The organism is Beijerinckiaceae bacterium, assembly GCA_004564215.1.
In the GTDB taxonomy this organism is placed as follows: domain Bacteria; phylum Pseudomonadota; class Alphaproteobacteria; order Rhizobiales; family Beijerinckiaceae; genus Methylocapsa.
The window spans coordinates 915430-1376802 of sequence record CP024846.1; the positions used below are offsets into that span (position 1 = coordinate 915430).

Sequence of the window (461373 nt, forward strand, 5' to 3'; positions counted from 1 at the left end):
TTTTTCTAAAGGATGAAAATCGCTCTCTCCCTCTTCCAGGAAGAGGCGGGTTATATTGAAAAAAGGATCCCGCATAAAACCTCACCACAATTGGAGAGCGGCCTTGGCCGGTCGACCTTGACACTTCAGCGAGCCACGATGCCGTCGTCAGCCTCCGGCGCAGAGCAGGTCCGCGCTGGTTTCCCTCCCGTTGAGTATGGCGTGCGTAAAGGCAGCCTAAAATCGACGCCGGCTCATTCCGAAATTCAGAGCGTTTCGCGCAAAAAAGTTCCAAAGGCGCGGGGGCCGTCGCCGACCGGCATTTTCGCCGTCACGGCGAGCGTTTCCGCATTGATGACCCACACTTCATTCGAGAACCAGTTGACGACATAGACACTATTGCCGTCAGCGCTGGTCTCTATGCCCTCCGGATAGTCTCCGACCGAAATCCGCTTGACCGGCTGCAGAGTGGCGAGATCGAACACAGAAACCGTTCCGCCATACTGGTCGGTCGAAAAGCCAAGCCCCTTTGCCAGCGCGACGGCGTAGGGCCGCTTGCCGACCGCTACGCTGCCAAGAAGCTTGCGGCCAACAAGATCGACGACGGACACATCATTGCCTTCGACATTCGCGGTATAGGCGCGCTGTCCTTGCGGATCGATGGTGACGCCGAATGGATGGGCGCCGACCTTGATCGTGCCCTTCCGGGTGAAGGTCTTTGCATCGATGATCGAGATCTGATCGTCGTCGCGATCCGCTGTGACGATCAGCGAACCATCGGACGTCAAGGCGACGCCGGAGGGGGATGCACCGACGGTCACAGTTGCGACGATGGTGCCGGTTGCCAGATCGATTTTATAAAGGCGCGGTTCATAAAAACCGGCGACATAGATGAAGCCCCCGCCTGGATCGGCAGCGATGCCGAGCGGCGTGTCCGGAATCGCGATCCGCGCGACGACCTTGCGCGAAACCGTATCGATGACCGAGACAAATTTAGCTTCTGGACTTGTGACATAAGCGGTTCGCCCGTCGCGGGCCATTGCGATGCCGGCCGGCTTGCCCGAAATCGGAATACGCGCAACGACCTGCCGAGACGCGAGGTCAAGCACGCTGACCTCATCGCCGGTTTGGTCGGTGATGAAGGCCTCGCCGGCCCCCGCGGGAGCGCGGCCAAGGAGCAGCGCCAGACAGAGCCAAAGCAAGCGCGCTTTCACGTCCCAGCCCCTCATCGGACGCCTGTCACTTGGCTGCCTCGACTTTCTGCTTGAGACCTTCGAGGCCGGCATGGAAAATCTTGCCGACAGCCTTTAGCGCGGCCTCGTCGTTCAATTCCGGCGGCGGGTCGTTATTGGGAAAACCGCGATAAAAGGCGGCACGCCATTCGACCTTGCTCTTGCCCCCTTCGGCAGGAGAAACAGCGATGGTTGCGGAATAATTATTGACCGGCAAAACTTTCACATCGACGTTATCGATGCGGTAAGAATAACTCATTTCCGCCGGCTCATATTTGAACAGGCTTTCGTCGATCGTCGCACCATTATCGAGAACGAGCTGGCGTTTGGCAACATCCGGCTGGTTGCCACCCGTGCCAGTGGTCTTGACCACACCGGCGAGCCAACTCATATCTTGAAAATCGCCAATTGTGGCCCAAACCTTGGCAGGAGGTGCATTGATTTCAATGGACTCGGTAAGTTTCTGCCGTGACGGTCCGTGCGCCCAGCCGGCATAAGGTAGCGCCGTGGCGACAAAAACAATCAAGATCGACTTTGCGAGTTTTCCAGCCATTCTCTTACATTCCCTTTTTGTGCCAATCGGGCGGCTTTTTGGATCTCTTCTTGAATTTTCCGTGGGATGGCGAAAATTCGAGAAGAGATTATGCGTATTCTTGAGCTGCGTTTATCAATTCATGGATCGGGCCGCCTGGGTAGCGGAGCGCATTTTGTGCCCGTTGGGGCTCGACCCTAGGATCGCCCTTTTCCCTGTGCACTATATGTCCCGCCGTCTCAAACTATAGAGGTTTCGATGCGTACCGATATCGCCGAGCCCGTTCGCCTGAAAGACTACAGGGTTCCCGATTATCTGATCGACAAGGTCGATCTCGATGTCAAGCTTCATCCGACGGCGACCCGGGTCATGGCGCGCCTCGCGATCCGCCCAAACCCGCAGGGCCGACCGAAGGCGCCCCTCGTTCTGGACGGCGATGCCCTCGTCGCCAAGCGGATCGCGCTCGATGGCATCGAACTCGATATGCAAAATCCGGATCCAAAATTCGGTGTCATCACCCCCAACCAGTTCACATTGACGGCGCCGCCCGCGCGCGCTTTCACCTTGGATATAGAAACCGAAATCGATGCCCAGGCGAATACGAGGCTGATGGGACTCTACCGGTCGGGATCTGCCTATTGCACGCAGTGTGAAGCCGAAGGTTTCCGCCGCATCACTTATTTTCTCGACCGGCCCGATGTCCTCAGCATTTATACAGTCAGACTGGAGGCGGACCTTTCCGAAGCGCCCCTCCTCCTCTCAAACGGCAACAAAATTGCCGAGGGCAAGATCGAGGGAACCTCGCGTCACTTTGCGGTTTGGCACGATCCGCATCCAAAGGCCGCCTATTTGTTCGCCCTCGTCGGCGGCGACTTGGGCTCGATATTCGATGAATTTATCACTCGCTCAGGACGCAAAGTCGCGCTTGGGATCCATGTCGAACATGGGAAGGAACCATTCGCGGCTTATGCGATGGATGCCTTGAAGCGCTCGATGGCCTGGGATGAAGAAAAATATGGCCGCGAATATGATCTCGACGTTTTCAACATCGTGGCGGTCTCAGATTTCAACATGGGAGCGATGGAAAACAAGGGCCTGAATATCTTCAACGACAAATATGTTCTCGCTTCTCCCGTGACCGCAACGGATACGGATTACGCCCAAATCGAAGCGGTAATCGCGCATGAATATTTTCACAACTGGACCGGCAACAGGATCACTTGCCGCGATTGGTTCCAGCTTTGCCTCAAGGAAGGCCTGACGGTCTTCCGCGATCACGCGTTTTCAGCCGACATGCGTTCCGCCCCGGTGCGGCGGATCAGCGACGTGCGCACCTTGCGCGCGCAACAATTTGTCGAGGATGCGGGACCGCTCGCCCACAATGTGCGGCCGGACAGCTATTTTGAAATCAATAATTTCTACACTGCCACGATTTACGAAAAAGGCGCCGAAGTCATCCGCATGCTGAAAGTGCTCATCGGCGACGACGCCTTTCGCAAGAGCATGGATCTTTATTTTGATCGCTATGACGGGACTGCGGCCACGATCGAGGATTTCATCTCCTGTTTCGCCGAGACCGCGCAGCGGGATTTGACCGAATTTTCCAGGTGGTATCATCAATCCGGCACCCCCGTCGTCGAAGTCACATCTTCCTACGACGAAGTCGAAAAGCTCTTCACACTCGAATTTGTGCAAAGCTGCAAACCGACACCAGGCCAAGATAAGAAACTGCCTTTTGTCATTCCGATTGAACTCGGTCTCGTCGTTCCCGATCAAGGCGATCTGGACCTCGGCGCCACGCGTTGCGAAGGCGTCAGTGCGGCGGAATTGTCGCGCGGGGTCCTTGAGTTCTCGACGCCGCGGCGGCGGGTCCTGTTTCGCGACATACCGGTCCGCCCGGTTGCCTCCCTCTTCAGAGGATTTTCGGCGCCGGTCCGGCTTGACCACGCGGTGAGTGAGGCCGATCTCATTACCCTCATCGCCCATGACAGCGACGGGTTCAACCGCTGGCAGGCCGTGCAGACCTATGCAGCCCGTTTGCTCATGCATTCGGTTGAACTCATTCGTGCGAATAAGACACCCCAGCGCGACAATGAATTCATTGGGGCGCTTCGGATCCTAATCGAAAAAAGCGCCGATCCGGCCTTTACGGCGCAGGCCATCGCATTGCCCAGCGAAGCCGACATTGCGCGCGAGATCGGTGAGGATGTGGATCCAGATGCAATCCATCTTGCCCGCGAAGATTTGCGCAAGGCCATCGGGGAGGACCTCAAGGGCACCTTGCATGCAACCTACGATCGGCTCGCGGATGATGGACCCTATTCGCCCGACGCCGTGGCCGCGGGAAGGCGCGCTCTGCGCAACACCGCACTCGATCTTTTCGCCGCCGGAGATCGAACCGAAGGCGCGCTGCTTGCCACATGCCAGTTCGAGACCGCCAAGACAATGACCGACGAGATCGCCGCGCTCGGCGTGCTCGCCCAATTGCCAGGCCTAGAACGGGAGCGGGCCCTCGCCGGCTTCTATCGCGCCCACGCCGGCGATGCGCTGGTCATCGACAAATGGTTTGCGATGCAGGCCATCATTCCTGAACAAGCCACCTTGGACCGCGTCAAAGCCCTTATGGGTCACCAGGCATTCTCGATGAAAAATCCGAACCGGGTTCGATCGCTCATCGGCGCCTTCGCGGCAGGAAACCAAACCCAGTTCAACGCCCCAGATGGCAGCGGCTATGATTTCGTGGCGGCGATGGTCCTTGAGCTCGACGCCAAAAACCCGCAGGTTGCGGCGCGGCTTTTGTCCGCCTTCAAAAGCTGGCGAACTCTGGAACCAAAGCGCCGGACACTGGCCGAACGTGCCTTGCGCCACGTCGCCGGTGCGGCCGGACTGTCTCCCGATGTAAAAGACATCGTCGAACGTTCGCTTGCCTAACAGATCGCCGACGTCTCTTATTCTTTGCAAGCTTGAGGACAGACCATGACAGAGGCCATCTGGACAAAGGTCGACCGCTACATCAATGACATGCTCGTGCCGTCCGATGCCGCCTTGGATGCTGCAATCGAAGCCAGCAATAAGGCCGGCCTGCCGGCCATCAGCGTCACGCCCAGCCAGGGCAAGTTCCTTCATCTGCTGGCGCGTCTGCAAGGCGCGCGGCGAATTTTGGAAATTGGCACACTCGGCGGCTATAGCACGATCTGGCTGGCCCGCGCGCTCCCGCCTGGGGGAAGCTTGGTCACGCTCGAGATGGACCCGAGGCACGCCGAAATCGCTCTTTCGAATATTTCGCGGGCGGGTTTGGCGGACAAGGTCGACCTCCGCATTGGGCGCGCCTTGGACACCTTGCCACGTCTTGCCGGCGAGGGCGGCGGTGCCTTCGATCTTACCTTCATCGACGCCGACAAGCGGAGTATCCCCGATTACTTCATGTTCGCATTGAAGCTTTCCCGGCGCGGAAGCTTGATCATCGTCGACAATGTCGTGCGCGAGGGGGCGGTGGTCGATCCCGAAAATGACGATCCCGACGTGCTGGGCATTCGCCAATTCAATAGTGTTCTCGCCGCCGAACCGCGGGTCAGTGCGACCGCGATCCAAACCGTCGGCGCCAAGGGCTATGACGGTTTTACCCTGGTCCTGGTCACCGATAATGTCTAGCTCGTGCCCCGCCGCCCGCCCTACCCGATCGCAGGGCTAAGGCAATCTGCAGCGTCGCGATCAAATCTGCGTTCACTCTTCATTAATCTCTGGACAAAATCTAAAAGTCAGACTCTCATGGAGCTGATTCGGAGAGGTGCGGCACATCACTCCGGTCAGTTTCGAGGGGGCCTGACATGGCGCGCGCAGACGCGGCGCATGCTTCTGCGCACGCAGGGGCATTGCGCGTACTTGCCTGTACGACGACGCAATCTGCGACTCTACGTTTAGCCAAGGTGGAAGTTTGGGTCCGGCGCGCTGTGCCGGCCATGGTCGTGCTTTTCATCGGGGTGCTTGTCTCGATCACCGTGATCATGACGCGCGAAGCCTATGATCGCGCGGTTACGGATGCATTTTCCGAACTCGAATTGGCCGCCGCAGTCGCTGCCAGTGACGTGAATACTGCGCTCAAACAGGCGTCGGAAAGCGACGCCGAGACGGTTCTGAGCCAGGCCGTGCCGTCCCGCCTGTTGGCCCAGGGCCAACAGCTCATCGTGACCGACCGCGCCGGCAACATCGCAGCGAGCGTGCCGCCTTTGCGCGGCTTCACCGGTTCGCTGAACGATTATTTGGGGCCGGCGCAGCCATTGACGGTGTTCGCCGAGAAGGCCGGCGTGTTGCGCATCGATTTGGCGGACGGCTCGGACGCCTTGGCGACGGTACGCACGCTCGATCCGCCCTTTGGTCAGCTGGCCATCATTCATCCCATGGCCGCCGTGCTCTCCGACTGGGAAGCGGCCACCCTTCGCGTTGCGGTCCTTCTCATCTGCACCGTCCTTGTGCTCGTGGCGCTGGCCATTGCCTATTTCTGGCAAGCCTCCCGCGCCCGCGAGTCCGATCACTTATGCGAACGGATGCAGGACCGGGTCGATACGGCGCTCAGCCGAGGACGCTGCGGTCTCTGGGATTGGGATCTCGCCCGCGGGCGCATCTACTGGTCGGATTCCATGTATGAGATCCTCGGCATGGAGCCAACCGGCCAGTTCATGTCATTTGGCGACATCAATGCGCTGGTTCATCCGCAAGATGGCGATCTTGCGATGATGGCGGAGATGCTGACCGGCTCGAAAGCCGACACGATCGATCATGCCTTCCGGATGCAGACCGTCAAAGGCGATTGGATCTGGTTGCGTTCGCGGGCCGAACTCGTCCAAGAGCGGCCGGGCGAAACACCGCACCTCGTCGGAATTGCGGTCGACATCACCGAACAAAAGGCGCTGGCGGAACGCACCGCCACCGCCGACATCCGCCTGCGCGACGCGATCGAGACCGTTTCCGAAGCCTTCGTGCTTTGGGATGCCGACAATCGGCTGGTCATGTGCAATTCAAAATTTCAAAAATTTCATCATCTGGCGAGCGACGCAATCCTCGCCGGGACGCCCTATGCGCAAGTCATGTCGAAAGGAACGCCGCCGCTCATCCAGACCCAAATCCCGCTCGGCGAACGCCCGCTCGCCGGGGCGCGCACCTACGAGGCGCGGCTAGGCGATGGCCGCTGGCTGCAGATCAACGAAAGGCGCACCAAGGACGGCGGCTATGTTTCGGTCGGAACCGACATCACCGCCCTCAAACGCCACGAAGAGCAATTGATGGAATCCGAGCGCCGCCTCATGGCAACGGTCGCCGATTTGCGCAAGTCGCGCCAAACCCTGGAAGTGCAGGCGCAACAGCTCGCCGACCTCGCCGAACGATATTTGGAGCAAAAGGCCGAGGCCGAGACCGCGAACCGGGCCAAATCAGAATTCCTTGCCAATATGAGCCATGAATTGCGCACGCCGCTGAATGCGATCATCGGCTTTGCGGAATTGATGCAGCAAGAAACATTCGGCGCCCTTGGATCACCGAAATATGCCGATTACTGCAGCGACATAACCAATAGCGGACGTTATCTGCTCGGCGTGATCTCCGATGTCCTCGATATGTCTCGCCTCGAAGCGGGCCGGGTCCACCTTCAGAAAAGCGACTTCGAAATCGACGCTGTGGTCGGTGACGCGGTCGCCGCGGTGCAAGCGATCGCCACCGAGAAGGAAATCAATGTCGTTGCCGAAACATTGCCGGAAAAAAACATTCACGCCGACCGCGCGGCGATTGAAAAAATCCTTACGATTCTTTTGCGCAACGCGGTCAAATTCACGCCCAATCACGGCCGCGTCAGCGTCCGCACACGGTTCGTTCAGGGGGCTTTGAATATCTATGTGGAAGACACCGGCATGGGGATCCCTCCTGGACCGCTGGCACGGCTCGGACGGCCCTTCGAACAAATCGATGGTAGCCTCGACAATGGCATGAAGGGCTCGGGATTGGGTCTTGCGATCGCGCGTTCGCTGGTCGATCTGCATGGCGGTTCGATCCGCATCCGATCATCGGTGGGGACCGGAACCATCGTCCTCGTCCATCTGCCGGATTCGCGGGACGTGCCGCGCCAGAAACTGCTTCTGGCGGCAGGCGCCCTGCGCCGGCCGGCAGAGCCCCAAAAGCTGCGGGCTTCAGCAGGGTGATAGCAAACGGCGAAAAATCGCCCGTACCTCAGCGCGGGTATCATGCAACGCGCTTTCGAGGGCGCTGATACTCGGCTGTTCCGCAACCCGTGCGAGGCGCCGGGTCACCGCTTCATTGGCATCGCGGGGATTGCTTCCGGGGTCCAGGCTCAAGCGCAAAATTTGAGTGACATTGGTAAAGAGACGATAGGCCTTTGCCAGAACCTCGGCATCCTCACTTGCGATCAAACCAAGCTTCCCCGCAGCCTCGATCACGGCCAGGGTCGAACCGCGGATGATGGCGGGCTCGGCCTGTGCATGCCGTAACAATAAATATTGGGCGAGGAATTCGACGTCGATCAGACCGCCCGCAGCGAGTTTCAGGTCCCAAGGATCCTTGTCCCCCTTCGTGTGCGCAATGAGGTGCCGCATTTCGCTCACCTCGCGGCGTAGACGATCACCATGCGGCCGCATCAGCACGGTCTGGATCGCATCGCTGGTTTGCACGCCGAGCTGGACGTCGCCGGCGATCGGCCGAGCCCGGGTCAGAGCCATATGCTCCCAGGTTTCCGCCTCTTGGGTCTGATAGGTAACGAAACTGTCGAATTGCGTCGCGAGCGGTCCTTTACCCCCAGACGGGCGAAGCCGCATGTCGACTTCGTAAAGACGGCCCCGCCGCGTCGCAACCGTCAAGGCGGATATGAGCCGTTGCGCAATACGCGTATAATATTGAACCGCGTGGAGCGGTCGGGGACCGTCCGACTCCGGATGCGCCGGATCGAAATCATAGATGAGCATAAGATCGAGATCCGAAGCCGCGGTCATTTCCCGCGAACCCAGCTTGCCAAGCGCCAATACGATCGACCTGCCGCCAGGCACACGGCCGTGCTCATTGGCAAAGACACGCTCAACATGCGCAAGGCAGGTCTCCACGATGCAGGCCGCCAGCGTGGAATAGGCGATCGCTGCCGCCGCCGGCTCGATCATTCCGGACCATAGCCGGAGACCGATGGGAAAAAGCTCCTCCTGCGCAAAATCGCGCACCGCATCCAGAAACTCCTCGGTTTCGAATTTGCGCTGCAAGATTTGTCCGGTGCGCTGCCGGAACGCTTGTTCATCGAGCGGCGCCTTGAGGAGATCCGGATCGATCGCATTGTCGAGCAAATGCGGATGGCTGATGACGGCGCGCGCCAACCTTGGCGCACCACCCAGAATTTCTCCGAACAATTCGCAAATCGGCGGATTGGATTTCAGAACCGAAAAGAGTTCAACCGCCGCCGGCATGCGGGCCAATGCGGAATCGAATGCGGCCAGCGCGGCGTCGGGGTCGCCGGAGCGCGCGAATGCGTCCAAGAGCAGCGGCACCAGTTCGGTCAGCACTTCCCGGGCGCGCGAGGATCGGACTGCCGGACGACGGCCGAAATGCCAGCCGCGGATCGTCTCGGCGGCAAGCGATTCCTTTTTGAAGCCCAGCCGCGATAAAGTTTCCATCGTCTCCGGATCGTCGCCGACACCGGTAAATACCAGGCTCCCGGCCGAGGCATCCAGGCGCGGCGAATGTTCGAACAACCGGGCATAATGATGGGAGACGAGCTGCAAATTATGCGTGACTTCGTTGAAGAAGGCCTCTTTACGCGCATAGCCGCAAAACAGCGCGAACGCCGCCAAAATCTCCGGATCCTGCGGCAAGCGATGGGTTTGTTCATCGGCGACCATCTGCAACCGATGTTCGATTTCGCGTAAGAATAGATAGGCTGTGCGCAAGTCCACCACGGCTTCTTGCGTGACCCAGCCATCCTTTCCGAGTTCCTCGAGCGTATCGAGCGTGCGGGCGCCGCGAAGCGCCGGACGCTTGCCGCCAAAGATCAATTGCTGGGTCTGCACGAAAAATTCAATCTCGCGGATACCGCCCCTACCCAATTTCAGATCGTGGCCGGCGACGGTAATGTCGGCATGGCCGCGCACCGCATGAATCTGACGCTTCATCGCCGCTATGTCCGCGATAGCCGCGTAATCGAAATATTTGCGCCAAATAAACGGCGTGAGATTAGCCAGAAAAGCCGCTCCAAGGGTCAGGTCGCCAGCGACGGGGCGAGCCTTGATCAAGGCGGCGCGCTCCCAATTCTGGCCAAGGCTCTCATAATAGGAATAGGCCGTAGGCAGAGAGACGGCGATCGCCGTCGAGCCAGGATCCGGGCGCAGCCGCAAATCGACCCGCTGAACATAGCCGTCCGCTGTCCGCTCCTGCAGCAGCCGCACCAGCCCTTTGGTCAGCCGCGCATAGAGTGTTCCAGGTTCCACGGCTCCGGCGATGGAACTGCATACGGGATCGAAAAACACGACGATATCGACGTCGCTCGAATAATTAAGCTCCCGCGCACCAAGCTTGCCGAGCGCCAGTATCACGAGACCGCAGCCGACTTCAGGCACCGTGACATCGGGCAGCCGCAGGCGGCCCGCGCGGTCAGCCTCGCGCAGCAGAAAACGGAGCGCCGCCGAAATAAAACGATCCGCGGCATGCGACAGCGCCGCGGTCGATTCGATCACCCCAAGGACGCCACCCAAATCGGCGAGCGCGATGAGAAGTGCCGTTTCTTGCCGCGCGCGCCGCAAGGCCCGCATGACCACCGGCTCATCGGTGGCCTCATCGCAGACCTCATCGAGCGAATCCAGGCATGTCTGAAGGCAGGTTTCCGGCGCGAGGCTTAGACACCGCTCGAGCCTCGAAGGATTTGCCGTCGCCAAGCGCCAGAGAAAGGGCGAATGGTCAGCAAGCGCCAAAAGCAAAGCACGCACGCGGGGGTTCTCGACAAGAGTTTGCAAGCCGGCCGCCGCTGGCATTGCCAGAAAATCGCTGAGGCGAGACTCGGCGCGATAGCCGTCGTGAAGATGCGGCGCTGTGCGCAGGCGCTGCCAAAGCGGTAGACTCTCGTCTGCGTTTGGCACGAGATCAATCATGCCGCTTGGTCCGGCTGCGCCAACTCTGGCGACGCTGGCGGTCCACGCCGAATTTGCGCCGCCGGAAGACTCAGCACGACCCGAAGCCCCGGTTCGTTGTCTTCGATCCGCAAGCTCCCATTATGGAGGCTCGCCACCGCTGCGGCGAGGGAGAGTCCAAGCCCGGAACCTGGCCGCGTGCGGGCGCTTTCGAGCCGAACGAAACGGTCGAGCACGCGCGCCCGATCGGCTTCAGGGATCCCTGGACCGTGGTCTGCGACGCTGATCTCAACCTTGTCGCCAGACTGCTGCGCCACGAGATTGACAGTTCTTTCGATCGCCTGCGAGTCTTGACCCGCGCCGGGCATGGGACCTGCCGGCTCGGGACTTCCATATTTCAACGCATTGTCGACGAGATTTGCAACCGCCTGGCTGACCAGTTCCCGGCTCCCATGCAGATAGAGTCCCGATTCTGCCGAAATGGACAAAAGAATGCTGTGCTCTTCCGCCAAGGGTTCGTAGAGTTCGCCAACATCTCGGGCAACGGATGCGGCATCGAAATCGATCATGCCTTCCCGCCCTGCCCCCGCCTCTGCCCGGGCGATGCTCAACAGAGCGTCGAAGATTTGGATCAATCGGTCGGATTCTTCGAGCGCTTTTTCGAGTGCGCTGCGATAATCCTCCGGACTCTTGGCGACCCGCAGGGCTTGTTCCACCCGTCCGCGCAACCGGGTCAGGGGTGTTTTCAGATCATGCGCGATATTGTCGGAAACTTCCTTCAATCCCGCCATGAGGATCGCGATCCGTTCCAGCATGGCGTTGAAGTTTTGGACCAGCCGGTCGAGTTCGTCGCCGGTCCCGGCCAAAGGCAAGCGCCCGGAAAGATCGCCGGCGACAATGGCCCGCGCATTGGCGTTGATGGCGTCGACCCTATTGAGAACGCGCCGTGCAACCCACAGTCCGCCAAGCGTGCCGAACACGACCAGCCAAAGGAGAGAGGTCAATAGAGCTTCGCCGAGAATGCGGCGCAAGCTTTCGCCTTCCTCCAGGTCGTGCCCGACGAGCAGATGAAAACCGCCGGACAAAACAAAGATGCGGACCAAAGCCCGATGCTTTCCGCTGGTGTCGCCCGGAGGTTGATAGGTCGTCTCGATAAGGCCGGGATGGGTCAAAATATCCGGCGGCAGACTGGTGATATTCCCCGCGATGGGTTCTCCAGCCGGGGTCGTCACCAAGTAAAGGCCCGCGCCTGGCTGGCGCGTCCGCTTCTGGATGATATTGACCAGACGGCGTATGCCGCCCTGTGCATATTGCTCGGAAAGTCCGGTGATATCGGTTTCGATGGTCTGCGCGGTTTGCTCGTCGATCAGATGTTTCATGTTCCAGCCGACGTTGCCGAGAACAAGCCCCGCGCCGATCGCGGAAATCGCCAAATAGGCGAGCGATATTTTGAAGACAGTTGTGCGAAAGAGCTTACCGAGAGCCATCACGTATCATGTATCCGGCACCGCGTATTGTGTGGAGAAGCGGAGGATCGAAGCCTTTATCAATCTTAGCGCGCAAACGGGAAATATGAACATCTATAACGTTGGTTTGCGGATCGAAATGATAATCCCAGACATTTTCAAGCAACATCGTGCGTGTGACGACTTGATCGGCATGTTTCATCAGATATTCGAGCAAGCGGAATTCGCGCGGCTGCAGCTGGATGTCCTTGCCGTCCCGGGTTAGCTTGTGGGCGAGGCGGTCAAGCTCGAGGCCATTGACACGATAGATGGTTTCCTCGCCCGAACCCGGCCGGCTGCGGCGGGCGAGCACTTCGACACGGGCCAGAAGCTCGGAAAAAGCATAAGGCTTGGCGAGATAATCGTCGCCACCGGCCCGCAGGCCCTTGACGCGGTCGTCGACCTGACCAAGCGCCGAGAGGATCAAGACGGGCGTCTGGATTTTCTGGGCACGCAGACTGCCGATGAGCGCGAGGCCATCGAGCTTCGGCAACATGCGATCCACGATCAGAACATCATAGGTTTCATCGCGGGCACGAGCATAGCCGTCAAGGCCGTCCCCGACATGATCGGCGACGTGGCCCGCCTCACGGAATGCCTTGACCATATAATTGGCGGCCTCGGCATCGTCTTCGATGATTAGGATTCGCATCAGCGACATATAGCTCATTCCTGAGCAAAGCAGCAGGCCGGGAGTTGCCTCCCGGCCTGGAGCCTCCTGGAGTCGGCGCCACGACGGGGACGCGGCGCGGACTTAAGCAAAGCCTCGGGGGCGTGAGGCTCAGGAAGCTGGATTGATCGCGATAGCCACGAAATGGGTGCCTTCGCTACCCTTGATCCGCAAAAGCACGGCCTTGCGGTTGTCCTTTTTGGCCTCGGCCAGCGCCGCGCTGACGTCCGCCGGCTGATTGACCGCATGGCCTCCGGCCTCGAGAATGACGTCGCCGATCTGCACGCCTTTTTGCGCCGCTATGCCGTCCGGGTCGATATCGGAAACGACCACACCGTGGCTTCCCGCGCCTTGGACGCTGGCAGCGGGGGCCAGCGTGAGCCCGAGTCCGGCGAAGGCGTTATGGTCCTCGCCGGCGCCCGGCTGAACGCGCGCTTCCTTGTCGTCCGGCAGCGAGCCAAGCTTGACTGCGGTGGTTTTTTCCGACCCATCATGCCAATAGATCAGATCGGCCTTCTTGCCTGGGCCAAGCGTCGCAACCCTGCGGGCGAGGTCGCGCGGACCGTCGATCCGTTCACCGTCAATGCCGAGGATCACGTCGCCGGATTTAATTCCGGCCGCGGTGGCAGGCGAATTTGGCTGCGCCTCTGCGACAAGAGCGCCCTTGTTCGACTTCAGCCCGAGGCTATCGGCAATTTCCGCGGTCACCGGCTGAATTTGAACGCCGATCCAACCGCGCGAGACCACGCCCTTATCCTTGAGCGAGGCAATCACGTTCTGCGCCGTCTCGGCGGGAATTGCGAACCCGATGCCGACGCTTCCGCCTGAGGGCGAGAAGATCGCCGTGTTGACCCCGACCACCTGGCCTTGGCCATTGAAGGTAGGACCGCCCGAGTTGCCGCGGTTCACCGGAGCATCGATCTGCAGGAAGTCGTCATAAGGTCCAGCGCCAATATCGCGCCCACGCGCCGACACGATGCCGGCGGTCACCGTTCCGCCCAGACCGAACGGGTTGCCGACCGCGATCACCCAATCGCCGACCCGCGGAACGGCGGTGGCGAAGTCCACATGCGGATAAGAGCCACCTTGCTTGATCTTCAACAGGGCAAGATCGGTTTTCTTGTCGGTGCCGACGATGGTCGCCGGAACAGTTTTGCCATCGTCCATGGTGACGGTGACTTCGGTGGCATTCTCGACGACGTGGTTGTTCGTCACGAGGTAGCCATCCGGAGATATAATGAATCCCGAGCCCTGCGCCTGCGTGACATGTGGTTTCATTTGCCGCCCATGGGGCGCGCCCCGCTCACCGAATTGCTTGAAAAAACGCTCGAGAGGATCGCCGGGCGCGATATGAGGAATCTCCGCCTCCTCGCCGGCATCGGCTGTTTCCGTCGTCTTCACCTTGACGGACACCACAGCGCCCCGCACGTGATCGACGACATCTGCGAAGGAGACCGGCGCAATGACGGGAACGGTTTCGCTCTGGGTCGCCGCATAGCTCGGCAGACTAAAACCGCCGTTCGTGATGAGGGCGCCAGCGAGAGCAACGGCGGCGACCGTACGAAGCAATGTCGCCCGGAGTTCGCTTCGGGGCACGATAACGGGCGGTGAAATCATGTTTACGGGCCGAAGGGGCCGATCATTAGACATTGTTTCAAATCTCCATTGCCAATTCAGGACGGCATGCCGTCGTGTTGACAATGAACATGGGGAGGGCCGGCTTACGCCGCCATGTCGGTCGAATGAAACTTTAGTAAGGTTCGTCAGACGTTTCGGCTGCCTGCCGGCAACTGCCCGCGTCACGGCAAAGCAGCCGCTAATTCCCGTCCACATCAGGCTCGCGCGGCGGCCCTGGATCGGCTGGATAATAGCGTTGCGCGGGTTGGCGGCGGCTACCTTGCGGCGGCGGGATGAGGCCCGGCGGCGGTCCAACTTCAATCGGGCCGCTGCTGCGCGGCGGCGGGGCCCTTGAGGGTTCAGGAAGCGGCTCGCCAAGCTGGTCCGCATCCGGCGGCACTGCATTTTCGCTTGGCTGCGCGCGGCGTTGCCGGCGTGCCGGCTTTTCGGCAGCCTTGGGTGTTTCCGGCGGCGGGGGCTCGGCCTCGGCGGGCGCCTCGGGAGCCGTCACCACGACTTCGCCGCCGCCTTTGCAGTCTGTCAGCCAGATATCGTAGATGGGATGTTCTATGCCATGCAGGCCGGGACTCGCCGCGAACATCCAACCTGAAAAAATTCGTTTGTAATTATTGTTGGCATCGACTTCATCGACTTCGATGAAGGTTGTCGTCTGCGGGGCCTCCGTCGCGGGCCGCGTGTAGCAGGCACGTTCGGTGATCTGCAGTGAGCCGAATTGCACGGTCTCGCCTGTCGCCGCCTCGAAAGCGATGGTGCGGCCGGTGATCTTGTCCAGTCCCGCGAAGACCGCGATGGGGTGCTTGATCTTGTCGGCCTCCGCCCTGCCGGAAACAATCAGCGCCAAAATCAAACCGAGACACAGAATTTGTAGCGTACGGAAGACTCGCATCGAAGCTTCGTTCATAAACCGGCCGCCACAACGGAACCAAAGAAACTGTAAAATTCGCCTCTGCTGCGTTTGCCTGGACGCATTGGACAGGCGCGAACCCAGCACGAAACTGCGGCCGGAAGTGGACATTCTCATCGAGGGACCGGGAACTTGAGCAAACTCCGCTCAGCCTTCTGGTGTCCAGGCGTCGTAATCCCCTGTCGCCGGCGGGCGCGCGCTGGCCCGCAATGTCGAGCCCGGCGGGCGCCACGCCTCCGGGGTGCCGGTCAAATTGGGCCGATAGGGCAATTCCCACGCACGCGGCGTGTAAGTTTCTTGGGTCGGCGGGACATCGACGGTGTGGTGAAGCCAGCCATACCAGCCAGGCGGCGTCATCGAGCCTTCGCTCTGGCCGGCATAAATGACCCAACGCCGTTCGAAGCCAAGCGCCGGATCGATTCTCCGCCTGCGGTAATAGCGGTTTCCGAATTGGTCGACGCCGACGAATTTGCCAAAAAGCAGGGTGTGAAGCCGGGTGTTCAGCGTTTCACCGTTCCACCACGTAAAAAACTGATAGAGCAATCTCATGGGTTTGATCTGCCTTCGGCTTTGCCGCATCGATCCGCCAGCATGCGGGCGTTTATGACCGCGCCGGCCCTCGCTGTCCAGCGCATCAATTCTGTGACCCCGCCTGTGGCGAAAACTTACGATTTGTATACTATATATAGTTATACCCATGATCCACAGCACAGATTCTGGTGTGGACAAGACCGATGCCGCGTAGCGGACCACGTCCATATCGAGTCAATCTGCTCGCCCTAATCGGCGATCAGGCGCGTGCCGGATCGTTCATCTTCGAGGGATACCCATGCATATCGAGCGGCGCTACACCAAACCGGATCAGTCCCCCTATGCGGAAATCGCGTTTCGCTCGACCAAAAGCGAAATCCGTAATCCGGACGGATCGATCGTGTTCTCGCTGGATGGCATCGAGGTGCCGGCGAGCTGGAGCCAAGTCGCGGCCGACATTCTCGCCCAAAAATACTTCCGCAAAGCGGGCGTGCCCTCGCGCCTGAAGCGAATCGAGGAAAACGCCGTTCCTTCCTTCCTTTGGCGGAGCGAGCCAGACGAGGAAGCGCTCGCGGATCTGCCGAAGCCGGAACGCTTTATATCGGAGATTTCGGCCAAGCAAGTGTTCGATCGTCTGGCCGGCGCCTGGACCTATTGGGGATGGAAGGGCAAATATTTCGACACCGAGGCCGATGCCTCCGCCTTTTACGACGAATTGCGCTTCATGCTGGCGCGCCAGATGGCGGCGCCCAATTCCCCGCAATGGTTCAACACGGGGCTGCATTGGGCCTATGGGATCAATGGCCCGAGCCAAGGCCATTATTACGTCGACCACGAGACCAAAAAACTCGTCAAGTCGAAGTCGGCCTATGAACATCCGCAGCCGCATGCCTGTTTCATCCAGTCGGTCGCCGACGACCTCGTCAACGACGGCGGCATCATGGACCTTTGGGTGCGCGAGGCGCGGCTCTTCAAATATGGCTCGGGCACCGGCTCGAATTTTTCCAAGCTGCGCGGCGAAAACGAAAAGCTTTCCGGCGGCGGCAAATCCTCCGGCCTGATGTCGTTTTTGAAGATCGGGGACCGGGCTGCGGGGGCGATCAAATCCGGCGGCACCACGCGACGGGCCGCGAAAATGGTCGTGGTCGATGCCGATCATCCCGACATCGAGGACTATATCGAGTGGAAGGTGAAGGAGGAGCAAAAGGTCGCCGCGCTCGTCACCGGCTCGAAAATTCTGCAAAAGGCGATGAAGGCGATTCTGCGGGCCTGCGTCAATTGCGAAGGACCGGGTGACGATTGTTTCAGCCCGGAAAAAAACCCGGCGCTCAAAAAGGAAATCAAGCTGGCGCGGCGTGCCTTCGTTCCCGACGCCTCCATCAAGAAGATCATCCAGCTCGCGCGGCAGGGCCATACGAATATCGAATTCGAGACCTTTACGACCGACTGGGATTCGGAGGCCTATCTGACCGTTTCCGGCCAGAACTCGAACAATTCCGTCCGCGTCACGGATGAATTTCTGCGCGCGGTCGAGGATGATCGCGATTGGACCTTGACCCGCCGCCTCGACGGCAGAGCGCATAAGGTGATGAAGGCCCGCGAGCTGTGGGAAAAGATCGGCCACGCCGCCTGGGCTTCGGCCGACCCTGGCCTGCAATATCATACGACGATCAATGATTGGCACACCTGCCCGGCCGCCGGCCCGATCGTCGCCTCCAATCCCTGCTCGGAATATATGTTCCTCGACGACACGGCCTGCAATCTTGCCTCGCTGAACCTGTTGCCGTTCCGCGATCCCCCGAATGGATCCTTCGATGTCGAGTCCTATGAGCACGCGGTCCGGCTTTGGACCATCGTGCTCGAAATCTCGGTCATGATGGCGCAATTTCCGGCCAAGGAAATCGCCCGGCTTTCTTATGATTATCGCACGCTGGGGCTCGGCTTCGCCAATATCGGTGGTCTCCTGATGTCGTCCGGCATTGCCTATGACAGCGACGAAGGCCGCGCGATCTGCGGCGCGCTGTCCGCGATCATGACCGGCGTCGCCTATGCCACTTCAGCCGAGATGGCGGGCGAGCTCGGTGCCTTCGACGGCTATAAGGAGAATGCCCCCGCGATGGCGCGCGTCATGCGCAATCATCGCCGTGCCGCCTTGGGCGAAATTGCCGGCTATGAAAATTTGTCAATCACCCCGGTCCCGCTCGATCATGCGGCGTTGCGCGGCTGTGTCCTGCATGATGAACTCGCGACCCATGCGACGGCCGCCTGGGATCGCGCCGTCGCGCAGGGCGCGCTGCATGGCTATCGCAATGCGCAGGTGAGCGTCGTCGCGCCGACCGGCACCATCGGCCTGGTGATGGATTGCGACACGACGGGAATCGAGCCCGACTTCGCCCTCGTCAAATTCAAGAAGCTTGCGGGCGGCGGCTATTTCAAGATCATCAATCGCGCCGTGCCGGAAGGTTTGCGCGCGCTCGGCTATTCCGAAGCCGAGATCGCGGCCATCGAGATCCATGCGACGGGGCATGGCTCGCTGCACAATGCGCCGGGCATCAATCACGCGAGCCTCAAAGCCAAAGGTTTTACGGACGCCAAGCTCGCCGAGATCGAGGCTTTGCTTGCCGGCGCCTTCGACATCAAATTCGTCTTCAACAAATGGACGCTGGGCGCCGACTTCCTCACCGGCACGCTCAAAATTCCGGCGGAAAGGCTCGAAGATCAGAATTTCGATGTTTTGAGCTTCTTGGGCTTTTCCCGCGCCGATATTGACGCGGCCAATATTTTCGTCTGCGGCGCCATGACGGTCGAAGGCGCGCCGCATTTGAAACAAGAGCATTACGCCGTCTTCGATTGCGCCAGCCCCTGCGGGCGCACCGGCAAGCGTTTCCTGTCGGTTGAAAGCCACATCCGCATGATGGCGGCGTCGCAGCCCTTCATTTCGGGCGCGATCTCGAAGACCATCAACATGCCCAATGACGCGGGCATCGAAGACTGCAAGGAGGCCTATATGCTCTCCTGGCGGCTCGGCCTCAAAGCCAATGCGCTGTATCGCGACGGCTCGAAACTGTCGCAGCCCTTGAACAGCCAGCTCATCGCGGATGACGACGACGAGGCCGAGGACGCCGTCGAAGCGCTCGTTGCCTCGAATGCCCCTGCCCGCGCCAGCGCGGTCGCGGAACGAATCGTCGAGCGGATTGTCGAGCGGATCGAACATGTCCGGGACCGCGAGCGGCTGCCCGACCGGCGCAAGGGCTATACACAAAAAGCGGTCGTCGGCGGCCACAAGGTCTATCTGCGGACCGGCGAATATTCGGATGGACGGATCGGGGAAATCTTTATCGACATGCACAAGGAGGGGGCCGCCTTCCGCTCGCTGATGAATAATTTTGCCATCGCGATTTCGGTCGGGCTGCAATATGGCGTGCCGCTCGAGGAATATGTCGACGCCTTTACCTTCACCCGCTTCGAACCGGCGGGGCTGGTGCAAGGCAATGACGCGATCAAGAACGCGACGTCGATCCTCGATTACGTGTTTCGCGAACTCGCGATCTCCTATCTCGGCCGCAACGATCTCGCCCATATCGATCCGAGCGACATCGGCCATGATGTGCTGGGCAAGGGAGAGGATCAGAGCCGTCCGCCGCAAGGCGGCGTGCCGACCGGAACCGCGAAATTTGTCTCGCGCGGTTTTGTCCGCTCGAAGGCCGACAAATTAATGCTGGTGCAAGGCGGCGGGCAAGTCGCGCCGCAAGCCGTGACGGCGCTCAAACACGATCTCGAAATGGAAGTGGAAGCGGAACTCGGCGGGCTCGAATGGACGACTCCCGCCGAACGGGCGACCATCGCCGAAAAACGCAGCCAGGCGCGGATGAAGGGCTATACGGGGGAAGCCTGCAGCGAATGCGGGAATTTCACGCTGGTCCGCAATGGGACGTGTCTGAAATGCGATACGTGTGGGGCCACGACGGGGTGTAGTTGAAAGGGGCGCTTGTGTCTCGATTGATCGACATCGTTATTGATAACGCTATGGAGGGCATTCAGAGTGGTCTGCTAAATCTACCGAAACCCTTTCTCTCCTCGGCCCAGGGGATGGCATGCAATCAGTCCTGGAACGCTTATGCTTATTTTTATGCCAAGGAGTTTGAGGAAATAGCGGAAAATGCGCTGAAGCTTCGCCGCGTTCAGCATGCCGGTCCGCTACTCTTTTTGGCGCGTCAATCTATCGAACTCGCCATGAAAAACGCCATCAACGAATTCGAGCCGAAAATAGGCTCTGACGCCGGAAAGTATGGGCATGATCTCAAGAAGCTGTGGCGAACTCTGATTGATCTAATGAGATTCGCCTCGTTTTCTGCGGACTGCGAATGGACCCAGCATTGTGAACAGGTGGTCGATCACATTGATGCTTTTGATAACAAGGGGGAGCGCTTTCGGTATCCTGCCGACAGGGCTGGCGATTACTTCGAGTATCCCGATGTGGACATTGACGGCTTAGTGAAGGCTCATTGGAACCTCACTGCATATTGCGATGCAGTTATTGAATGCCTTCATGCGCAAAGGATAATCTGAACTACCTTTACAAAGAGCGGTCGTCCCGACCGCACCACCCCATTCATCGCGTGGCAGACCCGAGCGTGTCTGAACTTTGAAGTCAAGGACGGCCCAAAGGGCCGCCGCCGCAGGCGGTCTGCGATCCTTGAGTTCAAAGTTCAGATACGCTTTTCTGCCGCCATGCGATGAATGAACCTTTCCGCGCAACACGCGCCGGCAAGCAAATGCCGGATCTCGGCATCGACTCCAGTGTCATGGCCGGCTTGACCCGGCCATCCAAACTTCCACCGGCCGTTGTTGGATGCCCGGCTCAAGGCCGGGCATGACAAGCCTCAATCCGCGAGTTCAAAGTTCAGATACGCTTTTCTGCCGCCAAGCGACGAATGGATTTTTACGCGCCGCGCGGGCAAGCAATGCAAAACCTCGAAGGATGTGTCTCCTCAACTCCAGTGTCATGGCCGGGCTTGACCCGGCCATCCAAACTTCCACCGTCCATTGTTGGATGCCCGGCTCAAGGCCGGGCATGACAAGCCTCCGTCCTTGAGTTCAAAGTTTAGATACGCTTTTCTGCCGCCATGCGATGAATGGATTTTTACGCGCCGCGCGGGCAAGCAATGCAAGACCTCGAAGAATGTGTCTCGTCGGCTCCCGTGTCATGGCCGGGCTTGACCCGGCCATCCAAACATCTGCCTTCGTTGTTGGATGCCCGGCTCAAGGCCGGGCATGACAAGCCTCAATCCGTGAGTTCAAAGTTCAGATACGCTTTTTGCCGCCATGCGATAAATGGATTTTTACGCGCCGCGCGGGCAAGCAATGCCGGGTCTCGAAGAATGTGTCTCATCGGCTCCCGTGTCATGGCCGGGCTTGACCCGGCCATCCAAACTTCTGCCTTCGTTGTTGGATGCCCGGCTCAAGGCCGGGCATGACAAGCCTCGATCCGTGAGTTCAAAGTTCAGTTTTTTGCCGCATGCGATGAATGGATTTTTACGTGCCGCACGGGCAAGCAATGCAAGACCTCGAAGAATGTGTCTCCTCGACTCCAGTGTCATGGCCGGGCTTGACCCGGCCATCCAAACATCCACCGTCCATTGTTGGATGCCCGGCTCAAGGCCGGGCATGACTATCTGGGCGGACTGGAGTCACCGCCTCAGCGGCTAACGCGCGCTGGCGGAGACGCCCTCACACGCAAGATCCCGACGGGCAATCCAGCCCACAAAGCCGAGGCAGGGCACCTCGATACGCGCCCACAGCCCATCCTTGGATTGCTGCCCAACCCGAACAACTCCCGTTGCGTCGGATGTCACGCGGCCGTTCGGCGTGTCCCGGACATTGGCAACGTGCGGGACAATGGTGCAAAGGCTCGCTTTAGCAGGACGGCTTTTGCACGCTTGGGCCGGGGCCGATGCGGCCAAAGGGACCAGCGCGGCAGCAAGGCATAGCATTCTGTTCCTCATTCGCGTCCTCCCCCAGCGGCCTTCCCGGCTCACATCACTCTGCGGCGCTTGGCGTCGCGTTGAAGACACCGCCGAACACTTCAGGGCCGTTTTGAATTTCGTAGGCGTATCCGCCATTTTTGTAGAAAAGATTTATCTTCAGATCCCCGCGCGCGCGAAAGGCGAAGCCGCCCTTATCCAGCTTGGGGCTGCCCTCGACCAGCAAATTATCGTTCCACCCTGGCGGTGAGCAGCAAGAATGATCAGGCTCCAGACCGGCAATCGCCGCCTCGTTCCAAAGACCGGCGATCGCCGTGATCACATAGGAGCCCACAGATAAATTCTTGGTGGTCAGAGTGCCCGACGCGGTGATTTTGGCATCAGTGTTGAGGTAGGACCAATTCCAGAGGATGTCGGCCCTGGCCTCCAATGCGCCGGCAAGGCCGAGCAGAGCCAGCAAAGCCAGACGTTTCAAAGCGCCTCCAGGTCTCGTCTTCATGACTGGTCTTTCCCGCCCTTCGTCGCACTGCCAAAGTGGCGCCCTGCCCTCACGTTTTGTCATATATTTAACATCATGTACGCCTATCCGTTGGTATTCAGCGACCTAAAAATATTAAAAGCAAAAGATTTTTTATGGATCGGCGGGCAATGCCGCATCATCAGGTTTGGCCATCGCTGAGAGCCATTTTCTTTCGCATGCGGGTTTGCCACGCAAGCGCAAGTCGGCTGCCGCCACCGCTCGATGACAATCACATTGTGGACCTCGCTCGCGCGGCGAGATCCAGGCTCATTCCAGCATGCATCGCCCACTCATCGAGCCAGCCTTCTCAACAAATCTATTTGCAAGGGAGCTGAGACGAACATGCAAGAAATTGATCAGATTCAGCCGGGCTCGGCGCTACCCAAGGGCGCTCCTTACAATCCCACGACAGCGGTTTTCTACGGCCAGTTCGTCGAGGCCGTCTATACGATGTATGGCAATGACCCGAGCAATCTGACGCCGAAGCCATCTGCGGATTTTCCCAAAGGCTATCGCCTCGCGGCCTGGATCCAGATGCGCGACTTTATCTTCGAGAGCACAGGTTTGACCTTTTATGGGATCATCGCCCAAAGCCAGGCCGAACCGAACCAGTTCATCCTCGCTATTCGCGGGACATCCACTTGGGTCGAATGGTGGGACGACTTGACGTCGATCCGCCTTGTCCCGTTCAAGAACTTCGGTTCGGCGGGCTTTGGGTTCTTGAAAATTTACGAAACGCTTGAAGTCGTCGCCAATCCGTCGGGAGCCTTGACCGAATTGGCGGCGCCGCAGTCGCTCAAATCCGTCGGCGGATTTTCTCAGCAAGTGGCCGCGTTGGTCAACAGAAGCACGGAGCAGCCGCGCGCCGAAGCGGTCGCGCCGGCGACCTCGCTTGCCGTCACCGCCCACAGCCTCGGCGCAGCGCTCGCCACACTCTATGTGCTGGACAATGCGAGCTCCGATCAGATCCCCACTCCGACCGTCTACACATTCGCGTCTCCGCGCGTCGGCGACTTGGCGTTCGCAAACGCGTTCAACGCCTTGGGTCTGACCTCGTGGCGGATCGACAATCTACCGGACATCGTCCCCTATCTTCCGCTTGGCTTTACCCACGTCAATACGCTGCAGCAATATGATTCCGGGTTCAAGGTATGGCCTTCGCCCGGCTGCTGGCACGCATTGACGACGTATCTCAGCTTGATCGACCCCAAGCTGAAACCCGCTAACGACTGCCAGCCGCCGTGGGCCGCAGCCGCCGCGGGTCCGGCGGAGTTTGCTCCGGCAGCAGCGCCTGCCGCCACAACTCTCTCCGTACCGTCCGGTCAGGTCACGGTGAACATTACTGTCAACGTGCACGAGTAGGCCGCAATTTCGGGGTCGAACATCGCGGCACACGCTAACGGCCGGTCGAGAGTCTTCAAGCGCTCGACATCGTTTGCAGGGCGCGCGCATCGCACTCGTCGCAAGATCGCAGACTGTGATAGCAGCGCGGGCGACCTGATTGCGCTGGCGGCATGGAGTTGGCGCCAACTTTTCCGCCAAGATTCGTTGCGCGTTTCTGCAAGAGCCTTCTTGCATATTTGAACGCTCGCTCTGGATAGGCTCTGAGCGTTGAAAATGAGATATGGTTGCGAAGATAATCCGCCCACTGGAATTCGACGAAGGGCGTCGGATCTTTTCCATATTGACAAAAACGCCGGACCTGCGCCGCAAGGCTGCGAAACGGATCGTCGAGCAAATCTCGTAAGCTCTTTGGCATGTCCTCAAAATCACGACGCCGGCCCTGATCATAGGGATAGATCAGATTGCGCCGTTCCATGACCTGCCAAAACATGCCCGGGTCAAGGTGCGAGAAATCATCGATGAGGGAAAGCCGGACCTTATCGACCCCCTCGTCGAACAGAGCCCGACCCAAATGGTGGCCGTCCAAGATGTAATATTCGCCCTTGGGTCCAACTACGGCTGGAAAAGGGTGCTCACAAATGAAACGGCTTCTCTCGTCGCTCGTCTGTGCCCTCCAAATCCGCCGTTTGAATGCAACCTCGTCATAACCCAAAGTCATTTGTGTCGGGCGCAACTCTTCAAGTTTCGCCTCAACCCATCCTACGCCAATGTCACCCACGTCCGTGCTTCCCGGAGACCCGTTATCGAGTTGAAGTCCCTATCCATAATACGATCTGCCTGGCGTCGTTCATGCGGTATGATGGCGCAGATTTGGGAAGCGTGGATGAGGGCGGCAGAGCGGGCCCAAAAAGGATCGCCGGGCTGAGGAAACTAAAACACCGGCACGCCACGCGCGTTGAGCGCGTTCGCCAGATTTGCGAGCGCCTTGGCGCGCTTGCGATAAAAAGTGTGGGGCGCCCATTGTTTTTCGGCGCAAAGCTTTTTGATCGAGCGGCCGCGCGCGGCACGCAACGCCCACAGGGTCGTCACCAGGGCCATACCGGAATCCTCAATGCGCAACTCGCGCAGCCATTCGAAGGCGGCGTCCATCCGAGCGATCTCCAGGGCCGTAGGGCGGATTTTTATGCGGTTGGCAGCCTGCTGCCGCTCGCGGCGCTCGGCCTCGCTGAGTTCCGCCTGAGCCAATTGGTCGGCCCATTCGGTGACCGTGCGTGGCCAATGGCCGCCCGGCGCGCGGGGTCCCCGCAAACCCGGCAAGCGATCAAGCGTGACAAAGGCTTGCACGAGTCTTTTGCCGACAAGCTCTGCTTCCCATCGCAATGGTAGAGCCTCGCGCTCGGGAAAGAACGGCGCGTCGAGCGGGTCGGGGATTGTTTCCTCGTTCATGCTCACGCCCCATCGTCGAGAATATTGTCGATGAGGTGCGGATCGGCGGCGACCTCAAGGAGCAGCAGCCGGATAATCGCTTCGCGCGTGAGGCTTCGCTTGGCCGCCGCGGCGTCGAAATGACGGCTGGCGTCAGGCGGCAGGCGCAAGGAAAAGGCCGCTGCCGCCGCGCGAAACGCGAGGCCGAAACGCTGCGCTTGTCGATGCACATTATTGGGGGTCGAGGCGATGATGGGATCTTCCGCGACCCTTTTGGCATCCCAGCCGAGGCCGAGAAGAAAGCCGAGCCGAGCGATTCGCTCTCCCGTCCAGCGCGATTTGTGAACCTCTGTTGCGACATCCACGGTTAACACCCTCCTTGCTTCGAACGGGGGCCGAACCGCCGCGCCGTCCGGTCAGGAATAAGGTATTATTACCGTGTTTGTCAAGGTATTTTTACCGCATGCAAGAGGTGCTTGATTCGGTTACTCTACCGTATATGGAACTCGATGACATCCTCCACCGGATCGAAAGCCGCCTGAAAGCCGTGGGGCTGTCGGCGCATGCCGCATCCCTGTCCGCCAAGCGCCCGGACGCGATTCGCAATTTGAAGCGGGCAGTCAAAAACAACGACCGGAGGGGCATCACGACCGAAACCCTGGTCGCGCTCGCCCCCGTCTTGCAGACGACCGCGGCCTGGCTGCTGGAAGGAGCCGGCGAGCCCAGTCCCGGAAATTTGGTGCCTGTTGTCGGGCGGATTGGCGCTGGGGCTGAGATTCAACCGGAATTCGAACAAATCCCTCCCGAGGGACTATATGAAATCGAAGTTCCGTTTCCGATCCCGACGGATGCGATCGCCTTTCAGGTGGAAGGCGACAGCATGTGGCCGCGCTACGACCCTGGCGATGTGATCATTTGCTGGCGCCAGGGGACCAATGTGGACGAGGTGATCGGATGGGAGGCAGCGGTCAGGACCGCCGACGGCAAGCGCTATCTGAAACGCATCCAGCGGGGAGCCGCGACGGGAACTTTTGATCTGGAAAGCCACAACGCCGCGCCGATCCGGAATGTCCGCATCGAATGGGCGGCGGAGATCAAGGGCGTTGTAAGATCCGGTCAGTGGCGCCGAAGGTAAGCCCACATATAGGGTATCATTACCTTGTATAAGGTATTATTACCTGTTATGAATGGCGGGTCGATCTTTGGAGCCGACCCGTGCCCCTCCTTCCTTCTGTCGAAGCCGCGCTTCGTGCGCAAGCCACGCGCACTGTCATCCAATCGGTGAAACATCGGGCACGGTGCTACGCGCGGCAACCGATGAGTCTCGACACTGCCTATTCAGGGCTGTCGGCGGCGGCGCCCGAAACAATGATTGCAATCGGCCGCCATCTCGTCGAAGTGGAACGAAGGGCCCCTTGCCGCTGGTTCGGTTTCGGAGGGGAAGTACCGCTCATTAACGCCAAGGCTATCATTCTTCTCGGCCGCGCGCTGCGGCGAGCCCGCAGGCTCCAACAGCGCGCGCCAACGTGATTCCTGCAACGAGACACGAAACCGATTGTTCGTTTGGCAAAGCGTTTTAAGTCGTATTAAAGACCGAGACCGCGGCGGGTCTGTGCTTCGTTGAGCGCGAGAGTCAGGGCATCGATCTTAGACTCGAGCTTCGCAATTTCTTCCTGTAAGTCGTTTATGCGGCTTTCATAGCCCTCGATCAGCATCCGGATGCGCGCGTCAACAAGCGCCGCCATCGGCGCCTGCCGGTTGATCATCGCGGTAAAAATCGTCCCGAGGACGCCAATCAGGGCACCCAGTCCGCCTGCGCCTAGCGTGCTCCAGATGCTTCCTTCCGTATGCATGCTCTTCACCTTCCACCGCGCAATTTGATCCTCAGACCCCGCCAAGCCGTCAGCGGGATTGCCATGCCTGCGGCTCAACAATCACTTGCGATCAAGCCATGCCGAAACATTGCTGGTTCCAAGCTGGACCCCATGAACCAAAAAAAAGCTGGTAACGATCGCCCATTCATAGGTGTCATAGGGGGCCGGCAGTTTCGGGACGCCGAGAAGCGCCGCTCCATAGGCGAATTTGGAGGCGAGGATCGTATCGACGAAGACCAGGCCGAAATGCAGCGCGGCCGGAAATCCGGCCACCCACAGGACAACACGATTGATCCAGTGGCCGTAGACCTGAACCTTCAGAGCATTGTTTTCCACGTCCGTCTTCAAGGCGGTTCGCAAGATCGTGGAATCTGCTGCCGCCGCGGCTGAAAAGCCCGCTTCTTGCGTGGCCAGTTTTGTCTTTTCGTAATCGGCCCAGGCCGCGACAAAGGGCTTGATGATCGCGCCCAACAAATAGTTAAGAATCGGAAGGAGGGCGGACATTACTCGTCCCCTTTCACCGGGTCGATCTTTGCGGCCGTTACGATGCCGTAGATGTGCGTGACGGTCATCGCCAATGCAATTGCACTCGTGATCTTGAGGGCCGCGCCCGATGAAAGGAAGGCGCCGAAATCAACCTGATGAAGCTCCTCGAGCAGCCCCGGCAGGGCCGAGACCAGAACGCCAGTCATGCCGAGAATCGTGGTTTTCATACCGAGCAACCGAAGTCCGAGACGCTGCAGGAACGACAGACCCTGGGCATCTATTTTGGCCAGTATTCCCGCGACGACCCGAAATTCCATAAGCTTGGGGCGAAGAATCCAGAGATAAATTATGAACGACGCCGCTGTCACGAACACAAACCAAAGCATCCTGTTTCCTTTCCTTAACGTCGGACCTAATCCCTCGGCACGGCCGCCGTATGAGGCGACTCTTCCGGAAATTTAAAGGGCAAAGAAGCAACGCAAATTGCGCGCGTTTAAGCCGGGACCGCGAGATGGGTACAAACCATCACCAAGAAGCCGATGGTCAGAAACCCGCAGCCCCAGGCAATCATTGCAAAAGGTTTCGGCGAGGGATCCTGACACTCGACCCACACGCCCGCCACAAAAAGCAGCGCGGCGACGATCATCATTTCCAACGGATTGTGGATCATGATTGAGCTGCCTTGAACGCCGTCGCACGCTGGCTTTGTCGCCATGACTGGAAGGCGAGGATCCCGGCACCCGCCGCGATGGCCGCGGCGATGACGATGAGAAACATCGTGTCCCCGCTTATGAGATGGCTGCCGCCTTCGGTGCCTGCCGCTGCGATGCCGCCGGCACTGGCTTTCGCGATGTGCTTTCTCGATCGGCTCCCGGCTTCTTTGGCCTTCTTACGAAGAACTTCTGGAGCTTCCTTTCCGCAAGCCAGTTTGATGGCCTCTGCCTCGCACGCCGCTACGCGGCGGCCCCATCCAGTGCCAAAATACCGCCAGTTGCCGAGAGAATGGAGGAAGGACAGCCGTACTTCACAAAGCCTTTGAATGACCGCTTCGGCAGATGCCCTTTTCGCCCCGGCAATCCGCCAAGCGCGCAACGCACGGGCCGGACCGCTGTTGAAGGCATAATCGAAGACCGCAAGATCCACACCCGCCGCGAGTGCGTCGCCATTGACCGGTTGCCAATAGCCGCCGCGATAGATTTCATCCCTCTCCATGGCTGTCATTTGAAAGACAGTGCGCCGAGGAAGATGGCCCGCATCGCGGAATTCATCATATCGACGCTGGGTAACGCCCTCTTTGGTCTTACCGCCGGGATCGTGCGGATCGTTGGCTTGGCCCCCTTCCCATTTCAAGGTGAAGGCGATGCAAGCTTGGTAATTCGAAGCGGCCATGGACTTGCTCCAATAAAAAAGCCGCCTAGCGGCGGCCAACAAGATTCGTTCGGTGATGGTCTGAGCAAAGGGCTCACAGCGCCTTTGCATGGGTGGACGCTTGGTCATCCGTTCGCGGAGGGTCCAACGGAAACGGCTGCGACCGGACAAACAACCTCACATCAAGAGCGACACTTCGAGATTCATCTCCGGCGATCCGCTTAGAGAACCACCCAACATCGTACCCGTGTGAGTGCCATCGGAGGCTTCCATAGCGGAAATATAATGCCAGCCTAGCTGAGGCGCGTAACTTCCGTGCGTGCCGCCAGCAAAGAACTCCCCAAACGCCGCCGCCGTTTGTCCGAAATAATACCGATCAAAGGTTGCCGTTACGTCCATTCCGAACCCTATAATCATGAAGGAACCGGCAATAGCGGCCACACCAAATTCGTTGAAGTAATTGGCTTCAATCCCGTCTTCCGCCAAGCCGCTTAAGAAATTGATGCGGTTCCCGGCGCTATTGTTCGCAAAGCGCGGAGTCACCAACGCATATGTCCAACTTGCTGTCGTGTCGTTCACACGCGCGGAGACCCAACGCCGGTTGTACATATTCCAGACGCTCAGAACGCCGGCCGTCCCCCCGGCCGAAGCCCCACCGGGATTCCAATCGACCGCAGCCGATGCGTTCGTCTTGATCGTGCCAACATAAGTGCCAAAGCCAGCGGCGGGACCGTTGGTGATCGCATTTTGATTGTTCATGATACCGTTGGTGCGCTGAAGCTGCGTCGTGCCGGCACCGATGCCGCGCGAAACATAGCTGCCGCCGACCGCGGTATGCGTGCCGCTCTGCGAGCCGGATGTGTTGATGGCCGTCCCACCGGGCGTCGCGGCAATCTGAAACGTGGTTCCGACCGGCCCGGCCGCTTTCACATAATAGGTCGTGCCGGCGGTCAAGCCGGTCGGCAGCGCGCCGGTTGTCGTGAAGACGACCGGCTGATTGTCGGTGAAAGTGTTTCCGGCCCAAGTCACGACGCAAGGCGAAGCAATCGTCATTGTGATGGTTGCGGTTTGCGACCAAAGCGGACCTCGCGACAGGGTTGGAACGCCCGCATTGTTCCAAACGAAAAGATCGTAAAGTGCGTTCGCGACCGCCGCGGCGGGACTGCGAGTCGTGTCGCTCAGCGCCTGCGAGATTTCCGAGAACGATGTCCCGACATATGCGCTCCCGCTCCAAAACGGAATTTGATTGCCGTTATAGGGCGTATAATAGATCGACGTCGCGCCGCTCACCGCCGAAATGAGAACCGGTGTCGCGCTGGACAGGGTGAGGCGGCCGCCTGGTGCGGGAGGGCCTCCCGAAGTTCCAATCTCACTCAGTTTTGCCGCAGGGAAGCCGCCCGGCGTCACGCCGTCATGCACCTGCACGCGGTTGTTGGTGGTGTCGACGATCAACTCGCCGGCTGCGCCCACATAGGTCGAAAGAAAGGCCGCCGACTCGCGACGGCGCTTCACTTGAATGCTCATGCCGATGCCAATCCTAAATCTATGAGGATCGAATAAGGATCCGAGGCTAGTCCGAAATCATCGGTTTGATTGACGCTGCCGCTCGTCAGCCCGTAATCGAGGTTGGTGCCGACCGACAGGGCTTGTGCAACGGGGCCGAGAGTTCCGGATCCGAAGGGTGTGTAGGTGTAAGTCGCGCATTCAGAAATATCCTGAACCGCTTGACCAAAAATGTTGAAGCTTTGAAACTTCAGATAGAGTGTTGTGCCGACAAGCGCGGGTGGCAGAGCATATTGGAAAATCGCCCCATCGAGGCGAGCAAACGGCGTACCCTGCGGGTGGGTGGCGACGGTCGTTCCATGAAGCCCGCGTTCAAGATAGGTCAGATCATAGGCATTTGTTCCGGTTAGGGTCGCTGTCGCATAGGCGATCAGCTCCTTGTCGACGAGGCAAAGCGTGATCGCGTTTTGCGCATCCGAATCCGTCGCCGTGGCAAGTTGACCGCCGCTTTCGATCAGACTGACCGACAAAATATTTGTAAGATCAGGGTTCGCAGACCCAATAGCCGGGAGACCCGCGGATAGCACACCCTGCCGCGATGGGCCGTTGATCTGTCCGATTGGGCCGAAAGTCACATTGTCGGTGGAAATCGAAACGATCGCGCCACCCCAATTCGGATCGGCAACACCGGCTGTACCTTCCGGCGTGGAGACGGCATTGGGCGTGATTGTCGCCCCCGAGGCAGGCTCGAACGCTGGAATAAAGCTGGGAGTTTGGCCCCCGGCAGCAAATGCAGGCCCCCAAGCATAGATCCCGCTTCCCGCCGAACCGACATAAGAAAAAGCTCCTGCGCTGGTGGCCAGGGATACATAAAGGATAGGAGTTGCCGTCGCGGCCATATTGGCGACGATCGATAGCTGATACCATCCATCACCGGCATCCCTGATCGAAGAAGATATGATGGCGGGTCCGGGGCTTGCCGTCGCGGCGGCCAAATCGAAGCCGCAAGAACGCTGAGCGATCCCGTCATGGATTGTGAGGCTGCAGTTCGAACGCTCGACCGCACGCGCATAGATCGAGAATATGACCGCCGTCCCGCTGGCTTGGGGAGCCATCGCTTGCGATAGGAAATGCGCGCCGGTTGAACCGTCCTCGGCGAGCTTATAGGCGGTTTCGACGCCGCCCGACACAGCGATCCACACTTGTGGGATGCCGTTGGTCAAGGACGGCGGGGGTTCATAGATAATCGGCGGATTGATCCGCGCCGGAATGACGCCCTGATCGGTCGAATTGCCGCTTTTCGTTTGGACGGGATATTGGACCGCGGTTCCGTTGTTGCCCGGAAACTCCTCCGCTGTCACGGCGAGAATTCCCGTATCATCTTCCTCGATCGAGATAATTCTGACCGCGGCTTGGTTTAATCCGAGGTCCACATCCGTGAGGGTCACAATGTCCGTCGGTTCGAGCAGACAATATTCAAAGGACAACTTGAATGCGTATTGATTGCGGATGTAGAGCTGGCGCTGAAGGATCAGCTGCGCGGCGATCTGTCCTACATTGGGGTCGCAAATTTCATTTGCCGTAATATCAGGGGCCATGCGCAAGCCGTAGAGCTCGATTGCATTTTGGTCGAATGCGGAAACCGGCGTTGCATCGTAATTATTGGACCGCTGAGAAATCTGGAGCCGCTGCCAGTTGTAATTCTGGTAGGGGTCGGAGCGAGTGACCTCAACCGGGTCTTTGCCATCCTCCAAAATGAAGTCGTCGTCAGTTAGATTGTAGATTGCCGCCACGTTTGGATTGAAGGTGACAAAGCCATTGCTCGTGGCACCTGTAATCGCGGTATCCCCATAGGGGATGAATTTCAGCTTACCCCCGGACCACACCGCTGCCGTGTTGGTGAGTTGCAGCCAGCGCGCCAAGATGCTGCTTGCCGCCTCTTGATTGATCAGCGCGGGACTGAATGCAAGAGAGGAGGCTTGGCAATAGGTCTGGTAAGAACTATCGCCGGACGATCCAAGCAAGCTCGTCGCGTCTATGCTCTCCGCCGGGAAGCCGACGCCATACTGGGCATTGGTCAAGAAATCCTGGACGATCAACGCAGGATCGGCATCGAATCCATTCACGACCGAAGATGTCTGGAGAACGCCTTTTATCTCGAAGGCGAACTGTGGAAGGCTAGCACTGGAACCCAACTGAAAGTTGAAGGCGCCGACATAGGCGAGGCCGCCGTAAGGAAGCGCCTGGGTCGGGTGGAACGTGGTCAGCGCACCCCAGGGAGTCTGCGGCGTCGTTCCCAGCGCATTGAATTGAAGCCCCGCGGAAGCAAGAGCCGTGACGGACGCGCTCGTGCCGAAGCCGAAGCGAGCGCCGAAGCCGCCGCCGACCGCAGGATATCGGGTCTGCCCGGACCAAACATCGCTGTAGCCGACTATAGGTCCTTCGCAAAGGCCGAGGGCAAACGAAGTGTAATAGTTATAGCCACTGAGCTGCTTCCCGCCGCCGCCTTTGCCACCGGCTCCGCTTTTTGAAAATTGCGAGATCGCGAAAAAGCCACCGGTCCAAATGACATTTGGCGCGATCCTATTCGTGCCGTAGACGATCGAGATAGGAACTGCATTGCTCGACGTCTGAATTTGCAGCCCGGTATAGCGCGGGACGTAACCCGCAGGCTGGCTCCCACTTTTCAAGAGGCTCATGCCGCGCTGCTTTCCCAGTATGAAAAGAACTTCGGGGTGCGGCAGGGATCACAGAGCGCCGCATTGCTGGAGACTTCTTCTTCGAAGACCATCCCCGCTGGCTGAAATGCATGAATAATGGTCAAGGGAACCGCTTTGGTGATGATCGCGCCATGCGAATAGCAACGGCCATAGCGGAACACCACGACGTCGCCCGGCTTCGGCTCGCTGACTTCCTTGAGGCGTCCCTCAACAAAACCTAGATATTTTTCCTCGCTTCGATGCAGATGCCAATCTTCTGCATAGGGGCGTGGATCGAAGGGCGCGCATAGCCCCGTATCGACGAAGACGCGCACAAGCAGCATTCCACAATCGACGCCGGCGCCGCGAACATCGGCGCAGGAATGGTAAGGCGTGCCAATCCATTTGCGGGCCTCGGCGATGAGAGCGCCGCGCCAGTCCTGCTCCAGAACTTGCATCAGATTGCGTAGGTTGGAGTTGGGGAATAGGGAAACCCGCGGAAATTTGCGAGATTGTTGAATTTGCCCTGGCAGGTCGCTTGGGTGTGGTCGCAGCCTTGATAGACCGTGAAAGCGTCGCCAGGCGAAGGCGCATGCAAGAGCGGATAGGAGAGACGCAGCAGCCCCGGCTGAGCGGTCTTTATATTTGCAGTCACGCCAAGGTTTATCCCGGAAGAGAAAACGAGCGTTCCTTGCGCATAGATGGCCGAAGAGGAGGGCCAAAGAATCGTCGTCGTGTCCGACCCCGCCCCGACCGTGCCGCTCGCCCCAAATGCACTTTTCACGAGGCCGCAGCCGGAATCGTAAAGCACGTGCTGGCAAGCCGGCGAGTAAACGTTTCTCGGCATTTGCAGGTCGAGCAAAACGAGAGCCGAATTGACGGTAACCTGCGCGGAGGTGCGACCCACACTATCGACCGTGCCGATGCGACCTTTGAACAGGATCACGCTGCCGATTGGCGTAGCGAGATCGGCCGGCGAGAATGAATTCAGGAAAGCGCGCTCCCGCTGAATCGCGCAGCCATCGAAAACACCATTGCGAAGCGCCTGTAGGAAAGGAACGCCGCCGACGGTGTCGACGGCACGCGCCGAGATCGAAATCTGTTGCTGATCGACGTCCAGGCCCGCCGCGCATTTGAACCTGAGGCCGTCAACCAGCACTGAATTTGCCGCATAGGTATAACCATTGAGGGATACCGGCACGTCGGCGTTGGTGTAAGTCAGGTTCAAGCCGGTGCGCAGCGTAAAGCTGTAGCAATCGGCGACGAATGCGCGTGCGTCGAGGCTCGATCGGAGCGCGGTCAGATAATTGACCAAGGCGAGCTGCGCGGATTTCAAGGCTTCACGCTCCTGAATTTCAGGCCTTGGACCTGCCAGAGACCATTCATAAAGTTCTCGAAATCGCTTTGATCGTCGAGGAATCGACACTGGAAGGCGAAGGAAAAGCTGGCGCTGATCACATGCCCGGCGGCGGGCGCCGTCGCAAAGGTAAGTGCGTTCAGGGACCCGTTTGGCGCCGTCAGGGTCCAGGAAGTGCTGCCGACAGGGGTTCCATTGTCATAGACAATCGGCGTGCCCAAGACCCAGCCGACGCGCTCCGTAAAACCTCCCAGGGTTCGGACAAAGCTAAAAGCCTTGTTCGAACCATCGCCGATCCCGATCGCCTGCGCTGAAACTGTCGTGTCGGTCGGTTCGGTATAGAGAAAGACTCCGAACTGTCCTTGGCTTTGGAGGTAAAGCCCCAGCAGGCTTTGCAAGGAGTTTGCCCCGAGGCCGGGATAGGCGGCGTTCGAGGCGAGCCCGTCAAAGGAAATCTCCCATTCCCAAAGTGGAGCTTCATACAGGGGGACGCGCACTTCACGACCGGAAACATGCCCGGCTACCCGTGTCGAAAACGTCGGGCGCCGATGCACCGACCAACCCTGCCCGGGAAGCACTGGAAAGCTGGGAGGCGTGGTCATCCTTTTACGGTCCTCAATTTGATGGACTGGAGCTGCCAGAGCCCCGCCATAAACTCTTCCAGCTCTTCGCTATCGTCTTCAAACCGGCAATTGACGGTGGCGCCGAGCCCGAGGGCGGCCGGGACCGGAAAACGGAAGGGCAGCGCCTGCGCTCTCATCCGCGCATAGAAATCGGCGAGCGTTTGGAAGTCCCGCGTCCCATCCATCTTCAAAATGTCGAAGGTCAGCTCGATTTCGAAGATCGGGATCGAAACCCGCGTGAAGCGGCTGCCGCATCCCGAGACATGCGCATGATCCCCGGTTGTATACTGCGGCCTGTAGTGAACCGACCAACCTTGGCCGACGAGCGACGGAAAACTCGGATAGGGTCCGGGCACGAAAGGCGGATCAGGATTCGGGGGCGTGACAAACGGCCCCTTGCCGTTCAGCCAATTCCCCGCCTGCCAATTGCCGCAGTCCCCCCAGATATCGCTCCGTTGCGGAAAGGTCGGAAACGGACGCGCGTCCCAATTCCAGACCGAGCAGAACGCCGGCTCGATCATCTTGAGACCCGCGCCTGATGTCTCGTTGCGGCCGTCGACGAACCAATATTCGTAGACGGCTTGGAGCGCTAAGAGCGACAAATTCTGGTCAGCTTTCGGGCGAAAGCCGCCGCCATCCGCCGGGTCCCAAATCGACCAAAACGGCGTGAAGCTTTCCGTCGATTTTGGATCGAAGAAAACATTCGGTTGGTTCGCCGCCTTGTCGCAAGCCGGAAAGCCATATTCGGTAAAGACGATCGACTTCGACTGCGCGACCCATTTTGTGTCGGGGCCGTGCGGGTCAAAGCCGGAGCCCGTGTCATAGATAGCCCGGTGCGGATTGTTCCACCACCACCGAAGCTGCTTGTTGGCGAGTAATTGCTGGTTCGGATAATATTGATTTCTGGATTGCGTCAGTCGATCGCCTGCCGGGAGAGACACTTGCAAATCCGTCCCATTCGGATCGAAGCCGCGTCCCAGATTGTTCGACTCGAAATAGAACCAGTTGAACTTTTCCCCGCCTTCGATATTGGCCTTGAGATAATCCTTGCTGTAGAGAGTCGGCGTTCCACTGAGCCCAAGCCCATTCATGTCCGCCGGCGAGGGCGGCCAGTACCCCGGCGCCGGCGCGCTCCAATAGGCGACATCGAGCCCTCCCGTGCCCGTCGTCCAATCCGAGATCGGCATGTAATTATCGAAGCAGATGAGATCGATGTTCGCATGCGCGTAGAGCTGGTCGAGATGCGGCCACTGGCCATTTTCGCCAGGGTGTTGAACTCCCATCCAAACCGACCAGTCGGCTGCATAACTTATGAGATTGTGGAGACCGCTGAGATTCTTGGTCAGCCCGGCACTATCAAAAATGCCGCGCACATCATCGGAAAGCGCGATTAAGCCCGCGACGAAAGGGTAGTCCCACATCGCGAGCCCGCTTCCATCCGTTGTTCCAGCCTTGGTCCAGGCCGGCCCGCGAATGATCTCCAATCCGCGAAGCTCCGATCCTATCAAAAAGAGATCGACACCGCCCGCCAAAGCGCAAAGATTCGCATAGTGCAGGATCATTCTTCGATAGGTGTAATCCGTGCTCGGCCCGGAATAGGCGACGGTTTTGTTCGCACTGTCTTGCGTAAAATTCACCGGTACGGCCGAGCCGAGAAACGCGGTAACGGCACTCGCCGCGGCACTCGAACGGTCGGGGCCATAGGTGATCCGTCCGCGCCAGGGGAATGAGCCCGGAACGTCGCCAAGCAGGAGGGGATAGAAGACCACGCGGAAGCCGCGCGCTTTCAAATCCTGAATGCAGCGGATGATCGATTGATCGGAGGGCGTCCCGCCGTAGGTAAATGAACCATCGTTCGACGAGATCGGGATAAGTCCGACCGAGTTTTGTGTCAGAGACGAACAGCGCCAAACGTCGGAGACCCATGCGGAGCCGTTCCATTGTTGGAATGAGCCGCCGACATAGGTTGTCGAGGGATAGATTTTGCAGGCTGAAGCATCGGTCGAGTTGAAGAACCAGGCGCAGACGATCGCGACGGTCGTGCAAGCGGGAAAGGCGGCCTGCAGCTGATCGATCGCGAGATCCATGTCGGTTCTGTGCGCCGCCTGCCCCGCATAGGTATTGATTCCCACCAAAGTCGGCTCGGTGACGCGCTTGCCTCGATAGGCCACGGAATCATAGGTGAACTCACCCGTCGACGGCAGCAGGTTCACGCCATTGACATAGCCCACGCACACCTCGTGCATTCACAGGTTAGATATTGCTGTCGATTTCGCATCGGGCTCAGCGAGGTCGCCCGCGCTCCGTCGAAGATCCGCTATCGGGAGCCATCAGATGGCATATGCTCAATACGAGTTTTTCGCATAATGAAACAAAGTGGACATTCGCTATTTTAGCTTAATGGCTCAGATGGGCGGAAAGCGGACATTCGTAAAAATGCTGCCTCACCGCATGTTCGAGGACTTCATGCCGAAATTTGTCGGCATCAAAAGTGCTACAGTCGAAGCGTCGACAAACGCCAACCCGTGGGCCTGTCTCGAAAGTGGCAGAGCCATGCGCGATTTAACCGGTTCTGGCTAAGAGTGAGAACACTACGCGAGGGAGGATTGAAATGACTACCGATTACAAAGTGACGGTTGAAGAATTGCCGGACGGCCAGTGGGCCTGTTTTCTTCGCTTGGCTGGAAATGACCAGCCTTTTGACCTCGGCAAGCGATTCAAAAATGAGGAACGAGCCGAACTTTGGCTCAATGTCTCAGAGGCCACGACCGCGATCGACATGGTGCTCGCGAAATGCCGATGAGAGCATGCTAGAGTGGGGTCGTAGCTTCCCCCGACGTTCAATGCGCCGTCAGCGTGACTCGTCGCCGGCGCAGACCATGGCCAGAGTGGAGATGGCCGCATCGATTTCACCCTCCTCGACCGTAAGGGGCGGAAACAGACCGAGGACAGGCCCCATGGCGCGCGTGAGGAGCCCCCGTTCGGCAAGCTTCTCCCGTAACGGCTCAGCCTCCCCCGTGCAAACAAGCCCCTGCATCAGGCCGATGCCGCACATTCCTTTAAAGATGTCGCGGCGCGTATAGATCATGGAGGCGAGCCGGTCCTCAAGATACCAAGCCCGGTTCTGCACGCGTTCCAGGAAGCCTAGCGACAATAAGGCGTCCAACACGGCGTGCCCCGCGGCGAGCGCCGGCTGGTCGACTATGGGGAGGCTCACCGGCCCCCCTCGCGCGACTTTTTGCGTGGCAACGAGTGCGGCAAACGGCACGGAGCCTGCTAGCCCTCGAGTTGAGATCATCAGATCCGGCGTTACGCCAGTCCATTCATGTGCCCAGACCATGCCCGAGCGACCGAGGCCGCAGAAGGTTTCATCGAAGGCGAGGACGATGCCATATTCGTCCGCAATCTCGCGAAGTCCGGCGAGCCAGCTTCCAGCGAGCACTTCGAGGCTATTCTGCGTCCGGACCGGCGCGACGAGAATGCCCGCCGTCTTCGGATTGATCTCCGCCTGCAATGCACCAAGATCGTCCGTTCGGAGGATGGTGACGTCGTCGTCGCCTTTGAGCCCGCTGCCCGTGTCGGCCGAGGCTCCCGCGCAGACGATCAGACGGCGCCGCTTTGGGCGATTAACGAGCCGCTGATAGCGCCTGATTGTTTCGACAGCCACCCTCCACGCTTCGGTCGCCGAAGGCAGCAGGAACGCGCGGTCGCCGAACGAAACATCCAGGAGCTTTGCGACGAGTGAGTTGGAATCGGCGGATGCTTCCTGCGCAAACGCAGGTAAATGCCCCGGACCACCCGTCTGAGACACGGTCCCTTCCACACTTTTCTCTCGCACCTCCTCGAATGCGCCTGAAAAATCGAGCGGTCGATACCCATCAGATGCTCCGTCACACAAGACCGGCCCGAATGGATCCGCAGGCTCTTTGGACGGCAAAGGCGATAAGTCGGACATGTTTACGCGGACGACCGTTCCCTTGAGCCGGAGTTGTCATTGGAACTCACCACTGGACACCTATCCGCGAATTCCCACAAGGGATCACGGCGTCGCAGGAGCGATCAAGACTGGCGACGCCGGCAGCGTCAGCTTTTCACGGCGCGAACATTCCAGAGCCTGACATTATGCGTCGGTGACATTAGCATTCTGACGACACTCGGCAATAGGGCCCCGGCTCACACCCGCTCATCGCCGGTAATGACGGCTTCTCGGCAGCCGTTTTTTCTCCTCACAAAAATCGCGCCCTAAGGGAATAAACCGCTTTCTGCCCGAGTCTCTCCTGTGACCGGCGCTCCGCCGGCGCGGGGAAACGACAATGGATCACCATGACAATAACGATATCGATCGCCGGCACGCGTTGAAATGCATGGTTTGGGCCGGCTCCGGCCTGGTCTGGACTCTGAACGGCGGCGTTCCGAACTCACACCTCATCGGCTCGGCGAACGCGGCCACTGCCAGCTTCTCCTTCGTCCAGATCTCCGACAGCCATATTGGCTTCAACAAGGCCGCCAACCCAAATCCGAACGCCACTCTCACGGAGGCCATCGCCAAGATCGACAATTTGCCGAGCAAGCCTGCCTTTATGATCCATACGGGCGACATCACCCATCTCTCCAAACCTCAGGAATTCGACGACGCCGATCAATTGATCGGCGGAGCCAAGCTCGACGTTCATTATGTTCCGGGCGAACACGACGTCATCGACGAAAAGAACGGCGAGGCCTATCTCGCGCGCTACGGCAAATTGTCCAAGGGCAAAGGTTGGTATTCCTTCGACCATGCCGGTGTGCATTTCGTCGGCCTCGTCAATGTTTATGACCTCAAGGCCGGCGGCATGGGCAATCTAGGCGCCGAACAGCTCGCATGGCTCGCCGCCGACCTCAAAGCTAGGAGCGCATCGACACCCCTCGTCATTTTCGCGCATATCCCACTTTGGACAGTCGCTGCCGACTGGGGATGGGGCACGCAGGACGGCACAGAAGCGCTGAAATTGCTGACCCGTTTTGGCTCAGTGACGGCGCTTAACGGCCACATTCACCAGATCATGCAGAAGGTCGAGGGCAACGTCACCTTCCACACTGCGCGCTCAACCGCCTTTCCGCAGCCCGCGCCTGGCACGGCACCCTCGCCCGGCCCCAAACTGGTCCCTCCGGAACAATTGCGTTCAGTCTTGGGTGTCTCCAGTGTCACGCTGGCGCGCGGCAATAAATCGCTCGCAATCATCGACTCTACTTTAGCCGAATAGGAGGACGTCAGAATGACGAAAGGACTCCGTTTGCTCGCAGCGGTCGGTAGCATTGCAATTTGCTCCCTCCAGATCCACGCAGCTTTCGCCGCTGACGAGATCACGATTGCGATCGACAATTTTACTTTCACGCCGCTCGAGGTGAAAGTGAAAGCGGGAACAAGGGTGGTTTTCGTCAATCACGACGACATCCCTCACAATGTCGTTGGGAAGGTCATCAAATTCCATTCCAAAGCCCTCGACACGGACGAGAGCTTCGCCATGGTTTTCGACAAGCCTGGAGAAATTGCCTATTTTTGCGGGCTGCATCCGCAAATGACAGGCAAAATCACGGTTACGCCCTGACGGGCCGGCGGTGGAACGTGACGAGCGAAACAGCGCGACGGCGCTTTACGGAGCTAGTGCTGCCCCATTTGGACGACGCCTATTCGCTCGCGCGCTGGTTAGCCGGTGCGACGGACGCCGAAGACATTGTGCAGGACGCTTGCATGCGGGCGCTGAAAGCATTGGAGGGCACCTCTGTCGAAAGTCCGCGCGCTTGGTTGCTGTCCATCGTCCGCAACGCCGCTTACACTTGGTTGGCCAAAAATAGGCCGCATGCAGTCATATTGGCCGGTGGCGCCGAAGACGCGGAAGCGCATCCTAGCGCATTAAATACGCTCGCAGCGCCTTCTCCCGAAGCTTCGCTCATTGAAGCCGCCGATCATATGAGCGTCACGACCGCGATTGATGAGCTGCCGCTCCCGTTCAAGGAGACATTGGTCATGCGCGAAGTCAACGGCCTCTGCTACCGCGACATTGCGGAGGCGACCGGCGTCCCGATCGGCACCGTTATGTCGAGACTGGCCAGGGCGCGTGCGCTTCTCGTCTCGAAACTAGGGACAGCACAATGACAAAGTTGGATCACGAGGGTCACAAACTGCTCCTGCACGCGATGCTCGACGGCGAACTCGATGCAGCCGGTGCAGTCGAAATGGAGCAGATGCTTGCGGCCGATCCGGAACTAGCGGCAGAACAGGCACGTCTCACGGCGCTTCGGCAAGCCATTCGGACCCATGCGCGGCGCGACGAGGCCCCGGCGTCCTTGCGCGCGCGCGTGGTCGCAGCGATCGAAGGCCCCCAAACGCGTCCGCATCGGTCAGCGACAGATTTTCTGCGGACTCCCCCAACATGGCGAAGTTTCGCCACCGCGATCGCGGCGACGGTGGTCCTAACGATCGGACTGCAACATCTGATCGTGAACATCGGGACGCCCAACGCGGCCCTACAGGCGATTGTTTCGGCACAGATGCGGAGCCAAATTTCCGGCCAACCGGTGGACGTGGTCTCCAGTGACCAACACACGGTTAAACCCTGGCTGGCAAGCAAGCTCCCAGTCGCCGCCACCATTGTCGATCTTACCGGCGAAGGATTTCCCTTGCTTGGCGGACGCATCGACATCGTTGCCGGCGCCGCGGTCCCAACGCTGGTCTATAAACGCCGGGGGCATCTCATATCGGTAACGGAGTTGCGTGCCGATGCCGCCAACTATCCGGCGACGCCAAGCCGGCGCACGCTCGATGGCTACCCGGTCATCGTCTGGTCAGAGGGCGAACGCGCCTATGCGGCTATCTCCGATATCTCTCCGAGCGAGCTCGATGCTTTTGTCGCGGCGTTTCGGCAGGCCGTGGCGAAGGAACGAGGCAGTCCCGGCGCGCCGAACCGCGATACAAATGAGTGAAGGAAACGGGGCTCGAGTCGCCTGCAAAGCAGAGCGGCTACCAACCAATTAGGTCCCCAACTTCGAAAGACCGAGGTGACTGCCCGTGCGCACGCCTTCATTGAGCGCTCGCAAAATCTGCTTCGAATTATTCTTCAAGAATTGCTTGACACCCTGGGCATCGATTGCCGTCACATTAAAATTTGTCGCATGATTCACATGGACGGTCCCGCCCCGGCCGCTGTTGCCGTCCAACAGGTTCCGAAAATTGGCGGCTGGACCAGCCGGCACGATCATTTCTCCCTGATGAACCTGGGCGATCATATCGCTTGGCAGGCTCCACGCACCGGTCGCGAAGGATGCCAGTCCGCTTGCGACACTCAGCACGGTCGCCTCTCCGGCCGCCGCTGGACCCGCGGCCGCCGGACCCATGACTGGCGAGAGAAAGCCGAAAATACCCGCGAAGGTTTCAGCCGCCGACGCTGAAATGCTTTTCAGGACGGGCCCGATCGTCCCGGTCATCGCCGCGGCCGACGCCGTACTCTCAAGGCCGGTCCGTGCAGCCGCTCCGGCCGTGACGGCCGCAGTCTTTGCGGTCTCTCCCGCACTGGTGGCCGCCGTTTGCGCCGCGATGCCCGCGAGCCAGTCCGCGACCATCCTGATCCTGGCGTGAACGAAGCTTTGGATTATCTGCAGGAGGATATTCCGCGCCGCATTTCGCAGGTTCATCGTTCCCTGGATCATGCCCATGACGGCATTTGAAACGCTCGACCCAATTTGTTCAAAGCCACGTCGATAGTCGGAATAGATTTGCAAGGAGACATTTCGCTCGATTTCCCGTCTCCGAAGTGCGGATCGACTGGCGGCGTCTTCAAGTCGCAGTTGAGCCGCAACATAAGCCGCGCCCCCTTGCTGGTAAGTGCTTTGCAAGAATTGCAGATGCTGGCGCTCGATCTCTTCCCGCTGGGATTCAACCTTGAGAAGATTGGACAGCTCCTCCTGTCGCGAGATCTGCGCCGTCTGCGCTTGCGCCTTCACGGCCGCGGTTTGATCCCTGATATTGTTCAAGGCTATCTCATATTGCGTCTGCTCGCTTTGCCGGGCAATCGCCAGTTCCGCATCGCTTGAAGCTTGCACGGTTGCAATTCTTCGCGCCGCCTCACTCGCATAGGCCTGCGACAGCGAAACGAAACTGGTGTTGATCTGGGCCGCGCCGCTCCGCAAGGCGCTGGTCGTCGCTTCCACAGCGCTGGTTGCCTGCTGCATCCCTTTTTGCAGGTCAGAAACATCGGCGGTAAATGTTACGGAAACGTCATTCGCCATTTGGCACTGTCCTTGTCGTCAGGTCTTCGGTCGGAAAGCAGGCACACCCTCTACCTGCTATTGCCAAGATGCACCGAGCCATTCGGAAAGCGTGCGATCAGACCGCCAATACCACTCGGATCGCTATCGCTTTTTGAAATAGACCGTTCTGATTTTGGCTCGATGCGATAGACATATTTCATGATTTCGTGAGCCGGGGGAAAGCTGCGCCAATAGGCAAGGAGATTGAGTACGTCGTGCAATGGCATTTCGTCGATCTCCGCCGGCGCGTATCCGCAACTTGTCATGAGCCTGGCGTAGATAAAGCCGAAGTCGATGCGGGCGGACCTGGTCGGCTGGTCTCGCCCGCTTCGGCTTCCCCCAAGGGGATGCCTCCGACTTTGGGGGGCTGCACGGTCTCGATGAATCCGCCCAAGCGCAGGACCGTTGCCATTGCCGCGCCAATTTCCGGCGCGGTCGTCTCGACATCCCCGAGGCAGGCTGCCGCATCTGGATGATCGCGCCCCAGCGCGATCGCGACAATCGCCGTCGCGGCCGCCACATTGCCTTGCTTCTCACCGATGCTCGACATGAGGATTGGTTCGATTTCTTGAACTTGGCGCAAAGTCAAAGGGCGAACCGTCCATTCGCATGCGCCAAGCCGGATCGTCTCGGGCTGGGGCCTCATGCTCACGACACCTCCCCGAACGACCAAGTCATGACGTTTCCGGCCGCATCGGCAAAGCAGGAAAAATCAAATTCAGGCATGACAAAATCTTCGAGCTTGGTTTGGAAGCTTAATTTGTTCGATGTGCAATTATTGAGCTTCAATGTGATCGCCTGGCCTTGAAACGTCGTATAGAAAACCGCTTGAAAGGTTGGGGTTGTCCCTAACAACTGATTGGCCACCGTGAATTTTTGGCCTGTCCCGCTGACCGTGTAGGTGTAGCTCACCAAAATCGCCTTTCCGGCGTCACCGGAATTAAACGTATAAATGCCGTCCGCCACCGAATATTCGCCGATCGCCGGCGCCGACGCGACCTTTGTCATCGGCAAGCCCGTCGCTGCAGAAAGCACGCCATCATCATCGGCGAAAGTTCCGGCATGCGCGACGGCAAACGTAAATGGCGTGGCCGCAGCCACCGCCCCCGCCTCGGCAAATGACGTCGCAAGCTGACCGGCTGAAGGTGTGACGCCATAAAACAAATTGGCGAACGCCATCCCTGAGATCCGGGCAACCTTGGCTTTCCCGGTTGTTTTGATCGTGCCGCGAGCTTCCACCAGCGCCCGCTGGTATTGGCCATGCAGCTCCTTGATGGTCGCGGTCTCTTCGATGGAGACCTCTTGCACGAGACCGAAGTTGAGCGGCGTGGCGTTAGCCACATCCGTTCGAGTTCCAAGCAATACGCCCGAGCCGAAACTATACATGCGATGACCTCTTTCTTCGATCTAGCCAGTGTGCATCATGCCAGCGATTTTTTAGCCGGGCTTTTGCTATTGCTTCCAGGGGAGTCGAAAGGTGCACGGAAGTGCAGAACGGGCTCGGCGCTGCCGGAGGGATTTTTAGGGGAGCACAAGTTTGACGGGCACGATCACGAGCGCATCGCCGTCAAGATCCCCCGGATCTTTCAACGGCCGGCCGTCGATCCGGCAATGATAGACCGACCCATTGAGCGTGTTCCTTCCCAAGACAATGTCGCTTCCCGACAACGAAAATGCCGCGTCGATACGATCCAGCACATTATTGACAAGTACGGCGCCAGCGACGCTCGGGTCCTTGGCATTGAGATAGATAAACAATCTGACTTCAAGGGTGCGCTTGGGATTAGCGCTCTCGCTCCACCCATAGGTTTCCTGGCCGCCCTCGTAAACGAAACATGCTGGCCGGCTCGCTGCCGGCACGTCGCTCCAAAGTCTAAGACGCCGTGCTGGCCCAAGCTTCCAAGCATAGGCATTGCCAACCAGATGTATCAGCGCTTCAATCGCAGCTTCGCGCGGACTCACGGCCATAGGGCCTCCGTTGTTAACTTTATCAAAGACAACATTTTTGGGCTGCGCCGCTTGCCACGCCTCACGACTGTCCCAAAGCCTTGAGGACCGCCTCCTTAAACCCCGACTCGATTTGCACGCGCGTTTCTGAGAGCGCGCTTCGAAGATAGGAACGTGCCGGAAGCGTCGAACCAGGGTGATGCACGCGTCTTGCAAAAACCTGCCCTCCGCCCGCACCAAAGCAAAGCGCCTTGGCTTTCACCGCGACGATGTCATAGGCTGCGGTCTTCCCGCCAAATTCCTGGATCGCGGCATAGGGCACGCCGTCGCTGGACGTCGTGACCGAAATCGCGGACCCAGCGGCGTCGAGGGTGGAAACGATGGAATCTGCAAGGGCTCCGGAGCGAGCATTCAAAATTTCGCCTGTCAGCTTTCGCTGAATCCGTGACTCGAGCGCATCGCGCAGGGCGTCGGCTTCGCCAATCAAAGCGTCCATCACCGCTTGTGCGTCGAGGTCGATCTCGCTCACGGCATGACCACACGGCGGTAGGGAGTTAAGGCAGCTTCGACAAAGTCGGGAATGTCCTTGACGATGAACGCCATCGTTTCCTGGCCGCCCAACGACTTCGACTGTTGGCCGATACGCGAACGATATGCATAACGCTCGGCAGCCCATTCCATGCAGCAAGAGGCAAGATCGGCTGGAACATAGCCATACGAGAGGATCATAGTGGCGCCGGTATCCTCCGGAGAAAATGTGTAAACGCCGTCCAAAACCGTGTAACACCCGGCCGTTGGATTTGTCGTCGCCGCAACGAAGGCAACGCCACTGGAAGAGGTGACGCCGACATCGCTTGCCCAATCCCCATAAGGCGCTTGGACCGAAACGCTATAGGGCGGCGTCACAGGAACGACCACGCTCTCATTTCGGATCGCGTAGCCTGCGACATATGAGATCATCACATTCTGAACGCCGCGCGTGAAAAGACGGTGGCGCAGCGACAATCTCTGCACGGTACCGGGCGGTGCCGCATCCGGAGGATCGAGAACATAGCCGCACTGAGCATTCGTGCCCGCGGCGAGCGGTGGCGATGGCGGAACCTCGATACCATTCACAATACACTTGGAGATTTCGAAGACCGGCCACTGCCGGAGCAGAATCGAAATGTCGTTTCCCCCGTCATGGGTTTCTGTAAATGCGGTCGGCTGAATGGCAGGCCGGTCGAGCACATTCAGAATCGTGCGGCTGATTTGGGTGATCAACCGCGCCAGGAGAACATCGTCGTCGGATCCCGCAATCTCAAGCCATGCCTTGAGATCGGCCAGGCTGACCAGATCGTAGGAAGACGCCATCTTTCAGCTCTCCGTCGGAATTCGAGAAATCGGCTTCAGGGGCGGCGCCCCGGAAAGCCCGCGCTAAATTATTCAGGACAAGCCTCATCGGCCGAGCGCACGGCGAACGAGGGCACGCAATTCTTCATTGGTAATCGGCAAGGAAACCGGGATGCCGTGCTCTCTAAGAAAGGCAAAGAGGGCCCGGCGATTGAGCGCTTCCGGATTCACCGCCACGACATCGAGGGGTGCGGGTTTCGGCGAAGAATTGCTGAGATCGTCGTGCGCCATCGGGGCTTCGATCATGCCGACGTCCTCCGTGCTCACCTCGCATGCCTTTCGGTGCCTTTGCACGACCTGAGCGAAAAGCGACGCTCGCCGCTTCGTAACCGGCTTGGGTTTCGCCTCTGCGGCATCCCAAGGCGTAACGCCATGCGACATCAGATCTGGTAACAGCTCCTCCGGCGCCTCCAGGGATCCGTCTTCACCGATCGTGATAGTCCGGCCTTGATGCGAAATTTCAAGGCAGTTCGGCGGGATCCGCAACTTCATTGAGTCAACCCTTTATTTGCTGGGCTCGAAGGCGTGTCCGGCGAAAACACGACAATTCAACGGACACGCTCTGCGCTTGGCGGCAAGGAATTCTTGCGCCTCTTGGGTTGCCCCGGCTCAGCCGTTGCCGATGTTTGTGATCAGCGCCAGGGAGGGCGGGAAATAATTCTGCAGAACCTCGTCCGCATAGACACCATATTCATATTTGCGGGTGCGCAGCGGCCATTCGATCTGGTAATAATCCTGCCGTGTCCTGATCTGCACGACGTTGCCGACGCCGGCGAGCGGATATGGAAGGGACCTCGTCGTCATGAGGATGGTACCTGCCGGCATATTCGGATGGACTTTGATCTCGACGACGCTGCCGCCCTGCATCGAGAAGCGGTTCAAATAGGTCCGCACCATGATGCCGCCCCCCACGAGGTCCTGCGAGCTCTCGAACACAAAGCGTTGCGCGGCGGTTTGCGAGCCCAACAAAATCTTTTTGGAAATGTTGAGCGCTTCTTGCGAGTTCACCCACATGGTGTCGGGAGAGAGACGGTAATTGTCCCACATATTTTTAAGAACGGCATCGATTTCGACAATGCCGCCCGCGCTATCCGAAGTCAGGGCCGTGCCGGTTCCCGCGGTTCCGGAAGCCATGGTGTAAACATACGAACCGGACCCTGGGGTCACGGCCTGATAGATCAAGCCATCGAAAGCGAGCGCATTGGTGGAGTTGTCATTGGCGCCGAGCGAAGCGGCCGTTTGGATACCCGCGGCGGAAGCGGTGATAACTACCGAATTGATGGTCGTGATCGCGCCAAGCACTTCCGAACCAGCCGCGCCCCAGAACCATGCATAGCCCATCGCACCCGGAACAGGGGTGACACTCGCCGTGACCGATCCGGTTTCGCCCGTCGTCGCGACGCTGGCATTCGCACTTTTTCTTGCCACGCCGCCGCCAAATATATCGCTCGACCCATCCGCATTCGTGCGCGAGATTTGACCCTGTACCCCTCCTGCGATGCTGCCATTCATCATTCCATCGAGCGTCATCGCGGCGCAAATCACCGACCAGCTCTGCGCGGCGAGCGTGCCTCCGGTCGTTAGGGCGGCCAGCGACGGTGTCGGCGTGGTCCCGAGCGGGGTTGACGCACAGCCCCCGAGGATCATGGCTTCCTCGCCCAGCATCAGGGCTTCGAGGCCAGTCTTAGCGCCGAGCGCGCGGACATCGTCGAACTCCTGGCCGGCGTATTGCGCCTCGAAATCGACGCTGGTTTCCACGCCAATTCCTTTATAGGTCGCAGTGTAATCCTGCGTGGCCACGGCGAGCGCCCCGCCCCGGTTTGCCGAAGACACGCCGAAGCGCAGGCCAGTTGTGTTGATCGCGGTGATCGCCCGCCATGCGGCTTGAATGCCGCCTTTTCCGGAAACGCGCGGGATCATGTTGCGCAACGGCGTTAGAATCGGATAAAGGAACTTCGCACCTAGCTCGAGGTCGTAAAAGGTGAGCCCGGACGTGGCGCTGGCGCTTTGCGAGAACGTGCTTTTCTCAAGTCCGATGAGGTTCTTGAACCGGGGATCGCCGAGCGGCTTCTGCTGCGCGGTCTTAAGCCGGTCCAGCACATCCTGAACGTCGGTTTGTGTCGTCATGTTTTGCTCCTAGCAGCAGGTTTTTGAATTCAATTTTGAGGGCGGACGCGCGAGAATGGGGCGCGCCGAATAGCACCAACCTTCTGAAGGCCGGCGCTTCGTTCAAGGATCGATGATTGATTTCAGGATTGGCCGTGCGGACTCGGGGTTGCTACCCGGAAAATAGCGCTGTCGCCATCGCCTACCGCGGCGGCATCCGGCCGTTTCGCTGAGCTAATTTGATTGCCAGCACCGAAAGGGCATCTGGATTTGTGAGAAGCTTTTCCATGGCATCTGAAGAGCCTGGATCGATAATATCTTCAGCCTTCGCGATCATGCGCGAGTGCCCCGCCAGCGGCAGAGGGAGCGGTTGCTCTTCGATATTTTTCACGCGGCGGAGCACGTCGGCGAGCGTTTCGGCAAGCGCATCGAAGCGCTTTTCCAGTCCGCCCCGCATGATTTTTTGGGTTGTACAGACTGCCCCAAGGTCAACCATGGCGTCGTGCACGTGCTGGATCCTCGCCTGGTCCGCTGCGCTGTTGCGAGCGCCAATTTTGGCAAGATGCGGGGCTTTGAGAGGCGCTGTCTTTAAAGGGGCCCCAAACAGCTTCGTCGCCGAGGCCGAAGCATTATCCGGTGAAATGTCTGCCCCTTCTTCCTCCGCCACAGAGCGAAGCGCCGCCAGGGTCCGCTCGACGAGGTCACGCAATTCTGTCCAGTTACCGGAGTCGCCCTCTTGATCTTCGTCAAGCGCCGAGAAATCCCGTAGCCAATCCAGTTCCTTGATGAGACTGGCAATCCGGGCCGCATTGCCGGAGCTTGGGCCAAAATCCCTTTGCTCGCTGGTTCCGTCGGCCTTGATCATCTCAAACTGCGCTTGCGGCAAACAGGGGAAATCGACGAGGGAGATTTCGGTTGGCGCCGCCGTGTAGCGGGTAAGGCCCTCGGCATCCGTCCACCGCCTCTCATAGGCCCCGCCCTGCGAAAACCCGGTGTAGACGCCCTCCTGGACTTTTGTCCATTCCGCATCATCGACGACTTTGGCGCAGATCTCGATCTGCTTTGCCGCGTCGTTGAAGGTGATGGCCGTCACCTTGCCGGCCGCAATGGGTCCGTGCATCGCGCGGAGATTGCCGAGAGATTTCCCGCCGGTGGATTTTGCAATCTCCTCCGACCATTTTTCATAGAGAGGCTTGGTCGTCGCATAATCGCAAATCTCCCCGGCACGATCCTCCGTCTCGGCCGTCGCGAGGCCGTAAACGAGGCGGCGCGCCGCGTCGACCTTGGTAATCGGAATGAACATACGCAGCGCGGGCATGAAAGCTCCTTGCTTTAAGAAAGATCGACAAGAGGAAGAGGGGGTTATTGTTTAAAGGCGTGCGGCTGCGTCATCGCAACCGACCGCAGGCTGCGTGGACAAGCGAAGCTCAATCCCGCGCGGCGAAGCGTTAGCTGTGAAATGAGAGGTGGAACGCGTGGCGTCCTGCTAGGTATTTCGTTCGGCCCTTACTCACGCGCGTCTCAATCCGGCTTGAACAAGGCAGAATCAACCTCATTCATCAGGCCGAAAAGGCACTTGAACTTTTTGTATTCGTCATAAAGGAGAGCCTGATCCTGCGCGATGCCGATCTCGGCGAAGCGATCCACCAGTTGATCAATCGTGAGTACATCGAGGGTCCGCTTCATGGGCACGCCCCATTCAATCCGGCTTGAACAGACCTGAATCAAGATTTGATAATGTCATCCCGGCGTCACCGGCCTGGGGGTACCATTTGGAATCATATATTGCTTGAATGACTTTGCGAGCTGCCTCCGGCGCGACCCCTAGGCTCCACTTGGCTGCCTGCAATCGGACTTGCATATTGGAATGATCGAAAAGTTTTACTAGCGCGAGCCTTGCTTCGAGTCCTCGCCTTCGCAGCTCTTTGTCAATTTCGTCCATCTGGCTGTAAAGGCGCCTAAACTTTTTATATTCGTCATAAAGAAGCGCTTCGTCCTGGGAGATCCCAATCTCAGCAAAGCGGCTAACTAACTGATCAATGGTCATGGATTTGACGTCAATTTTTCTCATGGCTTTAGCACTTCAAACTTCCTAAGCGCATCAAGGCCGACTTTTCGTCTCACGTCCCAGCTTTTACCTCTAAGGTATTCGCGTGGAGAGAGGCCGCTATAGTCTTTTCTAGGCGCCATATACCAACCCGTAATCTCCCAATGCTTCAAGGTCGGAATACGAACGAGATTATCCGGCGCATCGATATCCTCTCGCGAATAGCCATCCCTTTCTGCAGAGGTTTGCTCCACAATATGATGGACCTCGTACCCTTTCTCAAGCTTGCCTACATTCCTCTGCAGCTCCTCTAAAGACTTTGGCTTATCGAGATAGGACTTTATGTACGGATATTTATCGTAAAGCCACGCGGCCATTTCCGCCGCCGCTTCTAAAGCGACGATAAACTCCGCCGGCCGCAGCGCGGTCTATCGAGCAAAACATTGCGCAACTTTCGGTAAGCGGCTCCGCTAGTGGATCTCGGGGAAAACCCTTAGAACGGCGGCCTGCTTCGTCATTCAATCCGGCTTGAAAATGCCTTCGTCGAGGCTCCACAGTGTCATCCCAGCGTCGCCCGCCTGGGGGTACCATTTGGAATCGTATATTGCTTGAACGACTTTGCGAGCCGCCTCCGGTGCAACCCCTAGGGTCCTTGTTGCCGCTTTCAAGCGAACTTGTATATTGGGATGATCATAAAGCCGGAGCAGAGAAAGCCTCGCATCCTGCCCTCGAGCGCGTAGCTCCTTGTCGATCGCATCCATCTGACTGTACAGCCGCTTAAATTCGCGGGTCGTCCCTCCCATAATAGCGTCATATTGGGCGATCCCAATCTCCGCGAAGTGATCCACCAGTTGATCGACTGTGATATTTTCGAGTTTCGCTCGCTTCATCGGATGCCCGACTCAATCCGGCTTGAACACACCCCTATCGAGATTCCAAAGAGACATACCAGCATCCATGGCTTGCGGCTGCCATTTTGAATCAGAGATCGCTTGGAGCACGCGTCGCGCCGCATCTGGAGCGACACCAAGAGTTCGCTTGGCAGCGTTAAGGCGCACCTGCATATTTGGATGATCATAAAGTCGAAGCAACGCAAGCCGAGCATTGCGACCCCTTCTGCGAAGCTCTTTCTCCGTCGCGTCCATCTGTCGATAAAGGCGATTAAACTTTCCTATTTCGCCCATCAGCTCCGCCTGATCCTGGGCAACGCCGATTTCTACAAAGCGATCCACCAGTTGATCGACGGTCATATTTTCGAGCTTCGCTTGCTTCATCGGACACTGAACTCAATCCGGCTTGAACACACCGTTTTCCAGGAACCGCAACGTCATGCCCCCGTCCAAAGCTTGAGGGCCGCTTTCCGTGTCATAGATATCTTGGATGACCCGCTTAGCTGCGTCAGATGCTACCCCGAGAGTTGCCTTCGCCGCATTTAAGCGCACCTGTGGACTAGGATGATCATAGAGAGCGAATAGCGCAAGCCGGGCGTCGCAACCACGGGCGCGCAATTCCCTTTCCAGTGCAATAATTTGTCCAAAAAGCCGATTGACCCTACCGATTTCGCCCATCAACTCCGCTTTTTCCAGAGCAACGCCAACCTCGGCATAGCGACCAACCAATTGGTCCACACTCATATTTTCGAGTTTCGCTCGCTTCATGATCTGGATACCCGCATCAATCTGGCTTGTAAGAGCCGTTATCGAAATCACGTAGGATCATGCTAGCGTCCGCCGCCTGCGGGTAACAGTGTGTTTCCTTAATCTCTTGGAGGGCAAGTCGTGCCGCCGTAGGCGCTACGGCGAGAGTTCGTATCGCCGCTTTGACCCGGACCTGCATATTCGGGTGATCGTAGAGCCTGAGCAGCGCCTGCCTAGCTTCGACACCTCGTCTTCGCAGCTCTTGATCCACTTCATTCATTTCATTGAAAAGACGATTGAACTTTTTATGCTCGTCGTAAAGGAGAGCCTTATCCTGCGCGATGCCGATCTCGGCGAAGCGATCCACCAGTTGATCAATCGTGAGTACATCGAGGGTCCGCTTCATGGGCACGCCCCATTCAATCCGGCTTGAACAGACCTGAATCAAGATTTGATAATGTCATCCCGGCGTCACCGGCCTGGGGGTACCATTTGGAATCATATATTGCTTGAATGACTTTGCGAGCTGCCTCCGGCGCGACCCCTAGGCTCCACTTGGCTGCCTGCAAGCGAACCTGCATATTCTCATGATCAAATAGTCGAAATAGCGCTCGCCGTGCTTCGAGACCTCTCACACGGAGTTCATCGTCCACGGCACGCATTTGGTCGAAGAGCTTGTTGAATTTCCTGATTTCAGCATACAGAAGCGCCTGATCCTGCGCGACGCCTATCTCAGCAAAACGGCCCACCAACTGATCAACGGTCAGGGATTTGACGTCGGTTTGTCTCATGGCTTCAACACCTCGAACCTTATCAACGCGTCGATGCCGACTTTCCGTCTCGCGTCCCAGCCCTTACCCTTAAGATATTCCCTCGGCGTGAGGTAATTGAAGTCTCGGTTCTTGGTCATATACCACCCCGTAATCTCCCAATGCTTCAAGGTCGGAATACGAACGAGATTATCCGGCGCATCGATGTCCTCTCGCGAATAGCCATCCCTTTCGGCAGAGGTTTGTTCCACAATATGATGGACCTCGTACCCTTTCTCAGGCTTGCCGACATTCCTCTGCAGGTCTTGCCCAAGCGGTGGACTGATATTGTCATCGGTGTCTCGTGCTGACGGCGGCGGAGGTCCCGGTGCCAGTCCATCATTGTAACCAATGCCAGGTTTCCGGGCGCCGCCCGGCGAAGGACCCCGAATTAGACATGACGCAGCGCGTGGCTATTCAGTCCTGCTTGAATAAGCCTGAATCGAGATTGCGAAGCGTCATGCCCGCCTCAAGCGCCTGAGGAAAACATTGGGACTTCTTAATTTCCTCGATTACTTGCCGAGCTGCCTCCGGCGCGACCCCTAGACTGCGCTTGGCCGCTTTTAAGCGGACCTGCATATTGGGATGATTAAATAGTCGGAGCAGGGCCATGCGGGCTTCCAGTCCTCGCCTTCGCAGCTCTTGGTCAACCTCATTCATCAGATTGAATAGGCGCTTGAACTTTTTGTATTCGTCATAGAGGAGAGCCTGGTCCTGCGCGACGCCAATCTCTGCGAAGCGGAGGACCAGTTGATCGACGTTCAGGTCTTCCAGCTTTCTCTTCACCTCATCAACACTCCGGCATCAATGAGAGCATCCAGGCCGACTTTCCGCTTTGCGTCCCAACTCTTACCTTTGAGATATTCACGTGGGGAAATATAGCCAAAGTCCTCATTCGGCGTCATATACCATCCCGTAATCTCCCAATGCTTCAAGGTCGGGATACGAACGAGATTATCCGGCGCATCGATGTCCTCTCGCGAATAGCCATCCCTTTCTGCCGAGGTCTGCTCCACAATATGATGGACCTCGTACCCTTTCTCAGGCTTGCCGACATTCCTCTGTAGCTCATCGAGAGACTTTGGCTCATCGAGATAGGACTTTATGAACGGATATTTATCGTAAAGCCAAGCAACTGTTTCCGCCGCCGCTTCCAAGCCGACGATAAACTCTCCCTCGGGTCCGAAAGCAGCACCGGCTAAAGCTCGCGCCAGCCACCTTGCCGCTAGCTTTGCAAAAGCATTGCGCAGCCTTTCTGAAAGCGGCTCATCTTCCGGAATCTTTGGCGGCTGCTCCAAAGGTAGACCGCCGTTGTCCCCGATCCCGCCTCCAGACGGCGGCAGGGGCGTAATGACAATCTCCGGTAGTTGGATCGGCTTCTCGGGTGACGCACCGGCCGCCCCACCCTCGCCGCCCTGGAACCGTCCCCCTTCGCGCGATCCGGCGGGCACGCGCGGATGCTTCGATTCGTCCCAGCCGGCCGCCTTCGCGAGCAGACCCGCCGCTGGCGCATAATCCCTGAACAAAGGCAGATGCGCCGCGATATGTTCCGCGCGCCACAGCCTCGGCCCATACGCCCACGGCAGGTCCAGCGGCGCGATCCCGAGCGAACCGGCGACGGCACGCATCAGCGCCGCGCCATCGCTCGATAGATGCGTCAGGCCGCTCCCCTCCAGCGCCTTTTGCGCGCCCGCCTCGTCGCCTTCATTCAAGCGTCGCGCGGCAACATCAAGACAGCCCAAGACGGCCGACTCATTCGCCTGCGGACCATGCAGCCGGGTTATCCAGAACCGCGCGACATCGGCCGCGATCGGAACACATGTTGGGCCGCGCTTTTCGGTCAGAGCGATGCCAGGCCACATCCAGACTGTACCGAAGCGGACGCGCAGCGCGCCGGGCGACAAGCGTCCGGTCGCTCTGCCAAAGACAAGAGCGTTCATGCAGAATCCGCGATGAGCTTACGGAAAATCTTCGAAGGCGCGCTATCTGGTTATCGGCAGCGGCAGGCCTCAGTCCTGCGACCGACTTCGCCTATTCCGGCAATGCGACATAGCCGCCGGCCGTCAGCGCCATCGGCCTATTCGCCGACGCTTCCAGCAAAGGCTCATGTCCCAAAGCGGCGCGGGCCTCGTTGAGTGTCAGGATTCCTTTCGACGTATAGCTCGAAAGGATCGTCTCCTGCGTCAGGGGGTCCGTTTCGTGACCGGCATTCCAGACGAGTTCCAGATCCGATCCATCGAATTCGCTCGCGAGAATATCGTCGATGAGCGCCTTGACCCAGGCGAGGATTGGCGCGAGACCTTCTTCCTCGGCAAGTTCCTTCTGGGTGTCGGCGGTAGCCCGGTTCATCGGCTGAATAAGGGCCTGCGGCGAAATCGAAAAAGCAAAGCAGACGATCCGTGCAAGCCATTCGTCGAAAGGCCCCTTGAGTTCGGGCTCCTTCGTCTGGATAAAGGTTTTCGCGATCCCGCCAGGAACGAACTTGGCCCGGCGGCGGCGGCCGACATCTCCATCGAAATAGGCGTCCCAATATTTCTGGTAGGAAGCGATTTGATCCGGCGTCCAATTTTCGGGAACACCGATCAGGCTGTCGGGAATATTGCCTTCGGTGAAATAATCGAGAAGATATAATTGCCGGCGCAGTGCAATATTCACGGTCGTGACAATTTGCTCGACCGGACTCATCCCATAGACGCGATTGACGCGAAGATTGCGCGGCCGATAGATCAGATCGCGCATCGAATAATTGATGGCGGGATAGCCTTTCAAAATCTGCTGATAGGCTGCCGGATAGACGAGGGCGTCGCCATCCATATAAGGCTGCGGCGGACGACCCCAGGGATCGATCACCGGTTTGATCGTCGCGCCGTCGAGCGGCATCAATGCTTTTAGCCGACCGCCGCGATCGCGGCTCATATAGAGAGCCGGCGCGTCGGTGACAAAGACTTCTTCGAGCAGAATGCGCAGCCAATCGACAAAGCCGTGAATGCCGTCCGGGCGTGCGAAAAAGCCCTTCAGCGCCGCAATGCGTTGGCCATCTGCCGTGGAGCGTGCCGTCTTGTCACGCGCATTGATGGTCCAGGACTGACCTGCAGCTTGATCCTTGCGTGTCTCGATAACGAGCCGCAGAAGATCGTAGCCATCCGCAAGCCCGCGCAAGGTTGCGAAGGTGATGGGCTCATAGGGGCGCGATAGCGTCGATAGGTTATAGCCGGCTGGATAGTCCCATTGCCGGCCGGCAATTTCGGGAGGCGCAAGCGGCGCGATCGGAGCCAAAGGCCCAAACCAGTTCGCCGCCTCCCCTGCCGCTGCGGTCCTTGTGAAGCTGACATTGACCTCATAGGGACTAAGCGACCAGCTTCTCTGCCCAGCGCCACGATCGGCCATGCTGCTTCCTTCAAATTGAATGATTAAGATCGGATCCGCACCCGCGCCGGGGTAGAGTTACAAGCGCTTTCGGGCGTCGGCCTCGCGGCGATAGAACTCGATGATGCCGGTGCCATCATCGCCGCCAAAAAGATGCGTCAGGGCCCAGATCGCGGCATCCGCGTGATCGGGGCTACCGCCGCCGCTGTAACCGGTCGAGGAGAAGGCACAGAATTGATCCTCGAGCTTGATGAAGCGGCCCGCGTGATGCACCTGGCCCTGCGCATAGCGCACGGAAATCGGTTCGGCCCTGACCGCCTTGCCGCGGCTTGCGGTCACCAGACGAACCGGCACGTTGCGATCGGCCGCCTGGATCGTCGCGCGAACCATCTCGCCGCCAAAATTGCTTTCGGCCACGATGCAGTCGGCGCGAAATTCATGAAAGGCCGTGACCGCCCGCCTGCCCCAGACCACTGGCGCTTCCCGGCAAGAGCGGTCCGCCAAAACATAGCAGTCGCCATCGAAACCTCTCGCTGCCACGATGATGCCGATCTCATCGGCGCCAAGATCGTCGCGTCCGGCCGCCCCCGATGGATCAACACCAATCACAATGGCCGCGCGTCTATCTATGGGGATATCCTCCGGGCCGCATCGGGAGGAGTCGATCACCTCATAGGTCCAGAGTGCGCCTTCGACTTCATCGACATAGACCCCGTCATAGAAGCGCTTGCGTTGTTTTTCCGGGAGGTTTTCAAGACTGGTCAGGAATTCCGTCGAGAGATTGGCGAGATTGTCCGGCGGATTTAGGAACGCACGCGCATAGTTTTCAGGATCCTTAAGGGGTTGCATTGAAACCGGATCGCGTTTGACGCCAAATAAAACGTTCGTCCAATGGGCCTTCCCGACCGGGTTGAGATCCACGAAAGCCCGCTGCTGAAGACCCTGTGTCGATTGCGCCAGCCGCGTCAAAGCGATCAGCGCGGAAGAATAAGGGATCTGCGAGGCCTCGTTGAGAAACACCGTCGCATACTCGAGCCCGAGGATCTTCTCCACCCTGTCCTTGTCGTCGAGCCCACCGATCCAAATGCGCGAGCCGTTGGGCAGAGCGAAATATCCATCCTGCCGACGCTCCTTGAACGCCACGCTGGGAAAGCAGAGCCGCGCCACTTGGGGAAGCGTATCGAGTGCGATCGATGCCCGCGCGGCATTGGCATGGAAACGCAAAATCGCGTGGCGGGACCCCTTCGCCTGGAGGGCGCGCATGACAATGGCACGAACGATGAGAAAGGTCTTGCCGGAGCGCGTGCCGCCCGCGAGACAGGTGTAACGCTGAGGGCCTTCCAGGAGACGGCGTGCCGCCTCCTGGCCTGCGCTAAATAAGACCATGCGCCATCCTGATTTCGATGAATGATGATGCGGGTGAGAGCTGCTCGGTTGGCCGAGAGCTTTCTAAATCTCTGCCAAATTATGGGCTAGGCTTAACGCTGGTTGCTCGCTTCTAAGCTAAAGCAACAAGCGAGCTTTGAGGGTCTGCCCGCAGACTGCTTCTGGGGGACGCCGGTTCGCTTCAAAAGGTGCGCGCAGTTCGGCCGCTGCATGCGCGTATATAGCTCTCACAAAGGCTCGCATGTCAACGCATCGGCAGCGTGCCGCTTTGCGCTGTCTTACATCATCGCAGCCGAAGATTTGAGACTCTGCCCTGCGATGAGGGCACGTGTTTTCGAGGACCCGTCGCGAGCGACACACAGGAACGCAATTCGCGTCGAGCGAACTTGCTACAAATGACGGAAGGGTGGAGAGGCAGCCACGCAATTCGGCCGCTGCAGGCGCGTATATAGCTCTCGCAAAGGCTCGCATGTCAACGCATCGGCAGCGTGCCGCTTTGCGCTGTCTTACATCATCGCAGCCGAAGATTTGAGACTCTGCCCCACGATGAGGGGCACGTGTTTTCGAGGATCCGTCGCGAACGACGCGCTGGAACGCAATTCGCGTCGAACGACTCAAGAGGAGTGATGGAAGTTTGGAGAGGCAGCCACGCAATTCGGCCGCTGCATGCGCGTATATAGCTCTCACAACCGTTTGCTTGTCAACGCATCGGCAGCGCGCCGTTTTGCGTCGTCTTACATCATCGCAGACCCGTCTTCAGGCTGCCTCCATTTTCCAGATAGCGGCGAGCGTCCTCTTGACAGCGTCAGCCCTGCACAATTGCCGGCATTGAATCGTCCAACCGATATCCGAGGTATCGAACCGAATTGATGGGGTCATATCCGAGCTGACGACGCAATTTTTTGCGCAGCTTGCTGACATGGCTTTCGACAACGTTCTCTTCAACATTTTCGTCAAAGATTCCGTAGATGGAATTGAAGATCTGGGATTTGCTGACCCGTCTTCCTCGGTTATTGACCAAATATTCGAGGATTCTTCGTTCGCGCCGAGGCAAGGGCAGAGGCACGCCCCTGAGTTGTGGATCCCTTCCGTCGAAAAAGACTCGCAAATCGCCGACTGTGGCTGAGTCGCGTTCGCAATCATGTCGTCGCCTGATTGCTCCAACCCGAGCCAGAATTTCACGGACATGGACGGGCTTGCGGACGACGTCGTCCACTCCGGCCGCAAAGAGATCCAGCGTTTGCTCGAGAGAAGGCGTCTCGTTCATGGCAATGACCGGAGCGCGCGAACGCTCCTTAATGATTTTTGGAAAAGTTTGCCGATTGCGGCAGTCCCCCAGAAGAAATGCCTCGACCGCGAAGAGATCGGCATCGGCCACTGTGCTCACCCATTCCTGAAACTCCTGCGGACAAAATCCAGCCGAGGAAACGCCTTCGCTGCCGAAACGGCTGCTATAGCCAGATGTTACGATCTCGCGTTCATCGATGATCACCAGCACTGAAGCCCCCAAGGAATCTTTGCTTTCGTTCATTTGATATTAACAACTTATGATTTTTCGTCAATTGATATTTCCCGTTAAAGTTGTATTTCTCGCGTCAAAATCTGCACGCCATGTTCTGCCGGAGGGTCAATGGCAAAACGCGGTGGCATTTGCGGTCCAAGCTCCAAAGCCGCTCGCAACCATATTGGCGATCACCTGACAGACATACCGCTTCTGAGCCTGAATATTGCCGGGTCCCGCATGATAGCGTGCAGCCGCAAGCGTCCAGCTGCCTTCCCTTTCTTTGAGTTCCTTGAGAAAGCGCGCGGCGTAGGTGACATTTTCATGCGGATTGAACATCGCCGCTGGCGACGGAAATCGGTTTGAATGAAAATAAAAATTGATCTGCATGCACCCGATATCGATGAGCCTCGCGCCGCTCCGACGCGCCTCGTCAAAACGGCGCAATGCATCTTCCAGATTGTCGCCGAAAAACGACGGACCTTCGATATTCAGCGCATAAGGATGCAACGAACCCCGCTGGCCCGTCTCCGTCATGCCGACAGCATAAAGGAGCGCCAAGGGGACATCATAGGTTTTCGCCGCCTGCGCCATTTCGCGTTCGCAAATATTGGCCGGTGCACCGTGGGCCGCCCGTCGGACGTCAAAGGTAAAGATCGCCGATACTGCGACCACCAATATGATCCTGAGCGTCCTCCGCAACTGCGGCCGCGGAATTTCGACGACTCTCCTGCGTCGACGGGCGGTCGTTGGGACTTGGATCTCCATTGGATCCGGTCGCTGATTGCTCTCTTCCGTTCGGCGCACCATCGATACCCAGCCTCACATGTTCCGGTGGCGACTCTGAAGTCCTGATGACCAGAGCATCCATGACATAGCCTGCAGACCGTAGCTTGTCGGCAAGCAGGTCCTTGTCTTTCTCCATCAATCTCATGGTATCGGGGCGTTCGGCTGCCAGTTGCAGATCCAGCCGGGCACCTAAAAGGCGCATTCTGATGGTTACGCCACCCAAGGTTTCGGGCTCGAGTCTCAGCCGCAAGATTTGAACCCTCGCTGCGGAGGCATGGGGACCGGCCCCGGCCGCGCCGCGCCCGCCACTTGGAATTTCATTGGCGTCGCCGGCCTCAGGATGGTCAGCACTGGCTGAAGCTGCGACGAGATCGGCAATTTGAACGGCAGGTGAAACCTCACGGGCCACCCCGAGATGGGTTTGATGATCCAGGACCGAAACCTTGATCCGCGCTGCAGGCGCAACTTCAAAATCCTCGCCTCCCTTTCGATTTAACGTCGGAGACAGTTGACCGTCCGACTCCGTTTTACGCAGATCAAGCTTTACGGTCAGGGGCATATGATTTGAAGGCGTTGGGCCGTTGGGTTTCAAGGCAGGCTGGAGGACAGGCCCAAATGCGGACGTTGCGTGAGGCATATCGCCGGAAACATAAACCACCTCGGCTTTCGGTGAACAGATCTCGGTGCCTACACGTGGCTCGGCGCCCCAGTTGCGTGGGAGGGCCGCTTCCGACATCGCGCTCACTTCGAAGTCCGTTGGGAACTCACCGGCTGGATTCGCATGAATCGCATTCGGCCTGCTTCGCGCCAAAGGATCGGAGGCAACGCCAATACCTGTGCCTAAAGCCTCCGCCGTTATTGAAGAGAAAACCCTGGAATGTTCGGGAAATTGACCGGGGTTCCTGCTATGCGATTGCCTAGAGGCGGTTGCTAAGCCCGACCTCAAGTCAAAGGTTTCGGTTCCCGGTTCGCCTTGCTCATCCGGAGCTGAACTTTCCTTTGCGTCCAAGATATTTTGATCAGTAGGGGATAATCGAGCAGACGGCATAGATTGAAGGGGCGGCCCCTTAACCGCACCGTCCAGCCTATGCAATTGGCAGAGTTGCTCATCGAAGCCTGTCGCGGAATTCGAGCCGGAGCGTGTGCGATCGACGCCACCCCTCGTCCGGGAGGCCGTGGACGCCACAACCTCAAGGGAAGCCCGGGCGCTTTTATAGGATCCCCCGACACCGTTCAATTCCGCTTCCCTTTCAGCAATTCGTCGGTTTCTCCGAGCTTTCGATGGGCAAGATCCATAAGCGCGGATAGGGAGCCGCCCTCCCCCGCTTCGTCGCGAGCAAGCGAGCTTCGATCGTTAGATTCTGAAGCGCTCGCCGCCGCCACGACCTCTGGATCGTTGCGAATAAGGCTTCCGAGCGAAACGATCGCTTCTTTGAGCTGAAGGTCCGGTTTCGGGAGAAGCGCTGGGTCGATCCTTTCCAGTTCACTTTGCCCCGCTTCAATTTGATTGGTTAGAATCAATGCCGCACTTTGATAGAGTTTCGCCCGTGCGTTTTCGATGCTCCCCGCCTTGGACAATTGAACCGCCTTCCCGGAGGCAAAGACGGTCGAACCTACCTTGCCGTTCAAGACAGACGTATGAGCGATCTGCAAATACAGCCTGAGCTGCTCCAGGGAATCGAGTTCACTCAGCAAGTTCTCAATTTTCCAAAATGACGCAGTCTCGCCTGTCAAACAAAACCGTATGATCGAAGATGCAAAACGCTGACGAAAATTATCGAAATAGACCGACCTCGGAAAACGCCACAAATACTGTCGGGATAACGAGGCAAATTTGTCGAAGTCGGCAAGCTCATCGGCAAGAATGAGTTCGCGGCGCAAAGCCGTCTCCTCGACAAGGGTTCCGGGCGCCAAAATGCGGGCCTGATCGAGAAACCCGATTGCGGCCTTTGGATCGTCTTTTGCAACGAGGGTAGATTGAACGATTGCGATGTGGCCGCGGACTGTCGACGCCAGGGCCCTCGCATCGATTGGCAAGAGGATTTTTTTTGCTTCCGCATCGCGGCCCTCCATAAAAGCGAGGGCGCCCCGCATCAGCTCCAGATCAGATTCTGGACTGAGCGCAATCTCCAATCCCCGTCGAAGGAGTTTGGATTTGCCCCCGCTTAATGAAAAAATCACTGCGGCCTGGGCATTTTTTGCCTCCCGCCAGACCTCGCGATCAGAGGCGAGCAAGCGAGCGGAGATCTGCTCCATCGCCTTGGGCAGATTTTCCTTAACCGCCGCGTTTCCCAGAACGATCTGATCTTGGAGGGCTTGAAATGATCGGATGATTTCAAAAGGCTGTTTGCCCTCCAGCCGAATTTGGGTTTGCGCCGCCGCCTGTCCAGCGTAAGCAGCAACAACCGCCGCACAAAGAGCGTATCTCGCGCGCTTCATCAAGGCCCATCCTTTCGCAGCAAGATTTCGATCCGTCGGTTCTCGGGTGCAAGCGGTTGCTGTGGGGCCCTTAGATGACGCTCGGCATGACCTTCGATCCTTTCCACCCGGTTTTCGCTCAACCCACCCCGAACCAGCATGTATAAAGCCATCTGCGCACGCGCGGACGACAGGCGCCAATTGTCGTAAGCCGCCGACTTGAAGGGGCGTCCATCGGTATGGCCCCGAACGACGATCGAACCCGGCCTGCCCTTAAGGAGAAGACCAATTTTCTCCATGACCTGAACCGTCTTGGGGGACGGCTCCGCCGAACCCACGGCGAACATCGAAAAACTATTATCGTCGGCGAGACTGATGAGCATTCCTTCAGCGGTCTGCTGCACGTCAACGCCCGGGATGTCTTTGGCGCCGTTGTTCAAAGCTTCGACGATTTCCGATTTCAGTTTGGCCGCCTTAGCGGGGCTTGCCTGTGCTGGAACTTCGTCTGCTCCATCATGCGGACGAGCCTGAGACTGCGCTGACATGCTCGTCGGCCGTGGAGGTAAGGGCGCCGCGACGCTACCCCCGGAGCGGCCAACCTCATTGGCAGCACCGCGCGCCTCGCCGTCAAGCGTTGAAGTCTGCCGGGCCCCTCGTTCCGGCTCTCGCGCCGCAGTCGCAAATGGATCTTCGAAACTTTCAGATGGATCCGCTCCGAGGCCGTTCACGCTCGAAGCAGCATTTTCTGAAACGTTGGAGCTCTGCATAGGCGCCCTCGCGACGATTTCGGCGAGAACGGCAAAAGGATCGGCAAACAGCGCGCCCTCCTTCTGGATGGCAGCGGCACCGGTCTTTTGCAAATGCTCCGCCTCCCGCGCGACCGAGGAAGGGCTGCGGGATTGCGAGTCCGATTCGAGCCGCGATTCCTTGGGGTTGGGCCCTGGTCCCATTTCGGTGTCCAACGGATCGCGAAACCCTTTTTTCAATGTCGTCATCTCCACAAGTTTGACCGGATTGAAATATTGAGCCACCGCATGCTTGGTCTTTTCGCTGGTCGAGCTGATCAGCCATAGGACAAGGAAGAGCGCCATCATCGCGGTCATAAAATCGGCAAATGCAATTTTCCAAGCACCGCCATGGTGCCCTTCGTCGTGGGCGGGATGACGCTTGATGATGAAAATCTCTCGGTGTTCACGATCGGACACAATCTCGCTCCGGCAGAGTGTTGATACGCTCGATCCAAGCCGATATCTGGGTTTCGATAATTGTTTGGCCGGAAACAATCTCAACTTCGACCGTCTCGGCCGGGGCATATTCGATTGCCGCCGATAGCCCAGATAATTTTGCGCCCAGTGCAGCGAGGAGATCCTTGGCGCCGTGGATCTTGATGACCGGTTCTACCCCGCCGCGGAGTAATGCTGTGACGCTTTCGGTGAGCAGATCGACAACCTTGTACCGCAAGGCATCGACGATAAAGGGTCGAAGAACTTTCTCGACACTTTCGCCAATATTCATCCCAACCGCCGCAAAAGCGGTTTCAATTTTATCGCTCAGCGTTTTAGCTTCTTGTTCGATCCATCTTTGCCTTTCCGCGGCCAGGCGAGCCTCGAAGGCCTCCCTTTCCTTAACAATCCGCGCGTCATATTCGGCTCGGGCCAATTCGAGGCCCTCTGACATGCCCTCTTCTCGAGCGGCCCGATGCGCGTGCACCGGATCTTCGCGGGCCACCTCCATCTCGGGCAGCGGCCCGATCATTTCGCTGGGCTTTACCACGGCAGCTTGTCCTCCGTCGGAGGTGGCAAACCGCATTAAATACTGCGCCACCGAGCGGGTCATGCCCCACGCTCCCCTTGGTGCATCCATTGTTTCAAAACCGCGGCAGCTTGCGCTTCATCGAGTTCGACGATTTGCTGCAACCGTCTTTGCGGCGCCCGCCTTGGACTATGGGTCAAATCCTCGATGAGATTGGCCTCCCCTGTCGCCGTCTGGTTCGCAAGCTGCGCCGGCTCGCCATCATCGGAGTTCAGCGGCGGGAGGTCATCCAGCAAGCCCAGTTGAAGGGGGGTGGCCGACGGTGGATTCGGTACCGCAAAGATCGCTTTTGTAGCCGGCCGCAATCCGAACCAGATCAGGAGGATCGCAACGACCAAGATCGTTAAGGCGTTCAAGACAGTCCCTGACTGACGCAGCAGCAATTCGCCAAGGGCGGGCGCGGGCTGCGGCTCAAGATCGTGCCCCACGTCGACAAAATCAACCGCCGAAATCTTGATTAAGTCGCCACGTTCCTTTCGTGCCCCGGCGGAGGAGGAGACCAGTTGTTCGATCTCCTTCATTTGGCGGTCGATCGCTTCCGGTGTCGGCTTGTCGCCCAACGAAGCGAGAAGGCTGGAGCGATTGACAAGCACAGCGACCGAGAGATTGTCGATCCCGTAACCGCCGCTGACCGTCGAAATCGACTTCGAAGAAATTTCATAATTTGTCAGCTCTTCCTGCTTGCGGTTTTCTTCGTTGGACTGCTTTCCGTCATTCGCGCTTGCGCTTTCCTGCGGCAGGTTGCGCTGGACCGACGTCGGCGATGAACTGGTCGAGTTTTGCGAGACCTGATTGTTCTTCACGGTGCGGACGGACCGCTCAACCCGGGAGTCGGGATTAAAGATCGTCTCGTTGGTCTGCTTCTTGTCGGTATTCAACCTTGTCGCTACGCTGATCTGAAAATTGGTCAAACCGAAATAGGGAATGAGGGTCTTTCGAATATTATCGAGAATGGCCTGGGAAACAGTCTTTTCCAGCGCGAGCATGGCGCCCGGCGCGGCGTCCGCCTGATCGTTTCCGGACGCGAGAAGCACGCCGTCTGTACTCAGGACGGTGACGTCCGCGATCGACATCCCGGGAATTGCGGCTGCAACCAAATGCCGTATCGCCTTGGCCGCAGCCGCGTCAAAAGATGAATCGGTTCGGATGACAACGGAAGCGGAAGGCGGCTGTCGCATGCGCCGAAACGATCCTTCCTCGGCCAAGACAATATGCACGCGAGCGGCCTTGATCCCGCGCATCAGCTGGATGGTCCTGGCCAGCTCCCCCTCGAGCGCCCTGACACGGGTGACCTCCTGCATGAAAGACGTCAAACCGAGCGAGCCAAGCTTGTCAAAAAGTTCATTGCCCGCATTGGGGCTATTGGGCAGGCCTTTCTCCGCGAGAATCATCCGCGCCCGCCCCGTTTCTCCGTAGCGGACGAGGACAGTATTGCCTTCCGAATTCACATCGAATGCAATATCGGCTTCCTTGAGGACTCCCGCGATGCGGCTGACGTCTTGTCTGTCGAGCCCCGCATACAGCACCTCCAGCGCCGGTCGGCTTAGAAAATAGCCTGCGAGACCGGTCAAAATAAACACCGAAAGTCCAATGACCGCGAGCGCAATGAGGCGCCGCGAACCGAGCTTCAGAAGGCTGGCCCAAAGGCCCTCAAGCTGTTCTTGCCCGATCATATTGTTGTCCGACCCCGCGCGTTGCTAAGCGAAGAGCAATCTGGGCCCACAAGCTTGCCTGAGCATGAAAAAAGAAAGGCCGCGCTCTCCGAAAGAAAACGCGGCCATCCTCTTTTTTCGCTAATGCCGATTTCCTTACATCCCAAACAATTTCAGAATGAGCTGGGTGTTAGAATTAGAAATGCTGAGAGCCTGAATTCCCAACTGCTGCTGAACTTGGAGGGCCGCAAGTTTGGTGGCGGCCTCGTTCATATTTGCGTCAATGAGCGAACCGACGCCGGTGGTCAGAGAATCGGTGAGATTGGAGACATAGGTTTGCTGGGTCGAGAGGTTTGTCGTTGTCGCACCGAGCACGCTCGCCGAGGTCGTGATCGCACTAATGGCGGTTTCGACGTCCGTCAGCATGTTCTTCAGATCGCCGGCCGTCGCGGTTGTGATGTTCAGCGTGAGAATCGAGGCGCCCGTAAAGGCTGCTCCACTGACTCCGAGAATACCACTAGTGGCGCCGGTCGTGGTGTCGAACAGCGCAGTGTTGGCGGTGTTCACGGTTAGAAAACTGACGCCATTGGTCGAATCATATGACGCGACGAGATTGACAGTACCGCCCGTCGTTTGAAGCCAGTTCTGGCCATTGAAATTGGCTGAACTGCCGATACTGACAAGAAGATTCTGTTGCGCCGAAATATCCGTCTGGATTTTTGTCAAATCGGCGCCAGGCTGCGAAGCCGTAACAAGATCGTTCTTGATCGCGTCCATCACCGAGATCGTGGTGTTGAGCGCGGAACTCATCGTGGAAACCATTGACTGGCTTTCACTCAGCGCATCGGACACTGCTCCGAAGGCACTGACGTTCGAACTCATCTTGGTCGCGATGGACCAGTAGGCGGCATTATCCGCGGCGCTTGAGATGCGCAGGCCGGTCGATACTTGGTTTTGCGCTTTGCTCAAATTTTGCTGGGTATGCGTGAGGGCCGCGAGCGCCGTCATCGCGGAGGTATTGGTCAGAAGGCTCGACATTGTATGTCCCTTAAAATGGGTGAAGCTGCGGGGACATACCGGATTTTCGCCGGTACAGCAGAGCGGCATGATGCCCTTGGAGGCTTAAGTCAGCTCCAACCTGCCATGGATTCCAGATAACAAATAAGCATTGCACAAGACTTAATATCGCTCTCTCGAAACGCTTAAATCTCGTTATGCATAAGATCTGACAAGACTCCCGATCAACAGATTCCACCCGTCGATCAAGATGAAGAATAGAATTTTAATGGGAAGAGCAATCACCGAAGGCGGCAGCATCATCATTCCCATCGACATGGTCAGCGTCGACACGATCATATCAATGACGAGAAACGGAAGCGCAATTAGGAAACCGATCTCAAATCCGCGTCGCAATTCTGAAATCATGAAGGCTGGAATCAGAACTCTGATCTCACCCTTCGCCTGATCCTTGGTCTGAAAACTATCTTTCGCAAGGTCTTCGAACATCTTGAGGTCTTTCTCGCGGACCTGCGACAGCATGAAATCGCGAAACGGTACAATGATTTTGCCGAACGCTTCCTGTTCCGAAAGACTGTTGTCCATGAGCGGCTTGACGCCGCTCTCCCAGGCTCGGTCGAAAGTTGGTGCCATGACATAAAAGGTCATGAACAAAGACAAACCGATCAGAATCAAATTGGCCGGGGTGCTTTGCAAGCCGAGGCCAGAACGAAGGAAAGACAGGGCCACGGCAAATCGCGTAAAACTGGTGACCATAACCAGCAGACCCGGAGCGACAGACAGAACCGTCAGGAGCGCAACGAGTTGAATAATGCGGCCGGCCGCCGTCCCGTTTCCCTGGGGAATTAATGAATTGAGGTCCCCGACTTGAGCGGACGCACCCGCCGCGAAAACCATTGCAAAGACAGCCACAAGGACAGCGACGAAAGCGTATCTTATCATTGGACGACCAGGGTTTGGATGATGAGCTCTCGTATTTGCCCATTGGAGCGAACGGACGCACGCTCGTTTAAGTCTTCCCGCAAATGTTGCAAACCGCTTGCGCCGCTGATCTGCGTTAACGATAATGTGCGCAGGTAGCCGAGGATATCCTCGCCGATTTCTGCGGCAACGAGGTCTGGTTTTGCAAGGACAGCCGCATCTAGGACGATCGACGCCTGCAACCTAATCCAGGCATCGCTTGGTTCAGCAAGATTAGCGATGATGGGCGGCAGATCCCGGAGGCTCGTTTGGCCACCATATTTACCGTCCGGAACCGCACCTTTGGAGGCGCTGACCAACCGCGTCGCATTGTTCGCCATGGACGAGAGCAGAAGCCCAAGCCCTGCTCCCGCAACGACCGCGACAAGCGAAAGCATCATCAACACGCCGAACCATGCGGGCCCTGAAGGCGCGGTTGCTCCTGTAAGCTTTGGCGTCTGGTCATATTGGCTCATGGTCGACCGATTTATGAGTTAAAGCGGCTTCAGCCTGTCGTAGATTTGCTGAATCAATGTCGGTTGTTGAACCTCCATGATACGCCCTCGCCCACCGTAGGAAATTCGTGCCTCGGCGACCTTGTCATATGAGATCGTATTGTCTTTTGAGATATCCTGCGGACGCACGATTCCGGCCACGTTCAACAGGCGCAGCTCAAAATTCACGCGTACCTCCTGCGATCCGCTCACGATTAAATTGCCGTTTGGCAGGACGTCGGTCACAACCGCTGCAATAGCCAATTGGATTTTTTCGGAGCGATCGATAATGCCCTGGCCCTGTGTCGCGGAGGTCGCGCTGGACTGGAACTGCGGCTTTACTTCTGTGGTTCGATTATTGACATCGAACTTGAAATCAAACCCCGTGTCGACCTGCGCGGAGAGCGACCGGTCCGTCGCGTTGCCGAAAGTTGCCCTATCATTGATCGCGATGTTAACGGTTACAACGTCACCAATCTTTGCGGCTCTCGGATCGCTGAAAATATCGGCTCTGCCTCCATCCCAAATCGATGACTTATGACCGCCCCGACCGGAGGAGAGAAACAGTGCGCTTGCAGTCGGCTGGACATCTGTCACAAGGCCTGTCCCGACCGGGCTCATGAAAGGTTCCCTTCCGATCTCCCTGATGTCGCCGGCGCACCCAGCCAGCGAAATGGAAAGCATAATAAGCACAGAGGCCTTCATGTCAGGATCTTTTGCCGTCTGAGATCTCGGGCGGGATCATGGTGCGGGTCAATTGCGCCGCGCGGCTCGCTTCCATTTCGTTCAGAATGCTGCTGGCAGCGCGCGCGGGAATCTTGGCGAGAACTGCCGCTGCCGTGGCGTCATCCATTACCGCAAGCTGCGAGGCGGCTGCATCTGGCTTCATATGCAGAAAGATGGAAACGAGTCCGTCGTTTGCCTTTTTTAGCGCCTCTTCGTGCTTTTTTGACCACTCGACGAATTGCGCCTTCATGGCCTCAAGTTCCTCGATACGCCGATTGATTTTTGCCTCGATCTCGCGAAGTTTGGAGGTTTGCCAGGCAATTCTGGCGTCGCCTGCAATTGCAAGATTATTGCCGCAAAACTGCTTCATGTCGCCGACGGGCGCATTCGGCTCGGCCGCCTTGGTCGCAATTGCTTTCTTCTGTTCAAGGCAGGCGGCGGAAAAATTCGTACAGGCGATGCCGACTGCTACAAGAATGCCTTTTGCGTAAAATTGAATTGAGCCGCGGGCCATGATCGCCTCCCCTCCAGCAGGCTTGATAGGAATAAGCTAACAAACTTGCCTCGGGCTGCCGCAACGCTTCGGCAGAGGGTCATTGAACAACGAGATCCGCATGAAGTGCACCCGCTGACTTGATCGCCTGAAGAATCGCTATAATCCCAGATGGCGTCAGGCCGATCTTGTTCAACCCATTGACCAGGCGGCGAAGGTTTGTACCGTGCACGATGGAAATCGGCCCCGCCTGCTGGGACGCGTCGATCTCGGTGTTCGGCGTCACGACCGTTCGGCCCCTTGAAAAGGGCGCAGGTTGCGAAACGAGCGGCCTTTCGGTGATCTGAACGGTGAGGTTCCCCTGCGTAACGGCAACTGTGGAAATCTGTACGTCCTGTCCGATGACGACGGTTCCACTTCGCGAATCTACGACGACGCGCGCGGGCGTGTCAGGCTCGACGGTGAGTTCGCCGAGCTCGGCGACGAATCGAGCGGTTCCCGTCCGAGACGGCCGGGTCAGTGACACAGAGCGTTGGTCCTGTTCATGCGCGAGGCGAGTCCCATAGCGATGCATCCCATAAGCGTTGATGACATCCGTGATCCTTACCGCAGTTGCAAAATCTGGATTCTTCAGGACGAGCATGAGCGGCCCAATGTCCCGCAGCTGACCGGGGACTTCCCGCTCGATGACCGCGCCATTCGGGATGCGGCCGGCCGTCGCGACATTCTGGGTAATGCTTTCCGCCTGGCCTGCCACTGAAAAGCCCGCAACGGCAACCTGACCTTGAGCGAGCGCATAGGTCTGGCCGTCCACGCCTGAGAGCGACGTCAGGACGAGAGTGCCCCCGAGCAAGGACGTGGCGTCACCCAAGGAAGATACGGTGACGTCGATTCGTGATCCTGGCTGAATGAACGCCGGCAAATCGGCGGTTACGAGAACGGCGGCGACATTGCGCGTTCGTAGAACGTTGCCGCGAACAGCACCGCGGGTGTTGACGCCCATCCGGTCCAGCATGGATTGCAGGGACTGCGCGGTAAAGGTCGAATTTGCAAGCGTGTCACCTGTGGATTGCAGCCCGACAACGAGCCCGTAACCCACAATCTGGTTCTCGCGAACGCCCTGAAGCGTGGTTATATCCTTGATACGCACGGAGGCGGTGGCCGACCAGCCAACCAGGCAAGAAAGAAATATGGCCAATAATCGCGGCATCAATTGCCACCGACACGGACCGACCCGTCCGTTTGTACAGTGCCGGATATGATCAGCCCGCTGCCGAGATTTCGAATGGAAATGAGGTCCCCCGCACTTCCTGATTGGAGCGCTGTGCCATAAGTGGTAATCGCCAGACCATCCTCTTCAAAAAGAAGCCTAATTTTCGCACCGAGCAAAACAATCTTTGGCTCGGCGACTGAACTCGAGGCAATGGGTGAACCCGGCAATAAAGTCCGCCGAGCGACCTTCCCGACGACACCCGCCCGCGTCTCGATCGCATTAGCGATCATGGACTCAAGATCCGCCGAAAACTCACGATCTACGAGCCAGGCGTCCCGGATGATGGTCCCTGGATAGATGGTTACGCCCGGCACCGGGAGTCGATGCGTTTCAGCCGCGCAGAGCTGGCTTCCGGACGCAAGCGTGAGGAGAGCGATGAGGCAAATGCTTGCCCGCACGGTGAAGAAACGAGAAAGCCAGCCTTTAAGCATCAGCTCATCCCAGATTCTTCGAAATCGTACTTGCCATTTCCGAGGCCGCTTGAATGACCTTCGAGTTCATCTCATAGGCGCGTTGCGCGGCAATGAGTTCGGTGATTTCTTTGACCGGATCGACGTTCGAGCTTTCAAGATAGCCTTGGCTGATCATCGCAACCCCAGGGTCCCCCGGAACGCCCACGACCGGCGCACCGGAAGCCTCGGATTGTTGATAGAAGTTCCCGCCCAAGGGAGTGAGGCCTGCCTCATTGGCAAAGTTGGCCAATGTGAACTGGCCAATCTGCTGGGGCGCCGTCTGACCTGCGAGCGTGACTGACACTTGGCCAGATTGGCTGATCGTGACAGCAACCGCATTGGTCGGGATGGTCATCGCGGGATTCACAACAAAGCCATCCGCAGTGACAATCTGACCGTTCGCATTGGTATTAAAAGAACCTGCTCGGGTATAAATGGTCTCGCCGTCCGAACCCGTGACCTGAAACCAGCCGCGCCCGCTCAGAGCGAGATCAAGTTGATTTCCCGTATTCGCCAGGGCACCTTGGATATGGAGGTTTCGAATCGCCGCTGTGCGTACGCCGAGGCCGAGTTGTGCGCCCTCCGGGATGGTATTGTTCTGACCACGGCTCGAAACCCCTTGGAGGCGCTCGGCTTGATAGATCAAATCGGTGAATTCCGCGCGCGCGCGCTTGAAAGCTGTAGTGTTGATATTGGCGATATTGTTGGCGATGACCTGAACATTCAGATCCTGGGCGGCCATGCCCGTCGCGGCGATGGAGAGCGCTCTCATGTTACGTCCTCAAATCGCCATTTGGCTTAGCGCCTGGTAGGCCGAGACGATTTTGTCACGAACCGCTATCACCGTCTGAAGCGACCGCTCGGCACTCATAACGGACTCGACAACGTGCTGAACCGACGCCTGACCTTGCAGCCCCGAAATCGATGCGGATTCGCCATTTTTTAGATTGTCGATCGCCGCGCCCACTCCGGCAAATATTTGATTGAAATCTGAGTTTTGCGCCGCAGCGGAACCTGTCTGGTCCGGTGATGAAGACTGCGGCAACGCGGCGGCTTCAAGCAATGAACCAGCAAGAGAAAGAGCGGGGATCATGATGAACTCCTCAAGAGATCGAGAGTCATTGACGATAAATTATTAACCTGTTTAATGACCTGGAGATTGGCTTCGTAGGAACGGTTCGCTTCGCGCAAATCCGCCATCTCCATAAACATGTCGACGTTCGGAAGTTTGACAAAGCCCTTGGCGTCGGCAGCCGGATTGCCTGGATCCTGTTCAATTCGAAAGGGCGTTCGATCAACGCCGACCTTCTTGATTCTCACAAGATCGACGCCCGCGGCTTGATCCATCTGGCTCTCGAATGTCACGGTCTTTCGGGCATAGGGACTTGATCCCGGCGTCGGCCCGGTCGCGTGAGCGTTTGCCAAATTTTCTGACACAACGCGAAGTCTCGTCGATTGCGCCTCCAGCCCAGAACCGGCAATCTTGATTGCGGCGTCGATAGGATCGATCATGCTCTATCCCTTCAGGCTGGCGATTAGCATTTGATGGAAGGCTTTCACGACGCCCCTGTTTAAGGAGTAAGCGGTGGTGACCTCGCCGGCCTTCAGCAACTCCTGTTCAAGACCAACGGAATTGCCCGAGTGCGTCACTTCCCATGCAGGTCCATCCTTGACGGAGACGTCCTCCGGAGCCATGGGATCGACGCCAATGTGAGCCGTGCTGGTCGCGGCCATCGAAAGCCGCGTGCCATTGTACACGGCCTCAAACGGCACGACGTCGGCGGCCTTGTAGCCCGGCGTATTTGCGTTGGCGATATTCTCCGCAACCGCGATCTGGCGCGCCGACAGCCATCGAGTCCGTTGCGACGCCAGTTCAAAGAGGTGAACCGATTCCATCTACAATCCCGCGCATCATTGTTTCTCAAAGGTAAAATGGAGAACAATTCTTGCTTGGGGCTTACGTGAGCGACCGATGGGCAATCTGTCCGGAAACACGACCTCGCGCGCCCGCGCGGTACAGCTGTTGCCTTGCTCTGGGCTCCGGCCAAGCGTGCAGAAGGCGCCGGCGCGCTGGAAGCTCTCGCCGGTCCCGCGATTAACCCGTGCCGTAAAGATCCAAAGTGTTCAGACGGGCGTCGGTCAATGCGGAGACAAGACGAGCCATGTCCTGCTCCGCACAGCTCGACGATCTACCGAGGGAAAGATATTCAATCGAGACATTGGACTGCAAAGCGCGCAGGATCAGCCTGAAGACGAGCCAAACGGAGTGATAACGAAACTCCATGTCGAGAATAATCGCGGGCGGTGCATGCCACTCAAGTTCGAAGTCGGCGCCCCAGCCAAATGAGAGCGTGTTGGGCTTGAAAAACAATTCCAAGGACGAATTCACAATATCCTGGATATTGGCTAACTTCTCGTCCCGGATATAGGCAATATAGTCGGCGGGATCGACCAGCCGCAGCTCGGCCGCAACGGCTTCCAAGCCCACGCTGAGATCGATCGCCCGGAGCTCGACATGCCCACGTCGCTGGCTGCGCAACATTGCAAATGCTTTCACTTGATCGCTGTCTTGCCGCGACTCTTAGCATAGAGAATGTGAATTAACTCTGCCACAGCCTTATAAAATTCAGGTGGAATGCTTCTGTCGATTTCGACGCTGTCATACATGGATCTCGCCAAGGCTTTGTCTTCGACAATCGGAATTGAATGCTTCTCGGCCAGCTCTCGAATCTTAAGCGCCACCAGATCCTTTCCCTTGGATAGAACCAGGGGCGCGCCGCCTTCCTCACGTATATAGCGGAGCGCGATGGCATAATGGGTCGGATTGGCGATGACTAAAGTTGCTCTGGGCACTGCAGCGATCATGCTTTTACGCCGGCGATCGAGCGCCAATGAACGCAGCCTGGCTTTCATCAAGGGATCGCCCTCGATCTGCTTGAACTCCTCCTTGATCTCCTGTTTGCTCATGCGAATATCCCGACGCCAATGCGCGCGAACCCACAAGAGATCGACCGCGAGGAGAACGATCGTCGCGACACAGACAATCGCCAAAAGACGCGTGGCGATCATCAAAATCAATTCGGGTATTGCATCCGGATCCATCGCCATGGCATCGATCAGATTGTTACGCTGCCACTGAAAAAGGATGAAGATCATTACGCTGATGAGCATCAATTTGCACACGCTCTTGATAAATTCCAGCTGGCCGCGTGCGCTGAATATGCGGTGCCACCCATTGACCAAAGATATGCGTTTAGGGTCCGGTCTGATGCGATCAAACACAATTCGGGGCGGATGCTGAAGGAAGTTAGACGCAAGCCCCGCGGCAAGCAGCGCTGAAAATACGGGAATCAAGAGGCGCGCTATTTCCCAAGCCAAAACCTTGAAGAGGGAAACCGCATCAACGCTGGTTTGCAGCGACCATCCAGTGGGATCGCTGGACAATTGTTCGAGGATAAAACTTGTCGATTTGAGAAAGTCTCGCGCCATAAAGACGGCAACCGCCAACATCGCGACGATGGTTGCAAAAGTTGCTGCCTCGCGGGAGACGGGAAGGTTGCCGCGCTCCGTTTCGTCAGAAATCTTTTTCTCAGTTGCCTCTTCGGTTCTGCTGTCTTTGTCGGCTGATTGCTCCATCGCGGTTCAATGCCAGATCAATCTAAAAACTCTTCCTCATCTTCGGACGAATTGAGTTCGATTTCGCCGTTGCCCGCCAACTCAAGAGCCGTGTCGGCGATCGTCCTACGCGCTTTGAGCACGTCGCGTTGCAAGGCCGGGCCACCGTTCGCCAGCTCGCTATCGACGATGCGCCGCGCCCTTGCCGCAAGAGATGAGAGGATCGAATCGCGAAACGCCATGTCCGTACCTTTCAAGGCGAGCACAACCAACTCGGTGGGAATTTTGTCAAAGAGCACACTTCGCGCCTTCGCGTGCAGCTTGACGATATCATCAAACGTAAACATGAGGCCGCGCAACACCTCGGCTGCACGGGGACGGGCAGCCGCCAGGCTTTGCATCACGTCTTCCATCTGATCGCGCTCCATCTTGTTGATGATATCTGCCAGCCTGGCATTTTGATCGCTGCCAATTTGGCGTGATACATTCGACAATAGATCGTCTTGCAGCTGCCCCTGGACGATTTTGACGGCCGATTCCGTCACCGGGGCGATATTGAGCATCCGCCGCATCATTTCATTGCGGAGGTCTCGTGGTAATTGACCCATGACCTTGGCCGCATAGGCCGGATTGATTTTCGAGACGATAAGGGCGGCGGTTTGCGGATGTTCTTTGGTCAGATATCCAGCGAAAACAGCTTCCGGAACATTGGACAGCCGCTCCCACATTGCTTGATTTGTATGACCTGTCACATCGGACATAACGTCGGCAATTTGCTCTGGCGATAGGATACCTTCAAGCATCTGCTCGACTTCGTCCGGCGAGCCCATCAAATCAACGCCATTGGCGAATTGGCCCGCGAATTCTTCCACCAGCCCTTCGAGGGTCGGGACCGTCACAGCTCCCAGCTCAGCGACCACCCGCGTGATTTGCTTTAATTCATTGGCATCGAAATGCTTCAAAAGCCGCGCTGCCAGCGGCTTCCCCATTGTCAGCAGCAAGGCGGCGGCCTTTTCCACTCCCTTAAGGGACTTTGAACCTTGGACGCTTTTCGAGGCGGCGAGGACCATTCTTAGTCAACCACGCCGGAAGGTCCGACAATCTCGGTCAGCGAGACCCCGAACCGGGAATTGTCGTCCTCGACGACAACAATCTCCCCGCGCGCGATCAGCCTGCCGTTTACGATAACATCGACCGGTTCGCCGACCCGGTGATCGAGGGGAATGACCGCACCACGCCCGAGTTTGAGAAGATTTGAAACCGGCATCATCGCGGAGCCAAGTACAACCTGGACGGCAACAGGAATGCGGAGGATCGATTCAAGGTTTCGGCTGGACTGCGACTTAGCCGGAGCGTCTTCTTCCAACGACTCTGGGGTTAATATCTCGTTCAATGACATGATAATTCACTCCGTCGATTGCGAATGAAGAACGGCTTGCTCTCCAATAGGGAAGCGGTGCCTGACGTGCCGACTCTTACAGAAAGATTCCCTGGATCGAGGAGCGCGGCCAGGCGAAGCGGAGATAGGCCCGAGCGCATGACGATGTGGAACTCTCCAATGCGCAACGCCTTCGATGGGGTGAAAGATTGCGTTCATGAAAAGCTCCCAGCGCTCATCGCAAAATGTCTTCAATGAATTCCTGTTCTTGATTGACGAATTCATCAATACGCAGTGTATAAAGGCCATCCCCTTGACCCAAATCGCACCAGAATAGCGGCTCTGCGTTACACTCGAGTTTGACGCGAGACTTGGCCGTCGCCTGCAAGCTCAAAACTTTGCCGATTTCCAAACCGGCAATATCGCCTAGGGTGAAGTGACGTTCTTCAATCACGCCCCGGACCGCGATCTCAGTCCGTCCGATTTCGCTTTGAATCTGTTTGGTCCAACGTGGATCGCGAATCGAGATATCGCTTGCGGTATGGCGCACCAGCTCCTGACGAATGGAATTCAACGCCGATTGCGGTATCAACACAAACATCTCGCTTTCGCGACCAAGAAGCCTAACTTTCATTTTGGTCATTATGCCAAAGGCGGTGCGCGGTGCGAGAGTGACAAAATCAACGCGTGTTTCGACACGATCGAGTTTAAAAACTGTATCGCATACCGTCGAGAAGGACGTATGCAGCGCCTTTCCAAACAGTTCAAAGGCTCTTTCGGCGAGTCGAAGTTCTATATTTGAGAGCGCCCGCTTCTCAGTGGCCGGAGGCTCCGTGCCATCGCCTCCGAACAAGGTCTCTGCGAGAGCAAAAATAAAATTGTGGTCGAGCCCGACCAGCAAGCGCGAATCCCAAGCCTGCGCGTAAATGATGCCGACAACAACTTGACCATCGACCTCGTCAAGGAACTCACCGATGCGCACCGTGCTAATTGAGTCGACCGTAAAAAGTGCAATCGATGCAGATAGCTGCCGCAACATCTCTGAGCCCTGCGCCGCCAAACGGTCGAAGATAACCTGCAGCATCGGCATGCGGTCGACGGATACGCCCGCCGCATCGAGTAGCCTTTCCGAAGCGCTTTTCAGCGCATAACCGCGACCATTGATCTTTTGCATGTTCGTCATGCCGCCTGCTGCTCGTCCGCCTTCCCGGTGCGACCCGACACAGTCTCGTGCTCGACCATATCGATCGTCGGTCGGTCATGTGCCGAGATAGTCTTACGCCCATGTTCAAGCGCGATTTGCGGCATCGCCCCATTCATGAAGGCCAAGAGCGTTTGCTTAACAATAATGTAGAGTCGACATCGCTGTTCGCGGGTGCTCTTGATTTTCTGCGCCAGCGGCTGCACCAGCCCATAGGACATGAAAATTCCGGCGAAGGTTCCAACCAGCGCCGCTCCAATCAGGTGACCGAGGATCTCGGGCGCTTCATCCAGCGCACCCATCGCCTTGATGACACCAAGGACCGCGGCGACGATTCCGAGCGCGGGAAGACCTTCGGCGACGGCCATCAGCGCGTTATAGGGCTTTAGCCTGTCGCGGCTGACAATCTGGATTTCTTCATCCATGAGGGCTTCAATTTCGTGGGTCCGCGCATTCCCGATGATGATCAAACGGCAGTAGTCGCAGATGAAATTGGTTAAATCCTTATCGGACAGAATTTTAGGAAAGCTCTTGAAAATCGTCGATTCATTGGGGTTGTCGACGTGATCTTCAACCTCATTCCGAGCCTTGCCGCGCAGCTCCCGCATCAACGTGTAAAGAACGCCAAGAACATCGAGATAAAGGCGTTGGGTCGGGGAGCGGTCGAAGATCGCGTCCATCGCCGCGCCCCCTGTATCCCTGATCGTCGACAGTGGATTTGCGACAATAAAGGTGCCAAGCGACGCGCCACAGATGATGACAAACTCCCAGGGCTGCCAAATAACCGCGATGTGCCCTCCCATGGCAGCAAAGCCGCCAAGGATGCAGCCAATGGCAACGACCATTCCGATTACAAAACCCAAGAGTCACCTCCGGTGCCAAGGCCTCTCAGATCGTTAAAGCAGCCGCCTTGCACCAGACTGAACAAAATCGCTCAAACTACTCGCAATATCGCCAATGCGTTGGCTGCGACCTTGGATGTCGCACCGGCTTTTAAATCATCCGTTCCTTCATACGAAAGGGAGATTTGTCGCCAATCTGATCAGGCCTGAGCAAGTTGCATCTGCGACACTCAAGCGCTCCATGAGGCAAGCGCCATGCTGACAGCCACAGTCTATTTCAACGCGATCACCAAAAATTATTCAAAGACTCTGTCTGCAACGGCTGGAGATCCAACCGTTGCCCGAGAGACGAAATTTTTTCTCGCTAACATCGGCAACATAAAGACTGCCGAAGACCTGATAAAGAGCGACAAGCTCTTCACTTATGTCATGAAGGCCTATGGCTTGAACGACATGATTCATGCAAAGGGGTTCATTCGGAAGGTGCTTGAAGGTGGTATCTCCAAACCAGCAAGCCTTGCCAATACCTTGCACGATCCACGTTACAAGGCTCTGGCGACCGCATTTAACTTTCCAGCCGATGGCCCAAACGCCACACACACGGCCGCCGCCAAGCAGGGCACCGTCGACCAATATCTTGAGCAGACGCTGGAAACCAAGGTCGGCCAGCAGAACAAGGGCACTCAAATGGCGCTCTATTTCCAGCGCATGGCCCCTTCGATCACGAGCGCCTACACGATCCTTGGCGATAAAACGCTCTTGAGCGTTGCGCAGACAACCCTTGGTCTTTCGCCTTCCATGTCGCAAGCGAATATCGATGTTCAAGCCAAGATGATCATGAGCCAAATCAAGATCGCGGATCTGCGTAATCCAAACAAATTGCAAAAGTTCATAGAGCGATTCACCGCCACCTATGACTCCAAGAACGCAACAGCGACAGCGACCACGCCGTCCTCCGCCCTCGAGATCAGCGCGCCGAACATCAGTTCGGATCTCCTTATAAATCTTGCGCAGCTGAAACTCGGAGGCTCGTGAGCATGCAATCCGGCCTTTATGTCACCCTCTCCGCCCAAACCGCACTCGAAAGGCGCCTCACGACCATCGCGACGAATATCGCAAACCAGACCACGCCAGGCTATCGAGCCGAAGAAGTCGACTTCAAGACGCTGATATCGCGCGCTGGCAGCAGTCCCGTCGCCTATGCGTCGCGGGGCGATACCTATATTTCACGGCAGCCAGGCGTCGCCACCAAGACTGGCAATCCGCTCGATGTGGCGGTCCATGGCGACTGCTGGATCGCGCTGCAAGGGCCTGCGGGAACGGTCTATACGCGCGACGGCCGCATGCGCATGCAGCCCAACGGCGCGCTTCAGAGCGTCAACGGGTATGGCGTGCTCGACGCGGGCAACAGCCCGATCGCGCTTGATCCCAATGGCGGACCTATAACGATTGCTCAAGACGGCATGATCACCCAGGGAAGCCTGCAGATCGGTGCCATCGGACTATTCAAACTTGATCGACTCGCGAAGCTCAAACGTTTCGACAATTCCGGCGTGACATCCGGCGGGGCCGCGACGCCAGTTCTCGATTTTACGGAGAACGGCATCGCCCAAGGCTATGTGGAGGAAGCCAACGTCAATCCGATATTGGAGATGGCGAAATTGATCATGGTCTCGAGATCATTTGAAAGTGTCTCTTCGGCGATTGAGAGCTCTGAGACTTCGCTGAAGGATGCGATCAAGACGCTCGGCGGGCTGACGTGACCTCGCCCGCTCTTGTCCATCTCGAACGCTCCATCACGAAGGCAAGTCACGAACTCACATTGCTCCGCATTTCGGGCAGCATCGTGGAGGTCACACCGTCGCACACAAGAGTCGCAGGCCTGTCGCGCTTTCTCAATCTCGGTGATTGCGTTTCCTTAGCGAAGGATGGCATCTCTCAGCTCGCAGAAGTTGTACGACTTGACGAACAAGGCACCACGCTCAAGGCCTTCGAGGCAAATCATTTTGCACGCCTTGGCGAGAGAGCCAATTGCGCCGGTCCGTTGCGGATTGCTCCCCATCGAAGCTGGAAAGGACGGGTGATCAACGCGCTCGCCACGCCCATCGATTCGGCGGGTCCGCTCACGATGGGTAACCGGCGAATCGCGCTTGAGGCGTCTCCTCCTCCCACGCTGCGCCGCACCCGTGTGCAAAAGCCCCTGAAAACCGGGGTTCGGGTCATCGATCTCTTTACTCCGATTTGCGCTGGCCAGCGCATTGGGATTTTTGCCGGAAGCGGTGTCGGGAAATCAACTCTCCTAGCGATGCTGGCAGGATCGCCCGGTTTCGACACTTTGGTGATCGCGCTCACCGGCGAGCGGGGCCGCGAAGTGCGCGAGTTTCTCGACGATGCTTTGGCCGTGAACAGGTCTTCGTCGATCGCGGTCGTGGCAACCGGAGACGAAAGCCCGACGATGCGGCGTCTTGCCCCGAAAACCGCGATGAGCATTGCCGAATATTTCCGAGATGAGGGAGAGTCCGTTCTCCTCATTATCGACTCCATCACGCGTTTTGCGCATGCGGCCCGGGACGTTGCGCTGGCGGCCGGTGAGCCGGCGGTCGCGCGGGGTTACGCGCCGAGCGTTTTCAGCGATCTGCCGAAGCTCCTGGAAAGAGCGGGACCAGGAGAAGCCGGCAAAGGCTCCATTACCGGGATTTTCTCGGTTCTCGTCGATGGAGACGACCATAATGACCCCGTCGCCGACGCCATTCGCGGGACCCTCGATGGGCATATCGTCCTCGATCGCGCCATCGCGGATCAAGGGCGTTTTCCTGCCGTCAATGTTTTAACATCGATCTCGCGCCTCGCGCAGAATGCTTGGACCAGCGAGGAGCATAACCTGGTCGTCGAACTCCGCGCTCTCATTGCGCGTTACGAAGAAACGCGCGATCTGCGGCTGATGGGCGGATACCGGCCCGGCAGTGACCCGGCACTCGACCAAGCGGTTACGCTGGTTCCAAAGATTTATGAAGCCATCGCTCAGTCGCCAAAGTCTCCCGCGAGCAGGGATGCATTTCGAGAGCTTGCGAAAATTCTCCAACCAACCTGATCCGGGAGTCTTCGCGGCTGAAACCTGGGCAGAATTATTGCGTAGAGTTGATCAGGCTGGCGTTTCCACCCACCGCCGCTGTGTTGATCGAGACGGTCTGCTCAAGACAGAACCGATCGAGATAATGCGGTCCGCCTGCCTTGGGACCGGTGCCAGAGAGGCCGGATCCGCCGAAGGGCTGGGTGCCGACGACAGCACCGATCATGTTGCGGTTTACATAGCAGTTGCCCGCCAAGCGCCGGCCGATGATATGATTGATCGTCGCGTCAATGCGCGAGTGCACCCCGAGCGTTAAACCAAACCCCTTGGCCTCGATCGCGTCAAGCAAACCGTCGAGCTCGGTTGCCCTGTAGCGCACGACATGGAGGATCGGACCGAAAATCTCGCGTTTAAGATCGCCGACAGCCGCCAATTCAAAAATATGCGGGGGAACATAAAAGCCATTCGGCGGCGCGCTCCAAGGTATCTTTCCCGCGAACCGCACGATCGCCGAATTTCGCATCGTCTCAATATGCGCCTCGAGCCCAGCCTTGGCCTCTCCATCGATCACCGGGCCAATGTGAACCTGCGGATCGCGCGGATCGCCGATCAAAAGTTCATCGGCCGCGCCGGAGATCATCGCGAGCACCTTGTCTGCGATATCCTCTTGCACGCATAGAAGCCTGAGCGCCGAGCAACGCTGCCCTGCCGATCGGAATGCCGAGGCGAGCACATCGTCGCAAACCTGTTCCGGCAAGGCGGTTGCGTCCACGATCATTGCGTTGATACCGCCGGTCTCCGCGATCAGGACGGGGATCGGTCCATCCTTCGCAGCCAGTCGCCGGTTGATTTTCGCCGCGGTTTCCATGGAGCCGGTAAAGGCCACTCCGGCGACACCGGGCAGATCGACAAGTGCGGCGCCGAGCTCACCACCGCCCGGCAGGCAGTGAAGTGCGGAGTTCGGCACGCCGGCCGCATGGAAAAGTCCAACAACAAGAGCGGCGATCAGAGAGGATTGTTCGGCGGGTTTGGCAAGAACGGCATTTCCGGCGACGAGCGCAGCGGCAACTTGACCCACGAAAATCGACAATGGAAAATTCCAGGGGCTGATACACAAGAACACGCCGCGCCCGTGGCAATTGAGAAGATTGTCTTCTCCCGTCGGTCCCGGCATGACGCTGGACGTCGTAAATGCGCGCCGCGCCTCATGTGCATAATAATGGCAGAAGTCGATCGCTTCCCGCCATTCCCCGACAGCATCCTCCAAAATCTTGCCCGCCTCGGCTTGCAGCAATCCAAGCAAACGCGGTGCTTCCATCTCCATATGTTTTGCAGCCCGATCGAGACAGGCGGCGCGAAGGCCCACTGGCATCCGGGACCAGAGGCGAAAGCCGGCATGAGCCTCCTGCAAAGCGGCCGGCAAGAGTTCGAACGGGGTTTCATGGACGCGGCCAATGGTCGTCCCATCGATCGGCGAGACAGCTTGGCGGGAGTCTCCCTCATGCCGAACACCTGAGATAATAGGTGCCGCGTCCCCGACTTGAACCGCATTCGCAATGGCGTCGGTCAGACCGCGGATCGAGCCCCGGTCGCCAAATTCAATCCCACTTGCGAGCTTGCGCGAGGGCATGTGGATATCTTCAGGCAATGGCAGATCGGCGGCGCGGGCGTTCGCGGTATCACCAATCAGGGTTTGCGGGCGGGTGAGAAGCTCGGCCACAGGGAGGTGAGGATCGCCGACACGCGCAACAAAGGACGAATTTGCGCCATTCTCGAGAAGCCGACGCACGAGATACGCCAGCAAATCCTCATGCATGCCGACCGGCGCATAAACCCGGCAGGTGATCTCCGGGAGTTGACCATGCAAAGACGCGAAAAGGTCGTCTCCCATCCCATGGAGACGCTGGAGTTCATAGCCTTCAGACCCCTTAGCCAACTCGACGATGCTTGCAATCGTCAGCGCATTATGGGTCCCAAATTGGGGGAGGATAAAACCGCGCATCCCGAGCAGCTTCCGCGCGCAGGCCAAGTAGTTGAGATCGGTCATCGCCTTACGCGTAAAGACCGGATAATCGGCCAGGCCGCGTTCCTGCGCCCGTTTGATTTCCGTGTCCCAATAAGCGCCCTTGACGAGCCGCACCATGATGCGGCGATCATATTGGCGTGCCACCGCGCCTATATGATCGATGACCGCCGAGGCGCGCTTCTGATAGGCCTGCACGGCGAGGCCGAAGCCGTCCCACCCCGCAAGCGTGCTATCCGCCAGCAATAGATCAACGACATCGAGCGAGATTTCGAGCCTGTCGGCTTCCTCGGCGTCAATGGTAAAGCGCAAGTCATGTCGTTTGGCCGTCCGTGCCAGTTCGGCAACCCGGGGGACGAGTTCCGCGAGAACACGCTGGCGAGACATCGGTTCGTAGCGAGGATGCAGCGCCGAGAGTTTGACCGAAATACCTGGCTGTTCAAATAGAGCGTGACGCTCGGCCGCCTGGCCGATCGCCTCGATTGCATGCGCATATGAATCAAAATACGCCTTCGCATCGGTTTCGGTGCGAGCGCCTTCTCCGAGCATGTCGAAAGAAAAGCGATTTTTCCGCGCCTCGCCCGAACAGGCTCGGCGCAAGGCGTCCTCGATCGTTTGCCCATACACGAAATGCGAACCCATGAGCTGGACAGCCCCGCGCGCGGCGGTCCGCACGGCGCCCGCGCCAATCCTATGCGCAAGGGCGACGACAACCCCTTCCGGCGTCTTGCCTTTGCCCACAACCCGCGCCGAGAAGCCGAGTGCCCAGGCGGCGGCCGAGATCAGGAGAGCCTCCGAACCTCCAACATGGCTGCTCCAATTCACCGACGTCAGCTTGTCTTGTATCAGGCTATCGGCTGTCGCATCGTCGGGCACCCGCAGCAAGGATTCCGCGAGAACCATCAAAGCCAGGCCCTCTTCCGACGACAGGGAATATTCGCGCAAAAGATCATCGAGGCCACCGATGACAGCCGATTTCGCGCGCACAGCTGCGATGAGGCGCGAGGCGTATCGATCGATCCGCGCTTCAGCCGCTTGGTCCAGCGCCGCAGTTTCGAGAAGCTCGGCAGCCAAAAGCTCATCATCCGCCGCGTAGGGCGCCGAGAAAGCCGGACTGGCAAAATCCGAAGTCATGCGAGATATTTTTCGCAGGCGGTGAAACGCATTCCGACAATATATAGGTCGGCCCGGCCGGCTTTGCAGGCCGGCCAGACCTCAATCCCCGAGGATGTGCCTTTTATCCTGCGTCTAGAGCAGGATGAGGAAAAGTGGAAACCGTTTTTCCGCCCGCATCCCGCTCTAAGCTTTTGGAATCGATCACGTTCATGATCTAAGCGCGACGCAGCGGCATCTCAAAATTTCAATCGGCCAATCCAAGCACATCGGCCATGGAATAAAGGCCCGGCTTTTGCTCCTTGCCCCATAAGGCGGCTTGCACGGCCCCACGTGCAAAAATGCTGCGATCTTCCGATGAATGAACAAGCTCAAGCCGCTCGCCGGGTCCGGCGAAGATCACCTTGTGCTCTCCAATCACGGTCCCCCCACGCAGCGAGGCAAAGCCAATATCCCCTGCCCGGCGAAGCCCGGTGTGGCCGTCGCGCACTCGAACCGAATGCTCGTCCAATGCAAGGTGGCGTCCCTGGGCTGCCGCTTCGCCGAGGAGAAGGGCGGTGCCGGAGGGGGCATCGACCTTCATGCGATGATGCATCTCCAGGATCTCGATGTCATATTCCGGCCCCAGCGTGGAAGCGACCTTTTCGACGAGCGCCGCGAGAAGGTTGATGCCGAGACTCATATTTCCGGAGCGGATGATAACCGCGTGGCGGGCAGCAGCCTCTATTCGCGCGAGATGATCCGGGCCGAGACCCGTCGTGCCGATGACATGAACGATCCGCGCTTGGGCCGCCAAAGCAGCGAGTTCGACAGTCGATTGCGGCGAGGTGAAATCGAGGACGCCGTCGGCGCCAATGAGCGTGGGGAGCGCATCGCCGCTGATTTCGACCCCCATTTGCCCGCAGCCCGCAAGCAGGCCCGCGTCCTGGCCGATCGCGATCGAACCAGGCTGCTCAATAGCACCAGCCAGATGGGCACCTGGCGTCTGGCGGATGATCTCCACCAGGACGCGGCCCATGCGTCCGGCTGCTCCGGCAACGACGAGCCGCATCTCGCTCATGGCTTCTCCTCAATCCTTCTCCATCCTGTCCATAATCCGCTGCGGCTGCAAGCGAAAGCGCGCACTTGCGTACCGGTTGGCTTTTTTACGGGCCATCGGTCGTCGCCAGATCCACGTCATAGCTCCGTCACCGCGAGATCCTATAATTTTTGGGACTTTGGCTCGCTTCTTACAGCCTGGGTCGCGCGCCGGGCCGGAGGTACGCCCAGCGTCTTATTTTTGCGGGGAGAGTGAGCCCACGGCGGCTATTTCAGCGACGATCGCGTCAGCCGCCGCGCGTGGATCCTTGGCCTGAGTGACCGGTCGCCCAACCACGAGATAATCCGCGCCAGCGGCAATGGCCGCGGCTGGAGTCATTGTTCGTTTCTGGTCGGCGACCTCAGAGCCAGCGGGCCTGATTCCGGGTGTCACCAGTATCATGCTGGGTCCGACTGCGGCCCGAATGTTGCTAGCTTCCTCCGCAGAAAGGATCAGGCCATCGAGGTGGGCTGCCCGAGCCTGCGCCGCCCGGCGCGCCACCAAGTCTCGGACGCCATAAGCATATCCGGCCTCGGCAAGGTCGCGATCATCGCAAGAAGTCAAAACGGTCACTCCGAGAATCTTCAGCGACGAGCCAGCAGTGGCGGCTTTGGCCGCCTTCATCGTCTGCGGATAGGCATGGACCGTCAGGAATCGGGCGCCAAGGTCGGCCACCCGGCCGCAGGCGCGCGTCACAGTCGTCGGAATATCGTGCAGTTTAAGATCGAGAAAAACATGCTTGCCCGATTTGATCAGCTCTTGGGCCAACGGCAGGCCGCCGCCATAGGCGAGCTCCAGGCCGATCTTATAAAAGCTTACGCTGTCGTCGAGGACTGCCACCAGCTCTTCGGCTTGGCGCGGCGTCGCGAAATCCAATGCAATGATCAGTTTCTCGCGGGCGACTGACGCCTCCCTTGGAGGAAGGACAGCGGCCGCGCTCATGTCACGGCCGGCGCGACTTTTCGAGGTCGGAATTTTTGCGCGAAGCTTTCGGCGCAGGCTGTGCCCGCCCACCCCTGCGCCCCTTCGGTCCGAGATCGAATTGAAGTCTGGCTTTGGCTGCCGCCAACTCTCTCTTCAGGTCGAGATGAATTTTTTCGGTGCCCATGCGCAGCCTGTCGAAAAACTCTTGGGCCGGATTTTGCCGCTTTTGCGGCTCCGTATCGCCTTCGCGCAACGGACGATAGACCCACACCCTCGCCGGAGGCAGATTTAACCAAACAGGCGGAGAGGCCTCGGTGTGAAAACTGATGGCCGACTTATCGCGCGGCATGGGCGAAGCGGGACCATAGGTGAATTGGATAAAACAGCCGTCCGGCTCCATGCAATTGAACGCATCGGCGAGGAGCGCAAGCCTTTGTATTTCCGGTTTCATCAAAAGCGGCAAACTGGAGACGACGGCGACGGCGGGCTGACCGAGCCTCTCGCCCAAGGTTTCCGAGAGATTGTAGGCGTCCCCCTTGATGATGTGAACGCCGGGAAAGCGCCGGCCCAAGAGCTTGCAGAAGCCAGCATCGAATTCCACAAGGTACAGCCGTTCAGGTGCGACGCCGCGCTCCAGAAGCGCTTCCGTAATGGCTCCGGTTCCCGGTCCAAGCTCGATGATCGGACCTTCGGCGAGCGGATCGACGTAGCGCGCCATCATACGCGCCAGCGACCGCCCCGAGGGCGACACCGCCCCGGCGATCATCGGATTATCGAGCCATGATCTGAAGAACCGCGCCTCGTCGGCGATCCGCCGCTCGATCGGCATATTGGGCTTTTTTGAATCGCGCCGGTTCGAGCGGGAAGGTTGGCTATGCAATAGGTTTGTCCTTGCTTCGCGTAATGGATGGAGCGCTGCTAGCGCAATGCGCCAACGAAGAGCGAGGCGTCAACAAACACAATTGGAGGAAACGGGCAAGTGCCTCCCGCGGAATCCAAGGTCACTGCCCGCTCAAATTCTCAAAAAAGTCCTTCATCTTAGCAAAGAAACCCGTGGATTCAGGATGGGTCTTTGTCGACGACAGACTTTCGAACTCGGCGAGCAGTTCCCGTTGCCGCTTGGTCAAACTTTGCGGCGTTTCCGCGGTCACCTGGATGTATAGATCGCCGATATCTCGCGAACGCAGCACCGGCATGCCCTTGTTCTTCAGCTTGAACTGTCTGCCGGACTGAGTTCCTTCGGGTATCTTGACCTTAGCTTCGCCACCATCGAGCGTGTGCACGCTCAGTTCGGCGCCAAGCGCCGCCTGAACCATCGAAATCGGAACCCGGCAGAACAGATCGGCGCCATCCCGTTGGAAAAACGGATGTGGCTTCGTTGACACGAAAATATAGAGATCGCCCGCCGGGCCGCCCTTGGCTCCGGCCTCGCCCTCACCTCCAAGACGGATCCGCGTGCCGTCCTCGACACCGGGCGGGATGTTGACCGAAAGGTTGCGCTCCTGGGTCACGCGGCCCGAACCACCGCAGGGATGACAGGGATCATCGATGATTTCGCCCCGGCCATGACAATTGGGACAGGTCCGCTCGATTGCAAAAAACCCTTGCTGCGCCCGAACACGGCCATGCCCGGCGCACGTCTGACAAACCCGCGGCTTCGCGCCCGGCTTGGCGCCGGACCCTGCACATGCCTCGCAGGTGACCGAAGCTGGCAGGGTGAGCGACGCAGTCTTGCCGTGAAACGCTTCTTCTAATGTGATCTCCATATTGTAACGGAGATCCGAGCCCCGCGCCGGCCCCCTGCGCCCGCCGCCTCGCCGCGCGCCCATGACGTCGCCGAACAGATCGTCGAAAATATCTGCCATCGACGCGGCAAAACCATCGCCACCGGCTCCGAACCCGCCGTGCTCGAAAGCGCTATGCCCATAGCGATCATAGGCTGCCCGCTTCTGTGAATCGGACAAGACCTGATAGGCTTCGTTTAGTTCCTTGAATTGAATTTCGGCTTCCGCATTGTCGGGATTGCGGTCAGGATGACATTGCATCGCCGCCTTGCGGAACGCGGATTTCATTTCTGTATCGGTACAGGTCTTGGAAACGCCAAGGATTTCGTAATAGTCCCGTCTCATCGTCGTTCGCGTTCCGATCATTATACCGCTTGGCCTCCCGCTGGATGCGTTCTACACGCGGTCCCTTCATACAGCCCAGTCACAGCGCCGCCAACCGGAGCATAAACGCTGCAGAAGACGAGGTCGAGGTGCCCCTCGGCATAATCACCGTGCCCGGAGGCCCGGCACCGCCAAAGCTGCGCTTGTTTCGCGCGTCCCCCACGCCGATACGAAGATGCAATCCCAAGGCCATTTCCGCACCAGCGGAAATGGCTCAGGATCGCTTCAATATCGGCTCCGGCCGTAATTCTTAGGCCGATTTCTTCTTGTCGTCGGGGCCGACTTCCTTGAAGTCCGCATCGATGACATCGTCCTTGCTCTCGCCCTGGGCGCCGCCTTCTGCGCCGGGTTCAGAACCCTGGGCCTTATACATCGCCTCGCCGAGCTTCATGGAAGCTTGCACGAGATCATTCGTCTTGGCCTTGATCCCTTCGACGTCTTCGCCTTCCAATTCCGTTTTCAAAGCGGTGATCGCAGCCTCGATCCCACTCTTGTCGGATTCGGCCACCTTTGACCCGAATTCCGCCAAGGACTTCTGGGCGGTGTGAATCATCGCCTCGGCATGGTTCTTGGCGTCGACAAGTTCGCGGCGCTTTTTGTCTTCGGATGCATGGGATTCGGCGTCCTTCACCATTTTGTCGATATCGGCATCGGTGAGACCGCCCGAGGCTTGGATCCGGATCTGTTGTTCCTTGTTGGTCGCCTTGTCTTTCGCCGACACATTGACAATGCCATTGGCGTCAATATCGAAGGTGACTTCGATCTGCGGCACGCCGCGCGGAGCGCTCGGAATTCCGACAAGATCGAATTGGCCAAGCAGCTTGTTGTCCGCGGCCATTTCGCGCTCGCCCTGGAAAACCCTGATGGTGACCGCCGTCTGATTGTCTTCCGCGGTCGAGAACACCTGGCTTTTCTTCGTCGGGATGGTCGTGTTGCGATCAATCAGTCGGGTGAAAACACCGCCGAGGGTCTCGATGCCGAGCGACAAGGGCGTCACGTCGAGCAAAAGCACATCCTTGACGTCGCCCTGGAGGACGCCGGCTTGAACCGCCGCGCCGATCGCGACCACTTCGTCGGGATTGACGCCTTTGTGCAGTTCCTTGCCGAAGAAGCTGCGCACGACCTCTTGGACCTTCGGCATGCGCGTCATGCCGCCGACGAGAACCACTTCGTTGATCTCGCCCGCCGTCAGGCCCGCATCCTTCAAAGCCTTGCGGCACGGTTCAACGGTCTTTTGAATCAGATCATCGACGAGCGCCTCGAATTTCGCGCGGGTCAGCTTCAGGGTGAGATGCTTCGGCCCCGTCGCGTCGGCGGTGATATAGGGCAAATTGATTTCGGTTTGGGTCGCCGAAGACAGTTCGATCTTGGCTTTTTCGGCAGCTTCCTTCAGCCGCTGCAGAGCGAGCTTGTCCTTCTTGAGGTCGATCCCATTGTCCTTCTTGAATTCATCCGCGAGATATTCGACGAGGCGCGTGTCGAAGTCCTCACCTCCCAAGAAGGTGTCGCCATTCGTCGACTTCACTTCAAAGACGCCGTCGCCGATTTCAAGGATGGAAATGTCGAACGTGCCACCGCCGAGATCGTAGACCGCGATAATCCCCGAGCCCTTCTTGTCGAGGCCATAGGCGAGCGCCGCCGCGGTCGGTTCGTTGATGATGCGCAAAACCTCGAGGCCGGCGATCTTGCCGGCATCCTTGGTAGCCTGACGCTGAGCATCGTTGAAATAGGCGGGAACGGTGATCACCGCCTGGCTCACCGGCTGACCGAGATAGGCTTCCGCGGTCTCTTTCATTTTTTGCAGAACGAAAGCGGAAATCTGCGACGGAGAATATTGCTTGCCGTCGGCCTCGACCCAGGCGTCGCCATTGGAGGCGCGAATGATCTTGTAGGGAACGAGACCCATGTCCTTTTTGGTCATCGGATCGTCAAAAGTCCGCCCGATGAGCCGTTTAATCGCGAAGAATGTCCGTTCCGGATTGGTGACGCCCTGCCGTTTGGCGGGCTGCCCGACGAGACGTTCCCCGTCATCTGTAAATGCGACGATCGACGGCGTAGTCCGAGCACCTTCGGCGTTCTCGATAACTTTCGGCGTCGCACCTTCCATGATCGCCACACAAGAATTGGTGGTACCGAGGTCGATTCCGATTACTTTTCCCATGATTTGTTCTTCCTTTCGATCCGCAAGACCACCGGATCCCGAAGCGATCCGGCAAATGGGCGGACGGACTTCCGCCCGGTCCCCGATTGAGTTCAAATTGGTATCGCCGCGTACGAACGCAAGATGCGCCGTATATAAGAGGACCGTCGAGACGCGCAAGACGAAGGTTTGGGCGGCCTCAACCCATCCAATCGATTCGGCAAGCCCAAGATAGCCCAGTTTGTTGACCAAAATCCGGTAAGTTTGCCTTGATTAGACGGTCTAGTCGCGACAAATCTGCCTATATGCGGTATAAAATGGTATCTTGCCGCCGCATTTCTCCTCCGGGCGGGCTTTCCGTTGAAACATTTTCTTCTACTTGCGCTTCTGGTCTTGGTCGCGGCGCCGGAAACGGCCCGGGCTCAACTCATGCTTCCCGGAGCGCTGCAAGCGATGCCGGAAGCGGGGCTCCCGTCGTCCGACCCCGCCGGCCCCGCAGCCGGAAAAGCAAAACTGGCCGACCTGAAGCCACCCGGCGAAGAAACGATTTTAGGCCGCGAACTGGCTCATGACGGCCTCGCTGGGAGCATCGCGTTTCGGCACGATGCAAACAAGCTTCTTGAGATTACCCGCCTGACGATCCCTGGCGAAGCCATATCGCATCCGGGCGAGCCTTGCCGCGTAGACGTGGTTTCACAGGCGCCCATTTCCGCAAAGTTCAGCGGCCGGCCTGCCGGCGTATCTCGCTATGAGGTCGAAATCGAAGCCTGCCCCTTTTCCTTCGAGGTTTTGGAGGAAGCCGTCCTGATCACTCGCATACCGCAAACATGTGATTTCGCAGCGGCGGATTGCCGTGCGGATCCAACTGGACTGTGGGGACCCGCCGGCAGCTCAATCGGTTCGGATCAGGAAAAGCTGTTGGAGCGAGACCGCGGCCGCGCGGAGGCCAGCATGCGCGCCCGATTCCATACCTTGCTGGCGAGCGTCGGCAAGGATAAGAACGCCGTCAAGAAAATCGCTGGAGAACAGGCCGGATTTTCGTCTTTGCGCGAGGTCACCTGCCGCAATTATGCGCGCGAAGATGTGCATGGGTTTTGCGCGCTTCGCATCACGCAGGCGCGGGCGCTTGCCCTGCAGGCGGCGTTCGCGGGATACACGAAGGACCAGGCAGGAAGCACCGCAAGGTCAACGGCGAAACATAGCGCCAAGTCGGTCTATAAGCCCGAGTCGAAGCCCAATGCGGGCGTCCCGCCCGCAACGCCTCCAATAAGCGAAGTGCAGCATTAAAGCGCTTCCCGATCAGATGGAATCATCTGATCGAAAAGGAAACGCTCAAGTTCAACGAGTTGGAGCATGTTCTGATCGAAAAAGTCGGTCAACTTTTTCGGAACATGCTCTAGCCTCCGCGGCAAGAAGCTCGATGTCCATGACTAGATGGCGCGGAAATCCACGGCCTTCGCATTGTAAACGGAGTGGCACAGTGACAAAGGGATACAAGCTGGTGCGCCTGCTCTTGGCTCAATCGATGATCGCCGCGGCGGCGGCGGGCCCGATCATGGCGCAAACGGCGACAGACCCCAATCCGCCGGCCGATTCTTCCGTTGCGAAGCCAAATAACACGGAACTGACGAGGCAATTTGTTGCCGGCGCCATTCCGAGCGCCAATTTCGTGGCAGCCGCAAGCCGAATGGCGATCGCCCACTCTTCCAACAGCAAAATCCGTGACTTGGCGGGGGACCTCGCCAAGAACCAAACAACAGTTGCCAATTCGCTGGCAAGCTGGGTCAATGTGAGCGGTCCTGTCGTGACCCTTCGCTCTCCCCTTACGGGCCGGATCGGCCCCGGCGCCCCAAAAGTGTCGGCGCCGCGCATGCTGCCGGCGCAAGTAACCAATCTCCAGAAGCTTTCGACCTCCCAGGGCCACGCCTTCGATACGCTTTATGTTTCAAGTTTGATGGAGGCATTGGTCCAGCTGCAGATTTTATATCGTGATTTTGCCAAGACCGATGGCGATCCCGGCCTGCGAGCGATCGCGGACCGCGAACTACCGATGGTCGAGCACGCAATTTCGGCCCTCGATTCGCTTTGATCTACTTCGCCGAATGGGCTTTCAAGGCATGATTTGCCAAAGTCTTGCCGAGTGACCAAACTGCGCCCGGCACCCGATGGCTATCGGCGATGACCGCATCAAAAGCGCCTTCGATCCAATCGCAATCCGCCTCCGTGATGATGAGCGAGGGGAGGAGTTTTACGGTGTGGTTTGCGTGGCCGGCCACCTGGGCGAGGATCTTATGATCCTTGAAAAGCGGGATGGTGATGAGCTGGCAAAACAAGCCAACGTTGACAGTCTCCAGCAATGTCCACGCCGCCTTGAGTTTGAGCGAACGCGGCGGTCCGAATTCGATGCCGATCATCAGCCCCTTGCCGCGCACGGTGCGGACCAGCTCGTAACGTTCCGCCATAACCTCGAAGGCAGCGAGCAGCCGCGCGCCGGTTTGCGCGGCCCTTTGAATAAGTCCTTCGGCTTCGATCACCTCCAGTGTTGCAAGGCCCGCCGCCATCGCCAGATCATTCTTGGCAAAGGTTGAGCCGTGCACCACCGCCCGGTCCATGCGATTGAATATTTTTTCGAAAATGGCTTTGCGGGTCAAAACGGCGCCAACCGGCACATGACCGCCTGAAAGGGTTTTGGCGAGCAGGACAATGTCTGGTTCCACCCCCCAATGTTCGATCGCAAGAAAGCGTCCGGTTCGCCCGAGCCCGGTCTGGATTTCGTCGGCAATAAACAGGGTGCCGTATTTTCGGCACAAGGCCTGAACGCCGCGAAGATAGAGATCGTCCGGCAGATTAACGCCCTTGCCCTGAATCGGTTCGACGAGAAAAGCAGCGACATCGCGCGACGCGAGAGCTTGTTCGAGCGCAGCGAGATCATTGAATGGAATGGCGCTGCAACCCGGCAAAAGCGCGCCAAAGCCGTCCTTGAAGATTGCGTCGCCATTGATCGACAGGGCGCCGTAGGTCAGCCCATGAAAGGCGTGATCGCAATAGACGATGCGGCCCCTTCCCGTGGCGCAGCGCGCGAATTTAATCGCGGCCTCGACAGCCTCCGAACCGGAATTGGTAAAGAAAACCTTGTCCAGAAAGGGGACGAAGCCGAGCAAACGCTCCGCGAGGAGCCCGGCAAGAACGGATAAATCCATTTGCACGAGATTGGGCAGGTCGCTGGCAAGAACGTCGCTCAAGGTTTCGCGCAGGAGAGGATGGTTGCGGCCGATCCCAAACACGCCCCAACCGCTTAAAAGGTCCAAATAGCGGGTGCCGGCGCGGTCGAATAGATATTGACCTTGGCCTGACTGAAAACCGACGTCGAAGCCGATGGTCTGCAACACACGGACCATCATCTCGTTCATGTGTTGAGTATGCAGACCATAGCGCTCGGATTCACGCTCGGCCAGCAAGGCGCCGATGTCAAAATCCCGCTCGCTCCGATCGGAACCGATGTCTTGAACCTTCGTGCTTCTCATCCCCACACCTGCCTCGCAAGCAGGACCCTAAGTCCCCGGCTTGGATACTTGCCCGCGAACCTTAGCAGTCACGGTCGGAGAAATTCAAATCCCGGCTCAGATTTGCACGGTGCGACATCGGCACGCGGCAGTCGATTTGAGCGTGCCGATTACGGAGCTACCCTCGAATTTGCGGAAATGTCTTAAGCGGACATTAATTGGAATGGTGGGCGCGACAGGGATCGAACCTGTGACCCCTACGATGTCAACGTAGTGCTCTCCCGCTGAGCTACGCGCCCCAGACCATGAGCGCTCATGGTCTTTATCTGTTTGTTTTGTCGCATGATTATCCAAAAAGGCTGGAACTTCTTAGGATCATGCCCTAGCCCTCTCGGTTAGGATCAAGCCTCGGTCGCGAAGGGATATATCGGCTCATCCGGGTCGGCGCAAGCCACCTGGCGAGGCCGGATGAATTTTCCCCCAGGCCGGCGAAATCCTGTCAGGCTCGGATGAGTTTCAGAAGATCGCGCTGGATCGCCTCATTGCCGGCGCAGATGGACCCTTTTGTGAGCATATCGGAGCCGCCATCGGCGTCGGTCACGAACCCGCCGGCTTCCTTTATGATGATAATCCCCGCCGCCATATCCCAAGCCTGCAAATTACGCTCCCAGAAGCCATCATAGCTTCCAGACGCCACAAAACAAAGATCGAGGGCCGCCGCACCGAGGCGGCGCACATTGCCGGCTTTTGCCATGACGGCGGCCAATTCAGCCATGAAGCGTGAATGCTCCCTGGCCTTGCCAAGATGCGGAATCCCGCAGCCGATCAGAGAATCGCTCATCTCGGAACGCGCCGCGACACGCAGCCGCCGGTTGTTGTAAAAAGCGCCCTGGCCTTTCTCGGCGATGAACATGTCGCCATTCGCCGGATTATAGACCAGCCCGGCAACGATCTGGCCTTCGCGCTCGAGACCGATCGAGATCGCGAAGATCGGCAATCCATGCAAGAAATTGCTGGTGCCGTCCAAAGGATCAATGAACCAGGAATGGCTCTTGTCGGCGCCTTCGATCCGGCCGCTTTCTTCCAGAACGAAGCCATAGCCAGGTCGCGCCCTAGCCAACTCCTCGTAGAGAGTTTTTTCGGCTTTCCGATCTGCCGCCGACACGAAATCGCCAGGCCCTTTTACCGAGACCTGCAGATTTTCGACCTCGCCGAAGTCGCGCTTCAAGCCCCGCCCGGCCTTGAGAGCGGCCGCGGTCATGACGTTCATAAGGGCGGATCTGATCATACAAATGCCTTGTCCAAGAGACCGACCTGCCCTCTCCTTCGCGCCCCGCAATTCGTTTGGCGCAGGTCACGTCTTTGGCGTTTCGGCCACGCGCGCGCCGGCCGGATGAAACCCGGCGGAAGCAGATGGGGAGGATCGTGCAGAGTCGATAGTTAATGCGGGAGAAGGGATGGCTCAAACACGCATCGGCATCAACACATAAAGAGCGGCCGCGCCGTCTTTGTCTTGCACCAGCGTCGGCGAACCCGGATCGGCAAGCTTGAACAGCACGGTGTCGCTGTCGAGCTGCTCGGTGATATCGAGGAGATAACGGGCGTTGAAGCCGATATCGAGGGGCGTCGAATCATAGTCGACATCGAGTTCCTCGAGGGCCGAGCCGGAATCCGGATTGGTCACCGAGAGGGTAAGCTTGGCGTCCGACACCGCCAATTTCACCGCACGACCGCGCTCCGATGAAATCGTCGACACCCGATCGACCGCGGCGGCGAAGGGTGCCCGGTCGACGATGAGCCGCTTGTCATTGCCCGACGGAATGACGCGCACATAGTCCGGAAACGTCCCGTCGATCAGTTTCGAGGTCAGCACGACGTCCCCGAAAGTGAAGCGCACCTTGGTCGCCGATATTTCCACACGGACGTCACGAGCCGGATCTTCGATCAACTTTTGAACTTCCGCCACGGCCTTCCGGGGAATGATGACGCCAGGCATGCCAATCGCTCCCTCGGGAGCCGGGATTTCCACCCTCGCCAGCCTGTGTCCATCTGTCGCGACGGCGCGCAACATCATATGGCCTTCGACCTCTGTCGTGTGCATAAAGATGCCATTGAGGTAATAGCGCGTTTCCTCATTGGAGATGGCAAACTGGGTCTTGTCGATCAATCGCTTGAGGTCGCCGGCGGCCAGATTGAAGTCATGGCTTAATTCACCTGCGGCAAGATCCGGAAAATCGCTATCCGGCAGCGACTGAAGATTAAATCGCGAGCGACCCGAACGCAGTCGCAATTGTCCGGCCTCCCCGTCGGTTTCGAGCGACACTTGGGCGCCATCGGGAAGCTTGCGGACGATCTCGTAGAGAATATGGGCGGGCAAGGTCGTCGCGCCGCCCAACCCCACGTCCGCCGGCAGGCGCTCGGCGACTTCGAGATCCAGGTCTGTCGCTTTAAGAAGCAGCGATCCGCCCTCGGCCCGCAACAGCACGTTCGAAAGAATAGGTATGGTGTTGCGGCGCTCCACGACGCGATGCACGTGGCCGAGAGATTTCAATAAGGCCGCGCGTTCAAGGGTGACTTTCATGAGGGTCCAATCGCGCTTTCGTCAGCCCGCCTCGCGCGGGTTTTTCCGACCCACGCCCGGGGGCGAGACTTTGGCGCGACTGCAATGAAATCGCAAGTCGCGAAACCGCCCCGCATCCGTTTGGCGGAATTTTGGTGGGGGCAACTTCCCGCATGTCTAGTGACCAAAGCCGCAGGTGGCCAGGGCGTGCGATCCGGGGAGCGCCTGCCTAAAGGCTGCCATTTTCTGGCCTGAACAAGTCAGGCCCATCCGGTCCGGGATGCAAACACCTGGCTCTGCGAGCCGGCATGAACCGCAATGGGGCGAGAACATCTTGCCCGCAGGAGAGTGGATGGCGGATATTTTCTGCGTTCGAGGCGGGCGAATGCCGGAAAACCGGAAATTGCCGTCTGCGGAGCGCGGCCCGGGAGACTTACTTTATCCTCCCTTAAGCAACCCCTGGCATGCTGCCCCGCAACCGAGCAACGATCTGGCGGTCAGGACATGAACAAACGCGTGGGGCCGCAACGTCGCGAACCGGGTTTCGGCTCGGGCAGCGTCCCGGCCGGGCCTCCCCCCCGACCCAAGCCGAAGACGCCCCGCCGGCGCCGCAACCAGCATGGCTCCCTTTTTGGCACCCTGATCTATTGGTGCCTCGTGCTTGGGGTCTGGTGCGCCATCGGCGGCGCCGGGCTTGTGACCTATTATGCGGCCAAATTGCCGTCGATCGAGGCGCTGGCAGTCCCCAAAAGGCCGCCGAATATCGCAATTCTTGACGAAAATGGAACGCTGCTCGCCAATCGAGGTGACACGGGAGGTGCCGCCATCCGGATTGCGGAACTTCCTCCCTATCTGCCCAAAGCTTTTATCGCGATCGAGGATCGGCGCTTCTATTCGCATTGGGGCATCGATCCCTTTGGGATTCTGCGGGCCCTGACGCGAAATCTGGCCGGCGGAAGCATGGTCCAGGGCGGCTCGACATTGACCCAGCAGCTCGCCAAGAACCTGTTCCTGACCCAAGAAAGAACCATGTCCCGAAAAATCCAGGAAGCGATCCTGGCACTCTGGCTGGAGCATAAATATTCCAAGACTCAGATTCTCGAACTCTACCTGAACCGTGTTTACTTCGGATCGGGCGCCTATGGCGTCGAAGCAGCGGCACAAAAATATTTCGGTCACGCCGCCCGCAACGTCACCCTGCCGGAGGCGGCGATTTTGGCGGGCCTCATGAAGGCGCCGGCAAGACTGGCGCCGAACCGGAACCCGGCCGGGGCCAATGAGCGGGCCCAGCAAGTCATCGCAGCGATGGTTCAGGAAGGCTTCATTACCGAGGCAATGGCCGCGCTCGCTTTGGCCCATCCGGCGCAAGCCTTACACGACCAAAATACCAATTCGGTGAATTACGCGGCCGATTTCGTAATGGACACGCTGGACGATACCGTCGGCGCGATCGACGAAGATATCGTCGTTTCAACGACCTTGAGCGCGGGGCTGCAAGCGGCCGCCGAGCGGGCTTTGACCGAAGAGCTGGATCGCAAAGGAGCCACCTTCGGCGTCGGCCAGGGGGCTTTCGTTGCGCTCGACCCGGACGGCGCGGTCAAGGTCTTGATCGGCGGCCGAAATTACGCCGACAGCCAGTTTGACCGGGCCGTCTCTGCCAAGCGCCAGCCGGGCTCGGCATTCAAACCCTTCGTCTATTTGGCGGCGCTTGAAAATGGCCTGACTCCCGCCTCGATACGGCAAGACGCACCGATCAATGTGAAGGGCTGGCAACCCGAAAATTATTCGCATGAATATTTTGGGCAAGTCACGCTCACCAAGGCGCTGGCGCTGTCCTTGAACACCGTGGCTGTACGATTGGGCCTGGAGGTGGGGCCAAAAGCGATCGTCAAGGTCGCGCATCGTCTGGGCATCGTCTCCGATCTCTCCGTCAACCCGTCCATCGCGCTCGGCACGTCCGAGGTCACCCCGCTTGAAATCGTCACCGCCTATGCGCCTTTCGCCAATGGCGGGATTGGCGTTCAGCCACAGATTATTGCGAAGGTCAGAACCGCAAGCGGCAAGCTGCTTTATCAACGCAAGAGGTTTAGCAATGGCAGGGTCATCGATCCGAATTATGTGGCGATGATGAATAGCATGCTGCAGGAAACGCTTTTGACCGGCACGGCGCGCAAGGGCTCGCTGCCGGGCTGGCAAGCGGCCGGAAAGACCGGCACGAGCCAGGATTGGCGCGACGCTTGGTTCATCGGATATACGAGCCATCTCATCGCGGGGGTCTGGCTCGGCAACGACGATAATTCGCCGACAAAAAAAGCGTCCGGCGGCAATCTTCCGGTGGAAATCTGGTCGAGATTCATGCAGGTGGCGCATCAGGGAACGCCACCCCAGCCGCTCCCAGCCGGACTTTGGCACGACGACAATTTCTTGCCGCCGGCGGGGGCGCCGATGGCGGATAATAATGGTTGGCCATTCCCGTCGGGCCTGCCCGGATTCCCGTTTGGGAGCGAAGCGCGACCGAGAGCCCCTTCGAATGCGCCCGCGGACCCATCGATCAATGCGACCGCGCAAGCGCCCGGCCACGCCGGAGCCGGGGGACCGCCCCTACCTCCTGCGGATATTCCAACCGGTAGCATGCCCGCGCGCCCGCGCGCCACGAGACCAAGTCAGCCGAATTTTTTCGAGTCGCTGTTTGGTGGCTGACCTGTTTGGCGGCCGGCCCTCAGTGGGAATCGCGATCCAGAAAGCCGATGCGAACCATGTTGGTCGCGCCCGGGGTGCCGAACGGAACGCCTGCGATAATAATCACGCGCTCGCCGGCCTTTGCAAAGCCCTCGCGACCGGCGAATTTGCAGGCGCGCTTCGACATATCATCGACGTCGTGCGCATCCTTGGTGACAACCGCATGAACGCCCCAGACAAGAGCAAGACGGCAGGCGGTGTCTCGATTGGGCGTGAGGGCAAGGATCGGGGCCTCAGGCCGTTCGCGCGCGATCCGAAACGCAGTCGCGCCCGATGAGGTCCAGGCAACAATGGCCTTCAAATCCAGCGTTTCCGCGAAGTATCGGGCGGCAACGGCAATCGCGATCGCATCGGCATTGGTCGCTTCGGGCGGAGCGCGTTGCGCGTTGATGATGCTGCGGTAATAGGCGTCGCGCTCGACCTCCTCCGCAATCTTGTTCATGGTTGCCACCGCCTCGGCCGGATAAGAGCCGGCAGCACTTTCAGCCGACAGCATCACGGCGTCGGCGCCCTCGAAGACGGCCGTCGCCACATCTGAAACTTCCGCGCGCGTCGGGACCGGCGCGCTGATCATGGATTCGAGCATCTGCGTCGCCACGACGACCGGCTTACCGAGCCGGCGCGCCGTGCGGTTGATCCGTTTCTGCAGGCCGGGGACTTTTTCAAGCGGCATCTCGACGCCGAGATCGCCGCGCGCGACCATCAAGGCATCGGAAATTTCCACGATCTCGTCGAGCCGCGAAATCGCCTGCGGCTTTTCCAATTTCGACATCACCAGCGCGCGGCCGCGGGTCAGTTTCTTGACCTCGACGACATCATCGGGGCGCTGCACAAAAGAAACAGCGATCCAATCGACGCCTGCCTCAAGCCCCGCCTCGAGATCGGCCCGGTCTTTTCCGGTAATCGACGAAACCGGAATTTCGGTGTCGGGCAGGCTCACCCCCTTGCGGTTCGAGACTTCTCCCGCGACATCGACGACGGCCACGGCCCGCGTGCCGGTAGATTCGGAAACATGAAGCCGCACCTTGCCGTCATCGATCAATATCGTATGGCCGGGCTGCAGGGCGCGCAGAATTTCGGGATGCGGGAGCCAAACGCGATTTTGGTCTCCCGGCTCGGACTTCGAGTCGAAGGTAAAAATATCCCCCGCCACAAGTCGGACCGCCCGATCCTTGAACGTGCCAATACGCAGTTTGGGGCCTTGCAGGTCGAGCAGAATGCCGATCGGCCGCCCGCATTCCTCCTGGAGCGCGCGAATCATGCGCACTTGCTCACGCATTTGATCATGCGTGGCATGGCTCATGTTGATGCGAAACAGATCGGCGCCGGCGTGAAACAAAGCCGATATCATTGCCGGGTTTGCCGAAACAGGCCCCAGGGTCGCGATGATTTTACATCGGCGAAGCCGCCGCATCTAAGCCTCGTTGGATTGATTTAGGGATTCGGCTGAACCTGGTTCGAATCGGTTAACTGAACGGTCCAGTTCTTGGCTTCCTTACCTGTATCGACTTCGAAAAACCCGGTTCTATCGAAGCCGCGCACGAAACAATCTTCTCTTCCGATGATCCGGAATTCACGGTCCCGCGTACACATGAAGGCTTTGCCCTTCCATTCGCCGCCGTGCTCATCCATTGCATAGACGTAATAGAACTCGGCCGCTAGGGGGCCGCGCACCAAAGTCTCGCAACCGCTTGCTTTTAAATTCCACCAGCCCTCGCTGACCCATGTCTCCCCATCGGTATAAGCAAGGGAGACGCTCACTCGGCTGCCTGAATTATTGCAGAGACGAAAATCCGCTCTTGCCGGGGACGATAATGTCGCCAGGGCGGCAATGGCTATCGCGGCGGGGATAATGGCTTGTTTCATCAAGGTCAAGATTGCTCTGCTGTTACCAGTTCTGCCTATCGCATGCCAATGCTCGGAACAACCGTTTCGCGTGGTACCCGCCGGTGCGAACTCTTTCCCCTCTTGCCTATCCGCTTCGCATTGCCGCAGTGATCAAGAGTCGCCCTCGGCACCCTAAAGACACAGGGCGTCCCGGAGCGCAATCTTCAAACAAAATCGGATGCCGCGTCATTGTCTCCACACCGCGCGGACGGACTTACAAAGCAGGACGATTTGGGACGGCAGGGACTGGGGTGGGAAGCGACTATGGACGCCTTTTTGAGGTCGCTCGAGACAGTATAGCTCTTCAACAATATTATTGCGTCAAACCGCCTCAGATAGCAGGGTCGGCGTTCTATGTGCGACATAATACTGTTGAGGTAGAATACTACAAAGAAATTCACCCGGACGTAGTGAAGAGACGGGGCGAGTCTAATAGGCCCATATCTAGATTGTGAAATATATTAATATACATCACTAAATTTTCATTAGTCGGCCATTTGAAGGACTGCAATAGCGCGTTTGGGTGTACCATCAAGCTTTATCTTGGGGTACCTTAACCACATTACTTTTGATCAGTGTGATAACTAATCCTTATTGAGGAATTTATGGTCAGATCCTATCCTGACAACGTGCCGGACTGTTTTCGGCTGGCTGTTGCCGAATACTCCGACCGGTTCGCCATTCGAAGCGCCACGGAACGGTTTACCTACCTTGAACTCGACGCCCGAACCGACGCACTTTGCGAGCGGTTGCACGCGGCGGGCATAGGAAAAGGCGCGCTCGTCGGGATCCTTCTTGATCGGGCCGTTGCGACCGTCACATCATTCCTCGCCGTGCTGAAAGCCGGAGGGGTCTTTGTTCCGTTGGATCCGAATAGTCCACCGTCGGAACTCCTGCAGATCGCCGACAGGCACCAATTATCCTATTTGATCTCCGACTCCGTGACGCTCCGGCGCGTCCCGGAACTCGCATCGATTGCGACGGTCGTCAACCTCGATGTGGTGGCCACTGCCCCGCAGGGCGCGCCTGCACAGACAGTAACCGTAACGGGCGCCGATCCAGCCTGCGTTATGTTCACCTCCGGCTCAACTGGGCAGCCAAAAGGTGTGGTTATTCCTCATGCCGCCATCGTGCGCCTGGTCAAAGATCCCGGCTATATGGAGTTTTCGCCGGATCAAATCTTCCTCCAGGCCTCACCCTTAGCCTTCGACGCTTCGATTTTTGAAATCTGGGGCGCGCTGCTCAACGGCGCCGAACTGGTTATTCCTTCGGCGGGCCTGCTGAGCCTCGACACCATCGCCGCCGCGATCGAAGAGCAGGCCGTGACAACACTTTTCCTGACAAGCGGCCTTTTCAATCTGATGATCGATCAGCGCCCCGAACCCTTGCGCAAGCTCCGCTATCTCGTCTCGGGCGGCGATGTCATGTCGCCAACGCATGTCGCCAAGGCGGCACAAGTTCTCGACTCCGGTCGTTTCATCTCCGTTTACGGACCGACCGAGAACACAACCTTTACGACCTGCTATACCGCGCCGCCGGAACTGCCGGTCGATCAACCGGTCCCAATCGGCTTGCCTGTCGCCGGAACGGTTATGCGCATATTGGACGCCGATATGCGCGCCGTCCCCGAGGGCACGCCCGGAGAACTTTATGTCGGCGGCATAGGGCTGGCGCTCGGCTACCTGAACGCGCCGGATCTCACCGAAGGCAGGTTCATCGCAGACCCGGAAGACCCTGCGCAGCGGCTTTATCGCACTGGCGATCTTGTTCGGCGCGATGAGACGGGCATGCTGCATTTTCTCGGCCGCATGGATAATCAGATCAAGGTGAACGGCTTCAGAATCGAGCCGGAGCATGTCGAAGCCGTGCTACGCCGGCACCTCTCGCTGACCGATATCGCGGTCGTGGCCTGCGCCCTATCGGGTCATGCAAAGCATCTTGTGGCTTTTGTTATCCCGCTTCGCGATGCTTCCATTTCCGAGGCTGCGTTCCGGGCGACCTCTACGCAACACTTGCCCCCTCATTTGATCCCGGCGCGTCTCGAAATTATCGACGAATTTCCGCTCACCAAGACGGGGAAGATCGATCGTCTTACGTTGAGTCGTCTCGCCGCGCAGACGCGCGAACAAAAACCGGCAAACGGCAATTTCAGCACGCCCGAAGAAGCCATCCTTGCCGATGTCTGGCGTCGCCAGCTTAGCCTTGACACAATTGATGTTGACCAGAACTTTTTCGACCTCGGTGGAACTTCCTTGCAGCTTCTGGGGGTCCACGCCGAACTCGAACAATTTTTCCCGGGCAAGTTTGCAATTCGAGATTTATTCGATCTGCCGACGATCCGGCTTCTGCACGGACGTCTCGTGGGTGCGCAAACCATCGAGGCTACATCACAAGCCGCGACGCAGGGAGCGCTCCAGCGCCGCGCGAACCAAAATCGCGCCGCCATCTCCGCCTTTCGCGCAAATTTAACAACAGGTAACTAATGTCCGAAGATAATCTTTCCGCCATCGCCGTGATTGGCATGGCCGGGCGATTTCCCGGCGCGCCGACACTTGAAGCCTTTTGGGACAATCTTCGGCGCGGTGTCGAATCCATCACTCATTTTCCACCTGAGGAACTTGAGGATGCCTACGGCCGGTCGATTGCCGGTCAGGGTCACTATGTGAACGCGAGAGCCCTCCTTGAGGGTGCGGAACTCTTCGACGCCGGTTTCTTCAATTTTCTGCCCCGCGAGGCCGAACTTACCGATCCCCAGCAGCGGGTGTTTCTGGAGATCGCTTGGGAAGCCCTGGAAAGCGCCGGATATGATCCTGCCGCCTACAAGGGGGACATCGCTGTCTACGCCGGCAGCAGTGTTGGCACCTATCTTCTTTACAATGTGTTGAGCGATCGTCGGCGTGTTGAATGTTTTACCGGCAACTATCAGGTCGGCGAATATCCGACGCTGATGGGCAATGGCAGCGATTTCATTGCGACGCGAACGGCCTATAAGCTCGATCTCCGAGGTCCCGCGCTCACCGTCCAATCGGCTTGCTCGACTTCGCTGCTGGCCATCGCCGAGGCTTGCCAGTGCATTCTGGATTTCCGCGCTGATATGGCGCTGGCCGGCGGGGTGTCGATCACCTTTCCGCAAAAGCGCGGCTATCTCTACCAGGAAGGCGGCATGGTCTCGCCGGACGGCCATTGCCGCACATTCGACGCCGACGCCGCCGGCACCGTGTTCGGCAGCGGCGCGGGCGTCGTCCTACTGAAGCGGCTGGAGGCGGCCCTCGCCGATGGCGACCCCATCCATGCGATCATTCGCGGCAGCGCCGTCAATAACGACGGCGCCAGGAAAGTTGGCTATACGGCACCCAGCAGCGATGGCCAGGCGAAGGCGATCGCCGTGGCCCACGCCGTCGCGGACGTCTCGGCCGATTCCATTTCTTATGTCGAGTGCCATGGCACCGCCACGCCGCTTGGCGATCCCATCGAAGTCGCGGGCCTCACCAAGGCGTTCCGCGCGACGACGGATAAGAAGGGCTTTTGCGCGATCGGCACGGTCAAGACAAACATCGGCCATCTCGATATCGCGTCGGGGGTCACTGGTCTCATCAAAACGATCTTGTCGCTCAAGCATGAAAGCCTGCCGGCGACGCTTCATTTCAAGACGCCCAATCCGAAACTCGAACTCGAAAATAGCCCGTTTTTTGTCAGTGCCGAACTCCGTCCCTGGCCGCGTGGCGCTCAACCGCGGCGGGCTGGAGTGAGTGCTGCCGGCGTCGGGGGCACGAACGTCCATCTGGTCATCGAGGAAGCGCCTCAGGTTGCGGCCGAAGCTGTCCAGGAAGACGACACCACGCAATTGATTGTTGTGTCCGCCCGCGATGAAACCGCGCTGGCCGAGGCTCGCGAGCGCCTTGCCGCTCACCTCGAAAGAATCGAGGATCAGAGCCTCGGCGACATCGCTTTCACATTGCAGACTGGCCGGCGTGCATTCAGCCATCGTTTCAGCTGCGTTGCCGACGACAAGCGCGGTTTAATCGCAAAACTGCGCGTTGCGGACAAAACGCAAGCGGTTGTCGCCGCCGCACCGAAGGTGGCGTTCCAGTTTCCCGGCCAGGGCGCGCAATACCCAGGCATGGGAGAGGCCCTGTACCGGCGCTACCCCGCATTCCAGCGCGCGCTCGATCAATGCGCGGTAATTCTCGAACCCTTGCTCGGTCTCGATCTCCGCACCATTCTGTTTGGCGGCGCCGCTGACGCGGGCCTGCGCCTTCAGGCAACATCGCTGGCCCAGCCAGCCCTTTTCAGCATCAGCTACTCGGTCGCAGCCTTGTGGCGAAGCCTGAAGATCGAGCCGGCGGCCATGATCGGCCACAGCGTCGGTGAGTTCGTGGCCGCAACGCTCTCCGGCGTGATGCGGCTCGAAGATGCTTTGGTCGTTGTCGCGGCGCGCGGCGCCATGATGCAAGACCTCCCGAAAGGTGGAATGCTGGCGGTCATGCTCAAGGAGGCCGAATTATTGGCCTGCTTGCCGGCCGAACTGTCGATTGCGGCGGTCAACGCCGAGGCCGCCTGCACGGTGGCCGGCCCACTGACGGCCATCGACGCTTTCGAAGCACAACTTACCGGCCGCGGGGTCGGATGCCGGCGGTTGCGGACATCCCACGCATTTCATTCGGCGATGGTCGATCCAGTGGTCGAACCGCTGGCGGGGATCTTGCGCAAGATCTCGCTAAATCCACCCACCATTCCTTATGTTTCGACCTTGACCGGAAATTGGATCACGGCGGAGCAGGCAACGGATCCCCTTTACTGGGCAGGGCATTGCCGCGAAACGGTCCGGTACGCCGCGGCACTCGAAACGCTCACGGAGTCTTTATCTCCGGTCCTAATCGAAGTCGGCCCAGGGCGTACGCTGTCCAGTCTTGCCCGCCAGAGTGAGCCGACAAGGCGCCGAGCCCCCTTGATCGCCAACTCCTTGCCCGATCCCAGCGAAGCGCGCGCCGCCGACGAGGTCTTCCTCGAAACACTCGGGCGCGTGTGGGCGACGGGAGCATTGCCAGACTGGCACGCCTTGTATGAAGCCGCACCGCACCGGCGTGTCACTTTGCCTACCTACCCATTCCAACGGCAACGCTACTTTGTCGATGCCGTCAAGAACCTCAATGAGGTCGTCGCACCTGAAGGAGACAGCGTCATCGCCATGGCTCACGACACACCCAACCTGGCTCCCGAAATCGTGCCCTCACCCGCAAAGCCGGATCGCCAAGCCGCCGTCCGTGCCGAACTCGCCACTCTCCTCGAGAGCCTTTCGGGCATCGATGTCGCAGGTGCGCCGGGCAGCACAAGCTTTCTTGAACTCGGTTTCGATTCGCTTTTCCTGACCCAGGCGAGCCAGGCCATCAAGACTCGCTTCAAAGTTGCAGTCAGCTTCCGTGAAATGATGGGTGATCTGGCGACGATCGACGCGCTCACCCAGCACTTGGATCGAATCGCCGTGGATTTTGTGGTCGCTGAAGCTGCCGCTTCGCCGATCCAGACAGTCCAAGCCGAGGGCCTTCCCTCTGCGGCGCCCCGCCAGACCACCTTCGCACCCTCGATCCAGGGGACTGCCGCGCCGACGCAAGGAATCGAGCAGGTGATGGCCGCGCAGCTCGCCAGCATGACCGATCTCATCAATCGGCAGCTTGATACTTTGCGCCAGATGGGTGGCGCCGCGCCCGCCAGCGCTCCGCCGGCGCCGATCGCCCAACAAGCACCAGCCCCGAAAGCACCGCAGGTCCCTGCAGTTCCGCAAGCAAAGCCAAGTGTCGAAAAGAAGCCGGTTGAGGCTTTCGGACCTTTCAAGCCGTTCGCACCGGCGATGGATACTGGGCTCAATGCCGAGCAGCAGCGTTTCGTCGCCGATCTGATCGAGCGCTATACCCGGCGTACTCCAGGTTCCAAGGCCATGACCCAAGCCTCGCGCGCGGTCCTGGCCGATCCCCGGGTTGCCGCGGGTTTCCATCCGGAATGGAAAGAAATCGTTTATCCGATCGTGACGGTTCGTTCGGCCGGCTCCAAGCTTTGGGACGTCGACGGCAATGAGTACATCGACATTCTCAACGGATTTGGTCCGACCGCCTTCGGGCACGCCCCCGACTTCATCCGCGATGCGCTGATCGCGCAAATCAACGCGGGCTTTGAGATCGGGCCGCAGACGCCGCTCGCCGGCGAAGTCGCCAAGCTCTTCTGCGATCTGACCGGCAACGAGCGGATGACCTTTTGCAATACCGGCTCCGAAGCGGTCATGGCCGCGATGCGGATTGCCCGGACGGTAACCGGCCGTAACCGGATCGTGTATTTCACCGGCGATTACCATGGCCAGTTCGACGAAGTGCTGGCGCGTGGCACGTTCAAGGACGGCGTTTCGCGGGTTTTCCCGATCGCTCCCGGCATACCGTCGGAGTCGATCTCCAACATCACCATTCTGGATTACGGAACCCCCGAAAGCCTCGCCTGGCTTGAACAGCACTGCCATGAATTGGCAGCCGTCCTGGTCGAACCGGTGCAAAGCCGGCGCCCGAGTTTCCGGCCCCGCAAATTCCTGGAGTCCTTGCGCGAACTGACGGCAAAAACCGGCACTTGCCTGATCTTGGACGAAATCGTCACCGGTTTCCGCGTCCATCCCGGCGGCGTGCAGGCCTTGTTCGATATCCGCGCCGATTTGGTTACCTACGGCAAGGTGGTCGGCGGCGGAATGCCGATCGGCATATTGGCCGGCAAGGCACAATTCATGGACGCGCTCGACGGCGGATATTGGCAATATGGGGATGAGTCCTTCCCCGCTGCCGGCGTTACCTTCTTTGCCGGCACATTCGTGCGCCATCCGCTGACGCTGGCCGCAACGGCCGCGGTGCTGAAACATCTGAAGGCGGCGGGTCCGGCCCTGCAGCAGCATTTGTCGGAGCGGGCCGAGGGTCTGGTGGCGCGTCTGAACGCGATCTTCGAACGCCATGGCGTCCCGGTCGAAATTCAACAATTCCGTTCGGTCTTCTTCTTCAAATTCGGGCCCGAACAACATTTCGGATCGCTGTTTTACTATTTGCTGCGCGAGCGCGGCCTTCACATCCAGGAAGGCTTTCCGTGCTTCCTGACCACCGCCCATGACGATGCGGATCTTGCAAAAATCGTCGATGCGTTCGATTGGGCTTCGGCCGAGATGGCGAAGGTCGGACTTTTCGGGCAGCCCCCGAAGCAGACGGCCGCCCGCCAAGGCCAGTTGACCCAGAGCCAGATGGAAATTTGGCTCTCGGCCCAACTTGGCGATGCCGCATCGAGCGCCTTCAACGAATCGGTGACCCTGCATCTGGACGGCCAGCTCGACGTGGAAGCGTTGCGGAAAGCGATCCGCGACTTGCTGCACCGCCACGATGCCCTGCGCCTGCACTTTGAACCCTCGGGCGATAGTTTCACTGTCTCGCCCGACCCCTCGATCAGCTTCACGATCCATACGCCGGAAGCGGCTCAATCCTATGAGTCGCTTCTGCAAGCTGTTCTCGAGGACGAGGCCTCAAACCCCTTCGATCTGGGCGCCGGCCCGCTGATTCGTTTCACCCTGGTTGCAGACACGGCTCAGGCGCGGCATGCGCTGGTCATAACCGCGCACCACATTGTGTGCGACGGCTGGTCGACGAATATTATTCTGGAAGAATTGGGCGCGCTCTATTCAGCCCGCCTGCGCGGCACCCCCACCGACCTGCCGGCGCCGCACAGCTTCGTCGACTATGCCCTTCACCATGGCGCGGTGGAAAAGGAGACGGAAGCCTACTGGTTGCAACAGTTTGCACAGCTGCCGGAGCCGTTGGCTCTGCCGCTGGATCGCGGTCGCCCCCCGCTCAAGAGTTTTCGCGGCAATACGGTTCGAGCCACGATCGACCGCTCGCTGACCGATGCGGTCAAGCAGGCCGCGGCACGCAAGGGCTGCACATTTTTCTCGGTGCTCTTGACCGCCTATCAGCTTCTGCTGGCCCGACTGAGCGGCCAAGACGACATCGTGGTCGGTATTCCGACTGCCGGGCAAAGCTTGCATGGCGAGGGATCGCTGGTCGGCCATTGCGTCAACTTTCTGCCGCTGCGAAGCCAGTTTCCCGCCGCCATCTCTTTCAGCGAGGCGGCAACCAAAACGCAAAAACTGCTTCTCGATGCCACCGATCATCAGAGCTACACCTTCGGCTCGCTTGTCCGCGCGCTTGAGATGCCACGCAGCGTCAACCGGCTCCCCCTGATCGATGCGCAATTCAATTTGGAGCGTCTGGAGAACAATCTTCAATTCGAGGACCTGGCGGCGAGGACCGACGCCAATCCCAAGCGCTTCGTGAATTTCGACCTGTTCTTTAATGTGATCGCCGGCGATCATGGCCTGACGATCGATTGCGACTACAGCACCGATCTATTTGATCGGTCGACGATTGAACGTTGGGTCGACCATTACCGGACTCTGCTTACGGCCATCGCCCAGGATATGGACCGGGCGGCTTTGCGGCTGCCGATGCTGACAAAGGCGCAGGAAGACTCGCTTCATTCTGCGCTTACGGGCCCGGGCTGCCCCATCCCCGAGCATAGCATTCATGGATTGATCGACCTGCAGGCAGCCGCGACCCCGGACGCGATCGCCGTTCGATTTGAAGATCGCTCCATTACCTATCGCGAACTTGTCGCGCATGCGGATAATCTCGCTGGGCGCCTCCTCGATGCCGGCGTCGCGCGGGAGACCCCCGTCGCGGTCTATCTCGACCGTTCCATTGAACTGGTCGTCGCCTTGCTGGGCATTCTTAAATCCGGCGCGGCCTATGTTCCCCTCGATCCCATCTATCCGCCCGCCCGCGTTGAAGCCATTCTCAGTGAAGCGGACGTTCAGATCGTTTTGACCTCGACGCGGCTGGGAGCCGACATCAAGGCGCCGGTCCCGGTGCGCGTCCACATCGACGATGCCGAGGCGGTCAAGATCGCGCGGCCAAGGCCGGAGCTTCCGATTGTCCAGCCGACGGATCTTGCCTATCGAATCTTCACCTCCGGCTCGACAGGGCGCCCAAAAGGCATCGACATCGAACATCGCTCGGTCGTGAATCTTCTGGGTGCCATGCGCCAATCCCCTGGCATCGGCGCCGACGATGTGTTCCTCGCCGTGACGACACCCTGCTTCGATATTGCCGCGCTCGAAATCTTTCTGCCCTTGACGTCGGGGGCGGAGCTTACGATCGCGAGCCGTGCCGATACCCTCGATCCCTTCCGCCTTGTCGAATTGATCCGACGCACCTCGGCGACAATGATGCAAGCCACTCCGGCCTTGTGGCGGGTGTTGCTTGAAGCAGGGCTCGAACTCAAGGGACTGAAAATTCTATGCGGCGGCGAGGCGCTTGACAAACAGCTCGCGCAGGATCTGGCTGCCGGCGGCGATTTGTGGAACATGTATGGGCCGACCGAAACGACGATCTGGTCGGTCGCTGAACGGCAAGGGGACGGTCCCGTCGATTTCGGGCGCCCCATTGCCAACACGCAGCTTTACATTCTTGATGCGGCCGGCAATACGGCGGCCATCGGAGTTGAAGGCGAACTTTGCATTGCCGGAGCCGGGCTCGCCCGCGGATATTATAAAAATCAGGCGCTCACCGCGCAAAGCTTCACGCAACATCCGTTCTCCGACGACCGCAAGATGCAGCTGTATCGGACCGGGGATCGCGCCCGTTACCTTGCCAATCATCGTTTCGAGTTGCTTGGGCGGATAGACCAGCAAATCAAATTGCGCGGGTTCCGCATCGAATTGGGCGATGTTGAAGATGCGCTCAGGCGTCTTTCCGGCCGGCAGGAAGTGGCCGCCGCCGTCCATGACGATAATCTCGTCGGCTATATCGTGGCGCCCGAAGATGCCATCGGAAACTTGACCGATCTTCGCGCGAAACTGTTGAAGGAGCTGCCAGATTACATGGTGCCGGCGCGAATCCTACGACTCGACGCGCTCCCCCGGACCCAAAACGGCAAAATCAATCGCAAGGCGCTGCCACGCCCCGATGCCGCGCAGGCAGCCCCCGAGCGAGTCATCACGCCGCCGCGTAATCCGACGGAAACCCAGCTTGCCGAGATCTGGAGCAGCGTGCTGCGGGTTGGCCAAGTTGGCATTGACGAAAATCTTTTCGCTCTGGGTGCCGATTCGATCGACCTGTTTCGCATCGCAGCCCGAATGAGGGAGCACAACCTCGGCCTTGAAGCCGCGCATTTGATGCGGCACCCAACCATCGCCGAACTGGCTCTGGCAGCAAACGACCAAACTCTTGCGGCTCGCAACGCTGCACCCTCGCTGCGAAGTTTCAGGCGCCGCGCGGCTGGCGGGGGACAGCAATGACGTCACATCACAGCATGCTTGACAAGTTTGAACCGGAGGTCGAGCCCGGCGACGAACTGCTGTTTCCTTGCTCGTCGTCGCAGGAGCGATGCTGGTTTATTTACGCGCTGGATCCCGGCACTGCAGCGCTCAACATCGCTTTGCGTTGGGAGCTCAAAGGTCAATTCAATCCTTCGACCATCGAGCAGGCGTTTCAAACAATCATCGACCGGCATGAGATATTGCGGACGTGCTTCGTCGAAAAAAATGGCGAACCCGTTCAGGAAGTGGTCAGCCATTTCAATTTCAGGCTGTCGGTCGTCGACCTGACGATCCTTCCTGAAGAGAAGCGGTTGGACGAAGCGATGGAAATTGGCCGGCGGGAAGCCCACTTGCCGATTGACATCAGCCAATTGCCGCTGATCCGCGTGACCATGTTGCGACTGGCCCCTGATCGCGCCTATCTGCTGCTGACCCTCCACCAGATCGTCTTCGACGGCATGTCCATTCGGGTTCTCGCGAATGAGCTCGGCGTCATTGCAGCGGCCCTCGACGCCAAACGTCCGCACAATCTCCCTGAGCTGCAGCTGCAGTATGGCGATTATTGCCGTTGGCAGAAGGAATATTTCGCCGGTGGCAATCTCGCTTCCGAGATTGCCTACTGGAAGGGCAAACTCGGCGGCGCGCCCTATTTCGAAGTCAGTCCTGACCATCCGCGACCCGCCCGGCCGACGCATCGCGGCGAAATCGTCGCTGCCATCCTTCCCAAAGAGCTTGGGGACGGGCTGGAAGAGGCCGCGCGCAAACAAAATCTGACTTTTTTCAGCCTCGGATGCGCGGTGATGGCAGCGATGCTGCACCGCTATACCGGCGGAACCGATGTGATCATCGGCACCCAGATTGCCGGGCGAGATGAGCAAGACCTTGAGAACATGATCGGGATCTTCATCAATAATCTCGTACTTCGGTTCGATGCGTCGGGCGATCCGTCCTTCACAGAATTTCTAAAGCAGGTGAACGGAACGGTTCAGGATGCGCTGATTCATCAGCGCATGCCCTTCCACAAATTGGTGGAGGCTCTGAATCCGCCGCGCGACCCAAAACGCACCCCGCTCATTTCAATCAATTTCGCCGTCTTGAATGACGTGAGGGAGGAACAGAAATACGGCGACTTCGTCCTGCTGAGACAGCCATCCCATTCCACTGGCTCGCTGTACGATCTCAATTTCTTCATGCTGCGCTGGCCGGAGGGCTGGCGGATGGCCCTTGAGTTCAACCTCGACCTGTTCGACAAGCGCACAGCCGAGCGGTTGCTCGATTTCCTCGTCTCGACTTTTGAGTTGGCGGTTTCTAATCCTCACACGAAGCTGTCCGCGCTTATTCCGCCCGTGCGGGAAAGTTTGACGCCAGAAGAGGCTCCTGCGCACATCAATCTTCCCGCGGCAGCGGACAGCGTTCAGCCGAACGACGTCGAGGCTCGGTTGATGGCGATTTGGCAGGATGTCCTCCAGGTCACCGACATCAATCCGAATTCGAACTTCTTCGAACTTGGGGGGCATTCCCTGCTTGCGATGCGGCTTGTCACCAGAATCTCGGGCAGCTTCGGGGTCAAGGTCGGCGTCATGACGCTGTTTCAGGCGCCGACGATCCGAGAATTCGCTGCACAAATCTCGCGAGACAAGCCAACGCTCGAACCTTGGAATATCGTCCAAATTCAGCCGCTCGGCGATAAAACCCCCGTCATCGCCCTCAACAATACGATGATGTATTACAACATCGCGAAAACGGTGTTTCCGGAACGACCGTTCATCGGCATCCAATTGTTCAATCCAAGCGTGCCGAAACCATTGGCGCCACGCAGCATGAGCGATATTGCCGCCGATTATGTGAAGCTCATTCGCGAGGCGCAGCCGCACGGTCCCTATATTCTGTGCGGAATCTGTATCTCAGGAACTATTGCCTATGAAGCGGCACAGCAGTTGAGGCAGGCTGGAGAGTCGGTCCCTCTGCTCATCTTGAGCGATATCTGGGCGCCTGGTTTCATTGAGCAGCTTCCCTTCTTTCGTCGCTTTCTCCTCGGCTGGTCATACCGGATCCATATGATCAAGCATCGGTTTGCCCTTCTCCGAAGCGGCAAATCGACGGCCGCGGAGGTACTCGCCTCCTACGCTTTCTTCCGGAAAAGCGGGATCATGGGTCTTGCAGCCAAACTTGGCCTGATCAGCGCCGTCGATCTGACCAATTTGCGGGACAATAATTGGGGCAATTGGTGGTTCCTCTCCCATCTGGAAGAGGCGCGCAACGCCTATCAAGCCTCGCCATGCGTTGGCGACGTGATGATTTTTCAAAGCAACGAAATACCCACCGGTTTCGCTGATCAAACCATGGGCTGGCCTAAATTTATCCAGGGACGGCTCTTCATGCAAAGAATACCAAGCTGGCACGGAGACATGTTCCAAGGCGACTCGGCGACCCTCATCGGCGAGCATTTGCGTCCCTTGTTTGAAGAAGTAGACGCGGAGCGCGACCGCATGGCTCCAGCGAAAGCTTCCGCCCCTTAACCAGAACCGCGTTCGCAGCCGTGGCCGATCTGCTTCCCCATTTTCGGGGATGCAGGGTGCTCGGCCCTGTGGGAAGAGCTTAAAAGAGCGCTCGGTTCGGGCCCGAAACCCGTGAGGTGATGTCGTGCTCATGTACCTTCGTTTCGATCAGCTGCTTGACTGGTTCGGGTGGGTCGTCGGCGCGCTGATCATCATGATGGCCATTGCGGGCTTGGTCCTTGCCTATCTTCTGGCACGCTCTTTGAGCATGTTCACGATTGGCGTGTTCGCGATCGCCCTTGGAGTTGGCTGTCTCCTTTTTCTTCCCGCGGCACCCCGCGTTACACGGGCCTTACTCTGGCTGGTGGCGCCGCCAACGCCTCCCGGCCCCTCCGGCCCCCTTCCGACCGAAACAGTCAGCATCATTATGCCCTCCTCGACCGGCGAAGGGGCGCCCATCGTGGCGCAAATCTGGTTTCCTAGCTCAAGTGAAAGCGCAAAGTCGGCGCCTGGATCGTCACCCGGCAGTACCCCGCTGCTGACCTGCGCCGATTTCATGCGCACCCGTGACCTGTCCAACGCGCGGCCCCATTACTCAATTCTCCTCTATGCTCCGAGCAACAACGGAACGCGGGATCAAAGCACGTGGACGAATGCGGAGCTTGCCAGCCACGGTTATGTGGTGGCGGCGATCGACGACATCGATCAGGATCCTCCGCTGCCCGACAGCAAGGCCGGGGAGAATTCCGCAGAACCCATGACGTTCGATTTTTCGTCCGCCGAGGCTTACGAGGAGACCCAACGTCTAGGCGCCGATAAAGCGCGCCGTCAGGCAGAAAAGGCGCTTACGGTTCTCGATCGGCTTCAGGCCTGCGCCAGTGCGAACTGGCGTGACAGGCTGCAATTCGACCGCGTTGGCTTTTTTGGTTTTTCGTTTGGGGGAGCGACCGCCGCGGAAGCTGGAATCATCGACCCACGTGTCATCGCCGTGGCAAATCTCGACGGCTGGCTGTTTGGGCCGGCTTTGACGGGTGCCCTCTTGAAGCCCTATTTATTCTTGATCGAGGACGAGCCGGTTCCAGGGCCGAAGCGACTCGAATCCCCCGATCCCGATGTCCGATATTACGCCATTCTTCAAGATCGTTTTCTGCAAGCTCACAAACGTCTGGTAGATCGTCCCGACAACTATGGATTCATGCTGCGAGGCTCGCGCCATGAAAGCTTTTCGGACGAGGTCTTCGGCGCCGCATATTACAAGACCTGGTTTGTTCTGGATCCCTATCACATCAAGTCGATCAGGGATTCCTATTTGCTCGCATTCTTCGACACTTATGTTCGCAATGAGCCCGCCCCGCTGCTCCTCCAGTCGCCGTCGCCCTTTGCGAAGGTCGAAGTCTTGAAGTCGAATCAATATTTGCTCGACGGATCAGGGCAGGCCGAGGTGCAACCGTCCGCCAGCTTGAGATGAAGAGAACCCACCGAACCGAAAGGCCAAAGGGCTAGAGGGGGATGAGGAAAAGTGGAAACCGGTATTCCGCCCGCATCCCGCTCTAAACTTTTGGAATCGATCACGTTCATGATTTTGGAATCATCGTGATCTAGAAACAGCGTATCTCGGCCTCAGCCTGGGCTTTGCGCAAATCGGCCAGCATGGTCTTGGACTGCTCACTTGCGCGAAACATCGTTCCGATCTGGCCTTGCGCCTGATTTAGGCTCGCCACCGTCTGGGCCGCCACATAGCGGTCGTACGGCAGCAGCGAAGCGATGACATCGATCGAACAAGAGCAGCGCTTCAGCAAATCCTGGGTTTCACCATTTGTCTTCATACAGACAAACACATAGTCGGCGCGCGCCTCAGTCGGATAATCGTTGATATCCGCCGCGGCTGACGGCATGCATGCCGCAAGAATAAGAAGGCCCGCGGCCAGGATTTTCATTGGCGCCTTTTACTCTCAGCCTTGGGAACCTACGATCCCGCTTGGTCCGTTAAGCGGATTCGACGGGGGTTATTTTGAGCGATGTGATGCGGTTGCGCGTCTTGCGAAGGACTTCGAAACGGAAATTGTGGAAGGTGAAAACCTGTCCCGACTCCGGAATCGCCCGAGCCTCATTGATGACGAGGCCCGCAATCGTCGTCGCCTCCTCGTCCGGGAGGTTCCAGATCATCGCCCGGTTGAGATCGCGAATTGGCACGGAGCCGTCAACGATCGCCGAACCATCCGCCAACAGGCGGACCCCCTGAACGATAAGATCATGTTCGTCGGAGATGTCTCCGACGATCTCTTCGAGGATATCCTCAAGCGTTACGAGGCCCATCACCACGCCATATTCGTCCACAACGAGAGCGAAATGGGTCTTACGTTTCAAAAACGCCTGGAGCTGATCTTGCACCGGCGTTGTATCCGGCACGAACCAGGGTTCGAGCAAGATGTTTTCGACTCTGAAATTGGTCAGTTCGCCACCCACAATATCGAGCGCGCGCAACAAATCCTTGGCGTGCAGCACCCCGACAATATTGTCCGGTTCCCCGCGCCAAAGCGGCAAACGCGAATAGGGAGCCGCGACAACCTCGCGGATCAATTCCTCGGGCGGCAAATCGGCGTTGATGGTCACCATCTTCGTGCGATGCACCATAACATCGGAAACTTCGAGTTCGCGGAGATCGAGAAGGCCGCCGAACATATCGCGATCCGAACGTCCTACCCCGCCTTCGCGGTGCAGAAGATCGACCGCGCTTTTCAGTTCCTCATGGCCCGACAAAATCGAGTGGCGTCGGCTGGTATCGACTCCGACAAGTTTTAAAAATCCGCGGACCAGAACCTCGACGCTGATAAGGATCGGCCCAAAGATGGCAACGAAGACCGAAATGACCGGCGCGACGAAAAGCGATGTACGGTCCGGATAGTTGATCGCCACCGTCTTCGGCATCACCTCGGCAAAAACGAGCAGGAGCACGGTCATTATGCCGGTGGCATAGATCGCACCACGATCGCCGACAAAGGCCACGAGCGTACTCGTCGCAAAGGCTGAGGCGCCGATATTGACCAGCGTGTTACCGAGCAAGGTCGCCCCGATGAGGCGTTCCCGGCTGGACAACAGCCGGTTAACCAGAACCGCGCGCCGGTCGCCATTTTTTTCCAGGGCATGCATGCGCGCCCGGGACGCAGCGGTCAAAGCCGTCTCGGACGCCGCGAAAAACGCCGCCAAGGCGACACAAACAATTATGGTTGCAATTGCGAACCAAACATCGACCGGCAAAACCCCGGCACCTGCGCCGTGCATGGTTTCAGTGTCCCGTCACCAGTTCGTCTTCAACAAAGGCGCGCATTTCGTTGGCTTCAACCGACTTCGCAACAAAACAATCACCTATCCCTCGCGCGAGGATGAAAGTAAGCGCGCCATGTTCGACCTTTTTGTCTTGATACATCGCATCTAAAATATCGTCCGCGCTGGCACTCCAGCCGGGTATGGCCGAAATTCGCACGGGCAGGCCTACCTCGCGCAGATGCGCTTCGACCCTCAACTGATCCTGCTTGTCGCAAAGACCTTGGCGCACGGAGAAGCGGAAAGCACAAGCCATGCCAATCGCGATTCCTTCTCCATGCACAAGCCTTTGTCCGTCATAGCGGGTCACACGCTCAAGCGCATGACCGAATGTATGTCCGAGATTGAGGAGTGCCCGCTCTCCGGCCTCTGTTTCATCGCGGGCGACAATCGCCGCTTTGGCCTTGCAGCTTGTCGCAATCGCGTGAACACGTTCGGCGCCACCTGCAAAAACGCCACGCCAATTGGCCTCAAGCCAATTGAAAAATTCAACATCGCCAATGAGCCCATATTTAACGACTTCGGCATAGCCGGCTCGAAACTCCCTGGCTGGCAAGGTTGAGAGCGTATCGGTGTCTGCCAAAACAAGCGAGGGCTGGTGAAAAGCGCCGATCAAATTTTTGCCGTGCGGAGAATTGATTCCGGTTTTACCGCCAACCGAGGAATCGACCTGGGCCAAAAGCGACGTCGGCACCTGAACGAAGCGCATCCCTCGTCGCAAAGTCGCGGCGGCGAAACCCGTAAGATCGCCGATGACTCCACCGCCGAGCGCAATCACGATATCACCGCGCTCGAGTTTTGCGCTGATCAGCGCGTTGCATACACGGGCAAAAACCTCGAAGGATTTTGACTCCTCGCCGGGCGCGACGACGACCGCTGAATGCCGGATCGAGGCAAGGTCGAGCGCTCGTTCGAGCGAGGGCAAATACAACTTGGCCACGTTTTCGTCGGTGACGATCGCGCACGCGGCGCGCGGCGCCAATTGGCGGATCAGCCCGCCCGCGTCCGAAATTAAATCGGCGCCGATCATAATCGCATAGGTTCGCTTCCCCAGATCGACGCTGACAAGCTCGCACTGTGAAACCGCATCGTGACCGGTACCTCCGCGAGGGCGGTGCGCTTTCAGTTCTACCTCCGTCAAGGGAACCGGCTCTGGAGAGAACCGTAGAAAATATTCGAGTCCGGCGATGGTCTCCTCGACCGCGATCTCATGCGGCCCGTCGCGCGAGATGACGGTAATGTCGGCTCGGGCATAGACTGGATAGCGCTCCTCAAGCAACGTTCGAAGCGTCTGCTCGGGATCGGCTCCATGCAGCAGCGGACGGTGCGATCGCTTGCGCACCCGGCGCCAGAGCACGTCCGGATCCGCCTTGAGCCAAACCGAAATTCCGGACGCCGCGATTCGCGCCCTCGTTTCCTCATTCATGAAGGCCCCGCCGCCGGTCGCGATAACGCGTGGCCCCTCGCTCAAGAGACGTGCCATCACCCGGCGCTCGCCGTCGCGGAAATAGGCTTCCCCGTGCCGCGTGAACATTTCCGTAATCGACACGCCCGCGGCCGCTTCGATTTCGGCATCGGCATCGACGAATTCCAATCCGAGCTGTTGAGCGAGGCGGCGACCGGTTGAGGTCTTGCCCGAGCCCATGAGGCCGATCAGAACAATGGAGCGTCGACCGAGCGCTGGCACGAGCAAGGCTGCCCGGCGATCACGTTCGCGATCCGTCTCCCCCTCCGTGGCGCATCTTATACCGCTGCTCATTGGAACAGTGTAACACGCGGATGAATGGGATTTAAGCACGACCATACGGCAGAGGGCGCCGCCATATCAGAATAAGGCCGGAACCCCATCCTGGAGTCCGCGGTAAAACCATGAATTCCGCTCGACAATCGTCCCTCCCAAACCTCCGCCTGATTTATCTGGTGTTTTGAGGAAAAGATAGCGTCGGCGTTGGATAATGGACAGCAGGACCCTCGGCCGGCCGTTTTAAATGCGCTGGAATCGAGGAAAAAACGGTTCTGCGACAATCACTTGACCAGCAACACCTTGGCGTCGCCCTGTCTGCTGAGAAGATTGAGGGTCACGTCGCTGCCGTGCCGCTGAAATCTGAGGTCGAGCCGCGAATTGCGTAAATTGAGTTGGCGAAGGGTCACGAAATCGAGAAATTGCGGCATGATCGGGTCGCGGAAACAGAGGGAATTGGTTTCATAGTGGAGGTCCATGCCGAGGCATGCCCCCAGAAAAGCAAACGGCGCCGCCGAAGCCCAGGCTTGAGGGGCGCAGGCCACGGGATAGGCGGTGGGCCCACGGTGCGGCTTGCGAATGAAGCCGCAGAATAATTCGGGCAGGCGGCGCAACTCCTGATAAGCCGCCGCTTCGAACATGGCGGCAAACAGCCGGCCTGCGTGCCGGGCGAAGCCATAGCGCGCCAAGCCGAGCGCGATCATCGCATTATCATGCGGCCAGACCGAGCCATTGTGGTAGGAAATCGGATTGAATCTCGCTTCGCTGCTCGCGACCGTGCGAATCCCCCAGCCGCTAAATGAATCTCGGCTTAACAAAGTCTCAGCGACGCGGGCGGCGCGATCCGGCGCGGCAATCCCCGTGAACAAGGCATGGCCTGCATTCGAGGTCCGGACCCGGCAAGGTTGCTTTTGCCCATCGAGCGCCAATGCATAGGTGCCGAGTTCCTCGCACCAGAACGCCGACTCGAAGTTTTGCTGCAAAATCTGAGCTTCGACGCGCAGCTTCGTTTCGAAACCATATTCGCCGAGCCTATGCGCGAGTTTGGCGGCATAGATTTTGGCACTATACACATAGCCCTGGACCTCGCAGAGCGCGATCGGTCCTTCAGCCAAATTCCCGTTGGCATGAAAGATCGAATCGTAGGAATCCTTCCAGCCTTGATTGACGAGGCCTTTTTCGCTCTGCCGCGCATATTCGACAAAACCATCACCATCCGCATCGCCGCAGGCGTCGATCCATTGCAGGGCCGCCTTGATATTCGGCCAGATCGCCGTCAGCGTTTCCATATCTCCGGTGCGGTCGAAATACATGCCGGCCAGCATGATATAAAGCGGCGTAGCATCGACGGTCCCGTAGTACAGCGCAAAGGGCACTTCGCCGAGACGCGCCATTTCTCCGTTGCGGGTTTCATGCATGATCTTGCCGGGCTGTGCGTCGGCGAGAGGATCATCTCCTTTCGCCTGCGTCGCGGCGAGAAAATTGAGAACGCCTTTGGCAACTGCCGGGTCCAGCCATAGCAGCAGCATGGCCGTGATGATCCCGTCACGCCCGAACGCCGTGCTGTACCAGGGAATGCCAGCATAGGGATAAAGCCCATGCGACGTTCGAGTCATGAGCATATAAAGATCTGAGGTCGAACGCCGGCAGACTTCATTGAAAAGTTCGTTCGAGCTTTCGATCGTCGCGATGCCAGCCCTCTTGTGCCGGATCGCGCGGCGCCTGGAGCGAAATGCCATGCCGAACGATGTCGCCTCTGGAAATGTCGCATTGCCGCAGAGAACAGATACAAAAATAGACGTCCGTGCATGCGGGCCGAGTTCGATTTCGAATGTCGCGCGATTGGATTCCAAGCGTTGCGGTGCGGGCAAGAAACGCAGCTGAGTTTTTCGCTTCAGACCATCCAGTCCAAAGTAATGAAACTCCGCGGCCCCCTTGGCGACCAAAGGCGTGGCTACGCCGCGCGCCTCGCGCGCCGATCCGCGAATTTCAAACAAATCCCTAAAATCGGCATCGAACGAAATGTCGATACGAAACCGTCTGGAGATGTCCGCGTAGTTACGAAAGCCAATTCTCTCGTAACAGACGGCGCGCCAAAGAAACTTCGTTCGTTCGATTGCGATGGTGTCGCGCGGCAAGGAAATTGCGTGATCGACGTGCACATCCGGATTGGTGAGATCGACCGAGAGCGCAGCATTGTCGTCTTGTACGACCGAACTCAACAGCAGGGGTCTCTTGCCCTCAAAACGCAGTTCGTACCACGACAAATAACGAGTGTCGTTGAAGTAGAGACCCTCAGGGCCTTTGCCGATAACCCCGATGTCGCCGTAATTATCGAAGACCGCGAAAGCGTCACCGTGCTTGAGGCTGCGCAGGGAACGCTGAACGAGGGAACCCTCGATCTCGATATAATGCCGGGGCAGCTCTATCGCAGCGTCTGGGTCGTGCTCGATACCGCGAATGGCCTCAATGATGGTGCTGCCGATTGTCGTTCTCCATGAGATTCGAGCTCGGACAGGCCAACAAGACGATGCAAACCAGCGCAACAGCGCCGTTGCAAAGTGCGCCGGTCTCTACGGGTCCAGGATCTATCGTGTCAACTTGCCGGATTCAAGGCGGGCACCGGACTCTCCCCCGCGATTTGTCCCCATGCCAAGGGAGCGAGTTCGCTCTCGACCGTGAGCGATACCATATCGTCCTTCTGCGAAGCGCGAGCCAGGAGTGAACGATAAGCGGCAACATAATCCCGCGCCATCCGCGCTGCGGTAAACCGCTTTTCGAATTCCGTGCGCACCACGTGCCGGTCCATCTGGGCAATCTGTTTCGCGGCTTCAGCTGCGGCCTCGACCGAGTCGACGATCCGCCCGCTTACACCATCGGTCACGACTTCCGGGACCGATCCGTTGGGCCAAGCAATGACGGGCGTGCCGGCCGACATGGCTTCGATCATCACCAAACCAAATGGCTCAGGCCAGTCGATCGGAAACAAAAGCGCACGCGCCCTGCCAAGGAACTCGCTCTTTTGGGCTTCGTTGATTTCACCGACGAACTCAATCAGGGGATGATCGAGGAGTGGCTCGATTTTGTTTTTAAAATAATCCATATCGGCAGCGTCGACCTTTGCTGCCATCTTCAGGGGAATACCGCAGCGTTTGGCGATTTCTATCGCCCGGTCCGGTCGTTTCTCCGGCGAAAAACGGCCGAGAAAAGCAAGATATTCGCCTCCCTTTGGATTGAACCGGCGAACGTGGGAGACTAGCCCATGTGGAATTGTCGCGAGCCAGTTGACGTGCTTTGGCATCGGCAAGCGCTGCGAATTCGAAATCGAAACGAGTGGCATCTCGGGGTAGGAATCGTAAAGCGGCAGAAAATCCGGTTGGTCCAGGCGACCATGCAACGTCGTCACACATTTATGGGCGAGATCGTGAAATAGCGCTTGCGGCAACAGGTCGATGTGAAAATGGATGATGTCAAACTCGTGGGCACGGCGCCGGACCTGCCGGAGCATGCTCAATGTGCTGCCCAGGTGGTCGCGAATTCCCGCGAGTCTCAGGCTTTGCGCCGCACAGGGGACCAACTCGGCCTGGGTCTCGGACTCCGCGCTCGCAAACAAGGTGACTCTGTGCCCCTGTTTAACAAGCTCTTCCGCGAGCCAAGAAACCACGCGTTCTGTTCCGCCATAAAGCTTCGGTGGTACAGCTTCCGCCAAAGGCGAAACGAGCGCGATACGCATCAGCTACTCCTCCAATACTTTATTGCCAAGATTTCCAACTTGCCGTAACGCTTTCGCGATTGGCCTAAGCTCGGGCTGTTAATGTCCCGGTAGGCAGAAAGTTCCGACAGGTTTAAGCCAGCCGACGAATGGAAGTATTTGAATGGAGGATGCGGGTCGGGGCCGCGATTTCGTCTACAGATAAGAATAATCCCAAGATCTCAATAGCATTAATAAATCATTTATTCCTGATTTTATTTGGCGATTGGTCTCCGAATCGACTGTGCTAAATTTGTAACAGCTACGTTGATACTGCATCTTCATATGCGGAAAAGGGCTCCGCTTCCCTAGATACCTCGGCTATTATGGGATACCTCTCCGACGGGGTTTGTAGGGGAAATTTATGATCGGTTCTCGATTCGGCTTAGCCTCCCTGTTCACTCTTGCTCTTTTGGGGGTGGGCGGCTGTTCGTTCTTTCCGGTCTCGGGTCCGTCGGCGACCGACATCAAGAGCGGCCAGTCGGAAAGCGTCCCTTATGCCTTGATCAAGCTTACGCCCGGCGCTGTCGATATTCTGGCGAGTTTTGAGCCCAAGGGGCTCGCCGGAGCCTTTACCGACCGCCGTCCGTCCGCCAATATTACGTTCGGGATCGGCGACGTCGTCACCGTCACGGTGTTCGAAGCCGCGGCCGGCGGCTTGTTCATCCCGCTGGAAGCCGGCGTGCGTCCCGGCAACTTCGTGACGCTTCCCGATCAAATGGTCGACAACAACGGAAACATCAGCGTTCCGTTTGCCGGCTTGATTCGGGCGGTTGGCCGCACCAATGTGCAGGTTCAGAACGACATCGTCGAGAAGATCAAGAATCGCGCGATCGAACCCCAGGTGGTCGTGACCTTGGCCCAGCAGCGCACGTCGCTGATCAGTGTTGTCGGCTCCGTCAACACCCCCCTACGATTCGCGGTTCCGGCAACCGGCGCGGGCGACCGTGTCCTCGATGCTATTACCCGCGCCGGCGGCATCTCCGGACCCGGCTACGCGAGCTGGGTCATGCTTGAGCGAGACGGGCGCCGCGCCACGGTCCCGTTCGAGAATCTCGTGATGAACTCGAAAAATAACATCTATATTTTGCCTGGCGATCGGATCTACGTCTATCAAGAGCAGCAGAAATTTATCGCGTTTGGAGCCACCAACGGCGAGGGTTTGTCGCAAGGCGAATTCAATTTCGATGCTTGGCGCATCAACCTCGCCGAGGCCGTCGCAAAGGTCGGGGGGCTGGCGGATCTCCAAGCCGATCCCAGTTCGGTGTTTCTGTACCGGGTGGAGCCGCGCGAAGTTGCCCAGCTCCTCGGCGCGGACATGACGAAATTCAACGGGCCTTTGGTCCCGGTCATTTTTTCGGTCAATTTCCGCGATCCGGGCGGTTATTTCCTAGCAACAAGATTGCAGATGCGTAACCAGGACATCATCTTCGTCGCCAATGCCGCATCGGTCGAGGCAAGTAAATTCTTGACCTTCGTAAGTACCGTGACCACGACCGCAATCGGTATGGAAACAGCCATTCAAGGCGTCCCGATCACGAGCTCCATTGTGCATGGGCATGCGTTGCCGGGTATAACGGTGACCGGACCTTGACCGCTTGGCTTCGTCTGGCCCGTCGCAGCGGGTCGGCGAGCCGGCTGATCTGAGTTGAGAAAAAGAGCTTCGAATAGGTTCGAAGCCAAGCGTCGGGGGCGAATCACCGGGGAGAGAAGCGCCATTTTATTTCGCGGCGCCAACGGACGCCTGTTGCTCCCAAAGAATGAGTTTCGATGCCGCAACTGCCTGCCCCCGCCGAGCCAAAATGCAAGATTCTGATTTACGGCATTAATTACGCTCCGGAGATGATCGGAGTCGGCCGCTTCACCGGCGAAATCGGCGCTTATCTAGCGGAACAGGGATTTGATGTCCGAGTGGTAACCGCGCCGCCGCATTATCCAGGCTGGCGAGTCGCCCCGCCCTATCATCGTTTCCGCTACACCCATGAGACACGCGACGGCGTGAACATTCGCCGCTGTCCGCTGCTGCTGCGCACCGATATGCGCGGAATTTGGCGTCTCCTGGCGCCGTTGAGTTTCGCGCTGACTTCCGCGCCTATCGCTATCCGGGAAATCGTCGCCGGCCGTCCCAGCATCGTATTATGTATCGAGCCCACATTATTCGTTGCGCCCACAGCCCTGCTCGCAAAACTTTTTGGCGCACGCGCAATTCTTCATGTGCAAGATCTCGAGATCGATGCGGCTTTCGCGATGGGTCATCTTAAAGGCGGTTGGCTGAAGAACTTCGTGTCGAAGTTGGAATCCTGGCTGCTCAGGCGATTCTCACGGGTAATCACGATTTCCGGCCAAATGCGGCAACGGCTGATCGCCAAAGGGGTGGACCCCCATCGAATCGGCCTGGTGCGCAATTGGGTTGATCTCGCCAAGATCAAGCCGCTTGACGGAGCCAATGGTTTTCGCGGCGAACTTGGGCTACGGGAAAGCGACTTCGTCGTTCTCTATGCTGGCAATGTTGGCGCCAAACAGGCGCTCGAAATCGTTCTCGACGCCGCGCGCCAACTGATCGACTTGCCGCAGGTGCATTTTGTGATTGCCGGGGACGGTCCGGAAAAGCAGCGCCTGATGCAGAGTTGTGCCGCTCTATCGACGGTCCATTTTCTGCCGCTGCAACCGGAACAGCGGCTTTGCGAACTTCTCAATCTGGCCGACCTGCATGTTCTTCCGCAGTTGAGCGGGGCCGCCGACCTTGTATTGCCTTCCAAGCTTGGTGGAATGCTGGCGAGCGGCAAACCTGTCTTGGCCACGGCCGACTCCAGGACCGAACTTTACGACGTGTTGTACGGCACGGCGATTCTCGTGCCCGCGGGGGACAGCAGCGCCATGGCCCGCGAGATCAGGAAATTCGTCGCTGAGGGCGCGCACCCAGGCCTGGGAGACGGACGTCAGCTTGCTCAATCCTTCGCCCGCGAAACCTGCCTCGCAAAATTCCGCTCTTATCTGGCCGAGACCCGCGATCAAGGCGCGAGCTTCGGCTCTTAGACTGGCCGAGCGCCGCCCATATTCCCATATTTGAAAGGGCGATCCCGCGCGCGACATTGGGCCGCCCGTGTAAGTCAATCTTTTGACGTCAAAGTTTTTGGTTCCTCAGCGCTGGCTTGTTAAGTGCATCACGCTAAATTCATTGCTTTCAAACATTATGAACAGCCGAATGACCGGTGCACCGTTGGAAGTTCTCGCACGCCATGGGCCTGAGGGACTCGCAGGCAAGGGGATGCGGTATCGGCAATCTGCGGATCTTGGAGGAACACCTCATGAATTCCTTCGAATTGAACAAAATCGCCGGCGCTTGCCTTGGAACACTGCTCTTCACAATGTGCCTCTGGATGATTTCCGGCGCCATTTTCTCCCATCACAAGCTTGCGGTGCCTGGCTATCCGCTTCCTTCGGCGCCGCAAACCGCGCCGACGGCAAGCAGCGCGGCGCCAACCGCGCAACCCATCGCGGAACGCTTAGCGAATGCCGATGAGAAAAAAGGCGCGGCCGACGTAAAAGCCTGCGCCACCTGCCACAGCTTCGACAAAGGTGGAGCCGCGAAAATCGGCCCCCCGCTTTATGCAATTGTCGATCGCCCCAAAGGCTCAGTTGCCGGCTTCGAATATTCCGAGACCATCAAATCCAGCGGCGGAAAATGGACCTACGAGGATCTGGATCAATTCATAGCCAATCCAAAAGCTTATGCGCCAGGTACCAAAATGGCCTTTGCAGGGGAACAAGATCCCGCGAAACGGGCCGATATCATCGATTATTTGCATAGCTTGGCGGATGATCCGGCACCTTTGCCGACAAAATAAAGTGTTTCGAGCGTGAATTTACGAGAGCCGGGTTCCTGCCCGGCTTTTTCGCGTTTATCATAGGCACGGACGAACCGAGCTTCGCCGCCACCGCACCGACGCGATATGGATCGCCCAGGAAGCGGAGCGTTTCCTTTGCCCTGGACTTCGCTTTAGAGGACAAACTTGGCCACACAATTCCACTTGCCGGTTGCTTTTTCATTCACCCGCCGCTCGGCTCTGCGCCTTGGCCTGAGTGGCCTGATTTTACCGCAGTTTTTGGGGCCCGAGGCTTACGCGGCCGCGGAGGAAACCGAGACCCATGGCTTGTCGATCTTCGGGGACCTCGCGCAGCCTGCGGACTTCACGCATTTTCCCTATGTCAATGTCGATGCGCCGAAGGGCGGCGAGATTGTCCTTCAGCTGAGTTCGATTTCCGGAAACCAGAATTTCACAACCTTCAACACGCTGAACGCTTATATTTTGAAGGGTGACGGAGCCGCAGGAATGGGGCTCATTTTCGATTCGCTGATGAGCGGAAGCGGGGACGAACCGGATTCGCTTTACGGGCTTGTCGCCCGCGCCGTCCGCGTTTCCGCCGACAAAAATACCTATCGCTTTCTGTTGCGCAAGGAAGCCAGATTCCATGACGGCTCCCCTTTAACCGCGCGCGACGTCGCTTTTTCCTTGAACATCCTGAAAACCAAGGGACATCCCTCGATCCGCCAATCTCTGCGTGATCTCCAAGCCGCCGAAGCCGAGGCCGATGACGTCGTGCTGGTTCGCCTGAAACCGAACCACAGCCGGGAAGCGGCTCTGATCATCGCCGGCCAGCCAATCTTTTCGGCCGCTTATTATGGCACGCATCCTTTCGACCAGACGACGCTCGATCCGCCATTGGGTTCAAGCGCCTATAAGGTTGGCCCGTTCGATCAAGGGCATTACATAATATTCGATCGTGTGCCCGATTATTGGGGGAAAGATCTTCCGGTCAATCGCGGCCAAGCCAATTTCGATCGTGTGCGCTTTGAATATTTCTCCGATCGTAAAGTCGCTTTCGAGGCCTTCAAGGCTGGCGTTTTCACATTTCGCGAGGAGTTCACTTCCGCTGTGTGGGCGACGGGTTATGATTTCGCCGCCGTGAAGGATGGTCGGGTTCAGCGCGCGACCCTGCCCGATGAATCGCCGATGGGCACCCAGGGATGGTTCCTGAACCTTCGGCGCGATAAGTTCCAGGATCCAAGAATCAGACAGGCAATCGGCCTCGCCTTCGATTTCGAATGGACCAATACCAACATCATGTATGGGGTTTATTCGCGCACCACATCGTTCTTTCAGAACTCGCCGATGGCGGCGCAGGGGCGTCCGGCGCCGGAAGAACTGGCGCTGCTCGAACCCTATCGCAATGAGCTCGATCCCTCCGTGTTCGGCGAAGTTTACGTTCCCCCCGTATCCGATGGTTCCGGTCAGGACCGCGAGCTCTTGCGACGGGCGTCCGCGCTCTTTGCCGAGGCGGGTTGCAAGCGGGTCGGAACAGTTTTGAACTTACCCAACGGCAAGCCTCTCGATATTGAATTTCTGGACTTCGACAACGCCTTGGAACCCCATACGGCACCATTTATCAAAAATCTGAAACTGCTGGGTGTCGAGGCAAGATATCGGGTCGTCGATGCGGCTCAATATAAGCGCCGCCTGGACGCTTTCGACTTTGACGTCGTGACGTCGCGATTCGGCCTTGGTCTCACACCCGGAGAGGGCATGCGATCGACCTTTGGGACGGAAGCGGCAAACTTGCCCGGCTCGCATAATGTGGCCGGGATTGCCAATAAGGTGGTCGATAGCTTGATCGAAAAGGCGTTGGTCGTCGACTCGCGGGAACAACTGACTTTCATCTGCCGCGCGATCGACCGGATCCTGCGGGCGGGTCATTATTGGGTCCCGATGTGGAACAAACCCAATCACCTCGTCGCCTATTGGGATTTGTTCGGCCGCCCCCAGCGCAACGCCCGATATGATATTGGCGTTATCTCCACCTGGTGGTACGACGAGGAGAAAGCCAAGCACATCCATTTCGCTGGCCGCTGAAGGGCGTTTGATGTTTGCCTATATCGCGCGCCGCCTCCTCTTCATGATTCCGACCGTCTTCGGGATCCTGCTGATCAACTTCATGATCGTCCAATTCGCGCCCGGCGGTCCGGTGGAGCGGGTCCTGGCGCAGTTGCAAGGACTCGACTCCGGGGCCACGGCGCATTTCGGCGGCGGCGGAGAAGCCAGCAGCTCCAGCACAAGCGATTTCTCGTCAAAATACCGCGGCGCCCAGGGCCTCGATCCAAAATTCATTGCCGAACTCGAAAAGCAATTCGGATTCGACAAGCCCGCCTATGAGCGTTTCTTTCTGATGCTCAAAAACTATGCCACTTTCGATTTCGGGCGATCCTATTTCCGCGACGTGCCGGTGCTGCAACTCATCAAGGAAAAGCTGCCGGTTTCGATCTCGCTCGGCCTATGGATGACGTTTCTCTCCTATGCGATTTCGATCCCGCTTGGCATCAAGAAAGCGGTCAGCGATGGCTCGCGCTTTGACGTGTGGTCCTCGGCCATCGTCATCACCGGCTATGCGATTCCAAGCTTCTTGTTTGCGATCCTTCTGATCGTGCTTTTCTGCGGTGGCTCGTTTTGGCAAATCTTTCCGTTGCGCGGATTAACCTCGGAGAACTGGTCACAGTTTTCGCTTGCCGGCAAGGTCACCGATTATCTGTGGCATATCACCCTGCCCGTGATTTCAATGACCCTTGGAGCCTTCGCAACCTCGACCTTTCTCACCAAGAATTCCTTTCTGGACGAGATCGCCAAGCAATATGTCCAGACCGCGCGGATGAAGGGCTTAAGCGAACGGCGCGTGCTCTATGGTCACGTCTTTCGCAATGCCATGATGATCGTCGTCTCGGGCTTTCCCGGCGCCTTCATCGCGGCTTTCTTCGGCGGTTCTCTTTTGATCGAGACGATATTCTCTCTCGATGGCTTGGGGCTTCTTTCGTTTGAATCGATCGTCAATCGCGACTACCCCGTGGTTTTCGCGGATCTTTATATTTTCGCGCTGCTCGGACTGATCGTGAATCTTATGTCCGATCTCACATATATGTGGATCGATCCGCGCATCGATTTCGAGACCAGGGAGACTTAGCCGTGCGCGCCTCCCTGTCAGGTGACGCGATCGCCACCAAGCGACTCGCGCCAGCCGAACAAAAGCCCGGATTGTTTCGGTTAAGTCCGATCAACCGGCGCCGTCTTGCAAATTTCAAAGCCAACCGGCGTGGCTATTGGTGCTTTTGGATCTTTCTCGTTTTCTTTGTCCTGTCGCTCTTCGCAGAATTCATTGCCAACGATAAGCCGTTGCTCGTCGTCTATAAGGGCGAGCTTCTGTTTCCGATTCTGCACGATTATCCGGAAGAGAAATTCGGCGGATTTCTCGCTCAGACGGACTATCGGGACGCCGTCATCGATAAGGAGATCGAGGACCACGGCTTCATGATCTGGCCGCCGGTTCGCTACTCCTACAAGACCATCAACCGCCACCTGCCGGTTCCCGCGCCTTCGCCGCCAACCTGGATGCTGAGCAATGCGCAATGCCGCACGGCGGCGGAGCGGTTCACCAAAGATAAAAACGGCAATTGCAGCGATCTTGAATGGAACTGGCTCGGCACCGACGATCAGGGCCGCGATGTGCTCGCCAGACTGATCTATGGCTATCGCCTGTCCCTAGTGTTCGGCCTGACCTTGGCCGGCATCTCCTCCGTCATCGGAATCGCTGCTGGTGCCATCCAAGGCTATTTCGGCGGCTGGACGGATCTTATCTTCCAGCGAATGATCGAAATTTGGTCGTCGTTGCCGCATCTCTATCTGTTGATCATCATTTCCTCGATCATCACGCCCAGCTTTTTCGTGCTGCTCGGCATCCTCCTCCTGTTCTCCTGGGTCTCGCTGGTGCACGTGGTGCGCGCGGAATTTTTGCGGGCGCGCAATTTCGAATATGTGAACGCCGCGCGCGCGCTCGGGCTCTCCAACGGCACGATCATCGTCAAGCATGTCTTGCCGAACGCGATGGTTGCGACCCTCACCTTCTTGCCATTCGTTCTCAACAGTTCGATCACGACGCTGACCGCCCTGGATTTCCTGGGGTTCGGCCTGCCGCCGGGTTCGCCCTCGCTGGGCGAGCTGCTGCTTCAGGGAAAGTCCAACCTGCAGGCGCCCTGGCTCGGCCTCACCGGCTTCCTCGTCATCGCATTCATGCTCTCGCTGCTGGTTTTCATTGGGGAAGCCGTGCGCGACGCATTCGACCCAAGAAAGACGCTTCGATAGAGGCTGGTATCGTTTCGTCTACTCAACCGTCCTTCGGCCTAGTGGGGTAAAATTCTTTTCGTGCCTGACGCTCCTCTCCTTCAAGTCCGTGATCTCACCGTTCTCTTCCCGCAGGAGAAAACGGTCACCCGCGCGGTCGACGGCGTGTCCTTCACGCTCAAACGCGGGCGTACGCTCGCGTTGGTTGGAGAATCGGGGTCCGGCAAATCGGTGACCGCGCTTTCGATCGTGCGTTTGCTGGGGTCCGCGGTTAAGCCGCAAGGCCAAGTGTTGTTCAAGGGTGAAGATCTTCTGTCGTGCCGAGGGTCGCGCTTGCGCGAGATCCGGGGCGCCGAAATCACCATGGTCTTCCAGGAACCGATGACCTCGCTCAATCCGCTGCATACGGTCGAGCGGCAAATCGGCGAGATCCTGGAACTGCATGGCGCACGGGGCGCCGACAAGATTCGGCATCGCATCATCGAATTGTTGAAGGAGGTCGGGATCCCCGACCCTGGCGAACGCCTCGGGGCCTACCCGCATCAGCTGTCCGGCGGCCAACGCCAAAGGGTAATGATCGCCATGGCGCTTGCCAACAGGCCGGAGCTTTTTATCGCCGACGAACCGACAACGGCGCTCGACGTCACGGTTCAGGCGCAAATTCTCGAACTTCTCAAGCAGCTGCAGGCGCGCCACAACATGGCGATGCTTTTCATCACGCATGATCTCGGGATCGTTCGCCGTATCGCCGACGACGTCGCGGTGATGCAGAAAGGCAAGATCGTCGAGACAAACACGGTCGCCGAGCTTTTCGCCGCGCCGCATCACCCTTACACTCAGGCTCTCATCGCCGCCGAACCGAAGGGAACTCCTCCCGCCATCGACCTTGCGGCGAAGCCGATCCTCGAGGCAAAGGATATAAGGGTCTGGTTTCCGATCAAGCGCGGATTCTTCCGCAAGACGGTCGGATTCGTCAAGGCGGTCGATGGCGTATCGGTCAGCGTGCGCGAAGGCCAGACGGTCGGCGTCGTTGGCGAATCCGGTTCAGGAAAGACGACACTTGGTCTTGCCCTGTTGCGGCTCATTCGTTGCCAAGGCGCGATCGTTTACTTGGGACAACGGATCGAAGGCTTCAACTTCAAGACGATGCGGCCGCTACGGCGCGATATGCAGATCGTATTCCAGGATCCCTATGGATCTTTATCGCCCCGCCTTTCGGTCGCCGACATTGTCGGCGAAGGCCTCGGCGTTCAGTATAAATCCATGCCGCTCTGGCAGCGGCGCGAAGTGGTGGCGCACGCCCTTGCCGACACCGGCCTCGATCCGGCCGCGATGGACAGATATCCGCATGAGTTTTCGGGCGGCCAAAGGCAACGCATCGCGATTGCCCGCGCCATTGTTCTCGAGCCAAAATTTATCGTTCTCGACGAGCCGACTTCGGCGCTCGACATGTCGGTGCAAGCGCAAATCGTCGATCTCTTGCGCGACCTCCAAAAACGGCGGGGCCTCGCTTATCTCTTCATCAGCCATGATCTCAAGGTGGTTCGCGCGCTCGCCAGCGAAATCATCGTCATGCGGCAGGGCAAGGTCGTGGAAGCCGGCGTCGCCGCGGAGCTTCTTAGTCATCCTCAAAGCGCCTACACACGGGCGCTTTTTGCGGCCGCCTTCGACATCAAGGCCGAGGATGGGGCGGCCGTGAGCCAGTAGGACGGGAACCATGCCGCGCGCCCTTTTGCTCGTTCTCGATTCGGTTGGTTGCGGGGGCGCGCCTGACGCCGCCGATTATGGCGATGCCGGCGCGGATACGCTCGGCCACCTTGCCTTGGCTTGCGCCGAGGGCCGCGGCGACCGAAAGGGGATGCGCCAGGGGCTCCTGCGCCTCCCGAACCTCGACCGCCTGGGGCTTGGTCTGACCGCCGAGGCCTCGAGCGGCACTTTGCCCCCCGGCCTGACACGTCCTCACAAGCCTGCGGGGCTCTGGGGCTATGGGATTGAGACCGCGCACGGCAAGGATACGCCCTCGGGCCATTGGGAAATGGCCGGGGCGCCGGCCGCCGCGGCCTGGGGCTTTTTTCCCAAGACGCAACCCTGCTTTCCGCCCGAACTGACCGAAGCCTTGATCGCGCGGGCCAAGCTTCCGGGCATTTTAGGGAATTGTCACGCCCAGGGCGTCGAAATCATCGAACGGCTCGGAGCGGAGCATCTGAGCACCGGCGCGCCGATCTGCTACACCTCGGCGGACTCGGTGTTTCAAATCGCCACGCATGAAAAAATCTTCCCGCTTGAAAGGTTCTATGAGGTCTGCCGCATCGCACGGGGCTTATGCGACTCCCTCAACATCGGGCGGGTGATCGCGCGCCCGTTCGATGGCAACCCCAAAGAAGGATTTTTTCGGACCCCGCATCGAAAGGACTTCGGCCTCCTTCCGCCACCGGGCAATCTCCTGGAGAGGCTTGCAACCGCGGGACGCGCCATGGTGTCGATCGGCAAGATCGGGGATATTTTTGGGCATCGCTTCACCGGCATCGAAATCAAGCGGGATGGCAATATGGCGCATTTCGATGCAACGCTCGAGGCCTTGCGCGGACTTGCCGATGGCGGACTGATCTTCACGAATTTCGTCGATTTCGACACGGATTTCGGGCACCGCCGCGACGTCGCCGGCTATGCCCATTGCCTGGAAACCTTCGACGCCCGCCTGCCCGAGCTTTTCGCATCGATGCGGCCTGGCGACATTGCCGTCATCTCGGCTGATCACGGCAATGACCCGACCTGGAGGGGAACCGATCACACCCGCGAGAATGTCCCAATCCTTTGTTTCAGCCCGACTGTCGAGTCCGGAACGATGGGGAGGCGGGCCACGCTCGCCGATGTCGGCGCGAGCCTCGCGGCCCATTTGGGGTTACCTCCGACGCGCGCAGGCCTATCCTGGTATGAAGAGGCCTTCTTAGAAACAAGCAGTTCGGTCAAAGGATCACCTTCGTGAAGCAGGAGGTCGAGGGCGTCCACGTCGTCAGTCATCCATTGGTGCAGCATAAGCTCACCTTGATGCGCGATCGCGGTCAATCGACAAAGGACTTCCGCCAATTGCTGAACGAGATCGGCATGCTTCTTTGCTATGAGATCACCCGCGACCTGCCGCTCGAAATGATCGACGTTGAGACGCCCGTGGCGAAGACAAGGTCGCCGGTGATTTCCGGCAAGAAACTGATCTTCGCGCCGATCCTGCGCGCCGGAGCGGGGTTCCTCGACGGTATGCTCAATCTCGTGCCATCGGCGCGCGTCGCCCATATCGGACTTTACCGCGATCCCAATACGCTCGAAGCCGTAGAATATTATTTCAAGGTTCCGCAGGATCTCGCCGAACGCCTCGTCATCCTCATGGACCCCATGCTGGCGACAGGCAATTCAGCCAGCGCCGCAATCGCGGGACTGAAAAAGCGCGGCGCAAAGGAAATCCGTTTCGTCTGTCTGCTCGCGGCGCCGGAAGGCATTGCCAAACTTCGCTCCGGCCATCCCGACGTGACGATTTGGACAGCGGCGCTCGACGAGCGGCTGAATGATCACGGCTATATCGTCCCGGGTCTCGGCGATGCCGGCGATCGTGTATTTGGAACCAGATAAGCAGAACCCCTGGTATCCCGTTAAGTTCAATAAGTTCAGCCCCTTTGCCGCAGTGGGACCATTCTCTTTTTTTCACAATTTCCATCATTAATGACCAATCTCCAGCCGTAACTTTGCCATTGTTGATTTTTAATAAAGATGGAGTGAGATTGGTTAATGCTAAGCAATACCATTGTGGTTGCAAGTTATGTTGCAACGAATTGGCTTGCTGCGCGTTTAAGGTGTAAGTCTGGTTAGACAAAGGGTCCTGCTGCCCATGGTTCACCTTGAACTTCTGTACAAACCTACAGGGATTAACCGCAAGGCATCGACCGGTAGACTGGTCGTTGTGTCGAATCGTGTCCCTTTGCCATCGCCTTCATCCGGCCCTTCCGCCGGCGGGCTGGCGGTCGCGCTTGAGGCTGCTCTCCGAGAGCGCGGTGGCTTGTGGTTTGGCTGGTCAGGGAAAACCAGCGAAGAGACCGACCCTGCCCCGCAATTAAGAAGTTTCGGACCGATCACCTATGCGGTGTGCGATCTGCCGCGGCGCGATATAGAGCAATATTATCATGGCTTCGCCAATGGCGCTTTATGGCCCATCTGCCATTACCGGCTCGACCTCGCCGATTTGTCGGAATGCAATGCCGCCGCCTATTTCCGCGTAAACGAGCAATTTGCCCGCCGCTTGGCCAAGATGCTGCGTCCGGACGATATCGTTTGGGTGCATGACTATCATTTCATGCCCATGGCGAGTTTCCTGCGCCAATTGGGCTGCGCCAACCGAATCGGCTTCTTCCTCCATATACCGTGGCCGGGCCCGGATGTGGCAACCGCCTTGCCCGCCTACCAGCGGCTCATCCGTTCCTTGGGATCCTATGATGTCATCGGATTTCAAACCAATTCCGACGCCGATAATTTCCGCGATTGCATTGTGAATGCCAATGCCGGGCGGGTCGCTGGCGGTGATTGGTGCGAAGTCGACGGCCGCCGCGTCCAGGTGAACGCGTTTCCTATCAGCATTGACACCCAGGCTTTCGCGCAAGAGGCGCAGGCCGGTGAAAAAAATATTTCCGTGAAGCGGACGCTGGCCAGCCTCGACGGGCGCGACTTGATTATCGGCGTCGATCGGCTGGATTATTCAAAGGGCCTGAAAAAGCGCATCGAAGCGTTCTGTGGTTTCATCGAACGTTCGCCGCAAGCGACACGGGCACGGGTAACCATGCTGCAGATCACCCCCAAGTCGCGCTCGGAAGTTCCCGAATATGCCCGTATGCAGCGCGAGCTGGCGGAAGAAGTCGGCCGGGTCAACGGCAAGCTCGGAGACGTGGACTGGACCCCGCTCCGCTATATCAACAAGACGATCAGCCGATCGGCCCTTGCGGGGCTCTATCGCATCGCCCGCATCGGCCTTGTGACTCCTTTGCGTGACGGCATGAATCTGGTCGCCAAGGAATATGTTGCGGCGCAATCGCCGGAAAACCCCGGCGTGCTCATATTGTCCCAATTCGCTGGCGCCGCCCAGGAACTGAAGAGCGCGCTGATCGTCAACCCCTATGACGTCGAAGCGACCTCTGCCGCCATCGCACGTGCTTTCACCATGCCGATCGAGGAGCGCAAAGATCGTTGGAACGCCATGATGACGGTGCTTCGCGCCAATACCATCCATGATTGGACGACCCATTTCCTCCAGGCCTTAGGCAGTGAGCCGGACGGCGCCGAAATCGATTCGGCCCTGAACGGCCCTTCCGCGAGCGCCGAGATAGGGCGGTCCGATTCGCGCCCCGCGCCGCCGCTTTGGACCGCGCTGCGGCACTGAGATTTGCCGATCGGGAGGACCGCTCAAAGCGGAAATGGTCAGCTGCGCCGGATTTTCACATCGAGGTCGGGGACGATTTCCAACAGTAGGCGCAAATCGAGCAGAGCGCCGCTGAGCGTGTCGAACACATGCGCATCATCGGTCACGCCTGAGAACGAGGCCTGTAGGATTCCATCGACCGTCGCAACACCGCGCAAGGTTCCGCTCCCCTCCAGCATGCGCTTTTTGATTGCGTCGGAAAGTGCACGTTCTATTTCGATTTGATCCACCACGACCGCGTCCTCCATCTCGGCAGTAACGAGCACTGACGCGCTTGGCTTCAGCGCATCCGCCCTCGCAATCTTTCGCCCGGGCGCTATTTATAAGTTGGTTGGCGCTTCAGCCAGGGCTATATTTCACACACCAAACAAAAACGGAATACACACATAAGATCGGAAACAAAGGCTTTTGAGACGAGGGAGGTACATTATGATCCCCCTGTTAGCTCTTTGGGTCGGTGCTCTCAGTGTCGTTAGTATTTTCAACAGCGTTCCGCCCGAGAATACGCGGCAGAATGTCTATGGGATCGCGCTCTGGATTTTATCCTGCTGCATTTTGGTAATTTCAGCCGCGATTTTCATGGTCAGTATCGTTTCACCCTTGGGAATCCATCCGCAAGGCTACACTTAAGGCGTTGCGCGATCGCGGCGCGACCAGCTGAATGCGCGGAGACGGTTGCTGTTCCCTGCCCGCAGCGGGTTAGGAAAAGCGGGCTTCGCGTTTCGACTTTAAGAGGAGGCGAGCCGATGCATTTTACTGTCGGGCTTAAGCTGAACGGCAGGACGGACCATGTTCTCGTCGACGCCGAAGATGCGCTCATCGCCGCGCTTAAAGTCAAGGCGGATCGCCCGGACGCCGTGATTACCTATGTCCGCCAACAAAATCGGCGCGGTGATGCACGGCATCCTTCGCATGCCCTTGCCGAAGGCAATCAATAAAGGCGCCGCGGCAACAAGGCCCCTTTTATGATTTGCTGGCTTGGATACCGCTGATGGCCATTTGAATCGGCCGCAAGGCCAATCTGGCGAGGCTAAAATAGAATTTCCGCAATTTCGTCGTCTGCGCGACAAAGCCTTCATAGGAGGTCTTTGCATAGTCCGTCTGGATCTGGATTGCGCTGTCCACCGACTTGGCCCTCACCAGATCCTCGACGAAAACCAGACTGTTGTCGATCGACTTTTTCGAATAGACCGTCCATTCGGCAATGAAGGCCTGAAAGATGGCCGCGAAGGAAAAAAATGGCAGCGTTACTGCCGGGTGCACATCTGACGACCGGTGTGAGCCGTTATTTTCCACAACGTGCGTGCTGAGATCCCTGCCCGTAATTGCAGCTTCGGCCGTCCCGGTGCCCGGGGCCAGCTCAAAGCTGGAGACCTGCGTGCCCCCCTCTTCGCCATGCTCGGAACTGGCAAATACGCCTTCATTTTCTAGAGCGGCTTCCGCTTCCGGGCGCGCGGTCACTGGAGCGGTTTCATTGGCTTTGGGCGTGCCGCGCCGTCTTGCCACGCGACGTGCCTTAGGCAGGCCAGATTCCTTGGCAGGGTCTGTTTCTTTAACCACGTCATACCCCCGATGTTGATGTCTTAACCGATGGTCGGAGCCTAAAAATCGGCGAATCGGTTTCGCATCGATACCTTATGAAAATTATGCGCCAATTACGCCGGGATTGTGCTGCGCTGCGATACAGGCTCCGGGCTCTGGCAATGTTGATGGCATGGGATCCACCTTCCCGCCCAGCAAGAATCGAAGAACAAAAAAAGAACTTGAAGCCGCGAACAAATCATGTACAATTCCATTATTGCAGCGCACGTTGCGCGTGGACTTCGCACATGCCAGAAGGGAATATAGCCGTGCCTCCAGCCAGCCTTCGCGTCGTAGAAGGGACATCCGTGGACAAAACCAAGGCGCTCGACGCCGCTCTGTCGCAGATCGAACGCGCCTTCGGGAAGGGCTCGATCATGCGGCTGGGCAAAAACCAGAAGGTTGTCGAGATCGACACCGTGCCGACGGGTTCGCTCGGCCTGGACATTGCCCTCGGTGTCGGGGGACTCCCGCGCGGGAGAGTGATCGAGATTTACGGCCCTGAATCGTCTGGCAAAACGACCTTGACCTTGCATGTCATCGCCGAAGCCCAGAAAAAGGGCGGCGTCTGTGCCTTCATCGACGCCGAACATGCGCTCGATACCATCTATGCCCGTAAACTCGGGGTCAATCTCGAAGATCTTTTGATTTCGCAGCCTGACACCGGCGAGCAGGCGCTTGAGATCACCGATACGCTGGTCCGCTCCGGCGCTGTCGATGTTCTGGTCATCGATTCGGTCGCAGCCTTGACCCCGCGCGCCGAAATCGAAGGCGAAATGGGCGACAGCCAGCCGGGCCTTCAGGCGCGCCTCATGAGCCAGGCTCTGCGCAAACTCACCGCGTCGATTTCGCGCTCGCAGACAATGGTGATCTTCATCAATCAAATCCGGATGAAGATCGGCGTCATGTATGGCAGCCCCGAGACTACGACCGGCGGGAATGCTTTGAAGTTCTATGCCTCGGTTCGGCTCGACATTCGCAGGATCGGATCGATCAAGGACCATGACGAAGTCACGGGCAACCAGACTCGGGTCAAGGTCGTCAAGAACAAAGTCGCCCCGCCGTTCAAACAGGTCGAATTCGACATCATGTACGGCGAAGGCATATCGAAAATAGGGGAGCTTATCGATCTTGGCGTAAAGGCCGGCGTCGTCGAAAAATCCGGAGCCTGGTTCTCCTACGACAGTCAGAGACTCGGCCAAGGCCGGGAAAATTCCAAGAATTTCCTCAAAGCCAATCCGCAGCTTGCCGAGCGGATCGAAAAGGAAATACGCGAGAACTCGGGTCTCATCGCCGATCGCATTCTCGATCAGGCTGATGGATCGGCCGAGGACACCGGCAGCTAGAGCGCTTCCCGATCAGATGGAATCATCTGATCGAAAAGGAATCGCTCAAGTTCAACGAGTTGGAGCATGTTCTAATCGAAAAAGTCGGTCAACTTTTTCGGAACATGCTCTAGACTTAGCGCCAAAGTCAACGCGATTAATGGGCAGCCTATCAGGCTTATGCCGGCGCCCCCGGGACTCGACGGCTTCTGGCTCTCGATCCTGCGGTCAGCCGGCATAATTTTTTGCCGATGCGGGAGGATCACGGACAGAAGCCCTTCTTCCATCAGCGGATAAATTCGTCGTGGCGGCCTATTCAGCTTGGAAGGAACATGCTTTAAAATGAACCCTGATTTCCAGCGGCGCAGACGCCGAGGCTTAGGCTGTTTTCAAGCAAGCGGTGAGCCTGCAGCGAAATTGACTCCGCAATACAAAACCGAAACTCGACCGAGACTGCAGGTAAAGTGAAATGAACGGGGTCAACGAGATCCGGTCGGCCTTCCTCGATTTTTTCAAAAGCAATGGGCACGAGATTGTGGCGTCCTCGTCCCTCGTGCCGCACAATGACCCGACGCTCATGTTTACCAACGCCGGAATGGTTCAGTTCAAGAACCTTTTTACCGGTGTCGAAAAGCGCGCCTATACGCGCGCGGCGAGCGCCCAGAAATGCGTCCGGGCCGGTGGCAAACACAATGATCTCGACAATGTCGGCTACACGGCGCGCCACCACACTTTCTTTGAAATGCTGGGAAATTTTTCCTTTGGCGATTATTTCAAGCCGCTTGCGATCGAGCTTGCCTGGAAGTTGGTCACCCAAAAATTTGATCTGGACCAAAGCCGGCTTCTGGTCACGGTCTATCATGACGACGACGAAGCCTATGATCTATGGAAAAGGATCGCGGGGCTGCCCGATTCGAAGATCATTCGCATAGCGAGCTCCGATAATTTTTGGGCGATGGGAGACACCGGACCTTGCGGTCCCTGTTCGGAGATCTTTTTCGACCAAGGCGACAAGATTCCGGGCGGCCCGCCCGGCAGTCCCGACGAAGATGGCGACCGTTTCCTGGAGTTCTGGAATCTCGTCTTCATGCAGTTCGAGCAGGTTTCCCCCGGCCTTCGCGTCGAACTCCCGCGGCCCTCCATTGATACCGGCATGGGGCTCGAACGGATCGCCGCGCTGCTGCAGGGGGTTCCCTCCACGTATGACATCGACCTGATGCGGTCCTTGATCCTCGCCGTCGCTGCCGCGACCGGCGTCGATCCGGACGGTCCGCAAAAGGCGAGCCACAGAGTCATTGCCGACCATCTTCGTTCATCGGCGTTTCTTGTTGCCGATGGAGTTCTCCCCTCGAACGAGGGCCGTGGTTATGTGCTTCGCCGCATCATGCGTCGGGCGATGCGGCATGCCCAGATGCTTGGCGCCCGCGAACCATTGATGTGGCGTCTCGTCCCCGCGCTTTCGCGCGAAATGGGTCAGGCCTATCCCGAGCTTTTGCGCGCCGAAGCCCTCATTACCGAAACCCTGCGGCTTGAAGAGACCCGTTTTCAGGACACGCTGGCGCGCGGCCTTTCGATCCTCGACGATGCAACCCGGGATCTTCCCCAAGGCGGCACGCTGCCGGGGCAAGTCGCCTTCAAACTTTATGACACGTTTGGGTTTCCGCTCGATCTTACGCAGGACGCCTTGCGTGCGCGATCGCTCCATGTGGACATCGAGGGGTTTCAGGCCGCGATGGAACGCCAGCGGGCCGAGGCCCGCAAGGCGTGGGCGGGTTCCGGCGAAGCCGCCACCGAGGCGGTCTGGTTTGCGGTCAAGGAAAAGGTTGGGGCAACGGAATTTCTGGGCTACGACCTGGAGCAGGCCGAAGGCCTTGTCGCGGCGATCATAAAAGACGGCACGGAAGTTGACCGTCTGAGCCAAGGCGAGTCGGGATTCGTCATCCTGAACCAAACACCGTTTTATGGTGAATCCGGCGGCCAGGTCGGCGACACCGGATGGATGCAAACCAAGGGCGTGCGCTTTCGCGTCGGCAATACGCAAAAAAAGCTCGGCAACCTTTATGTTCATGAAGGTTCGGTCGAAGCAGGCGAACTGCGTCCGGGGCTTTCCCTCGAGCTGATCGTCGATCACGAGCGTCGGAAGGCACTACGGGCCAACCATTCGGCGACGCATCTTTTGCATGAGGCTCTGCGCCAGACCCTCGGCAGCCATGTTTCCCAAAAGGGATCGCTGGTCGCCCCGGACCGCCTGCGCTTTGATTTTACCCATCAAAAGCCGATCAGCTCGGAAGAACTTGCTCGTATCGAAGACATCGCCAATCGGGCTGTGCTCGACAACGCACCCGTGGTGACCCGTTTGATGAGCGTGGATGATGCCATTAAGTCCGGTGCCCGCGCCCTTTTCGGCGAGAAATACGGCGACGAAGTGCGGGTCGTCGCGATGGGCTATCCCCTCGAACATGAAAAGGATTCGCACCCCGACGCCGCCTTTTCAACCGAGCTTTGCGGCGGCACCCATGTCGAGCGCACCGGCGACATCGGTCTCATTAAGATCATCTCCGAAAGCGCCGTCGCGGCGGGCGTCCGCCGCGTGGAAGCCAAAACGGCAACCGAAGCGCGCCGCCACCTGACCGCTCAGGCGCAACGGCTGCATGAGGTCACAGCGCTTCTCAGGGCACCGGAAGAAGATGCCGCCAAACGTCTAGCCAACCTCATTGAAGAGAGCCGCAAGCTCGAACGTGAATTAAGCGAGGCCCGCAGAAAACTCGCCCTGGGCGGAACCGGATCTGCAAGTGGCCAGCCCCTGCAGGACATCAGCGGAATCAAATTCTTGGCCCGCACGGTTTCCGGAATTGCCATGAAAGATCTGAAATCGCTGGTGGACGACGCAAAGCAAAGCGTCGGCTCCGGGGTTGTCGCGATCGTGGGCGTTGATGACGAAGGCAAAGCCGGAATTGTTGTCGGCGTAACCTCGGATTTGACGGCGCGATTCGATGCTGTCCAATTGGTCCGGCCGGCAGCCATCAAACTCGGTGGCAAGGGTGGCGGGGGACGGCGTGACATGGCCCAGGCGGGGGGCCAGATGGCGCTGGCGCGGAGGCGGCGCTCGCGGCCGTCGGCGATGCGCTGCGCCACGCCGAGAGTGCGGCCTGACCCCAGGCACAGCATTGAGACAAATTAACCTCCTTGCCACCAGGCGGGAGACAATCGGTTCCAGCAGCGTGAGGGCCAGTCAAATGTTCAAGAAAATATTGGTGCCGATCGACCTCACCGAATATTCCATTGCGAAACGCGCCCTCGACGCGGCCGCTGAACTCGCTCTGCAGTCGAAGGGAGCGCTCCGGCTGTTGACGGTTGAAACTCTGCTCCCCGCGAGTTTCATGGAATATGTTCCCCCCGAATTTGATAAGTCACAGCAGGAACGCGCCTCTCGTGAATTGGAGAACATCGCCGATGGTCTGAATTTTCCCAAGGAAAACAGATCCTGCACCGTGCGATTCGGCGGCGTTTACGTGGAGATATTGGCTGAGGCGCAAGAATGGGGGGCCGATCTTATCGTGGTCGGTTCGCATCGGCCTTCGATGGCGACCTATCTCATCGGCTCAAACGCCAAAACGATCGTGCGCCATGCGAACTGTTCGGTATTGGTCATACGCTCGTAAAAAATCGGAAATTTTGCGATCGTGGCAACCGGGTCGGGCTTCATCCGTTAACGAATCTCCATACTGCCATTTTGGGGATGAAACGGAGGAAAACCAGATGAACCAACAGATTCAACGTGGGACGGAAGACGCCGTCGAAAGGGCAGAGGCCGCGGTCAGCGCCATCTCGAAGAACATTCAAGCAATTGCCGGGGAATATCTGGAGATTTCCAAGCAATCGATTGAACATTCGACGCAAACCATGGAAAAACTTCGCAATGCGCGAGGCCTCCAGGAGGTGTTTGCCATCCAGTCCACCTACGTCAAAGAAGCGCTCGAGAACTCGGCTGAGCACGCGCGAAAATTCACAGAACTGTTTGCGGCGTTCCCTCGCGAGATCACGAAAACCTACCAAGATGCTTGGCGTCAATCGATCGACACCTTCGGGCAAGTGACCGAAACAGCCACCCAGACCGCTGCCGAAAACGTCGATCGTCTTTCCGACGCGGTGGGAAAAACCTCAAGCGCTTTCGAAAATCGCGACCGTGCGTGACAAAGGTCACGAAATTGCCGCCGGAATCTTGAGCCGATAAGCCGGTTCGATCCACGAGGCGAACATTAGATGTTGGTGGCGGGAAAAAGTCCCGCTATCAGCTTCGGTCAGCCTGCTCCGGTCCAAGGGCTTGCCAAGTCTCGCAAAGGTCTGGAAGCTCAATGGCAGATCGGGCGAGCTAATGCGCGGCGCAGATCTTAATTCGTTCGGCCGCCATTGGCATTCACGCCTTTAATGAGATTCAGGCAAAGATGCGAAAGCTCCTTCTCGTCCGCCATGCCGAAGCTGCAGCTTGCTCTCCCGAAGGAGATTTGGCGCGGGAGCTGACGCTTCAGGGCCGAACCGATGCCGGTCGCATGGGCGCGTATCTTTGCCAGATGAGGCTCATCCCCGATCTCGCCCTCGCCTCGCCGGCGCGCCGCGCGCTCGACACGCTGGACGCGATTTTGCAGGTCTTGCCCCGCGTCGCTCGCGAGGTGAACCCTTCGCTCTACAATGCGGATACCGACACCTTGCATGATGTCGTGGCCGAAACTCCGGGGTCGGTCCGGACGTTGCTGATCGTCGGACATAATCCGGGTATCGCGGAATTTGCACGGCTTCTGGTCAGCGGCCGGGATAAGGGGGCGCCGCTCCCCCGCAATTTTCCGGCGCCTTGTATCGCGGTGATAGATTTGGAGTGTGACCCTTGGCATGACATGGGCACCGCTCACGCCCGGCTCGACAGCTTCATGTCGTTTGCGAACCTCCCAGGCTACGATCATATTCCGCGTGCGCAAAAGATGCGCTGAACTCTGCGGGGAGTCGGTCCCAGAAAGAGATGCATGATGACTCCCGGGGTCTTCGGCCTGATCGTCATCGCAATGGGCGCGATCTTGGCGGGCCGTACCGGCGCTAATGAGCTGCCAACGCAACCTTCCGGATCCTTGGTCGCCGTTGCCTCTGAGGAATCCTCGCCCTCCCCGCCGAACAATGAATTGGCGTTTCGTCCCAGCGAACGCGCCGTCACGAATTGGCGTCTGGAAGCCGCCGCCAACCTTGACCTGAAGCCTGACCTTAAGACCAAACTCGCCGACGGAAGCGCGCCCGAAGTTCCGCGCTGTGTAAAGCTGAACAATTATTGGTGCATAAAACGCGCGGGCTGGGCTGGCGAGATTGCAGCGGACTCCGAAGGCCATGTCGCCTTTGCTTCCGCCCTCGACGGCGCAGTCGCCGCGGCAATCCTGGTCCGGCGTTACTATCAAGAATATAACCGCCACTCGGCCTCGGCCATTCTCTCGCGTTGGGCACCCGCCCAATGCGGCGGGATGACAGCCACGGTCGGCACCAAGCGGCAAAGGGCGGCCCCGGCGCAACCTGAAACGCTGCACGGCATCGCCCCCCTGGGCATCCAAAATACGCTGCGCGCCCGCTGGCTAGCCGCGCACCGGCGCGGCTTCCCCAACCGTGGCAAGGCCCTGGCCGCGTCTGCTTCCGTGGTGCCGAGCCGACCGCTGGCCCTGATGCGAGCGCCCGAGATTGCGGTCGGCATGGGCGAGCCGGAACGCTCAACACCGGTTCGGGTTCGGATTGCCGCGTTGGAATTCCCAACGCCCCCGCCGCGCAACATCGTTTCTTGCCTGGGAGACAGCCAGCGTATCCGAAATTACACGCTCCGCGCGATTGAAGGCATCGCGGCCAGCCCGGAAGAAGATTTGAATCTTTTTGCGGATAACGGAACCCCAAGCGCAAATCTGGCGCGCCTGCTTGAGAATATGGCGAAGGTCGAAATCGGCCCCTTGGGCGCCAGGAGCGAACTGGTCGCGGCCGCGGTCGGCCTCATCGCCCGAGGCGGGGGAGCGAAGAAATCGCCAGCGGAGCCCCCCGAGAATGGCACACCCGGTGCGGATTCGCGCCCGAGCCAATGATTTCTGCGCTCAACCCCTAAGAAATCGCGCCCCCCGGCTACACTCCTGGGCGCGTTTGCGTTACCGATTCTCCTCGTCCCCGCCCGGCCCGCTCTGTTGCGCTCCAAATTTTCGGAAAACCGCTGGAATTCTTGATTTGTCCCTGATCTCCGATCTTCTTTTCGAAGCCCGCGCCGTGGCGCAGAGTCTTGTGGAAATGACCGCCGGCCCGCATATCCGCGTCGGCGTCACCGGGCTGTCGCGCGCCGGCAAGACCGTTTTCATCACCGCCCTCATCGAACATTTGACCAAAGCCGCAAGCCCCGCGCTTCGCGGCCGCAGAAATACCTTGCCAGTATTCCGGGCCCACGCGGAAGGCCGCCTGATCGGCGGCACACTCGAGCCGCAGCCCGATGACGCCGTGCCTCGTTTCGCCTATGAGGATCACATTGCCGCCCTGGCGGGGCCGGGGGGCCGGCTCGAGGCTCGCCACTGGCCGCAATCGACGCGCCGCATCTCCGAACTTCGGCTGCGTCTCTACTTCGATCAAAAGACCGGGTTGCGGCCCGGACGCCAATCCCTGACCATCGACATCGTCGATTATCCCGGCGAATGGCTTCTCGATTTGCCGCTGCTCGGCAAATCTTACGCGCAATGGTCACGCGAAACTTTTATTGCCTCGGCGAGTGCCGTCCGGGCGCCGCTCGCGGCGGAATGGCGCCGCCTCACCGCGAACATCGATCCGCGCGGCAAGGCGAATGAAGATGATGCGCGCCGCGGCGCCGAACTTTTCACCAATTATCTGCGCGCATGCCGTGCCGACGAGTATCATTTTTCGAGCCTGCCGCCCGGGCGCTTCCTGATGCCCGGCGACCTCGAAGGGTCCCCTGCCCTCACTTTCGTACCGCTCGCCCTTGACGAAGGCGAGGCCTACCCGCTGGACTCGCTCGCCGCGATGATGGAGCGGCGCTACGAGGCTTACAAGGCCCATGTCGTCAAACCGTTTTTCCGCGATCATTTTGCAAGGCTCGACCGCCAAATCGTGCTCGTCGACGCGCTGGCGGCCCTGAACGCCGGGCCGGCCGCGATGCGCGACCTCGAAATCGCCATCACCGATGTCCTAGCCGCGTTCCGCGCCGGACGCTCAAATCTATTGTCGGGCCTGTTTCGTCCGAAGATCGACAAAATACTATTCGCCGCGACCAAGGCCGATCATCTTCATCATACGAGCCATGATCGGCTCGAAGCCATCTTGCGGCTTCTTACCGCAAAGGCCATCGCGCGTGTCGAGACGGTGGGAGCCGTGGTCGACGTTATTGCACTTGCCGCTGTCCGGGCGACGCGCGAGGCCAAGGTCGGCGGCTATGATGAGCCGGCGCTGGAGGCTGTCATCGGCACGCCGCTCGATGGCGAGCGGATTGGCGATGAAGTCTTCGATGGAAAAGCGGAAGCCGCAATTTATCCTGGCGAACTTCCGAGCGATCCGGAAGCCGTGTTTCATGGCGAAGCGCGCACCGTCAAGCCCAGCGAGATCGACTACCGCTTCGTTCGTTTCCGACCGCCAATCGCCGTGCGCGGCGAGGATGGCAGCGTTTTCCCGCCGCCCCATATTCGGCTCGACCGCGCGCTCCAGTTTCTGATCGGCGACCGGCTCGCGTGAGGCCATCGACAGCCATTCTGTTTCATGACCCAAATCAAGCACTATATGACTGATTTAACGCTAGGGTTGCCGCTAGCTTACGCTCGCTTCGCGGCTGCCCGCCAAGCGAAAAGTCCAACGAGGTATTGCCGTGCCGCTTGAACCCAAACCCCGCCCACGCGCCTACCGCCTCGACGAGCTGAGCATGACCTTCACCGGTTCCCTCAATGAAAAGCCGGTCGGCGCCGTCGTGATCGAGGTCACGCCCGACCCTTATGAAGCGGAGGCCAAGGCGGCGATGGCGGCCCATGATGCCGATGAAGCCGCGGTCGAGGTGGCGCAAAAGCAAGGCGTCATTGCTCGCACGTTTCTGTCCTGGTCGGGCGTCTTCTGGTCGGCCTTGGGCGGTCTCGTTTCCCTGAGTTTCGGCCTTTGGCTGACAAAGCTGATCGATGATTTGTTTGCCCGAGCGCCGCTCTTCGGCGCGGTCGCCCTCGCGCTGGCGGGCCTTGCCGGAGTTGCGTTGTTCGTTCTCACGGTGCGAGAAATCAGCGCCATCCTCCGCCAACGCCATATCGCCGAGATGCATATCGGGCTTGCGCATGCGCGGGAAACAGACGATTCCAAGGAAGCAAGGCGCCTCGTCCTTCAGCTGTCGCAGCTTTACGCCACGCGGCCGGAGACCGCCCGCGCCCGCAACCACCTCCGCGATCTGACGCATGACATTGTCGATGGACGCGACCTGATCGATATCGCCGAGCGCACCCTCGTGGAGCCGCTCGACCTTGAGGTTCGCCAAGAAATCGCGACCGCCGCCAAACGCGTGTCGGTCGTCACCGCGCTGGCGCCCCGCGCGATCATCGACGTCGTTTTCGTCGCGGCGCAGGCGATCCGGCTGATCCGGCGCATCGCGGTCATCTATGGCGGCAGGCCGGGCTTGCTTGGGTTTCTCAAACTTTTGCGCTCCATCGCGGCGCATCTGGCGATCACCGGAGGCATGGCCGCCGGTGATAGCATTCTTCAGCAATTCCTCGGTCATGGCATTGCCGCCAAACTGTCGGCCCGCCTCGGCGAAGGCGTGTTGAATGGTCTCTTGACCGCGCGCGTCGGGCTGTCCGCGATGGCGGTCTGCCGACCGCTGCCCTATTCGACCGGGCGCGCGCCCGGCGTCGGCGATGTCGCGCCATTTTTGTTCAGGACAGAGAAGAAGGGGTGAGGGAGGTCCTAGAAGCGAATGAGCCGACAAACTGGCGATGTGCAGTCGTTCATCAGCAAGGAGCTGCACAGCCTACTCTTCATCGAGGAGTTTGTGTTTTCGCGGAATAAATTCTCGCCGCCTTCGTCTAGCGAGCTGGAGCTTGCAGACGCCGTCGTTTTACTCGGCGACGTTCTGCTCATTTATCAGATCAAAGAACGCTCGCCGAACCATGCTAGCGACGCCGAAGCCGAACGCAATTGGTTCGAAACCAAAGTAATTAGGAAAGCCACAAAACAGGTATGCGACACGCTGCACTACCTAAAGTCGTATTCGGAGATCCGCGTCCCGAATGAGCGCGGTCGCGTCTTCAATCTCGCCGGAAGTGCATTCGCAGAAATTCTGAAAATCGTCGTGTACCTACCTTCTCCGAACTTGCCGGACGCTTGCCGACGGATCCGCCATCGTATAAGCAGTTCGGCAGGGTTTATCCACATCGTCGACGCCCAGGATTACTTGGAGATCGCTCGGACGCTGCGGGTACCCGAAGAAGTGGTCCGGTACTTCAAGTATCGCGAGATTGTCCTGACGCGCTTTTCCGACAATTGCGCTAGTCTGCCAGAATCAGCGATCGCAGGGCACTTCGTAGGCGGGAATCCCGCTGTGTCTCCGACGGTCGAGTCCGCAAAATGCCTGCACCGACTTGTGCAAGACGAAGAGAAATGGGATCTTACTCCGTTCCTGCGTGGTCTGCATGACCACCTTTCTGTGCCGGGATTCAGTGGCGACTATTACGACATCCTAATTGAATTCGCGAAGTTGCCGCGCTCAATGTGGCGCGTGATTAAAGAGCGCATTTGCCTATGCATCGAAAAGGTGCAGAAGGATGACTTCGCTCGACCATATCGCATCACAGCATCAAATACAGGATGTGGTTTTGTGTTCATCCCGGTGCAGTCTGAATTCGTCCGGAAGCCTGACTGGCAGACCATTCGTCTCCGCGCAATCCAACAGCTCACGCAGGCTCACAAGTACGACCAGCGTCTGGCGAAGTGCATTGGCATCCTGGTCGCGAAGGATGGAGAGCATTTCGACATATGTTGGTCTCTGGTCGCCCATGAATGGATGGATGATCCCGAGTTCCAACGCGTCCTGGACAAGAATTTTCCGTTCCGTCCAGTCAAGGAGGCGGAAGTCTACGGCTACCTGTTCACCGAGGATTAGCGGCCAAGGATCTAACGCGCGAGAGGTAAAGGATAAAATTTCGTACCGACAACACTCCAGGATAGCGGAAATCACAGTCAAAGCAGATTTTGGGGTTCCTCCGCGCTCAATGTGGACGAAATCCGCCCGGCCTCGCTCCCGGAAAATGCTCTCTATCTATTTGTTTTGAAAAACTTTTGCAGAACCCACGCCATCACCCTGAGGAAGCCCGAAGGGCTGTCTCGAAGGGCGCGAGGGCGCATCCTTCGAGACGGGCGCTTCGCGCCCTCCTCAGGATGAGGCGCCCTTTTCCCTATCGACGGGCTTGTGCGCTACACATGCTCAAGAAACGCGTTTCAACTTTCTTGCGCCGGGGGCGTGTTCCGCCGATCCTTGGGGGCCGCCTCGATCAGCTTTGCCGGACGCCTCGCTCCACTGCCGAAAGCCGAAGCCGCGGCGAGGAAACCCTCCATACGGCCTTCGAGCGCCGCCAGCCGTTTGTCCATTTCGACGACGCTCACGGCCAGTTGTTCCAACTTCTTGCTCTGACTTGTGATCCGTTCCTCGAGCAGGATCGCCGTCTTGATCGCCTTTAGCGCGTCGCCGATCCCGCTCACACGCGGTCCCGCTTGAAATGAGCGAGCGCCGCATCTAGGGCTGCGTCGGTGCGATCGAGCTGCGCAAGGGTAATCGCATGAAGCGCTTCGAAACCCGCGACAAGGCTGCGCAGCTCCGCCTCCACCGCGTCATCGGCGGGCTCGTAATTCAGCGCCGCCCGCCGGACGAATTCGGCCGTCGAAATCTTGCCCGCCAGGGCGGCCTTGCGCTCGACGCGCGCCTTGTCCTTTGCCGTGATCGGGACAACCAATCGCTGCGTCGCAAGGCTCATTTCCATCTCCAAATCATGGACATCATCATATACATGATCATGTCCATTTCGGCAATAGTTCTGGCCTTCGCCCGCCTTAATTCTTGTCCTTGTCGACGAGCTTGTTGGCGCCGATCCAGGGCATCATGGCGCGGAGCCTTGACCCAACTTCCTCGATCGGATGGGCGCCCGCCTTCGCCCGCATGGCCTTGAAGGAAGTTTGGTTGACTTCGTTTTCGAGCATCCAATCGCGGGTGAAACGGCCCGACTGGATGTCGTTCAAGACGCGCTTCATTTCGGCTTTGGTTTCGGGCGTCACGATCCGCGGCCCGGAGACATATTCGCCATATTCGGCGGTGTTCGAGACCGAATAATTCATATTGGCGATGCCGCCCTCGTAAATGAGGTCGACGATCAGCTTCACCTCGTGCAGACATTCGAAATAGGCCATTTCCGGCGCGTAGCCCGCTTCGACCAAAGTTTCGAACCCGTTGCGGATGAGTTCGACGAGACCGCCGCAGAGCACCACTTGCTCGCCGAAAAGATCGGTCTCGCATTCTTCCCTAAACGTCGTTTCGATCATGCCGGCGCGCCCACCACCGATCGCCGAGGCATAGGAGAGCGCGAGATCATGCGCATTGCCGGAGGGATTGCGCGCGACCGCGATGAGACAGGGCACGCCGCCGCCGCGCTTATATTCCGAACGCACGGTATGGCCTGGGCCCTTCGGCGCGACCATTAAAATGTCGAGATCGCCGCGCGGTTCGATCAGATTGAAATGGATGTTGAGGCCATGCGCGAACATCAAGGCCGCGCCCTGCTTCAGATTGTGCTTGAGATGGTCGTGATAGATGTCGCGCTGCAATTCATCCGGGGTCAGCAGCATCACCACATCAGCCCATTTGGCGGCATCGGCGACACTCTTGACCTCAAGCCCCGCGGCTTCCGCCTTCTTGGCTGTCGTCGAATCTTCCCGCAAGGCGACGCAGATGTCTTTCACACCCGAATCCTTGAGGTTCAACGCATGCGCGTGGCCCTGGCTTCCGTAGCCGATGATGGCGATTTTCTTGCCCTTGATGAGATTGATGTCGGCATCAGAATCATAATAGACGCGCATGTCTGGGTGTTTCCTCGTGCAAAGAGCGGCCGGGCCGCCTGTTCAAAATGGGCTGGATGGGGTTTTAGGCCGCGGCAGCGCTGGGGTCAAAATTTTCCAAAAGCCGGCCTAACCCCGCTAAATGGGGTTTGGACCGCGCGAAATGGCCGCCACGCCGGTGCGCGAGACTTCGACGAGCCCGATGGGCCTCATCAATTCGATGAATTGATCGATCTTGCCGACAGCGCCCGTAAGTTCAAAGACAAAGCTCTCGATCGAGGCGTCGATCACCCGCGCGCGGAAGGCGTCCGCAAGCCGCAAAGCCTCGTCGCGATTGGCGCCGCGGCCGACGACCTTGATCATCGCAAGCTCGCGTTCCACAGCGTTGCCGCGCAAAGTCAGATCCGTGACCTTATGGATCGGCACGAGCCGCTCCAACTGATGGCCGATCTGCTCGATCGCCTCAGGTGTCCCGGACGTGACAATCGTGATCCGCGAAAGATGCTCGGCATGCGCCACCTCCGCCACCGTCAAGCTTTCAATGTTGTAGCCGCGTCCCGAAAACAGACCGACCACGCGGGCAAGAACGCCCGGCTCGTTATCGACCAGAACCGAGAGCGTATGCACCTCGATGTTGGATTTGCCGAGAGCGGACGAATAGGGAGAGAGCGGAGCGGCGGATGCGTTCATGACATTACACCAACATCTTACCGGCGGCGTCGATCGCAGTTTCGAGGTCCGCGTCCTGGCCCGGGAGAATCATTTCATTATGTGCCTTGCCGGAGGGAATCATCGGCAGGCAGTTTTCGGTTTTGTCGACCACGCAATCGAAGATAACCGTGTTCGGCGTTTCGATCATTTCCATGATGGCGGCGTCGAGATCGGCCGGGTCAGAGCAGCGAATGCCATGCGCTCCATAGGCGTCGGCGAGCTTGACGAAATCAGGCAGCGCCTCGGAATAGCTCTCCGAATAGCGTCCGTCATGCAGCAGCTCCTGCCATTGACGCACCATCCCCATATATTCGTTGTTGAGGATAAAAATCTTGACCGGCAAGCGATATTGCGCGGCCGTCGAAAGCTCCTGGATGTTCATGAGGATCGACGCTTCGCCTGCGATATCGATGACGAGCGAATCGGGATGCGCCATCTGCGCGCCGATGGCCGCCGGGAGACCGTACCCCATGGTGCCAAGACCGCCGGACGTCATCAAGCGGTTGGGCGCCTCGAAATGATAGTGCTGCGCCGCCCACATTTGATGCTGACCGACTTCGGTTGTGATGTAGGTGTCGCGCTCTTTGGTCAGTTCGTAAAGACGCTGAACCGCGTATTGCGGCTTGATCACCTCTTTCGTGGCGACGAACGCCAGCGAATTGCGCGCCCGCCATTTATCGATTTGCATCCACCATTTGGCGAGCGCCGTGGCATCGGCTGAACGGCCCTGCCAAGCCTCGATCAATTGGCGCAGCACATGCGTGCAATCGCCGACAATGCCGAGATCGATCTTCACATTCTTGTTGATGGAAGAGGGGTCTATGTCGATGTGGATCTTCTTGGAGCCGGGGGAGAAGGCGTCGAGCCGGCCAGTGATGCGATCGTCAAACCGCGCGCCGACCGCGATCATCAGATCGCAATCATGCATCGCGTTGTTGGCCTCGTAGGTGCCGTGCATGCCGAGCATTCCGAGCCAGTTCTTGCCCGATGCCGGATAGGCGCCGAGCCCCATCAGGGTCGAAGTGATGGGAAAGCCGGTGAGGCCGACCAATTCGCGGAGCAGCCGCGAGGCCTCCACGCCGGAATTGATCACCCCGCCCCCGGTATAAAAGATCGGGCGCTTGGCCGCGGCCATCATCGCAGCCGCCTCCTTCACCCGGTCGGAATCGCCGTCGAGCTTCGGCCGGTAGGTTTTGTGTTCGATGTTGATCGGCCCGATATAGCTGCCTAATGCAAATTGCACGTCCTTCGGGATATCGATGACGACCGGTCCCGGACGGCCGTTCTGGGCAACATAAAAAGCCTCGTGCAAAACGCGCGGCAAATCCTCGATCTGGCGGACCAGGTAATTATGCTTGGTGCAATGGCGCGTGATCCCAACCGTGTCGCACTCCTGGAAGGCGTCCGAGCCGATGAGATGGGTGGGCACTTGGCCGGTGATGCAGACCAATGGGATTGAATCCATCAAGGCATCGGTGAGGCCTGTAATGGCGTTGGTGGCGCCTGGGCCGGAGGTGACCAGAAGCACGCCGACCTTGCCGGTCGACCGCGCGAAGCCTTCGGCGGCATGGGCCGCCCCTTGTTCGTGGCGCACCAGCACGTGCTTGATGTGCTTTTGGTGGAAGAGCGCATCGTAAATCGGCAGAACAGCTCCGCCCGGATAGCCGAAAATGGTTTCGACACCCTGGTCCCGCAACGCCCAGACGACCATTTCCGCGCCGGTCATCAGATTGCTCATTTCTTGCTCCAACGCATGCACTGCAACGAATTTGTTCTCGGTTTCTAGGATTTGGACAATAAAAAAGGCCCCTGAGGGCCTTGGATACGCGCCAGTTCCGGGTAATGCGGAGCCTATCTCCGCCCCGTCTCGGGCGCGCGCGTTACGATAACAAGGATATTCACAGGAAATCCCCAGCCGATTAACAGCTTATCTCTTAGCTGATGCGCGCGACACGGTCAATAAGGTTTGTTCAAACCAACGCATGGTTTGCCGTAAGCTTGACTAGTGGGCTCGGGGCGTCCGCGCCTGTTTGGTGCGCAAGCGGCGCTGCCGGGCCTGCCGGCCGCAATAAGCTTCCAAACCTCCTTCGCGCCCTGTACTCATAAACCATGACCAATGATACACAGCCAACTCCCCCCATTTTGGGCGGCCAGCGCCGTGTCACCGCGCGCGCGCTGCTCCTCGGCGACCGGATCGATGCCGCCGGGCTCGAACGGTCCGACATGATTTCGGCGACGCCTTTGGCCTTTCATTCCGGCGCGCATGGATTCGTCTCGTTGTACCGATTTGGCGTCGCGGTCATGATCGGCTTGTCGCCGCTGGAAGAAGATGGCGTGCTCAAGCAGGTGAAATTGCGTGTTTCCGGACCGCACGAGCACATTGACGACGAATCCGCCATTCTCGAGATTTCGCCCGATCACGACGACAAGATCCCGCCTGGCGGCGCCATCGCGATGAAAGATCTGTCCGCCCAGCGCCTGCTGGTTGTCGCCGACGCCCTCGCCAAGAGCGTTTCGCTCGGCCGCGACGAACGCGAGGTCAATGCGGTGTTCGACATCATCGAGCCTTTCGCCGCCGATCTCGCCCGCAATGGCCGGCCCCCTTGGAAGCGCCGCTCGATGTTGAAACTCATCGGCCAAACGCTGCTTGTTCAACATCGAGTGTCAGGCCGCGTCGCTGTCGAAGAAAAGCCCGATGTATTGTGGGACCGGCCCGATCTCGAACGGCTCTACGCCCGGCTCGAAGACGAATATGAATTGAAGGAGCGTGCCGAGACGCTGAAACGCAAGCTCGACGTCATCGTCGAGACCGCACGAACGCTCACCGACATGATCGACGCCGATCGCGCGACGCGGCTCGAAGCAACGGTGGTGATCCTGATCGTCGCCGAAATTCTGCTGACGATCGGCCAGATCATGTTTTGGGGGCACTAGCTTTAGAATGCGCGCTTAAAATCAGCGCCTCCGCGTCTTTCGGCGTGGCCCATTGAAACGAAGGGAGCTGGTGGCGCGCGAAGGTCAATTGCCGCTTGGCGTAGCGGCAGGTATCAAGCTTGGCGCGGCTCGCGGCCTCGGCCAAGGAAATTTCCCCTTTCAAATGGGCGATCAAATGCGGCACGCCATGCGCGCGCATGACGGGCAAGGAAGGATCGAGGCCCCGCTCGCGGAGCGCATCGACCTCCTGCAGAGCACCGTCCGTCAGCATGGCGTCGAAACGCTTGTCGATCCGCGCTTTGAGCGCGTCGCGCTCGGTCGCCAAGAAAACCGCGACGGCTTGCGCCGGGTCGAGCAGCGGCGCGGACCGCTTGGCCTGAAAAAGAGAAAGACTTTTCCCTGTGGCCTCAAAAACCTCCAGCGCCCGCAAAATTCGCTGCGGATCGGTCGGCCGCAATCGCGCCGCCATCATTGGATCTCGGCGCGCGAGGTCGGCGTGGAGGACCGCGACTGGAACATTTTGCGCACGCGCCCGCATTCTGTCGCGCACCTCATCGGGAACTGGCGGGATTTCCGACAGACCCTGGGTCAGAGCCTTGAAGTAAAGGCCGGTGCCTCCGACCAAAATCGGCAGACGCCCGGAGCGTCTCGTCGCATCGAGCGCAAGCGCCACATCCTTCAGCCAAAGGCCGACCGAATGATTGATCGCGCCATCGACATGGCCAAACAGCCGATGCGGTGCCTTGGCCTCGTCTTGGAGATCCGGACGCGCCGTCAATATGCGAAGATCGCGATAGACCTGCATCGAATCGGCATTGATGACCACGCCGTCCAGGGCGCACGCGAGACGCAGCGCCAGCGCGGACTTGCCGCTCGCCGTTGGTCCCGCAATGAGAATCGCTGAAACTGGTATCAATGGCGTTGTCGCAGTTCGGAAGGCGACCCTGCTCCGCCCGCTTTAGTAGGCTACACCGCTTGCCGCAACTCACGCGGGAGGGGGAAGAATACGCTTTCGTCCGCGGTCGACACGGTCTCTACGCGCAATTCAAAGCGCTTTGCGAAAGCGTCCATGATTTCCTCGACAAGAATTTCAGGCGCTGAGGCACCGGCCGTGATTCCGAGCGTGGAAATATTGCTGAACAGATCCCATTCGACATCTTCGGCGCGCAAGACAAGACGGGCAAGCTTGCATCCCGACCGTTCGGCCACTTCCTTCAGCCTTTGCGAATTCGAAGAATTGGACGAGCCGACCACGAGCAAGGCATCGACGATCGGGGCAACATGCTTCACCGCTTCCTGCCGATTGGTCGTCGCGTAGCAAATATCCTCCCGATGCGGGCCGACGATATTGGGAAACCGGCGCGTCAGGGCAGCAACCATCGAGCGGGTATCGTCGACAGACAAGGTGGTCTGGGTGACGTAAGCCAGATTATTCTCGTTTACGGGCCGCAGGTTTTCGACATCCTCCGGGGTCTGCACCAGGAGAATTGAATTGCTTGGCAGTTGCCCCAAGGTGCCGACAACTTCGGGGTGGCCCGCATGGCCGACGAGAAGGACTTGGCGGCCCTGCCTGTGGTGGAGCTCGGCCTCGCGATGAACTTTCGTGACCAGCGGGCACGTCGCGTCGATAGCGAAGATCTTACGGGCTTCAGCCTGTTCCGGGATCGACTTGGGCACGCCGTGGGCGGAAAAGATCACCGGCTTCGTCGTGTCGGGAACCTCGTCCAGTTCCTCGACGAAGATCGCGCCTTTGGCCTTCAACCCTTCCACGACATATTTGTTGTGTACGATTTCATGACGGACATACACGGGCGCGCCATGGATCCGCAGCGCCTCCTCGACTGCGTCGATGGCGCGCACGACGCCCGCGCAAAAACCGCGCGGCGCACAAAGGTAGACATGGAGCTTGGGCTTTATGGTCATTCGACGCTTGGCTAGGGGCCCTTTCGTTTAGGTGTTCGCGCCTTCGGCTGTCAAGTACGCCGCTCTCCGCAGCCTGACCACAGGGCGGTTTATGCCCGGACTTGTTTCTAAACCTATTGTTTTTTAACCCTTTTAACGGCGAGACAGGAAGAAGGACGTCAGCATTTCGGCCGCTTCCAAGGCGCGGATCCCGCCATAAATCTCCGGCGCGTGGTGACAAGTCGGCTGTGAAAAAAAACGCGCCCCATGCTCCACGGCTCCGCCTTTCGGGTCTGGCGCGGCAAAGTAGAGACGGCGCAGTCGCGCAAAGGAAATTGCCGCCGCGCACATGGCACAAGGCTCAAGCGTGACATAAAGATCGCAGCCCGTCAGCCTTTCGGAATTTTCAGCGCTGCACGCCCGGCGGATCGCTAGGATTTCCGCATGGGAGGTCGGATCCCTGTCGCCAAGGGTCTGGTTGCCGGCAAAGGAAAGAATCTTGCCGTTGCGCACAATCACGGCACCCACCGGGACCTCGCCGCGTTCCATGGCCGCGCGCGCTTCACTGAAAGCGCAGGACATCGGATCGATTTCTGAATGCCGCATGGCCGGAATGACCTGGAGAAGCGCCTGTGAAGACGGGATTTGGCGCGATCTTGTCCTCATTTGATCGATAAGATCAAACGCCTTTGGTTCCCTTTTGAGTTCATAGTCTGCTATCAGGCTCTATGCGCGACCATCCTAACAAAGACCCTCATTCCCGCCGCAAGCCTTCCGGTCCCGCGGCCGGCGGACGGCCTCGCCTTAGCAAGGAGACGCACGGCAGCGTTACGGAAAAAAAAGACTTTAAGGGCGCGGCAGGCCTTAAACCACGTTCCCCATCGCGAAAAAAGCCTCCCGCGGGCGATTGGAGCCGGCCCAAGCCCGATCTGGTCCAGGCGGCGCCATCGAGCCCGGAGGACACAAGCGCGCGAATCGCCAAGGTCATGGCGCGGGCCGGCCTCTGTTCGCGCCGCGATGCGGAAGCTTGGATTGGCGAAGGCCGCGTCAGCTTGAATGGCACGGTCATCACCAGCCCGGCGGTAAATGTTCGCAAGGACGACAAGATCACCGTCGATGGCGAGCCCCTCGCCCAACGCGCCCGCACCCGACTCTTCTTGTTCCACAAGCCGCGCGGCCTCGTGACGACTGAACACGACCCCGAGGGCCGGCAGACGATCTTCGATTTTTTGCGCGAGCACTGGCCGCAAGGCCCCCGCGTCGTCAGCATAGGCCGGCTCGACATCAATACGGAAGGACTCTTGCTGCTCACCAATGATGGCGGCCTCGCCCGCGTCCTTGAACTGCCTTCGACCGGCTGGGTGCGGCGGTATCGCGTAAGGGCGAAGGGAGAGACCGATCAAGGCGTTCTCGACCAGCTCCGCCAGGGTGTGACGCTGGAAGGCGTGAATTACGCGGGCATTGAAGCTACGCTCGATCGTGTGCAAGGCGCCAATTGCTGGCTTACAATGGCGTTGCGTGAGGGCAAAAACCGCGAGATCAAACGTGTGCTCGAGCATGTCGGGCTTGAGGTCAACCGCCTGATCCGGATTTCCTTCGGACCTTTTCAGCTGGGCGAAATTGCCGAGGGCGCCGTCGACGAGGTGCCAACGCGGGTGCTGCGGGATCAGCTCGGGCCTACGCTCGCAAAGGCCGCCGGAGCCGATTTTTTGAGCCCGATGCAAGAGCAGGCCGAACCAACCCCGGTAATTCTGACCAGCCGTCGGCCGGAGAGCGGTGCGCGTCCCGCACGCGAACGCCCGGAGACTCCACGGCGTGGAAGAAGTGACCGCGCGCCCAAACCGCGAGAAGTCGAACGTCAAACCGAAGAACGGCCAGACTTAAAGGTTAAGCCCCCGCCGCGTCAGCGAAAGCATATTTCGGTCTTGCGCGCCGAACATGGCGATGCAGGTTTGGCGAAGCGCAAACGGATCGAGCGACACGAGACCGCCGATCGCAGTGGCCGGACCGTTCACGTCGAACGACTCGTCACAGTCGACGACAAAAAGCAAACCAGAAGCAAACCATCGCCTGGGCGTCACGGACGCAGCCTTGAGGATGGGCGCAAAAAACCTGCTTATGGGTCGGCGCCCAAATCAAAGCTCGCCTATGGATCGGTGTCCAATTCGCGGACGGAACGAGACGGTTCGGAAAGGCCGCAGCGGTCGCGCTTTGCAAAGTCTGGCGACCGACCGCAGGGGGCCACAAAATCCTGGCGGACCTCCGAAGATAAGCCAGCAAGAGCATCAGGCGAAGGCCGTCCCGCGCGCCAGTACGAGCGAAAACCCGGCGAAGCTTCGCGCGGGCCACAGCCAAAAGGCAAAGCCGGACAGGGACGCCCGGGCGGCAGAAAACCAGACCGTCGGGGTGATGGACCCCAGCGCCCTCGCGGTAAGTCGTGATGCCATGCGCGTTGTCGGCGGCAGTCTGAAAGGACACGCGCTGAAGAGCCCGGCTTCGGGGGCGATCCGGCCGACCTCCGACCGCTTGCGTGAAACGGTTTTCAATATTCTTGCGCATTCCTACGGGAACCCGGTGACCGATGCCCGCGTCATCGATCTTTTTGCCGGTACGGGCGCCATGGGGATCGAAGCCCTCTCGCGGGGCGCGGCATTTGCGCTGCTCGTGGACCAGGGAACCGAGGCCTGCGCACTCATCCGCGTAAATGTCACATCGCTCGGTCTCGCCGGCGCGACGCGCATCCTCAAGCGCGACGCGCGCAAACTTGGCCGCGCGCCGGAGACGGAGAGATTCGATCTCGCCTTTCTCGATCCGCCGTATAATCAGGGGCTGGTCGCGCCGACGCTCGCCGCGTTGCGCGGCGGCGCTTGGCTTAGCACGGATGCCCTTGTGGTCATCGAAGAAGCAGCGCAGGCCGAAGTCGCTATTCCAGAGGGTTTCGCGCAGATCGAGCAACGCTGTTATGGCGATACGCAGGTCTTGTTCGCCCGCATCACCGCGTAATCACGCGCAGCTTGGACAAAGTTTCAGGCACGCTGCAAAGCCCGCCAGCCGATGTCACGACGGCAGAAGCCGCCCGCCCATTCGATCGCGTCGATGGCCGCATAGGCTCGCGTCCGTGCCTCCGCCACATCGACGCCGAGTGCTGTCACGTTGAGGACGCGGCCACCATCGGCGATCAGCTTGTCGCCGACGCGCTTCGTCCCGGCATGAGTGATCGAAACGAAGGGCATGGCCTCGGCCCGCGCGAGGTTACGGATTTCACTCCCCTTGATCGGCGCCTCGGGATAACCCTTGGCGGCGAGCACGACACTGAGCGCGGTCAGAGGAGAAAGCCGCACCGCCCGTTCCGGCAGGCGTCCCTCGACGCAGGCGATGAGAAAGGGGAGAAGATCCTCTTCCAGACGGGGCAGTATGGCTTGGGTTTCCGGATCGCCAAACCGCACGTTGAATTCGATCAGCTTGGGCCCTTCCTTACAAATCATGAGGCCGGCAAAGAGGACGCCTTTGAAAGGCGTGCCTTCCGCCGCCATTCCCGCGAGCGTCGGCTCAATGATCTTTTGCATGACAATTTCGCTCATCCCGGCGTCCATGATCGGTGCCGGCGAATAGGCCCCCATTCCGCCCGTGTTGGGTCCCTGCTCTCCTTCGCCGACCCGCTTATGATCCTGCGCAGAGGCAAATTTCAGCGCCCGTCGGCCATCGCAAAGCACGAAGAAAGAGACTTCTTCCCCTTCGAGAAACTCCTCGATGATCAGCCTTTGTCCAGCTCGGCCGAAGGCCCCGGACAACACCGTGTCAATGGCTGCGATTGCCTCATCAACACGCGCCGCCACGATCACGCCCTTGCCCGCGGCCAGTCCATCGGCCTTGATGACAATCGGCGCGCCTTGCTTGCGCACGTAATCCTTGGCCGCGGCGGCATCCTGAAAAGCGGCGTAGCCGGCAGTCGGTATGTTGTGGCGGCGGCAAAAATCCTTGGTGAATGCTTTCGATCCTTCCAGCCGCGCGGCCGCCTTGGTTGGACCGAAAGCCTTGATCCCATTGGCGGCGAGAGCGTCGACGATCCCTGCGACCAGCGGCCCCTCCGGACCCACGACCACGAGATCGATTCGGTTGACCTTGCAAAATGTAATGACCGCGGCATGATCGTTGATGTCGAGCACGACCACATGCGCAATCGACGCCATGCCCGGATTGCCGGGCGCGACAAAGAGCTTTTCCAGCAACGGACTTTTCGCAAGCGCGATGGCGATCGCATGTTCGCGCCCGCCGGAACCGAGGATCAGGACATTCATGGTGGGCCTAAATACTCCCGCGCGGCGATGGAAATGTCGGAAGGCTAAGGTCGCGGCGCGCGCATAGAGTCTTGGGAACGAAGTTGGTCTCTTGCCCTGAAACAAGCGCAGCGCGCAAGGATACTTATTTGCGCCCGAACAGTCTTTCAACATCAGCAAGCTTCAATTCGATATAGGTCGGGCGCCCGTGGTTGCATTGGCCGGAGCCGGGCGTGCGTTCCATTTCACGCAATAGCGCATTCATTTCCGCCGCGCCAAGATGGCGTCCCGCGCGCACCGAATGGTGGCAGGCGAGAGTCGCAAGCACATGATCGAGGCGCTTTTCCAAGGGCGCCAAGGCGCGCTCGTCCTCGCAAAGCGTGGCGGCGAGATCGCGAACGAGGCGCTCCGCATCGCCGCATTTCAATGCCGCGGGCATTTCATGAACCACGACCGCGCCCGGCCCAAAAGGCTCGACGACAAGGCCGAATTCCTTGAGCAGCGGGGCAGCATCCTCGATCCGTCCGACATCGCCCTGTTCCATCTCAACGACCGCGGGAATGAGCAGGGTCTGGCGCGGAACGTCCCGACCCGCACGCGCGGCTTTCAGACGTTCATACACAAGGCGCTCATGCGCTGCATGTTGATCGACAATCACGATCCCGTCGCGGGTCTGGGAAACAATATAAGTCTCGTGGATTTGCGCCCGTGCCGCGCCGAGTGGAGAATCGATATCTTCTTGCGCAATCTCCTGCGCATGAGGGCGTGTATCGGCCGTGCTTGTCTCACTGAGGAGCGCAAGATCCGCAAAGACTTGCGCCGCCGGCTCAGAGACACCCGGATAGGCCGGAGATTTTCGCCAATCCCAATCGGCGGCGGGTGAAGGAGTCCGGGGAAATGCACTCTCCAGGTTACGGCGCCCGGCGATAAGATCGAGTGCAGCCGCGCCATGAGAGGGAGTTGCGCGATGCAGCGCGGCTTGCAGCGACTGCTTCAAGGCGCCGATCAGAAGGCCGCGCACGAGGCCGGAATCGCGGAACCGCACTTCCGCCTTTGCCGGATGCACGTTGACATCGACCTCGCGCGGATCGCAATGGACGAAGAGGACGAGCACCGGATGCCGCCCTTGCGGCACATAATCCATGTAGGCCGCGCGCACCGCTCCGGACAGCAGCTTGTCGCGGACCGGCCGTCCGTTGACGAAGAGATATTGCGCCTGTGCATTGGCCCTGTGCCAGGTTGGCAGGCCGGCATAGCCGGCGAGCGAGATATTTTCCCGCATGGCCTCGATCGGAAGCGCATTGGCGCGAAATTCCTGACCGACGACATCGGCGAGCCTTGCAAGCAGGCTGTCGTCCTCGCCGCAAGCGAGAAAATCGAAACCGGCGGTCTCCGTGCTGGCAAAGGTGAAGCGCACCTCCTTGTGCGCCATCGCCAGGCGATGCAAAGCGTCGGCGCAGGCCCTCGCCTCGGCGCGATCGCTTTTAAGGAATTTAAGCCGAGCTGGGGTCGCAGCGAAAAGATCGCGCACTTCGACACGGGTTCCCGGCGGCGCGCCACAAGGCGCCACGGGTTTCTTCAGACCTTGATCGACCGTGATATGCGACCCATGCGGCGCACCCTCCGTTCTTGAAAAAATATCGAGCGTGGCGACCGAGCCGATCGACGGCAGAGCCTCTCCACGAAAGCCGAGCGTCGCGATCTGGGAAAGATCGCCCGTCGGCAGTTTCGAGGTCGCATGGCGCTCAACCGCGAGGTCGAGATCTTCGGGGTTCATGCCAGATCCATCGTCGACGACGCGGATCAGGGCGCGGCCGCCGGATTCAATGGCAACATCGATCCGCCCTGCGCCCGCATCGAGTGCATTCTCGACCAATTCCTTCACCACGGCGGACGGCCGCTCGATCACCTCGCCCGCGGCGATGCGATCGACAAGAACGGGATCGAGACGGCGGATCGGCATGGAATGATATTCCTTAATAAACGCTCGTCCCGCAGAACGCCCAAAGTGGCGTTTCGACGGATGCGGATACCAGCTGCTTCTCACCAGAGGTTGGCGCCCGGCCGCTCAATCTACTCCTTGACGAGAGCGCCGGCGCGCGCAAGTTTCGGCGTAGGAAACTTTTCCAAAGTTTCCTACGCCGAAACTTCTCTTTTGGGTCAAAGGCGGCGCGCATCAGCGGCCGGGGCCCGTGCAAAAGCACGACTCGATTATTCGCGCTTGAGCTTGGCGGCTAAGCGGTCGGCCTCCCGAACGAACGGACTTATCACATCCCTTCCGGCTTTCCCGCCACCGTGACGAGCAGCTTCCCGTCTCCGAAAAGGCGCTTTGCGGCACGTTTGGCGTCTTCCATCGTCACCGCGGCGATCAGCCTGTTGCGCTCATCCAAATAGTCGACGCCATAGTCATCGGTCTGGAGATGCAAGAGCTGGTTTGCGATCTTGGTCGAGGTATCAAAGCGAAGCGCATAGGAGCCAATGAGATATTTTTTCGCCTTGTCGAGTTCTTCCGCGGTCGGGCCGAGCTCCGCGAGGCTCGCAATCTCGCTTTCAATCACGGACATCGATTCGGCGGCGCGCTCATTCTTGGTCGATGTGCCACCGGTCAGCATGGCGGCGTGATCATAGGTGACGAGTTGCGAATAGACCGAATAGGCAAGTCCGCGTTTCTCGCGCACTTCGCGAAACAGCCGGGCCGAGAAAATTCCCCCGCCCAGAATATGGTTGATGACCGTGGCGGCGATGAAATCCGGGTCCTTGCGGGCAAGACCCTCGCGGCCAAAGCGGATGGTCGATTGCGGCACGTCGATCGGCGTGACATGCCGCGTGCCGGCTCCGGAAAAACCGGCTGGCGCGACGGGATTGAGGTCGGCCTTTTCCTGGAGCGGCCCGAAGACATCATCGAGATGGCGCGCGAGCGTCGCCGCATCGATCGCGCCGACGGCGGCGATCTTGAGGTTGCCCCTGGCGAACATGGCGCTGCGCATATCGATCAAATGGCCGCGAGTCAGCGTCGGTAAAGTCGCAAGATCGCCGCGCACCGGCAGCCCATAGGGATGATTTGGGTAAGCGATGGCGCGGAAGCTTCGGCTGGCGACGAAGTCGGGCTCATTCACCTCGCGTCTCAGACCGGCGGCGATCTGGCTCATGACCCGTTCGAAAGGCTCGGTGTCGAGACGCGCTTCGGTCACCGCCAGCCGCAAAAGCTCGAAGGCGCGCGCGCTATTCTTCGACAGGGTCTGCATGCGGCCCGTCAAAAGATCGCGATCGGCTGAAAAGGATATTTCGATCGCATCCTCGTCGAGGGCGCGATGAAATGCTTCCGCATCATAGGGCCCCGCCCCCTCGTCGAGAAGGCCCGCGAGCAAGGTCGCGGCGCCAGGCTTTCCGATCGGATCCTGGGAGGCTCCGCCCTTGAAGGCAAATTCGAGGGCGACGAGAGGAACCGCGTAATCCTCGACAAGCCAGGCTTCGAGGCCGCCCTTCGAGATAACCTTCTGCACAGCCGATGCACGGGAAGGCGTTTCAGTACGGGCGAGCTGGGTCATGTCATTGTTCAAGAGTTTATTCCACTTAACTCGGAGGAAAGCCTGCGTTCAGCACGCGATCTATGCGCTTAGCCCGACGCTCTCCGTCGTTTGCGGTTCGGCGGGCAGTAGGAAGCCGGTCACGCTGCGTCTCTTGTCGAGCCAGCGGGCCGCCTTTTTCACGTCCGCGGCGGTCACAGCCTCGATTCGATCCGGCCATTGCGCAACATCCTCGATGGCGAGGCCGGTCGCGAGCGAGGCGCCATACCAGCGCGCAAGCGCCGCCTGATTGTCCTGCGCATAGATCGCATCGGCAATGAGGCGGGTTTTGGCGCGATGGAAATCGGCTTCATTGACGCCTTGCGCGGTGACGCGTGCGATCACCGCGTCGATCGCCGCATCGAGGCGTTCAAGCGTAACCCCCGGCGCGGGCATTGCGTAGACATAGAACCGGGTATCGTCGACCGCGGTCCCCTGGTAATGGGCGCCCGCCGCCACCGCGATTTTGTCTTCCATGACCAAGGTCTTGAACAGAAGGCTCGTCTGGCCGCCGCCGAGAAGGTGCGCGAGAACTTCGAGCGCCTCCGCCTCGCCGGATGCGGCGGTCTTATAGGACGGGACCAGAAAAATGGTTTGATGCGAGGGCTGCTCCACCTTCTCATCGGCAAGCGTCACGAGACGATGGGCCCGCGGCTCCGGTTCGCGCGGACGCAGGCGCTTCGGCGGTTCGCCGCGCGCCGGGACCGAGCCGTAATATTTTTCGGCGAGCGCAATGACGTCCTTTGCCTCGACATCGCCGGCCACGACAAGGATCGCGTTTTCCGGAGTGTAAAATCGGTCGTAATAGGTAAGGGCGTCGATGCGGTCGAGGCTCTCGATTTCATGACCCCAACCGATGATCGGCTTGCCGTAGGGATGCTGGGTGAAAAGCGCCGCTTGGACGGCCTCGTTAAGCTGGTCCGAAGGGTCGGAATCGGTCCGCATCCGCCGCTCTTCAAGAACAACATCGCGCTCGGGCGCCACAACCTCGTCGGTCAGGACGAGGTTCTTCATCCGGTCGGCCTCATATTCCATGCAGATGTCGAGGTGTTCCTTGGCAACGCGCTGGAAATAGGCGGTATAATCGTTCGAGGTAAAGGCGTTTTCCTGCCCGCCGATATCGGCGACGAGCTCGGAGAATTTGCCCTGCGGATGGTTCTTCGTGCCCTTGAACATCAGATGTTCGAGGAAATGCGCGATTCCCGATTTGCCCAGCGGATCGTCGGCGGACCCATTGCGATACCAGATCATATGCGTCGCAACCGGCGCGCGGTGATCCGGAATGACGACGATATCGAGACCGTTTGCGAGCTTGGCACGCGTAATCGCCGGGCCGCCAGGCTGGGTCGGCGCTTGCGCCGTGGGGGTGAGAGAAACCGGGTTTTGTACCACCACCGCTTCGCCAAAAGACATTCGATCCATCCGCTTTCCAGACGTTTCATCGCCTCAAGCTAACGAGCGGAGGCGCCTGACCGCTGCCGTCCGCTGTGCAGGGTCCCGGACCGAATATAGGATAGAAATTTGAAAAACAGCACAGATTTAATCTGGCGGCAGCAACCACGGCGAGGACTCCCGCCAGCCCGGTCCAGGTCAGGCAAACGCCGGTTTTACCCGCCCCGCTAATCGATCGAAGATTTGTGACGCTGCGACCGGATAAAGGCTTGCGGATCGGCGGAATCGGGCCGGTCCTTGGGGGCTTCGACAGTTGCTTTGGCGACACCGGTCGCTTTTCTGTAGCCTGGCGGGGGCTCGGTCAGAAATTTCCGCGACGGCTCCGGTCCTGGCTGAATAACGTCCGGCTGGGCGCCAGTGACGGCCGCTTGAAGCGCTTTCCAGGGGGCATAGAGGCAGATCGGAGTGCCGGCGCCGGCCTGACAATCATTGCCGCCGCCGGGGTTCGAAGGTAACGCCGCGCGGCCCTGCTGCTGCAATTCGGTCTGGGACATCTCGACCCGCGAATTCGGATTGATCTGGGGCGCGGGCCTGCGCGAATCCATGGCCCGGCGACGCTCTTCGACCACGTGCGGGTCGACGGGCCAGGACGGATCGCGAACGGTTTCCTTCGGCGGGGGCAGATCGATGCGGGGCGGAACCACAATCGGCGCCCTGGCGCGATAATCGATCAGGTCCTGTTCCTTGTCGAACTGCATGCCCACGAAGCCGAGCACCGAATTGAAAGGGTTGGTGTCTTCTTCCGCGTGGGCCGGGGACACCGTGGGCCCACTCAAGGAGAGGAGCGCCGCCGCCGCGGTCGCCAAGCCGAGTCTGCGCCACAAAACCATGTCGAAGATCATCACGTCTATCCTCTTCAGCCCTGGGACGCGTCGCGCATCCGGCTTGCGTTGAATCCTCGGTGGATTTCACGCCCGGTCTTTTTGGTCGGCGTTCGGGGCTTTTTAGAGGCAGATCAGCGGCAAAACCTCATCATTGCGGGGCCGCCCCGCCGACCTCGCCGGATTTTCTTTGCGGAAAGAGCGAATCATAAATCAGCAGGACGACACCGGCGACAATCGCGACATCGGCGAGATTGAAGACGTACCAAGAAAAGGTACCGATATGAAAATGATAGAAATCGGCGACGAACCCGTAGGCCAGCCGGTCATAGGCATTGCCGAGCGCGCCACCAACGATGAAGCCAAGCCCCAAGGCCGTGGTCTTGGTTGCTGACCGCCAAAGCCAGAAACTGAGGAAGGCGGTGGCCGTCAGGGCAATCAAGAGCAGACCAAACCGCTCCATTGCGGTTTGGGCGCGCAACAGTGAATAGGAAATGCCGGGGTTTTTGGCATAAATCACGTCAAAAAAAGACGTCAACCGGATAGGCTGGTGCGCCTCGATGCCAAATATAAAGATAAGCCAAAGCTTGTTGGCTTGATCAGCTGCAAGCGTGGCGCCCGCCGCTAAAAAGCCAAGGAGGCGAGCACTCATGGCCACCGTCCCAGCGCCTGTAGTTCCCGCAAGGCCTGCGCGTCGCGCGGCGTGACGCCGGGAAATTCAGGATCGGCTCCGACCAGCGGAGAAATTTTCCAGGACCTGGCGCATTTTCTTCCTTCGGCGCGCGCGCTTACGACCGCGACACCTTGGATGTCGTCCAGCCGGAAGGCGTCGGCCGGTCCCTCGCCGGCCTCGATGCCGATATTCGAGGTGATGCAGATTTCAGCGAAATCCACGGAGGCGAGAATGTCGCGCAGGCCGGCATCGACAATATACACGGTTGGCGCGGCTTCGAGCGAAGAACCGATCCGCTTCTGGGCCCGCTCGATCTCCAGGGCGCCGGTGACAACCGAGCGGACACGGCGAATCCGCTCCCATTTTTCCGCAAGCGCATCGTCACGCCAGGAAGCCGGCACGTCCGGAAATCCTTCGAGATGCACCGAGACGGCTTCGGGGTAGCGAGATAACCAGGCTTCTTCCGAGGTGAAAACAAGAATAGGCGCGAGCCAACATGTGACGCAGCGAAAAATTTGCTCGATGGCGACGAGCGCGGCACGGCGCTTCTCGCTCGAGGGCGGATCGCAATACAGCGTGTCCTTGCGGATGTCGAAATAGAAGGCCGAAAGATCGCTGTTGAGGAAGGCCGAGAGTCGCGCGACGACACGCTTATAGTCGAAGCGGAGGTAGGCATCTCGGATCTCGCCATCCAATTCGGCAAGACGATGCAGCATGAGTTTTTCGATCTCGCCCATCGCCTGCCAGCCTGTTGGATCGGCGGCATCGTAATGGGCAAGCGAGCCCAGCATCCAGCGGATCGTATTGCGGAGTTTCCGGTAGGTCTCGACGAATGTCTTCAGGATTTCCGGCCCGATGCGCATATCGTCGGAATAATCCGAGGCCGCCACCCAGAGGCGCAGAATATCGGCGCCGGCATCCTTGATCACGCTTTGCGGCGCAACGACATTGCCAAGCGATTTCGACATTTTCTGGCCCTTCTCATCGAGAACGAAACCATGCGTCAGAACCGCGTCGTAAGGGGCGCGGCCACGCGTGCCGCAGGATTCCAGCAGCGAGGAATGGAACCAGCCGCGATGCTGGTCCGAGCCTTCGAGATACATGATTTCGTCCTGGCCGCCATCGCGTATGCGATCTATGCCGGCAAGGCCTGGGAAATGCTTCCGATCATCAAGGGTAAAGGCATGGGTCGAGCCCGAATCGAACCAGACATCGAGAACATCGTCGATTTTTTCGTATTTTTCCGGATCGTGTTCCGGCTCGAGAAAACGCGCGGCCGCGCCTTCCGCGAACCAAGCGTCGGCGCCCTCCTGTTCGAAAGCATCCGCGATGCGTCGATTAACCTTGTCGTCGAGAAGGATTTTCTTCGTATCCTTGTTGACGAAGATCGCGATCGGCACGCCCCAGGCGCGCTGGCGTGAGACGACCCAATCCGGGCGATTGGCGATCATGCCGGTGATGCGGTTTTCGCCGGCGGCGGGATACCATTTCGTAATGGCGATCTCGCGCAGCGCGATCTCGCGCAAAGTGAGTGCATTTCGAAGTGCCCCCTCATCCTGAGGAGCGTGCGCAGCACGCGTCTCGAAGGATGAAGAACCGGCACTTGACCCCTCGCCCTTCGAGACGGCGCCAGCCAAGTCGGGCCTGCCCGACTTGGCCTCTGATGAACCAATGTCGGCTAAAGCCGACATTGGTTGCGCCTCCTCAAGATGAGGGGTCTCGATCACCTTATCGAGTGCAATGAACCATTGCGGCGTGTTCCGAAAAATCAGCGGCTTCTTGGAGCGCCAGGAATGCGGATATTGATGTTTTAATTTTCCGCGCGCCACGAGATTGCCGGCCTCGATGAGGGCCTTAATGACCGCATCATTGGCGTCGCCTTTGTTGCCTTTATCGTCGATGACGCGGCGGCCGGTGAACCCCGGCGCTTCTTCGGTGAAGAAGCCGTCGGCATCGACGGTGTAGGGGATGCGCGTGTCGATGCCGCATTCAGCAAGAACGCGGCCATTCGCCATCCAGATGTCGAAGTCGTCGCGACCATGGCCCGGCGCGGTATGGACAAAGCCCGTCCCGGTCTCGTCGGTGACATGGTCGCCGTCAAGAAGGGGAACCTTGAAGTCGTAGCCGGCGAATTCTATCCCAAGCTTATCGTTGGCTAACGGGTGCGCGCATTCGCCAGCGGACAATATCGTCGGATCGATGGTGCCAAGCTGCTCGTATCCCTCAACGCGAGCGGCCTTGAATACCTCGGGCGCTAGCTTCGCAGCGAGGATATAAGTCGCGCCAACTTTCGCCCAGTTGTCCGCAGATGCCTGCGTTACGCGATAGAGTCCGTACACGATTTTCGATGAAAAACAGATTGCACGATTGGCAGGGATCGTCCACGGGGTAGTAGTCCAAATGACTACCGAAGTTGGAACTAACTGATCACCAACTGGAGAGAGCTTACCAAAATTGTTCCACTCGACTTTGTGCCAATCAACGGTACGACCTCTCCCTACCATTCGGCATGGAAAGGCGACCCATACCGCATCGCTGACATGATCCTCATATTCGACCTCGGCTTCCGCCAGCGCCGTCTTCTCGACCACGCTCCACATCACCGGTTTCGAGCCGCGATATAGGGTGCCGTTCGCCGCAAATTTCATGATCTCGCGGGCGATCTGAGCTTCGGCGGGATAGGTCATCGTCAAATAGGGATGGTCCCAATCCCCGGTCACGCCGAGCCGCTTGAATTCCTCTTTTTGCACCTCGACCCAATGATCGGCGAACACCCGGCATTCGCGGCGGAACTCGTTGATCGGGACGGCGTCCTTATTGCGACCTTTCGCGCGATAATTCTCCTCGATCTTCCATTCGATCGGCAAGCCGTGGCAATCCCACCCCGGCACATAATTCGAATCCTTGCCGAGCATCTGCTGGGAACGGGTCACCAGATCCTTGAGGATCTTATTCAGCGCATGGCCGATATGGATATTGCCATTGGCATAGGGCGGCCCATCGTGGAGGACGAATTTCGGCCTGCCCCGCCCAGCCTCGCGCAGGCGTCCATAAAGATCGATCTCCCGCCAACGGGCGAGCAGCTCCGGCTCCCGCTTCGGCAAACCGGCGCGCATCGGGAAATCGGTTTGCGGAAGATAGAGGCTCTTTGAATAATCCGGCGCGTTCTCCGCGTTATTGACGGGAGTGTCCGTGGCCACCTTCGTCTGTTCGTTCATTTCATTCAGGCCTACGCGAGCGCGGCGCGGCAAAGCCGCTGGTAAATGCAAAGCCGCATGGATGGATTCGACGTCCCCCCGGCCAAGCGCTCAAGCGCGGGCCGGGCCCATAATTCGCCGAAAACGAGGGTCGGTCTGTGTGGCCATACATGCGTTCTAGCAACTGTCGCGCGCCGAATAAAGCCTTTCGAAATGGCTTGTTTTCAACCGAAGGTGCGCGACGCCCGCCAGAGGGTCCATTGCCGGCGCCATTGTGGAAGCTCTATGACGGTTTTGAAAGGATCGTAGGCGGGCTTTTCCATCAGGCGCAAATAAGGTTCGCAGAGGGAAGCGGCCAAAAAGGCGGGACGGGACTTGGTTGGCAGGCTGCGAAGCCGGGCGTCAAAAATATCGAGATGGTTGCGGGCGACCGCGCGCATGCCCGCGAGCGCCGCCATGACCGCGGGGGAAGCACGCCCCGTCATGACATCGTCGAGGTCCGCACCCTGCCCCTGCAAAATCTCAACCGGGACGAAAACCTGCCCACGCACACTATGCCAAGGCAAAGCCCGGAGCAATCCGGTGATCCCGAAGGCGATCCCCGCGTGATCGGCCACGCCAAGACCAGCACCGCCCTCCTCGCCGTCCAGGATCAGCGCGGCAAGCTGAAAAAGATTTGCGGATGTGGCCTTCGTGTAGGTTTCGAGCGCCTCGATCGATTCCATCGGATCGTCGTAAAGATCGCGTAGCCGTGCATCGATCAATTCAAGAAAGAGCGGCTTCGGCAAATTGAAACGCTCGATCGTATCGAGCAAGGCTGCTGCGACGGGGTTGGCCTTCGCATCCTCCGACGTGGTCCCCTCCAGCGCGTCCCGCCACCACTGGAACCGGATTTCTCCCAGCATCGGCTCCGAGACGACTTCGCGCGCGCGGGCGATCTCGAGGCTGAAGGCGAAGACGGCGTGGACATGCCGCCGCGCTTGCTGTGGGATGAAAAGGCACGCCAGCCACCGGTCGACATCGTCGCGGCGCAACAGCCGATCGCAATAGGCATAATCCTGATCGCCCGCGTGGCTCTTTGATTCACTCATCACGGCACGGCCAGAAGCGCTGCCGCAACCCGGCGCTTCTCGCCGAGCAGGATCGAATAGGTCCGTGCAGCGGCTCCGGTCGGCATCGGCTCGGCTCTTATATTGGCCTCACGGAGGCGCTGGCGTATTTGATTCGACAAAGGCACGAGCTCCAGCCCGGTTCCGACCAGAAGATGTTCGATGAGCCCCGGCGGTTCACCAAAGACCGCGTCCAGCGATGCGACATCGATCTCGGCCGGGATGACCGGAGCCCATGCTAAAATTCCCGAAGGCAGGGCGAGTATGGAACCGCGATGCGACATTCCGGCGAAGCGAAAACCGCCTGCTCCGTATCCTTCGATGGCATGGATGCCCGGCAGGAAGCCGGCATATTTCGGCTCGACCATCATCGTTTTACCCGGGCCATTTTTTGTCGCTTTTTCATCTCACTCTATCAAACAGTCTCAACGCTTTTTAGGCTCTGGGTCCAGCGCTCGTTGGCTTTTGTCCAAGGGAGTTCAACATGATATATTGACAACCAAGGAGAATCCGCGCGCCCGACCGAGGCACGTTTCTCCCATGTTTACGAATTGCTTTTCGGTTCGCTGCGAATTCCAAACGGCAGGTTTGCATGTCATGAATGACACCCCGCACAAGGTTTCCCCAATCACCATTGCCTTTTGGGTCATGATGATTAGCGCGACGACTCTCGGTGAGACGGGTGGAGACCTATTATCAACAACATTGAACTTCGGCTTCGGGATGAGCACGGTTATATTTTTCGGGCTTTTCGCTTTCATTCTCGCGGTGCAGACCGCTTTGAAAGCCTATAGCCCCTTCATCTTTTGGACGATCCTCGTTGCGAGCAACTCAACCGCCACGACATTGTCAGATTATTTCGTCCATACTGTTGGGTTGGGATATGCCAAGGGCTTGCTGGTCTTGGCGATCGCCCTAGCATGCTTGCTGGCACTGTGGCGATTCACCTTTAGATCCGGATCGGCGGCCGCCATCACCAAACCAAAAGACGAGATATTTTTCTGGGTCACCGTGCTCTTTGCAAACACGCTCGGAAACGATCTCGGGGATCTCTTATCCGATCGACTTGGCTACCAAAGTAGTTGGCTTGTCGTTGCGGCTTTGCTGACTGCCATCCTCGCCTTTTACCGCCTGACGAACATCTCGCGAAGCGTTTTGTTTTGGCTTGCGTTCGTCCTTGCCCGTCCGATGGGCACGACCTTGGGTACGCTGCTCACGAAAACCAATGAGAATGGCGGCTTCGATCTGGGGACGGTCGGTCCTTCATTCGTCCTCCTGTGTTTCCTCGTCGGCTGCATTCTGATGACACGCAAATATCGGCCCGATGCGATCGGGGCCTAGAAATCCTCAGCAGCTGTTTGTGCCCTGGCCAAAAGGACGGGGGACCATCGTCTAGGACGACGCCTTTTCGGAGGCATCGGCCGATGAAGGCGCCTGCCCCACGGTTTCGCTGCGCAGCCCAAGATAGATCAGCATGGGCGAACAAATGAAGACGGAGGAATAGGTCGCGACGAAAATGCCCCAAATCATCGCGAGCGAGAAGGAGCGGATGACTTGGCCGCCGAAGACCACCAGCGAAAGAAGGGCCAGAAACACCGTCGTCGCGGTCATGATGGTCCGCGGGAGCACGGCGTTGACTGAAAGATCGATCAATTGATCGGTCGGCATTTTACGATATTTCCGCATCATCTCGCGGATACGATCGAGCACCACGACCGTTTCGTTCAAGGAATAGCCGACAATGGTCAGGATGGCCGCAATGGACGTGGTGTTGAATTCAAGCCGGGTCAGCGCGAAAAATCCGACCGTCAACAAGAGGTCGTGCATGGTCGCGATGATGGCGCCAACCGCGAACTGCCATTCGAAGCGGAACCAGAGATAGCACAGCACGGCTATGATCGAAATAACGATGCCAAGAGTACCTGACTGGACGAGTTCACCGGAGACGCGCGGGCCGACGACTTCGGTACGGCGGACGTCGTAGCCATCGCCAATGGCGTCTTTCACCAGATTGACCGCGGCCTGCTGCGCGGCATCACCGCCCGGCTGAAGACCGAACCGCAGGGTCACGTCCGACGGGCTTCCAAAACCCTGAACCTCGACATCGCCGAGCTTCATATGTTCGGCGATCGAACGCAATTGGGCGATATCGGCGGTGCCCGATCTGGCGCGCAGCTCGATCAAGGTGCCGCCAGAAAAGTCGATCCCGAAATTCATTCCCAGGGTCAGGAAAAGGACAACCGAGATAATCGAGAACAGCGCCGAAAACGGATAGCTCACGCGCCGAAAGCGCATGAATGGAAATTTGGTGTTCTCGGGCGCAAGGCGCAGGAGTTTCATTCGATCAGGCCTTTTGCCAAACTCGGCGGTTTCGCTGGCACATTGGAGCAGTTTATCCCTTCGCCGTGGGCGCATGACAGTACCGCACAACTTTTGCGCCGCACAGCGTCCGCCCCGGCCAAAGCCATTAGATTGGTAACTTGGTCGGCCGCTTGTAGCGGTACCAAAGCGCGATCATCATGCGGGTCATGGTCACCGCCGTCACGATCGAGGTCAGAATTCCGAGCGCGAGAGAAACAGCGAAGCCACGAACCGGTCCGGCACCGAGGAAATATAGAATCGCCGCGGCGACGAACATGGTGACATTGGAATCGACGATAGTGGCAAAGGCGCGTTTGAAACCGGCATCGAGCGCTGAAACGATCGAGCGCCCCATATGCGCCTCCTCGCGGATACGCTCATAAATCAACACATTCGAGTCCACCGCCATGCCGATCGTAAGAACAATGCCGGCGATGCCGGGCAGAGTAAGCGTCGCACCCAGAAGCACGAGTCCGGCAAAGATGAAGGCGATATGGACGAACAGCGCGATATTGGCGAACACCCCGAAAATGCCATAGGTGATCAGCATGTAAAATGCGACGAGGGCGGCACCGACATAGGCGGCGCGCTTGCCGGCATCGATCGAATCCTGACCGAGGCCCGGCCCCACCGTGCGTTCCTCGACAATCGTGAGTTTGGCCGGCAGCGCACCCGCGCGCAGGAGAATGGCGAGATTATTCGCCTGTTCCACGGTGAAGCGGCCGGAGATCTGCCCCGAACCACCGGTGATCGGACCCAGAATTCTTGGCGCCGAAATAACCTTCCCGTCGAGGATGATGGCAAACAGCTTGCCGACATTTTCCGACGTGACCTCGCCGAATTTCTGGCCGCCACGAATGTTGAACCGGAAATTGACGATCGGCTCCTGCGTGCGACTGTCAAAGCCCGGCTGCGCATCGGTCAAGTCCTCGCCCTGAACCATGACGCGCTTTTCGACCGGAAGCTTGCCGGGTTGTTCCACCTGATCCAAAAGTTCGATCTCGGACGTATCTGCGCCCGGTTCGCCAACCAAACGGAATTCGAGCTTGGCCGTTGTGCCGAGGATTTCCTTGAGCTTGCTCGTATCTTGAAGGCCCGGCACCTCGACAAGGATGCGGTCCGTGCCTTGGCGCTGGATATTGGGCTCGGTGGTGCCCAGAGCATCGACGCGGCGGCGGAGCACTTCGATCGATTGCTCGACGGCACGGCGGATCTTGCTTTCAACGCCCGCTTCGGTGACCGTGAACTGGATGAGACCGCTCTCGTTCTCGGTCACATCGAAGGCCGGCGCGCGGTTCGAATCGGCAAGGCCGCTTCCGGCGGGTCCCGCCAATTGCCTAAGCTTTGGCATGACCCTGGCGCGCTCGGTGGCATCGGGAATGCGCAATTGCACGCCGCGCGGCTGAAGGCCGATCCCGCCGGTGATCGAAATCTTTTCCTCGCGCAACACTCTGCGAACGCTGTCCCGCAGATTTTCGACAAGGGTTTTTACGACCGAATTGCTGTCAACCTCCAAAAGGACATGCGATCCGCCCTGCAAGTCGAGACCGAGCACGATGGCGCGCGCCGGCACCCAACGCGGCAGATGGGAAATCAGCGCCGCGCGACTGTCCGGGCTCAATAGACTGGGTACGATGACAAGGAGGGCAAACACCGTCATCGCCAGAATGGATATGATCTTCCAGGTCGCGAAACGCAGCATGATTTTTTAAAATATCCACGATTAGGGGCGCAGACGGCGCCATCGGCCCGGGTCAGGCCGGTTCCACGCTTAGTTTCTGTTCAAGCTTGATCCTTGACCGGCTCGCCCTTGGCCCGCACGTCCGAAATCATCGCCCGAGCCACCCGAACGCGAACATTCGGGGCAATTTCGAGTTCGAGTTCGGTCTCGTCGACCACCCGCGTGATTTTGCCAATCAATCCGCCCGACGTCGTGACACTGTCACCCCGCCGCATATTCTTCAGGAGATTGGCATGTTCCTTCGCCCGCTTTTGCTGCGGTCGAATGATGAGGAAATACATGATGGCAATCACCAGCACGAGGGGCACGATCGGGGTGCTGGTGAGAAAATCGGTCGCGGCAGGTGCGGAAGGAGGAGTCCCGGCGGCTTGAGCGAAAGCAGTCGTAGTCAAAATCGGTTCTCCTTGTCGGGTCCGTGAAGACCGCCTCGGCGGAATTCCATCCGGATCGCGCGCGAATATAGCCAGAGCCGGCGCGAAAGCAATGGCGCCAAAACAGGATCTCCAGAACCCGATTTTCGCGCTATTGGGCGATCGCCCTCCCCTCCGCGACGATCAACCCTTATGGAGGGGCGCTGCCTGGGATTGCTGACAAGGTCAAGCTTACAGTTCCCATCGCCAGTTAAAGAGTCTAAAGCCTCTTCTTGCTTCCGGACAACGACATGACCAGAGAAACAGACGTCGCCGCCCTTCTCGAAAGCGGCAAAGCGCTGGAGCGGATCGCCGCCGCGCTCGAAAAACTCGCAGGGACCCGCTCGCCTGCTTCGGATTTCGCTGCGGCCGACGCCTTCGTTTTCGAGGCCGGCAACGCATGTCTCGTCCCGGTCGCGCGGGTCAATCGGGTCGAAATCTCGTTATTGCGGGGCATCGACAGGGTTCGAGACGCCCTGGTCCAAAATACCGAGCGCTTCGCCCAGGGCTTCGCAGCCAATAATGCACTTTTATGGGGCGCACGCGGCATGGGTAAATCCTCGCTGGTCAAGGCCGTGCACGCGACAATCAACGCGCGGCTGGCAGCCCGCCCCGGCGCTAAGCCCCTAAAACTGGTGGAGATACATCGCGAGGACATCGATAGCCTGCCCGGCCTTATGACGCTCCTCCGCGAGGCCCCGTGGCGTTTTCTGGTGTTTTGCGACGATCTTTCGTTCGACGGCACGGATACGAAGTACAAATCGCTGAAGGCCGTTCTGGAAGGGGGGATCGAGGGGCGCCCGCCGAATGTGCTGTTTTATGCAACCTCGAACAGACGGCACATTCTTTCCAGGGAGATGGTCGAAAATGAAAGAGGGACCGCGATCAATCCGGACGAAGCGGTTCAGGAAAAAATCTCGCTTTCCGACCGGTTCGGCCTATGGCTCGGTTTCCATTCCTGTTCGCAAGAGGACTATCTCGCCATGGTTTTTGGCTATGCGGACTGTTTCGGCCTTGCTGTGGACCCTGCTGACCTCGAGCGCGAAGCCCTCGAATGGGCGGTGACACGCGGCTCGCGTTCGGGCCGTACGGCCTGGCAATATATTCAGGATCTCGCCGGAAGGATGGGCAAAGCGGTGGAGTGAACCGGCTTTTCGAACCAGTTCACCCCGTCGTGGCCGAAAATTTATGCGCGGGCGACTTCGAGCCGGCCCATGCGTCCGTTCCGATAGTCAACCATGGCTTGGTCGATCTCTGCCGCCGTGTTCATAACGAAGGGCCCGTGCCCCACCACCGGTTCATCGATCGGCTGCCCGTTGAGAAGCAGAAGTTTGGTATCTTCCAGCGCTTCGAGGGCGAATGTTTCCTGTTCCCGATCGAAGACCGCCAATTCAGCCGCCCCGACCGTTTCACCCGATGGCAGCCGGACACGGCCGCTCAGCACAAAGAGCGCGGTCGTCCAGCCGGCGGGAACCCGAAACTCCGCAGGACGATCAGCTTTGAGGCGGATATCCCATAGATTCATGGGACTGAATGTATGTGCCGGCCCTTGCATCCCTTGGTAGTTGCCCGCGATGATCCGTACATAGCCTGTATCCGAAGAGAGATCGACCCGAGGGATTTGCGCGTTGGAGAGGCTTTGGTAGGCCGGGGGAGCCTTCTTGTCTTTGGCCGCGAGATTGACCCAAAGCTGAATCACCTCGAAGGGTCCGCCGCGCTTGGCAAATTCGGGCGCGTGAAACTCCTCGTGAACGAGCCCCGCGGCCGCCGTCATCCATTGCACATCGCCGGGACCGATGGACCCGCCGGCGCCGGACGAATCCCGATGTTCGAGTTCGCCGCTATAAACGATCGTCACCGTTTCGAAACCGCGATGGGGGTGTGCACCGACTCCCCGCCTTTGCTCTGTCGGAGGGAACATATGCGGGCCGGCATAGTCGAGCAGCAGAAACGGCGACAGTTCCCGGCTGAAATCATGGTAGGAGAAAATGCTGCGGACCGGAAACCCATCGCCGACCCAATGGCGTTCGTTGTTGCGTTGGATGAATGCTAGTTTTTTCATCGTTTCGTCTCCATTCCAGAGAATTCTTGCCACCAGAATAATAACTCCGTGAGGCCAAGACTTGGTGAGACAAAACCCAATCGAGGGCTTGTTTTGCTATACTGTAAAATGCGATCCAACGGCAGCAATTCAAGTGGTCGATAGCCCGGCTAAAGCATAACCACACGCGTTCAATCTATGCTGCTGCTGCGCCAAGGCCGGACGAGCCCTCGTGACTCGCTTGCTCCGTATCCTCTTGCGAGGGCTCGATATGCTTCAGCGCCGCGCGCAGAGTTTCGGCATCCGCGCCCCTTTTGACGGCCTCGGTTGCGAGTTGGCGCCGCCACGCCCGCGCGCCTCTCCGGCCGTTGAAGAGTCCAAGGAGATGCCGCGTCATCGCATGGAGCGGGATGCCCTCGCCCAGGCGGCCTTCAACATAAGGAATGAACGCCTCGACCGCAGCCCTCGCATCTGCGATCGGGGGCGCCTCACCAAACAATACCGGATCGACATCGAGTAGAAGCTCAGGCGTCTGATAGGCGGCGCGTCCCACCATCACACCATCGAAGCGGCCAAGTTCGGTTTGCATCTGATCCAATGTTGCAAGGCCGCCATTGAGCACGACCGGAACATCAGGAAACCGCTGCTTCACCGCATGAACGAGATCGTAATCCAGCGGCGGAATGTGGCGATTGTCTTTGGGCGACAAGCCTTTCAGCCAAGCCTTCCTGGCATGGACAATGAGGACGTCGCACCCGGCGGCAATGACGCGCTCGGCCAAAATCCCGAGAGCGGCTTCGGGGTCTTGTTCATCAACGCCCGTGCGGCACTTGACTGTCACCGGCAAGGCAACCCGCGCCTTGATCGCGGCAACGCAATCCCCAACGAGATCCGGTTCTCTTATCAAACAGGCGCCAAAAGCCCCGCTCTGCACACGCTCGGACGGGCAACCAATGTTCAGGTTGATTTCATCATAGCCAAAATCGGCGCAAATCTCCGCCGCCACCGCCATTTCGGTGGGATCGCAACCGCCAAGTTGCACGGCCACGGGGTGCTCGGCAGCCTCGAAGCCAAGCAGGCGACACCGGTCGCCATGTAGAACGGCCGCGGTTGTCAGCATCTCGGTGTAGAGCCGCGCCCGCCGTGACAGAATACGATGGAAAAACCGGCAATGCCGGTCCGTCCAATCCATCATGGGCGCGATTGAAAATCTGTATGTTTGATGCTGCGGCATGAAACCCGATCAAATAAACCCGCGTCTGCGCCCCTCTTACCCGACACGCCGCATCTTTTCGAGCGGTTTGACGCCGCAGCGCGGCGGACCTAGTCTCAAAGGTAGCAAGGTCGGTTTGCAACGCTGCATGAGCGCGACAAGAGCAGATGTAGGAGCGGCTCCTGCGATGCGACAAAGATTGACCTGGATCAGGGCGCCCCGTCCCCGCCCGGCTTAGCTAAACACGATCCGAACGCCAGAAACTTGCCGACGGACCGAGCGGCCCTGCCGGCGTCATCACCCCTTCATGAATTGCGGACAGTCGGTATTGGCTCAGTCCGTCACCCACGCTGGCAAAAAGAAACTTTCGCGAATAAGGAGCACACCTATGAAGACTCGTGTCTGTCGTCCGTTCTCCATTCTTTCCATTGCTGCGACTTTGGCGCTCGGTCCCTTAAGCGCGTCCGCCGAAACTGCCGCTCCGCCGGCGGCAGGGCATGAGCATACCGACGGTGGCATGTCCATGGGCATGAAGGGCGAACACTCCGAGATGAATTGCGAGGCGATGGCCGAGAACATGGATCACATGGCGGAACACATGGGATCCATGCACGACATGATGAGCTGCCAAAACATGGCCGGTCACATGCAAAAGATGCGGGCCATGATGCATCACATGATGTCGATGATGGTTTCGCAAATCGATAATCGTCTTGCCTCGCTCAAGACCGATCTAAAAATTACCGACACGCAGCTGCCCCTATGGAACAATTTTGCGGACGCACTCCGTTCGGCCGCAAAATCGATGGAAGCACCGCATCACGAGAAGCCGCAAGCTGCCGCCGAAAAACCCGCGGCCGCACCAGAGGGCTCAACATCCTACCCCGATGCGGGCGCAATCAAGAAGCTCGAAAGCCCCACGCCGGCTGAGGGAGCCATGCATCACGAAGCGACGGAAGCCACCGCCGCAGAGCCGCTTCCGACACAGCTCGAAGATCACGAGAAAAAGCTGACGAAGCATCTTGCCGATCTGAAGGCGATCAGAACGGCGCTTGATCCCCTTTACGCTTCGTTCAGCGATGAACAGAAGAAGGTCGCGGATGGCTTGATGATCGGCCCCATGGGCGTCATGTAGCGCGATCTTGCGAGCCGGCCATGCGCGCTGTGCTTGCGGACCAAACTGGACCCCAACATCGATTTACTTCCAGGCAGGCCCGTAAAGCATTCTCCGCGAAGGCCCGAAACCTAGATGCGCCGATCAATGTTCAGTCCGTCGAGCGGCGCCGCCAAGGCCACAGCGGCGCCGATTTCATTTCACTTTCCCCTGGTCCGCACTTAACCTCGACCTAATTAAGGTAGGCCCCTCCGACGCTTCCACCTGAGGAATAGCAAATGATGCCACTGGTTTCCACGCGGGGATCTTTGAGTTTTTTTCTGGCCTGCGGTCTGCTCGCTGCGACACTTGCGACAGCGACCTCCGCCCCTGGCCAAATCGTCAACGGCGATACCGGGATGGGCCGGCAATTGGCGAAGAATTGGTGCAGCGACTGTCACGCGGTGGGCCCTAATGATGAGACGAACGGCGACGGACCAAGTTTTGTCTCGATCGCGAACATGCCTTCAACGACGTCGATTTCGCTGCACGCCTTCTTGCAGACCTCGCACGAGCGGATGCCCAATCTGGTGCTGACGCAAACCCAAATCGACGATGTGGTGGCCTATATTCTCAGCTTGAGAAGCGAATGAGACTCGGCCGTCCCGGCCTTATCTCCTGAGTAGGAGTTCGCGTCATGAGCAGCCCCGAAGCCACAGGGAATCTGACCCGCGAAGCGTTGTCGGCCACCCACGGGCCAGCGCCCATGCACGCCTTAAAGCCGAACGTCCTCTCACCCGAACTTCTGCAAAAAATGAACGCCTATTGGCGCGCATCGAACTATATTTCCGTCGGGCAGATCTATTTGCGTGACAATCCTTTGCTTGAGGTTCCGCTTACCCTGGACCATGTCAAGCCACGCCTTCTCGGCCATTGGGGAACGACACCCGGCCTCAATTTTATTTATGTGCACCTCAATCGGCTCATCACGGCGAACGACCTGGATATGATCATTGTGATCGGCCCCGGTCATGGTGGCCCGGGCCTCGTGGCGCAAACCTATCTCGAGGGGTCCTACACCGAACGCTACCCGAATATCGAGCGAAACAAGAATGGCTTGCGCCGCTTGTTCCGCCAATTTTCCTGGCCATACGGAGTACCGAGCCACGTCGGCCCCGAAACGCCGGGCTCCATTCATGAAGGCGGCGAACTCGGCTATTCGCTCGTTCATGCCTATGGGGCGGCGTTCGACAACCCCGACCTCATCGTGAGCTGTGTCGTCGGCGATGGCGAGGCGGAAACCGGGGCGCTCGCCGCCAGCTGGCACTCCAACAAATTTCTTAACCCGGCGCGGGATGGCGCGGTTCTTCCGATCCTGCATCTCAACGGCTTCAAGATCGCCAATCCAACCGTACTGGCGCGAATCAGCGAGCAGGAACTAACTGATCTTTTCAAAGGCTATGGCTATGAGCCGCTGTTCGTGGAGGGCAGCGATCCCGACGAAGTTCACCAGCTTCTCGCAAGCGCGTTGGACCAGGCTCTGAGTGAGATTCGCGCGATCCAAAGCGAAGCCCGCAACTCTTCGCAACCGCCGGAGCGGCGGCGCTGGCCAATGATCATCTTCAAAACGCCCAAAGGCTGGACCGGTCCTAAATTCGTAGACGGAAAGCCGGTTGAAGGCACTTGGCGCGCGCATCAGGTTCCGATTACCGAATTCAAAACCGCCGGACATTTGGCGCAGCTCGAAGACTGGATGAAGAGCTACAAACCGGACGAGCTCTTCGACGAATGCGGCACGTTTCGCGAAGACTATGCAGCTCTGGCCCCCACTGGACATCGGCGCATGGGATTTAATCCACATGCCAATGGCGGCGAACTGCTGCGTCCCCTTTCAATGCCGGACTTCCGCGCCTATGCGGTGAGCGTTGCAACCCCAGGCGAGGTCCGAGCCGAAGCGACCCGCGTTCTCGGTGGGTTTCTTCGCGATGTGATGAAACTCAACCTGCCCCACAAAAACTTCCGCCTCTTCGGCCCGGACGAAACCGCATCGAACAGGCTTGAGGCGGTGTATGAAGTGTCCGGTAAGGAATGGATGGCGCGCATCGACGAAGTGGATATCGATCTCAGCGCCGAAGGTCGAGTGATGGAAGTTTTGAGCGAGCACCTCTGTCAGGGTTGGCTCGAAGGCTATCTTCTCACCGGCCGCCATGGTCTCTTCTCATGCTACGAAGCCTTTATCCAAATCATCGGCTCGATGTTCAACCAGCATGCGAAGTGGCTGAAGACCACCCGCACGATCGCTTGGCGAAAGCCGATCCCGTCGCTCAATTATTTGCTGACTTCGCATGTCTGGCGGCAGGATCATAATGGCTCGTCGCATCAGGATCCGGGTTTCATAGATCATGTCGCCAACAAGAAGGCCGACACGGTGCGGATCTATCTCCCGCCCGATGCCAACTGTCTTCTCTCGGTTGCCGATCATTGTCTTCGCAGCCGCCACTATGTCAATTTGACTGTCATCGGGAAACAGCCCGAGTGGCAATGGCTGGATATCGAGGCGGCCGTTCGCCATTGTAGCGTCGGTGCTGGAATTTGGCATTGGGCCGGCAATGAGAAGGGCGGCGATCCCGACGTCGTCATGGCCTGCGCCGGAGACGTGCCCACTCTGGAGACCCTGGCGGCGGTGACCCTCTTGCGGCAATATGTTCCCGACATCCGGGTCCGCGTCGCGAACGTCGTCGACCTTATGGCGCTACAGCCGCAATCGGAACATCCGCACGGGCTGGAAGACAAGGATTTCGACCGGATTTTTACGGCCGACAAGCCGGTGATCTTTGCTTTCCACGGCTATCCCACCCTGATTCACCGGCTCACCTACAGGCGGCAAAACCACGACAATATCCATGTGCGTGGATTTTGCGATGAAGGAACCACGACGACTCCGTTCGATATGGTCGTCATGAACAGGCTAGACCGCTATCAACTCGCGCTCGATGCGATCCATCGGATCGAGCGCCTCCGCGACCAATGGGAGGTGGCGAGCGAGCGCTATTGGACAACCATGGAACGCCACAAGCTTTATGTTTGCGAACATGGCCAGGACATGCCCGAGGTTTTGAACTGGCACTGGACGCCGTGGGACGCGGCCTGCTAGCGCAGTCTCACTGCCGGCCGGCGACTTCATCGATATGGGCGAGAAGGTCGGCGGGGTCCTCATAGACTCGATAGGCTCCCGCGCGCTCGAGCTCTTCCTGGCCATAGCCTCCGGACAACAGGCCGATCCCCAAAGCTCGGGCGCGACGGCTCGCGAGCATGTCCCAGACACTATCGCCGACCACGGACGCGGTCTCGATCTCAACGCCGAGCCGTTCCGCCGCGGTCAGAAACAGATCGGGATCCGGTTTGGCAAATCTGACTTGGTCGCGGGTGACGATCACAACGCGGTCGAAATCGACCCCGAGTTGCTCCAGCACGGGCCGCGCCGTGTCCAGCCGTCCGCTTGTCGCAATGGCCCAGGGAATTTGCATCGTGGTCAAATAGGCCAGAAGCTCGCGTGCACCGGGCAGCGGTTGCACTTCGCGCGACCGCCGTTCGTAGGCCGCGGCGTGAAGCTTCAACAGGCGTTCGATCCGCTCGGGGCTGATTTCCCGTCGGGTTTCGCGCAGAAGCATATTGGTGAAAAGGCCCCCGCTCATGCCGACTTTGCGGTGAATGCGCCAGATCGAAAGCCTGATGCCCTCGGTCTCAAGCGCCTCGTGCCAAGCGAGCACATGCTGGTAAACGCTATCGACGAGCGTGCCATCGAGATCGAACAGAAATGAAGTTTGGGGACGCCGCATCGTTTGCCATTCCTTGCAAGAAACTTGACCGTCCTATCCGAACCGCTGAGTTTAGAAAACCTCGGCGCGGCCGAAACCGCCGCCGCCTCATGTTTTAGCGCCAAAAAGCTTCGCGGAAAGCTGGCACTCTGCGTCAAAATTGTCTTGAAAGACATTGGACTTCCGCCACGATAATATGACATTGACGAAACGTGTCGGGGCCAAAACATAGACCGGGACCAGGCCCAACGCCCAGACTTCGAGAGGATGCGGTGACCAAAGACCCCTATGAGATCCTGGGCGTGCAACGAAGCGACTCCGCCGCGGACATTCAAAAGGCGTATCGCAAGCTTGCCAAGAAACTGCATCCCGACCTCAATCCCGGCAACCGTGAGTCCGAGGAGGAGTTCAAGAAGGTCGCCTCGGCCTATGACATTCTGAGCGACCCCGAGAAGCGGGGCAGATTCGATCGCGGCGAGATCGATGCGTCGGGCGCGGAACGGCCTCAGCACCAGTTCTATCGCGATTACGCGAGAGCGGGCCCGGAATATCATCCGTATTCGTCCGATGCAGGCTACGCCGACATGATGGACGAAGAGATCCTGTCGAATTTGTTCCGCAACGCCCGGACGCGGGCTCGCGCGGACGGCAGGGACGTTCAATACAAGCTGCCCGTCGAGTTTCTTGCCGCCGTGAACGGCGCGACGAGCCGGGTCATGCTACCGGACGGCTCCGCCCTTGACGTCGTGGTTCCTCCTGGCACGCGGGATGGCCAGATCCTGCGCTTGCGCGGCAAGGGCGAACCGGGGTTCGGCGGCGGCAAGCCGGGCGATGCGCTGGTCGAAATCGAGGTCAAGCCTCACCGCTTCTTCAGGCGGGAGGGCGATGACATTCATCTCGATTTGCCGATCAGCCTCACCGAGGCTGTTCTGGGTGGGGAAGTGCGGGTGCCGACAACGACGGGGGCGGTCACCATGACGGTGCCGAAAGGGGCCAACACGGGCCGGGTCCTTCGCCTCAAGGGCAAGGGCGCGGCGCGGCCAAACGGAACCCCAGGCGATCAATATGTTACTCTTAAGATCGTGCTCCCTGAAAAGATCGATCCGGAGCTTGAGGCGTTTGCAATGAACTGGATCGCGGGAAAAGAAGAAAATCCGCGCGCCGGGATGGAGGGGTAGATGGTCGATCGGCAGCAATTCTTGACCCGTACCCGCCTCGAAGTCGAGACGCTGGAAATATGGATCAAGGAAGAATGGTTGATCCCGCGCCAGGAGGCGACCGGCCAAGAATTTTCTGACGCCGATATTGCGCGGGTGCAGCTCATCAAGGATCTGAAGCATGATCTTGGCGTCAATGACGAGGGCATAGGGGTCATTCTCAATTTGATCGATCAGTTGCACGGGTTGAGAGGGATGATGCGCGAACTGCTTCGCTCGGTCCAAGACAAGACTCAATCTTGACCGCGCTGGATCGAGCCACATTTGCCGCGATGAGCTTTCTGCTTGCGGCCAGCCCCGTCCTTGCGGAGCCTCTCGATCCGCTTGCGAGAGGCGCTTATCTTTCCAGGATCACCGGCTGCGCGGGTTGCCATACGCCGCGCACCGCGGCGGGTGAACTCATTGTCGAGCGGTTGATGACAGGCGGGGAACGCCCAATCCCGGCCGGCACATTGGGGCGATTTTACCCTCCCAATATCACGCCGGACCTTGAAACCGGCATCGGTACATGGAGCGTCGAAGATCTGATCAAAGCCCTCAAAAGCGGCGTAACACCCGACGGGCGCGTCCTGTCCAGTGCCATGCCCTGGCGGACACAATTCAACCAGCTGGAGGAGGCCGACGCACGGGCAATCGGGATCTATCTCAAATCCCTGCCGGCGGTCGCCCATCGTGTTCCGCCGCCCCTTCCGATGGACACCAAGCCGGCGCCGTAGGGGCAAAAAGATACGCTAGATCACGATGATTTTGGATTGACTCAATCCAAAATCATCGTGATCGATTCCAAAAACTTTAGAGCGGGATGCGGGCGGAAAACCGGTTTCCACTTTTCCTTATCCCGCTCTAGGAGACCGCAGCGTCTTTGAGCAACGCGCCTTTCAACGAAGGATCGGCAGCCAGCGCCTCGGCGACGAGTTCTGACGTCGCCGCTTCGATCCGGCTTTCCAAAAGCTGCATGAAACTTTCTTTGTCGAGGCCCGGCGCGATCGGTTCCAGGAAAGCGATCGTGACCTTGCCGGGATGAATTGTCAGACTGCGGCGCGCCCAGAACAGGCCCGCGTTCAAGGCGACCGGCACGCAGACCGCTTCGGTTTCACAATAAAGATGCGCGACCCCTGACTTGTATTGGGGCGGGGCGCCGACATTTTTGCGCGTGCCTTCGGGAAAAATGATGATCTGGCGGCCCTCCTCCACGGCCTGGCGCGCCTGGCGCGCCAAATCGCTGAGGGCCAGACTTCGCTTGGCGCGATCGATCGCCAATTGCTCCGCGCCCTGGAGGTACCACCCGAAAATGGGGATCCGCAACAATTCGCGTTTGAGAACGAAGGTAAAATCCGACCCCTTGGTCGTCAGCGCCAAGGTTTCGAGGGTCGATTGATGCTTTGAAGCGACGATGCAGGCGCCGCGCGGCAAGTTCTCGAGGCCGCGGAATATGATCTTGGTTCCGCAGACCGTGTCCAACAGCCAAACCGCCGAGCCGGTCCAAAACTTCGCGTAGCTCTGGACGCTTCGTCGGCCCATGAAAAGGACCGGCAGCCCAAAAATCGCCAGCGCGGTGGTGGTCAGGTAGAAAAGAAAGTTGAAAGCAAAGGACCGGAGTAAGATCATGCGTGTTCGTTGCCGTAGCACTGTGGCGAATGCGAGGAGCCGGGACCTTCGGAAGCCAAAGAGGCCGAGGCGCAGCCACGGCCCCTGGTTTTTGCGCCGACCTTAAGACAGGTCTTGTAAATCGGGCGGGTCAGGTTCCCTTACACTTTGCCCGGAATGTCTTGCGGGCCTTCCCATGCAGCCCCTGAGCGTCCGCTTTCGCTGAACATTCCTTGGCCTTGGCCTTTCGAGCCGCATCGGCGTCGGTCGCTTTGGGAGCGGTCGCCGCAGCCGGCGGGGTGGCTTGGGCCTGCGCCAAGCCGGGTTGGGCGCAGGAAAAGGCAACGGTTCCAATAATAATTAAAGAAGCAGGAATTTTCATTCGACCCACCTTTGGCATCAAAGTGTTAGGAGGCGGCGCCAAACTATCTCTCGGCGCCGACTTATCCAAGCCCGTAATCGTCAATCCGCCAGAACGCGGAAAATAGCTTTACATATAAATATATCTGCATATTTATAGGGGCCATGATATTTTTTGGAAAGCCCCATGTCTGATCCAGGACACGTCTCTTTCGACGCCGTTCTCGGCGCCTCGGCCGCCGCTGGCGAGGCGACGCGTTTGCGTCTACTGGCTCTTGTCGCGGAAGCCGAACTCACGGTGAGCGAACTTGTCACAATTCTCGGCCAATCGCAGCCACGCATTTCCCGCCATTTGAAACTGCTCGTGGAAGCTGGGCTCGTGGAACGTCACCGCGAAGGCGCCTGGGTTTTCTTTCTCATTGCCCAAACCGGCCCGGTCGCTGGCCTGGCGCGCGATCTCATCGCTCGGTTGGCGCCGGAGGACCCGCATCTCGCGGCCGACCGGGCGCGGCTTTCCGAGGTGCGGCATGCCCGCGCCGATCAAGCGGCCCGCTATTTCGCGGCGCAAGCGGCGAATTGGGATCAAGTGCGGGCCCTGCATATCCCGGAGGAGCGCGTCGAAGCCGCGATCCTCAAGGCAATCGGCCCTGGCCCATTGCACGCGCTGCTTGATCTTGGTACCGGCACCGGCCGGATGCTCGAACTTTTGGCCCCCCACGCCGACCGCGCCGTCGGGGTCGATCAATCGCCGCAAATGCTGAGCGTTGCCCGCGTCCGCATCGAGCGGGCGGGCCTTCGCAATGTGCAATTGCGGCAAGGCGATATTTATGCGGTGCCCGTGGAAACCGATTTCTACGATCTCGTGATCATGCATCAGGTCCTGCATTATCTCGATGATCCCTTGCGGGCCATTCGCGAAGCCGGACGCGCCTTGCGTCCGGGCGGGCGCCTCATGATCGTCGATTTCGCGCCGCACGAGGAAGAAAATCTCCGCACCGATCATGCCCATCGGCGGCTCGGATTCGCGCCGGAGGAAGTGGCAGGCTTCATGACCGCCGCCGGATTGGATTTCATCGCCAAGGACCATCTCGTCCCCGACCCCGGCGAAGGGGGCAAGCTGACGGTATCGATTTGGCTCGGGCGCGATCGCCGGATTATTGCCGACCCCCTTCCCTTAACCACGCGAGCGGTCGCATGAACGAGATGCAGTCCTGTAGTTTTCCAAGGGCAAGCCGCACGGTTTGTCCCGACATCTCCGTCTCCTTCGAGTTTTTCCCGCCGGCGACCGAAGCGATGGAGGCAACTCTTTGGGACTCGATCAAACGCTTGGCGCCGCTTGGTCCAAGTTTCGTCTCGGTCACCTATGGCGCCGGAGGCTCCACGCGCGAACGCACTCATGCGACGGTCGCGCGGATCGTGAACGAGACTTCGGTGAAGCCGGCCGCACATTTGACCTGCGTCGCGGCCGCGCGGAACGAAATCGACGCCATCGTCCGCGACTATTGGGACGCGGGTGTCCGCCATATCGTCGCGTTGCGCGGCGATCCGCAAGATGGACCCGGGACGAAATTTCGCCCGCATCCGGATGGCTATACGAATTCGGCCGCGCTGGTCGCAGGAATCAAGCGCGTCGCCGATTTTGAGATCTCGGTCGCCACCTATCCGGAAGGCCACCCCGAAAGCATCTCGGCCGACGCCGATATCGATGTCTTGCAAGCAAAGATCGATGCCGGAGCCAACCGGGCAATTACCCAGTTCTTTTTCGAAAATGACCGTTACCTTCGTTTCGTCGATAAGGTCCGCGCGCGCGGGATCGACGTTCCCATTGTCCCTGGGATCGTTCCGGTCCAAAACTTCAAGCAGACAGCCAATTTCGCCAAGAAGGCCGGCGCCAGTGTTCCGCAATGGCTCGCCGACCGCTTCGAAGGGCTCGACGACGATCCGCAAACGCGAAGGCTGATTGCCGCGACGGTCGCCGCCGAACAGGTCCTCGATCTTGTCGATCATGGCATAAGAGATTTCCATTTCTACACGATGAACCGCGCCGACCTTGTCTATGCGATTTGCCATCTGTTGGGCCTTCGCCCAAAACTCGAACAAGAGGCCGCCTGATGACCCGAAGGTTTACCGGCGAAGAAACGCGGGCGGCAATTCAAGCCGCTGCCCGGGAAAGAATTCTGGTGCTCGACGGCGCCATGGGGACGATGATTCAACAACATAAATTCAGCGAAGCCGAATTTCGCGGCGATCGCTTTGCCGATTGGCCGCGGGATTTGCGTGGCAACAATGATCTGTTGAGCCTCACCCAGCCGCAAGCCATCAAAGCGATTCATCTCGCCTATCTGGAAGCCGGCGCCGATATCATCGGCACCAATACCTTCAATTCGACGCGAATTTCCCAAGCCGACTATGGGATGGAAGAAATTGTCTTCGAATTGAACGCCGAGTCCGCCCGCCTGGCCCGGGAAGCGGCAGATGAGGCCGAGCAGAAGGACGGAAAGCGCCGCTTCGTCGCCGGCGCATTGGGGCCGACCAATCGAACCGCCTCGATTTCGCCCGACGTCAACAATCCTGGCTTTCGCGCGGTCAGTTTCGATGATTTGCGGGAAACCTATACCGAGGCGGCGACCGCGCTGATCGAGGGCGGGGCCGACCTGCTAATCGTCGAGACCATCTTCGACACGCTCAACGCCAAAGCCGCCCTAGCCGCTATCGACGGCGTATTCGAAGCCCGCGGCGAGCACTTGCCGGTGATGATCTCCGGCACGATTACGGATTTGTCCGGGCGCACTCTATCGGGCCAGACCCCGACCGCGTTCTGGTACTCGCTGCGCCACGCCAAGCCGTTGACGATCGGGCTCAACTGCGCCCTCGGGGCACGCGAAATGCGCGCCCATCTCGCCGAACTTTCACGGATCGCAGATACGCTGATTTGCGCCTATCCCAACGCCGGCCTCCCCAATGAGTTCGGCCTTTACGACGAGAGCCCGGAATATATGGCCTCTCTCGTCGGCGAATTTGCGGAGGCCGGTCTCGTCAATATCATCGGCGGCTGCTGCGGCACGACGCCCGCGCACATCCATGCGATCGCAGCGCGCATTCAGGGAATTGCGCCGCGAAGGATACCGACTATCGAGCCATTGCTGCGCCTTTCTGGGCTCGAGCCCTTCGTGCTCAATCACGAGATCCCGTTCGTCAACGTGGGCGAACGCACCAATGTGACGGGCTCGGCCAAATTCCGCAAATTGGTGAAGGAAGGCGATTTTGCCGCCGCCCTCGACGTGGCCCGCGATCAAGTGGCGATGGGCGCGCAGGTGATCGACGTCAACATGGATGAGGGCCTGCTCGATTCGGCAAAGGCCATGGTCGAGTTCCTCAACCTCGTCGCCGCCGAGCCTGACATCTCGCGGGTCCCGGTGATGATCGACTCATCGAAGTTCGCCGTGATCGAAGGCGGTCTGAAATGCGTACAAGGCAAGTCTATCGTCAACTCCATCTCGATGAAGGAGGGCGTTGAAAAATTCATCGCCGACGCCAAGGTCGTGCGCTCCTACGGGGCGGCTGTCGTTGTCATGGCGTTCGACGAAAAGGGACAGGCCGATACCAAAAAGCGCAAGGTCGATATTTGCACCCGCGCCTATGAAATTCTGACGCAGGAAGTGGGATTTCCGCCCGAAGACATCATCTTCGATCCGAATATCTTTGCCGTCGCGACGGGCATCGAAGAACATAATAATTACGGCGTCGATTTCATCGAAGCCACGCAGGAAATCCGCAAGCGGTTTCCGCTCGTCCATATCTCCGGCGGCGTTTCCAATCTTTCCTTCTCGTTTCGCGGCAACGAGCCGGTCCGCCAAGCCATGCATTCGGTGTTTCTCTTCCATGCGATTGCGGCCGGCATGGATATGGGTATCGTCAACGCGGGCCAGTTGTCCGTTTATGCCGAAATCAATCCTGAACTGCGCAAGGCCTGCGAGGATGTGGTCCTCAACCGCCGCCCCGACGCGACAGAACGGCTGCTCAATCTTGCCGAGAATTACAAAGGCCAAGGCGCGGAAAAACTCGAAAAGAATCTCGTCTGGCGCGAGGAGCCGGTGGGAAAGCGTCTTGAACATGCGCTCGTCAACGGCATTACCGAATTCATCGACCGCGATGTCGAGGAAGCGCGTGCGTTGGCCGCGAAACCGCTCGATGTGATCGAAGGCCCCTTGATGGCCGGGATGAATGTCGTCGGCGACCTGTTCGGCGCCGGCAAGATGTTTTTGCCGCAAGTCGTCAAATCGGCGCGGGTGATGAAACAGGCCGTCGCCTATCTGATGCCTTTCATGGACGAGGAAAAGAGAAAGAACGGCGGCGCCGGGCGCTCCAGTGCTGGCAAGATCTTGATGGCGACGGTCAAGGGCGATGTGCATGACATCGGCAAGAACATCGTCGGCGTGGTACTCGCCTGCAACAATTACGAAGTCATCGATCTTGGCGTCATGGTCTCGGCGGCGAAGATTCTCGCGACCGCGCGGGCTGAGAAAGTCGATTGCGTCGGCCTTTCCGGCCTTATCACGCCCTCGCTCGATGAAATGTGTTTTGTCGCCTCCGAGATGGAGCGCGAGGGATTTGATCTGCCCTTGCTCATCGGCGGCGCGACGACGAGCCGGGTCCATACCGCGGTCAAGATCCACCCGAATTACGCCAAGGGTCAGGCTGTTTATGTGACGGACGCGAGCCGCGCCGTCGGCGTCGTGCAATCGCTTCTGTCATCCCAATCCCGCGACCTCACGATCGAATCGGTGCGGGCCGAATATGCCAAAGTCGCCGATGCGCATCGCCGAGCCGAAGCTGACAAGCAGCGCCTGCCGATCGCAAAGGCCCGGGCCAATGCGTTCCGCCCAGACTGGGCGAGCTACGATCCGCCGCGTCCGACGTTTCGCGGGACAAGGGTGTTTCGCACCTATGACATCGGCGAGATCATTCCCTATATCGATTGGACGCCGTTTTTCCAGACCTGGGAATTGCGCGGCCGCTATCCTGCAATTCTCGACGATCCCAAGCAGGGCGAAGTGGCCAGGCAATTGTTGGACGATGCCCAAGCCATGCTGAAACGGGTTGTCGAGGAACGCTGGTTCGACCCCAAGGCCGTCATCGGCTTCTGGCCGGCCAACAGCATCGGAGAAGACATCAAACTTTATACCGGCGACTCGCGGACAAGCGAGCTTGCGACCTTCCACACCTTGCGCCAGCAATTGGCGCGGCGGGACGGGCGCCCCAATCTCGCACTTGCCGATTTCGTCGCGCCGGTCGATAGCGGCAAGGCCGATTATATCGGCGGCTTCGTCGTCACCGCCGGAGCGCAGGAAGGCAAGATCGCCGACCGGTTTGCCAAAGCCAATGACGATTATGGGTCAATTCTCGTCAAAGCCCTTGCCGACCGCATTGCCGAAGCTTTTGCCGAATGCATGCATGAACGCGTGCGGCGCGAGTTTTGGGGTTATGCGCCAGACGAGGTTCTGACCAATGACGAGCGACTGGCGGAGGATTATCGCGGGATCCGCCCCGCGCCCGGCTATCCGGCGCAGCCTGATCACACCGAAAAGGCAACCCTGTTCAACCTGCTCGAGGCGCCAAAACGGATCGGTGTCACCTTGACCGAAAGCTTCGCGATGTGGCCCGGTTCGTCTGTGTCGGGCCTCTATCTCGCCCACCCGGAGGCGCATTATTTTGGTGTCGCCAAAATCGAGCGCGATCAGGTGGAGGATTATGCCCGCCGCAAGGGGATGAGCGTGGCGGAGGTGGAACGCTGGCTCGCGCCGGTCATGAATTACACGCCGGTGGACGTGGCCGAAACCGCCGCGGCGGAATAGGCCGCAATCTTTCGGGCGCGCCTGCTCATTTGGCTCGGCAATGATGACGACGATGAATGAGAGACAAGCTTGTCAAATATCGCGCGCGGCGGCGAAACCTAATAGGCGAACATCACTGCGATGAGAACAATGGCCGCGATCCAAGCGGTCTCAAGCAGCATCAGGGCGATCGGCCTCCACCCGACCGCCGCGAGATCCTTGAACGAAGTCTTCATGCCCAGTGCCGCGATGGCCGTGACGAGGCACCAGCGAGACACATCGTTGGCTGCGTCGCTCGCCACTTTGGGCAACAGGCCGAGGCTATTCAGCGCCACGAGAACGGCGAAGCCGACCAGAAAAAGGGGAAGCTTCGCCTTCGCGCCACTCTGGGCGCCCTTCGCTCCACGACTGATTATGAAAGCGATGGAGAAAACCACGGGCAGCAGCATGGTGACCCGCAGTAGCTTGACGTAGGTCGCCACGTCGCCGGTTTGTGGCGAGATCGAATAGCCCGCCCCCACCACCTGGGCCACGTCATGGATGGTGCCCCCAAGGAAGATGCCGGCATGAACGTGATCAAGCCCAACAACTGTAACGAACAGCGGATAGGCGATCATGGCGATGGTGGACAGCACCGTCACGGTCACCACGGTGAGTATGGTGTCCCTTTCGCTTTCGGGCGTGCGGGGCAACACCGAAGCGATGGCCAGGGCCGCCGAGGCGCCACAGATACCTACAGCGCCGCCGGATAGCACTCCAAAGGAACGACTGAGCCCTAGCCAATGAGCGACGAAGGCGCCGAGCGCAATGGTGCTGATGATTCCCCCCAACACGGTCGCGATCGGCATGCCTCCCAATTCGAGGATCTGGGTGGCGGTGATTCGCGCCCCAAGCAACGCCACCCCGACCCGTAACACCGCCTTCGACGAGAATTCGATCCCCGCCACGCAGCGGCCTTCCTCATGCAGGAAGTGAAAGGTCATCCCGAAAAGAAGGGCGAACAGCATCACCGGAGACCGATACTGTTGTGACAACCATGTGGCGGCTAGGGCTATCGTCGCCGCTACCAGTAGGCCTGGATATATTTGAAAGAAGAACGCGCCCCATCCAGCCGGGCGAGGCGGAGCCGGCAATGCGAACGTGTCCGCCGTCAACCCCTCCATCCCGTCGTAGGATCGAAAAATCGCGTGCGCAGAGGCGGTGTCCGTATCAAGATCGGTGCTCATGACGACTCGCTATCGCCCATTTCACGCCGCCGCCTTCAGTTCGTTCAGAATCGCTTCGCCCATCTGCGCCGTTGAAAGGGTTTGTTTCGCATCGCCCGCAATGTCGGCGGTGCGCAGCCCCTTGGCGAGCACGTCCGCGATCGCCTTTTCGATGCGATCGGCAAGCTCGCCGAGATTGAAGGAGTAGCGCAAGGCCATGCCGAAAGATCCGATCATCGCGATCGGATTGGCAATCCCCTTGCCGGCGATGTCGGGCGCGGAGCCATGCACCGGCTCGTAAAGCGCCTTGCGGGTGTCTCCCTTCGCATTTTTTTCGCCGAGCGATGCCGAAGGCAACATGCCGAGCGAGCCGGTCAGCATGGCGGCCACGTCCGACAACATGTCGCCAAAGAGATTATCGGTGACGATGACATCGAATTGCTTCGGCCGCCGCACAAGCTGCATGCCCAGCGCATCGGCAAGTTGGTGTTCAAGTTCGACATCGGGATATTCGCGCGCATGCAGCGCGGTGATGACCTCGTTCCAAAGGACGCCGGATTTCATCACATTGCGCTTGTCGGACGACGTCACCTTGTTGCGGCGCTTGCGGGCGAGTTCGAATGCGATCCGCCCGATCCGTTCAATCTCGTAGGTATCATAGACCTGCGTATCGATTCCGCGCTTCTGGCCATTGCCAAGGTCGATGATTTGCTTGGGTTCGCCGAAATAGACGCCGCCGGTCAATTCGCGAACGATCATGAGATCGAGGCCATCGACGAGTTCCCGCTTGAGGGACGAGGCATCTGCGAGCGCCGGATAACAGATCGCCGGGCGCAAATTCGCGAAAAGATTCAGATCCTTGCGAAGCCGCAAAAGTCCCGCCTCGGGACGCACTTCATAAGGAACGCCATCCCATTTGGGGCCGCCCACGGCGGCAAGAAGCACCGCATCCGCGGCCTCCGCGCGTGCCATGTCCGCATCGCTTATTGCAGTCTTGTGGACGTCATAGGCCGAGCCACCGACGAGGCCTTTTTCGATTTCGAAATGGACAATTCCCTCGCTCGTGAACCAAGCGGCGATTTTCTCGACCTCGGCCATGACCTCGGGACCGATACCGTCGCCCGGAAGAACGAAGAGCTTATGATGAGCCATGCTTTGCGATCCATGAAACGCGGCGCGAAAGCCGGAGGCCAAAAGCTCCGGCCCACGCACGCCTAAACCGAAAAATTACGCCGCTGCGAGCTGGCGCAGCACATAGGGAAGGATGCCGCCGTTCTTGAAATATTCAAGCTCGTCCAGCGTGGCGATCCGGCAGAGCAGCGGAACCTTCACCACTCTCTCGTCGGAATATTTAATCTCGGCCTCCATCATCTGGCGTGGCTTCAATGTGCTGCCGAGGCCATGGATGGTGACCAGCTCATCCCCCTTGAGCTGCAAGCTTTTCCACGTCGTACCGGGCTCGAAGGTCAGCGGCAGGACTCCCATGCCAACGAGGTTCGAACGGTGAATGCGCTCGAAGGACTCGGCGATGACCGCCCGGACCCCCAGCAGCCTCGTGCCTTTTGCCGCCCAGTCCCGCGAGGAGCCGTTGCCATATTCGGCGCCGGCGAAAACGACCAGCGGAACACCCTCCGCTTGATATTTCATCGAGGCTTCGAAGATCGACATTTCCTCGCCGTCCGGCCAATGCTTGGTCAGCCCGCCTTCCGGCACGGCGCCATCTTGCTTTTGCAGGACAAAATTCTTGATCCTGATGTTGGCGAAGGTGCCGCGCATCATGATTTCATGATTGCCGCGCCGCGTTCCATATTGGTTGAAATTGTCCTTCGAAACCTGCCGTTCGACGAGATATTGGCCGGCCGGCGACGCTTCCTTGATCGAACCTGCCGGTGAAATATGGTCGGTCGTGATCTTATCGCCGAAAAGCGCCAGAATGCGCGCATTCTCGATTTCGCGGATCGGCTCCGGCTCGGCCGTAAGCCCCTCGAAATAGGGTGGGTTGCGCACATAGGTCGAGCCGATGTCCCATTTGTAGGTCTCACCGGCCGGCGCCTTGACCTTCCGCCAATGCGTGTCGCCGTTGAAAACATCAGCATAGCGTGACTTGAACACTTTCTTGGTCACATAGGCATCGATGATCTCGGCGATCTCATCCTGAGAAGGCCAGATGTCCTTGAGAAACACCGGGTGGCCCTTCTTATCGTGGCCAAGCGGATCGACCGTAAGATCCGTTGCGACCGTGCCGGCGAGCGCATGCGCGACGACAAGCGGCGGCGAGGCAAGATAGTTGGCCTGGACATCGGGACTGACGCGGCCCTCGAAATTGCGGTTGCCGGAAAGAACTGCCGCGGCGACGATGCCATTTTCGTTGATGGTCTGCGAGATTTCCGGCGCCAAAGGTCCCGAATTGCCAATGCAGGTCGTGCAGCCGAAGCCGACCAGATTGAAACCGAGTTTGTCTAGCGACTTCTGCAATCCGGACGCTGCGAGATATTCGGCAACGACTTGGCTTCCGGGCGCAAGCGACGTCTTGACCCACGGCTTAACGCCGATTCCCTTGGCGATCGCGTTGCGGGCCAGCAAGCCGGCGCCAATCAGCACATTCGGATTCGAGGTATTGGTGCAGGAGGTGATCGCGGCGATGACCACATCGCCGTGGCCGAGATCGAAATTTTTTCCCTCGACCGCATAACGTTTCGAAAGTTCGCCTGGCTTTTTATATTCGGTATCGAGCGCGGCCTTGAAGCCGGCGCCGACCGAGCCGAGCGCAACACGCCCCTCGGGACGCTTGGGGCCCGCCATCGACGGCGTCACCGAATCCAGTTCCAAGGACAGCGTATCTGTGAAGACCGGATCCGGTGTGGTCTTGGTGCGATAGAGACCTTGTGCTTTTGCATAAGCCTCGACAAGGGCGACGCGGGCCGGCGTGCGGGCCGAAGTCTCGAGATAGGAGAGGGTCTCCGAATCGATGGGGAAGAAGCCGCAGGTGGCACCATATTCCGGCGCCATATTTGCGATGGTCGCGCGATCGGCGAGCGAAAGATGATTGAGGCCCGCTCCGTAAAACTCAACGAATTTGCCGACGACACCTTTTTTGCGCAGCATCTGCGTCACGGTGAGAACGAGATCGGTCGCGGTCACGCCGGCCGGGAGCCTGCCGGTCAACTGAAATCCAATCACCTCCGGCAGGAGCATGGAAAGCGGTTGGCCAAGCATGCAGGCTTCCGCCTCGATCCCACCGACCCCCCAACCGAGGACCGAGAGTCCATTCACCATGGTCGTATGCGAATCGGTTCCAACCAGCGTGTCCGGATAAGCGACCTCGACGGTGGCGGCCTTGCCACGCGGCGGTGCGAATTTTTCCTTGCGGGTCCAAACCGTCTGGGCGAGATATTCGAGATTGACCTGATGGCAAATCCCGGTGCCGGGCGGAACGACGCGGAAATTGTCGAAGGATCCCTGGCCCCATTTCAAGAACCGATACCGTTCGCCGTTGCGGCCGTACTCCAAATCGACATTGGTCTTCAAGGCCTTGCTGTTGCCGAAGGCATCGACGATCACGGAATGATCGATCACAAGATCGACCGGCACCAGCGGATTGATCTTTTGCGGATCGCCACCAAGGCTCGTCATGGCGTCGCGCATCGCGGCAAGATCGACAACCGCCGGCACGCCCGTAAAATCCTGCATCAAGACCCGGGCCGGACGAAACGCGATCTCGCGCTCGGTCGTCCCCTTGTTCACGACCCATGCGGCGACCGCCTCGATATCTTCCTTTGTGACGGTGCGGCCGTCTTCATAGCGAAGCAGATTTTCGAGTAAAACCTTCATCGAAAACGGGAGCTGCGCTATCCCCGCGAGCCCGTTTTTCTCCGCCGCCTTGAGGGAAAAATAATGATAGGTCTTGCTGCCTACCGTAAGCTTCTTGCGGCATTTGAAACTGTCGAGCGACGTCATCGGACTTGTCCCCGCGGAAGTTGGTCGAAATGGTGGGAAGAGGTTGGGTTATAAATAATTTTTACGCCAAGAGCTACACGGATGATAGAGGAAAGCCTTGTTTCGTCGATTGGGCCGCTGGCGGTTGATTCATGATGCGACTTTCTGCCTCAAAGCTCACCATCGAACGCGGTGGCCGGATCGTCATCGCGGACCTCTCCTTCACGGTGGAGAAAGGCGAGAGTTTGACCGTCACGGGCCCTAATGGCGCCGGAAAATCGACTCTTCTGCGAGCGCTCGCCGGGCTCCTGCCCCTTGCCGAGGGGACAATCGCTCTCGCTCCTGCATCCGACAAGACGCTTGCCGAACAGGTGCATTACATCGGTCATGCCGATGCCCTCAAGGGCGTTCTCACGGTCAGGGAGAATCTCGATTTTTTTGCTGCCATGCTGGAGTCCGGGAACGGCGGGCTGCCAACGAAAACAGCGCTTGCGGAGTTCGGACTTTCGCATACGGCCGATTTGCCGGCCGCCTATCTCTCGGCTGGCCAGAAGCGGCGCGCGGCGCTCGCCAAGCTTCGCATCGTCAAGCGTCCGATTTGGCTTCTGGACGAACCGTCGACGGCGCTCGACAGCGCCTCGCAAGCGCTCATGACGCAGATCATGGCAGCGCATCTGGCCGAAGGCGGGATGATTGTCGCTGCCACCCACGCCAGGCTCGATCTGGTCGGGCAGGAGCTTCGGCTATCTCCATGAAAACGCATCAACTTTCCGATCAACTGCAGAGACCTGGCTCACCTCTTTACGCGCTTTTCAGGCGGGAAATGCAGGTCGGCCGGCGCATCGGCGGAGGCACCAGTCTCGGGGTGGTCTTTTTTCTGATCCTCGTCACGCTAAGCGCTTTCGCCATCGGACCCGACCTCGCTTTGCTGGGCAAGATCGCCCCGGCGATCTTATGGATCAGCGGTCTGCTCGCGACATTGCTCGGGCTCGATCGGCTGTTTCAAGCCGACCACGAGGATGGCTCGCTCGATCTGCTTTTGACCAGCAGCACCCCTTTGGAATTGATTGTCCTCGTCAAATGTCTCGCTCATTGGATTTTAACCGGCCTCCCTCTGGTGGCGGCCGCGCCCTTCTTTGGCTTGATGCTCGGCTTGCCGGCCAGCCAGCTTTGGAGCGTCACCCTTTCCCTTCTTGCCGGCACCCCTGCCCTCACTTTGATCGGCGCGGTGGGCGCGGCGTTGACCGTCAGCCTGCGCCGCGGTGGGCTTTTGCTCGCGGTCTTGATCCTGCCTCTCTGCGTGCCGGTGCTGATCTTCGGGGTCGCGGCGGCGGGAGCAGATTCGCAGTCGCTCGTCCCTTTCGCGACTCCCTTTTTGATCCTTTGTGCCCTGACCTTGATTGCTCTCGTAGGTGCGCCCGTCGCGGCCGCCGCCGCACTCCGTCACATGAGTGAATAGATGTTCGAAGTGTTTTGTTCTTTCGAATTTACGCTGGCGACAGCTTTATTATTTATACTCGATATGTTTTTGTGTAACTCACCTTCCGCGTGACGCCAGGGCAATTGAGGCCATTATGAAACAGCTTGGGGTTCTCCTATTATGTGCTGCGTTGAGTTTTTGTTTGCCGCAGGGCGGCATGGCGGAGACGGCGGCGCCAGATCCAGAAGAGACGGTGACGACGCCAGAGCTACCGGAGACGGCACCAGACGCCGGAGCGCCAGAGGTTGCGGCGCCGGAGCCAGCGGCGCAAGATCCGGCCCATCCTGCGATCGAGCCGGCGGCGCTCGACCTGATCAAGGCCATGAGCGAAAAGCTGGCGGCGGCCAAGAGCATCGCTTTCGTTGCGCGCGGCGCGTTTGACGTCCCTGCCCGCAACGGCCAGCCCTTGTTTTATCATACCCGCTCCGACATTCTGCTCGTCCGGCCCAATAAGCTTCGCGTCGTCGTGCCCGGCGACGGGCCTCCGTCAGAGTTCTATTATGACGGCTCGAAGGTTGCGGTTTTCACCCCCAAGGCTGACCTGGTTGCGATCACGGATGCGCCCGGCAATGTCGAGGGGATGCTCGAAGACATTTACAAGAAGGCCGGGGTCTATTTCCCCTTTGTCGATTTCATCGTCGCCAACCCCTATAAGACGCTGACCGATGGATTGACCGGCGCCTTTGTGATCGGCAAATCGGAAGTCGTGGGCGATACGACCACCGATATCGTTTCCCTCTCCGACCCGAACGTGCATCTCCAGATCTGGATCGGATCGAAGGACAAGCTGCCTCGGCTCATCTGGGCCACGGCGGCCGACGCGCAGGAAAAGCCGCGTCACGTCGTTGAGTTTTCCAATTGGAAGCTCGACGGCAAACTGAGCAAGGACGTGGCGTTTGCGCCGCATACCAAAGCCTCGACCAAGCAGATTCCCTTCGACCGGCCGGATAACCAGCAATCCTCCAAGGAATAATTCAGGGTCCGGTCCCAGATTCGAGATGAGGTCAACATCATGACGCGCAACTTTTCTATGAGCGGCGTTCTTCTCGCCGTGGCACTCACCCTGAGTGGAACTCTACCGGCCGACGCTTTTCGTGGCGGCGGATTTGGCGGTGGCGGGTTTGGTGGCGGCGGGTTTCACGCCGGCGGATTCGGCGGGGGCGGATTTGGCGCCGCCGGTTTCGGCGGCGGCGGCGCCTGGCACGCGGGGGGCGTTGGACCCGCTGATAACGCTTGGCACGCTGGCGGCGTGCATGAGAATTGGGGCGGAACCTGGCACGGAGACGGCTGGCATGCCGGGGGTTATTACGGCGGCGGCTTCCACGGCCCCGTCGTGGTCAATCATTACTACAACGGCGGCTGCTGGAATTGTGGCGGCGCAGCCGCTGCCGCAGCCTACGCGGCGGGTGCGGCCGCGGCCGCTTATGCCATCGGCTCCATGGTTGTCAGCGTCCCGGTCGGCTGTCCGTATAATTTCGTGGACGGGATCAATTATTACGTGTGCGACGGGACCTGGTTCCAGCCCTTGTACGGCAATAATGGCCTTTACTACCGGGTCGTCGCCCCCCTTTGAACAAGCCACAGCCTCGGATTGAACGGAGGTCTGCCGCGCTTCGAGGCAAGGTGGCAGACCATCCCGACGGGGAGGTGGCCGGATTTGCGTTTGGCGGTGCGGCAGCCTAGATAAAATCATGCTCAACTACGCCAGCCCGACGACTTTCCTACGCATCTCCCGCGTGCTTGTGCCGGTGTCGGCCACGCTGACGGCCCTGCTCCTGGGCGCCGGCCTTTACCTCGCTTGGTTCGTCGCCCCACCCGACTATCAGCAGGGCGAGACGGTCCGGATCATGTATCTTCATGTGCCGGCCGCTTGGTTGGCCATGTTCATCTATGCGGTCATGACGTCGGCGGCCCTTGGCACGCTGGTCTGGCGGCATCCCCTTGCCGATGCCGCGCAGAAAGCAGCGGCCGCGCTCGGCGCCGGATTTACCTTTCTCTGCCTTGTGACCGGCTCGATCTGGGGCAAGCCCATGTGGGGCACCTGGTGGGTCTGGGATGCGCGGCTCACCTCGGTTCTCGTGCTCTTCCTGATCTATCTCGGCCTCGTGGCGCTCTGGCGCACGATCGAGGATCCGGGCAAGGCCGCGCGGGCCGCAGCGATTTTCACCCTCGTCGGCGCGGTCAATATTCCGATCATCAAATTTTCCGTCGATTGGTGGAACACCCTGCACCAGCCGGCCTCGGTGTTTCGTCTTGGCGGACCGGCCATTGCAACATCCATGCTTTGGCCGCTCCTCGTCATGGCGCTGGCCTTCACGTTCCTGTTCGTAACGCTCTATCTCATGGCCATCCGCAACGAGATCCTGCGGCGGCGTCTGCGCCGGCTCGCGATCCTCGGCGCGCAGGAGTCCGGCGCCGCGCGGCCCTCATCCAATTGGGAGGCGGCCTATGAGCCATGATCCGCATCTTGGCTTCGTCGTCGCGGCCTACGCCTTTGCCTTTGTCGTGATCGCGGGAATGATATTCACGATCCTGGCCGATTATTTGACCTTGAAGCGGGCCCTTGCGGCCTTCGGCGAGCGGGCGGGACGCAATGATGCAGGTCAAGACGATCTGAAGCCACGAAACCCGGAAAGCTTGGACTGATATGGCGGCGACCGAACCGAGGCCGGAGGCCAGATCCCCCGCGCGGCGGCCGCTTCTCATTTATGTGCCCTTGATCGTTTTTGCCGCCCTCGCCGGCTTGTTCTTCGTGCGGCTCTATTCGGGCGATGCCTCGCTGCTGCCCTCGGCGATGATCGGGCGGCAGGTTCCCAGCTTTACCCTGCCGCCGGTCGAGGGGCTCGCCGACAAGCCCGGATTTTCCGACACCGATTTTCGGCAAGGCAAGGTCACTCTCGTCAACGTCTTTGCATCCTGGTGCGTGCCTTGCCACCAGGAACATGCGCTGATCATGCGGCTGTCGAAGGATGCGACGCTTGCGCGCGCGGGGATACAAGTTTTCGGCCTCGCCTATAAGGACGAGCCAGCCAATATCCGGCGCTTCCTCTCCGAGTCTGGCGACCCTTATGCGCGGATCGGCGCCGACCGCAAGGGACGGACCGCGATCGACTGGGGAGTCTATGGGGTGCCCGAAACCTATATCGTCAAAGGCGACGGCACGATCGCCTATCGTTTTGTCGGGCCGATGAGCGACGAGAGCTATCGGGATGTGATTCTGCCGGAGATTGAGAAGGCGCTGCGCTGACGCGCGGGCAAACGCCGGGGCTGTTTGTTGGTGAGCCCATCGTACTAAAATGTTTCACGTGAAACATTTTGGTACGATCGAGGCCAAAAATCTTACAAGGCCGAAGAAGCGCCGCCGTAGAGAGGGACTATGCCGCAGCAAGCTCGTCTTAGGGTGCATGGGCATGGAGGCGTTGAAGTCGAATTAGTAACGGCTTACCTCACTGATTTAAAATATGCATACGATTCCATCTTATTTTTCGAGGCGACAATTGATGTAATGCGTCGGATCACGCACGACTTCCCTTTCCCACGGTATCCCTTCGTATCGGATTTCCTACTATCTCGCCGAATCGGTGGACGTACACGCTACTGGCTTCCGGCGCCCGATGAAATCGTATCTTCCGTTCCACGCAAGGAACAACTCATTTTCTCTGCTGTGAGTCTCAATTCGCCGGGCGTTTGGGAGTTTTTGGGTACGCTCAATGCACTTGAGGTCTTGCGCAATTATCTGAACGATCGTCATGAGAGACGAAAGGATCGCGCGTACCGAGAATCAGCGGAACAGAGACGGCTAGCTCTTGAGAACTTGAGTTTAGAGAACAGGGTTATTTCTGAGCGCGTGCGGCTCGCAAAGGACATGGGCGCAACAGATCGCGATCTCGCTCCGTTGCTTAACGAGCTTATCTACAAGCCTCTTGTGGCATTAGACCGTTATCAGGACAAAGGCGTAATCGAGGACACCGAAATCCCTTCTCATTCTGACCGCGAGGGAAGATAGGCAGAACAGGTCGAAACTCGTTGAAAGCCGCATAAGGCTCATTGTGGAACATGCCACGACGGACGGTGTATGTTTGGATGGCCGGGTCAAGCCCGGCCATGACGTGACGAGGTTGACCGCATGAAAGGCGGCTACGTCTACATCATGTCGAACAAACGTGACGGCACGCTCTACATTGGCGTGACCAGCGACCTTTCACGCCGCCATTGGCCTCGCGGGTGGAAGCTCGCCCTGATCCACGGGATGAACCCGGATTGGGGAGACCTTTGTGAGCGGCTTAACTGGTAAGCTGTACAACTCTTGCGTCATGCCCGGCCTTGAGCCGGGCATCCAACAACGAACGGTGGATGCTTGGATGGCCGGGTCAAGCCCGGCCATGACATGATAAGGTTGACCTCGTGAAAGGTGGCTTTGTCTACATCATGTCGAATAAACGCGATAGCACGCTCTACATTGGCGTGACCAGCGACCTTTCACGCCGCGTTTGGGAGCATCGCGAAGGCGTCATAGACGGATTCACGAAACGTTATGAGCTGAAACGCCTCGTCTATTACGAAACTTATGACGATATCCGCAACGCTCTGCAGCGCGAAAAAAACCTTAAACATTGGCCTCGCGTGTGGAAGCTCGCCCTGATCCACGGGATGAACCCGGATTGGGAAGACCTTTATGAGCGGCTTAACTGGTAAGCTGTACAACTCTTACGTCATGCCCGGCCTTGAGCCGGGCATCCAACAACGGACGGTGTATGTTTGGATGGCCGGGTCAGGCCCGGCCATGACGTAAGAGTCATGCGCAACAGGATCTGTAGAAGATTCGCCACCCTCACGCCGAGCCGTTCAGCCATAAGTGCGGCTGCGATTGGCTGCTCGATCAACTCATTTGGGCGAAGCCGGAAACTTTCGCGCGAGCCACCGCGCCGTCACCCGGTCATGCCAAGGGACGCTGCTCCCCTCGCCGTGGAAGCCGAGATGACCGCCAGCCGGACTCAGCACCGCCTCGATCATCGGCAGGCGCGGCCAGTCGATCGCCGTGTAGCAAGCGCCCGGAATCCAAGGGTCGTCCAGCGCCTGCAGGATCAGCGTCGGCCGCGATATGCCGGCGAGGAAACGCTTGGCGGCATTGCTTTCATAATAGGCTTGAGCATCCCGGTAGCCGAAGCGCGGCGCGATGAAGTGGTCGTCGAATTCATAGACGTTCCTGGCCGCGGCGATCGCCGCCCGCTCAGACGTGCTGACCGCCGCGCCCGGCGCCAGGGCTTCGCGTTTCATCGCCTCGAGCATGTAGCGTTGATAGGCAAAGTTGCGCAGGGTGAGCATCTGCGCGGAGGTCGCCGCCAAGTCAATCGGCACGGACACTGTGACCGCCGCCCGCACCGGCAGGCCATGCCCGCCTTCGCCCATGAATTTCAGCACAAGATTGCCGCCCAGCGAATGGCCGAACAGAATGATCCCATGGCGGGTCAGTTCATCAGGGAGTCCCCGCAGGGCGGCCGTCAGATCGCCGGTCCGTCCGGCATGATAATGCCCCGCCGCAGTCGGGCGAGACGGGAGAGAACCGCGCAGGTTCAGGCGCATGACCGGCCAACCTTGGCCAAGGAGATGCCGCAGGCTCCCCAACACGGATCCGCTCACCTCGGAGCCTGCAAGTCCGTGCACAAGCACGACGAGCGGCCGCCTCACCGCGCCGACCGGCCGGTCGAGCCGCGCCGCCAGCCGGTCGCCATCGGGCACCGGCAGCAACAGGCGCTCCCCACCCGGCAAGTCCGGCCAAGTACCGCGCATGAAATTGCGCAGAGTTTGCAGATCGCCGCCGAACCAGGGCGCCCTTTCGCGGAACAGCGGAACCGTCTCCAATGACGTGTCCTCGCCGGCCGGCAAGGGCGGGGCCGCCTCATGTAGCCGCAAACTGCTCGGCGTTAGCCAGTGCTGACCCATCAAAAGGGAATCCTTCCTCTCCTCTAGATCGCTTTCAGGCTATTCCTCTCAGTATGCCCAGACACCGTGGGCCGACGGTCGCGTGCTGCTTGGAGTTATTCGCCGCCCTGCCCGGTCAGCCTTAACCAATCTTCCTCGCTGATGGTTTCAATTCCAAGTTCGGCCGCCTTCGCGAGCTTTGAACCGGCACCGGGTCCGGCAACGACGAGATCGGTTTTTTGGGAGACGGATGCTGCGACCTTCGCGCCGAGCCGCTCGGCCTGGGCCTTGGCCTCGTCGCGGGTCATGCGCTCAAGCGAGCCCGTAAAGACCACCGTCTTGCCGGCAACCGGACTTGTCGAGGCAATGGCCTCCATCGGCACCACCTTCACATGGTCGAGCAGCGCGTCGAGAACCTCTTCATTGTGCTTTTCGACAAAAAAATCGGCGATGGCCTCCGCCACGACCTCGCCGATCCCTTCGATATTGTTGATCTCCGCGCGGGCGTCCGAGCCTTCCGACGCCGCCCGCGCCGTGGCGCGAAGCACCTCGAAGGAACCGAAATAGCGGGCAAGACGGCGCGCGTTGGTTTCCCCCACATGCCTAATGCCCAGCGCGAAAATAAAACGGTTGAGCGGGAGCGTGCGGCGGGCCTCGATGGCCCTGAAAAGATTTCCGACCGAGGTTTCGCCATAGCCTTCGCGGCCCTTGAGATTTAGAACACCAGCCTTTTCACGCGCCTCCAGCGTGAAGATATCGGCGGCGGTCTTGATCAAACCCTCGCGGAAAAATTGCTCGATCTGCTTGTCGCCGAGCCCTTCGATGTCGAAGGCGTTGCGCGATGCAAAATGTTTCAGGCGCTCGACCGCCTGGGCCTCGCAGATGAGACCGCCGGTACAGCGGCGCACCACGTCGGCGGTGCCGGTTTTTGGATCGATCTCGCGAACCGCCGCCGAGCCGCACACCGGACAAACGTCGGGGAACACATAGAGCTTTGCGCTTTTGGGCCGCTTCTCCAGGACCGGCCCAAGAATCTGCGGAATCACATCGCCGGCGCGTTGGACGATCACCGTGTCGCCGATGCGGATATCCTTGCGGGCGATCTCATCCTCGTTGTGCAAAGTCGCATTTGAAACGACGACGCCGCCGACCGTCACCGGATCGAGCCGCGCCACCGGCGTCAACGCGCCGGTCCGCCCCACCTGGATTTCGATATCGCGCAGGACGGTGGTCGCCTTTTCGGCCGGGAATTTATGCGCCACGGCCCAGCGGGGCGAACGCGAGACAAAGCCGAGGCGATGCTGCAAGGCGAGGCTATCGACCTTGTAGACCACGCCGTCGATGTCATAGCCGAGGGAAGCACGCATCGACTCGATTTCCCGGTAATGCGCGAGCAAATCCTCGGCCGAGTGGCAGAGCACCATCAGCGGATTGACCGGCAAACCAAATTTTCTAAAGGCAGCGATCATCTCCATTTGCGTCGCCGCCGGCAAAGCGCTGAGCTCGCCCCAGGCATAGGCAAAGAAATGCAATGGGCGCCCGGCGGTGATCGACGGATCGAGCTGACGCAGCGAGCCCGCCGCCGCATTGCGCGGATTGGCGAACAGGGTTTTGCCGGCTGCCGCCTGGCGCGCGTTCAATGCGGCAAAATCGGCGTGCGTCATATAGACCTCGCCGCGCACCTCGAGGATTTCCGGCGCGTTGCCGGTGAGCGTTCTCGGCACTTCATCGATGGTGCGCACATTGGCGGTGACGTCCTCGCCCTCATAGCCATCGCCCCGGGTGGCCGCCTCCACGAACCTCCCTGCTTCGTAGCGCAGCGAACAGGAGAGACCGTCGATCTTTGGCTCCGCCGTGATTTCGAGTGGCGCTTGCGCGCCAAGCCCAAGGAATCTGCGCACACGCGCGACAAAATCCGTCACTTCCTCATCGGCAAAAACATTGCCAAGGGAGAGCATCGGCACTCTGTGACGGACTTTGGCGAATTTTTCCGAAGGGGTGGCGCCGACTTTCTTGGTCAGCGAGTCCGGTGTGGCAAGCTCCGGGAAGGCGGCCTCGATGGCCTCGTAGCGCTGCCGTAGGGCGTCGTATTCGGCGTCCGAAATCGTCGGCGCGTCCTCGCTGTAATAGCGCCGGTCATGCGCGGCGATCTGTTCCCCGAGGCGCGCGTGTTCGCGGCGCGCTTGCGTGGCGCTGAGGCTATCGATGGGGGCCGGCTTCTTCATGCCGCCGAAATTAGCATGAGCCCTGCGTCGGCGAGAAGTGGCGCCCGCGCGGGTTTCGGCATTTGGCTGACCTAAATCAAAGCGCCCAAACGAGGCTTATTCGGCAGCGCGTTTGAATTCCGGGAAGGTGCAGCGGGCGTCGCCGCCCTCGCGCTTGAATTCTACGATCTTCGCGGATTCCCCAAAGGGCAGCTTCAGGCTGTGCCAAACATCCACCATGCTCTCAACGAGATGGACGATATGGGCGTCGGTATGCAACGGGCCCGGCGTGACGCGCAGACGCTCTTCGCCCTTGGCGACCGTCGGGTAATTGATCGGCTGAATATAAATGCCATGCCGATCGAGCAGCATATCGGTTGCGCGCTTGCAGAGATCCGCGTCGCCGACATGAATGGGCACGATGTGCGACGGGTTCGAAATCACGGGGAGCCCTGCCGCACTTAAGGCGTGCTTGGTGAGCATCGCCTGGCGCTGATGCAGCATGCGAAGCTCGGTGCCCTGGGTCTGCTTCAGAAGGCGGACCGCAGTTCTTGCCGCGGCGGCGACCGCCGGTGGCAAAGCGGTGGTGAAAATGAAAGCCGGGGCATGCGAGCGAACCGCATCGATGATTGCCGCTTTGGCGGTCACGTAGCCGCCGAGCGTGCCAAACCCCTTGGCAAGCGTCCCTTCGATCACGTCGATTCGGTCCATGACGCCTTCACGCTCGGCGATACCGCCGCCGCGCGGACCATAAAGCCCAACCGCATGAACCTCGTCCATGTAGGTCATCGCATTATAGCGGGCGGCGAGATCGGCGATTTGCGCCACCGGCGCAATGTCGCCATGCATCGAATAAAGGCTTTCGAAGACGATCAGCTTGGCCCGCGCCGGGCCCGCTTCACTTAGAAGCTGTTCGAGGTGCGCCACATCATTGTGCCTGAAAATCTTGCGCTCCGCCTTCGAGCGGCGGATGCCTTCGATCATCGAATTATGATTGAACTCATCCGAGAGAATCAGGCAATTGGGCAGAAGATCGCCGATTGTGGATATTGTCGCGAGATTGGAAATCCACCCGGAAGTGAAGACGAGCGCTGCTTCTTTCCCGTGGAGGTCGGCCAATTCCCACTCGAGTTCGACGAGCGGATGATTGGTCCCTGAAATATTGCGGGTGCCGCCGGAACCGGCTCCATGCCGAATCGCTGCTGTGGCCATGGCATCGGTCACTTCCGGATGGCGGCCCATGCAGAGGTAATCGTTGGAGCACCAGATAACGACTTCCTCGACGCGCTCGGGACCCCGCCAAAGCGCGCGCGGAAAAGTCTCGGCATTGCGCTCGAGATCCGCGAAAACCCGGTAGCGGCTCTCGGCTTTCAGCTTTGAAATCGCGTCATCGAAGAAGCGCGAATACGGCATATTGAGAGTCTCCAAACTCCGATCGCAGCAGCGGATCCGTTCAACGAACCCGCGCGGGCTAAATGATCACAAGAGGGTCGTTTTGTTTTTTTACCTCTTCACTAAGTACCCGGCGACCGGCGGAGGGTCACAAAAGCACATACCATAGATGTGGCTATAACCCAAAAAATATGCGAGGGGATTTAGTCTCCGCGGGTGGCAAAGGCTTTAGCTAGGTTCGCGCAGGCCGTCAATTACGTAACGTACCTACCCAAAGATGCGCATTCTTGTCACCGGCAGCGCCGGATTCATCGGCTTTCACATGGCCCGCCGTCTTCTCGACGAAGGCCATGAGGTTGTAGGCATCGATGGATTTACCCCCTACTACGATCGCAACCTGAAGCTTCGCCGGCAGGAAATATTACTGCAAAGGCAGGGGTTTTCGGGCCATGAGGTCATGCTCGAAAATTTTGCTGCATTGCAAGAAATCTACGGCTGCGGCTTCGATGCGATTTACCATTTCGCCGCACAGGCCGGGGTTCGTTATAGCCTCGACAACCCGCGCGCCTACATTGACGCAAATCTGGTGGGGATGTTCAACCTTCTGGAATTGATGCGGCAGGCTCCGCCGGCGCATGCCCTGATGGCGTCGACGTCTTCCGTCTATGGCGCCAATCCCAAAGTCCCGTTCCACGAGACCGACCGGGCCGATCATCCTTTGACGCTCTATGCCGCCACCAAAAAGGCAAATGAGGAAATGGCCCACGCCTACAGCCATCTCTTCAAAATACCGATCACCATGCTGCGGTTTTTTACGGTGTATGGCCCCTGGGGCCGGCCGGACATGGCGCTGTTCAAATTCGCCGCGGCACTTTTCGAGGGCCGACCCCTCGACCTCTATAATCACGGGAAAATGACCCGGGATTTTACCTATGTCGGCGACCTTGTGGAAGCCATGCTGCGCTTGCTCAAATGCGCCCCGCCCTTCGTCGGCAACCGGACCGAACAGATCGCCCAGGACAGCCTATCGCCCGTCGCGCCCTGGCGCGTCGTCAATATCGGCGCGCAGACGCCCGTGAGTTTGATGGATTTCGTTGCCGCCATCGAAGCTGCAACCGGGCTGCACGCCCCTTATAATTTTATGGAGATGCAACAAGGCGATGTACCGTTCACTTTCGCGGACACCTCGCTCCTGTCGTCCTTGACGGGCTTTACCGCGAAGACTCCCCTGACCGAGGGAGTCAGGGCCTTCGTCGCTTGGTATCGCGATTATTTCGCCCTTTAGATCACGATGATTTTGGATTAACTCAATCCAAAATCATGAACGTGATCGATTCCAAAAATTTAGAGCGGGATGCTGGCGGAAAACCCGTTTCCACTTTTCCTCATCCCGCTCTCGCGGATCGCTCAAAAAACAAGGCCGGGTTTTAATCCGGCCTTATCGTATTAAACGATTGTCAACGGAAGTCCGCAATCAGGGCGTCACGGATCCGCGCGCCCGGCCGCCGGGAACTCGACAGGAACAGCCGTTTCCGACCCATGATGTCTCATACAGCAAGCATGTCTTGATCGGAGTCGCGCAATAATTTCCGCCGGCTGCGACGCTGCGGCCGGTCACCAGAGGCGCGGTCGCGCCAGCAGCGATTGCAAGCGGGGCGGTTGCGAGCGCCGCCAATCCAGCTCCGGCGCCGTAGCCGTAACCATAGGGATAGTCGTAGCCATAGCTGTAGGGATAACCGTAGCCATAGCCAAGGCCCAAGCCAGCCAAGCCGACTCCGCCCCATCCCCAGCCGCGGTTCCAACCATAGCCGCGCCAGCCGCGGTTCCAACCACCGTGCCAGCCGGCGCCACGCCAACCACCACCATGCCAACCGCCCATGCCACCGTGCCAGCCGCCACCACCGTGCCAACCGCCACCACCGTGCCAGCCACCCATTCTTGCCGAAGCGGGACCGCTCGCAACAAGAGCTACGCCCAATGCGGCGGAGGCCATCAATATGCCAAACCGTTTCATAGCATTCTCCGTTTTTTAGCGCCCTCGTTTGGGGGCGGCACCCGAACCTTTCGAGTGCCATTGCCGTTTATGTATGCGTGACAATGGGAAAGGAACGTCACTCGTTGACGAATGTTCCATCGCCCGGCTGAAGGGGGAGGGATGTGCTGATGCGCACGAGATTGTCGTGCTTGGTCCACGCTTCCACGAGTGCCTCTTTTGCGTTAGTTTAGCGAAACCGGTGCAGGATCAGCGGATGCAAGAAAATGGAAAAATTGCTTCACGTTTTTTTTGCTGAGTTAATCAAAACAGGTTCTCTCGAAATCGAAACTGCGGACGGCCGCAAATTTGGCGTCGGCGACGGCTCAGGTAAAAAGCTAGCGCTTCGCTTCAACGACAAGGCCGTCTTCACCCAGCTCCTTCGTGACCCAGAACTGCGTTTCGGCGAGCTTTACATGGATGGCCGGATCGATGTCACGCAAGGCACCATCTTCGACATTCTGACGCTCGCTGCGGTCAATATGGCGGCCCCGCAGAGCCCCCTTTGGGTCCGGGCGTTCCAAAAAACACGATCGACCTTTCGCCACCTCCGCCACCCCAACGACCTCCTGCGCGCAAAGCGCAATGTCGCCCATCATTATGATCTTGATACCAATCTTTACCGGCTCTTTCTCGACCAGGATTTGCAGTATTCCTGCGCCTACTTCGAACGGGACAGCCAGAATCTCGAAGTAGCCCAACTGGCCAAGAAACGCCACATCGCCGCAAAGCTCTTGGTCGAGCCGGGTCATACCATCCTCGACATTGGATCAGGCTTTGGCGGCTTGGCGATTTATCTGGCGCAGTTTTGCAACGCCAGTCTCACCGGCCTCACCCTGTCATCCGCCCAACTCAAGGTTGCGCAGGTGCGGGCTGGGCAATTGGGCCTAACCAGCGCCATCGATTTTCGCTTGCTTGACTACCGTCAGCTGGACGGGCGCTTCGACCGGATTGTTTCGGTCGGAATGTTCGAGCATGTCGGCGTTGCCCATTATGAATCCTATTTCAGAAAGATCGCGGATTTGCTCGAGGGCGATGGCGTGGCACTGGTTCACACTATTGGCAGGGCGGACGGACCCGCGGCAACCAACCCATGGGTCGCAAAATATATTTTCCCCGGCGGCTACATGCCCGCCTTGTCGGAAATCATGCCGGCGATCGAACGCACCGGTCTTTTTGTGACCGACATCGAGATCCTGCGGCTCCACTACGCGGACACCGTCAAAACTTGGCGCGAACGGTTCTTAGATCACCGTGCCGCGGTTCAGGCCCTCCACGACGAGCGTTTCTGCCGCATGTGGGAGCTTTATCTCGCAGGGTCCGAATGCGCCTTCCGGTACGAGGGGCTGGTGGTGTTCCAAATCCAACTCGCAAAGAAGCTCCATACGGTTCCTCTGACCCGGGATTATATCAACCACAACGAAGCCCTGTTGCGGGAGCTCGATACCGCCCCCGCTTTCCTGCGCGTGGCAGGCCAGTAGAGAGCCCGCAGGGCCGAAGCGGACTGCGACCGTTTCTGATTTGCGGCCGCAGCCGTCCCGCCGCACGTCATGATCGTGAAAATGAAGTCTCTTCGCGATGAGGCTCAAGGGGATGCCCATGCCCAGCATTGCAGGTGGTTTCGAGGCAGCGTCCTTCAATCAAACGCCGCCATTCGAAAATATCGATCTCTTCACCACGGATCTTCCGCTTCGCGAGGCGCTTGGGCGGGCCGGCGTCGATTGCGAGGCTGCGGACCTCGCCGCCTTCGGCCGGGATTTCGGTTCGGCGGAAACGATCCAGCTTGGTCGGCTCGCCAATGAGAATCCGCCGCGTCTTTACGTTGTCGATCCGACGGGCACTCGAAGCGACAGGGTGGATTTCCATCCGGCCTATCACAGCTTGATGCAAAAAAGCATGGCTGCCGGTCTGCATTGCTCGGCCTTCGACAACAAGGTGCCGAGCCAGAACCGGATCAGCGAACGCGCCGCGCGGCTTTACCTGGCGACACAGATCGAAGCCGGACATGTGTGTCCGATCACCATGACCAATGCCAGCGTCTCCGTGCTCGCAGCCGCCCCCGAGATCCATGCGGCCTGGATGCCGCATATTCTTTCCCGCGACTATGATGGCGCGAGGAAGCCTTGGTTCGAGAAGCGGGCGGTCACCCTCGGCATGGGTATGACGGAGCGGCAAGGCGGAACCGACGTTCGCGCCAACATAACCAAGGCGAGCGCGCAAAACGGACATTATGAGATTACCGGCCATAAATGGTTCTTGTCGGCGCCCATGTCGGATGCCTTTATCGTGCTGGCCCAGGCTTCCGCAGGCCTGACAGCCTTCCTTCTTCCGCGATTTCGCCCGGACGGCAGCGTTAACGCGCTGAGATTTCAGCGGCTCAAGGACAAGCTCGGCAACCGCTCGAATGCATCGGCCGAAGTCGAGTTCGATGCCGCCTATGCCGAGCGCCTCGGTCCCGAAGGCGAAGGTGTGCGGACCATCATCACGATGGTCCAATGGACGCGGCTCGACTGCGCCGTCGCCGCCGCCGGGCAGATGCGATTTGGCCTCGCCCAGGCGGTCCATCACGCCCGCCACCGCACCGTGTTCCAGCGCCGTCTTGCCGATCAGCCGGCGATGCAAGCGGTTCTTGCCGATCTCGCCCTGGAAAGCGAAGCCAATACCGCGCTGGTTTTCCGGCTGACGCGCGCCTGCGAGCGGGCGCCAATCGATGAAGCTGAAGCCGCCTATGCGCGGTTGATGACCCCGGCGATTAAATATCTCGTTACCAAGAGCGCGCCGAACTTCATTTACGAGACGCTCGAATGCCTCGGCGGCAATGGCTATGTCGAGGATTTGCCGATGGCGCGCCTCTATCGCGAGGCGCCGCTGAATGCCATCTGGGAGGGCTCCGGCACGGTCGTGGCCCTCGATGTTCTGCGAGTGCTGAGCCGCAATCCGGATCAATCGCAGGCCGTCATCCATTCGCTTGCCAAAGGATGCGGGGCGGCCGGAAAGGCGGCGGCCGCCGAAATCCAGCACAGTTTCGGTGGCCAGGATGTGGAAGGCAGCGCGCGTATCATCGCTGAAAAAATCGCCCGATTGGGGGCGCTGTCCGCCCTTGCGGATGCAAACACCAGCCTGACGGAGACTTACGCGGCAACGCGCCTCCAAGGCTCACCCCACGCGACCTGGGGTGCCTGCGATTTGAAATCGATTCGGACGCTTGTTCTCTCCCGTGTCCTGCCGGATTCGATCGGGTGACGAGCCGCAGGCTTCGCGCAGGCTTGGATCGTTAGACCCTCCGTGATGGAACCCCACGCGTCGGTGCCTCACGGTCCGTGACCGGGAGCGCCGGTCAGGATAGGCATGACCCAAACCGCACAACGCCCATCTGTCTTTATAGCCACCCCCTGTTTCGGCGGTCTGGTGTCCCAACATTACATGCAGTCGGTCCTCGGCCTGGTTCAGTTCGCAAGCCTGGCGGGGTTCGACACGACCCTGGCGCTGCTTGGCCATGACTCGCTCATCACCCGCAGCCGCAACACGCTCGTCACCCAATTCCTGAACACGCCGACCGCGACGCATTTGCTGTTCATCGACGCCGACATCAGCTTCGAGGCCGAGCAAGTCTATCACATGCTCAACTTCAATCGTGAATTTGTCGCCGGGATTTATCCCTTGAAAGTCATTGACTGGAATAACGCTGCGATCAAACGGGCAGCGACGGTCCTTGAGCCGTTTCATGCCGCGCCATTGTTCTATGTCGGCACGCTCTGTGTCGGACCCGGCCTCGAACGCGACGGGCGTTTCGCCACTGCTATTTACTGTGGGGGCGGCTTCATGCTGTTGCAGCGACAGGTCGTCGAACGGATGATCGCGGCCTATCCGCAAACCCGGTACCGCAGCGCGCACGCCTATTCCAACGCAACCGGCCAGGAAAACTATGCCCTGTTCGACTGCTTGATCGACAAGGAAACCAATGCCTACGTCAGCGAGGACTTTGGCTTTTGCCAAAAATGGCGCGACATCGGCGGCAAAATATGGCTCGATACGGAAGGCAAGCTGGCCCATATCGGTTCTTATAATTTTCAGGGAGACCCTAGGGCGCGCTACGCGGCCAATTGAGGCGGGAACGGTTCGGTACCGCGGCCTTCCTTCGCCTTGGCTCGCTCTAAATCAATCGACGAAGTTTTCGAGAAGCTTGATTCGGTCGGAGGTCAAAGCTGTCGTCAAATTTTCCGGCGCAAGCGCAGGAAATTTGACGTTGGCGAAGGCGACCCAGGCATCGCGGTAGCGCAGCCATACCCGCTGGGTCGCCTTGATCCCGTCCTTAGTGACCGTCCCCCGCGCGGAACTGTCCTTCGTCTTCAAGATTTTTCCATAAAGAGCGTTGAGCTTTGCGTCCGCTTCCGCGAAGCGTTCCTTTGGGGACGCCGGAGGCTCGCCTTTGATCAGGCTTTGCAGAATTGCGAGAAAACGGTCTTCTTCCGCCTGTTCAGCCTCGACATACATCGCCCCGCGTGCAGTGCCCGACATATCGACTTCATTATCCGCCTCCGCCTGGACATAGGCATTCTTGGCTTTTTCAAGGGTCGCGAAGGCCCGGCGTTCTCCCTCGGACCAGCCGGCGATCAGGGATGCGAGCTTTTCCTTGCGCGTTTCCTCTGCCAGCCTTGCTTCATGCTGGGCACAGGCACCCTGGGCGGCGCCGCTAGTGATATCCTCGCACGGGCTGAAATCCTGACCGCGCCAATGTTCCCTCTTGAATTTTTCCAGATGGGCGACCCAGCCTTGCTCCTCCGCCGGCGCGCCTTGAAGCTCGCAGGCAAATTTCAACGCGAGATCGAAGCTGCGCGGAGCTCCGATGCCGTTGGCATAGATCGTCATCAGCATGCCCGTGCCGGAGAACAAATTCGGCCAGCCATTGTCGGAGGCTTCGCGCTCGACATAAGCGCATTGCCGCGCGCGCGCCGGATCCCTCGGAATACCGATCCCAAAATACAGCGCTTCGGAGTCGCAACCCTTCAGCGCCGCTCTCTCCGCAGGGGTCGGGACCTCCACCTTCGGCAGAGGCAATTTTGACGCCTTGTCGCAGTCCGCGATCGGCAACGCGTCGGCGTCATTGTCCTGAGGTTCGGCTTCTGCCGCTCCGCAGGCAAACAGCGTCAACAGACAAATTGCGCTCATCCGCCATTTGAGGCTAGCCGCCGACATTGGACAAACGCCCCCTATATGGTTTGATTATAGGCGCCCACTTCCGGGTTTTCCCGGAGAATGGAATCCACCGCCGCAAATATTTCCCGCATCCTTGCTTCCGACTTCGGGCTTTCCACGACAACAACGAGCTCGGGCTTGTTCGATGAAGCCCTGACAAGACCCCAGGTGCCGTCTTGCGTCGTCACGCGCACACCGTTGACCGTGACGATATCGCGGATTTTTTGGCCGGTCAGCGTTTCGCCCTTGGCCTCCATGGCTTTGAAGCGCTCGGTGACCTTGTCGACGACAGCATATTTCTTTTCGTCGTCGCAATGCGGCGACATGGTCGGCGAGCCCCATGTTTTGGGGAGTTCTTCATAAAGCTCGGCCATCGATTTTGTGGGATTGCGGTCGAGCATTTCAATGACATGGATGGCCGTCAGAATGCCATCGTCGTAGCCACGGCCGACCGGGTCGTTGAAGAAGAAATGTCCTGACTTTTCAAACCCCGCGAGGGCCTTGAGATCGGTGACCCGCCGTTTGATATGAGAGTGGCCGGTCTTCCAGTAATCGGCTTTGACGCCCTGCGCGAGAAGCTGCGGATCGGTCGCGAAAAGGCCAGTGGATTTGACATCGACCACGAACGTCGAATTCGGGTAGAGTTTTGACAGATCCCGCGCGAGCATCACCCCGATCTTGTCGGCAAAAATCTCCTCGCCGCGATTATCGACGACGCCGCAGCGGTCGCCATCGCCATCGAACCCAAGCCCCACATCGGCGCCGGTCTCGAGCACTTTCGCGGCCATCGCATGCAGCATCTCAAGGTCTTCTGGATTTGGATTGTAGTGTGGGAAGGTAAAATCGAGGTCGGCGTCGAGCGGAATGACCTCGCAGCCGATCAGCTCCAAGATTTTGGGTGCGAAGGCCCCGGCGGTCCCATTGCCGCAGGCAGCGACCACCTTCAGTCTGCGCTTGATTTTTGGCCGGTTGGTGAGATCGGCGATGTAGCGCGCCGGGAAATTTTCCACGAACCGATAGGAGCCGCCATCGGCGTAGCGAAATCGTCCTTCCAGAACGATCTCTTTCAAGCGGCCCATTTCCTCCGGGCCGAAAGTGACCGGTCGCTGCGCACCCATTTTCACGCCGGTCCAACCATTGTCATTATGCGAGGCGGTGACCATCGCAACCGCCGGCACATCGAGGTCGAATTGCGCAAAATAGGCCATCGGCGACAGAGCGAGGCCGATATCATGGACTTTGACCCCCGCCGCCAGCAGACCGGTGATCAAGGCATATTTGATCGAGGCCGAATAAGCGCGAAAATCATGGCCGGTGACGATTTCCGGCGAAATGCGCATCTCATGGAGAAGTGTGCCAAGGCCCAGGCCCAAGGCCTGCACGCCCATGAGATTGATCTCCTTCTCGAAAAGCCACCGCGCGTCATATTCACGAAAACCCGTCGGTTTCACCATCGGGGTGCTTTCATAGGCGTAGGTATTCATCTCTAGTCGCGGCACGGGCTTCGGAAACATGAATCGTCCTTGGCTGGGGAGTTCGACACGATCGCTGAAGGTCGCCAAAAACCGCGCCAAACAAGGTTCGGCGCGGGCATTCATTTGCGACCCATCATTGTTGCTTGGCGATTATCTTATCTTTTATCCCGGCGTAAACTGCGGCCGGAATGATTTTCTTTTGCACCAGTTCATCCTTCCCCTTGTAGGGACGATTTTTGATGATGTTGGCGGCGCGGATGTCGCCGACCCCTTTGAGGGCGCGCAGTTCATCTTCGCTCGCCGTATTTATATCGAGGAGCTGCGTCGCCGCGGCCTTTGGTTTAACCTTGTCGGGTTTGGGCGCCGGAGCGGGACTGGCCTGGCTGGGAGCCGAGGGCTGAACGGCTTGCGCCCATGCGGGTGTCAGGAGCACGGGGGTCGCGCAAAAGCAAAGTGCAAGAATTGTCAGTCGGAGGAATTGCATAGCAACTTCCTTTCTGATTGGACGGAATAAAAACGTTCACATCAATGAGGAATGGCTCGCACAAATGATATTATAGCTTTGCGACGCCCGAGAAAACAACGGCCCCACCGCCGGGGCAAGCTCAATAGTGCCACCTTTGCGCGCTCGAAACGAGGAAATCACGAAAAACCCGCACCCGAGCGACATTTCTCATGGCTTCGGGATAAACGAAATAGCAATCGAGGGTGGGCGTGACCGCGTGGGTCATCAATTGCACCAGACCGCTTTCGGGTTCGTTCAAATAATCCGGCAGAACTCCGATCCCCAAGCCGCTTTCCACCGCGCGCTGCAAAGCCGGGATATTGTTGACCGACATCGCCGCGACCCGATCCTTGCCGTCTCGGCCGGCGAAAAGCGGCGCATTGAGATCGTTCAGGAAACTCGTGGACGTCGTCGCATAGGCAAGCAGCCGGTGGTTGGCGAGCTCGTCGAGCGAATGCGGTTGGCCATGCCGGCGCAAATATTCTGCCGAAGCATAGAGATGATAATGCACCGCAAAGAGATGCCGCCGGATTAGATCGGGCTGCGAGGGTTCGCGCAGCCGGAGGGCGACATCGGCCTCGCGCATGCCGAGGTCCAGCTCCTCGTCGGCGAGGATCACCTCCACCTTGATGTCGGGATAAAGCTCGAGGAACGGACCAAGACGCGGCGTGAGCCAGCCGATCCCTATCCCGAACGTGGTTGTGATCCGTAGCTCCCCGTCCGGCTTTTCGCGGCTTTCGTTGAGCTCCATTTGCGCCGCTTCGAGCTTAGCCATGACCTCGCGCACCGTTCGCAACAAAAGCTCGCCTTGTTCGGTCAGGATGAGGCCGCGCGCATGGCGATGGAACAAAGGGACTTTGAGGTCTTGTTCAAGAGCACTGACCTGACGGCTCACCGCGGATTGGCTGAGGCCCAGTACCTCCCCCGCGTGAGTAAACGACCCTGCCGTTGCCGTCGCACTAAAAGTCCGCAACTTGTCCCAATCCAAACTCGCTCCCCCATTCGACGGCTCTTCTTATTCGGCCGCCGCTCTTGTATCGTTTTGCGCCGCGAGCCACCGTTCGGCATCTAGCGCTGCCATGCAGCCAAGGCCGGCCGCGGTCACCGCCTGGCGATAAATATCGTCGGCAACATCGCCGGCCGCGAAAACTCCCGGCACGCTCGTCGCGGTCGAGCCAGGCACGGTCCGGATGTAACCATTAGGCTTAATCTCGAGCTGACCCTTGAATAGATTGGACGCCGGCTCATGGCCAATCGCCACGAAAACCCCATGCGTTGGAAGGTCTCGCGTGACGCCCGTCTTCACGTTTAGCAATCTGACTGAAGTGACACCACGCGGCTCACCCTCGCCGAGGATCTCGTCGACGACGTGATCGAAAATAAGTTCGACGTTCGGCATTTCCATCAGACGCTGTTGAAGGATTCGTTCGGCCCGAAACGAGTCGCGCCGATGCACAAGTGTGACCTCGCTGGCGATATGGCTGAGATACAAAGCTTCCTCGATCGCCGAATTACCGCCGCCCACGACAACGACCGGCTTGCCCCGGTAAAAGAATCCGTCGCAGGTCGCGCAGGCGGAGACCCCATAGCCCTTGAAAGCCGCTTCCGACGGGATTCCGAGCCATCGCGCCTTGGCCCCCGTCGCGATCACGAGCGTGTCGCAGGTATAGGCGCCGTTTTCGCCCGTGAGCCGGAATGGATGGTGGCCGAGATCGACCTGAACGATATGATCCGACACCATGCGGGTCCCGACATGCTCCGCCTGTGCCTTCATCTGCTCCATCAACCAGGGCCCCTGGATGGGTAGGGCGAAGCCGGGATAATTCTCGACGTCCGTGGTGATCATCAGCTGACCGCCGGGCTCGAAGCCCGAGATCAAAACCGGCTCCAGCATGGCGCGCGCCGCGTAAATGGCAGCCGTATAACCAGCCGGCCCCGACCCGACGATGATCATTTTGGCGTGCGAAGGGGTGTTGGACCGGGGGGTTGCTGGCATTGGGGCCTCGTGCGAAGAGGGTCTAGAAGAGAAGGGCTACAGCGTAGACCTAGCCGATCCCTCGGACAAATTGTCATTCAGAGATATATGATCTGCTTGCTTGACCGCAACCTTTCGCTTCGCCGGCGCCCCTTGAACCATGCCAACCGGCAAGATCGTCACGGCAAAGCCGAAAGCCTGACAAGGCTTTCGCAGCGCGGCAGGAACCTCATGAAGCCTTTTGGAAAACAATTTGGGCCACCGGCAACAGCGATCGCCTCCGCTTGCCGCCGCACGGGCACAGCCGGGCAGTTTCCAACGGCATGATTCGCCTGCTGCACCAGTTTTCCTCATTTGTCGTGGTTGGCTTCATCGCCACGGCTGTCCATTACGCCCTTTTGATCGGGCTTGTTGAATGGGCAGGCATTTCCGCAGTTGCCGCGGCTTTGATGGGTTTTGCGGCCGGCGGCACTGTTTCCTATATTCTAAATCGCCGGCACGTCTTTCACTCGGACCTGCGGCATGAGACGGCGGCCTCTCGCTTCCTCCTGGTGGCCGTGGTCGGCTTCGCGCTAACCTATGTCTTCATGTCCCTATTTGTCCGCAGCGCCGGAATTCCCTATCTCCCGGCGCAAGTCGCGACCACGGGTATCGTCATGCTCTGGAGCTTCGCGGCTCACCGGATGTGGACATTCAAATCGGACAGCAAACCCCAATAGGATCCGACCAGACCGGACTTTACTCAGGGCCAGCGCGCGAGGGGTGGCAGAGATGACAAAATCGCCTCGACATTGCCGCCGGTTTTCAAGCCGAAAATTGTTCCGCGATCATAGATCATATTGAATTCGGCGTAGCGGCCGCGCCGCGTCAGCTGTTCATCTCGATCCGCCTCTGACCAGGGGAGCGCGAAGTTGCGGCGCACGATTTCGGGATAGATCGACAAGAAACTTGTGCCGACGGCCTGGGTGAAGGCAAAATTCTCGGCGAATATGGTCTCGTCCTGAGGCGGACAAATGAGATAATCGTAAAAAATTCCGCCGATCCCACGTGGTTCGTTGCGATGCTTCAGGAAAAAATACTCATCGCACCATTGCTTGTATTTGGCATAGTTGGCGACTTTGTCGTGACCGGCGCAGGCCGCTTCCATCGCCGCGTGGAAGTCGCGTGCGTCGGGATCGGTTTGCACGCGCCGCCGATCGAGCACCGGCGTGAGATCGGCGCCCCCGCCGAACCAAGCCTTGGTGGTTTCGATGAAGCGGGTATTCATGTGAACGATCGGAACATTCGGGTTCCAAGGATGCGCAATCAGCGAGACCCCGGAGGCCCAAAAACTTGGATTTTCTTCAGCCCCGGGAATGTCTTTGGCGAATTCCGGCGGAAAAGTCCCGAAAACCGTCGAAGTATGAACGCACATTTTTTCAAACACGCGCCCGCGCAGAAAGCCCATACGGCCGCCGCCGCCCTCGCTCCTAACCCAGGGCTTGGTCTCGAATAGGCCCGGCCGCAAGTCAGGGCTCGCGAAAGGCCCTTCCGCCTCCTGTTCCAGAAGTTCGAACGCAGCCATGATCTTTTCCTGAAGTTCTTCGAACCAGGCGCGAGTCTCGCTTCTATGGCGATCAGGGGCATCGGATTTGGTCATGCGCGTGGGCCTTCTGGGAGTATGTCGCGAGCGCTGGACCAGATCGGGCCGCGCTCGCAACTTAACTCTTATCCAATATAGGAAAGCCGCGGATTGCGGCAAATCAATCCCCCGGCCTGCAACGCCGTCGAGTCGCATACCGAATGCACGCGCTTAAGGGCCGAGAGCGGCTCCCAGCCCTTGGGGTGCAGGGCTTATTGAGAGGCAACAAGCGTTTCCGGTGCATCGGGCTTGGTCGGAGCACCCTTGAATGCGCTGCCGAATGTTCCGACCAGCGCTGACTTGACGTTGTACCCGTCGGGCGTCAGCAGCATGACGTAGCATTTCCGGGGGTAGCCATGTTCGGGAACCTCGCCACCCGCCTCCTGCTGCCGGAAGAATTGGGTCGTCCGCTCCCAAATATCCGGGCTCTCGACGATTGTGACCAATCGCTTCTCGCTCAAGCGGTAATCGGTCGCAACATCAAACCGCATTTGCGAGGTTGGATGATCGAATTCGCAAAGGCCGTCGAGCTGTCCGACATACATCAGACGGAGAAATTCCTGCGGGTCCAGATCATGAATCAGATCCAGGGCCTGTCTGCGCTGGGCTGCGTCGACGTTATCCAACTTCAGATTGCTGAACACAGCCGAAACCGTGTCAGAGCTGAAGTTCATTTTAATGTTGGCGACCTCGAGCGAGGTCGCCGTCGAAGCCCGCTGCAGAAGCTTCTGCGAAGCGTCGCAGATGCTGCGAAAATCGATGAAAACGATCAACAGAAATACACAAAGGAACATAAGATATAAAAACTGTTTGAGACGCTCCATAATCCCCGACATGGCGCCCTCCCTTCCATAATGATGGTAATTTATCCGTGTTAACCATAAGGGCGGTGTGCACGCGCACCCGTCGGCCGTTTCGGACCCTGAGGGAACTTGTATTTCTTCAGCCGTTCCCCATGCGGATTCAGAGGGTTCCGCCGAGCTGGCGAACCGCTTCCCCGACCACCATGGCTGCGGCGACGGCAATATTCAGCGAGCGCATCGGCGGTCGCAAGGGTATCACCAAACGCGCATCCGCAGCCTCATGCACTTCCTCGGGGACCCCTGCGGACTCACGCCCGACGAGCAGAATATCGCCTGGCCTGAAGCTGAACGTCGTGTAGGCAAGCTCCCCTTTGGTGGTGAGAAGTACAAGCCGCCGCCTGTTGGCGCGGCGCCACACCTCAAAAGCTGACCAATGGGCGTGGCGAGTGATCGCAACATGAGCGAGATAATCCATGCCGGCGCGGCGGAAATGTTTGTCGCTGGCCAGAAAGCCCGTCGGTTCGATGATCGCGGCGGCGAGCCCGAGGCAGGCGCACATGCGCAAGATCGTCCCGGTGTTCTGCGGAATGTCGGGCTGATAGAGCGCGAGCATCAAGGGCGGAGGCTGGGCAGGCTGCATGTTTACCGCAATGGGAGTTCAGCACAGTCCGCAAATACCAATAGATTTGTCACAATTCCATGGCTTTATGCCCAAGCAACAGGCAGAGCCTGGAAGCGGCCAACCTTGACCAGCCGTTATGACTATTGCGTCCCTCTCGGCACTCAATTAAGCAACAATAAGCCAAAATAACAGGTTCGAGGATAGTATGGCAGCGAGCACGACAGCTGAGGAGCCGACCAGAAGGGATTTTCTCTTCGTCGCGACCGGCGCGATGGGCGCTGTGGCCACCGGTTTTGCGGTGTGGCCGCTCATTTCCCAAATGAGCCCCGACGCAACGACGCGGGCCTCGGCTTCGACGGATGTCGATATATCGAATATTGCAGAAGGTCAGGTCGTCACCGTCAAATGGCGGGGCAAGCCAGTCTTCATCAGCCATCGCACGCCAAAAGAGATCGAAGAAGCGCAAGCGACACCCGAGAGCGAGCTGCGCGATCCGGCCACCGATCAATCGCGGGTGGAAAAGCCCGAATGGCTGATCGTCATCGGCATCTGCACCCATCTCGGCTGCGTCCCCCTCACCAATGACGGCCCCTATGCGGGCGGTTATTTCTGCCCGTGCCACGGCTCGGTCTATGATGCCTCTGGCCGCATCCGGCAGGGTCCGGCGCCTTATAATCTTGCATTGCCGCCCTACCGGTTCGCGAGCGACACAAAGGTTACGATAGGGTAAGAGCGGCGACCGCGGAGCCGAGCCAACACCAATCTTCGGATACAGAGTCATCGAGAGAAGACGAGATCATGAGCGGAGAGTCGACCTACGTACCGAAAAGCCCTCTGGCCCGCTGGTTCGAAAGCCGCTTGCCGGTCCTCGGGCTCATGCATTCGTCGTTTGTCGTCTTCCCCAATCCGCGCAATCTCAACTATTGGTGGACCTTCGGCGGCATTTTGTCGTTCATGCTGGCGGCTCAGATCGTCACTGGCGTCGTGCTCGTGATGCATTATACGCCGCAGTCGGATCTGGCGTTCGCGTCGATTGAGCACATCATGCGCGACGTCAATTATGGTTGGCTCCTGCGCTATGCGCATGCCAACGGTGCTTCGATGTTCTTCATCGCGCTCTACCTCCACATGTTTCGCGGGCTTTACTATGGATCGTACAAAGCGCCGCGGGAGGTGTTGTGGCTGCTCGGCGTCCTGATCTATTTGCTGGCCATTGCAACGGCCTTCATGGGGTATGTCCTGCCCTGGGGCCAGATGAGCTTTTGGGGCGCGACGGTCATCACCAGCCTGTTTTCGGCCATTCCGCTGGTGGGCGATTCGATTACGACTTGGCTGTGGGGTGGCTTTGCGGTCGATAATGCGACTCTCAATCGCTTCTTCTCGCTGCACTATCTCCTGCCTTTCATGATCGCCGGCGTCGTCGTCCTGCATATCTGGGCGCTGCATGTTCCGGGCTCGAACAATCCCGCCGGAATCGAAAAAAAGACCGACAAGGATACCTTGCCGTTTCACCCCTATTTTACGGTGAAGGACGGTTTCGCGCTGGTCTGCTTCCTGGTGTTTTTTTCCTGGTTTGTCTTTTACGTGCCGAACTACCTCGGCCACGCCGATAACTACATCGAAGCAAACCCGCTGCAGACCCCGGCCCATATCGTGCCGGAATGGTATTATCTGCCCTATTACGCGATTCTGCGGTCGATCCCCTCGAAGCTCGGCGGAACCATCGCGATGTTCGCCTCGGTTTTCATCGTCGCATTTTTGCCATGGCTTGACACATCCAAGGTCAAATCGGCTGCCTATCGTCCGCTCTACCGGATCTTCTTCTGGCTGTTCGTCTTGTGCACGGTACTGTTGGGCTACATGGGGTCGCAGCCTCCCGAAGGCGGTTATGTGATCGCGGCGCGGCTTCTGACCTTTTATTATTTCCTCCATTTTCTGGTCATTTTGCCCTTGCTCGGTCTTTATGAAAAACCCAAACCCCTGCCCGCTTCGATCTGCGATGCGGTGTTGGGCATACCGGGCAAAGCCACGGCGCAAGATGGTAAGCCGATCCAAGCGGGTTGACCGGAGCAATGAACCGAGCGCCGATAGCGACTAAGGAAAAAACGATGAGGCAGGGCAACCCCTTGCGCCGGCAGACCGGTTGGGTGTTCGGCGCCATTCTACTGGCGTCTCTGACGACAAGCGGAGCAAAGGTTTACGCCGCCGATGAAGCGGAGCCCAACGTCAACGAAAAAAACGCGCATGTTCAACCAAAGCCCGCGCGCCAGGAATGGAGTTTCCACGGCGCTTTCGGCCGCTACGACCAGGCACAGCTTCAGCGCGGGTTTCAGGTCTATCGCGAGGTTTGTTCGACTTGCCATTCGCTCAAATTGATCGCCTTCCGTAATCTCGCCGATCCAGGCGGCCCCGGTTTTTCGGACGCGCAGGTCAAGGCGCTCGCCGAGACTTACAAGGTCAAGGACGGCCCAAACGATGCCGGCGAAATGTTCGAACGCCCAGGCCGGGTCTCAGATTATTTTCCTTGGAATTTTGCCAATGAGCAAGCGGCGCGGGCAGCGCTCGGCGCGATCCCGCCGGACATGTCGGTGCTCGCCAAGGCCCGCTCCTACCAGCGCGGTTTTCCGCTGTTTCTGCTCGATCCGATCATTCAGTATCAAGAGCAAGGCGTCGACTACATCTATGCGCTGTTGAACGGCTATACGAACAAGAGCGATCCAAACTGGAACGAATATATGCCGGGCCACAAGATCGCGATGCCAGATCCGCTGGCCGACGGCTCGGTCGAGTATGAGGATGGGTCGCCCAAGACCGTCCAGCAATATGCCAAGGATGTTTCGGCGTTCCTGATGTGGGCTGCAGAACCTAAGCTCGAAGAACGCAAACGCCTCGGCCTGAGCGTTCTGGTATTCCTTTCGATTTATGCTGTGCTGCTGCTGATCGTAAAAAAGAAGATTTGGGCCCGCGCCGAAGCCAAGGCCGGCCTCGAAACACCGACCTCCTCGTAACAGCGGATGCCGGCGGCAGGGTTGGCAAAAACCCTTTTGGACCGCGCCGGATGATCCAGGGGAAATTGATCTCACCGGTCAGGCGAAACCGGTTTTCAATTTTTTCGGATCGGGTCTACCTTGCCGCGATTGACGCGCGAACCCGTGCTTCCTATCGTTCGCCGCTTCCTTAAGCACAACAAGGCAATCTTGCCTCTTGGACTCATAAGGTCATGCCATGTCACTCGCCGTAGAGCCGGCCGCGGCGGCGGATGCCCTCGCCGCTGCACTCGGCCAAGCCAATGCCTGGCCGTTCGAGGAAGCCCGCAAGATCGTCCGGCGGATCGCGGAGACGGGCCAGACCGAGGTCTTGTTCGAGACCGGCTATGGGCCTTCCGGCCTGCCGCATATCGGAACCTTCGGAGAGGTCGCCCGTACCAGCATGGTGCGGCATGCCTTCCGGACTTTGACCGAAGACAAGATCAAAACCCGTCTTATTGCGTTCTCCGACGACATGGACGGTCTACGCAAGGTGCCCGACAACATCCCGAACAAGGATCTGATCGCGGCCCATCTCGGCAAACCTCTGACGCAGGTTCCAGACCCCTTCGGCACGCATGCGAGCTTCGGTGCGCACAACAATGCAAGGCTGCGCGCGTTTCTCGACGAATTCGGCTTCGATTACGAATTTGCGTCGGCAACGGACTATTACACCTCGGGCCGTTTCGACGCAGCGCTGCTCCGCCTGCTTGCCCGTTACGAACAGGTCATGGCGATCATGCTGCCGAGCTTTCGCGAGGAAAGGGCCGCAACCTATTCGCCGTTCCTGCCGATTCATCCCAGAACCGGCATTGTCATGCAGGTGCCAATCCTAAAGATCGATAGCGCCGCGGGCACGCTCTTTTGGCGCGACCCGGAAACCGGAGAAGACTTTGAAACGCCGGTCACGGGCGGCGCCTGCAAGCTGCAATGGAAGCCAGATTGGGCAATGCGCTGGTATGCGCTCAAGGTCGATTATGAGATGGCGGGCAAGGATCTGATCGAGTCGGTCAAATTATCCGGCGAGATCGTCCGCGCGCTCGGCGGCACTCCGCCCGAAGGATTCAATTATGAATTGTTTTTGGATGAAAAGGGCCAAAAGATTTCGAAGTCGAAAGGCAATGGCCTGACGATCGAGGACTGGCTCACTTATGCGAGCCCGGAAAGCCTCTCGCTTTTCATGTATCAAAAACCGTCCGCGGCCAAGCGCCTGTATTTCGACGTCATCCCGCGCACCGTCGATGATTATCTTGCCTTTCTTGCCGCCTATCCGCGGCAGGAGGCAAAAGAGCGGCTCGGCAACCCTGTCTGGCACATTCATTCGGGCGAGCCGCCGCCGCCTGAAATCCTGCACGACAAGAGCAGCCAAGGCACCACGATCACCTTTACCATGCTCTTGAATCTTGCCGCCGTGGCGAACAGTGAAGACCCGCAAATTCTCTGGGGGTTTCTGCGCCGCTACGCGCCGGATGTTTCGCCCGCAACCCATCCCCGCCTCGACAGGCAGGTGGCCTATGCGGTGCGCTATTATCGTGACTTCGTGCGCCCGGCGAAAGTCTTTCGCGAGCCTGACGAGATCGAGCGCGCAGCACTTGAAAATCTAGCGGCGGCGCTCGCCGATTTGCCAAAGGACGCCAGTGCGGAGGTTATCCAAACTACTCTCTACGACGTCGCGCGAACCGTCCCTCGCTATCAGGATATGAAGGCCAAGAGCGCGACACCCGAGCGGCCGGGCGTTTCAAACGATTGGTTCAATATGCTCTATGCGGTGCTGCTGGGGGAAAGCCGCGGACCTCGTTTCGGTTCATTCGTGGCGCTTTACGGGATCGAGGAAACGCGTCAATTGATCGCCGACGCATTGGCGGGCGATCTGCAGCGCGCACATGCGGCGTTTCTGCAGCAAGGCAGGACCGCTGCACGGGCAGCGCCTCCCCGATGATACGACCGGCCCCGCGCTATGTTGTCTCTCTCCCCGGCGCAATGACCTGATCCTGTCCGCGATGTTTGAAAGACCGGAACTGCAATGGATCTGATCTACAAGATCGCACCCATGTCGTTGTGGCAGGAGGCCGAGCGTAGCGGCGCCTTTACGGGATCCCCGGTCGACAGGGCCGACGGGTTCATTCATTTCTCGCTGCGCGCGCAGGTTGAGGAAACCGCCGTGAAATGGTTCTTCGGACAAGCCGACCTTATGCTGGTAGCAGTTGACCCGGACCGGTTAAGCGACTCGCTTCGCTTCGAACCGTCGCGGGATGGCGCCCTGTTTCCGCATCTTTATTCCGCCCTGCCCCTCGATGCCGTGGTCTTCGCAAAGCCGCTTCCGCTTTTGGAGAACGGCCGGCATGATTTTAGCGGACTCTTGGAATGACCAGCCTATTGCAAGCGCTGATGCGCCCGCTGGCGTTTAGCCTCGATCCGGAAACCGCGCATGAATGGGCGATCCGGGCGCTTCGTGTCGTGCCGTTGCCCGCTGCCCCGCCCGACGATCCCCGCCTCGCCGTCAACGTGCTGGGACTTCAATTTTCCAATCCGCTTGGGGTCGCAGCGGGCTTCGACAAAAATGGGGAAGTCGTCGATGCATGCTTCCATCTCGGCTTCGGCTTCACCGAAGTCGGCACGATTACGCCGCAGCCGCAGCAAGGTAACCCGCGCCCGCGCGTCTTTCGCCTCACCGATGATCAGGCGGTGATCAACCGTCTCGGCTTTCCAAGCCAAGGACATGCAGCCGTCCATGCGCGTCTCGGCGCGCGCCCGCAAAAACGGGGGATCGCCGGGATCAATCTCGGCGCCAATAAGTCGACAAGGGATCGCGCCGCCGATTACGTGCGCGGGGTCAAAATATTCGCCGATATTGCGGATTATTTCACGATCAATATTTCTTCTCCGAACACGCCCGGACTGCGGGATCTCCAACGCGCCAATGCGCTGGACGATCTCCTGGCGCGCGTCCTCGATGAACGCGACAAGGCGGCCGAAAGCTGCGGCCGCAAACCTGTACTTCTGAAGATAGCCCCGGATCTCACGCTCGCTGAACTCGACGCAATCATGCATTGCGCGAAGTCGCGCAAAATCGATGGTCTGATTGTGGCGAATACGACCGTCTCGCGCCCTTCCGACTTACGAGACCCTTCGGCTCGCGAAATCGGGGGGCTTTCCGGCCGTCCGATTTTCCAGCTTTCAACGCAAATGCTCGCGGCCGCATTCTTGCGCGCGGAGAATCGGTTTCCGCTCATCGGAGCCGGAGGCGTCGACAGCGCAAAAACTGCCTTCGCTAAAATCGAGGCGGGCGCCAGCCTCGTGCAATTCTATTCTGCACTCGTCTTCAAAGGGCCTGGCCTCGCCCGCGACATCAAGCGCGGGCTTCTCCCTCTTCTTGCGGACAAAGCCCGGCTTACGGACGCCATCGGCAGCACGGCGCTCGATTGGGCGAATGGTAAGCTCAGCCCAGACAATCTTCGATAGCGCCCGCGTATAAAATGCGGCGCGGTCGCGCCGAAGTTCAGCGCGCGCTTCGCATATTCATCAGCCGCAGCACCAGCCAGACGGGAAGAACGATCACGGCTCCGGCAATAATATAATCGGCGATTTCGCGGAGCGCATCGAAGCCACGAGCCCAAATGCCTTCAATGAATTGCGCCAATCCATTGAAAATGTCGCGCGGCCTTATGTCGAGCCACATTAACAAGGCGCCGACGATCAAGGACACGAACAGCAGGCGCAGAAAGACGCCGCCCGGCGAGCCTCCTAGAAAGCGATGCAGGGGCGTCTCTTCATGGCGCCAACCCGGCTCCGAAGCTTGGTCACGAGCTCCCCCTTCGGTCCATTGGGGAGGCGCCTTTTGAGCAAAACGGTCATCGGTCATACTAGGGACTCCTGAAGCGAAGCTGCCGGAAGCTGAGAGAACGGACATGTTGACGCATGGTTTGGACAAACTGTCCACTTCATGGCATTTCGAGCGCGATGGCGGTCGCCTCGCCGCCGCCGATGCAGAGCGCCGCTACTCCGCGAGACAAATTGTATTTTTGCAAAGCGGCCAAGAGCGTCACGACAATGCGGGCCCCCGAAGCGCCGATCGGATGGCCGAGCGCGCAGGCCCCGCCATGCACATTGAGCTTTTCGAGCGGCAGACTAAGCTCACGCATTGCGGCCATGACGACAACAGCGAAGGCCTCGTTGATTTCGAACAGATCGACGTCCGCCAAGGACCAGCCGGTTTTTGCGGCGAGCTTTTGTACCGCGCCGATCGGGGCGGTGGCAAATTGGCTCGGTGCTTGGGCGTGGGTTGCATGGGCGCGGAGGATGGCCAGAGGTGTGATCCCGCGTCGTTCGGCTTCCGAGCGCCGCATCAGGACAAGCGCGGCCGCGCCGTCGGAAATGGAACTCGAATTCGCCGCGGTCACGCTGCCGCCTGGACGGAAGGCCGGCTTTAAAAGCGGTATTTTTTCAGGCTTCGCCTTGAGCGGCTGCTCATCCAACGAAACGGTCTTCAGTCCCGACTTGTCAGCCTTGATCGTGACGGGCGCAATCTCGCGGTCGAAACTGCCGTCCCGGATCGCCTTTTGCGCGTTCTCCAGCGAGCGCATGGCGTATTGATCCTGGGCGGCGCGGGTGAATTGAAATGCTTCCGCACAATCTTCGGCGAAAGCGCCCATAGGCAAGCGCTCGCCATAGGCATCCTCGAGTCCGTCGAGGAACATATGATCGAGAATCTTGCCATGTCCCATGCGGTAACCGGCGCGGGCGCGATCGAGCAAATAGGGCGCGTTGGTCATGCTCTCCATTCCGCCGGCAACGACAGTTGCAGCGCTTCCCGCGCATAAGGCGTCATGCGCCAGCATAATCGCTTTCATACCCGAGCCGCACATCTTGTTGACTGTCGTGCAAGGGGTCGCTTCCGACATGCCGGCCCCTAGCGCCGCCTGGCGGGCGGGAGCCTGACCCAGCCCAGCCGACAAAACGCACCCGAAAATCAGCTCGTCGATCTCGCTTGGACTGATTCCACAGCGATCGATCGCCGCCTTCGCCGCGGTCGCGCCAAGACCTGGGGCCGAAACCTCTTTTAAATCACCTTGAAAGCCACCTATCGGGGTGCGTGCCGCGCCGGCGATGATGATCGGATCGGCATTTTCCATGATTGTCGTCCCTTTCATTTGCGGGAACCGCGTGCTGGGCGGACGGGCGAGCGGCCGGTTGACCGCAAAGTTCAGTTTCCTGCGGCAGGAGTTTCCTTTAGAGCATGTCCCGGAAAGTTGTTCGACTTTCTCCGGTGACACGGGTCTACCTTATTGTTCTGGCATAGTTCCTCATACTCGGATGATTCCATCCGGGGGGGAAATACGCTAGCGTCGCCATGCATGGAAATCCAACAAGGTTGAGAAATGGATCGCATTCTCGTGCTCATACGCCACGGCCAGAGCGAGTGGAACCTCAAGAACCTTTTCACAGGCTGGAAAGATCCAGTTCTCACCGACAAAGGAGTTGAAGAAGCGCGTGCCGCCGGACGGCTCCTCAAGGCGCGCGGTCTTTCCTTCGACCGGGCCTTCGCGTCCAACCTTGTTCGCGCTCAGCATACATTGCAACTGGTTCTCGAAGAAGTGGGCGGCCAAGCCAAGACAACTTGGGACCAGGCGCTCAACGAGCGCGATTATGGCGAGCTTTGCGGACTCAACAAAGACGATGCGAGACGCAAATGGGGCGACGAGCAAGTCCATCTCTGGCGCCGGTCCTATGATGTCCGGCCGCCAGGCGGCGAAAGCTTGAAGGATACGGTTGCCCGAGTCGTTCCCTATTATTGCCAAACCATTCTCCCGGCGGTGCTGGGCGGCCAGCGTACAATCGTCGCAGCCCATGGCAATTCGCTGCGTGCCCTGATCATGGTGCTTGATAGGCTGACGCCGGAAACCATTCCGACAATGGAACTGAAAACCGGAATCCTGCTTCTCTACCGGCTTAAGCCTGACTCGACGGTCGAAACCAAAGAGATTCTCTCCCAGTAAAGTTTGTGCAGCGGAGATCGATTGAGCGGTCATTGTGGCCCAGGGCATCGAGATGGAGGATCTGTTCCAAAGTATGGATGCGGCGACTGGAACATGTTTGGTTCCAGGGCTCACGTATTACCCTCGTTATCTCGACGACTCGGCGCAGGCAACACTCGCGGCCGAGGTGGCAAAGAGTGTCGCACAAGCGCCGTGGTACTTACCCCGCATGCCCCGTTCCGGCCGGGCGTTTTCGGTCAGGATGACCAATTGCGGAGCGCTCGGATGGGTTTCCGACCGGGAGGGCGGCTATCGCTACCAGCGGGTCCATCCCGAGACCGGCGGGGCTTGGCCTCCGATCCCTGCTTCCGCGCTAAATATATGGCGTGCCTTAGCCGATTATCCGCATCCGCCACAGGCCGGCCTCATCAATTTCTATGACGGCCGGGCCAAGATGGGCTTGCACCAAGACCGCGACGAAAAGGAGCTTGCCGCCCCTGTCGTGTCGATATCGCTGGGGGACAGTTGTGTTTTCCGCTATGGCGGTTTGCAACGCGGCGACCCCGCGAAAAACCTCGAGCTTCACTCGGGCGATGTCATTGTCTTTGGCGGCGCCGCGCGGCTGATGTTTCACGGCGTGACGAAAATACTCGGCGGTTCGTCCCGGCTGCTGCCGGGAGGCGGGCGCATCAATCTCACCATGAGGCGAGTGACCCGACCGGAGTGCGACGCTAATCCTTGATTGCGGTCGCTATGGCGGCAAGGCTTGCCGGCATAGCGGTTTCTGGAATGGTCAGGCTCCGCGTCCCGTGCTCGTCGTGGACTTCGATCTTGAACGTAAATCGATCGGCACCCGGCGATGGCGACACCAGCGAAGTGCCGGCGTCGAGCAGTTTTTTCAAAGCCGCTCGCTGTTCGGCGGAAAGCGCGGCCAAGTCCTCTTGCCCGCGCCGGACCAGTCCCGCAAAACCGCCTGAACGTTCGACAATGAGTTTCATGGCCGCTTACCCTTGCCTTTCTTCTTTGGAGGGGCGCTCTTCGTTGGAGTGCCGCGTGACGGCTTTGCGGCTGGCTTTGACGAAACAGTCTTCTTCTTTTTCGCGGTTTTTTTTGCGGTCCGCGGTTTCTTTGCCATCGGTGAGCGAGCGAACACAGGCCTGACAGGCGGCAATGGTACGACATAGGCCCCCGCAACTTTCGCCAGTCCCGCCGCGGTGGGAGCCTCTTCCAAGACACCGACATCACTCCAGGCTTGCGCAATCTTCGCAGCAATATCCGGATCGTCGGGAAATAAATCGCGCGCCACGGAAATGGTTTCCGTCGCGCATTTGGCGAACCCCGCGGAAGCGGTCAACCTTTGGGTCAGGGTAACATACCAGACGCGCCCGGTTTTTTCCCAGGATTTCCCGCCGATCGCCTTGGCCGCGAGGACGAAGGCACGGTTCGGAATTCCGGAATTGGTGTGAACGCCGCCGTGATCGGCTTCGGTGTGGACATAGTCCTTCATGTGCCCCGGCTGTGGGTCTTTGCCGAAATGAGTATCATTGTAGGCGGTCCCGGGGTTTGCCAAGTCTCGCAGCGCTTTCCCCTTGAAGCTAGGCGCTAGGATCCCCGCGCCGATCAACCAATCGGCCTCGGCCACGGTTTGCCCGAGCGACCATTGCTTGACCATTGAGCCGAAAACATCGGACATGGATTCGTTCAGCGCGCCCGGTTCGTCCTGATAGGGGAGCTGCGCGGTGTACTGAGTGACGCCATGCGTCAATTCATGCGCGATGACATCCAAAGCGGCGGTGAAACGCTCGAAAATTATACCATCGCCGTCGCCATATACCATCTGCCGGCCATCCCAGAATGCATTGTCGTATTTCTGCCCGTAATGAACCGAGGAGACGAGCGTCTTTCCGTTTCCGTCCACGGACTCGCGGTTGAAAATCTCCTTGAAAAAATTCCAGGTAATGCCGGCATTTGCGAAGGCTTCATTCGCAGCCTTATCCGGACAATCGGGATCAGCCTCCGAGCGCGCGATATCGCCCGGCAGATCGGTGAAGCCTTTGCAATCGAAAACCTGGCGGCGTAGTCCTTCGCGCTTGAGCGCGGTCGGCGAAGGAGCCCCCGTGCTGAGCTGGGCGCGGAAGGCCAATATGCTATCAGTTAGCCGCAGGGTACGGCCGGCGGTTTCGGCAAGATGGGGATCGCCGCTTGTCGCAAGGCGCTGCAAGATTTGGGGTGGGATAATAAAACAGCAGGGACATCCTCCCGCGCTTGCACCGAAAACTGCACGCTTCATGGATGCCTCCTCTTATCATATTGAAAATCAAATGATTTTAATGTCACCGCACTCGATCGTTCGTGCTTTCGCGCCGCTGATAGGCTATGATGCCATTCTGGCCTTGTCATCCGCCATTCGATCTTATGACGGTTGAAAATATTCCGGAATGCCCTCACGAGTTTTATGATCTGAAGGCACGCGACGCGGAGCGTTTGATGAAAGTTTCCCTGGTCCAAATGAATTCGAGTGCCGACAAGGTCGACAATATCGCTGCCGCCGTCGCATTGATCGAAAAAGCCGTCGCCGAGGAAAAGCCGGATTGGATTTGCCTTCCCGAATGTTTCGATTTTCTGGGCGGCGATCGCAAATCCAAGGCGGCCGCTGCCGAGGCGCTGCCCGGCGGGCCGGCCTATGCCGCCATGCAGGCGCAGGCCAGGAAACACGGGATTTTCATTCATGCCGGCTCAATCCTAGAAAAGCCTGAGGCTGGGGAGCGCATCCACAATACAACCGTCGTCTTCGACCGTGCCGGAGCGGAAATCGCCCGCTATCGTAAAATCCACATGTTCGACATCACCGCTCCCGACGGAACCCAATATTGCGAAAGCGCGGCCTTTGCACCGGGTAACGCGGTCGTGACCTATCCTTGCGAAGATATGATCGTCGGCTGCTCGATTTGCTATGATATTAGGTTTCCCGAGCTCTATCAGGCGCTCGTCGCCAAGGGCGCCGAAATGATCGCATTGCCTGCGGCCTTCACCCTGCAGACCGGCAAGGATCATTGGGAGGTTCTTTGCCGCGCCCGGGCGATCGAGACCCAGACCTATTTTTGTGCCACGGCCCAGACCGGCACTTTCATCATGGACAATGAGACGCGCCACACCTACGGCCACTCACTCGTCGTCGACCCCTGGGGCCACGTCACCGCCAAAGCCTCGGATGGGATCGGCATTGTCTCAAGCCGCATCGATCGCGATCTGGTAAGAAAAGTCCGTGCGCAAATTCCGGTATCGCAACATAAGGTCCCCTTCGACTGAGCAAAGCCATGATCGCGCTGACTGATCTTTTTGGCTTTGCCCAGCGTCCCGCCATTATCGGGGTGTTTGTGGTTTGCGTGGCTTTCGGATTTGGCGCGGCGGCGGGACTTGGCCCTGTCGGGTGCGCGCAGGCGGCCATGGTTTGGCATCGCGGCGAACTCGGCGACCCGGGGTCGCTCGACCCGCACAAAGCGACGACCTTGATCGAAAGCAATATCCTTGCGGAGCTTTTCGAAGGTCTGGTCAGCCACAACGCGCGCGGTGAAATCGTTCCGGGAGTCGCCACGAGCTGGACCGTTGAAGCCGGTGGGGTTGTCTACCATTTCCAATTTCGGGACGATGCAAAATGGTCCAACGGCGATAAGGTCGTGCCGGCAGATTTCGTCTATGCGTTTCGGCGCCTGATGGCGCCGGAAACCGGCGCGCCCTATGCCAATATTCTTTACACCCTCAAAAATGCGGAAAAAATCAACAAGGGGGAGCTTCCCGTCGAGGCCTTGGGCGTCCGCGCAATCGGCGATACCTGCCTTGAAATTACACTCGAGCACCCAGCGCCCTATTTCATTGCCCAACTCGCCCACATGACCGCAAAACCGCTGCATGAGCGATCGATCAAAGAATATGGTTCTGACTTCGTGCGGTCAGCTCATATTGTGACGAACGGTCCCTTTATGTTGAAGGACTTCACCCCCAACGACCGGCTCGTGCTCGACAAAAACCCCTATTATTATGACGCGGCGCAGGTCGCACTCGACTCCGAGATCTTTTATTCGTTGGAAGATCGCTCTGCGGCGCTACGCCGGTTCATGGCCGGCGAAATCCAGTCCTACAATGATGTGCCCCTCGACCAAATCACGTTCGTGCGCAGCCACTTGGCCGAAGCCTTCAAGGTGACACCAAGCCTGGGCAGCTATTTCTACGCCTTCGATACGCGCCACAAGCCTTTCGACGACCGAAAGGTCCGCAGGGCGCTGTCCATGGTCATCGACCGGGAGTTTTTGGCGGAGCGAATCTGGGGGACCACGATGGACGCGAGCTACAGTTTCGTGCCACCCGCAATAACCGGTTACGAAACCCCTTCGATGGTGAAATGGAAGGACATGAATCCCTACGAACGGGAAGATGAAGCCAAGCGATTGCTCGCAGAAGCCGGTTTTGGCCCTGGGAAAGAAACCCTCGAGGTGGAGATACGCTTCAACAATTCCGAAAATCACCGCGCCACGGCGGTTGCCGTCGCCGATATGTGGAGGGTCCTTGGAGTCGACACGCGGCTTCTCGCCACCGATGCGACCAGCCATTATGCCTTTTTGCGGGAAAGGCCGCCTTTTGATGTGGCGCGGTCGGGCTGGTTCGCCGACTATCCGGACGCACAGAATTTTCTTTTCCTTGCCGAAAGCGACAATAAAGGCCTGAATGTCACAAGTTTCAGCAACATGACCTATGATGGATTGATGGATGACGCTCAATCGGAAAGCGTGCCGAAGCGGCGCTCGGCCATTCTTCACAGGGCCGAGGCCTTGCTTCTCGAGGAGCAGCCCTATCTTGTCTTGCTTACCTACCGATCCCGCAATCTGGTTTCACCGAAGCTCAAAGGATGGGAAGCAAATGTGCTCGACAACCATCCCGGCCGCTATATCTCGATTGCCCCATGAACAGCTCTGATCCTGGCCACGCACACTTGCGGATGCGCAGCGAACTACTACAAATCGCGATGGTCTGGCCTCGCGGTTCCCGGCGCCACCAATCCATACGCTGCTGACCCATGCTTCGCTATTTCCTGTCCCGCCTCGTCACTGCTGTTCCGACGCTCTTCGTCATTATCACCCTTGCCTTCTTCCTCTTGCGTCTCGCTCCTGGCGGACCGTTTGATTCCGAACGCGCGCTTGATCCGGAGATTGCCGCAAACCTCCGCCGCATCTACCGTCTCGATCTGCCGCTCGTTCAACAATTCTGGCTCTATCTGCAAAGCCTCGCGCATGGCGATCTCGGGCCGAGCCTGCATTGGCGCGACTTCACCGTAAACGAACTGTTCGCCAAAGCTCTGCCGATCTCGGTAAAGCTCGGCACGCTGGCGATGCTTGTCGCGATCATTGTCGGCACGGCACTCGGGCTTGCCGGTTCGCTCCGAGACAACGGGCTCGGCGCGCATTTTGTCGATGGTGCAGCGCTCGTTGGAATCGTTTTGCCCGTCTTCGTCGTGGCGCCGCTCCTACAGCTCGGGCTCGGTTTGAGCCTACACATTCTTCCGGTCGGCGGCTGGAACGACGGGGCCTGGCAAAACATGATCCTGCCGGTTTTCACGCTCGCGCTGCCGCAGATCGCCGTCGTTGCCCGGTTGATGCAGGCGGCGCTCCGCGATGTTCTCACAAAGCCGCACATTCGCACCTTGCGCGCATTTGGAATGCCCGGTTGGTTTATCCATGTTCATGCGCTTCGCGCCGCATTTCCGCCTGTCGTATCCTATCTCGGTCTCGCCGCGGCGAATGTCCTCACAGGCTCGGTGATTGTCGAGACGATTTTCGGAATCCCCGGCATGGGCCGATATTTTGTCGATGGTGCGCTGGGCCGGGACTATACGCTTGTGATGGGCACGGTCATCGTCGTGGCGGTTGCGGTCGTCCTGTTCAATCTCGGTGTCGATCTGTTGCTCGCGTGGCTCGATCCGAGAGTGCGCGTCGAGTCGCGCCCCCAATGAATGAGCCCCTAAAAATAAAGCGAGCACAAACGATGGGCTGGTCGCTCGCGAAACTGGCCACGCGCAATCGATCGACGACGGCAAGTCTTGCGGTCTTAAGTCTGATCGCGCTGCTCTGCCTGGTTGGTCCGCTGTTTTCAGGCCATCCTTATGATCGGGTTTATCGCGATTATGTTCTTGTTGGGCCATCCCTTATTGCCCATCCCAGTACCGGGGAGACAGAACGCGCATTGGCCGCGATTGGACGACGCATGCATTTGCACATCGAGATCGCCCGGCAGACGAATCAGATAGTGCTCCTGACGCTCGCGAGCGATACATCGATCGATCGGCGTGTCTTGCGAGCGTTCGAGCGTTCCGATCTTTTCTCCTCCGCGCGCCTGGTCCAGTCCGACGACGATCGCCACCGTTTGACTGTCGAAGCGCAGCTGCAGCGGAGATATTTTCTCTTCGGGACCGATGCCAACGGGCGCGATCTGCTGACCCGGGTTTTGGTTGCCGGGCGCATTTCCCTCGCCGTCGGCCTGCTTGCCTCCTTTGTTGCTTTGACCATTGGCGTCGCCTATGGCGCGATCGCAGGCTATGCGGGCGGCCGCCTCGATGGTCTGATGATGCGGATCGTCGAGATCCTCTATGCGCTTCCCTTTATCTTTTTCGTGATTGTCCTCGGCATGGTGTTCGGGCGGCGCTTCGTGCTTATCTTTGTGGCAATCGGCGCCGTGGAATGGCTGGACATGGCGCGCATCGTGCGCGCCCAGACTCTGTCGATCAAGCGGATGGATTTCATTGCCGCCGCAGAAGCGCTCGGCGCGACGACCCCGGCAATCCTATGGCGGCATATCATCCCCAACGCCTCAGGCCCGATTATCGCCTATCTCACCGTGCTCGTTCCCCGCGTGATCCTGATCGAAAGCTTCGTTTCGTTCCTGGGGCTTGGCGTGCAGGAACCGCTGACGAGTTGGGGTGTTCTGATCGCCGACGGAGCCCGCAATATCCAGGGATCCATTCATCTGCTTATATTCCCCGCGATATTTTTGGGTGCCACACTCGGTGCCCTGCAGCAGCTTGGCACCGGCTGGCGTGGTGCGTGGGATCCGGGGAGAGGTTGATGGAGGACCCCGCGAAGCCGATGCTTCAGTTCTGCCATCTGGGCGTCGCCTATGGGCCGACGCGGGTCGTCAAGGACGTGAGTTTTACTGTCCAGCGCGGCGAAACGGCGGCGATCGTGGGCGAATCAGGCTCCGGCAAGAGCCAAACCGTGCTGGCGGCGCTCAAACTTTTATCCCCCCGCGCGACGACGTCGGGTTCGGTGCTGTTCGAAGGTGCAAATCTCCTCGAGCTCTCCGAGAGCAGCCTCGATGCGCTGCGCGGCCGGCGCATCGCAATGGTTTTTCAAGAGCCGATGTCGGCGCTCGATCCCTTGTTTACAATCAGCGCTCAGATTGGTGCCGTCCTTCGCCTGAAAGCCGGTTTGCCGAGTCGAGCCGCCAGAGAAAGAACTCTCGATCTCCTGGATCTGGTCGGCATTGGCGATCCTGCAAGCCGCATGCATGCCTATCCGCATGAATTATCGGGCGGCCAGCGTCAGCGCGTCGCAATTGCCATGGCGATTGCCTGCAACCCCGATCTGCTGATCGCCGACGAGCCGACAACGGCGCTCGATGTCACCGTTGCGGCGCGAATCCTGGAACTTCTTGCCAAACTCAAACAAAGCCTCGGCATGGCGATGATCTTCATCAGCCACGACCTTGGGCTCGTGCGCCGCATCGCCGATACGATCCATGTGATGCGCCAGGGAGAAATCGTCGAAAGCGGCCCAACCGCAACGGTCGTTGCCACTCCCCGCCATGCCTATACACGCAATCTACTCGCTGGCATGCCGCAGGGCCGACGGCACATCGGAAAGGAGACGCCGGTATTGCTGCGCGCGCGCGACATCAGCGTGCGATTCCAACTTCGCCGCGCCTTGTTCAGCCCCAAGCGGGAGATAAGAGCGGTTGACGGCGTCAGCCTTTGCCTCGACAAAGGCCGCACGCTCGGACTTGTCGGGGAATCCGGTTCCGGCAAATCGACGCTGGCGCGTGCCCTTTTAAAGCTCGTGCCCGCGAGCGGGGAACTCGACTTCGATGGACATGATTTGACGCAGCTCGGCCGAGCAGCGATGCGGCCGATGCGCAGCTCCATGCAATTGGTCTTTCAAGATCCCTATGGATCGCTGTCGCCGCGGATGCGCATCGGCGATATCGTCACCGAAGGTTTGCTTGTGCACGAGGCGGCGATGACCAAGCCGGACCTGGACGCACGCGCGGTCGCCGCCCTCGAAGAAGTCTCCCTCGACCCCGCTTTGCGGCACCGTTTTCCGCATGAACTATCGGGCGGCCAGCGCCAGCGGGTCGCGATTGCGCGGGCGATGATCCTGAAACCAAAGCTCGTTGTCCTCGATGAGCCAACCTCCGCCCTCGATCGGACCGTTCAAACCGAAATTCTTGCGCTGCTGGAGGCTTTGCAGCAAACGCATGGATTGACCTATTTGCTGATCAGCCACGACCTTGCGGTCATTCGCGCCATGGCGGACGAGATCGCGGTGATGAAAGACGGGCGCATTGTCGAACATGGTCCTGCAGGAGAGATTGTCGATCATCCGCATGAGCCCTATACAAGGGCGCTCATCGCGGCGGCGTTTCAAACGGGTGACATGTGAGTCTTCTAGCAGTCCGCTGCCAGCGCATTTTTATCGAAGTATGTCGCAAGTGAACTTGCCTGGTGCGCAAAGCCAAATCGAGAGGGTATGCCATGCTTTTTGAAGGTCAAGCGCTCAAACTTCACGCGCTCGAACATGGGATCGTCGAACTGCGTTTCGAGCGGAGCGAAGAGGCGGTCAACAAGCTTGATATTCTCACTTTCGACGAGTTGCGCCGGGCGCTCGAAACCATTGCGGCCACGCCAACAGTCAAGGGCGTCCTGATCACCAGTGCCAAGGATACATTTATCGTTGGCGCTGATATTTTCGAATTCACCCGAATCTTCAAATTGCCGGCGCAAGAGGTCATCGCGTTTGTGTCGGGTAACAGTGGCATCATTACAGATCTTGCTGATTTGCCGGTCCCGAGCGTCGCGGTGATCAATGGCCTAGCGCTGGGCGGCGGTCTCGAACTGGCGCTTGCCGCCGACTATCGGGTGATGTCGAGCGCCGCGAAAATCGGCGTGCCCGAGATCCATCTGGGACTTTTTCCTGGCTATGGAGGCACTGTGCGTCTGCCCCGCCTCATCGGCTTGGCGGCCAGCGCCGAATGGATTGTGAGCGGCGCGCAGCAAAGCCCCGAGGTGGCCTTAAAAGAGGGTGCAGTTGATCGCGTCGTCGCGCCAGAGGATTTGCGGACGGCCGCGCTCACGATGCTTGAAGAATCGATGGCGGCACCCGCCGATTGGCAGGCTCGCCGGCAGCGCCTTCGACAGGGTCTCAACATTCCGCAAGGCGAAGCTTCCCGTCTGCTCGCCGCTGCCAAGGCAAGCGCGGCAAAAGCACTCCCCCATTTTCCGGCGGCCCAACTGGCCGTCGACTTGCTCGAAAACGCCGCCCCCCTCGATCGCGATGCCGCTTTGGTCGCCGAGGCCGAAACCTTTGTGAAGGCAGCAAAAACGCAAGCCGCAGAGTCGCTCGTTGCAATTTTCATCAACGAGCAGGCGTTAAAGAAAACGATCCGGCGCTTCGCCAAGGATGCAACGCCGATACGACAGGCTGCTGTCGCCGGCGCGGGCATCATGGGCGGTGGCATCGCCTATCAAAGCGCCTCTCGCGGCGTGCCTATTATCATGAAGGATATTTCCGCTCAGGCCCTTGACCTTGGCATGTCGGAAGCGCGCAAATTGGTCGGCAAAGCCGTGGAGATCGGAAAACTCAGCCAACAAAAAGCGGATGCGATTTTAAGTTCGATCACGCCTAGCCTGACCTATGATGGTTTCGACAAGGCCGATATCGTGGTCGAAGCCATTGTCGAGAACCTAGCGGTTAAGCAGAAGGTGTTGGGCGAAATCGAAGCTGTTTGCGGGCCCCATGCGATCTTGGCCTCGAACACATCGTCGCTGCGCATCGGCGCCCTCTCCGAAGGCTTGCGGCGTCCGGAAAATTTCTTAGGGATGCATTTCTTCAATCCGGTCCCAAAAATGCCGCTGGTCGAAGTGGTACGCGGCCCCAAGACATCGACGCAAGCGATCGCTGCGGTGATCGGCTATGCGACGGCGATGGGAAAAACGCCGATCCTGGTTGAGGATTGCCCTGGGTTTGTCGTCAACCGCACGCTCACACCCTATCTCATCGCTTTTCTACGCCTCGTCCACGAGGGCGTCGATTTCACCCAGATCGACAAGGCGATGGAGGCTTTCGGCTGGCCGATGGGGCCTGCCTATCTCATCGATGTCATCGGCATGGATATTTCGCAGCATGTCGTCGAGATCGTCTCGGCTGGGTTTGCCCCCCGCATGGAACTGTCTTTCGAATCGTCGATTGCAATCTTGTTGCGCGCCGGGCGCCTCGGCCAGAAGAACAGCCACGGTTTTTACAAATATGAAAAGGATTCGAAGGGCCGGCCGCACAAGGAGGCTGATCCCGAAACGGATCGTCTCCTCATATCCGGGCGACCGAATGGAAAATCCAACCTCAGCGAGGCAGAGATCGTATCGCGGATGATGCTGCCGCTGATCCTTGAGGCCGCGCGTTGCGTCGAGGACGGCATTGTGGGCTCGCCGGGAGAGGTTGATATGAGCCTGATCCTGGGTCTCGGCCTGCCGCGCTATTTAGGCGGAGCTCTCAAATACGCCGATTACCTCGGTCTCAAAACGATTGTGGAGAGCGCCGAGACATGGGCGGGCCTAAGCCCCATTTATCGTCCAAGCGAGCGTCTTCGTACCATGGCCAACTCCGGGGAAACGTTCTATCCCCTTTGAGCGCTTCTTTGCTGCATGAGGTCTTATGTTAAGCTTTCACTCCTGCGCGGCCAAGGTAGAGATATCTGTCGAGACGGATGCCAAGACAATTCCGCCCGAGGTGAACTGGATCGACGCATTGCGGCCGGATGCGCGGGAGATCAATTTTCTTGAGCGCACGCTCGGGATCGAGCTGCCGACGCTCGAAGAACTCTCCGAAATCCAAACGTCCAGAAGGCTTCGTAGCGAAGGGAACCGCTTGTTTCTCAGTATTCCCATGGTCTACCGGAAGGATGGTTTCACGCCGGCGGTTACGCCGCTCGGGCTCATCTTGTCGAAAGACATTCTCGTGACGGTCAGATTCAAGCCGTTGAAAGCCTTCGACGAAGTAATGGACTGTATTTCGCGGCATCCGCTGCCCGCCGGCGGCCCCGGCGCATTGATCGCTCTCCTCGAAGTAATTATCGATCATGTCGCCGACTTGCTGGAAGGCGTGGGCGGCGATCTCGATCGCCTTTCGGATGAAATTTTTAGTGCCAACAACACAAACGGGCGAGGCCATAAGCCTCGCGAGGACGGCGATAAATTGCGCTTCGTGCTAAAAAAGGTCGGACGCTTCGGCGAGCTTACATCAAAGATCGAAGACTTTCTTCTCGGCATGGGGCGCATACTGCCCTATGCCCTGACAAATGCTGCTTCGTATCTAGAAGCCGACGTACGCGCAAAGCTTAAAGGCCTCCAACGCGACATTGCCTCGATCAATGACTACGAGACCCATCTCACCAATAAGATCCAGTTCCTGCTGGATGCCATCTTGGGCCTGACGAATATCGATCAGAACAATATTTTTAGGATTTTGACCGTCGTCTCCGTGGTCGGTATTCCGCCGACTTTTTTCGCGAGCATGTATGGAATGAATTTCAAGTTCATGCCTGAGTATGATTGGACATATGGCTATCCATATGCCCTTTGCCTTATAGCGGCCAGCGCACTTATTCCGATTGTCTGGTTCAAATGGCGCGGCTGGTGGTAGTCGCCTCGGCCTGTTGCTGGCAAAACCATGACAGAAGATGAATTGAACCTGCGGCTTCTCTATCGTGACGGGCTGATGCTCGTCATCGACAAGCCGGCGGGGATTGCGGTTCACAGCGGCCCGAAGGGCGGCGAAAATCTACAAAGCTATTTTCATGCGCTGCGCTTTGGCCTGCCCCGCAACCCCGCCCTCGTGCACCGGCTCGACCGCGATACGTCAGGCTGCTTGGTGCTCGGCCGTCACCACAAGGCGCTCGAAAAGCTTGGCCTTCTGTTCAAGCAAGGCAAGATCGAAAAGACCTATTGGGCGGTCGTCGATGGCGGTCCCGCGCAGGAAGAAGGCTTGATCGATTTGCCGCTTGGGCGGCTCGATCCCGATCGAGGCTGGTGGATGAAAGTTGATCCCTCGGGTCTTCCATCCAAAACAGCCTGGCGGGTCTTGGGCCGCTCGCAGGAGCATACATTGATGGAGCTGGCGCCTCTGACGGGGCGGACCCACCAATTGCGCGTTCACTGCGCCGCACTCGGCTGGCCGATTCTTGGCGATACCATCTACGGACATGGCGGAAATATGGGACTGCAATTGCATGCGCGTGCGATCAAGATCCCGCTCTATAAAAATAAGGATCCGATTCGGGTCGCGGCCCCGGTTCCCCCACATCTGCAAAAGGCGCTAGCGGCATGCGGATGGCAAGACGACGCCTGAAGCAGGAATCGTCAATTGCCCATATATTGATGCAGACTGGCCTCCAGGGCGGATTTGTCCTGCGCCGAGAGCTTCGCTAGCTCGCCGTCGAGCCAAGGATCCTTGACCCCGGACGAGCGTGCGAGGATATGCCATTTCATCGCCTCGACCGGGTTTTTTGGAACGCCGCGCCCGGCAGCGAGAAGGCGCGCGAGCCGGTTTTGCGCTACGGGATTATTGTGCGCGGCCGCCTTGAGAAAAAGCTTTGCCGCCGCCGCTTCGTCCTTGGCAACGCCGATCCCGTTAAAAAGCATGATCGCATATTCGACCTCCGCGGGAACATTATTGTCTCGCGCGGCGCGGCCAATCCATTCAGCGGCCAGCGGTTCGCTTTTTTCGACGCCGGTTCCATTCCGGTACAGAAGGCCCAGCGCATAGGCGGCATCGGAATAGCCGAGTTCGGCGGACTGTCTGAACAGCCGCGCCGCTTTGGGGAAGTCGGTGGTGACGCCGTTATTTTCGATTGCTAAAATACCGAGGTTATAAAGCGCGCCGGGATGATGCTGGGCGGCCGCGGTCTCGAAAAGCGCGGCTGCGCCGGCGCGATCCTTCGGAACGCCCTCACCGTTCAGCTTGGCCATTCCAAGCGCGAAGATCGCCTGCCGATCCCCCCGGTCGGCGGCGAGCCTGTACCAACGCGCAGCCTCGGCCAGATCCCGGCGAACGCCAAGCCCTTGCGCGTAAAGTTCGCCGATCAAGGTCATCGCCGCCCCATCGCCCGGATCGGCCTCGATCCGCTTCATCGACTCCTGCATCGCGGTCGAATAATATCCGCGTTGATAGGCGGCAAAAGCCAAATCCGGTGCCCCGCCGAGACGGGTAGGAACCTGCAATTCATTCGCGCCACCCGATTGCGGCGGCAGGGTCGACGGCATGCCGGCGGTCTGTGTGCCAACCTGCGAAAACCCAGCCTGCGCAAGCGCCGATATCTCGCTGGCACATAGGGCCAGCACCAACACGCCGTTCAGGGCGATGCAACGATGCCAAAGCGGGCTTCGCAAATCATGCCTCATCGAGCTGATTCTGGCGCCGCAGCCATCAGACGCGCGACGTCTCGCAAGGCCACGTCGGCGCCCCGCGGATCGGCAAAGACGGCAGGGCCGAGCGCGATGAATTCGGCTCCGGCGCGAACAAGATCGGGGATAGACGCCAGTTCATGGGCATAGCCGACGCAAGGAACGTTGAAAATTTCGGTCCACCAAGCGACGCGCTCGGCGATTTCGCTGTGCTCCTGGGGATTGGCTGGGCCGCCGAACATCACATAGTCCACGCCCGCCTCGCCGGCCGACATGGCGGAGTCGCGTGTCGCTAAGCCTCCGACGCCGACAATGTAATTGGGCTGCAGCGATTTCAAAGCGGCCTCGACCTTTTCATGGGTTCCCTCGATATGGACGCCGTCCGCGCCGCTCCCGGCCACCAGATGCGCATCGTCGGCGATAAGGCAGGCGATGCCGTGTTTTTGCACCGAGGGGGCCAGCGCGCGGACGATCTTTTGGCGCTCGCCTTCATCACGCGATTCAGTTTGCAAAAGCAGGCAAGCCACGTCGCATGCGGCAACCGCCGCCTCTAAAATCGGCGCGTAGGCCACCCAATCCGAGACGGGCGGCGTGATCAGATAGAGGCGCGGCAAATCCGTCGACATTGCGGCAAACAGCTCGGGGTGAGACTTCACGAAAGCTCTTTTAGAGCATTTCCTTTCAAAGGGGATACCGTCTCGGCCCGGGAAAATGCAAGAAAACCTGGAACTCGGCATCGCGCGGCCGGTTCGCGTCGTCCTTCTCCTCGGCGAGAAACGGCAGCGGGCCGGGCGGCGGACTACGGGACCCGCTATTTCCCCGGTGCGCTTGTCGCGCGCGGGCATCCGTGCTACCCGCAGCCGCGGGAGAATGTTCACAATGACCGACGGAAATGGAAACGGCTCTCAAGCCGACGCGGCACCAGCGATCAATGCGATGGTGCAATATACGAAGGATTTTTCGTTCGAGAACCCGAACGCGCCCCGTTCTTTGGGACCGCAAGAAAAATCCCCGAATATCTCGATTCAGGTCAATGTAAACGCACGGCAAGTTGCCGAGACCGACTTCGAGGTGAACATCCTGCTGGAAGGATCGGCCGGTGAAAACGCTGATCTTTTGTTCAAGTTCGAGCTTGACTACGCAGGGCTGTTCCGGCTGCTGAATATTGCCCCGAACGACATGCATCCTGTCGTCATGATCGAATGTCCGCGCCTCTTGTTTCCCTTCGCGCGCCAGATCATTGCAGAGGCTGTCCGCTCCGGCGGCTTTCCCCCGCTCTACATCGATCCGATCGATTTTGCCGCGCTCTACCGCAAGCGCCTGAGCGAGATGGCCGTCACCGAGCCGACTTCGTCAGCCTGAGCATTTTCACGGGGCTTTAGCCCTTGTCCGCGCCGAAGCGGTGCAGGCTCGACCCCTGCGCCTTAAGCCATGCTTCGGCGCGTTCCATGTCGGCCGTCATGAGGGAAACCGCCGTCCAAAACGCGGGCGAATGGTTCATGTGCCTCAGATGCGCAACTTCATGGGCGGCGAGATAATCGAGAACGAAAGGTGGTGCCATGATCAGGCGCCAGGAAAAGTTCAGCGCGCCCGACGCCGAGCAGGATCCCCATCGGCTTGTCGTATCCCGCAAGGTGATTTTTGCGGGAACCACGCCGAGCTTCTCGGCGTGGCAGGCCACCGCCGCCCTTAATTCCCGCTTTGCCTCCCCAATCAAGAAATCCCGGACCCGCCGGGGTACATGCGGCCGCTCAGCGCCCACGCAAAGCACCGGTCTCGCCCCCTCCCATAAGTTAGGCAAGGTTTCTTCGATCCAAATGCCTCTTCGCCCGGATGAACGATGGATGATTTCATGCAAGGTTCCGCGCAACGGAATGGATTGTCCGGGCGTAAACCCGATCTTTTCCGGTAAACGACGCAGTTTTGCGACGATCCAGGCGCTATGCCGGTTTGCGAAAGCCCCCGCCTCGGCGAGGCTGCCGCGTGCCGGCATGGTCAAAACGACGTCCTGCGTCGCCGCCCTGACACGCAGGGTAAATCGCCGCGCCGATGCGACCTGTCGCAAATTGACGCGATAAATCTCTCCGGCATAAGAAATATCGAGATAAGTGATGCCGGAAATGCGAGGCGCGTTTTTTCGCGGGAGGCGCAACATGACTTCAGATTAGCGGGAGGCGGCCTGCGCCGCTAGAGGCGTGCGCGGCATGCCGATCGAGGTCCACCCTTTTTTCAGGCCTGTTCCACCAGCTTCAAGGTTCTGGCCGGCGCCTTTAAGGAAACATGGAACTCGCGAATCCGGGGCACAACCTCGTTCCGGAAGCGGGAGCCGTTGAACACGCCGTAATGGCCGACCTTCGTCTGCAGATAATTCGCCTTCATGGAGGGCGGCAGGCTTCTGCACAGATCCTGGGCGGCAAGGGTTTGTCCGATGCCTGAAATGTCGTCGTTTTCGCCCTCCACGGTCAGCAACCCGACGCGGCGGATGGCGGAGAGGTCGACCAGCTTCCCACGGTGCCGCATTTCACCTTTCGGCAAGTCATGCCTGACAAACACGGTGTCGATAGTCTGAAGGTAGAATTCGGCGGTGAGATCCATCACCGACCGGTATTCATCGTAAAATTCGCGGTGCTTGTCGGCCGAATCGCCGTCTCCGGTCACCAGATGATCGAAGAAATCAAAATGCGCGTTGACATGGCGATCAATGTTCATCGCCAAAAAGCCGGTCAACTGCAGAAACCCCGGATAGACATCTCGCCCGACACCGGGATAGCCGAAAGGCACGGTACAGATGCAATTCCGCCGGAACCATTGGCTGCCGCGCTCCTGGGCGAGCAGATTGACCTGGGTCGGGCTCCGCCGCGTATCGATCGGGCCCCCCATCAGCGTCATCGAAGCCGGCAGATGGGGATTGTCCTCCGCCTCCATCAGGGCAACGGCGGCAATGAGGGGCACTGAGGGCTGACAAACGCCGAGCGTATGGAGACTGATCCCGCCCGGCCCGCTGCTCAGCGTCTCGCAGATGGCCACCAGATAATCGATGTAATCGTCAAGATCGAACCGATCAGCCGAAAGCGGAAGCATCCGGGCATCGACCCAGTCCGTGATATAGACGTCGTAAAACGGAAGGAAGGCTTCCACCGTCCCGCGCAACAGGGTCGCATAATGGCCCGACATCGGCGCGACGATCAAAAGCTTCGGCTGAGGCGCAATGCTCTTGCTGTCAAACTGCCGCTCAAAATGGCGCAATTGGCAGAACGGCCGCTCCCACACGATCCGCTCCACGATCCGAACGGTCTTGCCCGAAATGCTGGTGGCGGTGAAACCGAAATCCGGCTTGCCGTACCGGCGCGTCAATCGCTCGAATATATTGGCCGAAGCCGCGAGGTTTCGACCCGCGGATGTGTAGGACAGCGGGTTGATCGGGCTTTCGAGCCATGTTCGTGCCAAATCCGAAACCACTCTCGCCGGGGCAAGAGCCAGATATGCCATTTCGTGCACTTCGTAGGAAAACGGCGGCATTTTTTTACTCGGCCTCTCAAACCACGTAAGAGAGCAACGGCGACGGCAAGATGAGCCACCAGCGGCCACATCGGCCAGTTCTTACCCTGTGTAAAACTACGGAATTAAAGCCTTTTTTGATTTTTTAAGACAGGTTTATGTCAAACTAGAGTTTTGCAGAAGAGACGCCTAAAATCAACGTCTCTTGTAATAAATAAGTTTCTTTCCCAAGAACGCACGCCACGCAATAAAGTGTTGTTTTGTGTTGGTCGGCACACGCAAGCCTCAAGCAAAGCGCTGGCGGAGGACGCAACCGTTCGCTAACAAATTATAACAACCCTCATCGCCATAGTGAGAAAACCGCTTTGCTGGAGTTTCGGCGGCAGGGAAAAGCCTTTAGTTTATGTGAGAGCAATGGCCGATTTGATCAACATTGACCTAGGACGACGTTCGCGGCGGCTGCGCGTCGATACCCTGGTTAAATTGCGCTGGCTGGCGCTGCTCGGGCAAGCGATTGCGCTTGTCGTCACCTATTTCGGCTTAGGGTTTTCGCTGCCGCTCGGCCCTTGTCTGCTCGTCATTGCGGCGTCAGCCTGGCTCAACATCTGGTTGCGGCTGCGCTTTGGCAGAATCGACCGGCTGGAGGATGCGCCCGCGGCGGCCATGCTGGCCTATGATATTCTCCAGCTGACAGCCCTTCTTTATCTCACCGGCGGGATCGAAAATCCGTTTTCGATCCTTTACCTGGCCCCCATCATGATTTCGGCGGTGTCGCTTTCGGGCCGCATCACTTTATACCTGACCGTCCTCATGGTCGCGGCGGTTTCGGGTTTGACGCTCAGCCATTACCCGCTGCCTTGGTTTCCTGGCGAACACCTCGAACTGCCGTTGATTTATGATGCAGGCATTTGGGTCGCGATCGTTCTCGGAGCCGCCTTCATTGCGATCTATGCCTCGCGGGTCGCGGTCGAAGCGCGTAAGCTCGCCGACGCGCTCGCCGCAACCGAACTCGTCATCGCGCGCGAGCAGCATCTGACCCAGTTGGACGGTTTGGCGGCGGCGGCGGCACATGAGCTTGGCACGCCCCTGGCCACCATCACGCTGATCGTCAAGGAACTCCAAAAGCAGCTGCCCGCTCAAGACCCTCTCGAAGAGGATCTGACCCTGCTCGCGCAAGAGGTCGACCGATGTCGCGCCATTCTCGGCAAGCTCAACTCGCTGGGGGAGGACTCGGGCGATATTCTTGACGAAATGAGTGTGGGTCTGCTGATTGAAGAGGTCGCCAGTCCGCACCGCGACTTCGGACTTCGCATCTCGGTCGTCAAGAATGGCCAAGGCCCGGAACCGGTCTGCCACCGCAATCCCGGCATCCTGTACGGACTTGGCAATCTGATTGAAAATGCAATAGATTTCGCCGCTTCCGAAGTCAGGATCTTGGCTCAATGGACGCCGGATCAGGTTACGATGATCATTGAAGATGATGGTCCTGGCTTTTCGCCGGACGTGATCGGCCGTGTCGGAGATCCCTATGTGACGACCAAGAAGGATCGGCGGGCCAAATCCGAAGAAGGATCGGGGCTTGGCCTCGGCCTGTTTATCGCCAAAACCCTTCTTGAACGGTCGGGGGCAACTGTCACCACCGAGAACCTGCAGCCGCCGGAGACGGGCGCGGTGATCACGATCACCTGGGACCGTGCGGCCTTCGAGTCCGGCGCAAAAGGATTCCGTGGCGGCGCCGAGGCTGCGGCCAAACTCAATGCCGAGCTGGGGCCGCGTGCCTGAATCGGTGCATTGCGTCTTTCATGTTTAGGAAAGCTGGAAAATTCCGCTATTCTCCTGGCTTATCGTGTGTTGTGCTCGGAATCGTTCAACTGAGGCGATGAAAATGAAAAATGACCCCCCGGAGCCGCTCATCCCCGGCAACCTGGGCGATGGCAAGGGCGGCGAGCAAGGTGGATTCGGGCCCGACCGTTCGCTCCTGATTGTAGATGACGACAATACTTTCCTGACGCGCCTGAGCCGCAGCATGGAATCCCGGGGCTTCGTCGTAACCGCCGCCCATTCGGTCGCCGAAGGTCTCGAAGCGATCAATGAACGCGCGCCCGCCTTCGCGGTCATCGACATGCGGCTCGGCGATGGCAATGGCCTCGACGTGATCCGTGAGCTCAAGACGAAGCGGCCGGATGCGCGCGGCGTCATTTTGACCGGCTACGGGAATATCGTGACCGCCGTGACTGCGGTGAAGCTCGGGGCGTTCGATTATCTCGCCAAACCTGCGGATGCCGACGAAATTTTCAATGCGCTCATGGCGACGCGCCACGACAAGGCGGAACTCCCCGAAAATCCAATGTCGGCCGATCGGGTGCGGTGGGAACATATCCAAAGAATTTATGAGCTTTGCGGCCGCAATGTCTCGGAAACGGCCCGCCGGCTGAACATGCACCGTCGGACCTTGCAGCGCATCCTGGCTAAAAAGGCGCCGCGTTAGGGCGCGAGGACCCCGAATAAGGATGAAATCGGCGGCGGCAAATTCGGCTCCTTGGTGGGAAACGACCCGCCACATCTTGACCATTGCTTCGCATCGGAAAAGCATTGTATTGCAGCTGGTCAACGGTCATGCGTCGGAGAGGGTCTTTATCTCGATTTTCCCCGCGGTGGACGCTCGGGAATTACAACGCAGCGACCTTCATCGACCCCTGGTCACGGTTTCTTTTGAAACCGTCCGGGCCGGTAGCTCAATGGTTAGAGCCGGCCGCTCATAACGGTCTGGTTGCAGGTTCGAGTCCTGCCCGGCCCACCAAGCAATCCCTTCGGTGCCCAAGTGGGAGCGATCTTCGCGCGCGGAAACGCCCTCGATCTTGGGGTCGGGAATGCTGTCGCAGCGGATGTCATTAAAACTAACTCGTGAAAATTGACTCGCGGCATCGGCCTCCGAACGCGGCGATGGGCGTCATTGGACGGTTCCAACTTGCACTTAAAGTGAGGTTACGGCCCAGCTTTCGCCTTAAATCTAAACCTTGACTAGGAAGAAAAGCGCTTTCACGCGTCAATTCGGCTTGCAAGACAAAAAACAAAATTGCCTAAATTATTGTAAATACGTACGATATTTCATGAATAATTATCTGTTATAATAGTTATAAGATTGATTATTGCTTTCGTATATTATATAATAATACTTTCAATATAGAATTGTCCCCATAATGAACAAGCTCTTGGCGCACAAATGTCCGTTGCAAATGTTCTTAGCTTCACATCGTTCAAGTGAGGACATCCCATGTCGCGCCATCATCATCAAGATCATGACACCCACTCCTCGGTTCAATTTCGAAGTATCGATGGATCCGGCAACAATCTCGCGGATCTGACGCTCAATCAGGCCGGAACCGACTTTACCCGGCTTGGACCAGCGAATTTTGCCGACGGTTTCGCTGCTATGCAGCCTGGGCCCAATCCGCGGGAAATCAGCAATATCGTGGTGGCGGGAGGCCCCGTGAACGCGACGATGCAGGTCGAGGGGACGGCCCTTTCGAGCATGATGTCCGCCTGGGGTCAGTTCATGGATCATGACCTCGATCTGCAAAAAGGCGCAACGACGCAAGATATATCCGTCATTGTGCCGCCCGGGGATTCGCATCCAGCCGGAACGATCATTCCGTTGACGCGGGTCGCGATCGATCCGGCAACCGGGGTGCCCGGGCATCCCGCCACTGCCATCAATACCATCACAGGATGGCTGGATGGCTCAATGGTTTATGGTTCAAGCAAAGCCACCGCCGACAGCATGCGCCTGCCCGACGGTCATATGAAGACCTCGGCCGGAGATAATCTGCCGATCGTCGATACGGTTCAAGGTCCGGCTTTCGTCGCCGGTGACGCGCGCGCTCAAGAAAATCCCAACCTGACCGCTTTGCAGACCCTGTTCATCCGCGAGCATAATTATCAGGTCGATCAATTGCACAAAGAACACCCGAATTGGAGCGGTGAACAGCTCTACCAAAATGCCAAAGCCATCACGACGGCCGAGATCGCGAACATCACTTACAATGAGTTCCTGCCGCATCTGTTGGGCCCGAATGCCATTTCCGCCTATCACGGCTATGACCCCTCGGTGAATCCCACCATTTCCGAAGAGTTCGCGGGAGCCGCTTTCCGTTTTGGTCACTCGCTTGTTTCGGATGTCATCGGTAAAATCGATAATTCCGGTGCTACGACCGAAAGCAACTCTCTCAAGGATGTGTTCTTTCAGCCAACGAACGAATTCGTCGTGAACGGGGGCGCCGACGGCGTGCTGCGACATCTTGCGGGAGAGGCAGCAAATCCCCTCGATACGCATATAGTGGACGGCATCCGCAACTTCCTTCAAGACGGACCCGGCGCCATAGATCTGGCGGCAACGAATATTCAGCGCGGGCATGATCTCGGCCTTGGCACTCTGAACCAGACTCGGGAAGCTCTGGGATTGACGCCCTATACGAGCTTCGATCAAGTCAGCAGCGATAGCGCGACGGTCGCCGCCTTGAAGTCGGCCTATGGCAGCGTGGATAACATCGACCTTTGGGTTGGCGGCCTGGCCGAAGACCATACGGCCGGCGCCTCGGTCGGTGAGACCTTCGGTAAAATCATCGGCGACCAGTTCACGGCCCTACGGGATGGCGATCGATTCTATTTCGAAAACCAAGGTTTCGATTCTCAAACTTTGAAGACCATAGAGAACACCACGCTCAGCGACATCATCTCCAGGGACACCGATACGACCTATATCCAAGCCGATGCATTCGTGGCGATCGAACGCCATAGCGGCACGCAGGCCGGAATTGATCCGACCGGGTCTTTGGCAGGCCCCGGCATGGCCCAATTGGTGATCGGTTCTCCAGGCACCGATACGCTGATGGGAGGTTCCCACAACGATACTTTGATTGCGGCACGCGGTCAGATGACCATGACGGGCGGCGCCGGCGACGACACCTTCGTTTTCAATATCGGTGATCAAGGCCGGACCTACGCCAAAATTACCGATTTTGATCCGCATCATGACACGCTGGAGTTCCAGACTGCGAGCAAAGGTGATTGCAACAAGGTCCACGTGATGTCGGATCATCATGGAGGAACCTTGGTGGTGGCGGGACAGGATCGTGTCGATTTGGTTGGCGTCCATCCAAACCAAGTCCACACCCATGATATTCTCTTCGCCTAGGCCCATCGGCCTCCCCAGCTGCCGCGCCGAGTCGTCGGTGCGGCAAGCTATCTAGTCCGACATCAAAACGGGAGCGGCGACCGTGGTAACGGGATGCCGAAGAATTGCGCCATGCCATTATCATCCAAGTACCAAAATCAGGCGCTCCTAGGCGCAGCTATTGGTGCGGTCGCCCCCGTTCTTGCCACTGCCATCATTTTCAGTTTTTTCATCAATCTCTTATTATTCACCAGCCCTCTCTACATGTTACAAATCTATGATCGTGTCATTACAAGCCGTAATGAAACGACCTTGATTGCGCTGACAGTCCTCGCCGCTTTATGCATCATGGTCTATTCAATCCTTGAGATGTTGCGCTCGCGCATTCTCGTGCGCGTCGGCATGCTGTTCGACGAAAAAATCGCCGGCGCGGTGTTCGACGCCGTGCATCGCGGCAATTTGCGGCAGCCCGGCTCCGGGCATGTCCAATGTCTGCGCGATATCGATACTATCCGCGAGTTTCTGACCGGCGCAGGATTGATTACGCTCTGCGACGCACCGTGGTTCCCGGTCTTCGTCGCTGCTTCGTTCTTGCTCAACCCGCTTTTTGGCTATCTTGCTTTGGGCGGTAGCGTCATCACCCTCTCGTTGACGCTTCTCAACGAGCTTTTGACCAAGAAGCGGCTGGAGTCCGCGGGCAGCGCAGGCCTTCTCGCCAATCAGAGCGCGCTGGCGATGTTCCGCAATACTGATGCGATTCAAGCCATGGGCATGCTTGGCGCGCTGAAGCAACTATGGGCGAAACGTCATCGCACCGCGCTGGGCCTCCAAGCGTCTGCCAGCGATCGGGCGGGCATTATCGTTGCCTCGACAAAATTCTTTCGCATGTTCCTGCAGACAGCGGTGCTGGGAACCGGCGCCTATCTCGTCATCTATCGGGAAATTTCGCCAGGCGCGATGATCGCCGCTTCGATCCTGATCTCGCGCGCTCTTCAGCCCATCGAACTTGTCGTGGGCCATTGGAAAGGTTTTCTCGCGGCCCGGAGTGCCTTCGAACGTGTGAGGGTCTTGTTCACGGTCGCTGGAGAGCAACCCGAGCGGATGTCGCTGCCGCGCCCTCTCGGCGCGCTGCAGGTTTCAGATCTGGTCGCCTCTGCGCCGGGCAACAGAAACCCGCCAATTCTGAAAGGCATCTCGTTCAGTCTGAGCGCCGGCCAAGTCATGGGAGTCGTCGGCCCCAGTGCCGCGGGCAAGTCAAGTCTGGCGCGCGCGATCGTTGGCGTGTGGCCCGTCTTGCGCGGCTCCGTACGCTTGGATGGTTCGGATCTGTCGCATTGGGACCCCGAAGAACTCGGCCGTTACGTCGGCTATCTGCCGCAGGACGTGGAACTCTTCGTGGGAACGGTGGCGCAGAACATCGCCCGATTCCAGGAGGCGGATTCCGAGGCGATCCTTTTTGCGGCTCACCTTGCAGGATGCCAGGAGCTCATCCAGCAGCTTCCAGACGGCTTCAATACGCAAATCGGCGATGGCGGTCAGGCGCTCTCCGGAGGACAGCGGCAGCGCATTGGGCTTGCGCGAGCCCTTTATGGCAAGCCGAGCCTCGTCGTGCTCGACGAGCCGAACGCCAACCTCGATGCCGCCGGTGAAGATGCTCTTTTGAGGGCCGTTCAGACGTTGAAATCACTGCAAATCACCGTGGTGATCATCACGCACAAAATCAGTATTTTGACTGGAGCCGACAAAATCCTGGTCATGAGTGATGGCACAGTCCAGGCTTATGGGACCCGCGATGCGATCTTACAACGCTTGATGGGGCCTCGAGTCGTGCCGGCCGCCTCGCATCATCCCATTGTAGCTTCCGATGCACCTGCTTTGACGCGCTGAGTAATCCCAATTGAAAAATAGATCCGAGAAGTCGATTTCCGATTGGCGTGGCATCGCCCTTGCCGGCTACGTGATTATCTTCCTGATGTTCGGTGTCGGGGGGATCTGGACTGCCGTCGCAAAACTCGACAAGGCCGTCGTCGCGCAAGGGGTTGTCTCCGTAGAAACCAACCGCAAAAGCGTCCAGCACTTCGAAGGCGGTATTGTGCGTGAGATCTTCGTCAAGGAGGGCGCTCACGTTGCGAAAGGCGAGGTTCTCTTCGGCCTGCAGGAGATCCAGGCCCAGGCCAACAATGATCTCGTCAGGAACCAACTCGATTCCGGCCTCGCGCTCGAAGCCCGGCTGTTGGCCGAACGCGATCGTAAAGACGAAATCGCGTGGCCCCAGGAATTCGCCGGTCGCGTCGCTGACGCTTTGCTCGAACGCATTATGAGCGATCAGCTGCATCAATTCCAAGAACGTCGCGCGTCACTGGAAGGCCAAGTCAGCGTTCTGGACTCGCGAATTGAACAATTGACGATGGAAATAAAGGGTCTTGCGATCGAGAGAGACTCCACCGAAAAGCAGGTCGCTTATATCAATGAAGAACTTATCCATTTGCGCGATCTCGCGAGAAAGCAGCTCGTAACCCTGACGCGCGTCTACGCGATGGAGCGCGAAAGAACGCGGCTCGAAGGCCTCATCGGCCATTCCATTGCGGATACTTCGAAAGCGCAGAGTTCGATTGGCGAGGTCAAGACCCAGATCCAACAGCTACGACAAAAATTTCAGGAGGATATCGCTGCCGCCCTCCTCGACGTGAGGCAGAAAATCGCTGACGCCCGGGAACGGGTCGCCGTGTCGCAGGATGTACTCAATCGCGTCAAAATCGTCGCTCCGTTGGATGGCGCGGTACAGAATTTGAAGGTCTTTACCTTGGGGCAGGTCTTGCGGCCCGGCGAAACTCTTTTGGAAATCATTCCAGACGACCAGCCGCTGGTCGTCCAGGCGCAGTTTTCCCCAAACGACATTGATAATGTCCATGCAGGACGGCCGGCGGAAATTCGTTTTCCGGCTTTTCATGCGCGTCAAATTCCAGTCATGATGGGACGGATCGAGTCCATCTCCCACGACCGGCTGACGGATGAGCAGACCAAGCAATTTTACTTTCTCGGCGTCGTTTCATTGGACCGGAGCGACATTCCTGAGGAATATCGTCCCCGCATCCGACCAGGAATGCCGGCCGAGATCATCGCGGCCGCCGGTGAGCGTACGGTTTTGAGCTATCTCGTGTCCCCGCTTTCCGAATCGCTTCGCAAATCCTTCCGGGAGCGATAACAAGCTAGGTCTGTGCTTAAGAAGGACGCCCAAAATTGTGGCAGATAGGCCACATTTGTGACAATTCATCAGCACCTTGTTTTTAATAATTCTCATTGATGATATAAATCAGCTGCGACAGGAATGATCGATACCAAGTTTTCTCAAGACCGATTTATTTAATTCTGCCCGTCGCACCGCCATATTAAACAATTGATGCACAACCTCTTTTATTGCCGCGCTTGGTCTCAGCCGCCGCAACTCCTATTATTACCTAAATCTTAAGCCTCTCTGCGATATCCGAGGAACAGCTCACATGATTCGCGGTTGTCCAGTCGAAGCTGGTACGGAACGCCCGCATGGGAAACGAAACCATTTCAGGTCCTAAAAACTTGGCGATGACCGAAGGCGCGGTCGGACTCCAATATGGAGCCCTGCCGTATCGCTTCTCGGATTCTGGCGCGCTGGAAATCCTTCTCGTCACCACCCGGCGGACCAAGCGTTGGATGATTCCCAAAGGCTGGCCCATCAAAGGGTTAAAAGGAACGAAATCGGCCGCGCGCGAGGCGTATGAGGAGGCCGGCGTTCAAGGCTCCATCAGAATAAAGGCCACCGGCGTTTTCTCCTACGCAAAGCGGTTCGACGATTGCGATTTCGTCATTCCCTGTGAGGTGTTGGTTTTCCCGTTGCTGGTAAAGCGACAGAATAAAACCTGGCCCGAATCCCGCCAGAGACAGACCCGGTGGTTTACACCGGAAGAGGCATTGTCGGCCATCTGTGAGGAAAGCCTGAGGGGGTTAATCGCTTCGCTGGTGCGGGAGATCCGAAACGCGGCCTGTAGCTTTGAAGCCGGCGCCGAGCAAGACAGCCGCGTGTCAAACCGCGAGCTCTCGATTGCCTCGCCGACAAACAGGCGTCCCCACACGAAGCCTCTTCACGGTTAATACGCCTCCGCAGACGCGCCGTGATTGCGCGAACGTTTTAGCTTCGCAATCGTCTTTCCAAAGTTTGCTCGGCAAGCCAAAATAGCCCCCTCGTGAGAGACACGCAGCGGATAGGATGCGCCCCGCAACGGCGCCTTCAGCCCGTGGTCGCGCCATTTATCCCGCAGCGCCGCATGCATCCTGATTTTCAAGACTCGACAGAGCTTTTGGCCTCATCCATTCTGATGATGACCGCCTGACCTCATATTTTCTATTGTCTTTCCTCACTGCAAAACGGCTAGCTCCCCGCGCACCGAAGCCTGGAATGGGTTCACGCGTTTAACAAGAGCAAGATGGGAAGGAATCAATCATGATCAAATTCGGTTTCGCAAGGAACCACCTTGCCGCTCTTGGCCTACTAGTGCTGATGGCACTCTTTTGCAGTGCGGAAAGGGCTCTTGCCGCCCAGCCGGATGAGGCGCAGCGGGCCGGACGCGAGGCCGCAACCTTCCCGCAGGCGGACGAAGATTATTTCCAAGACATGGACAACGGGGTGGCGCTGAGCCCAGAAGAGATCAAGGGCCGCAACATGTGGATCGTTTGGACCGGAGGCAATGATCGCCAATGGGACAAGCTGACGAAATTGAGCCTCGGCAACCATGATCTCTTGAAGATTGTGACTTCACACCCAAGTCAGACTTATTGCTACGGAAAATGTGATCGCGATTCGCGCTGGCATTGGCTGGGGGCGGTCAACGAACCCTGCTTCGAGAAGCCGACAGGCCCCGATCCGGAACGGTTTGGACTCTGGCTCGATCAACGCGTCAAAGATTGCCCGCCCGATCCCTTCGAGAACGAAACCAAATATCCCGGCGTAAAGATTGGCGCGCGTGGCCAGCCTGTTGGCGGCGGCAAGATTTTGCCGGTTGGCTCCTATTTCGGCTATGCGACAGGGATCGTCGGTCTGCGGCTCTTCCCCAATCCAGAGTTCGACGAGAAGGCGGCGAAACGCTGGGATCCGGAAAAATATTACACCGACCCTGACTATTACAACGATCCCAATCTCGTCCGCCCCTATCGCGTCGGCATGTCCTGCGGCATCTGCCATGTGAGCCCAAGCCCGATCCACCCGCCGGCCGATCCTTCGCATCCGCAATGGGCCGATCTCAACTCCACCGTCGGCGCGCAATATCTTTGGTGGGACCGGCTTTTCGCTTACTCGGCCGACCTCAAGAATTTCCTCCATCAGGTGGTCCATTCCTACGCGCCGGGCACGACAGAAACATCTATTGTCTCGACCGACTATATTAACAATCCACGCTCGAACAACGCGATCTATAATCTCGGTGCACGGCTTGCGTTAGCGCACCGCTGGGGCAAGGAGACGCTGAAAGGCGGAGAACTCAACAACAAGCAACTTCCCGGTTTTTTTGATCCGCCCAATACGTCCTGGTCGCCGCGCGTCTTAAAAGACGGCTCCGACTCGGTTGGTGCGGTGGGCGCGCTGAACCGCGTCTATGTCAACATCGGGCTCTACAGCGAGGACTGGTTTACCCATTTCAATCCGGTTTTCGGCGGCAAACCTATCACTCCCTTCCTCATAAAAAATGCCGAGGAAAATTCGGCCTATTGGCGGGCGACCGAGGCCGGCACCCCTTTCATGGCGCAATTCTTCCTGAAAGCGGGTCAGCCGGATCATCTGAAGGATGCGCCCGGCGGGGAGAAATATCTGTCGGCTGACGAGGCCATTTTGAAGCGGGGCAAAATCGCATTCGCCGACACTTGCGCGCGGTGCCATTCGAGCAAGCTTCCCGATTTCGCCTGGAAGGCCCTCGATCCAGGCGGCTGCTCCGGTCCCGACTATTTGAACTGCTGGAAGCGCTATTGGGCTTTGACAAAGAAGGACGAGTTCAAGGCAAAGATGAGGGAAATCGTCTTGGCGCCCGATTTCCTCAAGGACAATTACCTTTCGACCGATGCGCGCATACCTGTCACTTTGCTGCGGACGAACGCTTGCAGCCCACTCGCGACCAATGCAATCCGTGGCAATATTTGGGATAATTTCTCATCATCGACCTATAAGGATCTGCCTTCAGTCGGAGCCATTACGGTTCAAGATCCCTTTACGGGAGAGCGGCGGCAATACCGGATGCCGGGCGGCGGGCTTGGCTTCACCCGGGTACCCACGCTGATCAGCACCTGGTCAACGGCACCTTATCTGATCAACAAGCGGATTGGCCCATTTGACGATGATCCTTCCGTCGAGAGCAGAATGAAATTGTTCCAGGCCTCGATCGAACAATTGCTTTGGCCTGAAAAACGTCCCCGTGAGGAAAAGCTGGATGGCTTTATCATGCGGACCACGGAGCGAAGCTGGGTCAAAATTCCAAAGCGGGATATTCCAGTGGAGTTATCGAGTACGTTCGGCTCCCTGCAGGAACCGTTTTCGGGATTGCTGAAGGATTCAATCTCGCGCTTGTTCGATAAAGACGGCAACTTTGTCCTTGGCCCAATTCCGAAAGGGCTGCCGATTAATCTGTTGGCCAATTACCGGCCGCTAGCTGATATCGAGGGCATTGCGGGGAAGGCAGAGCATGCAAAGAACTTCGTGGGCTTGCTGGCAATATTGGCCATGAATGTGCCAGCGCCAGGCCCAAGCGCAACCGATGAAGAAATGCTTGCTTGGGTGCAGAAACTGCGTGAGCCCTTGTTAAAGCTCAGTAAATGTCCAGATTTCGTGGTCAACCGCGGTCATTATTTCGGCACCGCGAAATTCAACGACTTCGAGGGCCTCACCGACGACGAAAAAGCCTATGGGGCCGAGCCGGTTCTGAGCGATGACGACAAGCGCGCCTTGATCGAATTTATTAAGACATTCTGACGAGCCGAACCCACCGTTCGCGATGAGGCCGATATAAAGTCAGCTGACTTTATATCGGCCTGTCTCTGTAGGTCTAGCCGCGAGCCGTGATCCATCATCGAAATAAATAGGCGGTCGGGCCAATCTCGACCGGCTCTATGGAAGATTTCTTCGACCCTCACCCTGCTTTCTCCCCTAAGAAAAATTTAAAGGAAAGCAAGACGCAACGTAAGAAGCCCGTAAAGACCTCCCCCCAACCTGGATGATATCAAGGCGGATATCGGGGGGTTCTGCACGTTCCCACCCTACCGGATAGAACGGGCGGCTGTAACTCCACCCATTTTGGACGCAAATCGAACTGCGGGCGAACATTCTTTCTCATCATTTGTCGGAGAGACGAGATGAGGATTTTACTTATTTCGAGTTCATTCAATAGCTTTACGCAGCGCGTTTTTGTTGACCTTGACGACGCTGGACATGATGTCACTTTCGAACTTTCCAAGGACCTCGGGGCTGTGCGCGAGGCCGTCGCCCTCTTCAATCCAGATGTCATCATCTGCCCCTTCTTGAAGGAGTTCTTGCCTCGAGACATTTGGACCAAGCACCTCGCCATCATTATGCACCCGGGCATAGAAGGCGATCGTGGCCCGTCCTCCATCGACTGGGCGATCCTCGAAAATCGGAGCACATGGGGAGTGACCGCGCTCGAGGCTGCCGCTGAAATGGACGCAGGTTCGATCTGGTCGAGCCATAATTTCAACCTTCCCTTCGCAACCAAATCCTATGTCTACCGGACATACATTGTCGAGGTAGGCATGAATGGCATTTTTGCGATCATCGACAAACTCTCTGCCCACCGCTCCCACGCGGCAGATCTTGAGCGGGTGGAAAAACGCAGCACGGTCGGTTCTCACGGCAGGGTGAGCCGCAGTAGGCCGATCGACAAGCGCTGCGTACCTGCCGAGGCCGTTCCTCTATTTCCCGCATCTACAAATGCCGGCAATCCCAAGATCGAGGGCCAGCTGCGCCCGCTCATGCGGCAGGCCGATCGCAAAATCGACTGGCTCACGAATACGTCCGAGTTGATCGTTCGCAAAATCCATGCTGCAGACGGGTTTCCCGGCGTTCGGGATCAAATTGCCAATCGTGACTATTTGCTATTCGGCGCGCATTTCGAGGACGTTCTCGGAATCGACAGCCCGACCCGACCAGGCGAGATCATCGCGACTCGAAATGGCGCGATCTGCCGCAAGACGATTGATGGCGCCGTCTGGGTCAGCCACATGAAGCAAAGGGCTGACGGCGCCCGATTCTTTAAACTGCCAGCGACCAGCGTTTTGCCAGACGAGGTCCTCGTCGGCGTACCCGAGTCGCCCATTCCGGCTTTGTTTACCGGTACCTGTCGGACCTTCAAGGAGCTCTGGTACCGGGAGGAAAATGACGTCGGGTATCTCCACTTCGAATTCTATAATGGCGCCATGTCGACGGAGCAGTGCCAGCGGCTCGAAGCGGCCATCCTCGCGGCTCGGCAGCGCCCAACAAAGGTGCTGGTCTTTATGGGCGGCATGAATTTTTGGTCGAACGGCATTCATCTCAACGTCATCGAGGCGGCGCGCGACCCTGCCTTGGAATCCTGGAAAAACATCAACGCCATCGATGACGTCGCGCTGGCTATGTTGACCCTGCAGGATCGACTTACAATTTCCGCGATGGGCGCCAACGCCGGTGCCGGCGGCGTCATGCTGGCCCTCGCCTCCGACCGCGTCATTTTGCGAAATGGGGTTGTGCTCAACCCGCACTACAAGTCGATGGGCCTCCACGGTTCCGAATACTGGACCTACAGCCTGCCGAAACGCGTCGGCAGGGAAAAGGCCACCGAGCTGACCAATAACTGCCTTCCGATCAATGCAAAAATCGCGGCCGAGATTGGCATGGTCGACGCAATCGTGAGCTGCGACGTCAGTGAGTTTGAAGCGATCGTCGCAGCCTCCGCGGAAGCGCTTGCAAGAAGCGAAGATTATGCCGAGCTTCTCGCCAAGAAACAGGCTCAACGGGCGCGAGACGAAGCGAGGAAGCCGCTTTCGCTCTATCGCCATGACGAATTGTCAGAGATGAGCAAGGCCTTCTGGGGCAAGGACGATAGCTATCACCTTGCCCGCCGCAATTTCGTTCACAAGAATTCCTGCGGCAAGACTCCGCATCGCTTGGCGAAGCACCGGCAGGAGGAAGACTGCTCGCGGACCATTTGCGGATAGCGCCACATGTGCGTTCCTAGATCACGATGATTTTGGATTGACTCAATCCAAAATCATGAACGTGATCGATTCCAAAAATTTAGAGCGGGATGCGGGCGGAAAACCGGTTTCCACTTTTCCTCATCCCGCTCTAAAGTGTTTAGTCCCGGCATTTGATGGGTTGGATCGAGTTTGAATCGTTCTGGCTCTTTTGTCCATGTTTTGACGATGAATTCGTAAGGGGTAAGGCCTTTGAGCGTCTTGAGGCGTCGACCATAATTGTATGCGCCGATGAAATCGGCGAGATGAGTTTCGAGCTGCTCGTGCCGATCGTAATGGTAGCGTTTGACAGTGGCTTCCTTGATTGTTCGGTTCATGCGCTCGACCTGACCATTGGTCCATGGATGCTTGATCTTGGTAAGCCGATGCTCGATGCCGTTTTCCCGGCAGCGCATGTCGAACATATGTGTCATGTATCTCGCCGTCGGGCCGTCCGCGTAGCGCGGTGGGAAGGTGAACTGGATGCCGTTGTCGGTGAGAACGGTGTGGATCTTGTAAGGGACAGCGGCGATCAGAGCTCCCAGAAAAGCCGATGCTGAGGTCCGGCCTGTCTTTTTGACCAGTTGGACGAAGGCAAATTTGCTGGTGCGATCAATGGCGACATAGAGATAGAGCTTGCCTTCGGCGGTCTGCACCTCGGCGATGTCGATGTGAAAGAAGCCGATGGGATAGGCCTTGAACTTGCGCTTCTCGGGCTTGTCCCCCTCCACATCCGACAGGCGGCTGAGTCCGTGTCGTTGCAGGCAGCGATGCAGGGACGAGCGGGTCAGATGCGGGATGGTGGGCTGAAGCGCATAGAGGCAATCGTCGAGCGGCAGCAGCGTGTGCCGGCGGAAAGCGACGACGATCGCTTCCTCCTCTGTCGCAAGCACGGTGGATTTCGGGGTTTTGGGGCCGGTCGGGTGATCGGCGACCGAGGCTCGGCTCTTCCATTTGGCGACGGTCTTCTGATTGATCCCGTAGCGCTTGGCCAGAGCCCTCAGGCTCTCTTGACTATGTTGTATCGCTCGACGGACCGCCTCTGTCGTTGTGGCGCTCCCGTGTAGAACCTGACCCATAGCGCATCCCTCCATTCAGGAGAAAATAATGCACCATCAAAATACGGGATCAAACACCTAGACAATAGGAGCACTTCAATGACCAAGCTTGTTCACACTGTGGGGCGTGCGCGTTCGGGGCGAACGGGCCTTGTCGCCACCGGTTAGCGCATTCGGGTCGTCTGGCTCCAAGATTGGCTGTGCGGGAAAGCTACGGTGAGCAGACTGCGTCGCAGCCTAACCAAACGATGGGGGCTGTACGCTGGACGCCTGACCCCCTCGCCGGATCGCTATGGCGCATCCCACCGGCACACGGAGCTTGTCCTGATCCGATGCATATCCGTCGCAAGGGATCGTCGTCTCGAAAAAAAGTCGGACAAGTTCCGCCTGCCGATGGGTCCCGGTTTTTTCCAGGATGCGCGCAAGATGGGTCCGCGCTGTAGAACGCGCAATGCTTATGCGCCGGGCTGCGACTGTCAGACCCTCTCCGGAAACCAGTTGGGCAAGGACACGGGCTTCCGCCGAAGTCAGGGCGAAGAGATCCGCAAACACATTGACCCTATCCATGGCATTCCTTTGGCAATCGACGATGAAAAGCCCGGCGACGGGTCTCTCGTTGTCGGAAAGCACGTCCTCGGAAGGGGGTGATAGAGGCATCACGTGGATTACCAACGAGGCACGTCCATCTTTGTCGCGCAGAAGGACCGAACGCCCCAGCGCCTTCACGTCTAACGATCGAGAAACGGCCAACACCAGCGCGTGCAATTTCCGAGCTGCCCGGAGTTCGACCGTATTGAAGCAGCCGTGATCGCAGCAAAGTCCGCGACTCGCTCGCATTAGTTTTTCAGCGGCGTGATTTGCAAAAACAATTTGACGATTTGCAGCCACCAGGACCAAACCGAAACCTGCGCTTGTGACGAGTTCGCCCAACAATTCCCCTGCTTGCGGCAGGGTGTCACCAAGCAGCTCATTGCCAAGAAAAGCACGTTTGAAGAGTGATGGCATCATTTGCATTGTTCAACACCTCGAAACGAGGAAAGCGGCGTCGACGCCGCTTTGGCGTGAGCACTTCCCTGCACGGGTCGATTTCATATCGGCGCGAGAGGCCCCAGGTCTTTAAGAAGCGCTTAAGCTTGGTATCAATTTCGAATATGATTTTCTTAGACCGGCGGCCAAACGGCCGTCGTCGGTCTGCATACCGGCAATTTTTCTTAGGTCTTGCGATCCCGTCTTGAATTGACTTCCAACTTAATGCCTTGAACGACGGATGTCTTTAAAACGCGCTTACCCCGCATGTTATTTTTTGTTAAATTTCAATTAGCTCTGGAAACAAACCGAGCCGAAGTGCGCGGAGACCTTGGCCGGTCTGCCGGGAGCTTCTGTCGGCCTTCTTGACGAATAGATTGCGCAGCGCACGGGCGCACCGCAACCCTTCCATGTTTGCCTTCGGACTCCGTTGCATTAGTCGAAATGGGATTGCCTATGTGTTGGTGATCTCTCCGCGCGAGACTGCTTGACCTTGCGGCTTTTTGCGGTTCTAACTTTGTTGAGGTTGCTAAAAATCTTGTGCCTCGGCACATGTCCGATCGCGATCAGAAATTACATTTCAGACAGAGCGTAGAAAGCTACATGCTTGTGCCGGCCGCCAGGGGGGTCGATCATGCCGCGCGGTATTTATTTACAGTTTGACAAATCTGTAGAGGAAATCCAGCCCGACGAAGACAAGATCATCGACAAAATTATTGCATCTGGTGATCGTCTCGGCAAAGCCGCCTTGGAAAGAAATGGCCGCGCCCTGCGCGCGGCGCATGCCAAGAATCATGGTATTTTGAAAGGGACACTGACGGTCTGCGAGAATCTGCCGGACCATTTGCGTCAAGGTCTATTCGCAACCCCCCGCAGCTATCCAATCATCGTCCGATTTTCCACCGGCTTTGGCGATTTGCGCAGCGACAGGATCCCCAATCCGCGTGGGATGGCGATCAAGGTTTTGGGGGTGGATGGCGATAGACTATGCCCGGACGACACATCGGCCAATCAGGATATTCTCCTGGTCAATCACAGCACATATTTCTCCGATATTGCGACCTATGAAAGATTCGCAGGCATGGTTGCGGATGTGCCGAAAAAGTCAAATTTCAACCTCAGCCTCACGGCCGCTGTAGCGTCCTTTTTTAATAAGCTTCTTAATGGCTTCAGGCCTAAGATATTTCTGCGAATGCTTTTTTCGACGGTCGCGGACACTGGTCGTCATATTCTCGGGGAAACCTATCATTCCCAGGCCGCGCTTCGTTTCGGGGATTATATTGCAAAACTGAGCGCCGCTCCCACAGGCGAGACCAAGAAGCTCGCAGGCGCTCCCGTCGGTTCCGGGGACGATAGCTTGGGGCAACTTGTCTCGAATTTCCTCAAAACAAATGCCGCCGAATATGAGCTTCGCGCCCAGCTTTGCACCGATTTGAAACATATGCCGGTGGAAGACGCTTGGGCTGAATGGCCAGAAAAGCTATCCCTGCCACAAGTTGTGGCCCGTATCACCTTGCCTGCCGGGCAGGATCCTTTGAGCCCGGCGAGATGCGAGCACGGCGATCGTCTTTCGTTCACGCCTTGGCGCGGTCTCTCGGCGCATCAACCGCTCGGATCGATTATGAGGCTGCGTAAGAAGGCTTACGAAGCCTCAAGCGCTTTCCGCCACAGGGAAAATAAACAGCCCTTTGAAGAGCCCCGTGCAATTTCCGATTTTCCGGACTGAGATAAAGAGCCTCGAGGCGTCGAACCGCCAAGGTCGATTATGATCTTTGCCTAATGTCGAGCCCGCAAAGGGGGGCAAACTTCCTAACGGAGTGCCTCCGTCGCATAGCCGGCCAATAGAGATTCCCGCAATGGATCGTCGTGATCGAGGGTTTCTGACAGTTCTTTTATGACCTGATAAGAAAGACGTCGCATCTCGTCCGCTTTCGCTTCATCTCCGGCACTCTCATGCAGATTTGCCGCCGTTGCAAAAACGCGCCAAGCGGCAAGTGGCAGCTTCGCTTGTTCGACGATCGAGATCGCCCGCGAGATATGAATTTCGGCATCCTCAAAATTCTGCTCGGCCATCGCGATTCTTGCGAGTAGCCTATGCGACAGTGCGAGGTAAGTGCGTTCCGGGGGCGCCTGCGTAATTTCTTGGAGCCGCATCGCTTCTTCCCGCGCGGAGGTCAAATCGCCAACCTCAATCCAATATTGGCTAAAGTTGTAATGATAATGAGGATAGATCGTCGCATCCATTGCCGCGCGGTCGATGCCTATCTGACGCTTTATTTCGTTGAATTGCGCAAGTGCCGCCGGATAATCCCGTAGGCCGAGGCATGCCTTCGCCAAGAGATTTCGGCCGATGAACAAGCTGAATGGATTTGCTTCGACTTCCGGATCGAGAGCTTCGTCGCAGATCTGTCTCGCGCCCGCAAAGTCCAACGCCTCCGCATGCAACCATCCGAGCGTTAGGCGGCAGAGAGCGATGCCCTGGCGATTGGCATTTTTTTCCGTTATTTCCAGCGCTTCAGCCACGCATTGGCGCAGGGCGCCCCAGTCGCCGAGATGCAAAAGCGAAAATGCGACCATTGAGTTGAATACGATATAATAATATTCATCCCCGATCGCTTGCGCCAACTGCCTGCCCTCCTTTGCAGCAAGGCAGCTCTCCGCGTAATTCGAGGCCGAATAGTAAAGCACACAGGCGATCGAACAGCGCCGCAACAAGACGCGGGGGTCGCGAGCGTCGACTATCATCGTCAGCACCTGGCGACAAACTTCCGCGTCCTCGTCACTCCAGCCTTTCAACATAAGATTTAAGTTTGCACTATTCCCTCGCGCCACGGCCTTGAAGGCACCCTCGTCAATGTCTTGGCTCTTTGCCAGGGCCCGCTCTGCGAACTGCAGGCATTGCAGCCGGTCGACATAGAGATAGAAGCGACTAAGATCGATCAAGCCGTTGATTTCCGAGCAGACCTCTTTTGCCTCGGCCGCGCAGGAGATCAAGCTGTGAAGATCCTCGATGGAGCCACGAAAGTCTCCGGATGATCGCCTGATCCAGGCTCTGCGTTGCAGGAGCAGGATCCGCGCCGTCAATTGATTTTCCAACGGTAAGCGAGCGACCAGATTCAATGCGCGCGTGATGTAGGTCGCTGCTTCATTGTGGCTGAAGCGCTGCGACGAATTGTCGGCGGCCTGGGCAAAATAACGCACGGCTTTCGCAAAGTCGCGGCCATCCTCAAAATGTAGCGCAAGAACGGAGGCGATTTCGGCTGTTTGATCTCCGTAGCCTTCCTCCAACATTTCACCGATTTGCCGGTGAAGCTGGGCCCGTTGTCCCGGCGCAAGCCGCTGATAGAGAACCTCCTGGTAGAGGCTATGCAGAAAAGAATAATGCCCGGCGACAGTCCCGTTTGGCCACTCGGCGATCCCACTGGCGGTCAACATCTGACCTTTCCGTACCAACGCCTCGCAAATGACTTCCACCTCAGAAATGCTTTGGTTCATCGCGCCGACGAGCGTCGCTGCGGAGAATTCAATACCCGCCACGCTCGCGGCCTCAACAAGCCGTTGTTCGTCGGTGGTCAAGCGATCGATCTGGCCTCCTATCATTTCCCTGAGGTCGTACGAAAGGCAGCTTTGGGAGGTCGGCGAACGCAAGGCCAGCCGCCAGCGCCCTTCAACTTCAATAATTTCCTCCTGTGCGATCAAGTCACCGACGAGGGAAACCACAAACAGCGGCTGACCTTCGCTGCGCGGAAATATCCGCGTCGCTAAAGTGTGCGCGATCTCAGCGTCATCGAATCGCAGGAGCAGATATTGCTCGACCTCGGCTTGCGAAAGCCTGTCGAGCGCGATCTCCGTGGAGAGCCCGTGAACCTGTAAGTCCTGGTGCAGCTTCCATGTCGGATGATTGACGATCCTGACGTCGATCGGCCGGAAGGTCGCGACAAACAAGACGGAGGCTTTTTTATTTCGCCTCGCAAATCGCGACAAAACATCCAAAGTCGCATAGTCGGTCCAATGCAAATCGTCGACAATGATCACCAAAGGCGACTCTGCGCTCAGAACCTCCAGCAACTCGCAAAACTCGCGGAGCATCCGCTCTCGGGTGGCGCCAAATACCTCCTTCCGCAGTTCCGCCTGCTCATTGCCGCTCAGGAAACCCGGGATCTGTGCGAGCCAAGTCGGTGCATGATCCCTCAAAGCCTTCAGGAGAACAGGCGCATCGTCTCCGGTGCAGCGATCCTGCAGTGCTTCGATCAAAGGTAGAAATGCTTCATCGGTTCCGAAATGTTCGACACAACTGCCCAACAAAACGCGGACTCCGCGGGCCAACATGCGCTCAATCAACATTTGGGTGAGCGTCGTCTTTCCGATCCCGACCTCACCCGTGACGAAGACGAGTTGCCGCTCTCCTCTGACCGCGCGTTGAAACAAATCCTCCAACGCTTCGAGCGGACCCGAGCGGCCAACCCACCACCGCGGACGGGGCGGAGACGGCAGACCGGAGGGTTGGGACGGTGGCGAAGACCATTCCCTGGCAGGCCGCTCGGGCGCCTGCGGAAGGTCCACGGAAACAGGCGCAATGAAGCGGTAGCCTCGCCGTGTCACGGTTTCGATATAACGCGGCGCCTTGGGATCGTCGCCGAGCGCAAAGCGGAGCGCATTGATCGTGACGCTCAAAGACGATTCGCCAACATTAATATTGGGCCAGACGACGTCGAGCAGTTCGTCCTTGGTCACCAGTTTGCCGGCTCGCCCGACTAGGTGGCACAACACGTCGAAGGGCTTTGGCGCCAGCGCGACACGATCCTGTCCCCGCCAAAGTAGAGCATTGTCCGGATCTAATCGGAACTCACTGAAAACAATGCTGCGGGGTTTCTCGTTCACGGCGTCCCCCTGAGCGCGTCATAAGTGAAATTTATAGAAAAACTCGGCAGAATGTAAGGGTGTTTCAAAATGCTCGGCTATCCCCCTCGCCGGACCGGACCGGTTCGCCTATCCCTTGTTTGATTTGCGCTTTTTGGCTGCGGCACCCTCTCTAATCCTGTCGGCGGTGTGGTCGCGCGACGGAACCGGGGCGGCGGCTCAATCTCGAACGTGTGTCCGATGCGGGGGCACGGGAGCTATGATAGGCTTTCGTCATATGATCGGGCTCACCGGCAATGTCATTTGTGCTCGGGACCAGGCAGGCAATTGCTTTTGAACGCAATCCTTGGCAACGGCCGCTGCGAACACTGGCGGATTTGCGGTGAAGCACAGCGCCTCGCGTGTCTCACCGTGACGAAACCCAGCTTGTTGGCGATGTCTCTTGAGGATGTGCTCGCAGTTTTCCCTCCCGGCGGCGTAAAACGCCGGACCCCACACGACGGCTGGAGGTGGTTGGGGAGCGATGACAATACGCGCCGTCAGGATCGATTCGCGCGGAGCCGCGCTTTGGCGAAGGATCGCGCGGATGGATCGACCCGAGCGTCGGACCAAAAATGGGGGGAGCATGACAAAGTGGTACATCGTTGCAGGCCTTTGTGTTGTCGGCGTTTTCTTGGCCTATCTGCTGTTCATGCCGACCAAGGGAGAACCCTCTCCTTGGAAGGCCCCAGAGGCGCCATCGTTGGAGAGCGGGCCTTATGCCGGTAATGATCGGCTGAAGAGGGTTCGACCCATCGCGATCGGTATTGGAACCGGGCCTGAGGCGCTTGTGATCGATCCTTCCAGGGGCGATTTCTTGACCGGGTTTAGTGACGGCGCCGTGGTCCGTATCGGCCGCGATGGCCAAATGTTGGAAGTTTTCGGAAATACGGGTGGACGCCCTTTAGGTTTGGCGATTTGCCCCGACGGCAGTGTGTTGGTTGCCGATGCGCTCAAAGGGCTGCTTCGCATTCGCTCGAACGGCGCGGCTCCCGAAGTGCTTGCCACTGAAGCCGATGGCGTGCCGTTTAAGTTTGTCGACAACGTTGCCGTAGACACAGCAGGCCGCAATGCCTACTTCACCGATGCGTCGAGCAAATGGGGCTATGGTCACGATCGCGAAGACATCGTCGAACATGGTGGGCACGGACGACTGTTTCGATATGACCTCGCCAACGGCAAAATCGCGCTTGTCAAGGACGGGATCAATTTCGCAAATGGGGTCGTCCTCGGGCCGGACGACTCCTATCTGCTTTTAAATGAATCCGGTTCCTATCGCATATTGCGAATCTGGCTGAACCAGAGCCGCTTTGGCCAGACCGAAGTGTTTGTCGATAACCTGCCCGGGTTTCCCGACAATATCAGTTTCAACGGCACGGATCGTGTCTGGATCGCGTTACCTGTCCCCCGCGACAAGATGATCGATTCTCTTTCAGGCTCTCCTTTTTTGCGAAAAATAATTATGCGGGTGCAGGCATTGATAGACGTTCCCATAAATCGTCGCGCCATGGCCATGGCTTACGACTTGAATGGCCAGCTTGTGGCGAACCTTCAGTATAAGGGTGACGGCGCTTATGACTACATCACGCAAGTCACTGAAGTCGATGGCGATCTGTATTTCGGCTCACTCGTGCAAAAAAGTTTGGCAACACTGCCAAACTGGCAGCAGATCAAATAATCGCACGGTCCAACAATTTCCGTTGAACCTGTCGGACCGTCGACGACGCAATAAATCTGGCGGCCTCATCCGCTTGCATGATGCAGGCATCGCTATCGCCTATTACCATCTTCGTCGATCAAGTGAATTTTCAGCAGTCAGCTAATAGGCCCATCCAAAACCAAACGGCCGGTGGGTGGATGGGTCAATAGCGGCAACGGCCATGTAAAGGGGGATGACATGGCAGCCAAATCCTTAGAGCGAATTTTCGCAGCCGGTTTTCGTGCGATCAACCGGTATCGCGTGTGGTATCGGCTGCCCTTTGTACTTTCCGTCGCAAATCTCTTTGCGTTGCGTAGCGATCTGCGCTGGCAGAATCTTTTCAATACTGAGACCGCGCCGCCCGACCCGCCGCCCCCTGTCAATTTAGACGTTCGCCATTGCCGAACGGCCGATGGCAGCTTCAACGATCCAACAGACACATGGATGGGAATGGCGAAGACACGCTTCGGGCGTAACGCTCCGCTCGAACAAACTTACGCCGAGAAGCCGCCATGTCTCTACGAACCCAATCCACGACTCATCAGCCGCGTGCTTCTCGCACGCCGCCAATTTGTGCCGGCCGATACCGTCAATGTGCTCTTGGTGGCGTGGTTACAATTCATGGTCCATGACTGGATGAGTCATGGCGTCAATGACAAGGACAATCCTCCGCATTGCTTTCCCGTGCCGAAAGGTGACGATTGGCCAAAACCGGAAATGACGATCCTGCGTACCTGCCCGGATGACCGCGGAGGCCCGGCAGACAATGGACGGCCGGCAACATTTCGGAACATGGTCACCCACTGGTGGGACGGGTCACAGATTTATGGATCCGATCTCGAAATGCAGCACCAGGTACGCAGTGGAGAAACGGAACTGCTCCCGGAGGGCAAGCTGCATTTGGACAAGACTGGCCATCTCCCCCTCGATCCAAAGCCGGCGAACGGGGATAAAGAACAGGAGCTGGCGGCCATCAACGGCAATTGGTGGATAGGGTTGTCCGCCATGCATACTCTGTTTGCGCGCGAACACAATGCGATTGCTGCACGTTTACGGGAAGAATACCCAGGCCAGGATGGCGAATGGCTATTCCAGAAGGCTCGGCTGATTACCGCCGCGCTGATCGTCAAAATTCATGTGACCGAATGGACGCCCGCATTGCTCAATACACCAGTCCTGCGCTTTGCAATGCGTAGCGGTTGGTGGGGCCTGCTTGGCGAGACATTTTTCAAAGTCTTCGGCCGGCTGTTCCATTACGAGTTGCTCGATGGCATTCCCGGATCGCCGCAGGAGCAATATGATACGCCTTATGCCATCACCGAGGAATTTACCGCCGTCTATCGGATGCACTCATTGCTCCCCGACAAATTCTCGTTCCGGAAGCACATCGACGATAGCGAGCGGTTGTCCTGCACACTTAAAGATCTGTTCGCCGGAGGTACAACAAGAGCCCATCGCGACCTGCCATTCGAGGATGTGCTCTACAGCTTGGGCACAAGCTTTCCCGGCGCGCTCGAACTCCACAATTATCCAGCGGATCTTCGCAGGCTGCCAGAGAAGATCACCGAGGGTATCCTCACGGACCTTGCGGCAACCGACATTCTTCGCGACAGGGAACGTGGTGTGCCCCGCTATTGTGCTTTTCGCCGTATGCTGCGGATGAGCGTGCCCAAAACCTTCGAGGAACTCACGAACAACGAGCAATGGCAGCGCGAACTGAAGGAAGTTTATGGGGACGTCGAACGCGTCGACCTGCTTACCGGTACACTTGCGGAGTCCAAGCCTCCCGGCTTTGCAATATCCGACACAGCGTTTCGAATCTTCATCATAATGGCGAACCGACGAATTAAAAGTGATCGATTTCTGACGGTCGATTATACTCCCGAAGTCTACACGCCCGTTGGAATCGACTGGGTCGAAAAAAACGGTATGCGGGAAGTGCTGTTGCGGCACGCGCCGTCTCTTGCCCCGATTCTGTCTGCTGTTCCAAACAGCTTCTTCCCTTGGCCGAAATCGGGAAGCTGAAACATGGCGCAACTCGTCAATTCCGCCTTGGCTGAAGCGGTGCCGGCCTTTTAAGGGCGTTGACGAGTTGTCAGCACATTCTTAAAGCAACGGGAGCGATCCGGCCCCTCTCGTTAAGTGCTGATCGACCAAAACTCGATCACGCAGCCAAGAAGCTCGACATTGAGCTCCGTTGGGAAGCCTAGATCACGTCCCTCGATCACCCAGACCGTTCATAAGCGCGACAAAATGCGTCGCCGCAATTGTTTGACTTGAAACTCCCGCGACCTGTAGGTGTTCATGAGCGGTTTAGGGTTCGTGATCTAGCCAGCGGTAGCTGCACTCGGTAGTCCGGGCATGTTTCTGCTTGGTTTCGGCCTATACCAGGCATCAAATTCTATTGCCAAAGCTATTGAGGAGCAGGAATGAGCTGGTTCTTTGTGGGTACGCTTCCGCCTACCCTTTCCTACTTGATATGCCTTTTCGCGGCTTGGTTTTTCGCGTTCTTCATGTGGAAATAGCAGCAACAACCGCGGCTATATTGAAGCCGGCTTGGTCGTTTCCGATCACACGCGATTATTCCTCGAAAACGCCTTCCATCGCGTAGTGGCTGATTGTCTTACGATTGCTGATCAGATCGTCGACCGTTGGCTCCCCCTTTAAAGCGCGCGCAATAGCGAGTTTCGTTGCCTCGTAGTTGGTGCGGTAGAGGTCGCGCTTGTCGAGGTTCGCATCCGTCGCGCAGCGCGGATCGAGCCAGACCATGATGATCATGCAAAGCTCTTCTGCGTGCTCTTTCGAGAGAATGCCTTCAACGAGGCAATCGACGATCGCGTCTCCCGTCGCCGCCTGCACAATTCCGCCCAGCAATTCGACATAGTCACTGGAGCGCACCGTCATCTTGGTGGTCATCATGGTCGCCGGGCGCACCAATTGATTGAGGTCGCGGATGACGAACATGCGCGGATGACCCGCGGCCTGCCCCGCCATGCCGGCAAAAGCGTGCCCCACGGGACCCTTGACATGGCCGATCATCACCTCGGGCATGGCATCGGTGAATTGCCCCTCCGCAGCCAGAACCGTCGCCTCGCCGGTGCGCAGCCAAATCTCGCTCATGTTTCCTCCTCAGATCGCAGCGTGCGGTCGAATAGCATTGCAAGAGCACGGGAGGAAGAGGTTTGATCGGATGCGTCCGCAGGCTTTTCCAGCCTGCGGGCCGGGGGCTTAACCGGCTCGCTTCTGGGCGGTGTTTTTGGCCGAGCGAGCATGGTCGCAAATACAGTCTTCGAGATCCTCGAAATCGCGATGCAATTGTTCCAGCGCGAAACCGAGAGCAAAAAATCGTTCCACCGCGTCGCCAGACAGATCCCGCGTGAGGCCATCGCGGCGTAATGCCGCGATCTCGGCTTCATAGCCGTCGAAGGCTGCATGGACACCATCGAGCGGAGGCGGCTTCTGCCTTGCGAGGAGCGCTGCGCCGCTTCCGCGCAAATATCCCGCCGCTGCGTCGCATACTCTTGAAAGGGGTTGCCCAAGTCGCGCCTGAAAAATGTCCGAATACGGCACCGCCGCTGCCCGACCAATCATGACAAAATCGTGACGTAGCCTCAGCAGCGCCCGCAAAAGCGGGGTCGTGTCGGGTTCCGAGGTAAAATAGCTCAGCCGTTCGCGCGCAGCCTCGGCCGCGACCGCCGCCAAGCGGATGTAGGCTTGGCCGATGCTTTGCTGTTTCTGCGAGATAAGCGCCGCATCGGCTTTTTCCGTGAATCCGGCGAGCAGCTCGGGCAGAACCTCAGCCATAAGATCAAGCATCCGAGCGGCCGATTCGATGGCCAGACGATGAGCCCGTGCCGGAAATACCAAAAAAGAGACCGAAAGGCCGATGACGCTGCCGATCCCAACCTCGATGACCCGATAAACCGCCGAATCCACGGGACCAGCATGGGTCACCGAGGATCCGACCACCACGATCACAGCGGTAAATGGAGCGACCCGGAAATTGGGGTTCACGGCTGCAAGTAAAGCAAGCGGAGCCACCGCCGCTGCCAGACCGATCAAAAGCGAAACTTCATCCGAAGGTCGAACAAGTACCGCAATGACGCCGGCGTAAATCGCTCCGCCCAGCGTACCCGTCAAATACTCGATGGTCGCCTTCACGGATCCGCCGACGCTCATCTGCGTCACGACCACAGCCGTCATCACCGCCCACAACCCCCCGAACGGGATGTTCAGAGATTTTCCAAGAGCGAAGCTTAACAGCGCGGCGATCGTTACCCTCAGGCACAGCCGCAGTTGGGGCCCGAGGTTCAAAATATAGGAATGGAGCGATGTCCAAGCCGTTGCGATGCGACTCATTCCTTCTTCCCGATGCAGCAAGCCGATCCTGATTCGGCCATAGGGGCCAACCTTACACGGCATGAGCGCAAGTCCGTAAACGCGGAAGCCTCGCGCGACCCTGGATTTGCTCGTTCGACGGCCAACTCCAAGCAAAGTGACGCAACACGGTAACTGAGTGACAAGCCGCGCTTTTTTGCCCCTGGCCGGTTTGATTTGCATCAACGCCCCGCAGCGAGCCTTCCCGCAAGGTGACGGAAAGGCGTTCACGCGATCCATGACGCTCGCCTCATGGATCCGTTCCACGTGCGCGAACAGGGCTCCATCCATGGCACAAACCATATCTCCCGCCAAAAGAATGACCTTTGGCGAAGTTGGGCTCATGATCAGCTTGACTGCTCTGGCTTTGTTTGCAGGAGCGATTGCCCCGAAAGCCTATACCCTTCCTTACGCGTTCCACTTGGTATTGATCTGCCTGGCGAGCGCTCTGGCCGTTTTCGCAATTTTCAAGCGCTATTCCGTCCGCGACGCCGCGCCGCCGGCGCAAACAATCAGCGGGCGACCGAATTATAACTTCGGCCCGGTGAAACTCTGCACCATCGCCGCCATTTTTTGGGGGATCGCGGGCTTCACGGTCGGGCTCTATCTTTCTCTGGAGCTTGCCTTCCCGGCGTTCAATCTCGACCTGCCATGGATCAACTTCGGAAGATTGCGGCCGCTCCATACTTCAGCAGTGATCTTCGCCTTTGGCGGCAACATACTGCTGGCGACCTCTTTCTATGTCGTGCAGCGGACATGCCGCGCCCGCCTCGCGGGTGATCTCGCGCCCTGGTTTGTGGCGGTCGGCTATAATGTTTTCATCCTCATCGCTGGCACGGGCTACCTCCTGGGTATCACCCACTCAAAGGAATATGCCGAGCCCGAATGGTATGCCGATATTCTTCTTGTCGTCATCTGGGTCACCTATTTCCTTGTCTTTCTCGCGACGATCATGAAGCGCGCGGAGCCGCACATCTATGTGGCGAACTGGTTCTATCTCGCCTTTATCGTCACAATCGCGGTGCTTGTGCTGGCCAATAATGCCGCCATTCCGGTGTCTATCTATTCATCGAAATCCTATATCGTCTGGTCGGGCGTGCAGGATGCTATGATCCAATGGTGGTACGGCCATAACGCCGTCGGCTTCTTTCTTACAGCCGGCTTCCTGGCCATCATGTATTACTTCGTGCCCAAGCGCGCCGATCGGCCGATCTATTCCTATCGGCTATCCATCGTGCATTTCTGGTCGCTGATTTTTCTCTACATCTGGGCCGGCCCGCATCATCTGCATTACACCGCGCTGCCGGATTGGGCGCAGACGCTCGGCATGACCTTTTCGATCATTCTTTGGATGCCCTCCTGGGGCGGCATGATCAACGGTTTGATGACCCTCTCGGGCGCTTGGGACAAGCTCAGAACCGACCCCGTCCTGCGCATGCTGGTGGTCTCCGTCGCCTTCTATGGCATGTCCACCTTCGAGGGGCCGCTCATGTCGATCAAGTCGGTCAACTCACTCAGCCATTATACCGATTGGGGGATTGGCCACGTGCATTCAGGCAGCCTCGGCTGGGTCGGCTTTGTCTCGTTCGGAGCGCTTTATTGCATGGTTCCCTGGTTGTGGAACCGCAAGGGGCTGTATTCGCTGAAGCTGGTCAATTGGCATTTCTGGATTTCGACGATTGGAATCGTGTTTTACGTCTCGTCCATGTGGGTCGCCGGCATCATGCAAGGCCTGATGTGGCGCGCTTATACCGCGCTCGGCTTTCTCGAATATTCCTTCGTTGAAACCACCGAAGCGTTGCACCCAATGTATGAGATCCGGGCGTTCGGCGGATTTCTCTTCCTCGTCGGGGCGTTGCTGATGGCGTTCAATCTCTTCAAGACAATCGCCTCGCCCGACGCCTGCGCGGTTCCGGAAGAAAGCGCTGCCGCCAAAATTCGCTTTGCCGCGGCAGAGTAGGAGAAAAGACGTGACCAGCTCCAGCCAAAGCCGCTCGTTTTGGGTCCGCTTCCAAGTCATCGAGAAGAACTCGATCCTGCTTGTGCTCGGAATCCTTTTGGTGATCTCGATCGGCGGGCTCGTCGAGGTGATCCCGCTGTTCTACCTCAAGAGCACAATCGAGAAGGTCGATGGCGTACGGCCCTATACGCCGCTCGAACTCGCCGGCTTCAACATCTATGTGAGGGAAGGCTGCTACACCTGTCACTCGCAAATGATCCGTCCCCTCCGCGACGAGGTCGAGCGCTATGGTCATTACTCGCTGGCTGCCGAAAGCATGTATGACCATCCCTTCCAATGGGGCTCAAAGCGCAACGGGCCGGACCTCGCGCGAGTCGGTGGAAAATATTCGGACGATTGGCAACGCGAGCATTTGCGGGATCCCCGTTCGGTTGTGCCCGGCTCGATCATGCCAGGCTACGCTTTCCTTGAGGGAACCAATTTGGACGGTGCCCATATCAGTGACGATCTAAAGGCACTCGCCGTGACCGGCGTGCCTTACTCGCCTGAGATGATCAAGAACGGGCAAGCCGATCTCAAAGCGCAGGGCACGGCCGAGGGTCCCGGCACGGCGGAATTTCAGAAACGCTATCCAAAGGCGATCATACGCGATCTTGGCGCCGACAAAGGCAGGCTGACCGAGGCCGATGCGCTCATCGCCTATCTGCAGCGTCTCGGGACGCAGATAGATTTCAAGATTTACGACGATAAGGCCAATATCAGATGAGGCGGAGTCATGTCGACATATGAGAGTTGGCGCCAGTTCGCGGCCGCCTGGGGCGTCGCCTATTTCGGGGTGATCTTCTTTATCGCATTGGTTTACGCCCTGCTGCCGTCCAACCGCCACGCATTCGATGAAGCCGCTCGTATTCCGTTGAGAGAGGATTAAGCCATGCCCGAGCAAAAACATGGCGAAATCGACGCTCATAGTGGAACGCCAACCACGGGCCACGAGTGGGACGGCATCAAAGAGCTCAACACGCCTTTGCCGCGCTGGTGGCTCAACACATTTTATGCCTGCATCGTCTGGGCTATCGGCTATTGGCTGGTCTATCCCGCCTGGCCGCTCCTCAACGGCTACACGCATGGTCTTGCCAATTGGAGTTCCCGCGTCGCGATTGGCGAGGATCTGAATGAACTGAAAGCCCTGCGCGGCGACATGAACGAAAGCATCGCCACCGCCTCGCTGGCCAAGATCGAAAATTCGCCTGAGCTTTTGGCTTTCGCCCGCGCCCAAGGCAGCGCGGCCTTCGCACTTCATTGTTCGACCTGCCATGGGGCCGGCGGGCAAGGATCCAAAGGCTACCCCAATCTCAACGCCGACCGCTGGATTTGGGGCGGAACTCTTGAGGCCATACAGACAACGATCACGCATGGGGTCAGATGGGACGCCGATCCCGAAACCCATGCGTCCGCGATGCCTGCTTTCGGACGCGACTCCTTATTGTCTAAGTCCGAAATCGCGAATGTCGCCGACTACGTCCGCACATGGTCCGGCAATGCGCCTCCGCAAAGCGCGGATCTCGCTGAGGGGCAGCGTCTCTTCGGCCAAAACTGCGCGACCTGTCATGGCGAAGATGGCAAGGGGAATGTCGAGCTAGGCGCACCAAATCTGACGACCCAGGTCTGGCTCTACGGACCTTCCAAAGCCGCCATCATCGATCGTATCCAAAACGGTGGCGGCGGGGTTATGCCGGCCTGGTCAGGCCGGCTCGACCCAACAACCATCAAGGCCCTCACAATCTATGTCCACACCCTCGGCGGTGGAAAGTGAGCCCCCTGGGCATGAAAGCGAAAGTATGCTGACGTGACGACGGTTCAACTCCAAACGCAGGACGATAGCCCCGATCTGCCGCTTTACGTATCGGCGCCGAAGGTCTATCCGCAACGCGTGCACGGTGTTTACCGCCGGATCAAATGGGCTCTCCTGATTGTCACGCTGGGCATTTATTATCTCCTGCCTTTCGTGCGTTGGAACCGTGGTCCGAATGAGCCATCGCAGGCCGTCCTGGTGGATCTTGCGCACCGGAAATTCTATTTCTTCTTCATCGAAATCTGGCCGCAGGAAGTCTACTACCTCACTGGGCTGCTGATCTTGGCAGCGATGACCCTGTTCCTGATGAACGCCTTGGCGGGGCGCGTCTGGTGTGGCTATCTCTGCCCTCAAACGATCTGGACCGATCTTTTCCTGGCAACGGAACGCCTCATCGAGGGAGACCGGCGCGAGCGGATGCTGAAGGACGCGGGTCCCTGGACGCTTGCACGGGTTCGAGAAAAAACCCTCAAGCATTTTACTTGGCTCATGATTGCGTGGTGGACCGGCGGCGCCTGGGTCAATTATTTCGCCGATGCTCCAACGCTGGTGCATGATCTGGCAACTTTCCAGGCGCCGGTTGTTTCTTATGTTTGGATCGGCATCCTCACCTTCACGACCTATGTCCTGGCCGGCTTCATGCGGGAGCAAGTGTGCCTTTACATGTGTCCTTGGCCCCGCATTCAGGCGGCCCTCACCGACGAATATGCGCTAAATGTCATGTATCGTCTTGATCGGGGCGAACCGCGGACCTCGTTCAAAAAATCCTTGGCCCTGCGGGCAAAAGGCGAACATCCCGGCGATTGCATTGACTGCAGCCAATGCGTGGCGGTCTGTCCGACGGGCGTCGACATTCGCCAGGGAGCAAACCTAGGCTGTATCCAATGCGGACTTTGCATCGACGCTTGCGACAGTATCATGGAAAAAATCGGCCGCCCGCCGCGCCTCATCGCCTATGACACGGACGTCAATGTCGCGCGTCGCGTCGCAGGAAAAGCGAATATCTTTAAGCCGATCCGCAGCCGGACCGTTTTATATGGGACCATTATTGCATTGGTGGGAGCGGTCATGCTGTTGGCCCTGGCAAACCGCACGAACCTGTCGGTCAGCGCCATGCACGATCGCAATCCGATGTTCGTCAAAACCGCCGATGGCTCCATCCGCAATGCACTGACCCTTCACATCGTCAACCGCAAGCCAATGGCACGTCGGTTTGCAATCGAGGCGGCCGGTTTCGACCCCGCGCATGTCGAAGCGGTGGGTGCCACGAAGGGCGCCGATGGCTGGCCAGTTGTTGAGGTTGGGCCAGATCAGATCCGCGAACTGCGCATGCTTGTGACCGTGCCGGGCGCTACGCATCCGCCGCCGAAGCAAGACCTCGCATTCACGGTGGTTGACGTGGCCAGCGGCGAAAAAGCAATGACGACGGATAATTTTATAGCACCATGACAAAGGAGTGAGACGCATGTCGAGGAACGATGTCATGCAAACCGCCGGCTTCACGCTCCGCGGTTGGATGGTTCTGACGCTCCTGCTCAATTTTTTTGGTGTCGTTGCTGGCGTCAACGCGGTGATGATCCATTATGCGGTCTCCACGTTCCGCGGCGAACAGGAAGCAAGCCCTTACGAACATGGGCTTGCATTTAACAAGGATATCGAAGCTGCGCGGGAGCAGGAAGCTCTGGGCTGGAAGGTTTCCGCCAGCGTTTCACGCAACATCGGTGGCGCCGCTCTGGTGGAAGTTGTCGTGAGGGACGCTGCGCAGTTGCCGGTGACGGGGCTCGCCTTCGCGGGCGAGCTCGACTCGCCGGCCGACAAAAAACTCGACAAGCATCTTATGCTTGCCGAGGCCGGCCCAGGCGTCTACTCCGGGAGCGTCGCCGCCAATGCCGGTCAGTGGGATTTGCTGCTGGAGGCCAGTCGAGATGGAGCACCCATGTTCCGCTCGAAGAACCGCGTTTTGTTGCATTAGAGGATGCAATGACATTGGCGCTCGATCTCTCTTCGCTCATCCAGCATCGTGAGGATGGTTCGGCGCACATAGACCTCGCGGTTGAGGGAATCGTGGATGCCGCGTCGCTCCGCGCCATCGAGAGCGCATTGGCCAAGCTGCCGGGGATCACTCGTGCCCGCGTGAATTTTACGGATCGTCGCCTATTCGTGGAATGGACGGATCCAGCGTTCGATCCAGCGCGAATTGTCGATGACCTCGCCGCGCTCGGCTACCGCGCCCATCCTTTTGCATCGCAGGCGGGCGAGGATGCCGAAAGCGCGCAGGCGCGATGGCTTTTGCGCTGCCTGGCGGTCGCGGTCTTTGCCGCCATGAATATCATGCTGCTCTCGGTCGCGGTCTGGGCTGGCAATGTCAGCGACATCACGCCGGAGACGCGGGATTTCTTCCACTGGCTGTCCGGACTTATCGTACTCCCCGCCGCCGCCTTTGCCGGACAACCCTTCTTTCGCAGCGCCATCCGGGCCATTCGCGCCAGGGCGCTCAATATGGACGTCCCGATTTCCCTAGGGATTCTTCTCGCCCTGTCTATGTCGGTGGTCGAGACCGCCCACCACGCCGAGCATGCCTATTTCGACAGCGCGATCATGCTGCTCGTCTTTCTGCTTGCCGGCCGCTATCTCGACCACGCGATGCGGCGAAAGACGCGAGCCTTTGCGGCAAATCTCTCGGCGCTCCGTGCTCCCACCGCGTTACGAATCGGGCCGAGCGGTGCAATGACCACCGTTCCCGCCGCGGCATTGGCGGCCGGTGAACTCGTGCTCGTCGGCCCAGGCGAGCGCGTCCCGGTCGATGGCACCGTCGTCTCAGGGCATTCGGAGATCGACCAGAGTCTTGTGACCGGGGAGACCGCCTTCTCAATCGCCTCGGTCGGAACCGAGGTTTACGCCGGAACGCTGAATTTCAGCGGCGCCCTTCAAATTCGTGTGCGCGCTGTCGCGGGCGGCACGCTGCTTGACGAGATTGAAAGGCTGACGGAAAGCGCGGTCTCGCAAAAGACTCGCTATGTGCAACTGGCCGACCGGGCGGCGCGGCTCTACGCGCCGGTCGTCCACGCAACGGCCATTTTGACCGCCTTGGGCTGGCTCCTCGCCGGCGCCTCCGCGCATGACGCGATCGTCACGGCGATCACAGTGCTGATAATCACCTGTCCTTGCGCTTTGGCGCTCGCCGTCCCCGCCGTTCAGGTCGTTGCCGCAGGAGCCCTGTTCCGGTCGGGAGTCTTGCTCAACGCGGGCGACGCGATTGAGCGCATGGCCGAAATCGATACAATTGTGTTCGACAAGACAGGGACCCTGACCCTGCCAGAAGCGGGCATCGCCAATGCCGACGAGGTGGTGCCGCAGACTGTCGAACTCGCGGCGCGGTTGGCTCTATCGAGCCGCCATCCGCTCGCGCGGGCGCTCGCGACTTTGGCGCGCAATCGCGTACCAGTTGAAGATTGCCACGAGGAGCCGGGCCAAGGCGTTCGCGCGATCATCGACGGGGTCGAAGCGCGGCTCGGCGACGCCGGATTTTGCGATCTCGAAGACGAGGCGGATCGTTCACGCGATTTATATCCCGAGGCCTCCGTTATTGCGTTTCGACAGGGTGCCAACTGCGCTGTTTTCCGCATTCGGCAGAGGCTTCGTCCCGACGCGGTGGAGGTCATTGCGGCGCTACGATCGCGGAACCTCCCCATTATCGTGGTTTCGGGCGACCGCGCGCCCGCGGTGCAAGCCTGCGCCCATGATCTCGGACTGAGCGATTGGCACGCCCAATTCAAACCTGCGGACAAGGTCGCCTTTCTTGCCAGGCTGAAAGCGCAGGGCCGCAAGGTCCTCATGGTCGGCGATGGGATGAACGACGCGCCGGCTCTTGCCGCTGCGCACGCCTCCCTGTCACCGATTTTTGCCTCTGGTATCACACAGGCGGCCGCCGACGCACTTTTCCTCGGTGACCGGCTTGCCCCCGTCGTCGCGGCCATCGACATCGCCCGCCAGGCGAAGACCCTCATGCGGCAGAATTTATGGTTTGCCGTCCTCTATAATTCGGTCGCGGTTCCGCTCGCCATGTCGGGCCTTGCGACACCACTGATCGCCGCCGCCGCCATGTCGGGGTCATCGGTCATCGTCACACTGAATGCGCTTCGAGCCAGGCATGGGAGCAGCCCTTTAGGACCGTCTGGTCTTGAGCCCCTGCCCACCTCGACAAGCCGCCCCGGCCACCTCAACGAGGCCTTGTCATGACGATTCTGCTCGTCCTTGTGCCCTTGGCCTTATCGCTTGGTCTACTCGGCCTTGTCGCCTTTCTGTGGTCGCTCCGCAATGGACAATATGAGGATCTTGACGGTTCGGCCGTGCGGGTTCTTTCCGACGACGATCTCTCGCCGTGAGTAAGATCACGCAGCGAGGCCGCGCCGGATTGCTGGCATGTGCCTGCGACATCGACCCGCCGGATGAAACAACGCCCGGCGTCCGCGTGCCCGCGCTCGCGCTCATTGCGGCGAGTTTCAGCTTTTCCATCGTCGCTCAAGTGCTGGCATTCGCCGTATTGCCATTGGCTGGAGCAATCCTCGCGCCCTCGCCCGCGGCCTCGACGATACCCTTCGTTCTGATGCTCATCGGCGCGGCCTTGGCGAGCTTTCCGGCCTCCGTTTTGCCTGGCAAATTCGGTCGCCGCTCGTCCTTCGCGCTTGGCGCGAGCCTTGGCGTGGCGGGCGCGGCTCTCGGTGCGTGGGGAATTGCCGCGGGCCAGTTCGCGGGTCTTTGCCTCGGTGCATTCTGGCTCGGCACAGCCCAGGGCTTTGGGCTGTTTTACCGTCATGCGGCGGCGAGCGGGACACAAGCGGGTGCCCGCGCGATCACGCTTGTTCTCGGCGCCGCAAGTCTGGCCGCGATCGCTGCCCCCGCGATCATCCGCGTTGCCCAGGAAGTGGCGGGCCCCCTGGCTCCCGCCGCCGTTCTGATCGGGGCCGGGCTGGCGCAACTTGGCGTGTTGACGCTCGCCCTTTGGCTTCCCGCCGGCATCGAACTTGCCGAAACGGAGCGAGGCTGGCGGGGCAGTGATACACGCCGCTTTGTGGTCATCAGCGTGGCGGCGGCATTGGCGTGGCTGGGCATGACTTGGCTCATGGCTGGCGCGCCGCTACTGATGGCGGGCTGCGGGCTTGGCCTTGGAGCCGCCTCCAGCGCAATCTCGCTGCATGTCCTTGCGATGTATGCCCCGGCAGCCGCGATCGGTGCGACGGGATGGCGTCCCCGCGAAGCGCGGACTGTGGGCGCGGGGCTCGCGCTCTTGGCGCTGGGCTGCGTCGCGGCGCGTTTCCAGACGACGGCGCCTGGGTTTGATTTCACCCTCATAATAGCTGGCTGCGGGTGGTCGCTCGCCACGCTGGGCGCAACGCTTTGGATCCACAAGCGGGGCGCCCCGCCCCGCTTGTTGCTCGCGCTGCATGATTTCGGCCTGTTCTCGGGCGCGATCTGCGGCGCGCTTTTGGCGGGGGCGCTTGCCTAGGGAGCTGCTTGTTCGCGCGCTGCCGCAACGTCAATTTTTTAGTCGATAGCCCGTCCTAAAAATCCACCACACCGTCACCAGGCAAAGAGTGAGGAAGACTATGGTCATGCCAAGGCTTAGGCCGACGCCGACATCGGAACTCCCGTAAAAACTCCAACGAAACCCGCTGACCAAATAGACGACCGGATTGGCCAGCGTGACCGTGCGCCAGAATGGCGGCAGCATGTCGATGGAATAGAAACTTCCGCCCAGGAAGGTCAAGGGCGTGACGATCAGCAATGGCACGAGTTGCAACTTCTCGAATCCATCGGCCCAGATACCGATGATGAAACCGAACAGGCTGAAGGTGATGGCGGTGAGGAAAAGAAAGGCCAGCATCCACAGCGGATGAACGATTTCGAAAGTCACGAACATCCGCGCGGTGATCAAGATGATAAGGCCGAGCAAAATCGACTTGCTGGCGGCGGCTCCCACGTAACCGACGACGATTTCGATATAAGAGACGGGAGCCGAGAGGATTTCGTAGATCGTGCCCGAAAACTTCGGGAAAAATATGCCGAAGGACGCATTCGAAATGCTCTGCGTCAAGAGCGATAGCATGACCAAGCCAGGCACGATGAAGGCGCCGTAATGGATCCCGTCGATCGCCGAAATGCGCGAGCCGATCGCCGCTCCGAAGACAATGAAATAGAGGGACGTCGAGATAACCGGCGAGACGATGCTTTGCAGCAGCGTTCGCCAGGTGCGCCGCATTTCAAAAGAGTAGATCGCGCGGATTGCATAATAATTCATCGTCTCGACCTCACCAGACTGACGAAGATTTCTTCCAGGGAGCTTTGGCTTGTTTTGAGGTCTTTGAAATCGATCCCAAGCTCGCTCAATTGCCGCATCAAAGTAGCGATCCCTGTATGGTCGCGTTGCGCATCGAAGGTGTAGACAAGGTCCAATCCATCCTCAGACAGCTCCAGTTGGTAACCCGCGAGTTCGGCCGGGAGCGTTGCCAGGGCGCTTTGCAAATGCAAGGTGAGCTGCTTTTTTCCAAGCTTGTTCATGAGCGCGATCTTGTCCTCGACGAGGATAATCTCGCCCTTGCTGATCACCCCGACGCGGTCGGCCATTTCTTCGGCCTCTTCGATGTAGTGGGTCGTCAGAATGATCGTCACGCCGGTTGCCCGCAACGATCTCACCATTTCCCACATGTCGCGGCGGAGCTCGACATCGACGCCTGCCGTTGGCTCATCGAGAAAGAGGATCTGAGGCTCGTGGGAAAGGGCCTTTGCAATCATCAAACGACGCTTCATGCCGCCAGACAGCGTCATGATCTTGCTGTCCTTGCGGTCCCACAAGGACAGATCCTTGAGCACTTTCGCGATATAGGAAGGGTTCGCGGGTTTGCCGAAAAGGCCGCGGCTGAAACTCACCGTCGCCCAGACCGTCTCGAATGAGTCGGTGGACAATTCCTGCGGGACAAGACCGATCTTGGATCGTGCCGCCCGATAGTCGCTGATGACGTCATGGCCGTCGGCCAGGACGACGCCACGCGTTGGATTGACGATGCCACAAATGATGCTGATCAGGGTTGTTTTACCCGCGCCATTGGGTCCGAGAAGGGCGAAGATTTCTCCGGGCCGAATTTGCAGATTGATGTTTTTGAGGGCCTGAAAGCCAGAAGCGTAGGTCTTGGTCAGATCGGATACGGAAATAATCGGCTGCACGGAGCCCCCTGGTGGAGAATGATCAGAAGTCGACGACGGCCTGTCCCTCTCTCAAAACGACCTGATCCCGCGCATAGCGATTACAGTTTATGCGAGGAGGTCGGGGCCGAGGGAACAATATTTTTCAGAGGCTCAACCTGTGCGAGCACCGAGGCTTTGAAGGGGATTTACGTCAAAAATTGGGGCGCCGCCAAGACGCACAACGGGCCCCGGCGCATTCAAGCGGCTACGGGGCCCTGCTTCGGCTTTGCGAAGCGATCTGTGATTTGTGCAGATTTTGTTGCGACGTAACGGATGCTTGGCCTTCGCGGCCGTACTCGCAAAATCATAGTTGGATTGTCGGCGGTGGCGTTTCGGCCGGCATATTAAGCTTTCACGTCACCGTGACCCTGTGGCGTGCCAGGGTCCGTCAGATTGTCCCGGTGGAGTCATGGCTTCTCCCTTTGAAAGGGATCCGATGGGTTATCGAAAGAGGGCGCCTTCTGCTTCCGACCGGCTCTTGTGAACACTGCGAAAGCCTACGAATGATCCGCCTGTTCCGCGGATGTGTCAATTTTTTTCGTTACACTCTTGCGGCAACGTTGTCGCACTATTGCAACGCTGCGCATTGATCCGGCCAATAGGCATGAACATGGCGCATGTCGCCTACCCCGCGCGCGATCGCACTGAATCTTTAGGGCTTCCCGTTTTCGCGGAGAAACGGCGCATACCGCCGAGCCACGTTTCATGAACGGGAATATCCATGATCTCGGCTGGCGGAACCTTTGTCGGGTCGCGATCGAGGAGAACAAAGTCCGCGCATTTCCCAACCTCGAGGCTGCCGACGATATCGTCCATGTGGCATTGCCAAGCGGCATCAATCGTCACGGCGCGCAGCGCCTGCATCGGAGTGAGAGCCTCGGTCGGATTCAGTGTTTGCGTCGTACCGCGTAGATTGCGGGTGACCGCGTTCGAGACATACCGCAGCGGTCCGATCGGGGTGACATTATAGTCGCTATGCAAACTCAGTCGCATACCCTTTTTCACGACGGATGCACAGAGGTCGATCAGCTTGGCCCTTTCGGGGCCGAAGATCGTCTTCTGGAACGAGTCTCCCCAATAATAGACGTGTCCGATTGTGAACGAGGGCGAGATCCCGAGTTCTACCATCTTGTCCATTTGTTCGGGATGAAGCAGCGTGCAATGCTCGATCCGGTGCCGCGCATCCTTGCGTGGGGTCTTTTTCAGCGTGGCCTCAAATGCCGTCAGGGCCATGTCGATGGCCGCATCGCCATTGGCATGGACGCCGACCTGCCAGCCGTTGTCGTGGGCCTCCACGACCGCCGCGCTCAGCGCAGCCAGCGTGTAATTGGCAGTGCCGACGCTCGTTGTGTTCAAATAGGGCACGCGCTGATAGCCGGAATAGCCCTGGTTTGTGCCATCCACCCAAGCCTTCACTCCATTGATGCGGACGGTCTCGCTCGAATTATCCGGTTTGAGCCCCATTGCCTGCCATGTCGGCATGGCAGTCGAAGCCAGAAAGCCGGAAAACCGCACCGGTGCGGCTCCCCCTTCCATGACGGCCTTAATCGCAGCGAGATCACTTTCCGGGCTGAGCGCCCCGATGCCGCAATCATGCACGCTCGTGCAGCCTTTCGACGCAGCCAGATTGAAGAGCTTGAGGATGTTGGCCACATATTGTGCGCCAGTGATTTTTGGCGCCGCTTCAGCGAAGCGTATAAGGGCCGGCGGCTCCTGGATTTCACCGGTGAAATTGCCCGCGGCATCGCGAAGAAAGCGGCCATGGGGAGGGTCGGGCGTCTTGGTCGTGATGCCGGCCGCGGCAAACGCCTTGCTGTTGACAAAGGCGATGTGGCCATTGTCCTCGAGGATGACGAGGGGGTTGTTCGGGGCCAGCGCATCGAGGGCTTTGATGGACACATCGAAGGTGCCTTGTGTGATCAATGGATCGAAAAGCTGGCCGAGAATCCAGTCTCCGGGCTTGGCCGAGGCAACTGCCGTCATGACCTTGGCCTTCACCTCGTCCATCGAGCGATTGACGAAGGGACCGAGGTCAAGCCAGCTATCGAAGAAGGCGAAGGTAGAATGGATATGCGGCTCGACGAAACCGGGTAGCAATGTTCGCGAGCCAAGTTCAATGACCTGCGTCTTGGGACCTTTCAGCGTCATGATCTCGGTAAGCGATCCGACTCCGATGATTTTACCTCCCGACACAGCAATGGCTTCCACCTGCGGCTGGGCATCGTTCATCGTGAGGATCTTTCCGCCATGCATGATAAGATCAGCGTGAGAACCGGCCGGCGCGGCTGCTGGTTCAGCCGCTGACGCTTTGGCCGCAAGGAGCGCTCCCGCTGCTATCATGCCTTTGAGGAACCCTCGTCGCGCCGTGCCATGCTTAGCAAAAGCGAGGAGCCCAGGACGACAAGCAAGACACATATGCTTTCCTCGATTTAGCGTGGGAACCTAGACCATGATGGTTTCTAACTCTTCATCGACTGACATCAAAATAAAGTTTGGAGGGTGGCTTATCAATTTTCCCTAAGGCCGCCTCATGCGGCCCCCGAGCCTAGGAGGCCAATATGAAAGCCCTTGTCTATCAGGGACCTGGGAAGAAAGCTCTCGAAGATCGTCCGATGCCCGAGATCGGTGCGCCGACAGACGCCATCGTCAAGGTCTCCAAGACCACGATCTGCGGCACTGATCTGCACATCCTCAAGGGCGATGTGCCAACCTGCGCACCGGGCCGTATCCTCGGACATGAGGGCGTCGGGATTATCGAGAAAACCGGCTCCGGCGTCACCCAATTCCAGCCAGGCGACAGCGTCTTGATTTCCTGCATCTCCTCCTGCGGCAAATGCGAGTATTGCCGCAGGGGAATGTATTCCCATTGCACGACCGGCGGCTGGATCCTCGGCAACACGATCGACGGCACCCAGGCCGAATATGTGCGCATTCCTCACGCGGACACCAGCCTCTACCCGATTCCCTCAGGCGCGGATGAAGAGGCGCTCGTCATGCTGAGCGACATCCTGCCCACGGGCTTCGAGTGTGGCGTCCTCAACGGGCATGTACAGCCCGGAAATACGGTGGCCATCGTCGGCGCAGGCCCGATCGGCCTTGCCGCCCTGCTCACGGCGCAATTCTATTCGCCCGCCGAGATCATCATGATCGACCTCGATGCGAACCGTCTGGAAATAGCGAAACGGTTTGGCGCCACTGCGACGGTCAACGCAAGTGGCGGTGAGGCCGCACAACAGGTCATGAAGCTGACCGGCGAGCGCGGCGTCGATACCGCTATCGAGGCCGTGGGCATACCATCCACTTTTATTCTCTGCGAGGACATCATTGCGCCAGGCGGCACCATAGCCAACGTCGGCGTGCACGGTGTGAAGGCGGATCTTCATTTAGAGCGGCTATGGTCGCAAAATATCACGATCACGACCCGTCTGGTCGATACGGTTACCACGCCGATGCTCCTCAAAACGGTTCAGTCCGGGAGGATCGATCCGGCGCGGCTGATCACGCATCACTTCACGCTCGATCATGTATTAGATGCCTATGATACGTTCGGACGGGCGGCAAGCACGCAAGCGCTCAAGGTCATCATCGAAACATAGAGCCTGATCCGGCTGGAAGCGGGCAGCTGAAGCCGACAACGGAGCGCAGCCATGGATATTGCATTTCTTGGATTGGGAGGGATGGGCAGCGGCATGGCCCGCAACCTCCTGAAGCACGGGCATAAGATAACGGTGTGGAACCGGAGTTCTGCGCCCGCCGAAGCGATCCACGAGCAGGGCGCCGCGGTCGCCGCCACGCCCGCGGAGGCGGCCAAGCACGCAGAAATCGCGATCACCATGCTCGCCGATGACACGGCGGTCGAGTCCGTTGCTCTAGGCCAAGGCGGCCTTGCCGAGGGGCTGCCCAAGGGCGCGGTGCACGTCTCCATGAGCACGATCTCTGTGGCGCTTTCCGAGCATCTCGATCACGCACATGCCGAACGTGGTCAGCACTTTGTCGCCGCACCGGTGTTCGGCCGGCCAGACCAGGCCCAGGCCGGCAAGCTCTTTATCGCCACGGCCGGCGTTGGCGAGATTGTGCGGCGGATCCGTCCGGCGTTGGATGCGATGGGACAACGAACCTTCGTCATCGGCGAAACGCCCGCGCAGGCCAATCTCCTGAAGCTGACCGGCAACTTCCTCATCACCTGCGTCATCGAAAGCCTCGCGGAAGCCTTTGCCCTGACGGCCAAAGGCGGGATCGAGACCGGCAAGGTCTACGAACTTTTGACCGAGACCCTGTTTGCCGCCCCCGTCTACAAGACCTACGGCAGCATGATCCTCGAGGGCAAATATTCTCCGGCCGGTTTCAAGATGGCACTTGGCCAGAAGGACAACCGCCTGATTCAGCTTGCCGCGGAAAAACTCGAGGTTCCCCTGCCCTTCGCGGGAATCGTGCGGGACAGATTTTTGGCCGCGCTCGCCCATGGTGATGGCGAGCTTGACTGGTCGGCTATTGCCAAACGCGCAGCGGAAGATGCGGGCGCCGGGGGCGGCTGAGGCTGCCTCATTGCCGCATTTCCTGCTGTGCAATTACGCAAACTGTTGCAGAATCGCATCGCGGTCTGGAAGAAGCGTGTTTGGACCTCCGAGAAATATTGCATTTAGAATTTTGCGGCGCACCCTCCTAGCCAATGATTTGCCGCTTGGAGAACCCGCTCATGTCCCGTTCGCGAAAAACCCTGCTGGTCCCGGCGCTCTGCACCGGGCTGATGTTCGGCCTCTCCCTGGGCCTTGCCGGGATCGCGCAAGCCGCCGATGTCGCCGCGACCCCGCCGCCCGCCCCCGCCAATTGGTGGGATACGATCACCGTCACCGGCGTGGTCGAGGGCGGCCTGACCCTCAATCCCGACTATCCGGGCGATGGCTTGAATTTCGGCCATTTGTTCACCGACAAGGCCAATACGCCGCTCCTCAACCAGATGCTGCTCACCGCCCAGCGGCCGCTCGATCCGAAGGCGACCGATTATGATTTCGGCTTCAAGCTGCAGCTGATGTACGGCTCGGACGCGCGCTACACCCATTATCTCGGCGAGTTCGATTACATCATCAACGACCGCAGCCAGTTCACCCCGGTCGAGGCGTTCGGCATCGTCCATCTGCCCTGGCTGTTTGCCGGCGGCATCGACGTCAAATTCGGCCAATATGTGACCCTCGAAGGCGCCGAGACGATCGACCCGACCACCAATTATCTCTACTCGCATTCCTACATCTTCAACTTCGGCATTCCGCTGGTCCACACCGGCATCATGACGATCTCGCATGTCGATCCGATGGTCGATATTTATCTCGGCGTCGACACCGGCGTGAACACCACCTTCGGCAATCGCCAGGGCGACAACAATGGCGCCGCGGCGTTTCATGGCGGCATCGGGCTCAATCTGCTCGACGGCAATCTGACGATTTTGGCGACCACCCACATCGGCGCGGAAAACCCCGACACCTTCGGGACCGCCCTCGCCTGCGCCTGCAATCCGAACCGGGCGCTTCGCTATCTGAGCGACATCACCGCGATCTGGAAGGCCACCGACTCCTTGACCTTCATCACCGACCTCAACTACATCCGCGACGACGGGTTCAAGGCGAGCGGCTATGGCATCGCGCAATATGCGATCTACACGGTCAACGACTGGCTGAAACTGGTCGGCCGCGGCGAGGTCTGGCGCGACAACAATAATTTCTTCGTCGCCGCCTTCCCGGGCAATTTCGACTTCGTGAATGTCGAATATGGGTTCCCGTCGACCGCGGTGTTCGGGCCGGCGCCGACGACCTATCTGGAGCTGACCGCCGGGCTCAACATCTCGCCGGCGTTGCCCGAGGGCCTGCCGTTTTTGAAATCGCTGACGGTGCGCCCGGAAGTTCGCTACGACGCTTCGCTGAACGGCACGACGCCGTTCAACGGCCTGGGCTTCCCGGCGTTCGGGGTCGGCACCAAAAGCTCGCAATTCACCTTCGGCGGCGACATCATCGCGAAGTTCTAGAGCGGGATGAGGAAAAGTGGAAACCGGTTTTCCGCCCGCATCCCGCTCTAAGCTTTTGGAACAAGATCACGTTCATGATTTTGGATCGAGTCAATCCAAAATCATCGTGATCTAGAGCCCGATCCCCAAAAGGCGTTTGACTTTTGGGACAAGATCAGGCGGCAAAACAAAGAGCCCAAAAATCCCGCCCGGCTGAAACGCCGGGCGGTTTTTTTAACCCCGCGCATGGCCTGCGCCACATTTCGAGGCCGCGTGCAAAAGCGCCGCCGGGACGGCCAAAGCGTCGTCGAAAAATGGCGGCGCGACCAGCGTAACCCCAAATGGCAGGCCATCGCTTCTAAAGCCCGCCGGAATTGCAATTGCCGAGCAACCCAGAAAATTGACGAAATTCGTATAATGACCCAGCCGGGCGTTGAGACGAATTGGATCGGCCCACATGTCCTCGACTCTATAGATCGTCGGGGAGGTCGGAAGCAGCAGGATGTCGGCCCTCGCCCATTCGGTTTCGACAATCCGGCTCAATTCCTTGAGCCGGTGCATGCCGACGAAGGCGTCAACCGCGCTGTGGCGATGCGCGCTTTCGAGCAGGTTGAACACCGTGGGTTCGACGTCTTGCGGATGGGCGTCGACGAAGCCGCCCACAGCGGCCAGGCGCTCGGCAAGCCAGGGTCCTTGATATAGAAGCGCGCCAATGTCGCGAAACGGCCGATAGTCGAAGACAACAATTTCGGCGCCGAGACCCCTCAGCCGATCGATCGCGCCGGCGTAGAGTGCCGCGCTCTCCTCATCGCCATAAAATTCGCGTTCATCGGTCAGGAGCACGCCGATGCGTGGAGAGGATGGAAGCGGCTCTTGCTTTCCGCGCACCGAATAGGGATCGGCGGGATCGAACCCCTCCGCAATGCGGCGGATCTCGAGGCCATCGGCAACGCTCGCGGAGAGAATGCTCACGCAATCGAGGCTTTGGCAGGCCGGAATAATGCCTGTCGCGCTCAACAGACCGGGTGTCGGCTTGATCCCGACGATGTTGTTGAATGCGGCCGGGACCCGGCCCGAGCCCGCCGTGTCGGTGCCGAGTGCAAAGGGGACGAGCCCGGCCGCGACCGCGACCGCCGAGCCGGAACTTGATCCGCCGGACACATAATCGGCATTGAACACGGAGCGTGGAGCGCCATAGGGCGAGCGGGTGCCATTCAGCCCGGTGGCGAATTGGTCAAGGTTGGTCTTGCCGACGACCAGAGCGCCGGCCTCCTTGAGGCGGCCCACAACGAAGGCGTCTTTTTCCGGGCGATAGGCGAAGGCGGGACAAGCAGCGGTGGTGTCGAGGCCCGCGACATCGATGAGGTCCTTGACCGCGAAGGGGATGCCCCAAAGCGGCAGCCGAGAGGGATCCGGCTCCCGGTCCAGAAGATCGCCCGCCGCGCGCCGGAGATCGTCCGGGGCAACACGCGAGATGAAGATGGCAGGGTCTTGGGCGGCCGCAACTCGCGCCAGCACCTCCTCGACGACATCCATAATCGCGGATGGCCGCTCGAGATAGAGGGTGCGGAGCGCATCGAGAGTCAGTGTGGCAGGAAGCACATTATTTCTCCTCGATCGCCAAAAATGAGATTCCGCTGGGGGCCCAGGCCGGCTTCGCCAAAGCAAAGGCTCTGGACTTCAGATTTTCTTCGCCGTCCATTCGACGAGTTCCGAGGCGGCCTGCATAAAGGCTTGATCGAGCGCTTCGACCGCGGCTGCCGGTTCAACTGCCTTGATCAGCGCCTCGGCCCGAAAGACACGAGAATCTATGATCCGTCCGCTTTGCGCGACGATCTTGGCCGCGAATTCTATCTCGGCTTTCGGTGGAGAAGAAAGCGAGATCTGGAAGCTGCGGAGATCGATGAGCAGCTGATAATCATTGCTGAGACCGTCGGAGGCGCGTCCGACGCCCGACAGAAAATCAGCATTCTCCAAGCTCTGGATGATCTTGGCCTGAAGCAGCTTCGGCACGCTGTCGGCCCATTGCGCATTCTCTAAAAAGGAGCTTTGCCCATCCTTTGCAACAATCGTGATTCTTTGCGTGTCGTTCCTCACCAAGGTCGTCAGGTCTGCGACGACAAGTTGTTTGCTAGGCTTCTTCGGGGGCGTCACGATCACCCGGGGGGCGGCCAGATCGAAGGTGGGGAGAGGGCCCTTTGGCTCGCTGCCGCCGAAGGTTTTCTCAAGCCCGGCGACGATGCCGTCGATCCGATTGGAATTGCGGGAAAGTGCGGCGGAGAAGGTATCCAGATTGGTGATCGCGTCGTGAAGCGTATCTGAATTCTCCGAGACAACCTTGTCGATCAGGCCGAGGACCTGGCGTGCGGACTGCGTCAGATCCTGACCGGCCGAAGCATCGGCGATCAGCATGGGTGGCTCACCCTGGGACGCCGCAAGAACCGGCAATGCAGCCGAGCCGCCAATAAGTGCAATCGAAGGACTGCCCATCAGGCCTTGAACGTCGATCCGCACTTTGCTGTCGGCGCGGACCGGCGTATTGCGATCGACGGCGATGGTCACGAAGACTTGCCCTGGGTTCGCTGAACTTAATTGAAGAGCGGTGACTTCGCCGACGTGGATACCATTGAAGAGGACCGGAGCCCCCGCGCGCAGGCCGGAAACCGGTCCATCAAAGCGCACGCGAAAGACGGAACGCTCGCCGAGGCCGCCCGTGGCATGAAGCCAATAGACGAATCCGAATCCCGCAATTCCTGTTACCAAGACAAATAGACCGATCAAGACGTAACGTGCGCGCGTTTCCATCGCGACCTCAATGTATCGACGCAAGGTTCGAGGCAGGAGCGCGGGCCCGCTTGCCACGAAAATAAGCACTCACCCAGGGATGATCGCAAGCAAGCATCGCGGCAAGCGACCCGGCCGCGGCCACTTTGCCATCGGCGAGCGCAATGATTCTGTCGCAGACCGTGTGGAGACTGTCGAGATCATGGGTGACCATAAAGACGGTCAGGCCGAAAGTCTGCTGCAAGGTTTTGATCAGGGAATCGAATTCGCCGGCGGCTATGGGGTCAAGGCCGGACGTCGGTTCATCGAGAAAGACGATCTCGGGATCCAGCGCGAGCGCGCGGGCGAGCGCCACCCTTTTGACCATGCCGCCCGACAGCTCCGAAGGCAATTTTTGCGCATCGTCTGGGCTCAAGCCGACCATCTCAAGCTTCGCGGCGGCGACCTCTTCAAACAATGTTTGCGAAAGATTGAGGTGTTCGCGCATCGGAAATTGCACATTCTCCTGTGCCGTCAGCGACGAGAACAGCGCGCCTTGTTGAAAAAGGACTCCCCAGCGCCGTTCCACCGACCGGATTTCCTCAGGTGTGGCAAGGTCGAGATCCTTGTCGAAGACGGTAATGCTGCCGCGGCGTTTTCGAATCAGCCCGATGATCGTCCGTAGCAAAACCGATTTGCCTCCGCCGGAGGCCCCGACGATCCCCAGGATTTCGCCACGCCGAACGTCGAGCGAAATACCATTGAGCACGGTTTGCGTTCCGAATCCGACGACGAGGTCACGGACACGAATGATCGATTCTTCGGGCAGGCTACCCATGCATTACATTCCGATCGAGGCGAAGAAGATCGCAAAGAACCCGTCCAGGACAATCACGAAAAAGATCGACTTCACAACGGAGGCCGTCGTCTTCAAACCGAGCGATTCGGCGCTTCCCTTCACCTGCAATCCTTCCGAGCAGGCGATGAGCCCGATCGCCAACGCCATGAACGGCGCCTTGATCATGCCGACTTCAAAATGCGTTACGGTGACCACCTCTCTAAGGCGACCAATGTAGACAGCCGGGCTCATGCCTCCATAGAGCCAAGCCACCAGGCCGCCGCCATAGAGCGCTGACATCGAGCCGATGAAAGCAAGGATGGGCAAGGCGCAAACCAAGGCGACGATCCGTGGCAGCATGAGGACTTCCACCGGATCGAGGCCCATGGTGCGAAGGGCATCGATCTCCTCGCGCATTTTCATGGAGCCGAGCTCAGCCGTATAGGAACTACCCGAGCGTCCGGCAACCATGATCGCAACGATGAGAACGCCGAGTTCTCGCAGCACCAAGATGCCGACCAGATCGACGACATAATCGCCGGCCCCGAATTTTCGGAAATGAAAAATGCCCTGTTGGGCGATGATGCCGCCAATCAGAAGCGTGATCATGAATATGATCGGGATCGCCTGCCAACCCACCCGATCGAGCTGATGGACGCCGGACGCCAAGCGGAAGGAACGCGGCCGAACAAATATACGGGCCGTCGCGCTGCCCAATGCACCCAATAATCCCGACAGCCGGATGAGATCCAGGCCTAAATCGGTCGTTAGACGGCCGAGATATTCAAGCTTGTCCAAGATCGGATTTGCAGGCCGCCTCGAAGTTGGCTTTTGACGGCCGCAGCCATGAATCTCATCGAGCAAGCCGCGAAAGCGGGCGGCAACCTCGACGAGCTCGGCGTCAAATCCATGTGCGGCGAAGTCGCGGGCGGTCCTTTCGAGCAGCCAAGCTCCGAATGTATCGAGCTCTCCAATGCCGGCAATGTCGATCTCGAGGCGCCGGGATCCTTGAGTTGGAACCTCAAGCGCCTTGACCTTCTGCTCAAGCAAGGCCGCATGAGCGGCTGTCCAGGAGCCGGACGCCAACAGCTGCAGGCGCTCTTCGGCGCCGCCGCCCTTGAGGATCAGTTCGGGCGCCAATGTTTCGCTCTCCCACAAGGCGCGTCGCAGGAGGATTCCCGGCGCGCGGCTCCCTTAGGTTGACTCTTAGACTATGTGCCATCGTGACCCGCGCAAAGTAAAGATGGAAGGAAGGCAGAACGGAAAGTCGCTTGAATTATCCGCGGCCCAACCAAGCTTACGGGCGTCGTCTCGCGTCATAACCCGAACGGATAGGTATCCGGCGCCCCATGCGGCCGACCGCCCGCCAGCGGGGTCACCGCGCTGGTCTGCTCGAACCACACATAGGCGTCGAACTGTTCGGTGATCACCGCCTCGAAATAATGACTGAGGAATTCCGTGTCCGGCCGGTAGATGACGCCGATGGCCCGCTCCAGGCGGGGCTTCGACAAGGCATCGCATAATTCGCTTTTGTTGCCCCTTCGCCAATCGGTCAAGGAGCACTCGACGAACGTCTGACGGAATATGCGCTCATAACTATCAGGCCGCGCGGGATTGATTTGCATGATTTCCATGGGGCCGCCCCAATTGCTCGCGGCGGCAACCGTCCCACGATCCGTGCCGAAGCCGATCAGCACTGCCGAATCGCCAAATGCCGAGCGGCACGATTCGCCGATGTTGAACTCACCCTGCCAGCCCATGGCGGTGGCCGCGGCATTGCCGATGTGTGAATTATGCGCCCAGATGATCGCTTTGGCTTCGCCGCCACGCGCGGCGAGCAACCGCGTCAAAGTATCGAACATGTGGCGGTCGCGCAGATTCCAGGAGTCTTTGGAGCTGCGATACATCAGCCGATAATAATGCTCCGCCGTGCGCACCACACGGGCGTTCTGCGCGGCATCGAAGAATGAGTCTCCGTCGCGGCGAACATAGACGAGCCGTTTGTCCAGCAGTGCGCGAAGTTCGGCTACAACACCATCCTCGCAAGGGGACTTGTCGAGATAGCGCGTCGCGCGGCCATAGAGGGATGGATCATCCTGCCAGGGGGTGAGGCAGCCATACCGGGCACGCGCCAATTTGGCTTCCTGGGGATCCACTCGATCGAGATAGGCGAGAACAGCGGCAATGGAATTCCCCAGGCTATAAATGTCGAGGCCTCTGAACTCGGTCCGCGACGCCGCCGGCAGGTTTTCATTATGAGCCCGCAACCACTCGATGAAATCATGCACTTCGACATTGCGCCACATCCACGTGGGGAAGCGCGAGAAGGCTTCTTCGGAAGATGGCTCACGCGCGTGGTGGCGAACGTATCTGTCGATTCGCGCCGCATCGGACCAATCCGCCTCAACCGCAAGGATAGTGAACCCATGCTTTTCGATTAGGCGGCGGGTGATCGCCGCACGAGCTCTATAGAATTGCGACGTGCCATGGGTCGCCTCCCCCAGCAAAACGACCTTCGCGTCGCCGAAACGGTCGAAAAATTCGCCGAACTCCTCCCCCTCGTCTGGCGACGGCAGCGGCTCGCTAGCCGCGCGAACGATTGCAGTTGCCTCGTCGGCACCTCGGGAGCGAAGGGTTTCGGCAACAAGACTGTCGACCATGACTAACCCTCGCCCCGATTTTTATCGGGAAAGCGAAATTGCCAAATTGGAGCGCGATCCGCAGACTGAAACCGCCAGCTAGGCCAAATGATGTTTGCCGACCAGACGAACCGTACTGGCCTGCGGCCCCTTTTCCCCAATCTCCTCAACGAACCGGACCTCGGACCCGATCGTCAAATGATCGAAAGCGTTGTCGAGCACGCTATTGCGGTGAAAGTACACTTCCCCACCGTCGGCGGTTTGGATAAATCCATACCCTTCGCCCGCGACAAATTTCGTGACACGGCCGTAGCTCTCTTCTTTGTGCAGCTTGACTTGGCCACGCATTTCGCGCACGGCGTCCTCGATTTGGCGCTGAGCCGCTGCGAAGGCATCCTTGATCGCGACCACGACATGCTCGTGCTCGGGCGCGTCGCGATGCGTTTTGGTGACAAAAACATCCTTGTGCTGCGGCATGGCGATACGAATATTAATCTCGAACAGATCGCCGTGCCGATGCCGCGTCGCCGGGACCGTTACCGCCACGTGACAGCTCGTAATTCGGTCACTAAATTTTTCCAGCCGCTGGGCGTGTTTCTCGATTTCCGAGCGAATGGATTCCGAGGGCTCGGAATTTTGGAAGGTGATGTCGAGCGGCACTTGCATCTTATTCTTAGCTCCGAAAGATATTGACGCGCTATCCAGCCCGCGCCGGCGAAAGCCTATTTGCCTCGGCTAACCCTTGTCGGCTCGGGTGGTTCATAACAATTCGCTGAAGGCTCAAAAATCCGACCCGCTACGCCTTGGCTTGAGCGCTTGGGCTGGCGCGGCACCGATATAGGCAGATTAATCGATGCCGCGCCTCCAGCCAATGGAGCATAACCAATGGCTGATTGGCTCAACCTATCAGGGCAAGCCCGCACGGGATTTGAGGGACATCAATGCACTGCCGGAACAACCGCATATTTTGAAAGAGATTGTGGAGGTCGGAAGCGAAGGCTTCATGTAGACTCTGTCACATTGGTCAGAAACCCTATCGACATGGTCCCCCACTCTGGCCAATTGGCCTCCAACCTCGACGAATAAGGAAAATCAATGAACATTCGCGCCATTCTATGCGCGGCGTCGCTCGCCGTTTTGACAACAACCGCGCAAACCGCGGTTGCACAGCCGGGCTTGAAAGTCGGCGCATTGCGCTGCGATGTCGCCGGAGGCCTTGGTCTTATCGTTTCGTCGAGCAAGGACATGCGATGCGTTTTTACCTCGACCAGGGGATATCGGGAGCGATATTATGGCAGAATTCTTAAATTCGGCCTCGATATCGGTGCCACCGATCAAGGCGTCTTGGTGTGGGATGTTTTTGCTCCGTCCCAAGGACCCAAGCGCGGAGCGCTCGCGGGTAACTATGTGGGCGTCGATGCATCGGCGACCGTCGGGGTCGGGCTTGGCGCGAACGCGCTTGTTGGCGGCTCTCACCGCTCGTTTACGTTGCAGCCCTTGTCGGTTCAAGCGCAAACCGGCCTCGCTCTCGCTGCCGGTGTCGCCTCGCTGACGCTTCGGGCCGGGCACTGACCGCGTATTTCCTTCCCGCTAGCAATCTTGCACATGGAAAATAGCGCAACCTTGGCCCGCACCGTCTACATTCCGCCAATCGGCCTTCCGGGGACCTTACAAATCCCTGGCGAGGCCACTTCGCTGGTCGTGTTTGCGCATGGCAGCGGTTCCAGCCGTCTCAGCCCCCGAAACATGCTGGTCGCCGGAGAGCTGAACAAGCGCGGCATGGCCACGCTTTTGTTCGATCTGCTGACTGCGGATGAGGAGGCGGAGCGGGCCAATGTCTTCAACATTTCCCTTTTGGCCGGACGGGTCGTCGATGCGGTGGACTGGCTTGGTCGAGATCCGCTCACACGACAGTTTTCGATCGGTCTCTTCGGCGCGAGCACCGGAGCGGCGGCGGCGCTCGTGGCAGCGGCGCAGCTCGGCAATCGCATCAGAGCGGTCGTTTCGCGCGGCGGGCGCCCCGATCTTGCGGGGGGTGCCGTTCTCGATCGCCTTCATACGCCGACCCTTTTGATCGTAGGCGGCGTCGATTTTCAGGTGATCGAACTCAATCAAAGCGCATTCGCACGTCTGCGAGGACCAAAGGCACTGGAAATTGTGCCGGGCGCGAGCCATCTTTTCCCGGAGCCGGGCGCGCTGGAAGCGGTGATCGCCCACGCCGTCCATTGGTTTGAAACCTACCTCACTTCCGCCGATGAGACGAATTCGCAGGGGCAGCAAAGGACCACGGAATGAGTTTCAGGAACCGCTCCGATGCCGGAAGGAAGCTGGCCGCCCGCCTCCTTAAGTATAAGGACCAAAACCCTGTTGTCCTCGCTCTGCCGCGCGGCGGCGTGCCTGTCGGCGCGGAAGTCGCGGCAGCGCTCGATGCGCCGCTCGATCTCGTTTTAGTCCGCAAAATCGGCGTGCCCTGGCAGCCGGAACTTGCCATGGGCGCCATCGTCGATGGCGGCACCCCGATCATTGTGCGCAATGAGGACGTCATACGGCTGGCCGGCGTCGATGAATCTGCGTTTCAAGCCGTCTGCGACCGAGAATTTGGCGAGATCGAGCGCCGCCGTCGACTCTATGTCGGTGACCGGACTCAGCTCGACGTTAAAGGCCGCTACGCAATTGTCATCGATGACGGCATAGCAACCGGCGCGACCACCCGCGCCGCCTTGCAGGCCATCCGCTCGCATCAACCCAAGAAGCTCATTCTTGCCGTCCCGGTTGGCCCCCCCGATACGATCGAGGCCATGCGGGAAGAGGCCGACGAAGTCCTATGTCTGGAAATACACGGAGATTTCGGAGCCATCGGCTACTATTACGATGATTTCCGGCAGACAACCGACGAAGAAGTGATCGATGCTCTGGCCCTGCGCCGAAAAGCGCACGAAACCGGCGGAGCCTCTGGTGGCCGGCCGACGGTCCGGATTTAGGGAGGCTCGGCGGGGCTACTCTTCGAAGACGGGCGGAGAGGGCTTTTCATCCGGCCTGGTGTCTTCGACAGGCTCGTTTTCCTCGGCCGGCACCTCTGCCTCGATCTCCACTGGCTCGCTATCGATCAATTTCGCGCTTTCATCCACATTCTCGTCATAGGATGTGTGCTTGTCCGGCGTTTTAGGGCCGGCCCTGACTTCGCCGCTTGCTGCATGAGTCATTGAACATCTCCCTGTCGTCCCCCGTTTCCGAACCAATGTGGGGCTTGCCATCGCATCAGATTTTTTCGAGCGTGATTTTCGCGTTTTGCAAAAGATCGAGGACATTGTCGTTAAGGACATCCATCAAGGCGCCGATGCTCGTCGCCTGGTCCAATCGTTCCATCCGCAATTTTTCCCAGGCATCCGCGCAAGCCGTCCCAAAGCTCTCCGCATCGCGGATGTCGTAGGTGCCTTCGAAAAGCTGCGCCCCGTCGCTGACAATGCGTAATTTGACCTTCATTCGAACGCTCCACATCTGGCCGTCATTTGTTTATGTCCTGAATTAAACTCAGGTTTCATCCAGGTGACTATTTCCCATGATGATGGGAAATAGCCAGGTCCGTTTACAACGTATTTGCGCAGCATCAATTCAGTCCGCATCTTGGCCAGCATATCCCATCGACGAAAACGGCTCATGCAAATTATTCCTTAAAACCTGATCCCCTCAGCGGCGGTCGTTCTCGAATAAGGCTGAACATGCCGTATCCCTCCAACCACGATCTGCCGCTTTCCGTAAGGGCTCACTTGCCGGAAGGGGCGCAAGACATTTATCGTGCAGCGTTCAACAACGCCTATGTGAGCTATAGTGGCGACCCGAGGCAGGAAGAGATCGCCCACCGGGTGGCCTGGGCGGCGGTCAAACGGAACTATGTGAAACGGGGCGAGGTTTGGCTGCGCCGATAGGCGACAACGAAGGGCCGCCTGATGTGTTGCTCGCTGAGTTGACCGGAGAGGCGCAGAAAATGTCCTTGTGCCACGAGCCGGCAAATGCAGTTGCCGACGGGCCGACCCTTGCCGACAAGGTGACATTCTTGAGTCAACCCAGCGTCTATGGCCGCGGCGGAGGTGACGTAGCGCGACAGGAAACCCACATGTCCTGGCTCTTCCTGGCCAATGGCCATGTTCTGAAGCTCAAGAAACCTGTCCGTTTTTCCTACCTCGATTTCTCGACCCTGGCGCGCCGGCAGGCCGCGTGTCAGGCCGAGCTGAAGTTGAACCGCCGTCTGGCGAGCGACGTCTACCTCGACGTCGTACCTCTGGTAGAGACGCCGCGCGGCCTTGCAATCGGCAAACCGGGCGTTCCTGTCGAGTGGCTTGTCGTGATGCGACGGCTCGACGAGGCCTGGACGCTCGAACGCAGGATTCTCGATCATCGCCTCGCGGGTCAAGATCTTGATCGGCTCATGGCAACCCTTAGCGCATTTTACCGGCACGCACCGGCAGTGTTCACGACGCCCGCGCTCCACCTTGCGGAGTGGCGGCACAATCTTTCCCTCAATCGCAGGATTCTGCTTGAGCCGCGTCTGGCGCTTCCTGCCGGCCTGGTGCGGAAAATCGACATCGCCCAGCGCCGCTTCCTCGAAGCGAAATCGGAATGGTTCGCGGCGCGTGTACGCGCCCATCATATCGTGGATGGTCACGGAGACCTCCGCCCGGAGCATATTTGGATCGATCATCCCATCCGAATCATCGATTGTCTCGAATTCAATTCCAAGCTTCGGGCCATCGATCCTCTTGATGAACTGGCTTACCTCAGCGTCGAATGCGATCGGCTCGGCGCCGCCTGGGCCGGCCAATACCTGAAACGCCGGGTTCTGCGGAGATGGAGCGACAGCCCGTCCGCCGCGCTATTTTGTTTTTACCGCTGCTATCGCGCGACGCTACGGGCACGCTTGGCCATCGCTCATCTCCTTGAGGAGAATCCGCGCACGCCTGAAAAATGGCCGCGTCTCGCCCGCACCTATCTGCGTTTGGCCGCAGCCGACGCCTTGCTTCTTGAGCGCATGCTCAAAAAGCAAGGAGATCGCTGAGAGCTTCTCCTCTGTGCAGGCGCAGGATGGCTTCCGCCAGCAGGGGTGCAACCGGCAGCGTATCGATCTTTTCGCGCATCGCTTCAGTTCCAAGCCGGAACGCCGGGACACTGTCCGTGACAACCAATCGATCGAGTGCGGAGTCCGCGATGACCTCGCGCGCGCCTTCCATGAACAAGCCATGGGTGACGAGCGCAATGATCTGCGTGGCGCCCGCGCGGCGCGCCGCCTTCGCCGCCCGCAGCAATGTGTGCCCGGTGCTGATCAAATCGTCGATGATCAATGCGGTCGATCCTTCCACGTCGCCGACAAAAAGATCTCCGGTTACGACACCGGCGCTGCGATGCTTATCGGCAAACCCCTTCCCGACCGGCCTGTTGAGCTTTGCCTCAAGGGTTTCGCGCAACAGTTCGGCACGCTTGACCCCGCCGGGATCCGGAGACACGACACAAAGGCGTTCCGCGTTCAAAGCCTCGGCATAGTCGACAAACAAGGGGGCGGCAGTGAGCGCCACCGTTCGACACCGGAAAGCATTTTCGAACGCCGCCGGATTGTGGACGTCGAGCGTAAGCACCGCGTCGGTGCCGACCGCCTCGAAAAGACTGGCCACATATCGGGTAATCACCGGATCATTGGGCTTGGTGCGACGATCTTTGCGGGCATAGCAGAGGTAAGGCACGATGGCCGTTACCCGCGCCGCCCCTGAATCCTTGAGCGCACCGATAAAAAACAAAAGGCGGCAAAGCTTGTCGTTGGCGCTCTCAACGGGGCCGCTGTGGAGGCTTTGCACCACATAGACCTCCGCGCCACTGACCGTATCAAGCGGCCGCGTCTTGTGCTCGCCATCTTCGAATTGGCGTTCCTCATGTGCCGCAAGAGGCCAGCAAAGAGCCCGCGCAATCGCTTCCCCTAGCTCGGCAGTTGCCCGCAGCGCAAACAGCTTGGGGGGCGCCCCCTCAGCCAGACCCGACCCAGTATCTGCGGGAGACCAAAGTCGGCATTCTCGGTGCATCGGCTTTGACCTTCATCGAAACGCGGTACTTGGCCCTTTTGCCATGGGTGCGGGCCTAAACCCTTCACCCACGCTCGCCGGATACGGGCGCCTCTTACAGACGGCCCATTTCGAAATCTTCGCAGGAGCGGTCGAACTGCGACAGGGCTTCCTCAAGGTGATCGGAGAGGAGCGGAATGCCAAGAAGATAGGTTGCCGTACGTTTATTGTGAGCTCGCGTGGCTTCCGCCCGCAGTTCGTCCCAATCGTCGATCGTGCCGTCGCCGCGGCCGAGCCATGTGAGCGCGACGAGATCGATTTGTTCGTCCTCGTTCATGGCCCCTATGAAGCCACGGATCTCTTCGACAACCGGATCGTCGCCATGGTCCTCCAACACAGACACCATGGAATCATCCGTCGCATTGGAAGCATCGTCGGGGTCGGTTACCACGTCCTTGACGTCGAATTCACGCGCCTTGATAATAATGAAGCAGACTTTTTCGGTTGTGATCGTCAAGCTCGGTAGATCTTTTGCCATGGTTCATCTCATGCCGCCTGATTATGGGCGCTGTGGAGGGCCTGATCTCGTGGGGCTTTGCAAGGCAGGAAAGCTGGTTTCTCTTAAGCGTTCGGAATCAGGAACCGCACGCGCCTGCAAAGCTTCTACCCCCCGATGACTCATTGAACATGACATAAATCAACGGCCACGGCCACCGTCAGGCGCACTGCGCTCAGCCGGATTTGAAACTCCGGCGTGGCGCGCTGGAACGAAGCTCGGCGAGGACGGTCTCGCCGGCGATCGCCTTGGACCCCATTGTGACGACGGGCCGTGCCACCCCTGGAATGTAAACATCCACCCGTGAACCGAAGCGGATGAGGCCGAACCTGTCCCCCGCGCCGATGACTTCGCCTTGGCGGACGAAACAGACAATGCGGCGGGCGATCAGTCCGGCAATCTGCACGACGCCGAAGCGGCCGGCGGCGGTTTCGATCACAAGGCCATTGCGCTCATTGTTTTCGCTCGCCTTGTCGAGATCGGCATTGAGAAACAGGCCCGGCTTATAGGCAACTTTGGTGACGCGCCCCGCGACCGGCGCACGATTCACATGGCAGTCGAACACCGACATGAAAATCGAAATCCGCTGCATGGGCTCGGCGCCGAGCCCCAGCTCCGGCGGCGGAGGATAATATCCGACCGCGGACACAACACCATCGGCGGGCGAGACCACCAGATTTTCATCGAGCGGCGTCAGGCGGGTCGGGTCGCGAAAGAAATAGGCGCACCAGACCGTTGCAATCGTGCCGATCCAGCCGAGCGTGCCGAAAAAAGAGCCGAGGACCAGGGTCGCAATGCCGAAGCCGGCGATAAAAATATACCCCTCGGGATGGATGGGCGTGACCTGCTTACGGATCGATTCGATGATCGACATGTGACAATCCTATTTCGGAACCCCCGGCGCCCGCCGGTCCAGTTTGAAAGTCCAACGCTCACGCTCGGTCAAAGACTAGGGGGTATCACCGAATCCTTGTCCAGCAAATTTTCCTCGTCCGGATCGCCGGCAGCTTCAGCTGATTCATCCGTCTCGATCTTGATGCTGAGCCTTGCGCCTTCCTCGATCGCGGCACGGCGCAAGGTTTCCTCGGCCTGCCTGATCTCATGCTGACGGTTCCACATCGCGGCATAGAACCCGTTTTGCGCCAGAAGTTCGGTGTGTGTGCCGCGTTCCACGATGCGGGCCTTGTCGAGCATGATGATCTCGTCGGCATTGACGATGGTTGAAAGCCTGTGCGCGATCACCAAGGTTGTCCGCCCCCGCGCGACCCGGTCGAGCGCGTCCTGAATCTCGCGCTCGGTAAAAGAGTCGAGCGCCGACGTCGCCTCGTCGAGGACCAGAATGGGCGGCGCCTTCAAAATGGTTCTTGCAATCGCGACGCGCTGCTTTTCGCCACCGGAGAGCTTCAGTCCGCGTTCGCCGACCTGCGCTTCATAACCACCCGGAATTTGTTCGATGAAATGATCGATCCGCGCCAGGCGCGCCGCCTCGTGGACCTCGGCGTCGCTCGCGTCGTGGCGACCATACCGAATATTGTAGGCGATCGTGTCATTGAACAGCACGGTGTCCTGCGGGACCATGCCGATCGCGGCGCGCAGCGAGCGTTGCGTCACCAGCGAGATGTCCTGCCCGTCGATCCTGATGCATCCCGGGGAAGGCTCGTAGAAGCGGAAAAGCAGCCGCGAAAGCGTCGATTTACCGGCGCCCGAGGGGCCAACGATGGCCACCGTCTTGCCGGCGGGCACTTCGAAGCTGATGTCCTTCAGAATGGGGCGGCGCGGGTCGTAATGAAACGACACATTTTCGAACGAGAGTTTCCCTTCGGAGACGACAAGCGGCTTGGCGCCTGGGCGGTCGCGGACCTCCGGATCCTGGCCGAGGATGGAAAACATCATCTCTATGTCGATTGTCGATTGTTTGATCTCGCGATAGACAAGCCCCATGAAGCTCAACGGTTGATAGAGCTGAATCATCATCGCATTGATGAGAATGAAATCGCCGACCGTATTTACGCCGCTCTTGATTCCGGCAATGCTCATTGCCATGGCGCTGGTCAGGCCGATTGTGAAAATGACCGCTTGGCCGCCGTTGAGCCACGCCAGCGAAGTGTAGGTCTTCACGCTCATCCGCTCATAACGGGCGATGGATTTGTCGTAACGCTGCCTCTCGCGCTCCTCGGCGTTGAAATATTTCACCGTCTCGAAATTCAGCAGGCTGTCGATGGCCTTTGTATTGGCATCCGTGTCGCTCTCGTTCATTGCCCGCCGGATCGCGATCCGCCAATTGGTCGCCGCGGTTGTGAACGCCATATAGGCAAGGATCATCGCGCTCACCACGGCCGCATAACGCCAGTCGAACTGATACAGAAAGACCGTCAGGATCAGGATGAATTCGACGATGGTCGGCACTGCCGTCAGCATGGTTGTGCGAACGATGGTTTCGATCGAATTGCGTCCCCGTTCTAGAATTCGCGTGAGGCCGCCCGTCTTGCGCTCGACGTGAAAACGAAGCGATAGCTCATGCAAATGGGCAAACACGTCGCGCGCGAGACGGCGGACCGCATGCATCGCGACATCGGCGAAGATCGCGTCGCGGAATTGCGTAAACAGCGCCATCACCACCCGCAAGCCGCCGTAAAGCAGTGTAAAGGCCAGGGGTCCGGCGATCACACCCGCAAGGGCCGGGCGCTCCGGGTAGCTCAAGGCATCGGTCGCCCATTTGAAGGAATAGGGGACGGCGATAGTGATGACTTTGGCAAGCAATAGAAACGCCAGGGAAACGAAGATCCGCACCATCAAGTCGCGGCGTCCGCTGGGCCAAATATAGGGCCAGAGCTTGCGGAGCGTCGTGCCAGGCACCTTGGCGGGCGCGTTGGCGGCATCTGCCGACGGGAAAGAAAAAAGAAACGGACGCGACATCTGGCTCGTTTGTAGGGAGGCTCAACCTGGACCGGACGCCGCCGGCGCTTTTCGCGGGGCTGCCGAAGAAGATTATTTAGGCGCGCAACCACCGGCCCCGGGAAGTATCAAGTTTCTAGCCATTCGCAAAATACCCGGAAGCCGGTGCGTGCCCAGCCAATTGGCGGATAGGCCATCGGTCTAGCCTAAGGCGGATATCGAAACCGGCTCTTGACCCTATATGGGCGGCGGGCGACAAGCAGGCCATGTCATCAAAACAAATATCTTTGGAGGCGCGCTCAGGCTCTCGCCTCGTTCGCAACATTTGCGTCTATTGCGGCTCCGCCCAAGGCGCAGACCCGATTTATGTCTCAGCCGCCCAGAAGCTTGGCCATGCCATGGCCTCCGCCGGAGTGGGCCTCGTTTATGGCGGCGGGGCCACCGGGCTGATGGGCGCAATCGCTCGGTCCGTCCTCGCCCATGGAGGTCAAGTGACCGGGATCATTCCGGATTTTCTGCAAAGCAAGGAGCAATTGCTGCCCGAAGTGCAGGAATGCCTTGTCGTCGGTGACATGCATGAGCGCAAGCGCCTCATGTTCGAGCGCGCCGACGCCTTCGTGGCCTTGCCGGGCGGCATCGGTACACTGGAGGAGTTGGCGGAACAATTGACCTGGGTTCAGCTGGAGCGTCACACCAAACCTGTCTTGATCGCCGATATCGCCGGTTTTTGGCAGCCCCTGCTCGGCCTTTTCGCCCATATGCGCGAGCGGCGGTTCATCCAATCGTCTTTCGAAGTCCGCTATCTTGTTGCCGAAAAGATAGAGGACATCTTGCCCATGGTGGAGACCGCTGCGGCAAAGGCTGTGGTTCTGGGCACACGCAAGGAGACCGTAGACCCCAGATTTTAAAGCTATGGTTTTGAAATCACAGTGTCTTAGAAAATCAACTTTCCGTCGGCAAACTCCGCCCGAAGGCCAGACAGAGCTGCGGCGGTGATATAAATGGTAATCGCGACGCGCATTGATTACGGTGCAACGTGACGCATGATCCCGAGATATTCTCTATCCAGATCAAGGCGGATCCGTCCGAACGTCTCGTCACGCCGTCGGAACGCAGCGCCCTGGCTCGCAGAAGCGGCTTTGCGTTCCTGCTTGCGATCTGCCTTCTGATTCATGCGTCGGTTCTGTTCTTCCTACTCGACCGCGAGAAATCGATCGTCGAGCCCACGCGCGAGGAAGAGATACCCATCGAAGTTGTCATGCTGCCGCCCGAGCAAAAGGCCGAGCCGGCTTCCAAGAAACCGCCGCCTCCCGATCTCGTAACGCCGCCCGTGGTCAAGGAAAAGCCGCCGCCGGAAAAGGTGGAGCTTGACGAGGCCGATATTGCGCGGGATGCGCCAAGGACCGGAAACGACAGCAAGACCCACAAGGGCGAACCCGAAAAGGAAACCAAGGCGCCGCGCGTTGCTCCACCGCCCAAGCTCGTGACCCCGCAGCCGCCCCAGGACAAGCCGGAGCAGGAAAAAGCTTCGCCGCCGGTCCAGGAAAAAGTGGACAAGCCCTCGCCTCCGACCGAACCGCAAAAGCTCGCCGACGAAAAGCTCGACGCCGAGGCCCTCGACAAGGCCCAGCCGGAAGCGCCCGCCAAGCCACAAGAAAAGCAAGCGCCGCAACCGAGCAAGACCCCCGCCACCCAGGGCAAAAAAACCACGGTCGCCCAGCAGCTCGCGGCGTTTTCCGCCGCGCCGACCTATTCGTTTGGCGCAGCGACCAAAGCCCTGCCGATGGGAGGGGGCACCGAGAAGGCCTCCTATCTGTCGATTCTCTACGGGATGATCATGCGCCAGATGCATTTTCCGCCTGGCGTTCGCGAACGTCACGTGATGGGTGAAGGGATTGTTTCGTTTTATGTCGACGACTCCGGCCATCTGACGCATCAGGCAGTTTATCGTTCAAGCGGGCTGCCCGATCTCGATGCCGCCGCCCTTAACGCGGTCCGCCGCGCCGCGCCGTTTCCGGCGCCGCCGCGCAACGATCCCCACGCCATCTGGTTTCATTTCGATACGCGATAGGCTCTCGGTCTACCGCGCGCCGGACTTTAAAAGCTTATAGGTGATGGCATCGGTCAGCGCCTGGAACGAGGCGTCGATAATATTGGCCGAGACGCCGACCGTCGACCAGCTTTCGCCGCTCTTGTCGCGAAATTCGATCAGCACGCGGGTCACCGCATCGGTTCCGCCCTGGAAAATGCGGACGCGGTAATCGACCAGTTCGAGATCCTCCATGAAGCGCTGATATTTGCCGAGATCCTTGCGAAGCGCGAGATCGAGCGCATTGATCGGTCCCTCGCCCTCGGCGGCGGAAATCAGGATTTCCCCATCGATGCACACCTTGACGATCGCTTCCGACACCGAGACCAGATCGCCTTGCGCATTGTGGCGGCGCTCGACATTGACGCGAAAGCGCTCGACTTCGAAATAATCCGGCACCTGCGCGAGAATCTTCCGGGCCAAAAGCTCGAAGGAGGCATCCGCCCCCTCATAGGCATAGCCCAGCGATTCCTTTTGCTTGACCTCATCGAGCAAGCGCGCGACGCGGGGATCGTTCTTGTCGACGGAGACGCCGATCCGCTCCAGCTCGGCGAGGATGTTCGACTTTCCGGCCTGATCCGACACCAGGAGCCTTCGCTTGTTGCCGACCGCTTCCGGGGTGACATGCTCATAGGTCTTGGGTTCCTTCATCACCGCCGAGGCATGGATGCCGGCCTTGGTGGCGAAGGCGGACGCGCCGACATAGGGCGCATGCCTGTTCGGCGACCGGTTCAGCAATTCGTCGAGCGTGTGGCTGACTTTGGTCAGCGCGGCGAGCTGATCGAGTGAGACGCCGATCTCGAATTTATCCGCGAAATCGCTTTTCAGCAGCAGCGTCGGGATGAGCGTAACGAGATTGGCGTTGCCACAACGCTCACCAAGACCATTCAGCGTGCCTTGAATATGCCTGGCGCCGGCACGGACCGCGGCCAGCGAATTGGCGACCGCATTGCCGGTGTCGTCATGCGCGTGAATGCCAAGATACGATCCCGGCACATGCAGCGCGACGTCCGCGACAATCGTTTCGATCTCATGCGGCAACGTTCCGCCATTGGTGTCGCAGAGCACGATCCACCGGGCGCCGGCCGCATGGGCCGTCTTCGCGCAGGACAGCGCATAGGCCCGATTGGCCTTGTACCCATCGAAGAAGTGCTCGCAGTCAAGGACCACCTCGCGGCCTTTGGCCAATGCGGCTTCGATCGACTGGCTGATGTTGTCGAGATTTTCCTCGAGCGTGCAGCCGAGCGCGACATGCACGTGATAATCCCAGGCCTTGGCCACAAAAGTGATGGCGTCGGCGTCGGCCGCCAGGAGGCCCGCCACGCCCGGATCATTGGCGGCGGATCGCCCTGCCCTTTTGGTCATGCCGAAGGCCGTGAAACGCGCATTCTTCAACTTCGGTTTTGCCGCAAAAAATTCCGTATCGAGAGGATTGGCACCGGGATAGCCGCCCTCAATGAAATCGACGCCCAGTCCATCAAGCAGGGCCGCGATATGGCGCTTGTCGGCCAGCGAAAAATCGACGCCAGCCATCTGCGCGCCATCTCGCAAGGTCGTATCGAACAGGGACAGTCTTTCGCGGGTCATTGCCGTTCGTCCGGCTGAGCTTTGGGAGCCAGCACTTTCTTCATACGCGTGTTGCCCAACCATTGGCCATCGATCTCTATCGTATTACGCCTCTCGGGTACAAAACCCCGCTTTTCGAACAAAGGCTTTGCGGTGTCGCTGGCATCGGTCACAAGCGCGGCAATGCCCCGCGCGGTCGCAAGCCGCTCGATCGCGTCGCAGAGCGTGCTCGCAACTCCCGTGCGGGCGACAGCGGGATGAACATAAAGCTGGTCGATCAGGCCGCCATTCTGCAAAGCGATAAAACCAACCGGCGAGCCACCGATCAGCGCAATGAGAGTGAGCGCGTTTCTCAGGCTTTGGCCCAGCACTTCGTCGTCGTCTGCGGCCGAGGCCCAAGCGCGGCGCTGGCCTTCATCGTAGTCGTCGACGGTCAATTCCTCGATGGCGGCGAAGCGGATTTCAGCAAGAAGCGGAAGGTCCGAGGCGAGGTAGGGCCGCAGCGATGGTTTTGGAAAGGCGCTGGCGTTCATTGCTTTACCTCCCATGAGGTCGTGCCGTCCTTGTTGTCTTTCAGTGCGATTCCCATTGCGTCGAGTTCGTCGCGGAGCCGGTCGGATTCAGCCCAGTTTTTAGCTGAGCGGGCACTCTTCCGTGCGGTGATCCTCTCCTCGATTAAACCGCGGAATATTGCATCAACTGTTTCTTCGCCGACCATATCGTCCATCATGAAACCAAGGAAATTCGCATTGGCGATCAACTCCTCTCCAGCCCGGTGGTCGCCAGCTTCGAAGCTATTGGTCAGTCGATGCATGATGCTGAGCGCCAAAGGCGTATTAAGATCGTCGTTAAGCGCGTACAACAGAGCTTCAGTCGCACGAAAATTTTGCTGACCTACCTTCTGGTCCACTGCAAACCAACGTTTACGGATCGCGTCCGCCTCCTCCAGCGCCTTCACCGTAAAATCGATCGGCTGCCGATAATGCGTCTTGAGCATAGCCAGCCGCAGCACTTCGCCGGGCCAGGGCCGGCCGCCGAATTTATCGGTGTGCAACAACTCATGGATCGTCACGAAATTCCCCAGGCTCTTCGACATCTTCTCGCCTTCGACCTGAAGATGGCCATTGTGCATCCAGATATTGGCCATGACCTCATGCCCGAAGGCCGAGCAGCTTTGCGCGATTTCGTTCTCGTGATGGGGAAACACGAGATCGATCCCGCCGCCATGAATGTCGAAGATTTCGCCCAAATGTTTCCAGCTCATCGCCGAACATTCGATATGCCAGCCGGGCCGGCCACGCCCCCACGGACTCTCCCAGCCTGGCTCGTCAGCACTTGCCGGCTTCCACAGCACGAAATCCATCGGGCTCCGCTTATAAGGCGCGACCTCGACCCGCGCGCCCGCGATCATCTCGTCGAGCGGGCGCCGTGAGAGCTTGCCGTAACTTGGCATCGAGGGCACGTCGAACAGCACATGGCCTTCCGCCACATAGGCGTTGCCCTTGGCAAGAAGCCTTTCGATGATCGCAATCATCTGCGTCATATGCTCTGTCGCGCGGGGTTCGACCGTCGGCGGCAGGCAGCCGAGCGCGTTGGCATCCTCGTGAAAGATCGCTGTCATTTCGTCCGTCAGGACTTTTATATCGATGCCGCGTTCGGCGGCGCGCGCATTGATCTTGTCGTCGACGTCGGTGATGTTGCGGACATATTTGACGTGGTCCGCGCCATAAGCTTGGCGGAGCAGGCGGAACAGCAGGTCGAACACGATCAACATCCGCCCATTGCCGATGTGCAGATGGTCGTAGACCGTCGGACCGCAGGCGTAGAGACGCGCATTTGTAGCGTCGATCGGCGCGAAGTCTTCTTTCCGGCGGGTCAGCGTATTATAAAGCCGCAACGACATATGTCCCCCAGCGCCTGCTCTGGCCTGGGACATCAAAGTCGAACTCTTTATGAGGACGCGACGGCTCCAGCCAGGGGCAAGGCTAACCGTTACAAATAGTGATTAATTGGATGGTTCGGCAAGTGCGGTTGGTGCGCGTCATCACGTGACTATGCGCGCGAAATCCACTATTGGTCAAGCGCAACGGTAGTGCTGGATCGTCATCCGTCATCGACGCGTTAATAGAATTTTCAAGCGCTTCCGCCACACTAAGGCCCTCGTGATGCTCTCGTTTTTCCCAAAGTTTTGAGATTTCCATGTCGCTCGCAACCTCTCCGATTACCAAACTGCCCTTCGCCCCCGGCACCCGCCGCAAGTTGTTTCGCTCGGTTCTATTGGTACTCAGCGTGATTTTGATAGCTTTCGCTCTCAAGCTGTCGGCAAACGCCAAGGAGAGCCGCACTTTGATCATCCCGTCGAATGACGGCTATGGCTTCGAGGAATGTCTGAAGGTTGGTTCGGCCTGCGGGATCGTCGTGGCGGATGCGTGGTGCAAGGCGCATGGATTTGCCGCCTCCAAAACATTTGGTCCGGCCCAATCGGCAGAGGGACAGATCCAATCGGATGCGGCGCCCGGCTCCTTCAACGTCACCTGCGGCGATGGGGTCGATTAGGCCCTATTTCGGGCAAGATCGGCGCGATACCAAATAGATAGGCATGATCGGCTCAGCTCTGAAACGATCATGCTGCTTGGCCGCCCCTCCCAAATCATCGCGCTCCCGCGTCTCCGCCGCCACCTTGGCCGTGGTCGCAATGTGGTCACGGTAAGACCATGAACGCACGCCAAATTGGCGGCCCGACACAAATGCCGGCTTGGCAGGCGACCCCCGAGTGAGCAATGTCTCTTCCGCGAGCAGTGCTCCCAAGAGACGTGCATGAACACTACGCCAGGCGATCGTTTTGCCCTCCCATCCTGTTTCAGGCGCCTTGGCGCCTATGCGTGGATATTTTTGGGCGCCGCCATTTTTGCCCTGCTGCCGGTTCCGGTGCCTGCCCAGCCAATCGATTGCGCTCAGTTCGCCGCGCAGATCAATGCGATTGGGACGACGGCTCCGCGGCGGTCCACCCATTATGGAAGCGGCGCGCAGAAACAACGCGAGGAGCTTGACCGCACGATCAAATATGCGCGGTCGCTCGGCTGCAACCGGCAGCAAATTTTTTTCCTCGATCCCGCAGCCGCGCAATGTCCGAGCCTCAATGCAAAAATTCAGCAAATGCAGGCCAGCCTTGGTCAGGCCGAAGGTGGCGGCGATCCGGGAGCGAACGCCGCGCTTAAGCGGCAGCTGACCGAGCGCTTCAATGCCTCCTGCCGGGGACAGCCTCAGCCGCGCGCCAACCCGCGAAATTTTTTCGAGGCGCTGTTCGGCGTCTTTACGCCCAACCAGAACCCGTTCGGGCAACCGCCCAACGAACAAATGGTCCACGCGCCCGACGAAGATCTGACCCCCCGTGGAGGGTCGCAAGCGGTTTGTGTCCGCGAATGCGACGGCGGATTCTTCCCGCTCAACGTATCGGCGCGGGAAGGCGATCCGAGCCAGCTCGAGGATCTTTGCGAGGCCCTCTGCCCCAACACTCCGGTCCGCGTCTACACGCGTTCGCCCCATAATGAAATCGCCACGGCGGTCTCGCTCAGCGGCGACGCCTATGCAAATCTCCCCAACGCGCTGGCCTTTCAGAAGCGCTTCGATCCCGCCTGCACCTGCAAACCACCCGGGCAATCCTGGGCCGAAGCGCTCTTGGGAGCGGAACGCGTGCTCGGGCGCGCCCGCGAGCGCAACACGGATATTACCGTGACCCCGGAAAAATCCCTCGAATTATCGCGGCCGAAACCCGACAAGACGACCCAACAAAAGCTCGGGAGCCAACCCTCTCCCCCAGGCCCGGATCTTGAAGCCGGTGAGGATCACTCCGTCGCGAAAACGGAAACCCAGGAAATCACCGGACCGGACGGCGTCAAGCGGCGCGTCCGGATAATCGTGCCGCCGCTTTAAGCTTGCCGATCAACGGTAACAGGGCTGCGAGTTCTGGCCCGGTGTCGCGCCCGGTGAGCGCAAGCCGCAAGGGGTGGAACAGGGCCTTTCCCTTGCGGCCGGTCAAATCCTTCAGACTCTTGGTCCAATCGGCCCAGACGGTTTCCCCCCAAGGCTCTTCCGGCAAGGTCTCACGGGCAGCCGCCAGAAATTCCGCGTCCTCGATGACCGGCTCGACAGTACCTTCGACCATTCGCCAATAATCGACGACTTCAAGGAAAGTCGAAAGATTTCCGCGCGTGGCCAGCCAGAAGGGCTTGGCTTTGTAACCGATGATGTCATGCGTCTGAAGCCGTTCCCGGACCGCTTCGTACTCCAAATTATGCAGCGTGCGCGCCGAGAGTTGAGCCAACTCGACCGGGTCGAACCGTGCAAGGCTGCGGGACAGATGGGCAAGGTCGAGCGATGCAACAAGTTCGCTGAGACTTGCGATCGGATGAAGCGCGCTCGAAGAGCCTGTCAGGACAGCGGCGGCGGCCACCGCGAGGGATTCAATTCCGGAGTCACGCAACCCGCCGATCGACAATGACCCGGAGCGTTTCGACAGCGCTTCTCCGCTGGCCGAAACCAGAAGATTGTGATGCCCGAAAGACGGTGCTTTGCCCGGACCGGCCAAGAACTCAAAAAGCTGAATTTGGACCGCAGTATTGGTCACATGGTCCTCGCCGCGGATGACATCGGTGATTTTCTGCTCGATGTCATCGACCACGGACGGCAAGGTGTAGAGAAAAGTGCCGTCCTCGCGCAATAGCACGGGGTCGGAGAGCGAGGCGCAATCGATATGGCTTTCGCCGCGCACCAGATCGGTCCAGCGCACAATTTCAGGCTCGAGTTTGAAGCGCCAATGCGGCCGTTTGCCTTCGGCCTCGAGCCGGGCCCGATCCGCGCCATTCAGAGCGAGGGCGGCCCGGTCATAGACCGGTGGCAGGCCCCTTGCCTGCTGGCGTTTGCGCTTCCGCTCCAGTTCCTCGGCGCTTTCGTAACAGGGATATAGCCGTCCCCCGTCGCGGAGCTTTTCGGCGGCGGCGTTATAAAGCGCGATTCGTCCTGATTGGCGCAAAGTCACATCCGGGACAATGCCCAGCCAGGCGAGATCGACCTCGATCGCCTGGGCGTACCCCTCTTTTGAACGCTCCACATCAGTGTCATCGAACCGAAGAACAAATTCGCCATGGTACTTTTTTGCATAGAGGAAGTTCAAAAGCGCCGTCCGGGCGTTTCCGATGTGAATACGGCCGGTCGGCGATGGGGCGAAGCGGACGATGGGGTGCGGCATGGGGGTCCTGATCTACGGAATCACGGAATTGCGCGCCAAATGCCGAATTAGAGCTTGTTCACTGCAATTCATCGAGGGCGACCATTCGGACTTACTAAAAGACCGCCGGTCGCATTTCAATAAGTATCTGAATATCTGTGCGTTTCCAGCATAGGCTTCAAACGCTCGTCGGCGATCAGATACCGGCTCGGGAGCTCGACGACGATGACGATGGCATATGCGGCGGCCTGGTTCTGTGTCTTCTTAACATGCCTCAATCTGATCAGTATCGGGATTGCGGCCATCAGGACAAAGCGTCGTGGCGCGCCCCTCGCCCCGCCCAGCGCCGGTCCGGGCGTCAGTCTGGTCCGGCCGGTCTGCGGGCTCGACAATTTTTGTGAAGAGACCTTGGAATCGGGTTTTCACCTCGATTATCCGAATTATGAAATAATTTTTTGCGTAGCGCGGGCCAATGATCCGGTCGTGCCGGTCGTCCGGCGCCTCATGGCGCGCCATCCGAATGTGCCGGCGCAGTTGATCGTGGGCGATGAAAAGGTCAGCCCCAATCCAAAATTGAACAATTGCGTCCGTGGCTGGGACGCGGCGCGCCATGATTGGATCATTCTCGCCGACTCCAATGTCCTGATGCCGAAAGATTATATCCAAAATCTTCTGGCCAGTTGGCGACGCGATACGGGGCTCGTCTGCTCGATGCCGCTTGGCTCGCGGCCGCAAAATCTTTGGGCCGAACTCGAATGCGCTTTTCTCAACACTTTTGAAGCGCGCTGGCAATATTGTGCCGAAGCCGTGGGCCAGGGATTCGCCCAGGGCAAAACAATGTTGTGGCGGCGCGAGGTCTTGGAAGCCGGCGGCGGAATCCGGGCGCTGGCCGCCGAAATCGCGGAAGATGCAGCCTCGACGAAGCTTGTGCGTCAGCAGGGCCTTTGCATCAATCTCGTCGACGACCCGTTCGAGCAGCCGCTTGGCTTTCGTGCCCTCAAGGACGTCTGGCACCGGCAGGTGCGCTGGGCCCGGATGCGGCGCAAAACATTTCCGGCGTTTTATGCCACTGAAATCGTCGCCGGCGCTGCGCTGCCGTTTTTGGCCGCAACCTATGCTGCTTTTGCGCTCGACATCAACACCGGAGCCGCTCTGCTCAGCTTCGCGCTCGCCTGGTACGGCCCCGAAACGCTGTTGGCCCTGGCCGCAGGATGGCATTTTTCGAAGCGCATGCCGCTGCTCTTTCTATGCCGCGACCTGATGCTCCCCATCATCTACATAGATGCATGGTGCATCGACCAATTCGTGTGGCGCGGCGTTGAAATGGACCTCCGGGAAGAGGTTCCGAGCATTGAGCAAGGCTAACAGCCACCAAAGACAGTTGCTTGCAACGTGCGCTAAATTCCCCAGCCCTTCGGCGGGATATGCAACGGCCTGATTTCGAAGCTTCGGACAACGGCTTCCGGCCCCGAACCAGCCCTAAAATCCTGCCATAAACCCAGCACGCCATAAGCGGTGACCATGCCAATGGTGGCAACTTCCAGGAAAATCAGGATCCGGCGCATGAGCTATTCCTCATTCCGTTAAGGGGATGCAGGGGCATCTATGCGCAAGCAAGAAATATGCCGAACCGCCACCTGCGAACACTTAATATCGCTCGTGGCCTTCAAAAGTTCCAAAGGCCCGCCAAAAGCGCGGCCCCGCTTGTGGCCACAAGACAATTGTCGCTGGAGATGACGTCCGGCCGCCCCTTGGATGCCGCCATCAGCAATTGCTGCAGATGCTGCGCCCTTGCAGGCTGTCGGAATCGATGATTTTGCGCTCGACGTGCGAAGTGCCCACGTCCGGAGCAAGGCTCGGGCGTGGAACGGTCTGTCCCGTCGATGTCACGAATTTCCGGTTCAGCGGAACCGCCCCGTTCAAATAATCCTGACCGAGGGGCCATGGCCCGTTCTGCTCGGACGTGAGGCCCAATGCAGCCGAACTATCGGTTTGGGCGTAAGCGACCATCGTCCAACCGGCCGCAAAAAATAGGAAAACCAAAAATATCTTGAGCATCGCGACGTCCCCCCTCCCATTCTGACAGAACGCTGCAGGCGCTGAGAGGTTTCTTGTTCGCGTTCACTTTTGAGGTCGGATTGACCCAATCCAGCCAATCCTCAGCCATCCTCCGGAGCCGGCAGGCCCCTGGTAGGGGTCTTTGCCGCCATTCCGGGATCGCGGAACAGATTGACGATCGGATAGCGCCGGTCCCGGCCGAAATTCTTCTTGGTCACCTTGACGCCCGGTGCTGACTGGCGGCGCTTATATTCCGCCAGATTGAGAAGCTTTTCGATTTTCTTCACGGTTTCAAGCTCGTGGCCCAAAGCCACGACGTCGGAAATCCGCATTTCCTTTTCGACCAGCCCTTCGAGGATCGCGTCGAGCACCTCATAGGGCGGCAGCGAATCCTCATCCTTCTGGTTCTCGCGCAATTCGGCGGAGGGCGGCTTGGTCAAAATATTTCGGGCGATCACCTCGCCGCCAGGCCCTAGCGCATCCGCCGGTTTCCAGCGGTTGCGTAATTCCGAAAGACGAAACACCTCCATTTTGTAAATATCCTTGATCGGATTGAAGCCGCCGTTCATGTCGCCATAAATCGTCGCATAGCCGACCGACATCTCCGACTTGTTGCCGGTCGTGACCAGCATCGGACCGAATTTATTGGAAACCGACATCAGCACCGTGCCGCGGACCCGGCTCTGGATATTTTCTTCCGTCGTCCCCGGCTGGGTACCCTTGAAGATAGGCGCGAGGATTTTTTCAAATCCATCGACGGCCGGCGCGATTGGCAGAATATCGTAGCGAACCCCCAGCGCGCGGGCACAATGCTCGGCGTCCGCCAAGGATTCATTCGAGGTAAAGCGATAGGGCAACATGATGCAATGGACGCGGTCCGGGCCGAGGGCGTCCACCGCAATCGCGGCGCAGAGCGCGGAATCGACCCCGCCCGAAAGCCCCATGACGATGCCGGGGAAGCCATTCTTGTTCACATAGTCCCGAAGCCCGAGGACACAGGCAGCGTAATCGGCCTCATCGCCCTCTTCGATGGGCGAACGGGGTCCCTCCACGCAGACAAAGCCATGGGCGCGGCGCTCCCAAACCGTCTTGGCGACCGTCGCCGAAAAAGCCGGAAGCTGAAAGGCGAGCGTCGAATCGGCATTGAGCCCAAACGAGGCGCCATCGAAGACGAGCTCATCCTGGCCGCCATATTGGTTCAGATAGATGAGCGGCAATTTGCTCTCGACAACGCGCGAAACCGCGACCGACAGGCGCTCGTCCGTCTTGCCCCGCCAATAAGGGGAGCCATTCGGAACCAGGAGAATCTCGCCGCCGGTTTCGGCGATGCACTCGACCGGATCCGGACCCCAAATATCCTCGCAGATCGGAATGCCGATGCGCACGCCCTTGAATACCACGGGCCCGGGCATAGGCCCCGGCGAAAACACCCGCTTTTCGTCAAAAACGCCGTAATTCGGTAAATCGACCTTGAACCGGATCGCCTCGATCCGCCCTTTTTCGAGGAGGGCATAGGCATTGTAACGGCGCCCGTTCTCGGCCCATGGCAGCCCCACGAGAATCGCGGGCCCGCCATCGGCCGTATCGGCCGCAATCTCCTCGCAAGCGGCGCGGCAGGCCTCGACGAACGCCGGCTTCAAGACGAGGTCTTCGGGCGGATAGCCCGCAAGGAAGAGTTCCGAGAACATCACCAGATCGGCGCCGAAGGCAGCCGCTTCCCGGCGAGCGGCCCGAATCCGCGCAAGATTGCCGGCGACGTCGCCGACCGTGCAATCGATTTGCGCCAAGCCGATAACAAGACGCTGTGCGGGGAGATCTGCGCTCATTTCGAGCCTGTCCGGCGCTCAAAAACATGATCGGCGAAAGCGGAGGCGGCTCGCCGATCATGCGAAAATAAAATCAAGGAGTCCGCGCCCATCGAGGCAAGACGCTTCACCGGCAGCTCACGCAAGCAACTCTCTTGGCAGTCTATTCCGCCGCATCGGCCTGACCGCGGCCGCGTTCGATCCGTTCCGCCTTGAGCAGTTCGGCGACAAGAAAGGCCACTTCAATCGATTGCTCGGCATTGAGCCTTGGATCGCAATAGGTGTGGTAGCGATCGCGCAGATCGGATTCCGATATGGCGCGCGCGCCGCCGATGCATTCGGTGACATTTTTCCCGGTCATTTCGAGATGCACGCCACCGGCATAAGTGCCCTCGGCCCGGTGAACCGTGAAGAACGTGCGGATCTCGCTCATGATTCGGTCGAACGGCCGGGTCTTGTATCCGCCGGTCGCCTTGACCGTGTTGCCATGCATCGGATCGCAGGACCAAACGACGCTGCGGCCTTCCTTCTTCACGGCGCGGACGAGCGCAGGCAAATGATCGGCCGCCTTGTCGGCGCCGAAACGGCAGATCAAGGTCAGGCGGCCAGCTTCATTGGCTGGATTTAGAATATCGATCAGTGTCAGCAATTCGTCGGGCGACAGCGTCGGGCCGCATTTGAGGCCGAGCGGATTTTTGACGCCCCGCGCATATTCGACATGGGCGTGGTCTGGATGGCGGGTGCGGTCGCCGATCCAAATCATATGGCCGGATGTCGCATAATGGTCGCCCGTCGTCGAATCGATGCGGGTCAGCGCTTGCTCATAACCGAGCAGCAAGGCCTCGTGCGACGTATAGAAATCCGTCTGCCGCAACTCCTGATGCGCCTCGGGGTCGAGGCCGATGGCACGCATGAAGCCGAGCGTCTCGGTGATACGATCCGCGAGTTCCTGGTAGCGCGCCGATTGCGGACTGTCCTTGATGAAGCCGAGCATCCAGCCGTGCGCATTTTCAAGATTGGCATAGCCGCCCGACGCAAAAGCGCGAAGCAGGTTCAAGGTCGCCGCCGACTGACGGTAAGCCATCAACTGGCGCGCGGGATCGGGCGCCCGCGCGCGCCCGTTGAAAGCGATGTCGTTGACGATATCGCCGCGATAGCTCGGCAGCTCCACCCCGTCGATCTTTTCGGTCGGCGCCGAACGCGGCTTGGCAAATTGCCCCGCGATCCGCCCAAGCTTCACGACCGGCAGAGCGGCGGCAAAGGTCGTCACCACCGCCATTTGCAAAAACACGCGAAAAAAGTCGCGGATATTGTCGGCCGCGTGTTCGGCAAAGCTTTCGGCGCAATCGCCGCCTTGCAAAAGGAAGGCCTCGCCTTCGGCGACCTTGCCCAGCATACGCTTAAGCTTGCGGGCCTCGCCTGCAAACACCAGTGGCGGAAAGCCCGCGAGCTGGCCCTCGACTTCGGCGAGCGCCGCCAGGTCGGAATAATCAGGCACTTGCTCGATCGGCTTGCCTCTCCAACTGGCTGGCGACCAGCTTTCGGTGGGCATATCCATAACTCCCTGTGCGAGGCTCACGTCGCCTTGCCGAAATTCAATCCACGGTCCCGTACCGTCGACCTCACCGTTCCGCCTCGCAAAGGGGCGATTGGAAAATGTCGGCCGGATCGCTTATCCGAGATCCGTCGTACAGGACAAGTCCTTATAGCGCGGTTTTTGCAAATGGCGACAGGCTTCCGGACCGTCAGATCGCCCCAAGCGGTCCGCCGTCCGGGCCTTCCGGCCCCGCGGTTTCCCGCTCAAATCGGGCGGTCCGCACCCGCATGGTCACAAGCTCCTCGGCCGAGGTCGGGTGGACCGCCATGGTCGCATCGAAATCGGCCTTATTAGCGCCCATTTGAACGGCGATTCCCAACAGCTGCGCCATTTCACCGGCACCCTCGCCAAGAACGTGCACGCCAAGAATACGGTCGGTCGTGCCATCGACAACAATCTTCATGACGGTGGTTTCATGCCGCCCGGAAAGGGTTGCCTTTAAAGGGCGGAAGCTGGCCAGATAGATGTCGACACGATCATAGATCGCGCGGGCTTCCAATTCATTCAGGCCGACGGTGCCAAGTTCGGGTGTGGTGAAAACGGCGGTCGGAATATTGGTGTGCACGACGGCATCTCGTTTACCGCCGAACACCGTATTGGCGAAAGCATGGCCCTCGCGGATCGCAACCGGAGTCAAATTAACCCGGTTGGTAACATCGCCCACCGCATAGATCGACTCGATGTTCGTCTGTGAAAATGCATCGACCTTGATCGCGCCGAGACCATCGACCTCAACTCCGGCCTGTTCGAGTCCGAGCCCTTTGGTGTTGGGCCTCCTGCCGGTTGCGATCATCACTTGATCGGCGTCGAGCTGGACACCCTTCGTCAAGGTGATGCAGAGTCCATCGGACGTCTTTCCGATTTCGGTCGGCAACATTCCGAATTTCAGATCGACGCCGGCATGCACAAGCGCGTCGCGCACGCCAATGCGCATATCCTCGTCAAAGCCCCGCAGGACATTCTCGCCGCGCGCCGCAAGTGTCACCTTGGTGCCGAGTCGCGCGAAAATCGAGGCGAACTCGACCGCAATATAGCCGCCGCCAACAATCAACATGCGCTTTGGCAAAACCGGCAAATCGAAAACCTCGTTCGACGTGATCGTGTGTTCGCGGCCCGGAACATCGGGTTCGAGCACCGGAGAAGCACCCGTCGCAACAAGAATGACGCCGGCGCTCACCCTGCGGCCGCTGGAGAGAAGGCGCACGCTATGGGCATCCTCAATTTCCGCGCGGCTGTTTTCTATCGCTACGCCCGCCTTATCGAGATTGTTGCGATAGATCGCGGAGAGACGCGAAATTTCCATTTCCTTGCCGGCAACAAGTTTCGGCCAGTCGAAAACGGGCGTGGGGAGCGTCCATCCGAATCCCGCGGCATCGTCGAACTCGTCCTTGAAGCGGCTTGCGTAGACCATCAATTTTTTCGGAACGCAGCCACGAATGACGCATGTTCCGCCGATACGGAATTCTTCGGCGATCATCACTTTGGCGCCAAAGCCGGCTGCGACCCGAGCGGCGCGGACCCCGCCCGATCCCGCGCCAATCACGAAGAGGTCTACATCGAAGCCGGTCATCCAAGCACTCCCAACCCGGCCGCAAGGCTGCAGTTTCCTTCAAGCGAAGCGGCAACCCAACGAACCCCGCGCATTAAACCGCAATGCGGCAAGAATGAAAACGATGTCGGCGAGGCCAGCTCGGGATTCTGGCCCAAAAATGTGCCATGCTTTTCTTCGTCGGCGCCAAGAATCTCCGATCGCTTACCGCGTAATTATGCCGCCGCGGACTGCCTTTGCTGCATAAAGACGAACTGCGAATGGGAAGGCGGTCCCGATGCCCGATCGTTGCAAGGCGGCCATGCATGGTAAGCGCATGGAAATCGCAGGCGAAATGCGAACAGCTCATCTCCGCGTCAGCTCCGACACATGCTCGCCATATTTCCCAACTTATTTGGTGAATGATCGTGATCGTTAGGGTTGATGAATCGTGAACGGACGGAAATGGCCGATGTGTCACGAGCTGTTAACTGTTCCAGGCAAGAGTTCACCAAAGTCGCGAGAGTTCGCCTAAAATCATATGAGTTGGCTTCATCACCAATGGGCAACCACTTGTGAATCGAGGCCAGCAGCTTCAAGCCAGAATTGCGAGATTTGATTTGCGACAATCCCGCCCCCGCCCGGCTCTTGTGAGATATGTATCTTTGCTTGCCGCGACCAGCGTTGCGGCGATCTTGTCGAGCATCCTGGTCCCCACCTCGACAGAGACCGCGGTTGCCAATGGCGATACCCGCACGCTGAACCTCTATCATTCTCATACCGGCGAATCGATTCAGGCGACTTTTCGCGTCAATGGTTCCTATGATCCGGCCGCTCTTGAAAAGCTAAATTATTTCCTGCGCGATTGGCGCAACAATGATCGTATCCGCATGGACCCGCGCCTGTTCGACGTGGTGTGGGAGGCCTACCGGACCGCCGGGGCGACCCAGCCGATCGTAATCATTTCCTCCTATCGCTCGCCGGCGACCAACGCGATGCTGCGCGCGCGCTCGCATGCGGTCGCCGAACACTCTCAGCATATGCTGGGCAAGGCGATGGATACCACCATGCCCGGCATGCCAATGGAAAGAATTCGCGAAATTGGAATGCGCTTGCAGCGTGGCGGCGTGGGCTGGTACCCGAGCTCCAATTTCGTCCATCTGGATGTCGGCAACGTGCGGGCATGGCCGCGCATGAGCTATGATCAGCTCGCGCGTTTGTTTCCAGATGGCAAGACTGTCCATCTAGCCTCGAATGGCCGCTCGCTTCCCCGTTATACGGAAGCCCGCGCCGAGATCGCATCGCGTGGCGGCGTGATGTCCGATGTGCCGCAGTCGGCATCCTCGGGCGGAAATTTGTTTGCCTGGCTGTTCGGCAACAAGCATGACGAAGACGACGATGCCGATGCCCGCGCCCAGGCCCGTACTCCGTCTTCCCGGCATGGCGGAACGGAAGTCGCCGCGGTTCGCACCGAAAACGTAAGCCTCACCAAAAATGTTGCGCGCGTCGAGACAAGCTCCGCCGCCGCCGACCGCACTGTCGTCGCCGATCTCGGCTCGACGCCAAACGCGATCGACACCCGCGTCGCGATGGAACGCGACCGGACCGAGCGGCAGGATCGAGACGGCGCGACGCCAAATCCTCTCAAGGACAAGATGGACAAGCGCTGGGCCGAACTCGTGCCGCTTCCGCCTTCGCGTCCGGCGCTGCCAGGGGATCGGCCGGCGCTTGCGTTCGCCGATGTGCCGACGCCGCCCGCGCGGCCCGAGCAGCTTAACCGCGTGGCCGCAGTCGAAACGGCGCAAATCGCCAAGGCGCTTTCGCGGAACGACGCGCTGTCCGGTCCGGCAAGTGCGACATTGGCGCGGGCCGCAAACCTTCCGGTGGTAATTACCGATGGGCCCAAGGACCGCCCGAGCGCGCCCAATCGAGTCCTAGCCTTCGCATCGGAAGGACGGATTCAGGATGTGCGCGAAGCCGCTCCCAGCCCGACCCCGACTGAAACCGCCGATAAGCCCTTAACGACTTCGGCCATCGTTTCGGCGCGGCTCAGCCGGACCAGTTTGCGCGGCGTCTCCAGTGAGGTTTCGGCCGTGGCCTCCCCAGCCCAACCGATCCTCGGTCAACCGGTCACCGGTTTGAGACAGGCGGCGCGCATTACTCCCGATCTGCTCTCGAATGTGCCCTCGACCGAATTTGTCTCGGCCTTCGGCGTCGCGGCGAGCGATCTCGACACGAAGCACTTTACCGGAGCCGCGGCAAAGCCCCTCGCCCTGGCGCAAGGATTTGTCCGCATCACCGACGCTTCGGCACCGATTCGCCGGTATTGAAGTCGCCGTCATCTCATCCTTTGAAGTAACGCTTGACGATTGCTTCGCCAGGCAACGCAAGTATCGGCGGCATCGTGCCCGAATTTCGTGCCTCAGGGATTTCAGCGCACGAAACTGGCAACGCTCGGTGAATCATCAGAATCCCGAAGGCGGTCGCGCCCCGACATGATGACGTGAGCAACAGTTCCGGTCGCACGGCATCGGCGTGCCAAGCGGCGTCTGCTAATTGGCCGGCCCCCGGCCCGCGATGGTGGCAAGCAGCAAGATCAGTCCCAAAGCCAAGACGCAGACCGCCGCGCCGACCTCGAATATGCGTCCCGCCAGAAGCGCCCAATGCGAATCGGCCTTGGAATATTTGACGGCGGCAAATTTGGCGAAGACGGCGAGACTGGCGAGCGCCGAGGTCGTCATCGCAGTGCCGAGCGACATCGCGAGAACGGCGAATAATCCTGCCGAAAAAATATTTTGCGCCAAGGCAAAGACAAGAACGAGGATGGCACCAGAGCACGGGCGCGCACCGGCCGCCACCATCGTCAACAGAGCGCCTTTCCACGAAAATCCTTTGTCGAGCAGTCGCGGATCGGGGGCATGGACATGCCCGCATCCAAACCCGTGCACATGATCGAGCGTGCAGTCATCGGCGATGAACATTCTCGGCCCGCCATTTGCGGCAAGCGCAAGAGGCGCCGGCGCCATGCGCCATGCGAGGATCAGCGCTCTCCCTTTCGTGTAGACCAGGACCACGCCAAGCAGAACGATACCTGCGTAACTGATGATTTCGACGATATTCGCCGCGCTGGTCATGCGCGCCGCCGTCGCCTTGAACACGATGGCGCTGAGGCCCACGATCGCGATCGCACTGAGTCCCTGAAGGAGCGCCGCGCCGAACGCGATCACGAGGCCGCGCCGCAAAGCCCGCTCATTGGCGAGCATGTAGGAGGCAATCACAGCTTTGCCGTGGCCGGGTCCGGCGGCGTGAAAAATGCCATAGGCGAAGCTCAGACCGATTAGGCCCCAGCCGGCCGCGCCACTTTGCTTGGCGGCGCGGATCGCGCCGCTGAGCAGGCGATAAAAGCCCGATTCCTGGGACAGGATCCAGCCGCTTAAGCCTTGCGTGCCGGCGGCCGCCCCCTCGTTGGCGCCGACCGCGAAGGGATGATGGGCGCCTTGCGCAAAGGATTGAGACGACAATAGGCAGACGATGCAAAGCAGCAGCAGCGGCACAAGCGTCGGATGATGCCGCAACCGCGCAGCCCTGCGCGCGAGGCTGGAAATGGGCGTCACACAATCGATCTTATGGAAAGACGAACGCTCGACCACGAGCCGACTCCATTTCATGGGATCAAAGCCAATAGCCAATGGGTCAACCAAGCCTCAAGGACATGCGACGATGATTCGGCTGGCAAGTTTGACCCCGAAATCATAGCCGGGCGACAGACCGCTGAAAAAGGATTCGGAGAGCTTTTTTGTGTCATCGGCAGCCAAAGGCTTTGACCCAAGCAAATTCACGGAACATCCCTTCGGCGCGCTGACAGTGCCGACCGGGTCCTGCTTTTCCATCTCGAAAGCGACAAAATAGGTTGGATCATAGACTTGAAACGAGAAGGCCTTCGCGGCGCTTGCCGGTGTTTTCAGCGGCAGCGTGAAGCGCAAAACAACAAGCTTGTCTTCCCGCTGTTCCAGCGAATAATCGGTTGGCGTCCCAAATTCGACCTTCACATTTGCCGCCTTGGCAAAGGTGAAAAAATCGAATTCGGCCATGGATTCGACATTGGTCTTGGCCAGCGGCGCCAAGTCGTCCTTGGTCAAAAGCTGGCCTTCCTTGCCTTGCCCCTCGGTGACATAGGCCGAATACATTTCATCGAAGGTCCAGGTATGGCGGATGGCCTCGATCTCGCGCTGGGCGTTGAAGACGACCTCTTCACGCGCAGAGACCCAAACATGCGGATGCGCAGCGGCAATCTGAGTCAGGCCGGTTACAAACGCGGCGGCCAGGATAAGCCTCGAACAAAAGCGCCTTGGCATAAAAACCCTTTTGGTGGGCCGCGTTTCGCGCAGGCCCGCGAGCGATGTGCCCGTTTTGACTGCGGAAGTCTGGCCGAAGAAAGGCGATCCGCTCACATGGACTTCATAGCGGCGGCGGCAGGTTTCCGGGCCAAATGGCCGGTTTGCCGTGGCCAGCGCTTGCCCTTATAGGGTGGCCACGTTCGTTTTAAGGTTGATCGCTGGCCGTGAATAGGGCATAGGGTCAAGTTCGTTTCAAACCGGCCGTGACAGCCGGGTTTTTTATTCCAGGATCCGACCGATGAAAGTTCGCAACTCCTTGAAATCTCTGCGTACACGGCATCGCGCCAATCAATTGGTGCGCCGCAAAGGCAGAGTCTATATCATCAATAAAGTGCAAAAACGCTACAAGGCCCGGCAAGGCTGAAGCGTGAGCGTTTGCTTTTAACTTTAGCTTTTAGCAAAGTTGACGATTTTTCGGATAGGATCGGCCCCAGAAGAGTGCAGCCTCCGCTCGAAAATGACATGGCTCTTAGAGGAACATGCGCCGCTTTGCATCCATAGGGTCTCGTTCCATGCGGCCGTTGCAACCCAGCCAGTTGACCCCTATGCGCGCATCCCGGTTCTTTGCAGCAACCTTGGCCGGCGCTTTGGCAGTGCAGGCTCTTGGCGTGACCGGAGCAACCGCGGAAACCATCCCCTCGGTGCAAGCGCAGAACCGCGAGGATTCGCCAAGCTTTCAGCCATCACCCTTTCCTGGGATCAAACTCGACGATCTTTTGCGGGCGCCGAACACTAAAGCGCCAAAGCAAAAGCCCAACCCAGGCCAATCTTCCCCCAAGGCCGCAGTACCCGCCGCCGACCGAGCCGAGCAGCTGAAAAAAGCCTTGGCGGCGCAGCCCGCGCCCGAGGTACGGCGCAGGAAAACGCTTGATGGGCTCTTTGAGCACCTCAGAAAAGCCGCCGAACCAGAGCAGGCACAGGCCATTGCGGCATCGATTGAGCATATTTGGCTGCAATCTGGTTCCGACACCGCAAATTTGCTCATGCAGCGGGCGATGGCCTCCATCCAGACGCAGCAATATGAAGTGGCGCTTTCGCTTTTCGATCGGCTGATCGCGCTGGAGCCGGATTGGGCGGAGGCCTGGAATCAACGCGCGACGACCAAATTTCTCACCGGCGATCCGGACGGCGCGATGGCCGATATCGACCGGGTCATGAAATTGGAACCGCGCCATTTCGGCGCAATGGCCGGGATGGGCATGATCTTGCAAGCGGAAGGACTCGAGAAACGCGCGTTGGAGATTTTCAAGAAAGCGCTGAGCATTTATCCGCTTGAGACGGACATTCAGAAGCTCGTCGAAAAACTCACCCTCGAAGTCGAAGGACAGGATATTTAGGCGAGGCTAGGCCTAACTCTCGCTGGTCCAATATTCGCCCGAGAGTTCGCGGCGCGCCTTGTCAAGTTCGTCCGTATAGCGACGCAGAACATGGGCCTCGGTCAAAAGCCCAAGAACATAGCGGTCATTTTCATTGTCGACGACCGCCAATGCTTCATTTTCAGACTGTTCGAAGATTTGCACGGCAAGCTTGACGTTCATCTGCGGCAGCAGAAACGTATCGGCCAAGCGCGCCAGCTTGCCGAGACCGGTTGCACCCCCATCCGCGTGGGCTCCGGCAAGATGTACGTCTGGCACGAAAGCCATGCCGGCATAGGCGCCCGATGGTCCGGTGACCACGACCCATTGGTTGGTGGAGCGGGCCGGAAACGCCTCCATGAAGCGGGCGATGGTCATATCATAGGGTGCCTTCGGAAAGTCTGTTCGCATCAGGCGGCCGACGGTCAGATCGCGGATCCAGCCCACATCCTGAGCGCTGCGAATCGATTCGCCGCGCAGATGCATGCGCCACGTGGCGAAGGAATAGCCGAAGGCGCGCCGCACAATGATGGAGACAATGCTTGCGACCCCCAGCATGACGATGCTGAGCGGAAAATCGCCCGTCGTTTCCAGCGCGAGAAAACTCATGGTCAGCGGGGCGCCGATGATCGCCACGGCTAGTGCCGCCATTCCGACCAGGGTACAGACCAAAACGTCGGGCGGCAGAGACGGATCGATATATTCGAGCCCGAAGAAATAGATCCGTCCGATCATGCCGCCGATGAAAAGCGAGGAAAAGAAAAGACCGCCCCGAAAGCCGGAGCCGATGGAAACAACCGATGCGAGGGCTTTCGATAAAAGAACGATCGCGATCATTTCAGCCGGTTGGGCGTTCGGGCCAAACAGCTCGAACAAAGCCGCATGGCCGGAGGCCAGCACATGCGGCGTGACAAGCGCGAGCAGTCCAACGATCGCTCCCCCAAGCGCAGGTTGAAGAGCCACTGGCAAGGGACTGCGCCGGCAGATCGACTCAACGAACGTCACGGCCCGCATCATGCCGATCCCGAAAATCGCACAAATCACCCCAAGCAGCAGCAACAGCCACATTTCGGTTTGGGAAAGGACCGCGTTCAACACTAGAGCCGGGTAGTCGCCGCTGGTCCCAAACTGCCGGGAGACCAGCACCCCGCAGATCGCGGCGGCGCCGACCGGGGCCAGGCCGAACGGGGTGTAAGTCCCCAAAATCAGCTCGAACGCATAAAAGGCGCCGGTCAGCGGGGCGCCGAAGGCCGCCCCAATCGCACCGGCCGAGCCACAGGCGACCAGGGTGCGCATGTCGCTGCGGCGCAGCCGGAACTGCGCCCCCAGCCAGGAGGCAAACCCCGACCCCATCTGCGTATAGGCGGCCTCCAGCCCGACCGAGGCACCGAAGCCGCTGGAAATCACCGTCTGCGCCCCGATCACCGCGCTATCCCCGAGCGACATACGGCCGCCCTGCAGCGCATTGGCCTCGATCGGATCGACCGGGCGGTGCGGCATCCATTTTTTCACGAAAATCCCGGAAACGCCGAGGACCAAACCGCCCGCGAGCGGAATCAGAGCGCTGCCGGGCCAATCCAGCGAAGTGAGGCTGCTCAGATGCTTGTGGCCGAAGAATAGATCATGGAGGAAGTTCGCGCCTCCGAGGAGCGCGGCCACCAGCAGGCCGGCGGCGCCTCCGGCAACAACCGCCAGGCCGATGAGACCCACCTCGTTCCGCCGGACCAGCCGGCGCATATACGAGGGAATTTGCCTGATTTCGGAAATCTCGCGCCCCCTCATTGGCGTTACCTTCGCCGGTCATAACCGATTCTGGAGGCGCGTGCGCGGCAGCTGAATGGGATGCGGCCGGAAAGATTGCGCCAGCGCGGGCGGGCCGCTATAAGCTCCTGGCGTCCCTTCCGACACCCCTGGAGGCGTGGGCGCGCAATCTTTATCATTGATATCTTGAGGATACCCAAATGGCCGGGACGAAAACACTTACGGCTGCGGTACGCGAAGGGATAGGCAAGGGGGCCGCCCGCAGCGTTCGCCGTGAAGGCCGCATTCCAGGCGTGATCTATGGCGGCGGCGACGCCGCCGAGCCGATCACCCTCGATTACCGCGAGTTGAACAAGCTGATCTACGCGGGGCATTTCCTGACGACGATCTTCGAGCTCGATGTCGGCGGCGCCAAGCAACGCGTCATTCCGCGCGATTACCAGCTCGATCCCATCAAGGATCAGCCGCTTCATATCGATTTCCTGCGCTTGAAGCCGGGCGCCAGCCTGCGCGTCCAGGTACCGGTGCATTTCATCAACCAGGAAATCTGCCCCGGCATCAAGAAGGGCGGCGCGCTGAACATCGTGCGCCACGCGATCGAAATGCGCGTGCCGGCCGATGCTATTCCCGAGGCGGTTGTCGCCGATCTCGCGGAACTTGAAATCAACGATTCACTGCACCTCACCGAGCTTCCCTTGCCGGAGGGATGCAGGCCGACGCAGCGCGAACGCGATTTCACGATCGCCACCATCACGCCCCCGTTGGTTGTCGCGGAAGAGCCGAGTGCGGCTGCCCCGGCGGCGGCGCCAGAGGCCAAGGGGAAAGCCGGCGCTGCACCCGCCGCGGCGGCGGCCGCACCTGCCGCCGGTGCCAAGGCTCCGCCCAAAGGCAAGAAATAGCGCTTCGCGTTTACGCGCGGAGCGTTGAGTTCCGCGCGTAAACGACAACGCTTTGTAGGCGGGCGCCATGCTCCTCTTTGTTGGCCTCGGCAATATCGGCAAGGCCTATGCCGGCCATCGCCACAATGTGGGCTTCATGGCGCTCGATGCTATCGCCCGCGAACATAACGCACCGGCCTTTCGGTCACGGTTTCAGGGCCTCGCCAGCGAGGCCCTGATTGCCGGCGAAAGAGTCGTCCTGCTCAAGCCGCAAACCTATATGAACGAGTCCGGCCGTTCGGTCGGCGAGGCGGCGCGCTATTACAAAATCGATCTTTCCCACATCGTGGTCTTCCATGACGAGCTCGATCTCGCGGCCGGAAAAGTGCGGGTCAAGACCGGCGGCGGCAATGCCGGACACAACGGCCTCCGCTCGCTGACCGAACATCTCGGCAATGAGTACCGCCGCGTGCGGATCGGGATCGGCCATCCGGGCCACAAGGCCCTGGTTCATAATTATGTGCTGGGGGATTTCGCCAAGGCAGAAATGCCTTGGGTCGAGACCTTGTGCAAATCGCTCGCCGCCCATGCCGGGCTGTTGGTCAAAGGGCAAGACGAAGCCTTTCAAACCAAGATCCATCTCGCAATGGAAGGGGTTGGCAAGGAGGGGATGAGTTAGGCTTTGGGTTGCCGATCTCGATCCAGGGGCGACACTCCAAAAGAGTTTGGCCGCCGGATGGTCTAACTCAACCCTCGTTGAAATCACCGACTTAATTCTTCGAGTATGGCCGTAGCAAATTGCTTACCGTGTGATCTTACCGCTGATCCAGCGACAGCCCTCCTTAAACGGCACGGCGGCAGGAGAGCGTGAATGGATTTTGAACTCAAGGACGGCCCTAAAGGGCCGCCAGCTCCGCTGGCCGCAGGTCCTTGACTTCAAAACCCATTCGCGCTGGGGTCAGCCGTTCCATTTAAGGAAAAAACCACCTGCGGCGGTTTGGCCTTTCCTCTGAGACAATCCCCAACCTTGCTTTTTCCTTCCACGGACCGCATAGGGCGCTGCACCATTGTTTCTCTCCCTTAGCCGTAACCTCCAAGAGTATCGTTTCCATGGGTTTCAAATGCGGTATCGTCGGCCTGCCCAATGTCGGCAAATCGACCCTCTTCAATGCCTTGACGCAAACGGCGGCCGCGCAAGCGGCGAATTATCCTTTCTGCACCATCGAGCCCAATGTCGGCGACGTCGCGGTGCCCGATGAACGGCTTGAAAAATTGGCGGCCATCGCCGGCTCCAAAGAGATCATCCCGACGCGGCTCACCTTCGTCGATATCGCGGGGCTGGTGCGCGGCGCCTCGAAGGGCGAGGGACTTGGCAATCAATTTTTGGCGAATATCCGCGAATGCGACGCGATCGCCCATGTCGTGCGCTGCTTCGAGGATTCCGACATCACCCATGTCGAAGGCAAGATCGTACCGGTCGACGATATCGAGACGATCGAGACCGAACTGATGCTCGCCGATCTCGAAAGCCTGGAAAAACGTGTCGTCGCGTTGGAAAAAAAAGCCAAGGGTGGCGACAAGGAGGCCAAGGAGGCCTTCGATCTGGTGCAGCGTTGTCTCGCTTTGCTCCGCGAGGGAAAGCCAGCCCGGCTGGTCGCGGTCAAACCCGAGGAGCAGAAGACGTTTCGCGGCCTGGGGCTCCTCTCGTCGAAGCCGGTGCTCTATGTCTGCAATGTCGAGGAAGCCGCCGCCGATCACGGCAATCATTTTTCCAAAGCCGTGGAGGCCCGAGCGCGCGAGGAAGGCGCGGTCGCGGTGATCGTCTCGGCCAAGATCGAGAGCGAGATCGCGGTTCTGGCGGTCGAGGATCAGAAGGATTATCTCGACGCCGTCGGCCTTGCGGAGCCTGGGCTCAACCGCGTGATCCGCGCCGGCTATGGGCTGTTGCGGCTCATTACATTTTTCACCGTTGGGCCCAAGGAGGCCCGCGCCTGGACGGTCGCGCAAGGAACCAAAGCGCCACAGGCCGCGGGCGTAATCCACACGGATTTCGAAAAAGGCTTCATTCGGTCCGAAACCATCGCCTATGCCGATTATATTGCCTGCAATGGCGAGGCAGGCGCGCGCGAAGCCGGCAAATTCCGCCTCGAAGGCAAGGAATATGTCGTGGAGGACGGCGACGTTTTGCATTTCCGATTTGCAAACTGATATCATGGCGGCAGCTTTTTAAGCAGACGGCATGATCTGTGGGAGGCAACGGTGGAATGCAGAGAAGGAATGGGCACGCCTCCCAATTTCGACGGTCCCTTCCGCGAGCGGCTCAGCCAGCTTTTTAAATGGCGGCGCGATGTCCGCCGCTTCAAATCGGAGCCGGTACCGGCCGCGCTCATCGAGAAACTTGTGTGCATCGCCGCGCATGCGCCCTCCGTTGGCAACAGCCAGCCCTGGCGGTTTGTGAGCGTCGAGACGCCGGCCAAGCGCGAAGCGGTCATCGCCAATTTCAATTGCTGCAACAAGGCCGCGCTCAACGACTATGAGGGCGAGCGCGCGGCACTCTATGCGCGCCTCAAACTGTCCGGGCTTCGCGAGGCGCCAATTCATCTTGCCGTTTTCAGCGATCATGAGACGCTGGCCGGCGCCGGCCTCGGCCGCAAAACCATGCCGGAGGCGCTGGATTATTCTGTGGTTGCGGCGGTGCATACGTTCTGGCTTGCGGCACGGGCCGAAAATCTTGGCGTTGGCTGGGTTTCGATCATCGACCCGCATGAGCTCGCCCGCACGCTTGATGTCCCACCCCCGTGGAAATTGATCGCCTATCTATGCGTGGGATTTCCGCAGGAGGTGCATCTCGATCCCGAACTCGAACGCCATGAATGGCAGGCGCATCTGGAGCAGAACGAGAAACTCCATCGACGCTAGAGCGGGATGAGGAAAAGTGGAAACCGGTTTTCCGCCCGCATCCCGCTCTAAACTTTTGGAATCGATCACGTTCACGATGATTTGGGGCGTCGCGACTTGAGCGGCGGTTATTGCGGGACCGTTACAACACGATAGGGAAGTTGCTCGATGCCCAAGGGACCGCCCAAATTCGGCAATCGATCCGCCGCCTTGATCAGGCTCTTCAGACCATCGAGCTGCGGGCGATCGACCTTCCAGGAATAATGCTGGCCCGCGTCGATCCATTCGATCGTCTCGCCGTCCTCCAAAAAGGGATCCAGAACAAACGAAATCTTCGGCAAGGCGGCCCCCCCATGGGCCATTCTTACGAAATCGAGGACGGAAAAATCATCGTCGAAGAGAAGCAGGTTGAATCGTCTATCCGCCGCCTCTTGCAAGCGTCGCCCCTGATCGACGTGATCGTCGAAATAGCACAGGCTTGTGGGCGTGCCGAAGCTCTCGAAATCGATACTGGTCCAGTCCCGCTCGATGTATTCGACATTCTCGCACTTCAGCAACAGCCGCGACTGATCAATATCGAAGCTCATGATCCGGCTGTTGCGAGCCCCTTGAGAAAGCGCCCAGGCGCTGGCGCCCAAATAGGTTCCGCTATCGACGATGACATCGGGTTGTTGGGATTTGGCGATCAAATCCAGCCAAAGCAAATTGCCAAACCGGCTGCCTCCTCTTTGCAATCGAAAAGGCGACTGAAGATACGCTTCGTAAAAATCTCGGATTTCGCGTTCCACATCGAAACGATTTTTGATTTCGATCAGATCCTGGGAAGCCAAATAGTCCGACGCGGTTTGGCTTATTGCCGCAAACATACGGTCGAGATGCCTGCCCGAGACGAGACGCGCGTCGAAATCCCTCCCGACCGGAGACACTTCCAGTTTGAATTGACCGAGAAGATGATTGGCGCGCCGGCCCAAAAAAGTTCGTAAACCCACCGCGCCACCTCGATCGAGGGCTCACCACGCGGCAATCTCGGCGCGTGATTGGTGTCACGCGTCCGACCGCCGCGGGAAAGCAAGCCTTGGTATCGCAGGGCACAATATGCGTGCTAGGCGGCAAGAAAATGGCTGAGGTCAATTATCCAAAAAGCTGCGCAACTTCCGCGAGCGGGAAGGATGCTTCAGCTTGCGCAAGGCCTTCGCCTCGATTTGGCGGATGCGTTCGCGCGTCACCGAAAACTGCTGGCCGACCTCTTCCAGTGTGTGATCGGTGTTCATGCCGATGCCAAAGCGCATGCGCAACACACGCTCCTCGCGCGGCGTCAACGAGGCGAGGACGCGCGTCGTCGTCTCGCGCAGGTTCGACTGGATCGCGGCGTCGATCGGGAGGATCGCATTCTTGTCCTCGATGAAATCGCCGAGATGGGAATCTTCCTCGTCGCCGATCGGGGTTTCGAGCGAGATCGGCTCCTTGGCGATTTTCAAGACCTTGCGCACTTTTTCAAGCGGCATGGCGAGCTTTTCCGCGAGTTCCTCTGGCGTGGGCTCGCGCCCAATCTCATGGAGCATCTGACGCGAGGTGCGCACGATCTTGTTGATGGTCTCGATCATATGCACCGGAATGCGGATGGTTCTCGCCTGATCGGCAATGCTGCGGGTGATCGCTTGCCGGATCCACCAGGTCGCATAGGTCGAGAATTTATAGCCGCGCCGATATTCGAATTTGTCGACGGCCTTCATCAGGCCGATATTGCCTTCCTGAATCAAATCAAGGAATTGCAGGCCGCGATTGGTGTATTTCTTGGCGATGGAAATCACCAGGCGGAGGTTCGCCTCGACCATTTCCTTCTTGGCCTGGCGGGCTTCGCGCTCGCCTTTTTGCACCAGATGGACAATGCGGCGGAATTCCTGAATCTCGAGGCCGGTTTCGGTCGCAAGGCCGTGAATTTCGGTCAGCAGATCCTTGATCTGCTCCTTCGCTTTGGCGACAAAATCCTTCCAGCCGCGCCCGCCGAGCTTCGACACCCGCAAAACCCATTTCGGATCGAGCTCGGAGTTCTGGTAGTTCTTCAGAAAATCTTCCCGGCTGACGCCCGACCCTTCGGCAAGGCGAAGCAGACGCGTCTCCAGGCCGATCAGCCGCTTGTTGATGTCATAGAGCTGCTCGACCAGCGCCTCGATCCGGTTGGGATTGAGCGACAGCGATTTGACGTCGACGACGATTTCCTTCTTGAGCGTCTTATATTTGCGCTCCTGAGCCGGCGTGAGCGTCTCGTTCTTGAGCTTATTGACGACGTTCTGGTCCTGCAGGCGCCGAAGCTTCTTATAGGCGCTGGCGACCCGGTCGAATGTATCGACGACCTTGGGTTTCAGCTCGGCCTCCATCGCGGAGAGCGAGACCGAATTTTCCATGTCGTCTTCCTCGTCGAAGACTTCCTCGGAAATGGGTGGATCGATGTCGCCATCCTCGCCCGCGGGACGCAGACGCGCCGGCGGGTTCAGCGGCGCGGTCGCGGGCGCTTGCTGTTGGGCGGCGAGCGCTTCGGCGGCGCCCGGCGCCGTCATGTCGATCTTCGGCGTGTTCTTGCCGTCGGGGCCCGCATAGGTCGCCTCGAGATCGATGATGTCGCGCAGCAGCACCTTGCTGTCGTTCAATTCGTCGCGCCAGATGATGATGGCCTGGAATGTGAGGGGGCTTTCGCAGAGGCCGGCGATCATCGCCTCGCGGCCAGCCTCGATGCGCTTGGCGATGGCGATTTCGCCCTCGCGCGACAACAGCTCGACAGAACCCATTTCGCGCAGATACATCCGCACCGGGTCATCGGTGCGGTCCGCGGGCTCGGAGGAACGGGTGGTGACCGCTTTCGAGGTGGGCGCCTCGATCAGCTCACCGCCTTCGACCTCTTCTTCCTCGGCGGCTTCCTCGGGCGCGGCTTCGTCTTGCTCTTCATTCTCGACAACATTGATGCCCATCTCGTTCAGCATCGACAGAATGTCTTCGATCTGCTCGGAGTTGACCTCCTCGGAGGGGAGGACGGCATTCAATTCGGCATAGGTGACAAAGCCCCGCTTTTTGGCGAGCTTGATCATCCGCTTGACGGCGGCATCGGTGAGATCGAGCAAGGGGCCGTCGGTGACTTCCACCGCGCCGTTTTCCACCTCGGTCTTCTCACTGTCCTTTTTCGCCATCAATGGCCTCCGAACTTGAGGAAAAATACGACTTGAACAAGCCTGGCCGTCATTTGAAACTTGCTTGCCCCAAAACCTTCGCTGCTTCAACCGCCGGATAAGTTTAAGGAGAGTCACGAACTGCGTCCGCGCCCTGGGCCTTGTTTTCGCTATACTCGACAGACTTCGCCCGTTCCGCCGTGCCTTGGAATGTTCATCACAAGGTTCCGCTCGGTCGCCCCGAACGCGCGCCAAACCCTTCTAGGGCGGCCTCCGTCCCCCCGAGCGACAATAATTGAGCCTGAATATCCTTGAGACGGCCGAGATTGGCCTCGCTAGAGTCCTTACCTAGAGCCAATTCAGCCAATTGCAACTCCCTATGTAACGCCTTGGCACGGCGATGCAAGTTCAAGGCTTGCTTGAGAACTTCATCGGCGTCGGCCTCCGCGGCATCGGCTTTGATATACCAATGCGAGGCATGCGCCGCCATCATGTCGAGCTTGACCAGAATGGGTCCGAACCCCTGCTCTTTGACCGCAGCGCGAAGATCAAGCTCGTCCGAGCCGGCCTCCCTCGCACCGGCGGCGGCAAGCATGGCATCCCGTAAAGCTCCCGCTTCGGGACTGGAAAACTCGATCTCGGCCAAATCTTCGGCGTGCCGGTCGATCAATCCGGGATGATTGAGCAGGAGCAATAAAATCAATCCTTCCCGCGGAAGAAGGCGCGGCGGCCCCGGTCGAAAAAGCGAGGAATTCGCAAGACTTTGGCTGACCGGGGGCGGCGCCACAAGACTGCTTTGGGTTTCGCCGGACTTGGCAAACCTTGGGTTCGGGGCGGAGCCGCGCGCGGGCACCCGCGCCACCCCGCGGTTTCCGCTCCGGCTGAAAAAATCAAACAGCCGCGCCTTGAATTCCGCCTGATAATGGCGGCGCAGGGGTTCGTCCCGTATCTCGCGCGTAATGTCACCCAGGCGGCGTTCGAGACCGGCGCGGCGTTCGGGCGTGGAAAAAGCTTTATTTTCAGTTTCCCGGATCCAGATCAGATCCGCCAGCGGCAGCACATGCGCAAGAATCTCCAAGACCGCCTCGTGCCCGCCTGAGCGAACGAGATCGTCGGGATCCTGGCCCTCGGGCAGAAGCGCGAAACCGAGGGAGCGGCCGGCGCCGATGAGGGGAAGCGCCATATCGACCGCGCGATAGGCGGCTTTGCGTCCGGCCCGATCGCCGTCGAAGCACAGGATCGGCTCTTCAGCCATTTTCCACAAAAGCTCGCTTTGATCCGGTGTCAGAGCCGTTCCCAACGGCGCGACGACTGCGGGGAATCCAGCCGATGTCATTGCAATTACATCGACATAGCCTTCGACGACAATAATTTGTCCGCTCTCATGCGCGGCCTTGCGGGCCTGATGGTGATTGTAAAGGATGGCGCCTTTATGGAAGAGTGCGGTCTCCGGCGAATTCAAATATTTGGCCGCGACATCCTTGGCGAGCGCCCGGCCGCCAAAGGCGATGACACGGCCGCCGGAATCGCAGATCGGAAACATGATCCGGTCGCGGAACCGGTCATAGGGGACGGCGATGTCCTCGCCATGGATCAACAGACCCGCCTCGATCATGGCTTGCGGGGACACGCCCTTTCCGGCGAGGTAGTCGCGCAAGGCGTATTTTTCCGGCAAGGCGAAGCCTAAGCGAAACTGGCTTTGCAGCGCCGGGTCGATGCCACGTTCGGCGAGATAGTTCCGGGCCACGCCGCCCTGTTTTCCTGAAAGCTGCGCGGAAAAATAGGAAGCGGCAAGATCCAGCACCTCCTGCAGAGTGGCGCGCGCCTTGTCGCGGGCCTCGGCCTCCGGCGAGGGGCTCGGCAAGGCCAGCCCCGCCTCGTGGGCCAGCCGCTTGACGGCTTCGGGAAAGGAAAGCCCCTCGGTCTCCATAAGAAAGTCGAAAATATTGCCGTTTTTGCCGGCCGAAAGGTCAAACCAGGCCATCTTCTGGTCATTAACGAAAAACGAGGGTGTCTTTTCCGTGTTGAAAGGGGAAAGCCCTTTCCATTCCCGCCCTGCCCGCACCAATTTGACGCGAGGACGCACGACGTCCGAAACCGGAAGCCTGGCTTTGATGTCATCGAGAAAAGATGGCGGAAATCGCATGGGCGCTGTGATTCGCAATAACACCAATTATAGACACGAGGCCAGACCGGGTCTGCTCCGTCCCCTCAATTCACAGGCCGAAGGCTTAAATCACTGAGACAGTCCCCGAAAAAATGCCCCGAGGCCGAACCCTTGCGGTGAGGCGCGCAAAGGAGTTGAACCTTGACAAGCAAAACCGCCCGCTTTCGCGACATGAAGCGAAACGGCCAGCCGATTGCCGTCCTGACCGCCTATGACGCACCGACGGCCAAGGCCGAGGCCGAGGCCGGCGTCGATATTATTCTGGTCGGGGACAGCGTCGGCACCACCATGCTCGGCTATGCGAGCGAGCGGGAAGTTACGCTTGCCGACATGTGCCACCATGTCCGCGCGGTGCGCCGGGGCGCGCCGAATACCACGATCATCGCCGACATGCCCTACCGCAGCTATGAAACTCCAGAGGCCGCGCTCAAGACCGCCGGCCTCCTGGTTGAAGCCGGAGGTGACATCGTGAAATTTGAAGGCGCCAGACCTGAAATCGTCGAGGCCTTGGGCGCCGCCGCGTTCGAGGTCTGTTGCCATTTGGGGCTGGAGCCGCAGCATCATGAAGACAAGCGCGTCAAGGGGCGCAAGGCGGAGGCGGCGATGCAGCTTTTGCGTGACGCAAAGCGCCTCGACGCGGCCGGCATGGCTTTTCTCGTGCTCGAACTCATGCCGGAAGAGGTCGCCGCAGAAGTGACCCGTTCCATTGCCGCGCCGACCATCGGAATTGGCGCCGGCCGCCAGACCGATGGACAGGTTCTGGTAATCACGGATGTGCTCGGCTTCACGCCGGCGAATTACCGCCACAACCGGCGGTACGAGGAGGTCGGCAAGCTGATGCACCAGGGTGCACAAGCCTATGTTGCGGATGTGCGGTCCAAGGACTTTCCGGCGGAGGCGAATGTGTTCCCGATGGACCAGGACGAACTTGCGATCTTTTTGAAAGGTCAGCCGCGAAAATAAAGCATGATCATACACTCTAACTACTTGTTTGACGCATAATCTTATCCGAAAAGTCTGCAACTTTTCGGGATCATGCTCTACGCGCCGAGCTTGCCTTTGACCAAGGCGCTCGCCTTGGCAAAATCCATGCGGCCCGCATATTTGCCCTTGAGAGCGCCAACGACCTTGCCCATGTCCTTGATCGAAGCAGCGCCGGTTTCGGCAATCGCGGCAATGATCGCCGCTTCGGTTTCGGAATCGCTCAATTGTTGCGGTAAAAAACTCTGGATGATTGCGATTTCCTCGCTCTCCTGCGTCGCCAGGTCGGTTCGACCCGCCTTTTCGTAGATTTCCTGCGATTCCTTCCGGCTCTTCACCATTTTCTGGAGCAAGGCCAAAATATCTTCGTCCGAGACAGTCTTCCCCTGCCCGCGCGCCTCGATGTCCTTATCCTTGAGCCCGGCCGTGATCATGCGGATCGTATCGACGCGCCGCTTGTCGCCTGCCTTCATCGCGGCCTTAAGCTCGCTCGAAAATCTTTCGCGCATAGGACTCTCCTCGTCTCACGGATTTGCCGGCAGAAACTGACCGGTTCATCACCTTGCGAGTATCGCCCATAGCTTCCATGGTCAACAGCCGTCCACAAATCAGTTTTGAAATCAGCGCGTTGTCGTGGCGTTAAGGCGCTTTGCAAAAGCGGCGCAATTTAATGCAGGCGGGGATTAGCTTCGTCAGCAGAGCCGCAGAGATGTCCGTGCCTAGAGCAGGTTCCGAAAAAGTTGACCGACTTTTCGATCAGAACATGCTCCCACTCGTTGAACTTGAGCGTTTCCTTTTCGATCAGATGATTCCATCTGATCGGGAAGCGCTCTAGCCGACCCATGCCGTCGACATCCGGCGGGTTGCGTTGCGAAGCTTGCGCCACAACCCGCCGGTAAAAATGTTCAGCAGCCGCTTTTCGCGCACTGGCTATCTGCGCGGATGAAGTTCGCGCAAGTGTTCTCCACTTCACCCCTCAACTTAGCGATCGCAGATTGCCTCGCCGCGTTGCAAGCTTTGTCGGTACAACCGTCGAAGGTGGCCGTGGCGGTCTTACTTCGATCTTCGACCGGACACTTGCTATCCTGGGGGGCCTGAACCCGTGCCGTGGCGGTCTGGCTCTGCGCGCGCGCAGCACTTGAAACAAAGCCGGCAGAGGAGGCAAACACCAAAGCGAGCAATAAACAAATACGCATGATCAACTCCTTACTGACAATCGGCATCCAAAAAATTCAAAGGTGAAAAGGACTATGAAATTCGGGTGCGAACCGTGCAGTTTCCTCTTGGCATAGGTTAATCTTAGCCGGATACTGTCGCTCTCTACTGTGCCGATCTTGTCTTGACAGTCCTGTCTGCCGTTATGACATTAGGCGCCGGTGCCGAGGCTGGGTTATTGACGTGCGCTTTATTATAGGTGTCGTAGGCCGAGTCTACCTCGCCTATGAGCGATTGCGACAAAGTATTCACTTGGGTTTGCGATGGCTGGACCCCATGTTGGTGTCCGTCGTAGTACATCAATTCATCCGATTTCACGTTTTTGCTGACCGGCGATGCGGCGTAATATTCGAGCCACACATAGTATTTCATTTTTTTTCTCCTTCACGCCTAATATTAACGATAAACCTCCACTTTAAGTCCAAGTTACATTAACGTTTACGTTTGACTTATTTGTTACCGTGTATGGGCCGTTGCCATGCACCGCACAATTTACCGTTTGGTTTGCTGGAACCTGCTTCTGGATATTAATAATTCCATCTTCGGTTGTAATCTCTACGCTTGCGCTTTTAGTTCCCAGGTTCACTAGTGCAATTTGAGTTGCACTCTTAGAAGTTTCGCAAGATTGAGTAGTTTGGCTATTGATAATCGTCATATCGAATGCTCCATTTAGCTAGGTTTATCCCACCATATTACTTGACTCCCCACGGCATTTGGCCGTGGTTGATCAAATAAACTGTAGATATTGGCTCTTTACATTAGATTGTTGTTTCAACTTCAATTACGGCTTCGATCCGAAGCGGCATCAACAAAACAACTCGACCATCGACGAAGATTGCTATGCCTGAAGATTAATGCCGCCATTAGGGAACGTAAGTTTCACTCTGCCTAAATATGTACAAATTATAAATAATTGCACTCAACCATAAAGCTGATATTATGAGAGTAATACAGCTTGATTAGCATGTAATATTGTGTCTATAGATCACGGCTATGGCTACTAACGGCGTTAGACTTTGCCTCTACCGCAGTTTATCCGTTATAAATCCCTGTTAGGTCGTCACCGGCAGTTATTTCTGTTATCCATTCTTGATTTATCGGGCCCCACCCGTCTCCATTTATATCGTATGTCACCTCCCGACTTGTTTCTGCGCTAGACAGGGAAATTAGGATACCTGGCGCAAATGCCTTATCTACTACCGTACTGGTTTGTAGCGGAGGATCTATTTGGGAGAACGTGAGCAGAACCTTTTCCGTGATGGGCATCATTATCTTACTTTCGCCCGAGAGAATCTGAGCAATAAACAAGGGGGTAGGCGGCGAAGAATCGAGCGATTGATTGAGACCAAAAGAATAGCGTGTATTTGTTGTTTTACTCACGATTACAATCTGAGCCACCTGCCCATTTTGAATACTCAAGGCACCATTATCTCCAACAATCATTTCCTGCCCTAATTTTATATCTTCTGAAGAGGCACTTGGAATTACATCAGCTTTTGCCTTAGAAGAGTAGGCTATAATTACAGTACCGGATCTATAATCTAACTGAGTTGAGATGAATGCCTGATAGGTTTTATTCCACTGAAGACGCGTACTTTTAAGTAACACTTCGTCCGTAAACCAGATTAAAGGGGATGCAGGAAACTGAGTTGCCAGGAATTTAATGCCATATAAATAATATTTATTTTGATTTAGGTAATCAATACTATCCTGATCTACATACAAAGTGATATTGAAATCTGACATAACTGTGTCCCCAAAATTATGTCCAGGCAGATGTCCAACTTGCGTTCGAAATCGAAGAAAGTTGAACATCCGCTCTTCTGATAAAATGTGTCTAAAATTCCTTCTCACACCATCTGCTATTAAGCAGAGGCGTTTATGAGGGCATCATATATACTGTCAACGGCCCCGATGTTTTGGGTCTGATTTGCAGGTCCACTCCACCCTGTATCCACATTATATGCGACCTGCACATTTGGACTTTGGCCGCTTAACATCGCAATGATACCTGGCGTATAAGTCTGAATGATAAGTGTACCTGTATTATAGCTTTGCGTTGCTAAGAGTATTGCGATGCTTTCGAGAGGTTCGAATGTCCCAAGCCCCCCGCTTCCAACAAGGTTTTGAACGGCAATATACTGCCCTGATTGATTTTGTGACACATAGAAGTTATTCGTTTGTCTTGGAAGATTGGTTATCGCAAATGATTGAGACTGAGGACCTGCCTTCGGCTGTGGTTGCCAGCCTGCATTGTCATATGTGTAAAGTTTCCCGAGTGCGACAGCAGCAGGATTTCCGTCGGCTCCCTTATACGGAGCCGTACCAGTTATCGTGGCACCATTTGTCATTTGGACCTGCGTTTCGCCAATGTAGAAATTCTCGGTCCAATTTATGTCATTACTATCTTGTCCATACAGCTGCTGGCCAGTTACTGTTTGCCATACGGTACTGACGGCTCCGCCCCCAGCTTGAATGCCTTTAAACACATACATGCTATAGGAATGGCCCATAAGATAATCTCTTGTGTTCTGGTCAATACTAACATTTACATTGTAACTGGCCATAACTACCCTCCTTGATTTAAATCTGCTGAGCTAAGTCTAAGTACTTAATATTACTCTTAAGCACATAATTAATTCGACTATGAAATATTGCCTGATAATTCTATTCATGCCATTGGAGAAATGTTGAAAAAGTCAGTTTTGCGGGGTGTCGGCCCCACCGCTGCCTCAAGGAGGGGATGAAACCTCTTGGCGTGGAGCCCTCGACGCGCGGCTCCCGCTCAATGGGCGGGTGGGTCCGGCCCGCGCCGCAGCGCGCCGAGAAAAATGTCGACCAACATGAGCTGGGCGCCAGGCTGATTGAGGAGAGTCGCGTCGTGCAGCAGCAATGATTTCGCGACTGCAACCACGGAGGTGAGGCTGGCGGTGAGTTGCATGACGCCAATCCCGGCGCACGGGTCGCCGCGCCGGGCCATCGCGCTGTGGATCGCCTCGGAGATCTTCCACAACACGTCGTAGCAAATATCGAAGTAATCCTGAGCTATCCGATTTCTCATCGTCGCGGGAATCCTGGCCATCCCCTGGAAGGCCTGAATAACGAAGGCGACAGCCGCGTTCGCAAGATCGGTCTCGGTATCGAATGCCTGCGCCGTCAGGAAATCGAGCAGCCGCTCATGCTCGATTGCCTGCAGGCGGAGCATGCCCAGCAGGATCAGGGCCTGGACGTCACCAAAATAGCGATAGGCCGCCTGCGGGGTGATGCCCGCCTCGTCTGCGACCGTTTCCATCGTTAATCTGTCGAGCCGTCTCTTCCGCTTGACGATGGCTTCGCCAGCAGCCAGCAGCCGCTCCACGGTCTCCATCGATCTCGGCTGGCGCGGCATCACGCGAAAGGCGGTGGAAATCAACTCACCCAGGGGACCGGCCGCGATATCGCGGAGACTCCGGCGGGCGGCCAGCGCCGAGACGTCGACCTGATCGAGCCGGTCCAGCGCCGCGCGCAGGCCCGCATGGTCTGGATCGTTCAGCTCATCCCCGTCAACGAGCTGATCGGACCCGGCGGAGAATGCCCGCTGCTGCGCTTATCCGTCATGGTCCGATAAATCTGTTAAGTCGCAACGTATTTTTGTTAAAAGCGGAATAACTATTTTTGAAATCGTAATGTTATCTAAGTCTCCACGATCGGTGGCCGCCGTGCAACCCCTCAAAATTCCGCTTCGCGCGCTTGTTCCCTCTCCACCCCGGAAGAGGGCCTCATTCCGCTATGCTTGGCCGAAGCGATGGGCGGGCGTCGCTGTCACTCCGCCAGCCGGCAGAAGATGCGCACGGCGCCGATTGATTTGGGTTAGCGTGCGTCGGCAGTCGCTGTTGCCCGATTCAAAGCCTTGCGTCCTTATGCGGGCATCTGCCAAAACAGCATCGGCCGGCTATCGGCACTGCCCCGCCGAATAGCTCTCGCTTTGCCTAGGTGAGAACCGATGGGATAGCTATTTTTAATGCCCTGTTTGAGACGGAAGAGTGAGCATGAGACCCGAGCAAGAGCAAACTTCGACCTTCTGGCGCGAGATACGTCCAACCGCTCTCCTCGTTTTGGCTAATGGCATGGTCCTCGAGGGAGTGGGACTCGGCGCAACCGGGGCGGCCGTGGGCGAAGTCTGCTTCAACACGGCGATGACGGGCTATCAGGAAATTCTCACCGATCCTTCCTATACCGGCCAGATCATCACCTTCACCTTTCCGCACATCGGCAATGTCGGCGCCAATGACGAGGATATCGAGACGAGCAATCTCGCCGCGAACAGTGGCGTGCGCGGCGTCATCGTCCATGCGCCCATCACCGGCCCCTCGAATTATCGCGCCAAGGGCGATTTCAACAGCTGGCTCAAAAATCGCGGCATCATTGGCATGTGCGGTCTCGATACCCGCGCGCTGACCGGTTTCATTCGCGACAACGGCATGCCCAACGCAGTGATCGCCCATGCTGCCGATGGCGTTTTCGATATGGAGGCGTTGCAGAAGATGGCTCGGGAATGGCCCGGTCTCGAAGGCATGGATCTCGTGCCCGACGTCACCGCCGCGCAGCGTTACGAATGGACGCAAGGCGCTTGGATCGCGGGACAAGGCTATCGTTCCTCCGCGCCCGCGACCTATCGGGTCGTTGCCATCGACTATGGGATCAAGCGCAACATTCTTCGGCTCCTGACGGACGCCGGTTGCGCGGTCACCGTTGTGCCGGCGCAGACCACGGCCGAGTCGATCCTCGCGATGCGGCCGGACGGGATTTTTCTTTCAAACGGTCCTGGCGATCCGGCCGAAACCGGGAAATATGCGGTTCCGATTATCAGGACTCTCATCGACAGCAAGGTCCCGACCTTCGGCATTTGCCTTGGCCACCAGATGCTGGCGCTCGCGATCGGCGCGAAAACATTGAAAATGCATCAGGGCCATCATGGCGCCAATCACCCCGTGCAGGATTTCACCACCGGCAAGGTTGAGATCGTTTCCATGAATCATGGGTTTGCCGTCGATCCGACGAGCCTGCCCGCCAATGCGCGGGAAACCCATCGGTCGCTCTTCGATGGGTCGAATTGCGGGTTGGAGTTGATGGATCGCCCGGCGTTCTCGGTGCAGCACCATCCGGAAGCTTCGCCCGGCCCGCGCGACAGCCATTATCTGTTCACCCGCTTCACCGACATGATGGCAAAGGCGAAGGCGCACGCTTAAAACGCGCCTCTTCCGCTCCTAACGAATCCCAGCATTGAACGGGATTTGGACAGGCTCAAAGAGAGGCTCGGGGTGGAGCATCCGCTCGGCCGACGCAATCAGCGCCATCTCATAGGCACCCCGACGCTCGGTTTCCTCAAGCACGCTATAGATGCCGGAGACCGCCTGGCTAAGTGCGGCGCCGGTTGACAAGCCCTTCACAAGCCCGGCGGCAAAAAGCGCGGTGAAGAGATCGCCGGTTCCAGCCGGACGGCACGCAAGCTTCGGCGTCGAGACCGCCCAGGCGGTGCGCGGTTCGACGGCAAGTGTTTGAATCAGTCCCACCGGCACGCCCTCGCCTTGCACGCCGGTCACGACAACCGTGGACGGCCCGAGCCTGCGGGCGGCCGCAATGACCGCCTCGCGCGTGTCGAGTGCGGCGCCGGCGAGGTGCGCCAATTCGAAGTGGTTCGGCGTGATGATGTCGGCCCAAGGGATGAGACCCTCGCAAAGCAGAACGCGCAGCCCGGCATCCACGAAGAAGCCGAGGTCATGGTCCCCCATGACGGGATCGCACAAATAGAGGAGGCTTGGATTTCGCGATTTTGCGCGCTGCACGAAATCCATCACGACCACGCCGATCTCTTCGGACCCCAAATAGCCGGAGATCAAGATCTTGCAGGAGTCGACGAGACCCCGCTCTTCCGCGCCGACCAGAAGGTCGCGGACGAGGTCGGCGCCGAGGACCTGGCCGCGCAAGGAGGGATAGAGCGGATGATTGCTCAGAAGCGTCGTCGGCACGGCGGCGACTTCGATTCCCTGCGCTTGCAGCGGGAAAACCGCGGCGCTATTTCCGACGTGGCCGTGAACCACTTGCGATTGAATTGAAATGACCGTCATCGGTGCTCAGGGCTGAATTGCGCCCAGCCATTCCTCAAACATTTTTCGGGCCCTTGCCGGCAGCGCGGCCGCTGTTTTCGCGCCCTCTCTCAATTGGCGTGGATCGAGTCCGGCGTCGGCAATTTCGACCGCGTGGCCGACCAGCCAGGGCTCGATGCCGGCGAGCGGATCGACCTCGGGGTGGAACTGCACAGCCAGGACGTTGGGAGAGACGGAAAACGCCTGGTTGCGGCAAAGCGAAGTCGAGGCCAGATGCACCGCTTCGGCCGGCAAATCGAAGGTGTCGCCGTGCCAATGCAACAGCGGGGTCTGCGCCAGATGCCGGAGCGGGGATGCCAAGCCCGCCTCGCTTAATTCGACCGGCCCCCAGCCGATCTCTTTGACCCCGGACGGATAGACCTTGGCGCCGAGCGCGGCCGCGATGAGCTGGGCGCCAAGGCAGACGCCGAACGTCGGCCGGTTGTGGCCGAGGCGCGCCTTGAGGAGGCGGGCTTCATCGCCCAGAAACGGATATTTGTCGTCCTCATAAACGCCGACCGGCGCACCGAGCACTATGAGAAGATCGGGTTCCAAGGGGTCGATGGCCGCGAAGCCCGCCTGCCCGACATCATGGTAACGGATCCCATAGCCAGCGTCCGAGAGAGGCCGTTCGAACACGCCAAGATCCTCGAAATGAACATGGCGGAGGATGGTTGCGGCTTTCTTTGACACGACCTTCCCCAATCCGGAGCCACAGCGAAAGCTTTACAGATAAATCGAATATCTCAAATAGCATGGATTGAGACGAGAGTGGCAGTTTCGGGCATCGCCACCCGCCGGCCAACCCCTATGCAACACGATCGGATTTTTTACAGTTGCCAGTGCAAGAGCCCGCCACCCTGCTTGACCGCTGCGCCCTTGCGGCGTAGGCATCCAGGCGGGACACCTTTCCCCAACGAAAGGCGCCCATCTGAAAGGATGGTTAACATGTCAATCACGGCTCCTGCTGTGCGGCCCGCGCGCGCGAACTTTTCCTGCGGCCCCTGCGTCAAGCACCCCGGCTGGCAACTTCAAGACCTCAAGGATGCCCCGGTTGGGCGCTCGCATCGGGCGAAGTCGTCCAAAGCCAAATTGAAGCTCGCCATCAATCTGACACGCGAGATTTTGCGGGTTCCCCACGATTACCGTATCGCCATCGTCCCGGCCTCCGACACCGGCGCGGTTGAGATGGCCCTATGGTCATTGCTTGGCCAGCGTGGCGTCGATGTTCTCGCCTGGGAATCCTTCAGCGAAGGCTGGGTCATCGACATCGTCGAACAATTGAAACTCCCGAATGTCCGTGCCGAAGTCGCCGACTACGGCCGGATTGCCAACCTCGCAAAGGTGAACTTCGATAATGACGTCGTGTTTGCCTGGAACGGAACGACGTCCGGCGTGCGGGTTCCCGATGCCGATTGGATCGCCCGCGACCGCAAGGGCCTGACGATTTGCGACGCTACCTCCGCCGCCTTCGGTCAGAATCTCGATTGGCCAAAGCTCGATGTCACCACTTTCTCCTGGCAGAAGGCGCTGGGCGGCGAGGCCGCTCATGGTATTTTGATCCTTTCCCCGCGCGCGGTGGAACGGCTTTTGACCTTTACCCCGTCCTGGCCGATTCCGAAGGTTTTCCGCCTGACCGAAGGCGGCAAACTGATCGATGCGCTGTTCGAGGGCGAAACGATCAACACGCCGTCGCTTTTGTGCCTCGAGGATTATATCTGCGCCCTCAACTGGGCCAAATCGATTGGCGGCCTCAACGCGCTGATCGGGCGCGCCGACGCCAATTCCAAGGTCCTCAGCGACTGGGTCATGAAGACTCCCTGGGTGGATTTCCTCGCCCCCGACCCCAAGATCAGATCGAATACCAGCGTCTGCTTGAAGGTCGTCGATCCGGCCGTCACCGCTCTTTCGTATGATGGCCAGGCATCGTTTGCCAAATCGATCGTCAGCTTTCTCGAAAAGGAGAAGGTCGCTTTTGACATTGGCTCCTACCGCGATGCGCCTCCAGGTCTTCGCGTCTGGTGCGGGGCGACCGTGGAAAAGAGCGATATCGAAGCGCTGACGCATTGGATGGATTTTGCCTTTGCAAAAACCAAGGGCGAACTCGCTCTGGCGGCCTGACGCCGGAAGACCCGGATTGACCGGTCGGGACAAGAGCGCCGCGAGACTTGGCGTGTGTCGTTGAACGCGGCCTCACCGCGCTCTTGAGGCTCGCTTTCTTGCGTGAAGTTTGGTGCCTGAACCGAAGACGGATCACGGACCCAAGTGTTTCTTTGCGTGATTTGATCGCGAAACAACGTGCCGATTCTAAAGCTCTTGCTTGAGGAGATGCCCTGTGGCTCCGCGCGTATTGATTTCCGATTCCCTTTCGCCTGCGGCGGTCGCGATCTTCAAGGAGCGCGGGGTCGAGGTCGATTTTCGGCCCCATCTCGGCAAGGAAAAGGAGCTGCTGGCGAGCGTCATTGGCGATTTCGATGGCCTTGCGGTTCGCTCGGCCACCAAGGTCACCGCCAAACTTCTCGCCCTGGCCAGTAAATTGAAAGTCATCGGCCGCGCCGGCATCGGTGTGGATAACATCGATATCGCCGCCGCAACGGCCAAGGGCGTAATCGTCATGAATACGCCGTTCGGCAACTCCATCACCACCGCCGAACATGCGATCGCTATGTTGTTCGCGCTCGCCCGGCAGATACCCCAGGCGGATGTCTCGACGCAGGCCGGCAAGTGGGAAAAGAACCGCTTTATGGGCGTTGAGATTACCGGCAAGCTGCTCGGCATCATTGGCTGCGGCAACGTCGGGTCGGTCGTTGCGGAGCGCGCCCTCGGTCTCCACATGCATGTCATTGCGTTCGACCCCTATCTCTCGCCGGAACGCGCGCTCGATCTCGGGGTCGAGAAAGTCGATCTCGAAACCCTTCTTGCCCGCGCCGATTTCATTACCCTGCACACGCCGATGACGCCGCAGACAAAGAATATCCTGTCGGCGGAAAACCTTGCCAAGACCCGCAGGGGCGTTCGAATCATCAATTGCGCGCGGGGCGGATTGGTCGATGAAAAGGCGCTGCGTTCGCTTCTCGACAGCGGCCATGTAGCGGGCGCCGCTTTCGACGTCTTCGTCAACGAACCGGCAACCGACAATCCCTTGTTCGGCCATCCCAATGTGGTCTGCACCCCGCATCTCGGGGCGTCGACCAGCGAGGCGCAGGAGAATGTGGCGCTGCAGATCGCCGAACAAATGTCGGAATATCTGATCCGTGGCGCGATCTCCAATGCCGTCAATTTCCCTTCGATCACCGCCGAGGAAGCCCCCAAGCTCAAACCCTATATTGCCCTCACCGATTGTCTCGGCTCGTTCGCCGGACAGCTTGTCGACAGCGGAATCAAGAGAGTCGTGATCACCTATGAGGGCGGCGTGTCCGAACTGAAAACAAAGGCACTGACCGCATCCGCGATCGCCGGGCTTTTGCGGCCGCTGCTTGCCGACGTCAATGTGGTTTCCGCGCCGGGCGTGGCCAAGGAGCGTGGCATAGCGATCGACGAAGTGACCCGCGCGGCCGAAACCGATTTCGAATCGCTGATTACGCTTTCGGTTGAAACCGAATGCCACAGCCGCTCGGTTTCGGGCACGGTCTTCCACGATGGAAAGCCCCGCGTCATCTCGATCAACGGCATCGGCGTCGACGCCGTGATGGCCCCGTTGATGATCTACGTCACCAATGAGGACAAGCCCGGTTTCATCGGCCGTTTCGCCAATATTCTCGGCAATGCCGGAGTGAATATTGCGACCTTCGCGCTCGGCCGCGACCGTGAGGGCGGCTCGGCAATTGCGCTTGTCGAGGTGGATAGCCCGGTGCCGGACAAGGTACTCGCCGAAACCGAAATGCTCCCTGGCGTCAAAGAGGTCAAGGCGCTGGCATTTTGAGGCTGCTGGCGGCGAACTGACGAGGAATGCGCCGCCACACTATTCGCCCCATTTCCTGCTGTGCAATTACGCAAACTGTTGCAGAATCGCATCGCGGTCTGGAAGAAGCGTGTTTGGACCTCCGAGAAATATTGCATTTAGAATTTTGCGGCGCACCCTCCTAGCCAATGATTTGCCGCTTGGAGAACCCGCTCATGTCCCGTTCGCGAAAAACCCTGCTGGTCCCGGCGCTCTGCACCGGGCTGATGTTCGGCCTCTCCCTGGGCCTTGCCGGGATCGCGCAAGCCGCCGATGTCGCCGCGACCCCGCCGCCCGCCCCCGCCAATTGGTGGGATACGATCACCGTCACCGGCGTGGTCGAGGGCGGCCTGACCCTCAATCCCGACTATCCGGGCGATGGCTTGAATTTCGGCCATTTGTTCACCGACAAGGCCAATACGCCGCTCCTCAACCAGATGCTGCTCACCGCCCAGCGGCCGCTCGATCCGAAGGCGACCGATTATGATTTCGGCTTCAAGCTGCAGCTGATGTACGGCTCGGACGCGCGCTACACCCATTATCTCGGCGAGTTCGATTACATCATCAACGACCGCAGCCAGTTCACCCCGGTCGAGGCGTTCGGCATCGTCCATCTGCCCTGGCTGTTTGCCGGCGGCATCGACGTCAAATTCGGCCAATATGTGACCCTCGAAGGCGCCGAGACGATCGACCCGACCACCAATTATCTCTACTCGCATTCCTACATCTTCAACTTCGGCATTCCGCTGGTCCACACCGGCATCATGACGATCTCGCATGTCGATCCGATGGTCGATATTTATCTCGGCGTCGACACCGGCGTGAACACCACCTTCGGCAATCGCCAGGGCGACAACAATGGCGCCGCGGCGTTTCATGGCGGCATCGGGCTCAATCTGCTCGACGGCAATCTGACGATTTTGGCGACCACCCACATCGGCGCGGAAAACCCCGACACCTTCGGGACCGCCCTCGCCTGCGCCTGCAATCCGAACCGGGCGCTTCGCTATCTGAGCGACATCACCGCGATCTGGAAGGCCACCGACTCCTTGACCTTCATCACCGACCTCAACTACATCCGCGACGACGGGTTCAAGGCGAGCGGCTATGGCATCGCGCAATATGCGATCTACACGGTCAACGACTGGCTGAAACTGGTCGGCCGCGGCGAGGTCTGGCGCGACAACAATAATTTCTTCGTCGCCGCCTTCCCGGGCAATTTCGACTTCGTGAATGTCGAATATGGGTTCCCGTCGACCGCGGTGTTCGGGCCGGCGCCGACGACCTATCTGGAGCTGACCGCCGGGCTCAACATCTCGCCGGCGTTGCCCGAGGGCCTGCCGTTTTTGAAATCGCTGACGGTGCGCCCGGAAGTTCGCTACGACGCTTCGCTGAACGGCACGACGCCGTTCAACGGCCTGGGCTTCCCGGCGTTCGGGGTCGGCACCAAAAGCTCGCAATTCACCTTCGGCGGCGACATCATCGCGAAGTTCTAGAGCGGGATGAGGAAAAGTGGAAACCGGTTTTCCGCCCGCATCCCGCTCTAAGCTTTTGGAACAAGATCACGTTCATGATTTTGGATCGAGTCAATCCAAAATCATCGTGATCTAGAGCCCGATCCCCAAAAGGCGTTTGACTTTTGGGACAAGATCAGGCGGCAAAACAAAGCCCGATCCCCAAAAGTTGCCCGACTTTTGGGATAAGATCAGGCGGGACGATAGAGCCCGATCCCCAAAAGTTGCCCGACTTTTGGGATAAGATCAGGCGGGACGACATGTGAAGCGAACGGCTCTACAGGCGCGCGTCGCCTGTTCCCGTCCCCGCGCGGGGACGAGTTCCGCCCGCTGCCGGGCGAAAGCCGATATGTCTCGTTTTTGCACCGCGCCCGAGGATCAGGGTCCGCTGGTTGCGTTATGGCCTGACCTCTTACGAGCCCGCGCCCTCGGAAGATGTCCCAATTGCGGGCCTGTTCTTGCGGCGGCGCGATTTCATGCTCGGCGCAATCAAGTCGAAGCGCCCGATCGCCGAAGGGTGCATCGACAAAAGCGCAATGATGCTGGGTCTCTGGATCCGAATACACATTCGGCCGAAAATATTTGCAGGTCACGCAGAGGCGCTGTGTCGGTAACGAAGTCAAGGCGCCACTTCGATGCCAATTCCTCAACGGACCGCGCGCCTCGGCAGCTCGGGCGCGCGCGGTTGCGCTGCCTTGACCGCACTATCGACGTAAGGCTCGAATTTCGCGAAGTTTGTGCGGAACATCTCGACCAACTTTCGGGCCGTCTCCGCGAATTCCTCGGGATCATCCCAGGTCTTGGCCGGATCGAGCAAATCGGATTGAAGCCCTGGCACCGCGCAAGGCACCAAAAGGCCGAAATGCGGATCGGTCCGAAAACTCGTTCCGACAAATAAGGAGCCGTCGAGCGCAGCCGTCAACAGTTTACGCGTAACGTGGATCGGCATGCGGCGGCCCACACCAAATTTACCACCGGTCCAGCCGGTATTGACGAGCCAGCATTCAGCGCGATGGGTCGCGATCAGGTCACGCAGGAGGTTGCCGTATTCGGACGGATGGCGCGGCATGAAGGGCGCGCCGAAGCAGGTGGAAAATGTCGCCTGCGGTTCGCTGATGCCTTGCTCCGTGCCGGCAACCTTGGCCGTATAGCCCGATAGAAAATGATACATCGCTTGGGCGCCGTCCAGCTTGGCGATGGGCGGCAAAACTCCGAAGGCATCGCAAGTCAGCATCACGATGTTCTTCGGGTGACCGGCGCGGCCGGTTGTCGACGCATTGGCGATGAAATCGAGCGGATAGGCGATGCGCGTGTTCTCGGTCTTCGAGGAATCCTCAAAATCCGGCACACGCGTCAAAGGATCGAGCACGATATTTTCCAGAATCGTGCCGAAGCGCTCCGATGCGGCGTGAATTTCCGGCTCCGCCTCGCGCGAAAGTTTGATTGCCTTGGCATAGCAACCCCCTTCAAAATTGAAAATGCCCTCTCCGCCCCAGCCGTGCTCGTCATCGCCAACCAAGGTGCGGGACGGATCGGCCGAAAGGGTCGTCTTGCCGGTTCCTGAAAGGCCGAAGAAAAGCGCCGTATCGCCATTCGCGCCAACATTGGCGGAGCAATGCATCGGCATCACGCGCTTGGCGGGCAGCAGAAAATTAAGATAGCCGAACACCGCTTTTTTGATTTCACCGGCATAGCTCGTGCCCCCGATGAGCACGATTTTCCGGCTGAAATCCACTGCAATGACTGTTTGCGACCGGCAGCCATGGCGGGCCGGATCCGCCCTGAACGACGGCAAATCGAGAATCGTCAAATCGGCGAGAAAGCTTGCCAATTCCTGCCGCGGCGGCCGGATCAGCAGGTTGCGGATGAACAAGGAATGCCACGCATATTCGGTGAACACGCGAACTTTCAGCCGATGCGCCGGCTCGGCTCCCCCGTAGAGATCCTGGGCGAACAGATCTATTCCGCTTGCATGTGCGAGCATATCCGCATGGAGCGCAGCGAAATGCTCCGGCGCCATCGCATTGCTGTTGTCCCACCAGATCGAAGTTTGGGTTAGCGCATCGCGGACAATGAACTTGTCTTTGGGGGAACGTCCGGTGTGGGCTCCTGTTTCCGCAGCCAAGGCGCCGCCTGTCGCGACCACCGCTTCCTTCCGCTTGATCGCTTCCTCATAAAGGCGGGGCGCATCCAAATTGTAGGAAATGCTTCTCGCATTCTTGAGGCCAAAACTGGCTGCGTCCGATGCCGAATTGAAGGAACCGATCTCGTGCATTCTCTTCTGCCTCTGCGCTGCGGGGACTCACCTGCGACAAGCCGATGCTACAAGCGCTTACCGCTGCCGCAAACGCAATCTTATCAACTCTCCGGCGCCGGTTTCGTTGCAGCTCGCCGTGAAGATTCGACAAGGACCGCCAAAGTGTCGCGCAGTTCCTGGAGGTTATGAACTGGACTTGGAAACACGATGCGAGCGGTCTGATCGTCGAAACCCAAATCCACACCTTCGGGATCAAGACCTGTCGCCTGCCATGCGCCCTCGCCCTTGCCCGCAAGAACAGTCGCAAACAGGTTCAACACATTTGGACCTTTTGCATTGATCTGGGCGAGCGCTTGTGTTTCGGCCTCGATCAAGGCTCCAGCACCCTCGATCGAGGTGCCAATGGCGGTGGCGTTAAAATGCGCCGCCCGGCCAAACCCGCCGTTCAGATGCACCTGGTCCATCGCCACTAGCCAGAAAGAAAAATCCGCAAAATCGGCGTAGAGCGCGGATTTCGGATGCCGCGCGAGAAAACGCGTCTTCAGCGCCGCGCGACGTTCCGGATCGGAAATAACTTGACCTGTACCGATGATCGTAATGCGCGGATGGGCGAGCGGATCGCCCACGCCGGTTTGCACAAGGAGGATCGAAAGATGGGGATCGGCCTCCAGATGCCGGGTATGGGCGGCAAGCCGCGACAAAAGCAAAATCGGGCTGCCGTCCGGCGCGGTCGCGACGTTGACAAGACTGGCAAAGGGGAAAGTTTGGCGCGGCACCAATGTCGCAAGCGCCCCAGCGCGAATCGTGCGGAGCAATTCCTTGGCTTGCGCCAAGGCATCATAGGTGTCCGGCCCTGCGGCAGGCGGCGACTCTTCGCCCATCACCGACTGCATTTTCTCTGGCGCCACATTCGCCTGCCTCGCTTAGAGAGAGGCCGACTTTTTGGCCGGCCTCTCAATTTAAATTTCTGCATCGCCAGCGCATAAGCAGAGTGGGAGGATAACCACTTACCGCCAGAACAACGCAAGCAGAATTATGATGGGAATCGGCACGCCGAGAAGCCAAAGCAGAACACTGCGCCCCATGGAAAAGCTCCTATGTTGTTGGTGCGCCCTGAACGTGTTGGTACTGGAAGGGTTCCGCGAGCATCGCAGCAATGGTCGACAGTGCACGGGACGCGGCCAAGTTTGCCGCGCGGTGCAAATGCGCCCCGCGCAAATTCGACTCAGGACCCCAGGGCGCGCTTTGCAACACGGAGTTTTGCGGGTTCCTGTCGCAGAAGTCCCCAGGATCTAGCAATGTGAAAAGTTGATGAAATTCCGGCATCGCGCGCGAAGGATGCAGGGCTCAGCGGCAAACCATGAATTTTTCCGTCGACGGGAACGCCGTGAGCCATCCCGTCAATGCTATAATGCTCGACAACGACAGTCCCCGAACTATCGCGCCAGGATATGCGTGTCTGGCCGTCGACTTCATCTTCCCTCGCATCGGTCTCGTCGACTTGATGGATGTCGATCCATTGCCTGACCAGCGCCGACGCATTGGCCGGTGTGACGACGTCGTCGTGGCTGCCGTGCCAGACTGAAATTTTTGGCCAGCGCTTTTGCCCCGGCGACACTTGCCGCACGAGATTACCCCATTCCTCGGACGTACGGCCTTGCACATAGGCCATGGCCTTCATCGCTTCGAAAGTGCCCGAGGCCGCTCCATAAGGAAGGCCTGCGATGATCGCGCCGGCGACAAACAGATCGGGGAAAGCCGCCAGAAGCGCGCAGGCCATGGCCCCGCCCGCGGAAAGGCCCGTCACAAAGACGCGCTTGCGGTCCAACTTATGATCAAGCAGCATTGTTTCGACCATGGCGCGGATCGATGCGAGTTCCCCATCGTCGGGCCGAATATGCTTTTCTTCGAACCAGTTGAAGCAATTTTGCGAATTGTTCTTACATTTCTGTTCTGGAAAAAGAACTGCGAACCCATGTTGCTGAGCCAGCGCGGACCAACCGGTGCCCTGGTCATATTCCCGTGCTGTCTGCTGACAGCCATGCAAGGCCACGACCAACGCCGACTTCTTGGATTTGGGTGGAACACAGGAAAGCATCCCCAGATTGCCCGGATTGGAGCCGAATTGCCCGCTTTGATGCATTGGGTGGATTTACTCCCGACTCTTTCGAAGTGACGCCCGCGACCTCGCGTTAGCCGGGCAGACCCAGGTCACAACGTCACGTCGATGGCTCAAATTTGCATTGGATGAAGGCGCGGGTGAGGCGACGGCATGCGTAGTCCCACGCAAACCACGTGCCCAATCGAGAAGCAAGACCTATTCGGGAAAAACTTGGCGCCGCCTAATTGATTGGCATCAACGATCAGTTTGAAGCGGTACCGCCATGCGCAAGCGAAATCCCTCCGGGGCGAATTCGACTTTGACATCCGCCCGAATCTGCTGCGAAAGCACGCGCTTCAGAAGCATCGACCCGAAACCGTCGCGCGACGGAGGTGTTACCGGCGGGCCACAGAATTCGACCCATTCGCAGAGAAGTGCGGGTTCTCCATCCTTGTCGATCAAGGCCCAGCCAACCTCAATGCGGCCTTCTTCCTTCGCCAAGGCCCCGTGCCGGACGGCATTGGTCGTCAGTTCATGAACCGCCATGCCCAACGGCACCGCAATTTGCGAGGGCAGTTCGACAGCCGGCCCCGAGAGATGAATCCGAAGGCCAAGATCGTCGGAATAGGGGCCAAGCTCCTGGGTCAGCAATTGCTGGAAGGAAATCGATTGCTGAGGCTGCTCGGTCATGACTGCATGGGTTTTGGCCAGCGAAGCAATGCGCCCGGCGAAGGCTTCCTGGAACGCCTCAATGGTCGCCGAGCTTTTCGCCGTTGTGTTCATCACGCCTTGCACGGTCGCCAACGTATTGCGCACGCGATGGTGTAATTCGCGGATCAGCAGAGCTTGCCGCTGCTCGGTGCGCACATGATCCGTAACGTCATTCCCCTCGATAAAGATTCCGGTAACCTCGCCGTGGGTGCCTAGGATCGGCTGCCCGACGAAATCGATGTAATGCTCCTCAAGCTCGCAGTCCGGCGCATCCTGCAAGAAAATGCGCGTCTTGCGGCCAACATGAACTTCCCCGGTCTCGAATATTTTGTGCAGAATGCGGGGATAGTCCTGCCCTTCGGACTCCGGCAATCCTTCCCGTAATGGCTTGCCAATGAGATCGCGACCTCCGGCCAGCATCAGAAACGCAATGTTGACCAATTCGAACACAAGATCGGGCCCGCGCAAGACGCACATAAAACTCGGGGCTTGCATGACCAAGCGCCGCAGATGATGGACAGTCGCCAAAAGCGTCTGGTTGAGCACCTGCACGGACCCAGCCATTTGCACGAGTCCCTCGCGAGGCTGTGGCGCCGGCGGCAGACCCGTCAGATTCTTCGATAGCTGAAGTTCTGAAATATCCTGAGCATTCTTGAGCAGATATTCGACCTTACCATCCTTGTCGCGGATCGGTACATGGGTGCAGGTCCATAGACGCTCTTCGGCTCGGCCATTGATCGATACTGCATAGGATACCGACGGAAGCACGTCGACGACCCCGGTGTCCCGTACGCGGGTCAACGAGTCCTGCAAGATCCGTTGGCTTTCGCCGGTGGCGGGAAAGGCCTTGAAATAATTGAAACCGATCAGAGCCTCGCGCGGCTGCAGGGTCGCGTCAAGAAAAGCTTGATTCAAGGCGACGATCGTAAAATCCCGGTCCATCACAAGGAATGGCGTCGGAACGCTATTGAAAATGGCCTCGAAATCCAACTTTCTCTCCTCCTGCCCCTTTCAGCTTAGGCAAACGGCTGATGAACCCGGTCGATCTCATCCTCGCTGCGGCCTTCGCAATACTTTGGGGTCGGCGACTAGGATGATCTGTCGCGAACAGGCGGTTGTGGCAAGGGAGGACACACTATAGAAAAGCACGCTAATCATATCAATTATCGTAAAGGGTTGACATTTGCAGCCTCGCTCCATGAGGTACCAAACCTGACCCGCACCGAAGCGGTGCTGGATCAACGAACAAAGACGAGCTACCAATCGTTGCGTAGACGGCGCGCCCTATTGCCGTGCCTTGGCCGTTGAACGCCCCTGCAGGCAAAGCGTTCGTTTGCGTGCCGTGCGCGCCTCAATTCGCTGAAGAAACGTGACCATGCCTTCGATCGAGCGCCCTATCCGCCCCGGCGACCATGTTTTCCTGGTCGATGCATCATCGTTTGTATTTCGTGCCTATTTCCAGTCCATCCGACAGGACGCGAAATATAATTACCGCTCGGACCGCTTGCCAACCGGGGCCGTGCGGCTCTTTTGCACCAAGCTCTTCCAATTCGTGCGGGATGGCGCGAGCGGGATCAAGCCGACCCACTTGGCCATCATTTTCGATAAATCCGAGAACTCGTTCCGCAAGGAACTCTATCCCCCCTACAAAGCCAACCGCTCGGAACCGCCGGAAGATTTGATTCCGCAGTTCCCGCTCATGCGGGCCGCCGTGCGCGCCTTCGGACTGAAGCCCATCGAGCAGGACCGTTACGAGGCCGACGATCTGATTGCAACCTATGCCTGTCAGGCGCGCCAGCTGGGTGCCGATGTTCTCATCATTTCCGCCGACAAGGATTTGATGCAGCTCATATGCCCCGGCGTGGCCATGTATGACCCTGCCTCGGGCGAAGCGGGCGCCAAAGGGGCGCGAGAAGAACGCAAGATCGGCGTCGATGAGGTTTGCGCCTATTTCGGCGTTCCCCCGGAAAAAGTCGTCGATGTGCAGGCATTGGCCGGCGATTCAACCGATAATGTGCCGGGCGCGAGTGGAATCGGCCTGAAGACGGCGGCGCAGCTCATCTCCGAATATGGAGATCTCGAAACTCTGCTCGCCCGCGCCGGCGAAATCAAACAGCCTAAACGCCGCGAAACATTGACCAATCCCGAAAGCGTCGCGCTCATCCGCCTTTCGAAGCAGCTGGTCTCGTTGGTGCGGGACGTGCCGCTTGAAGTTCCGCTCGATTCGCTCGGCCTCCAGTCGCCGGAGGGAAAAAAGCTGATCGCCTTTCTAAAGGCCATGGAATTCACAACAATCACCAAACGCGCAGCTGAAGCCTATGCCACCGATGCGGCGCTGATCGAGCCCGATCCCGATCTCGCCGGACCAGCCGGCTGGCGGGGGCGCAATGGGGAAATAATGGCCGAGGTAGCGCCAGCGTCGCCGGAAGGCGCCCCTGCCGCGGCGCCCCGACGCAACGCCCGCTACGGCGAGCAAATCCCGGCGCCGATCATTGCCACCGGACCCGGCCATCTGGCCGCCACCCGCGCCGCCGAAGGCCTCGCCCGGGGCTTCGATACTAAAAGCTATGAGACGATCTCGAGTTTTGAAAAACTCGACGAATGTATTCTTGCCGCCTTCGAAGTCGGCGTGATTGCAATCGATACCGAGACCTCTTCGCTGCAGCCGACGCAGGCCGACCTTATCGGCATCTCCTTGTGCAGCACGCCGGGGCGTGCCTTCTATGTGCCTCTGCACCATCGCGGCGAAGGCGGCGGCGATCTGTTCGGCGGCGGCGAACTGCTGCCTGGGCAATTGCCGGCCGACGAGGTGCTTGCCCGCCTCAAACCTTTGCTCGAGGACCGCGGTGTCCTCAAGATCGCGCAGAACATGAAGTTCGACTGGCTCATCTTCAAACAGCGCGGCATCGAAGTGCAGCCGGTCGAAGATACTTTGCTCTTGTCCTATGTGCTTGACGCGGGCCGCACCGATCATGGAATGGACGTGCTCAGCGAAAAACATCTTGGGCATAAGCCGATCCAATTCGGCGAGGTTGCGGGCACGGGCCGCACCTTTATCGGGTTCGCGCGCGTGGCCATCGACAAAGCGACCGAATATTCGGCCGAAGACGCCGACGTTACCTTGCGTCTATGGCGAGTCTTGAAACCGCGCCTGCCGGCAGAACGCATGACCCATGTCTATGAAACGCTGGAACGCCCGATGATCGAGGCCCTGGCGCGGATGGAACAGCGCGGGATCACGATCGATCGCGCCATTCTCGCGCGGCTCTCCGGCGAATTCGCGCAGGACATGGCGCGGCTCGAAACAGCGATCCACGAACTCGCGGGCGAAACGTTCAATCTCGGTTCCCCGAAGCAGCTTGGCGACATTCTGTTTGGCAAGATGGGGCTTCCCGGCGCCAAGAAAACCGCGACCGGCGCCTGGTCGACCGCCGCCGGCGTGCTCGACGATCTCGCCGCCGAAGGCAATGAACTCGCCGCACGGATCTTGGACTGGCGGCAGCTTTCCAAACTCAAATCGACCTATACCGATGCCCTGCCCTCCTTCGTCAATCCGGCGACGGGGCGCGTGCATACATCCTACGCGCTTGCCGCGACGACGACGGGCCGGCTTTCCTCGTCGGACCCAAACCTGCAGAATATTCCGGTGCGCAATGAGGCCGGGCGAAAAATCCGCAAGGCGTTCATCGCGCAGGATGGCCACAAACTTATTTCGGCAGATTATTCGCAGATCGAATTGCGGCTGCTTGCCCATATCGCCGATATTCCGCAATTGAGAGCGGCCTTCGCGGAGGGCCTGGATATTCATGCGATGACCGCCTCGGAAATGTTCGGCGTGCCGATCGCGGGCATGCCGCCGGAGGTGCGGCGGCGCGCCAAGGCAATCAATTTCGGAATCATCTACGGCATTTCGGCCTTCGGTCTTGCCAATCAATTGAGCATCCCGCGCGAGGAAGCGAGCGCCTATATCAAGCGCTATTTCGAACGCTTCCCAGGCATTCGCAGCTATATGGATCAAACGAAAAAGGTCGCGCGCGAAACCGGCTATGTCACCACGATCTTTGGCCGCAAATGCCATTATCTGCGGATCACCGCCTCAAATCCCTCGGAACGCGCTTTCAACGAGCGCGCCGCGATCAACGCGCCGATTCAAGGGTCCGCCGCCGACATTATCCGCCGCGCCATGGTCCGGATGGACGAGGCCTTAGCGCAAGCCAAGCTTTCAGCGCAAATGCTTTTGCAGGTCCATGACGAACTGGTTTTCGAAGTGCCTGACAGCGAGGTCGCAGCCACCATCGACGTGGTGCGCAAAGTGATGGTCGATGCGCCGCATCCTTTTTTGCAGCTCGCGGTGCCGTTACAGGTCGATGCGAAGGCGGCACAGAATTGGGACGAGGCGCATTGAGGGGGGCGTTCGTCAAATGATGTGTTTGTCGGGATGCAGGCAGTCGCGGCTGGATTCCGGCGGCCACTTTGACCCAAAGCGGGAAGTTCGATCTACCGCTGCTATGCGCCACTAGCGGACTTCGCGGGCTGGATCGCGAAGGCGCTCACAGGGCACGAAGACCAGAGCTCTTCCTCCCGAGCGGGGGCAAACTGTGCTAAGAATCCGGTGGGTCCAGGGCCAAGGGCCTATCGGCACGAAGGGAGTGACCAAATGCGTTACGTTCTTGCTGCGATCTTCATTTGCGCGGTCGGTATGCCCGCGGAGTCCGCTCTGCCAACGGTCAGCTCCAATTCGCTTTCGGTGTTGAAAGGGAACCCAATAGTGCATGTAGTGAGGCGCAATCGCCCGCACTCTCATCGTCACAGCCGCAGCGGCGGCGGCATCCATCCTTTGGTCGGAAGCGGTGACTACTAAGTCGGAAGAGAAGCCATAGGGCTTCGATTGCGGCGCGAGCCGTCCAGCTCGGACACCGTAGCGGCAAGACGGAATAGATAGCTGTTTTTCAATGGTCAGGCGTGGCAGCATCGACTCCATCTGTTCGGATGGCGGCGATGGTTTTCCGGTCGCCGATGACTGCAGCATCGCGGACGACCGCTTCGAGCCGTTCATTGACGCTCCGACTAAGTTCGGCGAAGGACCCCTATAGGTCAATTCGCCCGTATCGGAGTTTGTTTCGGCGGGGCGGCTTGTCCTTCGACTCCGAAAATTGGGCGGCGCCCCGCCAATTACGCAGAGCGCCAGGTGCCGACATTCGGTCAGACACGATGGATGGCAGGAAAGGGCCGTAAGCAGCCCGTCTTCTCTTTCGACGCTTGGAGTTCGGCTCGAACTCGGACCGTATTGAAACTTGTAGCAGTCTTGATAAAGTGCAGAGCTATTGCCGAAATGGATTTCTACAAAAACCAGGCCTTTGCGGCTTTGTTCAAACTAATTCACGATCTCCGCGAACCCCGACCAACGCCTGATCGGGCGCTCGCCTCGTGCTCTTGTCAGATCAAAACTGAGGTCCCTTTTGCCGAAAATATGGGGTCCCGTTTCGTCGATCATCGACAGATTGAGGCACCGAACGCTGCCGAAATCGATCATGTCGTTGAATTTGATTGTTCGCGTCCAATTTTGGCCACTCTAGCGGCCTCCAGCTAATAAAGCGCTTCCGCAGCCTGAAGTGTAACAATAACGGTTGAGAAATTTAGGCAGCGATTATCCGAACACCGCATCTCTGGCCGGTCGCGACGCTCCGCATTGTTCGGCGCCGGCCTGGCCTCGTTACAGGGACCTCAAGAGGAAACCATATGAAGAAGATCGTCGCACTTGGCCTGGCAGCCGCCCTTTTACTCAGCTCAACGTCCGCATTCGCTTTTCACAGAAAGCCGAAAGCGCATCTCACATACTCCCCTGACCGTGTCCTGGTCGTGCACAGGGCCCATCGGGATCTTATTTATATTCCGCTTGTGACCCCTCTCTTCGACCAAGTTGTCATTCCGGTCCTGAATGGCGTCACGTTCGCAATCGTATCAGGATCGACAATGGTCTTTGGCGGCGTTGAATATGTTCTGACCAATCTTGCTCATCCACCGCATTCGTGCGTCGCGAAAGACAGCTCGTTGTATAGCTGTCAAGGGTAGGTTTCATCGACCCCTTATCGAGAATTCACGAGCCTCCTCGCGCCCACGTGGAACTCATTGCGACAGCGAGCCCGCGGCTCCCGCACTGAGGCCGGAGCCGTTGAGGCTCGTTAGTCCCCCGTTGTCCTCAGACGAGGCCGCGCAAACCGCCTTTAGTGCCGCGCGGATGCGCCGTCGGCTCCGTCAATCTGTTGGCCGATCAGCGCGATGGCCCGCTCATAGACCGTCGCCGCATTCCAGGCCTGGATCGCCGCGAAATTGGCTTCGCCGGGCTGGTATCCCGCGCCCGCCTGCCAGCCATGGGCCTTGAGGAAATTGGCCGTGGAGGTCAGCGCGCCGGCCGGGGTTTCGAGACTTCCGCCAGTGCCGTATTCGAGGATGGTCTTGGGCAAAAACTGGGTCTGGCCGATCTCGCCATGCATGGAGCCGCGCGAACTGGCCGAGAGAACCCCGCGATCGATCAGGGTCAGAGCTGCATAGAGCTGATCGGTGAAATAGGCCGACCGGCGGCAGTCATAGGCGAGCGTGGCCACGGCCGACAGGGTGTTCTGGTTTCCGTGCTCTCTGCCAAAGCCCGTCTCCATTCCCCAAATGGCCAGGAGCGGCCCCGGCGGAACGCCGTAGCGCTGCTGGATAGACGCAAAAAGGGCCGCATTGGATTGCTTGAGCGCGCGCCCGCGCGAGGCGATCACCGAGCCGCCCCGCTTGGCCAGAAACTGATCGAGCGACAAATGGAAGCTCCGCTGGCCACGGTCGGCCGCGATGGTGGCCGTTGCATAATTGGTGGCCAAAAGGGCTGCGACAGAAGAAGCGCTGACGCCCCTGGCCCTGGCTTCCTCGGCGAACTGCCTCTTCCATGCCTCGAAGCCGGCCGCTGTGTTCCCGCACTGTGCGGCGTCCGCTTTGCTGGCCATGCCCACGAGCGCCACCAAGGCTGCGATGATAGCTGTCTTGAACTGCCCGCCCTTTGTCATTCAGAACTCCGAGGTGTGATCGCCGATTCCCGCATTGTTCAAGGTCTGTGCGTTAATGTCAAAAATTAGCCGCGCTGCCCGGCGAGGCCCCCTCCAAGGGGGCGGACGTCGAGACAATTCCTCGATTATAGGGTAGGTGCCAGCCCTTGGCCGGCGTAACGGCAACGCTTGGCGCAGGGCATCCAAATCCGCCTGGACCGGCTGATTCGACAGAGCCAAAGGCAGTCCTAGACCTCGCAGAACGCGCTCACCTGCTCCGGCAAATCGGCGCCGAGCATTTCAAAGCCCGCGACGCGCAGAATCGCGCGCGCGGGGCTCATGGTGACGGCGAGCCGCGTATAGGGATTAAGGACCGGCGGCTTCAGCCATTCGAAACCGCCGCGCGACAAGGGCCCGTTCCAGCCTGCAAGCGCGTCATGCCGGTCGCGGCAGCGCGCGGCCGCCTCCGCCGGCGAGGAGGTGAGAAAGCGGCTGGCCGCAAGCCGCGCTTCCCACTTCGGGCGGCTCGGCATCCAATCATTGGCCGCGCTCGTCTCGTGCTCACGTGTCTCGAAACTATCCTCGGTTCGCTCGATCACGCAGCGCTCGCCCGGCGCGCAGCCGATCAGCGTATAGATCACCGGCCGTGCCACCGGCGTCTTTTCCAACGCGCTTTTCGCGGCGGCATAGGTTGGACAAGTCTCGAAGACTTGGCGCAGCAATTGATCGGGGGGCATGTGGCGAACATTGGCCCATGTATGAACTGCATTGGCCGCAAGGTCGTAAAAGCGCAGCCACGGATGGCGGGTGCGGCGCCACATCGGCGCCTGGTTGACGCAAGCCGCGAACCGGCTCGGCGCCATCGCTGTCAGGACGCCCGCATAGCCAGCCCAGGTGACGCTGAAATAGTCGCCCACGGGGGCGCTTGTGCGAACGACATCGGTATGGCGGCCGAGCCCCGGAAATGGCCAATCGAGCGTGCGTGCGAGCCAGGGCACGCCCTCTTCCTCGCGCGCGAGCGAGGTGCATCCCCATAGATACGAGCCGTTTAAAAACCAGACTCCCGGATAGCCGAGCATCGCCGCGATTTGCGCGATTTCCGGCACATAGGGCGAGCACGACCGGGTCAGCCAGCGGCGCGCTGCGCCATCCAACGCCGGCAGAAAGGGCGTGACCGCACGCGGAAAGACCGTGAGGCAGTCGTCGCGCAGAGCCCGCGCGCGATCGCGGCTAAGCTCCGCATGCCGGAGAGGCCCACCGTCGCCGACATCGATCATGGAAATAGCTGGCATGACGGCCCTCATAAACCGCTCATCGAGGCGCTCGACGCATTTGGCAGCGCCAGCGAGCAATAGACCAAAAAAACGAAACTTAAAATTATACCCAACCTCACGCTTCCGCTTTATTTCGGCTTCATATCAAACCACGCATATGCCCGCAGCTTTGCACAGAGAGTATCAATCCGGCATTAGGTAGCAAACTCACCTAAATTAATATTGTGAAAAATTGGGTTTCGGCCGACTTTGTTGGACAAGGTTGGCCACCTATGTCCGAACCACAAATCGTTAACACCCTTCGCACTAAGCGCGACGAACTAGAGCGCATTATCAGCTCTTACGAAAAGGCCACAACAGCCGCCCGCCGCGACCTGGCACACATCAACGCAACGCTGGAATTGCTTGAAAGAGAAAGCCTGCCAAACGCCTATCCGTCGCGCCTATCAATCGCCCGTACATTCAAGCGCGGCGAACTTTTTGCATTATGTCGGGCTGCGCTTGCCGAGACCCCAGAAGGCTTGGACACACGCGAACTGGCGCGGGCTGTGATCCGCGCCAGGGGCATGGATGAAAACGATACAGTCTTGCGTAAGGCAATCGGCTTTAGGATCGTTCAAGCCATGCTAAGGCAAGAAATGCGAGGCCTGATCACCGGGGCTGGGAAGCACAAAGGCGCAAGAGTATGGCGCTTTGGCAACATTGCTTGATGTAACAAACATTTAAGCATAAAACTTAAATGTACTTTTCAACTTGCGGCATGAAAATGAACGCGGGGTGATTTGCCATGAACAAATTATACTTCGGCGATTGCATTGATTGGCTTGAAAAAATTACTTCAGCCAGCATCGATATGATCTATTTAGATCCGCCTTTTAACTCCCAAGCATCTTACAATATTTTATATAAATCGCCGCACGGCGATCTAAATGCGCAATATCAGTCCTTTGCGGACTCATGGCGTTGGGGAACGCCGACGGACATTGCCTTTTCGCGGATTATGACAAGCGGGTCACCGGCAGCGGGAATTATCTCATCATTTCGAAATTATATGCAGACGAGCGACCTAATGGCCTATCTCGTCATGATGACCGTGCGACTGATCGAAATGCGGCGCGTACTTAAGCCGACCGGTTCACTCTTTCTTCATTGCGATGCGAGTGCTGGTCATTATCTCAAGATCATTCTCGATTCCATTTTTGGACCGACCGCATTTAGAAATGAGATCATCTGGCGCCGTTCAATGGGTAAGTCATTGATGACAAAGCGGCTGCCGACGAATCACGATGTCATTCTTTTCTATGCTTATGGTGAGAACTTTTGGAACGAAGAAGGTGCCTTTCTACCCTATGATGAGAGTAATCTCACTGACAAGACAGCCGAAAAATATACTACGCGAGATGCAGATGGACGACTCTATCAACTCACCAGTTTGATAAATCCAAACTCTGACCGTCCTAATTTGACTTACGAATTTTTAGGGGTAACGCGAGTTTGGAGATGGACGCGCGAGCGTATGCAGGAGGCTTACGAACAGGGCCTCGTAATCCAAAGCGCGCCAGGGCGCGTCCCAAGATTTAAAAGATATCTTGATGAGCAACGAGGGCTTCCGGTTGATGATGTCTGGACCGACATTCCGCCATTAAACTCACAAGCCGCAGAGCGCCTTGGATATCAAACGCAAAAACCGTTAGCTCTTCTGGAACGGATCATCAAACTTGCAACATCTCCCGGTGACACAATCCTAGATCCATTTTGTGGGTGCGGGACAGCAATCGAGGCAGCACATAAACTTGATCGTAAATGGATCGGAATCGATATAACCGCCCTTGCTATCGATGTAGTTGAAAGACGACTTTCTCGTCTTAATTTGAGGCGTGGCGTTCAGTATGAAGTAGAAGGGATTCCGCTTGATTTAGCTGGCGCTCACCGTCTTTTCGAGACAGATGAGCACCAGTTCCAGCTTTGGGCCATCACGCTTGTTGATGGACAGCCGCGAGAGGGTGGAAAGAAAGGCGCAGATAAGGGAGTAGATGGTTGGATTTACTTCCAAGATGATGCGCGAACAATTGGTAACGGAATTATCTCGGTCAAGGGGGGTAAAAACATTCACGCGGAACATATCCGTGAGCTTTATGGCGCAATGGAATCACACCATGCAAAGCTCGGCATTTTTATCTGCCTGCACAAACCTACATCAAAAATGATTGAAGCTGCGCGGTCGGCTGAATCAATTGAGGCGGGCGGTAAGATGCGACCTCGGATTCAAATTAGAACTATTGAAGAGCTATTTCGCGGTCGTAAACCAGAACTTCCTCCGGTCTATGACATCATATCAGCTGCCGCCGCTTCTCGTAGATTCTCTCAAAAGAAGCCGACCCTGCCGCCGACGCCGCAGGAACTTAGAAAAGCTCCTCAGTTCAAACTACCGATCTCTGGCGGTCGGAAGGGAGATGCACAAAAGCATCTCCCTTTGGATGAGCCAGTGCTTATCCCGCCGGGGATGACAGCTAAGGAGAGGAAGCATCGCTAGGCTTGCGCCCTTTGCCAATAACCCTTCCATTGCCGCGATACGGGATGAGATAGCGCAGCATTCGTCGCCATGAGGTACTGCTCGCCATTGCTGGCGCGACGGTTGTTTTCACGCCACGCCATTTCCGAGGCATAAGCACCAAGATAGCGCCCGCTGATATGGTGATGCGTGCCGATTTCCGCGCGACGAAGGCGAGAGAAGAAACTTTCCGCCTGATTGGTGCAGGCATCGCCATCTGAATAGCATTCTTCATGATTGATGCGCTTCGTAAGGAAGCGCTCGTGCAGAATATCCCAGTGCCGCGCCTCGTCGGCATGGAGGATGGCATTGCCATCAACGCGTTCGGCGATAGTCTGAATAGATTGAGCTTCGGAACGGAAAACAAAGGGAAGTGTAATCCCGCCTCGCTCGCGCATGATCACCACGACGCGGCGCTTGCCGGTCTGATTTTCTAGCAAGCGCCGATCGCGGCGGTTCTCTTTCCAATTGGTTGGCTTCACGTAACCGCCATAATAGGCCCCGTCGATCTCGACTTCGCCAGAAACGGTTTCGTCTTTCATTTCATCCGCAAGAGCTTCGCGGATTTTATGAGCCAGGACGAAAGCCGTCTTGTACTGGCAATCAAGATCGCGCGAGAGCTGCAAGGCGCTATGGCCTTTTGCGCCGTTCATAAAGATCGCGATGGCAAGGAGAATGTCGCGGATAGGCATCTTGCGGCTGGCGAAAATGGTGCCGGACGTGACCGAGAATTGGTGCGAACAAGCCTTGCACTTCCAGAGCTTGCGGGTCTCGTATTTGTAGATGGCACCGCATTGGCAGCGCGGGCATGCCGGCTGGCCATCGGTATCGGCCCAGCGGATTAGCCGGAAGGCCTCATGGGCTTCCTGATCCGACATGCGGGCGACTTTCGCTAGGCTTAGCGAATGCGCCGCAGTGGAAAGGAGGAAGTGCTGAGACATTTGAACGCCAACGATTTCCGTTGACGTTATTGATAAGCGTTGACAGCGTTGGCGTCAACCAAAATCGTTGACGTTCGCGTTTTTTCTTCGTATCACCGTCACATGTCACCGGAACAATGTCGAGCGGCACGGGCATGGCTGGGGTTATCGCAAGACGGTCTTGCCACCGCCGCGTGCGTCGCGAACTCGACCGTTCGAGATTTCGAGGCTGGGCGTCGCGTTCCGATCGCGAATAATCTAACGGCAATTCAAGCTGCGCTGGAGGCGAAAGGAATCGCTTTCGTTGATAGCGGCGAGACATATGGGATCACCTACGCCAAGCCGAAAAAAGACTAAGCGCCCTGGACGGATTCCACCGATTTTGTTACAAAAGTCGATGGACTAGGAGGGGATTGGACCCTCGGGAGCAACCGTGGATAGGGGAGCCCCGTCACCAGACCTAGCCCGTTGAAACAGGCGAGCTAACACGCCTGTTCCGTCTTGTTGGCCAATATAGGCCGCCACTTCTTCCTTCGCGGGGCAGAGATGGCGGCCTTTGCTTTATCTAGGCTTCGACAACGTCGGTCGCCGCGCCGAAGCTCTAACTCTTGTCATCGCAACCTCCAACACCAGCGGACAGTATTGCTGTTTTTGGATTGCGTCAATATGCTTATCCAAAAATCTCATCAAATGATTTGACAATGTGGATAGTATGACCTATAAGAGGATAGCGGCAATCCATTTGAGCGAATGGAGCTATCCTCATGGCTGGCGAAACTGTATCCATTTCCGAGGCTGCGGCCTCGAAGTCCGAAGACGATAAGCAGACTAGGCAGCGTTCAACGATCGCCTTCCCTTATGAAGATCTCGATTCGTCGATAAAACTTGTCGAGGCTATCCACGGAAATGCGGGGCTTGGAGACTGTGGCGACGATCAATTGGCGGCATGGTCCGGCCAAAGCCCTAAGAGCAGCGGCTTTCGCATCCAAATCGCGGCTGCGCGGCTGTTTGGGCTGATTGATTCCGAAGGCGGCCATTACAAGCTCACGCAACTCGGCGCATCCGTTATGGACCCGGCACAGGCGCGAACGGCAAAGGCGCAGGCGTTTTTGAATGTTCCCTTATTCAAGGCCATTTTTGAAAAGTACAAGGGCAGCGTTTTGCCATCGCAGGCTTCGGCTTTGGAGCGTGAAATCGTTGGCCTCGGGGTTTCAGATAAAGTTAAAGACCGGGCGCGGGTAAAGTTCGAAAAGTCAGCAGAACAGGCCGCGTTTTTTGAGCATGGGAAAAATCGATTGGTGATGCCCGCCGTGGCGACTGGCGTTGAAGTTTCTCCGCCGCCGCCGCCAAAGGTCGAAAAGAACGGTGGGGGTGACGGGGGCGACAATCTGGATCTTGATCCGCTGCTTATCGAACTCCTAAAGAAAATTCCTGCTGCTGATGCGGGCTGGCCCGCGCCACAACGCCTTCGCTGGTTCCGGACCTTCGCAATGAACGTGTCTCAAATTTATGACGACGATTCCAGCCCAGTTGAATTGGACATTAAAATTTTATCCGAGGGCTAACGAAGGTCATTGCTCGACGATTGCGTCACAGCCCAAAAAGGAGAGGGGGCGACTGCAAGCAGTCGCTACCAACGGTCATACGCACTAATTTTGGGAGCGGCACGCCGTTCGGTCAAGGGGCGCCGTTCATTTCCCAACAATGGTGAGTTTGCTACCTAATGCCGTATCAATCGTACCAAAATGTTTCACGTGAAACATTTTGGTACGATAGGCAAAGATGCGGACCCGCCAATTTTGGCGCGGAGCTCCTTGGATGCGAGGCTTGTGGCGGCAAGCAACGCGGACTAAACCTTCGCCCGCAGCGAACGGACGTCAATGCGGCGCGCGAAGCCTTTTCGAACCGGCTCGGCGGGAGATATCGAAGCCATGCTACCACGTCGCCGGATCGCTTTCTTGCATGTGATGTTGACGTCCGGATTTTTTTTTCTGACGGTTGCGTTTGCTTTGATCGCGATCGTCGCGCTGACGCTGCGTTTTGCCGAACGGCCGCAGGTGCTGAAAGTGGCGGTCGGGCCCGCCGATGGCGACAACGCAAAGCTCGTCGCGGCGATTGCCCGTCATCTGGAGCAGAGTCGCGGCCGCATTCGGTTTACGATCCTTCCTGTCGAAGATCTGACCCAAAGCGCCGAAGCCCTGGAACAGGGCCGCGCCGATCTGGCTGTCATTCGGAGCGATGTCGCTATCCCGGCCAACGGTGCGACCGTCGTCATTCTGCACAATGATATCGCGCTTCTCGCCGCCGCGGCGGGCTCCAAAATCACCAAGGTCGCCGATCTTGCCAAGAAGCGGGTCGGGATTCTCCCTGGACGAAAAGCGAATGCTTCGCTGCTCGATGCGATCCTTGCTGAATACGAAATCGCTCCCGACACTGTTCAGAAAATCATGCTGTCAACGGACGATTTGGCACAAGTCGTGACGCAGAAAGGAGTCGATGCGATCCTCGCCGTCGGTCCCTTACGCGGTCACTCGATTGAAGTCGCGACGGCCGCCTTGATGTCGCGCAGTCATGCCCTGGTTTTGATCCCGGTCGACGCCGCAGAGGGTATCGCGGCCAGAAACCCGGCCTATCAAAAAGGCGACGTTCCAGCCGGATTTTTCCACGGTGTTCCGCCCCAACCCAAGGAGGATTTGGCAACCCTTTCGGTCGCAATTCGGCTTGAGGCACGCCAGAACCTCTCGGAGGAGATCGGAACAGCGCTCACCAAACGCCTCTTTGCGATGCGGCGTTCGCTGCAGGCCGAAGTGCCGATCGCCGCATTCATGGAAAAGCCCGACACCGCGAAGGATTCCGCCGAAGCGGTTCACGCCGGCGCCGCAGCTTATTACGATAACGACGAAAAAAGCTTCATGGATCAATATGGCGACTGGCTCTACATCGGCGCCATGCTGCTCAGCGGATTGGGTTCAATGGTCGCCGCCATGTTTGGTCTGACCAAGGCGCGGGCCCGCAAATCGGCTTTGGCTCTGGTCGATGAGCTGATCGAAATCAAGCAGGCTGCCCATGCGGCGAAAGAGATTTCGCAACTGAATGGACTCGAAGCGCAAATCGAAGACTTATCCACGAAAGGCTTGCGCTTTGCGCGCGACAATAATTTCGATGAGGCGGGACTTGCGGCGCTCCGGCTCGCGATAGACGAAGCTCGCCGGGCCATCGGCGACCAGCGCAAAGAGCTTGAAGCAAGACCATCGATTGTTGTCGACAACACCTTGGCACCATCGCCGCGCGCGCGAACATGAGCAAGCGTCCCGGATCGGGTGCAGAAAGCCGTCCATGCGCAAATACATCGTCATTGCCGCGTCGGCCCTCATGGCCGCAGGCGGCGGGGCCGCCTTGTATCTCTCTATTTTAGCGTTCCTGCATGAGCGGCACGAGCAGCAAGAAAATCGCTTCATTCAGGCCGCCATCGGCGCACCCGTCGTTAACCCTGACCTGCCGATGGTGCTCATCATTGGCGACAGCATATCGGTGCCTTACACCGTGCCGGTAAGGCTCAGGTTGGAAGGCATCGCAAACATTTTCCATCCCATGGAAAATTGTGGAGGCACGCTCAAAATACTTCAAAAGCTCGATGGCTGGCTTGGGTCGACAAAATGGGCGGTGATCCATTTCAATGCGGGCCTGCATGACCTGGCGCATGTCCAATATGAAAATGTTGCGCCCGGAAAGCAAAAAATGGTTCCTGTCGGACAAGGCCCCCGCTGGGTTTCCCCCGAATCCTATCGCGCCAATCTTGAGGAGATTGTCGAACGGCTCAAGAAGACGGGCGCGAGGCTGATCTTTGCCACGACGACGCCGGTTCCGGTTGGCGAGGCAAATCGCCTCCCCGAGGATGTGGCGCTTTATAATCAGGCCGCCCTCTCGGTGATGCGCAAAAACAATGTCCAGATTGACGATCTGAACGCGGTCAGCGTGGAGAGTGCGGGCCTATTCCAAATGCCGCGGGATGTACATTTCCTTCAGCAAGGCAGCGACATCCTCGCCGATCGGGTGGCTGCAAGCATCAAAACCGCACTCCCCAGCAAGCTCCTGCCATGACCTTGGAGTAAAGTTGCAGCGATTCGCCGAAAGGTCCGCTCATGAACGAGATTCATTCTCTTTTTATCATTGGCCTCATCGCAGTTCTGGCCCCCTTGCTAGCGCGGTTGCCTCCCTTCATCCGATCGCCCGTGGTCGTCCTGGAATTGCTGCTCGGAATATTGATCGGCCCAAGCGGCGCAGGCTGGGTGACCAGCCAAGGCGCCATCGGATTTCTCGGTGAAATCGGTCTCCTCTTCTTGTTTTTTCAGGCCGGCTTCGAGTTCAGTCCCGACAAAATTGGAGCTACTCCGCTTCGATTCGGCGCGCTCGCGTGGCTCGTTTCCTTAGGCTTGGCCAGCGTTTTTGTAGGATTGCTTTATCTGGTCGGATTGGTTCAAGCGCCCTTGCTTATCGCGGTGGTATTGCCCACGACCGCCTTTGGCATGCTCATTCCCATTCTCCGTGATACCGGCGACCTGGACAGCAATTTTGGCCGCTATGTCCTCGGCGCGGCGGCACTAGGCGAACTGGGTCCTATTATCCTGGCCCCGCTCGCGTTGGCGCATGCGCATCACCACCTCCATCAGACTCTCTTGACCATTGTTTTTCTGGCCATCGCGATCGGCGCGATCTTTTTCGCAAGGAGCCTCCGCTCGGACAGACTGTCGATCCTGATCAGGCGATGGTTGCGGGATAGATCGATTTTGCCGGTCAGAATTTCGATCTTGCTTCTCCTAGGGCTGGTCTCGCTGGCCACTGAGCTCGGGATGGAGATGGTTCTTGGAGCCTACGCGGCCGGAATAGTCATCGCAATGCTCGTGCGCGACACGAGAGCGGAGATCCTCGAGGATCGTCTAACATCAATCGGCTCGGGATTTTTCGTGCCCTTGTTTTTCATAACAAGCGGTGTTGAATTCGATCTGCCCGCACTCGCGACCAGTCCCGCGAGCCTTGCCCGCCTTGTCCTTTTTTGCGCGGGCTTTCTGTTCATCCGCGTTGTTCCAGTTGTCTTGTACAGGCGGGTGTTGCCGGAGCGCGATTTACTTCCGCTGGCTCTTTTCTCGTCCACTACGCTGCCGCTTGTCGTCGCGGTGACCTATTTGGGCGTGCGAACGGGCGACATGCTGCCGGAGAATGCCACCGCGCTTGTGGGCGCTGCCGTCCTAACGGTCGCCATTTTTCCAAGCCTTGCTATTTTGCTGAGGTCGAAATCAGAAGAGGGGCAGCCAGAAGGCCCGGTGGCCCTCGCCGCCCGCCGCCTCGCCGATTTGGCCTCTGCGCAATTTTCCAGATTCGTTGTCTTCGTTACTCAGAAAACCGGGGAAAAGCGCGATAACTAAAAGATTTTTACATTAGGCCCAGGCTGCTTTGACGAGGGAGGCCCCTGCGTAAGAGGAAACGCATCTCGCCCGGATCGCTGCCGCCGCCCTACTGTCCCACATGGGAACCCGTGAACGAGCCGCGCATGCCGCGAGCGGATTGCCGGAGCCAAAACCGGATGTCGCGGCCTTCCCGCGCGGGAATCGCATAGTAAGGCGGCGGATCATGGTAGGGCATTGCTGGCGGCGCGCTCAGCAGGCCCGTCAGGCGGCGCGTCGCGGCGGCCCAGGAGAGTCGCTCGGCCACCTGGGGGTCGTCACGCGGTTCCTCCGCCATCGCCTTGTGCCAGCAGGCGGCAAACTCCGTGTCCGTCTCAAACACCAGGCAATTGTCAAACTGCTCGAAGAAACGGTTCGACGTGTGCCTGGGCAGGATCACCCATTTCCGCATCGCCAGCGCTTCCGCCGTGGTCGTACAGAGCACTTCGCTGGTCGAACAATTGATGAAGACGCGGTAGGGAGCAAGGCAACGCCATGGCGTCGCGGTGCCCCCGCGCAGCACGGCGGCGACACGATAGGCTGACTCCTGCGCCCGGACATAGCTCAAGTCGCCGTTGCCAAAGAGATCGATCTGCGAAACTCCAGCCGTCTTCAATAGACGGAAGGCGTTATGCAGACCCTTCTCCGGGATCAGCTTGCCAATAAAATACGCGCCCTGCGTCGGACCCGAACTCTCCGGCGCGGCGAAGAAATTCGCCCCCACGCCATTCAGGCTCACCATCGGTTCCCCCAGCTCCCGCAGAAACGGGGCGGCAGAGACGACGGAGAAGCTATGGTCGCAAATCCGCCGGCTGAGAACCCTCGTCATCGCCCGCGACAAGGGGCGGATCCAGCGGCCGGTGCGAAGGCCGACGAACGCGGGGAAATTCGTATGCAAAAGGCTGATGACGAGCGGAAACCGATGCTTGAACCCGAATGCGGAAAGATCGAGCCATCTACCGTCGAAGAAGTGCCGCTCGAGCTCTTCCAGAATCAACGTCCGATGGCGGCGAAGCACGCTTGCGATCGGCATAGCCGGGAGGGGGAGCGCCCAGGTTGCATTGAAGCGGACGGGATAAAAGACAATGTTTGGCCGATGCGGACGGAGTGCGTCCGGCAACCACGCTTCGATTTCCCTGACCTGCGCGTCCGGGTCGGCAAAGCTTCGCCCATATTCCCGCTCCTGCTCCTCGAGCGCAAACCAGGGAAGATAGAGCGTTGTGGGCCAGCCGGCCTCGACGAGGCTCGCGGCGCGGATCAACGGGTTGACGCTCGTGCCCGTCAGATTCGGGATGGCCGACACCGTGACGATCCCGACGTCGCGTGGCGGCCCGCTGCCGTCGAGTTGCAGCGGATCGATTTTGATCAACGGCGCCGGCATGCAACCGCAATTCTTAATGGAGACCAGGCCGTCGACATCGAATTGGCTCTCGCAGCGAGGCCGCATGGGGTTTAACGTTCGGGCTTTCAGGCTTTCCCGAATCGGTGGGATCTTACGGCAAAAGAGCCAGAAACATGAACCTTCGCGCGCTTCCGTATCGAGCGCCGATCAGAACGGATGATATTGATAGAGCCAGGTTTCGCTCAGGATTTTTTCGCCAGCGCGCAGGAAGAGGCGCATCTCGACCGGATCGCTGCCGGCCACGGTCAAATCGAACTGGGCGCGCCAATGGCCCGGCACATCGTCCGGCACCGCCTCCGTGAAGACATAGGAAAAGGTCCCGCGCGAGGCCCACAGCACCGCCTCCGGCTTGACGCCGAAGGGCAAGGCTTCCAGTGGCGGTCCCTTGAATTCGACCATGAATTTGCGCACGCCCTTGGGCCGTGGCTGGCCCGGCTGGCCGCCATTGCCCAGGCGCGTCGCAACACAGCGGGCAAGCTCGGTCGGAAAGGGCTCGTCCGCCGTCCAATAGAGACGATAGGAAAGCTTGACCTCGGACCCTGCCGTCGCGGCTTTTTCCGGCACCCACATGGCGACGATATTGTCGTGGATCTCATCGTCGGTCGGAATTTCGACGAGCTGGATGGCGCCTTTGCCCCAGGGGCCGAGGGGCTCCACCCAAAGGCTGGGCCTGCGGTCGTAATAGACGCCGTCCTGATAATGGTCGAACGAACGGTCGCGTTGCACGAGCCCAAACCCGCGCGGCGAATCATCCGCGAAGGATGAGGTCATGATGCGCGGTGCATTGTTGAGGGGACGCCAAAACCGCTCGCCGCTTCCAGCCCAAACAGAGAGGCCATCGGAATCATGGACCTCGGGCCGCCAATCGGCTCCGGTATCCTTCTTGGTTTCCGAAAACCAATACATGGAGGTCAAAGGCGAAAGGCCGAACCGCGCAATGTCCGCACGCAAAAAAAGCGATTGCTCAATGTCCATGATCACGCCCTTGCCGCGCGACAATACAAACCGGCAGGCGCCTACAATCGAGGGGCCTTCGAGCAAGGCATAGATCGTCAGTGAAGTGTCGGTTTCGGCCTGGTCGATATAGAATTTGGTAAAATCTGGAAACTCTTCGGGCTTGCCAGCGACCGCGACATCAAGCGCCACGGCCCGTGCCGACAGCCCATATTGGTGCAATTCTCCGATCGTACGAAAATAATCGGCGCCAAGAAATGCTACCCAATCATTCTTGCGCCAGTCGAGCGCGCCACCACGGGCTTCCTGGACCCGCAAGCCCGCGAAGCCCGCACCTTGCGGCAACTTCTTGGCGACCGAATCCGCCGGCATATCGAAATAGCTTTGATCGTAAATGATTTCGCGCGCCTTGCCCGCCACGACAACATTCATTTCGACAGCCTTTTGGAAAAACATGCCGAGATGAAAAAAGCTGACTGGAAACCGGCCCGGTCCATCGGCGAACAGTGCATGGTTCATATCGAATTTGATTTTGCCCCAGGCTTCATAATCGATCTTGGAAACGATCTCGGGTGCCGGCCGCGTGGGATCTGCATAAGGCTCGCGCGCCATGCGTTGCGCCGTCGCTTTGAGGCCATCGAAGGAAAAAGGGCGTGGCGGCCCGAGCTTCATGGCCTCCGCCGCGAAGCCCTTGCCGATACCGGTTCCCGCGAGCCCAAGCGCTGAGGCGGCCTTTAGCACCGTTCTCCGGTCAAGGGCTGTCGTCATTTTTCTTTCCTTCGGTCTAATGCGTGAGATTTGGCGGTGCCGGCCAAGGCGCGGCGCAACGGCGCCGCAGGCCAAGCTCGGGGATGCCGGAAGGAGTCTAGCGGATGGGCTCGTGCCTGATCGCGGTGCGCATGAAATAATAGAGCAGCACAAAGCCGCAGAGCGCAAAGATCGCTTCGATGATGCGGCTGATCATAGGGTCGAGCTGCAGAAGGCCGCCGAGCGCCCATCCAGCCGCCCAGGACGCGCCAACCATTTCGGTGCCGACCAGGATGGCAACCGCGATCAGGGTCGATACATGCAGCCAGTTGATTTTCTTTGCTTCAGCCAAGAGCCGGTCTCTCCATACATTTCGCCGCTGCGGTCTGATCCCTGCGGTTATCGCTCCAAAAGCTACTATATCCATTGGGAGGACCGGGCAAGCCTCCCGCCGACCGACGAATCGATGTATAATTACCGATAAAGGCCAAAACCCAGACTAGGAAACGCCGATGGAACAAGAGGTTGCTAACGTCCGTGAGACGCTTGGCGTAGACTGTCCCTGGCTTGCGGTCTATCCCCCCGATGTTCCGGCAAGGATCGAGTCTCTGCCTTACCGGTTACTCGGCGAGATCGCGCCGGATTTGGCCGGGCGGCGGTCCGAGGCTCGGGCCTTCACCACGATCATGCCGAACGGCATGTCTGCAAGCCTGACCTTCGCCCAAGTCGATCGCTATTCCGATGATTTTGCAGCCTTTTTGCGGGAAAGACTAGGCTTGCAGCCGGGAGCCAGGGTCGCGATCCAGATTCCAAACGGCCTCGCTTATCCGATCGCCGCGTTCGGAGTCTTCAAAGCTGGCTGCATTCTCGTCAACGTCAACCCGCTCTACACCCCGCATGAGATGGCGCATCTTTTCGCGGATGCGGAGCCCGCGGCGATCATCGCCGTCGACATGTTCGCCGAAAAGCTCGCCGAAGCGATGAAGCAGGCGCCCATCCCGCATGTGATCCTGACCGAGGCGGCGAGCTTTTTTTCAGCGCCGTCGCGGCGTCTGATTGGGTTTGTGCAGAAATACGTCAAGCACCAAATCCCGAAGCCGCCCTTCCACCACATCAAGATCGCCAAGGCACTTGCCCTGGGCGCGGCAAGCATTCGTGGCGGCGCCAATGTCAAGGACTATACCAAGGGGCTGGAGCCCTCCGACATTGCATGCTTGCAATACACCGGCGGAACGACCGGCGTGAGCAAGGGGGCGATGCTGACGCATCGCAATCTCATCATGAATGTGGCGCAATTCTTCTGTTTGGGCGGCTCCGAGATGCGCGAGAGCGATCATCTTTTGACTGCGCTGCCGCTCTACCACATCTTTGCGTTCACCGTGAACTTCCTCGGCTTTTTCATTCGCGGCGCGCATAATGTTCTGATTCCCAGTCCGAGGCCGCTGACCAACCTTCAGAAGGCCTTCGAAAAAGAACCGATCAGCTTCATCACCGGCGTCAATACTCTGTACAACGGCCTTTTGAACGAAGCATGGTTCGTCGCGGCTCCCCCGAAGACCCTTCGCCTGTCGGTTGCCGGCGGCATGGCTTTACAAGAAGCCGTGGCCGTGCGCTGGAAAAAGGTCACCGGAACCAATCTCATCGAGGGCTATGGTCTCAGCGAGGCTTCGCCCGCCCTGACCTGCAATCCGAGTGAACGGCCAAAGCTTGGAACGATCGGCGTGCCGCTGCCTTCAACCGAGCTGAAATGCGTCGACGATCAAGGACGCGTCGTCCCCATCGGCGAGCCGGGCGAACTGATCGCGCGCGGACCGCAGGTCATGCCCGGCTATTGGCGACAGCCTGACGAAACCGCGAATGTGTTGCGGGACGGATGGCTCTATACGGGCGACATCGCAAAGATGGATGCCGAAGGCTATTTCAGCATTGTCGACCGGCGCAAGGACATGATCCTCGTCTCGGGCTTCAATGTCTATCCCAATGAGGTCGAGTCAGTCCTTGCCGAATTGAGCGGCGTGAAGGAATGTGCCGTCATCGGCATCCCCGACGAGGCGACGGGCGAAGCCGTCAAGGCCTTTATCGTTCGCAGCGATCCCGCCCTCGATTTCGAGACCGTGCGGGAATTCTGCAAAGGCGAACTTGCCAATTACAAAGTTCCGAAACATGTCGAATTCCGCGGGGATTTGCCAAAATCCAATGTCGGTAAGATCCTGCGCAAGGATCTACGCAAATAGGCGCGCCGCCCTTTACCAGCGCAAGAGCCGCGACCCCGCCAGTGCGCCGAGCCCCGCCACGAACGCAATCGCCAGCGTGTACCAGGTCGTCACGAACAGCGGCGAATCGTCCGGGCAATGCGTCGCGTAAAGCGCCGCACCGATGGCTCCGGCAAAAAGGCCGGCGCCCGCGCCCGCAAGAGCCGGCCTATCCGGCGCGCCCCGCCGCAAGGCAAAGAGGGCTGCAGCGAGCGGCGCGAGGCCGAGAAAGGGAATGCTGATCAAACACACAACCGCATTTGTTCCGATCAGTCTTTGGCCCCAGAGGTGAGCCGGAACGACGATCAGTTCGGCAAGATTGGCAGCCGCCAGCGAAAGCGGCACGATCGCCAGCAGGATCGCCACACGGCGGGGGTCCCTCCCCGGCTGTACAAGGCGCAGGACAAGTTTTGCGGACAGCACAACGAGCAAGACGGTCACGCAGAGTTTGAACAAGAACCGCGGTTCGGCAAGCAATTCAAGTAAATGAGGCCGCGGGCCAAGTGTCACGAAAAAAAGTGCTGTCGCGAGGGCGAACCCCGGCACGAGAGCCGCCGCAAAGATCGAGCGCAAAGGCATCCGGCGGACGGTACTGTCGGCGGCGAGGGCACGAATGAGCTCGTTGGTCTTCACGTCTCGCCTTCCTTGAATTTTTCAGCGAGCGCGGCGAGGCCGCGATGGAGGGTGACGCGGACCGACCCCTTGCTCATCGAAAGACGGGCGGCTGTCTCGCCGATGGAAGCGCCGTCAATGGCGATGGCTCGCACCACCTCACGTTGCTTAGCCGGGAGGCTCGGCAAATGGCGGTCGACATCGGCGACGACAAAACTTGGCTCATGATCGCCGTCGGAGAGAACGGCGGCAAAGTCGTCGATGGGAAGGTTGATACGCCTGCCCCGCCGGCGCAACGCATCGACCATCTTATGGCGCGCGACGGCCCGCAGCCATGGGCCAAAGAGCGCATTTTCGTCCCAACTTTGCCGCTTGAGGTGAACGGCGAGCAAAGTCTCTTGTACAACGTCCTCGGCGTCGGTGTCCGCCAGGCCCGCGCCGGCCAATCCCCGACGGGCAGCCGCGCGGAGCACGGGGGTCAGCTGCAATAACAATCGCCGATAGGACTGAGCGTCGCCGGCATTGCCGGCGCGCATCAACATGGCCCATTCCTTTTCCCGAGCGTCGCCCCGCACAAATATCCCATTCGCTTAGTTCGGAGCTCACGGCTCGCGCGTTACATCCAACGCGAGATTTCGCTATCACGTTTTTGTTGGAGTGAAAATGCGCCGCTGCCGTAACGCCGGCGCTCGCTCAAACGTACAAGAAAGTGTAGAAACGGTCCGCCGTTTCCTCGGCGGGGATATAATTCGAGCTTTCCCGCCTTCTACGGCTTTCGTTCGTAAAGGAACCAAACATGATCACCAAAACCGACATTACCGCCGCCACCCTCGCCGCCGCGCTCGCACTGCTCGCCGGGCCCCTCGCAGCCCAGGAGATGGGCGGTGAAAAGGCCGGGAAAGAAAAGTGCTATGGCGTCTCGCTCAAGGGGCAAAACGACTGCGCGGCCGGTGCCGGCACGAGCTGCGCTGGCACGTCAAAGGTCGATTATGACGGCACGATCTGGAAATATGTGCCCAAGGGAACCTGCGAGACCATGAAGACCCCCAATGGCACCGGTTCGTTGAAGCCTTCCAAGTCCTGACCTTGCGACAGGGGCACGCGGGCTCCGCGAGCCCCCTTGTTGCGGCGCGGCATTTTGCGAGCCGAGGTTGAGCCGAAGTGGAGAGTGCAGCCATGCCCATGATGCAACTTCCCGTCAGCGTTGGCGTCGGCTTCAAGCCGCAGCATTTCGCGGCAATTGCCAGCGCCCCGCAACCGCTTGGTTTTTTCGAAGTGCATGCCGAGAATTACATGGGCGCTGGGGGCGCGCCCCATGCGCAGTTGCAATTTCTCCGCGAGAATTATGCCTTGTCGCTGCATGGCGTTGGGCTCAACATTGGGGCCGAAGGACCGCTCGATCGCGACCATCTGGCGCGTCTGAAGCGGCTCTGCGAAGGCTATCAGCCGGAAAGCTTTTCAGAGCATCTTGCGTGGTCATCGCACGGCGACGTTTTCTTCAACGATCTGCTTCCCTTGCCCTATACCGAGGCGACTCTGGCCAGCGTGATCGAGCATGTCGACGAAGTGCAAAACGTGCTTGGGCGCCGCCTCCTTCTTGAGAATCCCGCGACCTATCTGCTTTTCAAGGAATCGACAATTCCGGAGACCGCGTTTTTGCAAGCGATCGCGCGCGCGACCGGATGCGGACTTCTGCTCGACGTCAACAATGTCTTCGTTTCGGCCCGCAATCACGCGACCGATGCGCATGCCTATCTCGCCGAGTTTCCGTTCGATCTGGTTGGTGAAATTCATCTCGCCGGTCATTTCGAAACGGTCGACGACCAAGGTTTCCCCCTGTGCATCGATGCGCATGGATCGCCCGTCATCGACGATGTCTTCGCCTTGTTCGATCAGGTGATCTCCCGCACCGGTCCGCTTCCAACCTTGATCGAATGGGACAATGATGTGCCGGATTGGCAAAGCCTCCTGGCCGAGGCGCTGTCCGCGCAGGCCCATTTGGATCGGGCGAAATCTGTCGGTGCCGCGACGGTTGCAGCCTGATGGAGCTCGACTCTGTTATGCCGAAGACATGCCAAAGCGATTTCGCCAGCGCCCTCCTCGACCCGGATAAGCCCGTGCCGAACGATGTGACCTCGCACAGCTGCGATGTTCCGCAAAAACGTTTCGGGGTATATCGCAACAATGTCATGGTCGGTCTTGCCGGCGCCTTGGAGGCGCGCTTTCCGGCTACACGCAAAATCGTGGGCGAAGAGTTCTTCGGGCTCGCTGCAAAAGTTTTCGCGGCCGCGCATCCGCCGCGCTCGCCCCTGCTGATGTTCTTTGGCGATGATTTTCCGGCGTTTTTGGCGGCGTTTGAGCCGGCGCGAAGCGTGCCTTATCTGGCGGATGTCGCACGGCTGGAAGCAGCCCGCACACGCGCCTATCACGCAGCCGACGCAAAACCTTTGACACCAGCAGAACTCAGCCGCGTGCCTCAAACCGCGTTGGCCGGGCTGCGGTTCACCATGCACCCCGCCGTCGAAATAGTGACCTCGACTTATCCGATTGTCACGATCTGGGCGATGAACGCCGGCGAAACGGACCTCGCGCCGGTGACGGATTGGCATGCCGAGGATGCGCTTGTATCGCGCCCCGGTCTCGATGTCGAAGTCCGCGGTTTGCCGGCCGGCAGCGCGGTGTTCTTGCAAAAGCTTGCGGCGGGCGAACACTTCGGATCTGCCGCGGCCGCGGCTTTCGCCGCTACCCCGCAGTTCGACCTGCCGCTCAATCTCGCCCTGTTGTTTACCGGACTCATCGTCGAAATGACCGAAAATGTCGAGGCCTCTTGATGACCAGAATCCCGCAAGTTGAAGCTGAAGACTCCTCGATGTTGGATCGCTTGATCGGCGCGGCGATTGCGACTTTGGACAAGATTCCGCAATCGCTCATCTCGCTCGCGGCGCGGATTTTTCCGGCCGCCGTGTTCTGGATGTCGGGACAGACGAAGATTGAAGGCTTCCACGTGACCGATAATGCGATCGCGCTGTTTCGCGACGAATATGCCTTGCCTTGGATCGATCCCGAACTGGCCGCGAAAATCGCGGCTTTCAGCGAGCATTTTTTTCCGATCCTGCTTGTCGTCGGCCTCGCAAGCCGCTTGTCCGCCCTGGCGCTCCTCTGCATGACTGCGGTGATAGAGATTTTCGTCTATCCCGACGCGTGGCCAACGCATGGCGTCTGGGCGACCTGTTTTCTCGTCGTCATCGCGCGCGGCCCAGGGATCTTTTCCCTCGATCATTTGATCGCGCTTTTCTGGCAACGCCGTTCCCATCGCGCTTAAACGCTCCCCGCGACGATAGGAAGATTTGGTCACGCTAAAAGTTGACTAACCTTATTGCCTTACTGGGCTGATCACAAATTAGGCATGCCTCTTTTAAACTGTCGTGGCTTCGTTACATTATTGTCATAAAACTTTCAAAAAATGAGGCCGCACTGCCTCAGTAGGGAGCATGTTATGAACAAATTGATCGCATTGGCTTGCTTAGCTATTTCATGCGGCATGGTCACTGCAGCTTCCGCGCAGATGTTACCTCCGGATGCGCGCTATGGAATCCAAACCTCTCCGCCCTATCCGGTGTACGAGGGTCGTTCGATCTATCGCCTGGAAGACCCAAGCGCTTTCTGGTCCGGAGCGGACGAGAAAGGGTATCAATCCGGCGATCCGCAGAACCCCCGAAGCGGTGACTGAACTTAAGGCAGCCTGATCCGCGATATTGGTTTTCGGGTCAGGCTCTACGCTTCGAAGTCCAACCCAATATCGAGAACGGCGGCACTATGCGTGAGCCAGCCGATCGAAATGAGGTCGACCCCCGTTGCCGCGATTGCGGGGGCCGTTGATGGCGTGACCCGCCCCGATGCTTCGGTAAGCGCGCGGCCTCCGACCAGCGTGACGGCCCTGGCCAGGGTATCCAAATCCATATTGTCGAGGAGCACGACATCGACGCCCTCGCCGAGCGCCTCCTTGAGCTGCTCCAGATTATCGACCTCCAGTTCGATTTTAACCAGATGCCCGGCCCCGGCACGGGCGCGGCGGAGAGCTTGGGTAACCCCGCCCGCGATCGCGACATGATTGTCCTTGATTAGGATCGCGTCATCGAGACCGAAGCGATGATTGGCACCACCTCCCGCGCGCACCGCATATTTTTCGAGCGCGCGCAGGCCTGGAGTCGTCTTGCGGGTACAAACGATTTTGGCCTTGGTCCCGGCAACAGCCGCCACGATCAAAGCCGTGGCACTCGCGATGCCGCTCAAATGGCCGAGAAAATTCAGCGCGGTCCGCTCCGCGGTCAACACCCCGCGGGCCGGCCCGAATAGAGTCGCAATCACATCGCCCGGCGCGACACGAGCGCCGTCTTCGCGTTCGATGCGCAACTCGATCTTTGCGTCGATCAGCTCGAAGGCGAGGCGGGCAAGGTCAAGACCGGCCACCACGCCGCTCTCGCGCGCAACCAGCGCGGCCCGCGCCGTGAGCCCAACCGGCACCACCGCATCGGTCGTGAGATCGCCCGCGCGGCCGAGGTCTTCGAGAAGCGCGGCGCGCACGAGGGGCTCGAACATGATCCGCGCGAGCGGCGGTGGCGGCGTCATGCGCTGGCCCTTTCCAGGCAAACTTTTAACCGGCTAAGCGGAAGCCTGCACGGAACTCAGTCAGCAGGCTCGAAAGCAAGTTCCCGCGCGTGAGCGAGCGCCGCTTCGAGATGCAACGTGCTTCTCGCCGCGGGGCTGGCACGATCCGGGAAGTCCGTGCGCGCATGAGCGCCGCGACTTTCCTGGCGGCGGAGAGCGGCGATTGCGATCATCAATCCGACAATGGCCGGATCGCGCGCCGCGCCATTGCCAAGCGCCATCGGTAAAAGCTTTCCCGCCGCCGCCGCCAAACCATCGCCATCGCGCAAGACGCCGGCGGCGCGGGTGAGGATAGGGCGCACGGGAGCCGGATCGGGGCAGATCATGGCCGAAGCTTGGACACGCGGCTTGCGCCGGGCCGTCGGGACCGCCGCGATGCTTTCGGCGATAAGCCGACCGCAAACCGCCGCCTCGAGCAGCGAATTGCTGGCCAGACGATTGGCGCCGTGCAGCCCGGTGCAGGCCGCCTCACCACAGGCCCATAAGCCTTGAACCGACGTCCTGCCGCTGAGATCGACGGCAATGCCGCCCATGTGATAATGCGCGGCGGGCCGGACCGGAATGGGTTGCGTCACAGGGTCGATGCCGGCAGCCTGGCAGAAACTTGTAATGGCCGGAAAGCGGCGCGGAAAATCGAGATCGGGGACATCCCGTGCATCGAGAAAAACCCGATGGCCGGCCGCCATATGCCGCCAAACCGCCCGCGCGACGATATCACGTGCAGCCAGTTCGGCGCCGGGCTCCCCAGCCATGAAGCGGTGTCCGGTCTCGTCGATCAGGATCGCGCCTTCGCCGCGCACCGTTTCGCTGATGAGCTTGAGCGGAAACGAGTCGCTGTCGAGAGCCGTCGGGTGAAACTGAATGAATTCGAGATCGGCCATCCGTGCGCCGGCCTTGGCCGCCAGCGCGAGGCCCTGCCCCCATGACCCGGCTGGATTGGTGCCGTATTGGAAAAGTCCGCCGATCCCCCCCGTGGCGACGACGACGCGATCGGCCGCGAAAACCACCGGTCCGCCAGAGATGTCGACAAGAACCCCGGCCACCGCCTCGTCGTCGAGGATCAATTCGCGGGCTTCAGCTCCCTCGATCACGGTAATGGATGGGGTTTGGCGCACGAGATGGGTTAGCGCCCGCATGATTTCACGCCCGCTGGCATCGCCACCGGCGTGCGCGATTCGACGGCGCGAATGCGCCGCTTCAAGGCCGAGCGCGATTTTGCCATGGCTGTCCCGATCGAAGGGAACGCCCCGCCGGCTCAAATCGGAAATTGCCGCCGGCGCCGCCGCGAGGATGGTGCGTGCCACCGCGCGGTCGCAAAGGCCGTCACCTGCCTTCAATGTATCGGTCAAGTGCAGCGAAAGATCATCGTCCGGCCCAAGGCTTGCGGCAACCCCGCCTTGCGCGAGCACGCTCGAGGACTCGGATGCGAGCGGTGCCTTGCTCAGCAGGATCACCGGCGCCGGAGCCATGGAAAGGGCTGCGGTGAGACCGGCGAGGCCGCCGCCAATGATGACGCAGGCGCCGCGCGTGTCGACCGCTTCCATCACTTCACCGCCAGCATGCGTTCGACGGCGCGGCGCGCGGAAACCGCAATTTCAGGATCGATCTGCACTTCATGCTGCATGGTCTCCAACGCATGCCGGATGTTGCGCAGCGTAATCTTCTTCATATGCGGGCAGAGATTGCAGGGGCGGATGAACTCGAGTTCGGGATATTGCAGGGCGACGTTGTCGCTCATCGAGCATTCCGTCAGCAGCACCACCCTGGCGGGCCGATGGTTGTTCACATAGGCCGACATGGCGGCCGTCGATCCTGCGAAATCAGCTTCGGCCACGACTTCGGGCGGACATTCGGGATGCGCCAAAACGATCACGCCCGGATAATCCTCGCGCAATTCGCGGACTTCCTCGGCGCTGAAGCGTTCATGCACTTCGCAATGACCGGACCAGGCGATGACCTTGACATTCGTCTCTGCGGCAATGTTTCGCGCCAGAAACTCGTCGGGCAACATGATGACGCGATCCACACCCAGCGATTCGATCACGGCGCGCGCATTGCCGGAGGTGCAGCAAATATCCGAAAGAGCTTTCACCGCGGCCGACGTGTTCACATAGGTGACGATCGGAACCCCCGGATAGGTTTGCCGGAGCAACCGGACATCCTCCGGCCTGATCGAGTCCGCAAGCGAACATCCAGCGCCCGTATCGGGAATGAGAACGGTTTTTTCCGGGTTCAACAGTTTCGCCGTTTCGGCCATGAAATGAACGCCGGCCAGGACGATGACATCGGCATCGGCGGTCATGGCTTCGCGGGCAAGGGCAAGGCTGTCGCCGACGAAATCGGCAACGCAGTGAAAAATCTCGGGCGTCTGGTAATTATGCGCGAGGACCACGGCATTCCGGGTCCGCTTCAACGTCATAATGGCGTCGATGTCCTGCGCATGGACCGGCCACTCGATCGCCGGGATGGCATGGCTCACCTTCGCATAGAGGTTTTCCGCGTAGAGATTTTTCGCGCGAAGCGTTTCCGAACCCGGTACCGCCATAGCCTTATACTCCAACCGAGCATTACATACACATATGCTGGTATTGAGCATAAGATTTGTCAAGCCCTGGAGATCGGCAATTTGGTTCCGACGACGGCGCGTTCGCTGATCACGTCGCGGCGGAAGCGAAACAGTTTCGCGGGACGCCCGCCGGTGTCGGGGGTGGTTTCCCCGGTTTCCTCGACCAGTTCCTGCTGCGCGATCAGGCGCCGGAAATTCTGCTTGTGCACCAGCCGCCCCGCCAAGGCTTCGACGCAGCGCTGCAATTGGAGAAGCGTGAAGGTGGCCGGCATGAGCTCAAACACCACCGGGTGATATTTGATCTTGGCCCGCAGCCTCGCAATACCCGTTGCGAGAATACGGCGGTGATCCAGGATCATCGGCTGGCCCATGTCCGGCAGAACACTGGGAGTGCTGTTGCGAATGCCCCCCGGCAAGCTTCCGCGCGCGGCTTCTGGAATGAGTCCCGCTTCGTAAAGCAATTCATACCGCTGAAGAACGAGCTCCTCGTTCCAGGGGCGGCCATCGCGGCCGAAGGTGATCGAGATGCGGTGCCGACGATCCTGCTCCACGCTGGCATCGCGCGCGGCGCTCGCCCAGGCTTCAAGCCGAGGCAGCAGCGTTTCTTCGATCATCGCGGGCGGCCCGACGCGATGGTCTTCCCATGGAAAATACATATACCAGCTGCGCCAGCTCGCGTAATGCGCACCGGAAACGGGCTGCTCATGCGTCAACCCTAGATAGCTGATGGAAATCGAATGCTGCCCCGGGCCGCCCCGGTCCCGATCGGCGAAGGTATAAAGCTGTTCGACATAGCCGAGGGGGAGCCGAGTTTGGGCTTCGACCCAGGCGCGCAGTCCCGCCTGCAGCGAACGATGCTCAAGCTCAAAGGGACCGGACGGCAGAGCGCATTGATCCTGAATCGTCAGAACCCGCGGATCTCCGGAGGTGACAGCGGCAAGCACGGCAATAAGATCGGCAGCAATCCCACCCTGGACCAGGTTCGGTGCGGCAGGGGCGCTCGCCTTGACCATACTGCTCTCGGGAAACGTGCCCATCAAACGGCGCCGTCACCGGGTTTCATGGAGTTTCGATCCGCTCGTGGGAACTTCAAATCCATATCGTCTTTTTGCGTTTTTGGGAACTATTATTACTGTTCGATCCATTTGTTTTTACATAATTTTCTCCCAAGGCTTCAGACTATTTGTGGACGTCGGGCCGCAATTCAACCCAATTCCAAGGGGATTGCCGCAATCACATGGCGCGGCCAGCACCAGGGCGCGACAAAGATCGCATCGCCGCGCAGCGTGAGCGGCGCCGCCCAAGGATTTGCCGCCAGCCAAACCCGTGCCGCGCGCGAAATGCGGCGAGTTTTGCTAAAACTGACCGCGGTCTTGGCCTCATCGAGGGTCGGCCGCACTTTCACTTCGACGAAGGCCACGGTGTCGCCCCGGCGGACAACAACGTCGATTTCGCCGCCGTGAACACGATAGCGGAAGGCCAGAACGCGGTAGCCCTTGAGCCGCAAGACAGCGAGCGCGACCCGCTCGGCCAGAATCCCCCGGCGATGCGCGAGCGCGCGGGAATGAGTGGACGTCACCGGGCCCGCACGGACAGCTCAAGCGCTCGGGCGTAAATCTTCCGGCGCGGTTGACCTGTCTCGGCCGACACGACGGCAGCGGCGTCCTTGACCGAGTAGGTTTCCAGCGCCTTGCCAAGCCGGGCATCGAGGGACTCCTGGCTTTCCCTGAACTCCTGGACGCCCGGCGGCCCGACAAGCACAACGATTTCGCCTTTGGGCGGCGTCTCTTGAGAAAAGCTCGCGGCCAGCTCCGGCAATGTCCCACGGCGGACGGTTTCATAATATTTGGTGAGTTCGCGCGCGATGGCCGCTTCGCGCGAACCGAGCACAGCAGATAAATCATTCAAGGTTTCCGCCACGCGACGCGGCGACTCGAAGAAAACCAACGTCCCGGGAATTGTCGCCAGTTCGGCAATACGCTGACGCCGCGGACCGCTCTTGGGCGGCAGAAATCCTTCGAAGAAGAAACGATCGGTCGGCAGTCCCGCGACCACCAGCGCGGCGAGCACCGCCGAAGCCCCCGGAACTGACACCACCTCGATATTTTGCGCCAGGGCCTCGGTCACGAGCTTGAATCCCGGATCGGAAATCAAGGGCGTGCCCGCGTCCGACACCAGGGCCAACGCCGCACCGCCCGCCAGTCGTGCCAGGAGGTGCGGACGAATGACGGCGGCATTATGCTCGTGATACGCGACCAGCGGCGTCGCTATCCCATAATGCGCAAGCAAAGTTTTCGTGACCCGCGTGTCTTCGGCGATGATCGCGTCCGCCGCGGCGAGAGTCGCCAGCGCGCGAAACGAGATGTCGCCAAGGTTGCCAATCGGGGTGGCCACGACATGAAGTCCGCGCCGGATCGGCTCCGCCTCGGCTCTCAGACCGAAAGCCGTAAAAGCCCCCGACGCTTTTTCAGCCTCGGAACTTTTTGCGTGCAAGGTCGTGGCACGCGATAGCTCCCCTCCGGCAGCGACCCCCGACGGGGCCGAATTCCCGGGTCTGTTCGGATTGCCCGCGTTCATGGTCCCTATCCCGCCGGACGATCGCCGGCCCCTGTTAAAAAGCCACGTTCGTTAAAACATCCAATCGTTCTATTTATAGAACAAAGCCACTTTTTTAGCAAGTCAGGCTAAAGTCAATGGCCGCGTCTATTGCCGCCGTCCTTAATTTATGACTGAAAAGGGCATAGATCCATGCCATCTCCGGATATGATCCCTTTGCGACCCGTTAAGTTTATGGAAAAGCAGGCTGTAGGAGCTTTGCACGGATGAGCTATTTATTGCGCAAGGAAGCTTGCCGGAGGCTTTCCGATAAAGCTTGCGCTCTTGCGGTCCGCGCCATGATTGCGCTCGGACTTGGACTTTCGCTGGCGGCCTGCGGTTCCATGAGCGGGATGCTCGGCCGGGGCGGATCGGGCGAATTGGCGCCACCTGGCCCCGCAGCCCAAACCGCGCCCGATCAATCCGAACAGATCGGGTCCGGTCCGGCCAAGGTGGCTCTCGTCCTCCCCTTGACGCAGGCGTCGGGTCCAAGCGTCGTTGGCACCTCCTTACGCAATGCCGCCGAACTCGCCTATTCGGAAGCCGGCGGCAATGATCTGACCTTGTTGATCAAGGACGATCATTCGACACCGGACGGGGCGCGCGCGGCCGCCCAGGCGGCGATGTCCCAGGGCGCCGAGTTAGTGATCGGTCCGTTGTTCGCCTCGAGCGTGCGCGAGGTAGGCGTGGTCGCTCATGGTTCAGGTAAGCCGGTCATCGCCTTTTCGACCGACACGTCGACCGCCGGCCAGGGCCTGTTTCTGTTGTCCTTCCTGATCGAAAATTACGTCGACCGGATCGTCGATTTCGCTGCCTCCAAAGGCAAGAAATCGATCGCCGCCTTGATCCCTGAGAATGACTACGGGCGTGTTGCCGAAGCCGAATTTCAGCAAGCGGCAGCCCGCGACAATATTCGGGTCATGACGATCGAACATTACCAGCCCCGCAATTTGCCCGAAGCGACAAAGAAAATCGCCGCGCTCGGCGATCAAATCGACGCCTTGTTCATTCCTGATCAAGCCGATGCAATGCCCGCGCTCTCGCAGGCTCTGACCGCGGCCGGGATCAACACGAAGCAGGTGCAGATCCTCGGCACCGGTCTTTGGAACGACGCACGTGTTCTGAAGCTTCCTGCATTGCAAGGCGCATGGTTCGCCGCGCCGGAAAACGGTGGATTCAACGCCTTCGCCGCACGCTACCGCGCCAAATATGGCTCTGATCCGACGCGGATCGCGACGCTTGCCTATGATGCCGTTTCGCTCGCCGCGGCGCTCGCACACACGCAAGGCTCGCAGCGCTATTCGCAAAATGTCCTGACCAACCGTTCCGGCTTCAATGGCGCCGACGGCGTTTTTCGCTTCCGCGCCGATGGCACAAACGAGCGTGGTCTTTCTGTCCTGCAGATCAACGATGGCACCGCCGTGCCGATCAGCCCGGCGCCACACTCCTTTGCCGGTGCCGCCTCGGCGACCTGAGCGCGATGCAGATCGGATGGCTTCGATTGAATTCAATCGATCGGAGGCGTGCTTAAGCGAGCCCGGTTAAGCACACAGCGATTACGGTTGGACTTCGCCTTCCGGGGCGACGTGCTTGGTTGGCTTTTGCAAAAACAGCGGGGCAGCTGCCCCGGACCGACGGATCAGACTGCGGACGTCGGGGGCAAACGCCAAATCGTCCCAGGAACCCGCAATATCGAACCGAAACTTCGGCGCTTCTTCGCCCGGCTTCGCTTCGTCGACGGACGGCATTGCCGCAGCATGCAGATCCAGCGCCCGTTCGCCGAAGTCGACGGCGCCGCCAAACCCAAGCGTGAGGCTCGGGTTCTCAAGCTTGCCATCCTCAATGTCGGCAACGCCTTTCACGAAACGCAGTCCGAAACTCGCGCGGTCGAAAGCGGTCCGGCCCCTATGAATATTGGTCAGAAGCGCAAGCGGACTTTTGTCGATCCGTCGTAAAGCCGAATCGAGATCGATCCCACCGAGCTGTCCCCGCGCGACATCGATTTGCGCTTTACCATCGAGCTTGTGCATGAGCTCGTACATGCTGGTTCCCGCGCTCTCGATATTGACCGTTCCCGTCAAGGACCCGGCAAATTCCGGCCAACCCAAAGCATCGAACGAAAAAGCTGCCACATCGATGCCGGAGAGCGCGCCGCCAAGGCGCATACTGACGGTGTTGTCGTTCAGATCGAACGAAGCGCGGCCTCTGATCGTGCCTTGATAGGCCTTGGCCTCGGCAACGTTTAATTCCAGCCGCCGGTTATTGGTCATCAACGAGACGGCGGCGTCTTCAATGTCGAAATGCGAGAACAGCATGTGCGATGCGGATATGCGCAAATCGACGTCGGCCCAGCCGAGGTCTTTGAGATTGAACGGATCCTGGTTCCATTGGCCATCGTGGCCGATGGCCGAAGGAAGGGCGGAGAGGAACGGCCGCAGCGAAAGCTGATTGGTCGCCAATGTTCCCGAAAGCACCGGGATTTTGTCGCCAGCCTGGAATGCCAGGGTTCCTTCGAAATCATTCCCATCGAATTGCAGCCGCAGCCCGGACAAAACGGCACTGGCTGCTACAATATTTGCATCGCAGGTCAGGTCGAAGCCGTTGAAGGGCCCCGGAAGCGGAATCGGATATTCGGCCTTCTCCAAGAGCTCGCGCACCGATGAAGCCGCCGCATGAACGTGGCCGGCGTATTGCCAAGTCGGCGCGCTTCCAAGGGTGCCCTCCGTCGCGAGGGAAAGCAGGGGGGCGTCGATTTTCAAGGCCATTCTGGATTGCTGGCCCCGCAGCAGTTCAACCGGTTTTGCAATCCATGCGGCGATGGTGGCGGTCTCGCCGCGAACCCGTGCCTTGCCGATTACATTGGCCGCCGCGCCAGGTTTGCGCCAGTCAAGGGTCATGTTGATGGCGTCGATCAAGACATCCGATTTAAACGACTTGCTGATCAAACGAGCGCTGCCGTTGACGAGCGTCACGACACCGAGCCTCTCCTCATCGGCGGCGGCGGCCTCGGGAGTTGCCGTTGCTGCGTCGGCCGCGCGCCCGATCCTACTGTCCGGCTGCATCGGCCGCCCATCGAGATCGATATGCATGTCCGGCTGCCCGAGGGTTGCCGATGTCAGTTCGATCCGTCCGGCCAACAGCGGCGCGATCCGCAGATAGCCTTTCAGGTAACGGGCGCTGACGCGAAGCGCTCCGGAAGGATCGGCGAAACTCACGTCGTCGATGCTGATGTGCGGTTCCGGCAGAACGACGAAGACCGCGCGGCCTTGCGAGACAGCGGCCAGGCCGGTAATGCGACGGATTTGCAAGGCGATTTCATTGCGCAGGGCCGCATTGGAAAAGGCCCAAGGCGCAGCTCCTGCTGCGATTGCGACGAGAACGGCTAAGCCGACAAAAATTTGGAAAATGCGCGGCAGGCTTTTGCGTGGGGTTGGGGAACGCCGAGGAGCGACGGTTGCCGGTTCGACCATGGCTCTCAGTTTGCCCTAAAGGGTTGCCGCGGAACTAGCCAAAGTGATGGTCTGGTCCGCGACTATGTCACGATCAAGGCAGATCTGGCCGGTTGCGTCGCCCGGTCCGCGGCTTCACGGGGTCGGCGTCGGCCCCTCGGTAGCACAACATGTTTTGGTTTGCTGATCGCCCGCAGAAACGCCAGCATCGGCTTCGTACCGGACCTGCCCCTCGCCTGTCGAGGCGCAAAACTCCGAGCACATTGCGGAGGCGAGTTGCTCAATCCCGAACGGCTTTTGCAGAACAATACGTCCGGCGTGGCGCGTGGGAACCCCGGATATGCTATGGCCTGTCGTAAAGAAAAACGGACATTCGAGACTGGCCAGGAGATCGGCAACCGGATCGATCCTGTGCGCGCCGAGGTTCACGTCGAGGATGGCGCCGTCGACCTGTCCGCGCTGGATCACCTCGAGCGCGGTGGAAATCTTGGCGGCACAGCCGGCAACCTCGAACCCAAGTTCAGACATCATCGCTTCGAGGGTGAGAGCAATAAAGGGCTCGTCCTCTACGATCAGTATTCTGGGTCTCTTGGGCTGAACCTTAGCATCGGAAAACATGTTACTTACAATTTGATCTTTCGAAACAGAAATTATCGCCCAACTGAGCAGCAGAGTCGAGTCATCTCTGTGCCGATTCGCACCGACAGCACCAAAGCGCTGCAATTGTGACCAAAATCCAGCCAAGGATAAGCAATATTCCGCCAATCGGGGCGGCCATTGGAAATAATTTGACTCCGATCAGGACGCGCACGGAAAGATCGCCGCCGAATAAGAGGCTGCCCAGCAAAAAAGAGACGGCTGGAATGAGAAACCATCTGCCGCATTGCGGCAGGCCCGAAGCAAGACCACAGACTGCCAGCGCCGCGGTGGCGTGGAACAGCAAAAAATGGGCGGCCGCGTCAAGGCGGGGATCGGCGACGCTATGCGCCGCGAGGGCGGAGAGAATGACGCCGCCGGCGCCAGTCAAACCAGCCAGGGCGGCCAGGGCGAGAACCCATTTGCGCATGTGGAAATTTCGGTTGGGTCAATGACGGTGGCAGTCTCTGGGGGTGGACCACGAATCAGTTCTTTGGGCAAGTGGACGGATCAAGGCTTGCCTTGCACGCAGCCACTTGAAACCGGCGCGAAACGACGTTCAATATGGCCCTCGCCTTGGTGGCTGATTCGGAGCTTCACAACTGGGGCCACCGAAGGATAGGAGAGCCCATGTGTTCGCACCGGATTCGGTTGCTGACCGCGATGGCCATTGCCACGGCGAGCCTGAGCGGGGCAGCTATCGCGCAAGACAAAGGCACGCTGGATCCTGTGCCGCTGCCGCCGCTCACGCATCCAGAGGACCCCTCAACACCGGCCAAACAATTATTCGGGCGGAAAATTCTGCCTGCCGCTCTCGCCGCGCGGACCATAGGTTTTTATTCCCGTGGCTGTCTGGCTGGCGGACAGGCCTTGCCGGTCAATGGACCGGCCTGGGAAGTCATGCGGCTTTCGCGCAACCGCAATTGGGGCCATCCGGCCCTGCTTGCATTTCTCGAACGGTTCGCGCGGAAGGTACCATCGGTCAGCCATTGGCCAGGAATCCTGGTCGGCGATATGTCGCAACCCCGCGGCGGCCCGATGCTCACGGGACATGCCTCGCATCAGATCGGCCTCGATGTTGATATCTGGCTGACGCCCATGCCGAACCGCGAACTGTCGCGGCTGGAGCGTGAGGAAATGTCAGCAGTCAATATGGTGCGCGCCGACCGGCGGGACGTCGACCCCGAGAAATGGACTTCGGATCATTTTGCCGTCGTCAAGGCGGCAGCGCGCGAACCGGAGGTGCAGCGGATATTTGTCAATGCGGCGATCAAAAAAGCGCTCTGCCGCGAAGCGGGCTCCGATCGTTCATGGCTGAACAAGGTTCGCCCCTATTTCGGACATGATTATCATTTTCATGTCCGTCTGTTTTGTCCAAACGGGGATAACACCTGCAAGGATCAGGATCCGGTTCCGCCCGGCGATGGATGCGATGCGTCTCTCGCCTGGTGGTTCAAGGACGCTTTCCTGCATCCAAAACCCGGTCCCATGAAGCCCAAGCCGGCGTTGACCATGGCGCAATTGCCGCCCGAATGTGAAAGCGTTCTCACCTCGCGTTAGAGCGGAGCGCAGAATCAATGAGGACCGGAAATCCGGCCCTCAACGACGCAATGTGTCTCGAAAAAATTACTTCGTGTCGTCGGCGGACGCTGAATTCTCGTTCGACTCGAATGCCTTCACTTTCACGTGATGCAGCTTGGACTTGCGATGGACGCCCACGCTGCGCCCCACAACAATGGGGGTCTCGGGTACGACATGCGGAACCGTTGCGGCAGCCGTCGCCTTCGCAGGCTGCTTCACCCCTTTGCCGCCGGCGATGTGTTTGGAAGCTGTCGCCTGTTTCGCGGAGGCGCCAAGGTGCTTGGAATTGTCTCTCGCCAAGGTCGCTCCGGACGCGGCGAGGCTGATAACAACGAGCAACCCAAAAATCTTACCAACAGTCATCACTTCACTCCAACAAGCGGACACCGTCAGGGCGCACATCCGCGTATCCGACAACGCACCGGACGCCAAAATGTTGCATCCGCACAACGTGGTCCTGCCGATTTCTTTCTAGGTGAACCAATACCTACTTAAACGTGAATAATCGATTGATGGCGGTGCGGCGCCACACAGTAGAAAGCCTGGCGCAAGACAATTCGGATCCGGCCTTTCGACCCCTATTCGGCCGCGACACCGGTCCCGATGGGGCAAGCCACACCGGTCCCGCCGAGCCCGCAATAGCCGTCCGGGTTTTTGGCCAAGTATTGTTGATGATAGGCTTCAGCGTAATAGAATTCCGGCCGGTCGAGAATTTCGGTGGTGATCGAAGGAAAGCCGCGCGCGGTGAGCGCCTTTTGAAACATTTTCTTGCTGGCTTCGGCCGCCGCGCGCTGGGCGGCGTTTGCGACATAGATGCCGGAACGATATTGGGTCCCGACGTCATTGCCCTGGCGCATTCCCTGCGTCGGATCGTGACTTTCCCAAAACGTCTTCAGGAGCGTTTCATAGGAAATCTGATTCGGGTCGAAGGCCACCAGAACCACTTCATTGTGCCCCGTGCGGCCAGAGCAGACTTCCTCATAGGTGGGATTGGGGGTAAGCCCCCCCGCGTAGCCGACCGCCGTCGCATAGATGCCCTTCCCGAGCTGCCAGAACTTGCGCTCGGCGCCCCAAAAGCAGCCAAACCCAAAAACCGCCGTCTCGATGCCGGCCGGAAACGGAGGCTTAAGCCTATTTTTGCTTAAAAAATGGGTTTCTTCGGTGGCAATGGGATCGGGCCGTCCCGGCAGAGCCTCGCCGGCCTTGGGCAGGGAGAGTCTTTTGCCGAAGGAAAACATGGCCAGTCCTCTCAAATGCGGCTTCCTCATCGTTTAGATGAGATTGGCGTGACGCACATTCAATGGGATCACGCCGAATGCGCGCCGCCGCCCGCGGCGAGCCATTTCAGCGGCTCGAGAACCCGAACTTAGGTGCGGGTTTGCGGGCCAGCCAGAACAGCAGCGCGCCACCAAGGGCAGCCACGACCCAGACCGGCAAACGCTGGAAATCCAGCAGGACTGGGTCCCAAAGGAAAGGATGCAGATGGTGTTCAACAACGTCTTGCGCCAAAGCTAGTTTGTCCGGAAAAAATGCTGCGGCCCTGTCACCGACCGTGGTGACGGCCAGTTTCCCGTCTGCGAACGAACGGGTGAGATCTACAATCAGGGTGGCAAAGCCCGCCGCCACAAGGCAGAGGCCCAAAAATCGCATCAGCAATCGAAACATGGGCTACGTCGATGTCCCTGGGTTGCCTTGACCCAAATGGTCAATCGGGGCCGCGTTTGGCGGACGGAAATGCCAGTTTCGCCCCGGCCGGCCCAGACCTCTAGCTTAATTCGTTCCATCCGTAAATTCGTTCATCCGCATTGCGTTTGAACAGGCTGACGCCTATATAAACCTGCAATTCCCCTCCTGGATATTGATTTTAGCTACTCTGCTGAGCCTAGCCCAGGACTGGCGGGCGGGGGGCGTGATGGCGCATCCGCGAAAAACGCGCAACTTTCCGGGTTCGCGCAAAGGAGATTGATATGAGCAATGCGCCCCTAATGCCGAAGGCCACCGCCGTCTGGCTCGTTGAGAATACTTCGTTGACGTTTGAACAGATTGCCAATTTCTGCAAACTTCACCCCCTGGAAGTGAAGGGAATTGCCGATGGTGAAGTGGCGGCCGGAATTAAGGGACATGACCCGATCACCTCGGGCCAATTGACTCGGGAAGAAATCGCCGCGGCCGAAAAGGACGAAAATCGGCAGTTGCAGCTGGCCGTCTCCAAGGTTCGGCTGCCGGAACACCGCAAGCGCGGCGCACGCTACACCCCGCTGTCGCGCCGGCAGGACCGGCCTAACGCAATCCTCTGGCTAGTGCGCAATCATCCCGAGTTGAAGGACGCGCAAATCATGCGGCTTGCCGGGACCACAAAGACGACGCTGCAAGCGATCCGGGACAGGACGCATTGGAATTCGGCAGCCCTGACGCCGACCGATCCTGTTACGCTTGGCCTCTGTTCGCAAATGGACCTTGATTTTGAGGTCAATCGCGCCGCCAAGGACCGGCCGCATGTGGAAGAAGATCACGGCCAGACGCTCGTCCCCAGCGAAATCACGACGCGGGAAGTGCGGGATCAGCCGGTCACGGAAGCTGGCGTTTTCGGCAGCGCCAAGGAGAAGGCCCAACCGGACGCGGACATTGACGTCGATTCCGTTTTCGCCAAGCTTAAGGAAATTAAGGTCAAGGAATAGTTTTCTTGGATGCGCAAAGGCCAACGTTCAGCTTGATCGAGGGTTAGGCCGAATCAGACATAAGGGGTGGCTACAACGACAGGCTTGCCAGCTGATTTTGGTGGAACGACAAATGATGACCACGCCCACTCGATCGGCTGCTTGCGCCTGGTTTTCCAGCTTCGCGATTGTTATAGGAGGCGGGGCTTTCGTAGCTCACGCCGCTGATCTGACCGCGCCCCCGCCGGCCGCCTATGGTTATGTCGGGGTAGTTCCCGCCGTCGATTCACGATGCCGGATCATTCCCCAGCCGCAAGCCAATCTCTATGGCGCCACGGCGCGTTTTCGCCCCACGCTGGTTTGTCTTTCGCGCGGGCTTTACGCGGATTCCATGCCGTTCCCTTAGAGCGCGATGAGGAAAAGTGGAAACCGGTTTTCCGCCGGCATCCCGCTCTAAACTTTTGGAATCGATCACGTTCCTGATTTTGGATTGAATCAATCCAAAATCATCGTGATCTAGCCGTCGCATCCAAGAACAAGGCTACGCCTTCCGGAAATTCTTTCTGGCCAAGCTTCATTCAACGAGTGCAAACCGTTAGCGCGTTCGGGTCAAGGAATTCGACGAAGCATTGGCTAACATTAGGTCGCGGAGTTCGATGCCTCCGCACTCTTCCGGCAGCGGTCCTGCTGAAGTCCAGCCCAAACCAGCCTGGTAGAACCATTGTCCGGACCGGCCGTCCTTCCCCGAGGACGGCCGGACTTTTTTGCAGGGCTGAACCTTTCACGCGATCAGGAATGGCGCGGACCCCGACGCGCTTCGGCCAGGGCCTTCGAAAGCTCAGTAGCGAAATCCGCCTTGTCCTCGGGGCCTAAGAAGCCGCCGATCTCCACGGCCTTGCCACGCGACACAAGGGCCAGACGCTGGGTTCCAAATTCTTCATGCTCCTCGCGTTCGAGCCGAACCCAGGCTGGATTGAAGCGCCATTCGGCCCGCTGGCCGCTGGCGCTGACTTTCTCGAACCTCAGTTCAAAAAAAGTGACCTGGATCTCTTCATAGGCGCGGGCGGCCCGGAAACTCGAGCGGAAGGCCCAGTAAAAAAGCGCCACGTCCAGGCCCATGAAACCGGCGACAGGCCAGGCGCCAAAAAAAACAAACGGCAGGGTCGAAAAAAAACTGGCTGCACCGAAAATGGCCATCAGGACATGGAAATTCTGCCTGGTGAGCGAGCGATGCGGCTTAAGTCGCACCGAAAAGAGCCGCAGATTTTCGGGTGGGGCTGCAAAAACCTCGCTTGCCATCAAATTTCCTCGACAAAGGGCCGGTCCCTGCCCTTCTTTCTTCCGCGCATCGAATTTATAAGGCGCCCATGGGCAAAGCAAACAATGCAAATACGAAAGCCGCCGGCAAGGTTCCGGCCAAAGCTGCGGGATTGGCAACGCGCTTGCCGAAAACGGCCGCAAAAGCCGCTGGCAAGATCTCGCGCGCATTAAGGACGCCGGCCGGAGCAGCTCATCCTCCGCCGGACGAGGCAAGGATCGCGGAGATTTTTCGCCGTTTCGCTGCCGCCAAACCCCATCCCGAGAGCGAACTCATCTATGTGAGCCCTTTTACCTTGCTTGTCGCCGTCGTGCTTTCGGCGCAAGCGACCGACGTCGGCGTCAACAAGGCCACGAAAGCTCTCTTTGCCATCGCCGATACGCCCGCCAAAATGGTGGCTCTGGGCCAAGAAAGACTGAGCGACATGATCAAGACCATTGGTCTTTATCGGACCAAGGCAAAACATGTGATCGCCTTGTCGGAACAGCTCATCAAGAATTTTGGCGGCGAGGTTCCGCAACAGCGCGAAGCGCTCGAAACGCTCCCTGGGGTCGGCCGCAAGACCGCCAATGTGGTGATGAATGTCGCCTTCGGCGCGCCGACGATGGCGGTCGACACGCATATTTTCCGGGTCTCGAACCGCATCCCCCTGGCGCCTGGTAAGACACCACTCGATGTCGAGCGCGGCCTTGAGGAAATCATCCCCGCCACATACATGCAGCACGCGCATCACTGGTTGATCCTGCATGGCAGATATGTCTGCAAGGCCCTCCGCCCGGAATGCCAGCGCTGCATCATTGCCGATTTGTGCCATTGGCCGGACAAGCGCCTCTAGCCTATCTCAATCGCATGTTTCCCGGTCGCAAAATCTCTTCGAGCCAAGCGAACCATCGATCGGTCGTCACGGCGAGGATCGCGACAAGCGTCGCGCCTTCCAAGACAAAGGCCGGGTTCGACGCGGAAAGCCCCTCGATGATCGGCGAGCCGAGCGATAAGGCACCAATGCTCGATCCGATTGTCGCGGTTCCAATATTGATGATCACCGCGTTGCGGAGCCCCGCAAAGATGAAGGGCAAGGCAAGCGGCAACTCGATCTTCCAAAGGAGATCGGATCGCGCAAAGCCGGTTCCGACCGCCGCGTCACGGGCGGATGCGGGAACGGCGTGAAGACCGGTCAAGGTTGCCTCGAGGATCGGGAAAATCGCGTAAAGGCTGAGCGCCAGAAGCGTTGGAGTCGCGCCATAGCCAAGAACCGGAATGGCGAGCGCCAGCACCGCTATGGGCGGAAACGTCTGCCCGATGGCGCCGATCGCGCCGACCATCGCGGCAAATTCGCGCCCACTTTCGCGCGTGACAAAGATAGCAAGGCCAATCCCGATGGCCGCAGCCGCAAGGCTTGAGATCGCGACAAGCTTCACATGCGCAAGGGTCAGTTCGAGAAAGCTCGCACGCGTGTAAATCGGATGCGGATCGTCCGGAAACAAAGCTTGCATCAGCGGCTCGGCCTTTGGCATCAACAGCACGGCGGCGATCAAAAGCAGGGTTAGCCAAAACCCTGGCTGGCGGAGCCAGCCGATCAAAGAATCAAGGCGCATCGCGGCTCTCCACGATGTCGCCAATATGGATTTCGCCTAGCTTTTCGCCCTTTTCGTCGATGACGCAAAGGCTGGAGGATTGTCGCGCCAACATCAGATTCAAGGCATCCCTCAAACTGGCATTGGCCTCAATCTTCCCAATCGCGCCTTCACTCTTGCGGGCGAGGCGCGAACGGACCGGTAGAAGATCGAGGAGCCGCAAGGCCAAATTGCCACCCCCCAAGAAATTGCACACGAAATCATCCGCCGGTGCCGACAGGATTTCTGCCGGGGTGCCAGACTGGATCAGCCGACCGCCGTTGATCACCGCCGCATTGGTGGCCAGCCGCAAGGCTTCATCCATATCATGCGTGACAAAGACAATCGTTTTCCCGCTCTGCGCATGGATACCCCGAATTTCCTCTTGCAAGCTCAACCTGCTGACCGGATCGAGTGCCGCGAAGGGTTCGTCCATCAAGATAATGTTGGGATCAGCGGCAAGCGCGCGGGCCACGCCGATCCGCTGCTGCTGCCCCCCCGACAATTGCCTTGGATAGCGGTTCAGCAGAGACGGGTCGATTTGTAACATGGCCACCAAAGCATCGAGCCGGGCGGCGCATTGAGACGGGCTCCATTTCAGCAGATGCGGCACCGCCAAAATATTCTTGGCGATCGTCCAATGCGGAAACAGGCCAACCGACTGAATCACATAGCCAACACCGCGGCGAAGTCGTTCCGGCTCCATTTCGCGAATGTCGCGGCCATCGATCTCGACATGTCCTGAATCGGCAATGATCATCGCATTGATCAGACGCAACACCGTCGACTTGCCGCAGCCCGATGGACCTACAAGCGTGAAAAAGGCGCCGCTTTCAATTTTCAACGAAAAATTGGAGAGCGCGGGCACGCCACCAAAAGTTTTCGAGACGTCGCGGAGCTCAATCACAGGTTTCTCCGCGCGATGCCAAGCATCAATTGAAATAAGAAATCTGCCGAAAGCGCCAGAAGGATGATGGGCAGCGCGCCGAGCAGAACAAGATCGAGCGCGTATTGGCCAATGCCTTGGAAAATAAACGTGCCGAGCCCGCCCGCGCCAATCAGGGCGGCGACACTGGCCAAGCCGATCGCCTGGATCGTCACGACGCGCAGCCCGGAGAGAAGAGCCGGCATGGCGAGCGGCAGTTCCACGTCGAGAAACAGCCGGCGCCAGCCAAAGCCGATGGCAGTGGCAGCCTCCTTGACCTCCCCCGCAACTTCGCTGAAGCCAATATGGAAATTGCGCACCAAGGGGAGCAGCGAATAAAGCGTAAGGGCGACGATCGCCGGCGCTGGTCCCGTTCCATGGATCCCAAGGCTGCGAAGGAGCGGAAATTGTTCGCTCAATTTGGTCATTGGCACGATCAAGACGCCGAACAGCGCGATCGAAGGAATGGTCTGCAATATGCCAAGACCCGCGAACACCACCTCCTCGGCTGCGTTCTTGCGCAACACCAGGAAGGTTAAAGGAACGCCTATCAACAGGGCGAAAAAAATTGCCCCGCCGACGAGACCGAGATGGCGCAAGACTTCAGCAAAAAATATGCCTTGATGGTTTGCGAATTCCTTGGCGAGCGAAAGGCTTGCAAACGCGCCAGTACCGACCATCAAACCAAACCCGACGCAGAGAGCAATTCCGAGGCAAATGCGAACCCAAAACCCGAAATTTTCCTTTTGCGCGGCATTCACCACGGCGAGGATCGCAACGCCTGCCAGGATCCAAAAAGCCGGACCGAGCGACGCCCGCGCGGCCGGCGGCTCGCCCCTCACCAGAAGAGTCGCAAAAGAGCCGGCGCCGGCAAGGCCTCCCCAGAGCAACAGCCCGGCCGCGGGGATCGTCAGAAAGGAGCGAAGCCTTTGCCGCTCGATAAAACTCAGAAGCGTCAAGCCGGACAGACCCATGATCGTGGCGATGGTCTCAAGAGCGGGGGCCTGGGTCAAGGAATAGGCAATGCCCTTGGCGAGCCGATTCGGCGCATAGGTCAGAAAGCTTGCCAAGAATGCCGCGAGGAAGCCGAAAGTGGATAAGGCGAGGAGCACACGGTCATGGACCTTGGGCATCGAATTGGTTCCACCTTTTTAAAACTCCCGGCCTCGACGCTCATCGAAAGAGCGCGTGTGCCTTGAAGAATTGCTTCGCGACGACGCCCGGATTTTCTCCCTCGACGGCGATTTTTTCGTTCAAGTCGCGAAGGTTCGCCAGATCGAGTTGCGCGAATACGGGTGCAAGAGCGTCCCTGATTTGAGGATATTTGCCAAGGGTCTCTTCCCGCACCACCGGGGCTGGTGCGTAGACGGGCTCGGCATGGCGCGTATCCTGAAGAGCGATAAGATCGAGGGCCTTGAACGCACCATCGGTGCCATAGGCCATCGCGGCATTGACGCCGGAAATCCCATCGGCGGCAGCTTTCATCGTCGCCGAGGTCTCGCCCCCGGAAAGAACCAGAAGCTGATCAGCGGTCAGCCGGAAGCCATAGATCGCCTCGAACGCCGGCAAACCCGCGGCGCTTTCAACAAATTCTGCGGAAGCCGCCAGTTTTACCCGGTGGCCCTCGCGCACGAAGCCGGCAAAATCTTCGACGGTTCGCAGTTTTTTTTCGCGCGCCAAAGCGCCTTGCACGGCGATCACCCAAGCATTGTCGGCCGGCGCGGGCGTCAGCCAGACAAGCTTGTTTTTTTCGTAATCGAGTTTCGCCGCGCGCGCATAGCCTGCCTTGGCATCTTTCCAGACCGCATCCCCTTCCTCATGGAAAAAGAAGGCGGCATTGCCGGTATATTCAGCGCAAAGATCGATCGCGCCAGACAAGAGTGCGGCACGCAAGATGGACGTCGGGCCGATCTGCAGACGGTTTTCGGTGGCAATATTGGCCCCCGCTAGAGCCAGCAGCATCATGTGACCGAGAAGGCCGCCTTCGAGATCGAGCTTCGAGCCGACGACCACAGGCTCTCCCGCACTGCTTTTTTCGGTCAGCGCAAGACCGAGCGTGCCAGCTAAAAAAGATCGCCGTGTCGGCGCCGTCCACAGAGCGCGGCTCATACGACGATCGTCAGCCGCTCGGCGGCGCGGGTGATGCCGGTGTAGAGCCATCGGGCGCGGTGTTCGCGAAACGCAAAACTTTCATCGAACAGAATCACATGATCCCATTGTGACCCCTGCGCCTTGTGCACGGTCAACGCGTAACCATAATCGAATTCATCGGAGTCCCGACGGGTTTTTAGGTTGAGGCTCTCTTCAAGACCCTGGAAGAATTCCGGCAGAACGCCAATGCGCAGCGGCTTGCGGCCCGGTTCGTCCTCCGGCACGATGTTGAGCGCAAGCTTCTTCTTGCGGGTCGTGGCCGTGGTTTTCACATGCCAGATGCCGCCGTTCAAAAGGCCTTTCGTCTTATTGTTTTTCAGGCAGACCAGTTTGTCCCCGGCTTCGGGAAAAATATTGGCATAGCCAAACAGCTCGCGCATTCGCTTGTTGTAGGATCGGCGGGTCCGGTTAAGACCAACCAGCAGCTGATCGGCCGCCGTCACCGAACCCGAGTCGATGTCGCGGCGCTCGATGACCTGGCTCTCGCCATAGGTGCCGAGCGGAAGCCGGCCTCCTTCCCGCACAAGCATCGACATTTTGATGATGGGATTATCGGCCGCCTGGCGGTGCACTTCGGTCAGCATGACATCGGGCTCGCCTTCGGTGAAAAAGCCGCCGCCCTTGACCGGAGGCAGTTGCGCCGGATCCCCCAAGACCAGCACCGGCTTGCCGAACGACATCAGATCCCGCCCGAGTTCTTCATCGACCATTGAACACTCGTCGATGATGACCAGGCTCGCTTTCGAAACGGCGCTGTCATCATTGAGAACGAAGGTGGGTTCTTCCGTGTCGGTCTCCCGCGGCCGGTAAATCAGGCTGTGGATCGTGCGGGCGTCCTTGCAGCCCTTTGAACGCAAGACAAGCGCCGCCTTGCCGGTGAAAGCCGCGAAGGCGACGTCTCCATCGATATCCTCGGCGATTTTCTTGGCCAGCGTGGTTTTGCCGGCTCCGGCATACCCAAATAGCCGAAACAATTGCGGCTCCCCACGCTTCAGCCACGCGGAGACGGCCATTAAAGCCGCTTCCTGTTGCGGCTGCCATTTCATGCGATTTCCGTTCTTTGGTTCATCGATCGATCTGCCTCTGGCGGACGGTCCGCCTTGAGTTTTGTGGCTGGCGCGGTTGCGGAGCTTACGTTAAATTCGCCGCCGTACATACATGGACGCAGAGGGGCACGGACGTGAGAGGACTCGCTGCAAGCGTGATTTTATGCGGCCTCACCGCTGCTGCAATGGCCGAAATCCCATTGGCGCCGCCTGCCGATGTGAAGCAATTGCTGGAAGTTAACGCCGACGGCGTCCAGAGGTATGTCTGCACGCCGAAAGATCAGGGCTTCGCCTGGATCTTCGACGCACCGGACGCGACCCTTTTCGACGCCCAGGGCCGACAAATCGGGACTCATTTCAAAGGACCGACATGGAAGTTGGCGGACGGCTCCGAAATCATTGGCGAAGTCATCACCAAACAAGCTTCGCCGGACACGGGCGCCATTCCTTGGCTGCTGCTCAAAGTCAAAACGCATCAAGGTCAGGGCCAGCTCGCCGGGGCCACCTTTGTGCGCCGCATCGATACCAAGGGCGGCGTCGAACCTGTCGGGGGTTGCGATGCCGTGCACAAGGGCGAGGTCGCGCGGGTTGGCTATTCCGCCACTTATCAATTTTTCGGCCCCTGATTCTTACCGGTAAAGCGGCTCCGATTCCATTCCGGCGTAAAGTCCGGCAACGAATTTGCCGTAGCCATTGAACAGTTGCGTTGGACGCCGCTCCGTGGTGCCGAGCACTTCCTCTGTCGCCTGGCTCCAGCGGGGATGCGGGACCGCCGGATTGACGTTGGCCCAAAAACCATATTCCGAGGCCTGCAATTGTTCCCAAAAGGATTTGGGCCGATCCGCGACCAAAGAAATGCGGGTAATGGACTTGATCGATTTGAACCCATATTTCCACGGCACGGCGAGGCGCAGCGGCGCCCCGAAACATTTGCCGAGAGGCTTGCCGTAGGCGCCAGTGACCATAAAGGCAAGATCATTGCCGGCTTCCGCAACCGTCAAAGCCTCGACATAAGGCCAGGGATACCAGAATTGCCTTTGTCCCGGCGCGGTGATCCTGTCCAAAAAAGTTTCCATACGGACAAATTTTGCCGCCCCAAGCGGTTTTGCGCGGTCGAGCAGAGCCGCCAAGGGAAATCCCGTCCAAGGCACCGCCATCGCCCAGCCCTCAACGCAACGGTGTCGATAGAGACGTTCCTCCAGCGGCATCGCGGCGACCAAATCGTCAAGAGAGACCTCCTGGGGCTTTTCGACCAAGCCATCGATTTTCAAGGTCCAGGGCCGAATTTTGAGCGAATCGGCAGCGGCCGCTATGTCCTTGCCGCTGCCGAACTCGTAAAAATTATTGTAATGCGAATTGACTCGCTCCGGCGTCACTTCGCGGTCGAGCACAAATTTCTCGTTTTGCTTCGCCTGGTAGAGAATGTGAGGCGCATCCGCGGTCGGCTCGGCCAGGGCGGCAGTCGTCCATAAAGCTGGCGCCGCCGACAGGGCCGCCCCAACCCCGATTTGGAGGAAACCCCGGCGGTCCGCCAATAAATTTTCAGGCGTGGCCTCGCTTTCGGCAATTTCCCATCCCTTCCTGCGGCGTATCAACATGGTGCAATCCTCAACAGCGGCCGCTAAAGCTATAGGTGCGGTTACGCTCGAGCTCGAGAATTACGGGGCTTCGCCGATGCCGGCAAATCAAGACGCCGCGAGGCTCGGAAAGACAGATTGTTCGCTTGCACAGTTGGCGCCGGGCATCGAAACTGCGGCGCTCAAGGAGCTGGAGAGAGTATGACAAAAGCGATCGTTGGCATCATCGGCGGGTCCGGCGTTTATAAATTGCCGGGTCTTGAGGATATTCGCGAGGAATGGGTGGCAACGCCCTGGGGCGAGCCCTCCGACGCCCTGCACTTCGGTCGAATTGGTCAAACGGAAGCTGTATTCCTGCCCCGCCATGGGCGCGGTCATAAGTTTTCCCCTTCCGGGATCAATTACCGCGCAAATATCGACGCGCTGAAACGGGCCGGCGTGACCGATATTGTCTCGGTCTCCGCCTGCGGCTCGTTCAAGGAAGAGCTTTATCCCGGGCTTTTCGTGCTGGTCGATCAATTCGTCGACCGGACATTCGGCCGCCAGAGTTCGTTTTTTGGAAACGGCTGCGTCGCGCATGTCTCCATGGCCAAACCCGTGGCGCCCTTGCTGCAACAAAGGATTGCGGCTGCGGCCGCAGCCGAAAACATCGCCTGCGTCCGCGGCGGCACCTATGTCTGCATGGAAGGGCCGCAATTTTCCTCATTGGCCGAATCGCTCGGCTATAAGGCCGCCGGCTACGACGTGATTGGCATGACTGCAATGCCCGAAGCAAAGCTTGCGCGCGAAGCCGAGATTTCCTATGCGACGATTGCGATGGTCACCGATTTCGATTGCTGGCATGAAGAACATGGCGCCGTCGATGTCGCCTCGGTGATCCGGGTCGTGGAAGCCAATGCCGGCAATGCGGCCAAGCTTCTCGCTCGCCTGCTGCACGATTTCCCGACGGCGCATGAACCCTGCCCCATCGGGTCCGACCGGGCGCTCGATCATGCGGTGCTCACGTCCGCCAGCGCGCAGGATCCGATTCTCATGAAAAAACTTGAGGCAATCATGCAAAGGGTCACGCATTCATGACATTGGATTTCGACCTCAAGAGCACCATCCGCACGATTCCCGATTACCCGAAGCCGGGGATCCTGTTTCGGGACATCACCACGCTCCTTGGCAATGCGCGGGCGTTTCGCCGCGCTATCGATGAATTGGTGCAGCCTTGGGCCGGAACGAAAATCGATAAGGTTGCCGGCATGGAAGCGCGCGGATTTATTCTGGGCGGCGCGGTGGCGCATCAACTTTCCGCGGGATTCGTGCCGATCCGCAAGAAAGGCAAACTGCCGCATACCAAAGTCTCGATCGCCTATTCGCTTGAATACGGACTGGACGAGATGGAAATGCACGACGACGCCGTGTCGCCCGGCGAAAGAGTGATTCTCGTCGACGACCTCATCGCGACCGGAGGGACGGCGGAAGGCGCGGTCAGGCTCCTGAAAAAAATCGGCGCCGAGGTGGTGGCCGCTTGTTTCGTCATCGACCTGCCTGAACTTGGGGGCGCCAAGAAGATCCTGGCTCTGGACGTGCCGGTCAGAACGCTCATCACCTTCGAGGGGCACTGAATCGCGCGCTTCATTTCGAACAGGCGGTCAAATCCTTATCCTCGATCGAAAAGACCTTACCGGTCTCGATCGAAACATGTTTGACGCTGCAGACGCGGCCATTCGTAAAGCCGATTCTGATGTCGTAGTCGCCGCTGCTCACACCGGGCAGTTTCAAACGCTCGTCATGATCGACGCTGGCATCCTCATCGCCCACGCAGAGATTTTCCCCAAAGTGATCGGTGTCCGCCGGAGCAAGCCGCAGCTCGTTGACCGTCGCCGAAGTCAGATTCCAGAAACGCGTCGGTTTTTCAGCACGCGCAGGGGTGGCAAGAAAAACCAGCGCGGCGCCAGCGAAAGCTAAGCGCATGAGACGGTTAGACGCAGATGCATGTTTCATGGCGCGGCCCGTGATGCGATTTGACGTTTGTGTCGAACTTAGCTGGGAAGGCGAAATTTAAACAGGACCAAGGCTCTTCCTCTTGGGCCAAATCCTCGTGGTTGCGCAAATCCGGGTGAACCACTAGAAGCGAGCCTCAACGCTACGGGGTTATGCATGCGTCCTTCCAAACGCGCCGCCGCAGAATTGCGGCCTGTCACGCTCGAACGCAATGTCGCGCGGTATGCTGAAGGGTCGTGCCTCGTCAAATTCGGCGAAACCCATGTGCTCTGCACCGCGTCTCTCGAAGACAAGCCGCCGCCATGGTTGCGCGGCCAGGGGCGCGGTTGGATTACCGCCGAATATGCCATGCTTCCCCGCGCGACCCATACGCGCACGCGGCGGGAATCGACCTCAGGCAAGCAATCGGGGCGCACGCAGGAGATTCAGCGCCTGATCGGCCGCAGTTTGCGCGCCGTTACCAATCTTCAGGCGCTTGGCGAGCGCCAGGTCACGATCGACTGCGATGTGCTGCAGGCCGATGGCGGCACCCGGACCGCCTCGATTACCGGCGCTTGGGTTGCCCTGCACGATTGCCTCAAATGGATGCACGGCCGTTCGATCATCAAGGATCATCCCTTGCGCGATCATGTCGCCGCGGTCTCTTGCGGCATTTCAAACGGCGAGGCGGTGCTCGACCTTGATTATGCGGAAGATTCGGTTGCCGAGACGGATGCAAATTTCGTCATGACGGGCGCCGGCTCGCTGGTCGAAGTCCAGGCGACGGCGGAAGCCGCCGTGTTCAGCGACGTTCAATTGCACGCCTTGATGGCGCTCGCGAAGGCCGGCATTGCAACGCTCGTGGAACTGCAAAAGCTCGCGGTCGATTAAAATGTCCGGGCGACTCGAAGGAAAGCTCGTCATTGCGACGCATAACGCGGGCAAGCTCGCCGAAATGCGCGAACTTCTTGTTCCTTATGGCATTACAACAGTTTCAGCCGGGGAATTGGGCCTGCCCGAACCCGAAGAGACGGGCGACAGCTTCATAGCGAATGCCGAAATCAAGGCCAGGGCGGCCGCAGAACTTGCCCAATCTCCCGCGCTCGCCGACGATTCCGGGCTTTGTGTCGCCGCGCTCGATGGCGCCCCCGGCATAAATTCAGCGCGCTGGGCGGGGGATTCCCGCGATTTCGAGGCGGCCATGAATAAAATCGAACGGACGTTGCAAACTGCGAAGGCGCGCCCGCCCTTCAAAGCGCATTTCGTTTGCGTTCTCTCGCTGGCCTATCCGGGCGGAGATACCCGGAACTTTGAGGCCAAAGTTTTTGGCGAACTTGTTTTCCCGCCCCGTGGCCGGCTCGGATTCGGCTATGATCCGATCTTTCTTCCCGACGGTTTCGAACGGACGTTTGGAGAAATGGCCTCGGAGGAAAAACATTCGATCCCCTCCGATGGATCGCTCGCGCTGTCCCATCGGGCGCGCGCGTTCCAAATGTTTGCGCGCGCCTGCCTCGACAAGACTTAGCGAGTCACGGGAGCCCCAAGCGCGGCGCGGACCCGCTTCAGGATACGCGCGCGGGCTTCGTCCTCCGTTTCGTTTGCCTGACGCTTGACGGCAAACGGTGCGTCTCCGCTCAACAAGCCTTTCATGATGTGAAATCCGAGCGCGCGATAGACTTCCAATTGCTCCTCGCTGAAAAATTGATCGCCGGTGGATTCCTGCGGAAACTCGCGATAGCGGCGCTTGTAATCTAAAATATAGTCGTCCTCGTCGCCGCTCATCGACGCCTTGACGTAAAGCAGGACGCCCTCTTTGTCCGGCCCATATTGAATCCGGCCGGCGGCGCAATGCGGTCCCGGCGTTCGCGGGACGGGCGTGCCATTTTGATTGGCATCGTCGAAGGCCTTGTTCGTCGCCAAGGTCTGTTCCCGAATGGCTTGCCAGGGGAGTTCGATGATCGCGCCGAGATCGATGCGGGCGTAACGCTCAAGAGCGAGGAGAGCGCCAAAGCTCATCGTTTGATCCGCCTCCGCATCGATGGCGATGATCAGCTCGCAGCGCCGCTTCATCAGCGAATAGACGCCGAGATTTTCGATGTGACCTCCGTCGGTCAGAAAAATCTTCGGGCTCTTCTCGGTAATCCAACTGAACATTTCCACGAAGAGGACAATGCTGGGCAATTTGAAGAGCTGCGCGATGAGCCAATCGCGCTGCCGCGCCATTGGCGGATGGGCGCACCCGGGGTTCGGATTGCGGAGCCAATATCCAAGGCGGATGTTGAGAACCGCAAGGGTAAAGGCAAGCGGTTTGATGGTATGCGCGCCCATGTTGGACGAGATGGCCGCTCCCGAAATGGCCATGGCGGTGCCGAGATTGAGGGTGGGCTCTTTCCCATCGATCTGCCGCGTACCGATATAACCCGTCGCGTCGCTGCCGAGATATTCCGGCGTGAAGGCAAAAAAGTCGGCATTTCGGCCGCGCTTGTTCGCATATTGCGAACCTTCGATGTTCAAGGCGGCGTTGATGATCGGGTAAGGGCAGCGGTCGGTGTCGATGTCGAACAGCTTGGGCTCGTAGGATTTCAGGTCGCCATAAAGATCGCGGTGCCCTTGGTCCGAGCTTGGATCGAACAGAAAAGCCTTGCTGAGCCGATCCCGGTAAAGGCGGTAGAGGGAGGTGCGATTTGGGTTGATGAGCAAGGCCGCAAGCGTCGCGGCAACAAAAGCTCCGAAAAATAAAAGCACAGCGCCGTGCTGAAGGCCGTAATAGGTCAAATATAAATACAAAACCCACAAGAAAAACGGCACGACGAGTGCGGCTATCCATAAAGCCGCCAAGGCCATGATCTTTTTGAACCAGGCCATCCAGCCAGTGGCGCGTTTCGCCGCGGCCACGACATCGCCGAGATATTTGGAGAAAAAGGCGGAAACAGTGCCCAGCGACGCGAAAATGGCGGCAAGCGAGGTGCCCAGTCTCTGGCTGAAGGTGCCGCCCCCGGCCTCGACACCAGCCGGTTGTTCACAGATCCACCGCAGAATGAACGGCTGAAATTCAAAAAATACGGTCGTCAATGTCACGAGAAAGAAGAGTTTTGAAACGCCGACCCAACCGCCCCGAAGGGTCGCACTTGAGCCAAGGTTCAGCGACGTCCAGACCGCCCAGATGATGAGAAACAGAACGTTGACGACCGCCAAAATCGCGGTGAACCAGAAACCGGGCAGGCCCCATAGCGGCTCCGAGACAGGCAAGCCCAGCGCGGCCACGGCATCTGTGAGATTCCAGATGAGAAACCGGGGCTGGTTCAGCGCCTTAATCGTCGGATGGCTGACGAGCGTAATCCAGACGCAGAAAAGGAGGACGGGCAAAACAATAAGGATATTGGCGATAAGACCGCGGCCAACAATGCCGATGGCCGTGACAACGTCCAGCCCGCCATGCGGGATCAGATAGTTTGAATAGTCTCTTATGTGGCGAACCGAGGCGGTGTCATTGTAATTATCGGGGTGGGTAAATGGCAATTTGCCATCCGTTTTCTGCATCGTCGCCGTTAGCGCGCAGCCGATGTATCCGCCCCCGGACACCGTCGAAAGATAATCAATTCCATCGAAGCCAGATTCGTTTGCCCCCGTGCTTACGCCCAGAGCTTGCAAAGCGCCGAGCCCGAAAGACGCCGAACGGATCCCGCCGCCGGATAGCGCAACGCCGGTCAGACCGCTGGAACTTCGGTCTCGACCGGGTTTCTTGACACGCAGGCGGCGCGCTTTGATCGCGGCGACCTCTGCTTCCATGACTCGTTTCGGTGGATATCCCGCCCGACATTGCTCATCGACTTGAGCGTCGACATAGTCGTGATCGCCGCGCTTGGCTTCGTCCGACATCCCGTCCTCCGTCCTTCCCGATCCGCCGCATACGCTATCTCGAAAACGCGAAGGGGCCGGCGCCGTCTCAGCCCCTGTCGCCTGGCTGGGCAAAGAAGCGCAAAGCCCGGATGCTGGGCAAAAAGAAATAGGCGCCCCCGCGCAAAGTGATGAATTGCGGCAATCCGGCGATCCGGCGGTTAAGGCCGTTCGGCTGCGGCAGAACAAATGAATCGGTGGCTTTGCCGACCGGACAGGCGGCACGATTGCCGACCAGCGGATCGGTTTCGCCGCTCATCCCGTTGAACTTCGCGTTCATGATCCAAGCGGTTTGGATGAACTCGAATTGCCGGGCAATATTGGCGTTGAGGGCAATGAAATATATTCCGCTCTTATTATGATGTACGTCGTCCCGCCGGGCCGCTTGCGGTTCGATCAAATCGCCATAGGGCCGCCCTCGCCGCACAATTCGGTGCAGGCGGCTTGAAGAAATCAGGTCCTCGCGCGGGCCGTCATGCTTCAGTCCCAGCATGCGAAGGATCCAGGAAAGAAAGCCTTGCCTTCCACCCGGCATGTCGCCCGTTCGGGGATTTGCACGGCGAATATGGGATCCAAAGGGACAGGTCAAACCCTCGGGGTCCGAATCGAAGGTGAACCCGTTCTGACGGATGTCGATGGCTTCCGGTCCGACGCCGCGCGTGTTGGGCGCTGATGCGGGGACAAGCGGATCGCCGGTGGAAAGACGCCGCCCCACCATCGCTTCCGCCAAGCTGACGCCCTCATCCTCGGGCGATTGCTTGGACACGAATTGCCAAAAGCCCGGAACATTTTGCTCAAGTTGGCGGAACACGAGATAGGTTCCATTGCGACCAAGGTCGCGGCGCGTTCGATCATCCTCGGCACGCCGCAATATATCCTTGGGATCCTGGACCGGATCGAGGACCGGGCGGCTGGTGTAAAAACCGTATTCGTTCGGATAGCCAAGAAGAAACTCGCCGGTGGCGATCAGATTGCCATATTCAAGATCCTCGCGGATCCCGACGATACGCTCGCCCTTCCAGTCAATCGCAGGCTGGCTGATGCCATCGATAAACCCAAAGGGTTCGCGCCGCACCTGGTCATCATTATTTTCAGGCGCATCAGCCGCGCGGAGCGTGTCAAGGATCTCAAAGCCCAAGGCGAGGTCGGCGATGACCATTTGCTGGAATGCGGCGAGAGCGCCGTGTTCAGCGTAAAGCATGACCAGAACGTCGGGCTCATGGTTAGGCGCGCCCCACTCCCACTTCGTCGGCGCGCTCTCGTCAACATCGCCTAACCGGCGAGGGCGGCCCTCTTCCTCCGCGTCCTTGCCCGCCATGCCAAAGTAAAATTCTCTGGAAAATGCATGGAGAACCTCCTCCTGCAATCCCAAATTCCGCAGGCCAGGGGCGGTGAACGCGACCTGGAGTGTACGATGCAGCTTATGATCGTCGGACTTTAAATCCGCTATGCTCGTCACGCTGTAAGATAATTTCTCGGCATTCGGCTCTTCGACGATCGCAGCGAGCCATTCTTTTGCCTCCCCCCGGTCCTTGACCCGCAACAGAAGAAACGAGGCTTCTCCAAGTGTGCCATAACCAGAGTATAAGATACCCTGAATGTCGTGAAGCTCGCTGACGGGTTGAACCATGACGCGCCCTATATCTCCGACAGCCATTGACGGATTTCTCCGTCCGACATGGGCTTTTGTTCTTCCAGACCTTTCCGAACGCGGGCATTGCGAGAAATGTCCATCAAGGTCAATCCCGGATAGGCCTTGTACCAAACCTCGGTCGGAAGCGAGTGCCGGCGCTGCGTGTTCTTGAATTCTTGCTCACGCGAGGCGCCGCCAAAAATCAAAAAACTCGTCTTGGGGTAGCTGACCCCATGGCTGAATGTGAGGTTGAGCCCAAAGGCGACCTTATTGACGAAGTCATCCATATAGCTCTCGGAACTTCCATCGTAATTGCTGGCAAAAACAACTCTGCGCTTGTCGTCCAGAAAAACCCAGCGCGCGAAATGGATGGTCTTCACTCTCGCGAGATTGCCCCGGGGATAAAGAAACGGGGTGGCAAGATTGATGACCCACAACAGGAACGTCATTGTCCGCCGCCGGAACGGCCCTGGTTTGATCGCTCCGAAAGCGCTGTATTGGTTGGTCACGTCAAAATCTTGGATAGCGCCGAGGGCCGTCAATTGGTCGGAGGTGGGCGGCGTTAGAATTTCAGGGTCGGTGGTTTCATGCTGCCGCAGACGGTACAGAAAGACCCCGAGAGCCGCGAGCAAGACAAAGAAAAATAGAGCATAAAGAAAGAAGGCAGCGAGCAACGGCAACACCAGAAGAGGCAGAACAAAGCCTATCAGCGCCGCGACCGCGACGGAAATCTGCGCTAGCCTTTTGATTTGCCATAGGAGAGGCGTAGGAGCCGGCGGCGATACACGCGGCCCTTTTTCCTGCACCTTGCGAATGAGCTCGGCCCGGATTTGTTGCGGGGATTCGTCGAGCAATTCTTTGGGGAGACCGGCGAGATAAATGCTCAAAGCCTCATGCAGCTCCGCTTCCTCGCGGATTTGCCGAACCGTGCGGCCGATCCAATTGACATAGGCTGTGGCCGGTTTGACCGAATGGCTACGCATCCAGGCCAACAAATCCTCATTGGGCTGGAAGCCTTTGCAATAGGAAAAGATTTTGCGCAGCCCTGGCTCGGCTCGAAACGCAAAATCCGCGAGCAGCCGATCCGCCGATCCGTCGCAATCGCCAAGGAAAGCGAGATAAACCGGCGGGTCGGGAAACGTTACGCCATAGGCGGCAAGATCGCCCAGAGTGACGTCGTCCAGGATTACGAAACGGGCAAAATGCAGCGTACCGAACTGGCCGAACGGAACCAGGGCGTTGGCCGGATCCACCGTGCCAGGACATTTGTTCATCGTCAGCAGAAGCTGGCGCAATTCCGCTTCCCGACCCGGCAGGATCGGAGCTGCAACCATGAAATTGGATTGCGGGGTCACTTTATTTTTGACCAAAACAACGGGTTAGAACTTCAGCGCGAAATCGATCAGCCGCTTCTTGTCCCAATAGACCTTGCCGAGATAGAAATTCGGACTAATGAGGCGAATCTCGTCCCGGATCCAATGCGCGACCAGCGATGTATCCGAGTAATCCAGGACGATGCATTCTTTTCCGTCCAGCCAGCTCGGCGCCTTGTAGACTTTTGCAACAATGGCATTGAAGCCGAAGGGCAGAATCCGGTTCTTTAAATACCCGGCCTTGGCGTCAAAAACTTTTCCCTGCCACGCGAAATGGTTGATCAGGGTCGCTATTTCAGGAGAATAGGCAGTGCCGGGCGCGATGATGGCTGTCCCGTCCGCCTGACCGTCCGGTATTGGCCCAGACTCCGAGGCGCTGAACAGATCGTCGAGTTCTGTTTGATTCATGCGAAGCAATTGAGCGACATCATAGGCCATTGCGGCTCCTCCCCCGGTTGTCGCTTTCAGGCCGTCAATTGAACGCCCTATTTTCCGGCGAAAGAATTGCACAATTTTCAGTTCGCTTCTAGCACTATTTGGATCGCAATCCCCGCCAGGCGGGAAGAAGCAAAATCATCAACCTGGGCGCGATTCGTCCTGTGATTGCGCTTCTTGCAGAATGACGTCGGCGGCCTTCTCGGCGATCATATAGATCGCGCTCGCGATGAAGAAACCGGGGATGCGCGGAAACACGGAGGCATCGACAACGCGCAGCCCTTTCGTTCCATGCACCTTGAAGTCACTGGACAATACGCCCCCGGCATCGGGGGCACCGATCGCGCAGGTGCAGGAGGCATGATGTCCCCAGGCGGTGTCGCGCACATGCTGCGCGAGCTCGTCGTCGCTTTGCAAATGCGCCCCGGGGAATAATTCCGTGTCCATCAGCGGCGCTTCGTCTCCGGGCCTGAGCCGCGTCGCCGAGGCGGCAATGGAACGGACGGACCGGATTCCCGCAACCACCGCTTTCAGATCCTTTTGCTCGGAGTCGGAGCCTTCATTGAAATAACGGAAATTGATTTCTGGACGGTCCTGCGGATCGGCGGAGCGCAACCGCACATAGCCCGCCCGGTTGATCGTATGCGCCTTCAAGACCGCAAACGTCAGATAATCGAGCCCCTTGCGAAAATCGAGGGAATAGTCGGGGTAATAGCCCTTGAACCTTGCCAGCAGGGCCATGCAGAACAGATCCGGGTCGAGAAGTTCCGGTGCCGAACGCTGCGTGAAAGCGATGGCGGCTCCGTTCGAAATATACATGCCATTTCGATTGTCGAGCCATTCCCGGTATTGGGGATCGGTTTTGTCGAATTTCGCGCCAACGAGACAGCTCCACGGTTGGTCCATTTTGTGGACGACCGTCACTTCATAACGGTCCTGGAGATTTTGCCCCACGCCGGAAAGTGGCGACACGATTGAAATGCCGTGCCTTTCGAGTTCGTCCCGAGGGCCTACGCCCGACAACATCAAAAGCTGTGGCGTGTTAAAGGCGCCTCCCGCCAGGATAACCTCCCGCGCCGCCCGCACCTCGCGCCGTTCCCCTGGCTTGGTGCTGGCATTTTTGTGAGCCCGATAGAGACGTTCGCCCTTCAAATATTCGACACCGACGGCGCGGTTTTCGGCATCGAAAATGACCCGCGTCGCGAGCGCATGGAGCTCGATGCGAAGCCGGTCCGGATAGCGCGCCGCGACTTCCCTGAGACGCTCTCGGGTCCCCGTTCGTGAATGCCCATCGGTCGTCATGGGCACATAGCAAAGCCCCGGCACCCGGTGCCGCAGACGCCGCGCGTCGTTTGGATCGGCTTCCCCTTTGAAGAAACGCCGGAGTGCAGCCCTCCAACGCGGTTCGTCTCGGATCACGCTCCATGCGGAACGGATGATCAATTTCACAAGCTGATCATCTTTGAAAGCGTTTTGGGGTCTTGCCTTTTCGGTAGGAAGCCAACCGCTCCAGCCATGCCCCGTCCAATCGAGGCCGAACCAGCGCAGGAAGCGCCGGAGCGGACGGTGCCGGCAGTCTTCCAGCAAGCGCAGATAGCGCCGCATGTTCGAGGCAGCCCAGGAGGGATCGCCGGTCAGGCGCGCAATTTCATCCCAATCGGATTCATAAGGCGCGACGAAAATCATCGCATTATGCGCCGTGCAGCCGCCGAGCGTGCCGGCGCGTGGATAAAAGATACTGTCTTCGCCGGTTGCCGGATCAGGCCGATGCTTCCAATCAGCCTTCTGTTGCGCATCGTCGGTATAATGGCGGACGAAAAAATCCCAGCTCATCGTCGGGTTTTCGGACGCAAAAGGATGGAAGCCGGGAACATTGTAGTCCTCCGGCAGCCCTGCCGCTACGCCTTGACGCGGATCGCCCCCCGCCTCCAGCAGGACCACACGCATTCCCGCCTCGGCGAGCCTGGCGGCGAGAGTCCCGCCGCCCGCACCCGAACCAACGACAACATAATCGCAGTCATACATGCGCGACGAACCTTCGGTGCCCGCGGAGTCTTCAGAACGTCTTGATAAATTCAATCAGGGCGCGCTTGTCGTCGTCGCTCAACACCGGTTCAGGGGCAAACGACTTCTCCTCATCGCTCAGACCCTCCACATTGTTGAACTCCGCCGTCCCGAAATAATGGCCGCGATTGACGACGAAGTCCGGACATTTGCTGAGCTTCAGCATTGGCTCCTTGAGATTAGCGAACTTCTGCCGCAGTTCCTCGTCGGAGACATTGTCCGGCAGCGTCAAAACATCCGCTTTCAACTTCAAGACGAATTCACCAAGATTTTTGATGAAGGCCACCTTTTCAACCGGATCGTCGGTTTCGGAGCGCAAGCGGATATTGGACAAAAGATTGACCGGCATTCCTTTAGGGATCGGGCCGAGCGTCAATCCCCCGCCAGAGGCGACGAGCCCTGGAAACCAGCGATGCAACTTGGCCCTGAAGCCATCCTGAAGGGGCTCAAAGGCGTCGGGCACCGAGATATAGCCTTGCGGAATCGGAATCCAGCTTCGCGCCGAGGTCCGATCAATCACGCCCAGCGCCTTGTCGCCCAGCGTTTTGTCGCGCTCGCGTTTTTCCGGCCACAGCAATTGCTCGATCGAAGCCTGAAAGACTTCCATCCTGGCCTCGACGGAAGGACTTTCGTTGAACGGGCCGAGGCTATTGTTAAGCAGGAACGGGGCGGTCGACCAGATGCTGACCAGCGGGGGCACCCGGGTGTAGCCGCGTCCTCCGGCCGGCATCTTGTAAGGCTGCAGTTCCCCGGTGAAGGGATCTTGCACGGTGATGGTCCCGACCGAAGGCAGATCCTTGTAGGACGTCGAGGAGAAGTTATCCCAGATGTTGCCGGCAATGGCATTCGTCGCCAGCGGACTGCAGGCGTTGGTGCGCAGCAGCGTCACCGGGACGCGTACGTCGGTTGAAAGATAATTCCCGGCGAGGAAATCAGGCGCGGCGACGATCTTTCGCATCTCGTCCTTGAACTGATCCGTCTTGGTAAAATTCCAATAGCGTTTCCAGCAGGCGAGATAATCGGGACCGGCGCAGCCCGAGGGATCGAGACCCGCGACACTTTCGGGCAGTTTGCTCGAATGGCAGCGGGCGCACGTCTCGGCGAACACCGTCTTACCGCGTTCCAGCGACGCCTCTTCGGCGTGCAAATATTGGTCTCCGCCCGGCGCATCCTTCAGATTGTCCGGCTGTCCGGCCTTGAGAAAGAACAGCGCCATGTTGAACGTGCCGGCTTCCGTGGCCTGCCAATAGGATGAGTTCTTTTCGGCGGTCTTGATCTCAATCGGGCTGATCGTCTTGCCGCCGGCCACCGGATTGAAGTGCAAAAGCCATTCTTCGCTGAACAGACCGATGTTGAGATAGACCCGGTTCAGCGCGCCGAGCGCCCCGACCGAGTCCGATCCGTCCTTCAGCACATGCGGCGTCCAGACGGTCGCCGGCTTGTCGAAGAATTGGGTAAGCACCGGGGCGGAGGAAAAATCGTTGAGCTGCTTGTTATCGAGTTCTCCGCCGGACAGCGTTTCCTTCCCCCAGCGCTTGCCAATGGCAAGGCGAGGCAAGAGATTATAGACGGCGTTCATGGTTCTTGGATTATTGATATAGTCCGTCGAAACCAGCGAGGTGTCCATAGCGCCCGGCCGATAGGTCTTGACGAGCTGGTACATGAAATTCTTTGGATCGGCGCCGTAAATGAACAGCCGATCGACCCACATGTATTGAGCGCCCACCGTCGAATTGAGATCGGCCCATTGCGGATGTGCGGGATCGGCCGGGGGGTGAATCGGGCTTGGCCCGACGTGGCAGAATCCGCAGGACATCCCTACCCTGTAGGGCCGCACCAAATTCGGATCGTTGAAGTATTTCTCGTCGGTATAATATCGGTTGGCGTCCCAGCTTTTCGCCGCGTCTTCGTTGAAATCCGGATTGGGAAAAAGGCGCAGGCCGACGATGCCGGTGGCATAGCCAAAGTAGGAGCCAACAGGGAGGGTCTGGTCCTTTCCGATTGCCTTGCCGCGGGCGCCGATCACAACCCCCGGATATTTTTTTTCATCCTCGAATGGATCGGCTGGACATTCCTTGTTGCGGATGTCGAGCCAAAGACCGAAGCGGCTCGGATCGGGGGCGGTCGCCTTGTCGAAGCAGGGCTCATTGACGAGGCCCAACCAACTCCAGCGCGAATCGCGGTCGGATTTCAAGCCAGGGTAGGAACTGATGATCTTCAGAAGGTCGAAGCCACCAAATGTTGCGGCGGTCATCTTGTCCCAGAAGCGGTCGTTCCCGCCGGTCCAGACCACCCACATATTGCGGCCCTTGATTTCCTCCGGCGTCAGGGCGACCCCATTATCCATGTCATGGAAATAATCTTCCGAAGCCTGCGGAAAACTGGCGGCCTCCCGCCCAACGCGTTTTGCCTCATCGACCACGTGCCCGGATTGCGGAGACGAATCACAGCCCAAGAGAAAAATCATGCACGACAAAATGACGAGCCCGCCGCCAAGCACTCTCAATCGCGCCATAGTCCCCTTTCCCCCTTTTTTGTTGCGCCGCAAAAGCCCCGCGCATTTAATATTTAATAAAGCCAGCAGAAAATTTGGTTTGAACCCATGCAATCGCCAAGGCTTTCGGGCGCCGCAACGACACCGATGCCCCTAGCATAAAAACGCTTCCCCCGAAACGAGCCACCGATCGTGGCGTGCGCGAAGCCCGCGAAAAGCGGACGGGCAGAGTTTTGAAAGCTAACCTATTTTGTGCGTGGCGAATAGTGATTTAGTTTCATGTCGTAGGCACGCCGACCCTCTGCTCGCCGCTGGCGAATAACGCGCGAGAAGCAACGTCGGCCTGTGCCGAACGACAGGTATGCACGGGGAGCCTTTTCCGATTCGCAGGGGAATGTTAACCTAAAGCACTTGTGGATGATCGTCCCGCTGCTTTCGTCGATGAGGCCATCGGTCTATTCAAGACAAGATGTGTTCGCGGACCACGGTGAAAGGATAAGCAGATGTTCCTCAAGGCATTGCATGACGCGCTGGTGTTCTTCCTGCACGTGGAACGCCGATTGGAACCCTGGTTCCGGCCGCAGTTCGACCGGATTTTTCGTGAGCCTCTGGCGAAAATCATCCAATTCCTGATCAATGTGCAACGAAGCGATGAAGGTCTTCGGCTGGCCGAGGAACGGCTTCTCCCCCATGAGAAGGAGTTCGAGCAGGAGATCATCGACCAGATGGCGCAGCAGATGCGTAATCATTTCAAGCCGGGAGCCTATGAGCGCGGCGGCAACACCAAGACCCATGGAATTGTCCGCGGCACATTGACGATCCGGGACGATGTGCCTGTCCATATGCGACACGGCATCTTTGCCGAGCCCCGCACCTATCCGGTTTGGGTCCGCTATTCGGGGCCCGGTCCCGATGTTCCCGCCGATATCAACGACGTCGGTTTTGGCAGCATGACAATTAAAATAATGGGCGTTCCCGGTCCGAAGCTGCTCGATGATGAGAAATTCACCCAGGATCTTCTCTGCGTCTGTACACCCACCTTCGTCACGCCCGACACCCGCGCAAATGCGAAACTGCAGGATTGGAGCACAAGGGAAATGCCGGTGTTCTATTTCCTCAACCCCAAGGACACGCACCTGCTCGATTTTTTCATGCAGTCGCTGTGGAACGGGACGCAATATAATCCGCTTGGACAATATTATTACAGCTGCGTGCCTTATCTTCTCGGCGAAGGCCAAGCGATGCAATATTCCTTCTATCCAAGAACCGAAGTCTGTCGCGACATACCGGGCTTGCCGTTCCGCGCGCCGTTCAATTACCTTCGCGACAATATGGTCAAGACGCTCGCGGAAAAAGACGTCGAGTTCGATATTCGCGTGCAGGTTCAAACCGACCCGTTCCGGATGCCGATCGAAAACGCGGCCGTTCTCTGGCCGGAAAAATTATCCCCCCGCGTGCCGGTGGCCACGCTGCACATTCCCGCGCAAAAATTCGACTCTCCCGCGCAATTCGCTTTCGCCAAAACGCTGTCCTACAATCCATGGCACTCCCTGCCGGAACATAGGCCTCTCGGCAATCAGAGCCGCGTGAGGCTCAGGCTCTATACGGAATTGTCGAGATTCCGCCAGAGGATGAACAACACGCCGCATCAGGAGCCAACCGGCGACGAGGTTTTTTAGGCGATCGTTGTCAACGCGCCGTCTTCACGCCGGTCTTGTTCGTGCTTATCCTGCCGCGACCCCCGCACCCCAGGAAAGACGATGCAAGACGGCGGCGCGCGAAAGACTTCACGGGACTTTAGGCGATTGTGGCACTGCCCGGCGGGCTGCTCGGATGATCCCTCGCGGCCGTCCGGCGCTCTGCCATGACCGAGACGGCGACCGCGCTGGTCCTTTTTTCGGGCGGCCAGGATTCCACTACATGCCTTGCCCTGGCGCTCGATCGATATGCGCGAATCGAAACCGTCGGGTTTGACTATAATCAGCGCCATCGGGTGGAACTCGATCAGCGCAATCTGATCCGCGAGTCGCTCAAAAAAAGCTTTCCCGCTTGGGGCGAACGGCTGGGCGAGGATCATTTGATCTCCATCGGCGCTCTGGCCGAGATTTCTTCAACCGCGATGACCGAGGATATCGAGATCATTGTCGACGAGAGCGGGCTGCCGAACACCTTCGTCCCCGGGCGCAATCTGATGTTTTTGACCCTGGCGGGGGCGATCGCCTATCGGCGCGGCCTCAAGCACATCATCGGAGGCATGTGCGAGACGGATTTTTCCGGTTATCCCGATTGCCGCGACGATACCGTTAAAGCCATGCAGCTCGCCTTGAACCTCGGCATGGACAGCCGTTTTGTGGTCGAAACCCCACTGATGTGGCTCGACAAGGCCGCGACCTGGCATTTGGCGGAAACGCTCGGCGGGGCGCGCCTTGTCGATCTCATCATCGAGCAAACCCATAGCTGCTACCTCGGCGAGCGAGGTCTCAGGCACGAATGGGGCTACGGTTGCGGCACCTGTCCCGCGTGCCGCCTGCGCGCCGAGGGCTGGCGAAAATATGCCGCCTCCCGGTCCTGAACGAAGCATTTTAAGGGCCCCATTCGAAGGAAGCTGCTTAGTTAAGGCACCGCCTTATCCTGGCAACGCCCATGCTCCGAAGCCAAAACGGCTGCGACTTTCCGCCGCAGGCCGCCGCGCGACCCGCCGCGCCGGTCAAAAGCGCGCCGCCCTCTTTCCCCCCTGCGGGTTTCGTGTATAAGCGTGCAGCGCGCCAAGGTGCGCAGCATCCGCCGGACCCCTCGCTGGACGACATCCTGGCCGGGACCGAACGGATCGCAAACATCCCTGGATCATACAAACGAGGTTTATCCGATGTCGATTACGGCGACGCGCAAACAGGCGCTTGTGAAAGACTATGCATTGAAACCTGGCGATACCGGTTCTCCGGAAGTCCAGGTTGCTATTTTGACCGAGCGGATCACCAATCTGACCGAGCATTTCAAGACTCACGTGAAAGACAATCACTCGCGTCGTGGTCTGCTCAAGCTCGTTTCGCAGCGGCGCCAGCTGCTCGACTATGTCAAGGCGAAGGACGAGCCACGCTACAAGTCGCTGATCGAACGCCTTGGCATCCGCCGCTAACCGCGTTTGCATCGGAAGCCGCGCGTTGACGGCCTCTCTCTGCTCGAGTGCAGCGCATTGAACTTAGCCGGCTTGCACTCCACGCAAGCCGAGGCTGAGCCTTGTTTCCTGTTCGGACGAACAGCGCGCAGTCTTGCCTGCGCTGGCAAAAACGGTTGCCTTGCCGAAAAGGCTGGGCGCCAAAAATGCCGATGCTCGGACTTTTCGCAAAAACGGGTGTAAATATAGGCGAGAAGCCGGAGACGGCTGTAGGATCGGAGCGTGGCGGCATGGGGCTGCCACCCCAACTCTGGCGAAGACTGAACCTCCATGGCAGGATCGCAAGGCGCTGTTCGCAGCCTCTCGCCATCTTGCTTTGGTGTTGGTCTTCGCCTTTCCAATCTAAGAAAGACGAATGAATGTTCGAAATCCATCGTGAAGAACTCGATTGGGCGGGGCGCAAGCTCGTGCTCGAAACCGGCAAAATCGCGCGCCAGGCCGACGGCGCTGTCGTCGCGACCTATGGGGAAACGACGGTTCTTGCCACCGTCGTCTCAGCCAAGGTGCCAAAGCCCGGCATCGACTTCTTTCCCCTGACCGTCAACTACCAAGAAAAAGCCTTTGCGGCGGGACGCATTCCCGGCGGTTATTTCAAGCGCGAGGGCCGGCCTTCGGAAAAGGAAACCCTGGTTTCCCGTCTCATCGATCGCCCCATTCGTCCCTTGTTTCCGGATGGCTACCGCAACGATACCCAAGTCGTGGTGACGGTGCTTTCGCATGACCTCGAAAACGATCCCGATATTTTGGCGATGGTTGCAAGCTCCGCGGCCTTGACCCTTTCCGGCATCCCCTTCATGGGGCCGGTCGGAGGCGCCCGCGTCGGTTTTATCGGCGGTGCGCTGAAACTCAATCCGACCTTGGAAGAATTGAAGGATTCATCGCTCGACCTCGTGGTGGCCGGAACCAGCGACGCCGTGTTGATGGTCGAATCGGAAGCCAAGGAACTCTCGGAAACAATGATGCTCCAGGCCGTGATGACCGGCCATGCGGGGTTTCAGCCGGTGATCGACGCGATCATCCGGCTCGCCGAAAAGGCCGCCAAACCGCCGCGCGATCTTGTCGTTGTGGACAATGACGAGGTCGAAACAGCGGTGCGCCAGATCGCCGAGGCGGAACTGCGCGAGGCCTATAAGATTACCGCGAAACAAGACCGCTATAATGCGGTGGACGCTGTGAAAGCCAAAGTCACCGCGGCACTTTTCCCGCTCGAGAGCGAGGCAAGATTTTCCAAGGAACGCGTCGCGGAAGTCTTCCACGAGTTGCAAGCCAAGGTGGTCCGCTGGAACATCCTCGATACGGGGATCAGAATCGACGGACGCGACGTCAAAACAGTTCGGCCCATTCTTGCGGAAGTCGGAATCTTGCCGCGAACCCATGGCTCGGCGCTGTTTACGCGCGGCGAGACCCAAGCCCTTGTCGTGGCGACCCTCGGCACCGGCGAGGATGAGCAATTCGTCGACAGTTTGGAAGGCACCTACAAGGAGCGCTTCCTTCTGCATTATAATTTTCCGCCCTATTCGGTGGGCGAGACGGGCCGCATGGGTTCGCCCGGACGGCGCGAAATCGGCCATGGCAAGCTGGCGTGGCGGGCAATTCGTCCGATGCTGCCGACGGCTGCCGAGTTTCCCTACACGATCCGGATCGTGTCGGAAATCACCGAATCGAACGGCTCGTCCTCAATGGCGACGGTCTGCGGCTCTTCGCTCGCGCTGATGGACGCCGGCGTCCCGTTGAAGCGGCCGACCGCCGGCATCGCCATGGGCCTCATCCTGGAAGGCGAGCGCTTCGCGGTTCTCTCCGATATTCTCGGCGACGAGGACCATTTGGGCGACATGGATTTCAAGGTGGCCGGCACCCAGGAAGGTGTCACATCGCTTCAGATGGACATCAAAATCACCGGCATCAATGAAGAAATCATGCGGGTCGCCCTCGATCAGGCCAAGGAAGGCAGACTTCATATCCTGAACGAAATGTCCAAGGCGCTCACCGGCGCCCGTGCCGAACTGGGCGAATTCGCGCCTCGGATCGAGACCTTGAAAATCCCGACCGACAAGATTCGGGAGGTCATCGGGACCGGAGGCAAGGTCATCCGCGAGATCGTCGAGAAAACCGGCGCCAAGATCAATATCGAGGACGATGGCACAGTAAAGGTTGCCTCTGCCGACGCCAATTCGATTCGCGCCGCGATCAATTGGATCAAGTCGATCGCTAATGATCCGGAAGTCGGCCAAATCTATGAAGGCACCGTCGTGAAAGTGGTGGATTTCGGCGCCTTTGTGAACTTCTTCGGCGCCAAGGACGGTCTCGTCCATATTTCGCAACTTGCGAAGGGAAGGGTCGCCAAATCCTCCGATGTCGTCAAGGAAGGCGACAAGGTCAAAGTGAAGCTTTTGGGCTTCGACGATCGCGGCAAGGTGCGCCTTTCCATGCGCCTCGTCGATCAAGAGACCGGCGAAGATCTGGAAGCCAAGGAAAAGCTCGAACAGCAGGAAGCTGGCGAATAATCATGCGAAAGGGGCCGGAAATCCGGCCCCTGTCCGCCGCTCGAATGCGCTGCAACTGAGTTGGCGCATTGAGCTGCGCGCCGGGCCGCAGCTTTCAAGCTGCCCTCGAACCAGTCAATTCTCTCAGCCAATCGCCCCAAAATGTCAGAAGCCCACGCCCATCGGCGCGGCGCCGCCGTTCGGGTGGGCGCCGGCATTGGCGGAATTTTGCGCGGAGGGCGGCGACGATGAGGGTTCGGCTTGCGGACGCGGTTGGCTGGCTTCACGTGCCGGCGCGCGCACGGCCACCGGCGGCCGCACGCGCGGCGGTTTCGGCGGGGGCGCCAGCGAAACTGCTTGATCCGGCTGCGGACGGCGCGCCAGAGCATCGATTCTTTTCGGCCGCTTGAACCGCCCGTTCTGCGGCTCCGGTCGGGCAATGACGGGCGCAACGCAAACACTCGCCTTTTGCTCTTTCAGATCGGCCAGAACCTGATCGTCGATCTTGATCTCGCTGATCGCCGGGCGGCCCCGCTTTTCCAAATAACGGCTCAGAGCCTGCTCGGTTTTGGCGTCGAGCGTGCCACTTTCATTGCCGTCAAAACAACCAAGTCTCCGCAATTCGGTTTGCAGGGCGGCGATCTGAAGCGGCCTGTTGACGTCCGCGGCCCTCGACGCGGCGTCAATTTCCTTCTGAGCGGATCCCGTATCCGCATCTCTTTCAAGCGATGCTTCGATGTCCTGAATCCTGGCGGCGGCGGCCGTCTTGACCGCATCGCAGGGCGTTGCCTGCATCAAACTCCGAAGGCGGGCGACATCCTCCGTCCCCTCTAGAATCGTACTATCGCGGTGACACGCATCGTCGTCGGCCGCGAGCGACGATCCGCCGCGCGCTTTTTCATCCGCGATCGCCCGCTCCAGCGCCTTCAAACGATACCGCGCTTCGACCGAGTAGAAGGACGACGGAAAATGCTCGATGAAATCGCGAAGTGCGGCGGGGTCCTCTGTCGCGCGAAGCTTTTCCCAGGCGATCTTGTCGTTCTGATTGAGATAATATTCGCCGACCAAGGAAACATAGGTCTCGGGGCGCTGCCGGCCGCCGGTCTCGGCATTCACATCACCGGCGACGCGACGGAACATCATTTCGATTTCCAGGCCCGGCTCCTTCAGCCGGCGCAGGAAGGCTTTGGTGAACGGACTATTGCGGCCTTCCCCATCGAGCGCGACCTCCCCAGGGGCGGCGGCATAGGCCACAAGCAAGCCTTCGATCTTGTCGATGCGTTGGAGGCCTCGGCCGCGGTCTCCGACCACGACCGGCGGCGACGCCGAAACGATCTTTGCCAGCCGTTCAGCGACCGGATTATTGCGGCACGCATCGAGAACCACAATCTTGACGCCGTCCGAACGATCGAGCAAGGCCCGGATATTTTCGACCGAGATGGTTTCGAACGGCAGGCTGATGTCGTCCTTTATGTCGGCATCGACCGGCAAAAGAAAATTTTGTCCCAAATATTGGATCGCATGGCCGGCAAAATAGAAGAGAGCCGCGTCCGCGCCGACAGCCGAGCGCGTGAATTGTTGAAGGGCTTTGTTCGAGGTGGCTATATCGGCATCGATTTCCAGCTGAACCTCGAAGCCGAGCCCGCGCAGCGCCGCAGCTACGTCCTGGGCATCGTCGCGCGGATTGGCGAGTTCCAGAGCCGGATTTTTATAGGCGGAATTGCCGAGGACAAGGGCGACGCGCCGGTCCGCCAAGGCAAAGCTCGTCGAAAGGATCAGCGCAACGAAGCCGGCAATGAAAACGCCCGTGGCGCCGAACCCTTTAAATTTCATAGCACCGGTTCGCATGTGGTCGACACCTTCCTTAACATGAGCACCTATCGACGCCAAACCAAGTTCAGGTTAAGGATGGCGCTTGGGCGACTGCAGCGTGCGTTGGCGCACGCTGGACGTCCGATGTCATCTGGACAGCGCTCATGGCGAAGGCCAAGGTGAGTCGGCGGCGACCTTGATCGTGACGGCGGGGCGTCAGCCCAAGTTGAGGGACGCCCGAAGGCCGCAATTGGGAAACTCAACCTCAGATTGAGTGTTGGAGCCGCTTCGATGACGCTGATCCTGACGATCGAGAACGAGCGAAGCTTGCCGAATGGCGCTCCGATCCGCGTCAGGCTTTCCGACAAGCGCGGTCTCGATATTGGCCGCAGCTCCAACGTCGACTGGACACTTCCGGACCCGACCCGCTTCATTTCGGGCAAGCACTGCGAAGTGCGCTATCGCGATGAGGCCTATTGGCTGCACGACGTTTCCACCAACGGTACATTTCTCAATGACGATCCGCGCCGAATTCAGGCGCCCTATCGGCTCTGCCACGGCGACCGTCTGACAATCGGCCCCTATATCGTCGCCGTCGAGACGGACGACGGGTACGACCCGCTGACCGACGCGCCTTTGCTCGGATCGAAATTCGAGCGTGGCACGACCGACGCCGAATGGGTTGCCGGAACCGATGCCGAGGCAATCGCCGCTCATGCAAACGATAAGACCGGAGTTCCGAAAAGCGCGTCTTCCACCAAGCCGCTCGATGCCCACGGCAAAGACGTCCAGGCCCTGGAGATGCAAGCCTGGACCACGCCCGATCGACATCCACGGGGAACCGCAGGAGATCCAGGCGACCAGCAGCCGGAGTCGCGGCAAGGTCCGGCGCCCGAGAAAGGCCCAACCCTGGACGATTTCCTTCGCCGGTTCGCCGCTGCGGCAGGGGTTCCCGAACATATCCTGGCGCGCCGCGACCCCTTGAGCACTGCCGACGAATTAGGCAGCCTCATGCGCATCGCGGTCGAAAATATTACTCAGCTTCTCAACGCCCGCGTCCAGACGAAGCGCTTCGTGCGGGCATCGAGTCAGACGACCATCCAAGCGCTCGACAACAATCCGTTGAAATTTGCACCTACCTACAATGATGCGCTGAAAATCATGTTGGGGCCGCGCACCAGCGCCTATCTCGACGCGAAGCGGGCCTTCGAGAGTGCCTTCACGGATTTGAAAACCCACCAGATCACCACATTCTCGGCGATGCAGCAGGCGGTCCGCATGCTTGTCGAGGATTTGGAACCGGCGGCAATCCAGGAGGCGGTCGGTCCGGAGACCGGGCTTGCCGCTTTGTTCAGCTCCCGCAAGGCCAGGGCGTGGGATATGTATGTGGCCCGTTGGCAGGCCAAATCATTGCGCCACGAAGACGGCCTCATGGACGCGTTCATGCTTTATTTCGCGGAATGCTACGATCGGGCAAAGGATAAGGATTGAGAGCGCAGCTCTCGAACGCTGCATTTCGCGTATTTCGGATGACATTCCTGACTAAGGCAATTAATCGTCAGGAGCGGGAGGGCGTGGAACTGCCAGGAACCAAGCGATGAGCGAAAAAGATCCGGTTCCTGGATTTGAAGACAGCGGCGACCGCACGGTTTTCCAGCCGATGCCCTTTGTCCACCCGCGATTGCCGGCGCCACAGCCCTCGCTCGGCAACCAGAACCTCGGCGAAGCGTTGGCGGGCGGCTTTTCCGACGATCAAACCGTGTTTCTGGTGAATCCTGGCCGGCGGCTTCCCCTTCGTCCTGCGGGGACACCAGAACCAGCTGTGCCACCGCCGCGCAGAGCGGCGATCCAGGCAGCGAACCTCTGCGTTCCGAATGATAATCCGATCCTGCGCGCGGCAAGCCCGCTCCTCCTTCTGCTGGGCCGCCTGCGCAGCTCGCTCTTGCGCGCTCCGCCGTCCGCCCTGACGTCACAAATCGCGGTTGCCATCGAGACCTGCGAGCGCGAGATGCGCGCCTACGGGGTCGCGGTGAAAGAAGCCAACACCGCCAAATATGTCTTATGCGCCACCGCCGACGAAGTCCTTGCGCATCTTCCAGAAGAGGACCAAATCGAGGCCCGCCGATCGGGCCTCATGACAAGGTTTTTTGGCGAAAGCAATGACGCAAGACGATTCTTCGACGAGCTCGATCGTGTCAAGGCGGACGGAAAGGCCCAGGCGAACCTGCTCGAACTGTTCCATGCCTGTCTCGCGCTTGGCTTTCAGGGCACCCAGCAGTCTTTGCCGGGAGGCGCCGCGACCCTTGGGGATGTCCGCCATGGGGTCTATGAGCTTTTGCAAAAAGCGATCCCCCGGCCCAAGGCCCTCTCGCTTCGGTGGGAAGGCCAGCCGCTGGCGAGCCATGCGGTCCGCCCCCGCGTGCCGTTTTGGACCGCTGCCGGGCTCGTCGGCCTCCTGCTGTTTGGGATTTTCATTACCACGCGCGTGTCGCTCGGCAATCGCGCGGAAGCGGTCTCCGAGGCGATGACGGCGCTCAATCCGGCAACGCCCATGACGATCGGCCGGAAGCTCGTCGTCGCGCCGCCGCCACCCCCGCCCCCGACCGAAAAGCAGGAGTCGCAAATCGCACATATTCGCGCGGCCCTGGGCCCGCAAATCACAGCCGGTGCCCTCAGCGTCGAGCCCAGCGCCAATCAAATCGTCATTCACATCACCGACCGGGTTCTGTTTCAGCCCGGAAAGACGACGGTACTTGACGACGTACGACCTTTGATACGGGAAATCGCCGTCGCCCTCGATGATGAGAAAGGCGTGCTGAAGATCGTTGGCCATTCGGACAATACGCCAATCGCGAACGCACGCTTCGCCTCGAATTTCGAACTGTCGCTGGAGCGCGCCAACGTTTTCGCCGCGCTGCTCAAGCAATCCCTCTCACATCCTGGACGTATTGAGACACAAGGAAAGGGAGCGGACGTCCCGATCGCTTCCAACGATACGGTCGAGGGACGCGGCAAGAACCGCAGGGTCGAAATCCTTGTCCCCCGTAGCGATTAAAGTTCGCGCTCGCAGGGGTGCGAACAGGCAAACTTCATGAATAAAACGACTTGGCTTCGAATCTTGGTCAATCTTGCCGGCGCAGGAGCGATCGCAGCGTTGATTTGGTTCGCCGGTCCCTGGGTTTCGGTCGGGGGTATCTATCCTTTGGAGGATACGGACCACCGGATTGTCGCGATGCTGCTCGAATTCGTTCTCGTCGCGGGCATAGCGGTCTATCGTTTCAGTCAGCGCCGAAAGGGCGCGGAGCGAATTGCGCTGGGACTCAGCGCCGACGACAGCGACGCGCCGGTTTTGGCCGGCCGAATGCGGGAGGCACTCGGCGTTCTCCGCGGGATGCGCGGCGGCCGGGCCAATTATCTTTACGATCTTCCCTGGTATGTCCTCATCGGGCCGCCGGGCTCGGGCAAGACAACCGCGCTGGTCAATTCCGGGCTTGAATTCCCTCTCGCCAAAGGGGTGACGCCGGGCGCCGTGGCCGGCACCGGGGGGACGCGCTACTGCGATTGGTGGTTCACCAAGGAAGCGGTTCTGATCGACACCGCTGGCCGTTACACGACCCAGGATTCCGATGCCAAAGCCGACCAAAAGAGCTGGCTTTCCTTTCTCGCGCTGCTAAAGCGCAATCGTCCGCGCCAGCCGATCAATGGCGTGCTTGTCGCGATCAGTGTCGAGGACCTCCTTACGCTCGACGATAAGGATGTGACCGCCCATGCGGCGGCGATCAAGGCCCGCCTCATCGAGCTTCACACCCAGCTCAAAGTCGATTTTCCGGTTTATGTTATCTTTACAAAGGCCGATCTTGTGATCGGCTTTTCGGAGTTTTTCAGAAATCTCGACGAGGCCGGCCGTGCCCAGGTCTGGGGCACGACGTTTCAAACCATGGACAAGACGAAATCCATGCTCGGCGATGCCGATCATGAATTCGAATCGCTCGTCCTGCGGCTGAACATGAACATTCCGAGCCGGCTCGCGGAGGAAAAAGATCCCGAGGTCCGGGTGCTTCTCTTTGGATTCCCCGCCCAAGTCGAGGCCTTGCGGCCACGGATCATCGGCTTCTTGAACAAGATTTTCGATCCTCAATATTATCCGGTCAATGCCGCCCTGCGCGGCTATTATTTTACCTCGGGCACCCAGCAGGGCACGCCGATCGATCAATTGCTCGGCGCCTTGGTCAAAGGGTTCGGCGGCGAAGCGGTTGGCCGGCCCGCTTATTCGGGCCAGGGCAAAAGTTTTTTCCTGACCGACCTGATCAAAAAAGTGGTCATCGGCGAAGCCGGCTGGGTTTCGTCGGTTCGCGCCAATCGAATCGCGACAACCATGGCCTTCGTCGGCCTTGCCGCTGTGGCGTCGCTGATCGCCGGCGCCTGGTGGATAAGCTACTCAAACACACGCGACGAGATCGCCCAAAGCGAAGACGCGGTGGTTAAATATCATACGCTGGCGGCGGGGGTCGGCCGCTCCAACACGGTCATGGACCGGGACTTGGGCAAGGTGCTGCCGGCACTTCATGCCTTGCGCTTTTTGCCAGATGGTTTTGCAGACCATGCTTTGAGCCAGCCACGGCCTCGCGCCTGGGGCTTGAGTCAAACCGAGCGGCTCGAATCCGCCGCCGAGACCGCCTATGGCACGGGCCTCGAACGCATGTTTCGCCCACGCCTCGTGTTTCGCCTGGAAGAACAGATCGAGGAGCACCCCGACGATCCAGCCTATCTCTTGGAAGCGCTCAAAGTCTATTTGATGCTGGGGGGCCTGCAAACGGTCGATCGGCGTCTGGTAACCAATTGGGTCACGCGGGACTGGTCGGAAAATCTCTATCCAGGACCCAAGAACAGTGACGGCCGCAAAGAACTAGAGGAGCATCTGGCGGCGATGCTCGATCTCGAAACTGGGCATGACAGCTTCGTGTCTTTGAATGGACCTCTCGTTGAACGGACCCAAGCGACATTGACGCGCGTCGATGTCGCCCAACGGGCCTATCAACTGCTTGCCGCTCGGGCCAAGGCCAGTCTGCGCGAGGACTGGACTGCGGTGCAGAATGGCGGCGCCGGCGCCTCGCTGATCTTCGAGGATCCAAACGAGACGATCCGCGTCCCCTATTTCTATACGAAGGCCGGCTTCGTGCAGGCATTCCTTGAACGCCTGCCAGGCATCCAGGAGGAGATGACGCGCGACCGCTCGGTGCTGGGTCCGACCGGAGTTGAGCCGGCGGTCTCCGCGCAATTTGATCATTTGCAGCAAAACCTGGTTGATATTTACACCAAGGCTTTTATCGGCGCCTGGAATGAAGCAATCGGCAAACTGCGGATCCGGCGATTGACCGAAGGGCGGCCGACTTACCCCTTGCTCGCGGCCGCCGCGTCGTCCAATTCGCCAATTTCCCGGATCCTCGAATCGATCAGGGACGAGACTTCGCTCGAAGGCCTGGAGCCCGTCGATCTCGCCCAAGCTTCGGGCACGTTGCCGGCCCCGGCGAAAATAACGGGCGCTTCCGGTGAGACCGCGGCCCGGATGATCGCCACCGCCCTGCGGCCATATCATCAATTGGTTTCGGATGAACAAGGTCAACGGCCCATCGACGGCGTGCTCTCGCAGCTCAATGAAATACACGCCGACTTGAGCAGTTTCGCCACGAAAACCACGAAGGCCACAGAGCTTTCAAAGAAGCTCTCGAGCGAAGTCGCAAAGCTCAAGAGCGACGGCGCGTCCCTGCCACAACCCTTCCAACGCATGATCGAGAAAACGGCTGACGATGTGGCCCGCGAGACAGGTAATTTTGGCGCCACCCAAGCGGTCCTTGATCTGCGGGACACCATCACTTTCACGTGCCGGGACAGGATCGCAACAAAATATCCATTTGCGCGCGGCGCGGACCAAGAGGTGACCCTGGACGATTTCGCCAAGATGTTTGGTCCCAAAGGCGCGATCGATCGATTTGTAAACGAATATGTTTCCGGCGCGGCAGACATCAACCGGCCCGGATGGAAATGGCGCCAGGATAGCGCGCTTGCCAAGCAGCTCGCGCCGGATGCGCTTGCAAATTTCGAACGGGCGGCGGAAATCCGGGACGCGTTTTTTAGTGCCAATCCGGCTTCGCCCGGCTTCTCGATCGGCGTGACGCCGCCTCCAAACCCCGCCGCCAAAATCGATATCGATGGGACGGCAATAGCGGGACAACCCAAAGAATCGGCCTCCACAAGCGTTCAATGGCCGGGTGCTGCGGAAGATCACCGCGCGTCAATCAGTTTTGCACCAGCTGGACGCGCTATCGCCTCGATGGAGCGAACGGGGGTCTGGTCGCTTTATCGGTTGCTCGATGCAGGACGCACGAACAGCGATGGGACGGTGACTACGTTTTCTCTGGGTGGACAGGATTTGCGATACCGCTTCAGCTCAAGCGCAATCCGCAACCCGCTCAATATCTCCCGTCTCCGCAGTTTTCAGTGTCCGGACGGAGGCTGAATTCATGCGGTGCGGCCTCTATGGAAAGCTTCCGGCCAAACGCGATTTTATCGCGATTGCGGTACCGCGCGCCTTCTTGCAGGTTTGGGAGCCCTGGATGGAAAAGGGCATGGAGGAATGCCGTGCGCACTTGCCCGATGCCGATTGGAAAAATCTTTTCATAACGGCACCGATCTGGCGATTCTGGCTAGGGCCTTCCGTGTGCGGTGAAGCGATAGTTGGCGCGTTTATGCCGTCCATGGATGCCCTGGGCCGATTATTTCCGCTCACTCTCATCGGCATCTCTGAAGACAAAACCGACATGCTCGCGCCGCCTGACATCGACCGCCACGATCCCTGGTTCGAGCGCGTCGAGGAATTCCTGCTGTCGAGGCTCGCTTCCGATGCATGTTTCGAGGCAACCGTGAAAGCGCTTTCGGATCTCGGCGGATGTGCTTTCGCAAACACGCCGGAGACCGAGGGCGGTTCATGCTCCAAGAGTACGGCCGGTCAGTTCTTGAAAGGAAGGCTCGCCGCTTTCCGGCGCAAACCGCCCCATCCCCTGATGGCCGGCACCACGACCTATTGGTGGACCACCGGGAGCGAAAGCCGCGAACCCCAGGCTTGGACCGAAAATGCCATGCCCGACCCAAATGCTTTAGGTAATATGATGTCGCTAGGCTTCCCAAATCGGCCTCGGGCGTTCTTGCAACCAGGATGAGCTCATGACCGACAGGCTGCGAAAATTCGATAGCGGAGCAGCAACCGACACCGGCCGGATTCGCTCGGAAAACGAAGACTCTTACGTTGTCCTCCCTGAAATCGGCGTATGGGCCGTGGCGGACGGCATGGGTGGGCATGATGCCGGCTCCTTCGCAAGCGCCACCGTGGTCGAGTTCCTGGGGAAGATTGCAGCATCAGCTTCCGTCAACGCTCTGGTGGCCCGCTGCAAGGATCGGCTCTCGGCCGCCAATCAGCGCATCCTCCGGGTCTCCGGCGAGCGCGGTGGAATTGTCATCGGCGCGACGGTTGCGGCCCTTCTTGCCTGTGAGGGCTATTATGCGTGCGTCTGGTCGGGCGACAGCCGGGTCTATCTCTTGCGGCGCGGCAAGATCGTGCAGATTTCGCGCGACCACACCGAGGTTGCCGAGCTTGTTGCCGAAGGTGTCCTGAGCGTGGAAGAGGCGGAAACCTGGCCTCGCCGAAACGTCGTCACCCGCGCCGTCGGCGTCTACCAGGAACTCGATCTTGAAACGACCCAAGGTGTTCTCGAAAAAGATGATACATTCGTCATCTGCAGCGATGGGCTGACCGCGCATGTTACGGACCAGGAGATTTTAGAACTCGCGCACGCAAATGCACCGCAGAACGCGTGCGACCTGCTGGTCGCGCTCACCCTCGAAAGGGGTGCGATCGACAATGTGACCGTCGTCATCGCCCGCTATGCGCCGCATGGTTCGACCATCGTCTTCCCGCCCTCCTCAACGGCGAAAGCGACGGCGACGCAATGACGGACGAGGCTGCGAGCTTTGGATCGACGCGGCCGATTATTCCGGCCGGAACGCAGCTCAACGGCATCTTTGAAATCGACGAACCCATCGCCGCTGGCGGCATGGGCGAAATCTACAAAGGCCACGCCATCCAAACCGGCGACGTGGTGGCAATCAAACTCATTCGTTCCGATCTCGCCGAAGCCAACGCCGCTTTCGGCATGTTCCGGAAAGAAGCGGCCGCGCTGCATAATCTCTATCACGAGGCAATCGTCCGCTATTACGTCTTCACGATCGACCCCGTGCTTGGCCGCCCCTATCTCGCGATGGAATATGTCGATGGGGAATCGCTTTCGTCCATCCTGCGGGGTGGACCGCTCGCCTTCGAGGCCGCGCAACGTCTGATCCAACGTGTCGCCGCCGGACTCCAGGCCGCACATGAAGGCGGGATCGTCCACCGCGATGTTTCACCCGACAATATCATCATCCCGGGTGGAGATATGGCGCGCGCCAAAATCATCGACTTCGGCATCGCGCGCTCGACCCGGCTCGACGACGAAGGCACCGTGGTCGGCAGCGGCTTTGCCGGCAAATATAATTATGTTTCGCCTGAGCAGCTCGGCCTTTTCGGCGCCGAGGTGACGCCGAAGTCCGACATCTACAGCTTCGGCCTCGTCCTTGCCCAATCGCTTCGCGAGAGCCCCCTCGACATGGGTGGCAATCATGTCGAGGTGCTCGAAAAGCGGCGCGTGGTTCCGGACCTGAGTTCGATTGAGCCGCGTCTGCGGCCTCTGATCGAGTGGATGCTGCAGCCCAATCCAGACGACCGGCCATCCTCGATGGCCGAGGTCGCCGCTTGGCGGTACGAAGCGGCGCCGGCCCGGCCCAGCGAGCCATTGGCCCAGTCGCCGATCCGTCCCCGGCCAAGATTTGCGCTCGCGCGGTCGCCGCTTGTCGTGGCGAGCGTTGCATCCATCCTCATGGGCGGGGCTATCGCCGCCTATATGATCACGCGCCCTGCGCCGGCGTCTACGCGACCGCCTACCCCGAGCTTGACCCCGGATGAAGAGGTGCCTGTGAAGCCAGGCCTCGCGCCGATGGAATTGACGAAGCTCGATATACCGGCGCCGGACTCGGACGAGCCGGCTTTCGCTGGAACCTCGGAGCCGGGCCAACGAGGGCGCATCGAAGCTTTCATAAAAGACTATGCGCTCGATGGATGCATGTTCATTCGACCTGTCGCCATCGGCGCCCACATCGTCGCCGTCGAAGGGTTTGGAACCTCCACGGCTCCGTTTCGCGGGTTCGACGACGCGTTTCAGCGCGACAATGGATTCGAAGCTGATGTCGGTGTTCGTGAAGCCACCGCCGCGCAATGCCCCGCCATCGATTTCCTGGGCCGTTTGCGTGATACGCCCGCCGCGCCCTTAATGCTCACTCTCGTAGAGTCGTCCTTGACCGTCGGTCAAGATCTGAAGGGAACGGTGGCCGGGCTGGGCAGCCGCGAGGTGAATGTCATTGTTGTTGCGAGCGATGGCACATTGTACATGGTTCCGGTCGCCGCAACCGGCTCCGGCGGCGATAGCGTCTCGTTCAGCATGCGTACGGGTACTGAGCTCGGCAATGGAAAACTTCAACTGGTCCTTGCGGTCGCAAACCCGCAAGGTTCGACGAGCCACCGGTTCGGCCAGCCCTCGAGCGTGAACAAGATCTTTGCGCAAATGCTCGCCGAAGCCAAGCAAAGCCAGAGCGCCCTGGCTGCCGCCGTGCGTTCCTTCAAGGTCGAGGATTGATCGAGCCCCTCGAAGACAGCCCTGCGCGGAAGGGCCTTCAACCCACGGCGGGCACCTTGAACAAATCTCTATAAGTCTCGCGCAGAAGATTTTTTTGGACCTTGCCCATCGTATTGCGCGGCAAATCGTCGACGAAAATCACCCTTTTGGGCAATTTGAATTTGGCGAGCTTTTGCGAAAGAACGTCCAACACCAAGGGCTCGGTCACCTCCGCCGCTGCGACAACCACTGCCGCGACGGCTTCGCCGAAGTCCAGATGCGGCAGTCCGACGACCGCGCTTTCGACCACCCCTGGAAGCGCATCGATTTCGATTTCGACTTCCTTCGGATAGACGTTGAACCCTCCGCTGATGATCAAATCCTTGGCGCGCCCGATAATGTGCACATAGCCCTCCGCGTCGATTCTGCCGAGGTCGCCGGTGATGAAAAAGCCGTCGCTTCGAAATTCGGCCGCGGTCTTTTCCGGATTACGCCAATAGCCCTTGAAGACATTGGGCCCTTTGACCTCGACCACGCCGATTTCGCCGGCGGGCGTTGGCACGCCGGTTTCCGGATCGCTCAGACGCAAGGCCACGCCCGGCAGCGGAAATCCGACACTCCCTGCCCTGCGCTCCCCTTCAAAAGGGTTCGACGTGGCCATATTGATCTCGGTCATCCCATAACGCTCGAGAATAACGTGACCTGTCCGCTCTCGCCATGCGCGGTGGGTTTCTTCAAGAAGCGGCGCCGAACCGGAAATGAACAGCCGCATATGTGCGGTTGCTTCGTGCGACAAATTTTCGTGCCGCAGCAGCCGTGTGTAAAAGGTGGGCACGCCCATCATGGCGGTCGCACGCGGCATCTGCGCCAAACATTCGTCGGCATCGAATTTCGGCATGAAAATGATCTTGCCGGCGCAGAAAAGCAGAGTGTTCACGGCGACGAAGAGCCCATGCGTGTGATAGATCGGCAGCGCATGAAGGAGCACGTCGGTTGGCGAGAAACGCCAATAGGCGGCGAGCACTTCGGCATTCGAAGCGAGATTGGCGTGCGTAAGCATGGCACCCTTCGAACGGCCTGTGGTGCCCGACGTGTAAAGAATCGCGGCGAGATCGTCCGGCCCGCGCGGAACATCGATGAAATTGGGAGCGCGGGCCAGGGCGCGGTCGGCAAATGAGCCGCGGCCGTCGGCGCCCAATGTTTCGACGGATCGCAGTCCCGCCTTCGCCGCCGAGACCGCCAGCCCTTCGCGCCGGGCCGGATCGCAGACGAGGATTTTAGGCTCTGCGTCGCCGAGAAAATAATCGAGTTCGGTCACCGTATAGGCTGGGTTGAGCGGCAGAAACACCGCGCCGGCTCGGATCGCGCCCAAATATAGCATGAGCGCTTCGACCGATTTCTCGACCTGCACGGCGACTCGGTCCCCGGGCTCCACACCAAATTGCACCAAGGCCGAGGCGAAGCGCGCCGAACCCTCGATCATCCCCGCAAAAGTCAAGCTGGAACCGGCGTTTTCCAGAAAGCAGCGATCTTCCCGGCCTGCGATAGCGTCACGAATCTTTTGGAACAGATGGTTTTTCATCGGCAGAGAATTGGCTTCAAACTTGCAGGGTCTTCGAGCGACGCCACATAAGAGGTGCGGGGCGAACCAGAACGAGGAGGTGTTAGCGACGGTGCAGTTGGCCTTACCAGCCGAGCAAAGGCTTGCAAAGGGGCCCTGTAAAGGGGCAAAAAGCTTCTTGGTGTTGTACTGTAGTTTTGAGCCAATCTAATCTAGGAATTGCTTAGGTTTTAGTTTGAAACATTTGTTACATCCCAATCTTGTCTTGTGCATTATTCAACAATGAGCTAGTTGTCGGAAACCTTCCAATGTGTCCCTGGACCTGTCGGGTGCCTGAATGATCGTCTGTTCTTGCAATGTCATATCCGACACGAAAATCCGGGACACGCTGAAGAGCGGCGCCTGCCCGCGTACGCCTGGAGGGGTTTACAAATGCCTTGGTTGCAGCCCGACCTGCGGTCGTTGCATGACAACTCTGAAGACCATCATTAAAGAGGCCCTAGCCAACACGGCGCCGCCTCCCTCTTCGTGCCACTCGCGGCGCCAAAAGGAAACGGAGACGTGCCCGCTTTCATAAGCGGACTCGTTGCAATCTGCTTCAAATCCCTGCCTTTTCCACCACCACGCTGCGCGCGCCCTCTTTCCGCGTGGATTTAATCTGTTATAATTCTAATCTGACACAATCACTTCATCGGCGAAATGGGCCCTCGGCGTTCATCGCGGCTTTGCCGGCACAACAGCCATAATCAAGGGAGTTCGGCATAATGAGAGGCGATGACAGGGTCCTCGAATATTTGAATCGCAGCCTGCGCAGCGAACTGACGTCGATTAATCAATATTGGCTGCATTTTCGTATTTTCGATAATTGGGGCTTTAAAGAATTAGCGAAGAAATGGCGCGAAGAATCGATCGAGGAAATGCGCCATGCCGACCGCTTTACCTCCCGTATCCTTTTCCTCGAAGGATTTCCAAATCTTCAAGTCTTGGATCCGCTACGAATCGGACAATCAGTAGAAGAAATTATTCGCTGCGACCTTGCAGCCGAACTCTCGGCGCGCGCGCTCTATACTGAAGCTGCCGAATATTGCATCTCGGTCCACGACCGGGTTTCCAAGGAACTCTATGACGATCTTTTGATCGATGAAGAAAAGCACATCGATTTTCTGGAAACCCAATTGGAACTCATCAAGCAGCTTGGCGTGCAGCTTTACAGCCAAAAGCATGTCGGCGGGCTCGAAGACAGCATCGAGGCATGATCGCGGTCATTGCGGTCGAAATTTAAAAAGGATGGTGCGGGCGGTCGGACTCGAACCGACACTCTGTCTCCAGAACCGGATTTTGAGTCCGGCGCGTCTACCAGTTCCACCACGCCCGCTGATCGAGTCGTTCCATGACAATGGAGCGACTCGTGGTCTTTCTTGCAGCCTCCCCGTACTAGATTGTTTCGCGGCTCGCAACCGGGCAAGCCACACCAAACGCTGTTTTTTGGATAAAATACAGGCCCCTCTCGGGACGCTTGCCTTGGCTTATTCCGCGCCGGCAACTTACGCAGCGGACACGAAGGCGTCGGTGCGAAGCCGGTTGAGTTTTGCTCCCTTGAGAAACAGAGAGCGCTTCAAGCCGTTCACCAGATTAGGATCGCCACACAGGAAAAACGCCGCCTCCCCCGGCCGCGTCTCGGAGTCGACGACGATGTTGGCGAGATCGCCCGCGCGCGGCCCCGGCTCACCACGAATACAGGGCCAATAGGAAAAGTTCTCATGCGCCTCGGCAAGACGCAGGAGATGTTCTTCAAGATATAAGCCGTCCCTATCCAGCGCCCCATGATAAAGCCGTATCGGTCCCCGATGCCCTTGTCGCAGCGCATCGCGCAAAATGCCCCAAAGCGGCGCCAGCCCTGTCCCCGTTCCGGCGAGAATGAGCGGCTGGTCGGGGTCAACGCCCTCATAGAAGCACGCACCGCGCGGACCAGAGATGGCAAGGTGATCGCCGCAAGAAATGTCTTCGGCGATCATGCGGCTCATCCGTCCGCCCGGCAGCAGACGGATATGCAATTCGAGAAAGGTGTCCTCTTCGGGATGACTGGCGATCGAATAATGGCGGACCGTGCCATCGCGCGCTTCAAGAGCAAGGAATTGACCGGAACGGTAGGAAAACGGCGCTTCAGGTTCCAGGCGCAATCGCACGACGGTGGACGACAATCGCTCGATCGCAACAACGGATGCGCCGGTGCGCGTTCCTACATTGCCCGCGCGGACGATATGCAGCGGCGCGTCCGGCCTACAAACACAAGCCATCAAATAGCCTTGCGCCTTGAGAGCATCCGGCAGCCCCTGTTGCGCCGAAGCCGGCGGATTGCCATCTACGGCCTGCACCAGACATGTCTGGCACACGCCCGCGCGGCAAGAATTTGGCAATTCGACGCCCGCGGCGAGGAGCGCCGCAAGCACCGTCTCGCCCGGCGCAATCCTGATCGGCTTGCCCTCGAAGATGAGGCTCTCCACAAGGCGGCTCCCCTGCTATTTGTTCAGCACGTCGTCGCGAACCGAATTGGCGAGCGCTCCAACTTCCGCAATGTCGGCCTCGCCCACTCCGAGCTCACGCAATGTCGCAGCGAGATCTTCAATGACAGCGTCGACATGTGTATCGTTGAGGCCGCGCGCGACCAGGTGCTTGTGACCTTCGCGCATGTCTTTGCCGGTATATGAAACCGGGCCACCCGTGACCATGGTGAGAAACGCCTTTTGCTTGGCGGCTTGGCGCTCCATATCGACATCATCGAAAAAGCGGCTGATACGCTCGTCGGCGAGGACTTTGCGGTAAAAGAGATCGACAGCGGCATCGAGAGCCGGGGCTCCGCCGAGGCGTTCATACAGACTGGACATGACTTCTCCATGAAACATGTATTTAATATACATCTTTTATCACCCAAGCCAATGCTTGGCAAGACAGGAGGCGGCGATGCGCTTAACGCTGCATAGCGATCTTGCTCTGCGGGCTTTGTTGTTTCTCGCGGCAGCGGGTGAAAATGGCGGAACGATCCCGCAGATCGCGGCTGCTTATAGGATCTCGGAAAACCATTTGCGGAAGGTCACGCATGAACTTGTGACGCTGGGGCTCATCGAATCCCTGCGCGGACGAAGCGGTGGTTTACGGCTGCGCCGTCCGCCGTCAGAGATGTCGATCGGCGCCATCCTGCGTATGACCGAGTCCGACTTCGCGCTTGTCGATTGTCTCGGCAACACGCCGGAACGCTGCGTGATTACGGGCAATTGCGGACTGCAACGAATCTTCGGCGAGGCGCTGAAAGCCTGGTTCGCGGTGCTCGATGGCTATACTCTGGCCGACGCGGCCAGCGGCTCCAGGAAATTACGCAATTTGCTTGATATCGCCGAAACAGACGATATCGCGCCCTCAAGCGGATAAATATCTATTTTTGCTCGCCGGCCGAGATTCGCCCACGGCCGGTTACACATCGTCGCTGCCGAACCGACTCAGTGCCAATCCCGAATGTCGACGAAATGGCCCGCGATCGCCGCCGCCGCCGCCATGGCCGGAGAAACCAGATGCGTGCGGCCTCTAAAACCTTGGCGGCCCTCAAAATTGCGATTCGATGTCGAGGCGCAACGCTCGCCCGGCGCCAGCCGGTCCGGGTTCATCGCAAGGCACATGGAGCAGCCGGGTTCGCGCCATTCAAATCCCGCGTCCCGGAAGATTTGATCGAGTCCCTCGGCTTCGGCCTGTTGCTTGACGAGACCGGAGCCCGGCACCACCATGCCATTCACGGTGGCCGCTATATGCTTCCCCTCGATGATCTTGGCCGCGGCGCGCAGATCCTCGATTCGTCCATTGGTGCAGGAACCGATGAAGACGCGATCGATCGAGATATCCGTGATTTTCTCGCCGCCCTTCAGGCCCATATAGGCGAGCGCGCGCGAGATAGAGGCTTTCTTGGCTTCGCTCGCCGCCATTTCAGGATTCGGGACGACGCCGGTAATGGTCGCAACGTCTTCCGGGCTCGTGCCCCACGTGACCAGCGGGACCAATCGGCCCGCATCGAGCCGGATCTCCTTGTCGAAAACCGCTTCGGGATCGGAATGCAGCGTCTTCCAATACCGCAGCGCCAGATCGAAGGCCTCGCCCTTGGGCGCCTTGGGTCGGCCTTCCAGATAGGCGAAGGTCTTCGCGTCGGGCGCGATCATGCCGGCGCGCGCGCCCGCCTCGATTGTCATATTGCAGACGGTCATACGGCCTTCCATCGACAAGGCTTCGATCGCCTCGCCGGCATATTCGATCACATGGCCGGTGCCCCCGGCGGTTCCGATCTCACCGATGATCGCGAGCACGATGTCCTTGGCCCCCACGCCATCGCCCAGCGTACCCTCGATGGTGACGCGCATATTCTTGGCTTTGGATTGAATCAGGGTCTGGGTGGCCAGCACATGCTCGACCTCCGACGTGCCGATGCCATGCGCGAGCGCGCCGAAGGCACCGTGCGTCGAGGTATGACTGTCGCCACAGACGATTGTCGCGCCCGGCAAAGTAAACCCTTGTTCCGGGCCGATGATATGCACGACGCCCTGGCGAGGATCGAGCTCGTTGTAATATTCAATTCCGAACTCACGCGCATTCAGAGCCAGCTGCTCGACCTGGATCCGGCTTTCAGGATCGTCGATTCCCTTCGAGCGATCGGTTGTGGGAACGTTGTGATCGACCACCGCGAGGGTTTTTTGCGGTGCACGGACACGCCGGCCCGCCATCCGCAAACCTTCGAAGGCCTGAGGGCTTGTCACCTCGTGGACCAAATGGCGATCGATATATATGAGGCACGAGCCATCCGGTTGGGCATGGACGAGATGGTGGTCCCAAATCTTATCGTAAAGCGTCCGAGGCTTGACCATTTGGAAATTCCCGGCCGCCGGATGCGGCATTTGCAAAAAAAAAACAATTAGAGAGGCGAGTTCTTACTCGCAAGATCCTGCGGGGGGAAGTACCCTGCATTTCAACTATCACCGCAGAGGACCCATATGCGCCCGCCGGTTGCGCCTTACCTGACGGTTTCCCCCGCCCTGGCGGCAATCGCCTTTTACACCTCGGTCTTTGGCGCTCGTCAAAAAGCCATCATGCCCGCCCTCGACGGTGTGCGGATCATGCATTGCGAGCTGCTCATCAACGGGGGATCGGTCATGATCGCCGATGCCTTTCCCGAATTCGGCCACACCCGAATTCCCATGCCCGGCGACTTGGCAACCATGTCGGTCAGTCTCGAATTTGCCGAGGCCAAGATGGTCGATGACATTTTCGCCAAGGCGACCAGCTTAGGCGCAAAAGGCGAGACAAATCCCACCAATTCATTTTGGGGAACAAGGGTCGCGACCTTCCGCGATCCCTTTGGGCACCGCTGGATCCTCAACGCGCCGCTGACCTGAGATTGCCCGCGTGCCGCAGGCCCCTGCGGCCAGAGCAACCCCTTGGCTCATTCCGCCGCTGGCGCGGCCTTCTTGGCCTTGGCGGCGCTTTTGCTCGCCTTTTTGGCGACCTCACGCGCAGCCTTGGCAGCGGGAGTTTCCATTCTTTCGGCGATCCGGGCCGATTTGCCGCGGCGGTCCCGCAAGTAATAGAGCTTGGCGCGACGCACCTTGCCCCGCCGAACCACCTTGATCGACTCGATGTTCGGGGAGAAAATCGGGAAAACGCGCTCCACGCCTTCGCCATAGGAGATTTTTCGTACAGTGAAGCTCTCGTTCAATCCGCCGCCGTTGCGGGCAATGCAGACGCCTTCATAGGCCTGCACGCGGGTACGTTCGCCTTCGGTCACCTTGACGTTGACGATCACCGTATCACCGGGCTGAAATTCCGGAATTACTCTGCCAGCCAGAAGCTTGGCGGCCTGCGCGGCCTCAAGTTCCTCAATGATATTCATCGGTCTAAAATCCTGCCGTTTCGCCGAAGTCTTCCGGCGAGCGTTTCGGTACGCTGTTTTGAATTTTGAGGCGACAGCACTACACGAGACGCCCCAGCTTGTCGAGACCGGCGCTTCCGAGGCGGTTCTCGCTCGCTTACGCGCGAAGATCGGCAGCTAGAGCGGGATGAGGAAAAGGGGAAACCGGCTTTCCGCCCGCATCCCGCTTTAAGCTTTTGGAATCGATCACGTTCATGATTTTGGATTGAGTCAATCCAAAATCATGAACGTGATCTAGCGGCGGATTATGGCACCCGCTCGAAGGTCGATACCCCTTGCGTGGCATTATCGATGAGGTCGAAGCGGTTGGGCGTCTCGGGCTTGAGCGTCGTTACGTATTTTTTTCCGTTGTCCAATTGAATGTAAACGGACCCCGTCGAGGCGAGCTGATATTTTCCGGATTGTTCGGCCGGCGCTGCTGGCGCGGCCGCTGGAGCCGCCGGTTCCGCCGCATTGGGAGTTTGGGCGGGGGGCGGAGACGCCGGAGCCGGGGCATCGGCTGGACTCGGGTCGATCACGCTGATCGTCTTGTCGGGGCGGAAGATGAGCCGTTCGGAACCGCGCGTGGCCTTCCATTCCCCGACAATCTGACTGTTCACATTCGGCAGGGAACGCTGAAGTTTGGATATGCTCATTCGGTTGAAGACGACAATCAGAAGAACACCGCCGATCACGATGATGGCATCGAGGAGCGATATCCCGCGCTTACGTGGTGTGGTCGATCGCGCCATTGTCCGTCCTCCCGACGATATTCTTGACTGTTGAGAGCAGCGGAAACCGAGTTGCAAAAGTTTCGCGTGGCTCCGAGGGCCGTTTCCTACCACCATATTGTCCCTGCCTACAAGCCGGGCAAGTATGTGCTTGAGGCTTGGCTACCCGTTCCCGATATTAAGAAATCGCCGCAGCCCCAGGGGTCCGAGCAACGAGCCGTTGCCGTCGAGGGGAGCTAAGCCATATTTTCGATGGCCGCCCAAAGCCGCGCCAAATCCGCGTCTCGCGACAGACGATGATTGCCGTCCTTGACGAGCGTCAGGGTCACCGGGTCGCCGGCCAGATGTTCGACCAGCAGCGTTGCACGCCGCCAGGGAACATCCTCGTCGAGCATGCCCTGGAGAACATGGACGGGGCAATCGGTGCGGATCTCGCCACCCAACAAAAGATGCTGCCGCCCCTCCTCGATCAGACGCCGTGTGATCGGATAGGGGCTTTCCGAATAAGCCGAAGGGCGCAGCCAAGCGCCTTTCTCCACCATCTCCGTCCGTGCTTCGGATGAAAGCTTTTCCCAAATCAAGGCCTCGGTGAAGTCGACGGCGGGCGCCACCAAGACAAGGCCCTTGAGGCGTTCGCTTTCGCCGCTCGCGCGCAAAGCCCTGGCCGCGAGCAGAGCCAGCCAGCCGCCCATGGAGGATCCGACAAGAATTTGCGGGCCTACGGTCAAATCGCGAATGGCGGCGAGACTATCCTCCAGCCAGACGCCGATCGTCGCTGTTTCGAAACACCCTTCGGATTGACCATGTCCTGAATAGTCGAAGCGCAGAAAAGACCGGCCGGCCGCCGCCGCGCGAGCTGCGAGATAAGACGCCTTGGTTCCGCGCATGTCTGACTTCAGCCCACCGAGCCAGACAATTCCGGGCAAAAGCGCTCCTTCCGCCCTGGCAAACTGCTGTAAAGTCGCGAGTTGGCGCGTTGAAGTCTCGTTCCCGACCGTCAATAACCTCGGAACGAGATCGACCGGGGCCTCCCTTTGCAACTGGCTCCAGACAATCATTTTGCTCGCTTCACGATTTCTAAAGGGACAAGGACTTATTTTTTCGCCTTGGTTCCTTCAACGCCGTCTCATCCGATGTTGCAAGTGTCCGGTTCAGCATTCCGGGGCATGGCCGCACATCCCCTGGCCGGCGTCACTGTGCTCCAAATTATTCCCGACTTGCGGGATAACCCCGTCGCGTCCGCAGCCATCCATATTGCCGCGGCGCTCGATGCCGCCGGCGCCCGTCCCCTCGTTGCGTGCCAAGGCGGCCCCTTGACCGGCGAACTGCAAGCCAAGGGCGGCATCTTCGTGCCATTTCCCTCCCATACTAAAAATCCTGTCGCCATGGCCTGGAACGTGCGCCGCCTCGCGCGTCTGATCGAGATCGAGCGAGTTGATATCGCTCATGTTCGCTCGCGCGCCCTGGCTTGGGTGGCCTATGGCGCCACACGTTTGACGAAGACGCCCTTCGTCACGGAGTTTCAAGGTGGTTACAAGGGCGGAAATCCGATTGCCTTACGTTACAACTCCGCTTCGGCGCGGGGCGATGCCGTGCTTGTTGATTCCGAGCATACCGCAAATCTGGTTGACCGGCTCTATTCCACCGGGCAAGGGCAAATACGGACCATTCACCAAGGTATCGATTGCCGGATTTTTGCGCCGCATGCCGTCTCCCCCACCCGCGTCCAGGATGTGCGGCGGCAATGGAAGGTGGCGCCCCATGAGCGGGTTGTCTTGCTGGCAGCGCATCCAAGCCCTGGGGGCGGCCATAAGATCCTGATTGAGGCGGCGCGGCGCCTGTCCAAAAATGGGTTGAGCGGGGTAAAATTCATCCTGGCGGGGAACGAAGGACACGAAGGACGGCGCGGCGGGCTTGGTGGCGAGATCGACAAGGCCATCGCGAAGGCGGGACTGCAGGGCGCCATGTCCCGCACCGGCCGCTGCGACATGCCGGCGGCCCTTCTTGCGGCCTCGATCCTCGTCGCTCCCTCGACCGAGGCAAAGGCGGTCGGTCAATTCATTGTCGAAGCCCAGGCGATGGGTACGCCCGTCATCGCCGCCGATCTGGGAGCGGCGCCGGAGCTCGTTCTCGCCCCGCCGACGGTCCCAGAGTCCTTGCGGACCGGCTGGCTGGTGCCGCCCGGCGATGCCGCAGCGCTGGCGGCGGCACTCGTCTCGGCCTTAAGCCTTGGTGCCAGTGCGGCGCATAAGCAGGCGAAACGGGCGAGGGAACATGTCGAAGCCTGGTTTTCGATCGAGCGGATGTGCGCCGATACCCTTGAAGCCTATGCGGATTTGCGCGGGAACGAGGAAGGATAACGCCGCAAGTGCGCGCCTCGGATAGATGGCGCCGTATCCGTTGAAGTCGCCTGGGAAGCCTACCGCCCGCTCAGGGATTTGGGAGCGCCCCCCCTTGGATAAAAATGACGGGAAGCCATCTCTTCATTGACTTCGAGCGGCAATCAACCGATGTTTTGCTGGGGTCCAGCAATCCTCGCATCGACCGACGGGACGATTCGCGACTTCGCCGGGTCCGATGTGTCAACAATTAAGGAGACCACGCCATTCGTCGTCCTATGAAAGCTCCCCCCGTTCCGCAGAAGGACGGGCCGCGTATCAACCTTGATGTCCGCGCTCGCGAAGTCCAGTTAATCGACGCCGAAGGCCAAAACCGAGGTGTCGTCGAGACCGTCGAAGCCCAAAAATTGGCCGACGACGCGGGACTCGATCTTGTTGAGATCGTTCCGACAGCCAATCCTCCAGTCTGCAAGATCCTCGATTACGGCAAATTCCGATTCCTGGAACAGAAAAAGTCGGCGGAAGCCCGAAAAAAGCAGAAGATCGTCGAAATCAAGGAGATCAAGCTGCGTCCGGGCATCGATCCGCACGATTATGACGTCAAGATGAGGGCCGTGCGCCGATTTTTCGAGGAAGGCGACAAGGTAAAAGTCACTTTGCGCTTCCGTGGCCGCGAGATGGCCCATCAGGATTTGGGGTTCCGGCTACTCGAACGGGTGAAATCCGAGACCCTCGGCATCGCCAAGGTCGAAGCCGAGCCGTCGATGGAAGGCCGTCAGATGATCATGGTCCTCGCGCCAAAATAAGGGCAAGCCTTCGGGCTCAAGGACCCGCCTGCGCCGCCCTTAGAGCGTTTCCCTTTCGCATGGATCATCGAACGGAAACGCTCCAAATCAAAAAAACTGGGGCAGGATCATCGTGCCCTGCTAGGCGCTGGCCTTGCCGATTGCCGTTGCCTCCGGCACTTCGATCAGGCGACCGCTCTTCACATCGTAATAATAGCCGTAAATGGGGATGGTCCGCGGCACCAGCGGATGCGAACGGATGCGCTTCACGTCCTCGACGACGCTTGCCGCGAGATCCTTGAACGTGTGCCATTTCACGTAGTGGCCATGTACGCTGCCGGGGCCGTGACCATGGTCGTGCCAGCCCGACTGGTCGATCGTTGCGGCCTCCAAGCTTTTTTCAAGCAGGTCGCTCATGATCTCGTCGTCAAAGAGCTGCATGCCGCAATCCGAATGATGGATGACGAACCACTCTTTTGTACCGAGGAGCTTGTAGGAGATGACCAGGGAGCGGATCGCGTCATCGCTCGCGCGCCCTCCGGCGTTGCGGATCACATGCGCATCACCTTCCGCCAATCCCGCATATTTAGCTGGATCGAGACGGGCATCCATACAGGTCAGAATTGCGAATTGCCGCGCCGGCGGCAGCGCCAATTGGGATTTGGCGCCAAAATTTGCGGCATAGGTTTCATTGGCCTTCAAGACCTCCGGCAAAACCGACATTCCTACCTCCCAATATTACCATTCGATCGAGCTTCGCCTCGTGACACGGCGTCGATCATCGCCCGGCGCCCTGCGACGCTCTTACGACTAGAGCGCTTCCCGATCAGATGGAATCATCTGATCGAAAAGGAAACGCTCAAGTTCAACGAGTTGGAGCATGTTCTGATCGAAAAAGTCGATCAACTTTTTCGGAACATGCTCCAAGGCTCAGTTAGTGCTTCACGGACGTTCGGCAAGATGGGAGAAAGTTTCGATCACTTTTTCATAAACCGGCCGTTTGAAGGGAATAATCAGTTCGGCGAGACGGTCCATCGACTCCCATCGCCATGCGTCGAATTCCGGACGTTGGCCTCCGGCTGGCGTCTCGATGTCAATTTCACTTTCGTTGCCATCGAAACGCAAGGCGAACCATTTTTGCCTCTGCCCCTGGAACCGCCCCTTCCAGGATTTTTTCGAAATGTCGCCGGGCAGTTCATAGCTGTACCAATCCGGCGATTCAGCCAAAAAGCTGGTCGAAGATACGTTGGTTTCCTCGCGCAGCTCGCGCAACGCCGCGGTGTAGGGCTCCTCGCCGGCATCGATGCCGCCCTGCGGCATTTGCCAGGCGTGCCCATTGCGCAAATGTTCGGGAATCTTCTTGTTGCGGCGACGTCCGACGAAGACAAGTCCCTTGGGATTGAGAAGCATGATGCCGACACAGGGGCGGTAACTGATAGTCTCCATTGCCGCCTGACCTCACAGTTGACGATTGCCGGCCCGGGCTGCTCCCCTATAGCGGCCGCACAAGGCGGCACGAGCGCTCAGATCATGCTGTAACGTCTTCCAGTCTTCGTACGGGCCATGAAAAAAGTGAGCGCCTTTTTCAGCGGGACCCGCCCTAATATCTTAGTGTTTATGTCATTCCGTATTCGTCACATCGGTCCATTCGATGGAAAACCGACAATGCCAAAGACATCGTCGGTTCTCAACCCTATTTACACAAGCTAATCGGCCGGTCCGCCGAAGCCGCTCAATTCGGAACCTTTGCGGGTTCGCTTCCGGACGTCACTTTATTCATGGCCTTGCTGACGCCACGAAGAATATCTTCGGCGGCGATCAATTGCTTGTCGTTCTTGGGATCCGGCGGAACAAAGGCTTGCGAACCGCCCTTTTCGTCTTCTCCATTTTTCAGATGGCCCTTCAAAGACGCTTCGCCCTTGGTGTCGTCCTTGCCTTTGAGTTCATCCGGAACATCCTGCAACACCGTGATATCCGGATCGATCCCCTTGGCTTGGATCGAGCGGCCGGCCGGCGTGTAATAGCGCGCGGTGGTCAGCCGCACGGCCCCATTATTCTGGCCGAGCGGGATGATCGTTTGAACCGATCCCTTGCCGAATGACCGCGTGCCGAGGATGGTCGCGCGCTTGTGATCCTGCAGCGCACCGGCAACGATTTCCGAAGCCGATGCCGAGCCGCCATTGATCAGGACGACGACCGGCTTGCCTTTGGAGAGATCGCCCGGACGCGCATTGTAGCGCATCGTTTCATCGGCATTGCGCCCCCGGGTCGAAACGATTTCGCCGCGATCGATGAAACAGTTGACGACGGCAATCGACTGGTCGAGCAACCCGCCGGGATTATTGCGGAGGTCAAGGATATAGCCTTTGAATTTGGCGCCGGGGATTTCGCTTTGGAATTTTTGAATCGCCGCGCGAACGCCCTCAAAAGTCTGCTCGTTGAATTGGGTGATCCGAATATAGCCGATATCGTCGCCTTCCATGTGCTCGCGAACCGACTTGATCTGGATCACGGCGCGGGTCAGCTTGATATCTTGCGGATCCTTGTTGGGGCCGCGCAGGATTTTGAGAGTGACCGCCGTATCGGGCGCGCCACGCATCTTGTCGACGGCCTGATTGAGGCTCAAGCCTTGCACGTTTTCGTCATCGATGGCGGTGATGATGTCGCCCGACAGAATTCCGGCGCGCGAGGCCGGGGTGTCGTCGATCGGCGTGACGACCTTGATGAGACCATCCTCTTGCGTCACTTCGATTCCAAGACCGCCGAATTCGCCGCGGGTCTGAACCTGCATGTCGCGGAAACTCTTGGCATCCATATAGCTTGAATGCGGATCGAGCGAGCCCAGCATGCCGTTGATCGCGGCCTCCACGAGCTTTTGATCGTCCGGCTTTTCAACGTAATCGGACCGGATCTTCTCGAACACATCGCCGAAGAGATTAAGGTTTCGATAGGTATCCGAGGCTGCGGCGTTCGCCGTTCCTTCCGGGAGGATTTGTGTTTGCGTGGCAATCAATACGAGCCATGCACCAAGCACGGCACCAAACAGTATCGGTAAGACTTTGCGCATCATCCGCGAACCTTTTGCAATTCCGGCTTCGCCCACCATGGGCCCGGATCGATCGCCACCCCGTCTTTGCGAAATTCAACGTAGAGAATGGGCTGCACCGCGCCAATGGCGATGGCGGCAGCCGTCTTGACGGACCCGTCGCCCATCACAGCTATGGGCTCTCCCGCCAGAATGAATTGCCCTACGTTTACGTTGATCTTGTCCATCCCGGCAAGAATTATATAATAGCCCTGGCCAGCATTGATTATCAAGAGTTGGCCATAGGTGCGGTAGGGGCCAGCAAAGGCAACCCAACCGTCACAGGGCGCCGCCACGATAGCCTCGACCCTGGTTGCTATTAGCATCCCTTTTTCGGTTCCGCCAAACCCGTCCTGGCTACCAAAGCCACGCTGAAGTGAACCATTTACCGGAACAGGCAAAAGCCCCTTTGTCTCGATAAATGCGGTCGCTGGCGCAAGCCTTGCCGGGTCCTTGAAGGGGGCCAACGCGGCCTTTACAGCACCGCCCGGCGGCGCCGCTTCTGCCGCACGCCGATGCATTTCATCGGCCTTGCGGGCGGCCTCCGCACCGCGCGCTGCCGCCGCGACTTCGGTTTCCATCCGCGTGATCAAATCTTTAAGATTCGCAGCCTGCTTGGCAAGGTCGCTTGCACGCTCACGCTCGGCGCCAAGCGCTTGTTCCGCGGCAGACAACGCAGATTGCCGAGCCTCGACGAGAGCGGCAAGACGTTCGCGTTCTGAGCGAAGCTTGGCTACACCCTTCGACAAGGTTTCCCGTTCATCGGCAATCGATTGACGCAATTGCAGCAGGTCCGAAAGGTCGGCTGCAAGCGCTTCGGTTTCGCTGCGCATTTGCGGGAGCACCGCCCCCAGCAGCATAGAGGTTCTGATCGCCTGCAGCATATCTTCCGGCGCGACCAGCAAAGCTGGCGGCGGCTTACGCCCCATCCGCTGCAACGAGGCGAAAACTTCTGCGATGACGGAACGGCGGCCTGCTAGAGACCGCCTGATCGCATCCTCAGATCCCGTAAGCGCATCGAGCCGAGCCTCGGTCTCGCCGATCTTGCGTTCGCTCGCGTTGACGTTTTGCGTGGCATCCAAAAGCGCGGCAGTGAGTTTTGCGCGATCGGCGCGGATGGACGCTATTTCCGCTTCGATCTGCCGGCGCTGTCCTTGCGACGCCTCAAGCGTGTCTTCCATGCCGCGCAATTCAAGCCGGCGACCGTTCAGCTCAGCGCCCTTGCGGTCGAGTTCTTCTTGCGTGGGCGGCTGCGCACTTTGGCCCGCAAGACAGGCAAACGCAAACGGCGCAAGAAGCAACTCCAGCGCAATCAGACGGCCAGCCGTTCTCTTTGAAGCAATCCTGCTCTGCTGCGCCCTGCTCGTCACGAAATTCCTTCGGCTACGGCCGGGTGAATCGGCCGCAGGTATTAAATCGCTGCTCCTCTTGCACCAGAGGAAAGTGGCGCCCTCGCGGCAAGACGGTGCAAGAGGGCAATTAATCGCGATGATAGGGGTGGCCGGTCAAAATCGTCACGGCACGGTAAATCTGCTCCGCGGCCATCGCCCGCACAAATTGATGCGGCCAGGTCATAGTCCCGAAGGAAAGCGTGAGCGCAGCCGTTTTTAAAAACGCCGGGTCCAACCCATCCGGGCCACCGATGACGAAAACCAGATGGGGGATGCCTTGGTCACGCACGCCGGCAAGCTGCGCCGCAAAATTCCGGCTGGTCATCTGCTTGCCGGTTTCATCGAGGGCCATGATCGAGGCCCGCGACGGAACGAGGCCGCGAAGTATTTTGGCCTCTTCCGCTTTCCGGTCCTCGGGACGTGCGGCCCGACTCTCTTCGATCTCGCGCAGTTCGATGCCGGTAAAACCGATCCCGCGGCCGGCCGCCGCCGTTCGCTCGATGTAGCGCGCGGCCAGCTCCCGCTCGGGCCCGGCTTTGGTCCGGCCGACGCACAAAAGTAGAAGACGCACGCTCGAGAACGCTAGACCGCGCGACGCTCGCCCGGCCGGTCGACGCTCCAGATTTTCTCGAGGTTGTAGAACTGCCTTACCTCGGGCCGGAAGATGTGGATGATAATGTCGGCCGCATCAACCAGCACCCAATCGCAAGTCCGCAAACCTTCGACGCGCGGTGTTTTGTGCCGCGTGTTCTTGAACGCATTGATGACGCGGTCGGCAATCGCCCCGACGTGAACGTTGGAGCGGCCGGTCGCGATGATCATGACGTCGGCGAGAGTGGTTTTGCCGTGCAGGTCGATGGAGACGATATCCTCGGCTTTGGAATCATCGAGACTCGTCAAGACAGTCCGCACGAGTGTACCGGCATCGGGTTCAAATGAACCATTCGCCGGATGGAGCGGCTGGGGCGCCGCTGCCGCAAAGTTCGTGGGTAGCAGTGTGTCGATCCTCCTGGGGCCCGGCAAATCCTCCGGACACCCCCCTAAGATGGCCCAGAATCGGGCAAATTTCAATCGCGGGTTTGACGAAAGGAAGGTTTGCGAAAAATTTTGGCCAGGATCGGCTTAAGCTCGCTCGCCGTTTGCCGAGTGCAGCGACGTCGAACCGCGCCCTCCCGCCCGATCCGCCGCGATCAGCGCCAAGCCCGAAGCTACCGATTGAAAGGCGTCACCCATGTGAATTTTTGCCGCGCCGAACCGCTCTAGAAAAAGCGCCCGGACCGATGGGACGAACGATGTCCCTCCGGTGATGAACACAGCGTCGATGTCGGCAAAACCGAACCCGGCCTTGGCAATCGCGGTATCCATCGCCTGAGCTATCATTTTGAGATCGTCTCCGATCCAGGCCTCGAAATCCGTCCGACGAACGACAGCGTCGATTTCGATCCCTGCCCGGGCGAAGGTGAAATGCGCCTCGGGCTTGATCGATAATTCGGCCTTGAGGACGCCGATGGCGCGATAGAGCTCAAAGCCGAGGTCATGCTCGATCAGGATCAGCAAGTCTTCCAACATGCCGGGCGCCTCGGCGCTCAGAACAAGTTTTC

At 58.8% G+C, this 461373-nt stretch carries 412 protein-coding genes, 3 tRNA genes and 9 pseudogenes (2 of these 424 cut by a window edge); 186 read left to right on the forward strand and 238 right to left on the reverse strand.

The annotated features are described in order from the left end of the window. The 3 genes from CU048_04320 to CU048_04330 all read right to left on the reverse strand — a co-directional run. Positions 1–75, reverse strand: partial view of a hypothetical protein gene (locus CU048_04320; GenBank protein QBR70625.1) — the beginning only. The gene continues 903 nt to the left of window position 1, outside the view; only the first 75 of its 978 coding nucleotides appear in the window; its start codon is at positions 73–75; its stop codon lies off the left edge, out of view. Positions 76–245: 170 nt separating this feature from the next. Continuing rightward, positions 246–1208: a hypothetical protein gene (locus CU048_04325; protein QBR70626.1), complete on the reverse strand. Its 963-nt coding sequence runs from the start codon at positions 1206–1208 to the stop codon at positions 246–248. A 10-nt stretch (positions 1209–1218) separates the two neighbouring features. After that, positions 1219–1764, reverse strand: coding sequence for a hypothetical protein (locus CU048_04330; GenBank protein ID QBR70627.1), 546 nt, complete (start codon positions 1762–1764; stop codon positions 1219–1221). Between the two features lie 237 nt (positions 1765–2001). Between CU048_04330 and CU048_04335 the strand changes: the two genes are divergently transcribed. The 3 genes from CU048_04335 (at position 2002) to CU048_04345 (ending at position 7931) form a co-directional block, all read left to right on the forward strand. Beyond that, positions 2002–4674 (forward strand): aminopeptidase N, encoded by a 2673-nt coding sequence (locus CU048_04335; protein ID QBR70628.1) that lies wholly within the window; start codon positions 2002–2004, stop codon positions 4672–4674. A gap of 45 nt (positions 4675–4719) precedes the next feature. Then, positions 4720–5394: a methyltransferase gene (locus tag CU048_04340; GenBank protein QBR70629.1), complete on the forward strand. Its 675-nt coding sequence runs from the start codon at positions 4720–4722 to the stop codon at positions 5392–5394. A 176-nt stretch (positions 5395–5570) separates the two neighbouring features. Beyond that, on the forward strand, positions 5571–7931 hold the full coding sequence (locus CU048_04345; GenBank protein ID QBR70630.1) for a PAS domain-containing sensor histidine kinase: 2361 nt from the start codon (positions 5571–5573) through the stop codon (positions 7929–7931). Here the strand turns inward: CU048_04345 and CU048_04350 are convergent. The 6 genes from CU048_04350 to CU048_04375 all read right to left on the reverse strand — a co-directional run bounded on the left by CU048_04350 (position 7920) and on the right by CU048_04375 (position 16113). Further along, positions 7920–10868 (reverse strand): bifunctional [glutamate--ammonia ligase]-adenylyl-L-tyrosine phosphorylase/[glutamate--ammonia-ligase] adenylyltransferase, encoded by a 2949-nt coding sequence (locus tag CU048_04350; GenBank protein ID QBR70631.1) that lies wholly within the window; start codon positions 10866–10868, stop codon positions 7920–7922. The genes CU048_04345 and CU048_04350 overlap by 12 nt on opposite strands. Then, positions 10865–12334, reverse strand: coding sequence for a two-component sensor histidine kinase (locus CU048_04355; protein QBR70632.1), 1470 nt, complete (start codon positions 12332–12334; stop codon positions 10865–10867). The genes CU048_04350 and CU048_04355 overlap by 4 nt, the downstream gene beginning before the upstream one ends. Further along, complete coding sequence (locus CU048_04360) at positions 12321–13004, reverse strand: DNA-binding response regulator (GenBank protein QBR72655.1); 684 nt, start codon at positions 13002–13004, stop codon at positions 12321–12323. Before CU048_04360 ends, CU048_04355 begins: the two co-directional genes overlap by 14 nt. A gap of 129 nt (positions 13005–13133) precedes the next feature. Further along, positions 13134–14639 carry a serine peptidase gene (locus tag CU048_04365; GenBank protein QBR70633.1) on the reverse strand — a complete coding sequence of 502 codons (1506 nt, stop codon included), beginning with the start codon at positions 14637–14639 and terminating at the stop codon, positions 13134–13136. A gap of 199 nt (positions 14640–14838) precedes the next feature. Further along, complete coding sequence (locus tag CU048_04370) at positions 14839–15546, reverse strand: DUF2155 domain-containing protein (GenBank protein ID QBR72656.1); 708 nt, start codon at positions 15544–15546, stop codon at positions 14839–14841. Positions 15547–15711: 165 nt separating this feature from the next. Beyond that, positions 15712–16113 carry an NADH:ubiquinone oxidoreductase subunit NDUFA12 gene (locus tag CU048_04375; GenBank protein ID QBR70634.1) on the reverse strand — a complete coding sequence of 134 codons (402 nt, stop codon included), beginning with the start codon at positions 16111–16113 and terminating at the stop codon, positions 15712–15714. Between the two features lie 280 nt (positions 16114–16393). On the opposite strand from CU048_04375, the gene CU048_04380 reads away from it, so the two are divergent. The 3 genes from CU048_04380 (at position 16394) to CU048_04390 (ending at position 21572) form a co-directional block, all read left to right on the forward strand. Continuing rightward, positions 16394–20074 (forward strand): ribonucleoside-diphosphate reductase, adenosylcobalamin-dependent, encoded by a 3681-nt coding sequence (locus tag CU048_04380; protein ID QBR70635.1) that lies wholly within the window; start codon positions 16394–16396, stop codon positions 20072–20074. Positions 20075–20094: 20 nt separating this feature from the next. Continuing rightward, a complete protein-coding gene (locus CU048_04385; GenBank protein QBR70636.1) occupies positions 20095–20664 on the forward strand; it encodes a hypothetical protein in 570 nt (189 codons plus the stop codon). A 566-nt stretch (positions 20665–21230) separates the two neighbouring features. Next, positions 21231–21572 (forward strand): hypothetical protein, encoded by a 342-nt coding sequence (locus CU048_04390; GenBank protein ID QBR70637.1) that lies wholly within the window; start codon positions 21231–21233, stop codon positions 21570–21572. 562 nt (positions 21573–22134) lie between these two features. On the opposite strand, the gene CU048_04395 is transcribed toward CU048_04390, so the two are convergent. Continuing rightward, positions 22135–22578, reverse strand: coding sequence for a hypothetical protein (locus CU048_04395; GenBank protein QBR70638.1), 444 nt, complete (start codon positions 22576–22578; stop codon positions 22135–22137). A gap of 243 nt (positions 22579–22821) precedes the next feature. Between CU048_04395 and CU048_04400 the strand changes: the two genes are divergently transcribed. Next, the gene (locus CU048_04400; GenBank protein QBR70639.1) at positions 22822–23961 is read left to right on the forward strand and encodes a hypothetical protein; all 1140 of its coding nucleotides are present in this window, start codon (positions 22822–22824) and stop codon (positions 23959–23961) included. Positions 23962–24016: 55 nt separating this feature from the next. On the opposite strand, the gene CU048_04405 is transcribed toward CU048_04400, so the two are convergent. The 3 genes from CU048_04405 to CU048_04415 all read right to left on the reverse strand — a co-directional run bounded on the left by CU048_04405 (position 24017) and on the right by CU048_04415 (position 25733). Beyond that, positions 24017–24661 carry a chromosome partitioning protein ParB gene (locus tag CU048_04405; GenBank protein QBR70640.1) on the reverse strand — a complete coding sequence of 215 codons (645 nt, stop codon included), beginning with the start codon at positions 24659–24661 and terminating at the stop codon, positions 24017–24019. A 212-nt stretch (positions 24662–24873) separates the two neighbouring features. Further along, positions 24874–25389: a hypothetical protein gene (locus tag CU048_04410; protein QBR70641.1), complete on the reverse strand. Its 516-nt coding sequence runs from the start codon at positions 25387–25389 to the stop codon at positions 24874–24876. A 2-nt stretch (positions 25390–25391) separates the two neighbouring features. Further along, a complete protein-coding gene (locus tag CU048_04415; protein QBR70642.1) occupies positions 25392–25733 on the reverse strand; it encodes a hypothetical protein in 342 nt (113 codons plus the stop codon). Positions 25734–25867: 134 nt separating this feature from the next. Here CU048_04415 and CU048_04420 point away from each other — a divergent pair, with 134 nt between their 5' ends. Together CU048_04420 and CU048_04425 are read left to right on the forward strand one after the other, a co-directional pair. Further along, positions 25868–26503: a peptidase S24 gene (locus CU048_04420; GenBank protein ID QBR70643.1), complete on the forward strand. Its 636-nt coding sequence runs from the start codon at positions 25868–25870 to the stop codon at positions 26501–26503. 80 nt (positions 26504–26583) lie between these two features. Beyond that, positions 26584–26898 carry a hypothetical protein gene (locus CU048_04425; protein QBR70644.1) on the forward strand — a complete coding sequence of 105 codons (315 nt, stop codon included), beginning with the start codon at positions 26584–26586 and terminating at the stop codon, positions 26896–26898. 56 nt (positions 26899–26954) lie between these two features. Here CU048_04425 and CU048_04430 read toward each other — a convergent pair whose 3' ends face one another. The 10 genes from CU048_04430 to CU048_04475 form a co-directional block, all read right to left on the reverse strand. Further along, on the reverse strand, positions 26955–27302 hold the full coding sequence (locus CU048_04430; protein ID QBR70645.1) for a hypothetical protein: 348 nt from the start codon (positions 27300–27302) through the stop codon (positions 26955–26957). Next, the gene (locus CU048_04435; protein ID QBR70646.1) at positions 27303–27746 is read right to left on the reverse strand and encodes a hypothetical protein; all 444 of its coding nucleotides are present in this window, start codon (positions 27744–27746) and stop codon (positions 27303–27305) included. Beyond that, on the reverse strand, positions 27746–28114 hold the full coding sequence (locus CU048_04440) for a hypothetical protein (GenBank protein QBR70647.1): 369 nt from the start codon (positions 28112–28114) through the stop codon (positions 27746–27748). Before CU048_04440 ends, CU048_04435 begins: the two co-directional genes overlap by 1 nt. A gap of 280 nt (positions 28115–28394) precedes the next feature. Beyond that, the gene (locus CU048_04445) at positions 28395–29225 is read right to left on the reverse strand and encodes a hypothetical protein (protein ID QBR70648.1); all 831 of its coding nucleotides are present in this window, start codon (positions 29223–29225) and stop codon (positions 28395–28397) included. A 48-nt stretch (positions 29226–29273) separates the two neighbouring features. Continuing rightward, the gene (locus CU048_04450; protein ID QBR70649.1) at positions 29274–30620 is read right to left on the reverse strand and encodes a hypothetical protein; all 1347 of its coding nucleotides are present in this window, start codon (positions 30618–30620) and stop codon (positions 29274–29276) included. Then, entirely contained in the window at positions 30617–33298 is a 2682-nt protein-coding gene (locus tag CU048_04455) for a hypothetical protein (GenBank protein QBR70650.1), read from the reverse strand. The genes CU048_04450 and CU048_04455 overlap by 4 nt, the downstream gene beginning before the upstream one ends. Next, the gene (locus CU048_04460) at positions 33295–33756 is read right to left on the reverse strand and encodes a hypothetical protein (protein ID QBR70651.1); all 462 of its coding nucleotides are present in this window, start codon (positions 33754–33756) and stop codon (positions 33295–33297) included. The genes CU048_04455 and CU048_04460 overlap by 4 nt, the downstream gene beginning before the upstream one ends. Beyond that, entirely contained in the window at positions 33756–34634 is an 879-nt protein-coding gene (locus CU048_04465) for a hypothetical protein (protein QBR70652.1), read from the reverse strand. The genes CU048_04460 and CU048_04465 overlap by 1 nt, the downstream gene beginning before the upstream one ends. Then, positions 34631–35257 carry a hypothetical protein gene (locus CU048_04470; GenBank protein QBR70653.1) on the reverse strand — a complete coding sequence of 209 codons (627 nt, stop codon included), beginning with the start codon at positions 35255–35257 and terminating at the stop codon, positions 34631–34633. Before CU048_04470 ends, CU048_04465 begins: the two co-directional genes overlap by 4 nt. Beyond that, positions 35254–37509: a hypothetical protein gene (locus tag CU048_04475; GenBank protein QBR72657.1), complete on the reverse strand. Its 2256-nt coding sequence runs from the start codon at positions 37507–37509 to the stop codon at positions 35254–35256. The genes CU048_04470 and CU048_04475 overlap by 4 nt, the downstream gene beginning before the upstream one ends. A 380-nt stretch (positions 37510–37889) precedes the next feature. On the opposite strand from CU048_04475, the gene CU048_04480 reads away from it, so the two are divergent. Further along, complete coding sequence (locus CU048_04480) at positions 37890–38081, forward strand: hypothetical protein (GenBank protein QBR70654.1); 192 nt, start codon at positions 37890–37892, stop codon at positions 38079–38081. 48 nt (positions 38082–38129) lie between these two features. Here CU048_04480 and CU048_04485 read toward each other — a convergent pair whose 3' ends face one another. After that, entirely contained in the window at positions 38130–39233 is a 1104-nt protein-coding gene (locus CU048_04485) for an aminotransferase class III (protein ID QBR70655.1), read from the reverse strand. 358 nt (positions 39234–39591) lie between these two features. On the opposite strand from CU048_04485, the gene CU048_04490 reads away from it, so the two are divergent. Genes CU048_04490 through CU048_04505 form a run of 4 tightly spaced genes read left to right on the forward strand, consistent with a single transcriptional unit; the run spans position 39592 to position 42241 of the window. Then, complete coding sequence (locus tag CU048_04490; GenBank protein ID QBR70656.1) at positions 39592–40521, forward strand: metallophosphoesterase; 930 nt, start codon at positions 39592–39594, stop codon at positions 40519–40521. A gap of 12 nt (positions 40522–40533) precedes the next feature. Further along, positions 40534–40866, forward strand: a complete 333-nt coding sequence (locus CU048_04495) for a hypothetical protein (GenBank protein ID QBR70657.1) — start codon at positions 40534–40536, stop codon at positions 40864–40866. Positions 40867–40883: 17 nt separating this feature from the next. Beyond that, entirely contained in the window at positions 40884–41414 is a 531-nt protein-coding gene (locus tag CU048_04500) for an RNA polymerase subunit sigma (GenBank protein ID QBR70658.1), read from the forward strand. Next, entirely contained in the window at positions 41411–42241 is an 831-nt protein-coding gene (locus CU048_04505; GenBank protein QBR70659.1) for a hypothetical protein, read from the forward strand. Before CU048_04500 ends, CU048_04505 begins: the two co-directional genes overlap by 4 nt. A gap of 48 nt (positions 42242–42289) precedes the next feature. Here CU048_04505 and CU048_04510 read toward each other — a convergent pair whose 3' ends face one another. The 18 genes and pseudogenes from CU048_04510 to CU048_04595 all read right to left on the reverse strand — a co-directional run bounded on the left by CU048_04510 (position 42290) and on the right by CU048_04595 (position 53484). After that, positions 42290–43543 carry a hypothetical protein gene (locus CU048_04510; protein QBR70660.1) on the reverse strand — a complete coding sequence of 418 codons (1254 nt, stop codon included), beginning with the start codon at positions 43541–43543 and terminating at the stop codon, positions 42290–42292. A 50-nt stretch (positions 43544–43593) separates the two neighbouring features. Beyond that, positions 43594–43791 (reverse strand): hypothetical protein, encoded by a 198-nt coding sequence (locus tag CU048_04515; protein QBR72658.1) that lies wholly within the window; start codon positions 43789–43791, stop codon positions 43594–43596. Between the two features lie 146 nt (positions 43792–43937). Beyond that, positions 43938–44210 (reverse strand): annotated as a pseudogene (locus CU048_04520) (hypothetical protein). Positions 44211–44212: 2 nt separating this feature from the next. Next, entirely contained in the window at positions 44213–44950 is a 738-nt protein-coding gene (locus tag CU048_04525; GenBank protein QBR70661.1) for a hypothetical protein, read from the reverse strand. Between the two features lie 135 nt (positions 44951–45085). Continuing rightward, on the reverse strand, positions 45086–45532 hold the full coding sequence (locus CU048_04530; GenBank protein ID QBR70662.1) for a hypothetical protein: 447 nt from the start codon (positions 45530–45532) through the stop codon (positions 45086–45088). Positions 45533–45593: 61 nt separating this feature from the next. After that, positions 45594–46040, reverse strand: a complete 447-nt coding sequence (locus CU048_04535; protein ID QBR70663.1) for a hypothetical protein — start codon at positions 46038–46040, stop codon at positions 45594–45596. Beyond that, positions 46037–46864, reverse strand: a complete 828-nt coding sequence (locus CU048_04540; protein QBR70664.1) for a hypothetical protein — start codon at positions 46862–46864, stop codon at positions 46037–46039. The genes CU048_04535 and CU048_04540 overlap by 4 nt, the downstream gene beginning before the upstream one ends. A gap of 84 nt (positions 46865–46948) precedes the next feature. Beyond that, the gene (locus CU048_04545) at positions 46949–47395 is read right to left on the reverse strand and encodes a hypothetical protein (protein ID QBR70665.1); all 447 of its coding nucleotides are present in this window, start codon (positions 47393–47395) and stop codon (positions 46949–46951) included. Between the two features lie 117 nt (positions 47396–47512). Further along, on the reverse strand, positions 47513–49030 hold the full coding sequence (locus tag CU048_04550) for a hypothetical protein (protein ID QBR70666.1): 1518 nt from the start codon (positions 49028–49030) through the stop codon (positions 47513–47515). A 181-nt stretch (positions 49031–49211) separates the two neighbouring features. Beyond that, a complete protein-coding gene (locus tag CU048_04555; GenBank protein QBR70667.1) occupies positions 49212–50312 on the reverse strand; it encodes a hypothetical protein in 1101 nt (366 codons plus the stop codon). A 218-nt stretch (positions 50313–50530) separates the two neighbouring features. Next, on the reverse strand, positions 50531–50695 hold the full coding sequence (locus tag CU048_04560; GenBank protein QBR70668.1) for a hypothetical protein: 165 nt from the start codon (positions 50693–50695) through the stop codon (positions 50531–50533). A gap of 13 nt (positions 50696–50708) precedes the next feature. Further along, entirely contained in the window at positions 50709–51080 is a 372-nt protein-coding gene (locus CU048_04565) for a hypothetical protein (protein ID QBR70669.1), read from the reverse strand. Beyond that, a complete protein-coding gene (locus tag CU048_04570) occupies positions 51077–51433 on the reverse strand; it encodes a hypothetical protein (GenBank protein ID QBR70670.1) in 357 nt (118 codons plus the stop codon). The genes CU048_04565 and CU048_04570 overlap by 4 nt, the downstream gene beginning before the upstream one ends. 141 nt (positions 51434–51574) lie before the next feature. Further along, positions 51575–51946, reverse strand: coding sequence for a hypothetical protein (locus CU048_04575; GenBank protein ID QBR70671.1), 372 nt, complete (start codon positions 51944–51946; stop codon positions 51575–51577). A gap of 12 nt (positions 51947–51958) precedes the next feature. Continuing rightward, positions 51959–52330 (reverse strand): hypothetical protein, encoded by a 372-nt coding sequence (locus tag CU048_04580; GenBank protein ID QBR70672.1) that lies wholly within the window; start codon positions 52328–52330, stop codon positions 51959–51961. A gap of 12 nt (positions 52331–52342) precedes the next feature. After that, positions 52343–52714: a hypothetical protein gene (locus CU048_04585; protein QBR70673.1), complete on the reverse strand. Its 372-nt coding sequence runs from the start codon at positions 52712–52714 to the stop codon at positions 52343–52345. A gap of 16 nt (positions 52715–52730) precedes the next feature. Continuing rightward, complete coding sequence (locus CU048_04590) at positions 52731–53099, reverse strand: hypothetical protein (protein QBR70674.1); 369 nt, start codon at positions 53097–53099, stop codon at positions 52731–52733. 13 nt (positions 53100–53112) lie between these two features. Continuing rightward, on the reverse strand, positions 53113–53484 hold the full coding sequence (locus CU048_04595) for a hypothetical protein (GenBank protein QBR70675.1): 372 nt from the start codon (positions 53482–53484) through the stop codon (positions 53113–53115). Positions 53485–53624: 140 nt separating this feature from the next. On the opposite strand from CU048_04595, the gene CU048_04600 reads away from it, so the two are divergent. Further along, positions 53625–53813: a hypothetical protein gene (locus CU048_04600; GenBank protein ID QBR70676.1), complete on the forward strand. Its 189-nt coding sequence runs from the start codon at positions 53625–53627 to the stop codon at positions 53811–53813. 106 nt (positions 53814–53919) lie between these two features. Here the strand turns inward: CU048_04600 and CU048_04605 are convergent, their stop codons facing one another. The 28 genes from CU048_04605 to motA all read right to left on the reverse strand — a co-directional run bounded on the left by CU048_04605 (position 53920) and on the right by motA (position 78898). Continuing rightward, entirely contained in the window at positions 53920–54288 is a 369-nt protein-coding gene (locus CU048_04605) for a hypothetical protein (GenBank protein ID QBR70677.1), read from the reverse strand. After that, complete coding sequence (locus CU048_04610; GenBank protein ID QBR72659.1) at positions 54285–54953, reverse strand: hypothetical protein; 669 nt, start codon at positions 54951–54953, stop codon at positions 54285–54287. Before CU048_04610 ends, CU048_04605 begins: the two co-directional genes overlap by 4 nt. A 580-nt stretch (positions 54954–55533) precedes the next feature. Continuing rightward, positions 55534–56889 carry a hypothetical protein gene (locus CU048_04615; protein QBR70678.1) on the reverse strand — a complete coding sequence of 452 codons (1356 nt, stop codon included), beginning with the start codon at positions 56887–56889 and terminating at the stop codon, positions 55534–55536. A 57-nt stretch (positions 56890–56946) separates the two neighbouring features. Beyond that, a complete protein-coding gene (locus CU048_04620; GenBank protein QBR70679.1) occupies positions 56947–58254 on the reverse strand; it encodes a hypothetical protein in 1308 nt (435 codons plus the stop codon). Between the two features lie 805 nt (positions 58255–59059). After that, positions 59060–59752, reverse strand: coding sequence for a two-component system response regulator (locus CU048_04625; GenBank protein ID QBR72660.1), 693 nt, complete (start codon positions 59750–59752; stop codon positions 59060–59062). Positions 59753–59881: 129 nt separating this feature from the next. Next, a complete protein-coding gene (locus CU048_04630) occupies positions 59882–60349 on the reverse strand; it encodes a lytic transglycosylase (protein QBR70680.1) in 468 nt (155 codons plus the stop codon). Positions 60350–60398: 49 nt separating this feature from the next. Next, positions 60399–61592: a hypothetical protein gene (locus CU048_04635; protein QBR70681.1), complete on the reverse strand. Its 1194-nt coding sequence runs from the start codon at positions 61590–61592 to the stop codon at positions 60399–60401. Between the two features lie 185 nt (positions 61593–61777). Further along, positions 61778–62983, reverse strand: coding sequence for a hypothetical protein (locus CU048_04640; protein ID QBR70682.1), 1206 nt, complete (start codon positions 62981–62983; stop codon positions 61778–61780). Next, positions 62983–64167, reverse strand: a complete 1185-nt coding sequence (locus CU048_04645) for a flagellar motor protein MotB (protein ID QBR70683.1) — start codon at positions 64165–64167, stop codon at positions 62983–62985. The genes CU048_04640 and CU048_04645 overlap by 1 nt, the downstream gene beginning before the upstream one ends. Next, the gene (locus CU048_04650; protein ID QBR70684.1) at positions 64154–64798 is read right to left on the reverse strand and encodes a hypothetical protein; all 645 of its coding nucleotides are present in this window, start codon (positions 64796–64798) and stop codon (positions 64154–64156) included. Before CU048_04650 ends, CU048_04645 begins: the two co-directional genes overlap by 14 nt. Further along, positions 64795–66447 (reverse strand): flagellar M-ring protein FliF, encoded by a 1653-nt coding sequence (fliF, locus tag CU048_04655; protein ID QBR70685.1) that lies wholly within the window; start codon positions 66445–66447, stop codon positions 64795–64797. Before fliF ends, CU048_04650 begins: the two co-directional genes overlap by 4 nt. A 135-nt stretch (positions 66448–66582) precedes the next feature. Then, a complete protein-coding gene (locus CU048_04660) occupies positions 66583–67464 on the reverse strand; it encodes a flagellin (protein ID QBR70686.1) in 882 nt (293 codons plus the stop codon). A gap of 174 nt (positions 67465–67638) precedes the next feature. After that, the gene (gene fliP, locus CU048_04665; GenBank protein QBR70687.1) at positions 67639–68385 is read right to left on the reverse strand and encodes a flagellar biosynthetic protein FliP; all 747 of its coding nucleotides are present in this window, start codon (positions 68383–68385) and stop codon (positions 67639–67641) included. Beyond that, the gene (locus CU048_04670) at positions 68382–68879 is read right to left on the reverse strand and encodes a flagellar basal body protein FliL (GenBank protein ID QBR70688.1); all 498 of its coding nucleotides are present in this window, start codon (positions 68877–68879) and stop codon (positions 68382–68384) included. Before CU048_04670 ends, fliP begins: the two co-directional genes overlap by 4 nt. Positions 68880–68897: 18 nt before the next feature. After that, complete coding sequence (locus tag CU048_04675) at positions 68898–69602, reverse strand: flagellar biosynthesis protein FlgH (GenBank protein ID QBR70689.1); 705 nt, start codon at positions 69600–69602, stop codon at positions 68898–68900. A 1-nt stretch (position 69603) separates the two neighbouring features. Continuing rightward, positions 69604–70137, reverse strand: a complete 534-nt coding sequence (locus CU048_04680; GenBank protein ID QBR70690.1) for a hypothetical protein — start codon at positions 70135–70137, stop codon at positions 69604–69606. Between the two features lie 79 nt (positions 70138–70216). Further along, a complete protein-coding gene (locus CU048_04685; protein ID QBR70691.1) occupies positions 70217–71326 on the reverse strand; it encodes a flagellar biosynthesis protein FlgI in 1110 nt (369 codons plus the stop codon). Continuing rightward, entirely contained in the window at positions 71326–71820 is a 495-nt protein-coding gene (gene flgA / locus CU048_04690) for a flagella basal body P-ring formation protein FlgA (protein QBR70692.1), read from the reverse strand. Before flgA ends, CU048_04685 begins: the two co-directional genes overlap by 1 nt. Positions 71821–71824: 4 nt before the next feature. Then, a complete protein-coding gene (gene flgG / locus CU048_04695; GenBank protein ID QBR70693.1) occupies positions 71825–72613 on the reverse strand; it encodes a flagellar basal-body rod protein FlgG in 789 nt (262 codons plus the stop codon). Positions 72614–72622: 9 nt separating this feature from the next. Beyond that, positions 72623–72934: a flagellar hook-basal body complex protein FliE gene (locus tag CU048_04700; GenBank protein ID QBR70694.1), complete on the reverse strand. Its 312-nt coding sequence runs from the start codon at positions 72932–72934 to the stop codon at positions 72623–72625. After that, on the reverse strand, positions 72931–73353 hold the full coding sequence (locus CU048_04705) for a flagellar basal body rod protein FlgC (GenBank protein QBR70695.1): 423 nt from the start codon (positions 73351–73353) through the stop codon (positions 72931–72933). The genes CU048_04700 and CU048_04705 overlap by 4 nt, the downstream gene beginning before the upstream one ends. Positions 73354–73356: 3 nt before the next feature. After that, positions 73357–73737, reverse strand: coding sequence for a flagellar basal body rod protein FlgB (flgB, locus tag CU048_04710; protein ID QBR70696.1), 381 nt, complete (start codon positions 73735–73737; stop codon positions 73357–73359). 199 nt (positions 73738–73936) lie between these two features. After that, a complete protein-coding gene (locus CU048_04715) occupies positions 73937–74383 on the reverse strand; it encodes a hypothetical protein (protein ID QBR70697.1) in 447 nt (148 codons plus the stop codon). 11 nt (positions 74384–74394) lie between these two features. After that, positions 74395–75477 carry a flagellar biosynthesis protein FlhB gene (gene flhB, locus CU048_04720; GenBank protein QBR70698.1) on the reverse strand — a complete coding sequence of 361 codons (1083 nt, stop codon included), beginning with the start codon at positions 75475–75477 and terminating at the stop codon, positions 74395–74397. Positions 75478–75494: 17 nt separating this feature from the next. Further along, a complete protein-coding gene (locus CU048_04725; GenBank protein ID QBR70699.1) occupies positions 75495–76526 on the reverse strand; it encodes a flagellar motor switch protein FliG in 1032 nt (343 codons plus the stop codon). A 2-nt stretch (positions 76527–76528) separates the two neighbouring features. Next, positions 76529–76855 carry a flagellar motor switch protein FliN gene (gene fliN / locus CU048_04730; protein ID QBR70700.1) on the reverse strand — a complete coding sequence of 109 codons (327 nt, stop codon included), beginning with the start codon at positions 76853–76855 and terminating at the stop codon, positions 76529–76531. 214 nt (positions 76856–77069) lie between these two features. After that, the gene (locus CU048_04735; protein ID QBR72661.1) at positions 77070–78008 is read right to left on the reverse strand and encodes a flagellar motor switch protein FliM; all 939 of its coding nucleotides are present in this window, start codon (positions 78006–78008) and stop codon (positions 77070–77072) included. A gap of 5 nt (positions 78009–78013) precedes the next feature. After that, complete coding sequence (gene motA, locus CU048_04740) at positions 78014–78898, reverse strand: flagellar motor stator protein MotA (protein ID QBR70701.1); 885 nt, start codon at positions 78896–78898, stop codon at positions 78014–78016. Between the two features lie 234 nt (positions 78899–79132). Here motA and CU048_04745 point away from each other — a divergent pair, with 234 nt between their 5' ends. From CU048_04745 to fliI, 3 genes are read left to right on the forward strand one after another with little or no spacing between them, the layout of a single operon-like run. After that, the gene (locus CU048_04745; protein QBR70702.1) at positions 79133–79912 is read left to right on the forward strand and encodes a hypothetical protein; all 780 of its coding nucleotides are present in this window, start codon (positions 79133–79135) and stop codon (positions 79910–79912) included. Between the two features lie 2 nt (positions 79913–79914). Beyond that, complete coding sequence (gene flgF / locus CU048_04750) at positions 79915–80640, forward strand: flagellar biosynthesis protein FlgF (GenBank protein QBR70703.1); 726 nt, start codon at positions 79915–79917, stop codon at positions 80638–80640. Beyond that, positions 80637–81968 (forward strand): flagellum-specific ATP synthase FliI, encoded by a 1332-nt coding sequence (fliI, locus tag CU048_04755; GenBank protein ID QBR70704.1) that lies wholly within the window; start codon positions 80637–80639, stop codon positions 81966–81968. The genes flgF and fliI overlap by 4 nt, the downstream gene beginning before the upstream one ends. A 34-nt stretch (positions 81969–82002) precedes the next feature. On the opposite strand, the gene CU048_04760 is transcribed toward fliI, so the two are convergent. The 6 genes from CU048_04760 to CU048_04785 form a co-directional block, all read right to left on the reverse strand. Then, the gene (locus tag CU048_04760) at positions 82003–85104 is read right to left on the reverse strand and encodes a bifunctional proline dehydrogenase/L-glutamate gamma-semialdehyde dehydrogenase (GenBank protein QBR70705.1); all 3102 of its coding nucleotides are present in this window, start codon (positions 85102–85104) and stop codon (positions 82003–82005) included. Between the two features lie 226 nt (positions 85105–85330). Next, positions 85331–86134 (reverse strand): 4-hydroxy-tetrahydrodipicolinate reductase, encoded by an 804-nt coding sequence (locus CU048_04765; GenBank protein ID QBR72662.1) that lies wholly within the window; start codon positions 86132–86134, stop codon positions 85331–85333. A gap of 222 nt (positions 86135–86356) precedes the next feature. Then, positions 86357–87103 (reverse strand): orotidine-5'-phosphate decarboxylase, encoded by a 747-nt coding sequence (locus CU048_04770; protein ID QBR70706.1) that lies wholly within the window; start codon positions 87101–87103, stop codon positions 86357–86359. Position 87104: 1 nt separating this feature from the next. Beyond that, a complete protein-coding gene (locus CU048_04775; protein ID QBR70707.1) occupies positions 87105–87914 on the reverse strand; it encodes a ribose ABC transporter permease in 810 nt (269 codons plus the stop codon). A gap of 172 nt (positions 87915–88086) precedes the next feature. After that, positions 88087–89214 carry a molecular chaperone DnaJ gene (gene dnaJ / locus CU048_04780; protein ID QBR72663.1) on the reverse strand — a complete coding sequence of 376 codons (1128 nt, stop codon included), beginning with the start codon at positions 89212–89214 and terminating at the stop codon, positions 88087–88089. A 289-nt stretch (positions 89215–89503) separates the two neighbouring features. Then, positions 89504–91414 carry a molecular chaperone DnaK gene (locus CU048_04785; GenBank protein ID QBR72664.1) on the reverse strand — a complete coding sequence of 637 codons (1911 nt, stop codon included), beginning with the start codon at positions 91412–91414 and terminating at the stop codon, positions 89504–89506. 339 nt (positions 91415–91753) lie between these two features. Between CU048_04785 and CU048_04790 the strand changes: the two genes are divergently transcribed. Both CU048_04790 and CU048_04795 read left to right on the forward strand, forming a co-directional pair. Continuing rightward, positions 91754–92680 carry a hypothetical protein gene (locus CU048_04790; protein QBR70708.1) on the forward strand — a complete coding sequence of 309 codons (927 nt, stop codon included), beginning with the start codon at positions 91754–91756 and terminating at the stop codon, positions 92678–92680. Between the two features lie 16 nt (positions 92681–92696). Further along, the gene (locus tag CU048_04795) at positions 92697–93482 is read left to right on the forward strand and encodes a hypothetical protein (GenBank protein ID QBR70709.1); all 786 of its coding nucleotides are present in this window, start codon (positions 92697–92699) and stop codon (positions 93480–93482) included. A gap of 1 nt (position 93483) precedes the next feature. On the opposite strand, the gene CU048_04800 is transcribed toward CU048_04795, so the two are convergent. The 4 genes from CU048_04800 to CU048_04815 all read right to left on the reverse strand — a co-directional run bounded on the left by CU048_04800 (position 93484) and on the right by CU048_04815 (position 97477). Next, the gene (locus CU048_04800; GenBank protein QBR72665.1) at positions 93484–94851 is read right to left on the reverse strand and encodes an aspartate aminotransferase family protein; all 1368 of its coding nucleotides are present in this window, start codon (positions 94849–94851) and stop codon (positions 93484–93486) included. Positions 94852–95120: 269 nt separating this feature from the next. Beyond that, a tRNA-Val gene (locus CU048_04805) sits at positions 95121–95195 on the reverse strand. A 200-nt stretch (positions 95196–95395) separates the two neighbouring features. Beyond that, entirely contained in the window at positions 95396–96184 is a 789-nt protein-coding gene (locus CU048_04810; protein QBR70710.1) for an inositol monophosphatase, read from the reverse strand. A gap of 174 nt (positions 96185–96358) precedes the next feature. Continuing rightward, positions 96359–97477 (reverse strand): DNA polymerase III subunit beta, encoded by a 1119-nt coding sequence (locus tag CU048_04815; protein QBR70711.1) that lies wholly within the window; start codon positions 97475–97477, stop codon positions 96359–96361. Between the two features lie 483 nt (positions 97478–97960). Here CU048_04815 and CU048_04820 point away from each other — a divergent pair, with 483 nt between their 5' ends. Next, positions 97961–100156, forward strand: coding sequence for a penicillin-binding protein (locus tag CU048_04820; protein ID QBR70712.1), 2196 nt, complete (start codon positions 97961–97963; stop codon positions 100154–100156). A 19-nt stretch (positions 100157–100175) separates the two neighbouring features. Here CU048_04820 and pyk read toward each other — a convergent pair whose 3' ends face one another. Together pyk and CU048_04830 are read right to left on the reverse strand one after the other, a co-directional pair. Beyond that, positions 100176–101609: a pyruvate kinase gene (gene pyk, locus CU048_04825; GenBank protein ID QBR70713.1), complete on the reverse strand. Its 1434-nt coding sequence runs from the start codon at positions 101607–101609 to the stop codon at positions 100176–100178. Between the two features lie 20 nt (positions 101610–101629). Beyond that, positions 101630–102061, reverse strand: a complete 432-nt coding sequence (locus tag CU048_04830) for a hypothetical protein (GenBank protein ID QBR70714.1) — start codon at positions 102059–102061, stop codon at positions 101630–101632. 626 nt (positions 102062–102687) lie between these two features. Between CU048_04830 and CU048_04835 the strand changes: the two genes are divergently transcribed. The 4 genes from CU048_04835 (at position 102688) to CU048_04850 (ending at position 116435) form a co-directional block, all read left to right on the forward strand. Continuing rightward, on the forward strand, positions 102688–104565 hold the full coding sequence (locus CU048_04835; protein QBR70715.1) for a thioester reductase: 1878 nt from the start codon (positions 102688–102690) through the stop codon (positions 104563–104565). Continuing rightward, positions 104565–112448 (forward strand): non-ribosomal peptide synthetase, encoded by a 7884-nt coding sequence (locus CU048_04840; GenBank protein ID QBR70716.1) that lies wholly within the window; start codon positions 104565–104567, stop codon positions 112446–112448. The genes CU048_04835 and CU048_04840 overlap by 1 nt, the downstream gene beginning before the upstream one ends. Beyond that, on the forward strand, positions 112445–114988 hold the full coding sequence (locus tag CU048_04845; GenBank protein QBR70717.1) for a condensation protein: 2544 nt from the start codon (positions 112445–112447) through the stop codon (positions 114986–114988). Before CU048_04840 ends, CU048_04845 begins: the two co-directional genes overlap by 4 nt. Before the next feature lie 130 nt (positions 114989–115118). Beyond that, the gene (locus CU048_04850; protein QBR70718.1) at positions 115119–116435 is read left to right on the forward strand and encodes a hypothetical protein; all 1317 of its coding nucleotides are present in this window, start codon (positions 115119–115121) and stop codon (positions 116433–116435) included. 26 nt (positions 116436–116461) lie between these two features. On the opposite strand, the pseudogene CU048_04855 reads toward CU048_04850, so the two are convergent. From CU048_04855 to CU048_04880, 6 genes and pseudogenes are all read right to left on the reverse strand, one after another. Continuing rightward, a pseudogene (locus CU048_04855) lies at positions 116462–116554 on the reverse strand (SAM-dependent methyltransferase). Between the two features lie 11 nt (positions 116555–116565). After that, a complete protein-coding gene (locus tag CU048_04860; GenBank protein QBR70719.1) occupies positions 116566–116904 on the reverse strand; it encodes a hypothetical protein in 339 nt (112 codons plus the stop codon). Between the two features lie 49 nt (positions 116905–116953). Further along, complete coding sequence (locus CU048_04865; protein ID QBR70720.1) at positions 116954–118249, reverse strand: hypothetical protein; 1296 nt, start codon at positions 118247–118249, stop codon at positions 116954–116956. 4 nt (positions 118250–118253) lie between these two features. Next, positions 118254–120050, reverse strand: coding sequence for a 3-dehydroquinate synthase (locus CU048_04870; protein ID QBR70721.1), 1797 nt, complete (start codon positions 120048–120050; stop codon positions 118254–118256). Between the two features lie 266 nt (positions 120051–120316). Continuing rightward, positions 120317–122506: an amylo-alpha-1,6-glucosidase gene (locus CU048_04875; GenBank protein ID QBR72666.1), complete on the reverse strand. Its 2190-nt coding sequence runs from the start codon at positions 122504–122506 to the stop codon at positions 120317–120319. Between the two features lie 122 nt (positions 122507–122628). After that, the gene (locus CU048_04880) at positions 122629–123765 is read right to left on the reverse strand and encodes a glycosyl transferase (protein QBR70722.1); all 1137 of its coding nucleotides are present in this window, start codon (positions 123763–123765) and stop codon (positions 122629–122631) included. 382 nt (positions 123766–124147) lie between these two features. Here CU048_04880 and CU048_04885 point away from each other — a divergent pair, with 382 nt between their 5' ends. From CU048_04885 to otsA, 10 genes are all read left to right on the forward strand, one after another. Continuing rightward, positions 124148–125377, forward strand: coding sequence for a sugar ABC transporter substrate-binding protein (locus CU048_04885; GenBank protein QBR70723.1), 1230 nt, complete (start codon positions 124148–124150; stop codon positions 125375–125377). 176 nt (positions 125378–125553) lie between these two features. Then, on the forward strand, positions 125554–126819 hold the full coding sequence (locus CU048_04890; protein QBR70724.1) for a colanic acid biosynthesis glycosyltransferase WcaI: 1266 nt from the start codon (positions 125554–125556) through the stop codon (positions 126817–126819). 272 nt (positions 126820–127091) lie between these two features. Beyond that, the gene (locus CU048_04895) at positions 127092–127631 is read left to right on the forward strand and encodes a cytochrome c family protein (protein QBR72667.1); all 540 of its coding nucleotides are present in this window, start codon (positions 127092–127094) and stop codon (positions 127629–127631) included. A gap of 183 nt (positions 127632–127814) precedes the next feature. Next, positions 127815–129695, forward strand: a complete 1881-nt coding sequence (locus tag CU048_04900) for a hypothetical protein (protein QBR70725.1) — start codon at positions 127815–127817, stop codon at positions 129693–129695. 10 nt (positions 129696–129705) lie between these two features. Beyond that, on the forward strand, positions 129706–130794 hold the full coding sequence (locus CU048_04905) for a microcin ABC transporter permease (protein QBR70726.1): 1089 nt from the start codon (positions 129706–129708) through the stop codon (positions 130792–130794). Positions 130795–130796: 2 nt separating this feature from the next. Then, complete coding sequence (locus tag CU048_04910) at positions 130797–131969, forward strand: peptide ABC transporter permease (GenBank protein ID QBR70727.1); 1173 nt, start codon at positions 130797–130799, stop codon at positions 131967–131969. Between the two features lie 60 nt (positions 131970–132029). Next, positions 132030–133655: a microcin ABC transporter ATP-binding protein gene (locus tag CU048_04915; protein QBR70728.1), complete on the forward strand. Its 1626-nt coding sequence runs from the start codon at positions 132030–132032 to the stop codon at positions 133653–133655. A gap of 10 nt (positions 133656–133665) precedes the next feature. Continuing rightward, a complete protein-coding gene (locus CU048_04920) occupies positions 133666–134934 on the forward strand; it encodes a phosphopentomutase (GenBank protein QBR70729.1) in 1269 nt (422 codons plus the stop codon). Further along, a complete protein-coding gene (locus CU048_04925; GenBank protein ID QBR70730.1) occupies positions 134931–135572 on the forward strand; it encodes a uracil phosphoribosyltransferase in 642 nt (213 codons plus the stop codon). The genes CU048_04920 and CU048_04925 overlap by 4 nt, the downstream gene beginning before the upstream one ends. Before the next feature lie 256 nt (positions 135573–135828). Then, a complete protein-coding gene (gene otsA / locus CU048_04930; GenBank protein QBR70731.1) occupies positions 135829–137367 on the forward strand; it encodes an alpha,alpha-trehalose-phosphate synthase (UDP-forming) in 1539 nt (512 codons plus the stop codon). Positions 137368–137405: 38 nt separating this feature from the next. Here otsA and CU048_04935 read toward each other — a convergent pair whose 3' ends face one another. Then, positions 137406–137672 carry a hypothetical protein gene (locus tag CU048_04935; GenBank protein QBR70732.1) on the reverse strand — a complete coding sequence of 89 codons (267 nt, stop codon included), beginning with the start codon at positions 137670–137672 and terminating at the stop codon, positions 137406–137408. 163 nt (positions 137673–137835) lie between these two features. Between CU048_04935 and CU048_04940 the strand changes: the two genes are divergently transcribed. Next, entirely contained in the window at positions 137836–138036 is a 201-nt protein-coding gene (locus CU048_04940) for a hypothetical protein (GenBank protein QBR70733.1), read from the forward strand. Between the two features lie 116 nt (positions 138037–138152). Continuing rightward, positions 138153–138344: a hypothetical protein gene (locus CU048_04945; protein QBR70734.1), complete on the forward strand. Its 192-nt coding sequence runs from the start codon at positions 138153–138155 to the stop codon at positions 138342–138344. A 25-nt stretch (positions 138345–138369) separates the two neighbouring features. Here CU048_04945 and CU048_04950 read toward each other — a convergent pair whose 3' ends face one another. Beyond that, positions 138370–139038 carry a hypothetical protein gene (locus tag CU048_04950; GenBank protein QBR70735.1) on the reverse strand — a complete coding sequence of 223 codons (669 nt, stop codon included), beginning with the start codon at positions 139036–139038 and terminating at the stop codon, positions 138370–138372. A 218-nt stretch (positions 139039–139256) separates the two neighbouring features. On the opposite strand from CU048_04950, the gene recA reads away from it, so the two are divergent. Beyond that, positions 139257–140333: a recombinase RecA gene (gene recA / locus CU048_04955; GenBank protein QBR72668.1), complete on the forward strand. Its 1077-nt coding sequence runs from the start codon at positions 139257–139259 to the stop codon at positions 140331–140333. Between the two features lie 71 nt (positions 140334–140404). On the opposite strand, the gene CU048_04960 is transcribed toward recA, so the two are convergent. Beyond that, positions 140405–140599, reverse strand: coding sequence for a hypothetical protein (locus CU048_04960; protein ID QBR70736.1), 195 nt, complete (start codon positions 140597–140599; stop codon positions 140405–140407). Between the two features lie 182 nt (positions 140600–140781). Between CU048_04960 and CU048_04965 the strand changes: the two are divergent. The 8 genes and pseudogenes from CU048_04965 (at position 140782) to CU048_05000 (ending at position 150450) form a co-directional block, all read left to right on the forward strand. Then, positions 140782–143465 (forward strand): annotated as a pseudogene (locus CU048_04965) (alanine--tRNA ligase). An 83-nt stretch (positions 143466–143548) separates the two neighbouring features. Then, complete coding sequence (locus CU048_04970; GenBank protein QBR70737.1) at positions 143549–143974, forward strand: universal stress protein UspA; 426 nt, start codon at positions 143549–143551, stop codon at positions 143972–143974. Continuing rightward, a complete protein-coding gene (locus CU048_04975; GenBank protein ID QBR70738.1) occupies positions 143940–144506 on the forward strand; it encodes a hypothetical protein in 567 nt (188 codons plus the stop codon). Before CU048_04970 ends, CU048_04975 begins: the two co-directional genes overlap by 35 nt. 251 nt (positions 144507–144757) lie before the next feature. Next, positions 144758–145297, forward strand: a complete 540-nt coding sequence (locus tag CU048_04980) for a phosphohistidine phosphatase (protein ID QBR70739.1) — start codon at positions 144758–144760, stop codon at positions 145295–145297. Positions 145298–145330: 33 nt separating this feature from the next. Continuing rightward, complete coding sequence (locus tag CU048_04985) at positions 145331–146413, forward strand: hypothetical protein (GenBank protein QBR70740.1); 1083 nt, start codon at positions 145331–145333, stop codon at positions 146411–146413. Positions 146414–146549: 136 nt separating this feature from the next. Further along, complete coding sequence (locus tag CU048_04990; GenBank protein ID QBR70741.1) at positions 146550–148052, forward strand: amino acid regulated cytosolic protein; 1503 nt, start codon at positions 146550–146552, stop codon at positions 148050–148052. 130 nt (positions 148053–148182) lie between these two features. Further along, positions 148183–149247: a TIGR01620 family protein gene (locus tag CU048_04995; protein QBR70742.1), complete on the forward strand. Its 1065-nt coding sequence runs from the start codon at positions 148183–148185 to the stop codon at positions 149245–149247. A gap of 18 nt (positions 149248–149265) precedes the next feature. Continuing rightward, entirely contained in the window at positions 149266–150450 is a 1185-nt protein-coding gene (locus CU048_05000; GenBank protein ID QBR70743.1) for a hypothetical protein, read from the forward strand. 335 nt (positions 150451–150785) lie between these two features. Here CU048_05000 and CU048_05005 read toward each other — a convergent pair whose 3' ends face one another. The 5 genes from CU048_05005 to CU048_05025 form a co-directional block, all read right to left on the reverse strand. Further along, positions 150786–151046, reverse strand: a complete 261-nt coding sequence (locus CU048_05005; protein QBR70744.1) for a hypothetical protein — start codon at positions 151044–151046, stop codon at positions 150786–150788. Then, a complete protein-coding gene (locus CU048_05010) occupies positions 151043–151324 on the reverse strand; it encodes a hypothetical protein (protein QBR70745.1) in 282 nt (93 codons plus the stop codon). Before CU048_05010 ends, CU048_05005 begins: the two co-directional genes overlap by 4 nt. A 70-nt stretch (positions 151325–151394) precedes the next feature. After that, entirely contained in the window at positions 151395–152414 is a 1020-nt protein-coding gene (locus CU048_05015) for a ketol-acid reductoisomerase (GenBank protein QBR70746.1), read from the reverse strand. A gap of 117 nt (positions 152415–152531) precedes the next feature. Next, the gene (locus CU048_05020) at positions 152532–153083 is read right to left on the reverse strand and encodes an acetolactate synthase small subunit (GenBank protein QBR70747.1); all 552 of its coding nucleotides are present in this window, start codon (positions 153081–153083) and stop codon (positions 152532–152534) included. Positions 153084–153087: 4 nt separating this feature from the next. Beyond that, positions 153088–154842 (reverse strand): acetolactate synthase 3 large subunit, encoded by a 1755-nt coding sequence (locus CU048_05025; GenBank protein ID QBR72669.1) that lies wholly within the window; start codon positions 154840–154842, stop codon positions 153088–153090. Between the two features lie 371 nt (positions 154843–155213). On the opposite strand from CU048_05025, the gene CU048_05030 reads away from it, so the two are divergent. Further along, complete coding sequence (locus CU048_05030; GenBank protein QBR70748.1) at positions 155214–156038, forward strand: hypothetical protein; 825 nt, start codon at positions 155214–155216, stop codon at positions 156036–156038. Here CU048_05030 and CU048_05035 read toward each other — a convergent pair. The 3 genes from CU048_05035 to CU048_05045 form a co-directional block, all read right to left on the reverse strand. Continuing rightward, positions 156019–156951, reverse strand: a complete 933-nt coding sequence (locus tag CU048_05035) for a tRNA (adenosine(37)-N6)-dimethylallyltransferase MiaA (GenBank protein QBR72670.1) — start codon at positions 156949–156951, stop codon at positions 156019–156021. The two genes, CU048_05030 and CU048_05035, sit on opposite strands and share 20 nt — an antisense overlap. A 53-nt stretch (positions 156952–157004) precedes the next feature. Then, complete coding sequence (locus tag CU048_05040) at positions 157005–157961, reverse strand: 4-hydroxy-3-methylbut-2-enyl diphosphate reductase (GenBank protein QBR70749.1); 957 nt, start codon at positions 157959–157961, stop codon at positions 157005–157007. A 132-nt stretch (positions 157962–158093) separates the two neighbouring features. Then, a complete protein-coding gene (locus tag CU048_05045; protein QBR72671.1) occupies positions 158094–158522 on the reverse strand; it encodes a tRNA-specific adenosine deaminase in 429 nt (142 codons plus the stop codon). Between the two features lie 146 nt (positions 158523–158668). On the opposite strand from CU048_05045, the gene CU048_05050 reads away from it, so the two are divergent. Both CU048_05050 and rsmD read left to right on the forward strand, forming a co-directional pair. Continuing rightward, entirely contained in the window at positions 158669–160381 is a 1713-nt protein-coding gene (locus tag CU048_05050; GenBank protein ID QBR70750.1) for a hypothetical protein, read from the forward strand. A gap of 4 nt (positions 160382–160385) precedes the next feature. Next, the gene (gene rsmD / locus CU048_05055; protein QBR70751.1) at positions 160386–160943 is read left to right on the forward strand and encodes a 16S rRNA (guanine(966)-N(2))-methyltransferase RsmD; all 558 of its coding nucleotides are present in this window, start codon (positions 160386–160388) and stop codon (positions 160941–160943) included. Between the two features lie 23 nt (positions 160944–160966). On the opposite strand, the gene CU048_05060 is transcribed toward rsmD, so the two are convergent. The 9 genes from CU048_05060 to CU048_05100 form a co-directional block, all read right to left on the reverse strand. Continuing rightward, entirely contained in the window at positions 160967–162238 is a 1272-nt protein-coding gene (locus CU048_05060; GenBank protein QBR70752.1) for a phosphoribosylamine--glycine ligase, read from the reverse strand. Between the two features lie 124 nt (positions 162239–162362). After that, positions 162363–164180, reverse strand: a complete 1818-nt coding sequence (locus tag CU048_05065; protein QBR70753.1) for a DNA mismatch repair endonuclease MutL — start codon at positions 164178–164180, stop codon at positions 162363–162365. A 304-nt stretch (positions 164181–164484) separates the two neighbouring features. Continuing rightward, a complete protein-coding gene (locus CU048_05070) occupies positions 164485–165765 on the reverse strand; it encodes a peptidase M16 (GenBank protein ID QBR72672.1) in 1281 nt (426 codons plus the stop codon). 60 nt (positions 165766–165825) lie between these two features. Continuing rightward, entirely contained in the window at positions 165826–167196 is a 1371-nt protein-coding gene (locus tag CU048_05075; GenBank protein QBR72673.1) for a peptidase M16, read from the reverse strand. A 206-nt stretch (positions 167197–167402) separates the two neighbouring features. Beyond that, positions 167403–168077 (reverse strand): hypothetical protein, encoded by a 675-nt coding sequence (locus CU048_05080; protein QBR70754.1) that lies wholly within the window; start codon positions 168075–168077, stop codon positions 167403–167405. A 130-nt stretch (positions 168078–168207) separates the two neighbouring features. Then, a complete protein-coding gene (locus CU048_05085) occupies positions 168208–168708 on the reverse strand; it encodes a signal peptidase II (protein ID QBR70755.1) in 501 nt (166 codons plus the stop codon). Continuing rightward, positions 168705–171947, reverse strand: coding sequence for an isoleucine--tRNA ligase (locus CU048_05090; GenBank protein QBR70756.1), 3243 nt, complete (start codon positions 171945–171947; stop codon positions 168705–168707). Before CU048_05090 ends, CU048_05085 begins: the two co-directional genes overlap by 4 nt. 203 nt (positions 171948–172150) lie before the next feature. Further along, on the reverse strand, positions 172151–173017 hold the full coding sequence (locus tag CU048_05095; GenBank protein QBR70757.1) for a phytoene/squalene synthase family protein: 867 nt from the start codon (positions 173015–173017) through the stop codon (positions 172151–172153). Continuing rightward, a complete protein-coding gene (locus CU048_05100; protein QBR72674.1) occupies positions 173017–173403 on the reverse strand; it encodes a hypothetical protein in 387 nt (128 codons plus the stop codon). The genes CU048_05095 and CU048_05100 overlap by 1 nt, the downstream gene beginning before the upstream one ends. Between CU048_05100 and CU048_05105 the strand changes: the two genes are divergently transcribed. After that, positions 173300–174376, forward strand: coding sequence for a hypothetical protein (locus CU048_05105; GenBank protein QBR70758.1), 1077 nt, complete (start codon positions 173300–173302; stop codon positions 174374–174376). The two genes, CU048_05100 and CU048_05105, sit on opposite strands and share 104 nt — an antisense overlap. A 51-nt stretch (positions 174377–174427) precedes the next feature. Here CU048_05105 and secF read toward each other — a convergent pair whose 3' ends face one another. From secF to yajC, 3 genes are all read right to left on the reverse strand, one after another. Further along, positions 174428–175375: a protein translocase subunit SecF gene (gene secF, locus CU048_05110; protein ID QBR70759.1), complete on the reverse strand. Its 948-nt coding sequence runs from the start codon at positions 175373–175375 to the stop codon at positions 174428–174430. Between the two features lie 127 nt (positions 175376–175502). Continuing rightward, on the reverse strand, positions 175503–177098 hold the full coding sequence (gene secD / locus CU048_05115; GenBank protein ID QBR70760.1) for a protein translocase subunit SecD: 1596 nt from the start codon (positions 177096–177098) through the stop codon (positions 175503–175505). Between the two features lie 80 nt (positions 177099–177178). Next, complete coding sequence (gene yajC / locus CU048_05120) at positions 177179–177532, reverse strand: preprotein translocase subunit YajC (GenBank protein QBR70761.1); 354 nt, start codon at positions 177530–177532, stop codon at positions 177179–177181. Positions 177533–177798: 266 nt separating this feature from the next. Here yajC and CU048_05125 point away from each other — a divergent pair, with 266 nt between their 5' ends. Next, positions 177799–178692 (forward strand): AAA family ATPase, encoded by an 894-nt coding sequence (locus CU048_05125; protein ID QBR70762.1) that lies wholly within the window; start codon positions 177799–177801, stop codon positions 178690–178692. 41 nt (positions 178693–178733) lie between these two features. On the opposite strand, the gene CU048_05130 is transcribed toward CU048_05125, so the two are convergent. Both CU048_05130 and CU048_05135 read right to left on the reverse strand, forming a co-directional pair. Then, complete coding sequence (locus CU048_05130; GenBank protein QBR70763.1) at positions 178734–179609, reverse strand: quercetin 2,3-dioxygenase; 876 nt, start codon at positions 179607–179609, stop codon at positions 178734–178736. Positions 179610–179784: 175 nt separating this feature from the next. Beyond that, complete coding sequence (locus tag CU048_05135; protein ID QBR70764.1) at positions 179785–180822, reverse strand: tRNA dihydrouridine(20/20a) synthase DusA; 1038 nt, start codon at positions 180820–180822, stop codon at positions 179785–179787. A gap of 286 nt (positions 180823–181108) precedes the next feature. On the opposite strand from CU048_05135, the gene CU048_05140 reads away from it, so the two are divergent. The 3 genes from CU048_05140 to CU048_05150 all read left to right on the forward strand — a co-directional run bounded on the left by CU048_05140 (position 181109) and on the right by CU048_05150 (position 185048). Beyond that, positions 181109–181936 (forward strand): hypothetical protein, encoded by an 828-nt coding sequence (locus CU048_05140; protein ID QBR70765.1) that lies wholly within the window; start codon positions 181109–181111, stop codon positions 181934–181936. A gap of 257 nt (positions 181937–182193) precedes the next feature. After that, positions 182194–182547, forward strand: a complete 354-nt coding sequence (locus CU048_05145; protein QBR70766.1) for a cytochrome C552 — start codon at positions 182194–182196, stop codon at positions 182545–182547. Between the two features lie 113 nt (positions 182548–182660). Next, complete coding sequence (locus CU048_05150) at positions 182661–185048, forward strand: phosphoketolase (protein ID QBR72675.1); 2388 nt, start codon at positions 182661–182663, stop codon at positions 185046–185048. A 7-nt stretch (positions 185049–185055) separates the two neighbouring features. Here the strand turns inward: CU048_05150 and CU048_05155 are convergent, their stop codons facing one another. Then, on the reverse strand, positions 185056–185733 hold the full coding sequence (locus tag CU048_05155) for an HAD family hydrolase (GenBank protein QBR70767.1): 678 nt from the start codon (positions 185731–185733) through the stop codon (positions 185056–185058). 251 nt (positions 185734–185984) lie between these two features. Here CU048_05155 and CU048_05160 point away from each other — a divergent pair, with 251 nt between their 5' ends. From CU048_05160 to CU048_05170, 3 genes are read left to right on the forward strand one after another with little or no spacing between them, the layout of a single operon-like run. Next, complete coding sequence (locus CU048_05160) at positions 185985–186890, forward strand: molecular chaperone DnaJ (protein QBR70768.1); 906 nt, start codon at positions 185985–185987, stop codon at positions 186888–186890. Continuing rightward, positions 186891–187172 carry a hypothetical protein gene (locus CU048_05165; protein ID QBR70769.1) on the forward strand — a complete coding sequence of 94 codons (282 nt, stop codon included), beginning with the start codon at positions 186891–186893 and terminating at the stop codon, positions 187170–187172. It begins immediately after the preceding gene. Then, a complete protein-coding gene (locus tag CU048_05170; protein QBR70770.1) occupies positions 187169–187645 on the forward strand; it encodes a cytochrome C in 477 nt (158 codons plus the stop codon). Before CU048_05165 ends, CU048_05170 begins: the two co-directional genes overlap by 4 nt. 127 nt (positions 187646–187772) lie before the next feature. Here the strand turns inward: CU048_05170 and CU048_05175 are convergent, their stop codons facing one another. Both CU048_05175 and CU048_05180 read right to left on the reverse strand, forming a co-directional pair. Next, positions 187773–188537: a 1-acyl-sn-glycerol-3-phosphate acyltransferase gene (locus CU048_05175; GenBank protein QBR70771.1), complete on the reverse strand. Its 765-nt coding sequence runs from the start codon at positions 188535–188537 to the stop codon at positions 187773–187775. Between the two features lie 130 nt (positions 188538–188667). Beyond that, entirely contained in the window at positions 188668–188898 is a 231-nt protein-coding gene (locus CU048_05180; protein QBR70772.1) for a phosphate starvation-inducible protein PsiF, read from the reverse strand. Between the two features lie 165 nt (positions 188899–189063). Here CU048_05180 and CU048_05185 point away from each other — a divergent pair, with 165 nt between their 5' ends. From CU048_05185 to CU048_05195, 3 genes are read left to right on the forward strand one after another with little or no spacing between them, the layout of a single operon-like run. Then, complete coding sequence (locus CU048_05185; GenBank protein QBR70773.1) at positions 189064–190074, forward strand: ArsR family transcriptional regulator; 1011 nt, start codon at positions 189064–189066, stop codon at positions 190072–190074. A 5-nt stretch (positions 190075–190079) separates the two neighbouring features. Further along, positions 190080–190988: a methylenetetrahydrofolate reductase [NAD(P)H] gene (gene metF / locus CU048_05190; GenBank protein ID QBR72676.1), complete on the forward strand. Its 909-nt coding sequence runs from the start codon at positions 190080–190082 to the stop codon at positions 190986–190988. Then, on the forward strand, positions 190988–194731 hold the full coding sequence (locus CU048_05195) for a methionine synthase (protein QBR70774.1): 3744 nt from the start codon (positions 190988–190990) through the stop codon (positions 194729–194731). Before metF ends, CU048_05195 begins: the two co-directional genes overlap by 1 nt. A gap of 98 nt (positions 194732–194829) precedes the next feature. Here the strand turns inward: CU048_05195 and CU048_05200 are convergent, their stop codons facing one another. From CU048_05200 to acnA, 3 genes are all read right to left on the reverse strand, one after another. Continuing rightward, entirely contained in the window at positions 194830–195936 is a 1107-nt protein-coding gene (locus CU048_05200) for a putative sulfate exporter family transporter (protein QBR70775.1), read from the reverse strand. A gap of 21 nt (positions 195937–195957) precedes the next feature. Continuing rightward, positions 195958–197067: a 3-isopropylmalate dehydrogenase gene (leuB, locus tag CU048_05205; protein ID QBR72677.1), complete on the reverse strand. Its 1110-nt coding sequence runs from the start codon at positions 197065–197067 to the stop codon at positions 195958–195960. 75 nt (positions 197068–197142) lie between these two features. Beyond that, a complete protein-coding gene (gene acnA, locus CU048_05210) occupies positions 197143–199872 on the reverse strand; it encodes an aconitate hydratase AcnA (GenBank protein QBR70776.1) in 2730 nt (909 codons plus the stop codon). 134 nt (positions 199873–200006) lie between these two features. On the opposite strand from acnA, the gene ccmA reads away from it, so the two are divergent. The 10 genes from ccmA to CU048_05260 all read left to right on the forward strand — a co-directional run bounded on the left by ccmA (position 200007) and on the right by CU048_05260 (position 206026). Further along, complete coding sequence (gene ccmA / locus CU048_05215; GenBank protein ID QBR72678.1) at positions 200007–200606, forward strand: heme ABC exporter ATP-binding protein CcmA; 600 nt, start codon at positions 200007–200009, stop codon at positions 200604–200606. Next, positions 200603–201310, forward strand: a complete 708-nt coding sequence (ccmB, locus tag CU048_05220; protein ID QBR70777.1) for a heme exporter protein CcmB — start codon at positions 200603–200605, stop codon at positions 201308–201310. The genes ccmA and ccmB overlap by 4 nt, the downstream gene beginning before the upstream one ends. 115 nt (positions 201311–201425) lie before the next feature. After that, complete coding sequence (locus tag CU048_05225; GenBank protein ID QBR70778.1) at positions 201426–202304, forward strand: hypothetical protein; 879 nt, start codon at positions 201426–201428, stop codon at positions 202302–202304. A gap of 57 nt (positions 202305–202361) precedes the next feature. Next, positions 202362–202904 (forward strand): hypothetical protein, encoded by a 543-nt coding sequence (locus CU048_05230; protein QBR70779.1) that lies wholly within the window; start codon positions 202362–202364, stop codon positions 202902–202904. A 118-nt stretch (positions 202905–203022) separates the two neighbouring features. Then, positions 203023–203790 (forward strand): heme transporter HemC, encoded by a 768-nt coding sequence (locus CU048_05235; protein ID QBR70780.1) that lies wholly within the window; start codon positions 203023–203025, stop codon positions 203788–203790. After that, complete coding sequence (ccmD, locus tag CU048_05240) at positions 203780–203977, forward strand: heme exporter protein CcmD (protein QBR70781.1); 198 nt, start codon at positions 203780–203782, stop codon at positions 203975–203977. The genes CU048_05235 and ccmD overlap by 11 nt, the downstream gene beginning before the upstream one ends. 1 nt (position 203978) lies before the next feature. After that, positions 203979–204578, forward strand: coding sequence for a DsbE family thiol:disulfide interchange protein (locus tag CU048_05245; GenBank protein QBR70782.1), 600 nt, complete (start codon positions 203979–203981; stop codon positions 204576–204578). A gap of 129 nt (positions 204579–204707) precedes the next feature. Then, positions 204708–205337, forward strand: coding sequence for a hypothetical protein (locus tag CU048_05250; GenBank protein QBR70783.1), 630 nt, complete (start codon positions 204708–204710; stop codon positions 205335–205337). A 120-nt stretch (positions 205338–205457) separates the two neighbouring features. Further along, positions 205458–205625 carry a hypothetical protein gene (locus CU048_05255; GenBank protein QBR70784.1) on the forward strand — a complete coding sequence of 56 codons (168 nt, stop codon included), beginning with the start codon at positions 205458–205460 and terminating at the stop codon, positions 205623–205625. 134 nt (positions 205626–205759) lie between these two features. Continuing rightward, positions 205760–206026, forward strand: coding sequence for an excinuclease ABC subunit C (locus CU048_05260; protein ID QBR72679.1), 267 nt, complete (start codon positions 205760–205762; stop codon positions 206024–206026). Positions 206027–206215: 189 nt separating this feature from the next. On the opposite strand, the gene CU048_05265 is transcribed toward CU048_05260, so the two are convergent. The 3 genes from CU048_05265 to hemA all read right to left on the reverse strand — a co-directional run bounded on the left by CU048_05265 (position 206216) and on the right by hemA (position 210870). Then, positions 206216–207274 carry an alpha/beta hydrolase gene (locus tag CU048_05265; protein QBR70785.1) on the reverse strand — a complete coding sequence of 353 codons (1059 nt, stop codon included), beginning with the start codon at positions 207272–207274 and terminating at the stop codon, positions 206216–206218. Positions 207275–207369: 95 nt separating this feature from the next. After that, complete coding sequence (locus CU048_05270) at positions 207370–209478, reverse strand: DNA ligase (NAD(+)) LigA (GenBank protein QBR70786.1); 2109 nt, start codon at positions 209476–209478, stop codon at positions 207370–207372. Positions 209479–209574: 96 nt separating this feature from the next. Continuing rightward, positions 209575–210870, reverse strand: coding sequence for a 5-aminolevulinate synthase (hemA, locus tag CU048_05275; GenBank protein ID QBR70787.1), 1296 nt, complete (start codon positions 210868–210870; stop codon positions 209575–209577). 256 nt (positions 210871–211126) lie between these two features. Here hemA and CU048_05280 point away from each other — a divergent pair, with 256 nt between their 5' ends. Both CU048_05280 and CU048_05285 read left to right on the forward strand, forming a co-directional pair. Beyond that, positions 211127–212134, forward strand: a complete 1008-nt coding sequence (locus CU048_05280) for a UDP-glucuronate 5-epimerase (GenBank protein QBR70788.1) — start codon at positions 211127–211129, stop codon at positions 212132–212134. Then, positions 212131–212247: pseudogene (locus CU048_05285) on the forward strand (SAM-dependent methyltransferase). Before CU048_05280 ends, CU048_05285 begins: the two are co-directional and overlap by 4 nt. A 76-nt stretch (positions 212248–212323) precedes the next feature. Here CU048_05285 and CU048_05290 read toward each other — a convergent pair. Continuing rightward, a complete protein-coding gene (locus CU048_05290) occupies positions 212324–212863 on the reverse strand; it encodes a hypothetical protein (protein QBR70789.1) in 540 nt (179 codons plus the stop codon). A 245-nt stretch (positions 212864–213108) separates the two neighbouring features. Between CU048_05290 and CU048_05295 the strand changes: the two genes are divergently transcribed. From CU048_05295 to CU048_05305, 3 genes are all read left to right on the forward strand, one after another. Beyond that, positions 213109–214362 carry an SAM-dependent methyltransferase gene (locus CU048_05295; protein ID QBR70790.1) on the forward strand — a complete coding sequence of 418 codons (1254 nt, stop codon included), beginning with the start codon at positions 213109–213111 and terminating at the stop codon, positions 214360–214362. 118 nt (positions 214363–214480) lie between these two features. Further along, on the forward strand, positions 214481–216124 hold the full coding sequence (locus CU048_05300) for a DNA alkylation response protein (GenBank protein ID QBR72680.1): 1644 nt from the start codon (positions 214481–214483) through the stop codon (positions 216122–216124). A 105-nt stretch (positions 216125–216229) separates the two neighbouring features. Next, positions 216230–216988: a hypothetical protein gene (locus tag CU048_05305; protein ID QBR70791.1), complete on the forward strand. Its 759-nt coding sequence runs from the start codon at positions 216230–216232 to the stop codon at positions 216986–216988. Positions 216989–217039: 51 nt separating this feature from the next. Here the strand turns inward: CU048_05305 and CU048_05310 are convergent, their stop codons facing one another. The 5 genes from CU048_05310 to trxB all read right to left on the reverse strand — a co-directional run bounded on the left by CU048_05310 (position 217040) and on the right by trxB (position 222053). Continuing rightward, positions 217040–218077: a hypothetical protein gene (locus tag CU048_05310; GenBank protein QBR70792.1), complete on the reverse strand. Its 1038-nt coding sequence runs from the start codon at positions 218075–218077 to the stop codon at positions 217040–217042. Positions 218078–218091: 14 nt separating this feature from the next. Next, positions 218092–219591, reverse strand: coding sequence for a phosphomannomutase/phosphoglucomutase (locus tag CU048_05315; protein QBR72681.1), 1500 nt, complete (start codon positions 219589–219591; stop codon positions 218092–218094). A 94-nt stretch (positions 219592–219685) separates the two neighbouring features. Further along, positions 219686–220036, reverse strand: coding sequence for a DNA-binding protein (locus CU048_05320; protein ID QBR70793.1), 351 nt, complete (start codon positions 220034–220036; stop codon positions 219686–219688). Between the two features lie 121 nt (positions 220037–220157). Continuing rightward, positions 220158–221045 (reverse strand): LysR family transcriptional regulator, encoded by an 888-nt coding sequence (locus CU048_05325; GenBank protein QBR70794.1) that lies wholly within the window; start codon positions 221043–221045, stop codon positions 220158–220160. A 27-nt stretch (positions 221046–221072) separates the two neighbouring features. Next, positions 221073–222053 carry a thioredoxin-disulfide reductase gene (gene trxB / locus CU048_05330; protein ID QBR70795.1) on the reverse strand — a complete coding sequence of 327 codons (981 nt, stop codon included), beginning with the start codon at positions 222051–222053 and terminating at the stop codon, positions 221073–221075. A gap of 87 nt (positions 222054–222140) precedes the next feature. On the opposite strand from trxB, the gene CU048_05335 reads away from it, so the two are divergent. Next, positions 222141–222359 (forward strand): hypothetical protein, encoded by a 219-nt coding sequence (locus CU048_05335; GenBank protein QBR70796.1) that lies wholly within the window; start codon positions 222141–222143, stop codon positions 222357–222359. Further along, complete coding sequence (locus CU048_05340) at positions 222356–222751, forward strand: polysaccharide synthesis protein GtrA (GenBank protein QBR70797.1); 396 nt, start codon at positions 222356–222358, stop codon at positions 222749–222751. The genes CU048_05335 and CU048_05340 overlap by 4 nt, the downstream gene beginning before the upstream one ends. A 23-nt stretch (positions 222752–222774) precedes the next feature. On the opposite strand, the gene CU048_05345 is transcribed toward CU048_05340, so the two are convergent. The 3 genes from CU048_05345 to CU048_05355 all read right to left on the reverse strand — a co-directional run bounded on the left by CU048_05345 (position 222775) and on the right by CU048_05355 (position 225096). After that, the gene (locus CU048_05345; GenBank protein QBR70798.1) at positions 222775–223671 is read right to left on the reverse strand and encodes an oxygen-dependent coproporphyrinogen oxidase; all 897 of its coding nucleotides are present in this window, start codon (positions 223669–223671) and stop codon (positions 222775–222777) included. A 194-nt stretch (positions 223672–223865) separates the two neighbouring features. Continuing rightward, positions 223866–224477, reverse strand: a complete 612-nt coding sequence (locus CU048_05350; GenBank protein ID QBR70799.1) for a hypothetical protein — start codon at positions 224475–224477, stop codon at positions 223866–223868. A gap of 139 nt (positions 224478–224616) precedes the next feature. Continuing rightward, entirely contained in the window at positions 224617–225096 is a 480-nt protein-coding gene (locus CU048_05355) for a tRNA methyltransferase (GenBank protein ID QBR70800.1), read from the reverse strand. Between the two features lie 187 nt (positions 225097–225283). Between CU048_05355 and petA the strand changes: the two genes are divergently transcribed. The 6 genes from petA to CU048_05385 all read left to right on the forward strand — a co-directional run bounded on the left by petA (position 225284) and on the right by CU048_05385 (position 231566). Next, the gene (gene petA, locus CU048_05360; GenBank protein ID QBR70801.1) at positions 225284–225808 is read left to right on the forward strand and encodes a ubiquinol-cytochrome c reductase iron-sulfur subunit; all 525 of its coding nucleotides are present in this window, start codon (positions 225284–225286) and stop codon (positions 225806–225808) included. 68 nt (positions 225809–225876) lie between these two features. Then, positions 225877–227142, forward strand: coding sequence for a cytochrome b (locus tag CU048_05365; protein ID QBR70802.1), 1266 nt, complete (start codon positions 225877–225879; stop codon positions 227140–227142). Positions 227143–227186: 44 nt separating this feature from the next. Then, positions 227187–228086, forward strand: a complete 900-nt coding sequence (locus CU048_05370; protein ID QBR72682.1) for a cytochrome c1 — start codon at positions 227187–227189, stop codon at positions 228084–228086. 217 nt (positions 228087–228303) lie between these two features. Further along, positions 228304–230043, forward strand: coding sequence for a lysine--tRNA ligase (locus tag CU048_05375; GenBank protein ID QBR70803.1), 1740 nt, complete (start codon positions 228304–228306; stop codon positions 230041–230043). A gap of 84 nt (positions 230044–230127) precedes the next feature. Beyond that, on the forward strand, positions 230128–230472 hold the full coding sequence (locus CU048_05380) for a DUF952 domain-containing protein (protein ID QBR70804.1): 345 nt from the start codon (positions 230128–230130) through the stop codon (positions 230470–230472). Further along, a complete protein-coding gene (locus CU048_05385) occupies positions 230469–231566 on the forward strand; it encodes a dihydroorotate dehydrogenase (quinone) (protein QBR70805.1) in 1098 nt (365 codons plus the stop codon). The genes CU048_05380 and CU048_05385 overlap by 4 nt, the downstream gene beginning before the upstream one ends. Before the next feature lie 37 nt (positions 231567–231603). On the opposite strand, the gene CU048_05390 is transcribed toward CU048_05385, so the two are convergent. Further along, positions 231604–231864: a hypothetical protein gene (locus tag CU048_05390; protein QBR72683.1), complete on the reverse strand. Its 261-nt coding sequence runs from the start codon at positions 231862–231864 to the stop codon at positions 231604–231606. A gap of 181 nt (positions 231865–232045) precedes the next feature. Beyond that, positions 232046–233236 carry an acetyl-CoA C-acyltransferase gene (locus CU048_05395; GenBank protein QBR72684.1) on the reverse strand — a complete coding sequence of 397 codons (1191 nt, stop codon included), beginning with the start codon at positions 233234–233236 and terminating at the stop codon, positions 232046–232048. A gap of 246 nt (positions 233237–233482) precedes the next feature. Between CU048_05395 and CU048_05400 the strand changes: the two genes are divergently transcribed. Next, positions 233483–234100, forward strand: a complete 618-nt coding sequence (locus CU048_05400; protein ID QBR70806.1) for a 2,3-bisphosphoglycerate-dependent phosphoglycerate mutase — start codon at positions 233483–233485, stop codon at positions 234098–234100. A 73-nt stretch (positions 234101–234173) separates the two neighbouring features. Continuing rightward, positions 234174–234821, forward strand: a complete 648-nt coding sequence (locus CU048_05405; protein ID QBR72685.1) for an alkylated DNA repair dioxygenase — start codon at positions 234174–234176, stop codon at positions 234819–234821. On the opposite strand, the gene CU048_05410 is transcribed toward CU048_05405, so the two are convergent. Both CU048_05410 and CU048_05415 read right to left on the reverse strand, forming a co-directional pair. Continuing rightward, a complete protein-coding gene (locus CU048_05410) occupies positions 234811–235077 on the reverse strand; it encodes a hypothetical protein (GenBank protein QBR70807.1) in 267 nt (88 codons plus the stop codon). The two genes, CU048_05405 and CU048_05410, sit on opposite strands and share 11 nt — an antisense overlap. Continuing rightward, complete coding sequence (locus CU048_05415) at positions 235074–236369, reverse strand: peptidase M4 family protein (protein ID QBR70808.1); 1296 nt, start codon at positions 236367–236369, stop codon at positions 235074–235076. The genes CU048_05410 and CU048_05415 overlap by 4 nt, the downstream gene beginning before the upstream one ends. A 197-nt stretch (positions 236370–236566) precedes the next feature. Between CU048_05415 and CU048_05420 the strand changes: the two genes are divergently transcribed. The 8 genes from CU048_05420 (at position 236567) to CU048_05455 (ending at position 246744) form a co-directional block, all read left to right on the forward strand. Then, positions 236567–237388 carry a carbon-nitrogen hydrolase gene (locus CU048_05420; GenBank protein ID QBR72686.1) on the forward strand — a complete coding sequence of 274 codons (822 nt, stop codon included), beginning with the start codon at positions 236567–236569 and terminating at the stop codon, positions 237386–237388. Between the two features lie 137 nt (positions 237389–237525). Next, positions 237526–239040, forward strand: coding sequence for an ABC transporter substrate-binding protein (locus CU048_05425; protein ID QBR72687.1), 1515 nt, complete (start codon positions 237526–237528; stop codon positions 239038–239040). Positions 239041–239150: 110 nt separating this feature from the next. Then, positions 239151–240083: an ABC transporter gene (locus tag CU048_05430; protein ID QBR70809.1), complete on the forward strand. Its 933-nt coding sequence runs from the start codon at positions 239151–239153 to the stop codon at positions 240081–240083. 32 nt (positions 240084–240115) lie between these two features. Continuing rightward, on the forward strand, positions 240116–241192 hold the full coding sequence (locus tag CU048_05435) for a peptide ABC transporter permease (protein ID QBR70810.1): 1077 nt from the start codon (positions 240116–240118) through the stop codon (positions 241190–241192). Further along, positions 241192–242784 carry a microcin ABC transporter ATP-binding protein gene (locus CU048_05440; GenBank protein QBR70811.1) on the forward strand — a complete coding sequence of 531 codons (1593 nt, stop codon included), beginning with the start codon at positions 241192–241194 and terminating at the stop codon, positions 242782–242784. Before CU048_05435 ends, CU048_05440 begins: the two co-directional genes overlap by 1 nt. Positions 242785–242876: 92 nt before the next feature. Further along, the gene (locus CU048_05445; protein QBR70812.1) at positions 242877–245027 is read left to right on the forward strand and encodes a fatty acid oxidation complex subunit alpha FadB; all 2151 of its coding nucleotides are present in this window, start codon (positions 242877–242879) and stop codon (positions 245025–245027) included. 25 nt (positions 245028–245052) lie between these two features. Further along, complete coding sequence (locus CU048_05450; GenBank protein QBR70813.1) at positions 245053–246039, forward strand: magnesium transporter CorA; 987 nt, start codon at positions 245053–245055, stop codon at positions 246037–246039. A gap of 27 nt (positions 246040–246066) precedes the next feature. Then, positions 246067–246744 carry an RNA pseudouridine synthase gene (locus tag CU048_05455; GenBank protein QBR70814.1) on the forward strand — a complete coding sequence of 226 codons (678 nt, stop codon included), beginning with the start codon at positions 246067–246069 and terminating at the stop codon, positions 246742–246744. Between the two features lie 11 nt (positions 246745–246755). On the opposite strand, the gene CU048_05460 is transcribed toward CU048_05455, so the two are convergent. Together CU048_05460 and CU048_05465 are read right to left on the reverse strand one after the other, a co-directional pair. Beyond that, positions 246756–247658 (reverse strand): sel1 repeat family protein, encoded by a 903-nt coding sequence (locus tag CU048_05460; protein ID QBR72688.1) that lies wholly within the window; start codon positions 247656–247658, stop codon positions 246756–246758. A 134-nt stretch (positions 247659–247792) separates the two neighbouring features. Continuing rightward, positions 247793–248425: a thiamine phosphate synthase gene (locus CU048_05465; protein ID QBR70815.1), complete on the reverse strand. Its 633-nt coding sequence runs from the start codon at positions 248423–248425 to the stop codon at positions 247793–247795. Positions 248426–248678: 253 nt separating this feature from the next. Here CU048_05465 and CU048_05470 point away from each other — a divergent pair, with 253 nt between their 5' ends. After that, entirely contained in the window at positions 248679–249161 is a 483-nt protein-coding gene (locus tag CU048_05470) for a protein-export chaperone SecB (protein QBR72689.1), read from the forward strand. Positions 249162–249177: 16 nt separating this feature from the next. On the opposite strand, the gene CU048_05475 is transcribed toward CU048_05470, so the two are convergent. Both CU048_05475 and CU048_05480 read right to left on the reverse strand, forming a co-directional pair. After that, entirely contained in the window at positions 249178–249954 is a 777-nt protein-coding gene (locus CU048_05475) for a metal-dependent hydrolase (protein ID QBR70816.1), read from the reverse strand. Between the two features lie 74 nt (positions 249955–250028). Further along, positions 250029–251318 carry a polyhydroxyalkanoate depolymerase gene (locus tag CU048_05480; GenBank protein ID QBR70817.1) on the reverse strand — a complete coding sequence of 430 codons (1290 nt, stop codon included), beginning with the start codon at positions 251316–251318 and terminating at the stop codon, positions 250029–250031. Positions 251319–251711: 393 nt separating this feature from the next. Between CU048_05480 and CU048_05485 the strand changes: the two genes are divergently transcribed. The 10 genes and pseudogenes from CU048_05485 to CU048_05530 all read left to right on the forward strand — a co-directional run bounded on the left by CU048_05485 (position 251712) and on the right by CU048_05530 (position 265825). Then, positions 251712–253079, forward strand: a complete 1368-nt coding sequence (locus CU048_05485; protein ID QBR70818.1) for a two-component sensor histidine kinase — start codon at positions 251712–251714, stop codon at positions 253077–253079. A gap of 103 nt (positions 253080–253182) precedes the next feature. Continuing rightward, a complete protein-coding gene (locus CU048_05490) occupies positions 253183–253785 on the forward strand; it encodes a two-component system response regulator (GenBank protein QBR72690.1) in 603 nt (200 codons plus the stop codon). A 236-nt stretch (positions 253786–254021) separates the two neighbouring features. Next, positions 254022–254097: transfer RNA gene (locus CU048_05495), tRNA-Met, on the forward strand. A gap of 474 nt (positions 254098–254571) precedes the next feature. After that, positions 254572–256491: a peroxidase gene (locus CU048_05500; GenBank protein ID QBR70819.1), complete on the forward strand. Its 1920-nt coding sequence runs from the start codon at positions 254572–254574 to the stop codon at positions 256489–256491. Positions 256492–256602: 111 nt separating this feature from the next. After that, on the forward strand, positions 256603–258357 hold the full coding sequence (locus CU048_05505) for a type I secretion system permease/ATPase (GenBank protein QBR70820.1): 1755 nt from the start codon (positions 256603–256605) through the stop codon (positions 258355–258357). 10 nt (positions 258358–258367) lie between these two features. Next, entirely contained in the window at positions 258368–259675 is a 1308-nt protein-coding gene (locus tag CU048_05510; protein QBR70821.1) for an HlyD family type I secretion periplasmic adaptor subunit, read from the forward strand. A 377-nt stretch (positions 259676–260052) separates the two neighbouring features. Beyond that, positions 260053–260598 (forward strand): NUDIX hydrolase, encoded by a 546-nt coding sequence (locus CU048_05515; protein ID QBR72691.1) that lies wholly within the window; start codon positions 260053–260055, stop codon positions 260596–260598. A gap of 349 nt (positions 260599–260947) precedes the next feature. Further along, positions 260948–263458: a hypothetical protein gene (locus CU048_05520; GenBank protein QBR70822.1), complete on the forward strand. Its 2511-nt coding sequence runs from the start codon at positions 260948–260950 to the stop codon at positions 263456–263458. A 380-nt stretch (positions 263459–263838) separates the two neighbouring features. Further along, positions 263839–265692 carry a hydrogenase maturation protein gene (locus CU048_05525; protein QBR70823.1) on the forward strand — a complete coding sequence of 618 codons (1854 nt, stop codon included), beginning with the start codon at positions 263839–263841 and terminating at the stop codon, positions 265690–265692. A gap of 16 nt (positions 265693–265708) precedes the next feature. After that, a pseudogene (locus tag CU048_05530) lies at positions 265709–265825 on the forward strand (SAM-dependent methyltransferase). Position 265826: 1 nt separating this feature from the next. Here CU048_05530 and CU048_05535 read toward each other — a convergent pair. Both CU048_05535 and CU048_05540 read right to left on the reverse strand, forming a co-directional pair. Then, positions 265827–266789, reverse strand: a pseudogene (locus CU048_05535) (IS481 family transposase). A 216-nt stretch (positions 266790–267005) separates the two neighbouring features. Continuing rightward, positions 267006–267782, reverse strand: coding sequence for a hypothetical protein (locus tag CU048_05540; protein ID QBR70824.1), 777 nt, complete (start codon positions 267780–267782; stop codon positions 267006–267008). A gap of 646 nt (positions 267783–268428) precedes the next feature. On the opposite strand from CU048_05540, the gene CU048_05545 reads away from it, so the two are divergent. Next, the gene (locus CU048_05545; protein QBR70825.1) at positions 268429–269520 is read left to right on the forward strand and encodes a catalase; all 1092 of its coding nucleotides are present in this window, start codon (positions 268429–268431) and stop codon (positions 269518–269520) included. A gap of 83 nt (positions 269521–269603) precedes the next feature. Here CU048_05545 and CU048_05550 read toward each other — a convergent pair whose 3' ends face one another. Continuing rightward, positions 269604–272675: a transcriptional regulator gene (locus CU048_05550; protein ID QBR70826.1), complete on the reverse strand. Its 3072-nt coding sequence runs from the start codon at positions 272673–272675 to the stop codon at positions 269604–269606. A gap of 604 nt (positions 272676–273279) precedes the next feature. Between CU048_05550 and CU048_05555 the strand changes: the two genes are divergently transcribed. Together CU048_05555 and CU048_05560 are read left to right on the forward strand one after the other, a co-directional pair. Beyond that, a complete protein-coding gene (locus CU048_05555) occupies positions 273280–274371 on the forward strand; it encodes a gluconolactonase (protein ID QBR72692.1) in 1092 nt (363 codons plus the stop codon). A 219-nt stretch (positions 274372–274590) separates the two neighbouring features. Further along, positions 274591–276417, forward strand: coding sequence for a peroxidase (locus CU048_05560; protein ID QBR70827.1), 1827 nt, complete (start codon positions 274591–274593; stop codon positions 276415–276417). 555 nt (positions 276418–276972) lie between these two features. Here the strand turns inward: CU048_05560 and CU048_05565 are convergent. Further along, the gene (locus tag CU048_05565; GenBank protein ID QBR70828.1) at positions 276973–277512 is read right to left on the reverse strand and encodes an aldehyde-activating protein; all 540 of its coding nucleotides are present in this window, start codon (positions 277510–277512) and stop codon (positions 276973–276975) included. Positions 277513–277620: 108 nt separating this feature from the next. Then, a complete protein-coding gene (locus CU048_05570; GenBank protein QBR72693.1) occupies positions 277621–278751 on the reverse strand; it encodes a hypothetical protein in 1131 nt (376 codons plus the stop codon). Between the two features lie 307 nt (positions 278752–279058). On the opposite strand from CU048_05570, the gene ccoN reads away from it, so the two are divergent. The 9 genes from ccoN (at position 279059) to CU048_05615 (ending at position 288087) form a co-directional block, all read left to right on the forward strand. Continuing rightward, positions 279059–280729 (forward strand): cytochrome-c oxidase, cbb3-type subunit I, encoded by a 1671-nt coding sequence (ccoN, locus tag CU048_05575; GenBank protein ID QBR70829.1) that lies wholly within the window; start codon positions 279059–279061, stop codon positions 280727–280729. A gap of 10 nt (positions 280730–280739) precedes the next feature. After that, complete coding sequence (gene ccoO, locus CU048_05580; protein ID QBR70830.1) at positions 280740–281495, forward strand: cytochrome-c oxidase, cbb3-type subunit II; 756 nt, start codon at positions 280740–280742, stop codon at positions 281493–281495. Positions 281496–281504: 9 nt separating this feature from the next. Continuing rightward, positions 281505–281657: a CcoQ/FixQ family Cbb3-type cytochrome c oxidase assembly chaperone gene (locus tag CU048_05585; protein QBR70831.1), complete on the forward strand. Its 153-nt coding sequence runs from the start codon at positions 281505–281507 to the stop codon at positions 281655–281657. A gap of 3 nt (positions 281658–281660) precedes the next feature. After that, positions 281661–282542, forward strand: a complete 882-nt coding sequence (ccoP, locus tag CU048_05590) for a cytochrome-c oxidase, cbb3-type subunit III (GenBank protein QBR70832.1) — start codon at positions 281661–281663, stop codon at positions 282540–282542. Positions 282543–282575: 33 nt separating this feature from the next. After that, complete coding sequence (gene ccoG / locus CU048_05595; GenBank protein ID QBR70833.1) at positions 282576–284030, forward strand: cytochrome c oxidase accessory protein CcoG; 1455 nt, start codon at positions 282576–282578, stop codon at positions 284028–284030. Between the two features lie 67 nt (positions 284031–284097). Further along, complete coding sequence (locus CU048_05600; GenBank protein ID QBR72694.1) at positions 284098–284553, forward strand: nitrogen fixation protein FixH; 456 nt, start codon at positions 284098–284100, stop codon at positions 284551–284553. 8 nt (positions 284554–284561) lie between these two features. Next, positions 284562–286820 carry a copper-translocating P-type ATPase gene (locus CU048_05605; GenBank protein QBR70834.1) on the forward strand — a complete coding sequence of 753 codons (2259 nt, stop codon included), beginning with the start codon at positions 284562–284564 and terminating at the stop codon, positions 286818–286820. Further along, the gene (gene ccoS / locus CU048_05610) at positions 286817–286966 is read left to right on the forward strand and encodes a cbb3-type cytochrome oxidase assembly protein CcoS (protein ID QBR70835.1); all 150 of its coding nucleotides are present in this window, start codon (positions 286817–286819) and stop codon (positions 286964–286966) included. Before CU048_05605 ends, ccoS begins: the two co-directional genes overlap by 4 nt. After that, a complete protein-coding gene (locus CU048_05615; protein QBR70836.1) occupies positions 286963–288087 on the forward strand; it encodes a hypothetical protein in 1125 nt (374 codons plus the stop codon). Before ccoS ends, CU048_05615 begins: the two co-directional genes overlap by 4 nt. A 30-nt stretch (positions 288088–288117) precedes the next feature. Here CU048_05615 and CU048_05620 read toward each other — a convergent pair whose 3' ends face one another. From CU048_05620 to CU048_05630, 3 genes are all read right to left on the reverse strand, one after another. Further along, positions 288118–288879 carry a sugar ABC transporter permease gene (locus tag CU048_05620; GenBank protein QBR70837.1) on the reverse strand — a complete coding sequence of 254 codons (762 nt, stop codon included), beginning with the start codon at positions 288877–288879 and terminating at the stop codon, positions 288118–288120. Further along, on the reverse strand, positions 288876–289802 hold the full coding sequence (locus CU048_05625) for a multidrug ABC transporter ATP-binding protein (protein ID QBR70838.1): 927 nt from the start codon (positions 289800–289802) through the stop codon (positions 288876–288878). The genes CU048_05620 and CU048_05625 overlap by 4 nt, the downstream gene beginning before the upstream one ends. 645 nt (positions 289803–290447) lie before the next feature. After that, complete coding sequence (locus CU048_05630; GenBank protein ID QBR70839.1) at positions 290448–292238, reverse strand: twin-arginine translocation pathway signal protein; 1791 nt, start codon at positions 292236–292238, stop codon at positions 290448–290450. A gap of 143 nt (positions 292239–292381) precedes the next feature. Between CU048_05630 and CU048_05635 the strand changes: the two genes are divergently transcribed. The 3 genes from CU048_05635 (at position 292382) to CU048_05645 (ending at position 295839) form a co-directional block, all read left to right on the forward strand. After that, positions 292382–293419: an alcohol dehydrogenase gene (locus CU048_05635; GenBank protein QBR70840.1), complete on the forward strand. Its 1038-nt coding sequence runs from the start codon at positions 292382–292384 to the stop codon at positions 293417–293419. Positions 293420–293470: 51 nt separating this feature from the next. Beyond that, a complete protein-coding gene (locus CU048_05640) occupies positions 293471–294358 on the forward strand; it encodes a 6-phosphogluconate dehydrogenase (GenBank protein ID QBR70841.1) in 888 nt (295 codons plus the stop codon). A 212-nt stretch (positions 294359–294570) separates the two neighbouring features. Beyond that, complete coding sequence (locus CU048_05645; protein QBR72695.1) at positions 294571–295839, forward strand: porin; 1269 nt, start codon at positions 294571–294573, stop codon at positions 295837–295839. 213 nt (positions 295840–296052) lie between these two features. Here CU048_05645 and atzF read toward each other — a convergent pair whose 3' ends face one another. The 6 genes from atzF to CU048_05675 form a co-directional block, all read right to left on the reverse strand. Further along, on the reverse strand, positions 296053–297420 hold the full coding sequence (atzF, locus tag CU048_05650; protein QBR70842.1) for an allophanate hydrolase: 1368 nt from the start codon (positions 297418–297420) through the stop codon (positions 296053–296055). A 78-nt stretch (positions 297421–297498) separates the two neighbouring features. Then, positions 297499–298623, reverse strand: coding sequence for a hypothetical protein (locus CU048_05655; protein QBR70843.1), 1125 nt, complete (start codon positions 298621–298623; stop codon positions 297499–297501). A gap of 7 nt (positions 298624–298630) precedes the next feature. Next, positions 298631–299419 carry an ABC transporter ATP-binding protein gene (locus CU048_05660; protein ID QBR70844.1) on the reverse strand — a complete coding sequence of 263 codons (789 nt, stop codon included), beginning with the start codon at positions 299417–299419 and terminating at the stop codon, positions 298631–298633. A gap of 3 nt (positions 299420–299422) precedes the next feature. Further along, positions 299423–300577 carry an ABC transporter permease gene (locus CU048_05665; protein QBR70845.1) on the reverse strand — a complete coding sequence of 385 codons (1155 nt, stop codon included), beginning with the start codon at positions 300575–300577 and terminating at the stop codon, positions 299423–299425. A 158-nt stretch (positions 300578–300735) separates the two neighbouring features. Next, positions 300736–302079, reverse strand: a complete 1344-nt coding sequence (locus CU048_05670) for a carboxylic ester hydrolase (protein ID QBR70846.1) — start codon at positions 302077–302079, stop codon at positions 300736–300738. Positions 302080–302157: 78 nt separating this feature from the next. Then, the gene (locus tag CU048_05675; protein QBR70847.1) at positions 302158–302724 is read right to left on the reverse strand and encodes a 30S ribosomal protein S30; all 567 of its coding nucleotides are present in this window, start codon (positions 302722–302724) and stop codon (positions 302158–302160) included. A gap of 429 nt (positions 302725–303153) precedes the next feature. Between CU048_05675 and CU048_05680 the strand changes: the two genes are divergently transcribed. Genes CU048_05680 through CU048_05690 form a run of 3 tightly spaced genes read left to right on the forward strand, consistent with a single transcriptional unit; the run spans position 303154 to position 305039 of the window. Then, positions 303154–303630 (forward strand): DUF992 domain-containing protein, encoded by a 477-nt coding sequence (locus CU048_05680; GenBank protein ID QBR70848.1) that lies wholly within the window; start codon positions 303154–303156, stop codon positions 303628–303630. Between the two features lie 33 nt (positions 303631–303663). Further along, positions 303664–304353: a hydrolase gene (locus CU048_05685; GenBank protein QBR70849.1), complete on the forward strand. Its 690-nt coding sequence runs from the start codon at positions 303664–303666 to the stop codon at positions 304351–304353. Then, positions 304350–305039: a phosphoribosyltransferase gene (locus CU048_05690; protein ID QBR70850.1), complete on the forward strand. Its 690-nt coding sequence runs from the start codon at positions 304350–304352 to the stop codon at positions 305037–305039. Before CU048_05685 ends, CU048_05690 begins: the two co-directional genes overlap by 4 nt. Before the next feature lie 15 nt (positions 305040–305054). Here the strand turns inward: CU048_05690 and CU048_05695 are convergent, their stop codons facing one another. Next, positions 305055–305261 (reverse strand): hypothetical protein, encoded by a 207-nt coding sequence (locus tag CU048_05695; GenBank protein ID QBR70851.1) that lies wholly within the window; start codon positions 305259–305261, stop codon positions 305055–305057. Positions 305262–305316: 55 nt separating this feature from the next. Next, the gene (locus CU048_05700; GenBank protein QBR70852.1) at positions 305317–305541 is read right to left on the reverse strand and encodes a hypothetical protein; all 225 of its coding nucleotides are present in this window, start codon (positions 305539–305541) and stop codon (positions 305317–305319) included. Between the two features lie 236 nt (positions 305542–305777). On the opposite strand from CU048_05700, the gene CU048_05705 reads away from it, so the two are divergent. Together CU048_05705 and CU048_05710 are read left to right on the forward strand one after the other, a co-directional pair. Beyond that, entirely contained in the window at positions 305778–305984 is a 207-nt protein-coding gene (locus CU048_05705; GenBank protein QBR70853.1) for a cation transporter, read from the forward strand. 23 nt (positions 305985–306007) lie between these two features. Continuing rightward, positions 306008–307111 (forward strand): hypothetical protein, encoded by a 1104-nt coding sequence (locus CU048_05710; GenBank protein ID QBR70854.1) that lies wholly within the window; start codon positions 306008–306010, stop codon positions 307109–307111. Here the strand turns inward: CU048_05710 and CU048_05715 are convergent. The 4 genes from CU048_05715 to CU048_05730 all read right to left on the reverse strand — a co-directional run bounded on the left by CU048_05715 (position 307089) and on the right by CU048_05730 (position 311574). Then, positions 307089–308123 (reverse strand): ribose-phosphate pyrophosphokinase, encoded by a 1035-nt coding sequence (locus CU048_05715; protein QBR70855.1) that lies wholly within the window; start codon positions 308121–308123, stop codon positions 307089–307091. The genes CU048_05710 and CU048_05715 overlap by 23 nt on opposite strands. A 94-nt stretch (positions 308124–308217) precedes the next feature. Continuing rightward, the gene (locus tag CU048_05720) at positions 308218–308640 is read right to left on the reverse strand and encodes a hypothetical protein (GenBank protein ID QBR70856.1); all 423 of its coding nucleotides are present in this window, start codon (positions 308638–308640) and stop codon (positions 308218–308220) included. Positions 308641–308833: 193 nt separating this feature from the next. Then, a complete protein-coding gene (locus tag CU048_05725; GenBank protein QBR70857.1) occupies positions 308834–309532 on the reverse strand; it encodes a phosphatidylserine decarboxylase family protein in 699 nt (232 codons plus the stop codon). 68 nt (positions 309533–309600) lie between these two features. Then, positions 309601–311574 (reverse strand): metal ABC transporter permease, encoded by a 1974-nt coding sequence (locus CU048_05730; GenBank protein ID QBR70858.1) that lies wholly within the window; start codon positions 311572–311574, stop codon positions 309601–309603. A gap of 245 nt (positions 311575–311819) precedes the next feature. Between CU048_05730 and CU048_05735 the strand changes: the two genes are divergently transcribed. Then, on the forward strand, positions 311820–312461 hold the full coding sequence (locus CU048_05735; GenBank protein QBR70859.1) for a TIGR00730 family Rossman fold protein: 642 nt from the start codon (positions 311820–311822) through the stop codon (positions 312459–312461). A gap of 128 nt (positions 312462–312589) precedes the next feature. Continuing rightward, positions 312590–313624, forward strand: coding sequence for an energy transducer TonB (locus tag CU048_05740; GenBank protein ID QBR70860.1), 1035 nt, complete (start codon positions 312590–312592; stop codon positions 313622–313624). A gap of 9 nt (positions 313625–313633) precedes the next feature. Here the strand turns inward: CU048_05740 and CU048_05745 are convergent, their stop codons facing one another. From CU048_05745 to CU048_05755, 3 genes are read right to left on the reverse strand one after another with little or no spacing between them, the layout of a single operon-like run. Then, positions 313634–315229, reverse strand: coding sequence for a citramalate synthase (locus CU048_05745; protein ID QBR70861.1), 1596 nt, complete (start codon positions 315227–315229; stop codon positions 313634–313636). Next, positions 315226–315741: a GNAT family N-acetyltransferase gene (locus CU048_05750; GenBank protein ID QBR70862.1), complete on the reverse strand. Its 516-nt coding sequence runs from the start codon at positions 315739–315741 to the stop codon at positions 315226–315228. The genes CU048_05745 and CU048_05750 overlap by 4 nt, the downstream gene beginning before the upstream one ends. Further along, positions 315738–317111 carry a cysteine--tRNA ligase gene (locus tag CU048_05755; protein ID QBR70863.1) on the reverse strand — a complete coding sequence of 458 codons (1374 nt, stop codon included), beginning with the start codon at positions 317109–317111 and terminating at the stop codon, positions 315738–315740. Before CU048_05755 ends, CU048_05750 begins: the two co-directional genes overlap by 4 nt. Positions 317112–317407: 296 nt before the next feature. Between CU048_05755 and CU048_05760 the strand changes: the two genes are divergently transcribed. Further along, positions 317408–317764 (forward strand): hypothetical protein, encoded by a 357-nt coding sequence (locus CU048_05760; protein ID QBR70864.1) that lies wholly within the window; start codon positions 317408–317410, stop codon positions 317762–317764. A gap of 261 nt (positions 317765–318025) precedes the next feature. After that, complete coding sequence (locus tag CU048_05765) at positions 318026–319141, forward strand: hypothetical protein (protein QBR70865.1); 1116 nt, start codon at positions 318026–318028, stop codon at positions 319139–319141. Here the strand turns inward: CU048_05765 and CU048_05770 are convergent. Then, positions 319104–320456 (reverse strand): glutamate--tRNA ligase, encoded by a 1353-nt coding sequence (locus CU048_05770; GenBank protein ID QBR70866.1) that lies wholly within the window; start codon positions 320454–320456, stop codon positions 319104–319106. The genes CU048_05765 and CU048_05770 overlap by 38 nt on opposite strands. A 204-nt stretch (positions 320457–320660) precedes the next feature. On the opposite strand from CU048_05770, the gene CU048_05775 reads away from it, so the two are divergent. Next, positions 320661–321800 (forward strand): ceramide glucosyltransferase, encoded by a 1140-nt coding sequence (locus CU048_05775; protein QBR70867.1) that lies wholly within the window; start codon positions 320661–320663, stop codon positions 321798–321800. A gap of 399 nt (positions 321801–322199) precedes the next feature. Here the strand turns inward: CU048_05775 and CU048_05780 are convergent, their stop codons facing one another. The 4 genes from CU048_05780 to gor form a co-directional block, all read right to left on the reverse strand. Next, positions 322200–322493: a hypothetical protein gene (locus CU048_05780; GenBank protein QBR70868.1), complete on the reverse strand. Its 294-nt coding sequence runs from the start codon at positions 322491–322493 to the stop codon at positions 322200–322202. Between the two features lie 101 nt (positions 322494–322594). Continuing rightward, positions 322595–324319, reverse strand: coding sequence for an NAD+ synthase (locus CU048_05785; GenBank protein ID QBR70869.1), 1725 nt, complete (start codon positions 324317–324319; stop codon positions 322595–322597). Positions 324320–324461: 142 nt separating this feature from the next. Continuing rightward, on the reverse strand, positions 324462–325850 hold the full coding sequence (locus tag CU048_05790) for a 3-deoxy-7-phosphoheptulonate synthase class II (protein ID QBR72696.1): 1389 nt from the start codon (positions 325848–325850) through the stop codon (positions 324462–324464). Positions 325851–326043: 193 nt separating this feature from the next. Further along, the gene (gene gor, locus CU048_05795) at positions 326044–327465 is read right to left on the reverse strand and encodes a glutathione-disulfide reductase (GenBank protein ID QBR70870.1); all 1422 of its coding nucleotides are present in this window, start codon (positions 327463–327465) and stop codon (positions 326044–326046) included. Between the two features lie 608 nt (positions 327466–328073). Here gor and CU048_05800 point away from each other — a divergent pair. Then, entirely contained in the window at positions 328074–329753 is a 1680-nt protein-coding gene (locus tag CU048_05800) for a hypothetical protein (GenBank protein ID QBR70871.1), read from the forward strand. 222 nt (positions 329754–329975) lie between these two features. Here the strand turns inward: CU048_05800 and CU048_05805 are convergent, their stop codons facing one another. Together CU048_05805 and CU048_05810 are read right to left on the reverse strand one after the other, a co-directional pair. Beyond that, the gene (locus tag CU048_05805) at positions 329976–331091 is read right to left on the reverse strand and encodes a high frequency lysogenization protein HflD (GenBank protein ID QBR70872.1); all 1116 of its coding nucleotides are present in this window, start codon (positions 331089–331091) and stop codon (positions 329976–329978) included. Positions 331092–331127: 36 nt separating this feature from the next. Next, positions 331128–331778: a DUF1007 domain-containing protein gene (locus tag CU048_05810; GenBank protein QBR72697.1), complete on the reverse strand. Its 651-nt coding sequence runs from the start codon at positions 331776–331778 to the stop codon at positions 331128–331130. 280 nt (positions 331779–332058) lie between these two features. Between CU048_05810 and CU048_05815 the strand changes: the two genes are divergently transcribed. Together CU048_05815 and CU048_05820 are read left to right on the forward strand one after the other, a co-directional pair. Further along, a complete protein-coding gene (locus CU048_05815) occupies positions 332059–332184 on the forward strand; it encodes a 50S ribosomal protein L36 (GenBank protein ID QBR70873.1) in 126 nt (41 codons plus the stop codon). Between the two features lie 181 nt (positions 332185–332365). Then, positions 332366–333157 carry a hypothetical protein gene (locus CU048_05820; protein QBR70874.1) on the forward strand — a complete coding sequence of 264 codons (792 nt, stop codon included), beginning with the start codon at positions 332366–332368 and terminating at the stop codon, positions 333155–333157. Between the two features lie 12 nt (positions 333158–333169). On the opposite strand, the gene CU048_05825 is transcribed toward CU048_05820, so the two are convergent. Then, complete coding sequence (locus CU048_05825; GenBank protein ID QBR70875.1) at positions 333170–334957, reverse strand: chloride channel protein; 1788 nt, start codon at positions 334955–334957, stop codon at positions 333170–333172. A 179-nt stretch (positions 334958–335136) separates the two neighbouring features. Between CU048_05825 and CU048_05830 the strand changes: the two genes are divergently transcribed. The 4 genes from CU048_05830 to bluB all read left to right on the forward strand — a co-directional run bounded on the left by CU048_05830 (position 335137) and on the right by bluB (position 338733). After that, on the forward strand, positions 335137–335835 hold the full coding sequence (locus CU048_05830) for a 50S ribosomal protein L25 (GenBank protein QBR70876.1): 699 nt from the start codon (positions 335137–335139) through the stop codon (positions 335833–335835). A 67-nt stretch (positions 335836–335902) separates the two neighbouring features. Next, positions 335903–336493, forward strand: coding sequence for an aminoacyl-tRNA hydrolase (locus CU048_05835; GenBank protein QBR70877.1), 591 nt, complete (start codon positions 335903–335905; stop codon positions 336491–336493). Between the two features lie 431 nt (positions 336494–336924). Further along, positions 336925–338022, forward strand: coding sequence for a redox-regulated ATPase YchF (locus CU048_05840; GenBank protein QBR70878.1), 1098 nt, complete (start codon positions 336925–336927; stop codon positions 338020–338022). 69 nt (positions 338023–338091) lie between these two features. After that, positions 338092–338733 (forward strand): 5,6-dimethylbenzimidazole synthase, encoded by a 642-nt coding sequence (bluB, locus tag CU048_05845; protein QBR70879.1) that lies wholly within the window; start codon positions 338092–338094, stop codon positions 338731–338733. On the opposite strand, the gene CU048_05850 is transcribed toward bluB, so the two are convergent. Beyond that, a complete protein-coding gene (locus CU048_05850) occupies positions 338632–338997 on the reverse strand; it encodes a hypothetical protein (protein QBR70880.1) in 366 nt (121 codons plus the stop codon). The two genes, bluB and CU048_05850, sit on opposite strands and share 102 nt — an antisense overlap. On the opposite strand from CU048_05850, the gene CU048_05855 reads away from it, so the two are divergent. Continuing rightward, the gene (locus CU048_05855) at positions 338976–339695 is read left to right on the forward strand and encodes a hypothetical protein (GenBank protein ID QBR70881.1); all 720 of its coding nucleotides are present in this window, start codon (positions 338976–338978) and stop codon (positions 339693–339695) included. The genes CU048_05850 and CU048_05855 overlap by 22 nt on opposite strands. A gap of 144 nt (positions 339696–339839) precedes the next feature. On the opposite strand, the gene CU048_05860 is transcribed toward CU048_05855, so the two are convergent. Both CU048_05860 and CU048_05865 read right to left on the reverse strand, forming a co-directional pair. Then, positions 339840–341894 (reverse strand): RNA polymerase sigma factor RpoD, encoded by a 2055-nt coding sequence (locus CU048_05860; GenBank protein ID QBR70882.1) that lies wholly within the window; start codon positions 341892–341894, stop codon positions 339840–339842. A gap of 196 nt (positions 341895–342090) precedes the next feature. Then, positions 342091–344019, reverse strand: coding sequence for a DNA primase (locus CU048_05865; protein ID QBR70883.1), 1929 nt, complete (start codon positions 344017–344019; stop codon positions 342091–342093). Between the two features lie 192 nt (positions 344020–344211). Here CU048_05865 and panB point away from each other — a divergent pair, with 192 nt between their 5' ends. Then, the gene (gene panB, locus CU048_05870; GenBank protein QBR70884.1) at positions 344212–345003 is read left to right on the forward strand and encodes a 3-methyl-2-oxobutanoate hydroxymethyltransferase; all 792 of its coding nucleotides are present in this window, start codon (positions 344212–344214) and stop codon (positions 345001–345003) included. Between the two features lie 77 nt (positions 345004–345080). Here the strand turns inward: panB and CU048_05875 are convergent, their stop codons facing one another. From CU048_05875 to CU048_05905, 7 genes are all read right to left on the reverse strand, one after another. Further along, a complete protein-coding gene (locus CU048_05875; protein QBR70885.1) occupies positions 345081–345530 on the reverse strand; it encodes a glutamyl-tRNA amidotransferase in 450 nt (149 codons plus the stop codon). Between the two features lie 158 nt (positions 345531–345688). Beyond that, entirely contained in the window at positions 345689–345907 is a 219-nt protein-coding gene (locus CU048_05880; GenBank protein QBR70886.1) for a hypothetical protein, read from the reverse strand. 19 nt (positions 345908–345926) lie between these two features. Further along, the gene (locus CU048_05885; protein QBR70887.1) at positions 345927–346244 is read right to left on the reverse strand and encodes a hypothetical protein; all 318 of its coding nucleotides are present in this window, start codon (positions 346242–346244) and stop codon (positions 345927–345929) included. Positions 346245–346341: 97 nt separating this feature from the next. Continuing rightward, positions 346342–346608: a hypothetical protein gene (locus CU048_05890; protein QBR70888.1), complete on the reverse strand. Its 267-nt coding sequence runs from the start codon at positions 346606–346608 to the stop codon at positions 346342–346344. Positions 346609–347268: 660 nt separating this feature from the next. Further along, positions 347269–347982 carry a hypothetical protein gene (locus CU048_05895; protein ID QBR70889.1) on the reverse strand — a complete coding sequence of 238 codons (714 nt, stop codon included), beginning with the start codon at positions 347980–347982 and terminating at the stop codon, positions 347269–347271. A gap of 119 nt (positions 347983–348101) precedes the next feature. After that, entirely contained in the window at positions 348102–348803 is a 702-nt protein-coding gene (locus tag CU048_05900; protein ID QBR70890.1) for a hypothetical protein, read from the reverse strand. Positions 348804–349021: 218 nt separating this feature from the next. Beyond that, positions 349022–349624 carry a hypothetical protein gene (locus tag CU048_05905; GenBank protein QBR70891.1) on the reverse strand — a complete coding sequence of 201 codons (603 nt, stop codon included), beginning with the start codon at positions 349622–349624 and terminating at the stop codon, positions 349022–349024. A gap of 640 nt (positions 349625–350264) precedes the next feature. Between CU048_05905 and CU048_05910 the strand changes: the two genes are divergently transcribed. Further along, the gene (locus CU048_05910; protein ID QBR70892.1) at positions 350265–351464 is read left to right on the forward strand and encodes a carbamoyl phosphate synthase small subunit; all 1200 of its coding nucleotides are present in this window, start codon (positions 350265–350267) and stop codon (positions 351462–351464) included. Between the two features lie 18 nt (positions 351465–351482). Here the strand turns inward: CU048_05910 and CU048_05915 are convergent, their stop codons facing one another. Beyond that, positions 351483–352343, reverse strand: a complete 861-nt coding sequence (locus CU048_05915) for a pyridoxal kinase (GenBank protein QBR70893.1) — start codon at positions 352341–352343, stop codon at positions 351483–351485. Positions 352344–352349: 6 nt separating this feature from the next. Continuing rightward, a complete protein-coding gene (locus CU048_05920) occupies positions 352350–353033 on the reverse strand; it encodes a glutamine amidotransferase (protein QBR72698.1) in 684 nt (227 codons plus the stop codon). A gap of 276 nt (positions 353034–353309) precedes the next feature. Here CU048_05920 and CU048_05925 point away from each other — a divergent pair, with 276 nt between their 5' ends. From CU048_05925 to CU048_05940, 4 genes are all read left to right on the forward strand, one after another. Then, a complete protein-coding gene (locus CU048_05925) occupies positions 353310–354482 on the forward strand; it encodes a phosphoserine transaminase (protein QBR70894.1) in 1173 nt (390 codons plus the stop codon). 214 nt (positions 354483–354696) lie between these two features. Further along, the gene (locus tag CU048_05930; protein ID QBR70895.1) at positions 354697–356283 is read left to right on the forward strand and encodes a phosphoglycerate dehydrogenase; all 1587 of its coding nucleotides are present in this window, start codon (positions 354697–354699) and stop codon (positions 356281–356283) included. 245 nt (positions 356284–356528) lie between these two features. Next, a complete protein-coding gene (locus CU048_05935) occupies positions 356529–357797 on the forward strand; it encodes a porin (protein ID QBR72699.1) in 1269 nt (422 codons plus the stop codon). Positions 357798–358207: 410 nt separating this feature from the next. Further along, positions 358208–358429, forward strand: a complete 222-nt coding sequence (locus CU048_05940) for a hypothetical protein (protein QBR70896.1) — start codon at positions 358208–358210, stop codon at positions 358427–358429. A 32-nt stretch (positions 358430–358461) separates the two neighbouring features. Here CU048_05940 and CU048_05945 read toward each other — a convergent pair whose 3' ends face one another. The 4 genes and pseudogenes from CU048_05945 to CU048_05960 all read right to left on the reverse strand — a co-directional run bounded on the left by CU048_05945 (position 358462) and on the right by CU048_05960 (position 363871). After that, complete coding sequence (locus tag CU048_05945) at positions 358462–360090, reverse strand: phosphoenolpyruvate carboxykinase (ATP) (GenBank protein QBR70897.1); 1629 nt, start codon at positions 360088–360090, stop codon at positions 358462–358464. Positions 360091–360173: 83 nt separating this feature from the next. Further along, positions 360174–360953 carry a pyridoxamine 5'-phosphate oxidase gene (locus CU048_05950; protein QBR72700.1) on the reverse strand — a complete coding sequence of 260 codons (780 nt, stop codon included), beginning with the start codon at positions 360951–360953 and terminating at the stop codon, positions 360174–360176. A gap of 344 nt (positions 360954–361297) precedes the next feature. Next, on the reverse strand, positions 361298–362215 hold the full coding sequence (locus CU048_05955) for an esterase (protein ID QBR70898.1): 918 nt from the start codon (positions 362213–362215) through the stop codon (positions 361298–361300). A 213-nt stretch (positions 362216–362428) separates the two neighbouring features. Further along, positions 362429–363871 (reverse strand): annotated as a pseudogene (locus CU048_05960) (histidine kinase). A gap of 388 nt (positions 363872–364259) precedes the next feature. On the opposite strand from CU048_05960, the gene CU048_05965 reads away from it, so the two are divergent. The 3 genes from CU048_05965 (at position 364260) to CU048_05975 (ending at position 368956) form a co-directional block, all read left to right on the forward strand. Further along, complete coding sequence (locus tag CU048_05965) at positions 364260–367289, forward strand: DNA polymerase I (GenBank protein ID QBR70899.1); 3030 nt, start codon at positions 364260–364262, stop codon at positions 367287–367289. A gap of 927 nt (positions 367290–368216) precedes the next feature. Continuing rightward, complete coding sequence (locus tag CU048_05970) at positions 368217–368474, forward strand: hypothetical protein (GenBank protein ID QBR70900.1); 258 nt, start codon at positions 368217–368219, stop codon at positions 368472–368474. A 149-nt stretch (positions 368475–368623) separates the two neighbouring features. Continuing rightward, entirely contained in the window at positions 368624–368956 is a 333-nt protein-coding gene (locus tag CU048_05975; protein ID QBR70901.1) for a hypothetical protein, read from the forward strand. Between the two features lie 152 nt (positions 368957–369108). Here the strand turns inward: CU048_05975 and CU048_05980 are convergent, their stop codons facing one another. Beyond that, entirely contained in the window at positions 369109–369930 is an 822-nt protein-coding gene (locus CU048_05980) for a murein transglycosylase (GenBank protein ID QBR70902.1), read from the reverse strand. 227 nt (positions 369931–370157) lie between these two features. Continuing rightward, positions 370158–371261 (reverse strand): hypothetical protein, encoded by a 1104-nt coding sequence (locus CU048_05985; protein QBR70903.1) that lies wholly within the window; start codon positions 371259–371261, stop codon positions 370158–370160. A 194-nt stretch (positions 371262–371455) separates the two neighbouring features. Here CU048_05985 and CU048_05990 point away from each other — a divergent pair, with 194 nt between their 5' ends. Beyond that, positions 371456–371893 carry a hypothetical protein gene (locus tag CU048_05990; GenBank protein QBR70904.1) on the forward strand — a complete coding sequence of 146 codons (438 nt, stop codon included), beginning with the start codon at positions 371456–371458 and terminating at the stop codon, positions 371891–371893. 77 nt (positions 371894–371970) lie between these two features. Next, a complete protein-coding gene (locus CU048_05995; GenBank protein QBR70905.1) occupies positions 371971–373716 on the forward strand; it encodes a site-specific DNA-methyltransferase in 1746 nt (581 codons plus the stop codon). Here CU048_05995 and CU048_06000 read toward each other — a convergent pair. After that, entirely contained in the window at positions 373713–374705 is a 993-nt protein-coding gene (locus CU048_06000) for an IS1595 family transposase (protein QBR70906.1), read from the reverse strand. The genes CU048_05995 and CU048_06000 overlap by 4 nt on opposite strands. A 72-nt stretch (positions 374706–374777) precedes the next feature. Between CU048_06000 and CU048_06005 the strand changes: the two genes are divergently transcribed. The 5 genes from CU048_06005 to CU048_06025 all read left to right on the forward strand — a co-directional run bounded on the left by CU048_06005 (position 374778) and on the right by CU048_06025 (position 380077). Beyond that, positions 374778–375011 carry an XRE family transcriptional regulator gene (locus CU048_06005; protein QBR70907.1) on the forward strand — a complete coding sequence of 78 codons (234 nt, stop codon included), beginning with the start codon at positions 374778–374780 and terminating at the stop codon, positions 375009–375011. A gap of 407 nt (positions 375012–375418) precedes the next feature. Next, positions 375419–376219: a hypothetical protein gene (locus tag CU048_06010; GenBank protein QBR70908.1), complete on the forward strand. Its 801-nt coding sequence runs from the start codon at positions 375419–375421 to the stop codon at positions 376217–376219. Positions 376220–376534: 315 nt separating this feature from the next. Continuing rightward, positions 376535–377956 (forward strand): hypothetical protein, encoded by a 1422-nt coding sequence (locus tag CU048_06015; GenBank protein ID QBR70909.1) that lies wholly within the window; start codon positions 376535–376537, stop codon positions 377954–377956. Positions 377957–377990: 34 nt separating this feature from the next. Continuing rightward, complete coding sequence (locus CU048_06020) at positions 377991–378755, forward strand: SGNH/GDSL hydrolase family protein (protein QBR70910.1); 765 nt, start codon at positions 377991–377993, stop codon at positions 378753–378755. Positions 378756–378796: 41 nt separating this feature from the next. Next, positions 378797–380077: a cation:proton antiporter gene (locus tag CU048_06025; GenBank protein ID QBR70911.1), complete on the forward strand. Its 1281-nt coding sequence runs from the start codon at positions 378797–378799 to the stop codon at positions 380075–380077. Positions 380078–380165: 88 nt separating this feature from the next. Here the strand turns inward: CU048_06025 and CU048_06030 are convergent, their stop codons facing one another. The 3 genes from CU048_06030 to CU048_06040 all read right to left on the reverse strand — a co-directional run bounded on the left by CU048_06030 (position 380166) and on the right by CU048_06040 (position 383550). Next, positions 380166–381542, reverse strand: coding sequence for a hypothetical protein (locus CU048_06030; protein ID QBR70912.1), 1377 nt, complete (start codon positions 381540–381542; stop codon positions 380166–380168). Between the two features lie 102 nt (positions 381543–381644). Beyond that, positions 381645–383219, reverse strand: a complete 1575-nt coding sequence (locus CU048_06035) for a glucan biosynthesis protein D (protein QBR72701.1) — start codon at positions 383217–383219, stop codon at positions 381645–381647. A 97-nt stretch (positions 383220–383316) separates the two neighbouring features. Further along, positions 383317–383550: a hypothetical protein gene (locus tag CU048_06040; GenBank protein QBR70913.1), complete on the reverse strand. Its 234-nt coding sequence runs from the start codon at positions 383548–383550 to the stop codon at positions 383317–383319. Between the two features lie 160 nt (positions 383551–383710). On the opposite strand from CU048_06040, the gene CU048_06045 reads away from it, so the two are divergent. After that, positions 383711–385432 (forward strand): long-chain-fatty-acid--CoA ligase, encoded by a 1722-nt coding sequence (locus CU048_06045; protein QBR70914.1) that lies wholly within the window; start codon positions 383711–383713, stop codon positions 385430–385432. A 12-nt stretch (positions 385433–385444) separates the two neighbouring features. Here CU048_06045 and CU048_06050 read toward each other — a convergent pair whose 3' ends face one another. Beyond that, positions 385445–386083 carry a DUF1109 domain-containing protein gene (locus CU048_06050; protein QBR70915.1) on the reverse strand — a complete coding sequence of 213 codons (639 nt, stop codon included), beginning with the start codon at positions 386081–386083 and terminating at the stop codon, positions 385445–385447. Then, a complete protein-coding gene (locus tag CU048_06055; GenBank protein ID QBR70916.1) occupies positions 386080–386637 on the reverse strand; it encodes an RNA polymerase subunit sigma in 558 nt (185 codons plus the stop codon). The genes CU048_06050 and CU048_06055 overlap by 4 nt, the downstream gene beginning before the upstream one ends. A 221-nt stretch (positions 386638–386858) precedes the next feature. Between CU048_06055 and CU048_06060 the strand changes: the two genes are divergently transcribed. From CU048_06060 to CU048_06080, 5 genes are all read left to right on the forward strand, one after another. After that, entirely contained in the window at positions 386859–387146 is a 288-nt protein-coding gene (locus CU048_06060; protein QBR70917.1) for a hypothetical protein, read from the forward strand. 98 nt (positions 387147–387244) lie between these two features. Next, entirely contained in the window at positions 387245–388105 is an 861-nt protein-coding gene (locus CU048_06065; protein ID QBR72702.1) for a hypothetical protein, read from the forward strand. A gap of 17 nt (positions 388106–388122) precedes the next feature. Continuing rightward, the gene (locus CU048_06070) at positions 388123–388893 is read left to right on the forward strand and encodes a DUF2063 domain-containing protein (protein QBR72703.1); all 771 of its coding nucleotides are present in this window, start codon (positions 388123–388125) and stop codon (positions 388891–388893) included. After that, complete coding sequence (locus CU048_06075) at positions 388893–389384, forward strand: DoxX family protein (protein ID QBR70918.1); 492 nt, start codon at positions 388893–388895, stop codon at positions 389382–389384. The genes CU048_06070 and CU048_06075 overlap by 1 nt, the downstream gene beginning before the upstream one ends. A gap of 219 nt (positions 389385–389603) precedes the next feature. After that, entirely contained in the window at positions 389604–389792 is a 189-nt protein-coding gene (locus tag CU048_06080) for a hypothetical protein (protein ID QBR70919.1), read from the forward strand. Between the two features lie 44 nt (positions 389793–389836). On the opposite strand, the gene CU048_06085 is transcribed toward CU048_06080, so the two are convergent. From CU048_06085 to rsmI, 6 genes are all read right to left on the reverse strand, one after another. After that, a complete protein-coding gene (locus CU048_06085) occupies positions 389837–390691 on the reverse strand; it encodes a nicotinate-nucleotide diphosphorylase (carboxylating) (GenBank protein QBR70920.1) in 855 nt (284 codons plus the stop codon). 56 nt (positions 390692–390747) lie between these two features. Further along, positions 390748–392274 (reverse strand): L-aspartate oxidase, encoded by a 1527-nt coding sequence (locus tag CU048_06090; GenBank protein QBR72704.1) that lies wholly within the window; start codon positions 392272–392274, stop codon positions 390748–390750. Beyond that, the gene (locus CU048_06095; protein QBR70921.1) at positions 392274–393275 is read right to left on the reverse strand and encodes a quinolinate synthase; all 1002 of its coding nucleotides are present in this window, start codon (positions 393273–393275) and stop codon (positions 392274–392276) included. The genes CU048_06090 and CU048_06095 overlap by 1 nt, the downstream gene beginning before the upstream one ends. Before the next feature lie 59 nt (positions 393276–393334). After that, positions 393335–394309, reverse strand: coding sequence for a hypothetical protein (locus CU048_06100; GenBank protein QBR70922.1), 975 nt, complete (start codon positions 394307–394309; stop codon positions 393335–393337). A gap of 191 nt (positions 394310–394500) precedes the next feature. After that, positions 394501–394875, reverse strand: coding sequence for a YraN family protein (locus CU048_06105; protein ID QBR70923.1), 375 nt, complete (start codon positions 394873–394875; stop codon positions 394501–394503). Then, a complete protein-coding gene (rsmI, locus tag CU048_06110; GenBank protein ID QBR70924.1) occupies positions 394872–395873 on the reverse strand; it encodes a 16S rRNA (cytidine(1402)-2'-O)-methyltransferase in 1002 nt (333 codons plus the stop codon). Before rsmI ends, CU048_06105 begins: the two co-directional genes overlap by 4 nt. A 245-nt stretch (positions 395874–396118) precedes the next feature. On the opposite strand from rsmI, the gene CU048_06115 reads away from it, so the two are divergent. Continuing rightward, positions 396119–397366, forward strand: coding sequence for an ethanolamine utilization protein EutM (locus CU048_06115; GenBank protein QBR70925.1), 1248 nt, complete (start codon positions 396119–396121; stop codon positions 397364–397366). Between the two features lie 81 nt (positions 397367–397447). Here CU048_06115 and CU048_06120 read toward each other — a convergent pair whose 3' ends face one another. The 3 genes from CU048_06120 to CU048_06130 all read right to left on the reverse strand — a co-directional run bounded on the left by CU048_06120 (position 397448) and on the right by CU048_06130 (position 400406). After that, positions 397448–399361 (reverse strand): AsmA family protein, encoded by a 1914-nt coding sequence (locus tag CU048_06120; GenBank protein QBR70926.1) that lies wholly within the window; start codon positions 399359–399361, stop codon positions 397448–397450. Between the two features lie 114 nt (positions 399362–399475). Next, complete coding sequence (locus tag CU048_06125) at positions 399476–399958, reverse strand: response regulator (protein ID QBR70927.1); 483 nt, start codon at positions 399956–399958, stop codon at positions 399476–399478. 61 nt (positions 399959–400019) lie between these two features. Then, positions 400020–400406: a DUF423 domain-containing protein gene (locus CU048_06130; protein QBR70928.1), complete on the reverse strand. Its 387-nt coding sequence runs from the start codon at positions 400404–400406 to the stop codon at positions 400020–400022. Between the two features lie 200 nt (positions 400407–400606). Here CU048_06130 and CU048_06135 point away from each other — a divergent pair, with 200 nt between their 5' ends. Further along, positions 400607–401536: a penicillin-insensitive murein endopeptidase gene (locus CU048_06135; GenBank protein ID QBR70929.1), complete on the forward strand. Its 930-nt coding sequence runs from the start codon at positions 400607–400609 to the stop codon at positions 401534–401536. 66 nt (positions 401537–401602) lie between these two features. Here the strand turns inward: CU048_06135 and CU048_06140 are convergent, their stop codons facing one another. From CU048_06140 to CU048_06150, 3 genes are all read right to left on the reverse strand, one after another. Next, positions 401603–401959, reverse strand: coding sequence for a hypothetical protein (locus CU048_06140; GenBank protein QBR70930.1), 357 nt, complete (start codon positions 401957–401959; stop codon positions 401603–401605). A gap of 176 nt (positions 401960–402135) precedes the next feature. Further along, positions 402136–402795 (reverse strand): peptide-methionine (S)-S-oxide reductase, encoded by a 660-nt coding sequence (locus CU048_06145; GenBank protein ID QBR70931.1) that lies wholly within the window; start codon positions 402793–402795, stop codon positions 402136–402138. A 106-nt stretch (positions 402796–402901) separates the two neighbouring features. After that, positions 402902–403222 (reverse strand): hypothetical protein, encoded by a 321-nt coding sequence (locus CU048_06150; protein QBR70932.1) that lies wholly within the window; start codon positions 403220–403222, stop codon positions 402902–402904. A gap of 302 nt (positions 403223–403524) precedes the next feature. Between CU048_06150 and CU048_06155 the strand changes: the two genes are divergently transcribed. Beyond that, positions 403525–404235, forward strand: a complete 711-nt coding sequence (locus CU048_06155) for a DUF1013 domain-containing protein (protein QBR70933.1) — start codon at positions 403525–403527, stop codon at positions 404233–404235. A gap of 382 nt (positions 404236–404617) precedes the next feature. Here CU048_06155 and CU048_06160 read toward each other — a convergent pair. Beyond that, a pseudogene (locus CU048_06160) lies at positions 404618–404734 on the reverse strand (SAM-dependent methyltransferase). 269 nt (positions 404735–405003) lie between these two features. After that, positions 405004–405513 carry a DUF2244 domain-containing protein gene (locus CU048_06165; GenBank protein ID QBR72705.1) on the reverse strand — a complete coding sequence of 170 codons (510 nt, stop codon included), beginning with the start codon at positions 405511–405513 and terminating at the stop codon, positions 405004–405006. Positions 405514–405581: 68 nt separating this feature from the next. Here CU048_06165 and nth point away from each other — a divergent pair, with 68 nt between their 5' ends. Then, a complete protein-coding gene (gene nth, locus CU048_06170; protein ID QBR70934.1) occupies positions 405582–406367 on the forward strand; it encodes an endonuclease III in 786 nt (261 codons plus the stop codon). 1 nt (position 406368) lies between these two features. Here nth and CU048_06175 read toward each other — a convergent pair whose 3' ends face one another. From CU048_06175 to CU048_06195, 5 genes are read right to left on the reverse strand one after another with little or no spacing between them, the layout of a single operon-like run. Next, complete coding sequence (locus CU048_06175) at positions 406369–407127, reverse strand: osmoprotectant uptake system permease (GenBank protein ID QBR70935.1); 759 nt, start codon at positions 407125–407127, stop codon at positions 406369–406371. Continuing rightward, complete coding sequence (locus CU048_06180) at positions 407117–408052, reverse strand: ABC transporter (protein ID QBR70936.1); 936 nt, start codon at positions 408050–408052, stop codon at positions 407117–407119. The genes CU048_06175 and CU048_06180 overlap by 11 nt, the downstream gene beginning before the upstream one ends. Then, a complete protein-coding gene (locus tag CU048_06185; protein QBR70937.1) occupies positions 408049–409203 on the reverse strand; it encodes a hypothetical protein in 1155 nt (384 codons plus the stop codon). Before CU048_06185 ends, CU048_06180 begins: the two co-directional genes overlap by 4 nt. 40 nt (positions 409204–409243) lie before the next feature. Further along, entirely contained in the window at positions 409244–410179 is a 936-nt protein-coding gene (locus tag CU048_06190) for an ABC transporter substrate-binding protein (protein QBR70938.1), read from the reverse strand. Continuing rightward, positions 410176–411267, reverse strand: coding sequence for an ATP-binding protein (locus CU048_06195; protein ID QBR70939.1), 1092 nt, complete (start codon positions 411265–411267; stop codon positions 410176–410178). Before CU048_06195 ends, CU048_06190 begins: the two co-directional genes overlap by 4 nt. Positions 411268–411452: 185 nt before the next feature. Between CU048_06195 and CU048_06200 the strand changes: the two genes are divergently transcribed. Further along, the gene (locus tag CU048_06200; protein ID QBR70940.1) at positions 411453–411893 is read left to right on the forward strand and encodes a hypothetical protein; all 441 of its coding nucleotides are present in this window, start codon (positions 411453–411455) and stop codon (positions 411891–411893) included. A gap of 3 nt (positions 411894–411896) precedes the next feature. Here the strand turns inward: CU048_06200 and CU048_06205 are convergent, their stop codons facing one another. Beyond that, positions 411897–412865 (reverse strand): protein-methionine-sulfoxide reductase catalytic subunit MsrP, encoded by a 969-nt coding sequence (locus CU048_06205; GenBank protein QBR70941.1) that lies wholly within the window; start codon positions 412863–412865, stop codon positions 411897–411899. Here CU048_06205 and CU048_06210 point away from each other — a divergent pair. From CU048_06210 to CU048_06220, 3 genes are read left to right on the forward strand one after another with little or no spacing between them, the layout of a single operon-like run. Beyond that, positions 412864–413049, forward strand: a complete 186-nt coding sequence (locus CU048_06210; GenBank protein QBR70942.1) for a hypothetical protein — start codon at positions 412864–412866, stop codon at positions 413047–413049. The genes CU048_06205 and CU048_06210 overlap by 2 nt on opposite strands. Next, a complete protein-coding gene (locus CU048_06215) occupies positions 413046–413921 on the forward strand; it encodes an S-methyl-5'-thioadenosine phosphorylase (protein QBR70943.1) in 876 nt (291 codons plus the stop codon). The genes CU048_06210 and CU048_06215 overlap by 4 nt, the downstream gene beginning before the upstream one ends. After that, positions 413918–414457, forward strand: coding sequence for an adenine phosphoribosyltransferase (locus tag CU048_06220; GenBank protein ID QBR70944.1), 540 nt, complete (start codon positions 413918–413920; stop codon positions 414455–414457). The genes CU048_06215 and CU048_06220 overlap by 4 nt, the downstream gene beginning before the upstream one ends. Positions 414458–414467: 10 nt before the next feature. On the opposite strand, the gene CU048_06225 is transcribed toward CU048_06220, so the two are convergent. Further along, positions 414468–414806, reverse strand: coding sequence for a hypothetical protein (locus CU048_06225; GenBank protein QBR70945.1), 339 nt, complete (start codon positions 414804–414806; stop codon positions 414468–414470). A 186-nt stretch (positions 414807–414992) separates the two neighbouring features. Between CU048_06225 and CU048_06230 the strand changes: the two genes are divergently transcribed. Together CU048_06230 and rdgB are read left to right on the forward strand one after the other, a co-directional pair. After that, entirely contained in the window at positions 414993–415706 is a 714-nt protein-coding gene (locus tag CU048_06230; GenBank protein QBR70946.1) for a ribonuclease PH, read from the forward strand. Between the two features lies 1 nt (position 415707). Then, positions 415708–416340 (forward strand): non-canonical purine NTP pyrophosphatase, RdgB/HAM1 family, encoded by a 633-nt coding sequence (rdgB, locus tag CU048_06235; GenBank protein ID QBR70947.1) that lies wholly within the window; start codon positions 415708–415710, stop codon positions 416338–416340. Here the strand turns inward: rdgB and CU048_06240 are convergent. The 6 genes from CU048_06240 to CU048_06265 form a co-directional block, all read right to left on the reverse strand. Beyond that, entirely contained in the window at positions 416337–418694 is a 2358-nt protein-coding gene (locus CU048_06240; protein QBR70948.1) for a hypothetical protein, read from the reverse strand. The two genes, rdgB and CU048_06240, sit on opposite strands and share 4 nt — an antisense overlap. 67 nt (positions 418695–418761) lie before the next feature. After that, positions 418762–420342, reverse strand: a complete 1581-nt coding sequence (locus CU048_06245) for a peroxidase (GenBank protein ID QBR70949.1) — start codon at positions 420340–420342, stop codon at positions 418762–418764. 8 nt (positions 420343–420350) lie between these two features. Then, entirely contained in the window at positions 420351–421700 is a 1350-nt protein-coding gene (locus CU048_06250) for a hypothetical protein (protein QBR72706.1), read from the reverse strand. Between the two features lie 24 nt (positions 421701–421724). Further along, complete coding sequence (locus CU048_06255; GenBank protein QBR70950.1) at positions 421725–422156, reverse strand: hypothetical protein; 432 nt, start codon at positions 422154–422156, stop codon at positions 421725–421727. A 138-nt stretch (positions 422157–422294) separates the two neighbouring features. Further along, on the reverse strand, positions 422295–424178 hold the full coding sequence (locus CU048_06260) for a glucose-methanol-choline oxidoreductase (protein QBR70951.1): 1884 nt from the start codon (positions 424176–424178) through the stop codon (positions 422295–422297). Positions 424179–424209: 31 nt separating this feature from the next. Further along, entirely contained in the window at positions 424210–426732 is a 2523-nt protein-coding gene (locus CU048_06265; GenBank protein ID QBR70952.1) for a hypothetical protein, read from the reverse strand. Positions 426733–427214: 482 nt separating this feature from the next. Between CU048_06265 and CU048_06270 the strand changes: the two genes are divergently transcribed. From CU048_06270 to pnp, 4 genes are all read left to right on the forward strand, one after another. Continuing rightward, positions 427215–428390: a hypothetical protein gene (locus CU048_06270; GenBank protein ID QBR70953.1), complete on the forward strand. Its 1176-nt coding sequence runs from the start codon at positions 427215–427217 to the stop codon at positions 428388–428390. Positions 428391–428575: 185 nt separating this feature from the next. Continuing rightward, complete coding sequence (gene queC, locus CU048_06275) at positions 428576–429283, forward strand: 7-cyano-7-deazaguanine synthase QueC (protein ID QBR70954.1); 708 nt, start codon at positions 428576–428578, stop codon at positions 429281–429283. A gap of 294 nt (positions 429284–429577) precedes the next feature. Then, positions 429578–429847, forward strand: coding sequence for a 30S ribosomal protein S15 (locus CU048_06280; protein QBR72707.1), 270 nt, complete (start codon positions 429578–429580; stop codon positions 429845–429847). A 398-nt stretch (positions 429848–430245) separates the two neighbouring features. Continuing rightward, on the forward strand, positions 430246–432390 hold the full coding sequence (gene pnp / locus CU048_06285) for a polyribonucleotide nucleotidyltransferase (protein ID QBR70955.1): 2145 nt from the start codon (positions 430246–430248) through the stop codon (positions 432388–432390). Between the two features lie 144 nt (positions 432391–432534). On the opposite strand, the gene CU048_06290 is transcribed toward pnp, so the two are convergent. Then, positions 432535–434217, reverse strand: coding sequence for a hypothetical protein (locus CU048_06290; protein ID QBR70956.1), 1683 nt, complete (start codon positions 434215–434217; stop codon positions 432535–432537). A 255-nt stretch (positions 434218–434472) separates the two neighbouring features. Between CU048_06290 and CU048_06295 the strand changes: the two genes are divergently transcribed. From CU048_06295 to CU048_06320, 6 genes are all read left to right on the forward strand, one after another. Further along, entirely contained in the window at positions 434473–435672 is a 1200-nt protein-coding gene (locus CU048_06295; GenBank protein QBR70957.1) for a type VI secretion system-associated FHA domain protein TagH, read from the forward strand. Between the two features lie 106 nt (positions 435673–435778). Continuing rightward, entirely contained in the window at positions 435779–437236 is a 1458-nt protein-coding gene (locus CU048_06300) for a type VI secretion system protein TssL (protein QBR70958.1), read from the forward strand. 36 nt (positions 437237–437272) lie between these two features. After that, positions 437273–440698: a type VI secretion system membrane subunit TssM gene (gene icmF / locus CU048_06305; GenBank protein QBR70959.1), complete on the forward strand. Its 3426-nt coding sequence runs from the start codon at positions 437273–437275 to the stop codon at positions 440696–440698. 4 nt (positions 440699–440702) lie between these two features. Beyond that, positions 440703–441398, forward strand: coding sequence for a type VI secretion system-associated protein TagF (locus CU048_06310; protein QBR70960.1), 696 nt, complete (start codon positions 440703–440705; stop codon positions 441396–441398). Between the two features lie 4 nt (positions 441399–441402). Beyond that, positions 441403–442188 carry a serine/threonine-protein phosphatase gene (locus CU048_06315; GenBank protein ID QBR70961.1) on the forward strand — a complete coding sequence of 262 codons (786 nt, stop codon included), beginning with the start codon at positions 441403–441405 and terminating at the stop codon, positions 442186–442188. Beyond that, positions 442185–443960 carry a serine/threonine protein kinase gene (locus CU048_06320; GenBank protein QBR70962.1) on the forward strand — a complete coding sequence of 592 codons (1776 nt, stop codon included), beginning with the start codon at positions 442185–442187 and terminating at the stop codon, positions 443958–443960. Before CU048_06315 ends, CU048_06320 begins: the two co-directional genes overlap by 4 nt. Before the next feature lie 37 nt (positions 443961–443997). Here CU048_06320 and CU048_06325 read toward each other — a convergent pair whose 3' ends face one another. Further along, positions 443998–445521, reverse strand: a complete 1524-nt coding sequence (locus CU048_06325; protein QBR70963.1) for a malonyl-CoA synthase — start codon at positions 445519–445521, stop codon at positions 443998–444000. Between the two features lie 316 nt (positions 445522–445837). Here CU048_06325 and CU048_06330 point away from each other — a divergent pair, with 316 nt between their 5' ends. Both CU048_06330 and bfr read left to right on the forward strand, forming a co-directional pair. After that, a complete protein-coding gene (locus CU048_06330) occupies positions 445838–446077 on the forward strand; it encodes a (2Fe-2S)-binding protein (GenBank protein QBR70964.1) in 240 nt (79 codons plus the stop codon). Between the two features lie 187 nt (positions 446078–446264). Then, positions 446265–446756 carry a bacterioferritin gene (gene bfr, locus CU048_06335; GenBank protein ID QBR70965.1) on the forward strand — a complete coding sequence of 164 codons (492 nt, stop codon included), beginning with the start codon at positions 446265–446267 and terminating at the stop codon, positions 446754–446756. Between the two features lie 32 nt (positions 446757–446788). On the opposite strand, the gene CU048_06340 is transcribed toward bfr, so the two are convergent. The 3 genes from CU048_06340 to CU048_06350 all read right to left on the reverse strand — a co-directional run bounded on the left by CU048_06340 (position 446789) and on the right by CU048_06350 (position 448385). Next, positions 446789–446875, reverse strand: a tRNA-Leu gene (locus CU048_06340). Between the two features lie 169 nt (positions 446876–447044). Continuing rightward, on the reverse strand, positions 447045–448004 hold the full coding sequence (locus CU048_06345; protein QBR70966.1) for an oxidoreductase: 960 nt from the start codon (positions 448002–448004) through the stop codon (positions 447045–447047). 15 nt (positions 448005–448019) lie between these two features. Further along, positions 448020–448385: a group 1 truncated hemoglobin gene (locus tag CU048_06350; GenBank protein ID QBR72708.1), complete on the reverse strand. Its 366-nt coding sequence runs from the start codon at positions 448383–448385 to the stop codon at positions 448020–448022. 76 nt (positions 448386–448461) lie between these two features. Here CU048_06350 and CU048_06355 point away from each other — a divergent pair, with 76 nt between their 5' ends. Further along, positions 448462–448926 (forward strand): Rrf2 family transcriptional regulator, encoded by a 465-nt coding sequence (locus CU048_06355; protein ID QBR72709.1) that lies wholly within the window; start codon positions 448462–448464, stop codon positions 448924–448926. A 68-nt stretch (positions 448927–448994) separates the two neighbouring features. Here CU048_06355 and leuC read toward each other — a convergent pair whose 3' ends face one another. After that, positions 448995–450401: a 3-isopropylmalate dehydratase large subunit gene (gene leuC / locus CU048_06360; protein QBR72710.1), complete on the reverse strand. Its 1407-nt coding sequence runs from the start codon at positions 450399–450401 to the stop codon at positions 448995–448997. A gap of 126 nt (positions 450402–450527) precedes the next feature. Here leuC and CU048_06365 point away from each other — a divergent pair, with 126 nt between their 5' ends. Next, on the forward strand, positions 450528–450929 hold the full coding sequence (locus CU048_06365) for a glyoxalase (GenBank protein ID QBR70967.1): 402 nt from the start codon (positions 450528–450530) through the stop codon (positions 450927–450929). A 47-nt stretch (positions 450930–450976) separates the two neighbouring features. Here the strand turns inward: CU048_06365 and CU048_06370 are convergent, their stop codons facing one another. The 3 genes and pseudogenes from CU048_06370 to CU048_06380 form a co-directional block, all read right to left on the reverse strand. Continuing rightward, complete coding sequence (locus tag CU048_06370; protein ID QBR70968.1) at positions 450977–451423, reverse strand: 50S ribosomal protein L19; 447 nt, start codon at positions 451421–451423, stop codon at positions 450977–450979. A gap of 157 nt (positions 451424–451580) precedes the next feature. After that, positions 451581–451700: pseudogene (locus CU048_06375) on the reverse strand (SAM-dependent methyltransferase). Between the two features lie 7 nt (positions 451701–451707). Further along, positions 451708–452193, reverse strand: coding sequence for a hypothetical protein (locus CU048_06380; GenBank protein QBR70969.1), 486 nt, complete (start codon positions 452191–452193; stop codon positions 451708–451710). Positions 452194–452223: 30 nt separating this feature from the next. On the opposite strand from CU048_06380, the gene CU048_06385 reads away from it, so the two are divergent. After that, on the forward strand, positions 452224–452412 hold the full coding sequence (locus CU048_06385; GenBank protein ID QBR70970.1) for a hypothetical protein: 189 nt from the start codon (positions 452224–452226) through the stop codon (positions 452410–452412). Here the strand turns inward: CU048_06385 and CU048_06390 are convergent. Further along, entirely contained in the window at positions 452409–453230 is an 822-nt protein-coding gene (locus tag CU048_06390) for an alpha/beta hydrolase (protein QBR70971.1), read from the reverse strand. The genes CU048_06385 and CU048_06390 overlap by 4 nt on opposite strands. Positions 453231–453305: 75 nt before the next feature. On the opposite strand from CU048_06390, the gene CU048_06395 reads away from it, so the two are divergent. Both CU048_06395 and CU048_06400 read left to right on the forward strand, forming a co-directional pair. Beyond that, positions 453306–454532, forward strand: coding sequence for a glycosyl transferase (locus tag CU048_06395; GenBank protein QBR70972.1), 1227 nt, complete (start codon positions 453306–453308; stop codon positions 454530–454532). A 257-nt stretch (positions 454533–454789) separates the two neighbouring features. Continuing rightward, the gene (locus CU048_06400; GenBank protein QBR70973.1) at positions 454790–455317 is read left to right on the forward strand and encodes a translation initiation factor IF-3; all 528 of its coding nucleotides are present in this window, start codon (positions 454790–454792) and stop codon (positions 455315–455317) included. Between the two features lie 120 nt (positions 455318–455437). On the opposite strand, the gene CU048_06405 is transcribed toward CU048_06400, so the two are convergent. From CU048_06405 to CU048_06435, 7 genes are all read right to left on the reverse strand, one after another. Beyond that, positions 455438–456019: a carbonic anhydrase gene (locus CU048_06405; protein ID QBR70974.1), complete on the reverse strand. Its 582-nt coding sequence runs from the start codon at positions 456017–456019 to the stop codon at positions 455438–455440. Positions 456020–456238: 219 nt separating this feature from the next. After that, positions 456239–456742: an RNA pyrophosphohydrolase gene (locus tag CU048_06410; protein QBR70975.1), complete on the reverse strand. Its 504-nt coding sequence runs from the start codon at positions 456740–456742 to the stop codon at positions 456239–456241. Between the two features lie 286 nt (positions 456743–457028). Further along, a complete protein-coding gene (locus CU048_06415; protein QBR72711.1) occupies positions 457029–458363 on the reverse strand; it encodes a peptidase S41 in 1335 nt (444 codons plus the stop codon). Then, positions 458363–459562, reverse strand: a complete 1200-nt coding sequence (locus tag CU048_06420; GenBank protein ID QBR72712.1) for a hypothetical protein — start codon at positions 459560–459562, stop codon at positions 458363–458365. Before CU048_06420 ends, CU048_06415 begins: the two co-directional genes overlap by 1 nt. A 298-nt stretch (positions 459563–459860) precedes the next feature. Beyond that, positions 459861–460343: a 23S rRNA (pseudouridine(1915)-N(3))-methyltransferase RlmH gene (locus tag CU048_06425; GenBank protein ID QBR70976.1), complete on the reverse strand. Its 483-nt coding sequence runs from the start codon at positions 460341–460343 to the stop codon at positions 459861–459863. A gap of 11 nt (positions 460344–460354) precedes the next feature. Then, a complete protein-coding gene (gene rsfS / locus CU048_06430; GenBank protein QBR72713.1) occupies positions 460355–460768 on the reverse strand; it encodes a ribosome silencing factor in 414 nt (137 codons plus the stop codon). 126 nt (positions 460769–460894) lie between these two features. After that, on the reverse strand, positions 460895–461373 hold the end of the coding sequence (locus CU048_06435; GenBank protein QBR70977.1) for an Hsp70 family protein. The gene runs 847 nt beyond the window's last position; the window shows 479 of its 1326 coding nt (coding positions 848–1326); the start codon falls outside the window, past its right edge; the stop codon is at positions 460895–460897.

What these genes read in the sequence shown, in the direction of transcription:
- CU048_05025 (QBR72669.1), bottom strand. Translation starts at nt 154,842, where the DNA reads ATGAGCAATCTGATGACCGGCGCGGAAATGGTCGTCTGGGCGTTGCGG.
- CU048_05565 (QBR70828.1), bottom strand. Translation starts at nt 277,512, where the DNA reads ATGAGCGAGATTTGGCTGCGCACCGGCGAGGCGACGGTTCTGGCTGCG.
- CU048_06020 (QBR70910.1), top strand. Translation starts at nt 377,991, where the DNA reads ATGCGCAAATACATCGTCATTGCCGCGTCGGCCCTCATGGCCGCAGGC.
- CU048_06225 (QBR70945.1), bottom strand. Translation starts at nt 414,806, where the DNA reads ATGCGCTTAGCTTTCGCTGGCGCCGCGCTGGTTTTTCTTGCCACCCCT.
- CU048_05260 (QBR72679.1), top strand. Translation starts at nt 205,760, where the DNA reads ATGTCGAATAAACGCGATAGCACGCTCTACATTGGCGTGACCAGCGAC.
- CU048_04480 (QBR70654.1), top strand. Translation starts at nt 37,890, where the DNA reads ATGACTACCGATTACAAAGTGACGGTTGAAGAATTGCCGGACGGCCAG.
- CU048_04565 (QBR70669.1), bottom strand. Translation starts at nt 51,080, where the DNA reads ATGAGAAAAATTGACGTCAAATCCATGACCATTGATCAGTTAGTTAGC.
- CU048_05965 (QBR70899.1), top strand. Translation starts at nt 364,260, where the DNA reads ATGCCTTCGATCGAGCGCCCTATCCGCCCCGGCGACCATGTTTTCCTG.
- CU048_05560 (QBR70827.1), top strand. Translation starts at nt 274,591, where the DNA reads ATGGCAGCCAAATCCTTAGAGCGAATTTTCGCAGCCGGTTTTCGTGCG.
- CU048_04405 (QBR70640.1), bottom strand. Translation starts at nt 24,661, where the DNA reads ATGACTTTGGGTTATGACGAGGTTGCATTCAAACGGCGGATTTGGAGG.
- CU048_06035 (QBR72701.1), bottom strand. Translation starts at nt 383,219, where the DNA reads ATGACGACAGCCCTTGACCGGAGAACGGTGCTAAAGGCCGCCTCAGCG.
- CU048_04895 (QBR72667.1), top strand. Translation starts at nt 127,092, where the DNA reads ATGAATTCCTTCGAATTGAACAAAATCGCCGGCGCTTGCCTTGGAACA.
- CU048_05270 (QBR70786.1), bottom strand. Translation starts at nt 209,478, where the DNA reads ATGAAGAAGCCGGCCCCCATCGATAGCCTCAGCGCCACGCAAGCGCGC.
- CU048_04685 (QBR70691.1), bottom strand. Translation starts at nt 71,326, where the DNA reads ATGCCGCGATTATTGGCCATATTTCTTTCTTGCCTGGTTGGCTGGTCG.
- CU048_04785 (QBR72664.1), bottom strand. Translation starts at nt 91,414, where the DNA reads ATGGGAAAAGTAATCGGAATCGACCTCGGTACCACCAATTCTTGTGTG.
- CU048_06270 (QBR70953.1), top strand. Translation starts at nt 427,215, where the DNA reads ATGTTCCTCAAGGCATTGCATGACGCGCTGGTGTTCTTCCTGCACGTG.
- CU048_04905 (QBR70726.1), top strand. Translation starts at nt 129,706, where the DNA reads ATGTTTGCCTATATCGCGCGCCGCCTCCTCTTCATGATTCCGACCGTC.
- CU048_05090 (QBR70756.1), bottom strand. Translation starts at nt 171,947, where the DNA reads ATGAACGAACAGACGAAGGTGGCCACGGACACTCCCGTCAATAACGCG.
- bfr (QBR70965.1), top strand. Translation starts at nt 446,265, where the DNA reads ATGAGAGGCGATGACAGGGTCCTCGAATATTTGAATCGCAGCCTGCGC.
- CU048_04355 (QBR70632.1), bottom strand. Translation starts at nt 12,334, where the DNA reads ATGGCTCTCGGTAAGCTCTTTCGCACAACTGTCTTCAAAATATCGCTC.
- CU048_05540 (QBR70824.1), bottom strand. Translation starts at nt 267,782, where the DNA reads ATGCAAATGATGCCATCACTCTTCAAACGTGCTTTTCTTGGCAATGAG.
- CU048_04985 (QBR70740.1), top strand. Translation starts at nt 145,331, where the DNA reads ATGATGACTCCCGGGGTCTTCGGCCTGATCGTCATCGCAATGGGCGCG.
- CU048_04725 (QBR70699.1), bottom strand. Translation starts at nt 76,526, where the DNA reads ATGGTCCTCGCCGCCTCGAAAAGCGTCCAAGGTTCAAAGTCCCTTAAG.
- CU048_04970 (QBR70737.1), top strand. Translation starts at nt 143,549, where the DNA reads ATGTTCAAGAAAATATTGGTGCCGATCGACCTCACCGAATATTCCATT.
- CU048_04630 (QBR70680.1), bottom strand. Translation starts at nt 60,349, where the DNA reads ATGGCGCAGGCGGCGAAAACCTATGATGTCCCCTTGGCGCTCCTTTAT.
- CU048_06120 (QBR70926.1), bottom strand. Translation starts at nt 399,361, where the DNA reads ATGGTCGAACCGGCAACCGTCGCTCCTCGGCGTTCCCCAACCCCACGC.
- CU048_04360 (QBR72655.1), bottom strand. Translation starts at nt 13,004, where the DNA reads ATGCGAATCCTAATCATCGAAGACGATGCCGAGGCCGCCAATTATATG.
- flgG (QBR70693.1), bottom strand. Translation starts at nt 72,613, where the DNA reads ATGAGAGCGCTCTCCATCGCCGCGACGGGCATGGCCGCCCAGGATCTG.
- pyk (QBR70713.1), bottom strand. Translation starts at nt 101,609, where the DNA reads ATGCGGCGGCTTCGCCGATGTAAAATCATCGCGACCCTGGGGCCTGTT.
- CU048_05380 (QBR70804.1), top strand. Translation starts at nt 230,128, where the DNA reads ATGGATCTGATCTACAAGATCGCACCCATGTCGTTGTGGCAGGAGGCC.
- CU048_05400 (QBR70806.1), top strand. Translation starts at nt 233,483, where the DNA reads ATGGATCGCATTCTCGTGCTCATACGCCACGGCCAGAGCGAGTGGAAC.
- CU048_06240 (QBR70948.1), bottom strand. Translation starts at nt 418,694, where the DNA reads ATGTCGGACGAAGCCAAGCGCGGCGATCACGACTATGTCGACGCTCAA.
- CU048_04455 (QBR70650.1), bottom strand. Translation starts at nt 33,298, where the DNA reads ATGAGCCTCTTGAAAAGTGGGAGCCAGCCTGCGGGTTACGTCCCGCGC.
- CU048_04850 (QBR70718.1), top strand. Translation starts at nt 115,119, where the DNA reads ATGTACCTTCGTTTCGATCAGCTGCTTGACTGGTTCGGGTGGGTCGTC.
- CU048_04380 (QBR70635.1), top strand. Translation starts at nt 16,394, where the DNA reads ATGCATATCGAGCGGCGCTACACCAAACCGGATCAGTCCCCCTATGCG.
- CU048_05050 (QBR70750.1), top strand. Translation starts at nt 158,669, where the DNA reads ATGCGCGACCATCCTAACAAAGACCCTCATTCCCGCCGCAAGCCTTCC.
- CU048_04640 (QBR70682.1), bottom strand. Translation starts at nt 62,983, where the DNA reads ATGAAGCGCGCGAGATACGCTCTTTGTGCGGCGGTTGTTGCTGCTTAC.
- ccoS (QBR70835.1), top strand. Translation starts at nt 286,817, where the DNA reads ATGACGATTCTGCTCGTCCTTGTGCCCTTGGCCTTATCGCTTGGTCTA.
- CU048_05340 (QBR70797.1), top strand. Translation starts at nt 222,356, where the DNA reads ATGATTCGCCTGCTGCACCAGTTTTCCTCATTTGTCGTGGTTGGCTTC.
- CU048_05570 (QBR72693.1), bottom strand. Translation starts at nt 278,751, where the DNA reads ATGAGTCGCATCGCAACGGCTTGGACATCGCTCCATTCCTATATTTTG.
- CU048_06265 (QBR70952.1), bottom strand. Translation starts at nt 426,732, where the DNA reads ATGGCGCGATTGAGAGTGCTTGGCGGCGGGCTCGTCATTTTGTCGTGC.
- CU048_05020 (QBR70747.1), bottom strand. Translation starts at nt 153,083, where the DNA reads ATGAACGCATCCGCCGCTCCGCTCTCTCCCTATTCGTCCGCTCTCGGC.
- CU048_05355 (QBR70800.1), bottom strand. Translation starts at nt 225,096, where the DNA reads ATGCAGCCTGCCCAGCCTCCGCCCTTGATGCTCGCGCTCTATCAGCCC.
- CU048_04775 (QBR70707.1), bottom strand. Translation starts at nt 87,914, where the DNA reads ATGCCGATCGAGCGGCGGATCGCCGACGAGGCGCGGTTCTTCAGATCA.
- CU048_05745 (QBR70861.1), bottom strand. Translation starts at nt 315,229, where the DNA reads ATGACCCGCGAAAGACTGTCCCTGTTCGATACGACCTTGCGAGATGGC.
- CU048_04660 (QBR70686.1), bottom strand. Translation starts at nt 67,464, where the DNA reads ATGTCGAGCCTTCTGACCAATACCTCCGCGATGACGGCGCTCGCGGCC.
- bluB (QBR70879.1), top strand. Translation starts at nt 338,092, where the DNA reads ATGGGCACGCCTCCCAATTTCGACGGTCCCTTCCGCGAGCGGCTCAGC.
- CU048_04325 (QBR70626.1), bottom strand. Translation starts at nt 1,208, where the DNA reads ATGAGGGGCTGGGACGTGAAAGCGCGCTTGCTTTGGCTCTGTCTGGCG.
- CU048_04440 (QBR70647.1), bottom strand. Translation starts at nt 28,114, where the DNA reads ATGCTTTGGTTTGTGTTCGTGACAGCGGCGTCGTTCATAATTTATCTC.
- flgF (QBR70703.1), top strand. Translation starts at nt 79,915, where the DNA reads ATGCAATCCGGCCTTTATGTCACCCTCTCCGCCCAAACCGCACTCGAA.
- CU048_05970 (QBR70900.1), top strand. Translation starts at nt 368,217, where the DNA reads ATGGATTTCTACAAAAACCAGGCCTTTGCGGCTTTGTTCAAACTAATT.
- flhB (QBR70698.1), bottom strand. Translation starts at nt 75,477, where the DNA reads ATGGAGCAATCAGCCGACAAAGACAGCAGAACCGAAGAGGCAACTGAG.
- CU048_06365 (QBR70967.1), top strand. Translation starts at nt 450,528, where the DNA reads ATGCGCCCGCCGGTTGCGCCTTACCTGACGGTTTCCCCCGCCCTGGCG.
- CU048_06325 (QBR70963.1), bottom strand. Translation starts at nt 445,521, where the DNA reads ATGAAAAACCATCTGTTCCAAAAGATTCGTGACGCTATCGCAGGCCGG.
- CU048_05830 (QBR70876.1), top strand. Translation starts at nt 335,137, where the DNA reads ATGGCCGGGACGAAAACACTTACGGCTGCGGTACGCGAAGGGATAGGC.
- CU048_05890 (QBR70888.1), bottom strand. Translation starts at nt 346,608, where the DNA reads ATGAAATACTATGTGTGGCTCGAATATTACGCCGCATCGCCGGTCAGC.
- CU048_04435 (QBR70646.1), bottom strand. Translation starts at nt 27,746, where the DNA reads ATGTCCGCCCTCCTTCCGATTCTTAACTATTTGTTGGGCGCGATCATC.
- CU048_05635 (QBR70840.1), top strand. Translation starts at nt 292,382, where the DNA reads ATGAAAGCCCTTGTCTATCAGGGACCTGGGAAGAAAGCTCTCGAAGAT.
- ccmA (QBR72678.1), top strand. Translation starts at nt 200,007, where the DNA reads ATGCGACTTTCTGCCTCAAAGCTCACCATCGAACGCGGTGGCCGGATC.
- CU048_04635 (QBR70681.1), bottom strand. Translation starts at nt 61,592, where the DNA reads ATGCCGTCTGCTCGATTATCCCCTACTGATCAAAATATCTTGGACGCA.
- CU048_05680 (QBR70848.1), top strand. Translation starts at nt 303,154, where the DNA reads ATGAACATTCGCGCCATTCTATGCGCGGCGTCGCTCGCCGTTTTGACA.
- CU048_04365 (QBR70633.1), bottom strand. Translation starts at nt 14,639, where the DNA reads ATGATTTCACCGCCCGTTATCGTGCCCCGAAGCGAACTCCGGGCGACA.
- CU048_05955 (QBR70898.1), bottom strand. Translation starts at nt 362,215, where the DNA reads ATGCATCAAAGCGGGCAATTCGGCTCCAATCCGGGCAATCTGGGGATG.
- CU048_05990 (QBR70904.1), top strand. Translation starts at nt 371,456, where the DNA reads ATGTCCGAACCACAAATCGTTAACACCCTTCGCACTAAGCGCGACGAA.
- CU048_05760 (QBR70864.1), top strand. Translation starts at nt 317,408, where the DNA reads ATGTCGCTCGCAACCTCTCCGATTACCAAACTGCCCTTCGCCCCCGGC.
- CU048_06135 (QBR70929.1), top strand. Translation starts at nt 400,607, where the DNA reads ATGTGTTCGCACCGGATTCGGTTGCTGACCGCGATGGCCATTGCCACG.
- CU048_04485 (QBR70655.1), bottom strand. Translation starts at nt 39,233, where the DNA reads ATGTCCGACTTATCGCCTTTGCCGTCCAAAGAGCCTGCGGATCCATTC.
- hemA (QBR70787.1), bottom strand. Translation starts at nt 210,870, where the DNA reads ATGCCGTATTCGCGCTTCTTCGATGACGCGATTTCAAAGCTGAAAGCC.
- CU048_04885 (QBR70723.1), top strand. Translation starts at nt 124,148, where the DNA reads ATGATCGGTTCTCGATTCGGCTTAGCCTCCCTGTTCACTCTTGCTCTT.
- CU048_06370 (QBR70968.1), bottom strand. Translation starts at nt 451,423, where the DNA reads ATGAATATCATTGAGGAACTTGAGGCCGCGCAGGCCGCCAAGCTTCTG.
- CU048_04505 (QBR70659.1), top strand. Translation starts at nt 41,411, where the DNA reads ATGACAAAGTTGGATCACGAGGGTCACAAACTGCTCCTGCACGCGATG.
- CU048_06045 (QBR70914.1), top strand. Translation starts at nt 383,711, where the DNA reads ATGGAACAAGAGGTTGCTAACGTCCGTGAGACGCTTGGCGTAGACTGT.
- gor (QBR70870.1), bottom strand. Translation starts at nt 327,465, where the DNA reads ATGACCGGCTTCGATGTAGACCTCTTCGTGATTGGCGCGGGATCGGGC.
- CU048_04515 (QBR72658.1), bottom strand. Translation starts at nt 43,791, where the DNA reads ATGCCATTGCACGACGTACTCAATCTCCTTGCCTATTGGCGCAGCTTT.
- CU048_04865 (QBR70720.1), bottom strand. Translation starts at nt 118,249, where the DNA reads ATGCACGGCGCAGGTGCCGGGGTTTTGCCGGTCGATGTTTGGTTCGCA.
- CU048_05660 (QBR70844.1), bottom strand. Translation starts at nt 299,419, where the DNA reads ATGGGTAGCCTGCCCGAAGAATCGATCATTCGTGTCCGTGACCTCGTC.
- CU048_05500 (QBR70819.1), top strand. Translation starts at nt 254,572, where the DNA reads ATGTCGCGCCATCATCATCAAGATCATGACACCCACTCCTCGGTTCAA.
- CU048_05720 (QBR70856.1), bottom strand. Translation starts at nt 308,640, where the DNA reads ATGGCAAAAGATCTACCGAGCTTGACGATCACAACCGAAAAAGTCTGC.
- CU048_06215 (QBR70943.1), top strand. Translation starts at nt 413,046, where the DNA reads ATGACAAAAGCGATCGTTGGCATCATCGGCGGGTCCGGCGTTTATAAA.
- CU048_06095 (QBR70921.1), bottom strand. Translation starts at nt 393,275, where the DNA reads ATGGCGGTACCGGGTTCGGAAACGCTTCGCGCGAAAAATCTCTACGCG.
- CU048_05980 (QBR70902.1), bottom strand. Translation starts at nt 369,930, where the DNA reads ATGACAAAGGGCGGGCAGTTCAAGACAGCTATCATCGCAGCCTTGGTG.
- metF (QBR72676.1), top strand. Translation starts at nt 190,080, where the DNA reads ATGCAGTCCTGTAGTTTTCCAAGGGCAAGCCGCACGGTTTGTCCCGAC.
- CU048_05865 (QBR70883.1), bottom strand. Translation starts at nt 344,019, where the DNA reads ATGCGATTTCCGCCATCTTTTCTCGATGACATCAAAGCCAGGCTTCCG.
- CU048_04595 (QBR70675.1), bottom strand. Translation starts at nt 53,484, where the DNA reads ATGAGACAAACCGACGTCAAATCCCTGACCGTTGATCAGTTGGTGGGC.
- CU048_05415 (QBR70808.1), bottom strand. Translation starts at nt 236,369, where the DNA reads ATGAAGCGTGCAGTTTTCGGTGCAAGCGCGGGAGGATGTCCCTGCTGT.
- CU048_06380 (QBR70969.1), bottom strand. Translation starts at nt 452,193, where the DNA reads ATGGCGCGATCGACCACACCACGTAAGCGCGGGATATCGCTCCTCGAT.
- nth (QBR70934.1), top strand. Translation starts at nt 405,582, where the DNA reads ATGGGCAAAGCAAACAATGCAAATACGAAAGCCGCCGGCAAGGTTCCG.
- CU048_05900 (QBR70890.1), bottom strand. Translation starts at nt 348,803, where the DNA reads ATGGCCAGTTACAATGTAAATGTTAGTATTGACCAGAACACAAGAGAT.
- CU048_04960 (QBR70736.1), bottom strand. Translation starts at nt 140,599, where the DNA reads ATGGAAGAAGGGCTTCTGTCCGTGATCCTCCCGCATCGGCAAAAAATT.
- CU048_06395 (QBR70972.1), top strand. Translation starts at nt 453,306, where the DNA reads ATGTTGCAAGTGTCCGGTTCAGCATTCCGGGGCATGGCCGCACATCCC.
- CU048_05425 (QBR72687.1), top strand. Translation starts at nt 237,526, where the DNA reads ATGGTTTGGCATCGCGGCGAACTCGGCGACCCGGGGTCGCTCGACCCG.
- leuC (QBR72710.1), bottom strand. Translation starts at nt 450,401, where the DNA reads ATGGTCAAGCCTCGGACGCTTTACGATAAGATTTGGGACCACCATCTC.
- CU048_06295 (QBR70957.1), top strand. Translation starts at nt 434,473, where the DNA reads ATGACGCTGATCCTGACGATCGAGAACGAGCGAAGCTTGCCGAATGGC.
- CU048_05850 (QBR70880.1), bottom strand. Translation starts at nt 338,997, where the DNA reads ATGGATCGACGCGGGCCAGCATTATTCCTGGAAGGTCGATCGCCCGCA.
- CU048_06185 (QBR70937.1), bottom strand. Translation starts at nt 409,203, where the DNA reads ATGCCCAAGGTCCATGACCGTGTGCTCCTCGCCTTATCCACTTTCGGC.
- CU048_04340 (QBR70629.1), top strand. Translation starts at nt 4,720, where the DNA reads ATGACAGAGGCCATCTGGACAAAGGTCGACCGCTACATCAATGACATG.
- CU048_06150 (QBR70932.1), bottom strand. Translation starts at nt 403,222, where the DNA reads ATGTTTCGATTGCTGATGCGATTTTTGGGCCTCTGCCTTGTGGCGGCG.
- CU048_05705 (QBR70853.1), top strand. Translation starts at nt 305,778, where the DNA reads ATGCCGTATCCCTCCAACCACGATCTGCCGCTTTCCGTAAGGGCTCAC.
- CU048_04860 (QBR70719.1), bottom strand. Translation starts at nt 116,904, where the DNA reads ATGAAAATCCTGGCCGCGGGCCTTCTTATTCTTGCGGCATGCATGCCG.
- CU048_04945 (QBR70734.1), top strand. Translation starts at nt 138,153, where the DNA reads ATGCATTTTACTGTCGGGCTTAAGCTGAACGGCAGGACGGACCATGTT.
- ccmB (QBR70777.1), top strand. Translation starts at nt 200,603, where the DNA reads ATGAAAACGCATCAACTTTCCGATCAACTGCAGAGACCTGGCTCACCT.
- CU048_04555 (QBR70667.1), bottom strand. Translation starts at nt 50,312, where the DNA reads ATGTTCATTCCGATTACCAAGGTCGACGCGGCGCGCCGCCTCGTTTAC.
- CU048_06200 (QBR70940.1), top strand. Translation starts at nt 411,453, where the DNA reads ATGGCCGAAATCCCATTGGCGCCGCCTGCCGATGTGAAGCAATTGCTG.
- CU048_05430 (QBR70809.1), top strand. Translation starts at nt 239,151, where the DNA reads ATGCTTCGCTATTTCCTGTCCCGCCTCGTCACTGCTGTTCCGACGCTC.
- CU048_05375 (QBR70803.1), top strand. Translation starts at nt 228,304, where the DNA reads ATGTCACTCGCCGTAGAGCCGGCCGCGGCGGCGGATGCCCTCGCCGCT.
- CU048_04445 (QBR70648.1), bottom strand. Translation starts at nt 29,225, where the DNA reads ATGACCAAGCGTCCACCCATGCAAAGGCGCTGTGAGCCCTTTGCTCAG.
- CU048_04330 (QBR70627.1), bottom strand. Translation starts at nt 1,764, where the DNA reads ATGGCTGGAAAACTCGCAAAGTCGATCTTGATTGTTTTTGTCGCCACG.
- CU048_05040 (QBR70749.1), bottom strand. Translation starts at nt 157,961, where the DNA reads ATGACCATAAAGCCCAAGCTCCATGTCTACCTTTGTGCGCCGCGCGGT.
- CU048_04835 (QBR70715.1), top strand. Translation starts at nt 102,688, where the DNA reads ATGGTCAGATCCTATCCTGACAACGTGCCGGACTGTTTTCGGCTGGCT.
- CU048_06210 (QBR70942.1), top strand. Translation starts at nt 412,864, where the DNA reads ATGGTGCAATCCTCAACAGCGGCCGCTAAAGCTATAGGTGCGGTTACG.
- CU048_04820 (QBR70712.1), top strand. Translation starts at nt 97,961, where the DNA reads ATGAACAAACGCGTGGGGCCGCAACGTCGCGAACCGGGTTTCGGCTCG.
- CU048_04550 (QBR70666.1), bottom strand. Translation starts at nt 49,030, where the DNA reads ATGACGACACAAACCGACGTTCAGGATGTGCTGGACCGGCTTAAGACC.
- CU048_06390 (QBR70971.1), bottom strand. Translation starts at nt 453,230, where the DNA reads ATGATTGTCTGGAGCCAGTTGCAAAGGGAGGCCCCGGTCGATCTCGTT.
- CU048_05600 (QBR72694.1), top strand. Translation starts at nt 284,098, where the DNA reads ATGGTTCTGACGCTCCTGCTCAATTTTTTTGGTGTCGTTGCTGGCGTC.
- CU048_06090 (QBR72704.1), bottom strand. Translation starts at nt 392,274, where the DNA reads ATGGAAGCGGTCGACACGCGCGGCGCCTGCGTCATCATTGGCGGCGGC.
- CU048_06280 (QBR72707.1), top strand. Translation starts at nt 429,578, where the DNA reads ATGTCGATTACGGCGACGCGCAAACAGGCGCTTGTGAAAGACTATGCA.
- CU048_05395 (QBR72684.1), bottom strand. Translation starts at nt 233,236, where the DNA reads ATGGAAAATGCCGATCCGATCATCATCGCCGGCGCGGCACGCACCCCG.
- CU048_05750 (QBR70862.1), bottom strand. Translation starts at nt 315,741, where the DNA reads ATGAACGCCAGCGCCTTTCCAAAACCATCGCTGCGGCCCTACCTCGCC.
- CU048_05690 (QBR70850.1), top strand. Translation starts at nt 304,350, where the DNA reads ATGAGTTTCAGGAACCGCTCCGATGCCGGAAGGAAGCTGGCCGCCCGC.
- CU048_05790 (QBR72696.1), bottom strand. Translation starts at nt 325,850, where the DNA reads ATGCCCACCGAAAGCTGGTCGCCAGCCAGTTGGAGAGGCAAGCCGATC.
- CU048_05700 (QBR70852.1), bottom strand. Translation starts at nt 305,541, where the DNA reads ATGAAGGTCAAATTACGCATTGTCAGCGACGGGGCGCAGCTTTTCGAA.
- CU048_06065 (QBR72702.1), top strand. Translation starts at nt 387,245, where the DNA reads ATGATGCAACTTCCCGTCAGCGTTGGCGTCGGCTTCAAGCCGCAGCAT.
- CU048_05505 (QBR70820.1), top strand. Translation starts at nt 256,603, where the DNA reads ATGCCATTATCATCCAAGTACCAAAATCAGGCGCTCCTAGGCGCAGCT.
- CU048_04545 (QBR70665.1), bottom strand. Translation starts at nt 47,395, where the DNA reads ATGAAGTTGCGGATCCCGCCGAACTGCCTTGAAATTTCGCATCAAGGC.
- CU048_04420 (QBR70643.1), top strand. Translation starts at nt 25,868, where the DNA reads ATGGAACTCGATGACATCCTCCACCGGATCGAAAGCCGCCTGAAAGCC.
- CU048_05735 (QBR70859.1), top strand. Translation starts at nt 311,820, where the DNA reads ATGTCATCAAAACAAATATCTTTGGAGGCGCGCTCAGGCTCTCGCCTC.
- CU048_05255 (QBR70784.1), top strand. Translation starts at nt 205,458, where the DNA reads ATGAAAGGCGGCTACGTCTACATCATGTCGAACAAACGTGACGGCACG.
- CU048_04980 (QBR70739.1), top strand. Translation starts at nt 144,758, where the DNA reads ATGCGAAAGCTCCTTCTCGTCCGCCATGCCGAAGCTGCAGCTTGCTCT.
- CU048_05465 (QBR70815.1), bottom strand. Translation starts at nt 248,425, where the DNA reads ATGTCGACGGATTTGCCGCGCCTCTATCTGATCACGCCGCCCGTCTCG.
- CU048_04600 (QBR70676.1), top strand. Translation starts at nt 53,625, where the DNA reads ATGCTTCAAGGTCGGAATACGAACGAGATTATCCGGCGCATCGATGTC.
- CU048_05385 (QBR70805.1), top strand. Translation starts at nt 230,469, where the DNA reads ATGACCAGCCTATTGCAAGCGCTGATGCGCCCGCTGGCGTTTAGCCTC.
- CU048_04650 (QBR70684.1), bottom strand. Translation starts at nt 64,798, where the DNA reads ATGACCCGCTCGGTGGCGCAGTATTTAATGCGGTTTGCCACCTCCGAC.
- CU048_05420 (QBR72686.1), top strand. Translation starts at nt 236,567, where the DNA reads ATGAAAGTTTCCCTGGTCCAAATGAATTCGAGTGCCGACAAGGTCGAC.
- CU048_05175 (QBR70771.1), bottom strand. Translation starts at nt 188,537, where the DNA reads ATGATCTTACTCCGGTCCTTTGCTTTCAACTTTCTTTTCTACCTGACC.
- CU048_05350 (QBR70799.1), bottom strand. Translation starts at nt 224,477, where the DNA reads ATGGAGCGTCTCAAACAGTTTTTATATCTTATGTTCCTTTGTGTATTT.
- CU048_04620 (QBR70679.1), bottom strand. Translation starts at nt 58,254, where the DNA reads ATGGTCTTATTTAGCGCAGGCCAGGAGGCGGCACGCCGTCTCCTGGAA.
- CU048_05250 (QBR70783.1), top strand. Translation starts at nt 204,708, where the DNA reads ATGCCGCAGCAAGCTCGTCTTAGGGTGCATGGGCATGGAGGCGTTGAA.
- CU048_05670 (QBR70846.1), bottom strand. Translation starts at nt 302,079, where the DNA reads ATGGTCGACAGTCTTGTTGCCGAAACCCTTCGCTCCCGAGGTGCCGAC.
- CU048_05945 (QBR70897.1), bottom strand. Translation starts at nt 360,090, where the DNA reads ATGCACGAGATCGGTTCCTTCAATTCGGCATCGGACGCAGCCAGTTTT.
- CU048_05155 (QBR70767.1), bottom strand. Translation starts at nt 185,733, where the DNA reads ATGCGGCGTCCCCAAACTTCATTTCTGTTCGATCTCGATGGCACGCTC.
- fliN (QBR70700.1), bottom strand. Translation starts at nt 76,855, where the DNA reads ATGTCATTGAACGAGATATTAACCCCAGAGTCGTTGGAAGAAGACGCT.
- CU048_05030 (QBR70748.1), top strand. Translation starts at nt 155,214, where the DNA reads ATGACCAATGATACACAGCCAACTCCCCCCATTTTGGGCGGCCAGCGC.
- CU048_06100 (QBR70922.1), bottom strand. Translation starts at nt 394,309, where the DNA reads ATGGTCAAGGCGAGCGCCCCTGCCGCACCGAACCTGGTCCAGGGTGGG.
- ccoP (QBR70832.1), top strand. Translation starts at nt 281,661, where the DNA reads ATGCCCGAGCAAAAACATGGCGAAATCGACGCTCATAGTGGAACGCCA.
- CU048_06165 (QBR72705.1), bottom strand. Translation starts at nt 405,513, where the DNA reads ATGGCAAGCGAGGTTTTTGCAGCCCCACCCGAAAATCTGCGGCTCTTT.
- CU048_05095 (QBR70757.1), bottom strand. Translation starts at nt 173,017, where the DNA reads ATGAGTGAATCAAAGAGCCACGCGGGCGATCAGGATTATGCCTATTGC.
- CU048_06115 (QBR70925.1), top strand. Translation starts at nt 396,119, where the DNA reads ATGAGCTATTTATTGCGCAAGGAAGCTTGCCGGAGGCTTTCCGATAAA.
- CU048_04390 (QBR70637.1), top strand. Translation starts at nt 21,231, where the DNA reads ATGGATTTTTACGCGCCGCGCGGGCAAGCAATGCAAGACCTCGAAGAA.
- CU048_06415 (QBR72711.1), bottom strand. Translation starts at nt 458,363, where the DNA reads ATGCGCAAAGTCTTACCGATACTGTTTGGTGCCGTGCTTGGTGCATGG.
- CU048_04400 (QBR70639.1), top strand. Translation starts at nt 22,822, where the DNA reads ATGACAATCACATTGTGGACCTCGCTCGCGCGGCGAGATCCAGGCTCA.
- CU048_06030 (QBR70912.1), bottom strand. Translation starts at nt 381,542, where the DNA reads ATGCGGCCTCGCTGCGAGAGCCAATTCGATGTCGACGGCCTGGTCTCC.
- CU048_05995 (QBR70905.1), top strand. Translation starts at nt 371,971, where the DNA reads ATGAACAAATTATACTTCGGCGATTGCATTGATTGGCTTGAAAAAATT.
- CU048_05605 (QBR70834.1), top strand. Translation starts at nt 284,562, where the DNA reads ATGACATTGGCGCTCGATCTCTCTTCGCTCATCCAGCATCGTGAGGAT.
- CU048_05805 (QBR70872.1), bottom strand. Translation starts at nt 331,091, where the DNA reads ATGAAATGGAGTCGGCTCGTGGTCGAGCGTTCGTCTTTCCATAAGATC.
- CU048_05010 (QBR70745.1), bottom strand. Translation starts at nt 151,324, where the DNA reads ATGGAAATGAGCCTTGCGACGCAGCGATTGGTTGTCCCGATCACGGCA.
- CU048_05910 (QBR70892.1), top strand. Translation starts at nt 350,265, where the DNA reads ATGAGACCCGAGCAAGAGCAAACTTCGACCTTCTGGCGCGAGATACGT.
- CU048_06070 (QBR72703.1), top strand. Translation starts at nt 388,123, where the DNA reads ATGCCGAAGACATGCCAAAGCGATTTCGCCAGCGCCCTCCTCGACCCG.
- CU048_06140 (QBR70930.1), bottom strand. Translation starts at nt 401,959, where the DNA reads ATGTGCGCCCTGACGGTGTCCGCTTGTTGGAGTGAAGTGATGACTGTT.
- CU048_05230 (QBR70779.1), top strand. Translation starts at nt 202,362, where the DNA reads ATGAGCGGCGTTCTTCTCGCCGTGGCACTCACCCTGAGTGGAACTCTA.
- CU048_04615 (QBR70678.1), bottom strand. Translation starts at nt 56,889, where the DNA reads ATGGCCGATCGTGGCGCTGGGCAGAGAAGCTGGTCGCTTAGTCCCTAT.
- CU048_05335 (QBR70796.1), top strand. Translation starts at nt 222,141, where the DNA reads ATGATCTGCTTGCTTGACCGCAACCTTTCGCTTCGCCGGCGCCCCTTG.
- CU048_05345 (QBR70798.1), bottom strand. Translation starts at nt 223,671, where the DNA reads ATGACCAAATCCGATGCCCCTGATCGCCATAGAAGCGAGACTCGCGCC.
- CU048_06230 (QBR70946.1), top strand. Translation starts at nt 414,993, where the DNA reads ATGCGTCCTTCCAAACGCGCCGCCGCAGAATTGCGGCCTGTCACGCTC.
- CU048_05045 (QBR72671.1), bottom strand. Translation starts at nt 158,522, where the DNA reads ATGTCCTGCGCTTTCAGTGAAGCGCGCGCGGCCATGGAACGCGGCGAG.
- CU048_05060 (QBR70752.1), bottom strand. Translation starts at nt 162,238, where the DNA reads ATGAATGTCCTGATCCTCGGTTCCGGCGGGCGCGAACATGCGATCGCC.
- rsmD (QBR70751.1), top strand. Translation starts at nt 160,386, where the DNA reads ATGCGCGTTGTCGGCGGCAGTCTGAAAGGACACGCGCTGAAGAGCCCG.
- CU048_05460 (QBR72688.1), bottom strand. Translation starts at nt 247,658, where the DNA reads ATGCCGTCGACCCTGCCGCCGCAATCGGGTGGCGCGAATGAATTGCAG.
- CU048_04570 (QBR70670.1), bottom strand. Translation starts at nt 51,433, where the DNA reads ATGGCCGCGTGGCTTTACGATAAATATCCGTACATAAAGTCCTATCTC.
- CU048_04560 (QBR70668.1), bottom strand. Translation starts at nt 50,695, where the DNA reads ATGAAGCGGACCCTCGATGTACTCACGATTGATCAACTGGTGGATCGC.
- CU048_05655 (QBR70843.1), bottom strand. Translation starts at nt 298,623, where the DNA reads ATGGAAACGCGCGCACGTTACGTCTTGATCGGTCTATTTGTCTTGGTA.
- CU048_06085 (QBR70920.1), bottom strand. Translation starts at nt 390,691, where the DNA reads ATGACGCCGCCACCGCCGCTCGCGCGGATCATGTTCGAGCCCCTCGTG.
- CU048_04890 (QBR70724.1), top strand. Translation starts at nt 125,554, where the DNA reads ATGCCGCAACTGCCTGCCCCCGCCGAGCCAAAATGCAAGATTCTGATT.
- CU048_06220 (QBR70944.1), top strand. Translation starts at nt 413,918, where the DNA reads ATGACATTGGATTTCGACCTCAAGAGCACCATCCGCACGATTCCCGAT.
- CU048_05085 (QBR70755.1), bottom strand. Translation starts at nt 168,708, where the DNA reads ATGAGTGCTCGCCTCCTTGGCTTTTTAGCGGCGGGCGCCACGCTTGCA.
- CU048_05130 (QBR70763.1), bottom strand. Translation starts at nt 179,609, where the DNA reads ATGAAAAAACTAGCATTCATCCAACGCAACAACGAACGCCATTGGGTC.
- CU048_06025 (QBR70911.1), top strand. Translation starts at nt 378,797, where the DNA reads ATGAACGAGATTCATTCTCTTTTTATCATTGGCCTCATCGCAGTTCTG.
- CU048_05125 (QBR70762.1), top strand. Translation starts at nt 177,799, where the DNA reads ATGACCAGAGAAACAGACGTCGCCGCCCTTCTCGAAAGCGGCAAAGCG.
- CU048_04395 (QBR70638.1), bottom strand. Translation starts at nt 22,578, where the DNA reads ATGAAGACGAGACCTGGAGGCGCTTTGAAACGTCTGGCTTTGCTGGCT.
- CU048_04370 (QBR72656.1), bottom strand. Translation starts at nt 15,546, where the DNA reads ATGCGAGTCTTCCGTACGCTACAAATTCTGTGTCTCGGTTTGATTTTG.
- CU048_05555 (QBR72692.1), top strand. Translation starts at nt 273,280, where the DNA reads ATGACAAAGTGGTACATCGTTGCAGGCCTTTGTGTTGTCGGCGTTTTC.
- CU048_04350 (QBR70631.1), bottom strand. Translation starts at nt 10,868, where the DNA reads ATGATTGATCTCGTGCCAAACGCAGACGAGAGTCTACCGCTTTGGCAG.
- CU048_05145 (QBR70766.1), top strand. Translation starts at nt 182,194, where the DNA reads ATGATGCCACTGGTTTCCACGCGGGGATCTTTGAGTTTTTTTCTGGCC.
- CU048_04745 (QBR70702.1), top strand. Translation starts at nt 79,133, where the DNA reads ATGCTGACAGCCACAGTCTATTTCAACGCGATCACCAAAAATTATTCA.
- CU048_04410 (QBR70641.1), bottom strand. Translation starts at nt 25,389, where the DNA reads ATGAACGAGGAAACAATCCCCGACCCGCTCGACGCGCCGTTCTTTCCC.
- CU048_05915 (QBR70893.1), bottom strand. Translation starts at nt 352,343, where the DNA reads ATGACGGTCATTTCAATTCAATCGCAAGTGGTTCACGGCCACGTCGGA.
- CU048_05000 (QBR70743.1), top strand. Translation starts at nt 149,266, where the DNA reads ATGAGCCGACAAACTGGCGATGTGCAGTCGTTCATCAGCAAGGAGCTG.
- CU048_05290 (QBR70789.1), bottom strand. Translation starts at nt 212,863, where the DNA reads ATGAAACGGTTTGGCATATTGATGGCCTCCGCCGCATTGGGCGTAGCT.
- CU048_05780 (QBR70868.1), bottom strand. Translation starts at nt 322,493, where the DNA reads ATGCTCAAGATATTTTTGGTTTTCCTATTTTTTGCGGCCGGTTGGACG.
- CU048_05450 (QBR70813.1), top strand. Translation starts at nt 245,053, where the DNA reads ATGTTAAGCTTTCACTCCTGCGCGGCCAAGGTAGAGATATCTGTCGAG.
- CU048_04495 (QBR70657.1), top strand. Translation starts at nt 40,534, where the DNA reads ATGACGAAAGGACTCCGTTTGCTCGCAGCGGTCGGTAGCATTGCAATT.
- CU048_04510 (QBR70660.1), bottom strand. Translation starts at nt 43,543, where the DNA reads ATGGCGAATGACGTTTCCGTAACATTTACCGCCGATGTTTCTGACCTG.
- CU048_04345 (QBR70630.1), top strand. Translation starts at nt 5,571, where the DNA reads ATGGCGCGCGCAGACGCGGCGCATGCTTCTGCGCACGCAGGGGCATTG.
- CU048_05135 (QBR70764.1), bottom strand. Translation starts at nt 180,822, where the DNA reads ATGCCGCAGCATCAAACATACAGATTTTCAATCGCGCCCATGATGGAT.
- CU048_04845 (QBR70717.1), top strand. Translation starts at nt 112,445, where the DNA reads ATGACGTCACATCACAGCATGCTTGACAAGTTTGAACCGGAGGTCGAG.
- CU048_05295 (QBR70790.1), top strand. Translation starts at nt 213,109, where the DNA reads ATGGAAAAATTGCTTCACGTTTTTTTTGCTGAGTTAATCAAAACAGGT.
- CU048_04540 (QBR70664.1), bottom strand. Translation starts at nt 46,864, where the DNA reads ATGGCGTCTTCCTACGATCTGGTCAGCCTGGCCGATCTCAAGGCATGG.
- CU048_05225 (QBR70778.1), top strand. Translation starts at nt 201,426, where the DNA reads ATGAAACAGCTTGGGGTTCTCCTATTATGTGCTGCGTTGAGTTTTTGT.
- CU048_06175 (QBR70935.1), bottom strand. Translation starts at nt 407,127, where the DNA reads ATGCGCCTTGATTCTTTGATCGGCTGGCTCCGCCAGCCAGGGTTTTGG.
- CU048_05950 (QBR72700.1), bottom strand. Translation starts at nt 360,953, where the DNA reads ATGGGCGAAGAGTCGCCGCCTGCCGCAGGGCCGGACACCTATGATGCC.
- CU048_04530 (QBR70662.1), bottom strand. Translation starts at nt 45,532, where the DNA reads ATGGCCGTGAGTCCGCGCGAAGCTGCGATTGAAGCGCTGATACATCTG.
- CU048_06060 (QBR70917.1), top strand. Translation starts at nt 386,859, where the DNA reads ATGATCACCAAAACCGACATTACCGCCGCCACCCTCGCCGCCGCGCTC.
- CU048_05185 (QBR70773.1), top strand. Translation starts at nt 189,064, where the DNA reads ATGTCTGATCCAGGACACGTCTCTTTCGACGCCGTTCTCGGCGCCTCG.
- CU048_05075 (QBR72673.1), bottom strand. Translation starts at nt 167,196, where the DNA reads ATGTCTTTTGGCGAAGCGGTGGTGGTACAAAACCCGGTTTCTCTCACC.
- CU048_04585 (QBR70673.1), bottom strand. Translation starts at nt 52,714, where the DNA reads ATGAAGCGAGCGAAACTCGAAAATATGAGTGTGGACCAATTGGTTGGT.
- CU048_05405 (QBR72685.1), top strand. Translation starts at nt 234,174, where the DNA reads ATGGATGCGGCGACTGGAACATGTTTGGTTCCAGGGCTCACGTATTAC.
- fliF (QBR70685.1), bottom strand. Translation starts at nt 66,447, where the DNA reads ATGATCGGGCAAGAACAGCTTGAGGGCCTTTGGGCCAGCCTTCTGAAG.
- ccmD (QBR70781.1), top strand. Translation starts at nt 203,780, where the DNA reads ATGAGCCATGATCCGCATCTTGGCTTCGTCGTCGCGGCCTACGCCTTT.
- CU048_04590 (QBR70674.1), bottom strand. Translation starts at nt 53,099, where the DNA reads ATGAAGCGGACCCTCGATGTACTCACGATTGATCAACTGGTGGATCGC.
- CU048_05370 (QBR72682.1), top strand. Translation starts at nt 227,187, where the DNA reads ATGAGGCAGGGCAACCCCTTGCGCCGGCAGACCGGTTGGGTGTTCGGC.
- CU048_04715 (QBR70697.1), bottom strand. Translation starts at nt 74,383, where the DNA reads ATGTTGCGCAGCCAGCGACGTGGGCATGTCGAGCTCCGGGCGATCGAT.
- CU048_06010 (QBR70908.1), top strand. Translation starts at nt 375,419, where the DNA reads ATGGCTGGCGAAACTGTATCCATTTCCGAGGCTGCGGCCTCGAAGTCC.
- panB (QBR70884.1), top strand. Translation starts at nt 344,212, where the DNA reads ATGAAGCGAAACGGCCAGCCGATTGCCGTCCTGACCGCCTATGACGCA.
- CU048_05300 (QBR72680.1), top strand. Translation starts at nt 214,481, where the DNA reads ATGCCCAGCATTGCAGGTGGTTTCGAGGCAGCGTCCTTCAATCAAACG.
- acnA (QBR70776.1), bottom strand. Translation starts at nt 199,872, where the DNA reads ATGACGTCGCTCGACAGTTTCAAATGCCGCAAGAAGCTTACGGTAGGC.
- CU048_06130 (QBR70928.1), bottom strand. Translation starts at nt 400,406, where the DNA reads ATGCGCAAATGGGTTCTCGCCCTGGCCGCCCTGGCTGGTTTGACTGGC.
- CU048_04375 (QBR70634.1), bottom strand. Translation starts at nt 16,113, where the DNA reads ATGAGATTGCTCTATCAGTTTTTTACGTGGTGGAACGGTGAAACGCTG.
- CU048_06330 (QBR70964.1), top strand. Translation starts at nt 445,838, where the DNA reads ATGATCGTCTGTTCTTGCAATGTCATATCCGACACGAAAATCCGGGAC.
- CU048_06420 (QBR72712.1), bottom strand. Translation starts at nt 459,562, where the DNA reads ATGGAAGACACGCTTGAGGCGTCGCAAGGACAGCGCCGGCAGATCGAA.
- CU048_04810 (QBR70710.1), bottom strand. Translation starts at nt 96,184, where the DNA reads ATGATCAGATCCGCCCTTATGAACGTCATGACCGCGGCCGCTCTCAAG.
- CU048_05825 (QBR70875.1), bottom strand. Translation starts at nt 334,957, where the DNA reads ATGAGGGGGCGCGAGATTTCCGAAATCAGGCAAATTCCCTCGTATATG.
- CU048_05180 (QBR70772.1), bottom strand. Translation starts at nt 188,898, where the DNA reads ATGAAAATTCCTGCTTCTTTAATTATTATTGGAACCGTTGCCTTTTCC.
- CU048_05935 (QBR72699.1), top strand. Translation starts at nt 356,529, where the DNA reads ATGTTCGGCCTCTCCCTGGGCCTTGCCGGGATCGCGCAAGCCGCCGAT.
- CU048_05640 (QBR70841.1), top strand. Translation starts at nt 293,471, where the DNA reads ATGGATATTGCATTTCTTGGATTGGGAGGGATGGGCAGCGGCATGGCC.
- CU048_05630 (QBR70839.1), bottom strand. Translation starts at nt 292,238, where the DNA reads ATGTGTCTTGCTTGTCGTCCTGGGCTCCTCGCTTTTGCTAAGCATGGC.
- CU048_05730 (QBR70858.1), bottom strand. Translation starts at nt 311,574, where the DNA reads ATGTCGCGTCCGTTTCTTTTTTCTTTCCCGTCGGCAGATGCCGCCAAC.
- CU048_05490 (QBR72690.1), top strand. Translation starts at nt 253,183, where the DNA reads ATGAAAAATGACCCCCCGGAGCCGCTCATCCCCGGCAACCTGGGCGAT.
- CU048_04470 (QBR70653.1), bottom strand. Translation starts at nt 35,257, where the DNA reads ATGACCACGCCTCCCAGCTTTCCAGTGCTTCCCGGGCAGGGTTGGTCG.
- CU048_05365 (QBR70802.1), top strand. Translation starts at nt 225,877, where the DNA reads ATGAGCGGAGAGTCGACCTACGTACCGAAAAGCCCTCTGGCCCGCTGG.
- CU048_04490 (QBR70656.1), top strand. Translation starts at nt 39,592, where the DNA reads ATGGATCACCATGACAATAACGATATCGATCGCCGGCACGCGTTGAAA.
- CU048_04870 (QBR70721.1), bottom strand. Translation starts at nt 120,050, where the DNA reads ATGAGCAGCGGTATAAGATGCGCCACGGAGGGGGAGACGGATCGCGAA.
- pnp (QBR70955.1), top strand. Translation starts at nt 430,246, where the DNA reads ATGTTCGAAATCCATCGTGAAGAACTCGATTGGGCGGGGCGCAAGCTC.
- CU048_04450 (QBR70649.1), bottom strand. Translation starts at nt 30,620, where the DNA reads ATGAGCATTCAAGTGAAGCGCCGTCGCGAGTCGGCGGCCTTTCTTTCG.
- CU048_04335 (QBR70628.1), top strand. Translation starts at nt 2,002, where the DNA reads ATGCGTACCGATATCGCCGAGCCCGTTCGCCTGAAAGACTACAGGGTT.
- CU048_06155 (QBR70933.1), top strand. Translation starts at nt 403,525, where the DNA reads ATGAGCAATGCGCCCCTAATGCCGAAGGCCACCGCCGTCTGGCTCGTT.
- flgA (QBR70692.1), bottom strand. Translation starts at nt 71,820, where the DNA reads ATGCTTAAAGGCTGGCTTTCTCGTTTCTTCACCGTGCGGGCAAGCATT.
- CU048_05195 (QBR70774.1), top strand. Translation starts at nt 190,988, where the DNA reads ATGACCCGAAGGTTTACCGGCGAAGAAACGCGGGCGGCAATTCAAGCC.
- secF (QBR70759.1), bottom strand. Translation starts at nt 175,375, where the DNA reads ATGAAACTCCTGCGCCTTGCGCCCGAGAACACCAAATTTCCATTCATG.
- leuB (QBR72677.1), bottom strand. Translation starts at nt 197,067, where the DNA reads ATGGCTCATCATAAGCTCTTCGTTCTTCCGGGCGACGGTATCGGTCCC.
- CU048_06125 (QBR70927.1), bottom strand. Translation starts at nt 399,958, where the DNA reads ATGTTTTCCGATGCTAAGGTTCAGCCCAAGAGACCCAGAATACTGATC.
- CU048_05280 (QBR70788.1), top strand. Translation starts at nt 211,127, where the DNA reads ATGCGCATTCTTGTCACCGGCAGCGCCGGATTCATCGGCTTTCACATG.
- CU048_05895 (QBR70889.1), bottom strand. Translation starts at nt 347,982, where the DNA reads ATGTCAGATTTCAATATCACTTTGTATGTAGATCAGGATAGTATTGAT.
- CU048_05065 (QBR70753.1), bottom strand. Translation starts at nt 164,180, where the DNA reads ATGCCGATCCGCCGTCTCGATCCCGTTCTTGTCGATCGCATCGCCGCG.
- CU048_05315 (QBR72681.1), bottom strand. Translation starts at nt 219,591, where the DNA reads ATGTTTCCGAAGCCCGTGCCGCGACTAGAGATGAATACCTACGCCTAT.
- fliP (QBR70687.1), bottom strand. Translation starts at nt 68,385, where the DNA reads ATGATAAGATACGCTTTCGTCGCTGTCCTTGTGGCTGTCTTTGCAATG.
- CU048_06400 (QBR70973.1), top strand. Translation starts at nt 454,790, where the DNA reads ATGAAAGCTCCCCCCGTTCCGCAGAAGGACGGGCCGCGTATCAACCTT.
- trxB (QBR70795.1), bottom strand. Translation starts at nt 222,053, where the DNA reads ATGCCAGCAACCCCCCGGTCCAACACCCCTTCGCACGCCAAAATGATC.
- rsmI (QBR70924.1), bottom strand. Translation starts at nt 395,873, where the DNA reads ATGAACGCGGGCAATCCGAACAGACCCGGGAATTCGGCCCCGTCGGGG.
- CU048_04765 (QBR72662.1), bottom strand. Translation starts at nt 86,134, where the DNA reads ATGCGGCTCGTCGTTGCCGGAGCAGCCGGACGCATGGGCCGCGTCCTG.
- CU048_06205 (QBR70941.1), bottom strand. Translation starts at nt 412,865, where the DNA reads ATGTTGATACGCCGCAGGAAGGGATGGGAAATTGCCGAAAGCGAGGCC.
- CU048_06195 (QBR70939.1), bottom strand. Translation starts at nt 411,267, where the DNA reads ATGAAATGGCAGCCGCAACAGGAAGCGGCTTTAATGGCCGTCTCCGCG.
- CU048_05765 (QBR70865.1), top strand. Translation starts at nt 318,026, where the DNA reads ATGAACACTACGCCAGGCGATCGTTTTGCCCTCCCATCCTGTTTCAGG.
- CU048_04580 (QBR70672.1), bottom strand. Translation starts at nt 52,330, where the DNA reads ATGAAGCAAGCGAAGCTCGAAAATATGACCGTCGATCAACTGGTGGAT.
- petA (QBR70801.1), top strand. Translation starts at nt 225,284, where the DNA reads ATGGCAGCGAGCACGACAGCTGAGGAGCCGACCAGAAGGGATTTTCTC.
- CU048_05875 (QBR70885.1), bottom strand. Translation starts at nt 345,530, where the DNA reads ATGCGCGAAAGATTTTCGAGCGAGCTTAAGGCCGCGATGAAGGCAGGC.
- CU048_05835 (QBR70877.1), top strand. Translation starts at nt 335,903, where the DNA reads ATGCTCCTCTTTGTTGGCCTCGGCAATATCGGCAAGGCCTATGCCGGC.
- CU048_04700 (QBR70694.1), bottom strand. Translation starts at nt 72,934, where the DNA reads ATGATCCCCGCTCTTTCTCTTGCTGGTTCATTGCTTGAAGCCGCCGCG.
- CU048_04680 (QBR70690.1), bottom strand. Translation starts at nt 70,137, where the DNA reads ATGGCCCGCGGCTCAATTCAATTTTACGCAAAAGGCATTCTTGTAGCA.
- CU048_05645 (QBR72695.1), top strand. Translation starts at nt 294,571, where the DNA reads ATGTTCGGCCTCTCCCTGGGCCTTGCCGGGATCGCGCAAGCCGCCGAT.
- CU048_06075 (QBR70918.1), top strand. Translation starts at nt 388,893, where the DNA reads ATGACCAGAATCCCGCAAGTTGAAGCTGAAGACTCCTCGATGTTGGAT.
- CU048_05310 (QBR70792.1), bottom strand. Translation starts at nt 218,077, where the DNA reads ATGTCGGCGGCTAGCCTCAAATGGCGGATGAGCGCAATTTGTCTGTTG.
- CU048_06355 (QBR72709.1), top strand. Translation starts at nt 448,462, where the DNA reads ATGCGCTTAACGCTGCATAGCGATCTTGCTCTGCGGGCTTTGTTGTTT.
- CU048_05585 (QBR70831.1), top strand. Translation starts at nt 281,505, where the DNA reads ATGTCGACATATGAGAGTTGGCGCCAGTTCGCGGCCGCCTGGGGCGTC.
- CU048_05685 (QBR70849.1), top strand. Translation starts at nt 303,664, where the DNA reads ATGGAAAATAGCGCAACCTTGGCCCGCACCGTCTACATTCCGCCAATC.
- CU048_05100 (QBR72674.1), bottom strand. Translation starts at nt 173,403, where the DNA reads ATGGTCGAGCCGAAATATGCCGGCTTCCTGCCGGGCATCCATGCCATC.
- CU048_05470 (QBR72689.1), top strand. Translation starts at nt 248,679, where the DNA reads ATGACCGACGGAAATGGAAACGGCTCTCAAGCCGACGCGGCACCAGCG.
- CU048_04920 (QBR70729.1), top strand. Translation starts at nt 133,666, where the DNA reads ATGCCGCGCGCCCTTTTGCTCGTTCTCGATTCGGTTGGTTGCGGGGGC.
- CU048_05440 (QBR70811.1), top strand. Translation starts at nt 241,192, where the DNA reads ATGGAGGACCCCGCGAAGCCGATGCTTCAGTTCTGCCATCTGGGCGTC.
- CU048_05305 (QBR70791.1), top strand. Translation starts at nt 216,230, where the DNA reads ATGACCCAAACCGCACAACGCCCATCTGTCTTTATAGCCACCCCCTGT.
- CU048_05455 (QBR70814.1), top strand. Translation starts at nt 246,067, where the DNA reads ATGACAGAAGATGAATTGAACCTGCGGCTTCTCTATCGTGACGGGCTG.
- CU048_06315 (QBR70961.1), top strand. Translation starts at nt 441,403, where the DNA reads ATGACCGACAGGCTGCGAAAATTCGATAGCGGAGCAGCAACCGACACC.
- icmF (QBR70959.1), top strand. Translation starts at nt 437,273, where the DNA reads ATGAATAAAACGACTTGGCTTCGAATCTTGGTCAATCTTGCCGGCGCA.
- CU048_05855 (QBR70881.1), top strand. Translation starts at nt 338,976, where the DNA reads ATGCTGGCCCGCGTCGATCCATTCGATCGTCTCGCCGTCCTCCAAAAA.
- CU048_04735 (QBR72661.1), bottom strand. Translation starts at nt 78,008, where the DNA reads ATGCAAAAGATCAATGGTCGCGGTTATGCGCTGAAAAGCGCTTCGGAA.
- CU048_05785 (QBR70869.1), bottom strand. Translation starts at nt 324,319, where the DNA reads ATGAGCGCAGATCTCCCCGCACAGCGTCTTGTTATCGGCTTGGCGCAA.
- CU048_05810 (QBR72697.1), bottom strand. Translation starts at nt 331,778, where the DNA reads ATGCCAAGGCGCTTTTGTTCGAGGCTTATCCTGGCCGCCGCGTTTGTA.
- CU048_06410 (QBR70975.1), bottom strand. Translation starts at nt 456,742, where the DNA reads ATGGAGACTATCAGTTACCGCCCCTGTGTCGGCATCATGCTTCTCAAT.
- CU048_05485 (QBR70818.1), top strand. Translation starts at nt 251,712, where the DNA reads ATGGCCGATTTGATCAACATTGACCTAGGACGACGTTCGCGGCGGCTG.
- CU048_04575 (QBR70671.1), bottom strand. Translation starts at nt 51,946, where the DNA reads ATGAAGCGAGCGAAACTCGAAAATATCACAGTCGATCAACTGGTGGAT.
- CU048_06255 (QBR70950.1), bottom strand. Translation starts at nt 422,156, where the DNA reads ATGGCCTATGATGTCGCTCAATTGCTTCGCATGAATCAAACAGAACTC.
- CU048_05410 (QBR70807.1), bottom strand. Translation starts at nt 235,077, where the DNA reads ATGAAACTCATTGTCGAACGTTCAGGCGGTTTTGCGGGACTGGTCCGG.
- CU048_05445 (QBR70812.1), top strand. Translation starts at nt 242,877, where the DNA reads ATGCTTTTTGAAGGTCAAGCGCTCAAACTTCACGCGCTCGAACATGGG.
- CU048_04525 (QBR70661.1), bottom strand. Translation starts at nt 44,950, where the DNA reads ATGTATAGTTTCGGCTCGGGCGTATTGCTTGGAACTCGAACGGATGTG.
- CU048_04705 (QBR70695.1), bottom strand. Translation starts at nt 73,353, where the DNA reads ATGATCGATCCTATCGACGCCGCAATCAAGATTGCCGGTTCTGGGCTG.
- CU048_05265 (QBR70785.1), bottom strand. Translation starts at nt 207,274, where the DNA reads ATGGGTCAGCACTGGCTAACGCCGAGCAGTTTGCGGCTACATGAGGCG.
- CU048_05235 (QBR70780.1), top strand. Translation starts at nt 203,023, where the DNA reads ATGCTCAACTACGCCAGCCCGACGACTTTCCTACGCATCTCCCGCGTG.
- CU048_05320 (QBR70793.1), bottom strand. Translation starts at nt 220,036, where the DNA reads ATGCAATTCCTCCGACTGACAATTCTTGCACTTTGCTTTTGCGCGACC.
- CU048_06350 (QBR72708.1), bottom strand. Translation starts at nt 448,385, where the DNA reads ATGTCCAGTCTGTATGAACGCCTCGGCGGAGCCCCGGCTCTCGATGCC.
- CU048_06190 (QBR70938.1), bottom strand. Translation starts at nt 410,179, where the DNA reads ATGAGCCGCGCTCTGTGGACGGCGCCGACACGGCGATCTTTTTTAGCT.
- secD (QBR70760.1), bottom strand. Translation starts at nt 177,098, where the DNA reads ATGCTGCGTTTCGCGACCTGGAAGATCATATCCATTCTGGCGATGACG.
- CU048_05975 (QBR70901.1), top strand. Translation starts at nt 368,624, where the DNA reads ATGAAGAAGATCGTCGCACTTGGCCTGGCAGCCGCCCTTTTACTCAGC.
- otsA (QBR70731.1), top strand. Translation starts at nt 135,829, where the DNA reads ATGGTTCACCTTGAACTTCTGTACAAACCTACAGGGATTAACCGCAAG.
- CU048_05715 (QBR70855.1), bottom strand. Translation starts at nt 308,123, where the DNA reads ATGCACCGAGAATGCCGACTTTGGTCTCCCGCAGATACTGGGTCGGGT.
- CU048_05105 (QBR70758.1), top strand. Translation starts at nt 173,300, where the DNA reads ATGGAACCGCGATGCGACATTCCGGCGAAGCGAAAACCGCCTGCTCCG.
- CU048_05140 (QBR70765.1), top strand. Translation starts at nt 181,109, where the DNA reads ATGAATTGCGGACAGTCGGTATTGGCTCAGTCCGTCACCCACGCTGGC.
- CU048_05860 (QBR70882.1), bottom strand. Translation starts at nt 341,894, where the DNA reads ATGGCGAAAAAGGACAGTGAGAAGACCGAGGTGGAAAACGGCGCGGTG.
- CU048_05480 (QBR70817.1), bottom strand. Translation starts at nt 251,318, where the DNA reads ATGCCGCCGTTTTCCTACGAAGTGCACGAAATGGCATATCTGGCTCTT.
- CU048_05840 (QBR70878.1), top strand. Translation starts at nt 336,925, where the DNA reads ATGGGTTTCAAATGCGGTATCGTCGGCCTGCCCAATGTCGGCAAATCG.
- CU048_05515 (QBR72691.1), top strand. Translation starts at nt 260,053, where the DNA reads ATGACCGAAGGCGCGGTCGGACTCCAATATGGAGCCCTGCCGTATCGC.
- CU048_04830 (QBR70714.1), bottom strand. Translation starts at nt 102,061, where the DNA reads ATGAAACAAGCCATTATCCCCGCCGCGATAGCCATTGCCGCCCTGGCG.
- CU048_06080 (QBR70919.1), top strand. Translation starts at nt 389,604, where the DNA reads ATGGTCACTGCAGCTTCCGCGCAGATGTTACCTCCGGATGCGCGCTAT.
- CU048_05150 (QBR72675.1), top strand. Translation starts at nt 182,661, where the DNA reads ATGCACGCCTTAAAGCCGAACGTCCTCTCACCCGAACTTCTGCAAAAA.
- CU048_05675 (QBR70847.1), bottom strand. Translation starts at nt 302,724, where the DNA reads ATGCAAGTGCCGCTCGACATCACCTTCCAAAATTCCGAGCCCTCGGAA.
- CU048_04770 (QBR70706.1), bottom strand. Translation starts at nt 87,103, where the DNA reads ATGAGCGCGGCCGCTGTCCTTCCTCCAAGGGAGGCGTCAGTCGCCCGC.
- CU048_05925 (QBR70894.1), top strand. Translation starts at nt 353,310, where the DNA reads ATGTCAATCACGGCTCCTGCTGTGCGGCCCGCGCGCGCGAACTTTTCC.
- CU048_04795 (QBR70709.1), top strand. Translation starts at nt 92,697, where the DNA reads ATGGAATCATCTGATCGAAAAGGAAACGCTCAAGTTCAACGAGTTGGA.
- CU048_05905 (QBR70891.1), bottom strand. Translation starts at nt 349,624, where the DNA reads ATGCCGCGCCAGCCGAGATCGATGGAGACCGTGGAGCGGCTGCTGGCT.
- CU048_06320 (QBR70962.1), top strand. Translation starts at nt 442,185, where the DNA reads ATGACGGACGAGGCTGCGAGCTTTGGATCGACGCGGCCGATTATTCCG.
- CU048_05070 (QBR72672.1), bottom strand. Translation starts at nt 165,765, where the DNA reads ATGACCCAGCTCGCCCGTACTGAAACGCCTTCCCGTGCATCGGCTGTG.
- CU048_05525 (QBR70823.1), top strand. Translation starts at nt 263,839, where the DNA reads ATGAGGATTTTACTTATTTCGAGTTCATTCAATAGCTTTACGCAGCGC.
- CU048_05770 (QBR70866.1), bottom strand. Translation starts at nt 320,456, where the DNA reads ATGCCGCACCCCATCGTCCGCTTCGCCCCATCGCCGACCGGCCGTATT.
- CU048_06260 (QBR70951.1), bottom strand. Translation starts at nt 424,178, where the DNA reads ATGTATGACTGCGATTATGTTGTCGTTGGTTCGGGTGCGGGCGGCGGG.
- CU048_04880 (QBR70722.1), bottom strand. Translation starts at nt 123,765, where the DNA reads ATGCGTATCGCGCTCGTTTCGCCTTTGGCGGAAGCTGTACCACCGAAG.
- CU048_05080 (QBR70754.1), bottom strand. Translation starts at nt 168,077, where the DNA reads ATGATCTTCGACATGGTTTTGTGGCGCAGACTCGGCTTGGCGACCGCG.
- CU048_05725 (QBR70857.1), bottom strand. Translation starts at nt 309,532, where the DNA reads ATGTCGATCATCGAATCGATCCGTAAGCAGGTCACGCCCATCCATCCC.
- CU048_06300 (QBR70958.1), top strand. Translation starts at nt 435,779, where the DNA reads ATGAGCGAAAAAGATCCGGTTCCTGGATTTGAAGACAGCGGCGACCGC.
- CU048_05475 (QBR70816.1), bottom strand. Translation starts at nt 249,954, where the DNA reads ATGTTGCGCCTCCCGCGAAAAAACGCGCCTCGCATTTCCGGCATCACT.
- dnaJ (QBR72663.1), bottom strand. Translation starts at nt 89,214, where the DNA reads ATGAGACGGGACTATTACGAAATCCTTGGCGTTTCCAAGACCTGTACC.
- CU048_04940 (QBR70733.1), top strand. Translation starts at nt 137,836, where the DNA reads ATGATCCCCCTGTTAGCTCTTTGGGTCGGTGCTCTCAGTGTCGTTAGT.
- CU048_04815 (QBR70711.1), bottom strand. Translation starts at nt 97,477, where the DNA reads ATGAAAGTCACCCTTGAACGCGCGGCCTTATTGAAATCTCTCGGCCAC.
- ccoN (QBR70829.1), top strand. Translation starts at nt 279,059, where the DNA reads ATGGCACAAACCATATCTCCCGCCAAAAGAATGACCTTTGGCGAAGTT.
- CU048_06310 (QBR70960.1), top strand. Translation starts at nt 440,703, where the DNA reads ATGCGGTGCGGCCTCTATGGAAAGCTTCCGGCCAAACGCGATTTTATC.
- CU048_05755 (QBR70863.1), bottom strand. Translation starts at nt 317,111, where the DNA reads ATGTCGTTGCGGCTTTATAATACGCTGACCCGCCGGAAAGAAGACTTC.
- queC (QBR70954.1), top strand. Translation starts at nt 428,576, where the DNA reads ATGACCGAGACGGCGACCGCGCTGGTCCTTTTTTCGGGCGGCCAGGAT.
- CU048_04975 (QBR70738.1), top strand. Translation starts at nt 143,940, where the DNA reads ATGCGAACTGTTCGGTATTGGTCATACGCTCGTAAAAAATCGGAAATT.
- CU048_05620 (QBR70837.1), bottom strand. Translation starts at nt 288,879, where the DNA reads ATGAATTATTATGCAATCCGCGCGATCTACTCTTTTGAAATGCGGCGC.
- CU048_05815 (QBR70873.1), top strand. Translation starts at nt 332,059, where the DNA reads ATGAAAGTTCGCAACTCCTTGAAATCTCTGCGTACACGGCATCGCGCC.
- CU048_06290 (QBR70956.1), bottom strand. Translation starts at nt 434,217, where the DNA reads ATGCGAACCGGTGCTATGAAATTTAAAGGGTTCGGCGCCACGGGCGTT.
- CU048_05015 (QBR70746.1), bottom strand. Translation starts at nt 152,414, where the DNA reads ATGCGCGTCTATTATGATTCTGATGCCGACATCAATCTCATCAAGGGC.
- CU048_05695 (QBR70851.1), bottom strand. Translation starts at nt 305,261, where the DNA reads ATGACTCATGCAGCAAGCGGCGAAGTCAGGGCCGGCCCTAAAACGCCG.
- CU048_06005 (QBR70907.1), top strand. Translation starts at nt 374,778, where the DNA reads ATGTCACCGGAACAATGTCGAGCGGCACGGGCATGGCTGGGGTTATCG.
- CU048_04675 (QBR70689.1), bottom strand. Translation starts at nt 69,602, where the DNA reads ATGAAGGCCTCTGTGCTTATTATGCTTTCCATTTCGCTGGCTGGGTGC.
- CU048_05520 (QBR70822.1), top strand. Translation starts at nt 260,948, where the DNA reads ATGATCAAATTCGGTTTCGCAAGGAACCACCTTGCCGCTCTTGGCCTA.
- CU048_06405 (QBR70974.1), bottom strand. Translation starts at nt 456,019, where the DNA reads ATGTCGGTTTTGCCGGAGGTCTTGAAGGCCAATGAAACCTATGCCGCA.
- CU048_04840 (QBR70716.1), top strand. Translation starts at nt 104,565, where the DNA reads ATGTCCGAAGATAATCTTTCCGCCATCGCCGTGATTGGCATGGCCGGG.
- CU048_05245 (QBR70782.1), top strand. Translation starts at nt 203,979, where the DNA reads ATGGCGGCGACCGAACCGAGGCCGGAGGCCAGATCCCCCGCGCGGCGG.
- CU048_06245 (QBR70949.1), bottom strand. Translation starts at nt 420,342, where the DNA reads ATGGTTCAACCCGTCAGCGAGCTTCACGACATTCAGGGTATCTTATAC.
- CU048_05165 (QBR70769.1), top strand. Translation starts at nt 186,891, where the DNA reads ATGGTCGATCGGCAGCAATTCTTGACCCGTACCCGCCTCGAAGTCGAG.
- CU048_06145 (QBR70931.1), bottom strand. Translation starts at nt 402,795, where the DNA reads ATGTTTTCCTTCGGCAAAAGACTCTCCCTGCCCAAGGCCGGCGAGGCT.
- CU048_04760 (QBR70705.1), bottom strand. Translation starts at nt 85,104, where the DNA reads ATGACTTCGGATTTTGCCAGTCCGGCTTTCTCGGCGCCCTACGCGGCG.
- CU048_04460 (QBR70651.1), bottom strand. Translation starts at nt 33,756, where the DNA reads ATGCAAGTTCTGGAGCAGGACTGGCGCGGCGCTCTCATCGCCGAGGCC.
- CU048_05435 (QBR70810.1), top strand. Translation starts at nt 240,116, where the DNA reads ATGGGCTGGTCGCTCGCGAAACTGGCCACGCGCAATCGATCGACGACG.
- CU048_05200 (QBR70775.1), bottom strand. Translation starts at nt 195,936, where the DNA reads ATGAGCACCGATCTTGATACGGACACCGCCTCTGCGCACGCGATTTTT.
- CU048_05885 (QBR70887.1), bottom strand. Translation starts at nt 346,244, where the DNA reads ATGCCGATTGTCAGTAAGGAGTTGATCATGCGTATTTGTTTATTGCTC.
- rdgB (QBR70947.1), top strand. Translation starts at nt 415,708, where the DNA reads ATGTCCGGGCGACTCGAAGGAAAGCTCGTCATTGCGACGCATAACGCG.
- flgB (QBR70696.1), bottom strand. Translation starts at nt 73,737, where the DNA reads ATGGAATCGGTTCACCTCTTTGAACTGGCGTCGCAACGGACTCGATGG.
- CU048_05775 (QBR70867.1), top strand. Translation starts at nt 320,661, where the DNA reads ATGACGATGGCATATGCGGCGGCCTGGTTCTGTGTCTTCTTAACATGC.
- CU048_05820 (QBR70874.1), top strand. Translation starts at nt 332,366, where the DNA reads ATGCGCGCATCCCGGTTCTTTGCAGCAACCTTGGCCGGCGCTTTGGCA.
- CU048_05545 (QBR70825.1), top strand. Translation starts at nt 268,429, where the DNA reads ATGCCGCGCGGTATTTATTTACAGTTTGACAAATCTGTAGAGGAAATC.
- CU048_06015 (QBR70909.1), top strand. Translation starts at nt 376,535, where the DNA reads ATGCGGCGCGCGAAGCCTTTTCGAACCGGCTCGGCGGGAGATATCGAA.
- CU048_04670 (QBR70688.1), bottom strand. Translation starts at nt 68,879, where the DNA reads ATGAGCCAATATGACCAGACGCCAAAGCTTACAGGAGCAACCGCGCCT.